Origin of the sequence: Paenibacillus ottowii (assembly GCF_050516475.1) — a bacterium.
In the GTDB taxonomy this organism is placed as follows: Bacteria; Bacillota; Bacilli; order Paenibacillales; family Paenibacillaceae; genus Paenibacillus; species Paenibacillus ottowii.
The window spans coordinates 4,059,721-4,423,599 of the sequence record NZ_CP191577.1 but is presented as its reverse complement, the minus strand read 5'-3'; the positions used below and the strand labels follow the sequence as shown (position 1 = coordinate 4,423,599).

Below are 363,879 nucleotides of genomic sequence, written 5' to 3'. Positions count from 1 at the left end.
GACCGGGATGGACGTACCGCTGGTGTACCAGTTGTTCCGCCAGGAGCACCGCTGGGTAGCTATGTACGGAAGGGATAAGCGCTGAAAGCATCTAAGCGTGAAGCCCCCCTCAAGATGAGATTTCCCAGTATGTAAGACCCCTTGAAGACGACGAGGTAGATAGGTTGGGGGTGGAAGTGCAGTAATGCATGGAGCTGACCAATACTAATCGGTCGAGGGCTTATCCTAAGATAAAGCGCAAGGAAGTTTCGGATCCAGTTTTCAGGGTGGAAGCATGGCATCATATAAGTTCGAGTAGCTTATATGAGGCAAGCGAACACACAGCATTTGGCGATGCTGTTCCTGAGTAAAGTATTTGCAAATCAAATACATGTTTGGTGGCGATAGCGGAGGGGTTCCACACGTACCCATCCCGAACACGACCGTTAAGCCCTCCAGCGCCGATGGTACTTGGACCGCAGGGTCCTGGGAGAGTAGGACGCCGCCAAGCATAACCCCCTTATCTGGGGATTTTTTTTCGCCTATAAGGCTAACCTCTACATATTCAAAATTTCAATTCTTATCTTTAAGATGGGGCTATAGCTCAGCTGGGAGAGCGCCTGCCTTGCACGCAGGAGGTCAGGGGTTCGATCCCCCTTGGCTCCACCAATATTCCCTGATAGCTCAGTTGGTAGAGCACTCGACTGTTAATCGAGTTGTCACAGGTTCGAGTCCTGTTCGGGGAGCCATATGGAGAGGTGTCCGAGTTGGCCGAAGGAGCACGATTGGAAATCGTGTAGGCGCCAAAAGCGTCTCGAGGGTTCGAATCCCTCTCTCTCCGCCAGCTCTTATAAAATAAATATGGCCCGTTGGTCAAGGGGTTAAGACACCTCCCTTTCACGGAGGTAACAGGGGTTCGAATCCCCTACGGGTCATAGTAGTATGGAGGCTTAGCTCAGCTGGGAGAGCATCTGCCTTACAAGCAGAGGGTCGGGGGTTCGATCCCCTCAGCCTCCACCATATATAATAACGCGGGGTGGAGCAGTTCGGTAGCTCGTCGGGCTCATAACCCGAAGGTCGTAGGTTCAAATCCTGCCCCCGCAATTAGTTTCCTATTGGAAATGCCTCTGGAACTGTGGTGTAGAGGCCTAACATGCCTGCCTGTCACGCAGGAGATCGCGGGTTCGAATCCCGTCAGTTCCGCCATTTTAACTTAATATGCCGGTGTAGCTCAACTGGTAGAGCAACTGACTTGTAATCAGTAGGTTGGGGGTTCAAGTCCTCTCGCCGGCACCATTTTGGAGGATTAGCGAAGTGGCCAAACGCATCAGACTGTAAATCTGCTCCCTTACGGGTTCGGTGGTTCGAATCCATCATCCTCCACCAGTTTTATAGGGGCATAGTTTAAAGGTAGAACAACGGTCTCCAAAACCGTTGGTGTGGGTTCAATTCCTGCTGCCCCTGCCAATTACTTCTTTTCCTGTGGCGGTCGTGGCGAAGTGGTTAACGCACCGGACTGTGACTCCGGCATTCGTGGGTTCAAGCCCCATCGGCCGCCCTTTCTTATTGGGGATTAGCCAAGCGGTAAGGCAACGGACTTTGACTCCGTCATGCATAGGTTCAAATCCTATATCCCCAGCCATCTTATGCGGACGTGGCTCAGCGGTAGAGCATCGCCTTGCCAAGGCGAGGGTCGCGGGTTCGATTCCCGTCGTCCGCTTTTTATACTCTGGCGCCATAGCCAAGTGGTAAGGCAAAGCTCTGCAAAAGCTTTATTCCCCAGTTCAAATCTGGGTGGCGCCTCCATAATTAAATATGCCGGCGTGGCGGAATGGCAGACGCGCTCGACTCAAAATCGAGTGGGAAACCGTGGAGGTTCGAGTCCTCTCGCCGGTATTAACTAAAAGAGTTCATTAGAGACATTCTCTAATGAGCTTTTTTTATTTGAACTTTAGTACCCCACTCATTGCTTGAGCTGAAGACACCTTTGAGTTGTATTCCAAATGCGAATAAATATTTGCCGTTGTTGCATAATCGCTGTGGCCTAACCATTCCTGAACTTCTTTCATGCTTACCCCTAATACATCTACATAAATATACTCCAGGTATTCAAGACAATAAGAATTGTCAGAAGATAAGCGATTGAAGCATAAAGTCTGCGAACAGACTTTTGCTATTACCGGATGGAGTAGCCGCTTTTACTCTTACAGCATATCTTCGTTTTCAACCGCGAGTGCTTGTCCTTCCATATGATAAATTTCCTGGCTTCCTGAAGCAAGATTTCGGCTCTTTTCTTGGTTTGCCGATGACAATGGCAACAAATTCATGAACAGCGCCTCCAAAATTGCGTCACATTTAACACAATTGATATTGATTATCAATATCAATTGTGTTAATATGATTTTGTTTACTAGTGAACAAAATATAATCTAATGGTGACACTGAACTTGATCTGCAACTATTACAAGAGAGGGGAGATTGGGAAATTGGAGTTTCAAAATCATTTTAAAGGTCATCTTTACGAGCAATATATTAAAATGCTACATCTGAATGAGCTGTATACTGAACAAGAAATTAACTCGTTTCGGCAACAGGCTAGAAAGTACCAGATTGACATGCTCTCCAACAATATTACTAGTGTACACGTTATTGATTGCATTGGTGATTATGAACCGATAAATCATACCGGGATTGTGGAGAAGATGGGGTTGTCCAAAGCTAGCATTACTAAAATTAGTGCAAAGCTGCTGGAAATGGGCTTCATTATGAGAAGTCAACTGAACAGCAATCGTAAGGAGGTTTACTTTAGTTTAACGGATAAGGGAAGACACGTTTATCATTTGCATAAAGAACTGCACAAAGAAAAAGAAGAAAGGTTTTACCAATTCATTGAATCCTATTCAGAGGCTGAGCTGCAGACTATTGCAAAATTTATGAGTGATTTGGTGGCGCGTGCCGAAGAATACACCGAAGGGAAGTTTACGATAAATGACGACATTAAAGATTGAGGAATTAAGATCCAAGATTGAAGGGAAAGAAATTTTAAAAGGGCTCACACTGGAGATTCATGGCGGAGAGATTCATGCGATTATGGGGCCTAATGGGACGGGAAAAAGTACATTGGCTTCAGCTTTAATGGGCCATCCCAAATATGAGGTTACTGGCGGTAAGGTGACATTGGACAATGAAGACCTTCTGGAGATGGAGGTGGATGAGCGTGCTCAGGCAGGCTTGTTCCTCGCTATGCAATACCCAAGTGAAATTGCTGGCGTGACCAACTCGGATTTTCTCAGAACTGCCATCAATGCACGGCGTGAAGAAGGTGATGAGATATCCTTAATCTGTTTTATCCGTGAAATGGAGAGAAAAATGAAGGGGCTGGAGATGAACCCGGAATTTATGCATCGTTATTTGAATGAGGGATTCTCTGGCGGTGAAAAAAAGCGGAATGAGATTTTGCAAATGATGCTGCTTGAACCCAAGTTTGTGATTCTGGATGAAGTGGACTCAGGGCTTGATATTGATGCACTGCGTATTGTGGCCAATGGCGTAAATGAGATGTGCAGCCCGGATAGAGGCTTTTTAATCATCACCCATTATCAACGACTGTTGAATTATATTACCCCGGATTTTGTGCATGTCATGATGCAAGGCCGGATAGTTAAATCTGGCGGTCCGGAGCTTGCCCACCGTTTGGAGGCTGAAGGGTACGATTGGGTGAAGGAGGAACTTGGGATTACGGATGAGACGGTAAGTGAAGCCTAAAAGCCGGAGAGGAGGAACAGCACATGGATATACAAGCTAGAGTTTCAATGAATGTGGACGATTTACGCGCATGGTCAAGGGCTAAGGATGAACCTCGTTGGCTGATTGAACGCCGCGTTCACGCACTCGAACTGGCAGGGACGCTGGAGTTGCCTAAAGTGGAGAAAATCAATCTTGAAAAATGGGATATCTACGAAAGTGGAGATTACAAAGCTGAGAATGCGTGGTCTAGTTTGGAGGAAGCGCCGGAGGTTGTTCGAGGTTTGGTTGCTTCTCCGGTGAAAGGCGGACTAATCGTTCAGTCCAACTCGGATGTAGTGTATACGAAATTGTCCGAGAGCTTAGCCGCCCAGGGAGTCATTTTAACGGATCTGCATACTGCGGCAAAAGAGCATGAGGAGCTGGTTCAACGTTATCTCTTTCAGGCAGTAAAGCCAGAAGAACATCGTTTATCTGCTGCACACAGTGCCTTATGGAGTGGTGGCGTTTTTCTATATGTCCCAGACGGTGTAGAGGTTGAAGCACCTATTCAAGCGATCTTTCTTAACGATACAAGCGGTGTGTGTTTTGCTCCTCATGTCTTAATTGTGGTAGGGAGCAACAGCAAGATCACTTATGTGGATAATTGTGTATCGAGTGGTGATGATGTCAAGGTATTGCATAACGGTGTGACGGAGGTCTTCGCGGGGGCGGGCTCAAAGGTGCAAGTAGCTTCGGTTCATCAGCTTGCTGCAACTACAACAGATTTCACCCAGCGACGGGCGGTCGTTCTTGCTGATGGGGGTGTGGAATGGATTATCGGTGAGATGAACAATGGTTATACCGCCAGCGATACCAAGACTTTGCTACAAGGCAACGGGGCAGTCTCCGACAATAAGGTGATTGCTATTGGCACGGGCAATCAAAAATCGAGCTATACAACTCAAGCTCAGCATTTTGGCAGAAGCTCGGGAAGCCAGATGATTACGCGTGCAGTCATGCTTGAAGAAGCTACGTCCATTATCAACGGCATTACAAAGATTGAAAAAGGTGCAACCCATTGTGATGGTCAGCAAACAGAACGTGTGCTTATGCTAAGTCCTAAAGCTCGCGGTGATGCCAATCCGATCCTGCTGATAGATGAGGATGATGTAACCGCGGGTCATGCTGCATCCGTGGGGCAAGTAAATGCAGAGCAAATCTATTATCTGATGTCGCGCGGGATATCACGAAGTGAAGCCGAACATCTTGTTATTTTCGGATTTCTCGCTCCTGTCATTTCGGAGATCCCGCTGGAAGGTGTTCGCAGTCGCCTAAAAGATTTAGTGGAAAGCAAGCTCGGTAGATCATAGCAAATCAAAATGAATCTTGAAAGGTTAAAAAGGAGTGATACTAATGGCTAAAAAAGCACCAGATATGGGCGAATATAAATATGGGTTTCGCGACAAGCACCAGTCTATTTTTCAATCTGGAAAAGGTCTGACGGAAGAGATTGTCCGGGAAATATCCCGGATCAAGGAAGAGCCGGAGTGGATGCTCAATTTTCGGTTGAAAGCTTTGAAGCAATTCTACAAAATGCCGATGCCTGAATGGGGAGCGGATTTGACTGGGCTAAATCTTGATGACATCCAGTATTACGTTCGCCCTTCTGAAAAACAGGGAAAGACCTGGGAGGAGGTTCCTTCCGAGATCAAAGCAACCTTTGACAAGCTGGGAATCCCTGAAGCGGAGCAAAAGTTCCTGGCGGGCGTATCCGCTCAATATGAGTCGGAAGTAGTTTATCACAGCATGCGGAAAGAACTGGAGGATCAGGGCGTTATTTTCCTTGATACGGATAGTGCATTAAAGCAATACCCCGAAGTGTTTAAGCAACATTTTGGGACGATCATCCCTCCCGCCGACAATAAATTTGCGGCGCTTAATAGTGCGGTTTGGTCAGGCGGTAGCTTTGTATACATTCCGAAGGGTGTTCAGTGCGAGGTTCCTATACAAGGTTATTTCCGTATTAATTCTGAAAATATGGGTCAATTCGAGCGGACATTAATTATTGCCGAAGAGGGCAGCTTTGTCCATTATGTTGAAGGATGTACAGCACCTATTTATAGTTCCAGTTCTCTGCATAGTGGAGTTATTGAAATTATTTGCCGAAAAGATTCCCGTGTCCGTTACACGACCATTCAGAATTGGGCTCCTAATATCTACAACTTGGTAACCCAAAGGGCTGTGGCAGAAGAAAATGCCACAATGGAATGGGTGGACGGCAACATCGGCTCCAAGGTAACAATGAAGTATCCGGCAGTATTATTGAAAGGACGGGGAGCCAAGGGGTCCATCCTGTCTATTGCCGTAGCCGGTAAAGATCAGCATCAAGATGCTGGCGCGAAGGTAATTCACCTTGCTCCCGAGACAACTTCTACGATTATATCCAAATCCATAAGCAAGCAGGGCGGAAAAGTAAACTACCGAGGGTTGTCCAGCTTCAGCCGCGATTCCGCAGGGTCCAAGTCCAATATTAAGTGCGATACGTTGATATTAGACAACATGTCAACATCAGATACGATTCCGTACAATGAAATTAAAAACGATCAGATTACTTTGGAGCACGAGGCAACAGTATCCAAAGTGTCCGAGGAACAATTGTTTTACTTAATGAGCCGCGGGCTTACAGAACAAGATGCTACACAAATGATTGTAATGGGCTTTATTGAACCGTTTACCAAAGAATTGCCAATGGAATATGCCGTTGAAATGAATCGGTTGATTCAATTTGAGATGGAAGGAAGCATCGGTTGATTCATTAATTTAATAGATCGAACCTTTATCATTCTTTAAAGAGGTGCTAGTAATGAAGAAAAATAATTCGGACGATTCAGAACTAGCTCAAATTACTCGAGAGATACGAAAACTTCAGTTCTGCCTTCATATGCTGTCAGGATTGAGCGCAAGTTGTGGTGTGATGATACCTTTAGACTCTATTCATACGCTTATAAGGGAACTTTCGGATCAAGAGGTTACTCTTAGGCAAAAAGCAAAGGATCACTCAGACGATCTAGGATGAAAAAAGGTCTGAATGACGGTTGGTAAAACAATGGGAGGAGTTGACATAATGGATGAAAATGGAGTTTTATTCGATGAAGTATCGGAAGTTCTTCTCAAACTACGTCCTTTCTTACTGCGTGACGGTGGAGATGCTGAACTGGTCGAAGTTGAGAACGGTATAGCAAAATTAAGATTTTTGGGAGCTTGCAATGGTTGCCCAAGTGCTACGATTACGTTAAAGGTTGCTATTGAGCGCGCAATTCTTGAGGAAATTGATGATATTAAAGAAGTTGTACAAGTATTCTAAATTCCTTGATACTGAGCAACTGAGTTAGTCCTGTCGCAGACCATAGCTACGGAAGTTGATCCCGCTGCTCAATACCAAAGTACATCGACAGATTATCTTGCGGGTCGAATTCGACGAGCAGCGCTTTTTTTACTTCATTAAACAAGGCATTATCGAGATTTATTTCGGTATCGAGTGGGAAACCGTGGAGGTTCGAGTCCTCTCGCCGGTATATACAAAAGGATGATAAAGTGCTTTAAAGCATTTTATCATCCTTTTTACTATTTGCATTCTCGATTTTGACAACAAAGCTAATCTGCTGCCAGATTAATGGAAGATAGGAACTTCGTATAGTTTCTTTTCTAAATAGATATTTGACTGAGACTTTGATGTTATTGTAGGATAGTGGTACTAGAAAAACAATTATAGTTTATTAAGTGTAAAAGAAATGAGGAATGCATATGCAAGAAAGAATTTTGGAAGCTTTTGTAGAGGAAGTTCATGAGAATGGCTTGAAATTTACGATGGATGATCTTGCGAAAAGACTGGCTATCAGTAAGCGGACGTTGTATGAGAATTTTTCGTCTAAGACGCTTATTTTGGAGACGCTTATTGAGCGTACCAATGATGATATGATTCGAAAAACGGAGCAAATTATCCAAGATAATGAATTATCTTTGTTAGAAAAAATAAAACAATCGATTAGAGTTATGCCGTTGTACTATAAGTTTTATGATTTGAGAATATTGGATCAGATGAAAAAGTATTATCCTGAGCAATGGAAAAAGGTAAATGCAGATTTAAATGATTGGTCTCCAATTAGAACATTAATTCAGGAAGGTATCCGAGAAGGAATTATCGTGAACAAAAATGAAGCTTTGATCATGAAGCTGATTATTGATTCAGTGAATCTGACGCTTGATCAGCGGTTCTTTCTGGATAACAGTGTGACGGTAGAGGAAGCTACTTATTCCATTGTAGATATATTGTTATTTGGGTTAGTCGAGAAGCAAAAGTAGTCTAATAATATATGCCTATAAAAGGAGGGCTTTTTTTATAAGAAAACTAAAAAAACAATTTAAGTTTTTTTGTTTTTGAAGTTGGGATACTGAAAATTTACAAAGGATAAATAAAATGTTCTTGAAAAGGAAGGGTGGAAACATGTCTATTCTGACAAGGAATCGGGGAGCAATGCTGTTATTGATGCTTAACATTTTTTTAGCATTTATGGGGATTGGATTGGTTGTTCCCGTGTTACCGAAATTTATAAGCGAGCTAGGGATGAACGGTTCTTCAATGGGACTGATGGTTGCAGCTTTTGCGCTGACGCAGCTTTTATTATCACCCTTATCTGGAAAATTGTCTGACCGTTATGGACGTAAAAAGTTGATTGTTTCTGGAATGATCATCTTCATGCTATCAGAGCTTGTTTTTGGACTAGCGAGTTCTGTTCCTACCTTATTTGTTGCGCGAATCTTGGGCGGGGTAGGAGCAGCGTTGCTCACTCCTTCTATAATGGCCTACGTCGCTGATGTGACCTCATTTGAGGAAAGAGGCAAGGGGATGGGGATGATCAATGCAGCAATTAACACAGGCTTCATCATCGGACCAGGAATTGGCGGTTTGCTAGCCGCCTATGGAATACGTATTCCTTTCTTTGCAGCGACAGGAGCTGCAGGAATAGCGGCTATTTTGTCTCTGCTCGTGCTGCCTGAGTCTTTAAGCAAGGAAAAACAACAGTACAATAGAGAACTTCCGCGTCAAAAAGAAAACCTTTTACAGCAATTTGCAAAGTCCTATCAATCTCCGTATTTCATGGGCTTGCTCATTGTATTTGTTGTTGCTTTTGGGTTGGCGAATTTTGAAACGGTATTTGGACTGTTTGTTGATCATAAATATGGTTTTACACCGATGGATATCGCCATCATTATAACGACAGGCTCTATTTTGGGAGCAGTTGTCCAAGCGACTATATTTGGATGGATCATTAACCGTTTTGGTGAGAAAAAAGTAATTCACCTTTGCTTGGCTATCGGAGGACTGTTTATTTTTCTAACTTTATTTGCCGAACAGTACGTGATGATTATGCTGACGACCTTCATCATTTTTCTGGCTATGGATATTCTTCGCCCGGCAGTAAGTACTTCTCTATCGCGGCAGGCCGGAGATGAGCAAGGCTTTGTGGCAGGCATGAACTCATCCTATACCAGCTTGGGTAATGTGATTGGACCATTAATTGCAGGACTGTTGTTCGATGTTCATATTAATCTGCCTTATATGGTTGCAGCTATAGCGTTACTAGCTTGTCTCGTCCTTTCACTACGTTCCAAGCAAGCGGGTGAACAACACTCGATAGCCCATACAGCAGAGCAACGTAGAAGCGGTTAGCCGCAGGTCTATATTCACCCCCGACTTAGGTCTAGGTTTAAAAACCGTCTGGGGTCCGTTTTGCCAAACGCTAGGTCAGCGTACAATAAGAACATAAGCAAGACACAGTGAAAGGCGGTGAGAAATAATGAGAGTTAACAAAGGAAATGGGTTAGCCATTGTACTGATCGTGTTGGGTTCGATTATGCTGCTCGGTAAGTTTACTCCGTTTTTCGGTCACTTTGTAGGACATCTGATTGGTTACTTAATTCCGATAGCCATGATTATGCTGGGGTACTACGGTGTGAAAAGAGGAAATGCACTCTTCGGCTGGATCGTGCTTGTGCTCGGGGTACTAATTTTACTGGGCAAGCTGTCCTGGCTGATTGGACCACTGCTGGCAATCGGGTTAATCATTTTTGGTGTATCCATGCTGAGTGACCGTAGAAGACGCTACTAATTGGGACAGTTTGAGGAAACAGAAAAATGTACGAAAGCAAAGAGTATGAAATGATGAAAATACGAAATTGTGAAAGGAGTAGACGCCAATGAGTGTTTTTCGAAGAATGCGTGATATTACGGTAGCAACCTTCAATGAGCATTTGGAACAAAGTCAAGATCCGGTCCAACTCATTGACCAGTTCCTATATAATACCCGCCAGGAAATCGCCGAGGCGGAAAAGCTTCATCAGCAGTATGCAGTGCATACAAGACAAATGAAGCAGCAGTTGGATCATGCATTGTCCATGCAGGCCAAACGGGAGGAACAAGCGCTTCTGGCCTTGAAAGCAGATGAAGAACACGTTGCAAAGCTAGCCCTTCAGGAAAAAATGCTGTATGCAGAAAAAGAAGAGCAGTATAGAGAACTGTGGGAGCAGAGCCGTGAATCCTTACGTGAATTGGAGCAGCAGCTGGATACATTAAAGACAGAATACGAGACAGTTCACAGTAAGCGTCAATATTATGCTGCACGTGTACAAACGTTGAGACTCCAGCAGCAAATGAACGAACGGGCAGGTACATACGGCGGACGAAATGTTCCCCGAATGTTCAACCGCTTGGAAGACCGGGTAGCTGATATGGAAGCAGAAACAATGAGTCTGCGAGATTTGCGCCGGGGTGAGGAGTATACGAGGGATGCTCACAGCGGTGGATCGCTGCTCGAACAAGAGTGGGCGAGACTGAAGAGTAAGCTGAACAACAACGGGAAGGAGTAAGTTAATTATGACCCGAATTTACCGATCAAGCCGGGATAGAGTATTAACTGGAGTATGTGGCGGTCTTTCTGACGCAACAGGAATGGACTCAACTTGGATACGTATTCTGGTTGTGATCAGTTTCTTTATTACAGCAGGCACCACATTTATGATTTATGTAATTGCTGCGTTAGTTATTTCCAAGGAGCCAAGATCTCCTTACGATGGGGGATTTGGTCCAGATAGCGGTCCCTACACCCATCAAGATCCACGCTATTATGGCGGTAGTAGTACTAGAACACAGTATGGACAAGGAAATGGTTACAATCAAGGCGGCGCATACGGCAACTCGAACGCGTTTGGTCAGGATGCCCGCTATTCATCCAAATTTAATACAGGGCACAACAGTGATCTGGATTCCATGATGGAAGATATCGAGAAAAAAGCAATGAAAAAGGAACTGGAAGAGTTACGTAAAAAAGTAGAGCAATTCGAGAAGGGAGAACGTAAATAATGGGAATCTTTAAAAGAATGAAGAATATGACAAGAGCATCGGTGAATGAAATGTTGGATAAAGTGGAAGATCCGATTATCATGTTAAATCAGTACTTGCGCGATATGGAGGCAGAAATTCACGAAGCTGAGGTAACAGTCGCCAAGCAAATGGCAAATGAGCGTCGCATGAAGCAGCGCTTGGAAGAGGCTGTACGTGTATCCAATGAGCGCGAAAAACAGGCCGAATCTGCATTGCGAAATGGCCAGGAAGAAGTAGCTCGCAAGCTGCTGGGCGAGAAGATTTATTTTGTGCAAAAGCAGGATGAATACCGCGACTTGCACACTCAAGCCGAGCTCCAAGCCAAAGAACTGGTACAGCAGCTTCACGGAATGAAGGATGAATTCTACAAAATGCGCAATAAGCGTAATGAGCTGGTATCCCGTGCTCAAATGGCAAAAGCCAAAAAGCAAATGTCGCAAATCAATAGCTTGCACACGATTGAAAGCGGGTCTGCTTCGCTGGGCTTCCACCGTATGGAGGAAAAAATCATGCAAATGGAGGCAGAAGCTGACGTACTGCGTGCCCCTTATCGTCAAGCACCAGGAGAGACTTATGTTAATCCCGCAGAGGCCGAAAAACAATTTAAAGTGGATGAGCAGCTTCAACAGTTGAAGTCTAAAATTCAGGCAGGTGCAAAACCTGTAGATATTAAGAAGGACTAACTACTCGGAACTCAAACATTATGATATGCTGTATAGATGGACACTGATCAATCATAGTGCTCAATCTGTATGGTTCAGGAAGCCATATGGCGATATATTACGCCACTATGGCTTTTCCTTCCTGTATAAACAAAAAAGGGGGTGCAGCATGGAGAGAAAAAAATCGGCCTTGGCACTGGCAGGGATTGGCATCGGGATTATCATTTTATTCGGTCAGTGGATTGGGTTCCTCTCTGTGGTTGCACTGATCCTAATGTTGGCAGGAATATATAAGATTCGCAATTCCAAAATCAAAAAGGGCTATACGATGCTTGCAATTGGTGCCGGTCTGCTGGTGCTGGATCATTTGTTCTTGTTTGTGGTGATCACCTTGGCTTCGCTGGCTGTGTTCTATTCACGTTCCAGGAAGCTGCATAAAGGTCAAAGCTCCATATTCAAACACAATTTCATATCCAATCATAAATGGGATGAAGTGCCGTGGAGCTTGCGCAGTACAAGCATATGGCATGTGGTTGGTGATGTGGATGCCGACTTGACGCTGGCTCTTCCAGAGGAACGTGAGCCCGTCGTATTTTTACAGGGGATCTTCGGTGACATTGACATCACGCTGCCGGATAATTACGGTGTAGAGGTAGAGATGTTCGTATTGTTCGGGCAAATTCAGTTTGACCGGGATCATGAGGCGGGGATGCTCAATCGACTGGTGTGGAAGTCTCCTCATTTTGAGCAGAGTGAATATAAAGTGAAGTTTGTCGTTTCGTACTTGGCGGGCGATGTCCGCATTCGATTTTATTGAATCAGGAGGAACCGGGATGAATCACAAGAAAACGTCCAACATGGTAACCCGCAGTATGGGTGAAGGTATCCTCCTGTGTGTTGTTGTGGGCGTAGTTGTTTTTTATATGCTGTATACATATGGATATGTGAAGTCGTTCCCAACCTGGGGGATGATACTGAAAGTAGCAGGCGCCGTTATACTGGTGTTGATTGGCACAGGGGCAATGTACGGATTTTATGAAAGCTATCGCTTTAAAACCAGGCTGGAAATGCTGAGAGAGACGTTGCTGATGTGGGAAAAGGGAACTCCTGCCCGTGAGTTGCCACCCTTGGGACATGATGAGCTGGGTAGACTAGGAGAGCAGTTGGAACGGATCGGGCGTAAATGGCAGGAGCAAGTTACGTCTTTACAACGTTTATCTACGGATAATGCTCAGTTGGCAGAACAGGCGAGGATGACTGCGATCGTGGAGGAACGGCAACGGCTGGCCAGAGAGTTGCATGACGCCGTATCGCAGCAATTGTTTGCTATTTCCATGACAGCAACGGCAGTGGGCAGGACACTGGACAAGGATTTTGATAAAGCGCAGCGTCAAGTTGCATTAATTGAAGAAATGTCTTCCGTGGCACAATCCGAAATGCGGGCGTTACTACTTCATTTACGACCTGTCTATTTGGAAGGGAAACGGCTTGAGCAGGGTTTGCGCGATTTGGTACAGGAATTACAGGCAAAGGTACCAATGGAGATTGATTTTGAGATGGAAAGCGGAGTACAGTTGGTTAAAGGCATTGAGAATCACTTGTTTCGCATTGTTCAGGAAGCGATGTCTAATACATTGCGTCATGCCAAAGCAACTCGTATGGAAATTCGTATTGTACAACGCCCGGATTCTATCAGGCTGACCATTCGCGATAATGGTATCGGTTTTGAGATGGATGAGAAAAAGCAGACATCCTATGGATTATCTACAATGCAGGAGCGGGTCAGTGAAATTGGGGGAGCTATTCAGTATATAACGGCTCCAGGAAAAGGGACACGGATCGAGGTGTCTGTGCCAGTTATTTATGATGAAAGCGGAAGGAACGATGATCATGGAAACGGAATTACCGATTAGCGTACTGTTGGTAGACGACCATGAAATGGTACGGATTGGGCTTGCAGCAGTGCTGGGTACGGAAGAAGGGATTGAAGTGGTCGGCGAGGCCGGAAGCGGAGAAGAAGGCATACGATTAGCTTCAGAATACAAGCCTAATGTGATTTTAATGGATTTGGTCATGGATGGCATGGATGGCATCGAGACAACACGTCAAGTGACACGCCTGCTTCCAGAGACGAAGGTGATTGTGCTTACGAGTTATCTGGATGATGAGAAGATGTATCCGGTCATTGAGGCAGGTGCATTCAGCTATTTGCTCAAAACGTCTCGTGCTTCCGAGATCGCGGATGCGATCCGTGCAGCTGCACGCGGGCAGTCCGTATTAGAGTCGCAGGTGGCCTCTAAGATGATGAATCGGTTTCGCCAGCCACAGGCTGAAGCGCCCGCACATACGGAGCTAACAGACCGTGAGATGGAGGTTCTTCGCTTATTGGCACAAGGGAAGTCCAACCAGGATATCGCCGATGAACTGATTATCGGGATTAAGACCGTAAAATTTCACGTCACGAACCTTCTCGCCAAATTAGGAGTGGAAGATCGCACACAGGCGGCAATCTATGCCTATAAAAACGGCTTAGCAGAGTAGACTGTAGAATGACGAATACAAAGAACCGGAGACGATGTATAGTCCTCCGGTTTTTTGTTATTCCGTAACATCATTAGATTAGGAGGAATAAAAAGGCGATTAAAGCCAGATCTAATGCAAGCCCTGCTCCGTATCCATATCCATATCTGCCGCGATAGCCTGCTCTGCCGTTTCCATACCCCCCGTTTCCATAACCTCCATTTCCATATGAGTCAAATGCACCTACGTTATTGGGAAAGTATGGATTTAGAAGTTCGTCCGGTGGTTTATTAAAGGAACTTAGCTTGGCAGAAGAGCGAGCTTTGTTTTTAGAATTCCTTTGTTTCTTTTTAGAGGAGATTTTTTTAGCTTTTTGTTTAGCTTTGTTACTGTAGTTTCCGGCAGCATAGAGACTACCAGGAAAGGAGGAAGGATATCCGTTCAACATCAGCTTGCCTTTGCTACACCCACTTAAGATGCCGATGTGTCGTGTACCATCACGCATAACGGCACAGACCATCCGTCCGCCATGAGGTGCCACACTGGCTTCATTTATTGGATAAATGGGAAACATGATTTCACCTCTTTTGGTGTAAGATGCGTTGTGATCATAGTTTATTCTTACAGTGTCTTCGATGTATGGTCGAACACCCAGTGAGCAGACGAATATTTTTGAAAGGTTGTGCTGACTACCTCTACGTATAAAACCTCTGACAACGGACATACTATTGATAGATTCATAGATTTGAATCGAGCTAAAAAAGAAAGCATTTCAATACAGTATGTGGGGACCTAGTGGTTATGGAGGGGGAGGAATGGCCATGTTAAAAGTAGGGATGATTAAAAAGGGAATGATTGCGATTTTGGTAGTAGGAACGGTGTTGGTACTGGCTGGATGGCGTTATGGAACTCTTCAGACAAACAGCAATGACTCCCGTGAGGCAGAAACAGCTTTAAGCTCGTTGTTAAACATCTCGGATCAAACCCCGGGTACACTGGAGAAGCTGGTTGTAAAATGGCAAGGAGACTGGATTCCTAATCATGAAGATCCGGCAGAGATGGCGGCACAGTTAGCTGATCAGCTAAATCTACCCACAGCAAGCAAACTTGTAGAAAATGGGCACACTCTTTACCGTTCTGTTCGTGATCATGAGGATTTAAAAATTCGTTTAAATATGATGGAACGTCAAGCTGGACAATGGTATGTGGTCGTTCAACTGGAAAGCAGTGATAAAGGACGTGAGCAGTTGGTTCAGCTTCATAAGCTTTGTGCCGAGCAATTACATTCTATAGGGGTTCAAGCACAGTGGAACATTGCCGTTCAGCGTTCGCTGCAAGCTAAGGAAAGCGTGGATCAACTGATGAAACAGACAGAAGCAAGCTTAGCAGGGAAAGTCTCCATACAGGCTAAAGAAAGATACACAGACGCAACCACAGTAGCTGTATCTTATGAAGCTCCAGATCTACCGTTAATGGTTCAAAGCGGTGAGCATCAAGTTCAGATGCAGATGGCTGTACATGAAGATAGAGAGCATCAAGATAAACGTATAACGCTCGGGTTTCCACTCATTACGATTGAATACTGACTTATAAGGTAAATTTATGATTCATCGGATAGCTTATCCATGTGGAATATGTTAAAATGTCATCAAATCTTTAGTTCCATGTTTTTCGAAAATCAAGTATGATCTTGTATAAATATACACAATACTACATGCGGATTTCGAGGATTGTGGATTGCGGAATCTTGACATGGGAAGAATGAGGTACTTCATGGCTGACATACCTGTTAAAGAATCTCTTGTGACACAAGGTACAGTTCTGTTTATTTTTGGTGCTACGGGCGATTTGGCTCGCCGCAAGCTATTTCCTGCTATTTACAGCTTGTATCGCGAAGGCAAGCTTGCTGAAGATTTTGCTGTTATTGGCGTAGCGAGACGTCCTCGCACAGAAGAAGAATTCCGTAATGACCTGTATGCTTCCATACAGGAGTTTAGCCGCTACAAAGCTGAGAATGATCAAGAATGGCAGGCATTTGCCGAGCATTTTGAATATAAATCACTGGATATCAACAATGTCGATGGTTTTCATGAGCTGAGACAGCAGACGGAGGCTATAGAAGGTAAGTTTAACATACCGGGAAATCGGCTGTTTTATTTGGCCTTGGCTCCTGAATTATTCGGAAGTGTGTCGAAGAGCTTGAAAGAGGGCGGTATGTTGGAAGGCAAGGGCTGGAATCGCCTGGTAATAGAGAAGCCTTTCGGTTACAACCTTGAGTCTGCACAAGAGTTAAACATTGAAATACGTGAAGTATTTGCCGAAGAGGAAATTTATCGGATAGATCACTATCTTGGTAAGGAAATGGTACAAAATATCGAGGTGATTCGCTTCGCTAACGCCTTTTTTGAACCACTATGGAATAACAAGCATATTGCCAACGTGCAAATTACGCTTAGTGAAACGGTAGGGGTGGAGGAACGCGGAGGCTACTATGATCATTCTGGTGCATTGCGCGATATGGGACAGAACCATATGCTGCAAATGCTCACGATGATCGCGATGGAACCGCCTAGTCGTTTGTTGCCAGAGGATATCCGTGATGAAAAGGTGAAGGTGTTACGTTCATTACGACCTTTTGAATCGACTGAAGATGTGAGAACCAACGTGGTACGGGGGCAATATACTGAAGGTAGTTATCGCGGCCAGCAGTTGCCAGGGTATCGCCAAGAAGACAAGGTTGATCCACAATCAAATACAGAGACTTATTTTGCTTCACGCGTGTTTGTAGATAATTTTCGTTGGGCTGGCGTACCGTTCTACATTCGTACAGGTAAACGCCTCCCAGTAAAAACTACGGAGATCGTTGTGGAATTTAAGAGTATGCCGACAAATGTATATCTCGGTCAAAAGCATACGTTGGAACCGAACTTGCTCGTCATTCGAGTTAATCCAATGGAGGGCATCTACATTAAAATCAATGCCAAGAAGCCTGGTTCGGAGTCAGATATTGAGCCGCTGGCAATGGATTTTTGCCAAAGCTGTATGGTGGGGATCAACTCACCGGAAGCTTATGAACGCTTGCTAATGGATGCGATCGAGGGTGATTCGACGTACTTCACGCGTTGGGATGAGGTGGCTACAGCGTGGGGATTCGTTGACCGAATTGCCAAAGCATGGCAGCAGACCCCGGATACGCTGGAAACCTATGCTGCAGGCTCGTGGGGACCTGATGGTGCTCACAAGCTATTGGAGCAGGATGGCTTCAAGTGGTGGCCGGTTAGCGGTCAGGATGAGGATAATGTCATCTGGCGGGTAGGCGGCACTCAATAATCCCGATTTGTCCAGCATCCCCCTATGTCCTGTTCAGGATGTAAGGGGATGCTTTGCGTTCGGAGTATGCTATAATAGCTTAGTCTCAGGTTTTCAGTTTGCAACTGATTATACGTTAAAGGCAGGCTAAAACATGTAAATAGATCGTATTGAGCATGAATATGGTAACGGAGTATGCCGAATACTGGAGCTAACGGCAATGAGCCGATGAACTTATGATAATAGGCGTGCATCATAGCCTTTTTATAAATAGCTTGAGCAGAATTGCAATGGATTTGATCATGAAGGGATATGTGAAATGAGTAAAACAACAGATATACTTCAACAGGAAGTCGACAAACGGCGTACGTTTGCGATTATTTCTCACCCGGATGCGGGTAAAACGACACTGACGGAAAAGTTGCTGCTGTTCGGGGGCGCTATTCGTCTTGCAGGTACAGTTAAGGCTCGTAAAGCAAGCAAGCATGCGACGAGTGACTGGATGGAGATTGAAAAACAACGGGGGATTTCGGTAACATCCTCAGTAATGCAATTTGATTATAACGGGCATCGCGTTAATATTCTGGATACTCCGGGTCACCAGGATTTCAGTGAAGACACGTATCGTACATTAACAGCTGCAGATAGTGCGGTCATGCTGATTGACGTAGCGAAAGGTGTGGAAGCGCAAACGATCAAGCTGTTTCAGGTTTGTGCGAAGCGCGGAATACCGATTTTCACCTTCATTAACAAGCTGGATCGTGAAGGACGCAGTCCCTTTGATCTGATGGAGGAATTGGAACAGGTGCTTGGTATCCGTTCGGTACCTATGAACTGGCCGATTGGTACAGGGCGTGATCTGTGTGGTGTTTATGACCGTGTCAAAAATCAGGTCGAGTTGTTTCAGGGAGATGATCATTCCACGATCAAAGTACAAAAGGTGGAAGATTACAATGATCCGATTATTCGCGAGATGGCGGGCGAATATTTGCACGACCAATTGTGCCAGGATTTAGAGTTGCTTGATGTTGCAGGTGACCCTTTTGATATGGAAAAGGTACAGCGTGGAGAATTAACGCCTATATTCTTTGGCAGTGCGATTAATAATTTTGGTGTGCAAACATTTTTGGAAAACTTCCTTCAGCTTGCTCCTAAGCCAGAACCGCGCCGCAGTACAGTGGGGGAAATTCAGCCAACGAACGAGAAATTTACCGGCTATGTATTTAAAATTCAGGCCAATATGAACCCGGCTCATCGTGACCGTATTGCCTTTTTGCGTATCGTGTCCGGTAAGTTCCAACGCGGGATGAGTGTTAAGCATGTTCGGATGGGTAAGGAAATTAAGCTGTCCCAACCACAGCAGTTCTTGGCACAGGACCGTGATATTGTCGAAGAGGCATTTCCTGGGGATATTATTGGTTTGTTTGACCCGGGTATTTTCCGCATTGGTGATTCACTCAGTCAGGGTGGTGAAGTTGTATTTGATGAACTGCCGACCTTCTCGCCTGAGATTTTTGCCAAGGTTACTGTAAAAAATGCCTTGAAGCATAAGCAGTATCTAAAAGGTATTGACCAGTTGACTGAAGAAGGTATGATTCAGGTGTTCCGTACGGTAAGCTTTGATGATACGCTATTGGGTGTTGTCGGCCAACTGCAATTTGAAGTATTTGAATACCGCATGAAGGGTGAATACGGGGTTGATGTACAGCTTCAACGTATGCCGTTCCAGTTTGCACGCTGGATTGTGGATGAGCAGATTGATCCGAGCAAGTTCCGTATTAACTCTACGCTGGTAAAAGATAAGAAAGGCAATTATGTCGCCTTATTTGAAAATGAGTATGCCATGCGTACGGCTATGGAAAAAAATCCGACCGCTAAGTTTTTAGAAATGGCTCCATAAAATGATATGCAAAACAGTCTGATCTCAGTCATTTGATATATACCACGAATAGTCCACTCGCATTCATGTCGAGTGGACTATTCCATTTTTAAATACAGGTAAAAAATAAAGAGCACAATAAAGCTAAACAAGAAGTTGAAAGCTAGAGCTAGGTTAAGGGCACGGGTTTGATTTTATCAATTTCTTCATGTGCCAAATGGACGAAATCCTGCTGCTGGTTTGGACTCATGTGCTTCCATACGATTTCAAGAATTACACCCAATCCAGGCAAAGCGGCTTCGGGTCCATCCACTGACCCAATAATCATATCCGTAAGATCAGCCTCTGATTTGCCGTGAACTTTGTGAACAATCGCTTGACGTAAATCCATTGTAATGGGCATGTGTACCTCCCGGATGTTGTAATAGTGGTCGAATGTATTATGGCTTGGGCTGTGGCCCAGTATACATGGAGAAGCATTTGGAATAAGGATGTCAAAATTTATGTTTGTAGCATGATATGCTATACTATGACGGACAGTATGGTGAGCGGGAGGTAAAAAAGGAATGGCAAAAAAACAGTATGCGGTCATTGGCATGGGACGCTTTGGTTCCAGTGTTGCCAGCGCGCTGAGTGAGATGGGTTTTGATGTGCTGGCTATTGACTCGGACGAGCAGCGTACACAGGAAATGTCGAATATTGTGACGCATGCGGTGTCTGCCGATTCAACGGATGAGGAAGCACTGCGAGCACTGGGTATCCGCAATTTTGACGTAATTGTAGTCGCGATTGGTGAAGATATACAAGCCAGCATTCTAACTACATTGATTCTCAAGGACATGGGTGTGCCTGCTCTTGTGGTCAAAGCACAAAATGAACTCCATGGGAAAGTGCTGCAAAAAATAGGTGCGGATAAAGTGGTTTATCCTGAACGGGATATGGGACTACGGGTAGCTCATCATTTAACATCTCCCAATATTTTGGATTATATTGAGTTGTCCAAGGACTATAGCATTTTGGAGATGCGTGCGGCTGACTCCATGATCGGCAAAAATCTGAAGGAGCTGGACATACGGGCACGCTTTGGCTGCAATGTGATGGCGATTCGCAGAAATCAGGAGATGAATATTTCACCTTATGCCGAGGATCGTCTGGAAGCGGGAGATGTCCTGGTCATTGTGGGGCACAAGGACGATCTGACCAAGCTGGAGCTGGCTTTTGCAGCTTAGTTAAGCTTGATGCTCAAGTACAGGTGATGCATCATTTATTTTTTAAAGAAACGGACCATAGAAACGGAAGGTTAAACCAATGGAAATCATTTCACCGAATAATGCGCGTGTAAAAGAATGGTCGCAATTACTGGAGAAAAAGCATCGCACACGGCAGCATAAATATATTGTCGAGGGGATTCATCTAGTGCAGGAGGCGCTGCGTTCGAAGGCGGCTGTTGAAAGCATCGCCTACGATTTGGACAAGGGGATTCCTGCCGAGCTAAACGGTCTGGATTCAGCCGACCAGCCGGTGGAATGGATTCCCGTGTCGGCGGCGGTCATTGCCAAATGCACCGATACCAAGACGCCGCAACCTGTCTTTGCTATCGTGCGTAAGCAGGAGCGGAGCGCATTCGCAGCATTGCTGGAGCAGCCAGATGCGCTGGTGATGGTGTTGGACGGGGTGCAAGACCCCGGCAATGTAGGCACCATCATCCGTAGCGCGGACGCTGCTGGAGCCGCAGGCGTTATATTGGGTCATGGCTGCGCCGACCTGTATAACCCCAAAACGATCCGCTCCACGATGGGATCGTTGTTTCATCTGCCGGTGATCGAAGGCAGTCTGGAGGAGCTTTTGCCGCAGGCTAAAAGCAAAGGGGCCCGCTTGCTCAGCACCTCGCTGGATGCGAGCTTGTCATGCTATACCGTGGATTTGCGTGTATCCACTTGGCTCGTGATTGGCAATGAAGGACAAGGTATTTCCGATGCTACCGCGCGTATGGTGGATGAATCGGTATTCATTCCAATGCAGGGACAAGCAGAATCACTGAATGCAGCCATGGCTTCCACGGTGTTATTATTCGAGGCGATGAGACAGCGAAGCTAATACCTGAGTGTTTATTATTCACTGATTCGAGTTTTCATGTTTTTATAGTGAAAATGGACAGGGTATTTTATATATGATGTTGTAAGATAAACCTCTTCATAAGAATAACTTAATAGCTTAGCTAACTTGACAGTCCCGATAAATAAAATTATTTTTGGGGCTGTTTTTTAATTTTTAGACAGAAGGAGGACTAATGGGAACAACATAATCAAACTGAATTCTCACAGATCATTGGGGTATCACAAGGAGCATTAATAGAAGCATAGTTTTTTTCAGCGTACAAGTTGATGAGCTTGAGTCCAGATTAATCTCAGACGTAAAAACACCTACAAGGCTATCTCCATATCTTACGACATGGCTTGATTCTCTTGAAGATGTTTTGATGTGTCTCACGTTTTGGGATCAGCTACGTCGTTAAGCAACAGGGGCCTTCACAATTGTAATCATAGTTGGAAACTTAAGCTGCATAGCAGCCAGTGTTGCGTTTTGTTGGCTTCGTCTCTTGCAAATTGGGGGTATTGGTAGCCATATTCAATTTGACCTAACAAATTATTGTCTCTGATTTTAGTAGAAATATAACCTGCTGCATGAAGGCCATTTTTACATCTCCAGACCTTGTTATAATCGTCCGACAGCAGGCCCAATTCTTTGAGCTCACCGTTCAATCTGACGGAAAGAACAAGATGTCTTCCACGCTTTCATGCCACTGCTCGCCTTCCCGCAATCCATAGACTCCCAACCGAGAACATAAAAACCGAACCTTTTTTCCATCGAGCGACAATATAGGGTGTAAGCTGCTTACTTAGGAGGGCCCTCTGAATGCAAAGTGAATCTATGTACCACGTGCTCACAAAAATGATTGAAGGAGATCAGCAGGCGTTTCACACGTTGTATGATGCCACCTATAAGGATGTCTATCGGACCGTCTCTTTTCTGGTGGATCATCCGCAGGATCGCGAAGATATTATGAATGAGATCTACATGCAAATGTGGACCTCGCTTCCCAACTACGATCCGAATCGTCCTTTCCACTTCTGGCTGCACGGCTTGGTCATCCGACAAGTGCAAAGATTCCGGGTGAAAAGCTGGAGGAGATTCCGAATTTTCGAACGCATCCGTGTCTTTTCTCGGGAAGAGCGTCATTGGGATCAGACCACGGTGAGGACGGATGGGACAGACCCTGAAATATCGAAGGCCATGCACAAGCTGACCGATAAACAGCGAACGGTGATCATACTCCGCTTTTACCACGACTATAGGCTGGAGGAGATTGCGACATTACTCGATATTCCGCTGGGTACAGTTAAGTCCAGATATCATGCCGGCCTGCAGTCACTTCGAAAACACTTGGGAAATCTCTCCTTGGAAAGGATGGAAAAGAACAATGCCTATTGAAAGCCAAATCAGCGAGTACCTGCACCAAGAAGCAGAGACCATGGAATGCCCCCCGGCTGTTTCCAAACGAGTCGAACAATCCTATTCTCAATACGTACAACGGCAAAGGAGCAAAAAAACGATGAAAAAACGATTGATCGGCGGCATCATCGCTGCAGTAATTATGATTCCAACCGCGGCATTCGCGGCCCCTCCCCTGATTGAAATGATTACGAGAACACCGATGACAGCCAAACAAGTCAAGATGGATGCGGTTGGCCAAGCAGCGCTTGAAAAGTTGTATCGCTCTTATCCGGAAACCAAGTCGTTTGAATTTATCGACGCCAGCCAGATTGGAGGAGACCCCGCGAATACAAGTCCGGGGAAAGCCATTCAAACAAGCATCGTGCTGCAGGAAAAGGGAGCTCACGGCAAAAAGGTCCGACTTGATTTGAACGGTATCACGGGTGAAATCGAACAAGTGAACCAAGAGAATTGGGAGCCTCAGGAGAAGCCGGTCATCTCCTTAACCGATCAAGAAATCAAATCGAAAGTAGATGACCTCATTAACAAACTGTACGGCAGCTCCAGTAAGTACGAATGTAACATGGAGCCGATGCAGAACCCGGACCAAAAAACATTTATATTGAACTACACCGAAAAGGGATCAACAACGCCGTTTTATCAGGCATTCGTTCAAGGGAATACGATCAGCGTTTCTCTGATCGGAGGCGGCCCTGCTCCATCCGTGGAAGGCTTTTTCATGACTAACGGCAAGCCTGACTATACTGCAGATGCCTTTTTAAACGATGAAGAGCTCTTTTCTTTACTTCACATGAGTCCAGCAGACTTGAAAGAAGAATTGGCAAAGGGGGCATCTGTCGTCGAGATCGCAGCATCTAAAAAGATTTCCAAACAACAAGTCATGGACGTTATCGCAAGTACGCAGGCTAAAAAACAAATCCAAGCGGATCCGCATGGTGGAGCTACTGTTGACGATCGTACGCTGGAACTATTGAAACGGATTCTTGAACCCAAAGTATTGAAAGTGATTGAACACAAAACGGAAACGCCTTGGTAGGGAGAGCAATACAGAGTGTATGGTGTTTGATATAGTTAAGTAAAACGCGATAAACGAAACAAAGAAAGCTTCAGACTGATTCATCCGGTCTGAAGCTTTCTTTTCATTTGTCAGCTCACTATGATTTGTCCCACGTTATGGGGTCAGTCCCAACAGTACACATATCTGAACTTCGATTGAAAGAGGCGAAACATGTATTCAAGTCAACAGAGTGGTCCATGTCTGATATTAGTGAAGAATTGCGATTAGAGAATTCATCGTCGTTTACAGGGTGGTTTGTGAACTGGGAGGGAATATCTCCGCAAAAATATAGAATTCTTAATAAGAGATAATAAGGACACTAAACTTGGTAAAGAAATTTTTTAAAAAGAGTTTATACTATAAGTCTAGCTATTCTTTGACTACAACTATAGCTTCCTTAAGCATGGCATTGTATCAAATGAATACCTTAAGCTTAACTTTTTGGTTTAAGATTGATTTTGTGAAAGTTAAGAAATGAGTGACATTAATAGGAAGGAAGTTGTATCTTTATAACAAAAATTGAGGGCTTTTAACATTCCTTAGCTCCAATTACAAGAAGATATTCTCCGGAACAACTTTGTGGATGTCAGGTAGTATGGGGGGGAATCTTGCTCCATTACGTATCGCAGAGTTTAAATCTGAACTAATTGAAGGAAGAACTTTTGTTGACACTAAACAAACAACTCGCGAACTGGACTGCATAAATATGTGAAGTTTCACAATTTCCATTGAAAGTACGATCCGTGATTTTGAGAGCATTCTTTCTGAGTTGAAGCTAGGTATATCACTAGCGGAACAACAAGGGGATACGACAAACAGAGGTGCAGTTTCTTTATCTAAATAAGTTTGAAGTGTAGATCACTTCAAGAGAGAGGTGCATCAAGTCAAAATTAAGAGGCATAAGCGCGGGACATTCCTATGGGGATTAGTAGAAATACGGAAAATGAGTCGGGTCATAGAACCCGACTCATTTTTTTATAAAGACACACGCTTCTGATGATCTGAATTCTTTATACCTTACAACAAAGTAATGTTTTTGTAAGCTTTGGCTGTTGTTCCTTAGATAGAAGCTAATTAGTATGGAAAATAGCGAGCCGAGGAGAGAAGTGAGCAAAGTATGAAATATTCAAAGCATAAAATTAAAGAGGTATTTAAGTCGAAATTATGTTGTAATGAAACGTTAAAAAACTATAAAGAGATCATGATTACAGTAATAGTTATCGCCATTATAATTATCATGTTAATCACTCTGGTGTTTGGCACCATGCATATCATTCGGGATTCAATTTACACCATGAGACTCTCCTAAGCTACAAATAAAAGGAATTCGGTTGTTGTTATTGCTTAGACAATCAAATAAAGGCATGATATAGAGAAAATTATGTTATTTAAAATTTTAGCACTAAGAAGGTAGAAAACACGATGCATAAAATATTAATCGTAGAAGATGACCCTCAAATTAGCTCCTTACTCCAATCCTATCTTGAGAAATATGGTTATCAGGGAGTTGTCGTTTCAAATTTTGATCAAGTATTGGGTATTTTCCAGGAGGTAAAGCCAGATTTGGTCATACTGGATGTGAATTTACCTCGTTTTGATGGATTTTATTGGTGCAGGCAAATTCGTACTCAATCTACTTGTCCCATCCTGTTTGTATCCGCGCGTGACGATAAAATGGATCAGGTCATTGCTTTGCAAAACGGAGCCGATGATTACATCACCAAACCGTTTCATCCCGAAGTACTGTTAGCCAAAGTAGAAAGCAATCTGCGACGTGCCTATGGTTTATATGCAGTTGCCCAAAAATCACGCTCCATAACAGTGTCAGGCTTGACTTTATACCCTGATACTATGGAACTGGTGTTTCATGACAAGCAGGTAGAAATGAGCCAAAAAGAAGCTGCACTGCTGGAGCTACTGATGACATATCCCAAGCAGGTTGTAGGGAGAGTTCATCTCTTAGAGGCTTTATGGGACGATTACCAATATGTAGGCGAAAACACACTGAACGTTTATGTTACTCGTGTCCGTAAAAAGCTGGCTGAGTTGGGGCTGGAGGATATTATAGAAACGGTTAGAGGAGCTGGATATCGGCTGCACTTGACTGAGGAGGAAGAACAGTGAAGCTGTTTTGGCGTGATCATTTTTCTATGATCCTTTTTAATATTATCCAACTTTTTCTTGTGCTGAGTATTTACTGGATGGATGGTTATCATAACTTGTCGACCGCCCTGTATTCGGTCTTTTTTGGGTTTATCCTATTGCTGGTCTATTTGCTATTCCGGTACGTCATGTATTCTGGTTTATACCAAATATTATCCACTGCTAACATTAGAGATTTAGATGAGCTTATTCAGATGAAGGTACTTAATCCGTTAGCCTCTGCTTTACAGCATTTGCTTTTACAATTTTACCGATTGTACCAGTCTCGAATTCATCAATTAGAGCATCAGCAGCGTGATCACATTACATTTATAAATCAGTGGGTCCATCAAATGAAAACGCCCTTATCTGTAATTCATTTAATTCTCAGAGGAAAAATAGATCCCGAGTCGGATCAGATTCACGATGAGATTGATCGAATGGGCAAAGGACTAGATATGATTTTGTATATGTCACGATTGGAATCTTTTGAACCAGACTTTTATGTGGAGCCTGTTGTATTACGAAAGCTGGTTGGTGAAGTGATTTATGATAACAAAAGATTATTGATCCGCAATGAAATTTATCCTTCCAATGAAGTGGACGAGCAGTTGAATGTGATTACCGATGCCAAATGGCTGAGATTTATCATTAATCAATTGGTGACCAATGCGGTGAAGTACTCTTCAGGTTATGCCCACAGCCTAAAATTGATATCTGACGTAAGAGATCATGTGATTGTGCTGAAAGTGCAGGACGAGGGGATTGGTATCCCTAAAAAAGATATAGAGCGGGTATTTGAGGCTTATTACACAGGTGAAAACGGACGGAAGTATAGTGAATCTACCGGGATGGGGCTCTATTTGGTGGCAGAAATCTGCAAAAGGCTGAATCATGACATTCAACTCCAATCGACGGTTGGTGAAGGAACGACGGTTGAAATTCAATTTCCAATACACCCATAAGAAACCTTACAACACATTTAAGGTTTTTGTAAGGTTAATCGATCGACGCTCTGATTCGGATGGATTATGATCATAACATAGAAAAAAGAAAGGAATGGACGATGGAGATTGTACGAATGGATCAAGTCACCAAAATATACTATGGTAAGGTTCCCCACCGAGCCCTCAACAATATCCATTTAACGATTCAACAAGGTGAGTTTGTTGGCATTATGGGTCCGTCTGGTAGTGGGAAGACAACATTATTAAATATGATTGCGACCATTGATATGCCGACTTCTGGCGAGGTGAGCATTAAAGGGGAAATTCCACATCTGCTCAAGAAGGATAAGCTGGCTTTATTTCGCCGCAAAGAACTGGGGCTTGTATTTCAAGACTATAATTTGCTGGAAACCCTCACTTTGGGAGAGAACATACTGTTTCCTCTGATGCTGAATAAAAAAGGGTTAAAGGAAATGGAGCACAAACTGGAAGAAGTAGCGAAAAAACTGGATATTACAGACGTTTTGGACAAACGGCCTTATGAGGTGTCGGGGGGACAAAAACAACGTGCAGCCATAGGCAGGGCTATGATTCATTCTCCTTCGCTCCTGCTTGCAGATGAACCAACCGGAAACCTCGATTCCAAGTCTTCGCGTGTTGTAATGGAAATGCTGAGCCTTGTCCACCGTGTAGACTATTCTACAATTGTGCTGGTAACACACGGCGCCTTGGAAGCCAGCTATTGCGACCGGGTCATTTTTATTAAAGATGGTGAGTTATATAATGAAATCCGTCGTAGTCATAGTCAGCAAATATTTTTTCAGGAAATCATAGATATGCTCTCCTTTTTGGGGGGAAGTAGACATGCACATGAGCTTTCGTCTGTTAGCATGGAATAATCTCAAACGCAATGCGCGTGCTTACGTTCCTTATTATTTAAGCAGCTCCTTGATGATTACGATTTTTTTTGTATATGCGGTATTTATTTTTCACCCGGATGTCTCGAATGTAATCACAGCAGCTAACGTAAAAAAGGGATTACAGGTTGCGGATTTGTTGATTTTTGTATTTTCCTTTTTTTTCGTATTATACACAAACAATATCTTTGTTGCTGCACGTAAGAAAGAATTTGGTATACTCACCATTTTAGGCGCAAGTCATAGACAAATATATTTTTTAGTAGCTTTTGAAAATCTAATTATCGGCTTTTTATCATTGGTTACTGGTATGATTGGGGGATTTGTTTCAGCAAAGTTTTTTCTGCTTTTGGGCTCCAAAATCACAGGAATATATTTAAGATTTTATTTTCCTTGGAAAGCACTGGTTTTTACAGGAATCGGTTTCATGTTTTTGTTTATATTGATCTCACTTGTGTCTGTTTTTTTCATCCGACGTTTTAAACTACAGCAGCTTTTTAGCAAGGCTCCTCAGCTCAACAAAGAGCCTAAAGCTTCATGGAGTCTGTCCATTCTTGCCATAGTATTAATCGGAGCGGCTGTATATTTAATGAAGCTTGATTTTTCACCCTACATTTATCTGGCACCGTATCGTTTAGGGGCCCTTTCCTTTTATATATTGCACTATTCGGTCGGAGACACCTTTAAATATACAGTTGTAATGGGATCTCTGGGTATTTACTTATTTTATACTCAATCATGTGTACTATTCATTCAATTGCTTAGAGCTAACAGGAAATGGTCTTGGAGCGGATCGCGTTTGTTATGGTTATCTGAGATCACATATAAAATGAGGAAAAATGCCGGGCTCTTTTCATTGATTACCCTCATTTCTATCATTTCCTGTGTAGGAGCAGCGTCAACTTTTGACTCCATGCAGCAGCAAAAAAGATTTCTTAGGGAGCAGTCTTATTCATTTGCATTTACTTCTGATGTTGTAAGTTCTATCGAGCTTGAAAAAGAGATTGACCAAAATCTTTATACGGCTGGAGTGGATTATTCGAAGGGTGAAGTGTTGATCTTTCCCTTTCGGGAACAGATCGCGCCAGTGATGAAACAATCCAACTATGAAGCACTTGCATCCAAGTTTAAGAAGCTGAAGCAGGTACCTGCGCTTCGGGAGAATCAAGGTTTTTTCATTATCAATCCAAACGGGATGTCTCTCGAAGAAAAGAAAACCTTTTTTGAAAAAAAGCTAACTTACAAGCAAGGGAAATCTCATATGATAAATCTTCAGATTCTGGATACTAAGATGATAGATCATAACCTGAAGTTTGATGGAAATATCGTCTCTGAATTAGGAAGGCTACTTGTTGTTTCTGATCGAACTTACGACTATTTAATTGAACATCGGTATTTCAATGATCCGTTGGCCTATAAATCTACTTATTATTTTGTGCCAAAATGGAAGAATGGCCAGCTTTCCTTAGAAACTCTTGAAACTCAACAGGAGGTATGGTTGTATTCCGTGTTGGCCAACAAGGTGAATAAAGGAGTGCTTAACTCCAGGGCCGTAGACTATTTAACATCAGAAATGGATCTGGTTATTAGTGAATTTATTGGCGGATTTATCGCCATTATTATGTTGGCTAGTACGGTAAGCCTGCTGTATTTCAGATTGTATGTAGATCTTCAGCGAGATGAAGAAAATTACCGAGCTTTATCGAAAATCGGACTAAACTCAAAAGAAATGAGACAATCGGCTTCCAGACAAATTGCATTCCTGTTTCTTCTGCCATTAGTCGTATCGTCTATAGGAATGGTGCTTTGTTTAGTGATGTCAGAACCATCTGTAATATATGGAGTACCCGTTCATCTTACGCTGATTCAAATTATGCTGTGCTTCTGGGCCATCCAATTTCTTTCCTTTCTTATTGTACGTTCTCTGTATCTTCGTCAATTAGATTTAAAGATACTATAAGGAACGGTACGTTGTGTGTAAAAAGTTTCAGAAGGGCAGGACGGTGTTCCTCCTTTCTGGAATTTTGCATCGCATAGAAGGTGAGGTCTCAAGTGGGATATAGAAGAAAACATATAATTCATATAACAACATATTAATAAACCAATCTGAGCTCGTTACCATATTTTTAAAGTGGGGATATCTATGAAAAAACGTATGTTCATCTTATTGCTGCTCGTCTTGTCAGCTAGTTCTTTATCAGCGTCCTTTGTTCAAGCAGAGGAGGCGCAGCAGCAGGTTAGCAAAGCAAGTGTGAAATTAACACTGAATCAAGCCCAGCAATGGGCACGATCTAATAGCTTTAACTTGAAGGAAGCCCAGCAAACGATAGATCGTAACCGAATTATGCTGAAAAATGCAGGCAAGAATCTGGATTTCATTCCGGCAGGTCAAGGCAACAGTGAAGAAGATGCGGCTAGTAGTTCAGCATGGAAGGGGTATGCCTCATCGACGGTTTCTTATTTGGAATCCAAAAAGCAAATCGAACTTGCCCAAGATCAGACAGACTACGCTGCCATGAAAAACTATTATGACGTACTTCTGGCTGATAACAAAGTCAAGAGTAGTGAGGATGCACTTTCGCTCGCGCAATTGGAGGAAAAAGCTGCTGAAGCAAAGGCCAATCGTGGAAAAATTTCTCCAGGTGATCGAAGTACGATTATTCAGACTCGTATAGAGGCTCAAAAGAATGTAGACATTGCAAAAGCTGCGCTGCAAAAAGCGCTAGATTCGCTTAATACACAAATGAGGCAGTCCCAAGGAACATTATATGAACTGGTGGACCGACCCGTTTACCGGAAGATGGATAACACGAATCTGGATACGCTGGTGACGCGTGCTATCTCGGCGAGTCCTTCAGTATGGAGACAGGAAGAGGCAGTCAAGCTGGCCAAAATGGAAATTAAATATTACACGTGGAACTCGGGAACGGATGACTATGAAATTAAGCAGATTGATGTAGATTCAGCAGAAGGTGGACTGGAAAATACCAAGGATCAACTAGCAGAATCACTGAGGAGTATGTACTTTAACTTACAGCAAAATGAAGAACAATACGAGCAAATGCGAAGTAATCTACAGAACCTTAATAAAGTGTTGGACATTTCTCGCAAAAGAAAGGAACGTGGATTTGCTACGGGCACGGAGGTCGCTACAAATCAGTTGAAAGTAAAGCAAATTGAACGGAATATGGATGAACTCGTTGTTCAAATGACGCTGCTGCAACATGCTTTAAACAAGCCGTGGAGTGTATAGGATTTAGAAAAAATATAATTTAAGGGGATATAACATTGTCGGAAACAGAAAAGAAAGATAAAGATTCATTACAAGTATTAAGAAAAAAAAGAAGAGTGAAAAGGAGCATAGGTATTCTGGTCTTGCTCATTATAGCGGGAATTGGCGGCACGCTCTACATGAAAAGGGATCAGGGAAAGCCTGTAGAGGCTCCGGCGAATCAGGTGGTACAGGTACAGAAAGCTAACATAACCGAGTCGCTTGCCGTGACCGGAACCGTTCAGGCTTCCAAGGAAGTAAATATTAATTTTACAAATGTCGAGGGTGCCAAGCTCATCGCTGTCAATGTCAAAGCAGGGGATAGCGTTAAAGCAGGTCAGGTTCTAGCACGATTAGATGATTCGGACGCCAGGCTGCAAATTAAGGATGCCGAATCCAATGTCGCGATTGCAAGAGCCAAGCTGGAAGAAGCCAAGCGCGGACCCAAAACGAATGATATCGAGCTCCAGAAAGCCAATGTCTTAAAGGCGCAGATGGCGATTAAAACAGCCAAAAACGATATGGAGTTAGAGGAAGCCACGGCACAAAAGGAGGCAGCCAAGGTGACTTTGGATAAAGCCCAAAAGGATTATGATGACCAGGCTTATCTGGTCCAGAATGATGCGGCTGCAGAAAGTGACCTGGCGACAGCCAAACAAAATCTGGATAAGGCAAAACTGGATATGAGCAATGCGGAGCTGCAGTACAAGAAGGCACAGACCAAGCAAACTGAGGCGATCGAAGAGGCGGAAATGGGCTATAAAACAGCTTTAATACAATTAAAGGCTGCACAGTCCCCGCCTGAAGCTTCCAACATCCAATCTGCACAAGCTTCTTTATTGCAGGCTGAGACGGCACTAGAGCAGAAGAAAAGTGTTTTGAGTAAATTACAGGTTACGGCGCCGTGGGACGGGATCATTTTGAAGGTCAACGGCGATGTGGGCACTAGTCCTACTGCACCTTTTATTGTCATGAATAACTCCAACACAGGGGTTATGAAGGTTCTTGCCAAGGTTAACGAAAGTGATATTGCTAAATTGAAGACTGGACTTCAGGCGACAATGCACTCGAATTCATTCCCAGACAAACAATTTAAAGGCGAAGTACGCTTTGTTTCACCAGAGCCGGTGACGGAAGCCAATGTGACTACATACAAAATTGAATTGTCTTTGGATAGCCAAAACATAAGGCTGCAACCGGGGATGAATATGGATGTATCCCTACTGTTAGCTGAACACAAAAATGCGCTGTCTGTGCCGTTGTTTGCCTTGAGGTCTGAAGGCGGTGTGGATGGAGTATATGTGGCGAAGAACGCGGCGAATCCGGCGGATTATGAGTTTAGACCGGTGAAACTGGGCGTGTATACAGCGGATCAGGCCGAAATCAAGTCCGGTGTCAAACAAGGTGAAACCATTGTGATTCCCCCTCAGAACAGCAGTGCTGACCCGAATGGCAGTGGAGGGGGGCAGGCACAATGAGCGAAACTCAATCCAATAAAACCGTGATTGAAATTAAAGAATTGAAAAAAAGATATGAGGTAGGCGGTCAGGAGATTCAGGCTCTGCGCAGTGTGAACTTATCTATTAACGAAGGTGAGTTTTTGGCTATCATGGGACCCTCTGGCTCAGGCAAGTCTACCATGATGAATGTCATTGGTTGCCTGGATCATCCAGATACAGGTAAATACTACCTGGATGGATATTCCATATTAGATGCTCGTGAAAATGAACTTTCGGAGATTAGAAATGAGAAGCTAGGTTTTGTATTTCAGAAATTTTATCTGCTGCCTCGTACTACAGCTTTAGCAAATGTGGAGCTGCCTATGATGTATGCAGGTGTACCTGCCAAGGAGCGTCGGGAAAGAGCAATAGAGGCGCTTCGGATGGTGGGTCTTGCAGAACGGATGTATAACAAGCCTAATGAGCTTTCTGGCGGTCAGCAGCAGCGGGTTTCCATCGCCCGAGCCTTGGTGAATCATCCGGTCATTCTGCTGGCGGATGAGCCTACAGGCGCACTGGACACGAAGACAAGCATCGAGATTATGGAGCTGTTTCAAGGCTTGAATGAGCAGGGAAAAACCATTGTCCTGGTTACTCATGAACTTGAAATAGCGGAATATGCCAAACGATTGATCAGCTTTCGGGATGGTAACATTGAGCGAGATGAGCCGATTAAGAATAGACGAATTTCATCAAGGGTGGTAAGTCTATGAATTTGATGGAAACGATCCGTGTATCGATGAATAGCTTAACTACCAACAAGATGCGCTCCTTTTTAACGATACTCGGTATTATTATCGGGGTGGCGGCGGTGATTGCCATTATGGCCATCGGGAATGGCTCAAAGGCCAGTATTAAGGAGGAAATCAATAAGTTAGGGAATAACGTGCTTATGGTTGCTCCCGTCATGCCAATGACTGAGGAAGAAATAAATCAGGACACCTTGCCCTCATTTACGTGGACAGATGTCGAGGCATTGGAACAAAAGAGTTCGATTGCAGCAATGATGCCCCGTATTTCAAGCAGTTCAAAAGCTGCATGGGGGCGATATAACTATAATGCAACCATTGTAGGGACATCTGCTTCATTTTATAAGGCCAAAAAGTTTTCCTTTGCCGAGGGCAGAACATTTACCAACGATGAGATGGATAAGCGTAGGAATGTTGCCATTCTGGAAAGCCAAGCGGTTGTACGTCTTTTTGGTGGAGATACCAAAGGCGTATTGGGACGAACGATTCAAATCAAGCAGATCCCTTTCAAAGTGATCGGAGTATTGAATCCTCAGCCTGTTTCGAATTTTAGCTACAGTACAAATGATCAAATTTATATCCCGGCTACAACCATGATAAACCGTCTAGGGGAGAAAAACATTACTGGTCTAGAGGTATCCGTCAAGTCACCGGGCTTGATGAACCAGGCTCAATCAGACATATTGGAAAGCTTGCGTGTGACGCATCAGCTAAAACCTTCGGAACCGGATCAATTTCAAGTGATGAGTCTGTCCGAAGCAGCAGGTGCAGCATCCGGTGTAGATAATATTATGACCAGCTTGCTCGGAGGTGTAGCGGCGATCTCGCTCGTGGTTGGGGGAATTGGAATTATGAATATTATGATGGTATCGGTTATAGAGCGCACGAAAGAAATCGGCATTCGAAAAGCCATCGGTGCCAAGCCGAAAGATATTATGGTTCAATTCCTGTCCGAAGCTGTCATTTTTGGTCTGCTGGGGGGAATGCTCGGGGTTATTATAGGCATAGGCGCCTCCAAAATTATCGAAGCAACGACACACATGACCATTGAATTTACAATCTCGCCGATCCTATACTCGTTTCTTAGCTCCGCAGGCACAGGCATTCTATTTGGGGTATACCCAGCTTATAAAGCAGCAAGATTAAAGCCAATAGATGCATTGAGATACGAATAATTAAATGGGCAGATGGTCGCAATACAAAACGTGAACTGCTTCAAGATTTTGGAGGAACAACGACAAACAAAATAACAAATCCAAAGGGAACGAATCTTCTCTACAAAATGTTTCGGGTGCTGAAGATGCAGCATTTGTTGAAAAGTACTTAAACCAGCAAATGCAAGGGCAGCGACCTGAGGGGATCGACGGTGAAAAAGTAGTCTATTTATCTTTTGATGATGGTCCTTCGGTTACCGTAACGCCTAAAATATTAGATATTCTTAAAAAAGAAAATGTGAAAGCAACGTTTTTTGTAGTAGGAAAAGCAGTAGAGGAAAATGAAGTGACTAAAAAAATAACAAAAAGATTGATTAGGGAAGGACATGCGATCGGAAATCATACCTACTCCCATGACTACGGTTATTTTAAAGCAAGTATTGGGGCAGGACTTTTCGACAAGGGTGATTCGATTTCCGGGCGGTCATATGACATGGCAGAGAAACGATCCCAATGGTATGGAAGTGCTGGACAAAGCTTTACGTAATAAAGATTATCATCAGATTGACTGGAATGTGTTGCCTAAAGATGCAGAAGGTGCACCTAAAAATGCTGAACAATTAATTAGCGAATTCATGAGGAATATGGGGAATAGAGAAAAAGCAGTGGTGCTCATGCATGACACTTATGGGAAGGAAGAAACAGCCAAAGCCTTGCCTAAAATCATAAGCTATTTAAAAAAACAGGGATATGAATTTAAGACGATCAAGTAACGTACCAATCCCAATTAAAACAGAGGGGATAAGCAATAATATGGATATTAAAGATGTAGAGGATCTATATGTGTCTTGCAAATCAGATCTTTTTGGCTATCTATTGAGGATATTGCATAACAAACAGGATGCCGAAGATTTGCTGCATGAGTGCTTTGTTCGGTTTATAAGAGCTTCGCCTGATTTGCCCGAAGACCGTATTCGATTTTATCTTATGAGAATTGCCAAAAATTTAGCTATAGATTTAATGAGAAAACGGAAGAAAATGGATGGATATCTTATGCGTAAAGAGCAGGTCTACTCTCACTGGGATACCCTCGATTTTGAAATTCAGGAGGAGGTTAACCGAATTCTTTTGCTGGCAAGTAACACGGAACAAAGAACGGTACTTAAATTGCGTGTAGTCCAAGGATACTCCATAAAAGAAACGGCTAAAATTTTAAACAAGAGTGAAAATGCAGTGAAGTCTTCGCTTCACAGAGCTTCCCAACGCATTAAATTGAGATATATTTCCTGAACATTAGTTGTATCCAAAGCTTCCTCTCCTAACGATTGCAAAGGCAGAAACGGCGACCGTTTATCCGTCCGCCGCTTCTGCCTTTTTCTATTATAGGATCACGGGATTTGCTGTGGCTTCACTTGCTTGCTTTTCCAATTGCGCTTGCGCTTCGTGTTCCTTCTTCAGGGCCTGCTTGTCCAGCGTTCTAAAGAACGGGTAGTAGATCAACATACTGATCGGGATAAGTACCAGTTGTGCGGCGGCTAGTTTCCAACTGCCCTCGATGAAGCCCAGAGCAAAGATAGGGGTGCCGAAAGGCGGGTAAATCCCGATGGGTGCCGGCAACAAGCCGATGTTGGTGGCAATATAGCCGAGCACCGCACAAATGATGGGAGCGACGATAAACGGAATGGCCAGCAACGGATTCAATACCATTGGAATTCCGAAGATCAACGGCTCGTGAATTGAGAAAAAGGTACCCGGTAGACCAAGCTTGCCGATCGTGCGAAGCTGTTTGCTTTTGGCCAGGAAAACCAATAGCAGGGCAAATCCAAGCATCGGCGCGTAGTTGCAGAAGATGGACCAGAAGGCCAGCCCGATAATGTTGGGAAGTGGAGAGCCTGCCTGGAAAGCGTCAAGGTTGGCTAGATCCAGACTCATCCAGATAGGTTTGACGATAGCGAGTATAACAATTGCCCCATGAATTCCGAACATCCACAGAGCCTGCATAATGATCAGAGCGATAATCAAAGCCCCGAGTGATCCGCCCAACCCTTCCAGTGGTATTTGGAGATAAGTATAGATAAAATCGTGAACTGTGCCAAATGGAGTCTGCATAAACAACCCGGCAACGACAACAAACACAAGGGCTACCAAGATGGCCGGGATCAAGCCTGAGAAGGTTTTGACAACGGTAGGCGGGACCCCGTCGGGCATTTTAATCGTCCAATTACGGTCAACAATCCAAATATACAACCGTGCGGCAATCAAGCCGACGATCATGGCAACGAACAATCCCTGCGCACCGAGCCATTGAAGTGGCAGGGCACGGACTTTATCAAAGGTCTGGATCGGTGTAACGATCAGAAAAGAGAGAAGGGCGGTTGCCGCCGGAACAAGGGGGTCCTTGTCAAAAGCTTGTGCCAGTCTGTAGGCTATAAAAAATACCGCATACAGAGCAATGATGCCGGTGGTCATCGTTGATGCCAACCCGATTATGGCCTTCACGGGCGCGATCAGATTCTGGTAAGGCTCCCAAGCAAGTGCAGAGAAGAGGGTTGCAAATGCCCCGATAATCAGAAAAGGAAGGGTGGACATCAGCCCGTTGGAAATTGCGCTCATGTAACGGTTTTGCTGAATTGTACCCGCCACTTTTTGAAGCTTATAAGAGAATTTTTGTTGGTTAGCCATATTTGTTCAACTCCTACGATAGACTTTCATCCGCCTATATAATAACTAAGACAACGCTTTCATTTGATAAAGCACCATGCAGAATCATCCTTATATCGTTGCCCGATTTAACCAACCTCCTTGTTCAGGGGGAATGAGCATCTGACTCTGAGTCTTACAGCTTAAGCGCGTCTCCTAGCACTTTTTCGCCGTTCATCATACCGTAGTCTACTATATTGATAACACTTACCTTAATGCCCTTAGGTTCATATTTTGCCTTGAAATCATCCTGCAGGTAGCCGACCTGTGGTCCAATCAGCAGTACATCCGTTTTGTCAGCATATTCTTTAAAGGAACCTTCGGAAGTAGCCCTGATTTCCACCTCAAGGCTTTGTGCTTGTGCGGCCTTTTGCATTTTCTGTACCAACATACTTGTAGACATTCCTGCAGCACATACCAGTGTAATTTGTTTCATCGGTTGTTCCCTCCCATGGAAGTATGATTTGAGATTTCTTCATAGCGACTCAGTCTGTTGTAAAGCTCAATCATATGTCCCGCCAGATCTTTAGTGGTGATGGCTGACATAAGATGATCTTGAGCATGTACCATAAGCAGTGTGACTTCGTGGACGATTCCGCCAGCTTCTTGTTGAATCAGCCTTGTTTGTGATTTATGTGCTTTAACCAACTCGGCTTTACTTTCTTCAAGCCGTTCTGCCGCCAACTGGGTGTTACCTTTTTGTGCAAGAGAGATCGCTTCCATCGCTTTACTCTTGGCAACACCTGAATTGGTGATAATACCCATGATGATTTCTTGATACTCCTCCATCTCGTTCACCTCATGCTTTTTTCTCTTTAACTTATAGATCTAGTGTATAGGTTTGCTGCCGAGATCTAAACGCAAGTCTTTTCCGCCAGTAGTGGAAATTCATTCATTGCTACTATTCTTCCATTTCAAAAAGTTCCGAGGCAGCACCTGTTCTGTGACTATCAGCCGGATGTACTGCGGAGCTTGGTTCAATACAGCTTATATTTGACGATAATCCTGGAAAATTCCTCGTACGTTTCGCATCTTAGCATTTGCTGGACGATATCTGAATTGTCGACAAGTTCCATGAGATGGTTATACATTTTAGCTGGTGGCTCTTTACCGTTTCTTTCAATGCTGAGGAGACAGATGAACTGCACTGGTTTGTCGCCCCACTCGATGGGTTGTTGAAGGGTGCAGATCGCCCATATGGTTTGATTGCTTTGCGGAATGATAGGGTGAGGAATGGCTACCAAATTTCCATAAGCCGTGGGTGCCGCCTGTTCTCGCTCTAGGACAAGTCCAATAAAACCTTCGGCAGAGCGGATCAGCCCTTCAGCATATATTTTTTGACCCAGAAATGAGATGACTTCTTCCCTGGTGGTCAAATTTTGTCTCAGAAATACGAGTTCCTCCCGAATGTAGTGAAAATTAAACTCGGCGTCACCAGCCAGCAAGCTTTCAATTCTGCCCATATCGCTGCCGCCAAGAAGTGTCTGCACAACCACGACCGGAACCGATAATGGGAGCTGAATGGGAATGGTGCTCACTACGAAATCAATGTCATGCAGGGGAACCTGCTGAAGCTTGTAATATTCTGTAGTAGCCGCCACTTCAAGCGAGTTGCCAAAAGTGCTTTGCAGCTTGTATTTGAGCAGCCGGGCGCTTCCGACTCCTGAAGTGCAGACGACCAGACAGCGTTTTGGCCGGGTGTTCATACGCTGTCTTTCGATGGCTGCTCCGATGTGAATGGCCAGATAGCCCATCTCCGCTTCCGGGATCGCAATATTCAGCTTGCTCTCGATCAGCTTGGCACCCATGACTCCCGCTTGAAAAGCCAGAGGATAGTTGCCTTTGACATGATCCAGCATGGGGTTTCGGATATTCATCCCGTACTTTACCCGGTTCAGAGCCGGCTTTAGATGAAGGCAGATGCCTATGAGCAGTTCTGTATCACGGCTGATGTTCAGATTCAAATCCCTGTCGATCTCGGCGAGCATTTCCTTGCCCAGTTCATAGATATTCCAGTCTAGCAGCTTCTCGGGTCCCATGTCCTCTATTGGGTGTCCTTCAATCCCGACAAACCATTTGTTTCCGGCAAGATGCATGGCAATGTAGGCAATTTCATTTTCGGGAAAAGATAACTGCAATTCCTTTTCGATCAGCTCGACAATATGCTCGGCAGCTCGAAATTCATCGGTGCCCCGTAGATCTCCTATTTCCGCCGAGAGCATAGCTACCTGGTTACCATCACGAATGCGCTTGCAAGCGATCGCAATATGAATAGATAAATTGCTGAAGGCGATATCGGAGAGTGTCACTTCATATTTCTGAGTCTGTTCCAGAATGATTCCGCAAATCAGCGTCATTTCGCGCGGGGTGACGATGGGCAGCGCTGCATGAAGTGTTCCGCTTTGTTCTTGGGAACGGCTTACAATAAACTCGGACAAGCAAAACCGAAGCTGAACTTCATCCCCCTTCAGCTTGACCCCGTAATTTGGCCGTTTATCAATGGTGATTCCGTAGCTTTGCAGGGTTTGCTTAACCTCTTTGAAATCATTCTGCACCGTAGACTTGCTTATATATAGCTCATCTGCGAGGTGTTCCAGCTTCACATAATGATCAGCGAGCAGGAGACGCTTGATTAAATACAATTGCCGGTAGCCAGGAGAACCCGGATCATCGGGCTCGCTGGACAGGAACAATTGCTGCAGCAGCGCATGAAAGCTACGGCTATCTGTAATCTTCAGTTCATATCCCCTTGAACGAACAGGTTCAATGGCTGCCCCATGCTTGGATAAAAATTTATCCAGCTCCCGGATATCGCTGCGGATGGTGCGTGAAGTAACCTGAATCAATTTGGCGAGATAATCACTTTTGACAGGAGCATCGGCAGCCAGCATGTGCTGAAGAATTGAAACCATGCGTGCATTCATTCAAGGTTTCCCCCTTTCTGTAAAGCGAAATACATGCAGTGTACATAAAAAAACCTCCGATTATCCAAGTGTAACACCTGTGAAATAACCGGAAGCTCGTAGTAAGCTCAAAAGTAATGAGGAAGATTAAATCAATAATGAGCGGAAGAGGAAGGGGTAGACGGTTGTTCTGAACGTATTACCATCTGCACAGCATTCTGCCAACCTGTATAAAGCCGCTGGCGGCTGACTTCATCCATACTAGGAGTGTAGTGCTCATACAGATTCTGATCAGAGGTATTTCCCGTGACGATGCCTTTAGGGTCTGACCAGTATCCGACACCGAGACCGCCCAGATACACAGAGCCCATTGCAGACAGCTCGGCACAGGTAGAGCGGGTAACATGGGTACCCAGAATATCTGCCTGAAACTGCATGAGCCAGCTGTTAGATGAGGCTCCGCCATCTGTACGTAAACTAGTAAGGGGTACACCGGATTGTTCACGTATAAATTCTACCGCATCTCTCACTTGATACCCGATACTCTCCAGTGCTGCGCGTACAATATGTGCTTTGCCGTTTCCACGGGTCATCCCCACAATTGCAGCACGTACAGAGGGATTCCAGTAGGGAGCACCCAAACCGACAAAAGCAGGGACCAAATATACGCCCTCATTGTCCTGCAATTCAGTGATCATGGATTGCATCTCCTCAAATGACGAGAATAATCCCAAATTGTCCCTTGTCCATTTTATACTGTCTCCGGTCGTACGTATAACAGCTTCCAATGCGTAAGTAACCTTTCCTGAAGCCCCCCAGGCAATCGTTGTAACCAACCCTTCACCACCCTGCACGGGTTGCGAACCAATATTCATAAGCACAGATGTTCCAGTCCCATATGTGGCTTTGGCGTCACCAGTCTCGAAGCAACGATGTCCGTATAGTGCACCCTGTGAATCTCCGATTATCCCTGATATCGCTACTTGCTCGTCCCATAATTCCGCTTCCTGTGTATAGCCATACAAGGCATCGGATGCTTTTACCTCAGGGAGCAGGGAGGAAGGAACACCAAATATATTGCACAAATCCATATCCCAAGCCAGCGTGTGGATGTTAAACAGGGAAGTACGGCTGGCGTTACTGTAATCGGTTGCATGTATTTGACCGCCCGTAAGTTTCCATAGCAGCCAGCTGTCAATGGTCCCCGCAAGCAGTTTACCTTCAGCAAGTAATTGGGGCGCATGGGGCACATGTTCCAAAATCCAATTGAACTTGGCGGCAGAGAAATAAGGATCGAGCATTAGACCTGTCTTGGAGCGTATAACCTCTTCATAGCCAGTATTCTTCAACCGTGCGCAGACCTCTGCCGTTCGCTGGCACTGCCATACAATGGCGTTATAGATAGGCAAGCCAGTAGAACGGTCCCAGATTAGAGCCGTTTCTCGCTGATTCGTAATCGTTACTGCGGCCAGTGAGGAAGGAGAAAGCCCGGCTTTCTCCAGTACGCCTTTGGCAGCAATAAGCACATTGTGATATATCTCAAGCGGGTCATGTTCAACCCAGCCTGGCTGTGGGTAATATGGTTTGTGCTCCAAAGAATAACGGGCAATCACTTCGCCCCGCTGATTGACCAGCAGTGTTTTGGTTCCGGAAGTGCTTTGATCGATCGCCAGAATATAGGTCTCGATATTCATTACAGCTACAGCTCCTTACTTGTTCATCAATTCCAGCACAATCTTGCTAATATTGTCAGGGGTAAGTCCATAATGTTCAAAGACCTCAGCTGTTTTGCCGGCAATCGCTGGTTCATCCGGTATGCCTAGCACTTTCATAGGAACGGGTTGATGTTGAACCACCACTTCTGCTACAGCAGCACCCAAGCCGCCGAATACACTATGCTCCTCCACGGTGACAATACCTCCCGTTTCCCGGGCTGCGGCGATGATCGCTTCCTCATCAAGTGGCTTGATGGTGTGCATATTGAGAACACGAGCTTTCACACCCATCTGCTGGAGCAACGCAGCCGCATCCAGAATGATACGGACAGTCTCACCTGCGCCAATCAAGGTAATGTCTGATCCTTCTTGTAAGGTGACAGCTTTTCCAATCTCAAATGGATAATTATCGGACGGATAGACATCCTCAACAGCATTACGTCCGATCCGTACATATGCGCCTCCTTCATGCTGAACCAGTGCTTCGGTCATTTTTTTGGTTTCATGACGATCGGCGGGGAGTAAGACCATCAAACCAGGAATCGCTCTGGCTACAGCAATATCCTGGACAGAGTGATGGGACATCCCCAGTGCGCCGTAGCTAACACCACCGCTTATCCCAATCAGCTTTACATTGGTTCCGGAATAGGCAACATCCACCTTGATTTGCTCAATACTACGCATGCTGAGAAAGCAGGCAGGAGAGGTGACGAACGGTTTTTTACCGCTGTGTGCCAGTCCGGCAGACATACCGACAATATTTTGCTCGGCAATGCCTACTTCTACAAATTGTTCCGGATAGGCATCGGCAAAGGGGGCCATAGCGGCAGAGCCGCGAGAATCGCTAGCCAACACCATAATATCCCGGTCCTCTTTGGCAAGGCTAAGCAGCGTTTCACAGATGACCTGACGATTTGGGATTTTGTTCATTGTTTATCTCACCTGTCCTTCCCCGGATAACTCGTCTATTTTTTGCGTTAGTTCTGCCAGTGCACGTTCAAGTTCATCATCACTTGGAATACGGTGATGCCAGCCTGGGACGCCCTCGGCAAAGGATACACCTTTTCCCTTGATCGTGTTTGCCAGCACCAACGTTGGTTTGCCTTCAATTTCAGGAACATTGCGGAATGTACGAACCAGTTCCTCCATGCTGTTGCCGTCAATGGAGATAACATTCCAGCCGAAGGCAGCCCACTTCTCCTCTAGCGGCTCAAGTCCCATAACCTCCTCGGTTGTACCGCTAATTTGCAGGCCGTTGCGGTCGATGATCCCGATAAGATTATCCAGTTTGTAATGGGCACCTGCCATAGCGGCTTCCCAATTGGAGCCTTCAGCTTGCTCCCCGTCACCCATTAGACAGAATACACGGTAGGATCGTCCGTCACGCTTGGCAGCCAGTGCCATGCCGACGGAGATGGGCAGGCCATGACCCAATGCGCCTGTATTCATCTCTATACCAGGAACTTTATTGTTTGGATGCCCAATCAGACGGGTACCAAATTGGCTATAGGTTTCCAGTTCCTCTTTAGGGAAGAAACCAAGGTCAGCCAGAATACACCATAAGGATTCGACGGAATGTCCTTTGCTGGCAATAAAGCGGTCGCGTTCCTCCCATTTCGGATTAGCGATATCAATATTCATGATTTCGTAGTATAGGGCGGTGAGTATATCCGTATTGCTCAATGAGCCTCCTGTATGCCCTGTTTTGGCACGATGAATAATAGTGAGCAGGTCTTTACGGATTTGTGCGGCTTTGATTTTCAAGTCTAGGATTTCCATAGTGCCCTCCTAAAAATAAAATAGTTAAACCAGAATACCCGACTTGGTGACAGCGAGATCGGAGCCACGCAACCAGCGCTGGATTTCCTGTTCGGTAGGGTCGACCGGGTCTGCCTTGACGCCTGGAAGGTAATTGCAGGCCTCGTACAGAGCTGGGATGACGTTAGCGTGAATGCCCACAGAGTGATGGACGTAAGGACCTTTGACCAGCTTCTCTTCCCATAACGGCCAGTCGTTGACTTCCACCCAGACATACGAGCCGCGAGTATAAGGTCCCTCAATTCCTTTTGCTTTGCCGAGGAAAATGGAATAATCTCCGTGATCACCATCAAAACGAGCGATGGTCATGCCGCCGCCTTTGATTTGTCCTTCATGTGTGCCTGGTGCGTGATCATCGAACAGGAAGTGCTTGCGCAGTTTAGGTTTGTTCTCAATAGACATGGAAACCGGAAAATTTCCGCAGTGGAAAAGAAGCTCTCCATTTTCGTTTTCAGGGTGACGTACCGTAATATCAGCAAAAAAAGTAGGGAGCTCGTTCATCGCAGCCGCTTGTACCATAACCGAAGTAATTGCTCCGTGAATATCAGTTTCACAGGTGACCGGAATCTGTTCATCTGTCAAAATGGCATTTGCCAGACAAGGCATAATTCCCATGGCTTCCTGGAGGGAGGACCAGCATTGGATGGCGATGGCTGTGCTTCCCGTTTCGATAGCGTAGGATTTCATGGCTACTTTAAGGGCTGCGATGCGTCTGATATCTTCTTCGGTGACTTCACTGTAATCCAGCTTTTCTTTGATATAATCCATCGTTTCTGAAAGCTCAGCACTGCTCCCGGATGCAATTTTCTTTGAACGGAGCTGAATATCTACTAGCGTAATTGGATGAATTTCAATACCGAATCGCTCCAACAGTTCTCCTTCATTGCAGATCATGGTCCAAAAGGAAGCAGGACGAGGACCTATTTGGAGAATCCGTAAACTTTTGAACTGTCGTACTACATTGGCAGCCGAGATAAAGTTGTTAAAACCTCGTTCAAATACCGGATCAGCAACACGACTGTTTGTGATATAGGTAAAAGGGACATTAAAGCGGCGAAGCACTTTTCCGCTAGCGAACAATCCACACTGGGTATCCCGCAATCTCATCCCGTCGGCTAGAGGAGCCTCATCACGTGGACCCCACAATAGAACCGGCTTGCCAATCGCCTTGCCCACACGGGCAACCGTATCCTCGGTACCAAAATTGCAGTGGGGGAAGAAAACAGCGTCCACTTCCTCTTCCTTGAAACGTTTAATAATCAAATCAGCATTAATATGATCGTCATACAGCAAACCTTCTTCATTAAGTCCTTCCAAATCCACGATGTCAATGTTCATCCCGAAGCTCTCGATTTGTTGGCGAATGGCAACTTTGTAGCGGAATGCATCCTCAGCACTGAAGGTGAAACGTCGAGTAGGCGCATAACCCAGTTTCAGCTTTTTCATGAATAACTCTCCTCGTACTAGAAGTAAATAAACTGAAATAACGCTAAACAAAACTAAACTAAGAAAGGATGAATTATATGTTGTTTTATTTCCGGAATCATCGTATCACCTCTGTAAACCGCTGTCAATTAGCTTGTTTATAAAAAATAGTTGTATTAGTTTAGTTAATTAACGAAAATAAACTAAAAATATGTATATTGTTTAAATTTGAATAACGTATATATGATTCTCCTTTGCGATCAGATATTCGTATTTATCATATCCATTGAATTTGACAGGTTTCTAAATCTTTGTTAGAGTTTCAATCAAATACGAATAACCTTTTCATGGGATGTTACCGATAGGGCATAACCTGAATCGGCTTGCTTGCACGTATAAGTGTAATCAGGCTGGTTTGGGTTTTTTTATTATTCACCACCCTTATTGGTTCCCTTTTATTACACATTTGGAAGGAGAACGTTTATGTCCAGTTATGTTTTTCCTAAAGACTTTTTATGGGGTGGTGCTCTTGCTGCCAACCAGGCTGAGGGCGCTTATTTGGAAGACGGTAAAGGATTGAGTCTGGTGGATCTGCTGCCTACTGGAGAGAAGAGAAGAGGCATCATGAAAGGGAATGTTCCTTCGCTGACTCCACTTGAAAGCGAATTCTATCCTTCCCACGAAGCCATTGACTTCTATCACCGCTATCGCGAGGATATTGCGCTATTTGCGGAAATGGGTTTCAAGGCACTGCGTGTTTCCATTGCCTGGGCTCGTATTTTTCCAACTGGAGAAGATGCTGTTCCCAATGAAGCGGGGCTGCAATTTTACGATGATTTATTCGACGAATTGCATAAACACGGCATTCAGCCGGTTGTGACCCTTGCTCATTTTGACGTACCAGTAGCCCTGATCGAGAAATATGGAAGCTGGCGCAGCCGAGAATTGGTAGGTTTGTTTGAAACCTATGCCAAAACTGTATTCACTCGTTACAAGGATAAAGTCAAATACTGGATGACATTTAATGAGATTAACATGCTGCTTCATTTGCCGTTTCTTGGTGCCGGGCTTGTATTTCAAGAAGGTGAAAACGTTAAACAAATTCAGTACCAGGCGGCGCATCATCAGCTTGTGGCAAGTGCGCTGGCGGTGAAAGCATGTCACGAGATCATTCCAAATGCGAAAATTGGCTGTATGCTTGCTGCTGGCAGCTTCTATCCGTATACATGTAATCCGGAAGATGTGTATCAGGGGATGGAAAAAGACCGCGAATCCTACTTCTTCATTGATGTACAGTCACGCGGCGAATATCCTGGTTATGCGAAGCGCTTCTTCAAGGATCACGGGTTAAACATCGAGATGGAATCGGGCGACGCAGCCATTTTGAAAAATCACACCGTTGATTACATCGGGTTTAGCTATTATTCAAGCCGGACAACCAGCACAGATCCAGAAATCGTAAAAAATATGACCAGCGGTAATGTATTCGGCTCCGTGGCTAACCCATATTTGGACAAGTCCGAATGGGGCTGGACGATCGATCCAAAAGGATTCCGCATCACAGCCAACCAATTACATGATCGCTACCAAAAGCCTCTTTTCGTAGTGGAAAATGGCTTTGGTGCCAATGACGTGGTTTCACCTGAAGGGGAAGTGAATGACGATTACCGAATCGACTATCTCAAGCGGCATATTGCCGAAATGGGTGAGGCTCTTCAGGACGGAGTCGAAATTATCGGTTACACCAGCTGGGGACCGATTGACATTGTCAGCGCTTCCTCCGGAGAGATGAAAAAACGATATGGTTATATTTATGTTGACCGTGACAACGAAGGCAACGGTTCGTTGAAGCGTATTAAAAAGAAAAGCTTTCACTGGTACAAAAACGTAATTCATTCCGACGGCGAAAATCTCGGCGAATAATCATAAGACAAGAAAATAGGATCGGATGTCCCGAACCCATAGGGATTTCCGATCTTCGTTCCTTGATTGAAAGCGTTGACAATCGTTCCTTTTCGGGCTATACTTGACGCAATTCCATCATTTTTTAGGATTGTTACTGCATAGCAGGCAAAACCTAAGCTACGAATAAGCGAGTTTTACACTCTAGTTTATTTGGTGTGCTTCGGTTTTTTTTGTTTGCAATAAAGAAGATGGAGCAATGAGTGGCTCTTGCTGGCATAGGGAACGGGGGATCGAGATGAATATAGCAAAGGTCATCAACAACAATGTAATTAGTGTCTACCAGACGGACGGTACAGAACTTGTGGTCATGGGCCGGGGGATTGCTTTTAAGAAAAAGCCTGGAGACAAAGTAGATGAAACCAGAATTCAGAAGGTATTTGCGCTGAAAAACAAGCAGACATCCGATAATTTCAAAATGCTGCTGCGCGAGGTACCGCTGGATTTGATCGTGATCGTGGAGGAAGTCATTAATGACGCCAAGCATAATCTGAACAGAAAGCTGAACGAAAATATTTATGTATCTCTGACCGATCATATCAATTTTGCTATCGAAAGGTACCGGGAAGGCCTGGAAATTAAAAATGCGTTGTTGTGGGAAATCAAGCAGTTGTACAAAGAAGAATTCGCCATTGGTCTGAGAACGCTGGAACAAATCAAGCAAAAGCTCGACATTGAACTGCCTGTGGATGAAGCAGCTTATATTGCCCTTCACATCGTAAATGCTGAAATGAATGAGGAAGTCATTACGACCATGAGTATTACGAAGTTCATCCAGCAAATCATCAATATCGCCAAGTACCATTTTAAGGTGGATTTTGACGAGGATTCTCTAAGTTATTTCCGCTTTATTACGCATCTGAAATTTTTCGCCCAGCGCGTATTTAAGGGAAATCACTATGAAAATAACTATGACCATTTGTATGACATGATTAAGGAAAAGCACAAGGAAGCAGCCGCTTGTACAGAAAAAATCGGAACCTTTGTAAAAAAAGAATACGGTCACGAATTGACGAACGAAGAAAAGCTGTATTTAACCGTGCATATTGAACGAGTGGTGAATAGATAAGTTGAGCTTTTTTAGCAAAAAAATAAAAGAATATATGTTTAAATGTTTTTGTTGACAAATATGGTAGATTAAATGTATTATGTGAGTAACAGGAATTTAATAAGTTTTAACTGGGATTGTTACTGGTTATGCAGGCAAAACCTAAGTCATGAAAAATCGCGGGACTTCAATGCCCACCATTTTTCAAGGCTTAGGTTTTTTGTGTGCCTAAATATGTAAAAAGCCCCTTAGAACATGGAGGTGTCCATCATGAGTTATGAAAAACTGGCTAAAGAAATTGTGCACCTGGTAGGCGGCGAAAAAAATGTAGTATCGCTTGTACACTGCGCCACGCGCCTGCGTTTTGTGCTAAAAGATGAGGCGAAAGCAGATAAAGCAAAGCTGGAGAAAACCGATGGAATTATTACGGTCAAGCAAAACGGTGGCCAGTTCCAGGTTGTGGTCGGCAACAAAGTACCAGAAGTATATAGTGCCATCGGCCAAGTATCCAGCATTTTAAATGAAACTGGAAAAGAAGAGGGTTCAGCTAAGGGCAAGAAAGGGTTTGGCGCTGTAATTGACGTGATTTCCAGCATTTTTGCACCATTGCTCGGAGTGATGGCGGGTTCTGGTATTTTGAAAGGTCTGCTGCTGATTGCAAGTAACCTTGGCTGGTTGGTGCCCAAAGACACGACCTATATAATTTTATATGCTGCGGCTGACAGCTTGTTTTATTTCCTGCCGCTCTTGTTAGCGGTTACAACGGCACGGAAATTCGGAGGTAATATCTTCGTTGCTCTAACCATTGCTGGAGGGCTGCTTTACCCGACGATTGTCACGCTGAAAACAGAAGGCACGCCTACCGATTTCTTCGGGATTCCCGTTGTGATGATGAGTTATTCGTCTACCGTTATTCCAATTATTTTAGCCGTTATCGTCATGAGTAAGCTGGAAAAATGGTGTAATCGAGTGATTCATGAAAGCGTTAAAAACTTTATTACACCTTTGATTCTACTTGTAATTATACTTCCTCTGACCCTGATGGTTTTTGGTCCTGTCGGGGTGTATGTGGGCAACGCGATCGCTACCGCACTCGTTGCTGCGTTCAGCTTTAGTCCGCTCCTGGCTGGAGCAATCCTTGGTGCTTGCTGGCAGTTGCTCGTTATTTTCGGTGTTCACTGGGGTCTTATACCTGTATTTATTAATAACATTGCTGTTAACGGCCGGGATGGCATTAAGCCCGCTGCTTCGGCTTCCGTCTTTGCTCAAACGGGCGCAGCGTTTGGTGTCATGCTGAAAACGAAAAATAAAAAACTGAAAACACTAGCGGGCTCCGCTACACTTACTGCGTTGTTCGGTATCACAGAGCCAGCGGTCTATGGGGTTACGTTGCCACTGAAACGTCCGTTTATTGCCGGTATTATCGGCGGTGCTGTCGGTGGTGCTATTATCGGTCAAGCAGGAACGCAAGCATTTGCCTCTGGCGCACCTGGCTTGCTGACCTTACCGATCTTTTACGGTCCTGGCGGACAAGGCTTCCCGGGATTGATTTTAGGGATTACCGTTTCATTTTTGGTTTCAGCCATTTTGACTTATATTTTAGGGTTTGAAGATCCAGTTGAAGAGGAAGAAACCACTGACAATTCATCGAAAGAATCAACTTCTACAGTTGTCATTTCTAATGAAGAGGTATTAAGCCCGATTGAAGGAACTGTGGTTGCTCTGTCGGAGGTTCCCGATCCTGCGTTTGCTTCGGAAGCTATGGGTAAAGGTATCGCCATCCAACCGACAACAGGCAGAGTGGTAGCCCCGTTTGATGGAACCATTACGGTGGCGTTCAAGAAAAAGCATGCGCTGGCAGTGGTTTCGCATCATGGCGCAGAAGTTCTAATTCACGTCGGAGTAGATACGGTTAAGCTGGACGGCAAACATTTTACTTCCTATATTAAAGAAGGCGATCAAGTAAAAGCGGGAGATCTGCTGCTCGAATTTGATGTTGAGCAAATCAAAGCAGAGGGTTATCCTACGATTACGCCGGTTATCATCACAAATTCTTCTGAATATACGGAAATTCTCCCAATCGCTCAAGGACAGATAGCGGAGCAGACCCCCCTGTTGAAACTGTCTGGCGCTTCAAATGAGCAAGAAGATATCGTCTGAATTTCTTAAAGACCAAGCTCTGATGATCCACTTTCCTGGATCGTCAGAGCTTTTTTGTCGTCCTTTCAGGTAGCAGATAAGTCGATTTGTAATTGACAATATGTCAATTAAATTAGCTTGTACGGTTGTGAAAACTAATCTATAATTTCTTGTAAATATGCAAATTTTCTGAAAACCTAAACTAAATATGAATTGATGGATCAGGGGGAAATGCAAGGAATGTTAGAGAAGTGGGCAGAGGCAGTAAATGGCGTCATTTGGAGCAATCCTGTGGTATATGTCTGTTTGAGCGTGGGTCTATTATTTTCGATTATGACACGATTTCTGCAAATCAGACATTTCAAAGAGATGATTCGCCTCGTCTTTAAAGGGAAAAGTTCTGAGGCAGGTGTATCCTCTTTTCAGGCCTTTACGATGGCGTTATCGGGACGTGTAGGAACGGGGAATATTGCGGGGATTGCACTGGCAATCGGTATGGGTGGACCTGGAGCAATATTTTGGATGTGGGTCATGGCTTTTATCGGGTCGGCCACTGCGTTTGTTGAATCTACACTAGCCCAAGTGTATAAGGTAAAGCGTGATGGTCAGTACCGAGGCGGCCCGGCCTTTTATATTGAAAAAGGGACAGGCTTAAAATGGTTTGCTGTTATTTTCGCGGTCGTAGTGTTGGTCGCTATGTGTTTACTGATGCCGGGAACGCAATCGAATTCGATTGCGGTAGCTTTTCATAGTTCGTTTGGTATGGATATGAAGGTTTCCGGGATAGTAGTGGTCGTGTTGCTGGCGCTTATCATATTTGGTGGTGTAAAAAGAATTGCCAATGTGGCACAGGTGGTCATACCCTTTATGGCACTTGGCTACATCCTTGTCTCTTTCTATATTATGATGACGAACATTACTGCGCTTCCCGATGTATTTGCCCTGATCTTTCGCAGTGCCTTTGGTATCGATTCAGTGTTCGGCGGTATAGCAGGGACGGCCATTGCCTGGGGAGTAAAACGGGGGATTTATTCAAATGAAGCGGGACAAGGCTCTGGTGCGCATCCGGCAGCCGCCGCAGAAGTGTCTCATCCGGCAAAGCAAGGACTGGTTCAAGCATTTTCTGTATATGTAGATACCTTTTTAGTCTGTACGTCTACGGCTTTCATGGTCTTGTTTACAGGGATGTACAATGTGAAGGGACCAGGTGGGGGCTATATTGTGCAGCATCTTCCGGGTGTTGAAGAAGGAACCCAATATACACAAGCTGCCATCGAATCAGTATTTCCGGGTTTTGGGTCGAGTCTTTTGTCCATTACATTGTTCTTTTTCGCATTTACCACCATTATCGCCTATTATTATATCGCTGAAACGAATATGGCCTACCTGATTGCCGATCGTAAAGCCAAGTGGCCTATGTTCCTGTTAAAGCTGGTCATTCTGGGTTCGACGTTCTATGGAACGGTTGTCAAGGAATCTGCGTTGGCGTGGACACTGGGAGATATGGGTGTTGGTATTATGATGTGGGTGAATCTGATTGCTATAATACTCCTGGCCAAGCCTGCGCTCCTGGTGCTTAAGGATTACGAGCGGCAACGGAGGCAAGGGATAGACCCAGTATTTGATCCGAAGAAGGCAGGGATCTCTAATGCCGATTACTGGTCACGTGAATATCAGTCTCCTTCAGATGAAGCGAAGATCACGGTTGAATCCGGTAAGCTGCAAGCCTAAACAAGATAGAGAACTAAAATCAAAGGTGGCTCCGCGCGGAGTCATCTTTTTTTCGTTATCTTGCCTTTACATTCCAAGAGGGGTACATATGTTCACTAATTAGTTTATAATTTGGATATGAGGAAGGGTACATTGCCCAAGAGAGGGGATTAACATGAGCACATCCGATTTATCCATAACAGACGACAGGTGGAGAGCTATTGTAGAAAACGACAAGTCTTATGACGACGTATTTTTGTATGCTGTGAAAACAACGAGAATATTCTGTCGCCCCTCCTGCAAATCCCGACCTCCTAAAAGAGAGAACATCCGTATATTTACCTCAGCAGAGCAGGCCCTGGCTGCGCACTTTCGTCCATGCAAAAGATGTAAACCGACAGGACAACGGTTGCCTGATCACGACTGGATCGCAGGAGTTGTGGAATACGTAAATTCGAACTACATGAAGGACTTAACATTGCACATTTTGGCAGAGAAAAGTCATGGAAGTCCGTATCATTTACATCGCACCTTCAAACGAATCATGCATGTAACTCCGATGGAATATATACAGCGTACTAGACTGGAACAAGCGAAGAAGCTGCTCACCTGCTCACATCAATCTGTGGCGGAAGTGGGGGAGAGCGTAGGTCTGTCCAATACCCCTTACTTTATTACGTTGTTTAAAAAAAATACAGGCTACACCCCGTTGCAGTATCGTCAACTCGAATCAAAAGAAACTCAAAATGGAGGTACACAACATGGTTAATCCAATGAATAAAACGATCTATTGGTCATTATTGACGCATGAGGATTGGAATTTATATATGGCAGCCACATCGGAAGGATTATGTTATGTTGGCTCACTCAATCAATCTGTAGAAGAGTTGATGGCATGGGCACGAAGTCGATTCCCCGGCAGTCCTCTCGTTGAAGAGGATACCGTTTTACAGCCCTATGCCAAAGAGCTGATTGAGTATTTCCAAGGAGAGCGTACACATTTTACATTGCCTGTTGACTTCCATGGGACTACATTCCAAATGGCTGTATGGAACGCCCTGTGTAATATCCCATATGGGGAAACACAATCTTATTCAGACATTGCCAATGCGATTCAGAAGCCGTCCTCTGTTCGTGCGGTAGGTGCTGCCATCGGGGCTAATCCAATTTTGGTCACGATCCCTTGTCACCGGGTCATTGGTAAGAATGGAGCTTTGACCGGGTATCGTGGGGGACTGGACATGAAGGTGAAGCTGTTGCAGCTAGAAAAAATCGTACACCACAGTCAGTCCGTTTGTAGCCTGGGAGGTTAGGTATGAAAAATGAATATTATAAATCCCCCAACACTCTTTTGAATAAAGGGACCGGCTTCTTGTCAGGCTATACGCACTCGTTGAACCCATATACCGGCTGCACCTTTGGTTGCTCGTATTGCTATGTACGCCAATTGCCAGTCTCTACGTTTCGGAAGGAAGCTTGGGGAACATGGGTTGATATTAAAATGCAGGCGGCAGATATTCTTCGCAAGGAGCTTCGCAGGGCCAACTCCAAAGGGAAAGTCACGATTTTTATGTCGTCAAGCACGGATCCTTATCAGCCGGCCGAGTACAAGGAAGAGGTGACCCGTTCCCTGCTGGAAGTGATGGTGGAAGATCCGCCAGATTTTCTGTTTGTTCAGACACGGAGTCCGCTTGTCCGACGAGATATTGATGTGTTACTTCAATTGAAGGAACGTGTACGTGTGAGTATTACGATAGAAACAGACCGCGAGGATATACGAAAACATTTCACCCCGGAAGCTCCCCCCATCCAGGCTCGTCTCCAAACGCTGCAACTTTTAAAAGAGGCAGGTGTACCGACGCAAGCTACCATTGCTCCGATGCTGCCAAGCAGTGAGCATTTTGCAGACAAGCTCGTGCCTCTGGTCAACCGTGTCTGTATTGATGATTATTTTATGGGAGACGGCAGCGGAGGAAGGCGGACGCGCAGCTTGAACATTGGTGCGCTGTACGAATCATTGGGGCTGGAAGAATGGTATCATCCTGCTGTCTATAAGGCGGTTTATGAGCGTTTTCTTCATGTCTTTCCCGAAGAACAGCTCTATGTGAGCAAAGAAGGCTTTGAACCCTGATTGAAAGCAGTCTATGCCATTTAATGAATAATGAACTATAGAAGCGGGAGCGGGAGAACAAATGGAAACGGTAATGACCAAAAACTTTGACTATGGGGAAAAGGAAATCAATTACCTGAAAACGGTAGACAACGTACTAGGTACCGCTATAACGCAAATGGGCAAGGTGGAACGGGTAATCATCCCCGACCTGTTTGCAGCGCTTGTTCATGCCATTGTGGGACAGCTTATTTCGGCCAAGGCGGTTCAGACTATATGGACAAGGATGCAGGAGAAACTAGGCGTGATTACTCCGCAGAATTTAGCTGTGCAGACGGTTCAGGATATTCAAAGCTGCGGCATCACCATGAAAAAAGCAGCATGTATCCTGAATATAGCCCAAACGATCGAGCAGGGATTGTTGAATTTAAAGGAATTGTATGAGCTTTCCGATACACAGGTGATCCAGAAATTATCCTCGTTGCAAGGGATAGGCCCCTGGACAGCTGAAATGATGCTGATTAATTGCATGGAACGTCCGGACGTCGTCAGTTGGGGCGATATGGCTATTCGGCGGGGAATGATGAAGTTGTACCATTTAGATACACTGACCAAGCAGCAATTTGAGGAGTATCGCCGAGTATATTCGCCTTATGGTTCAGTGGCCTCCATTTATTTGTGGAGTATTTCATTTCGTTAGTAAACAGGGAGTGGGAAATATGGAGAAGACCATCAGAGAACAGATACTGTCCCATGTAGATACGGATTTTCAGAAATTCACGGCTGCATTGCTTCCGACGATTAATAATGTGCTGGGCGTACGTCTGCCGGTGCTGCGTAAGCTGGCTCAGAATATTGCCAAAGGAGATTGGCGCCTCTATCTGGAGACCGCTGAAAGTGAACACTTCGAAGAAGTGATGCTGCAGGGTATGGTGATTGGCTCTGTAAAAACGGATATAGAGGAAGTTTTGAGTTATACCGCCGAGTTTGTCCCTAAAATTGATAATTGGTCGGTATGTGACAGTTTCTGTGCCGGATTGAAAATCACCAAACAACATAAAGAAAGAGTATGGGAGTTTATTCAGCCCTATCTGTTCTCCAAGAAAGAATATGAAATCCGGTTTGGTGTGGTGATACTGCTGAATTTTTATATTGAGGAACAGTATATTAACCAGGTGCTTACTTTGCTAGATCAGACCCACCGCGAAGATTATTATGTACAAATGGCGGTAGCATGGGCGATATCTATCTGTTATATCAAGCTGCCTGAGGTGACCATGGCGTATTTAAGTCATAATACATTGGATGTTTTTACTTTCAACAAGGCTCTGCAAAAAATCACAGAATCATATCGGGTGGATCAGACGACAAAAACGATCATTCGTAGTATGAAGCGAAAAAGTAAATAGGATGGGGTTCCATCAGTAGGTACGCACTTTGCTTTTTTTGGAATCTAATAATAAAATGGAAGTAACTTTCGAAAAGGAGATGACGTGAATTGGCAGAGCAAGTGCGTCTTGGCAAAACAGATCTGTATGTAAGACCCATCGGATTGGGTGCGAATAAGGTAGGAGGTCATAATCTTTTTTCCGGTTTGAACAATGAAACGGGTAAAGAAGTCGTTCGCACAGCTTTGGACAACGGCATCAATTTTTTGGATACGGCTTTTATTTATGGACCTGAGCACTCAGAGCGGTTGATCGGTGAGGTGCTGAAGGAGCGCGGCCAACGTGATGAAGCGGTCATTGCGACCAAGGGAGCACATAAATTTGTGAACGGAGAGGTTGTTTTTGATAACTCGCCTGCTTTTTTGCGTGAATCCGTCGAATCCAGTCTGAAAAGATTGCAAACGGATTATATTGATCTGTTCTATATCCATTTCCCGGATGAAGCTACGCCGAAGGCAGAAGCAGTTGGAGAACTGAAGAAGCTCAAGGATGAAGGAAAAATTAGAGCTATTGGCGTGTCTAATTTTTCCATTGAACAACTTAAGGATGCGAATAGTGACGGCTATGTAGATGTGCTTCAATCCCATTATAATTTGTTGCAACGGGAAGCTGAGAAGGACTTGCTGCCTTATACTAAGGAAAATGGCATTTCGTTTGTGCCCTATTTCCCGCTAGCTTCGGGATTACTAGGTGGTAAGTATACGAAAGACATGACCTTCACGGACATCAGAGCGAAAGATCCATTGTTCCAGGGAGAAGCTTTTGCTCGTAATTTGGACAAAGTAGAGCAGGTACGTGAGATTGCCAATGCGTTGAATGCAGAGGTTGCTCATGTGGTGCTCGCCTGGTATTTGACCCGCAATTCGATTGATGCCCTCATTCCAGGTGCAAAGGGACCAGAGCAGGTTCTGGCGAATCTGAAAACGTTGGAGGTTCAACTGAGTCAGGCTGATATCGAAAAGATTGATCGTATTTTCCAATCATGAGCTTGAGTTAAATTGCAATTGAAATAATATATGTTTCCCCCAAGAGGAGCTGCCGGACGGGCGGCTTCTTTTTCGTTTATTTGTGGCATATCCTTCTAAATGTAAGCTCATCGCTGCGGGGGGATCCGAATGAATAGAAAACCGCAATGGTACAGCAGACCGGGCAGAAGACGACGCGGCAGCGGCAGGCGCAGGATGTGGCTCATTGTGGTGTTGGCGCTGCTGGTAGGAATTGTACAGCTGGCTGCCTATGTGGAACAGCATTTGAAGCCGCCCATGATGCACCTGGCCAAAGTGCGGGTCAAACAAATGGCGACAGAGGCTATTAATTCAGCCATTACTGCGCAGGTAGAGCAGGGGAAGACTGCTGATAACCTCATTGAATGGAGAACGGATACACAAGGGAGAACCTCGGGATTTGTTCTAAATTATGCGGAGCATATGAGAATTACGTCAGACACGCTCAAAGCAGTCAAGGCAACGATGGATAGTATGAGCCATTTTGATGAGAGTGTTCCGATTGGGCAGGCATTGGGAAGTCCGCTGCTGGCAGCATATGGACCCAAGGTTCCCCTAAAGGTGGAGCCGCATGGAGCGATCAAGGTGGATTTAAATACACGTCAGCAGGATGCGGGCATCAACATGATCTTGGTGGAAGTGTACATTCGAATTACGACAGAAGTGTCTGTGGTTATACCGTTTGAGATGCAACCTCAGATTGTGGAGACGGAAATTCCGGTTTCTTATTTGCTGGTGGTGGGCAACGTTCCGATGTACTATTATGACAATCAGGGTAAACCCGTCGGCAAAAATGGAGGAACCGCACCACAGTTGGCATTACCTTCTCATTCTATACAGAGCAGCGGCGCTGTAGATTCCAGTATGGAAAGTGGTTCAGAGATACAGGAAGACCCCAACTCCCTTAACCAATCCTCAACGCCATAAAGAAGAGGGGGAACAGGAGAAACCAAAGTGTCCTACGAGGAGGCTCCTTTGGTTTTTCCTGATTTGAGCGCTTTACGTTCGTTCTGCTCCCACTGTCTTAATAACGGATATGGATCAAAGGACCAATCTGTCCAGCCATTGTCTCGGTATATACCATAGTGCAGATGCGGTGGAAACTTACCTTGGGTACCCGGTTTTCCATAGCCCGAGCTTCCCACCCAGCCAACCGTCTGACCCGGCGTGACGATATCTCCGTTATGAACGTTTTTATCAAAGCCGGAAAGGTGTGCATAGTAGTGATAGCGGTTATTGAGATCACGAATCCCGATTCGCCAGCCTCCGAAGGGATTCCAGCCTTTTATTTCAACAACACCATAGCAAGTGCTGCGAACCGGAACTCCATAGCCGGCAAACAAATCAGTGCCCTCATGTATACGGTAACCGCCCCAGCTGCGGCGGCTTCCCCAAGTGCTGCGGTAGCTATAAATGCTGTCTAGAGGGAGCGGAAAAGCTTGTCTGACCAAATCAAGCTTGCCATACGTCTGATACAGCTTGGCAAACTGCTGGATTCTTTGAACCGCGCGGCTGTTATGGTAATATTCCCACACGGCAATACCAAATTCATCCTCGCTATTTCCATATTTAACGAGATAAGAAGCAATGCTGAACAGCAAATCCTTGTCATTATTGCGGTCGGCGATTCCATCGCCTGAGCCGTCTTGACCCAGCCCGGAAAATAGTTCAATGGAATGCGGATTTTGATCCTCTGAATCAGGGTTCAACAGACCGGACCATACCGGCCCCGTTACAAAAATACCTATGATCCGTTCTGCATGCTTGCGATCTTTGGAATGAGCCACTGTAAGTGTGCGTTCATACTGGTCGATGGCAGCCAATCTATACCAAGGGACTCCTGTCAGGGCTTCGATGGAGTGATATAAAGCAAGTCTGGACGTATATATTGAAGACGAAGCATGTGAAGCCTCCCAATTAGTTGCTGTCAGGTTATTTCCGGCTGATGAGGACCTTGTATGCTCGGCAAAGGCATGAGCAGGAAGCGGACAGACCGTTGTCAGTGTAGCTGCACACAATAGCAGCGATAACAGACGAACAGCGCGGACTGCCTGCGTAGGGTAAGGCACGTAAACCAACCTCCTCTAACAGGGCTTAGCCGCCCGGTAAATGTTTGACCCGTGTTCAATAGGGTAAATAGGGCGCTTTTGATTAGATTGAGCCATCTCCGTCGCTTTTATCCATCTCAAGCGTTTACTTTTTTCGGCATCAATGTCATATCAAAAAGGGAACAATGAATGGAGGTTTTTCCATGGCTTTCATGCTATAATGTATGGCAATGACAGCTTAAGCTTATCAGAAAGAAGGTCTATTCATTGTCTAAAAAAGTGAAGGAAGCAAAGCCCGATTGGATTCGTATTAAACTTACGACAGGCGATAACTATCAGGAAATCAAGAGCATGATGCGTTCCAAGACATTACATACCGTATGTGAGGAGGCACGGTGCCCTAATATATATGAATGCTGGGCCAACAGGACAGCTACATTTATGATTTTGGGTGATATTTGTACGCGTGCGTGTCGTTTTTGCGCAGTAAATACGGGAATGCCTACGGAACTGGACTTGCAGGAGCCTGAACGCGTTGCGGAAGCGGCTGAGAACATGAATTTAAAACACTGTGTCGTAACCAGTGTGGCCCGCGATGATTTGAAAGACGGGGGCGCTACAATATTTGCAGAAACGGTTCGTGCGATTCGCCGCCGATTGCCTTTTTGCAGTGTAGAAGTATTGATTCCCGACTTTATGGGCGACCTTGAGTCGCTGCGAATCGTCATGGATGCCAAGCCAGATATTTTGAATCATAATATTGAAACGGTGGAGCGCATGTCCGACAAGGTTCGGGCTAAAGCAAAATACCACCGCTCTCTGGAACTGCTTCAACGTGCAAAGCAATTAAATCCGGCTATTCCAACGAAATCAAGCATCATGTTAGGTGTCGGAGAAGAGTGGGATGAAATCTTACAAACCATGGATGATCTGCGCAAAGTCGATTGTGACATTATGACAATTGGTCAATATTTGCAGCCGTCCGAGAAACATTTATATGTGCAAAAATATTATCCACCGGAAGACTTTGCGAAGTTAAAGGAAGAGGGATTACAACGAGGATTCAGCCACGTCGAATCCGGTCCAATGGTCCGCAGCTCCTACCAAGCGCATGAGCAGGTGAAGTCGGCCGCTCAGCATAAGGAAGAAAGCGCCCTTTCGCAGGCTTGATCCGGGAAAGGCGGTTAGAATAGCTTGTTTCAAATCGGTGGTAAAAACTATGAAGTATTGCAGGATCACAAGAACGGGTGGAATCCCGAAGCCTTTCGTGATCGATATAGTGAAGTGTTGGATCGCTATGATTATATTATTGGCGACTGGGGATACAATCAGCTGCGTTTGAAGGGGTTTTATCGAGAAGGGCATCCTAAAGCCAATAAAGATACATCCATTGTGGTATTGGACGATTACATTAATGAATACTGTAATTTTGGTTGTGCCTATTTTGTGCTGCAAAAAAGCCGTGAAGTGGAAAATAAGAACGGTACCAATGATGACTTCGTTCCTCCTGATATCCAGCAGTTGGTAGATGCTCAAAGGGAACAAGTGTCAGAAGCCGAAGAGCGCCAAGAAGTACTGCAACCGACAGCTGGACAAACTGAATGGCCGCATCCACAGCATGATTCCATAGCTACAGAGGAGTCACGAGTCGAACGGCCTATAGAAGTCCGCGAATCACGCGAGCTGCAAAGCAGGGAACCGAAGGATGCTCAGGAAGTACGTGAACGACAGCCGTATGAAGCTCGTGACAGTCGTCCATCCAGAGAAGGACGTGAAGGCAACCGGCAGCGTGAAGCACGTGATTCGCGCCAGTCAAGGGAACCGCGTGAAGCAAAGGATGGGCGAATTTCGGGGGAAGGGCAGCAAGCCCGGGAACCACGGAGGCAGCGTAATTCGCAAGGGAATTTCGATAAAAAGGAATCGCGTGGGCCACGCTATGATCGCCAACCAAAGGAAAATCGGGAACGGCAAGTTCGTGTCTCGCGTGAACCTGAGGGCCAGCGTCAGACGCAAACAGCAGCCAAAGCCGAAAAAGCTGAAGGTAGCAAAAAAAATAAAACATTCACATCTCCACAGCAAAACGGTTCCTGAATTTTCAGGAGCCGTTTTCTTTGTAAGTTTCTCTCAAGCCGCCGATCATTTATGACCAACTTTTTGAATGTTTTAAAGTGAGGCTAGTGTCCTCTCCCGGTCAATTAAAAAAAAGAGCCAAGGATCGGCTCTTTTACAGGCTCTAATTGAGAAAAGCGTTGCGTACCCGATCCCAAAAGGGGAAAGGACGGTAACGGGCGAAGCTGATTTTCTGACTTGCTACCTGACATCGAACAGAGATTAAGTCATCCACAGGAAAGTTCAGGTGATCTACTGTCAGTAAAAGCCGCTGATCTTTCCGTGAAAAAATATCACAATGATGATGTTTTGGCAGTAGCAGTGGTGATCCCAGTGTCCGATATACACGGTTATTAATGGAAGCGATCTCAGTCAATTGCAATGCTTCGATGGTAGGGTGAACCATAGCACCGCCAAGTGCTTTATTATAGGCGGTCGTTCCTGAAGGTGTAGAAACACATATCCCATCACCACGGAACATTTCAAAGGTGATATCGTTAATATCTACTTGGGCAACGACTGTGCCGTCTACCCCTTTTAACGTAAACTCATTCAAGGCAATAAAAGAAGCATTGCCTGACTTCTTGTGAATTTCCAACTCAATCAGTGGATACTTAACGATTCTCGGGTTAAGCGGTCTCTCAGACCCGCTTTGGCTCATCAGGTCGATTAGCTCTTCCAGCTCGTCCGCACGCCAATCGGCGTAAAAGCCCAGATGACCGGTATGTACACCAACAAAGGCAATATCCGGAATGCGGTCAATGAAGGTATGAAACGCATGAAGCATTGTACCATCGCCTCCAATAGACACGACGATTTCCGGCGATTCGGCATCCAGCTTGAAATTCTTTTCTTGGGCAAGACGGTGAAATTGCTGACTCAAGTCCATGGAGTGCTGATCCCCGCGATCCAGAACATAATATCTCAAGATGAAAAGCTCCTTTGTCATGGGTATATACCGATCATAATCAATTATGAGCAAGAACACAATCGTTCATTGCCGGTGTGTTCCTTTCCATCGTATGAATAAGCGACTTGTACCCACGCTTAACCAGGAGAGAGCCAGCATTCCAGCCAGTATACAGGCAAGAAACAGCAGACTTTGCAGCAGCATGGCGGACGAGAAACCAGGGGACCATGCGATATCATGTACCGGAGAAAAAACCGGGGAGCTTCCCTGTCCCATTAACGGACGCCATAACACGAGAGCCAGCAGTGCGGAGATGACCCCGTGAGCAGCCCTGGCCAGTAAAAATGGCATGTAGCGGAGGTTCGTCATATTTAAAATGCTTGCAACCTGTGCATGAACTGATAGCCCGCCCCACGATAGAACAAAAGCGGCTGCGGCTACTTTGAACGGTAAAGCCGCTGCGGCTTCACCGGCAGCTTGCGCACCTAAAGTGACTTCAAAAATGCCGCCAACGATGGACTCTGTTAATGCAGGAGGAAGGCCACTTGCAGTCAATAGGCTTGCCGTAAGCAGATGAAGCCCGCTCATTAAGCCAGAGTTCGTCAAGGCTTCTAAAATAACGCAGAAGAATACAACCAGCCCTCCTACGACAATAATAAGGCGTAGGGACGAAGTAATCGCCTGACGAAGCAACTCACCCAATGGACGGCCATCTTCCAAACGTGCTGTATGCATGGCAGATAACGCTTGGCGAAGTGGTCCCGGCTGCTTATTACGAACCGCTGTTATTGTGTTATCAGACTTTGGCCAGGTCTTCTGAGAGGTGTGAGAGCGTTCGCTGCGAGTATCGGATTTTTCTGAACGGGAACCGTGGAAGCGCATGAGCAATCCGATAATGAGTACGCCACCGTAATGAGCCGCTCCGAGGACGAGCGCAATTTCGGGTTGATGAAAGAAACCTACAGAAACTGCACCGATCAAAAATATCGGATCAGAGGAAGTCGTAAACGCGACCAAGCGTTCTCCTTCAATGCGTGTAATCCATTTTTGCTCCCACAGCTTAGCGGTTAATTTGGCCCCTATCGGGTAACCGGATGCACAGCTGACCGCAGCGACAAAACCTCCGCAGCCAGGTACACGAAATAGGGGCTGCATCAGCGGGTCCAGTAGCGCACCGATGAAATGAACAATTCCGAAACCGAGAAGAAGTTCAGAGATAACAAAAAACGGAAATAAAGACGGGAACAGCACATCCCACCAGATGGCAAGACCGCGAAGCCCAGCATTCAGAGAAGATTGCGGATACGCGGCCATCAATATGAATAGGAATAACAGCATAAGGATGAGCAAAGGAAGCGAGTAACGGCGGTACAGCGACATAGAGGCCCCTCCTTTGGAGTTGTACTATTATACCTATGTCGAGGATGGACAAAGAGTACAAGAAAAGTAAAGAAAACGATTACATGGAGTGCTGTTTTTTTGTAAAGAGTATGTTAAAATAAAAAAACAACGATTCCATAACCTTAAGGATGGAGTGATCAGGATGAGTATCGTTGCCGGTCTGTTTGTATGTGCTTTTGTGTATGTAATTCGTGCCTCTCTCGTCCATCCCGGTGAAGAGGATTGGCGGAGTTATTAGTGGGTATTCATGGAATAACAAAGCTATGTGTAGTGAGGCAAATCTCTTCATATGTTAAATTGATAAAATGACGCTTATTTTTAGCGTCATTTTTTGTTTTTTGTTATAATACAAGTGTATATTTATTACCATAGCACAGAAAGTTGGAGGAAAAGTGAATCCTAGCCTGAGCATTTATGACAACCTTGGGGGTGCGGAAGGTATTCGTGCTATTATTGAGGCCTTCTACCCGAAAGTTTATAAAGATCCGTTATTAAGTCCCCTGTTTCCTAAAGACATGGAGCCGGTCAAGGAAAAGCAGTTTATGTTCCTGAGCCAGTTTTTTGGAGGGCCGTCCCTCTTTTCTGATGCATATGGTCATCCGATGTTACGTGCCAGACATATGAAGTTTCCTGTGACGGAGGAGCGAGCAGAAGCGTGGTTGTCTTGTATGGCAGATGCGTTAACGGATACGGGAATTGAAGAGCCGCTTCGTTCAATCATACTTAGTCGTTTGTCCGGTCCTGCGCATCATTTTGTAAATACCCCGTAAGCTTTCGGGGATTGCCGAATTTTGGAGAGGGTTGTAAAAACATTGGAACTTGAACCGTTATATCAGATCAAAATCGTCTGCCCGCAGTGCGAACAAGAATTTCAGACATCCCGTGTCAGACCAAGCCTAAAGAAGGCCATTCGTACCGATTCAGATTTTTGTGCTTATTATAAGAACGAAAATCCCGATTTTTATGTCGTGCGGGTCTGTCCTCATTGTGGATTTACCTCGACAGAGCACTCTACCGTTCAGTTAAGCGATCAGCAAACCAAGCTATTTAAGGATAAAATCGGTAACCGCTGGCAGCCTCGCGAATATGGCGGGCATCGTAGCTGGGAAGAGGCGTTAGAAACGTACAAATTGGGTTTACTTTGTGCGCAGGTCATCGGAGAAAAGGAACGCGTAGTAGCTAGTCTATTGCAGCATATTGCATGGATGTACAGATACCAGGGAAATGAGGAGCAGGAGCTTCGCTTTCTCAAATTTAGTTTGGATTCCTACGTTCGAGTCTATGAGCTGGAGGGCGTCGGTGCGAATAATGCCAAACTGCTTTATCTGATTGGTGAACTGCATCGACGTACAGGCGACTTTAATGAAGCAGTGCGATGGTTTTCGCGTGTCATTAATGACAAGAAAATTATGGATGCGGCGATGATAAGAGCTTCCCGTGAACAGTGGACCGTACTGCGTGAACAAATGTTGGCAAAGAATTTCCAGCTGCCTGAGGAAATGCAAAACGCAAGCTCTTCTTGAAGAAATAAAGGTGTGTACTATGACCGATCTAGGCTCATGGTTCACACCTTGTTTGTAAAGCGAGTTATCTTATCTTGCAACTGTCTCATGAATTAATGATGGCGCAAGGTGGTATCTGACAGCAAATAATCGTCATCACAATCCACCAAAGTAACCTTGTTATGGCAGCATGGAAACACAAGCAGCTTTTTCATACCTTCATGAATAAGCTTAAGTTCTTTGGGCTTCAGGGGCAGCAAGACGTTATCATGATTGCAAAACGGACAGGACTGTACATAAACATCCCCCATGACAATGTCATAAGGCCAGGTTTTATCAAAAGGAATCATGATTTGTCCGATTCCCCGCCGTTCGGGTCAGCGGTTTCTTCTTTAGCCAGTTCGGCCAGCTTTTGCATCAAAATGTGCTGGGGTGTATGCATAAGGTGTTCCAGCGGAATGCCGAGTTTTTCGGATAATTTCACAGCCGTTTCCGGCGAAATTTGTAAGGGTCTCATCTTGTTTTCCTCCTAATTGTAGTGATTGTACCATCACGCTGTAGCTTTATTGTATATGAAACCACATGAATTCGCCAAAAAAGAAAGGTGGAACTATTATGAAAACCCCGTTAAAGCAAACATGGGATCTGGAATCTATTTTTAGCGGAGGCTCCTCCTCCGTCTCATTTCATGCATTTTTGGATGAACTGGAGAGCAAGGTCCAGCAGCTGCAATCCCAGCTTAAGGTAGCCAAAGTGCCTCAAACGGTGCTGGATACTGAGCGTCTGGATAGTGTCTTGAATAGCATACAGGAGCTGTTTAACGGCGCATCGCAGGCGGGTTCCTTTGTATCTTGTTTAACTGCTCAAAATCAGCATGACAAGCTGGCTGTTCAACTTGGAGCGCGTGTCAATTCTTTGTATGCCCAAGGGAAAAGTGCTTTAGTCGCTTTCCAGAACTTGCTGGCGCAAACCAGTGAAGACATTTGGCAGAAATGGATGGAGCGCGAAGCGATCAAGCCGATTGCTTTTGTCCTGACCGAATACCGGAACGAAGCACGTGAAAAAATGGCTCCTGAGCTGGAGAGTCTTGCACTTGATTTGGCAGTGGATGGATACCACGGTTGGGGTGACTTTTATGATACCATTGTCAAAAATATGACGATTCCTGTGCCTGAAAATGGGGAGATTGTACACTTGTCTGTAGGTCAAGCAGCTAATAAGCTGGATGAAGCAGATCGCAGCGTACGTAAAGATGTATTTGCACGTTGGGAAGAGGCATGGACTCAGGTCGAGGACTATTGTGCGGATACACTGAATCATCTGGCAGGCTTCCGTCTTAAGCTATATGAAAACCGAGGCTGGACAGACGTGCTCAAGGAACCGCTGGAAATCAGTCGTATGTCAGCCCAAACGTTGGATACGATGTGGCAGGTGATTAATGAAACCAAGCCGATTGTAGTCAAATATCTGGAGCGGAAAGCCAAACTGCTGGGCTTAGAGAAACTGTCCTGGCATGACATTGAAGCTCCGCTGGGAGCATTGACCACTAAAATCCCTTACGACGATGCAGCCGTAACGATTGTTGAGCAGTTCGGTAAATTTAGCTCAAGAATGGCGGACTTTGCCCAAATGGCTTTTGAGAAAAGCTGGATCGAAGCAGAGGATCGTCCAGGCAAACGTCCTGGTGGATTTTGTACATCTCTGCGTCTAAGCAAAGAAACCCGAATTTTTATGACCTATGCCGGATCACCGTCCAACGTTTCGACACTGGCCCATGAGCTCGGACACGGTTATCATCAGCATGTGATGAATGAATTGCATCCATTAAATCAAAATTATGCTATGAACGTGGCTGAGACAGCATCCACGCTGGCAGAACTTATTGTATCCGATGCTTTGCTGGAAGCTGCTGAGGGCCAGGAAAAGGTAGCTTTGTTGGAGGATAAAATTCAGCGTGGTGTAGCCTTCTTTATGAACATTCATGCCCGTTTCCTGTTTGAAACTCGTTTTTATGAACTGCGGAAAAAAGGTGTGGTAGGAGCACAGCAATTAAGCGAGCTGATGGAACAGGCACAGCGTGAAGCGTTTTGTGGGGTTCTGGATGAGGCTCATCCTCATTTTTGGGCATCCAAGCTGCACTTCTATATTACAGACACTCCTTTCTACAACTTCCCATACACATTTGGGTATATGTTTAGTGCAGGGATTTACGCTTTTGCGAAGGAAAATCCAGATGGATTTGCCGATCAATATGATGCTTTACTGCGTGATACAGGTCGCATGACAGTAGAAGAACTGGCCTCCAAGCACTTGGGTACCGATTTAACACAGGCTGGCTTCTGGCGTAATGCTGCGCAAGTTACTGTTCAGGATATTGAGCAATTTTTGCAGATGACCCAATAATGAAGTTGCATTTTAAAAGGTCTCCCGTAAGGGGGGCCTTTTTGTAATTTTTGCGGAGGATGATGAATAAAGTCACAAAATGTCGAAGTGTAAATGACACTACCTGTTAGCGAAATTTAAAATGATGGATATACTTAGAAAATAGTTATAAATACCCAAATATGTTGATTTTGATTGTAAGCTTAAAAAACTTCGCATATAATTGAGTCGTAAGACCTATTAAATATTTTTATATAAGGCATATAGGAGGGTTTTTTTGATGAATGAAGTAGGTCAATTGTCGTTAGCAAGGCAGATGGATATCGTTTTTAAAGAAATGGATCATGAACTGGCGGGTTTATCATCAGGCATTGTATTTGTACAAATACGAAACAATGTAGTTGGGAAATTTGGGATTCGGCATAATCCAATTGCTGGTAAAGGCGGCAAATTTGCAGAAGTAGAACCAGGCTTATCTGCACAGCATCGGGAAGAGTTTCGACGTATGGCTTTGGAAACGCTAAATCACAAGCGTAGCTGGACTCATGGTGAGATTGCTTTCGATTTTGCCATCAGACAAGGGACGATCTTGGTAGACGCAACCTTAGAATCCAACTACAACATGGCGAATCTCATGATCCGCTATAACAAGCCTACATATCGCGCGGCTAAATCTGAATAATCATTAAAAAGAGCAAAGTAAAGAGCGGTCTTCTTATGAAGACCGCCTTTGTTATATACCCGTTATAACGTATTTTGGTAAATTACGATAACGGAATGCTCATGTGGAATAATGACGCTTATTGACCTGAACGACCGGATAATTGCTGTTCGGCCAGCTGTACTAAGCGTTTAGTGATATAGCCTCCCAGAGAACCAGCTTCACGGGACGGCATATCACCATAGTAACCGTCTGCCGGAATGGTGATGCCTAGTTCTTGTGCAGCTTCATATTTCAATTGTTGCAGTGCGTTGTTGGCTTGAGGAACGACCAGAGTATTGCTGCGACGTCCTCTGCCTTGATTGGATTCATTCATGTGTAGTCACCTCCTTCGGCTGTGATGAGGTTAGTATGCGACAGAGATATGAAAATATGCGCCGAAGGAAGAAAAGTGACTATAGGAAGATTAAGGATGTACGATATGAATCTGAGTTTTGAGGTCGATGGATTGTTGCGGCTCCAGACGAATTAATCCGGCTTCCCCGACAGGATCGGAGAAATGGGGAGCATCGGGCAGCCAAGTATAAGGCTCAATGCAGAAATACTGATCACATTCACCTTTAGTATATAATACCCAATATTTAAAATATTGCTCATCTGCGGTGTAGCGGATTTGATAGCCGTCATCACGAGTCAAAATAGCCTCAGCTGGCCCTTCCGTTGCTCGCAGCAGAGTATCTAAATTGGTCCCTTTCAGAGATAGACCTGAGGGAAGCTGCTCTAAACGATCTAAAGAAGTAATGACACCTGTAGGCAACTGCTCAGCATCCTGCTCGTATACTCCATTCACTGGCAGCTTCAAGCGCCAACGCTCAGGCTCTCCATCCACCATAAACCAAGTGTGGTAGCCCAAGCCGAAGGGTGCTGTTTTTTCACCTAGATTTGTCACACGCAGTGTTTGACTTAATACGGTGCCTTGCAAACGATATGTCATTTCCAGCCGCAAAGGAATGGGGTATTGTTCCATCCAGTGTGGATCGCTTTCAGTCAGAAGCTCGGTTGTTACACTGCAACCTTCTTCATCCTCTTCAATATCGCTGCAGCACCAGGATTGATTGCGGTGCAGACCGTGTATATGATTGTCATTGGCTGTATTACGGTCGAATTGATACGGGACACCGTCAAACTCAAATTGTCCTTTGCGAATTCGTCCTGGAGGAATCAAAATAGGTAAGCCAAAATGATATGGCTTTTGTAAATAAAATGCTAATTCTTCCTCGCCAGGCCGACGTACGATATCCCGGTTCAGCTTCAGATCACGCACGGAGATAATATTATTCCCGAGACGAGGGATCATTGTAACTTCCAATTCACCACTATGTAAAACATACGTGTCGTAACCGTTCCAGTGTTCTTTGGTCACTTGTTCCATATCCATGCTCCTTTGTCCACTATAATCGGTTGAAGCTTCGTGTCATTATGATAACAGATTTTTGACCATATGGCACAATCGTCATTTGACAATAATAGTATGCGGAATTATCATTAATGTAGCTTAGAAAGAAATGACATGGATAACACGATGATGAGGACAAGTAAGCTTTTGCATAAGCTCTTCAGAAAGCCGGTGGTGGATGAGAACCGGTGAGCCTGCACTGCTGAATGGACCTTGGAGTGCCGCACAGAACAGGAGTTTATTTCCCCAGTATGACGGCCGATTGCTCCTCGTTAACGGAGCTTTAAGATTGCAGGCAGCCACGGAATAGCTCCGACGACTAATAGGCTGACGCAATGAATAAGGGTGGTACCACGGTCTCGCGTCCCTTGAGGATGCGGGGCCTTTTTGCGTTTTAAAAATATTGAAAAAACGGAGGAGAAGAAGATGAAAACTGTACTTTCAGGTATTCAGCCTAGTGGACAACTTACATTGGGCAATTACATCGGCGCCATGAAAAACTTTGTCAAATTGCAAGAGGATCACCAATGTTACTTTATGGTTCCAGATCTTCATGCGATTACCGTTCCGCAGGAACCAGCTCATTTACGCGAGCAGTCGGAGGCGGTGGCGGCATTATTTATCGCAGCGGGTATTAACCCAGAGAAGTCCAACGTCTTTTTACAATCCCATGTTCCTCAGCACGCTGAGCTGGGATGGTTGATGACGACACTGACGAATATGGGCGAGCTGGAGCGTATGACTCAGTTTAAAGATAAGGCTGCTGGCAAGGATTCTGTAGGAGCAGGGCTGTTCGTATATCCGTCGTTGATGGCAGCTGACATTTTGCTCTACAATGCAGATCTTGTCCCAGTAGGCGACGACCAGAAACAGCATCTGGAGCTGACACGGGATTTGGCGGGCCGTTTTAATCATCGTTATGGAGATTATTTTACAATTCCCGAGCCATATATCCCTGAAGTAGGGGCAAGAATTATGTCCCTGGATGATGCATCCAAAAAAATGAGCAAGAGCAACCCGAATGCAGGCAGTTTTATTGCGCTGCTGGACGATCCGAAAGTTATACGCAAAAAAATCAGCCGCGCCACTACCGATTCGGGCAGTGAAGTTAAATATGATCCGGCCAATAAACCGGAGATTAGTAATCTAATGAGCATTTACAGCCAGTGTTCCGGTTTGTCGCTCCAAGAAGTACAGGATCGTTATGAAGGCCAAATGTACGGGACATTTAAAAAGGAACTGGCAGAGACGGTTGTAGCTATGCTGGAACCGATTCAGCAACGCTATCGCGAAATCCGGGAATCCGGTGAAATTGGACATATTTTGGCCCAATCCGCAGAGCGTGCTCAAGAAGCTGCTGAAACCACGCTGGCTGCGGTCAAAGAGCGCATGGGCTTTTTGCCACGTGTACGCTAGAGCTTATTGAAGTCAAAACTTACGAATTGACTTAAGAGCGACGTTGACGGGCCTTAACTACGAAGCCCCAGCCGATATTGCCGACAGATAAAAGTCCCAGCAATATAGCAAGCCATGCAGAATAGCTGATGGATATAGCAGCTGCTGTCAGCAGGATAATGGATGAAACGGCGAACCATAGGGATAAACCTTTGCTCATGGTAAAAACCTCCAGCTTTCGAATGTTGAATTTCAGGAATAAGTAGATGTAAGTGAGCCATAATAATCTTGCAAGCTTGCAATGAACCTCACTCACAAAGAACTGAAAGGAGATTCAAATATGAGCAGACGTCGTTCAAACAACCTGCAAGTACCGCAGGCCAACGCCGCTTTACAACAATTAAAATATGAGGCAGCTCAAGAACTTGGCATCACTATTCCTCAAGACGGTTACTTCGGTAATGTCGTTTCCCGCGAAACAGGTTCCCTTGGGGGATACATCACGAAAAAGCTGGTCCAACAAGCAGAACAATCCTTGTCGGGCAGCAGCCGCTTGCAGTAATACACATAAACACTCCCATCCTGGAAGCTGTATTATGAGCAACTGTGATGAAGAAAATCCGGAGCGATCATGCTCCGGATTTTTTTGCGCATGCTTACGACCATTGTGAATCACGCAAGTCTGCTTCGTCAAGAGGGCGCTTTCATAAGACGCCGATTTTGACGGGAATGGTCAAAAAACAGCAAGCTCCAGGCAAAAGGAGACTTGCTGTCTGTAATCTACTCGGCTTATCGGTAGCTTTTAATATTTTTAATTCGTATGCAGGGAAAGACGCTTTTGCATTTTCTCGTCACTGAGCCATCCAATGTAACTGTTGATCAGTCCAAATTGCTTATCCAGCGCAACCACCGCCACGAATGGATATTGCCTCCGGTGTCGATACCTTACGTCCCCCCAGCGCACAATATAGCCCCATTCCAGTTCTTCTACCTCGGCTACGGCAAAGGAGGAAAAATAGCGAAATGCTTGCACATCACGATAGGATTTGGAAGCCTCTACAGCTGGATGTGTGGATGGAGTTGCGTGTTTCGTCCAAAATAAATGCTTGCCATGTAATCCGCCGATGTCATAACTTCCATTCTGATGAGCTTTTACCACATGCCACCGGTTCCATGATACCGTGGGAATGATATAATAGGTGTCGCCTTCCTGGCGCTGGGTGTCCATATCACGCACCGCTTTTTTGGTAATAAAATGACTCCAGGTTCGCCAAATGTAATACAGGCCAATAAGGACGTACAATGTAATAAATAAGGGTGCCGGCGAAACCAACCCGGTGATCCACAGCATTATTGCAGCAACATGGGTACCGAAAATAAAGGGATCGAAAATATGGATGATATTCCAAGATATCCACTTGTTCGTAAACGGCCGAAATGCCTGTGTTCCGTACGTATTGAATAAGTCTGTGAATACGTGCAGACACACTGCAATCGTCACCCATAATGCGATATGACCCGGGGGCACATCCCTGAAGATCAAGCAAATCAGTCCCGTGATGGACAAGATCCATATCAACCAGAAGGGAATGGAATGCGACAGTCCACGGTGATTGCGAATGTAGGCTGCATTGTTCTTTAACCGAAGCAAAGTGTCAAAATCCGGAGCTTGTGATCCTACGACCGTAGCGAGCAGTACGACTGCGGCCAGCTTTGGATCTCCGGCGACGACAGGATCAGTGTAGGCCAGCCCGGCCAATCCGATTCCCATGACAAAGTGTGTGGCTGTATCCATATCTGTCGCTCCTTTGTATTGTTTCCTGTACTTATTACTACCCAAATTTACTGTAAACGATCAGCAGGGGCGATTTGCCATCTGATTTGTGAACGTTTTGTGCGTTTTCTGTCAAACTTTTTAGGGTAGGTATATGATAAAATTTATATCGGAGTTCAACTTACTCCCGAATTCATACATCTCTAAGGGGGAGTTACTCACAATGGATAATATTAGTTATAAGACTTCTTCGGATGCGGCTACCTATTCGGTAAAATCTAAACCACCCGGCAAGGCGGGCACTTGGAAAGATTTTATTACAGTGACTAAGCCAGGCATCCTTCGTACTAATTTGGTTGCAGCCTTCGGTGGTTTTTGGTTAGCATCGCAATGGGACGTTGACTATATAAAGTTAATCCTTACACTCTTAGGTACAATGTTGGTTATGGCGTCTTCTTGTGTCTTTAACAACTACTTTGACCGTGAGTTGGATTTGAAGATGGAGCGGACACGTAATCGCTCACTGCCAACAGGACGTCTGACCCCTACAACGGTGTTGTCCTACGCTATTATTTTGGGCATCGTCGGATTGGCTGTCTTATTCTACTTCTCTGGAGTGAAGGCAGGACTACTGGGCATATTAGGTATGATTGTCTACGTCGGTATTTATACTCTCTGGTTGAAACGTTCGTCTACATGGAGTACATCCATTGGCGGTATTTCAGGGGCTATGCCTCCAGTAATTGGTTATGTGGCCGCATCAGGCCGTATTGATATGGGCGCATGGCTTTTATTCGCATTACTGTTCTTGTGGCAACCGCCTCACTTCTGGGCACTGGCCATTCGCAGAGTCGAGGAATATCGCGCAGCAGGATTCCCATTGTTGCCAGTTGTGAAAGGCATTCATCGGACCAAAATTCAGATGATTCCTTATATTGTGCTGTTGATTCCGGTACCCATCCTTATGTACGCTTATGGGTATGCCGGTATGATTTTTATGATCGTGTCTGTATTGTTGTCTGTGCTTTGGGCGTTTTATGCCTTTAAGGGTTTTACGATTAAGAAAGAAGAAACAGATTCCTGGGCTAAAAAAGTATTTTTCTTTTCCATTAACCATCTGACACTCAGCTTCTTATTGATGATCGTTGATACGGTTCATAAATTCTAATCCCAATTAGTTGCATTGGTGATAATACACCATATTTGCTGTCCAACAGGCGCTTGAATTGGCCTGAGGACAGCTTTTTTGTTATTCGCAGGACTAAAGCACAGGAGGGTATATTATGAATTCCTCTAGCCCTGCTTTTTCCAGCTGGACAATCACATATTCATCCGGAGTCCCTTCAACGCCAGCATAGCCTTTGCGTGTATACATATGAAGTGCATCTGGAAAAGCGTCTGCAAGCACACCTCTTATTTTTTTCCCTGAACTGTCGTTGTCCATAAATAAATATATTTCGTCGTGCTTGGTCCGTTTGCGGAGGGATTCCAGCTTTATAGAGTTTAGTGTGCCGAAGGTACATAAAATGTTGACCTCCGGGTCAAGTAATCGACGAAGTTTACTACGATCATTTTTTCCTTCGACGATCACGGTTATCGCCATTTTGCTCACCCCTTGCTTCATACCTGTGCTCGAAATTCCCCGGGAAATGAAGGAATATGTGTATAGTTTAGCTCTAAACAGGGTTCTCATGCAAAAAACAACAAAACAGCCTGCCAGAAGTGGCAGGCATGGGTTGCAAAGCAGGATTTTAGGGCAAATCAGACATTAAATCCAGCAAGTGCGAAGAATGATGACGAGCAGAATATACAGAACAAGAATGGTACCAGTTGAAGTTCCAATAGGACAAGGATGACAGTGGCCCACAGGCTGCACCTCCCTTTTCTAATAATTCAGTCAAATTAGTCTATGTTGGTAGGGGGAGAAGGTCCTGTGCACACGCCTTTGAGAAGAGTAACTTTGGGCTTAAAGGCAGCATATTAGCATGCCTCCCTCAGGTGTAACTAGGAATGGTAAGGCCCTGAGGCAGGCAGCGGAGGTGTCGGAGATAATCGCTGGACAGGAATAAACAATAGACCAGTCATCAGGATCAGAAAAGCGATAAAGAAAGGAGAAATGTGATCCGGAAGCTGACCCGCCAGTACAGGTCCGGCAAAGGAGCCGATAGATGTTGCAATAGATTGCAGAGCAAACGTTTTACCCAATCGCGCACCTCCAATTTGTATGAAAAGGGAGGCCAGTGCTGGAAAAATAATGCCTTTGGCTGTTCCCAAAATAAACAGGACGATGCCTATGATCGCTTCAGGCGTGGTAGCGAGTGCGAAGAAGCTTAAAGACAACAGAATAATGCCGCAAAGTAGCCGTACCATCGGTGAATATTTGTTCAGAAAAAGTAAACTTAGTGTACAGAGTGCTCCCAGACTGATGATAGAAAAGAGTAATCCGGTGGACATTATGGACGCAGAACCATTATTACGTAAAGGGATCTCGTAAAATAAAATGCCTTGTGCGCACGCCAAAACAAAAGGTAGAAGCAGGTAACGCCAATTGAATGGTAAGCGCGTATGTGCTGGCGATAGCGGAGTGGGTGTTGCGTGACCATCAGATAATTGGGCCTGCGGAGCGGGTGCATTTTTGGGTAAGGTGAAGTAAGCCATAAGCCCCGTGATTACGAGAATGATGCCAAGGGAACTAAATGTCTCGCTAAAGCCAAAACTGGCTACGATAAATGCACCTGCGGCCGGAGACAGAACAGAGGCCAACGTGTGGACGACACCATGCCCCGACATATATTTCCCCTGCGTAACCGGATGGTCAGACAGTTGTGCCAGCATGGCTAGACAGGCTGGGGATAAAAAGGCCAACACATAGCCGCTAATTGCACGTAGAAAAAGTAATTCCCACGGTGTATGGATGTACGATTGAATGATCAGGATGATGCCTGCGGCTGTCAGACTGAACATAATATATCGGCGACTGCCGTGTTTGTCGACTTTCGGGCCTGCCATCAAGTTACCCGGCAGGTGAGTCAGAGAGTAAATCCCCATCATCCAACCGATAAAGGTAGGAGCTGCCCCCAGAGAGATTGCAAATGGTGTCAAAATAGGATATTGTGCATGCAGATCAAAAAAGGCAATGAACAAAAAGAGATACAGCCAGAGGGCTGTTTTCATGTGAATGACCCCCTTTCCCTAATGTAAACTTTTATGTTACTTCGTATTGGCCCTTCCTAAGTTGTACGCTGGATTGGACGAACATAGACCACTTTGTATGGACAAGAATTAAATGACAGGGGATGTAAAAGACCCAAGCTGACAGGACATTGCGTAATCATGTATAATTACAGAGACAATTTGCAATTGAATCACGTAGTTGAAAACGGGAGTGTAGCGAATGGATAAGAACGTCTGGACAGAGTTTTTGGAACACAATTGGCAGATCGTTCAGGATAACTGGCTGTATATATTGATTGGGCTTGTTCTATTATTGGTCATATTGAAGATTGTTAGAACTCTCGTAAAATGGCTGATCATCATCGTTGTGATTGCAGGCTTGCTAGTATACAGTGGGATTTCCTTTGAACAGGTCGGCAAGGTCGTGACTCAGGCAAAAGATGATGCAATTAACAAGGTTCAGAGCGAGGCTTTGAACATGATGATAAAAGAGGGGCAAAATGCCAAATACACCTCCAATGGGGATGGTACATTTACAGTGTCCAGTTCGAATCTGGAAGTAAAAGGTCCGTTTGAGGGTGATAAGGTCAAGGTATGGTATCAGGGAATGTCGCTGGGCGAATGGAGTATGAGCGACACCGTCAAGAAATATATTGATAGTGCGAAAGACTTGGCTGCTGTACAGCAGCCACAGTCGCCGTAGAGACAGGAGGAGCACAATGAACCCATCCTGGCTGGAGTCTGTTCTTCATTGGAATGGCGTGACGGTGTTTCTGATCGCCATCGTCATATTGTCGTTGATACAGGGATGGAGGCGAGGGGCCTCCAGATCTGTGGGTGCGCTGTTTAGTCTCATTGTGGATGGGATACTCACTGTGGCGGGTATTTTGTGCTCGCTCGGGGTATCCATGTGGCTTTCACCGAAAGTACAGCAATGGCTGGCAGCTTACATGGAGCATTTGCCGCAACGCAAACTTAGTGGAATTGAGCAATTTTATTATACGCTCGTGGCGGGGGTAGAGGGTTTTCCGCTGCTGCGGTTCGCCGTATTGTTTATGCTTAGTTATGCTATTGCCCAGTTTTTACTACGTGCCATTTATTTGTTGGTGGTAGGTGGCAAGTCGGAACTCCATGAGCATGAAAAGAAATCTGGCTTCTTCAGTAGGGTGGCAGGAGCTGGAATCGGTACACTTATTGGTGGAGCTCGCGCCATGATGATCATAGCCCTGCTGTTCATAGGCGTAAGTCTGTATCCAGACAGCGGGTTTAGCAGCTACGTACAAGCTTCGCCGATTTATAAGCAAGGTGCGCAATCGGTCATTGAGCCATTGTCCGGTACGCTAATCAAGGATAAGCTCCCTGTATTTACGCAAGCAGTTACCAAGGAATTGAATGGTATCATGCAGCGCAAATACGAAATTATCGACCGGGACATTCCAGATGATATCGGTCAGGCAGCAGCCAAGATTACCGAAGGGGCTAGCGGTGATGAGCAAAAAGCCAGAGCGTTGTATGAATGGGTAGGCACCCGCATTAGTTATGATTACAGTAAGGTGGAAGCCTATGAGCAACGTGGGGATTGGCATGAGCAGACTCCCAAAGATACGTTTGATACCCGTAAAGGAGTGTGCATTGATTATGCCCGCCTGTACGCAATGATGGCTCGTTCGCAGGGACTACAGGTCAAGGTCGTTACAGGCCTTGGATACAACGGACAGGGAGGTTACGGCTCCCATGCCTGGAATGAGGTGTATTTGAGCGGACAGGATCGATGGGTCCCGCTCGACCCGACCTGGGCACAAAGTGGAGACTGGTTTAATCCGCCTGGTTTTGCTCAAACACATATCAAGGATAAAGTGATTTAAGAAGGAGTGGAGAAGGGCGCATGAGAAAGATGGACAACGAGCAAGAAAAAAACAATGAGACATCCGACCGAAAAAGATTTAGCTTCCGGATCAATCTGTTCTTTTTCAGCTCGTTCATTATATTTACAGTCATTATTGTACGATTGGCGATACTTCAATTTGTAGAGGGACCTCAGCTCAAACAGCAGGAGGCCAGTAATGTTACCAAAAACGTACCACTTACCCCGATTCGCGGAACAATTTATGATTCAACCGGGCAGAACAGACTGGCGTATTCTACACCTGTACAATCGCTGTATATCACGCTCTCCAAGAATTATAGTGACAGTTTGGAAGAAAAGCGTAGTCCAGATAAAAAGCTGTTGCCTGAGCTGGAAAAGATGGCACAAAAGCTGGCAAATGGATTTGCTCTATATGGCAATAAAGATGAGCCGAAAATGACGGCAGAGCAAATTATGGACGCTATGGACCGGAACTATCAGCGATTTAGCGGTTTTACGCCGCGTCTGATTAAAACCAATCTTACTCCAGACGAAGTTGCTTATTTTATGGAGCATAAGGGTGAGTTTCCAGGCGTAGATGTCGTTGAAGAAACGGTACGTCATTACGATCCTGACACGGTAGCTGTTCAAACGGTTGGTTATATTAAAAGTTATAAAAGTGCACGTGAAACGTTGGATAAATATAAGAATATTCAAAAATCCATGTCAGCTGAAAATGATCCGGGTCTCATTTATATGGATAACGAATCTGTTGGCTTTGATGGACTGGAATTTCAATATCAGGAACAGTTACGAGGGAAAAATGGCTATAAAACGGTTCCCATTGATCCGCGTAATATGCCTGAGGGTGTAGATTCTGTTACTCCGCCACAAAAAGGAAATAATATTTATTCTACAATAAACAAAGAGATTCAGGTGAAGACTGAAAATGCCATTATGGATCAGTTGAGATGGCTCCATTCACACGCTGTATCTGGTAGTACACATCCTTATGCCAAAACAGGCTTTGCTGTTGCTATGGAAGTGGATACTGGCAATGTCGTAGCTATGGCTAGTATGCCGGATTATGATGCGAATTATTGGCAAACTGGAAATATATCCAATGATAATTATAAAAAAATTCAGAATGTATATTTAAATGGTACTATTCGCTCCTTCGGATCAGGACAGTCGGGTCAGCATCCAGAGTCAGTTGTCCTGCTCGGTTCCACGATTAAACCACTCTCGGTGTTAATAGGTTTGGAGGAAAATTTATTTAGCACTTCATCGTATTACCAGGATACAGGAGCGGCTTACTTTGGGCGTAATAATTCTTCACGAGTCCGGAATTCTTCAGGTCATGTGTACGGCGGATTGGATCCTGCTTCTGCCATTCGTCATTCCTCCAATGCATTCATGGTCGATATGGTGGGCAAAAGATTGTACAACAAGTACATTAATAATGCTCAGGAAGATCAAGGTGTGAATGTATGGGACCGCTACATGAAGGAATTTGGATTAGGTGTGCCTACAGGGGTAGATCTGCCTACAGAATATCCTGGTTTAAGAGAGTATGGTCCAAAAAGTAAGGAGTCGGCCTTGTCTAAACTAGCATATGCTTCTTTTGGCCAACAAGGTAAATATACAACACTCCAGCTTGCACAATATACAACAGTATTGGCTACTAAGGGCAAAAGGATGGAGCCACATTTGGTCAGCCAAATTAAAGATACCAATGGTAATGTTGTCCAGACTATTAAGCCTAAAGTGTTGAATGAAGTGAACTTCCCGGATGCTTACTGGAATGAGGTCATACGTGGAATGGCTACAGACGTTAGCGCATTTAATGGCTTCCCTTATGACTTTGCCCGCAAAACAGGTACATCGCAGCAAAGCGTAGGCGGCCAGCTGAAAGACAACGGGGTGTTCATTGCTTTTGCTCCACGCCAGCATCCAAAGCTGGCCGTAGCCGTTGTCATTCCTGAAGGAGGCTTCGGAGCCTGGAGCGCAGGACCTGTGGCACGTAAAATATTCGATGCCTATGATGAAGTTTATGGTCTGGACGGTGTTCCTAAGAAAAAGGATACAGCGACAGCCGATTCTAATGCAGCTAAACAGCCATAATTATTCTATACAGATATTTCCTCATGTAAGCTTTCCTTAGCTTTTGGGCTAAGGAAAGCTTTTTTTCTTTATACGTTTTCTTACAAAATTGTCACCTTGAATTTCATCGTTTCTTGCTTTCAATATGGTAGGATCAGGAATAGGAGACCTTATTGGAAGGAGTAATGACCAGCAAATATGGACAGAGGAAGTTTGGACAAAAAGTTTTCATTCAAAAAGAAAAATGATGAAGAGAATGCTGAATCACGAAAAAAGCGGACGGTTCTACGAACCAACCTACTGTTTTTTAGTGTTTTTGTGCTGTTTGCCCTAATCATTACCCGACTAGCTGTATTGCAGTTTGTACAATCAGAGGAGCTAAAGGGGCAGCAGCAATCGATAAATACCAAAAATGTCCCGCTTACCCCAAGTCGCGGTACGATTTATGACTCCACAGGTAAGGTTAGACTGGCATATTCCACCCCGGTGCAGTCCCTGTACGTAACTTTGTCTAAGGATTATAGCAAGCGTACGGAAAATAATCGCAAGCCGGGGGAAAAGCTGCTCCCTGAGCTTAATGCTTTTGCTGACAAGCTTGCTAGCAAATTAAACGAACTGGGGCGTGCCGAAGGAGAGCAACTTGATGCAGAGGAGATTATCAAGCGACTCGACCCTGATTATATTCAATATAGAGGATTTACCCCGCGTTTGGTCAAATCTGATCTGAGTCAGAAGGAAATCGCTTATTTTCTGGAGCATCGAGCAGAGTTTCCAGGTGTGGAGGTTATTGAAGAAAGTGTACGCCACTATGACTCGGATCGGGTAGCAGTCCAAACGATTGGATATATGTACAAATTCAAAGGAGCGCGAGCAAATCGGACCAAATATAAAGAGTTATATGAGGCCAATTCGGAGGTCCTAAGACCGGAGCAGGTATATTCGGAAAGCGAAATTGTCGGATATGATGGCTTGGAGCTTCAGTATCAAGACGAGCTGAGAGGAAAAAACGGCTATAAAACGGTAGAGGTCAACCCGCGCAGCATGCCGGAGGGCATTGAATCCATTACGCCTCCAGTGAAAGGTCATCATCTGTATTCTACCATCAACAAGGAAGTTCAACAAAAAACCGAACAAGCGATTATAGATCAACTCAGCTGGCTTCGTACTCATGCCGTATCAGGTAAGCTTCATCAGGATGCAACCACTGGCTTTGCTGTAGCGATGGAGGTAGAGACCGGACATGTCGTAGCGATGGCCAGTATGCCTGATTATGACTCGAATGTATGGAAAACGGGAAGTGCATCCCCCTCGGTATATAACGATATTCAGCATAAAATGGGAAACGGAACGATAAAATCCGTACCTAGCGGAAAAGCGGGTCCGCACCCGGAATCCTCGGTCCTGCTGGGTTCAACCATCAAGCCGCTAACCGTGCTGATTGGGTTGAAGGAAAATTTATTTTCGCCTGGACAAACTTATCAGGATACGGGGAGTGCGTACTATGGCAAAAATCGTTCCAGCCGGGTCGGGAATTCAGGCGGGCATGTGTATGGTCCTCTGACACCTAGCAAAGCAATTGAATTCTCGTCGAATACATTCATGGTAGATATGGTGGGCAAGCCGCTATATGCTAAATACGGCAGCAATGCAGGGGTACATCAGGGGATTGATATATGGGACAGGTATATGAAGGGATTTGGACTAGGCGTTCCGACGGAAGTCGATCTGCCTGGCGAGTGGGCAGGCAGACTGGAGTACACCAGTAAGCATGAAAGTGCACTGACACGTTTAGTACAGGCATCCTTTGGCCAGCAGGGAAAATATACAGCGATGCAGCTGGCCCAGTATACGACTGTACTGGCAACCAAGGGCAAGCGAATGCAGCCTCGTCTGGTCAGTAAAATTGTAGATGATCAGGGGAATCTCGTACGTGAGTTTAAACCGAAGGTGCTGAATGAGGTCGCTTTTTCAGATACGTACTGGGACACTGTCATTCGCGGCATGGCTACTGATGTTAAAGCATTTAACGGATTTTCTTATGATTATGCCCGTAAAACGGGGACTTCTCAGCAGGTGGTGGGTCGTACGGTTAAAGATAATGGGGTGTTCATTGCTTTTGCTCCGCGCCAAAATCCGAAGCTAGCTGTGGCGGTGATCATCCCTGAAGGAGGCTTTGGTGCGACGAGCGCGGGACCTGTTGCGCGTAAAATATTTGATGCGTATGACGAAGTATACGGGCTCGATGGTATTCATAAAAAGCCTCAGGCAGCGAAATAAGGGTTTGAATTCTTTTGTGGGCATCTCTTTTTCATGGTAAAATGTCGTTGGACATAAGGGACATACAGGAGGAAGAGAGACGATGGGAGAAAACCAATATAAATACAAGTTGCTTGCGCTCGACATGGATGGAACTTTACTGAACGATAATCATGAAATAAGCCTGGAAACGATTAATTGGATTAACAAGGCGATTCAGGAAGGGATTCATGTATGCTTGTCCACCGGACGTGCAGCGATGCATGCTTTGCCTTACGGTCAGCAACTCGGCCTGGAGACGCCTATGGTAACCGTAAACGGCAGTGAAGTGTGGAAATCACCTCACGAATTGTGGCGCCGCTACTTACTTGATAAGGAGCTTATTCGCAAGATGCACCAGATTGCCGTAGAAACAGACTCATGGTTCTGGGCTTACTCAACTGAGGAATTATACAATAGAGATCGTTGGCCGGACACATTGGACACACAGGAGTGGCTTAAATTCGGTTTTAATACGGAAAATGATGAAATTCGCCATCAAATTTTGCTGAAGCTTCAGGAGATGGGAGGACTTGAAATTTCCAATTCCTCGATGACGAATCTGGAAATTAATCCGGCTGGTATATCCAAAGCCAGTGGTATCGCTGAAGTGTGCGATCTGCTTGGCATTACGATGGAGCAGGTGGTTGCTGTTGGCGACAGTTTGAATGATCTGGCTGTGATTCAGGCGGCTGGACTGGGCGTAGCGATGGGGAATGCCCAGGATACTGTAAAAGAAGCCGCTAATGTAGTCGTGGCTTCGAATAATGACGACGGCATTGTAGAAGTGATTCGTGATTATGTGCTTGTGTAATAAAATAAATAAGGCACAAGCAAGATGAATAGACGAGAAGGAGGAGGCCCATGGACGTTGTAGGCTGGATTGTTGTCATTGTACTGTTCATTGTGGGCATGGCGGGAGCGGTATATCCCGTATTGCCGGGGGCACTCGCCATCTATTTTGCATTTTTTGTATACGGCTGGTTTTTCTCGTTTGCTTCATATAATAAGTTATTTTGGATTATACAAACCCTAATTGTCGTGGCTCTTTTTATAGCGGATTATGCTGTGAATGCATGGGGAGTCAAGCGATTTGGCGGCTCACGTCTGTCAGCGATCCTCAGTACTGTGGGGATCATTATTGGCCCCTTCGTTATTCCGGCATTCGGTCTGATTTTGGGACCATTTATCGGTGCTGTGCTGGGTGAACTGATTGGCAAAGCTCCGCTGGATCGAGCGATCAAAGTAGGCTTTGGCTCGGTCTTAGGCCTCTTTACCAGCACCGTGATGAAAGTAATTTTGCAGCTTGCTATGATTATTGTATTCTTGATTTGGGTGTTATAATCAGAGATTCGTTTATTATGATTGCAGAGACAGAATCGACATGCGGCTCCGCACCGGTGATGGCTCAGGCCATGACTATTTGTTGCGGGGCTTTTGCATGCATGTGAACAGCAAGAAAGAAGGGAACGCATTTTGTCCAATAAAGAAACATTCCTTAAAGGTACGCTTATTTTAGCCGCTGCCGCCTTGGTGGCCAGAGTGCTTGGTCTGGTACAGCGCGTTCCATTAGAGCATTTGCTCGGCTCCGTCGGGAACGCCTCGTTTACCATTGCCAACAACGCTTATTTGATGCTGCTTACGGTTGCTACGGCTGGCATTCCCAGCACACTGAGCAAAATGGTTTCGGAACGCTACGCACTGAATCGGCCTGCGGAAGCGCGACGTGTGTATCGTGCGGCTTTGATATTCGCAGCCGTAGCCGGTATTATCATTACTGCGTTGCTGTATTTTGGAGCGCCATATTTTGCCGAGCGTATAGCAGGGGTTCCGCAATCAGCACTGGCTATTCAGGCTTTGGCACCTGCTTTGCTGTTGTTTCCTGCCATTGCCATGATGCGCGGATACTTCCAAGGACGCGGTAATATGACCGCAGGCGGTATTTCGCAAATTGTCGAGCAGGTCGCACGGGTAGCAACCGCAATTCTGCTTGCCTTTATTATTTTGAAGCTTGGTTATGGAGATCGTGAGGTTGCGGCGGGTGCCTCCTTTGGGGGAGTCATGGGAAGTCTTGGCGCTTTGGCGGTCATGTTGTACTACACGGTGAAATTGCGTCGTCAGGATCGCCAGGACCGTCAAGAGCAATTCCAGGAGGAAAGCTCTGCGCTACCGATGATGCGCATTTACAAAGATATTTTCCAGCTTTCTATTCCCATTGTATTGTCGTCCTTGACGGTTCCGGCGGTTAATTTTATTGATACGTCGATTGTGGTTAGACTGCTGTCTGGACAAGTAGGATTGGATCAAGCTACTACTCAGTTGGGTTATCTAGGCTCTAGGGCACAGAGTGTGGCGGGCATTCCGCCGATTTTGGCCATTGCACTCAGCCAATCGCTCATTCCGATCATTTCGGCGGCTTTTGCCCGTAAGGACGAGCAGCATTTACAAAATCAGATGACGCTCGCCTTGCGTATCTCTATTTTGACTGGAATGCCAATTGTGCTGGCTTTATGTGTAACTGCCTATTCTATTAATGGTCTGCTCTTCAGCTCGCTTGGAGGCAGCGGAATTATTGCTGTTCTGACACTCGGAACGATCTTCCAGATTACGATGATGACCTCTAATTCGATATTGATTGGTATGGGCAAGCCGCGTATTTCAATGATCAATGTGATGGTCGGTATCGTCGTGAAGTTAGCAGCGAGCTGGCTGCTGGCTGACTGGCTTGGGATTTACGGGATTATTGCCGCAACCGGATTGTGTTTTCTCGTCATTACGTTGCTGAATTTGCGTGTGCTGAAAGGGATCGTTTCCTTCTCGATTATGGGCCGTCGCTGGGCAAGCTTCCTAATTGCAGTCGTAGTATCAGGAGCAATCGGGTATGGTGTAAATGAAGCCTGCATTATGCTGGTACATCTGATGCCTGCGCGTGTAGCCTTCTTGATCGCGTGCTGCATTGCCGGAGCGGTTGTACTGGTATGCTACTTGGTATTGCTGGTTGCACTGCGTGTATTGCGCAGGGACGAGCTGGGCAACTATCCGCATATATTGCAGAAGGTGTTGCGTCCGTTAATGCGTCTACAGCGTGAGTCCACAGGACATCGAGGTTAAAAGAGCCTTCTTTCAGTGGAAGGGCCGTAAGCTGTTATGGGCATCATGCGCCATTGCTGTTTTTTGAATGCCATGACGGTGTTCATGGCGCATGGCAAATAACAGAGGTCGTCTTGGTTCACTGAGATGTCCAAGCGTAGAACCGTCCTGAAACCAATCATAACGAGGGATCGGATCATAAGCTGTATCTGACCAGACGGCGTTCAACTCCGGGCTATACAGACGTTGACCCGGCGGAAGCCATTCATGCGCTATAAGCGTTGCACTCTCTTTTGGAGAGCGCAGCGCTTTTTGTTCGTTGGGAGTGAACAGGCCAGGCCAATAGTCGCTGCGAGAACCGGTATGCGGCACGCGGGTAGCAAATGCGGTTACCTGATCCAGTACCTGCTGATGGCCAAACAACATAGCGTAGAGGCTTTTGCCAAAGCCGATTCGCTCGTCCAGATGGCCGAAACGCTCCATGACAAGTCCGGCAAGTCCATCATTTAGCCCAAGCGGAAAAATAACCTGATTGAGCTGAAGCCAGTCATGCAAATAGAACCCCGGCTTGTGGGTTACGAATTTTTGGAAGTAGGGATCTTTTACGACCCGTCCTTCAATATAGTTTTGTTCATTAATAATGAGCGCCACCGTCAAAAGAGAACTATCCCGCCAAGCCCAGAAACGTTCCCAAAAGGGCTTCATGAATGGCGAAACGTGAAAATAAGGCAACAAATGAAAGCAGCTCCGTCCCAAATGACGGCTATGCATGTAAAGCTGCAACTGTGGATAAGCGTCCTGGAAAATAAGGGCGTTACAGCGCTCCAGCAGTCGATACAGCCACTCCTTTTCCTGTTCGTCGAACAGGTCGCCAATAAGCTCACTCTTCAAGTCGGTCATATTATAGCCGCCGTTACGGGAAACTAGATGAGCGAGTAATGCCCAGTGCAATTCAGGGTAGCCATGGTAGCAGTCGAGGTAAGCGGCCGTGCGCGTAATATTGCTGCGATTCTCCTTTGCTGTGTCGTTCTTGATCCGCTCCAGCAGCTCACAGTCTGTTTCACATAAAGGCATATTTAGAGAAGAGGGACGCGTAGCGGGACCGTTAACCAGCATTAACGCTTCAGCCTCATTCATAGCGGCCTGTGCCGACTGATAATCCCACGGCAGATCACGTAAGGGATAGCGTAATTTACGGGATTCGGTCCAGGCCGCACGTTTGCCTTCCCATGCTTCCTCCGCAGCACGCGGAACGGAACCCAGTAACTTTAGCCCTCCCTGAAGCTGTCGAGATGCGGCATGGAGCCATTCGGTGAAAGACATGTTTTAACAACCTCCTTTCAAGTGCAAGCATTCCCGTATTTCACCAGGTATGTTGGGGATGCTGTAGGATGTTTGTTACTGATGTGGATTCTTAAGTATAGCTTTAGTATGCCTCAATGAGAGGGCTTCCAATCGGCGTGTGAGCAGAATAGGGAGTGTGCAAAAGCTTTACTTGGCGTTAAAATAGAAAGTACAGAATCTTGTGCACAAAAGAATTTAGAGGAGGAATTATATATGCAAAAAATTGTCTCTCATGAAGACTTTAATAAGGCAATATCCAATTCAGGCGTAACGGTAGCTGTGTTCAAGGCGGATTGGTGCGGGGATTGTCATTTTATTGATCCGTTCATGCCTGATGTGGAGCAACAGTATGCAGACAAGCTTACATTAATTGAGATTGACGTAGAACAGGCCGAAAGTGTAAGTCAAGAGCAAAATGTTCTGGGTATTCCCAGCTTTATCGCTTACAGTGAAGGCCGAGAGTTGGTACGTCTGGTGAACAGACTGCGTAAATCCCGCGAGGAAATCGAGCAGTTTTTGGACCGGGCTGTAGAAGTCCATGCTAATCTGGCAAAATAATTGGATCAGGGTATGTATGATGGGTCCGCAGGGCACCCTTAATTATCAAGACATTCAGAAAGCCGCTTCCTTCGTAGGAGGCGGCTTTCTTACGGACACGTTCACATTTTGTCAACAAAGCTCGTATGTCAAGGGCCGATATATCAGTTATAATTACTTTAAGTGATCATTTCACAACATCTAAAGTGAATAAATATTATATTTGGAAGGATACGGGTGAATTCATTGAATAACAAAATCAGAATATTAAAATGGCTGGCACTCGTAACATGTATTGTCATGTTTTTGGCTACCTTTGGTGGAGGGGTCGTGACGCGAACGGATTCGGGTCTTGGGTGTGGACGAGAATTCCCGCTTTGTAATGGTAAACTGGTTCCGGCGCATACCATCGCATCCCTTATTGAGTTCTCTCATCGCTCCGTCAGTGCCATGGCCGGGATTCTTTCTATCGCCTCGTTTGTTGGCTTTTTGCTGTTTATGAAGCATCGGAAGGATTTACAGCTATTCTCGTTGCTCACACTATTGTTTGTAATCATACAAGGTGCGATGGGGGCGTTGGCTGTCGTCTTCTCTCAATCGGCTGCAGTCATGGGACTGCATTTTGGCTTTGCGCTGATCGCTTTTGCCAGTGCGACCATGATGACGCTGGGGGCCTGGCAGGAGCATGCGGATTCACGCTACACTCCACGTCTGATCCCTGGGCGTGTCAGTCGGGGTTATCGTAACTTTATATGGCTGTCAACGATCTATACCTATATTGCTGTCTATTCAGGAGCGTTGCTTAGTCATTCGGTCATCCAGAAGGTTGTAAATATTGGGGGCATTATTTCTCCACTACTGCTTCATCAAATTTCTGCTGGTCTGCTGTTCGTCATTATTTTGGCTGTGGGTCACTACTCGTACCGTTATCACCCGAATCACCGGGATATTCGTACACTGGGTGTCGTATCAGTCCTATTGATCATTCTTCAAGTGGTGATTGGCATTATTTTGCTGTACGTCAACAGACCTGAAATTTACATGTTTATCGTGCTGGGACATATGCTGGTGATTGCATCATTGTTCTCCATTCTGGCTTATCTGAGCTATCGTGTATGGCAATTATCACCTGACCGCAAGCTGGTTCCGACCCAGGCACAGCGATCCTAAGCATTTCGTATTTCATAGTGAAACGTATTTTTGCCCAAAAGGCGCTTGAACACGTATAATAACATCATAAGAAACAAACCAGGCCCACGAGTTTCTCGAGGGCTTGATTTGCTTAGGAGGAATTATCCAGTTGATCTATCAGAATTTGCGCCAATTTATCGAAGCGCTGCGTAAAGAAAATGATCTTAAAATTATAGAAGCACCAGTTGATCCTTATTTGGAACTGGCCGAGATCCACCGAAGAGTCATACAGGAAGAAGGTCCGGCGTTGCTGTTTACCAATGTCAAAGGAACTCCTTTTCCTGTTGCCAGTAATTTGTTTGGCACGAATCGCCGTGTGGATATGGCTTTTGGTCCTCGCCCAGAGCAACTGATGAATGCAATTGTAGGTGCGACCAAAACGTTGCTGCCACCTACACCCAAAGCATTGTGGAATGAACGTGGGCTCATTAAGGACATGCTAAAAGTAGGACTAAAAACCGTATCTCATAGCGAAGCTCCTGTCTTGGGCGTTCGCCGTACTGATGCTCCGCTGGCTCCACTGCCTAGGGTGACCAGTTGGCACGAGGATGGAGGGCCGTTCATTACGCTTCCGCTGGTGTATACAGAGAAGCCAGGCCAACCCAAGGATCATAATTTGGGAATGTATCGCATCCAGATTTATGATGATCAGACGACTGGAATCCACTGGCAGATCCATAAAGGCGGCGGCTTCCATTATCATGAAGCCGAGCTGCGCAATGAGCCGTTGCCGACGACGATCATCATCGGTGGCCCGCCTGCCCTGATTGCGTCTGCGATTGCCCCGGCCCCGGAAAACTTGCCTGAGCTAATGTTGGCATCCCTTATTATGGGGGGCAAGCTGCCCATGACGGAAGACCCGCTTGGAGGTCACCGTATCCCGGCAGAAGCCGAATTTGCGATCAGCGGCTATGTGCCGCCTCATGAACGCCGCCCTGAAGGGCCGTTTGGCGATCATTTTGGCTATTACTCATTACAACATGACTTCCCTGTATTTCATGTCAAACATATGCATCATCGCAAAGATGCCATTTATCCGGCAACCATTGTAGGTAAGCCACGGCAGGAAGACTACTATCTTGGCGAGTTTTTGCAGCGTCTGTTGTCGCCTGCCTATCCGCTTGTGATGCCTTCCGTCAAGTCGTTGTGGGCATATGCAGAAACAGGCGTACATGCACTGGCAGCGGCAGTCGTACGTGAAAGCTACTCCCGTGAAGCGCTTGTATCGGGCTTTACGATTCTGGGACAAGGCCAATTGTCATTAACTAAATTCCTGATGTTGACGGATCGGGTGATCGATTTATCTGACTTCAACCTGCTGCTCGAAACCATTCTGGAGCGGTTTAATCCAGCAAGAGATTTGTTTATTTTCAACCATACGTCTCACGATACACTCGATTACACGGGCCGTAAGCTGAATCATGGCAGTAAGGCAATTCTGATGGGAGTAGGCGAGCCTGTTCGTGAATTGCCTCGCACTTATGAGGGGGGCGATCTACCGGGAATTCGTGACATCGAACCCTATTGCGGAGGTTGTCTCGTCGTTTCGGGCGACTCCTTTGAACAGGAGCCTGAGCTCGCTGCACGTGTGTTGGAACGGTTAGCTGCTGGTGAGCAAGAGTGGCCGCTTGTCTTTATCGTGGACGATGCCAAAGAAGTCGTGCGCTCCCAAGCCTCGTTCCTGTGGACGGTATTCACACGCTTCAACCCGGCTACAGATATGTACGCCGATAGCGAAGTACGTCTGCATCACCTGAACTATAAGCTGCCGATTGTAGTGGATGCACGCATGAAGCCGGGCTACCCTGATGAGGTACTGCCGCGTGAGGATATTGTTAAACTTGTAGATCAACGGTGGACGAGTTATTTCGCTTGACGCCTATTAAAGCATCGAACAGCCGGATTTTACAGATATGAAGGAGGCGTGAGCATGATACGCAAGCTGTTGGGCGAGCCCCCACGTGTAAACAGTGGTCTCCTGCTGGATGCCATGAATAGCATGTCAGACATGTTACATTTGCTGGAAAGGCAAATTCAGACCAGTGGTGATCCAACGCATGACTTTCGGAAGGCAGAAATTTTGACACGTGGCCTGATGTCGTCTTTGGATGAACTGGAGCAGAGCCATCATGCTGCCGCCTTCTTCCGTATGAAAGTAAAAGCCGGATACGCCGAAGATATGAGCAAGGATGAAAAATCCGATTATGCTTTATATGTTTTCTTTTATAAGGATGGGTTTGTGCGAGTATTTTCCATTTTGGATAAGCTTGGTAACTGGATGAATGACCTGTATGATTTAAAAACAGGGCAGTATAAGGCGCACTATTCTTATTTTACTGTGTTGCGACAGCTCAAGTATCTCAAAATGCATCCTGCATTGACCGATAATCTAAATGACATCAAGGACACATACAACGATGCTATCAATCGGCTACGTAAGCGGCGAAATACGGAGATACACTATATGAATACGGAAATGCAGGATGATCTCTGGCAACGACACCGTGCTTTATATGGCAAAATCCAACTGGAGGACCTCGATCACCATCTGGAAGATTTGCAGTTGGGTTTGGAAATGGTGTGCCGGTCGCTGTCCAACGTTTTTTCTTATACTACGAAACATTGGGAGAACCGGGCAGTACGCCCATAATTATGACAGAAAATATCCTTTGACAAAGCAATGTAAACTAACTATACTGAAACCTAGTTTCAGAAAAATGCTTGAATTATTTCTAACATAAACTAACGGACAGCTAAAGCTGGAGTTTAACATATTTTTCTTATCCAGAGAGGTGGAGGGACTGGCCCGATGAAGCCCGGCAACCCGTTCTTTCCCGGTGTAATGCACCGGGAGGGAACATATGGTGCTAATTCCTACAAAACCGCTAGAGTTATTGCGGTTTTGGCAGATGAGAAAAGGTTCGCAAGGTGGGGCCCTTTTCATTCTGTGAAAGGGGCTTTTTTGTATAAATAAATAGCGAATTTATACAATCCTGAGAGATGACAACTGGTTAAAAGGGTAAGGAAGAAGTGAAGGAGGTCGCAGCACGTTGATAGAACTTAAGCAATTAACCAAGCATTATGGTAAAGGTAACCGACGCGTTGATGCGCTGTCCGGGTTGAACCTTTCTATAAAGCGGGGAGAAATATTCGGGGTGATTGGTCACTCCGGGGCGGGCAAAAGTACATTGATCCGCTGTATTAATTTATTGGAGCGTCCTACTTCAGGTGAAGTATGGGTAGATGGGGTAAACCTTGTGACTGTAAGTCAATCCCAGTTACAGAAGCAACGTCGAAAAATCGGAATGATTTTTCAACATTTTAATTTGTTGTCATCAGCAACGGTCTATGACAACATTGCATTTCCATTGCGTCTGGTAAACACCCCTAAGCAGGAGGTGGACAAGAAAGTTCACGAGCTGCTGGAGCTGGTGGGGCTAAAAGAACACAGTGGAAAGTATCCGTCACAGCTTTCAGGTGGACAGAAGCAGCGGGTAGGAATTGCACGGGCACTGGCTAGTGATCCTCATGTGTTGCTGTGTGACGAAGCGACGTCTGCGCTTGATCCGCAGACGACAGGCTCTATCCTGAAATTGCTGCTGGATATTAATCAGCGCTTTAATTTGACCATCGTATTGATTACCCATGAGATGCATGTCATCCAAAGTATTTGTGATCGGGTTGGCGTCATTCATCAGGGGGATATCGTGGAGCAGGGCCCGGTGGCAGAAGTATTTTTGAAGCCACAGCACCAGGTGACTAAGGACTTTATCCAGCGGGAGGCAGAACATCCCGAGGAGTTGCAAGCAGCAATTGCAGCCGCAGGTAGCGGGGAATCGGCGCAGGTGGTGCGTATCTCCTTCTTGGGTAGCAAAACTTATGATGCGATTCTGTCGCGTACGGCTCGAAGTACAGGGGTTGATTTTGCAATCTTGCAGGGAACCATCTCTACGATTAAGAACGTACCGTATGGACAGCTGATCGTTCGTTTTGAAGGAAACCCTACAGATATAGAGCACACGCTGCGCGAAGTGTCTGGGCAAGGACTTGATGTGGAGGTGATCGGACAATGAGCGAACTTGATTTTTCACAAGTGAGTTGGGAAGAGCTAGGGAATTCTACGCTGGAAACCCTTCAGATGCTCGGAGCATCTGCATTGTTCACCCTCGTTATTGGATTGCCGCTCGGTATATTGTTGTTTTTGGCAAGCCGTTCCTCGTTGACTCTGATGAAGGTGATATACATTATATTATCCTTCATCGTTAATATTTTGCGTTCTGTACCATTTATCATTTTGATCGTTGCACTTATTCCTTTTACACGATCGTTGGTAGGTACCTCCACCGGGGTACTGGGAACCATCCCGCCATTGGTTATCGGGGCTGCCCCATTCTTTGCACGTCTTGTCGAAACGTCTCTGCGTGAAGTGGACAAGGGTGTCATTGAGGCTGCACAAGCGATGGGGGCCTCGACAGGACAAATTATCCGGCGTGTGCTGTTACGCGAAGCACTTCCAGGCCTGCTGGCCGCATTAACCATTACTGTCGTTACCCTCGTATCGTACACGGCAATGTCCGGTATGATCGGGGGCGGTGGACTGGGTACGCTGGCTATCAACTACGGCTATTATCGTTACGAAACGGCTGTAATGATTGTTGCTGTCGTGCTAATGGTCGTATTGGTACAACTGCTGCAAATGGCAGGAGATCGCCTCGTGCGGCATTATACTCGAAAATAGGGAAAACATATATAGATATCCTTATTGGTCAGGACGTCTGATCCTGAATACTACAAATTATTGGAGGGGTAACAACATGAAGAAATGGGTATTGGCGGTATTGAGCTTGACATTAATTGCGGTACTGGCTGCTTGCGGTACAAAAAGCACAACATCAGCTACAAACAATGCGGCTGAAAATACTGGCGGGTCACCACGTGAAGTCGAACTGAAAGTTGGAGCTTCTCCTGTGCCACATGCGGAAATTTTGGAAGCGATCAAGCCTCAATTGGAAAAAGAAGGAGTACGCCTTCAAGTCGTTCAGTTTAACGACTATGTACAGCCGAACGTGCAATTGTTCGACAAGCAACTGGATGCTAACTTTTATCAACATGTACCTTACCTGAATGTGATGAACAAAGAGCGTAAAATGAACCTGGTATCTGTTGGCGCCGTTCATCTGGAGCCATTCGGTATCTACTCTCAAAAATATAAAAAGCTTGATGAACTTCCAGACGGTGCAACGGTAGCGATTCCGAACGATGCAACTAATGGAGGCCGGGCATTGCTGCTGTTGGAGAAACAAGGTCTGATCAAGCTGAAAGACTCAAGTAACATTGAAGCTACTGTAAAAGATATTACTGAAAATAAGAAAAACCTGATATTCAAGGAGTTGGAAGCAGCAATGCTGCCACGTCAGTTGCCTGAAGTGGATATTGCGTTGATCAATACGAACTACGCTCTGGAAGCTAAACTGAATCCGACCAAGGACGCACTGGCGCTGGAAGACAAAGATTCTCCATATGCTAACGTACTGGTAGCACGTCCTGATAATAAAGATTCCGAAGCGATCCAGAAACTGCTTAAAGCTTTGCAATCTCCAGAAACTAAAAAATTCATTGAAGACAAATATCAAGGCGCTATTATCCCTGCATTTTAAGCAGAAAACAAAAATGCGCTTGATCGTAACCCCCAGATTCTCTTGAACAAGAGGACTGGGGGTTCTTTTTGGCTGAGAGTTGTAGGGAATGCTCAAATATTTTATACTTGGGGGTGACCGTTCTCTGTGAAGAGGAGGAAAACTGTTGAGAGACAAAGTCGCACTCATAACGGGCAGTGCCAAAGGTTTAGGTAAAATGACCGCTCTGCGTCTGGCTGATGAAGGCTGTGACATTGCGCTGAATTATGTGCATAGTCAGGCTGAAGCCGAATCGCTTAAGCAGGACATTGAGTCAAAGGGAGTCCGCTGCCTGTCTTTACAAGCAGATATCTCGGTTCAGGAAGATATTACGAGGCTGATCGGTGAGGTGCAGGATCGGCTGGGCGGGGTCGATATTATGGTGAATAATGCCGGGCCCTTCATCCGGGAACGCCGTTTGTTTGCGGATTACAGTGTAGCTGAGATTCACGCCATGATAAAGGGAAATCTAGTGGGTACCATGTTGCTGGATCATTTGGTATTGCCGCACATGCGTAGCCAACAATGGGGACGTATTATTCATTTTGGCTTTGGTCATGCTGGAGAAGCGAGGGCTTGGCCGCATCGAGCCGTCTACGCAGCTGCCAAGGTGGGACTGGTGTCTTTTACGAAGTCACTGGCTGTTGAGGAAGCTCCTTATGGCATCACGGTCAATATGATCTGTCCAGGGGATATCCGAGGAGCGAACAAGGAAAAGTCGATTGCCGATGTCATTGGCATGCAGGATAAAGAGACACCGCGTGGGCGTCCGGGAAGCGGAGAGGACATTGCCCGAGTGATTGCTTATTTGTGTGAGGAGCACTCAGATTTTATAACAGGCAATATTATGGATGTGTCTGGAGGCTTGGACCCCATTCGGCCAACGATATAAGCTTGGCAAAGCTTCAGAGGCTGTAATACAAAAAAGAGTCTTGAGCTTCGTTACCGAACTCAAGACTCTCTGATCATTATGCATCAAGCATTAGAATACTTGTACCACTTCTTGGACGCCTTCAACTTCTTCGAGAAGAGCGCGTTCAATCCCTGCTTTCAGCGTAATTGTAGAACTTGGGCAACTGCCGCAAGCACCTACCAGCTTCAGCTTAACGATGCCGTCTTCAACGTCAACCAGCTCAACGTCACCGCCATCGCGTTGCAGGAACGGACGGAGCTTATCCAGTACGTCTGCTACTTCATCATACATCTGAACGCTTTGTGCTTCGCTCATTAGAATTCAACTCCTTTCCTATACCCTATTTATTATATTACAAAGCGGGCCAAATTAAAATGCCCGTCATCCAAAGCAGGTGAAAAAATGTTAAGACCTATTATTGAATTTTGCACCAGTAACATGCATTTTGGTACCGATGAGATCATGGCAAAACTGGAACAAAATCCAGATTATGATGTGATTGAATACGGCTGCCTAAGTAATTGCGGTCAGTGCAACGCCGAGCCTTATGCGATGGTTAACGGTGAAATTGTATCTGCAGAGTCAGCAGAGCTTCTGTACGAAGTGATTATGAACAAAATTAGAGAGGCCGAAGCATGGGACAATCTGAATTTGGATTAAAAAGAGTCTCCGCAAGCCCGTTTCCTCTGGTAGAATATATCCATCATCTATAGATGGACAAACAAAAAAAGACCTGCTTCCAGAGCAGGTCTTTTTTGCTGATTAAAGATCCAATTAGCCAAAATGGCGTTTGGACTTCCAGAGGACACCACTTTTCAGCAGACGCGGCACTCGTCCACGCAAAGAGGTGCTGCCCATGAAGCCATAACCGAATCCGGCCTTCTTGCCCAGCGCACCTAATGTACCGCGTAGCTTTAGAGGATGCGGGTGAGGTGTTTGACCTTTCCACAGGTCGCGCACAATGTGGGCAATCTGCTCTCCTTGCACCTCTGCCGCCTGAGCGCTTGGAGAGTAAGGAAGACTCGCACAGTCTCCGACGACGTACACTTCAGGATGGTCCGGTATTTGATAATATTCGTTGAGCACGATACGGCCTTGAGGATCTTTAGGAACCGCTAAATCCTGCACTATTTTTACGGGCTGAATCCCAGCCGTCCATACAACTGCATCGGTCGTGATTTGCTCGTCATGGTTGTAAATAGCCCCTGGTTCAATTCGGGAAACCGCAACATGATTCAGCGCATTCACTTGATGCTCCTTAAACCAGGCATGTACATAGGCAGACAAACGTTGCGGAAATGCTGATAGCACCCGCTCGCCCCGATCCATAATCGTAATATTCAAATCCACGCGGCTTTCACGTAACTCCGCAGCAATCTCAACACCACTTAGACCGCCACCTACAATATGGACGTGTCCATAAGGCTTGATTTCATTCAAGCGAAGATAGGTTTGACGGGTATGATTAAAGGACTGGATCGTACAGCTGTATTCCTCTGCCCCTGGTGTATTATGAAAGCGATCGGTACAGCCTAGCGCAATGACAAGCTGGTCATAGGACAAGGGCTCACCGTCTTGAAAATGAACCATTTTATTCTCAAGATCCATCGAAGTGACTTCGCCGTATCTGCGAATAAGGCGTTGTTCATCTGGAAAATGCACTCGCAAATCAAAATCAGATACCGTACCTGCTGCGAGGGCATAGTATTCTGTTTTCAATCCCTGAAAGGGCATTCGATCCACCAAAATAATTTGAATATTGTCGGGAATATGTTTATCCAGCAATTCTTTGGCAATGGTAAGGCCGCCATAGCCGCCTCCCAGAATAACGAAATTTTTCATCAAAATCCGCCGTCCTTTCGTTACCGTGTCCCCGGCAAGTGGTCTGGTGTCTTGTCGATCTAGCACAAGTTTTAATGTGTTGTAAAACCCGGTAAGCGGGTCTGCCTGAGGTAGACAGACCGGCGTGTTCCGAGGCAGCTTGAGGCTGCATAGTGTGAGTATTGGGGAGAAAATGCACGCGGGAAATCTGAATCCGATGTTACACTTATTCGAAAACTTCGATTTCGTTATAGAAGGTGTCCCGTTCTACAGGAATGCGTCCAGCGCCTTTGACCAGCCAGATTAGCTCTTTACGGGTCAATCCAGCAGGGGTTAACGCACCTGCGGCATGGCTGATCTGCTCGCGCACAATCGTACCATGGACATCGGATGCACCAAAGGTAAGAGCGACCTGCGTCAATTGCGGGCCGATGTTAATGAAGTAAGCTTTGACATGGTCGATATTGTCCAGCATCAAGCGGCTGATCGCAATGGTTTTGAGGTCCTCGTAAGCAGAGTTGCGACGCATGATGTTGGCGTTTTTGCTTTTCGGCTGCATGGACAATGGGATAAATACCATAAATCCGTTCGTTTCGTCCTGCAATTCACGAATTTGCAGCATATGCTCAATCCGATCCTGATAGGTTTCGACTGAACCGTACAGCATAGTCGTATGAGTTTTCATACCGAGATTGTGGGCTGTACGATGTACTTCAAGATAGCGGTCCACATTGGCTTTCGTAACACGCATCTTTTTCCGATATTCATCAGATAAGATTTCTGCGCCACCGCCAGTCAGGGATTGAAGTCCTGCCTTTTGCAGTTCTTGAAGAACTTCTTTAATACTCAAGCCGCTTATGCGTGTGAAAAAGTCAATTTCCGCTGCAGTGTAAGCTTTTAGTGTAACGTTGGGATACTTTTCATTCAGCGCCTTCAGTGAATCTACATAGTACTGGAAAGGCACATGATTATTATGACCGCCGACGATATGAAATTCTCTCACACCCGGATGGATATGTTGCTCTACATAATCAATCATTTCCTGCCCGGACAACGTATAAGAGCCTTCCTCCCCCTGATCCTTACGGAAATTGCAGAACGCACAGCGCGCTTCGCATACATTGGTGAAGTACAGGCTCATGTTTTCGATAAAATAAACCTTTTTTCCATTCTTGCGTAAATTAGCTTCGTTAGCCAACTGACCCAGTGTGAGAATATCGTCAGTTTCATACAAATATATACCATCTTCGAGGTTCAAACGAATCCCGTTTTGTACCTTTTCTACAATTTCCGCCATTCTGCGGTCTGTAAAAGGTGTAACTAATGTGGACATGCCTATTCCTCCTTCAAGTTGCTCTGTGCGAGACTGTCCGCCAAATAGCGGCTCAAGCGCTTGATGCGCACAGGATGTCCCGTTCCGTCGGTAGAATCCGGCAGCGCGGATATACGATATGTGAAAAATGTTACAATGCCAGGCTACAATGATGGATGTCTCATAATTTCGCCTTTGAAATGACAAATTTCCGACAGTTTCTTTAACACACTCTTCACCTATTATAAACCTCACACCACCGGTGTTCAATACAAACGAGTAGAAAAAGAGGTGTTTAAGCCTGTAACGGAAGGACATTCCATGACTTGAGCACCTGCAAATAAGAGAGTATACTGAAGGGGAGCATGAAGTAAAAGAGGAGGATGGAGCTATGATTAACATCACCGATTCCGCTGCTGAACGCCTGAAAGAAATGCTGGAGCAGCAGGAAACGCCGAATATGTTTTTACGTCTGGGTGTTACGCCAGGTGGTTGTACCGGATTTTCGTACGCCATGGGCTTTGACGACAACGAGACGGATCAGGATATATATATGAATGTACAGGATATGAAAGTAGTCGTGGAAAAGGAAAGCATCCGCTACCTGGACGGTCTGGAAATCGACTTTGAAGAGTCCGGTATGTCCGGCGGCTTTACCATTCATAATCCAAACGCTGTAGCTACATGCGGCTGTGGTTCAAGCTTCCGTACAGCTACTGATGCAGGAAAACCAAGCGAAGAACCTTGTTAAACCGCGCTATATAACGTTTTGTCTTCCGATGATCTGTTCGGAGGCCGATGCGTTAGCCTACGAAATAAGTGTTCGGGGATGCGGATCACGGCGGGACTTTGAGTGTTGACAATCCCGTATGATGAACGTTAACAACTCCAAAACATGCGATTTAGGGTTGCGAATTACGACCTCTACAGGGTATAGTCACGTACTATACATATGTGGAGGTCTTCTTTATTATGGCGTTAAAGAAACCTGAAAAATGAGTGCCGCTGGCGGAAGGTTAGTGCGCGAGTATCACAATTATCACATGAGCAAGCGATCGACTTCGTTATAAGTGCGAAGAAGTCGGAGGGCTTACATGAACGCTGGCTCAAGGACTACGCTACAGGTATTTTCTCAATCGATTACGTGAGAAACACCCGGAGATTAATAGGTCGAGGAATCACGACGGAAATAATTCGGGATCATGTCGCGTATACGAAGCTCGATAAGGTGCGTTATTCCAGTCTTAAGAAAATACGGCCGGATTCATATGCACGATACTGCATAGGCGGGTCCGTTTTCCCCTACATAGGAAATTTATACTAGATTACAGGCTGATTCCATAGTAAAATATGTCTAGATTTATTGAGGCTAACTTTATAGATATAGAAATATAGCATAGGATGTACTATGAAAATGGAAACGGAGTGTTATAAATGAAACAAATTATCACTATTGCATTAGGGATTGTTCTAGCTGTAGTAATCCTATCGTTCTGCTAGATGCTAGTATTTTTTGATAGAAGGCTAGTTCGTGAAATGTTTGTGATCCTCCTGTGCCTCATTTTATACGGAGCGAACGAAGCCTTATTTAAAGGACTTGAAGGGCCGCTAAGTTGGTTTTTCGCGGGGTACTATAATGATTTACTAGCACCTGCTTTATTAATCTCTTTTGTAAGCATCGTTTACTTCCTAACAATACGACAAATAGCAAGCAACTTCTGGTGGTGTCTACTGCTAGTGATGTTTTCGGGAGTGTTTTGGGAGTACATAACGCCCTTATATAAAGAGTCAGTCAGTGATCCGTTTGATCTGTTTGCGTATCTGGTTGGCTTTTTGGGGTACTGGGTGCTTGCGAGGTTTCCTTTAAAGGAAAAATGGAAAAATACGATTAACGTGATTATACGCTGTAGCGGCGTGTGATTAACAAGTAGTCGTGCGTATTAACAATCCCGTTTAACGCTCAAAAACGTTGATCTGACGCGGTTTTGGCCGAACGTGAGCCTAACGCCAGATTAACCATTCATAATCAAAATGCTGTAGCTACATGCGGTTGTGGTTCAAGCTTCCGTACAGCTACAGATGCAGGGAAACCAAGCGAAGAACCTTGTTAATTTTTCGAGTGGTGGTCTAAATTATGTCTATAGACACGCGTTTAGGCTATAGATTACGGATAACGACCTTTGTAACGAATTTTACTCGTTGCGAAGGTCATTTTTGTGTTGTTGTTTATCTTTTGTTTAGAAATACCGATATAACATTGAGTCGGAAGAACTATTTTATACATAAATTTACCTAAAGGAAGTGGAAAAAGATGTTGAAAAAGAAATGGCTGATTACCCCTGTGGTTGCGGTGACACTGTTGTTCAGTCAATCTGCATTGGCGGCACATACGTTTTCTGATGTGAATGGTACAAAATATGAATGGGCTGCCGAATCCATTCGTTCGATGGTCGACAAAGGAGTTGTCAGCGGCTATACGGATGGGACCTTCAAGCCAGGCAAAACCATAACAAAGGCGGAATTTGTCCATATGTTTCATAAACTTTTTCCAGAAATCAATTATTCAGCTGGTAAATCTTCAGAGTTTGCGGATGCGCGCAAGCACTGGGCGAATCAAGATTTCGCAGCCATATTCAACGGGGATTATGTGTGGCCGTTTGCTGAAAGTGTGGGGGGCAAATATCCAAACTACCAATTCTATGTCAAGCCCGACAAACCGCTGACCCGCTGGGATATGATGATGATTGCTTCTGTTCGAACAGACTATACCAAGCAGACTCTTCACCCTGAAATTGCAGAGGTAATTTCCTCAGCTGCACAGTACAACGATATGAAAGTTCGTCAGGCAAATTACAAAGACAATTTCTCAGCCTACTATCCGGTACTGTACATCGACACAACGGGAGAAGAGTACTCCTATGATGGAGATTCCCAAGATCAAAAGGCAGAAGCATTCTACACCCTTACCAAGATGGGTGTCCTTACCGCTGATAATGGATACCTTCACCCAAAAGCGCAGGTCACACGGGCCGAAGCTGTTATTGTTTTACAGCGTTTGTACAATGCCACAACCAAGTGATTTATAAAGGCTGTAAACAGGAAGCGCTATCCCTATTGCTTCAAATCCGTAAACAGCTCCTGTGCAGTACGCACAAATAACTGAACAGCAAGTGAAGCATTGGGCAGGGACGGTACAGCGATACCGATTTGGCGCGTGATCAGGGGCGTGGTTTCCTTGACGGTCAGATCGTGCGGGAACGTGGACAAGGCGAGTGAAGAGACAATGCCCATACCTAGTCCCTGTCGGACCATGCTGACCAGCGTGCTGATATTGTGAGTAATGAACTGTGCCTGCAATTGACTTTGTTCGCGTTCAAAACCTTCCATAATGGCGACCTCATGTCCGCCTTTACAAAAGATCATATCCTGTTGATTCAAGTCTCGAATGGCGATTTTGTTGTGTGATTGAAAAGGGTGACCGTCTGGCAGCAGAATGACCATGTCATCCTGACATAAGGGGATTACATCCACCTCTGGGTCTGGCAACAGGATAATGCCCGCTTCAATTTCTCTGGAATGCACCCACTCCTTGACTTCATTCGTAGAGCCTTCATGTAAATCGAAAACAAGGTTCGGATAGTGCTGACGAATATGGTGAATAATGGGGGGCAGAAAATAGGCTGAGGCAGAAGGAAAGGCACCAATCGTGATTGTACCTACGTCCAAGCCTTTTTCAGCGGCCACCTGCTGCTGCACTTTTTCCATGTTTTGCAGCACCATGCGGAATTGCAGCAGCACCTTTTGTCCGATTTCTGTCAGGAGCACGCCTTTTTTTCGATCGCGCAGCAATAGCTGGACATCGAGCTCGTTCTCGATACTGGCGATGGCATGGCTGACCGCAGGTTGCGTCATATGCAGCTCGTGGGCCGTTTGGGTAAAGTTTAGCGTTTCAGCTACGCGAACAAAGATCATAATCTGAGTAATAGTCATAAGTGAAAAGTTATCTCCCTTATTGAAAACATTCATTTTATTTATTAGTGACCACAGTATAAGCTAGTAAAGCAAAGCATTGCAAACGGCTATCCAGATGATAGTCGTAAGCAATGTGTAATGAATTTCTAAGGAGAGAGACATCTATGAAAAAATTAACGCCTAAAGCTACGCTGTGGCTTGTCTTGATATTAGTGATGGTATGGGGGATCAACTGGCCGTTGACCAAGCTGGCTTTGCCAGATACGCCGCCGATATTTTTTTCAGGAATCCGTACGCTGCTGGGTGGTGTAATTCTGCTGTTGTTCGCTATACGTAACCGGGAAGGTTTACGCCTTAGACAAAATGCTTGGACTTATCTGGTGTTAGCTATATTTAATATTGCAGGCTACTATGGTTTGCAGACGGTAGGGCTGCGTTATCTGCCTGCTGGGTTGTTTTCCACTTTAGTATTCCTTCAGCCGATTTTGTTGGGGTTATTCTCGTGGATGTGGTTGGGAGAGCGCATGTTTCCCCTGAAGGTCATTGGATTGGTACTGGGTTTTGGCGGAGTAATCGTGATTAGCTCAGGCGGAATGGCAGGTCATTTGTCTGTGCTGGGCATTGTGTTGGGTCTAGCCTCAGGACTGTGCTGGGCAATCGGCACGATTTATATGAAGAAAAAAAGCAAACAACTGGATTCCATTTGGGCGGTGACGATGCAGCTTATTCTGGGAGGAATCATACTCAATGGAATTGGGTTTACGACCGAAAAATGGAGCGACATCCACTGGACGACCTCATTTATTACGATTCTATTGTTTATTTCGATATTTGTAATTGCGATGGGCTGGCTGATTTATTTTAAACTGATCGACAACGGGGACGCAGGAACCGTCGGCTCTTATACCTTTATGATTCCGGTGCTATCTACGATCTTTAGTATGGTCATGCTCAGGGAATCACTCACTTTGACATTTGTCGTGGGGCTGGTGCTGATTGCAGGTAGTGTATATCTGGTAAATACAGCTTCTCCCGGGAAAAGAGCGAACCAAAGCTCGAAAGCTGATAAAACGAATTCCTGTACAAATGCTTAGAAAATATAGAATTAGGAAAAATATACTAGAATATCAGAGGGGAGAATAGTAAAATGTGACTATATAAATAGAGAGGAAGTTTGGTATGGGAGAGTTAAGTGGTCATACTCAGACTATGGAGCCGCAACCACAGTCAATTCGTAAGCTGGCAGTTGTGGCAACGGTCATTTCAGGAGTAGCTGTACTAGGCTGTATAGCCTTGGCAGTATGGAACTATAATCTGAATACGAAGGTCAATTCTTTAACTATAGCGAATTCATCGCTAAAACAGACAACACAAGCATTAACCAAGCAACAAAATGATACAGAAGCGCTGCTGGGAAAAGTTAGGTTAGCAACCAACCTGTCATCCATAACGCATCTGTTAGAGCAGACATCTGTCGTTACCGATGATTTTGTATTGGAAAAAGTGACCTTTGATGTGGCAGAGGATGGCAAGTTAAAGAGTGTGCTCCTGAATGTGAACAATCAACCTGATCTTGGTTTTGGTGGTGCTTATCAAGGTTATGGCAAATATAATATGTCCTCTGCTGCATTGACGAAGAAGGCCGAGGAAGTCATAAATATAGTTATGAAAAAGTACGGTACATCTGACAAGCTTCCGGTATGGGATAAGAATACGAAGGTTGAAATGACAGTTCAAAATTATCCGCTTGGTAAGCGGGAAGGCGGCACGTTTAAGCTCACTGGACAGCAATAGGAGGAACCAAAGGTTATTTCGATGCTGGGCATTACAGTTTTTTTCTAAAGGATTGCAAATTGAGCGGGGGAGCTAAGAAATGAACAGATATACACCTACAGCGAGGGAACGCTGGCAGATGAAACAGAGTGAGCCGCAGCCGCAGGGCTGGGTGCTCGCTCTATTTGGCTGGATTTTTTCAGGTTTGGGGTTCGTATTTAGTTTTTTTGTCATTGGCGGCTTGCTTGGGATTATCGGACTTGTTTTCGGAATTTTGACTAAAAAGATGGAACAAAGAAACACGCAGGGCATCCTCATTATCGTCATCAGTTCCGTTGCCATTGGCATTGGCTTATTGATTTTTATGATTTTTTTCGCGCATGGTTTTGTAGAAGGTCTGAGAGAAGGTTATAATGAGCATTATTAGGTCAGGGAGGTAACACCATTGAGCGTCATTATTTCACAGCAAATCTCGGCAACAGGTGTAAAGGAATATACGAAGGTGATCAAAACATTTGATTCCCCTTTTACACCTTTGGTTGGACAGAAAATCAGGGATACAGCATTTGGTGATATGCAATATTATGATGTCGAGGACGTATTTATTGACTTAGAGGCAAATGAATATTGGGTAATTCTACCTGCTGTTTTGCTGCATACAGATGATATTGAGGATCTACGAGATGCTGTGCGTGAGTATCGTTCACACGGTTGGGAATGTACGAAACCTCTATAAGTGCATACTGCTTAAGCTCTATACGGAAACGTCTTTCTTTTGCGAGATAGGCGTTTTCTTGTGTATTTGTGTATAAACATTTCCTAATGATTGGCATGAAAAGAAAGAAATTATGCTGAAAATGCGCAAAATGTATCATTTTTTATCATAAAACGACAAGTTGAGAAATGAAAACGAACTTAATGTGTTATACTTAGTATATCAAAGGACAAGAGTCTAAAACGACCGGTAAGGCCCTTTCTTTGAAGAGCCTCTGAAGGGTTCAACGTTTATCCAAAATAAATGGTCAAAAGGAAAAGGGGTAATGCTAACGTGAGAGTGAATTTGAAATTTACGAACAAAGGGCAAGTTGCAGTTGAGAAGTTCAACAATGAGGAGCTTATTGAAATCTTTAGCCGCTACATTAAAACGTTATGCAAGAAGTATGATATCTCGGTTACAGTACCTGAGGAGCTGAATGGGCAGATTTTGGAAGAGGGTACTGTGAAGGTCGTGCTGGGTAAGATTAATTGTGATATGGACGCTTTTTTCAAGGAACTGAGTCGGGATATCAAGGTGCCGCTGGTCAAACGATTGGGCACTAAACTGGATAATGTGTTTAAGACTGAGGTCGTAGAGCAAGAACAGAGCTAAGAATAAGGATCAAGCGAGATCTCATGAAGATTTGTATCATCAACTGAAATCATAAAACCTCCCGAATGGGGCGCATGGCTAGGAAATGTGCTCGTTCGGGAGGTTTTATATGTTTAAGCTGCTCTATTCATGAGATAGCATGCATGGCATGTCTGCGTCTTTAACGTGTTGTTGTGGAGGCAAGGCGCAGTTTGGCTAAATCAAACGAAGGCACCAGTCCTTCCTGCGCGGCACGACCGAGCAAGGCTTCGATGGCGGCATACCCGCTATCGCCCAGATTGGCGGTAAAATCATTCACGTACAGATCAATATGCGATTGGGCGACATCGGGTGATAGCTCCTGCGCATGAGACAATACATATTCACGCGAAGCTTCGGGATGCTTCCAGGCATATTCGACAGAGGCGCGTATCCAGTTGGTGATCGCATCTAGATCCAGCGTACGACGGGCAATAATAGCTCCGAGCGGGATCGGCAGCCCTGTATCTTCTTCCCACCAGTTCCCCAGGTCAACTTGCTTGCTCAGTCCATAGGACGGATAGGTAAAGCGTGCTTCATGAATAACCAATCCTGCATCTATCTTTCCGTCACGGACAGCAGGCATAATTTGGTCGAACGGCATCACGACGATCTCGCCGACACCCCCAGGCACATGCTTGGCCGCCCATAGACGGAACAGCAGATAGGCAGTGGAGCGTTCACTTGGAACAGCTACACGCTTGCCGGACAGAGCTTCCGGGCCTTCGACGGCAGAACCTTCCTTGGTCAGCACGAGCGGCCCGCAACCCCGGCCCAGTGCGCCACCGCATGGCAACAACGCGTATTCATCCAGCACCCATGGGAGTGCAGCGTACGAAATTTTCATGATATCAAGTCCATCTGGTGTGATCGCCAGATTGTTGGTGACGTCGATATCGGCGAATGTAATGTCCAGCGCAGGTGCGCCTGGAATCAATCCATGCGCCAAGGCATGGAAAACAAAAGTGTCGTTAGGACATGGTGAAAAAGCAATTTGCATCTATATAACCTCCGTTAATGTAGAAAATGCGGCTTCCAACGCTTGCAAAGCCTCTTTGATTCGCCAGGCTGCACGGTCACGTGGACCAACAGCATTGGAAATCGTGCGAATCTCCATCATCGGCAGCTCCAGCCTGTTGGCCGCCACGGCTACGCCGTAACCCTCCATCGCTTCAGCAGCAGCTCCGGGAACGCGTTTGGCTAGGCGTTCTGCCGTTGCCGCCGTGCCGGTGGCTGTCGATACGGTCAGGATCGGTCCGGCGACCGCCATCTGACCAGCGTCACGCAGCGCCTGAACAAATCGCTGCGTAGCAGCAGCGTTCACGGCAATACGACTGGAGCCAAAGCCCAGCTCGTCCACGCTGCTGAAACCCTCTGCCGTCTCTGCCCCCAGGTCCGCGGCAATAATCGCGTCAGCAACGACGACGCTCTCTAGTGCAGCGACCTCCGCAAAGCCGCCACCAATACCGGCGCTGATGACCAGGCGGTAGCCGCCAGTCGCCAGTGCCTGCGCAGTTGAAGCCGCTGCGGACGGAGCGCCTACACCAGCCAGCTCGACCACAAAGCGAGTGTCGCCCTTCAGGCCGCGCAGCACGGCCTCACGTTCGCCTTCAACCGCGGTCATGACCAGGATGCGCCCATCTGATGTTGTATGCTCCATCGGTTGATTCCCCTTTAAATTTAGGTAATATGCTTTCTTATCATACTGCTTTTCCAAACGATGTTCAAAAAAAGTCGACAAAAAAAGCGCTCCATGGCGCTTTTTCGGGAAACAGTAAGATTCAGTAGATATGAAAATTGGTAGTTTAAACATATAACCATTCTATCTGGAAGAACAGCGGAGACAAGCATATAATAATTATATCGGCTGATCTTTTGTGATTAGCTGAAACATTGTGATGTTGCGGTCATAATGGCTTGGGGTACCATCCTGATTGCGCACGCGAATCATCTCGCTGCTGAACAATTCGATATATCCACAGCCTATCTCACAGTATACGCCTGCAGGGTCTTCTTGCCAGACCGATACGAGGTGTTGAGACAACGCTGCGGTAAAAAATTCGATGTTTTTTTGCAGTACGCGTGGCGTTTTCTTGGGTTCCATAACGTAAATCCTCCCTATATCATGCCATGTGCAAATCAGCAATTGAACGTGGCTATTCGTTGGTTATTACACATCATAATGAACTTAAACAACTGAAAAAGGCATGTTCATCATTCTATTCTATGAAACAGACGTAAACACTGTACCGCTTAATGCTATTTTTGTAAAGCATCCGTTTGACCTTTTCAACATCCATTTTGTGTTTACACACATTTTACATTGCGTTAACACTTCTGTGATGCTAGTGCGTTTCATCTAATAGTACAATAAAGGGTAACTATACTGCATGAAATTGATGGAGGCCATATGTTGATAGAGAGTCAGAAGAAGGATAAAGCCGGGTCAGAACGTTACTTTAATCGGGATTTAAGCTGGATTGAATTTAATCGCCGTGTGCTCCAGGAGGCACAGGATGTCGATACACCATTGCTGGAGAGAGCCAAATTCTTAGCGATTGTGTCCAGCAATTTGGATGAATTTATGGCTGTTCGTGTTGCAGAGACGCGTGAAAAGATCAAGGCTGGTTTTATGCAAAAGGATTTTACGGGATATACCCCATCCGGTTTGTACAAACGGCTGATCAAGCGTACCGTCTCCATGGTATCCGAGCAATACCGGACCTATCGTGATATTTCTCGCCTATTGACGAAAAAAGGTCTTTTATTGCTTGAATATAATGACTTAAATACGACTCAACGCAAGTCGCTGGATGCATATTTTCATGAAATTATATTTCCGGTGCTCACACCGATGGCGGTCGATCAGAGCCGCCCTTTTCCACTGGTTCACAATAAATACGTATATTTGGCAGTTGTTTTGAGCCGCCCGGGAGATACGGAGGAGGATAAGCAGCTTTTTGCCATTGTGCAGGTGCCTTCCAATATTCCACGTGTTGTTTCGGTGCCGTCACGTTCGAATAGCAAGAAGAAATCATTTATTTTAATTGAGGAACTGATTAAGCATCATATACAAACGTTGTTCACCGGATATATTCCCGAGGCGGTTCATGCCTTTCGGGTTACGCGCAACTCTGATTTGTCTATTAATGAGGAAGAGATCGAAGATTTGCTCGAAGAGATTGAAAAAGAACTGCGTCGAAGACGGCGGGGGGCACCGGTCAGACTGGAAGTGGAGAAAGGGATTAACTCCTTTGCCCTGACAGAGCTTCAACGCGAATTCAAGCTGTTCGATCATGTGTTTGAGATCGACGGGCCGTTAGATCTGACATTTTTGTCGTCTTTTGCCGATCATTTGGAAGGGTATTCGCATTTGAAATTTCCGGCAATCAAACCGTTGTATCCGGAAGAACTGCCTCCGCAAGAGGAAATCTTTAACGTACTTCGCAAACGGGACGTGCTCGTGTACCATCCGTATGAATCATTCGATGCGGTAACTGATTTTATCATTGAGGCATCAGAGGACCCGGATGTGATGGCGATCAAGATGACTCTGTACCGGGTCAATGGGGAATCGAAGCTCATTCCGGCACTCGCACGTGCAGCAGAATCAGGCAAGCAGGTGACAGTAGTGGTGGAGCTGAAGGCGCGTTTTGACGAGGAACGTAATATTGCTTGGGCGCGTACGCTTGAAAAAGCTGGCTGTCATGTAGTATACGGGCTGGTCGGGTTGAAGACGCACGCCAAAATCATTCTGGTGATACGCCGTGAGCGTAATGTGCTCAAACGATACGTGCATGTGGGAACTGGCAACTACAATGAAAGCACAGCACGTGTATATACGGATATCGGGTTGTTCACAGCGGATCCGGTGCTAGGTGAGGATGCCTCTGAGCTGTTCAATGAAATCACGGGTTTCTCGGCGCTCAAAACCCTGCAAGCTTTCACCGTAGCGCCGACGGGCATGAAAAATAAGCTGTTTGAGCTGATCCGCAGGGAAGCGGAGCAAGCACTTGCAGGTAAGCCAGCCCGTATTATTGCCAAAATTAATTCCTTATCCAATCAGGAAATGATTGATGAACTATATGCTGCTTCTCAAGCAGGGGTAAAGATTGATTTAATCATTCGTGGGGTCTGCTGTTTACGCCCTGGCGTGGAGGGCTTTAGCGAGAACATTCGGGTTATCAGTATAGTCGACCGTTTCCTGGAGCATTCCAGACTGTTCTACTTTGAAAATGCAGGTCATTCGGAGCTCTTCTTGTCTAGTGCGGATTGGATGACGCGCAATCTGACTCGGCGGATTGAACTGATGTGCCCGATTTATGATGACCGAATCAAGGAAATGCTGGTGGATATTTTACGCTTATCCTTGAAAGATAATGTGAAGGCGCGTCAGCTTTTGCCTAATGGCAACTATCAATTTGTAGCAAGAAACAACGAAGAGGCTCCCATCAGGAGCCAATTCGAAGCGATGAAGGTTAAAAACTGGAAGAAGGAAGAATGGACCACGACAACATAAGATTCCAGGCTTTTTGAAAATCTTTTGCGACCGCCACCAGCTCCCGTTGCTCCAGGATCGGTTCACTCTTGCTTTCCAGACGAATATGCAGTGCATCGTCCCCAGTCGTGGGATGGATGCTGGTGATGATGCCAGATTCGCTGCGATCCATGCCGATGGCTAGCTGAAGCAGCGAGCCGAGCCGATGCACACGTTCTTCATCGGAAGGCTCCAAAATATCTGCATGGGTACGGAGCAAGCGGGGGGTCCGGTTTTTAGGATGGTAATCAGCGATCAGCGCGGCTAGCACCGTTTCCCGGTGAGATAAACCGCCAATGCCCGCGTGCAAGATCCAGAACACGGAATGCTGGCGGAAGTGATAGTAATTTAAGGCTGCACCTGTTTTGTAAAGAGTGGCTGCGGTTAGTAACAAACGTTTGTCCATAGCTGTTGAGGTTCCTTCAGCTAGGGTGTCATAGAGCTGGACAGCGTACTCGTTAACCCGCTGGACATGCGTTTCGCTAACCGGGACAGCAAATGCCAGGATATTGCGAATGGACGCGATCAGCGGATTAGCCACCACAGGCTGTTCAGCGTTGACCAGCTCATGAAACAGACCGTCTCGCAGACCCGCTCCACTGACCAAATAGGCGGAGCCTTGAGCAGCTTCAAATATCGTTTTTAATATAATGAGACCTGGTACGATAATGTCGGCTCTGTCTTTGGACAGGCCGGCTGTTTTTTTGCGTTTTTCATAAGGAAGATGGGGCAGACTGCTATAGAAATAGTCGACATCTTCTGTTGTCATTTCGTAATGGTGCGTCACAGGAAGCGAGTAATCCCGCCGTTTCTGATTGATTTTAGCCAAAGTACGGAGGGTTCCACCCAGCCCGATAAATGGTAGACCCGAATTGGAGAAAATCCAGTCATGGTTTTGCAGTGAAGAACGGACAAAGCTCTCCATTTCCTCAATTTGTCCAGGAGACCATTCGCCATTCTTGACCTCGCGTCCAAAGCGCCAATTCATATTGACTGCGCCAAAGGGAAATGAAACCGTATGCAGTCGTGTCCGATCACGGAATAGCGTAATTTCGGTACTGCCGCCTCCGATGTCAATAATGATTCCGTCACTCACATTCATTGTATTCACAACGCCCAGAAAACCCGCATAGCCCTCTTGTTCCCCGCTCAGTATTTCCAGCGTTAAACTTGTCTCTTCTGCAATCCATTGGACGATTTCGTCCGAATTCGCCGCATTGCGGATGGCGGCTGTTGCTGCTGCACGCATTCGGACAACCCCGTGCATACGGCACACCTCCATAAATTGGCGCAGTAATGGAGCGATGCTGCGTATGGCTTCTCGTTCCATACGGCCGTTGGTCCCAACCTTTTCGCTCAGCCGGGCAGCTTCTTTGCACTCCTGCACAATTCGATAAGCTCCTGTATCTGTCATTTCATAGATCACGAGACGAATGGAGTTTGAGCCAATGTCCATGATGCCAATTTTGCTATTCATGAGTTGACCTCCTTGTTGAAAGAAACAATCTGTCAGCAAATTTAACTGCTCCGTTCCAAATGGTATTCAGATTATTGTCATTGTACCAGTGTTGTCTGGTGCATGCTACCGTTCGCGATGATCTTGTCGAAATGGACACATGATCCTGACAATCATCCAAGAATAGCACATGCCTGTTGAGTATGTATAAGTATACCTGACGGCGAAAGGAGAGAATTAGATGAGACAACTCGCAAGCAAATGGCTAAAGACAAAGGCGCTGCTCCATGATCCACATACCGCCGTTTATATACCGGAAACCTGTCTATATAGTGAAGACCAATTGCGCATGATGCTGCGGCGGCATGCTTTTGTATTTATCAAACCCGTAAAAGGCGGCGGCGGAATCGGTGTCATGCGCGTGGCAAAAGAGGGTAGGGGCTACACCTGTACACGTATGGAGCAAACACATCGGTTCAGCCATTTTAGAGCGCTTGTGGCGGGAATCAGTAAGCTCCGAATCCAACGTCCATATCTCATTCAGCAAGGTATTCAGCTGGCCAGTATCCAAGGTAGACCTGTTGACTATCGAGTCAAAGTCGTGAAAGAAGGACCAAAGTGGAATTTTCGTGCGGTAGTAGCGCGTCATGCTCGTCCTGGACTGGTCATTACGAATCTGTGCAGGGGGGGAACCTTGCTGAAAGGAACAGAAGCGCTTCGGATGATATATCCCCGGCGGTTAGCTTCACGAAAGCGGCGAGAGATCATTGATCTTACGCAGCGCTGTATTCCTACACTCGAAAGAAGATTTCCCGGGATCGGACAACTGGGATTTGATTACGGGCTTGATCAGAATGGACGGATATGGATTTTGGAGGTAAACACAAGGCCCCAATAATTTATGTTTTTTCAAATTATTCATTAAAAATCAATTAAAATTTAATATATTTGTATAAACATAAAAAAAATTTTTTTTGCGTTTAATCGCCAAAATTCTGTGTATAAATATTGTCCACATTATCCCCTGTCACATATAAGGGGTAACGACACTTACCAACAATTTATACACAGGATTTCCACAATTGTCTGTGGATAACAGAACGCTTGTTCCGTTTTTGGTATTTTGATAGAATAGATTTTGAAATAAAAGGAAAGGTTGTGTCGAGGATGGCTATGCTGACGGATGAAATGCTTTTGGATTCCTATCAGATGGCAATCGAGCTTAAACTTGAATGTGACTTCATTGCACTGTTGCTGGCTGAAATTCACAAAAGAAAGCTAGAGATGAATACAGCCGTAGTCCTTCATTAGACCGGACAAGCTCTCGTACTGCGACCGTAAAGTCATTCAGGGTTCGGATGACTTTACGGACAATCACTGCAACGAATAGGCACACCGTGAAAAAGGGTATTTCACTCCAGAGATTCAAATCTGGAGTAAAATACCCTTTTTTGTCATAGTCTAAATTAACTACATTTTCATGTTACTGCTGTGACCGGGAGACAACTTGGCGTCTGGATCCACATAGACCTTGGCGTTGTTGACTGCTGTAGGAGCTTCACCAAAGCCAACCGCAATCAGCTTGAGCTTGCCTGGATAGGTAGTGATGTCTCCTGCAGCGAAAATGCCGGGAATATTCGTCTCTTGACGAGAATCGACCACGATGGAGTTGCTTTCGATTTCAATTCCCCATTCAGCAATCGGGCCAAGTGTGGATACAAATCCAAAGTTAACGATAACATCGTCCACTTCAATTTCCTGAGTTTCTTTGGTTTTTACATGAGCAAGAGTGACCTTCGTAATCGTGTCTTCTCCATGCAATTCTGCAATTTCCGTTGGTGTAATCACGTTTACTTTGGAAGCGAGGAGGTTTTCGACACTGTGTTCATGCGCGCGGAATTTGTCACGGCGGTGAATCAATGTAACCTGTTCTGCAATCGGTTCCAGCATAAGGGCCCAGTCTACAGCAGAGTCACCGCCACCACTGATTAGTACCTTCCGGCCTGCAAATTTGCTCAGGTCGCTAACAAAATAATGCAAGTTTGTTTTTTCGAAACGTTCCGCACCTGGAAGCTCCAGTCTGCGCGGCTCGAAAGCACCAACGCCAGCGGTAATAATAACCGCCTTACCATGATACTCGCCACCTTTGTCTGTTTTTACGATGAAGTGGCGTTCTTCCTTCTTCTCTAACGATACGACTTTCTCTTCTAGCTGCACTTCTGGATTAAAGTGGTTCATTTGTTGAACCAGATTGTTCACCAGTTCCTGTGCAGTCACTTTAGGAAAGCCCGCAACGTCATAAATATATTTTTCAGGATAAAGGGCTGCAAGCTGGCCGCCCAGTTGGGGCATACTTTCAATTAAGGTGACGGATGCCTGACGCATTCCTCCGTAAAAAGCGGCAAAAATACCGGCTGGACCGCCTCCGATAATGATCAGATCGCGGATCTCCGCACCTGTGGATTGAGCTGTCACTCTAAAAACACCTCCGAAAGGGATAGTATGAATTGTAGATATTGAATCAGCCGCATAGAGGTTCAGATAGCCGCCGAACGTATGATTCACTGCTTATCATTATAAACTGCTGGGTTCTTCTTGCAAAGTTAAAGCGATTAATATTTGATGAAGACTTTCTGGTGAGTATAAGTTAACCGTGTTGAGAAAAAAGCTGTGAATATTGAATGATTATGGATATTGGAAGGGGTAGACGCATGAGCAGTATTCCCAAAATTGTCATTGTGGGCGCCGGATATGGAGGTATCTTGACGGCTCAGCAATTGCAAAAGGAGCTCAAGCACAATGAGGCAACTGTCACGCTAATCAACCGTCATGATTACCACTATATTACGACTCATCTTCACATGCCCGCGGCAGGCACGGACACGATTGAGCATTCGAGGATTCCAATTGCGGAGCTAATCGATGAGTTCAAGGTGGATTTAGTCAAAGGAACAGTTAAGGAAATCATACCAAAGGAGAAAAAGATTGTGCTGGAGGATGGCTCGCTATCCTACGATTATTTGGTCATCGGATTAGGCGGGGAGCCGGAGACATTCGGTATTCCGGGGATGGATCAATTCGCGCTGACGATTCGCAGTATTAACTCTGTGCGCTTGATTCGTGAGCATATTGAATACCAACTGGCCCTGTATAAAAATGACGGTAAGCCAGGTCGCCTAAATTTCGTCGTAGGAGGCGCTGGTTTTAGTGGTATTGAGTTTGTAGCGGAGTTGGCGGATCGGCTGCCACAGTTGGCTAAAGCTTACGACATCGATTTTAACCGAATTCAAATTATTAACGTCGAGGCAGCTCCAACAGCATTACCAGGGTTTGATCCTGAATTGGTGGAGTATGCGATGGATGTCCTTAAGCGTAAAGGAGTTAACTTCCGTATCGGAGTTCCCGTTAAGGAATGCTTGCAGGATGGTGTAATTGTCGGTGAGGGTGAGAAAATTGAAGCCTGTACGGTCGTCTGGACGGGTGGGATACGGGGCAACAGTCTGATCGAGAAAGCCGGATTTGAAGTGATGCGTGGAAGGGTGAAGATCGACGATTTTCTGCGTGCGCCGGGTCACGATGATATCTTCATTATTGGAGACAGTTCCCTGATGTTTAATCCGGAAGGACGCCCTTATCCACCGACTGCCCAAATTGCTATGCAGCAAGGAGTGCTTTGTGCCAAAAATCTGGCCGCTACGCTCCGTAACAAGGAGCTGCACAAGTTCGTATTCTCCAACAAGGGCACAGTTGCATCACTTGGGAAAGGCGAAGCCGTGGCCGTAGTGGGTAAACGCAAAATCAAAGGCTGGGTGGCCGCACAATTGAAAAAAATTGTGGATCTCCGCTACTTGTTCATCATCGGCGGCATTCCACTGGTATTGAAAAAAGGGCGGTTTTTCTAACGTCAAAAGGTTTCCATGACTCCTTGAAAGGAGCTTGGGGACCTTTTTTATCTAGGTGAACGAAAAAAAGATATTGACTCATAACTATTAGACGACGTATAGTATGATTACTAATTACAGAGGGGGAGCTTCACGTTGAATTCTGATTTTAAAATCAATGCCGATCCCAAGAGAATAAATTTATTGACCGAAAAGTTTCCAAATGTGGACTCCCAAGCGTTGAATACGTTCGTACTTTTCGTGCAGGCAGCACATGAAGTGTACAATGGAGTGTCTTCCAGACTCTCGGAATATGGGTTATCTATAGGCAATCTGAAAATTTTAGTGCCATTGTTTTTACATGAACGTGCATTGACTCCATCAGAACTGGCTGAATATTCAGGGGTTACTCGTTCAACAGTAACCAGCGTAATTGATAAGCTGGAACGAGACGGCATCATCCGCAGAAGTACGCTGACGGATCGACGCATGACCGCGATCTTCTTGACTGATGAGGGAAAACAGTTAATGACGGAAAAAATTCCGATGTTCATCCAGCTTTTTTCGGAGCTAATGAATGAATTTACGCAGGAGGATCATATTCTATTTGCTACGTTATTAAATAAGCTTTCCTCAGGACTTGAGCGGATAAAACGGGAATAATCAATTTTCCTGGCTTAAGTAGTTAGACGTCGTACTATCAGGTTCCTTATTTATTTTTGACTATTATTTTTTAACTACCATTGGTTAAATCATCATGAAGGAGAGTTTGGTTGCAATGAATAAAAAGATCATTGTGTACGTGCTACTTGTTGTCGCATTAGGTACTGGAGGTACGCTGATGGCAATGAGCGGCAAGGATGCTGTGAGTATGGCAGCCCAACAAAAAAACACACTGCTTACGGCAGATACCGTAAATGTTGCTTTTCAGGGTGTAGGAGGAAGAGTAAACACGATTGAGGTTAAAGAAGAACAGCAGGTTAAAAAAGGTGACGTGCTCATGACTCTTGATCCTGTGGACCTGGACCTGCAAATTGAAAAATTAAAAACGGATATTGCGCAAGCTGATGTAAAAATAAAGCAGGCTAAAGACGGGTTGCAAAATCAGACGGAGAAAATCTCAAGTTCTGAAAAACAGGGACAGTTGGATATTCAGGCTGCGCAAGCCGGAGAATCCTTATTGAACCAAGGTGCGCGTGCAGAGGATATTCAAAAACAAAAGCTGGCAATTGAAGCAGCACAGCAATCATTGGATGCTGCTCTGACAGGAGTAGAGACAGCCAAAAGAAATACAGAGATTGCCCAGAAAACAGTAGCATCCAGACAAGAGGCTCTTGACCTTGCGAAAGTGAATTTCGACCGTATCAAGGCGTTGTACAATGCAGGTGCAGTAACCAAAGCAGAACTGGATAATGCCAAAAATCAACTGGATAATGCCCAAATTGCATTAGATACGGCCAAGGATCAGGTTGAGATTGCAAACAATCAGATTACTGCTGCCAGCAAACAATCCGAGATTGCCAGAAACGGTATCGCCCAGCAGCAAACCGCTTTGGACAAAATGGAGGCGGGTGCAACCGCTGAGGAACGTCAGCAGGCCCGTATCAAAACAGAAAAGGCCAGGGAAGCCCTGAGTCAAACCTCGCAAACGCGAAAAGATGTTAAAAACAGTGAATACAATGTAGATCTTCTGGCTCAACAAAAGCAGGCATTAAGCGTTCAACTCAAAACCTTGGAATTGCAGCGTGGACGTATGGTGCTAAAGGCAACCACGGACGGCAAGGTGTCGCGTATTGTACCTAAAATGGGAGAAATCGTTGCTACGGGGGCAACAGGTGTCGTTATTGAAACGAACCAACTATACTACGATATTTATGTGGATGAGGATTCCATGGCACAGTTTAAAGCCGGAGGCAATGTAACTTCGCATGTCGTAGCTTTAAACAAAGATATCCAAGGCAAGGTGAGATACATTACCTCTGCTCCGCAGTATACCAATATGAGAATGAGTCGGGATAAAGGTTTGTCGGATGTAAGCTCCTTTCAGGTCCGGGTTGATGTTCGGCGAACACCTGAATTGTTACCCGGAATGACGGTAGAGGTCGTGACAAAATGAAGGCATTTATAGAAGAATGGAAGCTATTGATCAGCGGCAAGATGGTATTTGTCATGCTGTTCGTCCCGATTGTCGTAGCAGTAGCCTTTGGATTTGTTTTTAAAAATAATCAGCTGAATGATGCCTCTGTCGCTGTAGTCGATTTAGACCATAGCAATTATAGCCGTCAGCTTATTAATAAATTGGATGCATCCCAGTATATCGACGTACGTTATGTGCAAGAGAATGAAACCGATCCGAATTTACTCCTTTATAATGAAAAGTTTTTTGCAGTGATTTATCTTCCGGCAGGTCTGGAGGAAAATAGGCTTAAGGGAGTTCAGAGCAACATCGGCTTTTATGTAGATAACACGGTAGGTCAGGCCACAGGGAATCTGCGCTCGGCGGTCACAGAGATCATTGCCACGGAAAATGCAATTCTGGCTGGTGGTGGGCTAAAGGGCATGGGGATGAGTGAGAGCCAGGTAACGGGACTTACTTCCAATATGCTACTCCAGCAGCGTCTGCTGTATAATCCCACCAATGCTACATTGATGACCTCGGTTATGGGATTCATCAACACGATCATGATTTCTTTGATTGCTGCTAATACACTGACAATTGTCCCACGATTGCGGGAGCAAGGAAGATTAAAAGGAGAGTTGCAGCATTCATACGGTTTAATTCTCAGGGTGCTACCGTATGCGTTAGTAGGATGTGTGTCCTTTTACTTGTCCATTGGTTTGCTCAAGCAGATCGGCGGACTTCGGTTTGAAGCGAATGTATGGCAGATCAGTATTCCGTTTCTACTCTACACGATTAATCTAAGCTTATTTGCAATGGCTTTGGGGTGGAATGCGGCAAATCCGGGAAAAGCTTCCCCGCGTCTCATGCTGATTATATTGCCCTCGTTTTTGCTGAGCGGTGCTCAATTGCCAGTAGCTATGTTGCCTGCATCGCTGCAATATGTTAGTAACATTCTCCCATTGACCTGGCATTTCAAGTTTTTGAGAGGTATGGGCTTCAAAGGTGGGAGCTTAAAATATTTTATTCCCGAGTTGGGAGGCTTTTTGGTCTTACTAAGTGGTTTGCTGCTTATTATCTTTATTTTGATTGCTCTGGAGAAAAGAAAGCTGGCGAAAAGTGAGAATACATCCGTAGTGGTGGAGCCTGTGATGCAATAATCAGTTATACGGTATTGTAAAAAAAGGATTCCGTGCCCGGAAAGCGGGAGTTCACGGAATCCTTGATTGTTGTTGCAATTGGGCTGACGTTTGTACTTTACAGCTTCAGCATGTCTTCAAATGTTTCTTCGTTTAACACGCTGCCAACATAGAAGGAGCCGAATTCACCGTAACGGGCACTCACTTCATCAAAACGCATTTCATAAATTAGCTTCTTGAATTGAAGTGCGTCGTCGGAGAATAATGTTACGCCCCATTCCCAATCGTCAAAGCCAATGGAGCCTGAAATGATTTGCTTTACTTTGCCAGCATAGCTGCGTCCAATTAAACCGTGGCTGCGCATCAAGGTACGACGCTCGTCCATCGAAAGCATGTACCAGTTGTCGTCCAGATCACGTTTCTTGTTCATTGGGTAGAAACAAATATAACGAGCCTTGTTTAATACAGGCTTCAGGCGTGCGACAATTTGTGGATTTTGCATTGGATCTTCTTCTTTGCTCAAATAATTACTCAGTTCTACTACACTTACATAAGAGTAAGTTTTGGTCGTATATTTGGCGAAGGTTGTTTTGTTAAATTCATTTTCCAATTTATTAAGGTCTTCCAGCGTTTCACGCAGGTGCATCATGACAAAATCAGCCTTTTGTCCGACTATAGTATAGACAGCCGAGCTGCCCAGAGCTGCTTCCTCGGTCACGCTCCATTCCTTCATAAACTCTTGAAGCTCGTCCAGTGCTCCCGCGCGCTCTTCATCATCAGCGGTTTTCCATGCCGTCCAGTTGATGGACCGGAAATCGTGAAGCGCATACCATCCTTCCAGTGTGGAAGTTACTTCGTTGGGTATTGCTGGGGTTTGTTGAGATTGATGTTGATTCACGATCTACACTCCTTTACGATCTGTAAATGTAATCGGCTTAGCCGAAATATGTGTACTTCTGTATATGTTCCTGTATCCAATACGTGATGTTTAACCATTATATTGTAGCTCAATTTGGAGCTTTTCACCAATGAAAGAAGTGTGAAGAATATTATTTTTCCATGATGCAGGTCACAAAAGTCATAAAATAGTTAGTATTCTCGAAAAAAGAAGAACTCGGACGAATACGGCTGCCAAAAAGGAGGACAATTGCCCTTATTTTGTTGGTCCCACCCGAGGGCAAGTATGATAGAATAGAAAAACATCTTGGAGAACGTTATGTCAGGAAAGGAAGAATGTCGGAATGCGGATGAAAAACCTGCTGCACTATACTGAGAACCACCGCTACTGCGTTTATCGGGAATTTGGCTTGAGCGCGTTGGATGAATTGATGCTGGGAAGTGTCTATCAGCCGATGGTAGGCGCATTTGCGGTCAGTCTATATCGACTGTTGTTCCAGCATGTGCCAGTCGGACAGATTGGTTATTCGCCGTTGGAACAACAGCGTCGACTTTTTCTGACACTGGGACTGGAGCCAAGTGAGAAGGGACGCAAGTATTTGATTGAGCAGACCTCCAAGCTGGAGGCTGTTGGTCTGTTGCAGACGTCCAGGCTGTATGCACCCGAAACGGACGATTATATGTATGAATATGAGATGCAGCCGCCGCTCGCACCTGCTGAATTTTTCAGAACACAGCACCTCACCCTTTTGTTGAGAGACAAAATCGGTAAGTTTGCAGTGCTTTCTCTGAGAGAATCGTTGTGGAGCAGGGAATCTAGCGAATGGTCGCAATCTTCCTATAATAAAGAGAATATTTCGGTTCCGTTTTATGAACTGTTTGAACTGAACACCCATGTTATCGATTATGAGCTGGAACAGGCGCTGTCCGAGGTGTCCACAAGCCGCCAGACTGGAGCATTAGCGTCCGAATCGGAGGAAGCATTGAATTATGCCGATATTATTCTTCGTTTTCCGCGTGAATCTGCCAATCGCAAGCATGTGGAGCGTCTTCGGTTTGAACACGAGCAATTAGGTATGGTCAATTACGTGGTCCGCAAATTTGACCTCTCTGTACAGGATATCAGCCGCTTGCTGGATGAGGACGGCATTTTTACCGAAGCAGGCGACTTGCTGCTCGACGAGCTTCAGCTTCGGGCTAGCCAGCACTCCAGGCAGGAACGGAAGCGTCAGGAGGAGCAGCAGGTGCAGGCCGCCAAGGTGGTTGCCTTGCGCCAGAGGGAAACTTCCATACCTGAAGAGCCACCTGCAGAGCAGGCTGTGGAGATGGAGTTTTATGTAGAGGTCCCACCACAGTTTACGGCCAAGTGTGACATTCACCAATATAATATGATGCTCCGCAACGAGCCTTATCGCCGTTTGCTGCAAACCTTTTTCCCCGGAACGGTTCCCGGTAACTTGCTGGATATATTTGAGAAGATTGATATCAGCTATAAGCTGCCTGGTGAAGTCATCAATGTGCTGATCCATTATTTAATGTCACTGCTCGTATCGGGGAGCGATCAGCGGATTAACCGCAACTTTGTCGAGGCCGTTGCCTCCAACATGCTGCTAAAGCAGGTAAACACTTACGAAAAAGCCGTTCAATATATAAGGGATCAGGCCAAGGTAAAAGGAAAACAGTCTACTGCTTCTTCCGGGGGCCGATCCCGCACGTATGCCAAAAATAATGGCCCTGCCAAGCCATCTATTCCGATCGTACAAGACCAGCCTTCCGAGGAAACCGTATCCGAGGAAGAGCTGGATGAACTACTTCGCCTAGCCGAACGAATGCAATCCGGTAAACAAAAAAAGGTGTAGTGGATAGCTTTATGTTAAATCTACTTAACTTTATAAAATTATTAAGCGAAGCCAATTCAAATATGTGTCGACTTATGGCGGTCGGCAGCGAAGCGGGCAGAATTGTTCTGTAGAAGCGAAGCGGTTGCCTTTATCCCCGGATTTTAACCTTTAAATTTTTATTTCAATAGGAAAAATCCGGGGATAACAGCAATCGGAAGAACAATCTGCACGCGAAGCGTCTCTCCCCCATAACTCTGCACATTTTAGAAAGGAGGAGCGTTCTTGGAATCACTCGGTGATTTGCTTCAGCAGATGCAGAACCCTTCGTTTCGCCAACGTACTCGCAGTGTAGCCGATCAGGTTCTAAATGATCCGCTGGTGAAGGAATTTTGTGCTGCACACCCTGATGTAGACGAAACGCAATTGCGACTTAATATGAGCATGCTCTTTCAGTATACCCGGGATCGTCGAAATTGCGACAATTGTCCGGGACTGGAACGGTGTCCTAACGATTTTCAGGGTCACTTTTGCAAGCTGGGCGTGGAGTACCCCAATGGAACAGCGGAAATTGTGGACATTCGGACTCCGTGTGCCAAGCTGGTTGCTTCCCAGCATGAACAACGGGTGCGTCAGCGAATTAAAAGCTTTTATGTGGATGAGCGTGCGCTGTTGGAAGGTTATAATGCTGTTGAAATTGCGCGCAAGGATTTGCAACGAGTACCCGCAGTTAATCAGGTATTCCGCTATATTGAAGAAACTAAAAGCCAGGGCTTATTAAAAAAAGGGCTATACCTGGAAGGTACGTTTGGTACGGGTAAAACCTTTTTGATGGGCTATCTGCTACACGAGTTGGCTCTATCGGGTTTTAACGGTGTGATTGTGTACATGCCTGATTTTGTGGAGGACTTAAAGTCCATGATTCAGGATGGGCAGAAGCTTAAGGAAACGACCGAAATGCTTAAAAATTGTGATCTGCTCGTATTTGACGATATTGGTGCTGAAAATTTGAGTCCATGGGTACGGGATCATGTAATGGGCTCCATTTTAAATTACCGAATGAACCGCAAACCGACCTTCTATACTTCCAATTACTCGCTGCAAGGGCTAGAGAAGCATCTTAGCTTTACAAGCAAAGACGGAGAGGAAATGTACAAGGGACAACGCTTGATGGACCGGATTCGTCCTTTTGTAGATGTGATTACCGTTAAGGGGAAAAATCAGCGAGGGTAATCGTTCATCGTCTGCTCTTTTGATATCTTACAATTAAAAAACTATTGTGATATAATTAAAAGGTGTCGAATCAGACATTACAGGTTATAATAATCTTGACTTTTCTATAAAGGAGGAACATACAATGGCAATTGTTAACGTGTCCGATCAATCCTTCAACGCAGAAGTCGAAGGCACAGGAACCGTTTTGGTTGATTTTTGGGCGCCATGGTGCGGTCCTTGCAAAATGATCGCTCCAATTCTGGAGGATCTGTCCACAGAAGTTGGCGATAGTGTCAAAATCGCAAAGGTGAACGTGGATGAAAATCCAGAGTCTGCTTCCCGTTTCGGCGTAATGAGTATTCCTACCCTGATCGTCTTCAAAGACGGACAGCCTGTTGATAAAGTGGTAGGTTTGAACTCCAAAGAAGCATTGAAAAGCATGCTTACCAAACACCAATAATCATGGAATGTAACCCATGCTCCTATGGGGGCTTGGTGGAGCGCCATGAACAGTTAATGCCTCCGGTTATATATACCGGGGGCGTTTTTGTGCATTATTTCTATATAATATAAGTAGTGATTGAGCAGCTATTAAGAATTAAGAATGGAAGGAGGAACCGGGCGAATGAAATCCTATGCGGAGGACTTGCAGAACCAGGAGAAGGCGCTGGAGAATATACGGCACAAATTAGCATTGCTGCCGGATGCATCAGGCTGTTACCTGATGAAAAACAGCGAAGGCACCATCATTTATGTCGGCAAGGCCAAAGTGTTGAAAAACCGGGTCCGTTCCTATTTTACAGGTAGCCATAATGGCAAGACGCAGCGACTAGTTGCCGATATTCGTGATTTTGAATATATCGTTACAGGCAGCAATATGGAGGCGCTCATTCTGGAGTGCAACCTTATTAAAAAGCACCAACCACGTTATAACGTGCTGTTGAAGGATGATAAAACCTTTCCGTACTTGAAAATTACGAACGAGGCACACCCCAAGCTCGAGGTAACCCGTCGCGTTCTGAAAGATAAAGCGAAATATTTTGGACCATACCCCAATTCATATGCGGCACATCAGACGAAAAAGCTGCTGGATCGTATGTATCCGTTACGCAAGTGCGGTGTAATGCCAAAAGAGGTGTGTCTGTATTATCACATGCACCAGTGCTTGGGACCTTGTGTGAAAGAGGTCGAGAAGGAAACCTATGACCAGATCAGTCAGGAGATTGGTTCCTTTTTGAGCGGTGGACATGAGGAAATTAAAAAGGATCTTCAGCGCAAAATGCAGGAGGCCGCGGAAGAATTGTACTTTGAGCGTGCCAAGGAGCTGCGGGATCAGATTATTAGCATCGACGCAATGATGGAAAAGCAGAAAATCACCACATCTGATGCGAAGGACCGGGATGTATTTGGTTTTTCAGTTGATAAGGGCTGGATGTGTGTACAGATCCTATATGTCCGCAAGGGGAAAATGATTGAGCGTCATATGTCGACTTTTCCTTTCTATGGTGAAGCGTACAGCGATTTTATGTCCTATGTGACGCAATATTACAGTGACAACCCAGCGGTGCCGCAGGAGATATTGTTGCCAGATTCTCCAAAGCTGATGAAAGAAAAAGCGGCTGATGTCGATCAACCGATTGCAGCCGAAACTGAACTTTACAGTGCAACTACGGCTGAAACCACAGGGATTACAGATGAGAAAGCATTACAAACGGAGTCTGACCTTTCTGCTGACCCACTGCGGGTAGCCGAAGCACGTGCATCTTATGCAGAAACAGAAACAGAAACTCAACTATCCGGTGGATTGGAGGACCCATCTGCGGCAGCTCTCGCTCTGGCTGAATGGTTGGATGTAAAAGTACTTGTGCCACAGCGTGGGCTGAAAAAGCAAATGACGGGTATGGCTACGGAAAATGCACGTGTTGCATTGGATGAGAAGTTTAAGCTGATCGAGCGTGATGAAGAGCGAACCTCCAAAGCTGCAAGCAATCTGGGACGTGCCATTGGGCTGGATAGTCTGCATCGGGTAGAGGCGTTTGATAATTCCAACATTCAGGGTTCCGATCCAGTCTCGGCCATGATCGTCTTCGTTGATGGCAAGCCTGCGAAGAAGGAGTATCGAAAATACAAGATCCGTTCTGTGCAGGGACCCGATGACTATGAAACGATGCGCGAGGTTATTCGGCGTCGATATGAACGTGTGCTGAAGGAAAATCTGGAGCGTCCCGACTTGATCATTGTCGATGGTGGACGTGGACAAATAAAAGCGGCAACCGATGTATTGGAAAATGAATTAGGATTGTTTATTCCTGTATGTGGTTTGGTGAAAGACGCCAAACACAGAACTTCCCAACTACTGAAGGGGGAAACATTAGAAGCCGTGACACTTGCACGCAATAGCGAGGAATTCTATCTGCTGCAACGGATTCAGGATGAGGTTCACCGTTTTGCCATTACGTTCCACCGCGAGCAGCGCGGCAAATCAATGGTAACTTCCCAGTTGGATTCCATTCCGGGCATCGGAGAGAAACGGCGTAAGTTGTTGCTTAAGCATTTTGGATCGCTCAAAAAAATAAGAGAGGCCAGTGTCGAAGACTTCCGGCCTCTCTCTATTGGGGATAAGCTTGCTCGGCAGATTATAGCTGCCCTTCGGGAGGAGGAGTCGTAGGATACGGCTCCTCTTTTTTCACGGTTTCGAACATGATTCGATTAGGCTTTTTAGGGCTAAACCAATAAATGATGTAACCGACAATAGCCGGAAGTAAGATCCAGAATAGACCGGCGCTCACATTTACAGTGTCTCCCAGACTTATTACGCTGAGCCCCATGAGTATGCTGTCAAAAATAACGTGGCTGAACATAGCGGCGATAAAGCCGTAACGCAGGAACACAAAACTAAACAGCAAACCAAGAAAAGTCAGCTCAATAGGTCTGGAAATTACCGGATAGATCGGATAAAGCGTATGTCCCAGTGCCCAAATAAGCGTAGTGATCAGACAAGCAACAAACGTATTTTTGACTATTTTTTTGACCATCGGAATACCAAACAGACGGTAGACAGTCTCTTCTCCAATCCCTGCCATCCAGGCCATAATCGGTAGTAGCCATGGATAAGCCATATTGTAAGGGGATTGCGTGGCGTCTGTTGTGGAGAACGTATTAAATGTGCGCTCTAGTACAAAGAATAAAATGGATTGTACGCCGAGTAAAATGAAGGCCCACAAGTAGCCAACATACATACTGCGAAGTACATACAGCCCGTAGCCAGGCTCTTTGGCACGTGGCCATGCATTGAGTCCAACCTGACGCATAAGCCCGTCACCACCGACCAAGGAGAAATAGATGGCGACAGCCATGAAAAAGGTTACACCAATCTGGAATATCATAAGAAAGATAAGCATACCCTTACTGCCTGCTTCAGATTGCAGCAAAGGCAGCATGTTCATTGTCCCAGCTACACTAGCAATAAAGTATACAATGGACAGAACAATACCGCGTACAAATGAAGTATGTCGTCGAGTGAGTGACGCATACACAATGGCAAGCACGCCCAGAACAAAGCTAAATAGGGCATAACCCGCATAAGTCATCCAATTTGCCCAGTATGTTTGCTTTTTAACATAGTCGGTGTAGGACGAAGGGGCCGAAAAGCTTTGGGTAAACGAGCGAACATCCCCGTCTTCAAAAGTAAAAGCCAGTGTAAGTACCGAGGCGCCGATTTTCTTTTCGTCCACGGTATACTTCAACCCACCATCCCCCTCAGTGGTCGCGAGCTTTAATTCGGATGGCTTAAAGCCAAAGCGTTTGATCCATATCGCCGCAGCCTGTTCCTTGGCTTCGAGCGTCATGTCGCCCTCAGCTATACGTACAAGCCTGTTTTGTGCTTGTTCATCCGTAGAAACATCAGCCTGTGTGTAATTGGTGCTGGAGGTGATCCGTTTAAAGCTAACGACCTTCCCAGTGGATAAATCCACATGAATTTGCAGCTTGCCCTTCCCTGAGGAATCAGGCAAATCAACCCGAAAGGTTTCATAAGGATAATTTTTTTTCCATGTGCGATCGTACTGTTGAAGCAGTTTTTCTCTGGATAAATAACCGTATAAATCCGTTTCAGCCTGATAGGTCACAACCGGCTTCTCTGGCTGTGATTCCGTATAGCCCAGTTCGGAACGGGCAAAGTCGAGGGCGTGTATGACTGCTTCTTGTTTGCTGATGACCTTTGCATTCGTCAATGATTCCGGACTTGGATTGCTAAGCGAGGGAAGAAGCAATTGAAAGATAAAAAAGCAAATCAGGCCAACCCCGCCCAGCAAGCCTAATTTTTTGAAGTTGGCCGTGAGCACGACCGGTTTCCCGATAGGATTCATGAGTTTCCTCCTTAATCTGTAAATAAGAACATCCATTAAAGATATCATACTGCACAGGTTCCCGCCAACAGACCAGCGATATTCATGAAAATAGAGTGAAAGCACTGTAAAGTTTTAATAAAATTAGATAAGCTGTGATTAAACGATGCCCATTCACAAATTAAAGCTAATTTCACGTTTTTTCGACGAAATCGATTTTGTGATCTGGATAGAGAAGGATTATAATCTTGAGGCAATGCCTATGAAATATGTTAGGTAATGATATACATTTAAGCCGAATTTCTATGAGAAAACGGGGGAACCATGTTACTGGGGTGAATTTTACAGCCGATCCAGATGGAACGGGAGTGTAAATAGGGCATACTGTACTGTCCGAATCCGTCAGCTAACCTCGTAGGCTATGGGCAGGAACCAAGTCAGGGGCACTCGGTTTTCCGGTGTCTTTTTTTGTGTGTATAAAAGTGTTTGGATTGGTTAGGCCGCTGCGGGTTCAGATTATTCTTCCGATTGCTGTTATCCCCGGATTTTTTGATTGTATAAACCCTTTTATGGTTAAAATCCGGAGATAAAGGCAAACGCTCCGCTTCTTCAGAACAATTCTGCCCCCTTCGCTGCTGCCCGCCAATAGCATAGGGGGCCGGGTAGTGTTTAACATGCATTCTTCCTGTTTTCAGGGAATGCTAATTATAGTTATTTAAGGTTTGGAAAATTAAAAAATCAGGGGCAGCGACGATCGGAAGACAAATGGAACGCGTAGCGGGTTTACACCGTATTAAATCACTGTTTTTATAGTTTTTTAGGATTTAGGAGAGAAGTGATAAATAAATGAATCCCAATGCAAGCTGGCTTCGGCTTTCTCCACCGCAGATATTCGTTGCAGGCTTCGCTATTATCATTCTTATAGGTAGTTTATTGTTAATGCTGCCCATTTCCAATACAACGGGGAAGCCACTTGCGTTTATAGACGCCTTGTTTACGGCTGCGTCCGCGACCTGTGTAACCGGGCTTGTTGTTAAGGATACAGGACTTTTTTTTACAACCTTTGGTCAAATTGTTATCGTTGCGCTGATTCAGATCGGCGGTCTTGGCTTTATGACCATGGCTACCTTGATCGGGCTGGTGTTCAAACGTCGCATTTCCTTGCGGGAGCGCCTTATTTTGCAAGAAGCGATGAATCAGACCTCTGTCGAGGGAATTGTCGGATTGATCCGCAAGGTCCTATGGTACTCGTTGATTATTGAGGGCGTATGTGCAGCCATTTTTTCGATTCGCTGGTCGTTTGATATGCCGGTAGGCAGAGCGATTTATTTTGGAATCTGGCATGCGATTTCCATGTTTAATAATGCTGGTTTTGATTTGTTCGGTGAATTTCGCAGCCTGACAGGTTATGTATATGATCCAATTGTTAATTTTACAGCCATGTTCCTCATTATTTCCGGTGGTATTGGTTTTGTCGTGATGTCAGACCTGGTAGAATACCGCAAGCGCAAGAGACTGTCCTTGCATACCAAGGTGGTGCTCAGCATGACAGCCGTTCTGATTGTAGTCGGGACGCTCGTCATTTTTGTATTTGAGTTTACGAATCCGAAGACGCTTGGCTCGCTGGATTGGGGGGGGAAAGTGCTGGGATCTTTATTCCAGTCCGTTACCCCCCGTACCGCAGGCGCCAATACGCTGGACATTGCAGGCTTGCGGCAGGCAACGCAGTTTTTTATCATCATACTCATGTTTATTGGGGCTTCGCCTGGCTCCACTGGAGGCGGGATTAAGACCACTACGTTTGCCCTGCTCATTGGAGCGGTGTTTTCGATGCTGCGGGGACGGGAAGATATTGTGCTGTTCCGGTATCGACTTGCGCAAGCACGAATTTATAAGGCTTTGACCATTACATTGCTGGGGCTGCTGTTCGTGATCGGCGTGACGATGATTCTGTCCGCAACCGAGGATCATCATTTTCTGATGATCTTGTTCGAGACGGTGTCTGCATTTGGTACGGTAGGACTGTCTATGGGGCTTACACCTGATTTGACAGTTGTAGGCAAGCTGGTGATTACTCTGACAATGTTTGCAGGCAGGCTGGGCCCGCTCACGCTGGCTTATGCCCTGGGACCGAAAAAGGGTAAGGAATTGTATCGTCATCCAGAAGGTAAAATAATTATAGGGTAAGGGAGTTTTCGAGTAGATATGAAAACGCAGCAGTTTGTAGTCATTGGCTTGGGGCGGTTTGGCTCAAGCCTGGCTTTGCAATTGGTGGATATGGGGTGCGAGGTGCTAGGCATTGATCGGAATGAGGATGTTGTTGACAGTATGAGTGAGATCCTGACACATACTGTCGTAGCAGACGCCACAGATGAAGATGCGTTGCGATCACTGGGCATCCGTAATTTCGATTGCGGCATTGTTGCGATTGGGGATGATATTCAGGTAAGCATCCTGACCGCCATTTTGCTGAAGGAGCTGGGTGTGAGAAAAGTCGTAGCCAAAGCCATATCTGTGCTACATGGACGTGCGTTAGAGAAGCTTGGTGTGGACCGGGTCATTTATCCGGAACGGGATATGGGTATCCGGGTAGCGCATCAACTGGTCACGCCTAATCTGCTCGATTATTTGGAGCTGTCCAAGGAATACAGCATTGTGGAACTCAATGTGCCTGCATGTTTGAATGGCAAAACGTTAGCAGAATTAAATGCTCGCACCCGCTTTGGCTGCAGTATTGTGGCGCTTCATACGGCGAATGGTATCTTAATCGCACCAACAGCTATGGATCGGCTGAAAGCAGACGATATTATGGTCATTATCGGCTCCAACGATAATATCGGCCGCTTTGAGGATGAGGTTGTTAACATCAATGAAGAGGGTTAGACCCTCTACACCATACGGTGGCCTGCAAACGATGCACGCGTCTCGCTAATCCAGCGTCGTGCTGTCGGGCCGAGATCGGCCGTTTCTGAGTAGATGAGGGAGGTCGTTCGACGTGTCTCCTTCAAATCAGGCAAGTACAATGCAGTAAGTCCATTATCTCGCAGCAGTTCGCTGCGCAAATAGGATTTGGGCAGCAAAGCGGATGCCTTGCAGGTGGGAAGCAGGCGTACAATTGCCTCAAAGGAGTCAATCTCCATACGAATATCCGGCATAATGCCGCTGCGTTGGAACAAGTCATCCGTTAGGCTGCGGTACCAGGTTCCTTTGGAGAAAATAATCATCGGCAATCCTTGCAAATCCTTCATCGAGACTGTTCCTGTCTTGGCTGTTAATTCATGTCCGATGGGAACGACTAGCTCCAAATGATCGTCAAATAACGGAATGCAACGCAGTCCGGCTTCATGAATGGCAGACCCGACTATACCGGCGTCTGCCTTTTTGTCGCGTATAAAGGCGACAATTTCATGCGTTTTGCCGGTGAGTAGCTTCAGCTCAGTCTGAGGATGCTTGCTCATGAAAGCTTCGACAAGGGTCGGCAGCGTCGTTTGGAGTGTCGTGAGACTGGCGCCCAGTGTAAGCATGCTTTGAGCTTCATTTTTGTGCTGGGAGAGCTTTTGTAAGAAACGAAGCTGTCGTTGCCGCTGCTCCAGCGCGAAAGTATATACAAATCGGCCAGTCGATGTAATTTCGAGCCGTTTGCCGCGGCGATCGAAGAGATGGACACCCAGCTCTTCCTCCAGCTTGGCAATTTTACGGGACAGGGCAGGTTGGGACAGATTCAGCAGTTTGGAGGCTTTATTCAGGCTGGACTGCTCGACAACGACGGCAAAAGCGTTCAAATCCTCAAACAAATCATCCACTTCCTCTCTATATGCAAAAAAGGCATAATAATTAATACGTATATTGCAATTCCATTATAAGCCGAAAAGGAGTAACATGAAAGCGACACAAGATGTTCACACTTTTGTTTTTCCTTTTAAGGGACACCTTGTTGGACATTTCCTGTCGGGAACTGTCATTTTATATGTTATATTACTATTGAAAACGCTATTATTGGGAGAAGGGAGCATGACCTAGATGAGAGGATTTTATTCCAGAAAGCTGCATTCGCTTCTTGGCGTCATTCCATTGGCTCTATTTTTTGTTGAGCATTTGGTGACGAACTTCACAGCGGTGGAGGGCGGGAAGGAAGGGTTTAATCGCAGCGTGGCCTTCCTGAATGGTTTGCCACTGGTTATTGTGCTAGAAACATTATTTATCTACTTGCCATTACTGTTCCATGGAATCTATGGCTTGTATATCGCTTATCAGGCTGACCCGAATGTCAAAAGGTTTGGCTATTCGCGCAATTGGCGCTTTTTGTTCCAGCGTATTTCCGGTGTCATTACGTTTGTATTTATTATCTGGCATGTATACGACACACGCATTCAGGTGGCCCTGGGTAATGTAACTCATGAGGAGCTAGGCGGCGTAATGCATGGCATAGTGACGAATCCGGTCTATTTTATTTTGTATTTAATCAGCGTCGTTTCGGCATCCTTTCACTTTGCTAATGGTCTATGGGCGTTTATGGTCAGTTGGGGGATTACCGTGGGACCACGTGCCCAAAAGGTATCTTCCTACATCTGTATGACCCTGTTTGTGGTGGTGTCGATCGGCTTCATCGCCTCTCTGTTTGCATTCCGCAGCGCGGAATTCCAGCAAATGGCCACAGCCTTGGTGCAATACGGTCCTTTTAAACAGCTACTGTAAATGAGTCATTTAATTGATACATCGTGTTGAGATTTTATTTTAGATTGGAAAAGGGGATTTCGTACAAATCCTGAAAAGAAGGAGTGAGCAGAAATGGCAGCATCCAACATTATTGTCGTGGGCGGCGGTCTGGCGGGTCTAATGGCTACGATCAAGGCGGCAGAGGCGGGAGTCCACGTGCATTTATTTTCTTTGGTTCCGGTCAAAAGATCCCACTCCGTTTGTGCTCAAGGGGGCATCAACGGTGCGGTAAATACCAAAGGTGAGGGAGACTCACCCTGGATTCACTTTGATGATTCAGTCTATGGCGGTGACTTTCTGGCTAACCAGCCGCCGGTAAAAGCGATGTGCGAAGCGGCTCCGGGCATCATCCATCTCATGGACCGCATGGGCGTCATGTTTAATCGGACACCAGAAGGACTGCTGGATTTCCGCCGCTTTGGCGGTACCCAGCATCATCGGACAGCCTTTGCAGGTGCGACGACAGGACAGCAGCTCCTGTACGCTCTCGATGAGCAGGTCCGGCGCTGGGAATCTGCAGGTTTGGTGACCAAGTACGAAAACTGGGAGTTTTTACAGGCTGTACTGGATGATGAAGGCATTTGCCGAGGGATTTGCGCGCAGGACTTACGTACGATGGAAGTGAAGACTTTTGCAGCGGATGCAGTTATTCTGGCGTCCGGTGGTCCTGGCATTATTTTCGGCAAAACCACGAATTCTGTCATCAATACGGGTACGGCTGCCGGTGCGGTGTATCAGCAAGGCGTACGCTATGCGAACGGTGAGTTTATTCAGATTCACCCGACGGCTATACCTGGTGACGACAAGCTGCGTCTCATGTCCGAGTCAGCACGGGGAGAGGGCGGTCGTATCTGGACATATAAGGACGGCAAGCCTTGGTACTTTCTCGAAGAAAAGTATCCGGCATACGGAAATCTGGTGCCTCGCGATATTGCGACCCGTGAAATATTCAGTGTATGCGTTGATGAGGGGCTGGGGATTAATGGCGAGAACATGGTTTACCTCGACCTGTCCCACAAGGACCCGAAAGAGCTGGATGTAAAGCTGGGCGGCATTATTGAAATTTATGAAAAATTTGTCGGTGACGATCCGCGTAAAATTCCAATGAAAATATTCCCGGCTGTTCATTATTCAATGGGCGGCATGTGGGTCGATTATAATCAGATGACGAATATACCGGGCCTGTTCGCGGCTGGTGAGTGTGAATTCCAGTATCACGGAGCGAACCGCTTGGGTGCAAACTCATTGCTGTCGGCCATTTATGGCGGGATGGTGGCTGGACCGAAGGCTGTGGAATATATTAAGGGCTTGAAAAAGTCTGCACAGGATGTAGCTTCTTCGGTATTCGATGCGGCAGTCAATCAGCAGACAGAGAAGTATGAACGTATTTTGCATATGGACGGTAAGGAAAATGCCTATGTTCTTCATAAAGAGCTGGGCGAGTGGATGACGAACAATATGACCGTGGTTCGGTATAATGACAAGCTGGAAGCTACGATCCACAAGATCAAGGAGCTGAAGGAGCGTTATTCCAACATTAATATTAATGACGCTTCCCGCTGGAATAATGCAGGTGCAGCGTTTACACGTCAACTGTGGAATATGATGGAGCTGGCCGAGGCCATGACCAAAGGGGCGCTGTTGCGCAACGAAAGCCGCGGGGCTCATTATAAGCCGGATTTCCCGGACCGTAATGATGAGGATTTTCTGAAAACAACGATTGCAGACTGGACACCGGAAGGGCCGCAAATCTCGTATGAGGCTGTGGACGTTTCGCTGATCAAGCCGCGTGTTCGGGATTATTCCAAAAGCAAATAACAGAAGGGAGTGTATCTAGATGTCGGAGCAAGCAGTGAAATCGAACAAAACAGTGAAGTTTGTTGTGACTCGTCAGGATGAGCCTAATGCCAGTTCCTATACGGAAGAATTTGAATTGGCCTATCGACCGGGAATGAACGTGATTAGCGCGCTGATGGAAATTCAGCGTAACCCGGTCGACAGCCACGGGAAAGAGACGACTCCCGTGTGCTGGGAGTCGAACTGCCTGGAGGAAGTATGTGGAGCATGCTCCATGGTGATTAACGGCAAGCCGCGTCAGGCTTGTGCGGCACTCGTCGATAAGCTGGAGCAGCCGATTACGATTGCGCCGATGAGCACATTCCCGGTCGTACGGGATTTGGTCATCGACCGCAGCCGGATGTTTAACGCGCTCAAGAAGGTCAAAGCGTGGATTCCGATTGACGGTACCTACGATCTGGGGCCTGGTCCTAGAATGGCAGAGAAAAAGCGTCAGTGGGCGTATGAGCTATCCAAGTGTATGACCTGTGGGGTCTGTCTGGAGGCATGCCCGAATGTCAATGAGAAGACGACGTTTATCGGACCTGCGGCGATCTCTCAGGTTCGCCTGTTTAACAGCCATCCGACAGGAGAAATGAATCAGGAGGAGCGCCTGGAGGCATTGATGACGGACGACGGGCTGGAGGGCTGCGGGAACTCACAAAATTGCGTGCGCTCTTGTCCGAAAGGCATTCCGTTGACAACTTCTATTGCCGAAATGAACAAGCAAACGACCAAGCATATGTTCAAGCGCTGGCTGACAGTGTAGCACAGTCAGTCCAAGAGGTAACAAACAGGCTTTTTTCCAAACCGGAGAAAGGCCTGTTTTTTGCGCTTAGAAACAATGGAGGGTAACATGGAGAAGGAGTGCGGAATAGCACTTATGGTATAATTATGATATTGTGTATCGTTTTTGGAGAAAAGGAGGCTGGACAGGTGACTGTGCAACCGATAACGAAACGGCCTGTTACGAGGTCGGATGTATTAAAAGGATTAAGGGATCTGGGAGTTCGGAGCGGCATGACATTGCTTGTTCACTCTTCGATGCGAAGTTTTGGACGCTTTGTTCCAGGCGGGACCTCCGCCATTCTTGCTGCATTAACCGAGGCGATTGGCCCGGAAGGGACGTTGGTGATGCCGACACAGTCACACGACTTGTCAGACCCGTCCATCTGGATGAACCCACCTCTGGATGAGTCATGGTGGGAACTGGTGCGCGAGGAAATGCCGGCTTATGATCCAGCCTGGACGGTGACTGGAGGGATGGGCGTCATTGTAGAAACGTTCCGTGGCCTGCCGGGAACAGTGCGCAGCGGGCATCCACACGTTTCTCTGGCGGCGCGTGGACCTGCTGCTTCAGGCTTGCTGGAAGCGCATGAGCTTGATTTTGGGCTGGGAGAGCATTCACCCTTGGCCAAGCTGTATGAAGCTGACGCCTATGTACTGCTGCTGGGCTGCGGACATGACAGCAACACGTCCTTGCATTTGGCAGAATATCGAACAGCCTACAATGGACGTGAAGTCATCACGCATCAAGCTCCTATGATGGTGGATGGGGCCAAAGCGTGGGTGTCTTTTCAAGATTATAATATTACCTCGGATGATTTTGAGCAGCTGGGACTTGATTTTGAACGGGACTGTCCCTCGTCTTTCACACGGGTGAACATCGGAGAGGCTTCATGTTTTTTCGCAAGGCAACGGGATTTGGTTGACTATGCAGAGCAGTGGTTGTCCACTCATCGGTGATGCTTCCGAAATATGAATTTTTTTCAAAAAGTGAATAGATCGCAAGGAGGGAAACGAAATGGGGAAGACGCCGCAAATCCGCCGCGAGAGCCAGGATGGCCCACATCAGCAGGCCGCTAGCCCTCCCGGTTCTTCGCGGCGTTCCTTTTCAAATGAGCCAGCCAATCCTTCCCGTCGTCGTTTTTTGAAAAAGGCGGCTCTGGCTACAGCTGGAACTGCACTCTTGGCTGGAGGATATGCTTCCTTATGGGAGCCTAATCATTTGGAGATTACACGCTTCAGTTTGTCTCTTCCTCGTCTTCCGTCTGCATTTGACGGAATTAGGGTGGTGCATTTCAGCGATGTGCACTTGGGCTTTCATATGGATGAGCAGGATCTGCGCGAGCTTGCGGACCGGATCGCAGGCCTGGAGCCGGATTTGCTCTGTTTTACAGGTGATATTGTAGATGACTATTCCGTATCGATGAAGGCTGCTGTTCCAGTTATGGCTTCCATGCACGCTACCCTTGGTAAGTTTGCTATTCTGGGCAATCATGATTATAGAGGCTTACCCGCTGGAGTTCAGGAGTTGTATCCGAAAACCGGGTTTACGCTGCTGAGAAACGAGCATGCGGTTGTAGAGCGTGCAGGACAGCGTGTAGCCATTGTCGGGTTAGAAGATAACATCATGGGCAAGCCTAATCCGAAGCGTGCTATCCACGGACTGCCTGATGAGATGTGTAAGCTGCTCTTGATGCATGAGCCGGACTATGCAGATGTGGCGGCGCAAATGTCCTTTGATCTTCAATTGTCAGGACATACGCATGGGGGACAAGTACGTTTGCCTGTTATTGGAGCACCGATGCCGCCCCCGGGTGGGCGCAAGTACATTCAGGGATTATTCCATGTGGGGACGGAGAGAATGCCACTGTATGTCAGTCGAGGCATTGGGATGACACATTTGCCGATTCGTGTGCTGTGTAGACCGGAGCTTAGTGTCATCACGTTAAAATCTGGCCAATAGGCCATGATCTTTTTTTCTTCTTCATCTTATATGTTGGAACTACATAATGTTGGCTTGAATGTAGTGTAGAGATGTAGTTGTTTCGGACAAAGGAGTGAGATTCAGATGGATCGTGTTGCTGTCATTTCAGATATTCATGGCAATTGGCCTGCTTGTGAGGCAGTGCTGGAGGATATTGCTTCCCGAGGCATTAGCCGTGTGTTTTGTTTGGGGGATCTGATCGGCAAAGGGCCCAGCCCGTGCGAGGTTCTGGATGCTATCCGCCAACATTGTGAAATCGTCGTTCGGGGCAATTGGGATGAGCTGGTTAGCATAACGGATGATCTCAATTTTAGCTGGCAAGCCGAACGTTTGGGTGCAGAGCGAGTACAGTATTTGGCACAGTTACCGTTTCATTATGATTTCAGAATGAGCGGACGACGCATCCGTTTGGTGCATGCCTCGCCGCAAAGTGTGTACCACCGCGTGCAGCCATGGGATGAGCCAGCCAAAAGGCTTGCCATGTTCGATCCGCTCGCAGAAGAAAGTGGAAAAGTACCTTTTGCTCCAGAGGTTGTAGGATATGGTGATGTGCATAATGCTTTTATCCAGCATTTTCAGGGAAAAACACTTTTTAATGTTGGGAGTGTTGGGAACCCGTTGGATATCACCCAGGCTTCCTACTGCATTTTAGAGGGGCAATGGGGAGAAGAGCAGCTCACGCCTTTTTCTATCCATTTTGTACGTGTACCGTATGATATAGAATTGGCAGTAAAACAAGCAGAAGAGGCGGGTGTGCCTTCTTTGCCATATTATATTCGAGAGCTGCGTACCGGAATTTACCGAGGAATTCAGGACCTGGATTAAGTATAGAAATATGCATTGCTAAGAGCAGAATCCATCCGCAGGAGGGAACATTGTGCTGACCAGAGAAATGCTTCGTCTCGGACTGCCGGAGCTTTACACTCGCCGAGTCCGATTGCGCCAGCTAAAAGCGGAGGATTATCCTGCGCTGGAGCGGATCTTATCCGATCCATTGGTAATCCAATATGTGAATCGAATTCGCAAGCCAGTCTATGCAAGGATGAAGCGCCTGGTTGCGCAAATTAAAATATCTGCTGATTCACTGGATTCCGTGCATTTCGCGGTGGAATGGCATCGGAGAGAGACAGGGGAAAGCAATCTGCATGATGAATTCAACGAACGGACCTTCTCACCGTTGCTCGGTATCGTTTCTTTTCAGCAATGGAATGAAAGAACGGGTGAGGCACAACTGGGCTATATTCTGGATCGGCCTTTTTGGGGGCAGGGACTGGCTACAGAAGTCGTGGGAGAGATGCTGAAATTTGGTTTCGGTTCTTTAAAGCTCAAGCGGATCGAAAGCCGTTGCCAAGAGAATAACCACGCTTCCATGCGCGTGCTTATGAAAAATAAGATGCGCCTGCTGCGCACCATAAGTGCCTACGATCCTTCAGGAGAGGTGCCGAGTGTGTTGGTGTTTTCGATGACCCAAGGGGATTATGCGTAGAAATGTCATTGGAATATTTTGTTACAAAGATGAAATATAACTGCAAAACAACTCTAACACAGGACGGGTACAATACAGACATGACCCCCTTTTGAATAATATATGTTGCTGGACCCGATTATTCGGGTCCTCTTTTTTTTATACTTCATAGGTACGGTTCAGGCTGGTTACCAGCTCTGGCAGCCATTCATTTAGGGAAAGAAAAGAGTATCCCTCTGACTGGGCTTTGGTCGTATCCATATACCACGATTGTGTTATACCGAATGGAGACATATGCTCGTTTGCTGTTTTTTCTTGGATCACAGCTTGTTTTCCGGTTACCTGTTCAATGATTGAAATGATATCTCCTATCCTTATTGTACCGTTGGAACAAGCATTGACTGAACCTTTTAAATGAGCAGACCCAAGCCAAAGCAGAAAATCTGCAGCTTCATCGGAACGAATAAATGAGATATGAGCTGTGGAATTAGGTACTCCGATTTCTTGGCCTGTACGAACATGTTCAATATGAAAATGGAGTCTTTTCGTATAATCATCTGTTCCCAATACAATCGGAAAACGAACAGCCACTACAGGAAACGTAGCTTGCTGCATAAAAACCGCTTCTGCCTGCCGTTTGGCCTCCTGATATGTAAAATCGTCCTTCCCGCCCTGACGAACCGGATAAGTCTGAGGATCAAAGATATTCTCTGTCAGCGCTTCCGGACTTGGATCATAGACGGATAGGCTGGAGGTCATAATATACCTTTTGGCTTTAGCATCAAAAATACGACACGCCTCGCTGGCTTCGTCTGGAGAATAGCAAATATTATCATAAACAACATCCCATACTTGCTCACCTACCGCCTCAGCGAGCGCTTGCGGGTCGGTACGGTCTGTACAGATCCGTTGAACCCGGTCACCGAACGAATCGCTTGTATGGCCTCGCGTGAGGATGGTAACGGAGTGCTCAGAACTTTCCAGCAGACGTTCCACCAATCTTTTGCCAAAAAAACGAGTTCCACCCAATACAAGTACCTTTCTCATACTTACATCACTCCCATTGTGGTTTTCATTTATATTAAGATAGACGGACGAAGGAATATAAAGGATACAGGACGCAAGATTTATTCCCCTAAAAGCTTCAAAAAATTGGCAGGTACCGTAATTTGCTGATTATTAATCATTATCTTTCGGAGCTCTTCCATAGAGTCTTCTTCGCCTCTGGCGTCTTTAATCTCCTTGATTTCACGGTGCAGACGTTCCATTTGGAGATCAAGCGCATTAGCGGAATCCGCTGCGTTCTTTAATTCACGTGTTAGACTCTCGGGAACAGACTGGTTGTATTTATAAAAGATTTTATGCTCCAGGCTTGCCCAAAAATCCATCGCAATAGTTCGAATCTGCACCTCTACGCAGACCAGTTCCTCACAGTCCGACATGAATACAGGAACTTGAACCAGCAAATGCAGACTTTGATAACCGTTCGGCTTGGGGTTCTTGATGTAATCCTTGATTTCCAGCACCTTGAGGTCACTCTGTCTCTGAAGCATGTTACTGACATCATAAATGTCAGATATAAAAGAGCATGTAATACGCAAGCCCGCGATATCCTTGATATGATTTTTGATCGCATCCAGCGATAACTCGCTATTTTTACGAAGCATTTTGTTCATGATGCTCTCAGGAGATTTAAGGCGCGATTTGGTATGCTCAATGGGGCTGTAATCGTGCAATGCTTGAAATTCCTGCTTTAATATTTCAATCTTGGTTTCCATTTCGTCGAGCGCAAACTTATAAATGAGCATAAATCGCGTGATGTCGTGCTTTAGCTTTTTGAGCTTGTCCATCGGATCTTCCAATTGCATATGTAATTCTCCTCACACAAAGTTGTTGTTTATTTAAAAGATTAGGGTTGTACGGTTTAAGGCGATTGGTGACAGAGCGAGGATTTGAAATCTGGAGAAGCGTTAGTGTTCGCCTTTGCAATGGGATTTTTACTCTCTATATAATACCTAAGCATCCCATTGCAACAGCGATTCCCACCCTTAATACATATTAAAGCGCCACAGGAATTTTACGTTTTTCTTTAAAATAAACCCATTCCCGGAAGCCGATCTCCTTCAGCATGGCTTTTACTTCTTCCCAATCATCGCCTACCCGCGAAGGTTTATGGGCATCCGAGCCAAAAGTGACCTCCACACCAAAATGGTGCGCTCTTTCTAAAATAGAAGCAGACGGGTACCATCCGCCACTCAGCTTGGTTTTACCTGAAGTGTTAATCTCAATCGCCACATTGGATTCCGCTATCACCCGTAAGGTTTCGTCAATAGCTTCATCGGCAGGAATGTCTGAAAAGGCAGGGAAATTCCCCTTCATGGCGTCAATATGCCCCAAAATCTGAAACATGCCGCTTCGCGCAGATTGCTGAATGAGCGCATAGTAGGCTTGTTTGACCTCGACTTTACGAGCGTCACTTAATTTTTTCCAACGGTTGCGATTAAAAATGCTGTCCCCTTCGACATTGTGGATCGACCCGATGAGGTAATCAAATGGATAAGGAGCCAAAGTGGAACGATACAATTCAGCATAGTCAGGGAAATAATCCGTTTCCAATCCAAGGAGCACGTCGATACGGCCCTCGTATTCCTTCTTAAGCTCCTGTACCTCTTTTACATATTCAGCAAGCTGTGACTTGGCCATATATATTTTAGGGAAAGCCTGATCCTTTTCACTGCATAAGAAAGGGGAATGGTCGGAAATACCAATAGCTTGTAAGCCTGACTGAATACCTGCTTCGATGTAATCCCGAATGTTGCCGTCTGCATGACCGCAGCGGAAATGATGGGTGTGCAGATCAAATTTCATAGACTGTCTTCCTTTCATAAGCAAGGTTTATATGTGTATGTTGTTCATAGCGAATTACGTTATTCAGAACTGGTGAAATTCGTCTCAGGCATCCCCTTCAGATCGCTTAAAAATTGCTGCATTGCTGAGTTTAGATATCGGCCGGATTTATAAATCACCCCTACCGGATGACTAACCTCCAACTCGGGGATATGGATCATTTTTAATGTACCTGTACGCAGTTCAGAAGTGACTGACAGTCTGGAAATGATGGCAGCACCAAGATTGATTTCGACCATCCGTTTGACTTCCTCGCTACTGGACAACTCGATCACGACATGGGGCACGATTTGGTGCTTTTTAAAAACATCGTCCACGAATTTCCGTCCTACCGTATCGGGAGAGAGCAGAATGAGCGGAATTTCCCGAAGGGCTTCAATGGTAGCGTGTGGTTGCGAGGCCAGCGGATGCGTAGGAGACACGACAAGTTCAAAGGAGTCATAATACAGGACCGAAGTGCTTAGATTAGGATTACGTTCGATCAGATAACCAATACCAACATCAATAAGTCCGTTCTCCACCTGCTGATAGATCATTGAGGAAGCCATGGATTGAATGGAGGTTTTGATGAGGGGGAACTGATCCTGAAAGTAGGAGAGCACACGCGGTAAAATTTGAATGGCGATGGATGTTGTGGTACCCAGCGCAATGTGGCCCTGCGGTGTTTCGTTCAGATCGTACAATCTCTGTCTTAATTCCTCAACAACCTCCAATATGCGCTCGGCGTGTTCCAAAAAAACAACTCCCCGGTCGGTCAGGGTGACGGGCTGGTTGCGGTCAATCAGAATGGTTTTGAACTCATCCTCCAGACTTTTGATTTGGGCGGACACCGCCGGCTGCGTCAAATTGAGAAGTTCTCCGGCTTTACGGAAGCTCATCGTTTTGGAAATCATGATAAGCGTTTCAAGTTGACTGATGTTCATGAAGTTCCTCCTCTCTTTTCTTTAGCTTGTCGCAGCTATATAGACTGAGTTTAGCCAATCTACTTGTTTATATGTAAAACCATCGTTATGCTTTATTTCATTAGATTATAGGTTATTCGAGCAGGAAGGGCAATGAATCGGAGCAATGCACCGTAAAGTGTGGTATATTGGGAAATAAAGACTAAAGTCCTGATATGCTTCAAAAATAACCAATCTAAATTCGGTGTGAAGCAAGGATATAGGACATTACTCACAATTTTTTGTGATTTAGCTATAAAAAATTGCCGGACTGCTGTCGATAAGTGATAGAGAGAGTATTTTATTACAGGTCGAGTCGTTAAACAGCGTTATTTAACTAAAAAACTCAAATTTAAATGGGACTTTTGTTGTGTGTCTAAAAGCCCATCGTAAAGGGGCGCAATGATCGTGAAGGCAGAAGTGATAAATCCTTTTTTGGAGTCGGCGAGACGGGTCATTGAACAGTTGATCCAAGTATCTCCTTTACCCGGAAATCTCGGTGTGAAAAATGTTGAGCTGGTGGACGACCACATTTGGATTATGATCGGGATGACCGGACAGCTTAGCGGAAATATTGTGTTCGGCCTGAATGAACAGGTGGCGCTACGTATGGTATCAGCGATGATGGGCGGATTTGTGTTGACTGAAATTGATGAAATGGGGAAAAGCGCGATTTCGGAATTGGGCAACATGATTAGTGGCAATGCCAGTACCATTTTGTCCAGCCAAGGAATTGTCGTGGATATCACCCCTCCGCAGGTCATGAAATCAGAAAACTTGACCACTTTCGTGCCACAGCGTGCCCTTTGTATTCCGCTTACGGTGGAAGGAATCGGTGAGCTGGATATTCAGGTGATGATCTCTTAATATTAAAGAAGTGAGTTTCTTTAATGTGGAGGGATGACCATGAGTACATTGCAGGATAAGGTAATTGTGATTACAGGTGCATCCAGTGGGATTGGCGCCCTTTGTGCTCAGTTGTTGAGCGCAAAGGGCGCAATCCCTATTTTAACAGCGCGCTCGCAGGAGCGACTGAAGCAAGTATCTGCGGGAATCAGCGGCAGGCATGAGCTGATTCCACTGGACGTTACCCGCCAGGAGCAGGTAGAGGCTGTTGCTGCACGAGTATTGGGAGAGTACGGACGGGTTGATATATTGCTCAACAATGCGGGGTACGGAAAGTTTGAGTATTTTAATGAAACCGCCCTGTCAGAGTTTGAGCAAATGATGGACGTGAACTATATGGGGGTTGTTCGCTGCATCAAGGCGTTTCTGCCGCAAATGACAGAGCGGAACGATGGGCAGATTGTGAATGTAGCATCAATGGCCGGAAAAATCGGAACAGCCAAATCGGCTTCTTATACAGCCACGAAGCATGCGTTGCTCGGTTTCAGCAATGCGCTCCGGCAAGAGCTGCGCGGAAGTGGAGTGACTGTAACGACGATTAACCCCGGACCGATTGATACCCCGTTCTTTGAGCTGGCAGATCCTTCAGGCGGTTATGTGCGGAATATTAGCTGGTTTATGCTGAAACCTGATAAGGTAGCACAGCATATCGTAAGAGCGATGGAGCTTCGCAAGGAGGAGGTTAATCTGCCACAGTGGGTATCTCCTTTTCTCAAGCTGTATCAGCTAGCTCCCAGACTGATCGACAGGCTGGGGCATGGCGTGATGAATAAGAAATAAAAGATGTCCCGTAGCCATTAGGCATGGCGAGGGACATCTTTTATTTTTGTGATTTGGTAACAGGGCTGTTTTCGCATATAATGGAGAGTAACGAATTTACGTATAGGGGTTGGACCTTTTCATGACATTGAATTTTGAAGCGCTCGGCGTTGAACAAGATCTGCTGGACAAACTGACCGAGCATGAAATTACACAGCCTTCGCCAGTTCAGGCAGAGGCTATACCGGAAATAATGAAGGGAAAGCATGTATTAGCGCGCTCACAAACCGGCACAGGCAAAACGCTGGCTTATTTGCTACCCCTGCTGCAAGCGATTGACCCACAGAAAAAGGCCACACAAAAGCTGATACTGGCTCCAAGCCAGGAGTTGGCCATGCAAATTGTACGTGAGGGTCAGCGCTACGGAGAGCATCGTGGAATCCGTGTATTGGGTCTGATCGGTGGGGCGGCTATCAAACGGCAAATTGAAAAGCTAAAGGATCACCCGCAGCTTGTGGTGGGCACACCAGGACGTGTACGGGAACTCATCGCTTCGAAAAAGCTGAAGATGCACAATATTACAACGATTGTCATCGATGAGGTGGATCAGATGTTCCAGCTCGGCGGAGCAGGCGATGTGACCAACATACTGGGCTCCGCCCAGCGTGATCGTCAATTGGTATTCCTGTCCGCAACGCTGAACGATGAAATCCAGGCGCTGGCAAAGCGGGAGATGCCGGATTACGTAGAAATCGGAATTGATCCTGACCAGAAGACGGCCAGTGGATTGGAACACTACTACTTTGTATCCGAAGAACGGGATAAGGTGGATATGCTGCGCCGTTTGGTACGTCATTTTAATCCGAGAAAAGCGCTAGTATTTGTGAATACGACCAATGCCATCGGAGAGATTGAAGCCAAGCTCAAGCACATGGGTCTAACTACGGCATCCTTGTATGGAGATGCGGATAAAGTCACGCGCAGCAACGTGTTGGCCCGATTCCGCGAGGACAAGCTCAAAGTGCTGGTCGCTTCCGATGTGGCAGCCCGTGGTCTGGATATTGAAGGACTTGAAATGGTCATTCATTTTGACCCGGCTACAGATAGTCAAGCTTATGTTCACCGCGCAGGGCGGACAGGACGTATGGGACGCAAAGGATTAGTAGTGTCGGTGGTGACCGACCGCGAAACATTTATCATGCGTAAGTTTTCTCGTGAACTGGGGATTGACATTGCAGAGCGTGCGCTTTATGGAGGTCGAGTTGTGGTGCCGCGTCCGGCCGATGCCAAGCGTGCCCCTGTAAGGCCATCTGAAACCAGATCCATGTCTGATGGAGCGTCGACGGAAAACCGCAAAGCACCTGTTCGGAATGATAGCGGCCGTCCAGGCAGGAATTCTGTGAACGGTTCAGCTCCAGGCAAGAGCAAAGGAGCAGCTTTATCCAAGGCAGGAAAGGCACAGCGTGAGCGTGATCGCAAAAACAAGGGTGCGCCAAGATGGCTGAAGGAAAAAGGATCAAAACCGAACAAATAAGGGAGAAGAGGGGGAGCCATGGAACAACAGCCTGTGTTGCAAATTAACGGACTGACCGGTGGGTACAGTGCCAAGCGTCCAGTGCTGCATCAGATTACGCTTGATGTGAGGCCGGGTGAAATGGTGGGACTGATCGGTCTGAACGGGGCCGGGAAAAGTACGACCATGAAGCATATTTTGGGACTAATGACACCGCAGGCAGGAGAAATTCGCGTGCAGGGGCATAAGCAGGATGAGAATCCCGAAGCGTATCAGGGAGCTATTGCTTTTGTACCCGAAGCTCCAGAACTGTATCCTGAAATGACAGTGATGGAGCATATGGAGTTTACGGCCAGAGCGTACGGGGTCAGCGAGGCAGATTTCCGTACGCGCAGTGATCAAATGCTGGACTTGTTCCGCATGCGGGATAAAAGTGGAAGTATGTCGATGCATCTCTCCAAAGGGATGCGCCAAAAAGTGATGATTATGTGCGCATTTTTAGCAGGACCGCCGCTGTATGTCATCGATGAGCCTTTTTTGGGATTGGACCCGCTTGGCATTCGCTCCTTGCTTGATTTTATGTTGGAGATGAAGCGTTCGGGCTCGTCTATTTTGCTCAGTTCTCATATTTTGTCTACGATTGAAAATTATTGCGATCGCTTCATTGTGCTTCATCAGGGTGCCATCATCGCACAGGGTACGCTGGACGAAGTGACAGCACAAGCGGGTAAGCCGGGCATGCCGCTGGAAGATGCATTTTATGAGCTGGTACAAGGCAGGGAATGAGCATGGATTTGCAACGTTTGCATAAAGAAAGACGTGTAGCGTTCTGGGGACAGGTGCTGCCTTATCTGGGCTATGTCATTCAGAGCGGCCTAGCGGTAGTCTTCGGCTTTGCGCTGATTGCCTTTGCCGCATGGTACACGTCCTTACTGATGCATATTCCGCCGGATTTGCCCATCCGCTGGATTATGCTTATTGTAGCTATTCCAATTGCTCATGCGAGCTTTCGAACGTATTTGGATGCAGCCGATATTGTCTTTCTTCGTCCGCAGGAGCACGCGATGCACCAGTATTTTAAGGCCAGCCGGATTCGGGGCGTGGTGTATAAAATATTCGGTCTGCTGCTGCTGACGATTATCTTGTGGCCGCTGTATATCCGCAGTGATGCTGCGCCTAAGCCGCTGCTACTGACTCTGCTGCTGCTCGTGCTGCTGAAGCTGCTATTCAGCTACGGTGGCTGGCAAGAGCTTCGCATGGTATCGGTTGGCGGCAGTGTAGGCTATCGTCTGCTGCGGTGGGTGCTGGCTGTGCTGACGGTAGCCGCTTGGCTATGGCAGCCTCCGCTACACAGCTTGCCATTTATCCTATTGGTCGGCGTGGTATATGTGCTTGTGCTGCGTTTGCCGGTCAAACTGCTAGTGGCTTGGGAAAAACTGATCCGCACAGAGGGGATGCAGGCTGCTCGCGTGATGCGTACGTTGGGCTGGTTTGTTGATGTACCTGCCCTTACGCAGAGAGTGACGCCACGCCGCTGGCTGTCCTGGCTGGGGGGTAACATACCCTGGAACAGAAGGGGAGCATACCGTTATTTGTTATTCAAAACGTTCTTGCGTACAGAGCCAGCAGGCATTGTCATTCGGCTTGGCATTCTGGGTCTATTAATTATATACATCACCCATGCTGGTTGGATCGGGATTGCCGTATATTTATTTTTCATATTCCTCATAGGTGTTCAGATTACTTCATTAAGACAGTACCACAAGGATTCGTTGTGGCTTCAGCTATATCCGATTCCTGTGCATAGTCGCCGTGCGTCTTTTCTTGACTTTGTTGTTCGGTTGACGCTGCCGGCTGCTGTGGTGCTATGGCTTCCTTTTCTAGCCAAAGGAACGGAAGATCTGCTGACTACATTGCTCACATTGGTTGGGGGAGTTCTGGTTGTGTTGCTGATTCGAGGCACTCAAGCCAAAAAATGGCGTTTGGACGGACAAGATGAGGAAGAAGTGTGATCCAGATCTGGGTGAATAAAGGAAAGGCTAATCCGCCAAGCAGCAAAAGCTGAGCTGTCTGCGAATTAGCCTTTTTTTGTGCATTTGCTGCTATGGTAGTCGTGGGTGCAGATATCGTTTGCTTAGATGAAGATTGTTTTGCTGATGATAACTAACAAAATGAACAGTACCAAAATGGTTCCTGTGCTTGTGAATGCTCCGTAACCACCATAACCGCCTCTTGTTTCTTCTGCTCCCATGCTCATTCTCCTCTCGGTCATTGTGATAAAGGATACATCGTATCTTATGAAGTGGGTTTTCGGATTGCGTGGGCCAATGCTCAGGTGCGTTGCCGAATCGCCCTATATTTTTCATCAGTTCCAGGAGATGAGAGAGGAAAAGGTACGTATTATCGAGAATAGAAGAAGTATGTAATCATTATCACTTAGAAAGTGGGAAGGACGAGATGCTGGTAGATAAGCTGCTCGTAAACATATTTCTTGTGTTTGTACCGTTACTCGTATACAGTGCTTTGTCGGATCATCGGCATAAGAAGCATGCCCCGTTGCTTATGGGAGGGGTGCTGGGTGTTTCTTCAGTGCTTTGCCTTATATTTTCGTACATTTGGTACGGATTATATTGGGATCTTCGGTATGTTCCTTTGATTCTTTCAGTTTTATATTTTGGTCCTAAGGCAGGGCTAATGAATGTGACGCTAATGGTAATGGCTCGTATGTATGTAGGCCCTGAGTCTATGGTGGTGGGGCTTCCGAGCATGATGTTGTGTTATTTGGGACCTCTCTTGGTAAGAAAAAAATTTATGCAGCTCAAAAGTATGTTGCTTCGAGTGGGCATGAATATGGTAATGAGTATATGGATCACTGGGGTCATGCTGATTTTTCTTTTGATACATTCTTGGATCAATGGCAGACTGGATGAGGATGAGATTGAGCTGATTCGCTCAATACTCTGGTTCGGTGTGATTCAATTCTTAAGTATTGGAGCCTCTTCTTTCTGGATGGAGTTTAGTTTGGAGCGGGAAGAAATGAGAAGAAAAATTAAATATGCCGAGCGTCTGAATACGTTGGGTGAACTGGCAGCCTCTATGGCTCATGAAGTACGGAATCCTTTAACAGTGGTAAAAGGGTTCCTGCAAATGGTTCAGTCAGGATTAGAAGGGAAAAATCGCAGATATGTTGCTTTGGCACTGGCAGAGGTGGATCGGGCTGAAAGAATTATTAGCGATTATTTGAACTTGTCCAGACCACAGATCGGGAACACAGAACGGATGGACCTTTCGGGCATGGTTGAACAGATCGTTTTACTTCTGAAACCAATGGCAACCAAGCAAGGCGTAAGGCTGTATACAGAGCTAAGGAATGAAATTTACGTACATACAGATCGTAACCAACTGTTACAGGCGTTAATACATGTGACAAAAAATGCGATTGAAGCTGCGGAAGACGGGGGCAGGGTATACATAAAGCTGGCAATTCAGGAAGAACAGGCATGTCTGAGTATCAGGGATACTGGAAAAGGCATGAGCCAGGAGCATCTCGAACGAGTAGGGACTTTGTTTTTTTCGACCAAAGAGGTAGGGACAGGGCTGGGAACCGTCGTTTCTTTTCGAATCATTGAAGCTATGAACGGGAGTATACGCTATGAAAGTGAACCTGGAGTCGGAACGAAGGTCGTCATTCTGCTGCCACTGGCAGAGGAATCTCTGCTCGCTGCGGAAGGATAAACTGTTTGGATGGATGTGACTATGGTTCAAGCCAGCAAAAAGCGGTATGCCCTGATATCCGGCATACCGCTGATTTATGCTATATATTTAACCTGATACAGCTTAGGCGTTCAACAAATCTTGTGCACCACGATACACAATATCATACAGGTCTTCTAGATACTCTTCTTCGATACAGGAGAATGCGATACGAAGATCGTATTCACCCAGTGCAATTGTCCCTACTCCATATTGTTCCAGCAAATGTGTACGTAGTCGTTCAGCAGACAAGCCGTTCAGCTTGAGACACATAAAATAGCCTGAATTAAAAGGATAGTAGCTCCATACATCTCCGTATTTTCCGCTATCGAGCAACGCTTTGACTTTATTAGCCCGCCCCTTCATAATTTGGAACTTTTCATTTTTTTGCTGTTCAAAATCAGGTGATTTAAGTGCATCCAGTACGAAGGTTTGAGACGGGTGAGGACCGCTCGAAATCGTTGCCCGGATAATCCCTAGTGTTTTTTGTTCCAGTGCGCTCAGTACATCTTGATGCTCCGAAGCAAAGGTAATAAATCCGACACGGAAGCCCCAAACGAATTCTTCTTTGGTAGCTCCGTCAATTTTGACTGGTAAAATTCTCGGGTGAAGTCCGGCTAGCTGACCGAATAGTGATTCATGCAGGGAGTCCTCAAAGAACAGGCCAAAATAAGCGTCATCTGTCACAACTACGACATTGATGCCTGCTTCAGCCGCTTCCTGAATGGCAGCAACAATTTCTTTACCCTCCTCAATGCCCGGTGTGTAGCCTGTCGGGTTGTTCGGGAAGTTCAGTACAACGATCGCTTTGCCGTATTCTTTCTGCGCCAATAGTGCGTCGCGTAATCCCTCACTATTAAAACGGTAATCCTCTGTGAATAACGTGAAATTCACTAAGCGTCCATGACGGCGAATACCGAAAGTCAGTTCATAGTTTTCCCAGTTTTTATCCGGATAAATGACAGCATCTCCTTCATCCGTAAACAGGTCGGCAACAATGCTCAAACCGTGGGTCAGCGCGTTCGTAACTACAGGGAGGCCGTAACCTTTTCCAGCCAGCGAAGGGTTTTCCTTTAGCATTTTTTCACGCCATACGCTACGAAGTTCAGGCTTGCCCGCCGGAGGAGCGTAAGGATATAAATCCTTGGGGCTATAAGCGGACAGCTTTTCCTGAATAACCTCCAAATGCATAGGGCCATTGCCTTCAGTAGCAATCCCGATCGTAGCATTATATTTTTTGGCAAGTTTCCCTGCTTCGGCAGATTGACTCAAAATCCCTTCCTTTGGAAAATAAATCTCTTTACCTAAAAGAGAAAGCATTTGATATACATGCTCGTTGCCTGTCTGAATGTTTTGATTTAACTGCGCTGCCAGTGGATTCATTCCCGTTTCATCCTTCCAAGTCATTTTGATTACATATTATAGCATTACACACGGTAAGCGTCACGCACAAGCATCAGGGGCCGCAAAAGCGGATTTTTTGCTTAATCGTGGCGCTGCGCTTATATTATAAAATGACGGGATAACAGGACAACCAGAGATGAACAAAAGGAGGTGCAGATTTTGCTGGATACATCTGCGTCATCGTTTATCCTGCTGCCGGCCTTTGCCAAAATCGTGTGCGAGCCGGGCTGGAAATGGCAGGTACGCGAGAAGCCGATGCCAAACTATGATTTATTTTATGTATGGAGCGGAGAAGGAACGGTTGTATTAAATGGGGAAGCCTATCCGGTGAGCAAGGGCAGCTGCTTTCTGTTCAAGCCAGGAGACGATACCCGTGCCACACATAATCCGCAAAAGCCGCTCATACTTACTTATATTCATTTTGATCTCACCGAGCAACCCAAGCAAATTCCAGCGAGCTACCGTATGCTGGAGGAAACGTTCGAGGTGGAGCACATGCTTGCCAGATATGTCCGTCTGCGTCTGGAACGTGCCTATGGAGCTGACGAGGAAGGCAGGCTGATCCTGAAGCAACTGATGATTCATCTGCTGCGTGCAGACCGTAAGGAACCGCAGGAGCAACAGGCCAGTAACCAGCTGACCGAGGTCATTCGAGAAACGGCCAATTATGTGCGCCAGCATCCTGGACTTCCTCATCGCGTTGAGGATTTGGCAGCACGGGCAGGGCTGTCACCGCGTTATTTTTCGATAAAATTCAAGGAGCTGCTGGGTGTTTCCGTGCAATCTCATATTATCAGCATGCGGATTGAGCGCGCGCAGCATTTATTGCTGCATGCCGGAATGAATGTAACCGAGGTGGCAGAGGCTCTGGGGTACCGTGACATCTTTTTCTTCAGCCGCCAATTTAAGCAGTATACAGGAAAAAGTCCGTCTGAAATTCGATAAGGCTATTAACGCATGACGAATGCAAAAGATAATGAAAAAGAACCCGAGCAGTTACGCTGGGTCCTTTTTCATTTTTTTGTTACAATCCGTCATTTAGGCTTTGGAATCGTGCCGAAAGCTACCAAGACGTTGTCCCATTTTCACCACATCCCCCAGCTTCAATGCGGGGTCGGGCTCAAACGTGTCGTTTTCAGTTAGCAAAACGACGGTTGAGCCAAATTCGAAATAGGCGAGGTCGTCGCCTTTTGTCCATGAGACCGCTTTTTCATCTGTATATTTGATGCTGCTCACATTCATTGCGCCAACCTTGACGACCGCGACTTCACCATATTCGTGGGCAATGTACGTAATCTGTCGTTCATTGCGGCTAAGAACTCCCCTCATATGCTGCAAGCCGAAGTCATTCACTGGATATACTTTGCCGCGCAGATGCTCCTTCTCAACCAGTGTACCGGATACCGGTGCATGAATGCGATGGTAATCTGTCGGGCTCAGATAAAGCACAAAAGCATAGCCGTGTGTGTATTTCTCGAGACGTGGAGAGCGATTAAGAAGTTCTTCCAGCGTATAGTCCTGTCCCTTGACATTCAAAAGAGTGCCGGACGTAATTGGGCCGGTAAAAGTAATCCGTGCATCCACCGGACTGGTCATCACCTCGGCGTTCGTATCAATCGGGCGCATGCCCGCTTTTAATTTGCGTGTAAAATAGGCGTTCAGGGAGCGGTATTCTTTCCAATCCTGTTCCGCCTCATGCGTCTGGATCTGGTACGTACGTATAAAGGTGGGGATAAAAAGTCGGCTTGCACCGCTTTGCGCGAAGGAGCCCACAATCCGGCACACCCACTTGCGCGATGATAGCTCCGTCATAAGCCGCAGCCACTGTTTTGCCATTACAGATCCCCCTTGTTCATATCCGAGCCGTCTTGGCCGGAACCTGTCCGGCCGCTCTGAACTATATTGACACAGAATGTGACGTAAATCAATACAGGGGGCGGTCGGGTGAACGTTCGGTACCTGATGAAGACAGTCGTTCGAGAAGCCAGCGGGCGTGAGCCATCGGCTGAGCGTACGTTTCTTTCCAGATATTAATCATACCTGCCTGGTTGAAGCCATAGCGCTGATCACGACCATTGCATTCGATGAAAACAATCTTGCCTTCATGCGTAATGCCCAGATCCAGTCCGACATCGGCGAGACGGGGCAGGTGTTGTGCCAACCGATGGACGATTTGCAAGGAGAGTCTCTCTAGCTCATTCATCAGCCGGGCTATGTTTGAGTTTTGAACTGTCTCTGTTCGTGATAACACCTCGGGGAGGGAACGTGCCGTACCGCCTTGGGCTACATTGGAGACAAAAGTGTGGGATGGTGCAATTTTGGCAAACATGCCTGTCACCCCCCAAATTCCGCCATATCCGCGCTGAACCGTCACACGGATATCGAATGGACGATTGTCGCACAGAGCAAGCGGAATGGTTCGCTGTACGATATGAGGCACATGCATCAGTCGCTTATGCAGAAATAAAGGGAGTTCTCCGACATTTAACCGCAGGGTGGACCAACGTTCAGGTATCGTTGGATGAGCGCATTGCAATGTCCAGCTTCCGCTGGAATGCTTCAGCCGCATAATCCCTCTACCCACGCTGCCGCTGCTAGGTTTAATTACAACATCCCCCGTCTGCTCCATTAAGGTACGGATGGAGGACAGGTTGCCCTGTAATGTTTTGGGGAGGTGGGGGTGCAGCAGAGGGTCTTCCTGTAGAATTGCATGTATATGATCTTTGCGAAAACGATTTTGTTCATTAAAAATATAAAATCCCTTGTGTACCAACTTGTTGATGTCGCGGGCATTTTCATTTTGCCGATAGAGAGTCCGATTGTGGATGACTGGCGGCAACGGGAGAGTCATCTGCCGATACTCGTTGCCGTTTTTAACAAAAGCCCGGCATGTTCCGGTCGATATATGAATATCTTCCAGACGAAGAAAGCAGGGGATTAACTCGTGGCTTAATCCGGCCTCTTCGTAATTGGCGATGGATTCATATCGCGTCTTCATGACGGGAATGCCCCGATAAGTTACCGGGTTGAGCATGACGCCGACATGCAACATGAGTATGTCCGCCCTCCTTATCGTCATTCCAACTGACCATACTATGGTTCTAGTCCATCATATGTATCAAAGGTCGGCCAGGCATGGACGCTAGCCTTGCGGTATGCCCAAAGTAGAAGCCAGGCACCTTTCAGAGCAGGGAACGATATGATACAAGATGAGTGTTGAAGGGTCAAGGAATAAGGTGAGGAAAGTAGGTAAGGTGATGCAGAGACTGAAGGTAGCAGTCATTACACCGGGCTCTTTTGTTATACCTTCGCCTCGCAGCAGTTCAGTGGAGCGGGTAATTGCTCACATGGTACCGCTAGCTAGCCATAAGCTTCAGGCGCAGATCTATGGCATAAAAGGGGCAGAAACACCGGATCACGGCGATATTGACGGAATTCCTTGTATGCGCTATACGCGGGGAGCAAGTTATATTCGCGAGGTAATTGCTGATTTGAAGAGATGGTTACCTGCGGTAATCGATGTACACAACCGCCCCGCATTTGCGTATGCCATTCGCGAGGCATTGCCCGATCGCAAAGTTGTGCTGACTTTGCATTCCACCACGTTCATCCGGGAGCCTCACCTCAAACGAAAGGACATGGGTAGGATACTGCTCGCGATGAATCGCATTATTGTGAACAGTGCGTATTTGGGGGCAACTGTGGCCGCTGACAGTCCCGATGCGGTCAGGGAACGCATCGTCATCAACAAGCTGGGGATTCATCCCGGCGATTTCCTACCACGGTGGACCCCTGCAGCAGAAGCGCTCAGGTCGGCGCGATTGGACGATTTCGGCTGGTCTGGCCGCCGAATCGTGTTATATGCAGGCAGATTGATGCCAGGGAAGGGAGCTCATCGGCTGCTGAACGCCCTCCGCCGTGTCGTCCATACCTGTCCGGACGTGTTGCTGCTCATAGCCGGTAGCGCCTATTATGGTCACGACCGTCTCACGCCGTACACGGCGGCATTGCATCGGCAGATACGTAAACTAAGGCTGGAGAGGCATGTGCGCTTTCTGGGCTATGTGCCGCATCCGGCATTGGCCTCGTTATATCAGTTAGCCGATGTGACGGCTGTTCCTTCAATTGAAGCTGAAGCCTTCGGGCTGGTCAATCTCGAAGCCATGGCGGCAGGAGTGCCTGTGGTAGCATCACGAATCGGTGGTATTCCGGAGGTTATACAGCACGGGAAGACAGGCTGCCTTGTGTACCCCTCACGCGGTGAGCAAGAAATGGCTGACGCCATCATTAGGTTGCTCAAGCAGCCCGGATTACGGCAGCAGATGGGAGAAGCCGGGCTGGACGAGGTGCGGAGACAATTTTTATGGCAGCACTCTGCACAACGCTGGGCTCAAATCATAACAGACTGCGCAACGGAGTGACATGGTCGTGGTTACGTGCATAGGCTACCTCATAGGCATTAGGCCATGATTCCCACCTGGGTGAACGAAGCGGAGCGCCCGCTGTTCACTCTTGTGTCAAAGGAGCGGTCATCATGAACCATCGCACGAACCCTAGCCCTAAGGATAAAAAAATAGCACGGCGTAACCTTTCCAATACAGTTCCCTCTCCCCGTGTAAGCAAGGAGAAGGCGACATCGCCTGCTGGCCGTCACAGAACCACTCATCGTGGAACGACAAGTGCAGCTGTCCCTGTAGAGAAGGATCCACCGATTCAAGCTATAGAGGAAGCAGCATGGAGAAAGCATAAGCTTCCCAAAACGCTGGAAGAAGCGATGCAGATGAATCGAGCCTCTGTGCTGCTGTTGTCTGTGCCTGAGTCAGATACCGAATACGGAACGGATAACGACATGACGTCTATGAAGGCGGAAGATCAGAACGAGCAAGATTCACTACTGGATTGTTCCATAACCAGTATTCATATCGCGGAAGGAAGACAGCGTCCAAAGCAGCGAATGCAATTGCCTGAGCAAGATCTAGCTTTTCACAAAGCGACTTCACCCCAATGTGGCAGCATTTCTTTTTATCTACCTGCACAGGCGGTTACAGGTGAAGTAAACGTTGGATTTGAGAAGCCCTTTATAGACACACAATATGTCATCACCGCTAATGCGAGCGTACCGGGAGTGACGGTGTCTGTTACACAGCGCCAGAGGAATTCAGCAGTGCTTACGGTGGAACGCAGACAATCGGGTCAGATATGTGAGGGATGGATTCTCTGGATTGCGATGGGGACATCATAGATAATAAATATATACAGCTTTTATTTATGATCATGTTAGAACACCTCAGACACTGAAACAGGGATGAAAAAACGCTGTTCTTTCCTATAACTATAAGGAAAGAACAGCGTTTTTTTACTTATGTCTAATAGGCAGAGCTTAATAGCCAAAGGTTAAATCGAGCGGAAGTAAAGGAGCCATCAGAATTAATCTTGGTATCCGGGTCTAACGATTCCTTGAGAGGCAAGTGCCTGAATGGACTGGACCGCTCAGGCATCCTCAGCGTCGAGCAATTTCACCTGAGCGGCTGTACATCTTGATCAATCTTATGATGCATGACATAAAAAAGAGCTTAGTACGGCTTGTTTTTATAGTCATGACCTACAAATATGACACTTTGACACTACCGTATGTGACAGATAACAAGTTAGATTCGAGGGGCAATTTATAACGTATTAGCAAATAAAATAAAGAGTAGGAGAGAATCAAATGACGAAAGAATCAGCTCGCAAAAGGTTGCAAGATTTCTACTTTTTGTTGTTTACCTTCGGGTCTGGACTGTTTTACTTTTGCTTCTATTTGGCCAGTATTACATTTGCGTTGGGGATGACGGTTATCTTCGTGGGTGTTCCCTTGTTGGCGAGTGTGTTGCGAACATCTCACACGTTTATCCAATATGAACGCATTCAGACGAAGGTTTATACGGATATATCGGTAGAGCCGATCCTGACAAGGACAAACAGTGGAAGGGATAAATGGATGAAAGCGAGAGAAGCCATTCTTAATAGTAGCAATTGGAGGGCCGTTTTTTGGCTTATGCAGAAATTTTTTATTGGGGTGATCAGCCTTATATGTGCCGTTATACTGTACATAGCTCCGATCGTATTTATCGTTACACCGATACTTTTTCAACATCTTGATATATACTTATGGGGATTCGCTGTAGATTCATGGGAAAAGGCTATATGTGTCATGCTCGCTGGGTGTATTCTCGTCTGGATCAATACTCGCATTGGAAACAGCTTAGTTCAAATAGTCGGAATGTACACGCATTCCATGTTTAAAGCTATTAAGAGGTGATAATTTGTTTACAACCTGGAAACAATGGCTCTGGTATGACTGGTTATTGCTTTGTATACGTTTTGTCATCTGGTTTTCATTGATGATAACTACTATTCAACACCAAGACCATTTAACTGTGCCCCTTTGGATCATCGTCCTTTGGGAAATTGCCGCATTTTCAATACCTTGGATTTGTTTAATGTTCAGTTATCGCTACTATCTGCTTACTGAGATGGTTTTGTTTGGCGGAGTGTGCTTCTACTTAACCTTATTATTTCCGGCGGCATATCTTGCATTTTTAATGCCAACTTTCATGATCGCGGCAAATAGTGCCCATAAATCATTCCGTTGGTCGGGTTCTATCACAGTTGTTTTGTTTCCATTGCTCGTTGCAATATTTTCCCCAGGAACAGATCTATGGGCGATTATCCCACAAATCGGTCTGGCTTTTGCGATAGGATTTTCCTTCCACTTACTCGTTTCTAATTACCGCCAAAATGAAATTATACGCAATCAGAAGCTTGTGCTGGAACAGTACCTATCTCAGATTGAGCGGATTACTTTGTTGGAGGAGCGCGACAGACTTTCCAAAGATTTGCATGATACGATGGGGCATTCCTATACCTCGATCATTATGGGGTTGGAAATATTGCGTACGGAATTAGCAACAAAAGATGGAGAGCAGAAAATCGACTCATTATTGCAATTAGCCCGTAACAGTATGGAGGAAGTGAGAGCCTATTTGCATCAAATAGATTCACCACAAGAATCGCTTCCCTTGACTGTTACTTTGCAACAATTAGCAGAGGAGTTCCAGAAACATGCAAAAGTAAATGTACGGACTCGAATAATAGGGGAAGAGTACATAGTCTCCAAACAAGCGAAAATGGCGCTTTATCGGTGCTTGCAGGAATCGCTGACTAATGCTGTGCGCCACGGACAATCCACCGAAATCATTGTGTCACTGCATTTTGAGCCACAACAAACAAGATTGGATGTACAGGATAATGGTCGCGGAGTGGACGAGTGGAAGGATGGCTTCGGATTAACTGCAATGAAAGAACGTGCGACACAGTTACAAGGGAGAGTCACTGTATACTCCGAAAAGGGCGAAGGGACGTTCATCTCATGTGTGTTACCTAGACTTGTACAATTGTCCGATGAAAGAATCCGCTTGTGTATCGTCGATGATCATTCGTTTATCCGGGACAGTCTCCATACCATCTTGGACGGACAGGAGGACTTGCAGGTAGTGGGGGTGGCTGAAGATGGGGAACAAGCTGTGGAATTGTGCAGAAGCCTGAATCCGGATTTGATATTAATGGATTTGGAGATGCCCAATCAGGATGGGATTCGTGCGACCCAAATAATCAAGGAAACATGGCCTGACATTCGCGTTCTCATCCTGTCAACGTTTCAGGATACAGAGAGGGCGAAGGAAATCATGCGAAGCGGTGCTGACGGCTATTTGCTGAAATCCATAGAGTCGCGTGAACTGGCTGAAACGATTCGCCTCGTTTATCGGGGAGGCACGGTAATTGACCAAGATTTGTTCCATAAAATGTGGGACGACAATGATGAAGAAGAGTCAGTCGGATCGAGGTCAGATGGAAATGAGTATGGCTTAACGAAACGCGAACTAGAAGTTTTGAATCTTTTGTCTCAAGGAAACCGTTATAAAACAATTTCTTCGAAACTTTACCTATCCAACGGGACAGTAAGAAATTACGCCTCCACTCTCTATGACAAGCTGGGAGTCAACAATCGGGAAGAAGCCGTGCAAAAAGCAAGAGAGACAGGAATACTTTTGTAAGAGCTGTTGAAGTCCGAATTATGTTTAAATGTACAATTTTCTTTTATTGAGAGATAAATGGATAAGAAAAGGACGCCCCTCAAAGGGGCGCCATCATAAGGGGGGAAGGGGTGCAGACTTGTACACTGCACCCCTATTTTCGTCCATCGTATGGGCAGGACCAAGTAACAGTTGCACAACGGCAAAGGTTCAATGGACGAGAATTGTGAAGAGGAAAGGGGATATGATTTAGTTTACGCCTACAGCGTCAAAAGATTTGGCAGCTGCAGTTGCTTCTGCTGAGTTTGCACCGTACAGATCTTTTGCAGCCTGGATCACAGCAGCACGTGCGTTGGAGAAGTCAGAGGAAGAAGTCAGGTAGTTCGTAAAGGCACTGTAGTAAATTTGCACGGCTGCATCGCGGCCAATTCCATTTACAGTTACGCCATGGAAATTACCGCCTTGTGCTAACAAGTAGTAAGCTTTATTGATAATACCGCTGTTTGTATGAACACCGCCGTTATCGGAGCTGCCTTTGTACAGGTTTGAATAGTGATCTGGTTGATCGTACAGGGTAGGATTGGACATTGAGCGAAGGGCATCGCCTGCAATGTTTGGTGTATAAATATCATCGCCCACAAGCCAGTTTTTGCGCTGAATGTCATTACCGATGACGTCCGAGAAGGCCTCATTCAGTGCGCCAGACTCTCCGTAATATTCCAAATTCGAGGTATACTCTGTGACACCATGTGTAAGTTCATGCCCTACTACATCGGGGTCTCCGCTAAAGGCGATAAATGTGCTACCGTCTCCATCTCCATAAGTCATTTGGGAGCCGTTCCAGAAGGCGTTGTTGTAACGGCTGCCGTAATGGACTGTCGAACGGAGCTGCAGACCGCGTCCGTCAATGCTGTTGCGTCCGAATTTGGATTTATAGTAATCATAGGTTTTGGCAGCGTACGCATGGGCATCGACACCGGCTGGATCATTCCATACATTATCAGCATCTGTCAAAATGGTACCTGGGATGCTTTGACGGTTGGAGGCTGTGTAAGTCACGATACCGTTACCGCGTGTTGTATCTTTTAACTGATAGCTACTGCCGGAAGCTGTAGTGGTGAATGATTTGGTATCACCAAGCACACCTTTACCTGTGCCTGTCGCTTCGTTAATGATGTCATACTGGAATACGATACTGCCGTCATTGGCATCAATAATGTAGCGGGTACGCAGTGGGGCAGGTTCTAAAACATTGACTTCTGTTACATAAACCAGCTGCAGGTCATCCCCCTTAGGGTAGTAGTAGAGTTCTGCTTTAGGATCTACTTCAGGCTGCAGATTAGCGATTTTGGCAATGGAACTTTTTTCTGCCTCCACCGCTTCAATTTTGCTATCTTTCAGGGCAGATGCCTTATCGAGACTCAGCTCGTCCTTATCAATGGATATCGTTTTTCCGTTGTTAGCTGCTTCGGAGTAAGTATCTTTGCTTACACTGGTTTGCTCCTCAGCGTCTTTAGAGAGGGTATCGTCGGAGGTAGGGAGGGCTTCAATTCGTGCAGCTGCTTCTTTATATGCGGTGTAGACCGCTTCAGAAGCGCTGATTTTTGGAGTTGTACCTTGCGTAGCTTCAGCCTGCTGATCCTCAGTCACCACGGCTCCTAAGTAAGAGGTGACTTCACCAGATTTGCCCACATGAATAGTCTGTTCAGCTCCATATACGGGAATCCCGTTTACATACTGCTTCAGCCGATAATGGCTCACACCGGACTTGTCGCTTGTGCGATCAACAATTCGGAATTGTTCACGTACACTGGATTTGTCCTCACCCAGCAACGTTTTCTTTTGCCGATTCAAATAGCTCCATACAATGTCGTCCCCTGATACTGAGGAAGGGGCTTTCCATTGCTCGGCGTGAAAGGTTGGTGTAAGCTGAGCTGGCCCCGAAACGGAACTCTCCGCTGATGCACCAGACGCTACAGACCCCAACAACATAGCTCCTCCAAGAAGCGAAACCCATACTTTTTTCATTAAAATTCACTCTCCTCGATTAATGTCAGGATGAATCATCCTGTTTTGAATAAGGTATTGCGCCACTTATGTAGGTCATGTTGTCGTCTGGGATAAAAGAATGGAACATGAAGAGAAATACCGAAGTGTTTTCATGAAGCGTACGTGAAAAGAGGGTACTGCATGTGAAGCATGTAGCCTAAAAAGGTGACAAACTCCTCCCTTCCTGTCGTATGCAAAGATAGTGGAATCATAGCCGATAATGGAAAAAAGTTGCCTTATGCAAAAAAAACAAAAGTTGATTTTTCGAACTCCCATCATCTGGCTCTGATATTATCACAGAGAATGACGGACGAGAAGATCCATGTAACAAATTTATCCAAAATGATTCTTTAGACCCTAAAATCTCATTTATTTAATGGGAATAATAAGTTTTGTAAAATAAAGTCGAAAATTGCTGTGTCGAAAAGTCTCCACGCTTGCCGTTACACACGGCTTTTGGACCGCATAGGTTATGTTGAACTGTCCTAATCATGCTGTTCATCTATACAGCAGCAAGGGAGGTGAGACGGGAGCATGAGGAAGCGTGGAAAAGCTGGATTCAAGATCAATCGGAGGCGGCATTCCGGAGCTTATTATCACTCTAAGATGTGGCTACCGTACCGAATGCCGAACATGGATAAGAAGCCGATAGCCCCCGACAAGAGCGATGTACCCGAAACGGAAAGAGGGGCGCAAAGCGGCATAGCGCGGCCATCTGAACCATCATCAGCGGGAAAGATTCTCGTATCTGTCATTATTCCGGCCATGAATGAGCAAAAGACCATCGGAGCTGTGATTCGCGAAGCGCGCCATGTCCATCCACATACAGAGGTTATCGTCGTTGAGAACGGATCACACGATAGAACGGCGAAGGTGGCAGCGGCGGCGGGAGCTCGTGTACTTTCCTTCCCAGAACCGCTTGGACATGATGTGGGTCGTCGTATTGGAGCGGAGGCGGCATCCGGACAGATCCTGCTTTTTCTGGATGGTGATATTGTCATTCCCTGTGCCAGACTTCGGCCATTTATACAGGCCATATGCGCAGGAGCGGATGTGGTGCTGAATGATTACCATGGACCTGTGAACCGCACGCCCATACATCCTGTAGTTGAGGCAAAGCATGTATTGAATATCTTGTCGAATCGTGCTGATTTAGGGGGAGCGTCGATGACGGGTATTCCACATGCCATAAGTCAAAAGGCTTTAAAAGAGGTGGGTCTAAAGTCCTTGGAAAAACCTCCGCTATTTCAAGTGATGTCCATCGTCTCCGGGTTACGAGTGGTGACTGTATATGGAATAGCTGTCGGTAGAATGAACGCACCACGTAAAAAACAGAATGGCAAGGACCCGCTGGCAAGTGTAATTGTCCAGGATCACCTGGATGCCATTGCCTGGCTTACATCACGTCTGGGAGCACGGGCGGGATATACGGATTTGGAGCGCAAGCGGATCAGAGACGAGGTGAAAACGTGACTAGAGCGTATCGCAGAAGAAAACGTGAAGACCCTGGCTTGGGGTTAAGACGTGTACAGCGAAAACGAGAATCGACGGCTTCGATGCATAGCCGCAGGGTGAGAAAGCCCACACCTCGGGCGAAAGGAATGCCCGAAATCAATCCGCCTGAGGAACGTGAAGCCCCGAGCCCGAGCGATATTGTATTGCAGGGGACTGCAGCAGCCGTGGTTAGCGCCTGTAATGAGGAGGCTACGATTGACCGGGTTCTAGGCGAGCTGGAGAAACTTCCGCTTGCGGATATCATTGTCGTATTAAACGGCTGTACGGATGGTACGCGCTCTGCCGTAACCAAACGCCATCCTGGGGTGACTCTCGTCAACGCACCGGATCGCCTGGGGCATGATGTTGGCCGTGCGGTAGGCGCACGTTTGACGCAGGCTGATATCGTTCTATTCGTGGACGGAGATTTGCCGATCCCGGCGTCTGATTTGCTGCCTTTTCTTCAAGCGGTGGATCAGGGAACGGATGTGGCGCTTAATGATCTGGGCAGACATTTGCCGCCCTATCCCCAGCAGGACAGCGTAACACGGTGCAAAGGGTTCCTAAATCGCGTACTGCGCAGGTCGGACCTTGGAGCAAGCTCATTGACTGCTGTACCCCATGCATTATCACGGCGTGTGCTGGATCAACTGGGGCCGGCTGTGCTTGCAGTACCGCCGAAGGCCCACGCGATGGCGATTCTGCATGGCATGATCGTGGCAGCAGTACATGCTGTCGATGTGATTAAAACCAATCGCAAGCGGTCCTTCAATGTCGGGAAAGGGAACGCTATGGAACAGTTAATCATCGGCGATCATGCAGAGGCGCTGGCGACAGTGTTTCAAGTAGCCGGATATTCTCCGTTCGGACCTGTACCAACACGGGTAGACGTTGCCAAAGGGAGGAATGCACGATGAGTCTGACGAGCATCATTATTCCGACTTATAACGGCCTGGCTTTATTAAAGCCGTGTATCGAGGCGATTCGAACACATACGACAGATGCCCCGTATGAAATTATTGTTGTGGACAACGCTTCGAATGACGGAACGGATGATTTTTGCGCATCCGAACGGCTAATCAGCATACGTCTTCCTGAAAACAGGGGCTTTCCAGCAGCTTGTAATAAAGGAATCCGTCTGGCTTCGGGTGATCAATTCGTCATTTTAAACAATGATGTGACGGTTACACGGGGATGGCTATCGAATATGTTGGCTGCTTTGCACAGTGAAAGCTCGGTGGGATTGGTGGGACCGGTGACGAATTACGTCAGCGGTATTCAGCAGATTCACGGAATAGAAGGAGATATGGTCAGCTGTCTGAGATATGCGGAGCAGAATAATACGAGCAATCCCTCAAGATGGCAAGAGGTCAGGCGCTTGGTCGGGTTTTGCCTGGTATTTCGTCGTGAGTTGATGGAACGGATTGGATTGCTGGATGAACGGTTCAGCCCCGGACATTATGAGGATGACGACTATTGTCTGCGTGCACGCGTGCATGGCTACAAGCTGCTCATGTGCAATGACTGTTTTGTCTATCACCAGGGGAATGCGAGCTTCTCGCGCTCGGACACTTCCTGGCTCGAAGAGCTGATCGAGCGGAATTATCGATTGTTTATAGAAAAATGGAGCATCGATCCCAGAATGTTTATCGAAACGGGAAACACTGCGATTCCATGCACTGAACATGCTGTCGAAGGAGGAAGGAAGATATGAAAGGGGTTATTCTCGCAGGAGGAACCGGATCGCGCCTTCATCCGTTGACTACATTACTCAACAAGCATCTGCTTCCGGTCGGCAAGTACCCTATGATCGTATACGGTATCGAAAGGTTGCGGCAAGCGGGGATTACCGATTTGCTCATTATTATTGGTAAACAATCGGCTGGACTGTACACTGATTTTTTAGGTAGCGGCAGTAATTATGGTATCCAATTGACTTATCGGATTCAAGAAAAAGCGGGCGGGATTGCGGAAGCACTCGAATTGGCAAGAAGCTATATGCAGTCAGAAGAAAAGTTCACTGTTTTGCTGGGTGATAATTTGTTCAAGGAAGATTTGGGACCTGTCATCGAACGGTTCAAACAACAGCCACCAGGGAGCGCCAGAGTCTTGCTGAAAAAAGTGGCAGATGCCCGTCGTTACGGGGTACCCGTGTTTGATCCCGAGCGTCCGGAGAGCATTATGCGGATTGAAGAAAAGCCGCAGCATCCTCAGTCTAAATATTGTGTTACGGGGATCTATATGTATGATACTGCCGTATTCGATAAGATCCGTGAAATAACACCTTCGGCACGTGGTGAGCTTGAGATCACCGATGTTAACAACTGTTATGCTGCTGAAGGCAAGCTGGAATATGATATTTTACGGCGCTACTGGAGCGATGCAGGGACCTTTGATTCCCTTCAGGAAGCTGGAGTGAAAATGAAGGGACTTCTACCTTGATTTCAATGAAACACCATTCAGCCGGGCCAGGCATATAGTATAGGCATAATGCCACCCGGAGGAGTGAACGGCATGAAACGCCTGAGTATGCACAGCAAACGGCTCGGAAAGAAGGGCTATTGGTCAGGCTATAACAGGGGCCAGGAGCAAGGCAGGAAGTTGGGGCAAGCTTCGTTCGGCAAGGTATTTGAAGGCGTCAGTATTATTATTCCGTCCTGCAATCAGCTTCAACAGCTCCGTGCCTGCATTCACCATCTTGAGGAGAATACGACCTATCCTCACGAAATTATTGTGGTGGACTGCGGCTCGACAGACGGGACACCCACCTATTTGCTCCGTAAAAGCATCGGTGTGCGCTATGCTTTGTTAACAAAGGATGTTCAGAGGATCGGCAGTCTGAATCAGGGACTGATGATGGCAAAAGGCACAACTATTGTCGTACTGGACCCACATTCCATAGTGACTCCTGGCTGGTTGGATCGGTTGATGAGCTGTCTAAACAGCGATCCGCGTGTTGGAGTTGTCGGACCTGTAACGAATGGTCCCTTCGGAGAACAGCAAGTTGAGGTTCCTGATATGAACGGGCATGAAGTAAATCCATTTGCTATGGCCAATGATACCCCCAATCCGGAAGCATGGCGGGAGACTAAAAACCTGGCCGCATTTTGTCTGCTACTGCGTAGAGAAACTTTGGTAAAGACAGGGTACTGGGACGAAGGCTGCCACAGTAGTGAGGAAGCCCATGCAGATTGGCTGCTGCGTGTACGCTTATTGGGAATACGTATGGCAATTGCCAGAGATGCTTTTATCCATTTTGCAGAAAGTGATCGGGATACGGTTGATGGTTTTCCTCAAACGACTGAAAGAAGCGGTTCAGTGGAGGAAAGAAGCCGGAACCGATCCTTTTTTGTACAAAAATGGGGGAACGCGGATAAGCTGTTCCACGACCCGCAATTCGGAACAGCAGACCCGGACGGCCAGGGGTTATCAAGTAAGGAAGCACATTTATCAGCAGCAAGCTTTTATCCTATCGGGGCGCTTGTTCAGGGACCATCCGGTGCAGTATTTCGGATAGAGCCGGGAAGTAGGCGGCGGCTGTATGATGCTAGTGCTGTGGGAGGTGAGCACGTGCGTCCTGTTAGAGTGTCTCAGCTTGATTTGTTGGCGCTTCCCTTGGTAGGGGAGCCGGACGCGACGGTCTCTGTCAGCACTGACGCAACCCCTGTGGCTGTAACGCCCAATGAACCCTTGCCTGTACTGGCGGCTCCTGAACTGGGGAACATGTCTATGCTGCCCACACTTCATATCCCGGCTCAACGCAAGCGCTGGATCGAGTTACTGTATGCTGAAGGCGGGCAACTGTACCAAATCGGCAACGGCTGGAAAAGACCGTTCCTTACCCTCTACGCCGTGATGAGCTGGCGGGCTGAGGACTATCCCATTCAGTTTTTGTCCTCCGAAGATTTATCGGCATTGCCGGAGAAGCAGCCTATTATTGCTCCACCAGTGCTGCGAGGGCATTTGTAATGATTAATAGGCTTTTTTTAGGCGAACCGACTACTCGCTGCGGCATACGCTGTAGTAGCGGAAAGCCCGTAGGTATTTCGTGCGTTCCGCAAGGCGGAACACATAAAGGAGGGGCTTATGCATAACGAATTAGATGATTTGCTGATCCATATTTCGCACTCGCAGCAGCAGATGTCGAGGCTGCTGGATGCGGAACGGCAGGTGGTCGTGCGCATGGCACAGATCATCCATGAACTGCCGGATGAGGAGCCGCGTTTTGATGGGATTCCGGGCATTATGGATAGTTCGGGACAGGTAAACAAAAGTATTGTTGCCTATTTGAACGGTATTGCCGACCTTCAGGAAGCCATGGCTGAAATGCTCGTTCGTGTGGTGAAGGAGACGGCATATCCGGAAGAGGAGTAGTGTAACAACCGAGGGTAGGGAGTGAACACATGAGTAGGGAAAAAGCAATGCTTTACATGCTGGATGCGGCCTCCAAGATGCAGCGGAATGTATCTATGATTTTGGAGGCCAAGGCGGTCGAAGCGGAAAAAATGCGTAATTGGACGCTGAACCATCTGGCGCCTTCCGCATTTGAAACCGATGAAGAGCAGTTGGGACGGCCTTTGGAAATTCATGAGCAGATGGTGGAAATGCTGGAGGGATTGACCCGGCTTCAGACTGGACTGTGCAGCAACCTTAAAGCATTGCTGGATCAGGATGAGCAGCAGGGTGGCGGAATGGAAGGAATGATGGGAGGAATGGGCCCGGGGGATATGAGCTAATGAGCATGAGGCGTGAACGTGAGATTAAGCTGGATATGATGGAGTCTATTGCTGCCAGCCAGCACGCCGTTGCCCGGATGCTGACCAGTCTTGCGGACTTGACGCCCCATGTGGATATGTCGGCTTCCCGTCTGGAAGAGACCATTCGTCTACTCAGCAACTATCAGGGGAAAATCACGCAAATGCTGGCGGGTATTCAACTAAGAAGGCAGGTATATGGGAAACCGACGAAGCCATGGCTCCAGGTGCCTGTGCAAAAAAGTGAAACCAAGACGAGAAAGAAAAGGAGGAATGAACATGAGTACAAGGTGGGGACGCATCAGTCGAGCCAAAGCCCGCAAAAGACGTAGAGATGCCCGACGTTCCAGCATTCGCAGATTAAAACGGAGAAGAAGACATCTGCTTGCTCTAAGACGCCGAAAAAGGGGACTTTATCCTGTACGTAGAAGACGTTCTCTTTCGCGGCGACGGAAAAAACCTCAAGCTAACCCGGTCGCAGCTCCTTCAGTCGAGAATCCACAGCCCTCTGTTGTATTAGAGCATGACCCGCAGGCATTCCAGCAGGGATATGATGCTGCTTACAATGAGGGCTTCAATTCAGGCTTTGCCAAAGGATATGAAGATGGCCACCAAGTCGCTTATAAGGCACAGTAAATTATGCCAATGATCTATTGCGGTTAACCCCCGAAGCTGGCAGCTTCGGGGTTATTTGCGTTTTGGTAGTTGGACGGGCAAACGCCAATTTTGTCCGGGCAGTGGCAGTCGTCCATGATGCGTTTGACCCCTCCGCATATAGTTTAGGAGTGACAGAAGTTTATCCTACAACAGGACAGGGTGAAGGATGTGAATGATCAACGAAGCGGAAATGAACGCGAAGCATACCGATGTGGCTATCGGGAAGGACGCAGAATGGGCGGTTGCACGGCTGCTCTGTCACAGGTCGTGGCAATACAACCTGCTGTTCGCCAGTTGAAAGTATTGTATATTCCGCAAGGTTTCGCAGCTATAGACACAGGTGTGCAAGAAGCATTGAGCCAAATATGCAGCTCGTGCGTCATTGGTACCCCTGCTACGATGCTGGCAGACGCTGCGGCTCACCGTCCAGACCTCGTACTGGTTATGAACGGACTGCATGTTTTTCCGGCGGATCATCTGGAGCAGGTACAACAAATACGAGCCTTGGGCATTCGGACGGCCATATGGTTTGTAGATGATCCCTACTTTACGGAGGATACGGCGTTGATCTGTCAATTCTACGATGTCGTTTTTACGCATGAAATTTCCTGTCTGCCGTTTTATCGCGAACAGGGAGTAACGAAGGTTCACTATTTGCCGCTTGCTGTGTCAGCCCGTATCTTTTATCCCCGGCGAGTAGAACGTGAGCATCAGCATGATATTTGCTTCATTGGAAATGCCTTCTGGAACCGTGTGAAGCTGTTCGACTACCTTGCTCCCTTCTTGGCGGACAAAAGAGTGCTGATCGTAGGTGGGCACTGGGATCGGCTGACCCGGCGTGATGTGCTGGAGCGCTTTATCCGACCAGGTTTTATGGAGCCGGAAGAGACCGCTCAATACTACAACGGCTCCAAAATTGTCATCAATATGCACCGCCCGACAGACCCCGGACTGGATAATCGGAACACACACCAGCTGTCAGCGGAATCCATCAATCCTCGGACATATGAAATTTCCGCTTGCGGGACGCTTCAAATGACGGATGTGCGGAAAGATCTGCACCGCTATTATCAACCAGGCTATGACATTGAAACCTTCTCAGGAGCAGAGGAACTGAAGGTGAAGCTGGACTACTATCTCAAGCATGACTGGGAACGCGAACGCATAGCCTGGCGCGCACTGCACACAACCATGCAAAAGCATAGGTACTCAAATCGCATGGAGGAATTGCTGGACAAGGCGATGGCCTAAAGTAAACACCATAAACAGTGAGGAGTGAAAGTGATGACGATATCTACGACAGGACCGTATGACCCAGCTGTTCACCAGACAGCGGCGGCCTCCTGGCAGAAGGGGAGAGCGGCGGGAATCCATGACGGATACGATGAAGGATACCTGCGCGGACGTGCTAACGCGATTGTGTCGCGAACGAAAGCGACATTTCCTTTTCGACAGATCCATGTACTGTATGTCGTCTCGGGTAAAGGCCTTCCGTATTCTCCACTGGATGAGGCGATCATTACCACGTTGCAGAGCATGACGGCTCAGGTTACCGTGACAGACCCGCGCCAGCCGGTAGGAGATATTGCCGCTCAGCTCCGTCCGAATCTGATGCTGGCACTCGACGGGATGGATTTTCCGCTAGAGCAGGTTGCTGCGGTACGCAAGTTGGGCATCCCTACTGCCATCTGGCTGACAGACGATCCCTATTACACTGACACGACGACCAAATTGGTGACGAATTATGATTATGTGTTCACCTTAGAAATGAACTGTATAGAACTGTATCGTCAGCTGGGTTGCACATCGGTGCACTACTTGCCCTTCGGGGCATTTTTGACTCACTATTTTCCGCTCAGCTCGCCTGCTTCAGTACGACGTGAGATTGGATTTACAGGTTCAGCCTACTGGAATCGCATCTACTTCTTTAATCCAATTATGCCGCAGCTTATGGCCCGCAACATTAAAATCAACGGAATCTGGTGGGATCGTCTCCCCGATTATCAGTTGTATGGTGACAAAATTGAGCTGGGCCGCTGGATGTCTCCGGCCGAAACGAATGATTCGTATAACGGCAGCAAAATCGTAATTAACCTTCATCGTTCCCATCAGGATGATTCGGTGAACAATAATGCATTGAAAATTCCAGGGGTTTCGCCAAATCCCCGCACGTTTGAAATTTGCGCCAGCGGCACGCTGCAACTGACGGATACAAGGGACGATTTGGCTCGTTTTTACAAGCCGGGGGAAGAGATTGAAACTTATAGTTCCCAGCAGGAGCTGCTGGAGAAGATTGAATTTTATTTGACACACGAAAAGGAGCGTCGTGAGATTGCTCTGCGTGCTCTCGAACGAACCCTGCGGGAGCACACGTATGGTCACCGGATTGACCAACTGCTGTCGGTCATATTCCCATAAGGCCATCCATACGTCCGCTGGTTGCTATTTTATAAGGAGGTGAACTCCGATCAAGCCGAAAATGATGCTGTTCAGTCATGTCAGCAATGTTCGCAGTATTACAGGGGCGGAGAAGCTGCTGCTGCAATTTTGTCTAGACGTTCGCACGTATTTCGATTGCATATTGGTAACACCTGATGAAGGACGGCTGACCTCAATGGCCCGCAAGCGTGGCATCACAGTTCAGATTCAGAATCTGTTCATGCTGCATGGCATGTATACCCCTTATGAGGGATTGGCGCAAGATGCAGAGAATTTGCGGAACCATGTGGTGTATGCACCGTTACTTCAGATGCTTGGGCAATCCCGGCCTGATGTGGTGCTGGTCAATACCTGTGTGAACGTCATGCCCGCGATAGCTGCTCAAGAGCTTAATATTCCGGTGATCTGGAAAATAACCGAGGTCATTAACCAGAATGCGTATACGCCAGTTTCTGTCTCCATTATTGAGCGTTATAGCCAATGGGTCATCGGCATTTCGCAAGCGGTTATGCGTCCTTTGCATGGCGGGGGACTGACACGTCCGCATACAGTGTTGTCTCCATGCCGGGATATGGATATGCCATCGCCTAGAGAACATGTGCTGGAACGGAGAAGGAAACGTGAAAAGCTAGGACTGCGGGATTTTCATATCTGTATTGGTTATATTTCTTCCTTTATCTACGAAGCCAAAGGGCTGTTGCCTTTTGTCCATATGGCTCTAAAGCTGTGCGAAACCAATTCACGGTGCCGTTTCTGGATTATCGGCAGCTCAGTGGATTCCGAGTATTACGTAAAATGTGTCTCTTTGATTCGCCAGTCTCGTTACAGCCGCCGTTTCCAGTTCAGTTCATTCGAGGAATCCGTCTCAACAGCCTATAGTGCAATGGATATTGTAGTGATCCCTAGCATGGTGGAGGAAGGGTTTGGCATGACGGCTTTGGAAGGTCTGGTGTACGGCAAGCCTGTGGTAGCCTTCGCGCAGGGCGGACTCGTGGAATTAATGGAATCAACTGGGAATTCGGATTTTTTGGTAGAGCCGGGAAACAGCGATATGCTGGCGCAAAAAGTAGGCTATCTGCTCGACCATCCCGAGGAAGCGGAACGAATTGGTGTGCGTAACAATAGTGCGGCTACGCGCATCTACGGACCTGATTCCTACCGAAGCAGTCTGCACGTTATGGTCAGTCAATGGGTATGTCATCATCCGCATTGGTTCCCGTTGATTCAGCAGCCGGGCGGTCCTGTATGGACGAGGGAAGGCGGAGGGCTGCGTCAGGTCACTGCAATACCGGAGGCATATACCAACACCGTTCGGGAATTTCCCGAATCGGTGATTAACCAAATGCCGGTGCTGGGTCTGCCGCCCATCGAATATGCAGCCATTCAGGGTTTGCCACAACCAGCTCTTCCTTTGCCTGAGTCACCCCCTGAATTACCTCGCCGCAAGCGTAGTATTCAGGCAAGATGGCCAAAGAGCCGCAAGCATCCCCGACTGCGAAATCGCAGGTATAAGAGAAGCGCTGGCAGAAGCCGTCTCAAGAAAATTCTCGGCTCCCCATTGTATCGAAGCTCCAAGTCCAGACAGAAACTCAAGCGGAAATTGAGGCTCCTGCCACGGCGATCCAGAGCGCACAAGCAGAAGCGAGTCACATTCAAGGGAAGACAGAATGCCAAACAACGGTCCGGGTGAACATACGCCGGACCGCTTGAGATGAACATTAAGCCGGAGCACAGCCAGTCTGCTGGATGGCTATTATTCATTGAACTTCACAATTCAATGAAACAATGACAGCAAAGGTGGGTTCCAAAACGATGAAAATATTGACCGTGCTCGGCACAAGACCGGAGATTATACGGCTCAGCTTGATTATTCCGAAGCTGGACCACTATGCGGATAAACATGTGCTTGTGCATACGGGCCAAAATTATACAGAAAGCCTGAGCGGACAATTCTTCCGCGAGCTGGGATTGCGCGCCCCGGATTATGTACTTCAGGAGAAAGCGGGAACACTGGGCAAACAGCTGTCTGCCATGTACTCGCAGATGGAGGATATTTTAAACCAGGAACGCCCGGATCATGTACTATTGCTCGGGGATACGAACAGCGCTTTATGTGCCCTGCTTGCGGAACGTATGGGTTACCCCGTTGTGCATATGGAGGCGGGGAATCGCTGTTATGATCTGGATGTGCCAGAGGAGAAGAACCGACGCGTCATTGATGCGATTTCTACCATTAATATGCCTTATACAGAGCAAAGCAAGCAGCACCTCCTACGCGAAGGCTTCCCAAGCCAACGAATTATACGGACTGGAAATCCGATTTATGAAGTGATGCAGCACTATGAGAAAGAGGTATCCGGCAGCGAAATTTTGAAAAAGTTGGGACTGTCGCCGGGGGAATATTTTCTGGTTACTGCCCACAGAGCTGAAAATGTCGACCATCCGCCGCATTTGCTGGCTATTTTGGATGGTCTTAACCGGGTAGCTCGGCGGTTCGGGCAGCGGGTCATTTGCAGTATTCATCCCCGCACCGCCGCCCGGATCGCAAGCCACCCGCCGATCCAGCTTGATCCGCTGGTAGAGTTCCACGAGCCGTTCGGTTTTTTTGACTTCGTTCTGCTGGAGCGGCATGCCCGCTGTGCTTTGACGGACAGTGGCACCGTACAGGAAGAATGCTGTGTCATGGGGGTGCCGACGGTCACGATGCGGCGCACGACCGAACGGCCGGAAACGGTGGATTGCGGCAGCAATATCGTGTCCGGTCTTGATGGCGAGGTTATAGCAAACGCTGTAGCCTTAATGACCGGGATGAACCACAAGTGGCAATGTCCCGCAGGCTATCTGGCGGAAGATGTGTCGGATAAGGTAGTTAAATTTCTGCTTGGAGGGAAACGGCATGTTTGAAAACCAACGTATCTTGGTTACCGGCGGCACCGGCTCATGGGGGCATGAGCTGGTTGCCCAGCTATTGCCGCGTAACCCCAAAGAGGTCATTATCTTTTCACGCGGAGAATCGAGTCAGGTTGCAATGAACAGGCAGTTTGAGGATGAACGGCTCAGCTTCTGTATTGGGGATATTCGAGATAAAGATGCGCTGACTACCGCTTGTCAAGGAGTAGACTATATATTTCATTTGGCAGCCCTCAAGCACGTGCCTGTCTGTGAGGATCAGCCCTATGAGGCACTCAAAACCAATGTCGTAGGCACCCAAAATGTGATCGAGGCCGCTGTCGCCAACCAGGTAAAAAAAGTCATTTATATCTCGACTGACAAGGCCGCCAACCCGTCCAATTTCTACGGCATGACAAAGGCGATTGGAGAAAAGCTGATTGTTTACGCCAATCTGCTGAATAGCGATACACGGTTTGTGACGGTGCGCGGCGGTAATGTTTTGGGGACAAACGGAAGCGTGGTGCATTTGTTCCAAAGCCAGATTCGCCAAAAGGGTAAGGTTTTTATCACAGATATGAACATGACCCGCTTCTTCCTGACCTTGCGTGATGCCATCAGTCTGCTGTTCAAAGCATCCGTAGAAAGCGTCGGCGGCGAAATTTTTATCATGACCATGCCAACCTGCCGTATTGTGGATTTGGCGGAGGTACTCATTGAGGATTCAGGCGTGGAAAATGTAGAAATCATAGAAAAAGGCGTCCGTCCCGGTGAGAAAATTCACGAGATTTTGATGAGCGACTTTGAAAGCCTGACAACGGTAGTATATGACGAGCAATATTTGATCATTCTCCCAACCCTGAATATTCCTCAATTAAAGGACCGTTATAGTCAGTGCCCTCCAGTATCGTTCAGCAGCTTTAGCTCGGAATTTAATTTGATGTCAAAAGAGGAGATCCGAGCCATTCTCCAAAGCGGGGGGTTCATCAAATGAAGCTGCTTATTTTGGGTGGTAACGGCATGGCGGGTCATGTCCTGGTTAAGTATTTTCAAAATCAGAGCGGGTATAACGTGTTCTACACCACCCGTGATTCAGCAAATAAAGGCGGTCTCCTGCTGGATGTAAAGGACGGCTTTATGGTGGAGCAGCTGGTACGGAGTGTACAGCCAGACGTTATTATCAATGCGGTCGGCGTACTCAATCAGCATGCCGGGAAGGAGCTGATTGCAGCATACCAAATCAATGGATTGCTGCCGCATCTCCTCCGGCAGACGGCGGATAGTATCGGTGCCCGATTGATTCATATCAGCACAGACTGCGTATTCGAAGGAAAGCGGGTTCCTGGCTTATATGAAGAGACCGATCAACCGGATGGGACAAGTGCCTATGCTATAACGAAAATACTCGGAGAAGTGAAGGCGCCACGGCATCTGACCATCCGTACCTCTATTATCGGACCGGAGATTCGACCAGGCGGCATTGGTTTACTGCACTGGTTTTTACAACAGAGCGGGGACGTTGACGGATACCGCCGGGTCTTTTGGAACGGGGTCACAACGCTGGAATTAGCAAAAGCAATACAAGTGTTGATGAATGAGCCGCTGGACGGACTTATTCATCTGGTTCACCCTGAACCGATCAGCAAGCATGATTTGCTGCTTCTGTTCAAAGACATCTGGAAGAGAGAGGACATTCGGATCGTGCCGAAGGATGAGCCGGTGCAGGACCGGACGCTTCGTTCTACCCGGGCCGATCTGCTCTACGATGTTCCTCACTACAGCATCATGCTGAAGGAGCTGCTGGAATGGACAGAAGCACAGCGGAACAACGTCGGCCTGTCATAGTTATTACCGGAGCGGCTGGCTATACCGGGATGCATGCCTGCCGCCATTTTGCAAGCCTCGGCTGGGAGGTGGCAGCGCTGACTCGCACTGCCGCTTCTGCTTCAGAATTGACCTTTCGGTCTGGCAATGACGGGAATTCCACGCCGGAGACAGACACACGCAGTTGTATTACCCCTTATGTGTGTGATTTGCTCGACAAGAAACGTCTGGGCGAAGTGATTCGACAAATTGCTCCGGATTATGTGCTTCACCTGGGTGGCAAAAATTCTGTACCTGAATCTTGGCAGAGTCCATTGTTATACATGGAATCCAATGTACTGTCCACCCTGTATCTGCTTGATGTACTGCGACCTTTCCCCCAAGCCAGAATCGTCGTAGCGGGTTCTCGGCTAAAGACGGCTTTGCAGGCACCGTACCATCCAACGCATCCATACAGTCTTAGCAAAAGCATTCAAGAGGCAGTCGCGCTCTCGTGGGGCGCGCTGTTCGAGCAATCGGTCATGCTGGCAGAGCCTTGCAACCTGATTGGTCCAGGTCCATCCACCGGCTTTTGCGCATTACTCGCGGGCTATATCGTTCGGACAGAACGTATGAAAGAGCACTCGGTAACGGAAGCAGCTCCGTTCCGTGTGTCTTCCCGACATGCGCAGCGTGATTTTCTCGACGTTCGTGATGCTGTTCGGGCCTATGGAGTGCTATTGGAAAAGGGAGTACCAGGCCGAATTTACTCGGTTTGCACAGGCCGCATTGTGGAGCTGGGCGATATCGTGGAACGTATGGTTGCGCTAGCGAAAATATCCATTTCCGTACAATGGGGGGATGTGGCCGAGTCGGTGCCAACAAAGGCATATCAGGCGCAGGAGCTGGAGGAGATGGGCTGGAAGCCGACCATACAGCTGGGGCAATCGCTGGAGGATATGATTCAATACTGCCGAGCTGGAAAGGAAGGAACGTTATGAGACCAAAAGTAACGATCGTTATTCCCTTTTATAACTGTGGATATGTGGATCAGGCTTTGCAGAGTGCATTGGAGCAAACCTACGGGCCGCTTGAGATTATTGTCGTCGATGACGGGTCCACCACACATGTTAATTTGCTTCAGCCCTATCTTCCCTATATACATTATTTGGGCAAATCCAACGGTGGAACAGCCAGCGCTTTGAATCATGGTATCCGGCATGCCAGTGGCGAATATATTGCGTGGCTCAGTTCCGACGACACCTACCATAGGGACAAAATTAATAACCAGGTTTCTTTTATGATCGAACAGGGCGCATACATCTCTCATACGAATTTCAATTTCATTAATCAACACAGCCAAGTCACAGCCTATCAGGCAGCGGCTGTATTTCCGTCCCTGACGGAGTTTTACCGTTTTTTCCAGCAGGGAAATCCGGTCAATGGATGTACGGTGATGTTTAAAAAGGAGCTTTTTACACATATCGGTCTGTTTGATGAACTGCTGCCGTACACCCATGACCTGGATATGTGGTACCGAGTGATGCTGGCCGGATATCCATTCCCTTTTCTGAACGAGTCCTTGGTTAATTACCGTTGGCATGATGAGATGGGAACCAAAAAACATTGGCCCGCTGTGGAACAGGAGTACCGCATCACTCAAGCACGTTATCGAGATCGCTTTAGTCAGATGTTGGGTGGCTTATCCTCATGAAGCGAAGGTTTGTCAGGAGGGATTGATATGGTGGATACGGGGATTGTTATGCCGCTGTACAAACAGGATATCGGTTATCTGCAAGCTGCGATCTCATCCGTACTTACCCAGAGCTACAGGGCATTTCGCTTCATCATTGTGATTGACGGAGCGCCGGAAATGATAGAGCCGGTGCTTCACGCAGCTATGGGAGACTCACGCATTCAGTTGGTTACACTCCCTCAGAACCAAGGAGTAGCCCATGCCCTTAACCGGGGATTCGATGAGTTGTTTAAAGATCCAACGATCAAATATGTGACCTGGGTATCCAGCGACAACGTGTATCATTCATCCTTTATCGAACGATTGCGGTGGGAGCTTGAGCAGGGGCCAGATTCGCTCGGACTTGTGTTCTCCACCTTCCGTCAGGTTGACGGTGCAGGTAATCCGTTGTATGACGAGCAGCATCAACAGGCATTGATTCGGTATCAAAGTCAGCCGCCTCACGAATTGTTGAATGCCAGCATTGTCGGGGTATCATTTATGTACAAAAGCCAATTTGCCCGTCTGATCGACGGCTATCGGCTGCAACCTGTGGAGGATTATGATTACTGGCTGCGGCTGACCGAAACATGCAGCATGAAGTTCATCCCGGAAATCCTGATGGATTACCGGGTGGATTCTGCTTTTAGTGTGTCGGCCAGCTTGCGCAGCCAGAAAGAGCATCGTCGCTGGCGGCATGCATTTCAAATTGCCAAGTATGAGGCCAGGGCCCGCCGGGGGATCCCACTTGAAATGACCATTTTGATGCCTATTACAGATATGGCTCAAGCTGAGCCGTTGCTCGATAATCTGCTGGAACAGCATTACAGTAATTGCATGGTGCGGTTGCTTGATCTTACGCCGGAACAAGGCGCCTCTTCCTTTCTGACAATGATGCTTGATCCTCGGCTAGTCGTAACGCCGAGACCCCATTATTCTGTCAGGGAAGCACTGGTTCAGGCGATCGGTGAAACGACAACACGCTTTGTTGTATGCTTTGGTGTCAAACCTTATATTGCCGTGACGGATTTGTTGTATCTGACGGATTTACTGCGCCCTTTGCAGGATACACATGCCTTTTCCTACTATACAGATGACCACTCAACCATCGGCAGTGGCCGCGGGGTTCAGTCCGTACCGCCAGAATGGAATTACGTGTATTATACTCACAGATTGCATCAGGCATTGGAACAGGGGGGCGCTTTTAGCTAACAGGAGACAGCGCAGCGATGGTGGTCAGCTCAGACTGAAGAACACGATGCTCCTGTACAACATTACCAAACTGATCGAGTCCAAAGTTGGAAAGCACAACATTGGCTGGAGCAGCGGAGACTACGTCGTATTGTACCTCATAGGCAAGAACCCCTTGTATAAAGAAAGTACGGCGTGCAATCGAGTTTGCGGGCAAATTAACCGAGGTCACGTACAGTGGCGTCTTGGTATCCGGTACAAGTGAGAAAAAAATCTGGATGGTTACGGTTGCTGCGTTCACCGTGTCCTCATTGACCAAATTTACAACAACATTGGAGCAGGCAGTACCAAAATCCCTCGTGTTGGTCATATAGCCAGTCGTAAAAGCCAAATGAATCATCCTCTCAAAACAGTATGGTAAAATCCCTCGATCGGGATGCTACTATACTATGAATCTATTAAGAGGGAAGCTTGTATAGTTGTCTGTAGGCGATACTGAAAAAAGTACATTTTGATAAACACCTCAGGCATATCGATTTATAGAGACAGAGGAGGTGGAGCTGTTTTGAAAATTTTGTTGGCTACGTACTGGCCGATTCCTCATTTGGGCGGTGTGTGGCCCTTTATGCTGCAAATTAAACGAAGACTCGAACTGCTGGGTCACACGGTAGACTTGTTGGGGAACGGACCCGATACCCCCAAATACCATATTGTTTTTGAAGATAAGGAGTTGCCGAAGGATCAACTGCTGCCCCTGTTGCATACAAAGCTGAATGAATCGGCTGTTCCTGTATTACATTTGGATTCATGGGTGCGAACGGTAGAAAAGGACCGATACTGTATGGAGCTGGCGGCAGCGTATTTCGGGGTCGATCAGTATGATGTGATTCATACGCAAGATGTTATCGCTACGCGTGCTCTAAGTCGGGTCAAACGCAAAGATAGTGCATTGGTGGCGAATATTCATGGTTCGCTAGCTCGTGAAGTTATGATGGCTCTGGAGCGGGATCATGAGGAGGGTTACCGCGAGACATTAATGTGGAAATATTATTGGGCACTGGAGCATTATGGCGCTATTTCTGCTGATGTTACGATTACGTCTACAGAATGGATGAAACAGACCCTTGTACGTGAGTTCGAAGTGCCTGAGCAGCAGATTACCACTTTCCAATATGGCTTAGACACCGAACACTTCTGGGAAGTCCATGCCAAGGGAACAGACATGACACGGCCTGAAGGGAAAAAAGTTATAATTTGCCCTTCTCGGCTGGTCTATATCAAAGGGCTGCATTATTTAATGAGCGCCCTTGGTCTGCTGAAAGCAAGACGTACGGACTGGGTTTGCTGGATTGTCGGGGAAGGAGATAAAAGGGAAGAGCTTCAAGCACAGGCGAAGGAGCTGGGGCTGGAGGAAGACGTGGTTTTTCTGGGACATCGTGAAGATGTACCCGCCCTTTTACAACTGGCGGACCTTTTTGTTCATCCGAGCATACAGGATAATCAGCCATTTTCGGTCATGGAGGCGCAGATTATGGGGCTTCCGGCAGTGGTATCAGATGCGGGTGGACTGCCGGAAATGGTGAAACATGAACACACCGGACTGGTTTCCCCGGTTGGCGATGTGGAGTCGCTTGCAGCTCATTTGCAGCATTTGCTGGCTCAGGATGAAGTACGAATAGCCATGGGGAATCGCGCCAAAGCATGGGGAACCGCGCACTGGTCTCTGGATGTTATGATTGAACGACTTGTAAACATATATGGGCAAGCGCTTAATCAAGTACGTTGATTGAATAGTTAGGAGGGAGAGGATGACTTTTCCTATCGTTGGAGACTTGTACAACCGTATTTTTGAAATCCAGCAGTCACATCCAGACTTGGAGGTTGATTACGCAATATGGAACCGAATTAACACCTCCTTGCCGGAAGATTATAAGCTCCCGGACGCTGACATTTTGGAACGGCTGAAACAATCCGCGCCATGAGCATACAGACCCTATAAAAAGGCAGGTTGGGCTGAACATCCCCACCTGCCTTTAGTTCATTTCAGCTTATTGCACATCCGGGCTGTCATCCATTCGATCTACATAAACCGAGCCTCGAATCATGATTGGCCCCGTAATAACCGCGCGCCTGTCAGCCGATTGTACGGTCAAGCAGTACACATGAGGCTCTGCCTGTGTTCCCGTTTCCTCATAGCTTAACTCGGCATATCCCTCCTGATAGCAGGAGTCCTGCAACCAATCCAGCACAGGTCCCTGCTGATCGTTGCGGCGCAAGCGAATATCCAGTTCCCCGATATCCCAGTTGAGCAGCGGGTTCTCCCAGACCATAGACACTTCGATGGCAATATGTCCTTCTGCTTCACTTGCAGGAATGATCAATGTAGAGAGCACGCTCTCCTGTTCGGTGACCTGAAAAGGCAGTGCATATGTGCCTGCTTCAGCTTTGTTTTGAACGGTATATTTCAACAACATACATTCTCCTCCTCTGCTGTTTATCAGGGTGTAATGATAAAATGACTGGCTGTCCGCTTAGCGACTACGTTCCCGTTTTCCACAAATTCAGCCAGGATAAACAGCGTCTCCGGATTGTAAATATTCGTGACCACTCGCAGATAAAACGGATTTTGAGCCGTCTCCATATCCTTGATTTCCAGTACTGAGCCAGCCTCGGGTGAAGGGCCGAGTCGAAGAAGCTGCCGCCTGAAAACGCCACTGTCATTCCCCATTTCCAGCAGCACATCAACGGATCTTTTTTCACGATTGAAAAAGGTTACATGGCAGCTTTGTATATGGGCGCTGTGGTAAGCGATATGATGATCGACGGTTAAAAGAAACACAGACATATCATGATGCCTCCTTGAATACCGTAAGGTTACCAGCCTTATATGATATGAAAAATGACCGGGGGTGGACTGGATAGTTGTACGCCTCTTTGACAAAAAGCGCGCCAGTGTCCAACCCTTTTTGCCATGCTGTGCATGTAATGTAGAGTGGAACAATCTGCGGTCTGAAGCCCTTTTTCCTTACAGAAGAAGCATAGAGCAAGACTAGAGGTAAGGATCGCATGAACAAAGGAGGCACGGCTATGAAACTCGCACAACTGGCAGGGGAATATGACGCAGTCTTCAGTCTGGGGCAAAACTGTACACCTGCCATTCAATTGGAAAAGAATCGTTTGCGGCCGTTTGCCGGAGTGCTGGATTGGATGATGTCTGACACGCTTTCTGATGTGAACCGCTTGCTCGAAAATCGATTTGCTGGCTTTATGGATTTGCCCAACTTAAGTGTCGTTGGTACGAGCCAACTCAATTATATGGTCAGAGATATTGCTTATAATGTGATCTCAGTGCACGATTTTCCGCAGGAGCGCAATACATCCGCAGACCTGGTAACCTATCCAGAATTCAGGGAAAAGATAGACCGTCGGATCGAGCGTTTTTTTGCAAAAACACAGATGGCCAAGCGCAGCTTGTTCGTTCGCATGCTGGGAACCTATGAAGAAGTAGAGGAACTGCAGCGAATCTTGAGGGGGATCGTAGCACATGAATTTCGTTTGTTGGTGGTGAATTGTTCAGGCGTAACGGAGCTGACGGAGGTGGATTGGCAGCTTCCTCATGTATGCGCAGTGGAAATGCCTTTTGCCGATGTATGGAATTACAAGAGTGATCCGCACTGGCGTACCCTTTTTGAGGGAATGTCCTTGTCGAAAAGGGGAGGTCGGCGTGCTTGAGCGATTGCAGGGTGAGTATGACGCAGTGTTTAGCCTGGGAGGGCATTGCTTACCTTCGATTCAGCTGGATAAAAACGGACTTCGTCCGTATGCAGGTCCGCTGGATTGGATGATTTCTGGCAATTTGTCACAGATTAATCGTTTACTAAATGAGCGTTTTGCCCATTTTATGGATGTTGAAAGTCTGCGTATCACGGGGCGTGATTACGGAGGTCATAACTTTTTGGTTGAGGATGCGTCCTACGAGATTACAGCAGCACACCATTTTCCAGTTAGTCAGAATACATCAGAGCATCTGGCTTCCTATCCTGAGTTCAAAACGACACTTGACCGCCGCATCGCACGTCTACTGGAGAAATTCGCGTCGGCCACCCGTCTGCTGCTGGTTCGTGTTGGTGGCAATCGGGAGCAAGCGGTCGAACTGCATGATGTGTTGTCACAGAGGATTACACATGATTTTCGTTTGTTATTCGTGGATTATACAGGGTATGAAGGTGTGACAGAGCTGGATTGGGGACTGGAGCGAATGGTTTCAGTAGCGTTGCCACCCGAGGATATATGGAACGGTCAAGATGAGATGTGGCGTTATATGCTGGACAACGTCAGACTTCATGTCTGAGGCTAGACTATAGGAACACGTATAGAGATTGTCTTCCACCTGTGCTTTCGCCTGCGCCAAGCTGTAGAGCGTCGCATAACATGATGCGAAGGGAAGATACATGCTTCGGTTCAAAAGGAGGGTGCGCTAGTGAAGGCTTTGGTCACCGGAGGAGCCGGATTTATTGGTTCCCAGCTGGTACGTGCGCTTGCTGACTCAGGCATCAAAGTGCTTGTGCTGGATAATCTGACGACCGGGAATGCTGCAAATGTCGACTCGCGGGCGGTTATGCATATTGCAGATATTCGCAGCGCTGAAGCCAGGACGCTGCTGATCCGGGAAAGCCCGGATATTGTGTTTCACTTGGCTGCACAGGCTGATGTGCAGCAATCCATCCATCACCCCGATGAGGATGCGGATGTGAATGTACTGGGGACGATCCATTTGTTGCAGGCTTGTCGTGATGCGGGTGTGTCGAAAATCATATTTGCCTCCACATCCGGTGTATACGGAGAGCTGCAAAAGCAATGTATTCAGGAAGACGACCCGGTAGAGCCTATTTCAGGCTACGGACTGTCCAAGCTGACCGCAGAATCGTATATTCGGCTTTTTTATCGTTTGTACGGCCTAAACTACACGATTTTGCGTTACGGAAATGTGTATGGCCCCGGTCAGGCCGCGAAGGGAGAGGGCGGTGTAGTCGCTATTTTTATAGAGCGGCTGAAAAAAGGCAGCCCCTTGCTCATTCACGGCGATGGGACGCAAACCCGCGACTTTGTGTACGTCAAGGATGTAGTCCGCGCCAATATGGCGGCTATACATGCAGCGGACCAACGCACGGTGCATGTAAGTACGGGACGAACGACGTCGATCAATCGGCTGGCCTATGATTTGCTAAAGCTGCACGGTTCGTCTGTGCGGCCGGTGTATTCTCCTGCACGGGCGGGAGACATTCGCCATAGCTGTCTTAGCAACGCAGTCGCCAGACACTGGCTTCGTTGGGAACCGCTATACGGCATCTCTGCCGGTCTAAAGGAAACGTATGTGAGCAGTATGGGCACAGACAAAGAAGGCAGCCAGGGCTAACAAGCGCGCGGATCAAAAAAGAGACTGAGGAAACTCTCAGCCTCTTTTCGGTTTGAATAGAAATTATAATTTAAACAGAAATTATAGATTCTCGCCAGCCAGCCTGAAGGCTTGATCCAGAACGGCTGCACCGTTTCCTCTACCGTAAGCCAATGTGTCAATAACATCTACAGGGATGCCATAGGGAGCGGCAATTTCGGTTACTGGCTTTTTACGCATCCGTACTTGAGGTCCGAGCAATATAGCAATCACAGGATCAGTCATGCTTTCCAGTTCTTCCTTAATGGTGCTTTCGGGGATGGCTTCAATGTTCAGCTCGATGGATCTCGCTGCGGCTTCTTTCTTCATCTTGGAAACCAGAATGGATGTTGACATCCCCGCAGAGCATGCCAGAATGATTTTTTTCATATCAGAGCGCCTCCAGATATTCATTTGGACTACTTATACTCTTCATCCAGATCAGCAACAAATGAGCGTTCCTTGATAACAGCTTGATACCAGTAGCCGGATTTTTTCAAATGCCGACTTCGATCATTCTCCAGGTTAATTTCTACCAGTCCATAGCGATTTTTAAAAGCATTCATAGGGGAAACGTTGTCTGTGAAGGCCCACAGCATATAACCTGTACAGTTGGAGCCTGCTTCTACAGCTTGTAACGTGTAGTATAAATGCTCAGTTATAAAGTCAATCCGATAGTCGTCCTGAATGATGTGTTCCTCATTTTTGAACGCAGCTTCATTTTCAATGCCCATGCCATTTTCTGCAACAAACCATTCGATATTGTTATATTCGTTCTTGATACGCATTCCCATATCGTAAATGATTTTGGGATAAATTTCCCAGCCCCGCGACTTGTTCATTCTTTTGCCCGGAAGATCGAAATGCTCATAATAGTAAGAGGGGTGAAAAGGAATACTTTCATTCCACGCTTTACTCTGAGCTTTGACCCGGTGGGGATAATAGAGATTGATCCCAACGTAGTCAACGGTATTTTCCTTAATTAAGGCCAGTTCTTCCGCTGTAGCTTCAAATGCAATATCATGCTTGCTCATAAGCTCGAACAATTCTTGCGGGTATTCGCCTTTAATAAGCGGGTCCAGAAATACTCGATTATAAATTAAATCGTACACATGTGCAGCATACTGGTCATGTGGAGCACTGGAGCGGGCATACGTCACTTCGGGATTCAGAATAACCCCTATTTTACCTCCGTTCTGACTGTAATTTTTGGCTTTGAAAAGCTGGACGCACTTCGCGGTAGCCAGTGTTTTATGATAGTTCCATTGCATCCACTTTCGCGTATTTTGTTCATAGGGATAACGAAGGGCGTCCAGATAGACACGAGTCTGTACAACAATGGGCTCATTAAATGTAAACCAGTGCTTGACCCGATCTCCGTACCGTTCAAACACCTTTTCCGCATATTTCACAAACAGCTCTACCACATGCTTGGAAGACCAGCCTTCATATTTGTCCAGCAAATAAGCGGGCACCTCATAGTGTTCCAGACAAATCATCGGCTCGACTCCGCTTGCAATCAACTCGTCAATGACCCTGCCCATGTAATCCGCATAGGTTTCATCCACCACAATATTTTCATAATCCGTTAAAAAGCGGGACCAATTAATAGAGGTGCGATAATGAGTGAGCCCAATCTGCTTCATCAGGGCAATATCCTCGGCATAACGATTATAAAAATCGGTTGCCCCTGCGGGTCCATATCCATTGTGCCAGACATAGCGGTCATTTTTGTACCATACGTCCAGATACGAGTCTTGACCTTCCTGTTTACCGCTCCAGCCCTCTGTCTGCCAGGCGGAAGCCGCTGCTCCCATAATGAAATTCGGCGGAATTTGTACGGTGTGTTTAGCCATGATATGCTTCTCCTTTTTATTCTATAGATTCCCAAGGCGATTCTCTGCGGGTGTATCTTTACAGTACCGCATTATTCAGTCGTTCGCTTGTTGGCAATTTTGACGAATGGGAAATAGATGATAATGGCTACTATGATACAAATAATCTGCGTTACAACGGCGCCAATGCTTCCACCTGTAGACAGGTAGGCATTAATAATAGGCGGTGTAGTCCACGGAACCATAACGACAGCTTTACCTGCGAATCCAAGCAATGTCGAGAAGTAGCCAATTGTTCCTGTGATGAGCGGAGTTATAATGAACGGAATCGCCATCAATGGATTAAGCATAATCGGAAGTCCGAAAATGACAGGCTCATTAATATTAAACAGACCTGGCCCCAGTGAAAGCTTGGTAATTTCCTTCATGTCCTCACGTTTGGAAGCGATCATAATACTGATCAATAGGGCTAGCGTAACTCCTGAACCCCCAATGCTCATGTATACGTCCCAGAAAGGCATCGTAATAATGTTCGGAATGGGGAGTCCCTGGTCATATGCAGTCATGTTAACCGTAATTGCTCCAAGCAGCAGAGGCTCACGAATGGGTTTTACCATTTGGTTTCCGTGAATACCGATCACCCAGAAGATTTGCGCCACCAGCATGAGTATCAGTATACCTGGCAGTCCTTGGACTACAGTCTCCAAAGGTTGTTGCACCACATTATAGACAGCATCGTACAGGTAGAGCCCTGTAAACTTATGAAAAAAGAATCCAAGCATCGAGAAAACAGTTACTGTGATAATGGCAGGGATGAGTGCGGAGAAAGAAACAGCTACATTGCTGGGAACACTTTCAGGCATTTTAATCTTTAATTTATCGGACTTGCCCAGTTTGTTGTATAGCTCAACAGATAGGATACTTATGAAAATACCCAAAAACAAGCTTTTAGTATCTGTAAATTGACGGGCGATGACGTCCGTTACTTTTTGCATGTCTCCGTTAACCATCAGCTCGATCGTGGTTGGTGTCACAGAGATGAAACAGATGAGAGCAAGTAAACCGGGGAAAAGATTTTTCTCTCCATTAATTTTTCCTAGCTCCAGGCCAATCATAAAAATAGCTAGAATGGTAAGGATATTCAGGCTGGCATAGTTAATGCTTGAGAAAATCGGTTTGTACTCTGCCAAAAATGAGAATGGCTTAAAATGGGCCAGACCATTGACCGGGTCCATGACCATATTAGAGATCAGTACTGCAAAGGCACCAACAATAATAACAGGCATTAAAGTGATAAAAGCCGATTTGATTGCTATTATATATTTAAAATTGTTGATTGCATTTGCCACCGATGTGAGACCATCGACCAGTTTGTCTTTGAAAGCCATGGATAGCGCCCTCCCTCTATGATTTTAATCCGAGCTGATCAATGCGTTCATACAGGTCTATAAACTCCAAGGCCATATCGTGAATGGTGATGGCATTCATCAAATGATCTTGCGCATGCACCATCATGACGGACATCTCTGTTTTTTCACCAGCTGCTTCCTTACGAATGATTCTGGTTTGAATTTTGTGGGAAGACACCAGTTCTTTTTTAGCTGAGGCCAATTCTTCTCTGGATTCCTGAAATTTGCCCGCCTTTGCAAGCTCAATCGCTTCCATCGCCGAGCTGCGCGCATTCCCAGCGTATAATATAATTTGGAATACGATCTCTGTATCGTCCATGTCCTCCATGTTCACATCGTGTTCTGCAGATTCATCATTATTCATATATCCTTAACTCCTTTCCTTATTTCCTCGTATTGCCATTATAATTTGGAATCGCTTTCAACATAACGCATATTATTTCCTCTTCTTAACGGAAATCAATCGTTCGTTCTATCTGTTTTTTCTATCAGTAAACATAAAAAGAGAGAAACCCCGCCATGTAGGCTGTAGATTTCTCCTTTGTGTGCATCCTGTTGATCTTCAACTATTTTTATGCAGCACTTCTACGAATTCCGTGTACGTTTTGCAGCGGATAAGCTGCTGGACCAGCTTTTCATGATTTAAAATGTTAAGCAAAATATGATACATATTTTGTAAATCTTCTGATTTGGTGCGCTGTATGCAGAGCATGCAAATGAACTGTACGGGCTTGCCATCCCAGTCGATCGCTCTTTGTAAAGTACAGATGGCCCAAAACGTGGATTCAGCAAAAGGCTCCATCGGATGCGGAATCGCGACAAAGTTGCCGAATGAAGTGGGGGAAACGGCTTCACGCTCTATCACAGACGGCAAGAAAGATCCTTTGACAAGACCTGCTTCTTGTATTTTTTCAGCCATGAATTCAAGTACTTGCCGTTTGTTATCAAACTTCTGCTGGAGAAAGACCAATTTTTTTCGTATATATTGTACAGCAGGAAGCTTTGACTCTGAGATGGCCTGTTCAATTTTGCTAATATCCGCATTGCCCAAAAACGTATTCACATGGATCATGGGGATAGAGAGCGTTTCTGATATGGGGGTCGTGCTAATGATAAAATCCAGGGCATCCAGCGGCATGTGCTTCAGCTTATAAAATTCAGTGGTTCCTACGATATCCAGCCTGGAACCAAAAACAGATTGAAGCTTGTAATACAGCAGCTTTGCGCTGCCGAGTCCGGAAGCACATACGATCATACACCTTTTGGGTGTCCCCTCCATTTTCTTTCTTTCCATCGCGACTCCGATATGAATGGCTAAATACCCAATTTCATTGTCCTCGATGTGGATATGAAGTCGCTGTTTGATAACTTCCGCAGCAATGATACCTGCTTCAAAAGCAAGCGGGTAATGGGCCTTGATTTCATCCAGCATGGGATTACGCAAATTCATTCCGTATTGATAACGATTCATGGCTGGTTTGAGATGAAGGCAAAATGCAATCAGCAATTCTTGATCGTTTTGGATGTTCATGTTCAACTGCTGATCGATTCGGTCCAATATTTCAATTGTCAGTTCATAGATATCTTGATCAATGATTTTTTTAATCTCCATTTTATCCATATGGGCCCTAGCGACAGTCCTTACACCCAGCAAGTGCACAGCAATATACGCCACTTCAACAAGTGGAAAAGGGTGTTTTATGCTCTGTTCCAAAGCAGATACGATCTCAGCCGCGACCCTAAACTCTTTTTGCGCTTCGATCTTTTTCATCTCTTGTGGATAATACGATACATACTTCTCCTCGCGAATACGCTTACATGCTATGGCAATATGAATGACCAGATTGTTTAAGGCAATGTCTGACAACTGAATATCATGATACTCAATCCGCTCCAGAATCACTTCTCTTATGAATTCCATCTCTTCGCTAGAGATCAAAGTAGGGTGAGGCACCTGTTGTCCGCCTATTTCATCTGTGCTATTAAATATATAGTCGGAAATGCAATAACGCAGCTTGGTCTCCTTACCTTTGACTCGAATCCCATAATAGGGTCTATTCTCCAGCGATAGTCCATAAGTGGCCAGTAATTTGCGCACTTCTTTAAGATCATTCTGTAAAGTAGAACGACTAACATACAGCATCTCAGCTAAATCATCAAGTTTCACATAGGCAGGAGTAAGCAGCAGCTTTTTCATTAAAAAACGATGTCTGGCTTCAGAGGAACTCGCTAATAGATGGGGCACATTGCTTTCATAGTCCTTTAATTGCTTCAGCAGATGATGAAATGCTTGTTCGTCTTGAACCTCTAGCTTGTAGCCTGTTCCTTTAAGGGGTTTGACTGTCGCCCCATGCTTTGACAACAGGGCACTCAATTCCTTTACATCTGTTCGTATGGTTCGAGAAGATACCTTCAATGCATTCGCCAAATGTTCTCCCTTTACGATCTGTTCATCAACCAATATACGCAGAATATCAAAAATACGCAAAACAAGCCCCCTTTCTTAGCTGTTCTGAAGAACAGTATACAATGCTTAGAGCGTAACCAAAAGAAGGATTAACCACAGCGCGAATCACCTATGATCTTGACACTCCAGTATATTCAAAGATATTATAGATATAATAAGTCTGTGATTGAGGTGTAGTTATGAAATTTACCAAAGCAACCAATTATGCTCTACATACCATGCTCATGCTTGTTACGGATTCGTCGGTGAAGCCTGTGGGTGTTCAGCAATTGGCCGAAGCGCAACATGTCTCACCCACGTATCTTTCAAAAATTTTGACGAGGCTTGTGAAGGCGGGAATGATCGAATCAGTCTCTGGAGCCAATGGAGGCTATCGCTTATCTCGTAATAAAGACGATATTACCTTTTTGGATATTATCCATGCGATTGAAGGGACCAATTCTTTGTTTGAATGTGATTTTGTCCATGGATCAGAATGTCTGATTCAAGCCGTAATGAGGGAAGCGGAGGAGAAAATGGAGAGCCATCTTAAACATACAAAATTGGTCGATTTGGCGCAAAAGCAAGCGCAAATATAAAGGCAATGGCTAGATATAGAAAGAGGGTGGTTGCAGGAATGTGAAGTTTTTTTGTTTTTATTATAGATATAAAGAGTCTTTAATATCTTTAAAAAGGAGCTGAATGTATGTTGTACGATTGCGCTATTATTGGGGGAGGGCCCGCCGGATTGAATGCTGCCCTTGTGCTTGGCAGGGCAAGGAGAAGTGTGGCTTTGATCGATAATAACCGGCCCAGAAATGCGGTTACGCATGCGTCCCACGGTTTCATTACAAGAGACGGCGTAACGCCGGCCGAGTTCCGCCGCGTAGCTTATGAGGAAGTACTGCGTTATCCGTCTGTCCATCATCTACAAACCGAGGTTATTTCGGTTGCGAAAAATGAATCCGGATTCGAAGTATCTGATTCTTCAGGCCTTCGTGTTCAAGCACGCAAATTGATACTGGCGACGGGCGTAAAGGAGATATTCCCTGAGATCGAAGGTTTTTATGCGTTCTACGGGAAAAGTTTGTTTAATTGCCCTTATTGCGATGGCTGGGAGCTCCGAGATCAACCGCTCGTTCTCGTCTCTAATTCGTCAGCTATATATCATACAGCCAAACTGCTCCTGAACTGGAGCACAGATTTGCTTGTCTGCACGAACGGTCAAACATTCTTGTCGGATGAGCAAAAAGAACGACTTCAAGCTAAAGGAGCCGTGGTCATGGAGCAGCCTGTTGCGGCGTTCATCGGTCACGATGGGCAACTAGAGTATGTGTCCTTTACAGATGGCACTCAAGTTCCGAGGGCCGGCGGCTTTGTGACTCCCCAATTTGTACAAAGTGCATCGTTGGGAGAACGTTTGGGTTGCGAAAGAACAGAATCGGGTGGGCTCCAGACGGATGGAGCGGGAAGAACGTCCATACCTGGTGTATATGCTGCCGGGGATTCTTCGTACTTCATGCCTTCTCAATTGATTTTCGCTGCGGCTGACGGTAGTCGAACCGCTGCGAGTGTAAATCTGGATTTGACAGAGGAAGATTTCCACGAGTGTTGAGCATTTGAAATGTCCAATGTGGAATTCCGCCGATAGAAAAGGCCGCCTATATGGCGGCTTTATTCTATGTCACCTCTTGTATCCTCGATGTACTTCCTTTCGTTCACTTGGCCGAAGGTTACTCTAAGGCTAAACAAGACCTTCTTTCAATAACCTCTGTATTCACGAGAACCTGAGTATGATGCTCCTGATTGTGATTAAGCCTTTCCATCAGCAAGTTGACAGCCGTTCGGGCTAAAATATCCTTTTTCACATGAATGGTTGTGAGCTCCGGGCTAATGACCTTGGCTTCATGAATATTATCAAACCCCATGACAGAAATTTGTTCAGGCACTCGAATGTTCATTTCCTGAAATGTTTTAATAGCACTGATCGCCATATAATCATTTTCACAAAATAGGGCCGAAGGCAGTTCATTCAGTTCATGGATAGCTGTTTTAAATGCGTCCTGTGACATCACAAGCATCGGATGCATATTAAAGGTAAGCCCATGATCTATGGCAAGATTGTGCTCCTCTAAAGCAGCCATGAACCCCTCTTTTCGTTTTGCAAAGTTAAGAATTCTGGTACTGGATTGTACGTATCCTATATTTCTGTGTCCAGACTGGATTAAATATTGGCCTGCCTGGTACCCCCCGAGATAGTTATTAATAGATACAAAGCTGGCATCAACGTGTTCAAAGCAGGTATCCAAAACTACGATGTTGGAATGAATAGATTGTAAGGAATGAATAATCTCGGCAGTTAAATTGGTGCCCAGCAGAAGTATACCTGAAGAAGGCTGGTCCTTTTCCAGAGCAGACAACTCTGCCTCCAGGCTATGGCTATCAAATGACGAAAAAATCAAAGTATTGCCATGTTCTCTCACCTGGTTGGTAATATGGTGAATCAGTTCATTGAAAAATGGAAGTGATTCGTATTGCTCAGTCACGATGCCTGTATTTTTGCATGCAACAAATCGAATGACATGGTGGCTCTTTGTAAATTCCTTATTTGACTTCATGGTACGTGGTCTATATCCATGCTCGTGGGCAATTCTTAAAATATGCTCCTTGGTTTCTTCGCTAACACCGGGTTTATTGTTAAATGCTAAAGAAACGGCTGATTTTGAAACACCGGCGAGCTTTGCAATATCATCTATTTTCAACATGGAACCTCCCATTGGACTAAACTATATAAATTATATCACGATTATATAATAAAGTTTAGTTTATAAATTAAACTAAACAAATGATATGTAAAATGAGTTGACCTTTTCGGATACATAGTGTTAATATTCAATTGTGAACGCTTTATTTAGTTTATTTTATTCAATATCATATAAAATTATACAATAATTTAGTTTTGTTTATGAATGAAAGGGTGATTTATTTGAGTTTAAGCCTGGCTATTAATCAAAGAAATTTCGTGAAAAAGGGCAAGCCTTTCTTTTACTTGGCAGATACCGTCTGGAGCGTATTTACCAACGCGACGATTGAAGAGTGGGGTGATTATCTGGATTATCGAAAGATGCAGGGATTCAATGTTTTGCAAATCAACATGCTCCGTCAATGGGATGCCAGTGAAGCGGATTTGAATCTACAGCCGTTTGCATTACTGGAAAATGGAGATTTCGACTATCACACATTAAACGAAGCCTATTTTGACCGGGCAGAAATCATGATCCAGATGGCTGTAGAGCGCGGATTTATTCCAGCCTTGGTACTTCTGTGGTGTAACTATGTACCGGATACATGGGCTGAAATGTTCCAGAAGGGCAATAAAATGCCACTGGATTGCGTTGAAAGCTATGTAACTTATGTTGTAAACCGCTATTCCCGGTTCGAGCCTGTTTATTTGATCAGCGGGGATACTGATTTTCCTACAGAACGTGCTAATGCGTACTATTTGAAGGCGCTGGAAACGGTACAGCAATTAAGCCCGGCAAGTCTCACTGCACTGCATATTCAAGGGAGACTGAGGGAAATTCCTGAAGTCTTTGAGCAACACAAGGGTCTTGGATTTTATATGTATCAATCAGGGCATAATTCTCAGTTTCAGCATTTTGCCTACGAGATTGCTCAGCATTTTTATCACAAGCCGGAGATACGTCCAGTTATCAATGGAGAACCTTGCTATGAACAGATCAGTTACAGCCGCAAAGTGTATGGTAGATATACTGCACTGGATGCCAGAAAAGCAGCATGGCAAAGCCTACTGGCAGGCGGGGGAGCGGGAATCACCTATGGAGCGCACGGCATTTGGAGCTGGCATAAAAAAGGCAAGAAGTTCGGAATCGTAGAAGGGGAGGGCTTTGATAGTCCCTATGATTGGAGAGCGGCACTGCGTTTTGAGGGCGCATGGGATTATTCCTTTATCAAATATTTGTTTGAAATGTACAACCTGATCGGCATCAAGCCGCTGGATATTGTTTTAAACAAGACAGAGGAGATCAGGGCTGCGGGGAACGAGAATACGCTCGTCTTGTATATCCCGGTCAACACGAAGGTGCGGCTAAGCATCAATGTGCAGGACTACAAGTTTACAACCATTGATTTAGCAGAGAGACGATTTGCCCAAACGGAGGTGAATGTCCAGGCTGATCAATCTGTCATTGATATGCATGGTTTTGAAAGTGATGTTGTGATCATCGGAACGAAATAATAAAACAAGAGATAAATATGAGCAAGCTAACAGGTGGAGTAGCAGAGAAATAGAAAACGCATCCAGGAGTGATCATGATGGATTACCAAAAGACAGCCAGAGAAGTGCTTAGATCGGTGGGGGGAAACGAAAATGTGAACAGTGTCATTCACTGTGTCACTCGTCTGAGATTTAAGCTGAAGGATAATCAATTGCCAGATAAAGAAAAAATCAAGCAGATTGACGGTGTCATTACCGTCGTGGAAAGTGGCGGCCAATTCCAGGTGGTCATCGGGAATGAAGTTCCCAAAGTATACGAGGCTCTTTTGGATACGATGGGAGTAAAGCATGGAGACCAGGCAGTTGAGGGCGACCCCAAAAATGAAAAAGGGAGCCTGTTCAGCCGGTTTGTCGATGTAATCTCAGGCGTGTTCATGCCCGTTGTTGGTGTGCTCGCCGCTGTCGGGATTCTAAAAGGGCTGTTGGCCTTATGCACATCTCTGGGCTGGATGACTGATCAGATGGGCACGTACAAAATTTTGTATGCCACAGCAGACGCTATGTTTTACTTTTTTCCAGTTATTCTAGGGTTTTCAGCAGGTAAAAAATTCGGAGGAAACCCCTATCTGTCTGCTGTATTGGGGGCCGCCTTGGTGTATCCGACCATCACTTCCGCCTTTACGGATAAAACGGCACTGTCCTTTTTGACTATACCGGTCGTTCTGATTAATTATACTTCTTCTGTTATACCTATCATTATTGGAGCGTTCTTGGCAGCTAAGGTCGAGAAAATGATAAGTAAGTATGCACCTGCTTCTATTAAAATGTTCATTGTGCCTTTTCTGACCTTGGTCATTATCTCACCGATTGTTTTTCTGGTTGTAGGGCCGATAGCAACTGTAATCAGCGATGGGTTAGCCAAAGGCTCCATGTGGATTTACCAGTTAAGTCCCGCTATAGCTGGGCTCGTTCTAGCCGGATTCTGGCAGGGCATTATTATCTTTGGCTTGCATTGGGCGTTCATACCAATTCTCCTCAATAATGTAGTTACGAACGGGTTTGATCCGATTAACGGTATGCTGTTCTGCACTACGTTTGCACAAACAGGTGCAGCTTTCGCCATTGCTTTAAAATCACGTGACCCTAAATTGAAACCCATTGCCACTTCTGCCACCATCGCGGGTTTGATGGGGGTTACTGAGCCAGCTATTTATGGGGTTACGTTACCCACCAAAAAACCGTTTATTTTAGCCTCGATCGCTGGGGGAATAGGTGGAGCGGCAGCGGGCTTACTTGGCTCAACAGCATATGGATTTGCCTCAGGTGGGATTTTTGGTATCCCTTTATTCATTAATCCAAAGGGGATAGATGCAGGCTTTATCGGTTTTATCGTATCTTTGGTTGTCGCTTTTGTAGTCGGATTTATACTGACCTATCTTTTTGGCTATAAAAATGCGAAACCTACACCTGAGATTAAGGTTGCAGATGAAAGCAAAGAGGAAGAAAAAACCGTATTTAGTCCTTTAAATGGTGAATTGGTCCCTTTGACTACAGTGAAAGACGAGGCTTTCTCCAGTGGTGCGATGGGTCAGGGAGCCGCGATTATCCCACGAGAAGGAGTAGCTTACGCCCCTTTTGATGGAACTGTTGTTACCGTTTTCAAAACTAAACATGCGATTGGACTTATTTCTGAGGATGGAGTTGAACTGCTCATTCACATTGGAATTAATACGGTCAGCTTGAAAGGAAAACATTTCACTTCTTATGTGTCTGAAGGAGATACGATTCAAAAAGGGGACAAGCTGGTTGAATTTGATCCAAAAGCTATAGTGGATGAAGGATATGATCTCACCACCTCAGTTATAGTAACCAATACTGCGGTGTATACGGATATTTTAGCGGAAGACTCGAATGAGATTCAGGTTGGAGATCGCTTATTGAAGATTAGATAGTTCTTAATACAGTTTTGAAAGATAACTCATCAAGCTGACGATGACCCTGTATAAAAATAGGGTGGCCGTCAGCTTGTTTGGATATGGAAACAGATTTTGCAGCATGTACTACAATAGCAGGTCACCATACCCCCAATGAGTTCATCATCTGCCTGAAGGAGCGTACATATTTATCTGGCGCCAACAGGTTCACGATTCGTGTCCGCCCCTTCTCGCGAATAGATTCCCGATGAGGGACGTTGTTCATCAGCTCTAATCCTTGCAATACCGCCTGTAAAATGTCTCCCTGCTGATAAAACTTACCGGTTTCGTTGTGATCAATGAATGCTCGTACTCCATCTGAATCAGAGCTTAACACCGGGCAGCGACAGGCCATCGCCTCAGCTACCGCGTAGCCGAATCCCTCCACCAGCGAAGTCGAGAGCAGGTACCCACCTGAGTCGCCAATCATGGAATAATACAAAGGCATTTTAGCATGAGGCACGCTTTTAAAACGCTCGATAATCGTGGACATGCCAAGCTGAACAAGCATGTTCTCGAATTGTATTCTATCCTCCGGCTGGGACAAGGTGTCATCATAGAACATCCAAATCCGAAGATCGGCACGATTTTGCAGCATCCAGTAAGAAATGTCGACAAAATGCCTCCAATTTTTATTGGGCTCCAATCGCCCAACCCATGCAATGACCGGATGAGCCGGGGGAGTGTTAGGTACATAATTAAATACGGTAGTATCCAGTACATTAGGAAACACAAAACGATTAAGCCATGGACACAGGCTGGAAAATAGCTGTATGAGGTGAGTTGTCTCCGGTAGAAGCACCGCATTGGCATGGCTTTGAAGATACGGAACGGCTTCTGCGACAATCTTTGCAGCTTCTTCGTGAGTGCCAAAGCCCTGTGATTCATAGATTAATATCCCCTGGTAGCCCAACATTCGCAGTCTGGGGAGCATAGGAAAGTCCGAAGAGACGATAATTGCATCGTAGCGATAAGATTCCACCAGTTTTCGAAGTTCTTCTTCAGAGGAAGTCATGAACACCGGAATATCGCCATGCAGGTTTTGCATCCCGGTACCCTGCTGATAATAGAGAAGATGGCATTCAATCCCGTCTTGAATGAGCGCTTTACAGCGTTGACGGTTCAAGGTTTCCACGCCACCGCTCGGTATATAAAAAGTAAATAGAACTTTGATCTCGATAACCTCCTTTGCCAACCACAAGCTCTTATACCAAGTTATTCAACCTGCAGGGCGGGGTGTGGGTTTCTATGGAAGCTTGGATTGAATTAGCGCATAATTATGGCGAAGGCGAGAATCTTCCGGAGAGCGTTCTGTTGCTTCTTTTGCAAATTCACAAGCTTTGTGCATTAGACCCAACTCGTAGCAAGCGAGGGCTCCAAGATCATATAGTGTGGCATCCCAGCAAAACTCCTCTTGCATATACGTATCGGGTCGTGTTGAAATTTGCAGCGCTTCTTCGACCATATGATAGACAGCCGGCCAGTTCTTAGTATGATAGGCAAGCTGCGCCATTTCCGTGTAAGGTTCACGTAAGTATGGCGCTTCCGCAATAGCTCGGTATAACCAACGTGCAGCCTCATGTAATTGTTCAGTTGCCTTATACGCTCTAGCGATAAAGCGCATCGAAGCACTGCGTTCATCGGCCCAGCGCGCCTGCGGCATGGCAAGATGCTGTTGCAGTGTAGCGATGCACTCGTCCCAACGGGCGTGATACATATATTCCCGTCCCAAGTAATGCATATTGCGATCGTCTTCAGGAAATTCACGCACAGACTGCTCTAGCAGCGGAAGGTATTGACTGCGGGACTTGTGCAGATCTGGATCATGATACAAGCGGAGCTGGTCTGATCGGATGCTGCGTTCTTCACCTTCCCCAATGTATTCAAGCACCTCATGAACCGGACGTACCCAGCGGTAGCCGTGACGAGTGTGTATTTTTTCTTTCCAGAACCATGTATAAGCGGTATCCTTCCCGGGCTGTCCATGGGTAAAAGCGTACAGCATCCGGGTAGTTCCTTCCTTCCAGCTATTTTCCAAACGCGACCGCCATCCCTCTTCCCAAACTTCATCCAGATCCGTACAGACACAAATATCTACATCGCCCGGGACTAGCCGCAGGGACTCATTGCGAGCCTTATCAAAGCGCCAAGGGGTTATCTGAATTTGATGCACTTGTGCACCTGCTTCGCGCAGCAGAGCAACGGTGTCGTCTGTAGAGCCAGTGTCGGCTACAATGACAACATCAGCTTCCCGCATGGAGCGCATCCAGCGCTTGGCGAATCGGGCTTCATTTTTACTGATGGCATAGACGGCTATCTTGTAACGATTCTGTTGTTGCATTTGCTTGCTCCCCCTTTCATTGAATTAAAGAATGATGTCTGCTGTGGGAAGTGCTTTATTGGGAAGGATTCAGGATTGAGCTGAAATATTGTCGATTATGCAGGACATGCGGGTCATTGGGAACGTACTTGGCTGCTTGCTCATTGTGCCAGTTCGCGCGTGTATAGTCTTTTAGCCGAAAATGACAAATGCATAGCTGGATATGAGGAAACCACGTTTGGTACGCGTCTTGTACCGGGCCCAACGTATCAGGAGGATTCAGAGTGGTAGCCATGTCATACCAATAAACGGCTTTGGGAATCTCATTTTTATGCAAAAAATAATGACCCATTCGACAGCAGAGGTCAGCCCTTGGGGTATCGAAGGTCAGACTACGAAGAGCCGCAGTAATACTTTCCTCCAGCTTGCCAAGTTGCTGCAGACAGTCAGCCATTTTGCCGCATGCACTAATTGCATCCTCTACCCAGCCTTGTTCGGTGTTTAGAAAATCCCGGTAAGCCTGTACGGCCTGTTCATACATTCCATTGTCTTTAAGCTCATTAGCGTAATAGTAGCGGTCACGGGGAGAGAAGACATGACCTTGAGCGAGCAGCTTCTCATAAATTCGCAGATTTCGGCCAGGGGAGAGTGTATGTGTTCTGGTGTGAGTTATGGCAATATCCGCATGCTGAATGCTTCCGTCTACGGCGAGGTACTCATGCACGGCTCCATGCCAACGGAACCCGGCCGACCGTCTGACCAAGCGATTCCGACGAAAATGGAGGGTGACATTGCCATGATCATCAAAGGCATAATGATATTTCATGGACACTGCATCTACGATTGGTGGAGCTGAGGAATTAAGAGTGTGCTTTAGCTCAAGCAGCTTGACAGCATCCTGTTCCTTCAAAATGTCATCGGCATCCAGCCAGAGGATGTACTCCTGTGTAGCTTGCTCAAAAGAATAGTTACGTGCAAGGGCAAAATGATCCTGCCATTCAAACGAAAAAATCCGATCTGTAAAGTTGCGGCAGATGTCAATGGTCCGGTCCTGTGAACCTGTGTCCACAATATTAATTTCATCTACAATATGATGGACCGATTCAAGGCAAGCACCAATGGTATTTTGGTCATTTTTGACGATCATGCACAGGCTGATACTGATCAATTGAGTATCACTCCTTTGGGAAGCGTTTGAAAATTCAGGTCAAACCTGAGGTTGAATCTAAAAGGGGTCTGAGTTATAGAAGCCCTGCCGCAATGGCGGCAGGGCAAGGATGGCAAAGCCATAACATGTTGTCGATAGGATATGATGCATCGTTTAAGTTCACGATGTGTTAATACTAGAAGGTTAGAGTCCAGTCGGTCCGGTCGGTCCCGTAGGTCCAGTTGGCCCTGTAGGTCCAATCGGTCCTGTAGGTCCAGTCGGTCCAATTGGACCTGTAAAACCAAGACCAAATGGTCCGGTCGGTCCGGTCGGCCCCGTGTCGCCAACAGGCCCGATAGGTCCGATAGGTCCGGCAGGTCCAGTGTCGCCTGTGGCGCCGGTAGGTCCGACCGGTCCAGTAGCGCCAGTGTCACCTGTGGCGCCGGTAGGTCCAGTCGGTCCGGTAGCGCCAGTGTCGCCAGTGGCACCCGTAGGTCCGGCAGGTCCAGTAGCGCCAGTGTCACCTGTGGCACCCGTAGGTCCAGCCGGTCCAGTAGCGCCAGTGTCACCTGTGGCGCCCGTAGGTCCGACCGGTCCAGTAGCGCCGGTGTCACCTGTGGCGCCCGTAGGTCCGACCGGTCCAGTAGCGCCGGTGTCACCTGTGGCGCCCGTAGGTCCGACCGGTCCAGTAGCGCCGGTGTCACCTGTGGCGCCTGTAGGTCCAGCCGGTCCGGCAGGTCCAGTGTCGCCCGTGGCACCCGTAGGTCCAGCCGGTCCGGCAGGTCCAGTGTCGCCCGTGGCGCCTGTAGGTCCAGCCGGTCCAGTAGCGCCAGTGTCGCCAGTGGCACCCGTAGGTCCGGCCGGTCCGGTAGCGCCAGTGTCGCCCGTGGCGCCCGTAGGTCCAGCCGGTCCGGTAGCGCCGGTGTCACCCGTGGCGCCCGTAGGTCCAGCCGGTCCGGTGGCACCGGTGTCGCCAGTGGCACCCGTAGGTCCAGCCGGTCCGGTAGCGCCAGTGTCGCCCGTGGCGCCCGTAGGTCCAGCCGGTCCGGTGGCACCGGTGTCGCCAGTGGCACCCGTAGGTCCAGCCGGTCCGGTAGCGCCGGTGTCACCCGTGGCGCCCGTAGGTCCAGCCGGTCCAGTAGCGCCAGTGGCACCTGCAGGCCCCGTAGCACCTGTATTGCCACTGGCGCCTGTAGCACCAGTTGGTCCAGCCGGTCCGGTTGGGCCCACAGCTCCAGTTGCACTTGCTTTAACAAGGGCAACGGAATCAATGGCTACATCAGCAGTGTTAGCTAAGGCATTTTTGCTAATAACCAAAAAGGCAAAGGCTGCGTTAGCTGGAACAGGGGCTGTTACTTGATACAGGGTTTGCCATGTCCCATTCACAGCATCGGGTAATGTGCCTGCGCTCAAATAGGTAGTTAGCCCAGTACCAAGGAAGCTAAAAGTTGCGTCATAGTAATAGAGAAAAATGTTGAGTTGAGGATTGATCAGGCTTCCTATTTTCGCAGCTGACAGGCTTAACGTATAACTTTCGCCTGGGGTGGCAAAAACGACCTGGGAAAGGGAGGCATCTACCGCGCCTCCTGCCAGGATCGCACTATAAAAGTTTGTCTTTTTTACGGATAAGTTAGTGACGGTCACATTTGCAGCGTTCCAAAAAAGGGTAGATCCAGTCTCGAAGTCGCCGTTATTAACTAGATTGGTAAATAATACGGTCATCGCTTTTTATACACTCCCTTCACACGTTGTAATGATAGTAGATGCGAATCCACGCCTTGGAGAACCGTACAAGTTTACGAGGGCAGATGTGTATTTTTCTGTTCACATTTTAGACACATTGTTTTAAGCTTCTATTTAAGTAACGTTAAGCTGAAGCTATATGTGGGGGATTATCATTAGAATTTAAAAGTGTAGCATGAAGTGCAAGGAGACCGCTTCGCGAAGGCTTTGAGCTTCCGATCGCTGTTGCTGTAGGATTCTTCTTGGATTAGATAAGACAATTAAAGGTAAGAATCCTACAGCAAAGGCGAACGCTATCGCTTCTCCAGCTTCAAATCCTCTGCTTCGCTACTGCCTGCTTCCCATGCACCATTTTGGGGGAGGGGAGCAGGAGGAAGGAGACCGCTTCGCGAAGGGTTTGAGCTTCCGATCGCTGTTGCTGTAGGATTCTTCTTGGATTAGATAAGATAATTAAAGGTAAGAATCCTACAGCAAAGGCGAACGCTATCGCTTCTCCAGCTTCAAATCCTCCGCTTCGCTACTGCCTTGCTTCCCATGCAACATTTTGGAAGGGAGAGCAGCAGGGAAAAAGATCACGAATAAAGAAAGGGTGGAACATGTGCTCAAAGTGCAGCAGGTGAGTAAATGGTACGAGGGCAACCGGGGCGTACATAAGTTGGATTTTGAGATGCAGCGCGGTGAAATTGTGGGTTTTTTGGGGCCCAATGGTGCGGGTAAAACGACGACGATGCGCATGATTACAGGGTATCTTCAGCCAAACGAGGGAGTAATTACGATTGACGGTATCCCGATTCAGGATAAAGGCAGACAAGCCCGCTCCAAAATTGGTTATCTGCCGGAAACGCCCCCATTGTATGGGGATATGTCTGTAAGATCCTACTTAAAGTTTGTAGCCAGCATTCGGGATGTGCCTGCGAGAGAACAGAAGCTGCGTATTTCAGAGATGATTTCCCGACTGGGTCTGAATGGACGTGAAAAACAATTGGTCCGTAGTTTATCCAAAGGGTACAAACAGCGCTTGGGATTGGCAGGTGCAATTGTTCATAACCCGGATTTGCTAGTGCTGGATGAACCGACCTCGGGCTTGGACCCCAATCAGATTTTGGAGATTCGTCAGCTCATTCAGGAGATTGGTGAAAATCACACGGTATTGCTCAGCACGCATATTTTGCCCGAGGTGGATGCTTTGTGCAATCGGGTTCTGATCATCCATGAGGGGAAACTGGTTATGGATGGGCGTCCTGACGCGCTCGGCGGTTCGATGGAAGATGGATTTAAGGTGAAGGTGGAGGTCAAAGGCAAACCGGAGCAGGTAATGGATGTCCTACGAGCTTGGGGAAAAGTAGAGGTTGAATCTTTAACGCCTAATCTGCCTTCAGCCAATACGAAGCTGACTGCCACAGAGCAGGATTTAACCGGATGGTTGCTTACAGGGGCTTCCGGTGAGGATTTTCGCGAAGAGCTGTTTTTTGTGCTATCGGATGCGAAGCTTCCGATTTTGGAAATGAAAAAAGAAAATCTGAGCTTGGAAAATATCTTTCAGCAGTTAACCACTCGGGAAACGGAAGAAGGGCAGAGTGGTGATCCAGCGATTCATGATCGACATAACTCTAACAATGAAGTAATGGTTAACACGATGGATCATGAAGAAGTGTCGGTCAGCGATAACAAGATCGAAGAAGACAAGGATACAGGAGGTAATCGGTCATGAGGCGTTTGTTCGCAGTCTGTCAAAAGGAGCTGCAAGCCTATCTATGGACCCCAACGACGTATTTTGCGCTTGCGGTGTACATGCTGCTGACGGGGTTACTATTTTATACGAACTTTGTAATGTATCAGCCTAGTATTCTGGACTATCGACTGGTACTCGGTGACACATTGTCCATGCTGGTGTTTGTCGTTCCATTACTCACGATGCGGCTGGTTGCAGAGGAATTCAGGCAGGGTACGGATGAATTGCTGCTTACTTCACCTGTGAGTGTAACGGAAATCATGATTGGTAAATTTTTGGCATCGCTGGGTATGTTGCTCATACTGGTACTGTGCAGTCTGGCATATCCGGTCGTGATGTCCTTTTACGGGTCGCTGGATTGGACACTGGTATTTACTTCCGTGATCGGCCTGTTTATGCTTGGCGCAGCCATGATGGCGATTGGCTTATTCGCTTCGACGCTTTCACAGCATCAAATGATGTCGGCGGTCGTCAGTTTTATTCTCTTACTCGTGTTCTGGATGCTGGATTCGTTTGGTGGACAAACCGGCGCATCTGCGGCGCTGCAGCAGTGGCTAGAACCATTTTCACTAACCGCGCGGTTTGACAGTTTCACCAAAGGATTGCTGAATGGAGCCGATGTGATGTACTACGTGACGGTGGCGGCGCTCTTTTTGCTATTTAGCATCCAAGTGGTTGAACGGAAACGGTGGAGGTAATGAAGATGAAAAAATGGCTGGGTCACACCAATAGTGTGGTACTATCAATTGCTGCTGTAGGTATTTTTATTTTATTGACGTTATTTCTGCGTTCGCTGGGAGGTTTTCAGCTGGATCTGACGGCAGGCAAGCAGTATACGCTGTCTGATCAGACGTTGACGACTATTCAGGGTGTAAAGGAAAACGTACGATTGATTGCCTTTACTGTATCCACTTCACAGAATCAGAAGCTGAACCGGGATGTTACGGATATGCTGCATGAATATGCCAAGCGTAACAGCAAGCTCAAAGTCGAGCAATATGATTTGAATCAGGAGCCGATAATGGCCAAGCAGTATGGTGTTACTGAAGCCTCCATCGTGCTGGTGCAGGGAGAGAAGAAGCGGGTTATAGATATTGGAAGTCTTTTTACGCAAGCCCAGGGGAGTAGTGAAGGAGCGTACCAATTTACCGGGGAAGAAAAGCTGACTAGTGGACTACTGGCATTATCGTCTACACGTCAAGGAAAAGTGGTTTTTCTGACAGGACATGAGGAAATTCCTTTGTCCCAAATGACCGGATTAAGCAGCTCGTTGGCGCAAGATAATGTGAAAACAGAGGAAGTTCAGCTCAATCAAGCGGGTAGTGTACCCAAAGATGCGTCTGTACTGGCTATTGTCGGTCCAGAGCGGGATATTAGTGCAACGGAACTGAAGAGTATTCGTACGTATCTAAATGATGGTGGAAAGCTTTTTATGGCGTTAGGATTTCACCCGAACATGGGAACCAGCTGGAAAAACCTTGACGCATTAGCGGCTGATTATGGGGTGAAAGATACTCATGCTATTGTGGTGGATCAGGCACAGACGAATACGCTGGGTCCTCTATGGACGGTTCCTACCTTTGGCAGTCATGCGATCACCGATAAATTGGCGGCCTCTAATCTGTATCCTGTTCTTTCGCTGTCTATTGCTTTGCAGGCAGAAGAGCAGAAGAATTGGAAGACGACGCTATTGCTGAAATCTTCTGCAGCCAGCTATGGTGAAACGAATATTCAGGGACTGTTGAACAACGAAACGCAGAAAGATGCCAACGACCCACAAGGACCGCTTGATCTCGGCTACGCGGTAGAAGGGAAAGACGGCAAGCCCAAAGCAGTTATTCTCGGAACGTCAGCCCTCCTAAGCGATACTGAGATCAGCACAGGAGGGAATCGAGACTTTGTGCTGAATAGTCTGAATTATGTACAGGAACACTCGGATGGACTCACTATTCGTCCTCGTCAGGAGCAGGATTTTAAGGTAGCGTATTTGACCGCAGCTCAAGCGAAAACGGTATTAGCCATATCAGTTATCGGATTGCCGCTGCTGTTTGCGGTGATCGGAATCTTATTATGGTGGAGGCGAAGAAGTGCATGAGAAAATGGATACCCACAGTGCTGCTGCTAGTCGTATTGGGAGCGGGTATAATCTATGCTAAGAGTCAAAACTTCTTTCGTGAACAAACCCCGGCGACTCGTCAGCTCGTTCAGCTTACACAAGGAGATATTACGTCTTTTGCAATCACTGGAAAGGACGGCAAGTCGGTGGAGCTTACTCAGCGTGATGGCAAATGGAGCATGACTAAGCCACGAGCTTACCCGTTAAATCAATATACAATAGACAATTGGTTAAGCGCGATTCAAAATGTAAAGCTGGGTGATGTCGTGGAATCGTCTCCCACAGACGTAGCCAAATATGGAATTAGCGCTACCCATGACCAGATTGAGATTAAGACGAAAAATGGCGGTGTTCGCACCTTTGCCTTCGGTGAGGCGCTGCCTTCCGGAGATGCTGTCTATGTACTATCAGACCAAAAGGAGATAGCTTCCGTACCTATAGATACACTTTCGGGTTTGCTGCTGGGTGTTGATGATTTTACAGATACAACGCCGTTTGATTGGGACGATACCAAGCTGAGCGGAATAGAGTGGGAAGGACAGAATGCCTCATGGATGCTCCGATCCTCCGGTAACAGTGGGACTGGGGATACTACTTCCTCATCTTGGACGCTTAACGGCAAGGCAGTAGCTGGTGACACGGCGACTTCCCTCTCACAGCAAATCAAAAACCTGGCCAGCAATCAGGCCTTGCGCAAAGCCTCCGAGCTAAACAAGCCTGTTCACCGCTTTACGCTGAGCGTATCGCTGGGTAAGGATGACTCCCAGCAGGTCTATCAGGGCTGGACACTTACCGATGATCCAAATACGGTATGGGTTGTGCCGCCACAAAGCAATTGGGCTTATGGTCTGGCAGCATCTGATGTGGACCATGCAGAACAGAGTGGTCATGACCAGGCTAAGGCTAGCAAATAATTATTACATTTATAATAGCGAACAAAGAGGCTCCAACGGCGAATAATCGTCGCGTGGAGCTTCTTTGTGTTCGTTATTCATCAGGCTTGCTGCTTTTGGAAGAAGGGCTGTTATTATCGTTTAAATCCTGGATAACCCGAATCAGCTCATGAAGTGAGAGATCCAGCTTATCCAACTTTTCCTCCATCGTATGCAGGATGTGCCGCAATAAAATAAAACAAAGTCCAGCCGGAAAGCCTACGTTCGTAACCAGAGAAAGAGCGTCATCCATGTGCAATCTATTTCCCTCCTTTTTAGCCATATATAAAGGAAGGTAAATTAAAAGAACCATATACAACTGATTGTAAAAATAGTATAATAAATAAGAACAAGTGTTCTGTTTTGGTTGTTAAATTGGATTACAAATTACCCTATAATATGAGGATTTAGAAAAAGTCAAATCCAAAGAGAAGGGTGATTTATATTGGAAAAATATCAGCTAACATTGGTAGAACAATACCGTAAGAAGTTGTATCGCATTGCCTGGAGAATCCAGTATCGTGCTCGGGTACAAACCAACCATGAATTTGTAATGGAAAAAAACGAAGCTATCAGCGCTCCATCTTTTACAGAATCTGCAAACTCTAATATGTACACACTACAGCTTATCAACTCTCTATCTTCTGAGATCGGAAAAATGATCATCTTTGACCTTTACATACTAGACAAAACCGAAGCACAGATTGCAAAAGAGTTAAAGCTATCCCAACAGGCGGTGAATAAATGGAAAAAGAAAATGCTCAAAGAGTTATTTCGGATGCTGAGTTCGTCCAATGGCTCAAATTAGCGCAAAGTGGGGATCAGGAGGCCATGAGCAGGATACTTTATTTGTTCGAGGAAGACATTCAGAAGACGAGCCGGTATATACGTATGTCCCGTGAAGATGCTGTTCAAAGTATTGTAGTTGATTTTATTGAGGAGCTACGGCAAGAGCTAAAGACAGAAATCTAGAGAAAAAGTGGACATTGGAAATAGCCTTGTCTATCCTTATTCGGTAATTTTAACTGATGTAACGGAGGGCCTATAGGTGTATGAATGATGTGTATGAGTGATAGCAGGGCTTGCGAAGAGTTGATTCTATTAACAATGTTGGGAATAGTAAATAAGCCTGCAAACGTCCATACTATGATGGTGTTTGCAGGCTGTTGAGGTTGTAGGTTTATTTAGTCGACATACTTGTTGCCGTCAGCATCAATATAAATGGATTGAACGGCTGTACGACGGTAAGGATATCCTGCTGCTGTGGTACCGTTAATTTCATAAGTTACAGAATAAATGCCAGGCTTGTCCGCTTTGGAAAGCTCAATTTGCCCGGTAGGGTTAACAGTTTTCTGTTGCAATGTCAGGCCCTTGGACGCTGTAGTGACTCCTTGTTGCGGATCACCATAGTATTGAACTTGGTAAGTAACTTGTGTGACGCTAGCCGAGGAATCCTGGGATTTCATATTTAGTTTCGGGCCCACTGCATTTAAATTGTATTTGAGTTCAGGTACTTGAACGGCATGATAGCGTGCAATCAGAAGATACGCACCACGATCAGCAATTACGGCGTTCAGCTTATAAATACCTGGTTGAGGATTGGAAATTACTGCACTATGATGCCAAGCACCGGCAAAGATTTCTTCATCACGACCTGCTTTCACATTAAGCAATTCGGTAGTTCCGTCAGGTTTGGTCAATTCGAGTTTACTCACACGCTGATCGCTGATCCAGTCCAGATCAATGGATTGGACACCATTTTCAACCGTGAGGGTTTCGGAGGCTTTTCCATCATAATCGCCGCCTCGGATAAAATATGAATTATCAATCTCACTATAAGTGGCTTGTACAGCAGAAGCAGTCAGGGAAGATGCTGCTGAAAAGGCCTCAGTTTCCTGATTCAATGCTGGAGTGTTCGCTTGGAGGTAAGGTAGGATCAGGGAGAAGACGTAAGAGCCGGTACGAACCTTGGCATGATCCCAGGAACCGACTTTAACTACACGTCCGCCGGGAAGTTTAGCATTGTCGACTGTGACCACGCCGTCATTTTTGCCAAAGGAGGAGAGGTAAAGTCCACCCAGTATGTAAGAGGCGGTGCCGCTAGACCAGTTATCACCAGCAAATGTGAAGAACGGAATTGTAGTTGCATTGCTGAGTGCATCGGTCTTGGTTCGGAAATATTTCATATAAGATGTTTGTAATGTAGAGGTGCCGGGATTCTGTGAGCCGACGATATCTGCCAGCCATCCGGCCCAGCTGCTGTAGGCGAGATCTGCGAGTTGAGAGCCATGATGAGGACTGCTGAGGGTAATGACACGTTGTACGTAAGGAGCTGCTCCGTTGTATACGAGAGCGGTTTGAGTATCCACTCCACCTTTGCTGTGGGCGATGATGATGAGTTTTTTTCCAAAATGATTACTAATGACTTTGATTTTGTCGGCTAAAAGCTTGCCATTTTCCCACATATCCTGGGATGTGCCATTCGCGTCGTACAGATTAATGGTGGCCGTCTGGTATCCGGCATCACGTGCGCGCTGAAGCATATCGTTATTATTCTTGGTCCACACTTCAGCGCTACTGTTCAAGCCATGCACAAACAATAAGGCGGGCTTGGCAGGATCAACTTGAGTAGGGGGCGGACCTTCGAACCAGCTTCCAGCGGGATCTTTCGGGGCTTCAGGTGTAGTGGAGCCTGCAAAAGCACCGACGGGAACAAGAGTGACGGACAACAAAAAAATGAGCATCAAAACAGTGAGCTTCTTCAAACTGTAAATCCTCCTTTTTGTAAAATAAAGTATTTCGAACTTATTATACATGCCATCTTGTGGTAAATCATCAATTGAATTTCATATTTACATTAAAATTTTATTTTTCAGTCATTTTTTAGTCAGGATATCCCTAAGATTGATGGCGCATGCTAACCTCGTCACACATTATATATGTATGGAGGATGAGTTCATGCCAGGAACTAAGAAGGTCATCAGTTTGACGATTTCTGCTGCTTTACTTGCCAGCATGGCTACATTGACAGGATGTGGGACTGCCAATCATAACGTCCGCACGAACGCTACTCGCTATAACACGCAAAGCACGCACCATTTGGACGGTGTGAATCGTTATGGTTTAGATGGGGTAAACCGTTTAGATGGTACGAACCGTTTGGATGGTGTAAACCGCATGGATGGTGTGAATCGTTATGGGGTGAAATCCAATGGCATAAACGGAGTGCCATTGAATGAAAATGCCAACAGAACTGGACATCCTGTCCGTAATCTGCAAGTCGATCGCAACTTGTCCAAACGTATATCCGAAATGCCGGATGTAAAGTCTGCGACAGTATTGGTCGGTGAACGTCATGCATATGTAGCTGTCTCCCTTAAAGACCAAGGCAATGGCACAGGTGTCGGTACACCGGGCCATAACGGTACTCCAAGTACTAATATTGGGCGTAACGGGAATGTACCGAGTGTGAATGGCGTCACTGGCACTAGAGGGGACCGTACAACGGGTACTACAACGCCTGGAATGACAGACAATGGACTTACCGGAACGGGAACACCTGCGCGTCGTGATGACGGTTTGTACGGTACAATGGGTACAGGCTCGTACGGTATGATTCGCGGTTTGGCCGATGGCACCCGCACGGACGGTGCTCGTACGGATGGCACCCGTACAGATGGCACCACAGTGGAAGGTGCAAGAACTGCATATGAGCCTAGCGCATTGACCGAAGATGTAAAAAGTAGAATTGCTAACAAGGTTAAGCAATTTGCACCGTCGATTGAACAAGTATATGTTTCAGCAAACCCTGAATTTATAAAGCATACCACCGACTTATCACGCAATGTTCAAAATGGTCACCCGGTCAGAGGATTGAGCAACCAATTGGTGGATGTCCTTGAACGCGTATTCCCTACCCATGCGGCGGGTACGAATCATCCAACGCTAAATACACCAACACGTCCACAAAATCATACGCCTGCACCGATGAATCATCGCTAATTTCAAACTTTATGCAATGCCAAAGAAAGAGCTATCCATCTCAGCGAATATGCTGAAGGATAGCTTTTTGGTTTTGGGGAATGATATCACCATGACAACATTATTTGCGTATTCCTTTTATCCACACACCTTGCAAATTTAAGTCGGCATCCAGCAACAAGATGTCTGCTTGTTTACCTGCTTCAAGTGAACCTGTTCGATCAGTTATGTTCAGGGATCGAGCCGGATTCAGGCTGGCCACTTGTGATGCCTCGGGAATACTCAAGCCTACCTGTTGAACCAGATAGCGGAAGCCTTCAATCATCGTTAGTGTGCTTCCTGCCAAAGTAACGCCATCTTCCAGTCGTGCGACACCGTCCTGTACGATCACTGGCAGATCGCCGAGTGTATAGTGACCATCTTCCAGCCCGGTGGCCGACATGGCATCGGTGATGAGGATAAGATTATGATCCTGCTTTAATTTGGCAAGCAGGGAAATGGCGGCAGGATGCACATGGATGCCGTCTGCGATGATTTCTGCTTCAATACGCGGATCAGTGAGTACGGCTCCTACGGCTCCCGGTTTGCGGTGATGCAGCGGAGTCATGGCGTTAAAGGTATGCACGGCATGGTTTAAACCTGCCGCCGCTGCCTGTTCAACCTCTTCATACGTAGCATCCGTATGACCGAGAGCCGCGGTAATGCCGTGACTACGCAGCCATGGGATGAGTTCAAGGGCACCTTTTTGTTCAGGCGCAAGTGTGACCTGGCGAACAAGGCCCGGATAGCGCTGCTCCCATTCTGCTACCCAAGCGAGGCTTGGAGGCACGATATGTTCCGGGTTTTGTGCTCCTGCCCAGTTTGGACTGATGAATGGCCCTTCCAGATGCACACCCTCCAATTGCGCATGCGGCATGGGAAGTGCCATATAGGCGTGAACTTCTCTTAATACCTGGTCAATTTGTTCCTTCGGCGCAGTCATCGTGGTAGCCAGCATAGCCGTCGTTCCTTGCAAACTGTGAAAGGAGGTGATGGTATCCAGCACCCTCGAATCAGAGTCCATAAAGTCCTCGCCGTTACCGCCGTGAACATGAATATCAATAAAGCCTGGCAACAGGTACCCTCCCTCGTGGCGAACAATATTCGCCGCTTGTGTGACACCTTCTTCCGGATGGCCTAAGACCACTGAGGTCCAATCCACGGGCACATCCTCTTTTGAACCAGCGTATACAATGGATTGTCCCTCAATGATGACAACTCCATTGGGAATGAGGTCATTCCCAACGACGACTTGACCATACAACAGCTGCGGTAAGCTACCACTCATCTCATCTGAATTCATTTAAGCCATCCTCCTGCTTCCTGATCCAATAAAATAAGCACGTTGGGGTGACATTGCAGCAGAGAAGCTGGACACTCTGTTGTGACGGGTCCAGTTAAAGCCTGCTTTAAAATGTCGGCCTTCTCTGCGCCAAAGGCCACCAGTATAATTTGCTTGGCCTTAAGAATGGTGCCAACTCCCATCGTCACTGCTTGTCTGGGCACTGCATCTATATCGCCAAAAAATCGGGCGTTGGCCAAGCGCGTTCTTTCTTTCAAATCTACAACATGTGTAGCTCCAGTCAAGCTGTGACCGGGTTCGTTAAAGCCGATATGGCCGTTATGACCAATGCCAAGCAATTGGAGATCCACAGGTCCATGATCCAGAATGGCCTGCTCGTGCGCTGCACATTCTGCAGTGAGATCTAGGGCATTCCCGTTAGGGACGCGTGTATGAGAGAGGGGAATGTCGATATGCTGAAACAAATGCTCATTCATAAAGCTTCGATAGCTCTGCGGATGTTCTGGGGAGAGACCAACGTATTCATCAAGATTCACAGAATAGGCGCGTGCAAAGCTCACCTGTCCCCTGCGGTACATATCTGCAAGATGTCGGTAAATGCCAATTGGCGTACTACCGGTGGCCAAGCCCAGCATCGCTTGTGGTTTGGATAGTAGCAAGCTGGCGATCACAGTGGCAACAGTAGCGTTCAGGTCTTCACGGCTGTTCAAAATGCGTACATTCATCTTTAGTGCCCCCCTGGTTGTTTTTTGAGCTTACTCACTTGTTGATATGAACCTTCCAGTCTCGGAATATATTTGTCAAAATTTGCGCTCACCATACCTGTAAACAGGATATCGATCATATGAAGCTGGGCAATGCGGGAGGCCATGTCTCCACGGCGCATTCCTTCCTCCAATGAGGAGGAAAATAGCGCAATATCCGCAAGGCTTGCCAGCGTATTGTTTCCAAAGGAGGTCAGGGATAATGTTTTGGCACCCTGTTCTTTTGCACAACGTAGAGCAGCGATTGTCTCCTGGGTTTCCCCTGAATAAGAGACGGCAAAGGCTACATCCCCGGCTCCAAGCGAGGAGGCAGAGGTAATCTGCATGTGAGAATCCGCGAAGGCAGTGCTGTTCTTGCCAATACGGATTAGCTTCTGGTAAAAATCCTGCGCCACAATCGAGGATGTCGCCATCCCATAGAGATCTATGCGGTTTGTAGCTGACAGCCATGCAATGGTCTGTTCCAGTTTGTCGAAATCCAGCAGCCGGGTTGTGTCCGCAATGGAAGCTGTATGGTTTGCCTGAATTGCCTGCACGATACGTGAAAGTGAATTTCCAGCCACAATGTCCTGATAGGATTCTTCACCTGTATGGTTGGAATGGGACAACTCGGTGGCCAGCTTCATTTTGAAATCAGGATACCCTTTAAAATGTAGTGACTTGCAAAACCGTGTAGCAGTTGCGGCACTCACACCACAACGCTCTGACAACTCCCGAATACCCAGATGCAGTACATCCTCCGGGGCTTTCAGGATAGATTCCGCCAGTTTACGCTCTTGTACAGGCAACTGCTCCAGTCTTTGGGATAAGGTGTGAAGGATAGGGGACATGAGCTGTGCTCCTTTAGCTATATAATACTTGTTTGAAAAAAAGTATCATTAAATTCAATGGAATGAAGAAAAATATTTTCGAGTATATTGTAAAATAATTACACTCTTCATACAAGAGGGGGGAAGCAAGATTTAACTTTCAAGTTCAGCTTCAACAGAATAGTGAATAAAAAATGTAGAGAAATTTGTAGAATTTAACACACATTAATTTACAAATTACGATTTTTACTTACAAAACAACCTATTGACTTGTCTCTTCAAGGAAGGAGTATAATTGAATATAGTTCCAATCAAGGAATTTTTCTAGGAGCTTTTCAGAGGGCATCGTTGGACGGAAGAGTAGGATCTCATTCACAAGGAGGAGTTTGCTATGCAAAGCCAAGTGATTGAAATGATCAGCGCGGTCAAGGAAGATCCTGAATTGGTCGCCAAGCTGAATGGACATTCGGACATTATTCATGATGCAGGACTGGATTCGTTGCAATTAGTTCATTTCATGCTGCAAGTGGAGGATGCATTTGATGTAGAGATTGATTTTGATTCCTTTGAGTTGGAACATCTCTGTTCAGTAGATGCGTTTTGCAGTTACATTCAAGGAATTAACAATGCGGAGCAAATGCCGCACCCGGAAGGTATGGAGACAGTCTGAACGCAGGATAGATTTTGCCTGAAAATCCATTAAACGAGGTGTTAGCATGCAGCCCAAAAGCAATGTGCTGATTGATGAGAAGGCTTTCAAGCTCATCAAGCGTAATCTGAAAAACGCTTCCGTGTCTTATCGTAACGCAACACAGGATCCGGCTTTTAAAACGGACATGCCCCAGACGATCGGTATTAAGCTGACTAACCGTTGCAACTTAAGATGTACGCACTGCTTTGAATGGAACGAGGAAGGCTATCATCACCAGATGGATAAAGAAGAACAGAATATGGATCTTGCTCCGGACATGCTCCGGCAGATTTTGAGCGAAACAAAGGAAGTGAAGTCCCGGCTGTACATGTGGGGTGGCGAACCGATGTTTCATCGGCGCTTTGATGAAATTTTGGACGTGCTGGCGGAAGATCGGCGTGAAATGACCTTCTGTACAAATGGGCTACTCATTGATAAATATTTGGACCGGATTTTGGACTTGTCCGAAAATCTGGAATTGTTAATAGCGATTGAAGGTTTTGAAAAAGAACACGATTTAATACGCGGTAAAGGCACCTTTCAAAAAACAATGCGGCAGATGGATAAGCTGATTGAACTTCGCGATCAGGGATTGTACAAGGGACGGGTAACTGTCCATGCGGTCATTAACGATAACATGATCGGACGGATGTACGAATTTCTGCAAATGCTGGAGGACAAGAGGCTGGATCTGGTGCTGCTGACGTTCCCCTGGTACATTTCCAAAGAAACCTCCTTAAAAATGGATGAATATTTTACACGTAACTTCTCCTGGCTCCGACAACTTGAAGAAAATAATATTAGTAGCTGGCATGCTTTCAAATATAAGATCAACCCGGCTAACATTGACCCTCTGATGCAGGAATTACAGCGGATTAATGAGCGGGTATGGAACATTCGCGTGCGTTATCAGCCCGGCTTGGATTATGAGGAAATTGATAAATTTATACATGGCGAGGAAATGGTCAGCCGTTGTTCCAATCATTGCTTGGCGCTCACCTCCAGAACAGATATTTTACCAGACGGAAAGGTCATGCCCTGCAAATTTTTTAGTGAGTTCACGATTGGAAGTTTGCGTGAGCACAGTCTGAAAGAGATATGGAATTCGGATGCGTATGAGAAAACTCGGCAAACGATTAACCATGAAGGATTGACGCCAGTGTGCTCCAAATGCAGTGTACTGTATCTGCACGGAGCAGGCTCTCTGAAATACATTTAGTTTCCTATGAATCTCTTATGGATGTTGTTTGCTATTGGATGGAAGAGAGAGGGATGAGGACAAGACGTGACGACTAAAACGATTAACCTTGTAGAAGCACTTGCTCATGAACGGGATCATGGTGTCCTGATTTGGCTGTTTAATATTGGCGCAGAGCAAGTGTGGCATCCATCCCCCCGGAAGGGGGGCATGGTAGACCGGGATGAACAGCAGGTCGTAAACCGGATGGAGGAAATGAATCTCCTGCTTTGTCGAAGTCAGGATGTCATTATACTCCGTGAACAGCCGGATGAGGCATTTCTGGACATGCTTCAGCGGTTAGGCTTCAGCCTGCCGCGCATTGAGGTGCCAGAGCCCTCGGACCCGCTAACGCCGATTTCAGAGCTGGTGCTGGCGGATGACGCGCTTTTGGCACGACTGCGCACGGTTGCGGATGCAGGTCATAGCAGCCGCGGTGCCAAAGCATGGCTCGTTCCCTATGCGGTCACACCGCAGGAGGAAGCGATTGCGGAGCGTTGCGGACTGGAGCTGATCGGCGCTCCATCCGCGGTCTGTGCCCAGGTGAATGATAAAATATTTAGCCGTTTGACCGCACAAAAGCTTGGTTTTGCTGTCAGCGAAGGCGCTGTATGTGCAGACGAAGCGGCAATTCGCAGAGAATGTGAGAGACTGGCTGGCTTATCGGACGGGCCTGTGAAGCTGATTATCAAGCAGCCACACGGTGCCTCTGGACAAGGCATGTATATGCTGGACGAGCTGTCCAAGCTGGACACGCTGCTGAGTGTGATGAGACGCTTCGGCGGCTCGTCATCGTCTTCTGGCGGCTGGCTGGTGGAGCGCTGGCACAATAAGCAAATGGATCTGAACTACCAGCTCTGTATTGACGAGGGCGGTGGTGTGACGATGTTTTCGCTAAAAAGGCAAAACGTAGACGGAACAGTATATATCGGCTCCCAGGTTCCTGCTGATATTGGCGAGACGCTGGAGGAAGAAGTCAGACGATGTGCCTATCAGTTGGGAACATATCTCTATTCCATCGGGTATACGGGAATGGCCTCCATTGACGGTTTTGTTGATGAAGATGGTTTGCTGGTTCCGGTAATCGAGATTAACGGTAGATTTACCCTGTCTACTTACATCTCATTCTTGTCCTCTGTGCTGGGGGAGCAGCATAAAACCTTGTCCCGCTACTACCGCAACGTGACCGCTACACCTCTCACCTACAGCCGTTTGTGCGGGCTGCTGGCGGAGGAAGGCTTGCTCTATACACCCGAACGGCCTGAAGGAGTGTTTGTTTATACAGCGGGTACCTTGTCAGGCATTCCTGTAAAGCGGGGCTATGTGAACCGGATTTTCACACTTATTTTGGCAGACAGCTGGCAGGAAGCGGATGCTTATGCGCACAAATTGGAAGGTATCATTGCTGGATTAGGATGTTCATAAATGGGAGGGAATCGAGAATGAAGACAGATGTATACCATGTAGTGCCTTTGCTGGAAAAGGTTTTGAAGCTGGCTCCCGGCGAGCTGGAACAGTTGACTCCGGATCAGGACCTGCGAACCTTGGGGCTGAATTCCTTATCTGCCGTTGAATTAATTGTGGAATTGGAAAATGAGCTTGATATTACGATGGAGGACGACGATTTGGTGCTAGAGCATCTGTCTACGTTGCAAGGCATTGAACGTCTGCTGGGCAAATATGCATAAGGGCGCTGAACGGACAAGAACTATGTTGCAATCCGATATGGGGACTCGGCATGAATCCATAGTTGACCATGGTGCAGAAGAAATCGCAAATGCTCTCCCAGGGAAGCATTGTGTATATTCTTCACTGCGTACTTCATTGCAGAGGTATGGGGTGAACATGGCCGAAGCCGAGCTGTTCATGCTGTGTGGGAGTATGTGTGCGGAGTATGGTGGCAATTTGAAGCGCTTCGGACCGGAGAAATATCCGGAGCAGCTTCAAGAAATGGCCGCGAGTGGCGGACCGGTTATTCGGGTAGAACCGTGGGTCGAAGGAATCAGCAATGAGACTGACCTGCTGCGGGTGCTCACATCCGGTTATGGTACGATGCTGCATACGTCGAGCACTGCTTTGACCTATCACGATGTATATGTGAAAAATTACCCAAGGGGCCACGTGATTGAGTTGTGCGGATTGGACTTGCAAGAACGGACGGCACAGGTAAATGATAGCTTTCTGCTTGATTCCTCGGGACATGCGATGACTTATGTGGGCTCAGCACGGCTCGACGACCTCATGCAGGGCATTATTGAGTATGCATGGCTGGTGGAGCAGCCTGTCCCGCTGTCGCCAAGGGAGCTGCATGCTGCGTGTGCATACCATATTCGTCAGTATGTGACAGGTGAAAAGGTTGCAACAGACCAGCATGTCAAGCGGGGAGATGCCGGTTACCGGGCATTTGTCGGTGACTTCCATCTGCTGGAAGACATGGAAGATCAGGAGTTTCGGACGTACTGCCATGAAATCTATTACAATCTGCGATTGGGCAGCGCTCTTCATTTAACGGATTATACAGCTGATTATTGCCGGCTGCATCAAGCTACGCTGGGGCCGCAAGCACAGCATGTCATTGAATTGGCACAGGCGTTATACGCGGATTGGCACAAGCTTAATCTGCATATTTACAAAACAGGACTCCAATTGCGCAAGCATCGGATGCCAGAGATTACAGAACGGGCGCTGCATTTGATTGAAAGACAGCGGGAGATGCTGGAGGAACTGATGATTTTGGCAGAGCAAGCTTCCGAGTAGTCCAAGCATTTGGCTAGGTCAGGCACATTCATCTTAGGTATCATGCACAGAGGAAAGAGGAGGGGAATTCATTGCCGTCCATTACATTAAACCAATTGTCGAAAACGTTTACGTACTACAAAAAAGAGCCGGGCGTGCGCAAATCGTTGCAAAATTTGTTTAAGCGTGAACAGCTGACCAAGAAGGCTGTGCAAAACGTTAGCTTTAGCATTGAGGAAGGAGAAATTGTCGGATTTCTTGGTCCCAACGGGGCGGGCAAAACAACGACGCTCAAAATGCTGTCCGGTATTCTCCATCCGACGGACGGGGAGGCATCGGTACTCGGCTTTACCCCGTGGAAGCGACAAAAGGAGTTTAAACGTCAGTTTTCCATCGTGATGGGACAGAAAAACCAGCTCTGGTGGGATTTGCCCGCAAGCGAGTCGTTCGAGCTGAACAAGCTGATTTACGAAATCGATAATAACCGTTATAAAGAGGCGCTGGATGAGCTGGTCACGCTGCTTGGGGTGGAGGAGCAGCTTCATGTGCAGGTTCGACGGCTATCGCTCGGCGAGCGTATGAAAATGGAACTGATCGCCGCGCTGCTGCATCGCCCACGGGTCATTTTACTGGATGAGCCGACTATCGGACTGGACCTTGTTTCTCAGCGGCGAATTCGGGAGTTTTTCAAAGCCTATAACCGTACACACCGGACGACCATTTTGCTGACAAGCCACTACATGAAGGATATTGAGGATTTATGCACCAGATCCATCATTATCAGTGGGGGCAGTTTGGTGTATGACGGAGACTTGCACAAGGTGAACGAGGTCATTGGTGCTCGTAAATTGCTCAAGGTTCGATTGGAGACACCTGTATCCAGTCTGGCGTTGGCGGGGCTCGGCAAGCTTCGCTCCAACTCGGAGCTGGAGGCGGTATTTGAGCTGGATGCAGACGATACGTTAACTTGGTCCAAAAAGATTTTAGATGCACTGCCTGTCGTTGATTTTACGATTGAGGACGTCCCGCTGGAAGAGGGGATAGCCAATTTGTACGATGGGGGCAGGCTGGCCGATGCGAAATAACAAATATGTGAAGGTACTCCAGCTTGGCATGCAAAACGAAATGGAGTATCGGGCCAATTATTGGCTTCAAATGGCTGGATTTATGTTGCCGATCATGACACAAATATTTCTCTGGCTTGCGGTATTCGGTTCTTCGGGACAAGCAAGTGTGCTGGGTTACTCTCTGTCGGAAATGCTGGTGTATGTAGTTATGGCAGGGGTAACTGGAAAACTGATTGCCACGGGCTTTGAATACGAAATTGCTACAGACATCAAGGAAGGCGGACTGGCAAAATTCATGGTACAGCCTGTGTATTATTTTGCTTACCGTTTTTGCCGGTTTATCGGAGGCAAAGTCATACAGTCTGCAGTCGTGCTGCTGGCGGCTGCTATTTTGTTGTTATGTCTTAGCCTGGAAGGACAAATCAGCTTCGGGCTGTCGCATATCCTGCTTTACATATTGGCGTTGCCGGGAGCGCTTGTGCTTAATTTTGTGGTCTATTACGCGCTCAGCGGCATAGCCTTTTGGGTGACGGAATCGGCAGGACTATTTTACACGCTGTCGCTGGTTATTTATGTAGCTAGCGGTACCGTGTTTCCGCTGACGATTTTTGGAGATGCGTTGGCCCGTCTGTTCAGCTTGCTGCCGTTCAGCTACACCGTATTTTTTCCGGTGAATGCGTTGACAGGCAAGCTGACTGTACTGGAAGCCGCCGAAGGCATTGGCGTGCAATGGATCTGGATTGCAGTGCTGGCGGCCGTATCACGCTGGGTGTGGCAAGCCGGAGTCAAACGCTTTGTCTCGGTGGGAGGTTAACATGAAACATGTTTTTCGAAACGTTGGACGTTACCTCAGATTGTACTGGAAGTTCGTCCAGTTTTCCGTCATGTCGCAGATGGAATATCGCATTAATTTTATAACAGCCTTTCTAGTTGAAACGGCTTATTTGTTGATCAAACTGCTGTACGCCTCGGTTCCATACCGGGCAGGGACGGACATTAACGGCTGGTCTCCTGACGCCATACTTTTATATATTGGCGTGTTTACGATGATGAGCGGATTTTACAGTGGATTATTTTACAGTAATTTTACAAGCCTGCCTGACAAAATCCGGACTGGCTCACTGGACGTGCTCATGACGAAGCCGGTATCGCTGCAATTTATGGTGACACTGCGTCAATTTGAGCTGGGTTATACTGTGCCGAATGTCGTGGGTGGTGGAATCATGACAGGCATTGGCTGGTATCGTCTTGGACTGCCATTTGATGTGGAAACCGTAGGAGGCTTCGCTGTGCTGCTCGCATGCGGAGTGCTTACGGCATACTCTGTGTTTCTGCTGCCCCAATTGCTGGCCTTTTGGATTATCCGCACGAACGGTGTTACAGAGCTATCCAACAGCATTTTCGAGACAAACTATGTGCCGATGGCTGTGTACAGTAACCTGATTCAGCGTATTGGCTTGTTTGTGCTTCCGGTGTTTGTCATCTGCAATTTTCCTCCAATGTTCATTCTCGGCAAAATGCAACCCGGTTTGATGCTATGGGCATTTCTTGCACCTCTCTGGCTGCTGGCGATTATCCGCCTGATATGGCAGTTTGCACTACGTGATTATACGAGTGCGAGCCAGTAGCGCTACCGTGTAGTAGTTTCATAATGAAGCAGGAAAGGAAGCGAGTCATATGAATGCGATACCGAACCAGCGTCATTTATATATGGGAACGTTCGAAGCGGAGGCTTATTGGCGAGATGCCGAGCTGGCTTCTCTGCCCGCCCTGCCTGACCGGGCTTCTTCTGCCATTGTAGCAGCTATGGATGAATTGCTATTTAGCTTTTGCCAGCCTGGAGACGCTCTATTGACACGTTATGCCATTTCGCCCGTACATCGTCAGTATATCGCGCAGTTGGGCTTTCATCCGGCTGTAAACGAACGGGATTTGACTGACGGAATGGAACAGGCGGGCAATGTGTCGGCCGCATCCGTTTTTGAGCTGTTGAGCAGTCGCAAGACAGATGCCGGGGAAGGGTTTCCTCAACTGGAAGGCTGTGTGCTTAGCCCGTTTGCGGGGTTGCCGCATGTGGAGGAGGCCGCACGTGCTTGGGGAATTACATTGCATCAGCCGCCGCTGGAAACCATTCGCAGGGTAAATGCCAAAACCTACTCCTCTGAGCTGAAACGCAGTCTTGGTCTGCGCAATCCCGGTCATATTGTGACTTCGTTTGCAGATGTCGCTGAAGCGGGGCGTAAACTGCTGCGGGATGGAAGCTTTTTAATCAAGGATGATTTTGGCGTATCGGGCAAAGGCAATCTACACATTACCTCGACACAAATGCTGGACCGGGTCGTATCGTATTTGCGTGGACAGGAGCGCAAAGGCAAACGGGTATTGTTTCTGCTGGAGCCTTTTCTGGAGAAAGAGCAGGATTTTTCATGCCAATTTACGATTGGCGATGATGGATGTGTTGACATCCTATCTGTGCAATGGCTGGCTAATACTCAATTCGCTTATCGGGAATCCCTATCGCCAGACAAGGCCTTTATGGAACGTTTGGAGCGCGAGGGTTATTTTAGCTTGATGCAGGACGTGGGACAGCAATTGTATCGGGATGGATATTACGGCGATGTATGCATAGACTCCATGACACTTCGTGGTGGAAAGCTGGAGCCCATTATCGAAATAAATGCCAGAAAGTCGATGAGTTTGATCAAGCATCAGCTCGATACCTATCTGGCCGGGAAAAATATGCGTGGCACGCTGACGAATTATTCTCTGTCCCATGACGGCAGTCTATCCTATGAGGAACTGCTGGAAGGACTGGAAGGCGCGGGATTGCTGTTTACAGGTGAACGTGAGGAAGGTGTCATGCCCCTGGGAGCCAATACATTATATGTAAACACAGGTGGACGAGACGGTGAGAACAGGATTGTAGGTCATACAACTGTACCAAGCAGAAATGCAACCGGGCGCGGAGGCAGATCATCTGCCAAGCAGGTTCGTATAAGTGGGATTGGAGCCGGCGATGGCGGACCAGAGGGGAACGGCATGAGTCAGCCTGACTTGAGTGGTACAAAAGAAGCTGCTGGAAGCGAACGGGCGCGAGGTAAAGGCCGGCTTTATTTGGAATTGGTGACTGCGAGCGATGAAGAAAAAATGCGATTGACTACCAAGCTGGAGCGTTTTTTGGCAGAGCGACATTTTACAGTGCTGAATTAAACGGGAGGCGTATAAGCATGCGTAAGAGTACGGAGAAGCTTAGGAAGGTAACGATTTTGTGTTCCGGTTTCGGATTGGGCTTTTATACCCCTGGCTTGTTGCTGCAGGCGGGTCTTCGCAGGCTGGGCATGGATACGGCGATCCATGTATTTGAAAATGTACTGCCGGAATCAGCACGTCTCAAGGTCGACAAAAGCCGGAAAGCTTACCATGACAACTTTGCCGTGGCCTTAATGTCGCAGAAGGTTCCGCAAGACATGCGTAATTCACTGGACCCTGCAGCGATGGAAGTACTGCTGAACCAATGGACAGAGGAGGATCGTCGGTATTTTATATGCTTATCCGGTCATTGGATGTACGTACTGGAGGAGTATCGCAAGCGCAGAGAGCCGGAGTCCGTGCATGTGGATATCGTGTATATGGATTCGACCCCTTCCCCTTCCTGGAAAAATCTAGCCAAGCATAATCCGCATTTTGCTAATGGTTGTGGAGAAACGATCCTGTTTGAAAATGATAAAAATAGAGTCAGCCACTATATTGACATCCCGGCCGTAGAGCATATCCCTTTTGAAGCACGGCAATCTCGCTTATTCGTACATGGCGGCGGTTGGGGGATGGGTACCTACCGTGAGAAGGTTGGACGGTTGGAAGTAGCGGGCTGGGAGCTGGATTTGCTGCTGTATGATCAGGATCAACCGGATGAACAGCGGGACAGTATACGCTATTTTCGAATGGACCCACAGTGGAGAACATGGCAGCGAAATGAAGCTGGGGAGCATACCTTTCCACCTTTCGGTGAGGTAAAAATGGGTGAGGAAACGGTGTTTCAGGTCGGACCGGATTACCATAGCATGCTGGACCGGGCATGTCATGCCCAGGCCATTGTCAGCAAGCCCGGCGGCGGCAGCCTGACTGATTCGTTTGCTACAGCTACTCCGCTGATTATGCTGGAGCCGTTTGGTGTGCATGAGAAGCATAATGCGGATTTATGGGAACGTCTTGGATTAGGTATGCGCTACGAGACGTGGATTGAGATCTATGGCGGTAGTGCCCAAATTCTGGAGGAAATGCATCAGAGGATCGTAGAGCTGCGCAGTCGGACGCCGCGTTATATCGAGTGTTATGTGAATAGCATCCACGCATCAGCAGGCTCACCGGGAATGGAGCAGGGATCATGAACCCTGCCGCGGCTGCGCAAGAACCTGCGATGCAAGATATTCGCTTTGGGATCATTGGCTGTTCGGCTATAGCCCCGCGTGCGTTGCTGGAACCGATCCGACATGTTGCAGGAGCCCGCGTGACTGCGTTAGCGAATCGTACAGTTGCGAAGGCGGAAGAAATGGCAGAGCGTTTTGGAGTCAAGGTCGTTTATCGTCATGCTGAGGATATGCTTAAAGACCCAGATATCGACGCTGTATATATAGCGCTCAGCAACGATTTACATGCTGAGTGGATTGGCAGAGCTTTACAAGCTCATAAGCACGTGCTGGTGGAAAAACCGTTATGCCTGAATACGGCTGATCTGGCTCCCCTGGCAGCTATCGTTGAACAGGGCAACACCTATCTGCTGGAGGGAGTCATGGTGCAGCATCATCCCTGGCAGCGTGAGCTGCGCAGAATCGTAGAATCAGGTCGTTATGGTCGCTTAGGCTCCATAGAGACGAGTCTATGCATTCCGGCAAAAGAAGGGCATACGGACAATTACCGATCCCGTCCAGAGCAGGGTGGAGGGTGCTTTTGGGATTTGGGTGTGTACTGGATCCAATTTCTTCAGGCTGTCGTTGGACTGGAGCAGGCGGAATTTCACAGTCAATCGGATTTCGCTGGTCCTCATGGCTGTGATTGGACATTTCATGCCCAAGCCCGTTACCCGAGTGGACTAAAGGCATCTGCCCTCTTCTCATTTGAGCGCCCTTATCGCTGTGCTCATGTACTGACCTTTGATTCGGCAGTAGTCACCTTAAAGGATTGCTTTCGGGCGAATTTGGGCTTTTATAAGATGACCCTCAAGACGGAAATGAAGAACGATATCGCCGTGAATATAACGGATGCCACGGCACTGTCCATGTCATCACAGACATCTTCGCATAGCAAAACAGTTTTTGAGCCCATGAACTATTATGTCAATCAGTTGAATGCCTTCTGCAGCATCATCCGTGGTGAAACGGAGCCCATTCCATTTCATGAGGCTGCTGAACGCGTCAGACTGCTGGCAGCTATTCATAAAGCAGCACGCTCGGGTGAGACAATCTATGCTGTATGAGCATGATCGTGATCGTGGTTTTCAAACGGCGAAATTCGAATAATGAAAAAATACGGAGTATCCAAGCAAAGAGAGGAGGCGATTCAGCAGATGTATCAAAAAGACGAAATTTTACTGGAGCGATTCGGCGAGCATCCGACACCCTTTTATTATTATGATGGAGACGCGCTGCATGCACATGTCAGCTCATTGCTGGCCCGATTACATCCAGCCGTGCGTGTACATTACGCGCTCAAGGCTAATGGTAACGTAGCCTTGGCCGGGTTGCTGCGCTCGTTAGGTTGCGGTGTCGAGATTGCTTCGGCTGGAGAACTGTTCGTCGCTATGGAGGCGGGGTATGCTGCGGAGGACGTGCTGTACGCCGGACCGGGGAAAACAGTAGCCGAGCTGCGCGAGGCGATAGCCTGTGGGATCGGCTGCATTCATGTCGAATCGGTGAGAGAACTGCGTCTACTAGAGGACATTGCCGCCCAAGCGGGCGTGTTGGTCAAGGCCGCGGTTCGAATCAATCCTGATAACGACCTGTCGGGGGCAACCATTAAAATGGGCGGAGTTCCGCGCCCTTTTGGGGTCGATGAAGGGCAGCTGGATGACTTTTTTAAGGTGCTGGAAGATTGCCCACACGTATATTTTCAAGGCATTCAAATATATACAGGTACGCAAATGCTGAAGGCAGATCAGATTTTGGCTTCATTTGCGAATACCTTGCAGCTGGCAGAACGGGTGCAGGCTCAGTATGGTGTGGCGATGCATACGATCAATTTGGGCGGCGGGTTTGGTGTACCTTATTTTGCTCATGAACAGCCGCTGGATATGGATCATGTCATTGACGGACTCAACGAACTCGCGGAACAGACCCAATCCCGTATACCGGGAGTTAGGCTGATCATCGAAAGCGGCAGATATCTGGTCGCTCAATCAGGCATGTATGTCTGCCGGGCGTTGTATACCAAAGAATCCAAGGGAGAGAAGTTTGTCGTGGCTGATGGCGGCATGAACCACTATGCCGCTGCTACCTTTCGAGGACGCCGCATAAGGGACAATTACCCAGTGCGAATTATGCGCAGGCAATCAGCAGAGGTTCTTACAGAACTTGAGACAGTTAGCATTGTCGGTCCGTTATGTACACCTGAGGATTGTATTGTGAAAAAAGCGGAGCTGCCGCCGATTCACGAGGGCGATTATATTGCTTTTCCGAATGCAGGAGCCTATGGATTGAGCTATAGCCCATTATATTTTTTGGGACATGCTACTCCGGCAGAACTGCTCGATTATCGCGGGGAGGTGCATGTCATTCGCGAACACGGCGACCGCACAGACCTGCTGCACCATCAGCGCATGATTGCGTTGCCTGAGGATGTAAGGTAAATATGTAAAAACGCCAAAGTCATGGGAGTCGATATCAATCGAACCAGTGACTTGGCGTTTTTTTACATTTTAGTATTGTAGTATCGACTTAACGTGAGTTGGAGCTGCGTATTTCCTGCCGAACCAGCTGCCACACCATAAAGATCAGTACAAGGGCTTGTGGGATAAAGGTTTCCCAAGTTGGATACATCCCCAACCAGCTAATGGATGGAAGCGAGGACGCCGTATGCCCTGGAAGCTTGCCGGCCACCTGAAGCGAATGAATGCTTTCGCCCAAAAATCGGAAGACGAGATAGTAAATCAGTACAGTCGCGGTCAGGAAAAAGGCGCGAATCGGCAACCGTACACTGAATTTGATGATCGCAAAAGCAAGGACGACCAATATCCCCATTGCCGAGCCAATACCAAGCAGCAATTGCGAGGGGTCGATGGCTGGAGCCATACCGATATAAAAAATAGCTGTCTCGGCTCCTTCACGTAGAATCGCAAGTGCAGAAACCGCAAATAACGACCACAGACTGCCCCGTGCCAGCGCATTGCCTACGCTGCTTTCCACAAAGCGGTTCCACGCGGCAGCATTGGACTTGCTATGCAGCCAGTTCCCGACGGTTAGCATTAGCACAACCGCCACCAGCCCGGTGACACCTTCCAGCAGCTCACGCATGCTGCCCGATGCCGCAGCTGCTACCAGCGAGGTGAACAGCACCGCCAGAATTCCGCTTAGCACCAGCCCCGTGCCAGCCCCTGCCCATATCCATCGTCCAGCCACAGCTTCGCCGCTTTTTTTGGCATATGCCAGCAAAGCTGCGAGCACGAGAATGGCCTCCAGGCCCTCACGCAGCAAAATCAGTGCGGCATCCCAGGCAGTATAAGAACGTTGCTCTGTTAACGGACGGAGCCTGTCCAGCATCTGATCCAGCGTCTGCAAGGCTTTATCCGTATTCGGTGGAGAAGACAGCAGATATCCCGAAGTTTCGGTCATTTGATTTTCGATCGCAGTGTAAGACGCCGGATCGGAAATTTGTACATGTCCTTCGACGGAAGGCCATAGAGCGATAAACTGCCCCACCTTGTCTGCGGCCTGCTCTGGCTGATTAGCTACAGTCTCTTGACGGGCGGATTCAAGAAGGGTGACTGCATCGCCCAGAGAGGCTGTTGAACCATTCGCCGCTCCGGCAGCAGCATTGCCTGCATTTGCTCCTTGCCCTGTGTTCACAAGTTTGCCCTGGCTATAATCAGCCAGCAGCGTCGTTAACGCCTGCATTTCCTTGAGAGCCTGTGCTTGACGTATAGGCTCCGCTTGCATGGAAATGCGAATGAGGCTGATTTTCGTTTCAAGCGAGCTATATACCGAAAAATGGTCCGAACGAATCGGTGCCTCTACCTGGTACCAGGCTTTAACGATTCGATCGTAATCCGCCCGCGCAGCAGCCCAATCGCCTTTTTGCATGGCAACCAGACTGCCCTTTGCCATAGGAAGCAGTTTTTCCGCTGCTTTGGCTCCGGCCTGAGCTGGTTTATCTCCCTCGGCAGCAGTCACGTACTCATTGACCGAGCGGGCCAGCACAGATAAGGCAGCTTTCGCTGAATCCCCGCCGCCATGGGCAAGAGCCTCTTCTGCATCAGTCAAAGCTTGATCTATCGCTGCAATATGAGCTGAATCCCCGCCATTGGTTTTGACGATTTCCCATAAACCGCGAAATTCCTTTAAATCCTTGGAGGCTTCCGCCCATTGGGCTTGTCCCGCCTCCACCAGAGCTCCCCCGACCACAGGCATCAGCTGCTCACTAGAGACAGCTTTAGCATTTGGCTGTGCGAAGGCGGCCGACCCGGAGCCAGATATGAAGGGAGTTGCTGTCAGCAGCGCTGCCGCCAGCACAAACACCCACCTCAAGCTTTTATTGCGCCGATTCATATAAATCCCCTTCCTTGCCTACTCCTAAAATAACGTATCCCCGATGTATCCGCCTTGCGATACACCTGGGAAGCAGGCGAACACCGCACTGCCTTTGTGTATAATGTATTCGTTCAGCTTGTCGCTGCGTGCAAGCTTCTCCTGAATGTGGACGAACTGCTTGAACAGATCACGCTGATAGCTGATGAACAGCAGCCCGGCATCGAGCTGTCCTGTTTGCTTGTCTAATCCGCTTGAATACGAATAAGACCTCCGCAAAATATTAATACTCCCGTCCCCATGAGCCAATGCCACATGAGAGGTGGGAGGCGTAAGCGGCTTGCCTTCCGGATTTGTAGCTGCCAGATCCAGCTTGTCGAATTCTTTGGTCTTGCCCAGTGGAGCACCGCTGCTGCGATGGCGTCCAAAGGTATTCTCCTGGTCGCCTAAAGTTGAACGGTCCCATACCTCTACCCGCATACGAATACGGCGTACAGCCATATAGCTGCCGTCGCCCATCCATGCTGGTCCGTCATTGGCCTGTGTCCACACCAGCCGATTCATTTCGTCTGCCTTGGACGTGTCCGGGTTACCCGTGCCGTCTTTGAAGCCAAGCAAATTGCGCGGGGTGCTGCCCGCAGGATCAGCTTGTGCTGTCCGCTGAAAGCCTTCCTGCGTCCAGCGAAGGACCGCCGTGCCTCTGGCGATACGCGCCAAATTACGGAGGGCATGGAAAGCGACCTGCAAGTCATTGGCACATACCTGTACACCGATGTCACCGCCGCACCATTGCTCCTCCAGGGCATCTCCCTGAAAACGAGGCAGTTCGCGGAACCCGGCAGGCTTGAGCCCTGCCAGACCGTATCGTCCATCAAAAAAGGATGGACCCACACCAAAAGTGATCGTCGTCCGGGACGGAGACAATCCCGCTGCCTCGCCTGTATCGGAAGGAGGGAGATTGAGATTTTCATTATCAGTACCAAGCAGCACACCAGAAGTCATTGTCGCGCTTGCTTCCGTCCAGGCCTTGAAGAGATTTCGCACCTGTTCCTTGTCGCGGGTCATTAGATCGAAAGCGGCGAAACAGATAAAATCTTGTGCCGGAGTCACAATGCCAGCCTGATGTTTGCCATAAAAAGGGATCACATCTTTAGTATCTGCCGCTGTCATCATGCTTTCGAGGCGCTGACTGGCTGACAGCACAGCGCCCACGCCACCGCCGCCAAGCAGGAGACCTAATCCGCCTACTCCTGCCAGCTTCAATAAATCACGGCGTGATACGGATTTACCTTTTCCAGATTGTTCATCATCCGCAGGCTGAGCATCCTTTTTTGCCAGATCAGCCTGTTCATTACGGGATTCCGCATACTGCGGCTTTTCTTGTCCTTTTTGCCGCTTAAAGCCCTTCATATCATTACACTCCTAACAATTTCCCCATTTGGGACAACGGTTCTGCCAAGGCATCGAGATTCTGACTCAGTTTTTTTATTTCTTCCGGTTTCAGTTTTGTATACGATACATAGCCCTCGCCGTCTTTGAAAGGAGCTAGCTCCTGCTGTAAGGCTGTGAAGCGTTCACCGATTTGCTTTTCCAACGCCGCATCTTTTTGGTTCAGATCTGGTTTCAAAATGTCATAGATCTTTTGAGCACCCTCTACATTGGCCGCAAAGTCGTACAAGTCTGTATGAGAATAACGTTCCTCTTCACCAGTTACCTTCGAGGTAGATACTTCATTCAGCAGTTCAACTGCACCTGTTACCATCAGGCTGGCATCAATGTTAACTGTTTCTACTTTGGCGCGCAGCAGCTTGGCATCACTCAGCAGGCGGTCGGAATACTCGTTTAACCCTTTGGTAGTGTTTTCTTCCCATAATGTTTTTTCAATACGGTGAAAGCCGCGCCAATCTGCTGCATCCACATCACCGTCACGGGCGTCAATATTCGGGTCCAGATCGCCTAGTGCTTCCGCAATGGGTTCGATCCGTTCATAGTACATACGTGCCGGAGCGTACAAAGCCTTAGCTTTGTCCAGCTCGCCAGCTTTGACTGCGTTCGTGAATTCTTCCGTCTTTTTCACAAACGTATCGCATTGCTCGGTTGCATAGGTACGGTAAGCCGCAACCGCTTGATCAAAATTGGGAGCAGTCGCCGCCGCAGTCGTGGTTTGTGTTGCTGCCCCTGTATCTTTGGATGTCGCAGCGGGCTGCTGATCCGCAGTTCCAGTTTGTCCGCAACCTGCAAACAGAATAGAAGAGACCAGCACTCCGGCCGGCACGGCATAACGTAGTTTCATAATCAATGAACACCCTTTCTGGCCAAACAGGCCCTGAACCATAGTCTATTGCGCGATCTCTATATCGAATTACCTTTTTTTTGATAATGATTATCAGTCGCATTTTTTCTTATCATAAGGCTGGTCTATATGCCTGTCAATACATAATTTAGACACAAAGTTCAATTCATCGTTAAAGCTGTAAGTAAGGTGCCTATGCCCATTTTTATCCGCACATCGAACCATACCTGAGCACATGACATAAAATGTGTTGACTGTATCCCTTAACCTTGTTACACCACATAAAACCCGAGCAAGGAGGGGTGAAATTGACGAAGGGTAACGACCAGAAAAACAAGTTTTTGTTAACTCACCGTGAACGTGAAGTATTTGAACTGCTCGTGCAGGACAAAACAACGCGTGACATCGCCGGACAACTATTTATTAGTGAGAAGACGGTGCGTAACCATATTTCTAATGTGATGCAAAAATTGAACGTAAAAGGTCGTTCACAGGCGGTCGTAGAATTAATCAGGCTTGGCGAATTAAAAATCTGACCTCTCGTTCCTTGCGGGGTACAAAGTCTTCTCAATGATCCTTCAACAATGAAGGATGGTCGGGAAGGCTTTTGTTTTATGATAAGTTAGGGGATCAAACATAATCAGATTTATCATATTTTAAATTAGGAAAGTAGCTGAAAAGTGGGCTGTAAACGTAAAACAAGCGAGTGTCTCTACAATAGACAATCGCTTGTTTTGATCATTTTTTTAGTTTAGAAACGATAATCCTGAAGCTGCTCCTGACAGCTAGCAATTCTTGCTTGCTCTGATTTGGGATAGCCCAGTCGTTTTGTTTTTTGACTGCACATCCAGCAAGAACAATGGATCTTTCCTTTAGAGAAGGTACCATCGAATTTGACGACCCATCCCCAATGAGCTGAAAGCCGTTTTTTACGGTGAATAACCCGCTTTCTGTGGTGTCTAAAATAAGCTTGATTTCGATTTTTTTGATAAGGTTTCATTACCATCACGCTCCCTTGGGCAAAGGCTCAGCCCGCAGAAATTCCAAGGGGTAAAGCTTCTACAGGCCGAGCGTGATGGTAATCCAGTTTATATGATTCGGCATGGGTCACCTGCTTGGAGTTATTTAATAGGTGAAAATAGAAAAGATTATATATCCAATGATACCATAAAGCTTTATCAACAGAAAATATTGAAAAACCACTAGTAATTGTAATCAGCAAAGGTGAATATATGACGAAAAAAACGATTAAACCGCTGAAATATGTGGGAAATTGTGTGCAAGTGGTGTACTATATAGATTAGGAAGAAAATACCATGTGCTTTGCAGCTAGTTCATATAAATAATTGAAAATGAAAGCTGTACCACAAAGTTGTATTTAAATAGAAATGCATCTGGTGATAGTCTAAGGATGAACTAAACATCAGTATGACGACAGGATGGAAGATGAATCGGGGGTTGCACGCAAGGTGTATAAGCTCGTTGCTCAGGTAGTGGGAATTAGTTTTTGCCTAGGACTACCTGTGGTATATTCTTGATCGGAGGTGAACGATAAGACGTATGATACCCAACCAACACTTGATGACTTATACGTTGAACAGTGGCATAAAGGGAACCGTCGACCTATCCAGTAAACAGGTGCAGGAATGGATTAAGGCATATCGAATTGGCAGCAAATTTGTAACAGTTGTGGGCAAACAATATTTTGGTTTAAACCCTGAGTTGGTAGCAGATTTCAAGGTACATAATGAATACTCGGAGCAGAGAGAACACATATCCATGATACAGCCTGTAATGGAACGCAAAGCTGTAGATCTGGACCCACTGGTAGAAGCGTATAGCCAGTATAAAACATTTATTCAGGTAGAATGTAAATGTGGTGCTTCCTATATAGAAGAGTCACCACACAAAAGAACCAAGTGGTCATGCAAGGAATGCAACAATATTGTATTCCTGGATCGCAAAAAGGGCATGGTGGACACGAATGCAGGCAAGGCCTGGTACATGACCAACAAATATTATGTAGAAAGACAAAGCAACTGACAGATTGTTAGTTGCTTTTCTAACAGACTTGCACGTGTCTTTATGTGCTTTTCACAATATATTAAATCTACACCTGGAAATGCTACTATATCTTTTGCCAAATAATAAAATTGATGTTTTGAACGCTTTGTAGTACATTATCAAGTGTATTATAAGGAGGCTTCTCATGTACGGACATAGACAAGATGATACTTTATACATCATGACTTACACATTAAATAGTGGTATCAAGGGCACAGTGCCTTTGTCTAATCAACAGATACAGGAATGGCTTGAGTGTTACAGAATTGGCAAGAAATTTGTAACCGAGATTGGCAAAGAGTACTTTGGACTGCATGCGGAACTGGTGGCTGACTTTAAAGTGCACAATCAGTATTCAAGCTATCAGGAGGTCATTATCCCGATTCAACAGCCGGATACTGGCTTAAGAGAGCTGTCCCAAGCTTACAAATCAACAGAAACCTTAATTAAAGTAGATTGCAAATGTGGTACATCGTATGTAACAGAATCTCCCTTCAAGCGGACCAAATGGTACTGCACCAAATGCCGGGAGATTGTTTTTCTCGACAACAAAAAGGGAATGGTTGATACTTCCAGAGGCAAGGCTCATTATATGACCAATAAGTACTTTGTGGAACGGGAAACAACTGGCGTATAAGCCGGTTGTTTTTTTGTTCATAAGGCTTGTATACGCCCTGACATTTCAAAGCCGATTGCGCTATAGTGAAATAGGGAGGGATGGAAGTGTGGATTGTTTTGCTGAATCATATTTTGTTGATAGGATTTCTGACTGTTTTGATTCAACGGATTTACAAGCATCGCTTTCGTCAGCAAAATGGTAGCAATTTACTGCTATGTTTGTGGGCTATCTTGTTTAATCGATCCAATAGCTTTTTTGAACTGACAGCGTTATATACGGTGTACACCGTTTTTTTTGCTATAGGAGCATTATTGTTTGGAGGTTGCTGGCTTATGCAGCTATTGGAAATGGAGAAAGATCAATCTTAAAATAAATGATAGTCAGGTGGTGAATGTCATCCGGGAAAATCATACGAATGGTGCAAGAAACCGCATAAGCACGAGCAATGTGTACATAAACGAAACACTTCATTTAGAACAAATTATAAGTGACCTGCGTGTGATGGGCTATGTGGCTTTTCATCATCATCCGCAAATTGCAGCTGAGCCTCATGAGCTGGTGGAGTTAAAAAAGCAATTACTGTCGTTTTTTCAAGAGCATCATGTATTGTGGCTTGAGCTTGATCCACTAACGCAATATGTGGTGGTGAATAACATGGGGAAGGCCACGGTGCTCAAACTCATTGGTCGAAAAATAAACCCGCTACGTGATCGGAGAGTGAACGCTGCTTTGGCCGGACAGCCGCTGCATGAGCTGGACCGGGAGATAGAACGGCTGAATCGGCTGGTTCACCTGTTGCGCTACACTCGTTTTTCTTAAAGGATGGTATTTAATAAAAAAAGCATTCACGAAGCATGTGTAATCACACGGCGTGAATGCTTTTTGGTATGTTACTTTTTACCACATAAGATGAGCAAATCTACTGTGACATACGGTAAATCTATTTTCTCTATTCGCTGCCAGTCGGCTTCTGTAGCTCCCCACGATAAGGGAGTCATATGGAGCAAAGGCTCCACAAGGTCTGCATTTAGCATAAAGCGATAGGTTACTCGTTCGGCGGATAGAAGATTAAAGTTATCTTTAAATCGGCTTAATATATTGTCATTTGAATATGCTGGCTTTTTCTGTTCATACAAGCATCTCAATTCCTGAAGGTAATGCTGTTCGGGAATGACCTTTAGGATGCGGCCGTCCTCTGCAAGAATCCTTTTAAATTCAGCATAATTAGAAGGGCACAGAATATTGAGTACAGCGTCAAATTGTTGATTTGCAAATGGACAATGAGCTAGATCGGCGACACACCAGAGGGTATGAGGATATGCTTTGGCTGCGGCCACAATACCTTCTTTAGACAGGTCCATACCTACGTTTGTAAGCTCGGTGATTCCCTTCCCGGTAAGCTTGTCCTGAATGTGGGTCGAATGAGAGCCTTCCCCGCAACCTGCATCCAGCAAGTACAGGTGTGATTTATGATCGAACAGTGGCTTCATAAATTTCATCATCGTGTAGCTTATGGCTTTATTTAAAGGATCGAAAAATCCGCTATTGCACATCATTCTTCTGGAGGCAAATAGCTGTTTATCATATTTGGTCTTATGGGATCGGGCGGATAAATGTAAATACCCGTGTTTTGAAAGATCATAACAATGCTGATTCGTACATAGAAGGCTTTTGCCTTCCACCATACGCATGGGCTGAGAGCATACAGGACAACTAAAAAGATGTTGATGCTTGCCAATCAGGCTGGCCTTCATTTCGTGTTTATTCCATTTGGACATAGGAAAAGCACCTCGTTCATTCGTATTTGGTGAATGAAAAAAGGCACAGTCAAATAAACCCAACCCACTTTTGAAAAAAATGGTTGAGCTTTCATGAACTGTACCTCACATTACCGTAAACGAATGAACTGAATAATCATATTGTGCAGCGCTCCTCTAAAAAAAATAGAAAGGGCTTTCGCCCTCTCTATATTACCTTAGCTATTAGAAGTTGTCATGTGCTCACACAGATTTCAAAAACTCAACAATCGTCAGCAGACCCTTGTCGAAATTCTCCAAATTAAAATGCTCGTTTGGCGCATGCAGGTTCTCATCCGGCAAGCCGAAGCCCATTAATACAACTGGAGCACTCAGTACACGGGAGAAGGTTTCCACAATCGGAATGGAGCCTCCATCCTTGGTAAACAGGGCCCGAACACCGTATACCTTTTCAAAGGCATCCGCTGCTGCTTGCAAAAACGCATGTGACGGATCGATGTTAAAGGCATTTGCTTTCTCACCTTGTTGAATATCCAGGGTAGCTCCTGCCTGAACGTGGGCGCGCAAATGGCGCTCGATTTTGTCCAGAATATCTTGTGGATTCTGGTTAGCTACCAGGCGACAGGTGATCTTAGCATGAGCTTCCTTCGGAATGACGGTTTTCGTACCTTCACCCTGGAAGCCGCCATATACGCCGTTCAGCTCCAATGTAGGACGCGCCCCAACACGCTCAACGAAGCTGAATCCTTCTTCGCCATAGAGGGAATCGAGTCCGAGATCCTGTTGCAGCTTGCTTTCATTGAAGCCTTGCTTCGCAAATTCTGCTTTCATTTCTGCTGATAATGGAGCAACATCGTCATAGAATCCTTCGACGCTAACGCGGCCTTTGTCGTCATGCAGGGTTGCCAGCAGGGACACCAAAGCATGCAGAGCATTCGGCACACCGCCACCGAAGGAGCCGGAATGCAGATCCGTGTTCGCTGTGTGGATGGCGACCTCCAGTGAGCATAATCCGCGCAAACCTGTGCAAATCGCAGGCTTTCCTTTTTCGATCAAAGAGGTGTCAGACACCAGTACAGCATCGGCTGCCAGACGTTCAGCGCCGGTGTGCAAAAACTCAAGCAGGCTTGGGCTGGACACTTCTTCCTCGCCTTCAATGCAAAATTTGATGTTTAGCGGCAATTTGCCTTCTTTCTTCAAAATGGCCTCAACTGCCTTGATGTGCAAGAAAACTTGCCCCTTATCGTCTGTCGCTCCGCGTGCATACAGTTTTCCATCGCGAATGGATGGCTCAAACGGTGGCGTTTCCCACAGATGAAGCGGGTCCACAGGTTGTACATCATAGTGTCCATACACGAGGATGGTTGGCTTGCCAGGTGCATGCAAATGGTCTGCGTACACCAGTGGGTGGCCTTTAGTTGGAATGATTTCAACGTTTTCCAAGCCTGCAGCAGTCAGTTTGGCTGCCAGCCATTCGGCTGCTTGGTTAATGTCTTTTTTGTGCTCGGATAATGCGGAGATACTCGGAATGGACAGCCATTCCTGGAGCTCGCCCAGTTGTTGTTCTCTGGCTTTTTCAAAATATTCAGTATAACTCATAGACTATGTATCCTCCTTTAAATGTAAATCGTGTTTAAAATGCGCTATCCTCCGAACCGAGGTCGTGGACGATATGTCTAGTTTACTACGTTTTATGCTGAACGAAAAATAGGGGGATAAAAAAGCGATTCTACTCAGGTCTGTACAGACCTGAGTAGAATCGCTTTTAAACATGAATAAGATGTACTTATGCGCGGATGTCCAGTTGACCTCCAAGGTGTGGTTGTACGCTTTTTTCCATCATCTGTACCAAAGCTTGTCCTTGTTCATTGGCTTGATCCTTAGCCATACCCATTACCTTCACACTTACGGCTTGGGCCAAGCTGGCCTGACTCATACCTGTGGATAATGCTGCGATATCCATGTTCCATCCTCCTTTATTTTGGCAATTGGCTTTCTCTGTATTTATCGGTAGGAATGGTTATTTTGTTTCATCCAATTGGAATTGTGTCAGTAAATTCTGAAGCTGCTCTGCCAGACGGGTCAAATCTGCGGCAGACGAACCGATCTCTTCCATGGAGGCGAGCTGTTCCTCTGCGGCTGCAGACACAGTCTCGGTATGAGATGCTGCTTCTTCAGCGATGCGAGTAATTTCCTCTATGCTGCTAACGACTGCACTCGTTCCATTAGCGACTCCAGCAGTAGAAGCGGCCACGTTATCGAGCTGTTTCGCCGATTTGGCCACCGCTCTACGGATGCGCGAGAAGGAGCGACCGGATAGATCAATGGAATTGATGCCTTCAGTTACACGTTCCTTGGCAGATTCCATAGCGATCAGGGCTTCAGATACACCGCCCTGTATCCCTTGAATCTGTTCGCGAATTTGCTGTGCGGAATAAGCTGAGTTTTCAGCCAGCTTGCGGACCTCTGTGGCTACGACAGCAAAACCTTTGCCATGCTCCCCTGCACGTGCTGCTTCGATAGAAGCGTTCAGTGCGAGCAGATTCGTCTGGCTAGCGATTTCCGTAATGACGGTGACAATCGTTCCGATTCGTCCGGATCGGTCACTCAAAGCACTGATAATCGTATCGAGCTCCTCTACGGTAGTGCGAATACCATCGATGGAGACGACGCTGTTGCCGATATGCTCACTGCCTGCATCCGACGCTTGGATAGCTTGTGTGGAGTAAGTGGTCATTTCAGCCATAGTTTCGGTCATAGCTGTAATGTCAGCAGACATGCCGCTAACCCGTTCCTGATTATCTTTAGCGCTGTCCAACTGGCGTTCGCTGCCTGCGGCCACATCTTGAATAGCTATAGTTACATGCTCGATGGCACGGGTCGTTTGTTCTGCGCCTGCGGCAAGCTCTTGCGAGGATGCTGACAAATTACCTGTCATTGCTTGAATTTCTCTAATCATGTTACGCAGGTTATCCACCATTTGTTGGAAATATCTTGATAGTTCACCAATTTCATCTTTATTGGTCGTAGCCACATTAATCGTCAGATTACCTTGGCTGATGGCATCCATAGAATTGCGCAATCTATGGATCGGCTTAAGTATACTGTTGATTAGCCACATTGCGAGCACACCAATAACGATGGCTGAAATTATCAACACTACGATCGTCGTGAGAAGAATCGGTTGAGCTGAGGCACGGGTTTCGGATTTGTCCATCGTTCCGGCAATTTTCCAACCTGTCAGCGCATTGGTTTTGAAAATCAGATGTTTAGCTACACCAGCAACATTGTAATCGAAGTTGCCCTCGTTGGAGGCAAACAATTTTGGTACTTTTTCTCCTATTTTGGTACTTCCGCTGACTTCTGTCGGGTGGGTAACAATACGTTTGGTGCTATCAAATATCACAATATAGCCGTTTTGTCCGATTTTCAACTTTGTAATCTCTTTTAAATTATTCAGGTTCAGGGAAAGACCGAGAACACCACTGTTGTCGGGAAGTGTACGTGAAATATACACAACGGGGACCTTAGCCGTATTGAGTCCGACCGGGCTGATCACGGTTTGTCCAGGTTTCTCCATAGCCTGTTTGTACCACGGACGCTCACGAGGATCGTTTGTGGAGCCTACGGCTTTGCCAATAATGAGCTTACCTTCGGGAGTTCCTACAAACATATCAACAGCTTCCGCATGCATTTTCAAATATACTTGTAACCTTTTTAGAATGGCATCATCTGCTTCAGCACTGTTATCACTAGCGGTCAACGTTGTAGAGTAATATTCGAGATCGGCGATTTTGGCTTGAATCGTTTGAGTAACAGCGCGATCAGCTGCAGTCACGCTAGACGTCGCACTGTCCAGTAATTGGCGGTCTGTCTGGTTATACGCTGCCCGATATGAGAAAGAGCCCACGATAATACTAGGAACAAGCATGACCAGCAAGAAAGCTGCTGTCAATTTCTTGCGTAGTGTTAATGTTTTCAGTCGTTTCAGTTGTTTCATCTAACCCCTACTTTCTATCTATATATTCATTTCAAAAGCTTACACCATATGTATTTACTATCGGTTTTTTGGAGCTGGATTAATAGATTTATTGCTAATTTGTCCAATACGTCTAAGAAATTGCTTGCATAACATGCAGTATCTTGCAATTTGGAGGGATAAGGTATGGGTTTTTTTCTGGATATGAGAAGCTCCACCAATTCATCAAAAACAGGTGAGGGCCCCGATATTCAACTGGGTTCTGTACCTGAGCGATTCGGTTTGATTACGCTGCGGACTTTTCTTGTGCCAAGTCCGGTTGTGACTTTTAGTGGTTCGATTGGCCTAATCGGTGAGCTTGGTGATACGTATGCGGTGGAAATCGTGCGTGGAGCCGACTATGATCCGAACGAGGTAGTTTACCGCGCCGAGGGGGTACTGGGCGTGAATGGAGCTAATGAAACACAAGCTTTTAATGCACAGGACTTGTCCGCTCCTTGGGCAATGCAAACGGTATATTCTTCTTATATTTCGGGCGTATCGACCACTGTCCGTAATGGTCCGGAAGTGTTCACGGGCATTGCCTCAACTCCGTTTTTATAAATATATCAGACAAGGATTCCTATCAGAAGTTCGCTGCCTGTTCATAGTCTTCTATGGTCATGTCGACGGACTCCAAGCTTAGCAGCCACGAGTCTGGGGCAGACATTTGCCACAGGCTCGTGGCTAGATGTTTAACCACAACACCCAGAGCACAAATAATCTGGTTATTGTAAATTTAGTTATTGAAATTTCCCTCATAAGCGTATTCAACAAAGTTGCTTGTGCTTCCCGGCTTCTAATTTTTTAAGATTTCTCGCAAATACCTAGTCAACTCATCTGCTGCTTTAGTATGGGCAGAGAGTCCGGGGTGGCTGCGAGATCCTATTGTTTCTTCTGTCGTGTTCGGCAGTTGGAACACCGACACCTTCCGATCCTTTGTTTTTTTCTTATACGCGTCTACCGCCCGGTAGATCGCTGGCATCATGGGAGTACCAAGCATCCCATAGGCCCACACAATATGGGCAGCAGGATTACAGGTCCGAAGCTTGACCAGAAAATGTTCGGCAGCGTTTTCAAAAGCTTGTACATCCTCTTCATTGAACGTGCCGTCCTCATTCAAGCGTTGCTTGTAGACTTTTCCACTGACCGGGTCTGTCCATGCTGGAGAATAAAAGGCCCCACCGTCATTGGTCCCCAAATTCACTACAACCACATCCGGCTGCCAGGAGGTAAAATCATGATCGGCAAAGGCCCCTAATGCTTCATTTCTTTCGCCGGTGAGTACACCACATATCTGCTCATAATATGTCGGTATGTTCCCATGGGGGTTGTTATCCCAGCTTGTTAGCACACCCCATCCGCTTTGTGAGAACACTCGGTAATCCGCATTTAGTGCTTCGGCTGTTATGGCTGTATAATTGCGTAGGGCCGTGAACAGCATAGGAACCCAGTCGGTCTCTTCCTTTGCTCCAATTGATCCCTCTCCCGAAGTAATGCTATCACCGATAAATTCTATCTTAAGGGGCTTATCAGGGACGGGCAGCAATTCTCCGTCAACCTTCAGGGCATGAATTTGCAACAAGCAGCGTGGGTCCGAGCTCATAGGCTGGACATCCTTGACTACACGAACATTTTTGACCGTGTCAGAGTTCAAACCTCTTAGAAGACAGATCCAATGCCGTCCAGTGGTCACCATCAGGCGACTCATCGGGACACCATTGACAACAATGCTAATCCAGGACTCATACATCTGATAATCAGCTTCTATTTCAATCCATAGCTCTGAGCCTTTCATATTTAATTCTATGCCGCTGCCTGTCCAAAACAGAGTAAGAGGGGTGAGGGTTGGCGTAGTTCGGCCATGAACCTTTACATGCTTTGCTTTTGCAAGCGGGTATGTCTTCAATCTCTTGTTATGCGACATATTCAACATCCTCCTCGTAATCTCGAATGAATGCTAGTTTCTGTAATATTGTAAAAGAAGTGACAGAGAATCTCAAATTCTATTTGTAAGTAAGTTTAGGACAGTATTTGATAGCAAAAGCACCCGCAAAATTTAATTTGTGGGTGCTTTTTTGGATACACGGAGCACAGAAAATGAAGTTGTTTTTTTAGACTAGCACTTTTATTCTTTAATTCGCTTTGCCGAACATGACGATGTTTATCGCCTTGCCGAAGTCAATACCTACTTTGCCGGTTAATTCTGCTGTTTGTTGCGCCAATACCACCGCATTGACACCACAAGAGAACAGCGCAATATCAAAGTCATCTTTGTGTGCTGCGATCCACCCGAGTGTTTCAGGCATCTGTTCATATTGATGAAATGCGATCGTGTGCGCGATATGCAGCCTGTACGGCTCGGTTTCAAGAACAGGTTTGACTTCAGCGGCCGTCCGGGTCACCAGCAGAATGCGTCGATTTTTCAGAATATCCCAGAATGCGGTCGTCTGCGCCATATATCGATTCAGGCAGGCATGGCAAGTCAGCGCAGGAGCAAGACCATAGTGAGCAAAAACCTGATCCGTCAGCTCCCGTTTCATATAGGATGGTGCTTTAATAGATTCGTCATCATAGGGCAAAATGCCAGTAATACTGGCTTTGCTCACTGCTACAGCCACCGCATCTCGTAGTTTCGTATTCGGCAGAAACAGTCCCTTTTGACCGAGATTAGCTTTGACCGCCCAACGTTCCTGTAACACCTTTTCCATCGGCCAGACGGTGTCCTGCGCCAACACTAAATTTTCACCATCCCCAATACGGATAAGCGAAAAGGGTTGGTGCTGATCGAGTGCCTGCTTCAAACGTCTCAGTACCTCGTCTATCTCCAGATACTTTGGATTCGTCATATCATGGTTCCTCCCTGTCAGTCCTGCTTGTTTCATTTTTCAGATGGACCAAAAAACTTTGTATTCTATCATATGTCGAAAGCAAAAATATTTTTGTATGAACGGCTATTCTTTTTAGATTTTACCTATTTTTGCGAGAGTTGTTGTATCTGTACGTGCCGTTTCAGGAGCGGTTTCATAACTTGAGAGGAGACGGATGAAAGGGAGGAAGTTCAATGAATCGCAAGATTGTGATTGAAATTAATTTTAATAACTATGGAATGAATCCTAACCGCCTGACACGTGAGTGGATTAGCGAGCGGCTGGATATTTTCAGAACCTTTACGCTGCGCAGTCTACTCAACCAGACGAATGCGGATTTCTTATCTGTCGTCAAGCTGGCGGGCGGATGCAGCGACATTGTGGAAGATGAATTGGCCCAACGTGAGCCCATTCCCGACCACATCCGTTTTGGTACGAGCATTGAAAGTAAACGTCGTATCAATGCATATATCGAAGGTGCGGACGAACTACTCATTGCTAGAATTGATTCCGACGATTTGTACCACCAGTCCTTTGTACAGCAATTGCATGATTACAAGTTTCAACCGGATACGGTTGCGCTGGTAAACCAAATGGGGTACTTGTGGGATGCGGTTGAGGGCCAAATGGCACCTGTGTTTCACCGTTCGCCTTCCTTTTATGTGTTCCGCTATCAAGTAGAGGATTTTCTGAATGGTTACCGTGTCGTTATTCCTGGAAAAGGCACGCACGGATATGTAACGGAGCTGCCGCATGAGGTGATTCCGCTTCGCAACTATGTGAATGTCATTCATGCTGCCAATACTTCGGTGAAAAAGGTGCCAGCCAAGGATCGACTCTCAGAACATGAGATGAACGCGGTGCTGGCTGAATTTTTGGGCACAAGCATGGCCAATTCGTAACGGTCAGGAGGAGATTATATTGTTCAGAGGAAAAAAACTGCTGGTGACCGGAGGAACAGGATCTTGGGGGCAACGCCTAGCAGCTGAATTGCTGAAGGAGGAACCAGCGGAAATTCGCATTTTCTCACGTGGTGAATTTGCACAGATTGCCATGCAGCGGCAATTTCAGTCTGATCCCCGGCTGAATTTCATAATTGGAGATATTCGGGACCTTCAGGCATTGCAGGAGGCTTGTCGCGGGGTAGACTATGTGTTCCATTTGGCGGCCTTAAAGCATGTCCCTGTGTGTGAAAAACAACCGGAAGAGGCTTTCAAGACGAACGTTCATGGTACGGAAAATGTGATTCGGGCCAGCATCGAACAGGGCGTCGCCAAGGTCATTGATGTCTCTACAGACAAGGCGGTAGACCCGGTGAATGTATATGGCATGACCAAGGCCATTGGCGAAAGATTGATGATTCGCGCCAACGCATTAAGTGAACGTACGCGCTTTGTGTGTATTCGTGGCGGCAACGTGCTCGGGACGAGTGGGAGTGTCGTGCCCCTGTTCAAACGCCAGATCGCGGAAGGACAGGATTTAACGCTGACGAGCCCACATATGACACGATTCTTCCTCACGCTTGGGGAAGCAATTGGTCTGCTGCTGAAGGCTTCTGTCACAGCGATTGGTGGAGAGACACTCGTGATGAAAATGAAGGGCTGCAATATCGCAGATTTGGCAGAAGTAATGAAAGAACAGGCGGGAAAGCCTGAGTTAAAAGTGCAGGAAATCGGTATACGTGGTGGGGAAAAGCTGCATGAGGTGCTGATTTCACCCTATGAGGTGCCGTACACGTACCGTTATGATGATCGTTATTTTGTTATTCTTCCCCAGCAAGCAGACAAGCGCTTGCTGAGTCAATATGGTGGATTGGAGCGGGTGAAATTCGAACAATATCGCTCCGATGATGAGTTAATGGATCGCGCTGGAATTGCGGAGTTACTGCAAGGTATGGAGTAACGATGAAAGAGGTGGGTATTTTGCAGCTTATGGAAAAAATCACAAAAGGAACGGTAAAGGTGGCTGTGATCGGCCTCGGTTATGTAGGGCTGCCCATGGCAGTAGAAATGGCAAAGGCTGGTTATGATGTATATGGTGTGGATTCCGATCCTGTCAAAGTAGCCAAGCTGCTTCAAGAAAAGTCGTACATCATAGACATTGGCGATGATGCATTGGAAGGTCTGATTGGGCAGCAATTGCATCCAGTTACGGATATCAAGGTGCTGGAGCATGCGGATATCGTCGTGATTTGTGTGCCTACGCCACTGACGGACGGACATCAGCCGGATACGTCCTATATTGAGACGGCAATTGATCAGGCCATACCTCATTTGCGCAAACAAACGTTGTTGATTCTGGAAAGCACCACCTATCCGGGAACGACCGAGGAATTGATCCGGTCAGTGATAGAGCAGCGCAGGAGCTGGACGGTGGGTAAGGATTTTTATGTGTGCTTTTCGCCGGAACGTGTCGATCCGGGCAGCGTCCGTTTTAACATTCGCAACACTCCCAAGGTGATCGGCGGTTGCACACCGGATTGTCTGGCAGCGGGAGCAGGTTTTTACGGGACCTTTTTGGAGCAGATTGTTCCGGTTAGCTCGACAACCGTGGCGGAAGCCGCCAAGCTGTTTGAGAATACGTTCCGCAGTGTCAACATTGGGATGGTCAATGAGCTGACAGCGGCCTGTGAGAAAATTGGCATCAATATATGGGAGGTACTGGATGCAGCAGCAACCAAGCCGTTCGGCTATATGCCTTTTTATCCGGGACCCGGCATTGGGGGACACTGTATTCCGGTTGATCCGCTTTATCTGTCGTGGAAATCGGAGCAGCACGGTTTTCCGCTGGAATTCGTAGAGCTGGCAGACCGCATGAATCGGCGTATGCCGCTGTATATCGCAGAGCGAATCGAATCCATGCTCGCTCAGGAAGGGAAAGCCATAAACAAGGCCAACATCATTCTGGCAGGTGTGGCTTATAAAAAAGACATTGATGATGTTCGGGAATCTCCGGCTCTTGTCCTGTTTGAGCATCTAAAAAAATTGGGCGCTTCCGTTAGCTTCACTGACCCGTATGTATCGAGTTTTAAACTGAACGGTGAAGAAATCCCATCTCGTACGGCTAATGCCCAGCTGTGGGAAAGTGCGGATATCGTAGTCATTACGACAGACCATTCGGTGGTGAACTACCAACAGCTGGTTGACCATGCTCCGCTGGTCTTCGATACACGTAATGCGACTGCACATTGCACAGGTGGACATGTCGTGATTTTGGGGCATCCTGGTAACGGAGGGGGCGCCGCTATTGGCTAACCGTGATCAGGTAAACGAACGTTATTACGGGCAGATTAATTCGGAGGAATCTCATGAAGCCACCCGTAATCGAATCCACTGGATTTGTCGCCATGTACAGGGGCGTACCGTGCTGGATGTCGGGTGCAGCCAGGGGATTACGTCCATTTTGCTCGCGCGGGAAGGCTTTGAGGTAACGGCTATTGATTTGGAAGAGGACAGCATTTTTTATGCAAAAAAAGAACTTCGTCAGGAATCTGCACCTGTCAGAAAACGTGTCCACTTCCAATTAAAAGACATTTCACAGTTTGAGCGTCCTCCCGGTGGATTTGACACGATTATTTTAGGAGAGATTTTGGAACATTTTGCACACCCCGACACTCTGCTGGCTCATGCTTACCGCCTGTTGAATAAAAAAGGCACGCTCGTCCTGTCTGTTCCTTATGGATACCATCCATTTCACGATCATAAACGAACTTACTATGGCGGAAGTCTCTCCCGAGTGCTGTATCCTTACTTTACAGAACAAGCGCTCGAGGTGCAGCATAAATATTTGTGCTTTGCAGGCCGCAAGAAGCCGAAAGAGCTGCGAGAGGCTAAGCCAGGGGCAGAGCATCTGAATAAGTGGATGCAACTGGACGAGGAGCAGTTCCAACAGGTTGAGCAGCAGCATGTTCGCAAAATGAATCAGCGAAAGGCTGCACTAGACAAGGCGGTACAACGAATCCGGCAACTGGAGCAACAACTATTGCCGTTGGAAAGGTATGCGCGTGTCGAACAGATAGACAAGAGGCAGGCTGAGAGGAGAGATGCATATACTGATGGCAAGTCTACCGGAACAACAACGGAAGAGTCAGCCAACAGTAAAGGGGATGACGTGAAGTCATGACTGAGCATCCAATGACCATCAGCTTGTGCATGATCGTAAAAAATGAGGAGCAGGCACTGGCTCGGTGTCTGGATTCGGTCGCAGACCTGGTGGACGAAATCATCATCGTGGACACAGGATCGACAGATCAGACAAAGACGATAGCAGCCCGCTATACGGATCGGATCTACACGTTTGAATGGAAGGATGATTTTGCCGCCGCTCGTAATGAATCGTTTGACAAGGCAACGTGTTCCTATATCATGTGGCTGGATGCGGATGATGTGCTGCTCGAACCTGATCGTGAACGTCTGCGTTCCTTAAAGCAGCGTTTGCCTAAGCATATCGACGCAGTGGTGATGCCACTTCATTTGGCGGAGGGTGAGCAGGGGGAGCCGTTGTTCAGCTCGCGTCGAACTCGCCTTGTGAAACGAGAACGACAATACCGCTGGGAAGGGCGCCTGCATGAAGATCTGGTGATACCTCAGGGGCAAATCGTGCATGCGGATGTGGCAGTAACACATCGCCGAATGCACGACCATACGCTCCGTAACCAACGTATTCTCGCCCGATGGATCAGCGAAAGCGGCAAGCTGGAAGGGCGTCTGCTGTATTTTCACGCTAATGAATGCTTTGACCGTGGAGCATACGCCGAGGCAGCAGAGGCCTTCGATCAGCTGCTGGAGGAGCCGAGCGGCTACCGGGAGGATCGGATTACTGCTTGTGCGAGAGCGGCTGAATGCTATCTCCATCTCGGGAAGCCTGAGCGACAGCTGGATCGTCTGTTACACTCTTTTCGATACGGTGTCCCGCAAGCAGATTTGTGCTGCATGATCGGGGACTGGTTTTTCACAAGAGACGAATGGAGCACTGCTGCATACTGGTATGACAAAGCATTGGAGCAACAGCATCACCTTCCTGGTCTGCGACCTGTCCCGTTACCATGCTACTCCTGGCTACCTCATGTGCGGCTCAGTCATTGCTACGCCCATATAGGTAAGCTGGAAGCTTCGTATGAGCACAACCAAGCCGCTTTACGTTATTTGCCTGACGATCCTCATCTATTGGATAACGAACGCAAGCTCAGGAAGGTAATTCCCAATCATTTATCCACAGCCCGGTCCTCAAAATAATTCAAGCTGTTCTGGCCCTTGATCCGCATCAGGTGGGTTGCGAGGTGGAAAAGGCTTAGGCTCCATGCCCAGCATGGTCATGAGCTGCTTGGCGTTGGCAGCGGCGTCTCCACCTGAATTGTTGTTGAATATCACGCATACCTCACGGCTTTGCTGTTCCAGCTCCAGCAATCTGTCTTTCCATTCGGCCAATTCTTGTTCATTGTACCGATACAGATAACGAACCTCCCGCCAATTAGGCGCAGAGCTTTGATTCCAACCTGATACGTTTCGTCCATGGAGACGTACGATGGTCAGGTTGCTGTCTGTAGCCTGTGGCACAATGGGAACCGACCCGGGTCCTGCCTGCGGCTCGTCGCATACGCTATGTATCCAGCCTTCCTCATGCATAAATGCCAGCGTTTGCTTCCGAAAATCTGGTGTGAACCAGCTTTGATGTCTGAATTCAAGTACGGATGGGACCTCTCCCATCCTATTTTTCGTGTCTCGCAGGATGGCGACATTTTCACGTGTACAGTCAAACCAGGGCGGATACTGAAACAGCACAGCTTTGAGCTTGCCCGCTTCGCGAAGAGGCAGTATGGACGCATGTAGTGCCTCATACATCGCATCAATGGTTTTGAAGTAAGGCTGTTTGCCGCGGGTATGGCCAGTCATGCCTTGATAGGCCTTGACGAGAAATGAGAAGGAGTCAGGAGTTTCCGCTGCCCAGCGTGCCATACGATCCGTTGGCTGTACCGCATAAAAAGAACTATCCATCTCGACTACTGGAAAATGGCTTCCATAGACCCTTAGTTTTTGGTTAGCTTTAGTCCCTACTGGATACAAGTCATCGTGATCGCCCCAACCCGTCAGTCCAATTTGAATCATACCTTTGCCCTCCTTTCCTGCATGAAACCTCTTTAAAGGCATTCCCATGATTCATTTTAATGGTAAAATGGGGTAAATCACATGAAGTGGGTATGAAGTTCCTATGATTATTTAAGCTCAAATACGATTATTGTAACATGCTCTCATGATGGAAAGCTTTTTTGACTTTGCAAAATACTTATTCGTAATGTTTTTGAGTTTCCAGTTTGAAAAAGCTAATATAGTATGTAATAGAGCGAAATGAGTTCATGGAGGAGAAACGATATGGCAGAATGGTACGAGCAAAGCTTTGGGGAAGATTATTTATTAGTATACAAGCATCGCGACTTTCAGGGAGCCTATCAGGAAGTGCAAAAAATGATCTCCTGGCTCAAATTACCGCAAGGCTCCAGCGTACTGGATTTATGCTGCGGGATGGGACGGCATTCTCTTGCACTCGCTGATGCAGGTTATAACGTGACAGGTGTGGATCTTTCCAATGTACTGCTGAGAGAGGCCCGTGCAGCGGATACCGAAGGGCGGGTAAGCTGGTATCAAGGAGATATGCGAGCAGTGCCGCTGGAAGAAAGCTTTGATGCGGTGGTCAATTTGTTTACCTCCTTCGGTTATTTTGAGAAGGATGAGGAGCAGCTTAAAGTATTAAAGGAAATTCATCGGCTGTTGAAACCGGGAGGCCGCTTTATTATAGATTATTTGAACCCTTCCTACGTAGCTGCTCATTTGGTGCCGCATTCGTCTCGGGAGGATGAAGGGAATTGGATTGAGGAGCACCGGGTCATTGAAGATGGATTTGTGAAAAAGCAAATTGCCATTCGGTCAGCCGCATCTGTGACGACCACAGAATCAGTCTCTGATCTGGGTACCACCCAGGTTGATGCAGAACCCGAGCGTGTGTACTATGAACGAGTAAAGCTATATCCGTATGAAAAGTTCCGTGAATTGCTCGAACAAGCGGGGCTATCCGTAGAGCAAGTGCACGGAAGTTATGATGAAGATCAATATATGGAAGATGCTTCGCCCCGAATGATTTTTGTCGGTATGCGGGCTTGAAACAGAAGGGCGGAGGGGAAACCATGAAATTGCCAGAGCTTACGCCGTGTGAGCGAATAGACGGAGGCTTTCAGGTCAAAATATCCATGTCCTTTCCGCTGCGCTGGGTGAATAGCTATGTGCTCAAGGGACAGTATGGTTTTACAATTGTAGACCCAGGTCCGCGCAATCTGGATACAGAGGCGGAATGGGCATATGTCTTCCAACAGCTGGGAATGTCCTTTGAGGATATTTCGGACATTGTGGTGACTCATCATCACCCCGATCATTACGGATTGGCGGGGTGGATGCAGCAGCAAGGTCAGGCTCGCGTACATATGTCAGCTCGCAGCCATAAGGAAGCGATGATGATGTGGGCTGACCCAGAATCGACGACCGCCATGGAGAAGCGGCTGCCCAGCTTTTTTGTCCAGCATGGTTTTCCTTTGGAGCAGGTATCAGCCCTGGAAGTACATATGCAGCAGGCTTATTTGCAAGTGAATCCGCAGCCTGAGATTACCTTCATTCCTGTCGGAATCAACACTCGTCTGGAATGGGCTGGACGCAGCTGGATGCCCGTAGAGACTGGAGGGCATGCACCTGGACATGTGTCCTTATATGAGCCGAATAGCGGCGTTATTCTGTGCGGTGACGCGGTATTGCCACAGATTTCTCCTAATATCAGTCTGCTGCCAGGCAGTGATGCCCAGCCGCTGAAGTCTTATATAGACGGCTTGCAGTGCCTAGGTGAGCTGGAGGTCGCATGGGCATACCCCGGACACCGCAATCCGTTTGGGTATTTTCGCGAACGCACGCAAGCATTGCTGGCGCATCATGAAGAACGGCTGGAGAAATTCCAGCAGCTCATCCAACCGGGAGGCAGTACAGCCTATGAGCTGTGCATTGCCGTGTTCGGAGAAAAGCTGGGTATTCACCAGCTAAGGTTTGCCATGTCTGAGACGCTGGCCCACCTAGTAGAGCTGGTGCGCCGTGAGCGAGCCTTTATGAGCGAGGAGAGTCCTATCACGCGCTTTTATCCCCATGCCTCGTAAATAATGGAGGAAAAAATATGAGTGACATGACTCAACATCATGGAAACGCAACATGACAGAACAACATGAGCGGCATGTATGCCGGAAAAGAGGCTTTTATGAATTTGCTGCTGCTGGGAGCTACTGGAAGAGTGGGCCGTTTTATATTAGATTATGCGCTAACGGATGGTCATACCGTAACTGCCCTAGTTCGTTCACCGAATAAGTTGAAGGATTTCGCATCTCGATACGGGACACAGCTGCAAATCGTACAAGGTGATGCCACCAACGCCGAGGATATAGCGCAAGCGCTGAAGGGTGGGCCAACAGTTGTGATTAGTGCGCTGAATACAGATGGAACCACCACGCTATCTGTAAGTATAGGCCTGTTGATCCAGCTGATGCAGGAGCAGTCCATTCGTCGCCTCATTACAGTAGGAACGGCAGGGATTTTGCAAAGCCGGACCGAACCGAGCCTGTATCGATACGAATCCGCAGATACCCGGCGACGCAGCACCCGAGCAGCCGAGGAGCATCGGCGGGTGTATGAATTGCTGCGTGATTCGGCACTAGACTGGACAATCGTATGTCCGACCTATCTGCCGGATGGCGGACGTACAGGTGTATATCGCGTGGAGAAAGACTTTTTGCCCGAAGACGGTTCACAAATTACCACTGCGGATACAGCTGATTTTACCTATCGTCAATCGAAGAGTTGTGATTTTATTCGTACCAGGGTGGGCATTGCCTATTGATCGTGGTACGCAAAACATAGCTTTATCTTTAAATATCCGACCAGAGCGCAGTAAGTGTATCTACTTATGTGGCGCTCTTTTTTATTTGACAAACATACAAGGATGAAATACTATGATTCTGTGTAGAAACAGTGTTACCGAAATGAAAAAAGGAAGTGCATTGAACGATGTCCGAGTCCTCACAACCCTATAAAACCTATTCTGAGGTGAAGTTACAGCAGCAGCAATTGCTCCGCAAGAATGTGATTGATGCCGCATGCATTCTTCTTGTAGAAGAAGGGCCTGAGGCTGTGACTGTACGGCGAGTTGCACAGAAGTTAAGCTGTTCCACCAAGATCATTTACAGTATTTTTGGCAGTAAGGATGGTCTTGCCAATGAGATGTATCTGGATGGATGCCGGCTATTGGCTGAAACCTTTCAACAAGTACCTGTTACCCTAAACGTACTCGCTGATCTGGAAGCTTTATGCTGGGCATACTGGGAATTTGGGCGGCTTCACTCAGCCTTTTACAAAATGATGTTTGGCGGGGCATTATCTGATTTTAAGCCGGATGAACAGAGCTTGGAGGGCACCACCACGGCGCTATCGCGAATCCTGCAAACCGTTATACACGCTATGGAGCAAGGAGCACTGAAAGAGCAGGACCCGCTGCTGGTTGTTCGAATGCTGTGGTCAGCTTTACACGGAGTAATACATCTACAATTTGCAGGTCATTTTTTGAATGTGGACATGGCGCAAGAGGTGTATGCATTTACACTGAAGAATACGCTCGATGCATGCAAACCCTCGTCATCTCCAGCGTAAATATGAAGTGTACTGAGGTCGTCATTGGGGTGACTTCAGTTCATTATAAAGTAATGGTAACAGTGTTTCTGGGATAAAACAACGATACTATGGAGGTCATCATCATGTTTATGTATGCAAACAAGACAGCACTTATTACAGGGGCATCATCCGGGATTGGCGAGGCATTTGCCTTTTCGCTCGCGGTCAGGAACTGTAATCTCATTTTGGTAGCGCGCAATGAAACCAAATTAAAAGAACTGGCAAAAGAGCTCTCCGCTAAATATAACGTAAAAGCTACGGTGATTGTGCTCGATCTATCCTCACCCGGAGCTCCCCAAACACTGCATTTGGAGGTTCAAAAGCAACAACTCAAGGTAGATCTTCTGATTAACAACGCGGGTTTTGCCACCTATGGGTACTTTGAGCAGATTTCAGGAGAGCGACAGCATGAGGAAGTGATGCTCAATGTGGCTGCTTTAGTCGACATCACACATGCATTTATGCCTGATTTGTTGCGGAACAGAGATGGGGGACTCATCAATGTTTCATCCACCGCTGCATTTCAGCCCGATCCCTATATGGCTGTATATGGAGCAACCAAAGCATTCGTGCTTTCGTTTAGCGAAGCGCTGTGGGCGGAAAATCGAAAACGGGGACTCAAAGTGCTCGCCCTCTGTCCTGGTGCAACCGAAACCTCGTTTTTTGATGTGGTAGGCTCGAGTGAAGCCTCTGTAGGTTCCAGAGAAACGCCGCAGACTGTCGTCAAGAATGCCTTGAAAGCATTTGAAAAAGGGCGCAGTCATATGATATCGGGTCGACAAAACTATTGGGTAGCTCAAGTATCCCGATTTTTCTCTCGTCAAACCACACTTAATATTGTAGAACGTACACTACGACCTCAAAATTGATTGCAATTCAAGAATCAAGATTACCTATTCTTTAGTCACCCGGACTGCTATTAAAAATACTGTGATTTTTTATGCACCGGGTCTGATCGTTTCTGGCTCAATTAAATCAGACCCGGCATTTCTATTTAGATAGATCAAGTTATATAGATCAAGCGTTCATGTTACTATCGCAGACCTCGCGAATACAATAAAATCCCATCTCGCTTCTCCCAGCCGTTAGCTGACCAGAAACGTTGCCCCCCTGCATTATGCTCCATCACAAACAGATGACATTTATCTATGCCTTCTGTGAGCAAAGCAGATAAGGCTCTATCCACCAGTCTGGGCGCAATCCCATGACCACGATGTTCTGCGGCTACACCCAGATGATACAGAAACCCTCTGCGACTATCATGACCTGCTAAAATCGTGCCTATGATGTTTCCAGCGTATTCACAGATAAAGCTAAGTCCTTCATTCCGCTGCAAAAAGCGTGCAATCCGTTCCGGTGAGTCGGCCTCGCTTAATCCCAATCCGTCTAAGCCATTCCACAGCTCAATAGCCTGATCATAATCATCAGCCCTCATCGTACGGATTGTATATCCATCAGTTACATTTGCCATGTCTAGTTCTCCTCTTACCCTATATATATGTTGCATCCATCGCGTATTTTGAGTTGGTATATCGTATTTAGCGTGTTGTATTCGGTGCGCTTTCTTCCCCAAGCTCCTGCTCGCGCTCGGCCTGCTTGCGATGCGCGATACGACTGCTAGCCGAAGCTGCGATCGCACCCACAATATCGTCTAGAAACGTATGAATCGGTCCAAGGCTTTTATCGTTCAGGCGTTCGAGCACACCTGGTTTGAGCTTATCCACATAACCGTAATTGGTAAATCCAATGCTGCCGTACACATTGACGATGGAGAAAGCTAGAATTTCATCCACCCCATATAATCCCTCATCATTTTCAATCATATCCTGCAATGGGGGGAGAAGCGCGCCCTGTTCCGCAAGAATATCGAGCTGGATGCCTGTAAGCACGGCATTTTGAACCTCACGCTTCATCAGCACCTTGTCCACATTTTCAATACATTCTTCCATCGTTAGGTTCGGGTAATACTTTTTCTGTAAAAGCATAACCAGTTCAGCGATTTCAGTCATACTTACACCACGTTTGTGCAGCCACTCGCGGGTGGCATCGGCTACCTTTTTACTATTCAGGCTGTAAGGTGCTTTTTTCTTGTCCATAAAGTTGAAGTTACCCTCCTCGTGTAGTTCCTAATTTCTACTGTAATTATGACCAGTGTGTCCAGTCTGCTGAAAAAGTAGTTATTTTTTACGCGGGGCTCGTATACATATTAGTACAATCTGTACAAAATTGTTAGGGAGGAACTTCATTTATGAACATAAAACACCCATGGCGTATGACCTCTGTAGCCGGGCTGCTATCCCTGCCCCTGTTGTTGTCTGGATGCAGTCTTTTCAGCAACGAAGCCGCGTCCATTGACCCTCCGCCGTCCACGACAGAGCAGTCCATGATTAAGGCTGTAACCGGAAATGCACCTGCCACGACCGGGCAGTTGAGGGCTGTTTTTTTGCAAGATCATAACGGCTTGCTGGCCCCTATATCTTTACCGATTGCTACAGGTGATGTACAGACAGATGCCAAGTCTGCGCTGGAAACGCTGGTTGAGGGCGGGCCGTATGCTGGCTTATTACCAGAGGGATTTAAGGGTGTACTGCCCCAAGGTACGGAAGTGAAAAGTGTGACGGTGGACAAGAGCAACAAGCTGGCTGTTGTTGAATTCAATAAATCTTTCGCCAACTATAAGCCAGAGGAAGAACGCAAATTAATGGAAAGCTTGACCTGGACACTAACTGACCGTCCTGATATTAAGAGCGTACAGATTTGGGTGGATGGCAAAAAGCTAAACGAAATGCCTGTTGGTGGCACACCGCTGGATCAGCCGTTGACGCGTGCTGTAGGGATTAATTTGGAGGTCGGTCATGGTGTGACCCCTCTGGATTCCAGTCCTGTCACTGTGTATTTCTCTTCATCTTCTCCTGCTGGAGTTCAATATTATGTACCTGTAACACGACTGGTCAGTCCGGAAAAAGATCGTGTCCAGTCAGCGCTGCATCAATTAATTCAAGGGCCACAGACCAAGGATGGATTGCAGGAAGTAATGACAGGGGAGACGGCGCTGAAATCGGTAGAACGCTCCAAGGATAACGTCATCACGGTATCACTCTCGGATGATATGTTTGCCAAGGGGGAAGCCGTGCCTGCTGAATTTTTGGAATCAGTCGTACTGACGGCGACGGACAATTCGGATGATGCACTCAAAACGAAAGTTCGCATTGAACTGAATGGTGAGAAAAGCGTGATGGGTCAAAATAATCAAAATTATGGAGAGCCTGTGTCCAAGCCGCAGCACATTAACGAAATTCCTCTTTAAGGACAGAGAATCGTTCTTGGGGTGCTTTTGCCTGCACACTTTGGTAAAATAAACATATAAGAACAGGTTGCATACGACGTAGGAGGAAAAAGCATGAGTAGATCTAACGGACGAAACGGTGATGAGCTGCGCCCGATGAAATTGACAGCAGGAGTAAATAAATACGCAGAGGGCTCTGTTTTTATAGAGGTTGGCGAGACGAAAGTCATCTGTACGGCTACGGTGGAAGAGCGCGTGCCACCCTTTATGAAAGGTCAAGGAAAAGGCTGGGTGACCGCAGAATATTCCATGCTTCCACGGGCGACACATAGCCGTAATCAGCGTGAAGCTGCACGCGGCAAGTTGACAGGCCGTACTATGGAAATTCAGCGTCTGATCGGAAGAGCGTTGCGTTCGGTTGTCAATTTGCAGGCGCTTGGTGAACGGACGATTACATTGGACTGTGACGTCATTCAGGCGGATGGCGGAACACGTACCACCTCCATTACCGGTTCTTTCGTAGCGTTGGCGATTGCCGTAAATAAAATTGCGACCCAGCACAAATTGCCTGTGTTCCCTATTACGGATTTTCTGGCTTCGGTCAGCGTAGGGGTTGTTGGCGAGAAGGCGTTGCTGGATCTGAATTATGAAGAGGATTCCAAAGCCAAGGTGGACATGAATCTCGTCATGACTGGCAGTGGCAAATACGTTGAACTGCAAGGTACAGGAGAAGAAAGCCCATTCGACCGTCAGGAATTGGATCAGCTGCTCAGCTTGGGCGAACAAGGGATTCTGCAAATGATCGAGCGTCAGAAAGAAGTGCTCGGACCGATTGCTGATAAGATCGGTGCTGGACGTACAGGAGCTGGAGCCTGATGCGTCTGGATGGTCCAGTCGTCATTGTCGCTACGAAGAATAAAGGGAAGGTACGGGAGTTTGCACATGCTTTTGCCCCGTTTGGCAAGGAAGTCAGAAGTATGTATGATTATCCCGACATTCCTGATGTCGTTGAGGATGGCACAACCTTTGCCGAAAATGCACTGAAAAAAGCCAAAGCGGTGGGAGATGCGCTCGGATTGCCAGTGCTGGCTGATGATTCCGGCCTGTGCGTGGACTTGCTGGACGGTGCGCCGGGGGTATATTCAGCCCGTTATGCTGGAGAAGGTGCCAGCGATCACGAAAATAATATTAAGCTGCTTGATGTTCTGGAATCCAAGCAGCTTGGTGATGATACTGGACAGCCTTTGCTGAGCCCAGCACAATTTGTCTGTACCCTCATTCTGTATAATCCACAGACTGGGGAGACGTTGGAATCGACGGGCTCCGTCGAGGGCTGGATTACGACTGAAACCGCGGGTAGCGGTGGGTTTGGATATGATCCGCTGTTCTACTTGCCAGAGTTTGAAAAGACAATGGCCGAGCTAACATTGGAACAAAAGCAGGCTATCAGTCATCGAGGCATAGCCCTGCGTAATTTGGTAACAAAGCTGGGCAGTCCACAGGCATAGTTGGATAACAGGACGAATTATAAGCCTGTCATATACCCAAAAAGGCTATCCGTCAGTCATAAGCTGCGGATAGCCTTTTTGGTTATTTTCCTGTTTTTATCGAATAGCCACCTTGTAAGTGCGCAGCCAGTTATCCACTTGGGTCAAGTAGGCAAATAACTGGGGACCCGACATCAGCTGGCCAAACCACGGCAGATTGGTGGATGCCTCCGGTGAAGCAGCAATATCCCGTACCTTTTGCACATCAATCAGCTTGAGCAGTGGGGAAGAGGAATCATCCAGCAGTTGCAGTGCCTGCTTTTTCACAGCGGCAAGATAGGAGGGGTTATGCGTTTTGGGATACGGGCTTTTTTTACGATACAGCACATCATCCGGTAATACGCCCTCCAGCGCTTTGCGCAAGATACCTTTTTCACGTCCGCCGGTCATCTTAATGCTCCACGGAATGTTCCATACATATTGCACCAGCCGATGATCGCAATACGGCACCCGGACTTCGAGTCCAACCCCCATACTCATCCGATCCTTGCGATCCAGCAGGGTAGGCATAAAGCGGGTGATGTTCAAATAGGACATGACACGCATTTGCGCAGCTTTTCCTGTTTCTCCCGGTAGCTTCGGTACTTCTCCGATTGCTTCTGAATAGCGGTCGTTCAAATACTCCAGCGGCTTGATCCAGTCCCGCACCTCAGGAGATAGCAGACTCGCCCTCATATCGGGAGCAACCGCCCACGGGAATGTGCCCGAATTCAGCATTTCCTCTCGATGGAACCATGGATATCCGCCAAACACTTCATCCGCAGCTTCACCAGAAATGGCAACAGTCGCACCCTTTTTGATCTCCCGGCAAAAGAGATACAGTGATGAATCCACATCGGCCATTCCTGGTAAATCCCGCGTTAGCGTGGAGTTATTCAAAGCTGCTACAACTTCTGGTGTATCGAATTCAATCCAATGATGATTTGTCCCTAATTCATCGACCATCCGCTGTATCCAGGGTGCATCGGCTCCGGGCTGGAACGCATGGGCTTTAAAATGCTTGTCGTTATCCACATAATCGACTGAATACGTATGAACTTGTCCCTGCCCGGTACGTTTGTAATAATCGACAGCTAATGCGGACAAGGCGCTTGAATCCAGTCCGCCAGATAATAGGGTACATACCGGTACATCCGAAATAAGCTGTCGCTCCACAGTATCCATTAACAACTCTCGTACCTTGAGTGCCGTTTCTTCGGTGTTATCTTCATGCGCAATGCTTTCCAGCTTCCAGTAAGCTTGAATGCGTACGCCGTCGCGGCTGTAGGTAAGGGTATGTCCGGGACGCAGCTCCTTCATCGAGGAATAGACGCCATGTCCGGGGGTGCGGGCAGGACCAATGATAAAGATTTCTGCCAAGCCCTCGGCATCTACGGCTGCCTCTACCGCTGGATGCTGGAGCAGCGATTTGGGTTCGGAGCCAAATACGAATACATCTTCAGTTTGGCTATAAAATAACGGCTTTACTCCCAGTCGATCCCGTGCCAGAAATACCTGTTCCCGCTCACTATCCCAGACTGCAAATGCAAAAATCCCGTTCAACCGATCTACACAATCCGGGCCCCATTCGATATAGGATTCGAGCAGTACCTCTGTGTCGCATTGTGTACGGAAAAAATGTCCGCGCTGTTGCAGCTCTTTTTTCAGTTCAGGCGCGTTATATATTTCCCCGTTATATACAATCGTATAAGTGATATCCTCAAGCTGCCGGATCATGGGCTGAGCCCCATTTTCCGGGTCCATTACGCTTAGTCTTCGGTGTCCGAAAGCACACGGGTTGGATATCCAGGTACCGGCAGCATCCGGTCCGCGATCGGAGAGCGTTTGCGTCATTTTCAGCAGTAGCTCAGATTGATGCATCAAGTCTCCGTTCCACTGTATGAAACCTGTAATTCCGCACATGTCTATTCATCCTCTCTTTGTCGTGTTCATCCAGTGTTGGAATGAATCAAAAACTAAATCCCCAGTTCATCAGTATATATGCCGAAAAGAAGCATAAAATGTCTGTCCGTTCCGAAAACTACAGATGGGGCAACCCGTCTACTTGCAAGGAAGGAGGGAGATAATGTACTACATCAAGGATGCCAAAATCCGCCGTTTCACTGAACTTGACGGAGTGCGCTGCGCTGAAGTAGAAGTACGTCCTGGTGCCGCAGATGACCCGGAGCTGCTGGTTTATATCACAGCCACGAATCAGAAGGATGGTCAGCCTGACTATGACATGGTACGGATCATCCGCAATGATGCCGACCTGGAGCTGGATTGGTACGACAATAATCTGCACTCGGCCTTTGAGGAAGTGACAGACAAGGCTTTTACGGACTCTACGCACATTACCGCTGGTGAGGAACGGGATAAGTTCAAACGGGAATTGCTCTCCTATGGAGAGCTTAGTACAGAGTTTGCCAAGGAGTTTGGGGCATGAGAATATGGTGTGCTATACCTCGGCTGTTGTTGATTTGGACACCAGCGCCATCGCTGGATCAGCGTGAAAGGAGGGGGAAATCATAGACGGCAAAGCGAAGTATAAGAAAAACAAAGGCAGCAGTTATATTCATAACAATGAGTTTGCAGAAGAAGTGATGGAGAAAAATGTAAGACACGAGGTGCGGAGAAGTCCTAGACGCTTTGGTAATAAATAAACAGTCATAAAATCGACAATTGCTCATTCACAAATGATCCTGAAGAAGCCCCCTTTTCCGTAACTTTGCGGAATGCGGGAGGCTTCTTTTTTTAGGCTGCTTCACGCAGCGTCATGATCCCTTTGTAAATGTTATAGACAAAAACTCCGAGATAGACCACTACGAACAGCAGTACAAACCCAATAACCGAACCTGCATGATTGGCCGTTATAATAAAATACACTAGTGGAATCGCCGCGATAATGGGGAAAATATGCGATAAGATGGCTTTCTTAGCATGTCCCTGAACATAATCATCCCGGACTGCAATCCACACAATAAGCGGCACCAGAAAAGGTGCAAAAAAAATGCTGAAATAACAAAGTGACGACAAAAGACCTCTCACGATCAATCCCTCCTTTTTAACCAAGCTCTTTGTACATAATACCCCGTTAGCGTCCAAATGATTCCTTTTGCAGCCTGCTTTCCGATATAATGAAAAAATGCTTTTGACAGTTGCTCAAAATGTGATATAATCATTAATGCACTGAATACATAAGGTTTTATTGATTGTCATTTTGTCCCAGTAGCTCAGCTGGATAGAGCAACGGCCTTCTAAGCCGTCGGTCGGGGGTTCGAATCCCTCCTGGGACGTATAGCAAAATCTTCCTAATTCAATATTAGGAAGATTTTTTGTGTTCCAGTGGGATGAGAACCCCTTGGGGGGACGTCGGAGCTAAGCATCGTTAGCATAAACTTCGCAGTCTCGACCGTAGGGAGAGTATCCCTCCTGGGACGTATAGCAAAAGCTTCCTACATGTAGGAAGCTTTTTTGTATCTCTACCAGCCACATTAAGGCTGGTTTTATACTGTCACCTTTTCCTTATGAGCAAAAAATTGCGGCAAATGCTCTTTGTGTGCTTCCAGCATTTCATCCAGCACAGTTTGGGCAATATCCCCGCTTGGAACGAGCGGATTCAGGGTGAAGGCTTGCAGTGCTGTTGCATAGTCACCGGTGACCGCTGCCTCAATGGTTAGCTCTTCCATCGCCTTCATGACTTGCAGCAGACCCCGCTGTGCTGGCGGGAATTTGCCGAAGTTTACAGGCTCCGCACCATGTGCGCGAATGACACTGGTTACTTCGATGGCGCTATCATAAGGGACGTCATCAATTGCACCATTATTGCGCGTACTGACCACCATCAACGTGCCTTTGTTGTTATAAATGGAATTGATGATCTCACAGGCAGCATCGCTGTAATGCGCACCACCACGTTTGGATAATTCCTCTGGCTTGTAATCCAAATTCGGATCTTTGTACAGTTCAAACAGACTTTCTTCCAGACGTTTGACCACTTGTCCCCGAGTTCCTTCGTTTTTGGCCTCCTCTAATTCTTCCTTAAGCATGTTATCGGTCATGTAGTAATACCGATGGTAAGGACAAGGCAGCATTTTCAAGTGACGAACCTGATCATACAGGAAGCGCATGTTTTTAATATTTTCAACGACTTTCTCTGGTTTTGCGCCAGGCGAGTACAGTCCTTCGATGACTTGCTCTGTTAATTCTTCTCCGGTTTTGTCATAAACTTTGTGCCAATGCAGGTGGTTAATCCCTGCAAACTTAAAGAACAGTTCTTCTTCCGGTTTGTCCAGCACCGCTGATGCACTCTTGATCGCGCCGATGGGAACATTACATAATCCGATAACTTTATCCCACTGACCATAACGAAGCACCGCTTCAGTAACCATACCCGCAGGGTTGGTGAAATTAATCAACCATGCATTGGGACACAGTTCTTTCATATCTTCAACGATGCTGAGGATAACGGGGATGGTGCGAAAAGCTTTAAACATGCCCCCGGCCCCATTGGTTTCCTGACCGATCATGCCGTGTTTTAAAGGGATGCTTTCATCTTTAATCCGGGCTTCTAGCAAGCCTACCCGAAATTGAGTCGTGACAAAATCGGCATCCTTCAACGCTTCCCGGCGATCCAGCGTCAAATGTACCTCACAATCAATGCCAGCGGCCTTCACCATCCGTTGAGCCATGGCTCCCACGATCTCCAGCTTTTCACGTCCTGCCTCAATATCTACCAGCCATAATTCTCGAATGGGAAGCTCTGCATAGCGTTTGATGAAGCCTTCTACTAATTCAGGTGTATAGCTGGAGCCTCCACCAATGGTTGCAATTTTTATGCCTTTTTTCATAGTTAGTGCCTCCTAAGTATGTTTTTTAAACCGTTTTCTTAAGCACAATTTCACTGTAATCCCTGTAATGCATTACAGGTCAAGCGCTTTTAAAAAACTTATTTAGGGAAGGTGACAACTATAGGACGAGACCATGAACATACTTAACCCGAACATGCTAAAATAGAAAGAACGAGGTGAGAAATGTGGCGAATATTCATGAAATTGCAAAGCTGGCGGGCGTATCCTCGGCAACGGTGTCCCGTGTCATTAATAACCATCCATACGTAAGTGAACCGACAAGGCAGCGTGTGCAGGAGGTCATAGACCAGCTGGATTATGTCCCTAATTTGAATGCGGTTTCATTAAAAAAGGGCATGACCAAGCTCATAGGAATTATTTCGATTTCTTTTAATGATTCTTTGGGGTTATTTGTGCGTGGATTTACAACCTATGCTCAGGAGCATGGTTTTAATATAACGTTGTTTATTACGAATGGGGAAAAGGAACGGGAGCTTGAAGCATTGGAAATGTTGCGGAGAAAGCAACTGGACGCCTTGGTCTGTATGATTCGCGTCAATGAGTGGAGTGTGATTGAACATTACACCAAATATGGTCCAATTGTGACGTGGCAGCGTGTGAAGATCGAGACGATTCCATCTGTATTTATGGACCAGTATCAGGGGTATATGCTTGCGCTGGAGCATCTGTATGCCAGAGGCTATCGCAGCATTGTGAATGTATATGGGAATATGAGGGGACTGAATACGAAAGAACGCATACGGGCTTATCATGATTTTTGCCAAAAATATGATTTGGACGCCGATGCTTTCACTCATTTTTATGGTTTAAATTCAATCGAAGCGGGTGAACAAATTGCTCACTGGTGGGGTGAACAGCCTAACAAGCCTGATGCTTTCGCTTGTTCTACCGATTATTTGGCTGCAGGACTTTTGACGGAAGCACGTAGGCTCGGTGTTTCTGTACCGAGTGAGGTTGCAGTGGTGGGCTTTGATAACACCGAAATTTCGCATTTGCTTGATTTAACTACCATCCATTACCCGATTGATAAGCAAGCGGAAAATGCATTCATCATGATTCGAAATGCCCTAGAGGGGCTTCATGAAGAATTACATCCTTTGGAATTCAAATTAGTAGAGCGAGCGACTACTTGATCTCCTGACTGTTCCATTTTATTCGGTGCTGTGCTATTCAAGACACATAATTGAGGTGTTATTTTATCTAAAGTTCTTTGCTTTGCCCGTCCACTTCTTTTTTGAAGAGTTCCTTAATCCAGTACTAAAATTAATAAATGAAAATAAGAAAATAAAAAAGGACTCCATAATAACATAAATTACAGAGGAGTCCTTCTTTGCACATACTCTAATTCAAAAGCCCTCTCGTAATTCCATTACGAAAATTAACGTCAAAAAACATGTATAGATCGTAAGTAGAATTAATGATTTAAAATAGGTATTTCTCCAAGCAGATTCTTTAAATTAATAGCATCCCATGGCATATGTTCTGTTATACCTAATCCAACTACATCGGTTTCTTCAGACAGTTCTTTAATCAGATGAAGTAGTTGAGGCATTTGCATTGTTCCCGCAGGAGAAAGGTTATAGGGGGCTTCAGGATTGGCAAATAATAAAGAACGGAAAGCCTTTGGGTCAAGTACGTCCAAATCAAGGTGAATAGCCAGGTACTTAATGCCGCTTTCTTTAATCCATTCTTTTATAGATACAGTACTGTTCGTTAACTCTTTGGTTCCAGCAGTTCGAATCCCTAATCTTTGAATAACTTCAGCATCTGTTTCTATAGTAGTAACACCTAGTTTTCGAAATGTTTCTGAAAATCCTTTTGTCTCTTCTTCTGTAGGAGCTGCTAATCCAGCGATAAAGACATTTTCAGGCTTAATAGGAATTTTTACATGTTTTGCGAACTCCTCATCTCCTTCTCCCAACAGATTTCCGAGCGGTAATGTATGTCCATTATCATAGCCCACGTATCTAACTAAATCACTATGAGCATCAATCCAAATTAACCCTAATTCTCCACCGTATCGTTCGTTTAAATAGGCGAATGGGGCTTGTTCCACCAAGCAGTCACCACCAAACATTACAATGCGATCTGGCTTATGAGCGTCAATGATATGTTGAGCAGCCTCTAATTGTTCAAGTAGCTGTCTTCTCCCATTTATACCGTTCTCGTTGCCAAGTGGAGTTCCATCATACGCTTGAACCGGAACATGAATAAGGGGTTGATTATTTTCCGGAGCTAGCCAAGCCAGCAGTTCGGCTCCAAAAGAGTAGTTAGGATTGTTCCCTCCTTGCCATTGCGGCATTAACAGGCGTATTGTTTTAGTCATGTTTTCTCTCCTTTACTTCAAATTACGGTTAGTATAAACTGAACGCAAATAAAAACGTAGTACGCACTAATTTGATAGGTACTACCCGAAAGGATAGTGTAAATATGAGTATGGCTGAATATAAAGGTAAAGTTAAAAATATTGAGGATACACCTTTTGGTTATACAGTGTCAGTCATTGGGGGGAAATGGAAAATGGTTATTATTTATCTTCTGGCCGAAAACCAAGTGGTACGTTTTAATGATCTGAAAAGACAAATCGGAGCTATTACTTATAAAACATTGAGTTCACAGCTAAAAGAATTGGAAGCGGATGGTCTGGTGAACCGGAAAGAGTATCCCCAAGTTCCGCCTAAAGTCGAGTACAGTCTCACAGAAAAAGCGGAAACACTATTGCCTGTTTTGGAAGGGTTATGTGAATGGGGAACCAAAAATCAATATAATTAAATATCATTTTCTAATTGCTTTCGAATGCTATACGAATATTAGAAAAGACGATTGACATATATTTATAGTTAATCAGATATTCAACGAGCACGAGTGCACTAAGGATAGAAACGCTTAAAAATCAGTATCTTTGGGGGATGTGATATTTTTGACTATGGCGATTATTTTATTTGTGGCGAATATTCTACTTATTCTTGTTTCAATCGTTGGTACTGTTCTGCTTATAGGAATATTGTACAGGGTCTATACTTTTCTAGGACTACTTATTGCTGAGAAAAAGAATACAAGAAATCAAGCTGTAAAAGATTAATTTTACGACAACACTGAGCCTCATTTCTACTTTATTAGTGAAAATGAGGCTCTTGCTTGAGCAATAAAAGTGACATAATAGGGTGAAGGAAGGGCCCTAGCATTTTATAGCTTTTGAGACATCCCTGAATGCTCAATGCTTAGCAACACCTTTTGTTTTAATTCCTCCGCCGCAGCTCGAACCTGTTCTGCCTGCGTCACGGCCGAAATCACCGCTATACCATCGGCACCTGCACCTACCACTTCCTCCACACGCTCTACTGTAATGCCCCCGATCCCAACGATCGGTACAACAATTCCCGCCTTACGGATCTCATGCAAAATGGCCGGACCCTGCACGGCATGAGCATCATCCTTCGAGATGGTGGGATAGATGGGTCCGACGCCGAGATAGTCTGCACCTTGCAGGATGGCTCTACGTGCTTCCTCAATGGTATGGGCGGAGACGCCAAGAATTCGGTTTCCGATTCGCGCGCGCACAGAATCAGCCGATTCATCGTCCTGACCGATGTGAACACCGTCGGCGCCGAGCTCAAGAGCCAGCTCCACATCGTCATTGACGATAAAGGGGATACCAGCGTGGTAACATAGATTTTGTAGCTGGCGCGCAAGTTCAAACATAGGAACCCCTGTTAATGCGCCGCTGCCCTTTTCCCGGAACTGGATCATCGTTGTGCCGCCAGCCAGAGCCTCCTGCACGACCCGACTTGGTTCCGCAAGGCAGTTTACGCTTCCAACAACCAGATACATCTGTAGATGCCGACGCATGATCTCAGGTAATATTCGGCTGCTCATTGAAGTATCTCCTGACGACGACGGTAGGCCCAATGATTAGTTGGACCGTGTCCCTGTCCCAGATACAACGTATCCTCAATCGCCGCCTGAATGAAGGCTCTTCCATTCAAAATAGCTTCGGGTACAGACACCCCTTTCCCTAATTCAGCAGTAATCGCTGCTGAGAACGTACATCCTGTTCCGTGTGTATGAACCGTCCGCACCCGTTTGCCGCCCAGCTCTGTAAAGGCTGTTCCGTCAAAGAGCAGATCGATGACCTGGTCGCTGTTTTCGCTCTCCTCATCGTGGCCGCCCTTGATCACAACGAACTTGGGGCCCAGGCTGCTTATATGTCTCGCAGCTTCGCGGCGATCATCCATCGTACGAATGCTTATCCCGGTTAAGGCCTCTGCTTCCGGGATATTTGGTGTGACGACCAGAGCCAAGGGGAGCAGGTCGTCGTTCAAAGCCTGCACCGCCTCCGGTTGCAGCAGCTTTGCGCCCCCCTTGGCAATCATTACAGGATCGACGACAACCTTTTCCCAGCTGAATTTTCGAATCTGCTCGGCTACAAGGCGGATGATGCCCGCATCAAACAGCATGCCAGTCTTCAAGGCATCGACCCCAAGATCTGATCCTACAGCTTCGATCTGCTGCGCTGTTGCTTCCTGTGGCAACGGATATACACCGTGAACTCCCAAGGTATTTTGTACCGTTATGGCCGTAATAGCTGACATGCCGTATACGCCAAGCTCCTGAAAGGTTTTAAGATCAGCTTGAATTCCGGCCCCGCCGCCGCTATCCGAACCGGCAATTGTCAGCGCTCTCGGTATGTGCACGTTTCTCATCGCGTACCACCTGTTGTGGTTGTGCCGGCTTCACGGATCGTGACATGACTCTGCAATGAACCAGTATGTAGTTTGGCAAGCTCGTCGAGAAAGGCAATCTGGAAGCTGCCTGGCCCCAGTTTTGCAGTATGCGCTGCGGCTCGGGAAGCAGCTGCACTGTAAAATGCCAAGCCCGCTGTACCTGCGAGTAGTAGATTGGGCTCAACAGCTGCAAACGCACCTAATACAGAGGTCAGTAGGCAGCCTGTGCCGGTTACCTTCGTAAGCAGCGCGTCTCCGCCGCTAATCAAGCGTACTTCGACTCCATCGGTGATAACGTCTTCTTTTCCAGTGATGGCAACCATGGTATGAAGTGTCTGCGCAGCCCGAACTGCCAGATCGACATTACCGCTGTCAGCACTGTCGCCTGCATCCACCCCTTTAATCTCTCGGGCTTCCCCGATAAGATGGGCGACTTCGGCAGCATTGCCTCGCACTAGGGAGATGTTAACCTCCTTTAGGATGCGCAGTGCTGACTTGGTTCTAAAACTGGTTGCTCCTGCACCGACTGGATCTAGCAGGACCGGAATACCATGAGCATTTGCCGATTGTCCGGCAATAATCATGGCATCCACCAGCTCGCGGTTCAGCGTACCGATATTTAGTATGAGGGCGCCCGCTATTTTTGCCATATCCGCTACTTCCTCAGGTGCATAAGCCATCACCGGGGAAGCCCCCAGGGCGTATAGACCATTGGCTGTAAAGTTGGTGACCACCACATTGGTTATATTATGAACAAGAGGCTTGCTGTTTTGTACCTTTGTCAGGAGCTCCGAATAACTCTGTTCCCACATACTCATCATGTTTCTCCTCTCTCATCTATGCTGATTATTCCAAGACCATAGCGTGCATCTGGACGGGCCATTGTTCCTGTGTATAAGCCATGTCCCAGAACATATATTCCAGCTGACAGCTTAGCATAAAATGCTCAATCATTCGCTCTCGCTCGGCAGTCGAGGCGACTTCGGCCCAAGCATCCACGCGCTCTCGATACTTGGAAGTTACATCTTCAATCTGGTTTCCATAAAAGGAAATCCATTCATAGAACGGATGAGACTCATCCGGCCTGACCTCATCCATTAGCCTGCGTCCAATCTCAAGGTATGTCCATGGACAAGGCAGCAGCACGGCCATGATTTCCCCAAGGCTACCCTCATGCGCGACGGTCAGCATGTGGCGGATATAATGATGAGCGGACGGAGCGAGTGGATATCCCTGCATCTCTTCGTAGGTGACACCTGCGACAGTACAAAAATTTTGATGCGGATGAACCTCGCTGTTAAGAATAAAAGAGATCTGTTCGTTAAATACAGCCATATCCTCCCGGCTCGTGCTTTTGGAGATCGCGATGCCGTAAATCCGCATATAGGCGTTCAAATATTCAAAATCTTGTTTTACATAGTGAATCAGCTGTTCTCTTGTTAAACTTCCCTCAGCAATACCTCTCACAAAGGGATGCTCATAAATGGCTTGAAAAATGCCATCCGCCTGCCGACGGAGCTCTTGCGAAAAACTCATTTTCCCCACCTCCAACAAAAATGGAGAACAAGAAGTCCCGTAAGATACAATTCCCGGAACAACGCCAAAAAGCCGCCCCGAAAACTGGAGCGGCTTCAACATAGGTTCAATGCGCAAAAACGCCTGAAACCTTATATACGAAGGCTCCACTTTCCTACGCTAGTACGAACTAGATCAGGTTCAAAGGGTCCAAGATTCATTCTTGTCTCAGCCATAATGGCTCCCCTAGTGGACTTTCCTATTCTTTTGACTAATACTGTACAATCGTTCCTATGTTATGTCAAACCGCTCTGGATTCCTGGTGAAATTAGTGAGGGTGATGGATTACATTTTCCACGGCTTTGACCTTTACATATTCCGGTTTCCACATCGCACTCCGAATGGCTTGTTCAATATCTGAAATGTGTGCCTGAGCTACCTGATCCTGAATTGCGGCCTTCGCTACCGCAACCGCAACTGCGTACGAAACATCACGCAATTTTCGGATATGGGGCAGCAGCGCACCACCCATTTCATTCGAATCTACGGCGTTGGCAACGGCATCAGCTGCTGCGGTAAACATGGAAGGGGTGATTCTTTTAGCTCTGACTACAATCGCGCCCAGACCCAGTCCTGGGAAAACAAAGGCATTGTTCGCCTGACCAATTTCAAATTTCGTACCGTTATAGGTGACAGGCTCAAAGGGACTTCCAGTAGCAATCAAGGCTTTGCCATCAGTCCACCGTATCAAATCCTCAGGTACCGCTTCAGCAAGGTTGGTAGGATTAGACATGGGCATAATGATCGGTCGTTCTACATGCTTTGCCATTTCCTTGATAATCTCTTCAGAAAAGGCACCAGCTACACCGGAAGTTCCAATCAAGATGGTGGGGTTAACCTGACGGATGACCTCCAGCAACGGTATTTTGCCGTCTTCCGATCGGGACCACGAGCTGACTTCTTCCTTTTTGCGCACATAGGGTTTCTGATAATCCAGTATATCGTTCATATCGTCCGTTAACAGTCCACGATAATCATAGGCCCAAAACGACTTAAATGAATCTTCCTCAGAAAGCCCTTCCTTGATCATAGCGCTCCGTATTTGGTCGGCGTTACCGATTCCAGCTGCCCCCGGGCCAAAGACAAGTATTTTTTGTTCACGCAGCGGGGTTTTGGTGACACCTACCGCTGAAATAATCGCAGCCAGGGTTACTGCTCCCGTGCCCTGGATGTCATCATTAAAGGTGAGAATATTTTGACCGTATTTCCCTATAATATGGCGTGCATTCACGCTGCCTACATCCTCCCAATGCAAAAGCGCCTTCGGGAATTGTGTTAATGCTTTGCTGATAAAGGTATCAATAAATTGATTATAGGCTTCTCCGCGCACTCGTTTGTGGCGGTTTCCGATATACAGCGGATCATTTAGCAGCTTTTCATTATTCGTGCCGACATCCAGTACAATGGGCAGTACCCGCCCGGGGTGAATGCCTGCCGCAGCTGTATATACAGCGAGTTTGCCAATAGCAATGTTAATTCCTCCGACACCCCAGTCACCAATTCCCAAAATACTTTCCGAATCCGTCACGACGATCAGGTCAACATCCTCACTACTCAAGCCGGAATTAGAGAGCGCCTGTCCGATACCATTCGGATGATCTATCGATAAATATACGCCCCCCGGACGGTTGTACTCATGGCTATATTCTTGAATGGCAGTTCCTACAGTTGGTGTGTAGACTACGGGCAGCATCTCACTCAAATGGTCGGTCAGCAGTCGATAATAGAGTACGACATTCCGATTGTGAAGGTCGTTAAGCGAGGCATTTTTACGCAGCATGGTGGGTTGTGCCAGAAATTGCTGATATGCCCGAACACTCTGTTTCTCCAATGAAAGGACAGTGGGAGGAAGAATTCCTTCCAAGCCCAGTTCTTTGCGTTCTTCTTCTGTAAATGCCACACCTTTGTTCAAAAGAGGGTTTGCCAGCACATCCTTCCCTCGCAAGGGAGTAGATAATGACCCATCACGATTGACATAAAATGCTTCCATAGAAGGACCTTCTTTCTCATATTTTGATAATTATTCATGTGAAAAATGACATGTTATCCATAGTATGGACGTGCCAATTGGTTTTATTCATCTATTATGTCTATGACAAAATGACCATATTTGTATCTTTTTATTGATCCCATAGCACCAATTTTGAATTTAAATTCACCTTGTAATCTGTATGTTTTTAGTCCTAATGAATCAGGTCTTAATGCTCTGTTTTTATCAAATATGAAAATTAGTCTTTCTTCTCTTATATGCTTATATATCAAGGGATGTTAGCTATTTTGTTAAAAAAATATGAAGTATTTGGACATTAATTTAATCTTTCTAAGCAAACATTTTTAAATCTTTTTCAACAAAATAGAACTATTCGGAGGAAAAGGAGAGGTTTGTGTGCAGGGACCTATAGCCATTTTTAGTGATAATAACAGGGCTATTGATTATCCCAATGTGATTTGTTTTTACCAATATATACAGTGCGAGGACACGGAGACCGCTTCAGTCTACGAGGATGCATGTTGCTGCTTGATTGATTATAGGGAGCCGGGGCAAGCTGTGTGGAAAGCCAATCAAATCCGTAGCGAATTTCCGCAAATGCCATTGCTATTGGTCACGGATGTAACCGATCCGTTCAGTGATCAGCATATGGTGCAAATTATCGGAGTGGGCCGATTGCGTCTGCTATTTTGGCAAGCCAATGATACCGAAGAAATCCTTTCTGAAATACAAAGCTTGCTCTATCCCGAGTATTCGACCAGAAGCCAGCATGTTGCATTCATCTTGTCTGTATATAACGAAGAGAAGCGTTTTGTTCATGTCAAAACCTTTGCTGAGCGACTGCAAGCCTTTATCCGCAGCCATATTATAGAGGGTTCAATTTATCTCATTGATGATGGTAGCCACGATGGCACGAATGCCTTGATTAAAGCGCTGGGGGCCGCAACGGATTTGTCTGTAAACCGGATTAACCAGAATTTGAGTCCGCTGCTTCAAACAAGGGAATTGGGACGCAATACACGCAAGGCAGGGACGTATCTGGAAGGGATGCGGACCATCGGCGCGGATTACTACGTATTTGTGGATGCGGACGATTCCTTTTTCATAGAGGATATTGCCAGAATGATTAATGTTGTTCAGCAGGGCTACTATGACGTTGTGATTGGAACCAAAGATATGACCGCCGAGAATCGTTCTTTATTGCGATCTATCGTCAGCTTTGGCAAACGAGTCGTTTCCCGTCCCTTTCTACCAACAGGTGTGGTGGATTCCCAGACGGGGCTTAAAGTGATGAGTTCGGTTGCTGTGAAGCGGATGTTTCCACATTTGAAGGAACAACTCGGACTGGCGTTAGATCTGGAGATGATGTTTATTGCCAAGCGACTCCAACTCCGTGTGCTGCAATTACCCGTCAAATGCATTGACCGAGATGGCTCGCACATTCATGTCTGGAAGGATTCCATTCGTTTTTTACGCTCGATCATTGAAATTTGGCGACTGGATCGGCGGGTGAGATAACCACGTGAACAACCGATTGCGTTCGTTGATGTTTCCCCTCTTTAATGTGCTGCTTAACGGATTTAATTTTTTTTTCCACATTGCAGCGAGCTGGTATCTGACCGGACAGGCCTATGGTCAGGCGAACGCGCTGTTGGCCCTTTTTGCACTGTTGTCCGTTTTGGGCTTATCCATCCAGCTATTAACCGCCAAACTGGTATCCAAGGGTGACAAGAACCTTCCACTACGCAGCTTACCGCTCGGTTCTCTATTACTAAAAGCACCTTTGGTGCTAACTGTGCTTGCCATGATCCTTTTACTCTTCCTTCATCCGTTGCTGCGCTCGCTATTGGGCGTCGAATCCAGCCCGCTGTTCATGCTGTATGGCTTGATCGGACTGCATATTCTCGTGAGTTCATGCCGCGGAGATTTACAGGGTAGGGAACGCATGCTAGCGCTCAATGTGAATTATTACATTGAGGTCATAGGGAAACTGAGCCTGTTTTTTGTTCTGGCCGCACTAGGTTTTAAGCTGGAAGCTCTACTGTTGGCAAGTTGCGGAGGAATGCTGCTGTCGCTGCTTCACGGCTGGATCATTTCGGCTCGTGGCTTATCCATAACTACACACAGTGGAGAACGTATCCCTGCTGGGCTATGGAAGTCACTCGGTCAGGATTTTACCGATAGCCTTATGACGAATTTATTCATTCTATTTTGTATCTCCATCGACATGTTGTATGTACAGCATTATTTTCCCGAGCAAGCCAGCAGCTATGCCATTGCACTGAAGTACAGCCAATTGGTCTATTACGTTTCCTATAGCCTGATCGCGGCCTTTATTCCCAAGATCGGTGCGCAGGGGCATGACCGCCAGGCTTTGGGCAAGTTAATTGCCATCTATGCTGGGTTAATGGCTGTAGCTGCGGTGTGTGTATATGTGGGCACGACCTATATTTTCCCATCGTCTATTCCCATATTATTCGGAGCTTCTTACCAGTCAGCTGAGGTCTATATTCCATGGGGAGGCTGGGTGTACTGGTTATTTTCCATCGTGATGTTTTTTGTGCATGTGCACGTATTGGTGGGCAGACGCAAATTTATATTTAGTCTGGTAGCAGGAGTAGCTGTTTTAGTAGCAGCCTTTCATATGGCTCACACAGACCCAGTTGATTTTTTGCTGTCAGAGTTCATTGTTTACGGGGCAATGTCTCTCTATTTTGTGATAGATGCCTATATATATTTATTCAAAATAAAGATAAGGGGGGAGTCACCCCATGAATACCATACTTGAACCAAACGGTAAAACCGTCGTTCTATTGCTTTCCTGGCGAGACATTTGTTCTCCGAAAAGCGGAGGAGCAGAAGTTTTTACCCATGAAATGCTAAAACGCACACAGCAAGATCGTTTTCAGTTCATTCATTTCTCGCCCCATTTTGAGGGGATGCCCGAGCATGAAGTGATTGACGGTATTACGTATATTCGCAAAGGAAACATATACAGTGTTATTTATTATGCGATGCGCTACTACCGTCGTCATCGAAAGCAGATTGACTACGTGATCAATCAGGCGAATACGCATCAGTTTTTTACCCGATTTTGGGTGGAGGCATCCAAACGGATTTTTTTCATACATCAGCTAACAAGGGAAATATGGTATGAAAATGCTCGTTTTCCGCTAAATATGATTGGATTTCATATGGAGCCCCTGATGCTTAAGCTGGCTCGGAAGGATCGGACGCTCACCGTATCCCCGTCTACCCGGTATGATCTGCTTAAGCTGGGCTTTCATCCAGATCGTGTTCACCTTTTACCAGAAGGCATTGAGTTTGATCATTGGCCACGTGAACAATTTTTAACGAAGGAGTCTAATCCGACCTTTATGTATGCAGGACGGTTCGTTAAATATAAAGGCATTGATCTAGTCGTTGAAGCCTTTGGGCAGCTCAAGGAAAAGTTCCCCCAGGCTATGTTATGGATTGCCGGAAAAACCGATAAAACCTATGTGGCAGAGCAATTATTGCCGATTATAGAGCGGTATGGATTGACATATGGAGAACCGGATGAACAGGGGCATTCGCAAGCTGATATTACCTTTTACGGATTTGTTTCAGCAGAGCATAAGCTGGAACTGATGAGTCGTGCCCATGCGCTCGTATTTCCTTCCCTGCGTGAAGGCTGGGGCTTGACGATTACCGAAGCGGCAGCTGTTGGAACACCCAGCATTGTCAGCAACTCCCCCGGTTTGGTGGATGCGACGGATTTCGGGAAAAGCGGCTATTTATGCTTTCACGGGGATATTCGGGGATTATCTGAACAAATGGAAAGAGCGGCAAAGGGTGGCGAAGATTATATGGCCATCCGTGAGCGAGCATATCAATATGCGTTAAGATTCCATTTTGACCATACGGCTGCTGCGTTTGAGCAGTTGATGAAGGATTGGATAGAGGAGGCGGAACAGAGTGGACAAAGTGGTCATTCTCTTCTCCACGTACAACAATGAATGTACGATAGAGCCATGTTTGCGAAGCTGTATGGGGCAAAATTACAAGGATCTGCATATTGTAATTGCTGATGATGGCTCCAATGACCGGACGGTTGAGACGATTCGTATGCTGTCAGCAGGAAATTCGGTGCCCGTAACGGTATTAGAGCTTCCTCATGGAGAGCGGGGAGTTGCGAGGGTCAAGGCCGTTGAGGAAGCAAAACGCTTGGGGGCTGAATACATATTGGTATTGGATTCCGATATGATTTTAGCCGAGCATCTGATCCAGCAGAGCATCGACTTTTTTGACGATCATCAGGATATCGGCGCCTTGGTTGTACCGGAGGAGGCATATTCGGAAGCAAATAATTTTTTTTCCAAAGTGAAGGTTTTCGAGCGGAATGTCATTAATAACGCGGGAGAGACCTTGGGAAAACGTTCGATTGAAGCAGCACGCTTCTGGCGAATGAGCGCTTACGAATCCACAGGCGGCTTCAATGCGGAGCAGATTGCCTTTGAAGAAATACAGCCAACCTTGCGCTATATCGAATCTGGCGGAGTCATTCGCCGGGCGGTATTTACACGGGTATATCATGATGAAAAACAGGTATATCTGCAGGATGTATTACGTAAAAAAGCCTACTACTTTTCGGTGATGGATCGTACGATGTCATCTGAAGAGGGCGGATTGCGGAAGGCGCTGGAACGTTGGTACTTCTTCCGTCCGGTGTTGTATACATGGGGGAATGTGAAAAATTATATCCGCCATCCGTTACTGACGGCGGGGATGCTGTGGATGTATATCTGCCTGACTGTGATTGGGGTAGCCGCCGTGTTAAAAGGCGGCACCCGTCACTCAGGCGATCTCGCTAAGGCGGATAAGGCGTAAGGATGAATGCCCAAGAGTCAGCGTATCCAGCGAGTACAGGTCGGGATCGGAAGATTCCGACTCTGCATACGGTATATACAATGAATGCGGGGTTAACTGAATACCTCTACCGTCAGGATGACGTAGTGAGCAGCCGACAGGATACAGCTCATCAAGTGCAATGTGTACGGCAGTTACGATATCTTGATCATTCAGCAGTACATACGGTCGGTACGGAGCATTCAAAATGCTGTCTATAAATACCGATAGGTCAGAGGCTACGTTCTGATCTGCATGCAGGCTGTTTCGATTGAGCTTAGCCTGATCAAGCGCCTCATACAGTATCTTTTTTAGCGTGTCATCATCCAGTTCCAGCGGTTTCGTCAAAAAACGGAATACGCCGACTTGATTAATGGCCGATAAAATGGACTGCGTATGCAGGTGACCAGATAAAATGATGCGTACGATATGCGGATAATCCTTCTTAATCATACGAAGGAACGTAATTCCGTCCAAACCAGGCATAAGCAGATCAGAAACGACCACATCAATCGGGTGCTGTTCCAGCACTTGCAGGGCTTCTTTAGGCGTGTGAGCGGTATGTAAGGTGAAGCTTTCTTGCGTCAATGTCCGTTCAAGCAGGGACAGCACCATAGGACTGTCGTCAACAAATAGAATGTTTTGGGGTGTCATAAGAACTGCGCAACTCCAATCAGGAAGTAAGAAATGAGGAACTACATGTATAATATCAGCGTTTTGGCATTTTTAAAAGATGTCAATACAGAACGGGCGTTGCGTCTTTTTTGTGAACGATTTGATTCGGCTGAGCATGCGCTTTGGGAAAAAGGGATGCGTCTTTTTCACCAGTATCATGCTGCGCGGCATACAGGGGTGACTCTGGCTGTCTCCCGCGCACTCCAGCATATGGACGACCGACATGATATTTACGTTGTTGATCTGCGAGCATATGGCGAGGAAGAGTTGGATCGCTTATACATCGCTAAAACATGCGAGTTGATCCTGCTGACGGACGGGGCAACGGAGACCGCTACGAGGTTTGCCGCCCTTCAGCGCCGCACCCCCCGGTTGCTGTGCGCGCGTCTACCGCTGGTCAGCTACGAACTGGAATGCCTGATGCAAGCGATCTTGAGTCGTCTTGAACAAAATGGAGGGGACAGGGCATGAAGCAATGGGCATTGCTGAAACCAAGTTGGCAAAAGCTGATCCTGTACCTGATCGTTTTATGTGTGACCGTGTTCTTGGCCGCAGTGCTACAATGGTTTGTCATGCGGCAATTCAGCGGTCACTTGGCGGAAATTCGGAACGAGCAGCTCCAGTATGAGGTCCAGGAACTGTCTGGCAGCATAACAGAGCGTTATGCCGCATGGCAGGCTGAACTGAAGGAGCTGTCGTCCAATCTGGGCAGAGAGATGCTGAATCAGAGAACACGTCAATATGCTGAGGGATTTAAGCGTGAGAGCGGGTCTTTTTATGTACTGGATGAACAGTATCATGTGCTGGTCGGACGTGACAATCGTGAGATGAGGAGTGCAGTCCAACAGATTAAATGGCTGCAAAATGGTTGTGCAGTAAGCTCTTTTGTGACTAAGGACCATCAGCCAGCCCAGTACATAGCGTGCAGGATTCAAGGAGCGCAAACGGGCGGTTTTATGGTGCGCACGGTTGACGCTGAAATGCTCAGCGGAATTATTAAAAGTAAGCCGGTGAATCCGCACGAGATTTTATTTTATAACGATCAATTCAAAATTGTAGCTTCCCGCAATACTCCCGATATCAACCGGACGGACATCACAGGTGTAACCCGGAGGCTGCTGGAGGGCAATACAGGCATCGTTGAAGATCGTGGAGAGAAATACGGAATAGGATTCAGCCGCATTGGAGATGAGGCCCTTTACATATCGGTTAAGGATGTCAGTCAGGACACTGCCCAGCGAATTAGCTCCTTTCGCAAGCAGTTGTGGATGGTGATGGCTTTAATACTTATGATTCTGTGGGTCATGCTCATCCAGTTCCGCAAACGGATTGTGAAAGATGCCATTGTGAACAATCAAGTGCGTGACCAGCGGCGGGATGAAGATATGCGGCAGCAACAGGACACATATTATTTGCCTTTAATGCAGACGATTGAGCAACAGCTACGAGAGCTGCAAGAACAGACTAGCCGACTCACCGGTGGCGATGATTTAAAGCTGTTGGGATTTTATCAAGATCTGGCCAACCGCTTTGAAGTGGCTTCCAGTCAGGGAAAAGGAGCATCCCATGAGGAATTGGAGTATTTCCGCGAGCTGAATGAAAATTTCATCAAGGGTCGTCTCAGACAGGAATCGTCACTAGGAGAGTTGCTGACTGGCGTACGTAGCTTGCGTGATGATTTGGAAGAGAAAATGCATGATAATAGCGGAATCAGCTTCACGGATATGAATGAGGTATTGTCCGAATCGCTGAAATGGGCGAACCGTTCGCTGAATATGAAGCACATTCAAGTGACCTTGCGGCAAGAGCCAGTTCCATCGATTGCAGCACAAGCGCCCATGCTGTACAAGACGATTCAGGGGCTGCTGGAAAATGCTGTGCAGGCCATGAACCAAGACGGAGAGCAATCGGAGGATCAGGTCCGGGGTCGGACAGGGCTGCGGTCCAAGCGGCAATCGCATATGCTTAAGATTAGCTCACGACTGGAAGAAGCTGAAATTATGGTTATCATTGAAGACACAGGCGGCGGGATTGATGATAAGATGCGTTGGAGCTATTTCCAGCCGGACTATTCTCAAAACTCACAGGAGCATACGTTCAGCCTATATCACATGGACGCATATCTGAAGACTATAGGTGGTCGCTTAAAGCTGCGTAATACCGATCAGGGCTTGCAGGCCATCGTTCATTTGAGAAGATAGACCCACAAGATAACCAACAGATAGACAAGAAGCTCAAGAGAGGGGGACAAGCATGAAAAAATGGATATTTCGCTACCGCTACGATATGGCGGCAATCCTATTGATGCTGGTTGCGATTGTTGCATATCTTGCCCCCATCTATGGACCCGGACAAATCGTGTTCAGCGACATTGCCTTTGGATCCACCTCTCATCGCTATCTGGAGGAAATAACCGGGGTATGGAACGAACGATGGTCTACCTCGACCCTGTTCAATGCCCCACGGATTCTGTACATCTTGCCCTTCTATGGACTTTCACTATTATTTGATGAGAGCGGCCCGGTCTTGCTCAAGTCGTTTATCACAGGCTTGTTATTTGTTTCGGCATTTTCGATGTATGCCTTTGCCAAGCGACTGGTCAGCGTGTATTATTCACCAAGCTTTACGAAAACCCGTATTTTTGCCATTATGGTGGGTTCGTTGTTTTATGCACTGAATCCGTGGGTTATTTTTCGCATCCAGCATATTTATTTGCTTTGTGGCTATAGTTTGTTTCCGTTAATGCTGCGATTTTTTTTCAGTGCGGTGGACCCCAAGTTTCAAATTCAACAAATTAAAAACTATCATCCCCATAAATTGTATCAGCGGAACTGGATTGACCTGTTCCTGCTGGCTGCGGTATTTACCGTTAGTGCTGCGGCCATTCATTATTTTTTCTTCGGGATGATTTATTTGGGATTGTTCACCATGTTGCTCCTGCTCAAACTGACCTGGACCCATCGTAAAGCTGGGCGCGCCTATTTACAGCTCTTATACGGTAATTTTTTGCGTAAAGGCATGATTTTTGGTGTGTTTTTCGGTCTGCTCAGTTTTTATTGGTTGTCCTTGTATGTAGGCAGCATGTTGATGGACGCCCAAGCGTCTCAGCATAATATCAACGTCGTGGATACGTTGTCTCTGTTTAGCCGTAACAGCAGTTTGTATAATGTGGGTTATTTACTGAGCTATTGGTGGCCCATGTTCTCTTTTTCCTCACTGCCTGCAATGTTTTATGTAGGTGGGGGATTCTTATTGCTATTGATCGGGTACGCGATGGTGACACGTTCACATAAAAATCCGATTATTTTGATTTTCTCGCTCCTTACGCTGTTGTTTATGGTTGCGGCTACAGGAACGACGTTTCCGTCCATTGCCAAGTGGTTTGTTATTCTGGTTACGAAAACCCCTGTGATTGGCTCAGTTTTCCGTGATCCTAACAAATTTATTGGGCTGCTTTCCCTTAATTTCGGCGTGCTGCTGACCTTTGGCGTTATTCAATGTATGGAATGGTTTGGATCATCGCCACTTCAGCGTGTGTATAAAAAGCTGGCGGTTGTTATCGTCGTCTTGTGTCTGGGCGTGTATTTGGCTCCCTTGCGCACCCAATTCATTGAGGGCTACTACAAGCCGGTACAAGTGCCGGAGGCTTATAGTCAAATGGCTGAAAAGCTGACTGATCCGGATCGTTTTGACAGCAAGGCACTGTATTTTCCGATTGCTGACAATATGATTCAAAGCTATAACGGAGTAGCGACACCCAAATGGAATAAAGGAAAAACGGCCACTGAGAAGGCGACTGGAGATTTTCAGGTGTACTCTTCTCCGAAAAATACGATCTTTCATCATGAAGGCAACGATCCCGGTATTACATACTATATGAATTTTCTGCAGTATGTCATGGACAACGGATTAAGCTCACGATTAGGCTGGCTATTCTCTACCTTTGGGGTTAACCAGTTGGTCTACCATGATGAATATGAGGGACAGGAGCAGCGGCAGGATTTTCACCTGTCTCAGCTGGAAGGTCAGACCGGGCTGAAACGTACGTACGAGAACGACTTATTTTCCATATTCAATCTTGACCAGGCACCGCCCTATATGAATATTCTTGCAAGTAAAATTGTGACTCCTTACGGATTTAGCCGATTGGAGAGCTACAGTCATTTGCCTGGTTTTGATTTTAGCCGCTTTGGCGTGTTGTTCAGCGCGTTGAAGCCTGAGTTAAACACCATTCAGACGGTCAACAAAGGGGATTATGTGGAAGCAGCCTCCTTTAATGACTTGCTGTTGTCACAGCTTCCAGCAGAGGATTACTTGCGTCCTTTTGATGCCATTGAGGATGGCAATGCTTTTCTGAAATGGTCCAAAACCTTTGCTTCAACCAACGATTGGTTATGGTATTTATCTTCTCAGAATATAAGAAACTTCCCGTTTGATATGGAGATGGATGCAGGGATTGCAGTCACTTTTGCCAGTAGGAAGCTGGATGTGGCGCCCTATCAGATGAGCAGTATTGAAGGGAAAACGGTGCTGGATTTTGACTCGATGCTGAGAACTGAAACCTTTTTCAAGCCGGATAATCCGCAGTTGTTCAGTGTGCAGGCTAACCCTCGTGAGGAATCCAACGATGTGCCTACACTGCACGGCGAGATTATGAAAGGAGATCCGAGTAATATATGGCAGGTTGCCAGATCGGGATTACTGGAAGCCAAGGAAAATAACCCGTATCAGTTCCACATCACCGTTTCTGGTCGCGGGACGAACAAAATGCATGTAAAAATGAGGTTTTATGATAAGCAAATGCGTGAGCTGGGGGTTAGCTATGTCGTGGCACCTTCAGAGGGCTATAACTTTGACAGTGTAAAATTTTACGGGGAATACGTCTCACCTCCTGGAAGCTATTGGATGCGGATGGATTTGTTAACCCTCCAGCGTCCACAGCAAAAAAATTACTGGTGGATTCATGATATCCAGCTGCGTGATTTGGGGCAGTATAGCAAGCCCAACACGTTTACGATGCACAAAAAATTGGATCAGTCTCAAACCTCACATGTATATGCTAGAGTGTTCATGAATAAGGCAGGCGGGAAATTGCAAGTCACACTGCCGGATGGAGCGGTTAACATCAAGACCCATGATGAGGGATTAAATCAATTCCAATGGGTCGATCTGGGAGAGCATGTTTTTCCCAAAGGAGATTCTCCGGTCACAGTGAATAACCTGCAAGGCTTTAATGCGGTTAATCAATTTGCGATTGTCCCTGTGGATCAGCTGGATCAATTATCATTTCCGGTGGAACAGGCACTGAAGCGGGGCAAGCTCTTTTTCACCTTGGAGGCAGAGAGCGATTTTAACGCCCAAGGGAACGTGCAGACAGAACGTGCGCTACCAAGACTTAGTATGGGGCGGGGGATCAGCTACCAAAAAGGGACATTAAGCAGAGAAGTGGAAGTCGCCAAAACAGGAACCTATAGCACAGCAATTTTGGCTAATCTGCCTGCCGGATACAAGGGATCATTAACAATGAAATGGACGAATGAAGAAACTGGAAAACTACTGACCAGAACGATTCGTACGGGTGAGACGTATAAGCAGTTACCCGCTACCTCAATATCCGAAAAGCAAGTTATTGAAACGGTGCCTAATCAGGATGGTTTTGCCAAGAAAATCATACAAATTCCCGGTCTGCTGAATGATTATGGCCGGATCGAATTTAGAAATCTGTTCTTAACCAAGGGAAAATATCGCTTAACCCTTATCCTGGACAGTCAGGTACCGTCATTGAGTGGTTTTGAAGATATTCATCGAATGAACGGGCAGGAAGTGACCGTGATGCCTGGGCAGGACACGAAGGAATCATTGAGTACGGATGTTGGATGTGTAGCAGATATTCGACCTGGCCAGACGAATCTGTCCGTCAAGGATCAAGAACTGTCTATCCGTTACGCACCTAGCTATTCCTGTGACTGGAATATTTATGCGTCCAAAAAAATGAAGGCAGAGCCATTGCAAGAGTATGCCGTGCAGTTGGATGCGCGATCAGAAGAAATTGGAAGTCGGCACATGAAGGTCATTTTTTTAAATAAAATGTCCCAAGTTCTTCAAACCTCTTATATTGATGAGGTAGAGGAGAGAGATAAGGAGCAATGGAATCATTATGATCAAATAGTGAAGGCTCCGGCAGGAACTGCCTTGATGCAGTTTCAGATATTGGCGCATGCGCACAAGAAACAGTCAGGCTTGTTTCAAATGAAGCAATATTCCATCATTCCTTATCAAGCGATGATTACAGTGGATCAATTTACGCTGTTTGAGGGAACGGATATGGATACCTTTTTTATGGCACCACATGCTGCGGAAAACATTCAGGCTACTCGTGAAAATTCCATGGAACGCAGCTTTACGCTGTATAATCCAATGCATCAGCAGGTGCTCATCCGGGAGACAGAATCACCTAATCCACTCTGGGAGTTCAGGCTGGGTAGCGAGAATCAACGAGCGCGTCTATCTGTGAATGGAGTAACGACCGGATTTATAACGAATGGAAGCGGAAACGGTAAGGTTATCATTATTTTAGCTTCTGCTTACCGTTTCGGCTGGGTACTGTTTGTCATAGGAATATTGGGTGGAGCAGCTTGTTTTCTTCCTTATGGGCGATGGAGAAGGCGGAAGCTTCCATAAAGAAGTAAGCTGCCCAGAGAGGCCAGACAGCTACGATACAGCTACATCTCGTATTTGTAGCCTCTACCCCAAACGGTACGGATATGCTGAGGATTTTTAGGATCACGTTCAATCTTTTTGCGGAGGCTGGAGATATGTACGTCGATGGTACGATCCAGATAAGCGCAGTCTCCGCCTTTAACTCGATCCATCAGCTCGCTGCGGGTAAAAACTTTCCCTGGGTTGCTGGACATCTCTTTTATAATGGAAAATTCAATGTGAGTAACTTCGATTTCCTGGTCATCGACCAACAGGCTATGGCGGTAATCATTCACCCAGACTCTTACCTTCTTAAGCCTTTGAGTGCTCGTTTGTGATTCAGTGAGCATATTGCTGCCACTGCGGCGCAGCAAGGCTTTGATGCGGGCGTTTAACTCTCTCAGACTGAAGGGTTTGCATAAAAAGTCATCTGCTCCGTCGTCTAGTGCCTTTATTCTTGTATTTAGCAGGGTGTTATTAGAGATGACGAGCACGGGAACCGTGGTAAATTGACGGATGTGATTGATCAGCTCACATTCGACTTTACCGGAAAACATTAGAGCGGTCACAATAATATCCGGTTTAAAGTGCATTAATGTAGGAATTGCGAGCTTACAATCATAGATTAGTTCGGTCTGATAGCCTTCCTCTTGAAGATGAAGAGCTATCATATCAGCCAAACTTTTTTGGCCTTCAATGATGAGTATTTTTGTAGACATGACTGACATCTCCTGTACGGACAAAGATACAAATAACATGGCATAACGATGTATGTTCTACGATGTTACATACTTATGTATTCGGCAAAAGCACGAAAAGCAAACAGCTTTATAATGTAAGAAAAATATTAACTTAAAGGAAGAAGGTTGCATCTTTGCGAATGATTTTATTATCCGGAGGGTCGGGTAAACGTCTATGGCCCTTATCCAATGTGAACCGCCCTAAGCAGTTTCTTTCCATCCTACGTCATGACGAGCGACCAGAAAGCATGCTGCAACGGATATGGAGACAGTTAGATGAGGCGGATTTGGCAGATCAAGCTTATTTTTCTACGAGTGGAACTCAGGTCGAACTGATTCAGGGGCAAATTGGCGGAGACGCTGTGGTCATTGAAGAGCCGACTCAGCGGGATACCTTCCCGGCCATTTCCCTGGCTACGGCTTACTTGCATGATGTTGTGGGCGCATCACGCGACGAAATCGTAGGGGTCATGCCGGTAGATGGCTATGCGGGGGATGAATTTTTCGAACATCTGCGCAGGCTTCCTTCGATATTAGAGCAATCCGGAAGCCATATTGCATTGATGGGGGCTGTCCCAACGGAGCCCTCGGACAAATATGGATACATTGTGCCTTCAGCACCTTTGCTTGACCAGGAATACTATAGAGTGAGTTCATTTGTAGAAAAGCCCGAGCTGATCCGATCTGAAGCATTAATCCGTGAAGGAGCTTTATGGAATTGCGGAGTGTTTGCTTTTAGACTTGGCTTTTTATTGGATGTGCTGGCGCAAATGGGTTTACCCGCCGATTACGAGTCACTTTCGACAAATTATGCGGATTTGCCTAAGACCAGCTTTGATATTGCGGTAGTGGAGCACACTCGTAAACTCTCCGTGCTCCCCTATCATGGAGAGTGGAGGGATTTGGGGACATGGGATTCGTTAGTGCGGGAAGTGAGTTCAAAGCTGAATGGCCCCGGGTATATTTCAGAAGCATCACATGACTCGCATATCATCAATGAACTGGAGATTCCGGTCAGCATCTGGAATGTCCCCAACATTATTGTCGTTGCTGGGCCAGATGGTGTGTTGGTTACGGATCGACAATCATCCACAGGAATTAAGGATATGGTAGCTGAAATCGAAATTGGACCGCGTTTTGAGGAGCGCTTTTGGGGGAAGCAAACGGTCTTATCCCATCAACAAGCAGCCAGCGGGTTACAAACGGTCACCAAACGTGTTGTCATTTCGAACGGGAGATTTATCAGTTATCATGAACATCAGTTCCGAAAAGAAGTGTGGACCATCGTTTCAGGAACCGGAAGCGTCTGTATCGATGGGATGACACAGACTGTCAGCCCTGGTATGGTCATCGTTGTAGAACCGGGTACCAAGCATTTTATAGGAGCCGTAGAGGGAGATTTGGAATTCATTGAGTCACAGATCGGACATATCGTATCCGAAACAGATATTATCCGATATGAATTTCCCGATTCGGTGGATGCTCGTATTGTATAAGGGGCTCAGAATGTAGGAACGAATGGGTAAAAACGAGGTACATACGAAGCCTACGAGGAGAGCTAGGAACTATTTTTTAACCAAGCTTTGACGACTAGGAATTCTCAATAAAAAGGTATTCATGCGTTGTTCGCTTGAATACCTTTTTTGCATGGACAGCTCGTATTGTTCTTAATGAAATGAATAGGAAAGAGGCTTATAAAATGAGCTTTTTGGAGGTTAGCCACTCTTTGACGGCATCTGTACTGAGATCTCTTTTCGGTGTCCATTCTATTTTATCCACCAGCTTGCCGTTTCTGAATTCTGCAATCGTGGGAGTATATTTTACGTTGTAATCGGCTTTAAATTTATCCCATTGGGATTTGTCCTTATGAATCTTGTGAACGTTCAAAAAAGTAATTTTGGAGCCTAGATTATACTGTTCGATCATCTTGTTAAAGTTAGGCTCAAACCGATTGCAGTCGCCACAACTGGGTCTGCCAATATAGACAAAAACACTTTGATCCTGCTGAATTAATTGTTTAAAACCATTGATTGTAACCGCATTCAAGTGGTCATATATTTCGGGGTAATTGCTTTTGCTCGCTTGGATCTCTTTATTTTTCTGCTGAACTACCTGCTCTAGGTCTTGAAATTTGACTACAGCTGAAATAGCAATACCAATGATAAGCAATACAATGACACTTAACCCGGCGATATATCCTTTTTTCACAGAAATCCTCCTTTTTTTACAATCTCAAACTCACAATATATGATATTTCCATTTTTAGCTGTAACACTTGTCTCATAATGCATAAAAAAGAAGCCTTCCATTTTGGAAAGCTTCTTTTAGTCGCAACGTTACATGTTAGACCACAACAGTCAACAAGTAATCTTCACGTTTCACTTCAGGTTCTATTGTGCTCAGTACATCCAGGTATTGAGCAGAATTGGTTATGATGATTGGCGTAGTCGTTGTATAGCCTGCCGCTTTAATTTGTTCGATATCAAATTCAAGCAACAATTGCCCTTGCTTTACCACATCACCCTCTTTGACGCGTTTGTCAAAGAACTGTCCTTTCAGCTTCACCGTATTAACACCAACGTGAATCAGAATTTCTGCTCCGTCATTGGAAGTAATACCGATGGCATGTCCGGTCGGGAATACGGTCGTAATTGTTCCGTTAACAGGGGATGTCAGCACACCCTCTGTAGGATCGATCAGGATACCTTTTCCCATAGCGCCTGAAGCAAAGGCAACATCAGAGGATTGTTCCAATGGCAGCACTTTACCTTGCAGCGGACTTACGAGAATTTCTTTTTCAATAGCTGCTTCTTTCTTTGCGGGTGCAGCTTCTGTTTTTGCAGTTTCTTCTTTCGGATCATCAAAGCCCAAAATCATAACCAACACAACTGCAAGTACAAAGGCAACGAGTAAGCCGATGACAACCCACAAGAATCCAGCTCCAAAATAAGTTGGCAATGCTAGCAAACTAGGCAGGGAGAAGGACTTTGCAGTTGCTCCGCCGGAAGCGATAATAGCGCCCCCGATACCACCAGAAATACAAGCGTAAATGAAAGGCTTTTTCAATTTCAAAGTTACGCCATAAATCGTAGGCTCAGTAATCCCGAATACAGCTGCCAGTGTGGAGGAACCAGCCAATGCTTTCATTTGAGTATTTCGTGATTTCAGGAATACCCCCAGTGTTGCACCTGCTTGAGAAAGTACGGCTGCTGTAAGCATTGGAAGCATCGTGTCATAACCCAATGTTGAAATATTGGACAGCATGATTGGAACGAAGCCCCAGTGTACACCGAAAATAACAAATACTTGCCAGAATGCCCCGGCAACAGCTCCAGCAATCAATGGGCTTAAATTGTATACCCATGTAAAACCATTCGCCAAGCCTTGACTGATCAGGTTACCGACTGGACCAAAGGCCAAAAACGTCAATGGAACAACGACCAGCAGTGATAGCATAGGTACGATAATGTTTTTTACCGATTGATGAACAAAGGAATTAAACCAACGTTCTACATAGGATTGTACCCATACCGCAAGAATAATGGGGATTACGCTGGAACTGTATTTAATTAAAATGATTGGAATCCCGAGAAAAGCCAGTTTTGCCGGATTGTCCACCGCTGCAATCACATCCGGGTAGACGAGTGCTCCAGCAACTGCAACGGATACAAAGGCATTGGTCTTAAATTTACGGGATGATGTAATAGCCAGGAATATAGGCAAGAAATAAAATACACTGTCTGAAGCGGCGTTCAGAATGAGATACGTACCGCTTGCAGTATCAATCCAATGGAGCGACGAAATTAAGGCCATAATCCCTTTGAGCAAACCTGCTCCGGCAAGAGCGCCCAAGAGAGGAGAGAAAATGCTCGAAATGATATCGACTGCTTTGCCAAGAACATTCGTTTTTTCGGAAGAATCTTCTTTTTTCGCATTTGGATTGTCCGCATCCTGCAGATTTGTTTCTGCCATCATATGCTCAAACACTTGACCTACATTGTTACCGATGACCACTTGGAACTGGCCGCTGCTTTCCACAACTGTAATGACACCAGGCGTTGCTTCCAGTGCAGCTTTGTCTGCTTTTGTACGATCTTTTAATTTAAATCTCAAGCGTGTAGCGCAATGGAATACCGAATTGACATTCTCTTCGCCGCCAACGAGAGTTACTATTTTTTTAGATAGCTCTTTATCACTCATGTTCAGAACTCCTTAAGTGTTATTCTTGCTACTGATAGGATTTATCGTTTACTTTTGTTGCTAAGATGCGCCGGCGTGCATCTTTTTAACCTTGTAAACAAGAAAAACCTAAACTCGTGGTGAAAACGACGCACTCCTCCTACAAGGGTATGTCGATTTCACCATCAGTTTAGGTTTTGCCTGCCTTACCAGTCACAATCCATGAACGATGAGGATATGAAGTTTTTTAGCCTGAAATGTTATTACGTTCAGTTACCCGATGAATGTGAATCGTCAGATATACATATTCATCCTTGCTTAGATATTGATCATATGTTTTTTCCAGGTATTCATTAATTTTTTGGGCACAGGCAAAAGCTTCGGTATAGGTTTGCTTTACCTGGTTATACAAAAATTCTTCACCACTGTGAATGACCTCTTTGCGAATCACTCGCATTGCAAAATATTGCAAATGGGTCAAAAATCTCGAATAGCTGAAAGAAGTTTCATCCAGCACAATCCCGTAATGGTACGTAATAATGTTCAATATATGTTGGACAATTTCGGTCATTTTAAGCGTGGCCTGCATCTCGTTACCGTCGATCCGGGCATTCACCATATGCAATGCAATAAATCCAGCTTCGTCTTCGCCCAATTTTACACCAAGCGTATTTTCAATCTTTTGCAGAGCATCCAGTCCAACTGCAAATTCTTTTTTGTAAAAACGTTTAATTTCATACAGCATCGCATTTTTGAGTGCCAATCCTTTTTCTTCCCGCTGTATGGCAAAATGAATATGGTCGGTCAAAGTTAAATAAATATTATCACTTAACTCCGTATCGAGCACTTCTGCTGCATGGGTGACAATTTCATTCACGACTTCCAGATGAGACACGGGAATATCGTTCAGCAGCTCGGTTAGTTTGGCTGTGAACTCGTTTTCATTTAACATGAAAATCTTATCTATTTTATGATCATCGACTTGGTCGCCAGCCACCTTTTTGAAGGAAATACCTCTTCCCATGACGATGACCTCTTTACCTTTATCGTTTTTAGTCAACAGGACGTTGTTATTGAGCACCTTCTCAATAATCATTGAAGTTCCCCCTCCCATCCTTTACCAATAAAAAATGCCCAAGCACAATTCAACACTATTGTTAGCAATAGCACTCAATTGAACTCAGGCATTGCCCGCATCACCGGTCACAATCCTTCGATATAGTGCTATTGTAGCACAAAAAAAAGCGATTTCAACATTTTTTATTCTCTTTCGACAAAAATATTTCATATCAAGGCCCAATTGCCTAGTTTGACAGCCAACTGCACCCTTAAGTGGTCGTACGCTCAATGAGGCTATATTCCAGCGTATGAAGCTTCATCTGGCGTCCAATCAGCTCAGGGGAAAGCATGAAAAAGGCATTTTGCGCCTGAGCCATTATGGGATTTTGAACCGTTGTAATTCCCATGGTGTGCGCAAGCTCCGTGTTATCAAACCCAACAATCGCCAGATCCTCCGGTACTCTCAGCTTTTGTCTGCGCGCTTCGCAGAGAATGCCCACGGCTACATAATCGTTAGCACACAGAATAGCCTCCGGAAATGCCTCCCGATGCTGTAACAAATTACGCACGACCTGTTCGCCGTCACGAATGTTATAAATAGAAGAATAGTTCCAATGCGGCAGCACTGGCAGATTGTGCTCATTCATGATCTGCTTATAAGCTCGTTGTCTACTGTGGGTATTAATGCTGCTTGGACGACCAAAGGCATTGGCTATACGAGTATAGCCTTTTTGTATCAAATGCTTTAGTGCTAGCATGTATCCTTCATACTGATCCATAGCGACGGAGCGAATATCAGTATGCTCCATTCGTTGCCAGGCCACAATGGGGCCATATTTGCAATAGGTACTCAAAAAATCAGTGTCATTCACGCAGGAAATGATGACCAGCGCATCGACTCTTTTTCTTTTTAAATCCTCGAAAGCTTGAAGCTCCTTCTTTTTGTCTTCTCCCGAAGTATAAATAATGGTTTGGAATTCATATTGTCCGGCGATTTCCACAAAGCTGTCCAGAAAGGCCAGAACAATTTCATTAATAGTTGAAGTAATGATGCCAATCTGGAGCGTCTGACCCTTGGATAAAGAAATCGCATTCCGATTAGGAACGTAATCCAGCTCCTGCATGATTTTTAATATTTTAGCTCTAGTTTCTTGGCTTACATGGGGGGACTGATTTAACACTCTGGATACCGTAGCCTTGGAAAAGCCCGACAGTTTTGCAATTTGATCAAGATTCGACATGATGCTTCTCCTCACATAAGAAAAAAATACTTGACATGAAACGCGTTACAACAATTAGGATGCTCATGAGGGCATTAGGTCTATTTTAAAGCATCTATTAATGCATTTCAAAGGAGAACGGTTGCCGGGAGATATTGATTCGCACTGCAGCACTTGATGGTTATTGACCAAAGTGAAAACATTAAATTAAGAAAAGAGGTTTTCATACCATGACGAAGACGCAAAAAGGATTTCCGAAAAACTTCCTCTGGGGCGGGGCAACTGCAGCCAACCAACTGGAGGGTGCTTTTGACATAGATGGAAAGGGATTGTCGAGTGCAGACATGATTGCCTATGTACCCAGAGCGGAACGTAAGAACGATCATGCTATAGAAATTTCGTCCGAGCGACTTGAGGACATCTTGGCTGGCAAGGTAAACGCTCGTTTTCCAAAGCGTGAAGGTGTGGATTTCTACCACCATTACAAAGAAGATATTGCCTTGTTTGCAGAAATGGGCTTTAAAGTATTCCGCATGTCTATCCACTGGTCGCGGATTTTCCCGAATGGGTATGATGCCGAGCCGAATGAAGCAGGATTGCAATTCTACGACAATGTATTTGATGAGCTGCGTAAGTATGGCATTGAGCCCTTGGTGACATTGTCTCATTATGAAACACCGCTAGGTCTAACCCAGAAGTATAATGGCTGGCTGGGGCGCGAAGTCGTAGATCATTACGTACATTATGCCGAAACGGTATTTACACGCTACAAAGACAAAGTAAAATACTGGCTAACCTTTAACGAAATCAATGTCATGACCATGAGTCCGTTTACAGGTGGCGGTGTGGTTATTGATCGTGTAGAAAACAAACAACAAGCGATATATCAAGCATTGCATCATCAATTTGTAGCAAGTGCACTGGCAACCAAACGGGGACATGAGATCATTCCGGGTGCTCAGATCGGCTGTATGCTGGCCCGTATAGAAAGTTATCCACATACGTGTAATCCAGAGGATATACTGAAGGCCCAGCATGAAAATCAGCTGAACCTGTTCTTTACGGATGTGCAGGCTCGTGGGGAATATCCCAACTATATGAACCGCTATTTTGAAGAACATAATATTGTGATCCAGACAGAACCCGGCGATGCCGAAATTTTGAAACATAATACGGTCGATTTTATCTCATTCAGCTACTATATGACCTTGACCGTATCGGCAGGGCCAGAGGGCGAGAAAGCAGCAGGGAACTTGATTGGCGGTGTGAAAAATCCGTATTTGCAGTCCTCCGACTGGGGATGGCAGATTGATCCGATCGGCCTTCGTGTTACACTGAATACATTTTATGACCGTTACCAAAAGCCGCTATTCATCGTGGAAAATGGCTTGGGTGCGTATGATAAGGTAGAAGAAGACGGCTCTGTGCATGACACATATCGAATTGATTACTTGCGTCAGCATATTACTCAAATGAAGGAAGCGATTGCTGACGGTGTTGATCTGATGGGTTACACCAGCTGGGGTCCGATCGACCTTGTGAGCATGTCTACTTCCGAAATGTCCAAGCGCTATGGATTTATCTACGTTGATCTGGATGATGACGGTAACGGAACGCTCAAACGCTCCAAAAAGGACTCCTTTCACTGGTATAAAAATGTGATAGCAACCAATGGTGAAGAATTGTAATTCCATATCATTTGGCGGGTACAGCAGAGAAAATCCGAAGGATTCAATCTGCTGTACTCGCTTTTTGTATAGATACCCTATCGATTTGTCAAAAGGCTTCACAAATTTTTCACTTGTAATAAGCTGAAAGTTTTCTGTATAATAAATAAAAATTTCATATGTCTGGTTGATGTTTGCGGGAGATGGAACGAAAGTTCCGACCGAAGGGGCAAAACTCTCAGGTGCTAAGGCTGGTTACAGCAATAAGCGGGGACCGTAAACGGACAGAACTCTGGAGAGACCCTTAATTGGGCGCCGAAGGTGCACCGCAGAATAACATCTGCTTAAACTCTCAGGCAAAAGGACAGAGACGCGAATAACCTGTGACAGGGAATACTCTAGGCTTTTATGAGCTTTTTAGAGATAGGATCCTGCACAAATTGGTTTATTTTTTCGTGCCTTTAACCTCTCCAGGAGTCGAATCAACGGATTTGACTCTTTTTTGTTTTTTAATATGCTGGAGGAGCGGGTTGAAATGAACTTGGTACATGTGTTAGAAACGATTAGCAGTTGGATATGGGGGGCGCCCCTCATCATTCTTGTCATGGGAACGGGCTTATGGCTGACCATACGACTAAAAATGTTGCAGGTATTCCGGCTGCCCTTGGCGATCAAGCTCATCGGTAAGGCCCCAAATGAAGGCAGCGGGGATGTAAGCAGCTTTGCGGCTTTGAGTACGGCGCTGGCGGCTACAGTGGGCACAGGAAGTATTGTTGGTGTAGCGACAGCCATTAAGCTGGGCGGGCCGGGTGCCTTGTTCTGGATGGTTGTAGCAGCCTTCTTTGGGATGGCGACGAAATACGCGGAAGGTGTACTTGCGGTTAAATACCGGGTGAAGGATCGGAATGGACAATTCTCCGGCGGCCCGATGTATTATATTGAAAAAGGCCTGGGACGTCGTTTCAAACCGTTGGCGATGCTGTTTGCTTTTTCAGGGATGCTGGTAGCGTTGTTCGGGATCGGAACATTTCCTCAGGTCAAGGCGATTGTATCTTCTACTGAAAACAGTTTTGGCGTTCCGCCGATTGTAACGGCACTGACAATTGCTGTCCTTACAGCTCTGGTCACCATTGGAGGACTCAAAAGTATTGCCAAGGTATCGACGAAGGTCGTTCCTTTTAAAACAGGACTATATGTACTGATTTGTATCATTGTACTGATTCGGTTTGCTGACCAGCTTCCTGCTGCAATCGCGCTTGTGCTCCATTCGGCATTTTCAACAACATCGGCAACGGGTGGATTTGCAGGAGCTACGATTATGCTGGCTATGCGCAGCGGGGTAGCTAGAGGTATATTTGCCAATGAGGCTGGATTGGGGAGCGCACCGATTGCAGCTGCAGCTGCCAAAACCAAATGGCCTGCGGAACAAGGACTGATTTCCATGACGGGCGTGTTTATCGATACGATGGTTATTTGTGTGATGACCGGGTTGACGCTGCTGGTTAGCGGGGTGTGGAGCGGACCTACCGATGCAGGCTTGATGACTCAGCAAGCCTTCTCCAGTGCATTTCCGCTGGGAGCAGAACTGCTCACCATCATCCTGATTATGTTCGCATTCACAACCATGCTCGGCTGGAACTATTACGGAGAGCGCTGTGTTGAGTACTTGCTTGGGGTCAAGTGGATCAAGCCTTATCGTTATTTGTTCATTGTACTGGTTGGTGGGGGCGCGTTCATTAAACTGGATGCGATATGGCTGCTGGCAGATATTTTTAACGCAATGATGGCTTTTCCGAACCTGATTGCATTGCTCGGCTTGTCGGGAATTGTCGTTGCAGAAACCCGAACCTATATGAATACTTTGTATCCTAATAAGAAAAAGGGGATTCTTGCAGGTGCCAATGTAGGGGCTGCTATCCAAGTAGAAGAAAAAGGACAAACAGTTAATTCATAAATACTAAAAGGGAGTGCTCTCAGCCATCACAGGCTTGAGAGCACTCCCTTTTGAATGTTATAACGATGCACGCAAAATAGCTAAAATATCTTCCTGATTGAGCTTCTGATAATTACCAAAACCTCCGTGTTCCATTTCACGGGCGGCAATGTTTGCGATTTTTTCCAATTGTTCATCATTAATGTTGTAGTCGGCCAAGGTGGAAGGGGCGCCGAGACTTGTCCAAAACGCACTTAGACGGTCAATTCCTTCTAGAGCAATCTCTCTGTCTGTTTTACCTACAGTGTCCAAGTCAAACATACTGAGCATCAGCCGCTTCATGCGTGCAGCATCCTGATCTACTGTATGTCTCATCCAGTTGGGAAAAAGAATCGCCAGACCGCCAGCATGAGGAATATCATATACAGCAGATAATGCATGTTCAATGGTATGCGAAGCCCAATCCCCGAAGTAACCCATTTGCAGTGTACCGTTCAGAGCAATCGTCCCAGCATATAATATCGTTTCGCGATGCTCGTAGTTGTGCAAATCCTCCAGCAGCTTGGGTGCTGTTTCGATCACCGTTTGCAACACAGAAAAGCACATACGATCTTGCAAGGGTGTATTTTTGACATTGTGAAAGTATTGTTCAAACACGTGGCTCATCATATCTACCATGCCATAAACCGTCTGATCACGTGGCACAGAAAAGGTGTTTTTCGGGTCCAAAATGGAGAATTTCGGATGCGTCACCTCGCTGCCCCACACGTATTTTTCGTTTGTTTCCCAGTTGGTAATGACAGAGTCTGGATTCATTTCCGAACCAGTCGCGGCGAGTGTAAGGATGGTACCGAAGGGCAAAGCCTGGGTCGGCATATGCTTTTTGTTGATAATATCCCACACATCTCCGTCATACTCGGCTCCTGCTGCAATGGCTTTGGTGCAATCAATAACGCTTCCGCCGCCCACTGCAAGCAGGAAGTCTATCTTTTCATTTCGGCAAATCTCGATGCCCCTCTTAACGGTGGACAAGCGCGGATTGGGCTCAACGCCCGACAATTCATGAATGTTGAGATGAAGAGATTCTAGCGCGTTTAATACCTGGTCATACAAGCCATTTCGCTTGACACTTCCGCCTCCATATACCAGTAAAATATTGTTACCGTAATTCAACAGTTCTTGCTGCAACTCTTTAATTTGATGGTCGCCAAAAATTAATTTGGTGGGATTATAATATGTGAATTTGTTCATCTGGAAGGTTCCCCTCAGTACGTAGTTCATGTTCAAATCGTAATCACTTATCTTGACTAGCTCGTTAATATCTGACTTAGCCATGTAAGCTATTTGAAATGACGATTAACAATTATACATGAAGAGAATAAGGGGAATCAAGTGAAGCTAATCTTTGATCGCTCCGGCGGCAAGATCAGAAATAAACTGGCGGCTGATAAAAAGAAACAAAATAATAAGAGGGAGTACAGCCAGCAGGGTGCCGGCAATGACCATTGCATAATCCGTATTGTAAATTCCGTTCAACTGGGACAAGGCAATCTGAAGCGTGAATTTGCGTTCATCTGTTAAAACGATTAATGGCCATAAGTAATCATTCCAAGCTCCTATAAAGGTAAATGCGCCGAGAAAAGCGAACGCAGGACGTAAAATCGGCAGTGCTACATTCCAGTACAGTCGAAAAAAGCTGCAACCATCCATACGTCCCGCATCCAGCAGTTCCTTGGGAATGGATTCTTCTGCATACTGGCGAATCCAGAAAATGCCGAAGGCATTTACCATACCTGGGATGATGAGCGCTTTGAACGTACCCACCCATCCAAAGGAAGCCATCATGACAAAGGAGGGGACGAGCGAAAGTTGTGAAGGAACCATCATTGTAGCTAGCAGGATGACGAATAGCACCTTTTTACCCGGAAAATTAAACTTGGCGAATGCAAAACCAGCTAGTGAATCAAAAAACAGCACCAATAGGGTAACAGAACTGGCTACAAAAAGGGTATTCACAAAGGCTCCGGCAAAATCAATCTGCTGCAATACTCTCGTTATGTTATCCAGGAAGTGGCTGCCGAACCACAACTGTGGCGGAAAACGATAGATGTCTGAGGTTGTACGGGTCGCCATGACAATCAGCCAATAAAATGGAAACATGGACAGGATGATTCCCACCAGCAGCCCGACATACAGAACAATGGATTTACTACGTGTCTGCATCATGTTGTGACGCTCCTTCCATCGTTATTTATTACCTTGAACGAGTTTCCAATTGATGATGGAAAATACAGCAATGATGAGAAACATGCCCCATCCGACGGCAGCACCGTATCCAAAATAGTTGTTGATGAACGACTCGCGGTACAGGTATAAAACGATGGTCATGCCACTTGCCCCCGAACCGCCGTCATTACCGACCAGAACCTGTGGCTCGGTGAAGAGCTGCATGCCGCCGATGGTAGATGTAATGACCGTAAACAAAATAACTGGGCGCAGCATGGGAATGGTGATGCGGAAAAAAGCCTGTGCTCCCGTTGCTCCATCTATTTTAGCTGCCTCATACAGCACATGTGGGATACTCTGAAGTCCGGCCAGATAGATGATGGCATTGTAGCCCATCCATCTCCATACGACCATGGAAGAAATGGCGATTTGGATACCCCACGGTACATTTAGCCATTGGATCATAGGTAGACCTAAGAGCTGCAGAAGGTAGTTGAGAAAGCCAAAATTGTTGGCAAACAAGGCGCCAAAGATGATGGCCACAGCAACAATAGACGTCACATTGGGCAGGAAGAACCCAACTCGCCATAAGGTGCGCATTTTCACAAAAGGAGCATACAGCATAAAGGCAACAATAAGGGCTAGAAATAGCATTGGAATCGTGGCGTACACCCAGATTACAAATGTATTGCCTACAGCCTGCCAAAATTCGTTGTCTGTCACAAGGTAACGAAAGTTACCCCAGCCGTTGTAGGTCATGTCTCCGATCCCGTCCCATTTGTGAAACGCCAGGTACAATGAAAATCCAATCGGAAACAAGCCAAAGATGCCAAACAGCAGATAAAATGGCGAGATCGCAGCATAAACGGTCCGGTGCTTCCAGATTTCTCTCAGCATATTATCCACACGCCTTTTTTGAATTTTTGTTTTCAACGCTGTAATTCCCGTTCAATTCGTTGCATCGTTTCCGACCATAATGCATCGGGGTTGGCATCTTGTTTGGCCACATTAGCAAGGCGACGGGTCACTATGCCGTGGATGACAGGATAGCGCTCGCCAGAATAGCTGCTTTTTACATGACGTGCGGAGGCGGCAAAAATGAGGCCAGTGGCCTGACCACCAAAGAAAGGCTCGGGTGTCTCCATGACTGGATCGTCATAGACACCGGGAGTGGATGGGAACAGCCCAATTTTATGGTAGGCTTCTAGTTGGTGTTTCGGGTTTTGCAGCCAGGTCAGGATTTCAAAAGCTTCTTTGGGGTGCTTGCTGGATTTGAGGATAGAGATGAAAGACCCTCCCAGATTACCGTCTCCTCCAGGAGCCCGGGCGACTCTCCATTTGCCCACAGTATCTGGCGCGGCTTCAGTGAGCACTTGCTTCATCCAGATTGCCCCTACGAACGAGGCGATTTTGCCGTTATTGACCGAAGCATTCCATTCAGGAGTCCAGCCATCCGCATTGGCGAGCAGCTGCTTGCTGTGGAAATTCACAGCGGTTTTCCAGCCCAGCCGGATGTCAGGAGATTGATTGCCGACATAACTTCCGTCCGGCTTGAAGTACAGGTTTGTATGCTGAGCGAGCACTTGATTGTAAACGTTTACAATATTATCGGTCAAAAACGAACGATTTCCGAATTTCTGGCGAAGTTGTTCTCCGGCTGCCATGTAATCATCCCATGTACGGATAGAGGAACTGACCTGTTCAGGCTCACTAGGCAAGCCTGCCTGTTCAAACAGATCGCTGCGATAGAAGAGGGCGGTAGGCCCAGTATCCATGGGAAATGCAATCATTTTACCATCTGGAGTGATCCCTTGATTCCATTTCCATTCCAAATATTGATCCTTTAGGCGGTCTGCTCCAAGTTCCCTTAAATCATAAAAACGATCCGCACTGGGAAACAGCTCCACCATCCAGTCGTTCAGAGCTACCATGTCCGGTTCACCGGAACGGGCTGCGAGCGTTGTCTTCAGTTTGGCCTTAAAGTCACCGCCTATTTTTTGAGTTTTTAATTCAACGTGGGGAAACTGCTTTTCCGCCTGAGCGAGCAATTCATCATCAATAGAACGGTTCCAGTACCACAATGTAAGCGTTATCTTTTTCCCGTTTGACAAATTAGTATCAGATAATTGACTGTCAGAGGATGAGGGTCCACTACAAGCACAGAACATCGTGAGAAAAGCAAGACATAATGCCAGCCATCGGACTGTCTTCACATCATTTTCCTCCTTGCTGTCTGAGATCATCTGCCTGCTGAACAAGTTATAAATGGTTTAGCTCCATCATATGAAGCTGTTACCCCTTTATGTGCATTGCCCTAACCCAATAAATCGTCAATGCTGAGCAATATCTTGGAAAAATCCAATGATGAATTCGAAGAACGATTTCTCTATATCGGTGTGCAGTTCCCCAGTAGGATAGGACAGATAGATTGTCCGCATACATCGGGGCTCCCTGATTGAAAGCAGCTTGATGTCTTCGGTTACGACGTTCCTCCACAGGATAGAAGGAATAAAGGAGATGCCAAGCCCGGTTTGGATCAACCCTCTTACCGTAGCTGGATCATCACTTTCAAAGACGATGTTCGGTTCAAAAGGGGTATAAGCAAAAAAGCGGTCCGTTGTTTTTCTAAGCGAATGACCAGGTGTAAGGCTGATAAACTTCTCTTGCTCCAGATCTTTCAGGAATACGGTGTCCTGAGCGCTCAGAGGGTGAGATTTTGGTACGCCAAGCAAAATTTCCTCCTCCAGCAGGATGGCATGCTCGTTGTCTGCCAACTGTTCGGATGTAATCGCAAAATCGTACGCCAGTCCTTTCTTCGTCATCGCAGGGTGCTGGGTCAGGTTGAATCTAATTTGCGGGTAGAGATCGCGAAACTTACCGACAAGGCTTGGCAATAGCATAGAGCCGACGGCGACGTATAACGTGATAATCTCTACCTTTTCGTTCTTCATTTCTTTGACTTCGGAGATGCCTTGCTCTAGCGCTGAGAGCGACTGGTTCACTCTTTTTAGGAATTTCTTTCCATATTCATTCAGTACGATATGTTTTCCTTCGCGGTCAAATAACTGCACACCCAATTCTGTCTCTAAGTTTCTAATCATTTTACTTAAGGCAGGCTGAGAGATAAACAACTCGTTCGCGGCACGTGTGACATGCTCATACTTCGAGGTCACTTGAAAATACTTAAGCTGCAAATAATCCATAGTGAAGTAATCCCCTTTATAACCTTTAGGTTATCGATCATATGTGAATATATATATTTTACAGGTATTTGTTTACTTCTTACAATTGACAATGTAGAGAAGATGAATCCGCTAAAGGTGGTGAGCTTCTGAATATCGTTTTTACATTTCCCGGCCAGGGGTCACAGGTTCCTGGAATGCTCCAGGATGTACCCGATTATGTGAAAAAGGCAACAAACATCATCGGAACTGAACTGCGTGACGATGAAGCGGCTATGGGCTCAACCGTCTGGATTCAGACGGCTCTCTTCGTTAAGGAGACTGCAATAGCCTGCCAGTTGATCGAACAGGGTATCCGGCCTCAATTCGTGGCAGGGCATTCCATTGGCGCATTCCCTGCGGCGGTCATCGCCGGAGTTCTCTCATTCGAGGATGCGCTTCGGATCGTATGGCTCCGTGCCCGGTTGATGGAAGCAGCTTTCCCTGAAGGCTATGGAATGGGTGTGATTATCGGGCTTACGAAGGCAGAGGTTCAACAAGCCGTGATTCTCTCCCATAGCGAGGCGGCGCCGGTCTACCTCTCGAATATGAACGCAGAGCAGCAAATCGCCATATCTGGTTCATTGGAAGGGATGAATAAAGCTTTTATGCATGCGAAGGAGTTTGGGGCCGCTAAGACAGTGCTTCTGAAGGTTCCGATTCCTTCACACTCTCCGCTGATGTCAGAGGTAGCCAATAAGCTATTGCTGAAAATACACACTTTTTCTTTGCGGGACGCTCAAATACCATATTTGGTGAATCATACGGGCAGAAAGACGACAGCCAAGGAAAAAATCGCGGAGGACCTTGCCCTAAACGTAGCATATCCCGTCCGGTGGGGGGATATGGCGGCTATCTGCGTCGAATCGGGAGCTGACTGTTTCATCGAGATGCCGCCGGGTCATACTCTTTCCAGGCTTGTCAAGCAATCCCACAAGGATACTCGGCAAATGGCTGTGCACGAGATCGGTCTGGAAGCGACTCAGTATCTGATTAGAAAATGGAAGGAGCAAGAAGAATGAATAAAGTACTGCGATCCTGGTCACAAAAACGTGATAAAAAGCAGGAAAAGTTAGGAAGGGTAGAAAAGTGGCTGGACGGAAAATACATCGACTCCTCCCGAATCGTCGACCTGATGGAGGCGCTAATCGAGCCAGGCGCGAAGGTCGTCCTGGAAGGAGATAACCAAAAGCAAGCGTCCTTCCTTTCCCAAAAGTTGCTGGAAGTCGATCCTGGCAAGGTACATGATCTGCATATGATTATGTCCAGCATTTCAAGACCCGAACATCTGGATATTTTCGAGAAAGGCATCGCCGGGAAGCTGGACTTCTCCTACAGTGGCTCCCAAAGCCTGCGTGTTGCGCAAATGATTGATGACGGGACGCTTCAGCTCGGTGACATCCATACGTATTTGGAATTGTTCGGACGTCTCTTCATTGACCTTATTCCAGATGTGGTGCTGGTAGCGGCAGACAAATCAGATCGCGAGGGCAATCTATACACCGGAAACAATACGGAAGAAACGCCGACGATCGTGGAAGCGGCCGCTTTCAAGGATGGGATCGTGATCGTGCAGGTCAATGAAATCGTGGACGAGCTGCCGAGAACCGATATTCCGGCCTCCTGGGTCGACGTCATTGTACAAGCTGACAAACCATACGCACTGGAAGCACTGTTTACCCGTGATCCGCAAAATATTACTGAGCTGCAAATCCTGATGGGCATGATGGCGATCAAGGGCATTTATGGAAAACATCAGGTGCAGTCGCTTAATCACGGCATCGGCTTTAATACTGCAGCGATTGAGCTGCTGCTGCCGACCTATGGTGAGCAGCTCGGCCTGAAAGGGAAGATTGCCAAGCACTGGGCCCTGAATCCGCATCCGACTTTGATTCCGGCGATTGAATCCGGCTGGGTCGAAAGCATCCACAGCTTTGGAGGCGAGGTCGGTATGGAGAAATACATTGCGGCCCGTTCCGATGTGTTCTTCGTCGGCAAGGACGGATCTATGCGCTCCAACCGCGCGATGTGTCAGGTTGCAGGCCAATTCGCTGTAGATATGTTTATTGGATCAACGTTGCAAATGGACTGCGCGGGCAATTCGTCGACCGTTACTTCCGGCAGACTGTCCGGTTTTGGAGGAGCACCGAATATGGGGCATGATCCTCGGGGGCGGCGACATGCGACTCCTGCCTGGCTTGACATGATCGAGCGCCCGACGGAACTCTCCAAAGGCCGGAAATTGGTCGTCCAGATGGTTGAAACATACGGTGCCAACAAAAAGCCAGTATTTGTGGATTCGCTGGATGCCATCAAGGTGAAGGATGAATCTGGCCTCGCCATTACGCCGGTTATGATTTACGGGGATGATGTCACCCACGTCCTCACCGAGGAAGGCATCGCATACCTCTACAAGACGGACAGCATAGAGGAGAGAAAGAAGGCACTCGCGGCAATCGCGGGCGTAACGCCTTTAGGGATTGAAAGTAATGAGAGCGATGTAAGCCTGCTGCGTGACAGAGGGATCGTGGCCTATCCGGAGGATCTTGGGATCATGCGCAGACAAGCCAAGCGCTCGCTGCTGGCAGCACAAACGATCAATGACCTCGTAGATTGGTCAGACGGATTGTATGACCCGCCGGCTAAATTCCGGAGCTGGTCTTAAAGCCGTGCTCACGATGAAGCATTCAGCTTTCGCGGCTTCTCTGGCTGCCAAAGCTGTAAAGGCACTGATGGAAGAGGCTCTTCTTTCGCCCAAGCCTGGACTTGTCGATGCCAGAGACAATGGCTCTCATACAGATATGTCCATCGAGCTGATGCTTGCATCCGCAAGAGTATTGGAGGATACGTTTCGGGAAATAGCCATTGTGTCATACCTTCACCCGGTGGACCAGGCTTTGCGCGAGCAAATAGCTCTAATCGGGAGGGAAGGCGAGAAGGTAATGCTCAGTGCAACGAATGGTGTCAATACACATAAGGGTGCCATTTGGGCCCTTGGCCTTTTAACCAGTGCACGGGCAGCCTTTCCAAGGGAACGGGACCCACATCAGATTATGAGCATTGCAGGAAGAATTGCATCGTTCCATGACCGGTATCGCCCGGTGCAGCAGACGAATGGACAATCGGTAAAGAAGAAATACGTGGTAGTGGGGGCAGAGGAAGAAGCAAAGCTAGGCTTTCCGCATATCCGGGACGAAGCTTTGCCTGCTTTGCTGCGCGCCAGGGCTTGTGGGAAGACAGAGGTGGAAGCACGCATAGAGGCTTTATTGGCCTTGATGGCAAGTGTGGATGATACCTGCATCCTGCACCGCGGTCAGTTGACGGATCTGATGGCGATTCAGAGAATGTCGGCAGCGTTCCTTGCAGCAGATGGATTCAGAACCCAGTCGGGGAGAAAGCAGCTCTATCGCTTGTCCGAGTATTGCAATGTTAGACAACTCTCACCCGGAGGAAGTGCCGACCTGCTAGCTGCCACATTGTTTCTTATTGATTGATATTTTTAATTGGAGGTGTCTCTGAAGGATGGAAAAATTACAGTTTCAATACCAGACTAAGAAGCCCATTCGTAAGCCGGCACATATCGGTGTTGTCGGTTCGGGGGATTTGGAGATTATTGTAGAGCCTGTGGAAGGCCAGACCACCAGCGTTAGCATTTTAACAGGCAGTGATGGATTTGGACAAGTATGGGAGAATGTGCTGACCCGTTTTTTTAACCGTTATCCGATTACTGCCAATATTACAGTTCATGACTTCGGAGCTACTCCGGGTGTAGTCATGCTTAGATTTACGCAAGTGCTGGAGGTGCTAGACTATGCAGAATAGTTTTGTGGAGCTGAATGGACGCGAGAGAGCCAGAGCGTTGCTGGACGAGGGGACTTTCCGGGAGTTGCTTGGGCCGTTGGACAAAATCCAATCCCCGCACCTTGAGCCGCAAGGCATTGTTCCTCAGAGTGATGATGGAATCATTCTGGCTCTTGGCGAAATACGAAAGCAGAAAGTCTTGATCATTTCGATGGAAGGCGCTTTTCAAGGAGGGGGCATTGGAGAAGTCAGCGGTGCCAAAATCTCCGGAGCGCTCGAACTGGCACTGGAAGCGAATAAGGACGGGAACAAACTATATCCCATCATGATTTTCGATACAGGAGGCGTTCGTCTACAAGAAGCGAACTACGGGTTGTTGTCGATTTCGGAGATTGCCACCCAGATCGTTGCTCTGCGTAAATACGTTCCTGTTATCGGACTGATCCCGGGCCGCGTAGGGGCATTTGGGGGAATGTCCATTACTGCAGAATTGTTTACCACTCTGATTGCTACGAAGAAAGCGCGCCTCGGTCTGAACGGGCCGGAGGTCATTGAGCAGGAAGCAGGGGTTATGGAGTTCGATTCAAGCGATAAAGCCTTGATTTGGAACACCATCGGAGCCAACCAGCGCTTCCAAACCGGATTGATTGACAAAATGGTGGAAGATAAGACGGATGCAGTGATCGAAGCGATTGATACTGCGCTCAAGGCACCGATGAAGCCTGCCAAAACAGAGCGAATCGATTTCTATCTAACCCTGTTAAGCAATCTTGATCCTGCAGAACCTTGGACACCTGAGCGTTATCGCGAATTTTACAAGCAGATACAGCCTGTGCAGCAGCCTGTCCCGCTGGCAGAAGAGGGCGTAGCCAACAGTTCGGACAGTAGAGGTTATCGCTGGTTCTCCCGCTTGACGGGTATTGCTCATCCAGTTAGCGATGTTCCTTCAGTACTTGCGGCCGACGTGGAAAAGAACGGGCAATTGTGCAGATATGTCGCCATTGTTCCGGATGCCTCCAACCGATTCCCGCGTGTCAGAAACGGCGAGGTCGGTATGCTTGAAGGCTGGACGGTGGCTCAAATCATCAGGGACGCAATCCGTCAAGATGAGAAAAAAGAAACCAAACGTCCGATCATTGCCATCATCGATGTACCGAGTCAAGCCTATGGCTATAAGGAAGAAATGGTCGGTATCAGCCTTGCCCTTGCTGCAAGTGCAGATGCTTACGCAACCGCTAGATTAGAAGGCCATCCGGTCATCGGTGTGATCGTCGGTAACGCGATTTCCGGAGGCTTCCTCGCGCATGGGCTGCAATCGAATCGTTTGATCGCGCTGGATGACAGCAAGGTCAATATTCAGGCCATGTCCAAGGCTTCTGCTGCTCGAATTACCAAACGGACGATTGCCGAACTTGATGAAGCTACCAAGAAAGTTCCAGCTATGGCCTACGACGTTCGTAGCTACAGTACTCTGGGGGCATTATATCAGATGCTGAGCGGTATCCATGCAGATGATCCACAGAGCAGTGATGTAGCCATCGTGGAAAGGACCATTTCCGAGGCTATCGAGAGTACGAAAGGAGCGCCTCACGATCTTAGCTTCCGCTTGCAGACCAAAGAAGCTCTGGCAGGTGGACGGACGGCAACTAATAACGTTCGAAAAGCGCTTTTGGAGCAATGGTGATTCGGCCACATGATCTGATTGAAGTGTCCAATTTGAAATATCTCTCCTTAAATGAAGACAAGGAGTGGGTAACCGCCTCGCTGAGGCGGACCCCCTTTGTGGTCGTTCGTAGGGCTGAACTATTAGAAAATGGTTGCATTCCTGTTGGAATACGTGGAATGGAACGAAATCAACGGGAAGCGGCCTTGCTTGACCCGGAGGGCGTGTGCCAACTCGTGTCTCCTTATGCGATAGCGGAGCGTCAGATGTGGAACTTTTTATCTGCAACGAGACGGCAACAGCCTGTCCTGCAGGTGCTGGATTTATTAGCAGAAATCATGCTGGATTGGCGCTGGGGACCAGTGGGAAGTGCGGGGTTCGAAATAGTGACACAATACCCCACTGTGAGGGAAACAAGTGATCTTGACCTTGTTATAGATGGTTCTGAGGCTATTGATTATGCGGCAGCTGAAAGACTTGTGCACAAGTTGGCGCATCTGGATGTTCGAATTGATATTCAATTGGAGGTGAAGGGCGGCGCCTACGTCCTGCGCGAAATCCTTGAGAGACGGACCAGCACTGTGGTGCTGCGAACTTCTTCAGGTCCTAAGCTCGTCCGCAATCCTTGGCAATGATGAATGTACTATACCAACGGCAAAAGGGAGGAATGCACGACCATTTGGGGTATGCAAACATAAGCTCTCAAAGGGGAAGTGCGTATTATGGAAAACACTACAGGCCAAAAAGTTAATATCAATGAAGGCGACATCTTAAAGGTGTTTGCCGTCAGCGGAGCGATCTTGCAAAGCGTTCTCGGAATGTTTCTGAAGTATGCACACACTAATGATGACCTAGCCTTATTAGGCGTTATTTTCAATATAGTAAAGTATACTGCACCAGTCTTTATTTTTGCTATCGTATATGGGATGGTGAAAAATAATCAGCATACTAAGGTATCCCATTTTTACAAGGAAAAATTCGGTGAGCTCGTGATTCCTTATTTTCTGTGGGCAGCGGCTGGCTTAATTTTCTTCCCGGAAATTCAGGTTAATCAGCACGTTGCATCATTATGGACGCTCATCGAGTCATTGGTGCTCGGTAATGCATCATCACAGTTTTGGTACACGGTGATGATGTTGCAATTTCAATTGCTGATGCCTGTCCTTATTTTCATCTGCTACAAATATCTGGCTAAGCCTTCGCGGGTCATTCCGCTGCTTATTGTAAGCTTCGTGATTTTTGGAGCGTGGCTATGGATGTACGATGCCTTCGTATTCCAAGGAGCATATGCGACTAGTCTGCGTTATCTTGACCGCTTTTTCGTCAGTTATTTTATTTATGCTCTAGTAGGTGGAATCGCTTGGGTATATAAGGAACGGTTCGACGGAGTGCTTCGCCGGATTCAGTTCATACTCCTTCCGGTAGTCCTGCTTATTCTCATTTGGACAAATCGTGAATTTTTCAGCTTTGGATTCGAGGATATGTCATTTGGTAATCTGATTTATCTGAAGCCGTCCATGACCTTGTACAGTCTGGTCGTGATTTTCCTGATTTACATGCTGGCCAGACATCTGATCAGCCTGGATTCCCGTTCACTTCCCTATTACAAATGGTTCTCTACTTACGCGTACCGGGCCTTTACAGCGAACGTATTCATTCTGGTCATCGTGCTGCGCTTGTTCGGTGACTTGATAGGCCAGCTTCCTTTCTTTATGGCGCTGCTTTTGGTTTATCTGACGACTGTAGCCTGCTCCTTCGGCGTCGTCTATGCCTTTGCGCAGATAAAGGTGTGGGCTGAGGGGGTATTCCTAAAACAAAAAAGAGCGCACAGCATCAATCACTGAGATAAGTGCTTAAAAGCAAATAATACATGTAACATCATGTATATGACACTATAATTTAGGTTTATTCAAGTTGTTGGCAGATTGACGGCAATCATAAAGGGTATCTCGATGATTGGAGAGATACCCTTTTGTGAACCTGAACTTACTTACATCAACCGCTGTATTTCATCTTTCAGAATTTCGGACCGAGTACCGAAAATAATCTGCAGCGTACCGTTGCCAAGCCTGATGATTCCCGAAGCTCCGAGCTGCTTGAGAGCTTGATCGTTAACCGCTTTGTCGTCTTTGACAACCAGTCGCAGCCGTGTAATACATGCATCGATGCTTTGAATATTGTCCGAACCGCCAAGATAAGCCAGTATTTTCACTGCATCGTTCGCTTGACTGTCAGATCGCGCTTCTGGCTTTTCATTAGATATGGATTGGCTCGTATCGGAAAGGAGGCTGTTTTCTACGTCGTCTTCGCGTCCGGGTGTTTTGAGGTTGAATTTGACGATGATAAACCGAAACAGGAAATAATATACGACGGCAAAAGCCAGACCGACTGCAATCATTCGCAATGGGTGGGTGGAGAGCTTCATATTGACCAGATAGTCAATGAGTCCTGCTGAAAAAGAAAAGCCGAGTTTGACATCCAGCAGGTACATGATCAGGCCGCTCAGACCTGTAAGCAGAGCATGTATGCCATAAAGCAATGGTGCAACGAACATAAAGGAAAATTCGAGGGGCTCGGTAATTCCGGTTAGAAACGACGCGAGTGCAGAACCGATGAAAATAGAAGCGACGGCTTTGCGTTTTTCAGGTTTGGCCGTATGGATGAATGCGAGGGCGGCTGCCGGGAGCGCGAACATCATAATGGGGAAGAAGCCGGACATGAATAGACCCGCCGATTTATCCCCTGCAAAGAAACGGGTCAGATCACCATGGACAACCTCGCCAGCTGCATTCGTATAGTCACCAATCTGAAACCACGCGATAGAGTTCAGTACATGGTGTAGACCGAGCGGGATTAGCAGCCGATTGGCGATCATGAACACCATCGATCCTATTCCGCCGAAGCCGACTATCCAGTTGCCGAAGGTTGCAATCGCATCTTGTACCGGGCTCCAGATCATACCGAGCAAAACGGCCAAAATCATGGTGGTGAAGGCGGTAATCATGGGGACGAAACGTTTGCCGGAGAAGAAGCCGAGCCAATCCGGAAGCTGGATATTGTGATATTTTTTGAACAGATAAGCGGACCAGCCACCGATAAAAATGCCACCCAGCACCCCCATATCCAGCTTAACGTCATCAGGGATATACACGAAAATGCCCGGTACTGCCGCCAAAATACGGGTCAGCACCATATAGGCGATGACCGCAGATAGTGCGGCAACCGCATCTCCTGCCAAGCCGATCGCAACACCGATGGCAAAAATTAATGCCAGGTTGCCGAAGATTGCACCCGCCCCTTCGTTCAGAAAAGGAGTGACATAATGATTCAGAAATCCACCAACTCCAGGACCAAGCGGAATGTCTGTTTCATAATTAATGAGAGCTAGCCCTTGCAAAATCCCTGCGGCGGGTAAGGTAGCCACTGGAAGCATTAACGACTTGCCGATTTTTTGCAGAAATTTCAGCATAACATTCTTCCCTTCTTCATCAAGTTTGGGAGTGTCGTATTCATCCTAAAATCTTTACATCCAGCCATTTTTTCACATCATAAATCGGGCAGTCTAACATGGTCAACGATTATTTTTAGATATAAGAAGACGTAAATCCGTAGTTGACATCGCTTACATGCTTATATAATATCAAATTTAAGTTAATAATCGTGACGGAGACAAGAGAGCCACGCAGACATCCCATGGTACAGCACAGGGTTGGTTTGTGATGGCTTTCCTTTTTTGCGCGATGAAAACGATCAAAATCGGATGATCTATTGAGGAGGTTGGTTGTATGTCGCCATACGCAGCCGAATTCATAGGGACAATGATTCTTATTGCCCTAGGTGGCGGAGTGTGCGCAGGGGTGTCCCTGAAAAAGTCATTTGCTCACGCTTCCGGCTGGATTGTAATTGGAATGGGGTGGGGACTCGCGGTAGCTATTGCAGTGTATGCGGTCGGTCAAATCAGCGGAGCACATTTGAATCCGGCAGTTACACTCGCGTTGGCATTTCAGGGTAGTTTTCCATGGCAGGATGTTCCCGGCTATATTGTGGCCCAGCTTCTTGGAGCCATGGCAGGTGCAGTGATCGTCGTTTTACATTATTGGCCCCACTGGAAAGAGACAGAGGACACGGCAACCAAACTCGGTGTATTTGCGACAGGACCAGCTATTGATCATCCGTTTGCCAACGTGCTTAGTGAAATGATAGCTACTTTTATCTTTGTTCTTGCTTTACTGTCGTTTGGTGCCAATTCATTTACAGACGGTCTGAAACCGCTGATTGTTGGTTTTTTGGTTGTCAGTATCGGGTTATCTCTTGGAGGCACAACGGGCTATGCCATCAATCCAGTGAGAGATTTTGGACCGCGCCTGATGCATTATTTGCTACCGATTCCCGGGAAGGGAGCTTCCAACTGGGGATATGCATGGGTGCCCATTGTAGGACCGTTATTGGGGGGATCTTTCGCAGGGCCATTTTATCAGGCCGTTTTTAAGGGGAGTGTGACTCCGGCTTTCTGGATTTTATTGGGGGTCATCGTAGTGGTACTTTTGATTGCCTCCCGTATCAGTCGTACTTATAAAAATCATAAAATCGATCACAAGCTTACAGCGTAAAAACGATGGATTTACACGGGGAGAGATGAAGATGGAAAAATATATTTTGTCACTAGACCAGGGAACGACAAGTTCAAGAGCGATTTTGTTCAATAGCGAAGGAGATGTGGTGTACTCAGCCCAGCGGGAATTTCCGCAATATTTTCCTCACCCCGGCTGGGTAGAGCAGAATGCGAATGAAATCTGGAGTTCTATTCTGGGCGTTATTGCCTCCTGTCTTTCCGAATCCGGTGTAAAAGCAAATCAAATTGCTGCCATCGGCATTACTAATCAGCGGGAATCGGTGGCCGTGTGGGACAAAAATACAGGATTACCCGTGTATAACGTACTCGTATGGCAATCACGTCAAACCTCGGATATTTGCGATGAATTGAAGCGACAAGGGCATGAAGAGTTGTTTCACAGCAAAACAGGGCTATTGATCGACCCGTATTTTTCAGGCACTAAAGTAAAGTGGATCCTGGATCATGTAGAAGGCGCGCGGGAAAAGGCGGAACGAGGTGACTTGTTATTCGGTACGATTGACTCGTGGCTAATCTGGAAGCTATCCGGCGGAAAGGCTCATGTAACGGACTACTCCAATGCAGCGAGAACACTGATGTACAACATTTATGAGCTCAAGTGGGATGAAGAGCTGCTGGACATTCTGGGGGTTCCGAAAATCATGCTGCCAGAGGTAAGGCCTTCTTCCGAGATATATGCGCACACCGTGGATTATCACTTTTTTGGTCAGAATGTACCGATCGCGGGTGCAGCAGGCGACCAGCAGGCAGCCTTGTTCGGTCAGGCTTGTTACGAAAAAGGAATGATCAAAAACACTTATGGAACAGGCTGCTTTATGCTCATGAATACAGGGGATCAGCCTGTTGAATCCAAACACGGTCTGATCACGACCATCGCTTGGGGACTGGAGGAAGGCAAAGTACAATACGCGCTCGAGGGGAGTGTGTTTGTTGCGGGGTCCGCGATCCAGTGGCTGCGAGACGGGCTGCGCATGTTCCGTGAGGCGAAGGACAGTGAGCCTTATGCCGCCCGTGTTTCCTCTACAGAAGGGGTGTATCTTGTACCCGCTTTTGTCGGCCTGGGCAGCCCCTACTGGGATAGCGAGGTGCGTGGAGCAATGTTCGGTCTGACGCGGGGGACGACAAAGGAACATTTTATTCGTGCCACCTTGGAGTCACTCGCTTATCAGACCAAGGATGTGCTTACCGCCATGGAGATTGATTCAGGCATTACGGTGAAGACGTTGCGGGTAGATGGGGGAGCTGTGTTGAACAATTTCCTGATGCAATTCCAAAGTGATATTCTGGATGCGACGGTGGAACGACCAGTTATCCATGAGACAACAGCATTGGGTGCTGCATGCCTAGCAGGTTTGGCTGTTGGATATTGGAAGAGTATGGATGAACTTCGTAAGCGGGTGAGGGTGGAAACCTCCTTTACCCCTACGATGGATGAAGCAGAACGTGAAAGCCTGTACGAAGGCTGGAAAAAGGCTGTGAAGGCAACGATGGCCTACAAGTAATAGCTTAAACGAAAGGGCTTTATATAGATATTTAAACTGCAGAAAAGGTGACTTCTGAACTCGACAGGAGTCACCTTTTTTTAGGTATGTGCTATCCCTCGACCCTTGTATGGTTCCAATTTTGCCGAGCTCCGCAGGAGGTACGAATGACTAGCTCGGGCTCTACTTTAATACATTTTGTGTCCATTTGTTTATTCATCAGGTCAAACAGCACCATAGCGGCTAGACGGCCTATTTTTTGCTTGTCTTGTTTTACAGTCGTCAGTGGAGGATCGGTATAACGACAGGCTTCAATATCATCACATCCTACTACGGCGATATCCTCGGGTACCCTCAAGCCGCTTTCCTTGAAAGCACGGATGGCGCCAAAGGCAAGCAGGTCAGTAGCCGCAAAAATAGCTCTTGGTAAATCACCTTGCTGTATCCACGCCTTTGCGATCTGGTACCCATCCTCTGCCGCATAGTCCTTACCATATACGATCCATTCTGGTCTTACATCAAGACTAAACCGCTTTAGTGAAGCGATAAACGCTTCCTCTCTCTCTTTGATAACCAAGGAGGGGCGTTCAATGCCTATAAAACCCATCTCGCGGTATCCATTCATGTAAAAGTGCTCAACAACCTTCATGGAGATCTTCTGATTGTCGGACATGATGTAGCAGGAGCTGGTCCCAGTTAGCTCAATATCAACACCGATGCAGGGGATGGGGCTGGCGTCAAGATCAAAAACACTTTTTTCCACTTCGTCTCCTGCAATAATAATGCACCCGTCCACCGAAAAATATTTCGAGCGAGCCAAATAGTCCTCTCCATTATCGAGAAACTTCTCATTTGAAAAAAACAGCAGATCGTAACCGAGCAAGCCAATCTGCTTTTTAAAAACATTAATGATGTCCACAAAAAAAGGATGACTAAAATCGACATTCAGCTTGCCAGCGAATATAACGCCTACCAGATTGGATTTTTTGGTAGCAAGCGTTTTAGCCGAGGAGGAGGGTCTATAGCCTGTTTCCTCCATAATTTTAAGTACGCGCTGCCTAGTTTCCTCACTGATATCTGTGTAATTGTTTATGATTTTCGAAACCGTTGCTACTGAAACGCCTGCCATACTAGCTATAGTTTTTATATTCATGGAATCCTCCGCAACTAAACTGATTTAGTTAAATTGACTTTGTATTTCAAACTTAATGATTACTCGTATTCTATGCTACCTCATAGAAAAGAGTCAACAGAGCTATTCAAGGATCTATTCAAATATTTTAAGGAGTAAGAAAGATAATTTAACGGAGATTTATGTTTTTTATAATAATTTATAAAACGCTATTTACAAATACAGGCTATTCGATACATAATAGTAGCTGTAATTAACTAAACCGCTTTCGTAAAGGTGAATGCATTTATTCTAAGATTACAGGGGGATTTTGCAATGCTGAAAAAGTGTCTTTCTTTACTTGTTGTAACCGCTTTAATAGTGGTATTAGCCGCTTGCGGCAAAGGCAGCGACGCTGGACAGAACGGGAATAAAAAGGTCACGTTGAAGATTATTCATTGGCAACAGGAGAACATTAATAACTATATCAAGGAATTTAATAAAAAGTTTGAAGAGAAGTATCCGGATGTTCAGGTGGAATATACAACGGTTCCTGCGGATTCCACTTATGATCAACTGATGCAAACGCGTATGAATGCGGGTTCAACTGGTGATGCAGACATTATTCCCCTCAAGTTCAGCTTTGTAGGCGCGCCGCAGGAATGGTCTAAGGGAGCTGCTGATCCAATGTGGAAGCAGTGGATTGACGGAGGACTCATTGCAGATCTGTCAGACCAGGCTTTTATCAAAAACTACAACCCTACAGATGTTAAAAATGCCATGACTTACAACGACAAAGTATACGGAGTAAATATGGGTAAGGTGGCACTGACAGGTCTGTTTTACAACAAAGAGATTTTTGAAAAGTATAAGCTTGCTGTGCCTACAACCTGGGACGAACTGGTGAAAGTTATGAAGGTGCTCAAGGATAACGGTGTGGAACCGATTGGTTTTGGCGGTAAAGATGTGTGGCCTATTAATCTTGCTGTCCAAGGGCTTCAAGCCTCTATCCATGATGATCAGTTGGAATACATCAAAGGGCTGTGGACAGGCAAGACCAAACTGACTGATCCCGTCCAGCTTGAGGTGTTGGAAAAAACACAAGTTTTGATGAACAACGCCATTGGTGGATTTATGGGGATCGACTATGGGACCTTGCCAAGTTTGTTTGCTTCCGGGCGTGTAGCGATGATTGCGGATGGTACGTGGGATGCAACTACGATCCAGACAGCCAATCCAGAGCTGAAATTTGGTTATTTCCCGATCCCAGGCAGTAACGATCCAGCTAAAAATAAAAACCTGGCAGGCAAGTATGATATGACCTGGATGGTATTGGAGAAATCACCAAACAAGGAGTATGCGATCAAATGGCTTGAAATGCTTTCCGAGAAGCAGAACTACACGGATTTTGTGAACGCTGCCGGATTTTTACCAACACAGTCTGATGTGAAGATAAGCAGCGATTTTATTAGAGAAATCCAGCCTTCCCTGGAAAACTTCAAGCTCTCTTGGGATCAGCTGTTTATCAATCGTAAAAATGTTGGACAGTACATTAAGGAAGCCAGCGTACATGCGGAGTTTTTGGCGCCTGCCGGTCCGTTAAAGACGCCTTTGGAGCTTGCACAGAAATCTCAAGCAGACTGGGATGCGGCAGCCCCCAAATAAATCCGTAGATTTTAAGGAACACAAATGGTAACTGTGAAGCTTCTATAAAAAATGTAAAAAGGTGTGAGACCCATGTATCCCTTTGGAAAGGGTGCTGCCCGGATAATGCCATATCTTTTACTGAGTATTCCGGTGCTGCTCTATTTGCTGCTTGGTTTTGGACCCTCTATGGTAACCGTACTTTTTTCCTTTACAGACGCTACCGGGGTTCCTGGCCAGACGTGGAATTTTATTGGATTCGAGAATTACACGACCTTTTTTACCTCCTCCGATTCTGGAGATCGCATTGCTTCCATTGGACGTTCCTTATATTTCGCAGTAGCAGTGGTTGTGATTCAAAACGCAGTTGGGCTGTTCATGGCTATTCTTATTAATAAAAAGCTCAAAGGCGATATGTTATATCGCTCTGTATTTTTCCTGCCTGTTGTGCTCGGGGTGACGGTATCCGGTCTGATCTGGCAGCTGCTAGCCAATCCGCTTGGAGGGCCTGCACAAGCATTGTTGAACTTTTTCGGAACCAGCTCCAACTTCTTCGGAGATTACAATATTGCATTTGAATTAATTATTTTTGTGCAAATTTGGATGTATATGGGCTACTCGATGACTATTTTCTTAGCTGGACTCCAATCCATTCCCAGTGATTTATATGAGGCAGGATATATGGACGGCGCTTCCGGATGGAAAGCGTTCAAAAATATTACTTTTCCGATGATAGCACCATCCTTTACCGTCAATATGCTTTTGTCCATTATCGGCGCATTGCAAACCTTCGACATTATTTATGTGCTGACAGGTGGTAAATTCAACACGACGACGCTTGCGTTTGATGTATATGCCACAGCTTTTGGCACCGGAACGTCAGATTACGGTCTTGCTTCCGCAGTTGCTATGGTCCAGTTTGTGTTCGTGTTTACGGTGTCGATGGTTGCTCTCTATTACTTGCGTAGAAGAGAGGTGGAGATGTAATGAGCAGCAGCAAAGGAACTAAAATACTAAGCTATACCATCGTATTGCTCATGCTATCATTATATGTTTTCCCGCTTTTCTACCTTTTTAATGTATCGGTGAAGACTCAAAGCGAGTATTTGATGGATCCTGTAGCGCTAGCCAAGAGTCTGCACTTGGAGAATTTCATGGATGCTTGGGAGAAGGGGAATTTCTCTCAATACATGTGGAACAGCATCTTGTATACAGGCGTATCTACGTTATTAACACTGATTATATCCGTGTTTGCAGCCTTTCCATTGGCGCGAGGATACGTAAAGTTTAGCACCTTCTTTTATGTATTTTTTCTGATATCCATGTATCTCCCCAATCCGCTGATTCCGCAATTTGCCCTTATTAATAGCCTGGGACTATACAATACACAGCTTGGTTTTATTTTGCTGAAAACAACGGGTACCGGCATCGCTTTCCTGATGTTTGTGGGGTATATCAAGTCTGTCTCCCGAGAGCTGGATGAAGCGGCAGCAATGGACGGATGCGGGTATTCACGTTATTTGTTTACGATTCTTGTACCGCTGATGAAGCCGGTGTTGGCGACAGGCATCATTTTGACGGCCATTGGGGCATGGAACGATATTATCGGTCCTACCATTTATTTGTCTGATCCTGCGTATCAGCCAGTGACCAAGGGACTCTTCTCCTTCTACGGACAATACATGAACAACTGGCCGCTGCTTGCTTGCGGTATCCTGATTGTTACTCTACCGCTGGTTATTTTGTATATTTTCCTCCAGCGCTTTATTGTCGGCGGTGCAATGGCCGGAGCTGTGAAGTCTTGATTTCTGAAAGGAAGGTACCGATTATGAGCGAAAATACCTTTGTATTTCCTACCACTTTTATGTGGGGAACTTCAACCTCTTCTTATCAAATTGAAGGTGCCACAAATGAGGGCGGCAGAACGCCCTCCATTTGGGATACTTTCTGTCAAATACCCGGGAAGGTAATCGAAGGGGATTGCGGAGATGTGGCTTGTGACCATTTTCACCGCTTTAAAGAAGACGTGCAATTAATGAAACAGCTTGGCTTTTTACATTATCGCTTTTCTGTGGCTTGGCCGCGCATTATGCCCGCGCCCGGCGTGGTTAACGAACAAGGGCTGCTCTTCTATGAGCATCTGCTGGATGAGCTTGAATCGGCCGGATTAATTCCGATGCTGACACTGTATCACTGGGATTTACCGCAGTGGATTGAGGACGAGGGTGGATGGACGCAGCGAGAGATTATCCAACATTTTAAAACGTATGCCTCTGTAATCATGGACCGATTTGGCGAGCGAATAAAATGGTGGAATACGATAAACGAGCCTTTTTGCGCCTCTATTTTGGGATATGGTACAGGAGAGCATGCCCCTGGTCATGAGAACTGGAGGGAAGCCTTTACTGCCGCCCATCATATTTTGATGTGTCATGGGATTGCCATCAATTTGCATAAGGAAAAAGGATTAACAGGTAAAATTGGCATTACGCTAAACATGGAACATGTGGATGCGGCTTCCGAGCGACCCGAGGATGTAGCCGCTGCCGTCAGAAGAGATGGCTTTATTAATCGTTGGTTTGCTGAGCCATTGTTTAACGGAAAGTACCCTGAAGATATGGTGGAATGGTACGGAACATATCTGAATGGATTGGATTTTGTACAGCCTGGTGATCTAGAGCTGATTCAGCAGCCGGGAGATTTTGTGGGCATTAACTATTATACCCGCAGCATCATTCGAGCAACTAACGACGCCTCATTGCTGCAAGTAGAGCAGGTTCACATGGAGGAGCCAGTAACAGACATGGGATGGGAGATTCACCCTGAATCCTTTTATAAGCTGCTGATGCGGATTGAGAAGGATTTTAGCAAGGGCTTACCCATTCTGATCACGGAAAATGGAGCAGCGATGAAGGATGAACTGGTGAATGGACAGATTGAGGATACCGGGCGTCAGCGCTATATTGAAGAGCATTTAAAGGCATGTCACCGCTTTATCCGGGAGGGAGGTCAGCTCAAGGGCTATTTTGTCTGGTCTTTCTTTGATAACTTTGAATGGGCCTGGGGATACAGCAAGCGTTTTGGTATTGTACATATCAATTACGAGACGCAGGAACGGACCCCCAAACAAAGTGCGCTGTGGTTCAAGCAAATGATGGCGAAGAACGGGTTTTAAACAGAAAACCAGATGCAAGTTAGCAATAGCTTCAAATTATGTAGGCCGTCATGCTGTAAAGCAGAGCATGACGGCTTTTTTTGTTTTATAAATCTTTGCGTCAGGTAGGGGATCTATGCAGAAAAATCTTGTAATTCCAATATGACAGGGCAGTGGTCACTGCCTGTAATATGGCAATCGATACTTGCATCTATTAATTGCGGACGAAGCCGCTCCGAGACGAGGAAGTAATCAATCCGCCAGCCGATATTCCGTTCCCTTACCTTTGGCATATAGGACCACCAGGAATAAACATCCGTCCGATCAGGATAAAAATATCTGAAGGTATCTATGAATCCGGCGGCGAGCAGCTGTGACATACGGTCTCGTTCCTCGGGCGTGAAGCCGGCATTTCCGTAGTTGGCTTTGGCATTCTTGAGATCGATCTCCTGATGAGCCACGTTCAGGTCTCCGCAAATGATGACAGGCTTCAGAGTGTCTAGTTGTTGCAGATAGTTGCGAAAACGGTCTTCCCATTCCAGCCTGTATGGCAATCGGGATAAGTCCCGTTTCGTATTCGGTGTGTATACATTGACAAGATAAAATTTTTCGAATTCCAGTGTAATCGTTCGACCCTCTGGCTCTTCATTTTCTTCAAGTCCATAATGCACAGAGAGCGGCTTGTTTTTGGTGAAAACAGCCGTACCGGAATATCCTTTTTTCTCAGCGTAATTCCAGTACTGCGAATATTCCTCCATGTTCTCCATAAGGATTTGTCCTTCTTGAAGCTTCGTTTCCTGTACGCAGAAAATATCAGCATTCGTTTCTTTTAGATAAGTATAAAATCCTTTGTTTACACAGGCTCTTAAACCATTTACATTCCAAGATATTAATTTCATTTGATTAAACTCCTTACTACTCCACGCGATCAAGCGGTGTAATGGTATATCTTCGATTAAAAGGCTGTCCCAGATAAGTGCTCGAACAGCACGACGGAAACAGCCTTTTCTACATAAAAATAGGTTGTAATACGATGATAGGTTTCAATGTTATAGGGGGCTTATTTTGCTAGAAAATAAAAAAAGCTTCCTAAATAGGAAGCTTCGGCTATACGTCCCAGGAGGGATTCGAACCCCCGACCGACGGCTTAGAAGGCCGTTGCTCTATCCAGCTGAGCTACTGGGACATAAAATTCAAGCGAAGATTAATATAACATATGGATGGAAAAGATTCAAGCCTTATTTTGCATATTTCGCTTACTCAGGCTCTACACTACATAAATTCAGGCTACACATCGTTTTTTTTGCCTTATATAAGGGTATGTTAGAATACAGGTGAATATGTTGAAGACGAGTAGTTGAACTTCGGCTGCTGTTTCCCATATAATCTACAAATACTTTAGCTTGCGGAGGAGAGGGGGTGCCTTGAAATAAAGGACTCCAAGGTGACGACAAAAGAAAATAATATCGTATTGTTTCCGAAGACCCTGGACTACTATCAAATCCAGCTCACGGTGATGCTTGAAAACGAACGTTATGGAGAAGCGATGGCAATGCTGCGTTTTTTGATGCAGTGTCAAGGGCAGGAGCAGAAACAATACGATGAATGGAATGCTCTATTACAATGGTTGGAAGCTGCTTTTCCACAGTACGCTGAGAGCGGGGCGGTAACGGACACTGTGGAAGAAGACGAAGTCAGTGAAGTTGAGCTGGCTCGCCGTCATGCGCGCTTTAAGCAGGAACAGGATGCAGGCTACGGTAACAAGCTCTTGCAGATGGCTATGGATCAACCGTTATCCGAACAGACGATACTAGCTTTGGAACAGCTATCCTATTTGGAACTGCCAGAGATCGACGATGCCTTGCTTCGCTGGATTACGGAACGGGAAATCCATCCTCTTCTCCAATTCCGTGTTCTGCAGACATTGAGACGTCGCGGAATGGAAGGAACGATAGAAATCAGACGTGGGGATGAAAAAGCGGAAATCGATATTGAAACGGTTCCGTTACAGCCGGGTGATTTTCCAGAGGCGATTATGCGTATTTTGGAACGGGTAGCCGATCAGACGGAAGTGCATGAGCCTACACTATTCTATTTTGCACAAGAGCTATGGTCACAGTTTGTGATGGCCGTGTACGGTACGAAAGATTACAGATCGATGTTGATCGAAGAGGACGGAATGCCGGATATTTGGGCAGCAGCTCTCCATCAGACAGTTTCGGAAAGTTTGAACGGGAATAATAGTGAAGAAGAAACTCGTGCTATATATGGCATTACAGATGCACTGCGCTTCCGTTTTGAGCAGGCGTATCGGTCAATGCGATTATTCGTAGCAGCGGGAATGAACACACCTTAATGACCGGAAACGTTTACCTGCTAAAGCATTCAAGGGCCGCTCTTGAAAAAGACAGTAATGTTAGATATACTATAATGGTTATTTTGTGTGCGTTGATTGTATTGAAAACTAAGTGAAGATTTTGTTGGAGGGGAAAGCATAAAATGAAAGCAACTTGGGAGAAAATAGAGAAGAACCTTGGGGTTCTTGAAGTTGAGGTAGACGCGGATCGTGTAGCCGCTGCACTCGACAAAGCTTTTAATAAAGTGGTTAAACAAGTAAGCGTACCAGGATTCCGTAAAGGTAAAGTGCCACGTCCTATCTTTGAAAAACGTTATGGCATTGAAAGTCTGTACCAGGATGCGATTGACTTCCTGTTGCCTGAAGCTTACAGCCAAGCTGTAGAGCAAACAGACATCTTCCCGGTGGATAGCCCTGATGTTGAAATTGATCAATTTGCTAAAGGCGAATCTTTCAAATTCAAAGCAAAAGTTACAGTTAAACCTGAAGTAACTTTGGGCGACTACAAAGGTGTAGAAGTGCCTGTAAGCAAAATCGAAGTAAGCGACGAAGAACTGGCTCAAGAGCTGGAGCGCCTGCAACAACGTCATGCTGAATTGGTTGTCGTTGATGAAGATGCTGCTCAATCCGGTGATACAGCTATCATTGACTTCGACGGTTCCGTAGACGGCGTACAGTTTGAAGGTGGACAAGCTGAGAAGTATTCTCTGGAGCTGGGTTCCAACACTTTCATTCCTGGCTTTGAAGATCAAGTGATTGGTTTGCACACAGGTGATTCCAAGGATGTTGAAGTAACGTTCCCTGAGAACTACCATTCTGCTGACCTTGCTGGTAAACAAGCTGTATTTAAAGTGAAAGTTCATGAACTGAAACGCAAAGTTCTTCCTGAATTGGACGATGAATTTGCTAAAGATGTAAGTGAATTTGACACGCTTGCTGAATTCAAGGAAGACTTGAAAAAGCAATTGCTGGAGCGCAAAGAAAACGAAGCGAAAGCAGCTCGTGAAGGCGCTGTAGTGGAGAAAGTTGCTGAAAATGCAACTATCGACATTCCTGAAGCAATGGTTAAGAGTGAAGTGCAAAACATGGTTCGCGATTTCGACAACCGTCTGCGCAGCCAAGGCATGAACCTTGAAATGTTCCTTGGCTTCTCCGGTCAAAGCAAGGAAGACCTGGAAGAGCAAATGAAAGCTGATGCTGAGAAGCGCGTACGCAACAACCTCGTGTTGGAGCAAGTGGCTAAAGCAGAAAACATCGAAGTTTCCGAAGCTGAAATCAATGAAGAGCTGCAAAACATGGCTGATACTTACAAACGCTCTGTTGAAGAGATCCGCAGCATTCTGGAAAGTAACGGATCGTTCGCTAACTTGAAAGAAGAGATCTCACTGCGCAAAACAATCGCTTTGCTGGTGGAAAACAGCAAAGAAGTTGAAGCGCCAGCTGCAGCTGCTGAGTAGTTCAAACGATAAAATATACGTGCAGGCTGTAACAGGCTGCAACGTAGTAAATTAGATAAAGATAAGGCACGTAGTGAAAGTTACGTGCCTTATTTTTACCTTAGACAACCCAAATTTTAGTCGTTTATGGAAAGCGCTGAGAATGGTGTTTTCATGTTTTACATAAGTCACTACCGTATATTTGCACATACATACGAAACATGGTTAAATATGAGAAGGTCTCGGCAGGGCGTCTGTAAATAGCCTGCACTTCATATATGGGCAGGCAAATATGACACGAGACTCTGAACATGTTAAAATATTTTGTAAGGTGTTCACGTTTCATGATTGCCGCTTTCGTTTTAATGGGACATAAGGAAGCGGATGAATACAGGTGTTCATTTTAATAAAGAAAAGAGGTTGGTCGTGATGAGTCTCGTCCCTATGGTTGTGGAACAAACGAATCGAGGAGAACGATCTTACGATATTTACTCGCGGTTGCTTAAGGATCGCATCATTTTCCTAAGTGGCCCAATTGATGACGATGTCGCCAATCTCGTCATTGCACAGCTATTGTTCCTTTCTGCGGAAGACCCGGAGAAGGATATTAATTTGTACATTAACTCGCCAGGCGGTTCTGTAACTGCGGGCATGGGTATATATGATACAATGCAATTCATTAAGCCGGACGTATCGACGATTTGTGTAGGCATGGCTGCTAGTATGGGTTCTTTATTGCTCACAGCCGGTGCGCCAGGCAAGAGATATGCGCTTACCAATAGTGAAGTCATGATTCACCAGCCGCTCGGTGGCGTTCAGGGGCAAGCCTCTGACATGCTGATTCATGCGGACTGGATTATCAAAACACGTGCTAAGCTGAATCAAATCTATGTGGAGCGTACAGGTCAGCCCCTCGAAAAAATCGAACGTGATACTGACCGGGATTTCTTCATGGAAGCGGAAGAGGCGAAAGCATACGGTATCATTGACCAGGTGCTGTCTAAACCGATTAATCTGTAAAGGGGTGGCTCTATGTTTAAATTTAATGATGAAAAAGGACAATTAAAATGTTCTTTCTGCGGTAAATCTCAGGATCAGGTTCGCAAGCTTGTTGCCGGACCGGGCGTATATATATGTGACGAATGCATCGAGCTGTGCACGGAGATTGTGGAGGAAGAATTGGGTCATGAGGAAGAAGTAGACCTGAAAGACATTCCAAAACCAATGCAAATCCGTGAAATTCTGGACCAATACGTTATTGGTCAGGATCAAGCGAAAAAATCATTGTCTGTAGCGGTATATAATCACTACAAACGTATTAACACACAAAACAAAATTGATGATGTGGAACTGCAAAAAAGTAACATTTTGATGCTTGGACCTACAGGTTCGGGTAAAACGTTGCTTGCGCAAACGATGGCTAAAATTTTGAACGTCCCATTTGCTATCGCAGATGCTACTTCCCTTACGGAAGCAGGCTATGTGGGTGAAGACGTTGAAAACATTTTGCTGAAACTGATTCAGGCTGCCGATTATGATGTAGAAAAAGCAGAACGCGGCATTATTTACATTGACGAAATTGATAAAGTAGCCCGCAAATCCGAAAACCCGTCCATTACCCGTGATGTATCAGGTGAAGGTGTACAGCAGGCGTTGCTTAAAATTTTGGAAGGTACGGTTGCTTCTGTACCACCGCAAGGCGGTCGCAAGCATCCGCATCAAGAATTCATTCAAATTGATACCACGAATATCCTGTTCATTTGCGGCGGTGCCTTTGATGGCCTGGAGCAAATGATCAAACGTCGTATCGGTAAGAAGGTCATCGGCTTTAACGCTACTAGCGAACAAAAAGATCTGAAACCAGGCGAATATACCTCCATGGTATTGCCTGAGGATCTGTTGAAATTCGGTCTGATTCCGGAATTCGTAGGACGTTTGCCAGTTATTTCTACACTGGAGCCGCTTGATGAGAAGACGTTGGTTCGTATTCTGTCTGAACCGAAAAATGCGTTGACCAAGCAATACCAGAAGATGCTGGAACTGGACAATGTGCAGCTGGAGTTCAAGCAAGATGCTCTGGAAGCCATTGCTCGTGAGGCGATCAAGCGTAACACGGGTGCCCGTGGCCTTCGTGCAATCATTGAAGGTATTATGCTCGACGTTATGTACGAAGTTCCTTCCCGTGACGATGTGACGACTTGCGTCATCAACGAGCAGGTAGTAAAAGACAAAATCGCACCGGAACTCGGTGGTACAGATAAGGATAAAAAACAAGAAGAGAGCGCCTAAGGATTGATACTTCGCGATCTCTACAATATGAGAAGCCAGATCTCCACTTCACTAAACCTGTATGAGGTTTTATGGGGTGGAGGTTTGGCGTTAATGGGAGAGAAAAGTACATGTTCTTAAGACAAGACACACGTCCCGTTAAAGTCGGGAATCTGACGATTGGCGGCAGCAATGAAGTCATCATCCAAAGCATGTGTACAACCAAGACAGCAGATGTGGAAGCTACGGTAGCTGAGATTCTTCGTCTGGAAGAAGCAGGATGTCAAATAGTGCGGGTTACCGTCAACAATGAGGAAGCTGCCGCTGCCATTAAGGAAATTAAGAAGCGGATTCATATTCCGCTGGTTGCAGATATTCACTTTAATCATAAGCTGGCTCTACTGGCCATTGAAAATGGGATTGACAAGGTTCGCATAAATCCAGGCAACATTGGACGACGTGAAAAAGTGGAGGCTGTCGTTAAGGCGTGTAAGGAAAAGGGGATTCCGATTCGAATTGGTGTGAATGCCGGATCATTGGAACAGCATTTACTGGATAAGTACGGCTACCCTACGCCAGAAGCAATGGTAGAAAGTGCACTGTACCACATCGGGATACTTGAAGAACTTGATTTCCATGATATTATCGTATCCCTGAAGGCTTCTGACGTTCCGATGGCCATTGCTGCTTACACAAAGGCAGCTGAAATTATTAAGTATCCACTTCATCTGGGCATCACCGAAGCCGGTACACTCTTTACTGGAACGGTTAAAAGCGCAGCGGGCATGGGAGCCTTGCTATCAGCAGGTATCGGGTCTACAATGCGTATTTCGCTAAGTGCCGATCCGGTAGAAGAAGTGAAGGTAGCACGGGAGCTGCTCAAAACATTCGGGCTGATCACGAACGCAGCTACATTGATTTCTTGTCCGACCTGCGGGCGTTTGGATATTGATTTGTTCTCTATTGCGAACGAGGTAGAGGATTACATTGCAAAACTCAAGGTGCCGATTAAAGTATCCGTACTGGGATGCGCAGTTAACGGCCCGGGTGAAGCGAAGGAAGCTGATATCGGAATTGCCGGAGCACGTGGAGAAGGCCTGTTGTTCCGTTACGGAAAGATGATTCGTAAAGTCCCTGAGGCTGAAATGGTTGACGAATTGAAAAAAGAAATTGATATCATCGTTAAGGCTTATGAAGAAACAGGTAAAATACCTGGACGTGAAGAGCGTCACACTGCCGAAAAGGTGTAGGCAAAGGTTATTTAAAACAGGTATAATCATAAGCTATTGTCATGATGTAAACGCCGTGAAGGGCAGCTCTGCTACAGAACTGTTTTTCACGGTGTTTTTGTATTTCTCTCTGATCTTTTGAAGGACTGCCGTTTAGCTCTCGTGGAAAAGGAAATACTGTTTTTCATAGAACAGCTTTTTTTAAATTGCTGAGATGAGAAACGGAGGAAATACGATGGACTTGACTATGATATTGTTATTGGTACAAATGTTTTTCGGGATTGTCATTGGTCTGTATTTTTGGAACCTCCTGCGGAGCCAGAAAACGAACCGTAGTGCGGTGGATCGGGAATCCCGGAAGGAATTGGATAAGTTGCGTAAATTGCGTTCTATTTCACTTACCAAACCGCTGGCTGAACGCACACGACCTGCTACGTTACAGGATATCGTTGGTCAGAAGGACGGGCTGCGTGCACTTAAGGCGGCTTTATGCAGTGCGAATCCGCAGCACGTCATTATTTATGGTCCCCCTGGTGTAGGGAAAACGGCTGCTGCACGTGTGGTGCTGGAAGAGGCTAAGAAAAATCAGTCCTCCCCGTTCAAGGGAGATGCTAAATTTACGGAGATTGATGCTACAACCGCCCGTTTTGACGAGCGTGGTATCGCGGACCCATTAATTGGTTCCGTGCATGATCCAATCTATCAAGGGGCAGGAGCGATGGGTGTAGCCGGTATTCCCCAACCTAAACCAGGAGCTGTAACGAAGGCACATGGAGGAATGTTGTTCATTGATGAGATTGGTGAGCTGCATCCAACACAGATGAATAAGCTGCTGAAAGTGCTGGAGGACCGAAAGGTATTTTTGGAAAGTGCGTATTACAATTCGGAAGATTCACATACTCCTGCTTATATTCACGATATTTTCCAAAATGGTTTGCCGGCAGATTTCCGGTTGGTAGGTGCGACGACTCGTTCGCCGCATGAGCTGCCACCAGCTATTCGTTCCCGGTGTATGGAAATTTATTTCCGCGCCCTGCAACCGCAGGAGATTGCTCGTATTGCTGAAGATGCTGTTCACAAGCTGGGTTTTGGTCCTTGTCCAGAGGCAGTGGAGGTTGTACAGCGATACGCAACTAACGGCCGCGAGGCAGTCAATATGATTCAGCTTGCTGCTGGTTTGGCACTTACCGAGAAAAGAGAACGACTCGATGCTTCGGACGTAGAATGGGTAGCGGGTAGCAGCCAAATTCAGCCCCGTCCTGATCGAAAAATACCAGGCTTGCCGCAAATCGGATTCGTTAATGGATTAGCTGTATACGGTCCGAACATGGGCATGCTTCTGGAAATTGAGGTTACCGCAGTTCCCGTTTCCGAAGGAAAGGGAAGCTATAATATTACGGGTGTTGTGGATGAGGAAGAGATTGGAGGCAACTCTCGAACACTGCGTCGTAAGAGCATGGCTAAAGGCTCTGTGGAAAATGTGCTGACGGTTTTGCGTACGCTCGGTTTATCTCCGTCTAATTACGATCTGCATATCAATTTTCCCGGGGGGACGCCGGTTGACGGTCCGTCGGCAGGGATTGCGATGGCAACAGCTATTGCTTCGGCCATGCGGGGAATTCCGGTGGATCATGAAATCGCCATGACTGGCGAGGTCAGCATCCATGGTCGTGTCAAGCCAATTGGCGGCGTATTAGCCAAGGTGGAAGCTGCTTTTCAAGCCGGGGCCAAAAAAGTGATCATTCCACAGGACAACTGGCAAGCTCTTTTTGATAGCATTGAGGGGCTAAAAGTCATTCCTGTACAGTCGGTGACGGAAGTGTTCCGTCATGTGTTTGGGGAAGAGATGACGACAGATGCGCCTGTACATGCGCCAATTGAGACTTTTCGTCCATCCCAATCCTCCTTGTTACAGGCGGATGGTACGCATAATGGGACTATTTCAGAGACAGGATCTTGCTAATGAACTAGTCTTTCATTGGTTTTTTTATAAAACATTTGATAAAATATGAAAGATAGCAACGTGAGGATTGTAAAATCCGGAACCTGAGAATCACTGGAGGTGCGAAAGCGATGGGACCCACCAAGACAAAAGGTCGTCGTTTTCCTTTGCTGCCTTTAAGAGGACTTCTGGTTTACCCGAGTATGGTTCTGCATCTCGATGTGGGCCGGGAAAAATCGGTCAAGGCTTTGGAAAAAGCGATGGTTGAAGACAATTTGATTCTCCTGTGTTCTCAATCAGAAGTTAATATTGAAGAACCCACACAAGAGGATATTTTTCGAGTCGGCACGGTAGCCAAAGTACGCCAAATGCTCAAGCTTCCCAACGGAACCATTCGAGTATTGGTGGAAGGGCTGGAACGCGCTGAGATTATTCAATATACGGACAATGAAGAGTATTACGAGGTAATGGCGAAAGAGCTGCACGAGGCAGAAATCGTACAGCCTGAAACGGATGCGCTTATGCGCACTGTATTAACTCAGTTCGAGCATTATATCAATTTGTCCAAAAAGGTAACGCCGGAGACTCTCGCTGCGGTATCTGATATCGAGGAGCCAGGACGGCTGGCAGATGTGATCACAAGTCATTTGACGCTCAAAATTAAAGAAAAGCAGGATATATTGGAGACAATCGACGTTACTCAGCGTCTGGAGAAGCTCCTAGATATTTTGAACAATGAGCGTGAAGTGCTGGAGCTGGAACGTAAAATCAACCAGCGTGTGAAGAAGCAGATGGAAAAGACGCAGAAGGAGTATTATCTGCGTGAACAAATGAAGGCCATTCAGAAGGAACTTGGCGAGAAGGAAGGTCGCGCAGGAGAAGTTGAAGAACTACGCAACCAGCTAAGTGAACGGGAGCTGCCTGTTCCGGTGAAGGAGAAGGTCGAAAAGGAAATTGACCGTCTGGAAAAGATGCCAGCAAGCTCTGCCGAGGGTGGTGTCATCCGCAATTACGTCGATTGGCTGTTAAGCTTGCCGTGGAATAAGTTTACCGATGATGATCTCGATATCGCCAAAGCGGAGGAGATACTCAATCATGACCACTATGGGCTGGATAAGCCTAAGGAGCGGGTGTTGGAGTATTTGGCTGTACGCAAACTGGTGAAGACCATCAAGGGACCTATTCTGTGCCTCGTAGGTCCGCCAGGAGTCGGCAAGACCTCGCTGGCTCGCTCGATCGCCAAATCCATGGGCCGGGAATTTGTCCGCATCTCTCTCGGAGGTGTACGGGATGAAGCGGAAATCCGTGGTCACCGCCGGACTTATGTTGGCGCAATGCCGGGCCGGATCATTCAAGGAATGAAGACAGCTGGAACCTCTAATCCAGTCTTTTTGTTGGATGAGATTGATAAAATGGCCTCCGATTTCCGCGGCGATCCATCGGCGGCATTGCTCGAAGTGCTTGATCCTGAACAAAACAACACGTTCAGCGATCATTTTGTTGAGTTGCCGTTTGATCTATCCAACGTGATGTTTGTAACGACAGCCAATGCTGCACACAATATCCCGCGTCCGCTGATGGATCGCATGGAGACGCTATATATTCCCGGCTACACCGAACTGGAGAAGCTGGAAATCGCCAACCGGTACTTATTACCCAAGCAGAAGAGAGAGCATGGCTTGGGAGAGGAACAGTTGGTCATTGGGGAGGATACGCTACTGCGTGTCATTCGTGAATATACTCGTGAATCCGGTGTGCGGAATCTTGAGCAGCAAATGGCTTCTCTATGCCGCAAGGCCGCGAAGTCAGTTGTATCCGGTGGCGAAGGACCGATTGAAATCACACCGGATAATTTGAAAGATTATTTGGGTATTGCCAAATTCCGCTACGGTGTAGCAGAACTGGAAGATCAGATCGGTACGGTTACAGGCTTGGCATGGACAGAGGTCGGTGGTGAAACACTGATGATTGAAGTGACGGTCGTGCCTGGCAGCGGCAAACTGATTCTTACAGGTAAACTTGGAGATGTTATGAAGGAATCCGCACAGGCGGCATTCAGCTACACTCGTTCCAAAGCTGCCGAGCTGGGCATTGAATTGGACTTCTATGAGAAAAATGACATCCACATTCATATTCCTGAGGGAGCGATTCCAAAGGATGGCCCATCTGCCGGAATTACGATTGCTACCGCATTAATTTCGGCTCTGACCAACCGTCATGTATCCAAGGATGTAGCTATGACGGGCGAAATTACACTGCGCGGTCGCGTACTGCCGATCGGTGGTTTGAAAGAGAAGTCGCTGGCTGCCCATCGGGCAGGCTACAAAAAAATTCTGCTTCCCAAAGATAATGAACGGGATTTGAAGGATATTCCCGACAGTATCCGGCAGGATGTTGAATTTGTTCCCGTTGCCCATATGGATCAGGTGTTAAAGCATGCTTTGGTTGAGCAGGCAAGGGTACATTAGAGAGGAATTAAGGACACAATGAAAGTAACAAAAGCAGAATTTATAATAAGTGCGGTTGGCCCGAGTCAGTTTCCTGTGGACGCTTTGCCAGAGATTGCTCTGGCAGGGCGCTCCAATGTTGGGAAATCATCGCTGATTAATCGGATGATTAACCGTAAAAATTTGGCGCGTACCAGTTCTACGCCGGGTAAAACCCAGCAACTTAATTATTACCGGATTAATGATGAACTCTATTTTGTCGATTTTCCCGGTTATGGTTATGCTAAGGTATCCAAAACGTCCCGCAAGGCTTGGGGGCAGATGATTGAGTCTTATTTGCTGGAACGTGAGCCGCTTAAGCTGGTGCTGCAAATGGTAGATTTGCGCCACCCGCCGTCCAAGGATGATATCATGATGTACGACTGGCTGCGCCATAACGGGCTTCCGGTCTGTGTTGTAGGCACAAAAGCAGATAAAATCCCTAAAACTCGGCGAGAAAAGCACTATAAAGTAATCAAGCAGGAACTCGGCATACTTCCCGGGGGTTTGTTTATCCCCTTTTCATCCGAAGAAGGTATGGGCAAGGAAGAGCTGTGGTCGGTCATCTCCAGTTATATAGAGAATGACGACGAAGAGCAGACGGAATTGTAAGGCTAGGGACGTCCTTTAGGGCGTCCTTTTTTCGTAGAATTGGTTCAAAAAACAATTAAACCCACTAAGTTGGTGGGAATAATACATAATTACTAAAGGAAACCGCGGGATTTCAGTGTAAAAGTGAGCCTAGCGAGGATAATACAGCCGTAGCTCCGTTATTTTCCGTTTATTTCCGAGGAATGGCGGATATTTATGATTTGGTGCGCAAGAAAAGCGCTGCAGGTCTGATGTATAATAAAGCACAAAGCTTACACTAAAGGTACAGGATAGAATTGAGGAGATTGGTATGGCACAGCGGTTAGCCACAGAGTATGTAAAAACGACTTTGACCTTGTCAGAAAACCAAATGGACGAATTTTTGCAGGCAGTGGATGATCCCCAGGTGCATTATCATATTAAAGTTCTGGATCACGGGAGACAGGAAATCGTTCTGGAGCATATTGCAGGTGAGGAAGTTCATTTGTTTTTTGAAGCCAAAGAGGGAGCGTTTGTCTGTGAATTGACTTGCCGCTTAGTTCATCCCCAGTTGACCCTGTTTATACGCCAACTATTTGTTCGCTTTAAGGGTGAAGGTATTGTTTATCGAATGTATCAAGGATTCACTATGGTGTATTTTTATAATGAAGGTGCAGTTCGTAAAATTATGGAAAAGAATGCGGAAGGCTCCAGGCTGGTGTTTGAATATAGAAATACAGTGCAAGAACTGCAACATCTTTTTCAACATCAGGATGTCGAAAATGAAATATCAGATGTATACAATCTCATTAATTCGTTACTTGACGAGCGGAATTTGGCGCGTACTTTCTCTGAGCTAGAACAGATTGACCACAAGCTTCGGGAGAGTTGCTCCAAATTATTTGCACTGGAAGCTTAAAAAGGCTTTGAATATATGAAGTGAATTGTTATGCAGTGTAGTTCCTTTCCTTACCGAAAGGGGCTTTTTTATTCGAAAAAATGATTGCATTTGCTGCATATAGATGTTATTTTTAATCTCGTTGAAATTGAATATGAATATAGGAACCAGGATTCACTCAGGACATTGAATGTTGCGAGAGGTTATCCCTCGGGAAGTGAATGACGTAGGTCCTAGCGGATGAAATTTTATCAAACATTTTATTCCTAGGAAGGGGGAACCGAAAGATGGAATTGGAATACTCTACTTTCGGAAGACACGTTGCCGTAGATACTTGGGGTGTAGAGTTTGAATTACTGAATGATGCACAGTTTCTGGAGGCTCAATTAGTAGAAGCTGCTGAAGCTTGCGGAGCAACGGTGATGTCCGTTCAATCCAAGCAATTCGAACCACAGGGAGCTACCGTGCTTGTACTGTTGTCGGAGAGTCACCTCTCTATTCATACGTATCCTGAGAAAGGGTTTGCCGCTATTGATTGCTATACTTGTGGTGAAACTGTTGATCCGCAGCTGGCAATTAATTACCTGGTATCCGTTCTAAAACCGAAAAAAACATATGCGAAGAAGCTGATTCGCGGCTTGGGAGAACTTCAAGTGGAATCTCCGGAGTGCAAGCTGGCTGAGTTAGTGTAAAATTTCTTTTTTATGGAGTCGTATGTGCTTCCTATATCAATAACCATGGAACATTTCCATGGTTATTTGTTTTAAAAGTGGTCTACACTAAACCAAGTCATACAGAATAGGCTAACGTTCATGAAAGTCATTCAATTTTCATAAACAATTCATAAAACAGCCGAAGGGGATTCGGACTTCTGTGATATAATTAACATAGTTTATGAGAACAGTGATTATTCTTATTATAGTTTAGGCAGGTGAATTTACAATGCACATCGTCGTTGTTGGGTTGAATTATCGTACGGCGCCTGTGGAAGTCAGGGAACGTTTTACATTTGCAGAACAGGATTTGCCCAAAGCGCTGGAACAACTCAAACTTACCAAAAGTGTGTTGGAGGGCGTAGTTGTCGCAACCTGCAATCGGACTGAAATATATGTTGTGGTGGACCGCCTTCACATGTGCGGTTATTTTATACGCAGTTTTATGGAGCAATGGTTTGGCATTCCTCGTGATCAGTTTACACAACATTTATATATATATGAGGACGAACAGGCAATTCGGCATTTGTTCCGTGTGACTTGTGGTCTGGATTCTATGGTCATCGGAGAAACACAAATTTTGGGACAAGTAAAGAATGCTTTTCTTCAGGCTCAATCCCAGAAAATTACGGCAACGTGGTTTAATATGTTGTTTAAGCAGGCCGTCACATTGGGCAAGCGTGCCCATTCGGAGACGTCTATTGGAGAAAGCGCCGTGTCCGTTAGCTATGCAGCCGTTGAACTGGGCAAACGGATTTTCGGGATGTTTACGGATAAAAAGGTACTGATCCTCGGTGCTGGTAAAATGAGCGAGCTCACCGTTAAGCATTTGTATAGCGGCGGAGCTGCTGAGGTGATTGTAGCAAATCGAACTTTGTCCCGCGCGGAAGACCTAGCCTCCAAGTTTAACGGAACGCCAGTTACGATGGAGGAAGGCATAAATCGGTTGGCGGATGTGGATATTGTGATTAGCTCGACGGGTGCTCAGGGATATATTCTGGATCGCAGCCGCGTTGAAGCTAGTATGAAACGTCGTCAGTCCCGTCCTTTGTTTATGATTGATATCGCGGTTCCGCGCGATCTGGATCCGGCGATTGGCGATTTGCAGAATGTTTTCCTATATGATATTGACGATCTTGAAGGGATCGTTGAGAGCAATCTGGAAATGCGTCGTACTGAGGCTGCTAAAATCGAGCATATGATTGAAGATGAGCTTAGCGAGTTTTATCAATGGTTGAAAACGATGGGAGTGCGTCCGGTGATTCGTGCACTACAAGAAAAAGCGGAGTCTATACATCAGGATACGCTGGAAAGCTTGTTCAACAAGCTTCCCGAGCTCGATGAACGGCAGCGTAAGGTCATAAGCCGTTTGACGAAAAGTATGCTGAATCAGATGATGCATGATCCGATCAATCGCGTCAAAGAAATGGCTGTCCAAAAGCAGGGAAGTGAGGCGCTGGACATGTTTAGCCACATTTTTGCTCTGGAGGATCGTTTGGAGGACGCCGCTCAGAAAGTAGATAAAAGCGATGCATCTGCATTAATAAAGCCGGAGGCTGGGGTTCATGGAAAAACCGGTCAGGATCAGTCTTTGCCAGCGTCGTTTGCGCCGGCCAGCCTGTAAGGTGGGTGAACAGACGTGTCCTCAGGCATACTTATATATGATTCAATGATTTATGTTTTTGCCCTGAGCCTTCTGTTTGTATTTTCGGATGGAATTCGTCGCAATGCGAATGCAAAACGGACAGGTACAGGGCTTCTTGTTGTCGTTGTAGTGCTCCAGCTTGTTTATATGGGAATGAGAACCTGGAATGAAGGTCATCTTCCTATTTTTGTGCCCTACGATTTTCTGTTTCTATTCTCATTTATTTTGGTACTGATTTCTTTAATTCTGTCACGTTATCAAAGATCCGAATTCGCAGTATTGTTGCTTAATATCATTAGCTTTGCTGTTCTTGTGCTCAACAATATATGGATGGTGCCGATCGACAACCCGCTTGGCAATTGGCACACCGTGCATGGGCTGCTTCTGATTCATATTGCACTAGCTAATCTTGGCTTTGTCGCAATGACGGTAGCCGCTGTGTTTTCGGGGTTATATCTGTTTTTGCATCGTAAATTGAAAGTAAAGAAATGGAATGACACGATTAGGCGCCTGCCAAGCCTGGAAATGATGGATCGGTATACGCATATGGCGCTGTTAATTGGTACTCCTCTGCTGGGAGTTTCTATTGTCGTCGCTGTTATTTCTATTATTGCCGAGGAACGCTGGCGTCTTTTACTAGATACCAAAGTGCTGATGACAGCAATTGCTTTATGTGTGTATATTGTATTTTTAGTGAGCAAAAGATTGAACCAGCGTTCAGGTCTTATTATGGCAAAGTGGTCTTTGGTCGGCTACACGCTATTGATTCTTAATTTTTTGCTGAATTCCTGGTCTGTATTTCATCAGTGGACGGGAGAGTGAAAAGCCAGTTGCAGCATTTTGTCCCGATTTCGTTGAATTGTAAGAATAAGGTCTGTTGTGTTGTAGGCGGCGGCAGGATTGCGGAACGAAAGGTTAAGGGGATGATGGAAAGTGGGGCGTTCATCACCGTCATTAGCCCGAATATAACGCCGGATTTAAAGATCCTGGCCGATCACAAGCAGCTCCACTGGGTAAATCGCGTATATCGCGAGGGTGACCTCCAGGGAGCCTTTCTTGTATTTGCGGCGACGAACCAGAGAGAAGTGAATAATGAGGTTGCGCATGAGGCCCGGCAAAGGGGTATACTGGTAAATGTGACGGATCGCTCGGAAGAGGGAGATTTTATAACGCCGGGTATCATTCGACGAGGGAGACTGACGATTAGTATTTCCACAGAAGGGGCAGGTCCCGCTGTGACCGCTGATATTACATCAGCCTTGGATACGTTGTTCGGCAGCGAATACGAGCCTTATCTGGATTTTATGCACGATATGCGACAGATCATCAAACGCAAGGTAAGTTCCCCACAGCAGAGGACCAAACTACTAAGACGCATGGCGAATAGCGGAATTTTGGATCAAATACGACGTCATGAATTTACGGCTTGGACTGAACAAGAAATAGATCTATGGATTGCGCAAAATCAGGAGGAATAACATGCGAACAATTGTGGTAGGCAGCAGACAGAGCGCTTTGGCGTTAACTCAGACCGGGCATGTCATTAAGGATTTGAATGCACTGTGCGCGGAGCATGGATTGGATTTAGAATTTGTCGTCAAGAAGATCCTGACCAAGGGTGATCGGATATTGGATGTAACCCTATCCAAAGTGGGTGGCAAAGGACTTTTTGTCAAAGAGATTGAACAGGCCATGCTGGCCGGTGAAATTGATATGGCAGTACATAGTATGAAGGATATGCCGTCCGAATTGCCGGAAGGTCTTGTCAACGGCGCTGTACCGCGCCGTGAGGACCCGCGTGATTGCCTGATCACATTGGGAGCCAAGAGTCTGGAGGATTTGCCTTCAGGAGCCAAGGTGGGCACCAGTAGCTTACGCAGAGCAAGTCAAATCAAGTCCATGCGACCTGATCTACAATTGGAACCCGTACGCGGTAATATTGATTCCCGTCTGAAAAAGCTGGAGACGGAAGGTTTTGATGCCATCATTCTGGCGGCAGCAGGCTTGCACCGCATGGGCTGGAAAGACCGAATTACGTCCTATATACCGGTGGAAGCATGTTTGCCGGCAGTGGGGCAGGGAGCGCTTGGCATTGAATGTCGCGCGAGCGATGAAGAGCTATTGGCATTGCTGAACCTCTACAGCGACCGAGATACCTCGGCCACGGTTGCAGCAGAACGAACCTTTTTGGGTGTGTTAAATGGGGGATGCCAAGTGCCGATCGGGGCTCATGCGGTCTGGGCTGGTCAAGAAATCAGTCTTACAGGGATGGTAGGCTCGCCAGATGGCGAGGTTATTTTGAAGGAAACGCTCCAGGGGAAAGATCCGCAGAAGTTGGGAGAAGCGGTGGCGGCCAGTTTGATTGCCAAAGGAGCGGAACAGATTCTGGCGCAGGTGAGGGGATAATGGAATGGTGGGAAAGGTATATTTAGTAGGTGCAGGACCCGGAGATGCGAGATTAATTACGGTCAAAGGTTGGGAATGCATTCAACTGGGCGATGTCATTGTATATGACAGACTGGCAAGCCCTCGTCTCTTGGGACTGATGAAGCCAGGGGCCCAAAAAATATATGTCGGCAAGCTGCCAGATCGTCACACCATGAAGCAAGAGGATATTAATCAGCTGCTGGTGGATTTAGCCTTGGAAGGAAAAACAGTCGTCCGGCTCAAAGGGGGAGACCCTACGATTTTTGGACGAGTCGGCGAGGAAGCTGGGCTGCTGCGTAAACACGGTATTTCCTATGAAATCATACCTGGCATTACATCAGCTATCAGCGTGCCTGCCTATGCAGGCATTCCTGTTACGCATCGGGATATGGCCTCGTCGCTGTCGATCATTACAGGTCATGAAAGTCCAGATAAACTCGATAAAAGTATTCATTGGGATAAAGTTACGAACGCAACGGGTACACTGATTTTTATGATGGGTGTAGCGAAGATCGGCTATATCAGTGATCAGCTGATAAAGCACGGTAAGCCGTCCGATACTCCAGTTGCTTTGATCCGTTGGGGGACCCGCGCCGAGCAAGATACGCTAGTGGGTACGCTGGCGGATATTGAAGCCAAGGTGAAGGCAGCCAATTTTCAACCGCCCGCCGTCATCGTTGTCGGAGAAGTGGTCAATCAGCGTGAACAGTTAAAATGGGCAGAGGATATGCCTTTGTTTGGAAAGCGAATTTTGGTTACCCGCGCACGCGCACAGGCCAGCAGTCTGGTTCACCGGATTGAGGAGCTTGGCGGTGAACCTTATGAATTCCCAGTTATCCAGACGGTTGTCCCTTCGGACGAGCCAACAAAACAGAAAATTAAAGAGGCATTTACGCGACTTCCTGAATATGACTGGGTGTTTTTTACCAGCGTTAACGGAGTGGAATACTTTTTCACTCACTTAAAGGAACAGGGGAAGGATGTGCGTTCTTTATACAAAGCTCGTATTGCCGCTGTTGGACCGGCTACGGCCGATGCGCTTCGGAAGCGTGGAATTGTAGCAGAACAGATCGAAGGACCTTTTCAGGCAGAGGGATTGCTTGAGGCGTTTGAGCAGGATTTGCAGGCAGGGCAAAGCGTATTTCTTCCAAGAGGTGATCTTGCTCGCTCCTGGTTGCCGGATCAGCTGAGGGAGAGGGGACTTCATGTGACCGAGGCTGACTTGTATCAAACGGTGCTGGCGGCCAATACACAGGATGACGAGCTCCTCAAACTGCTTGAGGAACGTGCCATTCATGCGATTACGTTTACCAGTTCCTCAACCGTAACCTTTTTCTTGAAAGCCCTCAAACAAATGGGGATCAGTGATCCAGTGTCGCTGCTGAAGGGAGTTACGATCGCTGTGATCGGCCCCTTGACGGGTGAGACAGCAACCCAAGCCGGCCTGACTGTCAGTTTGATGTCAGAGAAGGCAACCATTGAAAGCCTCATTCAATCGTTATGTGACTGGAAACAATCAAGTACTGTTATGACATTATAAATTTTTAATTTTGACAAATGAATGTATAAAAAATGAATGTATAAAAAAATGGAGGTTTATAGATATGAGCATTCCTTTTACCAGACATCGTCGTTTGCGCCAGTCGACTGCTATCCGTAGCATGGTGCGTGAGACGGTATTGAATCCGGCTGATTTTATTCAACCGATCTACGTAACATTTGGCACTGGAGTGAAACAGGAGATTAGTTCCATGCCAGGTGTATATCGTTTTTCTCTGGATCGGCTGGAGGAAGAGCTGAAAGAAATTAGTGAGCTTGGCATTCCTGCTGTGCTCCTGTTTGGCATACCAGAAACCAAGGACAGTGTAGGGACTTCAGCTTTTGTGGACAATGGTATTGTGCAGGAGGCTACTCGTTTGATTAAGTCCCGTTATCCCGAATTGCTGGTCGTGGCAGACACTTGCTTGTGTGAGTTTACGGACCATGGACACTGCGGTATGGTGCACATGCATGAGCATGATGGTGAGGTATGCGGTGAAGTATTGAATGATGAATCGCTGGAGGTGCTGGTACGTACAGCCGTTTCACAGGCCAGAGCTGGTGCAGATATTATCGCTCCCTCTAATATGATGGACGGTTTTGTACAGGCGATTCGCCAGGGACTCGACCTGGAAGGATTTTCACATATTCCGATTATGTCGTATTCCGTCAAATATGCGTCTGCTTTTTATGGCCCTTTCCGAGAAGCGGCTGATTCTGCACCGCAGTTTGGTGACCGCAAATCCTATCAAATGGACCCTGCCAATGCTCGTGAGGCGTTGCGTGAAGCGGAGTCCGATGTGCTTGAGGGTGCGGACATGCTGATGGTGAAGCCTTCTCTTTCTTATCTGGATGTAATGCGCACCATCAAAGATCAATTTGATCTGCCTTTGGTGGCTTACAACGTCAGCGGTGAGTATGCGATGGTCAAGGCGGCAGCTCTTCAAGGCTGGATTGATGAAAAAGCAATGGTGATGGAGATTCTGACAAGCATGAAGCGTGCGGGTGCGGATATGATTATTACCTATTCTGCCAAGGATGCGGCCAGATGGTTGAAGCAATAAGGTATTTTTCAGAAGACAGGAGTGATTATAATGATCGACGAACAACGAACGGTACGCAAGGATACGCGTTCCAAAGCAGCCTTTGATGAGGCAAAACAATATATTCCGGGTGGCGTAAACAGTCCGGTTCGTGCATTTAAATCCGTGGGTATAACACCGGTATATATTGATCGTGGGGAAGGATCGCGTGTATATGATATCGACGGTCAATCCTATATCGACTATGTATGTTCATGGGGACCGCTTATCATGGGCCATGCGCACCCCGAAGTGGTTAAAGCCTTACAGGCTGCTGTTGTAAAAGGAACCAGCTTCGGAGCCCCAACGCTGGCAGAAACGGAAATGGCCAAGCTCGTATGTGAGCGTGTTCCTTCCATGGACATTGTTCGAATGGTCAACTCGGGAACCGAGGCAACCATGAGTGCGATACGACTTGCACGTGGATTTACAAAACGTAGCAAAATCCTTAAGTTTGAAGGCTCTTATCACGGTCATGCGGACAGCTTGCTAATTAAAGCAGGCTCTGGTGTTGCGACATTAGGTCTGCCCGATAGTCCGGGTGTACCTGAAGTCGTGGCCACCCATACCATCACCGTCCCTTATAATGATTTGGCGTCGGTGAAGCTAGCTTTTGAAAAATTTGGTGAAGAGATTGCTGCAATTATTGTCGAGCCGGTAGCTGGCAATATGGGGGTTGTACCGCCACAGCCTGGATTTTTGGAGGGTTTGCGTGAGGTAACCCAGCAGTACGGAAGTCTGTTGATTTTTGATGAAGTGATGACTGGATTCCGAGTGGGGCTTCATTCCGCTCAGGGACGCTTTGGTGTGACGCCGGATCTTACGTGTCTGGGCAAAGTCATTGGTGGTGGCCTGCCTGTAGGTGCTTATGGCGGACGTCGCGACATTCTAGAGCAAATCGCGCCAGCTGGACCCATCTATCAGGCGGGTACGCTAAGCGGAAATCCGCTGGCGATGGCAGCAGGCTATTCGACGCTTAAATTGCTGACACCGGAAGTATATGATCGTCTGGAAGAGCGGGCAGCACGGCTTCAAGCCGGATTCGAACGTAACGCGCGTGAACTGGGTATTCCTGTCACGATCAACCGTGTCGGTTCCATGGTATGTCCGTTTTTCACAGACGAGAAGGTTGTCAATTTTGATACTGCTAAAACGAGTAATCAAGACCACTTCCGCCGTTACTTTACTGAATTGGTGAATGAGGGCGTTAGTGTGGCTCCATCTCAATTTGAGGGCATGTTCGTATCAGGTGTGCATACGGTTGAGGATATTGATGCGACCATTGAAGCGAACTATCGCGCACTCAAACGTCTATGAGCTGGAAAGGCAGCTGGAAAAGAAGAGGACCGTGGCTGGAAATCACACCAGGGCGAGAAATTGCAGCCGCTGAAAATCGCGTTGAGCTTGTAGATCGCGCTGAAGCTGTGGATCGCTGGTTACTGAACCGTCTGGGATTACCAGACAAGCTGTGGCGCAGGCTACGGCATAAAAAAGGGATTGAACTTACAGGGGACCGGCTGCGGCTGGCCCTTTTTCCTGTAGTGGACCTTGGCGTCATTCCACGGTGGTATGATTTGATGGTATTGTATGAGGATGATTTTTGCCTGGTCGTACACAAACCAGCGGGTATGGCAGTCCATCCAGACGGCGGTGTAAAGGATGGCCCGCTGACGCTGGATCATGCTGTCGCCTCCTATTATGAAATCAACGACATTCATACAGCAGTACGACATGTGCACCGTCTGGATGTGGATACGACAGGCCCGGTGTTATATGCCAAAAATGAATTTGCGTTGCTCAAGCTGGACGAACAAATGAGAGCTAAGGACATCGGCCGTCGCTATGTAGCTTTGGTACGAGGGAAAGTGCCTCGATCGCTGCGCACGTTGGATTGGCCGATTGGCAAGGACAGGCATCATAAACAGCGCCGCCGCGTATCTCCAACTGGACAGAAGGCGGTTACCCATGTAGAAGTTGGCGAAGTATGGGGAAGTGGGCCGAGTGCGGTCAGTCTCGTGTATCTGACGCTGGAGACAGGTCGGACGCACCAGATCCGCGTACATCTTAGTCATGCTGGCTACCCTTTGCTTGGGGACGTATTGTATGGGGGGCGTGCTGCTGATTTTGACAGGCAGGCTCTTCACGGAGAGCGGCTCACCTTCTGTCATCCGCTGAGCGGCGAAACGATAAACGTGGAGGATGCTTGGCCCGATGATTTTCAAAAGCTGTATAAACAGCTATAAAAGATGGCATGCCTTCTATTTTGGCGCATATACTTGAACCTAGAAACGGTTTGCAATATGGAGTTTCCGTGCGCCTGACACGAGTCAGAGGATGTGCGGAGGCTGCCCAAAGGAGGATGCCATCCTTGAATAAACAACAGAATGATCAGCCGCAAGGCTTGCGTTTTGATATTTATGAACGCATTCATTTGACGGAGGAAGCTGCCGGGATTGCCGAATTGGAGGAAATTGAGCTTCTGCCACGCATTCAGGTTGTAACCCACGGCGACCATGCCGCTTTGCGAGGGCATTTGCTGCTGGAGGGCGTGTACCGCACACCTGAACAGATTACGAGTGAGCTTCATCATTTGATCCCTGTGGAAATTACCATTCCACTGAACCGGGTAGGGAGATTGGAAGATATATCCGTAGAGATTGAAAATTTCGATGTGGACCTGCTCTCTTTACGCAGTCTAAACATTACAGGCGTTCTTTCTTTGCATGGGGTGGAAAGCTCGCATGCAGAGGAGACAGCGGTTTGGCTGGATGATGAATTTACTGTAGTGCATTCGCCTGAGCATCCGGCTCCATCTCTTTCCGGCGATGGAGAGTATCGTCATGAAGAGACCTATCCTAGCCAAGACTCGGTAATCAACAACATTACAGACCCGGAAACTTCATACACAGTAGTAGCACAACAGGAGACAGCCTACTGGGGACAATCACCAGAAGAGGTTCAAGGGGAACAAAAGTCATCATTGGAGCAGCAAGCTTATGATCCGATAGTAGACCCGAACCGATTTTATGAGCCGTGGACGGGAAAAGAAGTGGAAGACAGTTCCTCCGAAGTTAAGCATCAGCAGGAGACGCCGGAAGTGTGGGCATTTCAGCAAGAGGAAGCAGGGTCGGAAGAGAACAAGCCCAAAGTATCCTCTGCATCTCCCAATGTAGCAAACGATCCTTTACTGTCTGAGTCGCATTCTGCCACAGAGTCGGAGATTTATCTGGAGCCGCAGTTGGAAGTAAGTCAGGGGAATGACTCCGATTTCAGGCCTGAAGCGTCAGAACAGGTAAACCATGAAGTTCATGATACCTTTACTGAGGAAAAGCCAGAGATGCGTGTGGCGCTTAACAGTAAAAAGGATGAAGGAGCAGACGAGCCAGACCCGGTTGTCTACTCATCATTGCTTCAATCCAGCCGTTCGGTGAAGGAAGCGGAACACCAGCAGCAGCTGGAACATGAAACGCAAGAACAGGATCAGAAAGCCGACGAAGAGCGTGAGGATGCCAAATGGAAAAACCTTTTTTTCCATACAAAGGATGAAACGCCTTTCTGCAAGGTGCGGTTATGCATTGTACAGCGCGAGGATACACTGGAAACGATAGCAGACCGTTATCAGCTTAGCCCCCGGGAGCTACAATTGTATAACAGATTGGCAGAGCATCATGTGGAAGAAGGGCAGGTATTGTACATCCCTTGATCCGGCTACTGAAACATGCAGCGGAGTGTTGACATCGTCAATGAGAAAAGGGTGTTGACTATAGTCAATGGGAAATGTATGATGTGGTATAGTTATTGAAAGACTGAGATCGGGAAGAGTAGGCAGCAAGCCCTTCAGAGAGTGGAATTGCAGCGCTGTGAGGTTCCGCAGGAAGCTACTGGCCGAAGTCACCCGGGAGTCGCCTGTTTGAACGGTTCCTCATTTCATTCCTTCGGAAGGGTAGAGGTTCACGGTAGAATAAGGCCGGTCCGCAACCGTTATCTGCATAAAGTGTCACACCATGTGTAATGGATCCGTGGATACATACACTAGGGGTGAAACAAAGGTGGTACCGCGAGAGAACAGCCTTTCGTCCTTTGAGGATGAAGGGCTTTTTTTATTTGCCAATTGAAAAATCATGGAGGTATCCTGATATGTCAGAACAAGACTACAAGACAACCTTGGAAATGCCAACAACGTATGATCCCAAATCAGCAGAACAAAAATGGTACAAAACCTGGATGGAGAAGGGCTATTTCCGTGCCGGACAACATCCAGAGGCAGAGCCTTTTACAATCGTTATTCCACCACCAAATGTTACAGGTATGTTGCATATTGGGCATGCGCTTGACTTTACTTTGCAGGATATTATTATCCGCGCCAAACGGATGCAGGGTTATGATGCCTTGTGGTTGCCGGGTGCAGACCATGCAGGGATTGCGACGCAAACAAAGGTAGAGCAGAAGCTGCGTGAAGAAGGCCTGACTCGTTATGATTTGGGCCGCGAGAAGTTTTTGGAGAAAGTGTGGGAATGGAAGGATCTTTATCTGGACAACATCCACAATCAATGGGAGAAAATGGGTTTTTCCCTCGATTATTCTCGTGAACGTTTTACATTGGATGAGGGACTGTCCAAAGCGGTACGCGAAGTATTCGTAAAACTATACAAAAAGGGCCTGATTTATCGCGGTAAACGCATCATTAACTGGGACCCTGCTGCACGTACTGCACTGTCGGATATTGAAGTGGAATACAAAGAGGTGAACGGAAATCTGTATCACCTGCAATATCCTTTGAAAGACGGTAGCGGATTTATTACGGTGGCTACTACACGTCCTGAAACGATGTTGGGCGATACAGCTGTTGCTGTACATCCGGAAGATGACCGCTACAAGCACATGATCGGTAAAATGCTTGTGCTTCCAATCATCGGACGGGAAATTCCGATCATTGCAGATGACTACGTGGATAAAGATTTCGGTAGTGGCGCGGTTAAAATCACACCAGCTCACGATCCAAATGACTTTGAAATGGGACAACGTCACCAATTGCCGCAAATTACGGTGATGGACGAGACGGGAACGATGAATGCCGAAGCAGGCAAATATCAGGGACTGGATCGCAGCGATTGCCGTAAGCAAATTGTTGCTGATTTGAAGGAACAGGGCGTACTGATTCACATTGAAGAGCATGTGCACCAGGTAGGTCACAGTGAGCGTACAGGGGTAGTTGTAGAACCTTATCTGTCCACGCAATGGTTCGTAGAAATGAAGCCTCTGGCAGCTAAAGCGATTGAAGCACAGAAGGCGGGCAAGGGTGTAAACTTTGTGCCGGATCGCTTTGAGCGTACTTATCTGCATTGGATTGAAAATGTACGTGATTGGTGTATTTCCCGTCAATTATGGTGGGGACACCGGATTCCGGCTTGGTACGACGAGGAGACCGGAGAAGTGATTGTATCGGCGGAGGACCCTACAACTTTGCCGGAATATGCCGGCAGAAAGCTCATACAGGATGAAGATGTGCTCGATACTTGGTTCAGCTCAGCTTTGTGGCCGTTTTCGACCCTGGGTTGGCCTGAGCAAACAGAGGATCTCAAACGCTATTATCCGACGAATGTTCTAGTTACAGGCTACGACATTATTTATTTCTGGGTATCGCGTATGATCTTTACCGCGCTGGAGTTTACGGAAGAGATTCCATTCAAGGACGTACTTATGCACGGCTTGGTTCGTGATGCAGATGGAAGAAAAATGTCCAAATCTCTGGGCAATGGTGTTGATCCGCTCGACGTCATCGACCAATATGGTACGGATGCAATGCGTTATATGATCTCCACCAGCAGCACGCCTGGACAAGACCTTCGTTTCCGCTGGGAACGTGTGGAGCAGGCGCGTAACTTTGCCAATAAAATCTGGAATGCATCACGTTTTGCACTAATGAATTTGGAAGGTGTCACTGCGGCAGATATAGACATTACTGGTGACTTGAGCACCGTTGATCGTTGGATTCTGCACCGTCTAAACGAAACTTCACGTGACATCACGCGTCTAATAGATGCTTATGAATTTGGCGAGACAGGCCGCCTTCTGTATAACTTTATTTGGGATGATTTGTGCGACTGGTACATTGAGTTTGCGAAGCTTTCCCTGTATGGCGAAAATGCAGAGGCGAAAAAGAAAACACAATCCGTACTTGCATATGTATTGGATCGGACATTGCGCATGATTCATCCGTTCATGCCGTTTATCTCCGAAGAAATATGGCAGCATCTTCCGCATGAGGGAGAAACGATCACACTGGCCGCTTGGCCTGTTTATGATCCTGCTTTCGAGGATAAAGATGCGGTCGCTGAAATGAATTTGCTGATCGACGTTATTCGCGCTGTACGCAATATCCGCGCTGAAGTCAACGTGCCGATGAGTAAAAAAGTTGAATTGCTCATAAAACCCGGCGATCAAGCCGTTCTTGATATCATTAACCGCAATGGGGAGTATGTGCGCCGATTCTGTAATACGTCTGAATTCGACGCGGGATTAGAGTTCACCGCTCCAGATAAAGCCATGACATCTATCGTTAGCGGCGCAGAGCTATACCTGCCGTTAGCCGGACTGCTAGATATTGCCCAGGAAATTAGCAGACTGGAAAAAGAACTTCAGCATTTGAACAGTGAAGTGGAGCGCGTGGAGAAAAAGCTGTCTAACCAAGGCTTCGTGGCGAAGGCACCAGCCAAAGTCATCGAGGAAGAAAAGGCCAAACAAGCCGATTACTCAGATAAGCGCGCTAAAGTTATCGCACGTATTGAAGAACTCAAAGCATAATTTCACTCACAATAAAATGACCTGAAGGTGAAGAGGATGTCAGATACGATCAGGGGCGGCGACATAGCTCCTTTACAAAGTTATGATGAAGCAGTGGAATGGATTAACGGGTTAATCCCGTTTGGCATTAGACCCGGACTGGAACGAATCGAACAGCTGATGAGTAGGCTGGGTGATCCGCAACGGCATCTGAAATTTATTCATATTGCGGGGACTAACGGCAAGGGCTCGACATGTGCCTTTCTAACCTCTGTGCTAATGAAGTGTGGATACGATGTAGGAACCTTTACTTCTCCTTACATCACTCGATTTACAAACCGTTTTCAATTCAACGGGACCGATATTCCAGATGAAACGCTGGTTTCGCTGGCCAATCGCTTATATCCGTTGGTGAAAGAAATCGCAGATAGTGAGTTGGGCTCACCTACGATGTTTGAGGTATCCACAGCGTTAGCTATTTTGTACTATGCTACGGTATCTTTTCCAGATGTTGTGGTATGGGAAACGGGTCTCGGGGGAAGGATGGATGTAACTAATATCGTGAACCCTATCGTCTCGGTCATTACGAATGTCGGCTATGACCATACGGATATTTTGGGAGATACACTGGAACAGATTGCAAGGGAAAAGGCCGGGATCATCAAGCCAGGTGTCCCTGTCGTCAGTTGTGTTTCCCAGCCCGAGGCGATTCAAGTCATACGTGAAACGGCGGCCAAGCAAGGAGCTACCTTGTACCTGGCAGGAGAACAATTTACGTATGAACGGCTAAACGGGGATGAAACAGGTCAGACCTTTTCATTCGCGGGACCCTTCCGACATATGGAAATTGACATCACGTTGTTAGGCGAGCATCAATGTTCTAATGCGGCAGGAGCCATGATGGCACTTGAAGTCTTACGTCAGTATATGGCTTTTGTATTGGATGATGAGGAATTGCTGGAGGGCTTTAGGCAAGCTGCGTGGGCAGGACGTCTCGAACAAGTCAGTACCTCGCCGAGGATTGTGCTTGATGGGGCTCATAATCCAGAAGGGGCACAGACGCTGGCCAAGAGCCTTCCTCAAGTGTACTCGTACAAAAAATTGGTTTTAATGATGGGAATGCTGTCAAACAAGCATCATGAAGCATACTTGCAGCATATACTGCCACTAGTGGATACGCTTATCCTGACCGAGCCCAATTTTCGCCGCAAAATGAATGCCGCTGATTTGGCTCATCTCGTGGAGAAGCTGCGGCCGTCTTATGCCAAAACACACTTAAAAATTATTGTAGAAGGTGACTGGAAAAAGGCTCTGGGTCTGCTCCAGTCACATACGGAAGCGGAAGATCTGGGGGTGGTGTCCGGCACGCTGTACCTTATTGCGGATGTACGGGCTACCCTTATGTATCAAACCGATTCGGAAAAAGGTTGGTGAAATTTGTTGATTACTTCGGAACATGTTCATTTTATCGGTATCGGCGGCTACGGGATGAGCGCGATTGCTCGGGTCATGCTGGAGATGGGGTATACCGTGACTGGCTCAGATGTGGCATCACAAGAGCTGACAGAAAAATTAGCGGCAAAAGGCGCAAAAATATACATTGGACACACGCCTGAACATATTGCGGGCGCGGATATTGTTGTCTATTCAACAGCATTGTCACGTGACAATGTAGAGCGGGTGGCAGCGGAAGAATTGAATATTCCAACACTGCACCGTTCTCAGATGCTGGCTCGCTTGCTTAACGAACGTAAGGGAATTGCGGTTGCGGGTGCGCATGGTAAAACGACGACCTCTTCTATGATCGCTCTGGTTATGGAGAGATGTAACGTTGATCCAACGTATATTATTGGCGGCGAAATCACGAATTTGGGGACGAACGCCAAAGCGGGTAAAAGCGAGTTTGTCGTAGCCGAGGCGGATGAGAGTGATGGCTCTTTTCTGCAATATCATCCTTGGCAGGGCATCGCAACCAATATTGAAGCAGACCATTTGGAAAATTATGATGGGGACTTCAATCGCCTGAAAAGTGCCTACGTGCAATTTTTGAGCCAAATTCGACCGGATGGAGCAGCTATTGTATGCGCCGATGATCAGAACATCCGGGAGATGCTGCCTAAGCTTCAAACTCGGGTCATTACTTATGGGGTAGAGCATGAAGCGGATTATATGGCGACAGATATCCAATTAGGCGATCGCCGATTAAGCTTTACTATGAACCGTAAGGGAACAGCTCTCGGAACGATTGAATTATCTGTACCGGGTAAACATAACATGTATAATGCGATGGCTACTGTGATTTCATGTTTGGAAGCAGGGATTCCATTTGAACAAATTGCTGCAACTATTGTGGAATTTCACGGAGCGAAACGCCGGTTCCAGGTGCTGGGTGAAGGCAATGACATTTTGATTATTGATGACTATGCGCATCATCCAACGGAGATTGAAGCTACGATCAGTGCAGCCAGAGCAACTGGCAAGCGTATAATTGCCGTGTTCCAGCCACAACGCTACAGTCGTACCTTTTTCCTACTGGATGCGTTCAGCCGTGCGTTTAGCGAGGCTAGTGAAGTGATCATTACCGATATTTATTCACCAGCGGGAGAAAAACAGATTGAAGGTGTGCATTCTTCCAAGCTCGTGGATTTAATCGTCCAAAACAGCAATGCGAATGCAATCTATTTACCGACCAAAGAAGCCGTGATCGAAGAGCTGAAAGATCGGTTACAGCCGGGTGATCTCGTGTTGACGATGGGAGCAGGAGACATTTGGAAAGCTGGCGATGCGTTAGCACGCCATCTTCGCGGACAACAAGTGTAATACGTATTAACAGTGGCTATTACACAATGAATTTTAGATATTTTGAGGGTATTCCGAACACGAAAGTGGCGGGATACCTTTTTTTGTAATGTAGAGACATAATTCCTTGCTTTAACTCATACAACAAACTATGAGGAAGTATGGGACAAGGAGGGAGTGCATCCATGAACAAGGCCAAGATGACATTCCGGTTCGATCAACAGTTGCCAGAGACAAGCCAGGAGGATAAGCAACAGGTGCTTCCGTACAAAAGTGAGATGTTTACGAACGGACAGCGTGACACGATTAATGATACGAAGTTATACCACGATGATGAGCTTTTTCAAACGGATAACCAGCGTAAAGAAATGGAGCGGACTAGCAGGATAGAGAACCATAATCGAATTACACAACATTCAGAGACCAGTAAACCTATGGAGACAAATAAAAAGAGTGCAAGTAGGCGCTTTACTCCAGCATTGAGGGTACAGGAGGGGTGGGACGACCCTTTTGGTCGTTCGGCCGCATCCTGGTCAGATGCGGATCTTATACCGGAAAATCTGGAAGAGGATGAGGCTGAGGAGGCTTATTATTCCGGTCAAAAGTATAGAAAGCGTCCACCTCACCCTTCTAGATGGAGATTAATCGGTTCTGTGGCCAGTGCGTTGGTGACTGGAGGGATGTTTGGATATATTATGTTGTTACTGTTTAACGGAGGGGGTATGGTTCCGGGGGCTAATACTTCTGCTGATGAAGCTGTACCCGTTTTTAAAGAATCTGTGGATGTCGATACAATGTCTGTGAAAGAGAATTCTACCCCTGTCACCGTTGTAGCGGCTCAAGTGCCGCCACAGACCTATTACTTGCTGCAATATGGGGTTTTCAGCACCCCAGAGCGGGCTTTACAGGCAAAGGAAGAACTGTCGAAGGCAGGCATTGCAGCAGGAGGGGATAGCGAGGATCAAAACCGGGTATATGCAGGAATATCGCCGGATAGGGAGCAAGCCAAGTTGCTCAGCAATCAATTGAAGACACAAGGGGTGGAGTTATATGTCCGCGAACTCGAATTACCTGGATTCGAAAAAGCGGCTTATGGAGGCAATGCTGATAAACTCACTACCTTTTTTCAGTTAAGCAGCTCATTAGTAGGTAAACTGAGCGGACTTTCCTCAACTTTGCTCAGAGAAGAAGGTTCAAATACGGTGCCAGCCTCCGACATGAACGAGTTGAACGACCTGCATCAGCAGTGGACACAAAATATCGCTGCACTTCCCACCGGTCTGCCCAAGGAAGCGACCGCCTCCGCAAGCTCACTTGAAAAGGCGATGAACAGCGCAGTCTCTGCACTTGGGGAATATAACAAAAATACAGCCAAGGAACACATTTGGGAGATTCAGTCCTCCATGATGGAATATGTTTTGCGTGAGAAGGAATTTATCCAGTTCATAAAACAATAGATTAGCCATCCTTTCCGGCAAGGAACTGGAAATAGTTCCCCATGCCGGATTTCTGTTTGTATTGCAGTACAAATCACCGTATAATAATGAAGGTGTCAAAAAATGGCGAGGGAAGATCAGGATGAAAAAAAATGTAGGAATGCTTATACTGTTTTTGTTGCTCGGTTGGCTTTTGGGTGCCTGGATTGCTAAGGCCCTTCAATCGTTCAAAGTCCTTTCCTTTCTGACCCACCCCACTACGATATCTTGGTCGCCGAGAGCGGATCTGGATATTATCAGCTACAACATAACGATAAATTTTGAATTGAGCCTGCTTAGTCTGATCGGCATCATCGCCGCATTCTGGCTGTACCGCAGGCTCTAACTGATGAAAAGGAGCTTCCCTTATGGACGGGAAAATTACGCCCCGCATTATTCTGGCATCGACTTCACCAAGAAGGAAGGAATTACTCTCATATTTGAGACTCCCCTTTGAGGTGGTGCCGAGTCATGCGGATGAAAGCACGCCTGAGAGCTGGACGCCTCAGCAAATCGTAGAGACCCTTGCGGCTCGTAAAGCCGAAGCAGTCGTGCGCACCGCCGCACCGTCCGAGGAAGCTGGCTTGGTGATTGGCAGTGACACGATTGTTGTGCTGGAGGATTCGGTATTGGGCAAGCCTGTTGATCATGCGGATGCGGTTCGCATGTTGACTGCATTGCAGGGAAGAACACACCGTGTGTACACCGGGGTAGCCTGCATACATACCGGAACCGGCAAGATGCTTGTTAGACATCGCCAAACGGAGGTTACAATGAAGCCTCTGAGCCAAGAGCAAATTGTGGCATACGTAAATACTGGTGAACCGTCTGACAAAGCAGGATCGTATGGCATTCAAGGCATGGGTGCTACGTTGGTGGAATCTATTCAGGGTTGTTATTTTAACGTCGTAGGATTGCCGCTTTCCTTGCTGTCGGACATGCTGTCCGATTTTGGAGTGAATGTGTTGCGTCCATAAAAGGGGATAAACATATGCTGGAGTCGCAAATACTGATGCTTCGCGACCTCCCCCATGAAGAACGACCAAGAGAGCGCATGATGACATATGGGGCGGAAGCCTTGAGCAACGCGGAGTTGCTGGCGATACTACTGCGTACAGGAACACAAAATGAATCATCTGTGCATTTAGCGCAGCGTATTTTGCAGCAGGCAGGGAGTTTGCGTCAGCTGGTGGATATGAGTCTGAGCGAGTTGACCCGGATTAAGGGCATTGGAAATGCTAAAGCGATACAGCTAAAGGCGGGTATCGAACTGGGTCGACGATTAGCATTGTCGCGCCATTTGGAGACCCCGGTAATTAGTTGCCCGCGGGATGTGGCAGATCTATTGTTTGAGCAGCTTCGCTATTTGCAGAAAGAGCATTTTGTATGCCTGTTTCTAAATACCAAAAACCATGTCATTGCTCAGGAAACACTATCTATGGGTAGCCTGAATTCCGCCATCGTGCACCCTCGGGAAGTATTTCGGGCTGCAATTAAATGCAGCAGTGCTTCGATTATTTGCGCTCATAACCATCCGAGCGGTGATCCGAAGCCAAGCCCGGAAGATGTCCAGTTGACTCGCCGCCTGATGGAAGCGGGCAACATCGTAGGCATCGACGTGCTTGATCATATTGTGATCGGGGACGGGACCTTTGTAAGTTTGAAGGAACAAGGTCTGATATAATATAATATTTAAATCAAACATTTAAAACACGACCGGTAAACCGGCCTGAATAAACCGTTTATACAGGGATAACAGATTTCAGGGAAGAGAAAAGGAGATTAACATCATGCTGGGTGGCTTTACAAAAGATTTGGGAATTGACTTGGGGACGGCAAACACGCTTGTATACGTAAGAGGGAAGGGAATTGTGGTTCGTGAACCATCTGTTGTCGCTTTGCGTACAGATACAAAAACCATTGAGGCTGTTGGGGAATCTGCAAAAAAAATGATCGGTCGCACACCGGGAAATATCCGTGCGATTCGTCCAATGAAGGATGGAGTCATTGCTGATTTTGATACGACTGCAACGATGATTAAATATTTTATCCGTCAGGCGCAAACACAACGTTCTTTGTTTCCACGTCATCCGAACGTGATGGTTTGCGTGCCTTCGGGCATTACTGCTGTGGAGCAGCGCGCTGTTGAAGATGCGACCAAGCAAGCAGGCGCAAGAGAGGCGTACACGATTGAAGAGCCGTTTGCAGCGGCAATTGGTGCTGATTTGCCGGTATGGGAGCCTACAGGCAGTATGGTTGTCGATATCGGTGGAGGTACAACCGAAGTTGCGGTTATTTCCCTGGGGGGGATCGTAACTAGTCGTTCTGTACGTGTAGCTGGCGACGAAATGGACGAGTCCATCATCCAATACGTGAAACGTCAATACAACCTGATGATTGGAGAACGGACTTCTGAGCAGTTGAAAATGGAAGTTGGTTCAGCTATGCCGTTAGAGCAAGTGGAAACATCAGAAATTCGCGGACGCGATCTGGTAACAGGCTTGCCGAAGACCATTACGATTACCTCCGATGAAATTAGCGAAGCATTATCAGATACAGTTAATGCGATCGTGGATGCGGTCAAAGTAACATTGGAAAAATGCCCTCCCGAGCTGGCGGCGGACATCATGGATAGAGGAATTGTCCTGACGGGTGGCGGAGCACTACTGCGCAACCTGGATAAGCTGCTGGCAGGTGAGACTGGAATGCCAGTGATCGTGGCAGAAAATCCTCTGGATTGTGTGGCAATCGGTACCGGTAGAGCGCTGGAAAATATTCATTTGTTCAAATCGCGCAGCAGTTCTGCCGTCCGTTCCAAACGTTGAATCGGGGGTGTAGGAACTGTTTAAGTTGTTTGGCAATAAAAGACTATTTATTCTATTAATTGGGATCGTTCTGTTTATTGCCCTTATGGGGATTACACTTGGACAGAGAAATTCCTTAACCTGGCCCGAGAAGTTCGCCAGAGATTCAATTGGCTTTGTGCAAGGTATCTTTTACAGGCCCGCTTCAGCAATAGCGGGCTTCTTTAAAGATATTGGTAATATGCGTAGTGTTTACGAAGAAAATGAACGGTTAAAAATAGCCGTAGCAAAGCTGACTCGGGACCAGATTCAGACTCATAATTATGTTGAAACAAATGCCAGATTACAGAATGAACTGAAGTTCACCCAAACGCAAAAGGCGAAAAATAATTATGATTATCGTGTTGCTCAAGTGAACAGCGTTAGCAATGATTCCAAAACACTCGTGATTGATATTGGCGAGAAGGACGGAGCCAGAGTTGGTCAGGAAGTCAGTTCACTTGAAGGATTCGTTGGAGTCATTAGCCGTACGGGAAATTTTACGTCCACCGTTACGCTGTTGACTACATTGGATCCTAAAAATCCGAATTCTTATGCCATTGCCGCGACAGTCTTGGGTAAGGAAAATCAATCGTTTGGTATGATTGAAAGCTATGATCCGGGTACGAACAGATTTCAAATGACTCGCATTGAAGAGAAAGATCCAATCGCAAAGGGCGATCAAATTATTACGTCTGGTGCGGGCGGGAAGTTCCGCAAAAACCTAATCATTGGAACAGTGGAGAAAATTCAGGTTGGAGAATTCGGCCAAACACGGACAGCGATTATTAAGCCTGCAGCCAGCTTTGTGGATTGGAAGGAACTGCTCGTCCTTTACACTCCTGAGGTACCGGAATAATGAAGATGCGCGGTCAGGTTCTAATACTGCTGCTGTTTGTACTGTTTATAGCCGAAGGAACGATTCTTCCATGGCTTCTCCCGGATAGCTGGCATCCAAGAATGGTCCCAAATTTTGTGTATATCGTAATTCTGTTTGTATCTGTGTACTACAGTCGTCATACAGCATTGGTACTAGGTATTGTTTTCGGACTTATTCATGACGTAGTGTACTACGGGTTTATTATCGGCCCTTATTCTTTTGCGATGGGATTGTCTGCATACTTATTGGGGCTTGTGTTTACAGCTAGACGTGCACCGATGCCGATTATGATGGCGGCCGTGTTGATTGGTAGTTTTCTGCTGGATTCTATGCTTTTTGCTATTGATCAGCTGTTCCAGCTGAATCATCAGACTTTTAATTGGGCACTTGCCCAGTATATGATTCCTGATTTATTTATCCATTTTCTGTTCGCCCTCATCATCTATGTCCCAGTTCGCAAGCAATTACAGCGGTTGGGCACTCGTGTGAAAAAGGAAGAGGCTGTCTAGGCCTTTTTACACACATTTTGTCCGGGTTAGCAGGGATTTGACGTCCCGGGGACGAAATGATTGAAATGGGAGGGACAGGCTAATGGCGGTGAAATCGAATCATGTCACGATTAAAGGCATCAAAGATGGCCTGGTATTCCTGCTTGACGATCAATGCGAGTTTGAGGATTTGCTGGGTGAACTGCGTTTTAAGCTGGAGCACAGTCATCAAAATATTCTAACAGGTCCGATCATTCATGTGGATATTAAGCTGGGAAGTCGGGAAGTAACTGAGGAACAGAAGGAAAGTATTCTGGAGATTTTGAAGCAGAAGGGGAATCTGCTTATCAGGTCTGTAGAATCACCCGGATTGTCTGCGGTAGTGCAGGGCAAGCCCCCCATTCACACGGTGACAGGAATTATCCGTTCAGGACAAGTGCTTCATCACAATGGAAACTTACTCTTTTTGGGAGATGTTAATCCGGGTGGAATTATAACTTGTACCGGTGATATTTATGTCCTCGGCGCTCTGCGGGGTATGGCGCATGCAGGGATGGAGGGAAATAGTGAAGCGATTATCGCGGCCTCCTATTTTGCACCAACACAGCTGCGAATTTTCGAAATGATCAGCCGTCCACCAGATGAATGGGAGACGCGTGAATTCGGCATGGAATTTGCGTATCTCAAGGATGGCGCTATGCAAATAGATAAAATGAGCAATATTGTGCGTCTGGGCCGCGATTTTAACGTGTTCAAAGGGGTGTAGCACATGGGAGAGGCTATCGTCGTCACTTCAGGAAAAGGCGGCGTCGGCAAAACGACGACGTCAGCCAATATAGGAACAGCGCTTGCACTGCTCGGCAAAAAGGTGTGTTTGGTGGATACGGATATCGGTTTACGTAATCTAGACGTTGTGATGGGTCTGGAAAACCGTATTATTTATGACCTAGTTGATGTAGCGGAAGGTCGTTGCCGTCTGAATCAGGCACTGGTTAAGGACAAGCGTTTTGAGGAGCTGTATATGCTGCCGGCTGCTCAAACCAAGGACAAGAGTGCGGTTACGCCGGAGCAGGTTAAGGATATTATTTTGGAGCTTAAGAAGGATTTTGAATATATATTGATCGACTGTCCTGCGGGTATTGAGCAAGGCTTTAAAAATGCCGTTGCCGGTGCGGATCAGGCTATTGTGGTGACCACTCCAGAAAATGCTGCGGTACGCGATGCGGATCGGGTAATTGGTTTACTGGAAAGTTCACATGTGATATCACCTAAATTGGTGGTTAACCGCATACGCAATAGTATGGTTAAATCCGGAGATATGCTAGATATTGATGGGATTTTACAAGTACTTAGCATAGATCTTATTGGGATTGTCCCGGATGATGAAATGGTAATTAAAGCAGCTAATACTGGAGAGCCTACGGTTATGAATCCTGATGCACAGGCTGCGATTGCCTACCGGAACATTGCGAGGCGCATCTTGGGCGATACGGTGCCTCTTATGCAGCTGGACCAGAAGAAGAGCGTGATGACACGCTTTAAGAAGTTTTTTGGTATGGGCGGATAAGAAAGCAGGAAATTGCTGATGGTAGTTGCTTAGCTCTTTCTGGTGCGAATTTTTCACAGACTTTCTAGGTAAGTGTTACAGAAAGCGTTCATTTGTAATACTAGACACTTAAATAAGTAACAACTTATTTAAGTGTTTTTGGTTTACTTTTTTAAATTTCTATGATTCTGGTTTGTAAATTTAGGGTCATTACATAAATATCATATATACAAACCAAAACATATCCGGTGCGCTAGCACCGGTTTTTTTGGTTTTTAGGGTATGTAATCCCTCGCCGGACAACATAAGTTGAAGCCCGTCCTCATAAGATGTAATAAACTTACCTCGCTGAGGGGGCGGAACAGTATGGATAAAAACTCCGGAATCAAGCAGCGCAGAAAAGAACGTATACAGCAGCTAATCGAGGGAAACAAAGCGGAGGCGTATTCCTTAGGCATAGATCAGAATCGGTATGAGTACAGAGAAATGAAATCGATGCCTGTAGTCAGTGCCGACTCACTTAGAGACCCGGAAACCGAGTGGAAAAATGATCGACAACGATGGCAGCAATCTTTTGGGGCAAATCGTGGTCCGTCTTTTTGGAGTTCCTTTTGGCGTAGGACTGTCATAGCATCATTGTTATTCGGAGTGGTATGGGGCTTATTTCGCTGGGATATTCCCTATGCAGTTAATGTGAGAATGTTTATCGCGGATGCCTTGAATAAGGACATGGATTTTGCAGCCGCCGGACAATGGTATAAAACTTATTTTGACGGAGCCCCTTCCTTTTTGCCGATTTTTGGCGAGCAGCATGAAACGAATCAGGTAAACGCAAGTCGAAAGGGTTCCCCACCGATTGAAGGCAATATAACACAGCCATTTGTACTAAGCCTTAAAGGGGTAGAGATTACGCCGAATGTTACCGATAACGGGGCAATCGCTGTTAAAAGTATAGATGCAGGACGTGTATTAGACGTAATAAATCATCCCAAAAGTGGGATTTCAGTTACCATTCGTCACACTGGTGGTATCACAGCAACTTACGGAAGACTTTCTCGCTCTACCTTAAAAGTGAACGATTGGGTTCAGGAGGGAGAAGAGATCGGTGTATTGCCAGCAAGCCACGGCGGTAGTGAGGCGGCAACTTTATTTTTGGCAATTCAAAGAGGGGATCAATACATTGACCCGTCGGAAGTGGTAGCCCTTGATTAATGTCCGGGGGGTAACCTTATCACTGCATCCACTGTTTGTACTAGTTATGCTGACCTCTGTATTAACTGGACATTTTATCGAGATCATGACCTTATTTACACTGGTGTTTATACATGAGCTAGGTCATGCGACAGCCGCATCATTATTAGGGGCGCGGTTGCTTTCCATACAGATGTTACCCTTTGGAGGAGTGGCTGTCATTGAGGATCAGGGTAAGCTTAATGCGTGGAAGGAGATTATCATTGCCCTAGCCGGCCCCTTGCAAAACGGAATCATGATCATTATCCTATTGTGGCTTAGGAATGTGAACGGGGTGGAGCATGCTTATGTAAATTACATTATTCAGGGAAATGCTGTTATTGCATTGTTTAATTTGTTGCCTATTTTACCACTTGATGGTGGTAAAATATTGCAGTCGTTGATTAGCATATTCTTTTCCTATCATCGCACATTAATATGGACTTTTAGAGCCAGTATCGTAACAAGTCTGTTATTTTGCCTGTATGGCATTTCGCCATTATTAAGGCAAGGTGAACCTTTACATTTAAATCTGCTGGCGGTAGGGTTTTTTTTGCTTTATTCTAATATTGTGGATTATCGAAATATCCCTTACCGTTTTATACGTTTTTTGTTGGGGAGGGACGAGCTTTTTTACCGCGAAGCGGCTAAGGGAAGCGTTGCTATACCTATAGTATCCCTGCCCATGAAACATTTAGAGCCTGTTTTGCGTCTTTTCAGAAGAGATCGATATCATATGGTTTACGTTATGAATGAACAGGGACGGATTGTAGCTGTATTGCCGGAGCAACGACTAATACGCTCTTATTTTGCGGCACGCCCGCCAAATGGTGGAGAACCCAAGCCAAAATAATGTTTTATGAATTGAGGAAGAGGCTGTATTTAGAGAGGTTGAAAAACCATGAAGCAAATGATAGTACAATGCCAACCGCAGATGACCCAAATGGCACTGTTGGAAGAGGGACGATTGGTTGAATATGCGGCTGAACTACCGCGAAAACGTGGAATCCTAGGTTCTTTTTTTAAAGCGAGAGTGGTCAATGTGCTACCTGGTATGCAAGCCGCCTTTGTTGACATTGGACAGCGAAAGAATGCTTTTTTGTATGTAGATGATGTACTTCATGCCCATTTGGAAAAGCAGCCAGAGGTAAAGCCGTCCATTTCTGAACTGTTAAAGGTGGGGCAGGAAATTGTAGTACAGGTATTAAAAGAGGCAGTTGGCAGCAAAGGAGCCAGAGTGACCACTCATTTTTCACTTCCGGGCCGCTGGATTGTATACATGCCCCGTGCTGATTATGTGGCTGTATCCAAGAAAATTGAGCGTGAGGGAGAACGTGCCCGTTTGAAAGCAATGGGAGAGCAGCTACGCACGGGTGAGGAAGGGCTCATAATTCGTACGGTTTCAGAGGAAATGAGTATAGAGGCGATTGAAAATGATCTGAATCAACTACGCAAGCAATGGGCGGCTATTCAGCGTAAATCGGGTGAACATTCTGCGCCATGTGAATTGCACCGGGATTTGAGTATCGTTCAACGTTTAATTCGCGATGTGTTTACACCGGAGCAGGATGAACTGGTCATTGACAGTGAGGAGCAGGCAAAAGATGCAGAAGTAATGCTGCACCAGATTGGTTCTGCGAAAGCGCATGTCAAGATATTTCGTAATAATGCAGAAGAAACCATTTTCAAAGCTTATGGCATTCATGAACAGCTGGAACGCGATTTTGCGCGAAAGGTATGGCTACAGGGTGGCGGATACATTGTCATTGATCATACGGAGGCATTGACTGTTATTGATGTGAATACTGGGAAGTTTACTGGAGGAAGTAATCTGGAAGAGACGGTGACCCAGACGAACATTGAAGCGGCAGAAGAGATTGCCCGCCTCGTACGTGTGCGTGATATTGGAGGTATTATCATCATTGATTTTATCGATATGGAACAAGAGGAGAATCGTAGGGAAGTATCATCTGTGCTGGAGGCAAGATTGAAAAAGGACCGGACCAAATCATATGTTGTCGGTTGGACGCGGCTGGGTTTACTGGAAATGACCCGTAAAAAAGTGCGTGAAGAAAAGACGCTCGTATAAAATGATGCTTAATCAAAAATTATTTCTAAACTAAAGGTTGAATGTGTACGAACCTTGTGCTACAATCATTTAGTATGTGTGATGCGTAAGATTGGCTGCACATGCTGTAACCGCTCCAATCAGGTACTGAAGCGCAGTATCCTAAGGAAACTGCCACCTGCTATTAGGCGAGTCTGAGACATAAGGAGGTGCAAGCAAATGTACGCAATTATTGAAACAGGTGGTAAGCAATACAAAGTTCAAGAGGGCGATGTATTGTTCATCGAGAAGTTGGAAGCTAATGATGGTGAAACTGTAACGTTCGATCGTGTTCTGGCAGTGTCCGGCGACAATGGCTTGACAGCAGGTACACCGCTTCTTTCCGGAGCTTCTGTAACGGCTAAAGTTGAGAAGCATGGTCAAGGTCAAAAGGTAGTCGTATACAAATACAAACCTAAAAAGAACTACCATGTGAAGCAAGGTCATCGTCAACCGTACACGAAAGTGACGATTGAAAAAATCCAAGCGTAAGAGGGTGCGATAAGTGATTATCGTGCGTATTACACGACTGGAGGATGGCAGCATACAGGGGTTTTCTGTTAAAGGCCATGCGAATTTTGCTAAATCTGGCGAAGATATCGTATGTGCTGGTGTTTCAGCGGTAACAGTAGGAACTGTCAATTCGATTGGAGCTCTTACAGACGTTGAAATGGAAACAGAAATGGAAAACGGCTTTTTAAGCGCGTATCTTTCTCCTGAAAGTTATCATGATGCGAACGCACAGGTTCAACTGTTGTTGGAGTCCATGGTGATTATGCTGACAAGCATTGCTGAATCATACGGTAAGTATATTCAAATAGAAAATAAACAAAGAAGGAGGTAGACATCATGTTGAAATTGACATTGGATCTTCAGTTATTCGCATCGAAAAAAGGTGTAGGTTCCACGAAAAACGGACGTGACAGCAGATCGAAACGTCTTGGAGTGAAACGTGCTGACGGTCAAGCAGTTACCGGCGGTAGCATCTTGGTTCGTCAACGCGGAACGAAAATTCACCCAGGCACGAACGTGGGCATCGGTAAGGACGACACTCTGTTCGCGAAAGTGGACGGCGTTGTGAAGTTCGAACGTTGGGGCCGTGATCGCAAAAAGGTGAGCATCTACCCGATCGACGTTGCTCCAGTAGCAGCTACTGTAGAAGCTTAATAGCGGCTTAGACACGCTGAAAAGCCTCCGGCACTTTTGTCGGAGGCTTTTTTGCATGATGGTAATGAACTGGAAAGTTAGTCTGTGCTATACTGGGTTAAGGTTGTTGATTAATCCATTTAATTATCGCAGAACGGAGAGAAGCTATGTTCCAGCGGATAAGAGCGCCTTATCTGGCGTTGGGTTCCATTCTGATTCCTTTGGTTTTTTCACTGCTCTATCCCAAAGCATTAACGATTATCATACTAGCTGTGTGGGCTGTAGCTGCTGCTTGTTTTGGTATGTGGTATACACAAAAACAGGTTGAACATGAGCGAAAAGCTGCTTTGCGTTCTTTAGAGCGTACAGCGATAGCGACGCTTAACCATCATCGGCATGATTGGATGAATGATTTGCAGGTGCTTTATGGCTATATTCGTATGAATAAGCATGATAAATCAGCTGCTTATGTGGAAACAATAAAAGGGCGGGTGTCGGAAGACAGTAAAATATCTAAGCTAGGGATTCCCTCGCTGGTGTTTTACTTGCAGTCTTTTCGCGTGAACGCCGGAAATTTACAGTTGTTGGTACAGGTTGAGGAGGAGTTAAAGTTAGACGCTGTCATGTCTCCCGAAGACGGCGAGTCGCTTGCCTCGGCCGTCATACAAACGGTGCGTGCGTATCAATATGGCGGGGGCCGGTCGTCCTGGGGAGAAGTGCGCAGATTGACACTTTATTTTGGTATGGATCAGAATGATGTTATCGTCCGTTTTGAAGGAAGTGATATACCTGCTGATTTAAATATACTAAAGCAGGTCAAATCCGTACTCGGAAGTGAGCGCCTTCGAACAGAGAAGCTTCCTACAGGGAATATGCTTCAAATTCGAATGCAGTGCCAGACATAAGGAAGGTGTAACCATGTTTGTAGATAAAGCGAAGATTTTTGTTAAAGGCGGTGACGGTGGAGACGGATTAATTGCGTTTCGCCGTGAGAAATACGTTCCTAATGGCGGTCCAGCTGGTGGTGACGGAGGGAACGGTGGAGATGTGATTTTCCGTGTAGATGAGGGTTTGCGTACCTTGATGGATTTTCGGTATCAACGGCATTTTAAAGCCCCGCGCGGAGTAAAAGGACGTAACAAAAGCCAACACGGAGCCAACGCAGAGCACATGATCGTTCGTATACCACCGGGAACAGTTATCATTGATGATGATACTGGTGAGGTATTGGCAGATATGACGCGTCATGGTCAACAGGTTGTGGTAGCTAAAGGAGGACGCGGAGGACGTGGCAATATTCGTTTTGCTACGCCAAACAATCCAGCGCCTGAACTGGCTGAAAACGGTGCAGAGGGCCAAGAACGTTACATTACACTTGAGTTAAAAGTGATGGCTGACGTAGGCCTCGTCGGATTCCCTAGTGTAGGAAAGTCTACCTTGTTGTCGGTTGTATCTTCGGCAAAACCCAAAATTGGCGCATACCACTTTACAACGATTACCCCAAATCTGGGAGTTGTGGATGTGGGCGATCAGCGGAACTTTGTAATGGCCGATTTACCTGGTTTGATTGAAGGAGCCCATGAAGGCACTGGACTGGGGCATGAATTTCTGCGTCACATTGAGCGCACGCGTATTATTATCCATGTCGTGGATATGGCTGGCTCCGAAGGGCGTGACCCATTTGAAGACTGGACGAAAATAAACGACGAATTAAAGCAATATAATGCAGGACTAGCTGAGCGTCCACAAATTGTGGCGGCTAATAAAATGGATATGCCTGAAGCTGAAGAAAACCTTGTTCACTTCAAAGAGCAGGTTGCTGCGATACGTCCTGACCTTGAAATTATGCCTATTTCCTCTCTGACACGTCAAGGTGTAAAGGAACTGCTCTATCGGGCTGCTGATCTCTTGGATCAAATACCGGACGAGCCAGTTGTTGAGGAAGTGGCAGAAGTTAGCGAACGTAAGGTATTCAAGTTGGATACAGCTGAAGACGAGGGCTTTACGATTGTACGTGAAAACGACACATTCGTGGTGCACAGCCCCAAAATTGAGCGCATGATGAAGCGCATGCAGATGAATTCGCATGATGCCATATTAAAATTAGCAAGAACGTTGCGTCACATGGGTGTGGATGCTGAGCTGCGTAAGCGTGGGGCCACAGATGGTACATCTGTCCGTATTGCTGATTTCGAGTTCGAATTCGTAGAAGGCAGCAGCTACTACTAAAATTTAAATAAAGCTTTAAAACCTGAACGGTTACTGCACTATAGAGAATTCTATAGAAGACAGTAGCCGTTTTTTGTATTGTTAGCTTGCCGATTTTCATGAGTTTCGATATAATGTCCTCTATACAAAAACATAAGTCTTTGAGGAGAGGACGTTCTTGAAAGAGCGCTATTACTTGGTACGGGAAGATATTTTGCCTGAAGCTATTGTTAAGACCATACAGGTAAAACAGCTGCTGGCTTCGGGAGATGTTAAAACCGTACATGATGCCGTGGAGCAAGTTGGGCTAAGCCGAAGCGCCTTTTACAAATATAAAGATGGCATACATCTGGTTAACCAGTTGGAGCGTGAGCGAATTGTCAATATCTCTATTGATTTGGACCATCAATCCGGCATGCTGTCCAGAGTACTCGGCAGAGTGGCAGATTATGGAGGTAATGTGCTGACGATCCAGCAAAGTATTCCACTGCAGGGCAGAGCCAACGTAGTCATCTCAGTCGAAATGTCAAGACTTAGTGATGAGTTGGGTGTTTTGCTGGAGGGCTTGGAAAGCATTCCTGGGGTCAAGCGGGTCCGCCTGATTGGGCAAGGCTGAAACGATATAATTGATTAGATAAAAAGTTTGCAGGAGGGGAATGGATGAAACCGGTCAAAGTAGGATTGTTAGGCTTGGGGACGGTAGGTACGGGAGTTGTTCGAATCGTAGAGGGCAATCAGGAAGACTTGAGCAGACAAGTAGGTTCACCGATCATCATTGAAAAAATAGCTGTAAAAAACGTAGATAAGTATCGTTCCATAGAAGTGGACAACGCCAAACTTACTGAGGATCCATGGGAAGTCATTCGAGACCCTGAAATTGATGTGATTATCGAAGTCATGGGTGGGATTGATCAGACGAAGGAGTACATTCTCGAAGCGCTGGAGAGAGGCAAACACATTGTAACGGCCAATAAGGACTTAATGGCATTGCACGGTTCTGAAGTGTTGGCAAAAGCACAGGAAAAACAATGTGATATTTTTTATGAGGCTAGTGTGGCAGGTGGTATCCCGATCATTCGTACACTCATTGAAGGGTTCTCCTCTGACCGTATTACCCGCATTATGGGGATTGTGAACGGTACGACAAACTTTATTTTAACTAAAATGAGTCAGGAAGGAGCCTCGTACGAGGAGGTTCTTAAGGAAGCGCAAGAGCTTGGATATGCAGAGTCTGACCCGACCTCAGATGTCGAAGGATTGGATGCGGCTCGCAAGATGGCAATACTGGGAACCCTCGGTTTCCGCTCTAATGTAGAGCTCAAGGATGTAAGCGTGAGCGGCATTTCAAAGGTAACCAGTGAAGATATTGCGTTTGCTAAAAAACTAGGATATGAAATGAAATTGCTCGGTATTGCAGAGCGCCAAGGTGATGAGTTTACGATTAATGTTCAGCCGACGATGGTGCGCAAGCAGCATCCATTGGCTTCGGTGAACGGGGTATTCAACGCCGTTTATGTGCATGGTGAAGCAGTGGGAGAAACCATGTTTTATGGGGCAGGCGCAGGCGAAATGCCAACAGCTACATCAGTTGTGGCTGATCTGGTAGCTGTAGTGAAAAACCTCAAACTCGGCGTAAATGGGCTTAAAGCAATCGTACCCTACAATCCTAAAAAAATTTGCAATGACGAAGATGTATATTTCAAAAATTTCGTGCTTTTACACGTAGATGATAAAGCAGGGGTGTTGGCACGGATTACGCAGGTATTTGCTGAATTCAATGTTAGTTTGGCATCTGTCGTGCAGCAGCCCAATGAGACTAACCCCGATGCTGAGATTATTATCGTGACTCATTTAGCTAGTAAAGCAAGCATGAAAAAGGTTTTGGAACATTTTGAAACTTTGGACGTGATTCGCCGCATCAAGAGTGTATACCGAGTAGAGGGATAGTCAATAAAAGCAGGAGGAATCATCTGTATGACCGTTTTGAAAACAGCAAGAGTGCGCGTGCCTGCAAGTACGGCCAACCTAGGCCCCGGCTTTGATACATTAGGCATGGCATTGTCTCTATACGCATGGATTGAATTGAAAGAGGCCGAGCAGACAGTTTTTCATCTATACGGAGATCAAATGAATGGCGTTCCCCAAGATAAAACCAATTTGATTTACAAGGTAGCACAAACGGTTTTTCGTGAAGCAGGTGTATCTGTTCCTGAGCTGGAAATTTCGATGTATTCGGACATTCCGCTTACCCGTGGTTTGGGCAGCAGCGCTTCCGCCATTATAGGTGCGCTGGTGGCAGCTAATACGCTGATTGGCTCGCCTTTATCGGATTCCGAGCTATTTGACATGGCAAGCGCTATTGAAAAACATCCGGACAATGTAGGGGCCTCTTTGTTTGGCGGTATTATTACTGCTGTATGGGACGGCAAGCATGCCAAGCACTTACGGATTGAACCAGATGCTAATTTGGAAGTTATGGTAGTTATCCCAGATTTTCAACTGTCCACGTCGAAGGCCAGAGAGGTCCTACCCGCCCATGTATCCTTGAAGGATGCTGTATATAATATAAGCCATGCTTCAATGTTGGTAGCGGCACTGGCTTCGGGTCGAACAGATCTAATCGCCGAAGCGATGCGTGATCAGCTTCACCAGCCTTATCGTGCGGCACTTGTGCCGGGTATGGCAGAGATCTTACAGGATGCGCACCAATATGGTGCATTGGGAGTGGCTCTTAGCGGTGCTGGGCCGACGTTGCTGGCATTGACGGATCAACGGGAAAATCGTAAAGCGGAGCTTGAGCAATATTTAACAGAGACAATGAAAAAAGAGGGAATCACTGCGTCTGTTTTAAAATTGCGCCCGGAGAGTGAAGGGGTTAAAGTATATACGGAAGGGAATACACACCCTTTTATGGATATGATTAAAGGGGAACTTACGATATGATACGAATTGCACTTCTTCCTGAGGGAACTGTCTCTCATGAAGCGATTAAATATTTGTTAGGAGATACACCCTGTGAACTACTGTTTTACAAGCATATAGCAGACGTATTTCAGGCAATAGACAAGGGACAGGCGGACTATAGTGTAATTCCTATAGAAAATACGATTGATGGCTCTGTAAGTTTGCATATGGACTGGCTTGTACATGAGGTAGACATTCCAATGCAGGCGGAATGGGTATATCCTTCAATTCAAAATCTTATTGGACATCGTAGTGAATTTCTCGGGGATCAGGACAAGCTTGATTTGAGCAAAGTGGTCAAAATTATGTCCCATCCTGTAGCACTTCCCCAATGTAAAGAATTCATACAAGCTTTCGCACCTCAAGCCGAGCTGGAGAGTGCAGGAAGTACGGCAGAAGCCGTCGAAATTGTTAAGCATAACCCAGGTAAAGGTTGGACTGCTCTTGGGACCAAGCTTGCGGCTGCCAAACACGGATTGGACATTTTGGCCAGTAAAGTGACGGATCACGATAACAACTTTACCCGCTTTGTTTTGATCGGACATCAACCTGTAAAGTTCTCGCGTACGCCAGAAGGCCAGCGAACCAGTATTCTGGTCACGCCGCCACAGGATTTCCCGGGAGCGCTGCATCAGGTTTTATCTGCCTTTGCATGGCGCAGGTTAAATCTGTCTCGTATTGAATCGCGTCCGACCAAAAAGCAATTGGGGAATTATTATTTCTACATTGAAGTTCTGGAATCACTGCAATCCGTTTTGCTTCCGGCAGCCTTTGCAGAGATCGAAGCTTTGGGGTGTCATGTACGCATTCTGGGCTCTTATCCAAGCTACAAGTATATTGAGGCAGCGATCGAACCTATTTTGAAGGAACACTAATCGGAGGTGTGGTTGTAATGGCAGAACAATGGATCTATCTGGATGGACAGCATGTGACTAAGGAGAACGCAAAGGTTTCCGTATATGATCATGGATTCTTGTATGGAGACGGTATATTTGAGGGTATTCGTATTTATAACGGCAATATTTTTAAATGTAAGGAGCACTTAGAGCGTCTGTATGATTCTGCGAAATCTATTCAGTTGAACATTCCATTGTCTCCTGACGAAATGTTGGAAGCAATGGCTGAAACGATTCGTCTTAACGACATGCGTAATGGATATATCCGGCTGGTTGTATCCCGTGGTGCCGGAAATCTAGGTTTAGATCCTCTTCGTTGTGCGAAGGCAAGTGTCATCATTATCGTCGAGCAGCTCGCTATTTATCCAGAAGAAGCTTACTTGACTGGCTTAAAGACAATCTCTGTCTCTCAGCGTCGCAACATCCCGGATGCTTTGAATCCGAAGATTAAATCATTGAACTACCTCAACAATATCCTGGTGAAAATCCAGTCTAACTATGCTGGTGTAGGCGAGGCTATTATGCTCAATTCTCAAGGATATGTGACGGAAGGTTCTGCTGACAACATTTTTATTGTCAAAAATGGAGTGTTGTATACACCACCTTGCTATTTGGGAGCGCTTGAGGGGATTACTCGTAATGCAATCATTGATTTGTGCGCCAAGCTTGGATATTCGCTTAAGGAGCAACCATTTACATTGCATGATGTATATGTTGCGGATGAGGTGTTTTTTACAGGAACCGCGGCAGAAGTGATTGCAGCTTATGAAGTGGATGGTCGTACGATCGGCTCCGGCGTTGCTGGCCCAGTGACTTTGCAGCTGCTGGCTGAGTTCCGAAAGATTGTAGATCAGGATGGCTATAAAGTGTGGCAGGACTAAAATAATACAAGATCCTTTTGACTGAATGCTTGTTAGAGTATTCGGTTGAGAGGATTTTTTTGTTTGTATGGGGTCATTCGCCCGGGAGGTGCATAGGATGTAATAACAGAAGCCGGGCGTTTATCCCGCCCGAACGAAAGTCTAGGAGGTTTGTGGCCTGTGAAAATACACATCGTCAAAAAAGGTGACACTCTGTACTTACTGGCACAGAAGTATAATGTGACACTGGAGAAAGTTATTGCCGCCAATCCCCAATTGGCAGATCCTAATCAGTTGAGCATCGGCGAGAAAATTAAAATTCCGACAGAACCTGTTACGATGGAAACACAGCCGTCAACGGTCTATCAACACAAGGTTAAACAAGGAGATACGTTGTGGAAGTTATCTAAGGCGTGGAATGTACCGCTGAAGATAATCATTGATGCCAATTCCCAGCTTAAAAACCCCAACGCACTTCTGGTTGGTGAAACAGTAAATATTCCACACTACAAAGAAAGCATATCTGATCCTTCTGTGAACAAAAAAAATACTGAAGTCAAGGAAGAAATGACTCAGCCTAATTCGGAGAATATACCTAACCCTAAAGAAGAGATGACACAGCCTAAACCTGAATCCCCAATCAAAGAGGAACTTACCCAGCCCAAGGCGGAATTAACGCAGCCTAAACCGGAGAATATGCCTATCCCTAAAGAAGAGATGACGCAACCGAAAGAAACGGCGAATCCCCCTAAACTTCCTGAATTAAAACTGCCTGAAGTTCCTATGGCACCTGTGAATATGGCACCCGTGAATATGGCGCCTGTGAATATAGCGCCCGCAAATCCTGCTCCACCTCAATTGCAGCCTATAATTACTCAACCTGCCCCACCTCAACAAATGCAACCGATAGTTACCCAACCGATTGTGCCTAAACCGCAGCTTCCAGTTCATATCGAGAAGCAACCCGTAACTGAAAAATTCTGTGGCTGCACAAGCTCGAAGCCGATGGAAAATTCCTCATGGCCATTACAGCAACCAGCATTTGATTACAGTCTGCCAACAAATGCAATGCCAAACACGTGGTATCCGGGTATTGGGTCTCCTCAGAATTGGGGGAATGCTCCTGTAAATACCTCCTTTGCAGAGCATGCTTCTCCCACTGCAGTTGCTGATCAGGGTTATCATCATGACTGTGAGCATCCATGGTGCTGGGGATCAATGCAAACAGCACCCATACATGCTCATCCTACACCTTATCCCGCATATTCAGATTGCTGCTGCACCCCGGGGCTTTATCCAGGTCATGAAGCGTCTGAAAATACATCCTATCCTGTCTATCCTCCATTTATCCATCAAGGGGGCCCGCAGCAGCAACCAGAGAGTGCAGTCCAGGGTACCCAGTGGGGCCACGCGTGGGGAGGATCACAATATAGTTTGCCTGCAAATGGTTATGTGTCGGACTATAGCCAACCAGTAGGCCAACACACCGCAAATCAGCCATACCATCCGTTCGCACATGGAAATGCACCTATGTATCCATTAGAGGGATATACAACACCCTATATGTTTATGCCAGACTGTGGGTGCCGGGAAGGGGATACCGAGTCGGTCCCAGCCTCTACGGGAACGCAAGAGGTAGGTAACAATTTGACTGTTTCATCTCAAAATGAAGTAACTTCTTCTACAAAAAAAGACGATAGCGCTTCTAAAGGTAAATCAAAAGACACCTCTAGTAATACTTCAAAAGAAGAAACATCTAAAGCCAAGGTTGCAAGCGAACATGCTGCGGTTAAGAAGCATAAATCCCGCAAATCGACAGGAGGAAGATCTCGTTCTTCATCCTATAGTGCTCGTGCCCGTCAAAATCCATGGATTAATGACTGACGTAAAATAAATAAAAGGAGATAAGCATTAGGAGTGTCCTGATTTGTTAGTCGTAAGGCGAAGGGATGAGTCTAAAAGAGGCTGTTATTCTGCTAGTTGGGAATGATAGTCTCTTTGTTTAAAGGAAGTAACTGCAAAAAAAATAAAACTGAAAAAATGTTGCTAATTAGCATAGTAATGTGATATGCTATTATAGTTGTCTTTTACAAGATAATTAGTGACGCGAAAATAAAGTAGAATTGATCAAAAAAATCTTCTGAAAAAAAGTGTTGCAAAGATGATAGAATTATGATATATTATTTAAGTCGCCGCTGAGACGCGGTGAAGAAGAGAAATAAAATATTATGTAAGTTTGATCTTTGAAAACTGAACAACGAGTGAGTACGGATTTTGTTTACAAAATCCAACGCTGAAATTTTGGTACATGCCGTCTGGCTGTATAAAATGAAAGCAAACAAGAGATATTTTATCTCGTCAGTTTCAAAATGAGCTAATCGCTCTTTCGATAAACCAGCTTCGGTTGGTCTTTAATGGAGAGTTTGATCCTGGCTCAGGACGAACGCTGGCGGCGTGCCTAATACATGCAAGTCGAGCGGGGTTAATTAGAAGCTTGCTTCTAATTAACCTAGCGGCGGACGGGTGAGTAACACGTAGGCAACCTGCCCACAAGACAGGGATAACTACCGGAAACGGTAGCTAATACCCGATACATCCTTTTCCTGCATGGGTGAAGGAGGAAAGGCGGAGCAATCTGTCACTTGTGGATGGGCCTGCGGCGCATTAGCTAGTTGGTGGGGTAAAGGCCTACCAAGGCGACGATGCGTAGCCGACCTGAGAGGGTGATCGGCCACACTGG

338 protein-coding genes, 17 tRNA genes, 1 rRNA gene, 3 pseudogenes, 5 riboswitches and 4 other annotated features (2 of these 368 cut by a window edge) are annotated in these 363,879 nt (G+C 46.6%); of the genes and pseudogenes, 260 read left to right on the top strand and 99 right to left on the bottom strand.

Annotation, left to right across the window (positions count from 1 at the left end; genetic code table 11):
• Positions 1 to 216: a sequence feature (23S ribosomal RNA rRNA prediction is too short), on the top strand; it begins 52 nt to the left of the window's first position.
• Positions 217 to 373: 157 nt separating this feature from the next.
• From rrf to ACQQ6X_RS20595, 16 genes are all read left to right on the top strand, one after another.
• Positions 374 to 490 (top strand): 5S ribosomal RNA (gene rrf / locus ACQQ6X_RS20670).
• Positions 491 to 572: 82 nt separating this feature from the next.
• A tRNA-Ala gene (locus tag ACQQ6X_RS20665) sits at positions 573 to 648 on the top strand.
• A gap of 4 nt (positions 649 to 652) precedes the next feature.
• Positions 653 to 728, top strand: a tRNA-Asn gene (locus ACQQ6X_RS20660).
• 3 nt (positions 729 to 731) lie between these two features.
• Positions 732 to 823 (top strand) — tRNA-Ser (locus tag ACQQ6X_RS20655).
• Between the two features lie 19 nt (positions 824 to 842).
• A tRNA-Glu gene (locus ACQQ6X_RS20650) sits at positions 843 to 914 on the top strand.
• 9 nt (positions 915 to 923) lie between these two features.
• Positions 924 to 999: transfer RNA gene (locus ACQQ6X_RS20645), tRNA-Val, on the top strand.
• 10 nt (positions 1,000 to 1,009) lie between these two features.
• Positions 1,010 to 1,083: transfer RNA gene (locus ACQQ6X_RS20640), tRNA-Met, on the top strand.
• Between the two features lie 25 nt (positions 1,084 to 1,108).
• Positions 1,109 to 1,185: transfer RNA gene (locus tag ACQQ6X_RS20635), tRNA-Asp, on the top strand.
• A 14-nt stretch (positions 1,186 to 1,199) separates the two neighbouring features.
• Positions 1,200 to 1,275, top strand: a tRNA-Thr gene (locus ACQQ6X_RS20630).
• Between the two features lie 4 nt (positions 1,276 to 1,279).
• Positions 1,280 to 1,365 (top strand) — tRNA-Tyr (locus ACQQ6X_RS20625).
• A gap of 7 nt (positions 1,366 to 1,372) precedes the next feature.
• A tRNA-Trp gene (locus ACQQ6X_RS20620) sits at positions 1,373 to 1,446 on the top strand.
• 18 nt (positions 1,447 to 1,464) lie between these two features.
• Positions 1,465 to 1,537, top strand: a tRNA-His gene (locus tag ACQQ6X_RS20615).
• A gap of 9 nt (positions 1,538 to 1,546) precedes the next feature.
• Positions 1,547 to 1,621, top strand: a tRNA-Gln gene (locus ACQQ6X_RS20610).
• Between the two features lie 6 nt (positions 1,622 to 1,627).
• A tRNA-Gly gene (locus tag ACQQ6X_RS20605) sits at positions 1,628 to 1,699 on the top strand.
• Positions 1,700 to 1,710: 11 nt separating this feature from the next.
• Positions 1,711 to 1,785 (top strand) — tRNA-Cys (locus ACQQ6X_RS20600).
• Between the two features lie 11 nt (positions 1,786 to 1,796).
• A tRNA-Leu gene (locus ACQQ6X_RS20595) sits at positions 1,797 to 1,875 on the top strand.
• Between the two features lie 308 nt (positions 1,876 to 2,183).
• On the opposite strand, the gene ACQQ6X_RS20590 is transcribed toward ACQQ6X_RS20595, so the two are convergent.
• Entirely contained in the window at positions 2,184 to 2,306 is a 123-nt protein-coding gene (locus ACQQ6X_RS20590) for a hypothetical protein (protein WP_305166828.1), read from the bottom strand.
• 159 nt (positions 2,307 to 2,465) lie between these two features.
• On the opposite strand from ACQQ6X_RS20590, the gene ACQQ6X_RS20585 reads away from it, so the two are divergent.
• The 14 genes from ACQQ6X_RS20585 (at position 2,466) to ACQQ6X_RS20520 (ending at position 14,349) form a co-directional block, all read left to right on the top strand.
• A complete protein-coding gene (locus tag ACQQ6X_RS20585; RefSeq protein WP_305166827.1) occupies positions 2,466 to 2,987 on the top strand; it encodes a MarR family transcriptional regulator in 522 nt (173 codons plus the stop codon).
• Complete coding sequence (sufC, locus tag ACQQ6X_RS20580) at positions 2,968 to 3,744, top strand: Fe-S cluster assembly ATPase SufC (RefSeq protein ID WP_305166826.1); 777 nt, start codon at positions 2,968 to 2,970, stop codon at positions 3,742 to 3,744. The genes ACQQ6X_RS20585 and sufC overlap by 20 nt, the downstream gene beginning before the upstream one ends.
• A 23-nt stretch (positions 3,745 to 3,767) precedes the next feature.
• Entirely contained in the window at positions 3,768 to 5,075 is a 1,308-nt protein-coding gene (gene sufD / locus ACQQ6X_RS20575; protein WP_430493484.1) for a Fe-S cluster assembly protein SufD, read from the top strand.
• 43 nt (positions 5,076 to 5,118) lie between these two features.
• Complete coding sequence (sufB, locus tag ACQQ6X_RS20570) at positions 5,119 to 6,516, top strand: Fe-S cluster assembly protein SufB (protein WP_305166825.1); 1,398 nt, start codon at positions 5,119 to 5,121, stop codon at positions 6,514 to 6,516.
• A gap of 313 nt (positions 6,517 to 6,829) precedes the next feature.
• On the top strand, positions 6,830 to 7,069 hold the full coding sequence (locus ACQQ6X_RS20565; protein ID WP_013373004.1) for a NifU family protein: 240 nt from the start codon (positions 6,830 to 6,832) through the stop codon (positions 7,067 to 7,069).
• A 440-nt stretch (positions 7,070 to 7,509) separates the two neighbouring features.
• The gene (locus tag ACQQ6X_RS20560; RefSeq protein WP_430493483.1) at positions 7,510 to 8,067 is read left to right on the top strand and encodes a TetR/AcrR family transcriptional regulator; all 558 of its coding nucleotides are present in this window, start codon (positions 7,510 to 7,512) and stop codon (positions 8,065 to 8,067) included.
• A gap of 142 nt (positions 8,068 to 8,209) precedes the next feature.
• Positions 8,210 to 9,436 (top strand): MFS transporter, encoded by a 1,227-nt coding sequence (locus ACQQ6X_RS20555; protein ID WP_305166823.1) that lies wholly within the window; start codon positions 8,210 to 8,212, stop codon positions 9,434 to 9,436.
• Between the two features lie 127 nt (positions 9,437 to 9,563).
• Positions 9,564 to 9,875, top strand: coding sequence for a LiaF transmembrane domain-containing protein (locus tag ACQQ6X_RS20550; protein ID WP_017428655.1), 312 nt, complete (start codon positions 9,564 to 9,566; stop codon positions 9,873 to 9,875).
• 88 nt (positions 9,876 to 9,963) lie between these two features.
• Positions 9,964 to 10,632, top strand: a complete 669-nt coding sequence (locus tag ACQQ6X_RS20545) for a PspA/IM30 family protein (RefSeq protein ID WP_149034277.1) — start codon at positions 9,964 to 9,966, stop codon at positions 10,630 to 10,632.
• Between the two features lie 7 nt (positions 10,633 to 10,639).
• The gene (locus tag ACQQ6X_RS20540) at positions 10,640 to 11,125 is read left to right on the top strand and encodes a PspC domain-containing protein (RefSeq protein WP_142613503.1); all 486 of its coding nucleotides are present in this window, start codon (positions 10,640 to 10,642) and stop codon (positions 11,123 to 11,125) included.
• Positions 11,125 to 11,829, top strand: coding sequence for a PspA/IM30 family protein (locus ACQQ6X_RS20535; RefSeq protein WP_305166822.1), 705 nt, complete (start codon positions 11,125 to 11,127; stop codon positions 11,827 to 11,829). The genes ACQQ6X_RS20540 and ACQQ6X_RS20535 overlap by 1 nt, the downstream gene beginning before the upstream one ends.
• A gap of 148 nt (positions 11,830 to 11,977) precedes the next feature.
• Positions 11,978 to 12,625 carry a cell wall-active antibiotics response protein LiaF gene (gene liaF, locus ACQQ6X_RS20530; RefSeq protein WP_063209667.1) on the top strand — a complete coding sequence of 216 codons (648 nt, stop codon included), beginning with the start codon at positions 11,978 to 11,980 and terminating at the stop codon, positions 12,623 to 12,625.
• Positions 12,626 to 12,641: 16 nt separating this feature from the next.
• Positions 12,642 to 13,721: a sensor histidine kinase gene (locus ACQQ6X_RS20525; protein WP_063209664.1), complete on the top strand. Its 1,080-nt coding sequence runs from the start codon at positions 12,642 to 12,644 to the stop codon at positions 13,719 to 13,721.
• The gene (locus ACQQ6X_RS20520) at positions 13,699 to 14,349 is read left to right on the top strand and encodes a response regulator (protein WP_013372995.1); all 651 of its coding nucleotides are present in this window, start codon (positions 13,699 to 13,701) and stop codon (positions 14,347 to 14,349) included. Before ACQQ6X_RS20525 ends, ACQQ6X_RS20520 begins: the two co-directional genes overlap by 23 nt.
• Positions 14,350 to 14,422: 73 nt before the next feature.
• Here the strand turns inward: ACQQ6X_RS20520 and ACQQ6X_RS20515 are convergent, their stop codons facing one another.
• Positions 14,423 to 14,902 carry a hypothetical protein gene (locus ACQQ6X_RS20515; RefSeq protein WP_305166821.1) on the bottom strand — a complete coding sequence of 160 codons (480 nt, stop codon included), beginning with the start codon at positions 14,900 to 14,902 and terminating at the stop codon, positions 14,423 to 14,425.
• A gap of 247 nt (positions 14,903 to 15,149) precedes the next feature.
• Here ACQQ6X_RS20515 and ACQQ6X_RS20510 point away from each other — a divergent pair, with 247 nt between their 5' ends.
• The 3 genes from ACQQ6X_RS20510 (at position 15,150) to ACQQ6X_RS20500 (ending at position 19,537) form a co-directional block, all read left to right on the top strand.
• Positions 15,150 to 15,914 (top strand): YwmB family TATA-box binding protein, encoded by a 765-nt coding sequence (locus ACQQ6X_RS20510; RefSeq protein ID WP_369425865.1) that lies wholly within the window; start codon positions 15,150 to 15,152, stop codon positions 15,912 to 15,914.
• A 187-nt stretch (positions 15,915 to 16,101) separates the two neighbouring features.
• Positions 16,102 to 17,658, top strand: a complete 1,557-nt coding sequence (gene zwf, locus ACQQ6X_RS20505) for a glucose-6-phosphate dehydrogenase (protein ID WP_305166819.1) — start codon at positions 16,102 to 16,104, stop codon at positions 17,656 to 17,658.
• 298 nt (positions 17,659 to 17,956) lie between these two features.
• On the top strand, positions 17,957 to 19,537 hold the full coding sequence (locus tag ACQQ6X_RS20500) for a peptide chain release factor 3 (protein ID WP_063209656.1): 1,581 nt from the start codon (positions 17,957 to 17,959) through the stop codon (positions 19,535 to 19,537).
• Between the two features lie 148 nt (positions 19,538 to 19,685).
• Here the strand turns inward: ACQQ6X_RS20500 and ACQQ6X_RS20495 are convergent, their stop codons facing one another.
• On the bottom strand, positions 19,686 to 19,919 hold the full coding sequence (locus tag ACQQ6X_RS20495; RefSeq protein WP_063209654.1) for a small acid-soluble spore protein SspI: 234 nt from the start codon (positions 19,917 to 19,919) through the stop codon (positions 19,686 to 19,688).
• A gap of 157 nt (positions 19,920 to 20,076) precedes the next feature.
• Here ACQQ6X_RS20495 and ACQQ6X_RS20490 point away from each other — a divergent pair.
• The 15 genes and pseudogenes from ACQQ6X_RS20490 to ACQQ6X_RS20420 all read left to right on the top strand — a co-directional run.
• Positions 20,077 to 20,745 (top strand): annotated as a pseudogene (locus ACQQ6X_RS20490) (potassium channel family protein); the annotation flags it as partial.
• A gap of 79 nt (positions 20,746 to 20,824) precedes the next feature.
• Positions 20,825 to 21,613, top strand: coding sequence for a TrmH family RNA methyltransferase (locus ACQQ6X_RS20485; RefSeq protein ID WP_149034267.1), 789 nt, complete (start codon positions 20,825 to 20,827; stop codon positions 21,611 to 21,613).
• An 819-nt stretch (positions 21,614 to 22,432) separates the two neighbouring features.
• A complete protein-coding gene (locus ACQQ6X_RS20480; protein ID WP_013372986.1) occupies positions 22,433 to 23,008 on the top strand; it encodes a sigma-70 family RNA polymerase sigma factor in 576 nt (191 codons plus the stop codon).
• The gene (locus ACQQ6X_RS20475) at positions 22,998 to 24,068 is read left to right on the top strand and encodes a hypothetical protein (protein ID WP_305166817.1); all 1,071 of its coding nucleotides are present in this window, start codon (positions 22,998 to 23,000) and stop codon (positions 24,066 to 24,068) included. The genes ACQQ6X_RS20480 and ACQQ6X_RS20475 overlap by 11 nt, the downstream gene beginning before the upstream one ends.
• 107 nt (positions 24,069 to 24,175) lie before the next feature.
• Positions 24,176 to 24,400: a helix-turn-helix domain-containing protein gene (locus ACQQ6X_RS20470; RefSeq protein WP_308736882.1), complete on the top strand. Its 225-nt coding sequence runs from the start codon at positions 24,176 to 24,178 to the stop codon at positions 24,398 to 24,400.
• Positions 24,401 to 25,511: 1,111 nt separating this feature from the next.
• Positions 25,512 to 26,213: a response regulator transcription factor gene (locus ACQQ6X_RS20465; protein ID WP_305166816.1), complete on the top strand. Its 702-nt coding sequence runs from the start codon at positions 25,512 to 25,514 to the stop codon at positions 26,211 to 26,213.
• Complete coding sequence (locus ACQQ6X_RS20460; RefSeq protein ID WP_305166815.1) at positions 26,210 to 27,196, top strand: sensor histidine kinase; 987 nt, start codon at positions 26,210 to 26,212, stop codon at positions 27,194 to 27,196. Before ACQQ6X_RS20465 ends, ACQQ6X_RS20460 begins: the two co-directional genes overlap by 4 nt.
• Positions 27,197 to 27,297: 101 nt before the next feature.
• Positions 27,298 to 28,077 (top strand): ABC transporter ATP-binding protein, encoded by a 780-nt coding sequence (locus tag ACQQ6X_RS20455; RefSeq protein ID WP_063209642.1) that lies wholly within the window; start codon positions 27,298 to 27,300, stop codon positions 28,075 to 28,077.
• A complete protein-coding gene (locus tag ACQQ6X_RS20450) occupies positions 28,043 to 30,055 on the top strand; it encodes an ABC transporter permease (protein ID WP_369425862.1) in 2,013 nt (670 codons plus the stop codon). Before ACQQ6X_RS20455 ends, ACQQ6X_RS20450 begins: the two co-directional genes overlap by 35 nt.
• A 183-nt stretch (positions 30,056 to 30,238) precedes the next feature.
• Positions 30,239 to 31,348 carry a TolC family protein gene (locus tag ACQQ6X_RS20445; RefSeq protein ID WP_305166813.1) on the top strand — a complete coding sequence of 370 codons (1,110 nt, stop codon included), beginning with the start codon at positions 30,239 to 30,241 and terminating at the stop codon, positions 31,346 to 31,348.
• 35 nt (positions 31,349 to 31,383) lie between these two features.
• Complete coding sequence (locus tag ACQQ6X_RS20440) at positions 31,384 to 32,844, top strand: efflux RND transporter periplasmic adaptor subunit (RefSeq protein WP_305166812.1); 1,461 nt, start codon at positions 31,384 to 31,386, stop codon at positions 32,842 to 32,844.
• Entirely contained in the window at positions 32,841 to 33,578 is a 738-nt protein-coding gene (locus tag ACQQ6X_RS20435; RefSeq protein WP_305166811.1) for an ABC transporter ATP-binding protein, read from the top strand. Before ACQQ6X_RS20440 ends, ACQQ6X_RS20435 begins: the two co-directional genes overlap by 4 nt.
• Positions 33,575 to 34,789, top strand: coding sequence for an ABC transporter permease (locus tag ACQQ6X_RS20430; RefSeq protein WP_305166810.1), 1,215 nt, complete (start codon positions 33,575 to 33,577; stop codon positions 34,787 to 34,789). Before ACQQ6X_RS20435 ends, ACQQ6X_RS20430 begins: the two co-directional genes overlap by 4 nt.
• Positions 34,790 to 34,853: 64 nt before the next feature.
• A pseudogene (locus ACQQ6X_RS20425) lies at positions 34,854 to 35,541 on the top strand (polysaccharide deacetylase family protein); the annotation flags it as partial.
• 40 nt (positions 35,542 to 35,581) lie between these two features.
• Positions 35,582 to 36,058, top strand: a complete 477-nt coding sequence (locus ACQQ6X_RS20420) for an RNA polymerase sigma factor (RefSeq protein WP_305166807.1) — start codon at positions 35,582 to 35,584, stop codon at positions 36,056 to 36,058.
• Between the two features lie 90 nt (positions 36,059 to 36,148).
• On the opposite strand, the gene ACQQ6X_RS20415 is transcribed toward ACQQ6X_RS20420, so the two are convergent.
• The 8 genes from ACQQ6X_RS20415 to ACQQ6X_RS20380 form a co-directional block, all read right to left on the bottom strand.
• Positions 36,149 to 37,450 (bottom strand): PTS sugar transporter subunit IIC, encoded by a 1,302-nt coding sequence (locus tag ACQQ6X_RS20415; protein ID WP_305166806.1) that lies wholly within the window; start codon positions 37,448 to 37,450, stop codon positions 36,149 to 36,151.
• 154 nt (positions 37,451 to 37,604) lie between these two features.
• Positions 37,605 to 37,904, bottom strand: a complete 300-nt coding sequence (locus tag ACQQ6X_RS20410; RefSeq protein WP_305166805.1) for a PTS sugar transporter subunit IIB — start codon at positions 37,902 to 37,904, stop codon at positions 37,605 to 37,607.
• Positions 37,901 to 38,257, bottom strand: coding sequence for a PTS lactose/cellobiose transporter subunit IIA (locus ACQQ6X_RS20405; RefSeq protein WP_149034255.1), 357 nt, complete (start codon positions 38,255 to 38,257; stop codon positions 37,901 to 37,903). Before ACQQ6X_RS20405 ends, ACQQ6X_RS20410 begins: the two co-directional genes overlap by 4 nt.
• 188 nt (positions 38,258 to 38,445) lie before the next feature.
• On the bottom strand, positions 38,446 to 40,392 hold the full coding sequence (locus tag ACQQ6X_RS20400) for a BglG family transcription antiterminator (RefSeq protein ID WP_305166804.1): 1,947 nt from the start codon (positions 40,390 to 40,392) through the stop codon (positions 38,446 to 38,448).
• 131 nt (positions 40,393 to 40,523) lie between these two features.
• A complete protein-coding gene (glpK, locus tag ACQQ6X_RS20395) occupies positions 40,524 to 42,065 on the bottom strand; it encodes a glycerol kinase GlpK (protein WP_305166803.1) in 1,542 nt (513 codons plus the stop codon).
• 15 nt (positions 42,066 to 42,080) lie between these two features.
• The gene (locus ACQQ6X_RS20390; protein ID WP_305166802.1) at positions 42,081 to 43,016 is read right to left on the bottom strand and encodes a transketolase family protein; all 936 of its coding nucleotides are present in this window, start codon (positions 43,014 to 43,016) and stop codon (positions 42,081 to 42,083) included.
• A 3-nt stretch (positions 43,017 to 43,019) separates the two neighbouring features.
• Positions 43,020 to 43,865: a transketolase gene (locus ACQQ6X_RS20385; RefSeq protein ID WP_149034251.1), complete on the bottom strand. Its 846-nt coding sequence runs from the start codon at positions 43,863 to 43,865 to the stop codon at positions 43,020 to 43,022.
• A gap of 24 nt (positions 43,866 to 43,889) precedes the next feature.
• Positions 43,890 to 45,350 carry an L-fucose/L-arabinose isomerase family protein gene (locus ACQQ6X_RS20380; RefSeq protein WP_305166801.1) on the bottom strand — a complete coding sequence of 487 codons (1,461 nt, stop codon included), beginning with the start codon at positions 45,348 to 45,350 and terminating at the stop codon, positions 43,890 to 43,892.
• Positions 45,351 to 45,812: 462 nt separating this feature from the next.
• Here ACQQ6X_RS20380 and ACQQ6X_RS20375 point away from each other — a divergent pair, with 462 nt between their 5' ends.
• The 11 genes from ACQQ6X_RS20375 (at position 45,813) to yunB (ending at position 57,677) form a co-directional block, all read left to right on the top strand.
• Positions 45,813 to 47,252 (top strand): 6-phospho-beta-glucosidase, encoded by a 1,440-nt coding sequence (locus ACQQ6X_RS20375; RefSeq protein ID WP_305166800.1) that lies wholly within the window; start codon positions 45,813 to 45,815, stop codon positions 47,250 to 47,252.
• A 277-nt stretch (positions 47,253 to 47,529) separates the two neighbouring features.
• The gene (gene licT, locus ACQQ6X_RS20370; RefSeq protein ID WP_063209624.1) at positions 47,530 to 48,360 is read left to right on the top strand and encodes a BglG family transcription antiterminator LicT; all 831 of its coding nucleotides are present in this window, start codon (positions 47,530 to 47,532) and stop codon (positions 48,358 to 48,360) included.
• A gap of 249 nt (positions 48,361 to 48,609) precedes the next feature.
• Complete coding sequence (locus ACQQ6X_RS20365; protein WP_305166799.1) at positions 48,610 to 50,499, top strand: beta-glucoside-specific PTS transporter subunit IIABC; 1,890 nt, start codon at positions 48,610 to 48,612, stop codon at positions 50,497 to 50,499.
• Positions 50,500 to 50,718: 219 nt separating this feature from the next.
• The gene (locus ACQQ6X_RS20360; RefSeq protein WP_305166798.1) at positions 50,719 to 52,209 is read left to right on the top strand and encodes an alanine/glycine:cation symporter family protein; all 1,491 of its coding nucleotides are present in this window, start codon (positions 50,719 to 50,721) and stop codon (positions 52,207 to 52,209) included.
• Between the two features lie 154 nt (positions 52,210 to 52,363).
• Positions 52,364 to 52,957: a bifunctional transcriptional activator/DNA repair enzyme AdaA gene (locus ACQQ6X_RS20355; protein ID WP_305166797.1), complete on the top strand. Its 594-nt coding sequence runs from the start codon at positions 52,364 to 52,366 to the stop codon at positions 52,955 to 52,957.
• Positions 52,950 to 53,501, top strand: a complete 552-nt coding sequence (locus ACQQ6X_RS20350) for a methylated-DNA--[protein]-cysteine S-methyltransferase (protein ID WP_305166796.1) — start codon at positions 52,950 to 52,952, stop codon at positions 53,499 to 53,501. The genes ACQQ6X_RS20355 and ACQQ6X_RS20350 overlap by 8 nt, the downstream gene beginning before the upstream one ends.
• A gap of 2 nt (positions 53,502 to 53,503) precedes the next feature.
• Positions 53,504 to 54,319 carry an SPL family radical SAM protein gene (locus tag ACQQ6X_RS20345; RefSeq protein WP_305166795.1) on the top strand — a complete coding sequence of 272 codons (816 nt, stop codon included), beginning with the start codon at positions 53,504 to 53,506 and terminating at the stop codon, positions 54,317 to 54,319.
• 61 nt (positions 54,320 to 54,380) lie between these two features.
• Positions 54,381 to 54,998, top strand: a complete 618-nt coding sequence (locus ACQQ6X_RS20340; RefSeq protein WP_305166794.1) for a DNA-3-methyladenine glycosylase family protein — start codon at positions 54,381 to 54,383, stop codon at positions 54,996 to 54,998.
• 19 nt (positions 54,999 to 55,017) lie between these two features.
• Complete coding sequence (locus tag ACQQ6X_RS20335) at positions 55,018 to 55,707, top strand: DNA alkylation repair protein (RefSeq protein WP_305166793.1); 690 nt, start codon at positions 55,018 to 55,020, stop codon at positions 55,705 to 55,707.
• Positions 55,708 to 55,796: 89 nt separating this feature from the next.
• Positions 55,797 to 56,732 carry an aldo/keto reductase gene (locus ACQQ6X_RS20330; protein WP_305166792.1) on the top strand — a complete coding sequence of 312 codons (936 nt, stop codon included), beginning with the start codon at positions 55,797 to 55,799 and terminating at the stop codon, positions 56,730 to 56,732.
• A 195-nt stretch (positions 56,733 to 56,927) separates the two neighbouring features.
• Positions 56,928 to 57,677 (top strand): sporulation protein YunB, encoded by a 750-nt coding sequence (gene yunB, locus ACQQ6X_RS20325; RefSeq protein WP_305166837.1) that lies wholly within the window; start codon positions 56,928 to 56,930, stop codon positions 57,675 to 57,677.
• A gap of 32 nt (positions 57,678 to 57,709) precedes the next feature.
• Here the strand turns inward: yunB and ACQQ6X_RS20320 are convergent, their stop codons facing one another.
• Complete coding sequence (locus ACQQ6X_RS20320) at positions 57,710 to 58,819, bottom strand: M23 family metallopeptidase (RefSeq protein WP_305166791.1); 1,110 nt, start codon at positions 58,817 to 58,819, stop codon at positions 57,710 to 57,712.
• Positions 58,820 to 59,065: 246 nt separating this feature from the next.
• Between ACQQ6X_RS20320 and lipA the strand changes: the two genes are divergently transcribed.
• Both lipA and ACQQ6X_RS20310 read left to right on the top strand, forming a co-directional pair.
• The gene (gene lipA, locus ACQQ6X_RS20315; protein ID WP_305166790.1) at positions 59,066 to 59,968 is read left to right on the top strand and encodes a lipoyl synthase; all 903 of its coding nucleotides are present in this window, start codon (positions 59,066 to 59,068) and stop codon (positions 59,966 to 59,968) included.
• Positions 59,969 to 59,992: 24 nt separating this feature from the next.
• A complete protein-coding gene (locus ACQQ6X_RS20310; protein ID WP_305166789.1) occupies positions 59,993 to 60,889 on the top strand; it encodes a YutD-like domain-containing protein in 897 nt (298 codons plus the stop codon).
• A 142-nt stretch (positions 60,890 to 61,031) separates the two neighbouring features.
• Here the strand turns inward: ACQQ6X_RS20310 and ACQQ6X_RS20305 are convergent, their stop codons facing one another.
• Together ACQQ6X_RS20305 and ylbJ are read right to left on the bottom strand one after the other, a co-directional pair.
• On the bottom strand, positions 61,032 to 61,835 hold the full coding sequence (locus ACQQ6X_RS20305) for an NAD kinase (protein ID WP_305166788.1): 804 nt from the start codon (positions 61,833 to 61,835) through the stop codon (positions 61,032 to 61,034).
• A gap of 66 nt (positions 61,836 to 61,901) precedes the next feature.
• The gene (gene ylbJ, locus ACQQ6X_RS20300) at positions 61,902 to 63,197 is read right to left on the bottom strand and encodes a sporulation integral membrane protein YlbJ (RefSeq protein WP_305166787.1); all 1,296 of its coding nucleotides are present in this window, start codon (positions 63,195 to 63,197) and stop codon (positions 61,902 to 61,904) included.
• Positions 63,198 to 63,610: 413 nt separating this feature from the next.
• On the opposite strand from ylbJ, the gene ACQQ6X_RS20295 reads away from it, so the two are divergent.
• Both ACQQ6X_RS20295 and ACQQ6X_RS20290 read left to right on the top strand, forming a co-directional pair.
• Entirely contained in the window at positions 63,611 to 63,988 is a 378-nt protein-coding gene (locus ACQQ6X_RS20295; RefSeq protein ID WP_149034235.1) for a globin, read from the top strand.
• 42 nt (positions 63,989 to 64,030) lie between these two features.
• Positions 64,031 to 64,741: a DUF2225 domain-containing protein gene (locus ACQQ6X_RS20290; protein ID WP_305166786.1), complete on the top strand. Its 711-nt coding sequence runs from the start codon at positions 64,031 to 64,033 to the stop codon at positions 64,739 to 64,741.
• Positions 64,742 to 64,833: 92 nt separating this feature from the next.
• On the opposite strand, the gene ACQQ6X_RS20285 is transcribed toward ACQQ6X_RS20290, so the two are convergent.
• Both ACQQ6X_RS20285 and ACQQ6X_RS20280 read right to left on the bottom strand, forming a co-directional pair.
• The gene (locus tag ACQQ6X_RS20285) at positions 64,834 to 65,070 is read right to left on the bottom strand and encodes a hypothetical protein (protein ID WP_013372938.1); all 237 of its coding nucleotides are present in this window, start codon (positions 65,068 to 65,070) and stop codon (positions 64,834 to 64,836) included.
• Positions 65,067 to 65,237 carry a YycC family protein gene (locus ACQQ6X_RS20280; RefSeq protein ID WP_014277894.1) on the bottom strand — a complete coding sequence of 57 codons (171 nt, stop codon included), beginning with the start codon at positions 65,235 to 65,237 and terminating at the stop codon, positions 65,067 to 65,069. The genes ACQQ6X_RS20285 and ACQQ6X_RS20280 overlap by 4 nt, the downstream gene beginning before the upstream one ends.
• Before the next feature lie 98 nt (positions 65,238 to 65,335).
• On the opposite strand from ACQQ6X_RS20280, the gene ACQQ6X_RS20275 reads away from it, so the two are divergent.
• Both ACQQ6X_RS20275 and ACQQ6X_RS20270 read left to right on the top strand, forming a co-directional pair.
• A complete protein-coding gene (locus ACQQ6X_RS20275; RefSeq protein WP_305166785.1) occupies positions 65,336 to 67,123 on the top strand; it encodes a M3 family oligoendopeptidase in 1,788 nt (595 codons plus the stop codon).
• A gap of 259 nt (positions 67,124 to 67,382) precedes the next feature.
• Positions 67,383 to 67,784, top strand: a complete 402-nt coding sequence (locus tag ACQQ6X_RS20270; protein WP_305166784.1) for an O-methyltransferase — start codon at positions 67,383 to 67,385, stop codon at positions 67,782 to 67,784.
• Between the two features lie 118 nt (positions 67,785 to 67,902).
• Here the strand turns inward: ACQQ6X_RS20270 and ACQQ6X_RS20265 are convergent, their stop codons facing one another.
• Positions 67,903 to 68,139 carry an alpha/beta-type small acid-soluble spore protein gene (locus tag ACQQ6X_RS20265; RefSeq protein WP_149034231.1) on the bottom strand — a complete coding sequence of 79 codons (237 nt, stop codon included), beginning with the start codon at positions 68,137 to 68,139 and terminating at the stop codon, positions 67,903 to 67,905.
• A 90-nt stretch (positions 68,140 to 68,229) separates the two neighbouring features.
• Positions 68,230 to 69,195, bottom strand: a complete 966-nt coding sequence (locus ACQQ6X_RS20260; RefSeq protein WP_305166783.1) for an aldose 1-epimerase — start codon at positions 69,193 to 69,195, stop codon at positions 68,230 to 68,232.
• Positions 69,196 to 69,336: 141 nt separating this feature from the next.
• Positions 69,337 to 69,591, top strand: a binding site (T-box leader).
• Positions 69,592 to 69,645: 54 nt separating this feature from the next.
• Between ACQQ6X_RS20260 and trpS the strand changes: the two genes are divergently transcribed.
• On the top strand, positions 69,646 to 70,635 hold the full coding sequence (trpS, locus tag ACQQ6X_RS20255) for a tryptophan--tRNA ligase (RefSeq protein ID WP_305166782.1): 990 nt from the start codon (positions 69,646 to 69,648) through the stop codon (positions 70,633 to 70,635).
• A gap of 31 nt (positions 70,636 to 70,666) precedes the next feature.
• On the opposite strand, the gene ACQQ6X_RS20250 is transcribed toward trpS, so the two are convergent.
• Entirely contained in the window at positions 70,667 to 70,834 is a 168-nt protein-coding gene (locus tag ACQQ6X_RS20250) for a hypothetical protein (RefSeq protein ID WP_187360671.1), read from the bottom strand.
• A 120-nt stretch (positions 70,835 to 70,954) separates the two neighbouring features.
• Between ACQQ6X_RS20250 and ACQQ6X_RS20245 the strand changes: the two genes are divergently transcribed.
• On the top strand, positions 70,955 to 71,176 hold the full coding sequence (locus tag ACQQ6X_RS20245) for an alpha/beta-type small acid-soluble spore protein (protein ID WP_013311857.1): 222 nt from the start codon (positions 70,955 to 70,957) through the stop codon (positions 71,174 to 71,176).
• A gap of 249 nt (positions 71,177 to 71,425) precedes the next feature.
• On the opposite strand, the gene ACQQ6X_RS20240 is transcribed toward ACQQ6X_RS20245, so the two are convergent.
• Positions 71,426 to 72,409 carry a metal-dependent hydrolase gene (locus ACQQ6X_RS20240; protein ID WP_305166781.1) on the bottom strand — a complete coding sequence of 328 codons (984 nt, stop codon included), beginning with the start codon at positions 72,407 to 72,409 and terminating at the stop codon, positions 71,426 to 71,428.
• 202 nt (positions 72,410 to 72,611) lie between these two features.
• Here ACQQ6X_RS20240 and cyoE point away from each other — a divergent pair, with 202 nt between their 5' ends.
• On the top strand, positions 72,612 to 73,556 hold the full coding sequence (gene cyoE / locus ACQQ6X_RS20235; RefSeq protein WP_063209578.1) for a heme o synthase: 945 nt from the start codon (positions 72,612 to 72,614) through the stop codon (positions 73,554 to 73,556).
• A gap of 93 nt (positions 73,557 to 73,649) precedes the next feature.
• On the opposite strand, the gene ACQQ6X_RS20230 is transcribed toward cyoE, so the two are convergent.
• Both ACQQ6X_RS20230 and ACQQ6X_RS20225 read right to left on the bottom strand, forming a co-directional pair.
• On the bottom strand, positions 73,650 to 73,991 hold the full coding sequence (locus ACQQ6X_RS20230; RefSeq protein ID WP_305166780.1) for a toprim domain-containing protein: 342 nt from the start codon (positions 73,989 to 73,991) through the stop codon (positions 73,650 to 73,652).
• Between the two features lie 401 nt (positions 73,992 to 74,392).
• The gene (locus ACQQ6X_RS20225; RefSeq protein ID WP_305166779.1) at positions 74,393 to 75,562 is read right to left on the bottom strand and encodes an MFS transporter; all 1,170 of its coding nucleotides are present in this window, start codon (positions 75,560 to 75,562) and stop codon (positions 74,393 to 74,395) included.
• 220 nt (positions 75,563 to 75,782) lie between these two features.
• Here ACQQ6X_RS20225 and ACQQ6X_RS20220 point away from each other — a divergent pair, with 220 nt between their 5' ends.
• The 7 genes from ACQQ6X_RS20220 to ACQQ6X_RS20190 all read left to right on the top strand — a co-directional run bounded on the left by ACQQ6X_RS20220 (position 75,783) and on the right by ACQQ6X_RS20190 (position 84,917).
• Positions 75,783 to 76,265: a hypothetical protein gene (locus tag ACQQ6X_RS20220; RefSeq protein WP_149034224.1), complete on the top strand. Its 483-nt coding sequence runs from the start codon at positions 75,783 to 75,785 to the stop codon at positions 76,263 to 76,265.
• Between the two features lie 16 nt (positions 76,266 to 76,281).
• On the top strand, positions 76,282 to 77,427 hold the full coding sequence (locus ACQQ6X_RS20215; RefSeq protein WP_305166778.1) for a transglutaminase domain-containing protein: 1,146 nt from the start codon (positions 76,282 to 76,284) through the stop codon (positions 77,425 to 77,427).
• 20 nt (positions 77,428 to 77,447) lie between these two features.
• Complete coding sequence (locus tag ACQQ6X_RS20210; RefSeq protein WP_305166777.1) at positions 77,448 to 79,532, top strand: peptidoglycan D,D-transpeptidase FtsI family protein; 2,085 nt, start codon at positions 77,448 to 77,450, stop codon at positions 79,530 to 79,532.
• A gap of 177 nt (positions 79,533 to 79,709) precedes the next feature.
• Positions 79,710 to 81,788 (top strand): peptidoglycan D,D-transpeptidase FtsI family protein, encoded by a 2,079-nt coding sequence (locus ACQQ6X_RS20205; RefSeq protein WP_305166776.1) that lies wholly within the window; start codon positions 79,710 to 79,712, stop codon positions 81,786 to 81,788.
• Positions 81,789 to 81,870: 82 nt separating this feature from the next.
• On the top strand, positions 81,871 to 82,620 hold the full coding sequence (locus ACQQ6X_RS20200; RefSeq protein ID WP_305166775.1) for a Cof-type HAD-IIB family hydrolase: 750 nt from the start codon (positions 81,871 to 81,873) through the stop codon (positions 82,618 to 82,620).
• Between the two features lie 50 nt (positions 82,621 to 82,670).
• Positions 82,671 to 83,150: a DUF456 domain-containing protein gene (locus ACQQ6X_RS20195; RefSeq protein ID WP_063209561.1), complete on the top strand. Its 480-nt coding sequence runs from the start codon at positions 82,671 to 82,673 to the stop codon at positions 83,148 to 83,150.
• Between the two features lie 132 nt (positions 83,151 to 83,282).
• Entirely contained in the window at positions 83,283 to 84,917 is a 1,635-nt protein-coding gene (locus ACQQ6X_RS20190; RefSeq protein ID WP_305166774.1) for a putative polysaccharide biosynthesis protein, read from the top strand.
• A 12-nt stretch (positions 84,918 to 84,929) separates the two neighbouring features.
• Here ACQQ6X_RS20190 and ACQQ6X_RS20185 read toward each other — a convergent pair whose 3' ends face one another.
• Entirely contained in the window at positions 84,930 to 86,219 is a 1,290-nt protein-coding gene (locus ACQQ6X_RS20185) for a DUF2515 family protein (RefSeq protein ID WP_305166773.1), read from the bottom strand.
• A gap of 234 nt (positions 86,220 to 86,453) precedes the next feature.
• Between ACQQ6X_RS20185 and ACQQ6X_RS20180 the strand changes: the two genes are divergently transcribed.
• From ACQQ6X_RS20180 to ACQQ6X_RS20145, 8 genes are all read left to right on the top strand, one after another.
• Positions 86,454 to 86,798 (top strand): thioredoxin family protein, encoded by a 345-nt coding sequence (locus ACQQ6X_RS20180; RefSeq protein ID WP_063209556.1) that lies wholly within the window; start codon positions 86,454 to 86,456, stop codon positions 86,796 to 86,798.
• 216 nt (positions 86,799 to 87,014) lie between these two features.
• Complete coding sequence (locus tag ACQQ6X_RS20175; RefSeq protein ID WP_149034217.1) at positions 87,015 to 87,947, top strand: COX15/CtaA family protein; 933 nt, start codon at positions 87,015 to 87,017, stop codon at positions 87,945 to 87,947.
• 130 nt (positions 87,948 to 88,077) lie between these two features.
• Positions 88,078 to 89,844 carry a UbiD family decarboxylase gene (locus ACQQ6X_RS20170; protein ID WP_305166772.1) on the top strand — a complete coding sequence of 589 codons (1,767 nt, stop codon included), beginning with the start codon at positions 88,078 to 88,080 and terminating at the stop codon, positions 89,842 to 89,844.
• Between the two features lie 54 nt (positions 89,845 to 89,898).
• A complete protein-coding gene (locus tag ACQQ6X_RS20165) occupies positions 89,899 to 90,618 on the top strand; it encodes a Cthe_2314 family HEPN domain-containing protein (RefSeq protein ID WP_305166771.1) in 720 nt (239 codons plus the stop codon).
• A gap of 127 nt (positions 90,619 to 90,745) precedes the next feature.
• Positions 90,746 to 90,884: riboswitch (SAM riboswitch) on the top strand.
• Between the two features lie 134 nt (positions 90,885 to 91,018).
• Entirely contained in the window at positions 91,019 to 92,041 is a 1,023-nt protein-coding gene (locus tag ACQQ6X_RS20160; RefSeq protein WP_305166770.1) for a methionine ABC transporter ATP-binding protein, read from the top strand.
• Positions 92,038 to 92,706, top strand: a complete 669-nt coding sequence (locus ACQQ6X_RS20155) for a methionine ABC transporter permease (RefSeq protein WP_305166769.1) — start codon at positions 92,038 to 92,040, stop codon at positions 92,704 to 92,706. Before ACQQ6X_RS20160 ends, ACQQ6X_RS20155 begins: the two co-directional genes overlap by 4 nt.
• 76 nt (positions 92,707 to 92,782) lie before the next feature.
• Positions 92,783 to 93,625: a MetQ/NlpA family ABC transporter substrate-binding protein gene (locus ACQQ6X_RS20150; RefSeq protein ID WP_305166768.1), complete on the top strand. Its 843-nt coding sequence runs from the start codon at positions 92,783 to 92,785 to the stop codon at positions 93,623 to 93,625.
• A 145-nt stretch (positions 93,626 to 93,770) separates the two neighbouring features.
• Complete coding sequence (locus tag ACQQ6X_RS20145; RefSeq protein ID WP_305166767.1) at positions 93,771 to 94,535, top strand: SDR family oxidoreductase; 765 nt, start codon at positions 93,771 to 93,773, stop codon at positions 94,533 to 94,535.
• A 90-nt stretch (positions 94,536 to 94,625) separates the two neighbouring features.
• On the opposite strand, the gene ACQQ6X_RS20140 is transcribed toward ACQQ6X_RS20145, so the two are convergent.
• The gene (locus tag ACQQ6X_RS20140) at positions 94,626 to 94,871 is read right to left on the bottom strand and encodes a NifU family protein (protein WP_013372910.1); all 246 of its coding nucleotides are present in this window, start codon (positions 94,869 to 94,871) and stop codon (positions 94,626 to 94,628) included.
• An 87-nt stretch (positions 94,872 to 94,958) separates the two neighbouring features.
• Between ACQQ6X_RS20140 and ACQQ6X_RS20135 the strand changes: the two genes are divergently transcribed.
• Entirely contained in the window at positions 94,959 to 95,216 is a 258-nt protein-coding gene (locus ACQQ6X_RS20135) for a YuzB family protein (RefSeq protein ID WP_305166766.1), read from the top strand.
• Positions 95,217 to 95,330: 114 nt separating this feature from the next.
• On the opposite strand, the gene ACQQ6X_RS20130 is transcribed toward ACQQ6X_RS20135, so the two are convergent.
• Positions 95,331 to 96,398 (bottom strand): NAD(P)/FAD-dependent oxidoreductase, encoded by a 1,068-nt coding sequence (locus ACQQ6X_RS20130; RefSeq protein WP_305166765.1) that lies wholly within the window; start codon positions 96,396 to 96,398, stop codon positions 95,331 to 95,333.
• A 205-nt stretch (positions 96,399 to 96,603) separates the two neighbouring features.
• Positions 96,604 to 97,710, bottom strand: coding sequence for an aminofutalosine synthase MqnE (mqnE, locus tag ACQQ6X_RS20125; protein ID WP_149034210.1), 1,107 nt, complete (start codon positions 97,708 to 97,710; stop codon positions 96,604 to 96,606).
• 370 nt (positions 97,711 to 98,080) lie between these two features.
• Between mqnE and ACQQ6X_RS20120 the strand changes: the two genes are divergently transcribed.
• The 3 genes and pseudogenes from ACQQ6X_RS20120 to ACQQ6X_RS20110 all read left to right on the top strand — a co-directional run bounded on the left by ACQQ6X_RS20120 (position 98,081) and on the right by ACQQ6X_RS20110 (position 100,768).
• Positions 98,081 to 98,440: a HesB/IscA family protein gene (locus ACQQ6X_RS20120; protein WP_017427286.1), complete on the top strand. Its 360-nt coding sequence runs from the start codon at positions 98,081 to 98,083 to the stop codon at positions 98,438 to 98,440.
• A 1,264-nt stretch (positions 98,441 to 99,704) separates the two neighbouring features.
• Positions 99,705 to 99,800 (top strand): annotated as a pseudogene (locus tag ACQQ6X_RS20115) (iron-sulfur cluster assembly accessory protein); the annotation flags it as partial.
• Positions 99,801 to 100,000: 200 nt separating this feature from the next.
• Positions 100,001 to 100,768 (top strand): S-layer homology domain-containing protein, encoded by a 768-nt coding sequence (locus ACQQ6X_RS20110; RefSeq protein ID WP_305166763.1) that lies wholly within the window; start codon positions 100,001 to 100,003, stop codon positions 100,766 to 100,768.
• Between the two features lie 32 nt (positions 100,769 to 100,800).
• Here the strand turns inward: ACQQ6X_RS20110 and ACQQ6X_RS20105 are convergent, their stop codons facing one another.
• Positions 100,801 to 101,679: a LysR family transcriptional regulator gene (locus ACQQ6X_RS20105; RefSeq protein ID WP_149034207.1), complete on the bottom strand. Its 879-nt coding sequence runs from the start codon at positions 101,677 to 101,679 to the stop codon at positions 100,801 to 100,803.
• Positions 101,680 to 101,825: 146 nt separating this feature from the next.
• On the opposite strand from ACQQ6X_RS20105, the gene ACQQ6X_RS20100 reads away from it, so the two are divergent.
• From ACQQ6X_RS20100 to ACQQ6X_RS20080, 5 genes are all read left to right on the top strand, one after another.
• Entirely contained in the window at positions 101,826 to 102,755 is a 930-nt protein-coding gene (locus ACQQ6X_RS20100) for a DMT family transporter (protein WP_305166762.1), read from the top strand.
• Between the two features lie 85 nt (positions 102,756 to 102,840).
• Positions 102,841 to 103,455, top strand: a complete 615-nt coding sequence (locus ACQQ6X_RS20095; protein WP_305166761.1) for a hypothetical protein — start codon at positions 102,841 to 102,843, stop codon at positions 103,453 to 103,455.
• A 79-nt stretch (positions 103,456 to 103,534) separates the two neighbouring features.
• A complete protein-coding gene (locus ACQQ6X_RS20090) occupies positions 103,535 to 103,861 on the top strand; it encodes a hypothetical protein (protein ID WP_305166760.1) in 327 nt (108 codons plus the stop codon).
• Positions 103,862 to 103,879: 18 nt separating this feature from the next.
• The gene (locus tag ACQQ6X_RS20085; protein WP_063209523.1) at positions 103,880 to 104,170 is read left to right on the top strand and encodes a hypothetical protein; all 291 of its coding nucleotides are present in this window, start codon (positions 103,880 to 103,882) and stop codon (positions 104,168 to 104,170) included.
• Positions 104,171 to 104,482: 312 nt separating this feature from the next.
• Positions 104,483 to 104,803, top strand: a complete 321-nt coding sequence (locus ACQQ6X_RS20080) for a hypothetical protein (RefSeq protein WP_305166758.1) — start codon at positions 104,483 to 104,485, stop codon at positions 104,801 to 104,803.
• A 160-nt stretch (positions 104,804 to 104,963) separates the two neighbouring features.
• On the opposite strand, the gene ACQQ6X_RS20075 is transcribed toward ACQQ6X_RS20080, so the two are convergent.
• The 3 genes from ACQQ6X_RS20075 to ACQQ6X_RS20065 form a co-directional block, all read right to left on the bottom strand.
• Positions 104,964 to 105,821: a 1,4-dihydroxy-6-naphthoate synthase gene (locus ACQQ6X_RS20075; protein ID WP_305166757.1), complete on the bottom strand. Its 858-nt coding sequence runs from the start codon at positions 105,819 to 105,821 to the stop codon at positions 104,964 to 104,966.
• Entirely contained in the window at positions 105,822 to 106,481 is a 660-nt protein-coding gene (locus ACQQ6X_RS20070; protein ID WP_305166836.1) for a futalosine hydrolase, read from the bottom strand.
• A gap of 198 nt (positions 106,482 to 106,679) precedes the next feature.
• Complete coding sequence (locus tag ACQQ6X_RS20065; protein ID WP_016820022.1) at positions 106,680 to 106,925, bottom strand: hypothetical protein; 246 nt, start codon at positions 106,923 to 106,925, stop codon at positions 106,680 to 106,682.
• 306 nt (positions 106,926 to 107,231) lie between these two features.
• Between ACQQ6X_RS20065 and ppk1 the strand changes: the two genes are divergently transcribed.
• Entirely contained in the window at positions 107,232 to 109,340 is a 2,109-nt protein-coding gene (gene ppk1, locus ACQQ6X_RS20060; RefSeq protein ID WP_305166756.1) for a polyphosphate kinase 1, read from the top strand.
• Here ppk1 and ACQQ6X_RS20055 read toward each other — a convergent pair.
• Positions 109,300 to 110,835, bottom strand: coding sequence for a Ppx/GppA phosphatase family protein (locus ACQQ6X_RS20055; RefSeq protein ID WP_305166755.1), 1,536 nt, complete (start codon positions 110,833 to 110,835; stop codon positions 109,300 to 109,302). The genes ppk1 and ACQQ6X_RS20055 overlap by 41 nt on opposite strands.
• 220 nt (positions 110,836 to 111,055) lie before the next feature.
• Between ACQQ6X_RS20055 and ACQQ6X_RS20050 the strand changes: the two genes are divergently transcribed.
• Together ACQQ6X_RS20050 and ACQQ6X_RS20045 are read left to right on the top strand one after the other, a co-directional pair.
• Positions 111,056 to 111,712, top strand: coding sequence for a YheC/YheD family protein (locus ACQQ6X_RS20050; RefSeq protein ID WP_305166754.1), 657 nt, complete (start codon positions 111,056 to 111,058; stop codon positions 111,710 to 111,712).
• A gap of 269 nt (positions 111,713 to 111,981) precedes the next feature.
• Positions 111,982 to 112,125: a sporulation histidine kinase inhibitor Sda gene (locus ACQQ6X_RS20045; RefSeq protein WP_023990158.1), complete on the top strand. Its 144-nt coding sequence runs from the start codon at positions 111,982 to 111,984 to the stop codon at positions 112,123 to 112,125.
• 159 nt (positions 112,126 to 112,284) lie between these two features.
• Here ACQQ6X_RS20045 and ACQQ6X_RS20040 read toward each other — a convergent pair whose 3' ends face one another.
• Positions 112,285 to 113,289, bottom strand: a complete 1,005-nt coding sequence (locus tag ACQQ6X_RS20040; protein ID WP_305166753.1) for an NAD(P)/FAD-dependent oxidoreductase — start codon at positions 113,287 to 113,289, stop codon at positions 112,285 to 112,287.
• Positions 113,290 to 113,525: 236 nt separating this feature from the next.
• On the opposite strand from ACQQ6X_RS20040, the gene ACQQ6X_RS20035 reads away from it, so the two are divergent.
• The 4 genes from ACQQ6X_RS20035 to ACQQ6X_RS20020 all read left to right on the top strand — a co-directional run bounded on the left by ACQQ6X_RS20035 (position 113,526) and on the right by ACQQ6X_RS20020 (position 117,974).
• A complete protein-coding gene (locus ACQQ6X_RS20035; protein WP_305166752.1) occupies positions 113,526 to 114,716 on the top strand; it encodes an NAD(P)/FAD-dependent oxidoreductase in 1,191 nt (396 codons plus the stop codon).
• Between the two features lie 135 nt (positions 114,717 to 114,851).
• A complete protein-coding gene (locus ACQQ6X_RS20030; RefSeq protein ID WP_305166751.1) occupies positions 114,852 to 115,358 on the top strand; it encodes a MarR family winged helix-turn-helix transcriptional regulator in 507 nt (168 codons plus the stop codon).
• Between the two features lie 115 nt (positions 115,359 to 115,473).
• Positions 115,474 to 116,811 (top strand): HlyD family secretion protein, encoded by a 1,338-nt coding sequence (locus ACQQ6X_RS20025; protein WP_305166749.1) that lies wholly within the window; start codon positions 115,474 to 115,476, stop codon positions 116,809 to 116,811.
• Positions 116,808 to 117,974, top strand: coding sequence for an ABC transporter permease (locus tag ACQQ6X_RS20020; RefSeq protein ID WP_305166748.1), 1,167 nt, complete (start codon positions 116,808 to 116,810; stop codon positions 117,972 to 117,974). Before ACQQ6X_RS20025 ends, ACQQ6X_RS20020 begins: the two co-directional genes overlap by 4 nt.
• A 97-nt stretch (positions 117,975 to 118,071) precedes the next feature.
• On the opposite strand, the gene hemQ is transcribed toward ACQQ6X_RS20020, so the two are convergent.
• Complete coding sequence (hemQ, locus tag ACQQ6X_RS20015; RefSeq protein WP_305166747.1) at positions 118,072 to 118,851, bottom strand: hydrogen peroxide-dependent heme synthase; 780 nt, start codon at positions 118,849 to 118,851, stop codon at positions 118,072 to 118,074.
• Between the two features lie 343 nt (positions 118,852 to 119,194).
• Between hemQ and ACQQ6X_RS20010 the strand changes: the two genes are divergently transcribed.
• The 4 genes from ACQQ6X_RS20010 to uvrC all read left to right on the top strand — a co-directional run bounded on the left by ACQQ6X_RS20010 (position 119,195) and on the right by uvrC (position 124,571).
• Positions 119,195 to 120,709 (top strand): DnaD domain protein, encoded by a 1,515-nt coding sequence (locus ACQQ6X_RS20010; RefSeq protein WP_149034192.1) that lies wholly within the window; start codon positions 119,195 to 119,197, stop codon positions 120,707 to 120,709.
• Between the two features lie 264 nt (positions 120,710 to 120,973).
• Positions 120,974 to 121,921: a primosomal protein DnaI gene (dnaI, locus tag ACQQ6X_RS20005; RefSeq protein ID WP_305166746.1), complete on the top strand. Its 948-nt coding sequence runs from the start codon at positions 120,974 to 120,976 to the stop codon at positions 121,919 to 121,921.
• Positions 121,922 to 122,045: 124 nt separating this feature from the next.
• Positions 122,046 to 122,363, top strand: a complete 318-nt coding sequence (gene trxA / locus ACQQ6X_RS20000) for a thioredoxin (RefSeq protein ID WP_010347861.1) — start codon at positions 122,046 to 122,048, stop codon at positions 122,361 to 122,363.
• A gap of 165 nt (positions 122,364 to 122,528) precedes the next feature.
• Complete coding sequence (gene uvrC, locus ACQQ6X_RS19995; RefSeq protein WP_305166745.1) at positions 122,529 to 124,571, top strand: excinuclease ABC subunit UvrC; 2,043 nt, start codon at positions 122,529 to 122,531, stop codon at positions 124,569 to 124,571.
• Here the strand turns inward: uvrC and ACQQ6X_RS19990 are convergent.
• Entirely contained in the window at positions 124,540 to 126,270 is a 1,731-nt protein-coding gene (locus ACQQ6X_RS19990) for a CPBP family intramembrane glutamic endopeptidase (protein ID WP_305166744.1), read from the bottom strand. The two genes, uvrC and ACQQ6X_RS19990, sit on opposite strands and share 32 nt — an antisense overlap.
• Positions 126,271 to 126,532: 262 nt before the next feature.
• A riboswitch (cyclic di-AMP (ydaO/yuaA leader) is annotated at positions 126,533 to 126,685 on the top strand.
• 410 nt (positions 126,686 to 127,095) lie between these two features.
• Here ACQQ6X_RS19990 and ACQQ6X_RS19985 point away from each other — a divergent pair.
• Positions 127,096 to 128,436, top strand: a complete 1,341-nt coding sequence (locus ACQQ6X_RS19985) for a TrkH family potassium uptake protein (protein ID WP_305166743.1) — start codon at positions 127,096 to 127,098, stop codon at positions 128,434 to 128,436.
• 18 nt (positions 128,437 to 128,454) lie between these two features.
• Positions 128,455 to 129,132, top strand: coding sequence for a potassium channel family protein (locus ACQQ6X_RS19980; RefSeq protein ID WP_129549932.1), 678 nt, complete (start codon positions 128,455 to 128,457; stop codon positions 129,130 to 129,132).
• Positions 129,133 to 129,137: 5 nt separating this feature from the next.
• Here ACQQ6X_RS19980 and ACQQ6X_RS19975 read toward each other — a convergent pair whose 3' ends face one another.
• Positions 129,138 to 130,043 (bottom strand): LysR family transcriptional regulator, encoded by a 906-nt coding sequence (locus ACQQ6X_RS19975; protein WP_064798048.1) that lies wholly within the window; start codon positions 130,041 to 130,043, stop codon positions 129,138 to 129,140.
• A gap of 226 nt (positions 130,044 to 130,269) precedes the next feature.
• Here ACQQ6X_RS19975 and ACQQ6X_RS19970 point away from each other — a divergent pair, with 226 nt between their 5' ends.
• The 7 genes from ACQQ6X_RS19970 to ACQQ6X_RS19940 all read left to right on the top strand — a co-directional run bounded on the left by ACQQ6X_RS19970 (position 130,270) and on the right by ACQQ6X_RS19940 (position 137,057).
• A complete protein-coding gene (locus ACQQ6X_RS19970; RefSeq protein ID WP_063209491.1) occupies positions 130,270 to 130,944 on the top strand; it encodes a succinate dehydrogenase cytochrome b558 subunit in 675 nt (224 codons plus the stop codon).
• Positions 130,945 to 131,037: 93 nt separating this feature from the next.
• Entirely contained in the window at positions 131,038 to 132,783 is a 1,746-nt protein-coding gene (sdhA, locus tag ACQQ6X_RS19965) for a succinate dehydrogenase flavoprotein subunit (RefSeq protein ID WP_063209489.1), read from the top strand.
• Between the two features lie 19 nt (positions 132,784 to 132,802).
• On the top strand, positions 132,803 to 133,570 hold the full coding sequence (gene sdhB / locus ACQQ6X_RS19960; protein ID WP_063209487.1) for a succinate dehydrogenase iron-sulfur subunit: 768 nt from the start codon (positions 132,803 to 132,805) through the stop codon (positions 133,568 to 133,570).
• A 167-nt stretch (positions 133,571 to 133,737) separates the two neighbouring features.
• Positions 133,738 to 134,547: an aminoglycoside N(3)-acetyltransferase gene (locus tag ACQQ6X_RS19955; RefSeq protein ID WP_305166742.1), complete on the top strand. Its 810-nt coding sequence runs from the start codon at positions 133,738 to 133,740 to the stop codon at positions 134,545 to 134,547.
• A 58-nt stretch (positions 134,548 to 134,605) separates the two neighbouring features.
• The gene (locus ACQQ6X_RS19950; protein ID WP_149034186.1) at positions 134,606 to 135,550 is read left to right on the top strand and encodes a metallophosphoesterase; all 945 of its coding nucleotides are present in this window, start codon (positions 134,606 to 134,608) and stop codon (positions 135,548 to 135,550) included.
• A 105-nt stretch (positions 135,551 to 135,655) separates the two neighbouring features.
• Positions 135,656 to 136,396, top strand: a complete 741-nt coding sequence (locus ACQQ6X_RS19945; protein WP_305166741.1) for a metallophosphoesterase family protein — start codon at positions 135,656 to 135,658, stop codon at positions 136,394 to 136,396.
• 52 nt (positions 136,397 to 136,448) lie between these two features.
• Positions 136,449 to 137,057: a GNAT family N-acetyltransferase gene (locus ACQQ6X_RS19940; protein WP_305166740.1), complete on the top strand. Its 609-nt coding sequence runs from the start codon at positions 136,449 to 136,451 to the stop codon at positions 137,055 to 137,057.
• Between the two features lie 138 nt (positions 137,058 to 137,195).
• Here the strand turns inward: ACQQ6X_RS19940 and ACQQ6X_RS19935 are convergent, their stop codons facing one another.
• The 4 genes from ACQQ6X_RS19935 to ACQQ6X_RS19920 form a co-directional block, all read right to left on the bottom strand.
• Positions 137,196 to 138,083 carry an NAD-dependent epimerase/dehydratase family protein gene (locus ACQQ6X_RS19935; RefSeq protein WP_305166739.1) on the bottom strand — a complete coding sequence of 296 codons (888 nt, stop codon included), beginning with the start codon at positions 138,081 to 138,083 and terminating at the stop codon, positions 137,196 to 137,198.
• An 80-nt stretch (positions 138,084 to 138,163) separates the two neighbouring features.
• A complete protein-coding gene (locus ACQQ6X_RS19930; protein ID WP_063209474.1) occupies positions 138,164 to 138,904 on the bottom strand; it encodes a GTP pyrophosphokinase in 741 nt (246 codons plus the stop codon).
• A gap of 190 nt (positions 138,905 to 139,094) precedes the next feature.
• Positions 139,095 to 139,904, bottom strand: coding sequence for a histidinol-phosphatase (locus ACQQ6X_RS19925; RefSeq protein WP_305166738.1), 810 nt, complete (start codon positions 139,902 to 139,904; stop codon positions 139,095 to 139,097).
• A gap of 59 nt (positions 139,905 to 139,963) precedes the next feature.
• Entirely contained in the window at positions 139,964 to 140,866 is a 903-nt protein-coding gene (locus ACQQ6X_RS19920; protein WP_016820048.1) for a LysR family transcriptional regulator, read from the bottom strand.
• 426 nt (positions 140,867 to 141,292) lie between these two features.
• Here ACQQ6X_RS19920 and ACQQ6X_RS19915 point away from each other — a divergent pair, with 426 nt between their 5' ends.
• The 5 genes from ACQQ6X_RS19915 to ACQQ6X_RS19895 all read left to right on the top strand — a co-directional run bounded on the left by ACQQ6X_RS19915 (position 141,293) and on the right by ACQQ6X_RS19895 (position 146,074).
• Entirely contained in the window at positions 141,293 to 141,751 is a 459-nt protein-coding gene (locus tag ACQQ6X_RS19915; protein WP_305166737.1) for a chemotaxis protein CheX, read from the top strand.
• 39 nt (positions 141,752 to 141,790) lie between these two features.
• A complete protein-coding gene (locus tag ACQQ6X_RS19910; RefSeq protein WP_305166736.1) occupies positions 141,791 to 142,570 on the top strand; it encodes an SDR family NAD(P)-dependent oxidoreductase in 780 nt (259 codons plus the stop codon).
• Between the two features lie 121 nt (positions 142,571 to 142,691).
• Positions 142,692 to 144,083 carry a DEAD/DEAH box helicase gene (locus ACQQ6X_RS19905; protein WP_305166735.1) on the top strand — a complete coding sequence of 464 codons (1,392 nt, stop codon included), beginning with the start codon at positions 142,692 to 142,694 and terminating at the stop codon, positions 144,081 to 144,083.
• An 18-nt stretch (positions 144,084 to 144,101) separates the two neighbouring features.
• Positions 144,102 to 144,848 (top strand): ABC transporter ATP-binding protein, encoded by a 747-nt coding sequence (locus ACQQ6X_RS19900; RefSeq protein WP_305166734.1) that lies wholly within the window; start codon positions 144,102 to 144,104, stop codon positions 144,846 to 144,848.
• Positions 144,849 to 144,850: 2 nt separating this feature from the next.
• Complete coding sequence (locus ACQQ6X_RS19895; RefSeq protein WP_305166733.1) at positions 144,851 to 146,074, top strand: ABC transporter permease; 1,224 nt, start codon at positions 144,851 to 144,853, stop codon at positions 146,072 to 146,074.
• A gap of 122 nt (positions 146,075 to 146,196) precedes the next feature.
• Here ACQQ6X_RS19895 and ACQQ6X_RS19890 read toward each other — a convergent pair whose 3' ends face one another.
• Positions 146,197 to 146,313, bottom strand: a complete 117-nt coding sequence (locus tag ACQQ6X_RS19890; protein ID WP_023990126.1) for a hypothetical protein — start codon at positions 146,311 to 146,313, stop codon at positions 146,197 to 146,199.
• 206 nt (positions 146,314 to 146,519) lie between these two features.
• On the opposite strand from ACQQ6X_RS19890, the gene ACQQ6X_RS19885 reads away from it, so the two are divergent.
• On the top strand, positions 146,520 to 147,797 hold the full coding sequence (locus ACQQ6X_RS19885; protein ID WP_305166732.1) for an ATP-binding protein: 1,278 nt from the start codon (positions 146,520 to 146,522) through the stop codon (positions 147,795 to 147,797).
• A gap of 102 nt (positions 147,798 to 147,899) precedes the next feature.
• Here the strand turns inward: ACQQ6X_RS19885 and ACQQ6X_RS19880 are convergent, their stop codons facing one another.
• Positions 147,900 to 149,198, bottom strand: a complete 1,299-nt coding sequence (locus ACQQ6X_RS19880; RefSeq protein WP_305166731.1) for an aminotransferase class I/II-fold pyridoxal phosphate-dependent enzyme — start codon at positions 149,196 to 149,198, stop codon at positions 147,900 to 147,902.
• Positions 149,199 to 149,378: 180 nt separating this feature from the next.
• Between ACQQ6X_RS19880 and ACQQ6X_RS19875 the strand changes: the two genes are divergently transcribed.
• Positions 149,379 to 150,164 (top strand): helix-turn-helix domain-containing protein, encoded by a 786-nt coding sequence (locus tag ACQQ6X_RS19875; RefSeq protein ID WP_016820055.1) that lies wholly within the window; start codon positions 149,379 to 149,381, stop codon positions 150,162 to 150,164.
• Between the two features lie 93 nt (positions 150,165 to 150,257).
• Here the strand turns inward: ACQQ6X_RS19875 and asd are convergent, their stop codons facing one another.
• Together asd and ACQQ6X_RS19865 are read right to left on the bottom strand one after the other, a co-directional pair.
• Complete coding sequence (gene asd / locus ACQQ6X_RS19870) at positions 150,258 to 151,055, bottom strand: archaetidylserine decarboxylase (protein ID WP_305166730.1); 798 nt, start codon at positions 151,053 to 151,055, stop codon at positions 150,258 to 150,260.
• An 88-nt stretch (positions 151,056 to 151,143) separates the two neighbouring features.
• A complete protein-coding gene (locus ACQQ6X_RS19865; protein ID WP_305166729.1) occupies positions 151,144 to 152,271 on the bottom strand; it encodes a YheC/YheD family protein in 1,128 nt (375 codons plus the stop codon).
• Positions 152,272 to 152,476: 205 nt separating this feature from the next.
• Here ACQQ6X_RS19865 and ACQQ6X_RS19860 point away from each other — a divergent pair, with 205 nt between their 5' ends.
• The 4 genes from ACQQ6X_RS19860 to ACQQ6X_RS19845 all read left to right on the top strand — a co-directional run bounded on the left by ACQQ6X_RS19860 (position 152,477) and on the right by ACQQ6X_RS19845 (position 157,315).
• Positions 152,477 to 153,640 (top strand): glycosyltransferase family 4 protein, encoded by a 1,164-nt coding sequence (locus ACQQ6X_RS19860; protein ID WP_305166728.1) that lies wholly within the window; start codon positions 152,477 to 152,479, stop codon positions 153,638 to 153,640.
• 113 nt (positions 153,641 to 153,753) lie between these two features.
• Positions 153,754 to 154,461 (top strand): WIAG-tail domain, encoded by a 708-nt coding sequence (locus ACQQ6X_RS19855; RefSeq protein WP_305166727.1) that lies wholly within the window; start codon positions 153,754 to 153,756, stop codon positions 154,459 to 154,461.
• A gap of 468 nt (positions 154,462 to 154,929) precedes the next feature.
• Entirely contained in the window at positions 154,930 to 155,520 is a 591-nt protein-coding gene (locus tag ACQQ6X_RS19850; protein WP_305166726.1) for a sensor domain-containing protein, read from the top strand.
• 4 nt (positions 155,521 to 155,524) lie between these two features.
• The gene (locus tag ACQQ6X_RS19845; RefSeq protein ID WP_305166725.1) at positions 155,525 to 157,315 is read left to right on the top strand and encodes a helix-turn-helix transcriptional regulator; all 1,791 of its coding nucleotides are present in this window, start codon (positions 155,525 to 155,527) and stop codon (positions 157,313 to 157,315) included.
• Between the two features lie 228 nt (positions 157,316 to 157,543).
• Here the strand turns inward: ACQQ6X_RS19845 and ACQQ6X_RS19840 are convergent, their stop codons facing one another.
• Positions 157,544 to 159,322 carry a M4 family metallopeptidase gene (locus ACQQ6X_RS19840; RefSeq protein WP_305166724.1) on the bottom strand — a complete coding sequence of 593 codons (1,779 nt, stop codon included), beginning with the start codon at positions 159,320 to 159,322 and terminating at the stop codon, positions 157,544 to 157,546.
• Between the two features lie 555 nt (positions 159,323 to 159,877).
• On the opposite strand from ACQQ6X_RS19840, the gene ACQQ6X_RS19835 reads away from it, so the two are divergent.
• The 18 genes from ACQQ6X_RS19835 to ACQQ6X_RS19750 all read left to right on the top strand — a co-directional run bounded on the left by ACQQ6X_RS19835 (position 159,878) and on the right by ACQQ6X_RS19750 (position 176,326).
• Complete coding sequence (locus ACQQ6X_RS19835) at positions 159,878 to 160,816, top strand: glycosyltransferase family 2 protein (protein WP_305166723.1); 939 nt, start codon at positions 159,878 to 159,880, stop codon at positions 160,814 to 160,816.
• Positions 160,813 to 161,754 (top strand): glycosyltransferase family 2 protein, encoded by a 942-nt coding sequence (locus ACQQ6X_RS19830; RefSeq protein WP_305166722.1) that lies wholly within the window; start codon positions 160,813 to 160,815, stop codon positions 161,752 to 161,754. The genes ACQQ6X_RS19835 and ACQQ6X_RS19830 overlap by 4 nt, the downstream gene beginning before the upstream one ends.
• Positions 161,751 to 162,551 carry a glycosyltransferase family 2 protein gene (locus ACQQ6X_RS19825; protein WP_305166721.1) on the top strand — a complete coding sequence of 267 codons (801 nt, stop codon included), beginning with the start codon at positions 161,751 to 161,753 and terminating at the stop codon, positions 162,549 to 162,551. Before ACQQ6X_RS19830 ends, ACQQ6X_RS19825 begins: the two co-directional genes overlap by 4 nt.
• On the top strand, positions 162,548 to 163,279 hold the full coding sequence (locus ACQQ6X_RS19820; protein WP_142613427.1) for a sugar phosphate nucleotidyltransferase: 732 nt from the start codon (positions 162,548 to 162,550) through the stop codon (positions 163,277 to 163,279). Before ACQQ6X_RS19825 ends, ACQQ6X_RS19820 begins: the two co-directional genes overlap by 4 nt.
• A gap of 72 nt (positions 163,280 to 163,351) precedes the next feature.
• Positions 163,352 to 164,806, top strand: a complete 1,455-nt coding sequence (locus tag ACQQ6X_RS19815; protein ID WP_305166720.1) for a glycosyltransferase family 2 protein — start codon at positions 163,352 to 163,354, stop codon at positions 164,804 to 164,806.
• 117 nt (positions 164,807 to 164,923) lie between these two features.
• Positions 164,924 to 165,211: a hypothetical protein gene (locus tag ACQQ6X_RS19810; protein ID WP_063209434.1), complete on the top strand. Its 288-nt coding sequence runs from the start codon at positions 164,924 to 164,926 to the stop codon at positions 165,209 to 165,211.
• Between the two features lie 29 nt (positions 165,212 to 165,240).
• A complete protein-coding gene (locus ACQQ6X_RS19805; RefSeq protein WP_063209432.1) occupies positions 165,241 to 165,573 on the top strand; it encodes a hypothetical protein in 333 nt (110 codons plus the stop codon).
• The gene (locus tag ACQQ6X_RS19800; RefSeq protein WP_149034166.1) at positions 165,573 to 165,923 is read left to right on the top strand and encodes a hypothetical protein; all 351 of its coding nucleotides are present in this window, start codon (positions 165,573 to 165,575) and stop codon (positions 165,921 to 165,923) included. The genes ACQQ6X_RS19805 and ACQQ6X_RS19800 overlap by 1 nt, the downstream gene beginning before the upstream one ends.
• A complete protein-coding gene (locus ACQQ6X_RS19795) occupies positions 165,871 to 166,227 on the top strand; it encodes a hypothetical protein (protein ID WP_155762566.1) in 357 nt (118 codons plus the stop codon). The genes ACQQ6X_RS19800 and ACQQ6X_RS19795 overlap by 53 nt, the downstream gene beginning before the upstream one ends.
• Positions 166,228 to 166,407: 180 nt before the next feature.
• Positions 166,408 to 167,499, top strand: coding sequence for a CgeB family protein (locus ACQQ6X_RS19790; RefSeq protein WP_063209428.1), 1,092 nt, complete (start codon positions 166,408 to 166,410; stop codon positions 167,497 to 167,499).
• Between the two features lie 33 nt (positions 167,500 to 167,532).
• Positions 167,533 to 168,666, top strand: coding sequence for a CgeB family protein (locus ACQQ6X_RS19785; RefSeq protein WP_149034164.1), 1,134 nt, complete (start codon positions 167,533 to 167,535; stop codon positions 168,664 to 168,666).
• A gap of 61 nt (positions 168,667 to 168,727) precedes the next feature.
• Positions 168,728 to 170,377, top strand: coding sequence for a glycosyltransferase (locus tag ACQQ6X_RS19780; RefSeq protein ID WP_305166719.1), 1,650 nt, complete (start codon positions 168,728 to 168,730; stop codon positions 170,375 to 170,377).
• A 122-nt stretch (positions 170,378 to 170,499) separates the two neighbouring features.
• A complete protein-coding gene (gene wecB, locus ACQQ6X_RS19775) occupies positions 170,500 to 171,591 on the top strand; it encodes a non-hydrolyzing UDP-N-acetylglucosamine 2-epimerase (protein WP_305166718.1) in 1,092 nt (363 codons plus the stop codon).
• Positions 171,584 to 172,570: a polysaccharide biosynthesis protein gene (locus ACQQ6X_RS19770; protein WP_305166717.1), complete on the top strand. Its 987-nt coding sequence runs from the start codon at positions 171,584 to 171,586 to the stop codon at positions 172,568 to 172,570. The genes wecB and ACQQ6X_RS19770 overlap by 8 nt, the downstream gene beginning before the upstream one ends.
• Entirely contained in the window at positions 172,567 to 173,421 is an 855-nt protein-coding gene (locus ACQQ6X_RS19765; RefSeq protein WP_305166716.1) for a dTDP-4-dehydrorhamnose reductase family protein, read from the top strand. Before ACQQ6X_RS19770 ends, ACQQ6X_RS19765 begins: the two co-directional genes overlap by 4 nt.
• Entirely contained in the window at positions 173,382 to 174,380 is a 999-nt protein-coding gene (locus ACQQ6X_RS19760; RefSeq protein WP_305166715.1) for an NAD-dependent epimerase/dehydratase family protein, read from the top strand. The genes ACQQ6X_RS19765 and ACQQ6X_RS19760 overlap by 40 nt, the downstream gene beginning before the upstream one ends.
• Positions 174,377 to 175,093, top strand: a complete 717-nt coding sequence (locus ACQQ6X_RS19755; protein ID WP_305166714.1) for a glycosyltransferase — start codon at positions 174,377 to 174,379, stop codon at positions 175,091 to 175,093. Before ACQQ6X_RS19760 ends, ACQQ6X_RS19755 begins: the two co-directional genes overlap by 4 nt.
• Before the next feature lie 27 nt (positions 175,094 to 175,120).
• Positions 175,121 to 176,326 carry a glycosyltransferase family 2 protein gene (locus tag ACQQ6X_RS19750; RefSeq protein WP_305166713.1) on the top strand — a complete coding sequence of 402 codons (1,206 nt, stop codon included), beginning with the start codon at positions 175,121 to 175,123 and terminating at the stop codon, positions 176,324 to 176,326.
• Here ACQQ6X_RS19750 and ACQQ6X_RS19745 read toward each other — a convergent pair.
• Complete coding sequence (locus ACQQ6X_RS19745; protein WP_262348661.1) at positions 176,319 to 176,705, bottom strand: hypothetical protein; 387 nt, start codon at positions 176,703 to 176,705, stop codon at positions 176,319 to 176,321. The two genes, ACQQ6X_RS19750 and ACQQ6X_RS19745, sit on opposite strands and share 8 nt — an antisense overlap.
• 165 nt (positions 176,706 to 176,870) lie before the next feature.
• Between ACQQ6X_RS19745 and ACQQ6X_RS19740 the strand changes: the two genes are divergently transcribed.
• Complete coding sequence (locus ACQQ6X_RS19740; RefSeq protein ID WP_305166712.1) at positions 176,871 to 178,091, top strand: glycosyltransferase family 4 protein; 1,221 nt, start codon at positions 176,871 to 176,873, stop codon at positions 178,089 to 178,091.
• 22 nt (positions 178,092 to 178,113) lie between these two features.
• On the top strand, positions 178,114 to 178,287 hold the full coding sequence (locus ACQQ6X_RS19735; protein ID WP_305166711.1) for a hypothetical protein: 174 nt from the start codon (positions 178,114 to 178,116) through the stop codon (positions 178,285 to 178,287).
• A 66-nt stretch (positions 178,288 to 178,353) separates the two neighbouring features.
• On the opposite strand, the gene ACQQ6X_RS19730 is transcribed toward ACQQ6X_RS19735, so the two are convergent.
• Complete coding sequence (locus ACQQ6X_RS19730; protein ID WP_305166710.1) at positions 178,354 to 178,779, bottom strand: hypothetical protein; 426 nt, start codon at positions 178,777 to 178,779, stop codon at positions 178,354 to 178,356.
• A 23-nt stretch (positions 178,780 to 178,802) separates the two neighbouring features.
• A complete protein-coding gene (locus ACQQ6X_RS19725; protein ID WP_305166709.1) occupies positions 178,803 to 179,150 on the bottom strand; it encodes a hypothetical protein in 348 nt (115 codons plus the stop codon).
• A gap of 242 nt (positions 179,151 to 179,392) precedes the next feature.
• Between ACQQ6X_RS19725 and ACQQ6X_RS19720 the strand changes: the two genes are divergently transcribed.
• From ACQQ6X_RS19720 to ACQQ6X_RS19710, 3 genes are all read left to right on the top strand, one after another.
• Entirely contained in the window at positions 179,393 to 180,037 is a 645-nt protein-coding gene (locus tag ACQQ6X_RS19720) for a DUF1796 family putative cysteine peptidase (RefSeq protein ID WP_305166708.1), read from the top strand.
• Positions 180,030 to 180,656 (top strand): DUF1796 family putative cysteine peptidase, encoded by a 627-nt coding sequence (locus tag ACQQ6X_RS19715; protein ID WP_305166707.1) that lies wholly within the window; start codon positions 180,030 to 180,032, stop codon positions 180,654 to 180,656. The genes ACQQ6X_RS19720 and ACQQ6X_RS19715 overlap by 8 nt, the downstream gene beginning before the upstream one ends.
• Positions 180,657 to 180,785: 129 nt before the next feature.
• Positions 180,786 to 181,721 carry an NAD-dependent epimerase/dehydratase family protein gene (locus ACQQ6X_RS19710; RefSeq protein ID WP_305166706.1) on the top strand — a complete coding sequence of 312 codons (936 nt, stop codon included), beginning with the start codon at positions 180,786 to 180,788 and terminating at the stop codon, positions 181,719 to 181,721.
• Between the two features lie 81 nt (positions 181,722 to 181,802).
• Here ACQQ6X_RS19710 and ACQQ6X_RS19705 read toward each other — a convergent pair whose 3' ends face one another.
• The 5 genes from ACQQ6X_RS19705 to ACQQ6X_RS19685 all read right to left on the bottom strand — a co-directional run bounded on the left by ACQQ6X_RS19705 (position 181,803) and on the right by ACQQ6X_RS19685 (position 187,471).
• A complete protein-coding gene (locus tag ACQQ6X_RS19705; RefSeq protein ID WP_305166705.1) occupies positions 181,803 to 182,129 on the bottom strand; it encodes a PTS sugar transporter subunit IIB in 327 nt (108 codons plus the stop codon).
• 29 nt (positions 182,130 to 182,158) lie between these two features.
• The gene (locus tag ACQQ6X_RS19700) at positions 182,159 to 183,595 is read right to left on the bottom strand and encodes a glycoside hydrolase family 1 protein (RefSeq protein WP_305166704.1); all 1,437 of its coding nucleotides are present in this window, start codon (positions 183,593 to 183,595) and stop codon (positions 182,159 to 182,161) included.
• A gap of 71 nt (positions 183,596 to 183,666) precedes the next feature.
• A complete protein-coding gene (locus ACQQ6X_RS19695; protein WP_142613411.1) occupies positions 183,667 to 184,962 on the bottom strand; it encodes a PTS sugar transporter subunit IIC in 1,296 nt (431 codons plus the stop codon).
• Between the two features lie 16 nt (positions 184,963 to 184,978).
• The gene (locus ACQQ6X_RS19690) at positions 184,979 to 185,347 is read right to left on the bottom strand and encodes a PTS lactose/cellobiose transporter subunit IIA (protein WP_430493482.1); all 369 of its coding nucleotides are present in this window, start codon (positions 185,345 to 185,347) and stop codon (positions 184,979 to 184,981) included.
• Between the two features lie 198 nt (positions 185,348 to 185,545).
• On the bottom strand, positions 185,546 to 187,471 hold the full coding sequence (locus tag ACQQ6X_RS19685) for a BglG family transcription antiterminator (RefSeq protein ID WP_305166703.1): 1,926 nt from the start codon (positions 187,469 to 187,471) through the stop codon (positions 185,546 to 185,548).
• 158 nt (positions 187,472 to 187,629) lie between these two features.
• On the opposite strand from ACQQ6X_RS19685, the gene ACQQ6X_RS19680 reads away from it, so the two are divergent.
• Both ACQQ6X_RS19680 and ACQQ6X_RS19675 read left to right on the top strand, forming a co-directional pair.
• Complete coding sequence (locus ACQQ6X_RS19680) at positions 187,630 to 188,028, top strand: Rrf2 family transcriptional regulator (protein WP_305166702.1); 399 nt, start codon at positions 187,630 to 187,632, stop codon at positions 188,026 to 188,028.
• A 107-nt stretch (positions 188,029 to 188,135) separates the two neighbouring features.
• Complete coding sequence (locus ACQQ6X_RS19675) at positions 188,136 to 189,044, top strand: NAD(P)/FAD-dependent oxidoreductase (RefSeq protein ID WP_305166701.1); 909 nt, start codon at positions 188,136 to 188,138, stop codon at positions 189,042 to 189,044.
• 118 nt (positions 189,045 to 189,162) lie between these two features.
• On the opposite strand, the gene ACQQ6X_RS19670 is transcribed toward ACQQ6X_RS19675, so the two are convergent.
• The gene (locus ACQQ6X_RS19670; RefSeq protein ID WP_305166834.1) at positions 189,163 to 190,191 is read right to left on the bottom strand and encodes a LacI family DNA-binding transcriptional regulator; all 1,029 of its coding nucleotides are present in this window, start codon (positions 190,189 to 190,191) and stop codon (positions 189,163 to 189,165) included.
• Positions 190,192 to 190,406: 215 nt separating this feature from the next.
• On the opposite strand from ACQQ6X_RS19670, the gene ACQQ6X_RS19665 reads away from it, so the two are divergent.
• Positions 190,407 to 191,687 (top strand): DUF4038 domain-containing protein, encoded by a 1,281-nt coding sequence (locus ACQQ6X_RS19665; protein ID WP_305166700.1) that lies wholly within the window; start codon positions 190,407 to 190,409, stop codon positions 191,685 to 191,687.
• Positions 191,688 to 191,764: 77 nt separating this feature from the next.
• Positions 191,765 to 193,618 (top strand): beta-glucoside-specific PTS transporter subunit IIABC, encoded by a 1,854-nt coding sequence (locus tag ACQQ6X_RS19660; protein WP_305166833.1) that lies wholly within the window; start codon positions 191,765 to 191,767, stop codon positions 193,616 to 193,618.
• A 121-nt stretch (positions 193,619 to 193,739) separates the two neighbouring features.
• Here ACQQ6X_RS19660 and ACQQ6X_RS19655 read toward each other — a convergent pair whose 3' ends face one another.
• The 4 genes from ACQQ6X_RS19655 to ACQQ6X_RS19640 all read right to left on the bottom strand — a co-directional run bounded on the left by ACQQ6X_RS19655 (position 193,740) and on the right by ACQQ6X_RS19640 (position 198,828).
• Positions 193,740 to 194,834, bottom strand: coding sequence for a glycosyltransferase family 4 protein (locus tag ACQQ6X_RS19655; RefSeq protein ID WP_305166699.1), 1,095 nt, complete (start codon positions 194,832 to 194,834; stop codon positions 193,740 to 193,742).
• Positions 194,835 to 194,885: 51 nt separating this feature from the next.
• Positions 194,886 to 195,980: a tetratricopeptide repeat-containing glycosyltransferase gene (locus ACQQ6X_RS19650; RefSeq protein WP_305166698.1), complete on the bottom strand. Its 1,095-nt coding sequence runs from the start codon at positions 195,978 to 195,980 to the stop codon at positions 194,886 to 194,888.
• A gap of 55 nt (positions 195,981 to 196,035) precedes the next feature.
• Positions 196,036 to 197,127, bottom strand: coding sequence for a tetratricopeptide repeat-containing glycosyltransferase family 2 protein (locus ACQQ6X_RS19645; protein WP_305166697.1), 1,092 nt, complete (start codon positions 197,125 to 197,127; stop codon positions 196,036 to 196,038).
• A 183-nt stretch (positions 197,128 to 197,310) separates the two neighbouring features.
• Positions 197,311 to 198,828, bottom strand: coding sequence for an NTTRR-F1 domain (locus ACQQ6X_RS19640; RefSeq protein ID WP_305166696.1), 1,518 nt, complete (start codon positions 198,826 to 198,828; stop codon positions 197,311 to 197,313).
• A 619-nt stretch (positions 198,829 to 199,447) separates the two neighbouring features.
• Here ACQQ6X_RS19640 and ACQQ6X_RS19635 point away from each other — a divergent pair.
• The 4 genes from ACQQ6X_RS19635 to ACQQ6X_RS19620 are packed head-to-tail and all read left to right on the top strand — an operon-like array spanning position 199,448 to position 203,611.
• The gene (locus ACQQ6X_RS19635; protein ID WP_305166695.1) at positions 199,448 to 200,560 is read left to right on the top strand and encodes an ABC transporter ATP-binding protein; all 1,113 of its coding nucleotides are present in this window, start codon (positions 199,448 to 199,450) and stop codon (positions 200,558 to 200,560) included.
• Positions 200,557 to 201,279, top strand: a complete 723-nt coding sequence (locus tag ACQQ6X_RS19630; RefSeq protein ID WP_016818483.1) for an ABC transporter permease — start codon at positions 200,557 to 200,559, stop codon at positions 201,277 to 201,279. Before ACQQ6X_RS19635 ends, ACQQ6X_RS19630 begins: the two co-directional genes overlap by 4 nt.
• Before the next feature lie 5 nt (positions 201,280 to 201,284).
• Complete coding sequence (locus ACQQ6X_RS19625) at positions 201,285 to 202,676, top strand: GldG family protein (RefSeq protein ID WP_305166694.1); 1,392 nt, start codon at positions 201,285 to 201,287, stop codon at positions 202,674 to 202,676.
• Entirely contained in the window at positions 202,673 to 203,611 is a 939-nt protein-coding gene (locus ACQQ6X_RS19620) for a DUF4340 domain-containing protein (RefSeq protein ID WP_305166693.1), read from the top strand. The genes ACQQ6X_RS19625 and ACQQ6X_RS19620 overlap by 4 nt, the downstream gene beginning before the upstream one ends.
• Before the next feature lie 73 nt (positions 203,612 to 203,684).
• Here ACQQ6X_RS19620 and ACQQ6X_RS19615 read toward each other — a convergent pair whose 3' ends face one another.
• A complete protein-coding gene (locus ACQQ6X_RS19615) occupies positions 203,685 to 203,888 on the bottom strand; it encodes a hypothetical protein (protein ID WP_149034136.1) in 204 nt (67 codons plus the stop codon).
• A gap of 186 nt (positions 203,889 to 204,074) precedes the next feature.
• On the opposite strand from ACQQ6X_RS19615, the gene ACQQ6X_RS19610 reads away from it, so the two are divergent.
• Both ACQQ6X_RS19610 and ACQQ6X_RS19605 read left to right on the top strand, forming a co-directional pair.
• Positions 204,075 to 204,437, top strand: coding sequence for a sigma-70 family RNA polymerase sigma factor (locus ACQQ6X_RS19610; protein WP_305166692.1), 363 nt, complete (start codon positions 204,075 to 204,077; stop codon positions 204,435 to 204,437).
• 23 nt (positions 204,438 to 204,460) lie between these two features.
• Positions 204,461 to 204,601: a hypothetical protein gene (locus ACQQ6X_RS19605; RefSeq protein ID WP_231116909.1), complete on the top strand. Its 141-nt coding sequence runs from the start codon at positions 204,461 to 204,463 to the stop codon at positions 204,599 to 204,601.
• 212 nt (positions 204,602 to 204,813) lie between these two features.
• Here ACQQ6X_RS19605 and ACQQ6X_RS19600 read toward each other — a convergent pair whose 3' ends face one another.
• The gene (locus tag ACQQ6X_RS19600; protein ID WP_305166690.1) at positions 204,814 to 206,394 is read right to left on the bottom strand and encodes an esterase/lipase family protein; all 1,581 of its coding nucleotides are present in this window, start codon (positions 206,392 to 206,394) and stop codon (positions 204,814 to 204,816) included.
• 193 nt (positions 206,395 to 206,587) lie between these two features.
• Between ACQQ6X_RS19600 and ACQQ6X_RS19595 the strand changes: the two genes are divergently transcribed.
• Positions 206,588 to 207,631, top strand: a complete 1,044-nt coding sequence (locus tag ACQQ6X_RS19595) for a YhcN/YlaJ family sporulation lipoprotein (protein WP_305166689.1) — start codon at positions 206,588 to 206,590, stop codon at positions 207,629 to 207,631.
• Positions 207,632 to 207,731: 100 nt separating this feature from the next.
• On the opposite strand, the gene nagA is transcribed toward ACQQ6X_RS19595, so the two are convergent.
• Genes nagA through ACQQ6X_RS19580 form a run of 3 tightly spaced genes read right to left on the bottom strand, consistent with a single transcriptional unit; the run spans position 207,732 to position 210,546 of the window.
• Positions 207,732 to 208,952, bottom strand: a complete 1,221-nt coding sequence (gene nagA, locus ACQQ6X_RS19590; protein ID WP_305166688.1) for an N-acetylglucosamine-6-phosphate deacetylase — start codon at positions 208,950 to 208,952, stop codon at positions 207,732 to 207,734.
• Positions 208,949 to 209,677 carry a glucosamine-6-phosphate deaminase gene (gene nagB / locus ACQQ6X_RS19585; protein ID WP_305166687.1) on the bottom strand — a complete coding sequence of 243 codons (729 nt, stop codon included), beginning with the start codon at positions 209,675 to 209,677 and terminating at the stop codon, positions 208,949 to 208,951. The genes nagA and nagB overlap by 4 nt, the downstream gene beginning before the upstream one ends.
• 2 nt (positions 209,678 to 209,679) lie before the next feature.
• A complete protein-coding gene (locus ACQQ6X_RS19580) occupies positions 209,680 to 210,546 on the bottom strand; it encodes a MurR/RpiR family transcriptional regulator (RefSeq protein ID WP_305166686.1) in 867 nt (288 codons plus the stop codon).
• A gap of 370 nt (positions 210,547 to 210,916) precedes the next feature.
• Between ACQQ6X_RS19580 and ACQQ6X_RS19575 the strand changes: the two genes are divergently transcribed.
• The 12 genes from ACQQ6X_RS19575 to ACQQ6X_RS19520 all read left to right on the top strand — a co-directional run bounded on the left by ACQQ6X_RS19575 (position 210,917) and on the right by ACQQ6X_RS19520 (position 223,097).
• A complete protein-coding gene (locus tag ACQQ6X_RS19575; RefSeq protein ID WP_305166685.1) occupies positions 210,917 to 211,195 on the top strand; it encodes an acyl carrier protein in 279 nt (92 codons plus the stop codon).
• Between the two features lie 46 nt (positions 211,196 to 211,241).
• Positions 211,242 to 212,435: a radical SAM/SPASM domain-containing protein gene (locus ACQQ6X_RS19570; protein ID WP_305166684.1), complete on the top strand. Its 1,194-nt coding sequence runs from the start codon at positions 211,242 to 211,244 to the stop codon at positions 212,433 to 212,435.
• Positions 212,436 to 212,501: 66 nt separating this feature from the next.
• Positions 212,502 to 213,878: a peptide ligase PGM1-related protein gene (locus ACQQ6X_RS19565; RefSeq protein WP_064797424.1), complete on the top strand. Its 1,377-nt coding sequence runs from the start codon at positions 212,502 to 212,504 to the stop codon at positions 213,876 to 213,878.
• A 17-nt stretch (positions 213,879 to 213,895) separates the two neighbouring features.
• Positions 213,896 to 214,141: an acyl carrier protein gene (locus ACQQ6X_RS19560; protein WP_016818498.1), complete on the top strand. Its 246-nt coding sequence runs from the start codon at positions 213,896 to 213,898 to the stop codon at positions 214,139 to 214,141.
• Entirely contained in the window at positions 214,134 to 215,210 is a 1,077-nt protein-coding gene (locus tag ACQQ6X_RS19555) for a hypothetical protein (protein WP_305166683.1), read from the top strand. Before ACQQ6X_RS19560 ends, ACQQ6X_RS19555 begins: the two co-directional genes overlap by 8 nt.
• Positions 215,211 to 215,281: 71 nt before the next feature.
• Entirely contained in the window at positions 215,282 to 216,274 is a 993-nt protein-coding gene (locus ACQQ6X_RS19550) for an ABC transporter ATP-binding protein (RefSeq protein WP_305166682.1), read from the top strand.
• Positions 216,264 to 217,070 carry an ABC transporter permease gene (locus tag ACQQ6X_RS19545; protein ID WP_305166681.1) on the top strand — a complete coding sequence of 269 codons (807 nt, stop codon included), beginning with the start codon at positions 216,264 to 216,266 and terminating at the stop codon, positions 217,068 to 217,070. The genes ACQQ6X_RS19550 and ACQQ6X_RS19545 overlap by 11 nt, the downstream gene beginning before the upstream one ends.
• Before the next feature lies 1 nt (position 217,071).
• The gene (locus tag ACQQ6X_RS19540) at positions 217,072 to 217,884 is read left to right on the top strand and encodes an ABC transporter permease (protein ID WP_149034124.1); all 813 of its coding nucleotides are present in this window, start codon (positions 217,072 to 217,074) and stop codon (positions 217,882 to 217,884) included.
• Between the two features lie 49 nt (positions 217,885 to 217,933).
• Positions 217,934 to 219,466, top strand: coding sequence for a hypothetical protein (locus ACQQ6X_RS19535; protein WP_305166680.1), 1,533 nt, complete (start codon positions 217,934 to 217,936; stop codon positions 219,464 to 219,466).
• 17 nt (positions 219,467 to 219,483) lie between these two features.
• Positions 219,484 to 220,644, top strand: a complete 1,161-nt coding sequence (locus ACQQ6X_RS19530; protein ID WP_305166679.1) for a UDP-glucuronosyltransferase — start codon at positions 219,484 to 219,486, stop codon at positions 220,642 to 220,644.
• Positions 220,641 to 221,729 carry a Gfo/Idh/MocA family protein gene (locus ACQQ6X_RS19525; RefSeq protein ID WP_305166677.1) on the top strand — a complete coding sequence of 363 codons (1,089 nt, stop codon included), beginning with the start codon at positions 220,641 to 220,643 and terminating at the stop codon, positions 221,727 to 221,729. The genes ACQQ6X_RS19530 and ACQQ6X_RS19525 overlap by 4 nt, the downstream gene beginning before the upstream one ends.
• A gap of 90 nt (positions 221,730 to 221,819) precedes the next feature.
• Positions 221,820 to 223,097 carry a type III PLP-dependent enzyme gene (locus ACQQ6X_RS19520; protein ID WP_305166674.1) on the top strand — a complete coding sequence of 426 codons (1,278 nt, stop codon included), beginning with the start codon at positions 221,820 to 221,822 and terminating at the stop codon, positions 223,095 to 223,097.
• An 88-nt stretch (positions 223,098 to 223,185) separates the two neighbouring features.
• Here the strand turns inward: ACQQ6X_RS19520 and ACQQ6X_RS19515 are convergent, their stop codons facing one another.
• The 3 genes from ACQQ6X_RS19515 to efeO are packed head-to-tail and all read right to left on the bottom strand — an operon-like array spanning position 223,186 to position 227,284.
• Entirely contained in the window at positions 223,186 to 225,012 is a 1,827-nt protein-coding gene (locus ACQQ6X_RS19515) for an FTR1 family iron permease (RefSeq protein WP_305166673.1), read from the bottom strand.
• A gap of 24 nt (positions 225,013 to 225,036) precedes the next feature.
• Positions 225,037 to 226,401: an iron uptake transporter deferrochelatase/peroxidase subunit gene (gene efeB, locus ACQQ6X_RS19510; protein ID WP_305166671.1), complete on the bottom strand. Its 1,365-nt coding sequence runs from the start codon at positions 226,399 to 226,401 to the stop codon at positions 225,037 to 225,039.
• Between the two features lie 4 nt (positions 226,402 to 226,405).
• A complete protein-coding gene (efeO, locus tag ACQQ6X_RS19505) occupies positions 226,406 to 227,284 on the bottom strand; it encodes an iron uptake system protein EfeO (RefSeq protein WP_305166669.1) in 879 nt (292 codons plus the stop codon).
• A gap of 308 nt (positions 227,285 to 227,592) precedes the next feature.
• Here efeO and ACQQ6X_RS19500 point away from each other — a divergent pair, with 308 nt between their 5' ends.
• A complete protein-coding gene (locus ACQQ6X_RS19500) occupies positions 227,593 to 227,820 on the top strand; it encodes a helix-turn-helix domain-containing protein (protein ID WP_013372773.1) in 228 nt (75 codons plus the stop codon).
• A 215-nt stretch (positions 227,821 to 228,035) separates the two neighbouring features.
• On the opposite strand, the gene ACQQ6X_RS19495 is transcribed toward ACQQ6X_RS19500, so the two are convergent.
• Entirely contained in the window at positions 228,036 to 228,284 is a 249-nt protein-coding gene (locus tag ACQQ6X_RS19495; RefSeq protein WP_305166665.1) for a hypothetical protein, read from the bottom strand.
• A gap of 560 nt (positions 228,285 to 228,844) precedes the next feature.
• Between ACQQ6X_RS19495 and ACQQ6X_RS19490 the strand changes: the two genes are divergently transcribed.
• The 4 genes from ACQQ6X_RS19490 (at position 228,845) to ACQQ6X_RS19475 (ending at position 230,786) form a co-directional block, all read left to right on the top strand.
• The gene (locus ACQQ6X_RS19490; protein WP_063209336.1) at positions 228,845 to 229,327 is read left to right on the top strand and encodes a hypothetical protein; all 483 of its coding nucleotides are present in this window, start codon (positions 228,845 to 228,847) and stop codon (positions 229,325 to 229,327) included.
• 166 nt (positions 229,328 to 229,493) lie between these two features.
• Complete coding sequence (locus ACQQ6X_RS19485) at positions 229,494 to 229,985, top strand: hypothetical protein (protein WP_013372771.1); 492 nt, start codon at positions 229,494 to 229,496, stop codon at positions 229,983 to 229,985.
• 86 nt (positions 229,986 to 230,071) lie between these two features.
• Positions 230,072 to 230,335, top strand: a complete 264-nt coding sequence (locus tag ACQQ6X_RS19480) for a hypothetical protein (RefSeq protein ID WP_305166662.1) — start codon at positions 230,072 to 230,074, stop codon at positions 230,333 to 230,335.
• A gap of 16 nt (positions 230,336 to 230,351) precedes the next feature.
• Positions 230,352 to 230,786 (top strand): hypothetical protein, encoded by a 435-nt coding sequence (locus ACQQ6X_RS19475; protein ID WP_326403403.1) that lies wholly within the window; start codon positions 230,352 to 230,354, stop codon positions 230,784 to 230,786.
• A 71-nt stretch (positions 230,787 to 230,857) separates the two neighbouring features.
• Here the strand turns inward: ACQQ6X_RS19475 and ACQQ6X_RS19470 are convergent, their stop codons facing one another.
• From ACQQ6X_RS19470 to ACQQ6X_RS19455, 4 genes are all read right to left on the bottom strand, one after another.
• Complete coding sequence (locus tag ACQQ6X_RS19470; RefSeq protein ID WP_305166660.1) at positions 230,858 to 231,745, bottom strand: methyltransferase domain-containing protein; 888 nt, start codon at positions 231,743 to 231,745, stop codon at positions 230,858 to 230,860.
• A 222-nt stretch (positions 231,746 to 231,967) separates the two neighbouring features.
• Positions 231,968 to 233,323, bottom strand: a complete 1,356-nt coding sequence (locus ACQQ6X_RS19465) for a dipeptidase (protein ID WP_305166659.1) — start codon at positions 233,321 to 233,323, stop codon at positions 231,968 to 231,970.
• A 187-nt stretch (positions 233,324 to 233,510) separates the two neighbouring features.
• The gene (locus tag ACQQ6X_RS19460; RefSeq protein ID WP_064797435.1) at positions 233,511 to 233,687 is read right to left on the bottom strand and encodes a YjfB family protein; all 177 of its coding nucleotides are present in this window, start codon (positions 233,685 to 233,687) and stop codon (positions 233,511 to 233,513) included.
• A gap of 57 nt (positions 233,688 to 233,744) precedes the next feature.
• Positions 233,745 to 235,724, bottom strand: a complete 1,980-nt coding sequence (locus ACQQ6X_RS19455) for a methyl-accepting chemotaxis protein (RefSeq protein ID WP_305166657.1) — start codon at positions 235,722 to 235,724, stop codon at positions 233,745 to 233,747.
• 165 nt (positions 235,725 to 235,889) lie between these two features.
• Here ACQQ6X_RS19455 and ACQQ6X_RS19450 point away from each other — a divergent pair, with 165 nt between their 5' ends.
• Complete coding sequence (locus ACQQ6X_RS19450) at positions 235,890 to 236,306, top strand: hypothetical protein (protein ID WP_305166656.1); 417 nt, start codon at positions 235,890 to 235,892, stop codon at positions 236,304 to 236,306.
• 235 nt (positions 236,307 to 236,541) lie between these two features.
• Here ACQQ6X_RS19450 and ACQQ6X_RS19445 read toward each other — a convergent pair whose 3' ends face one another.
• Positions 236,542 to 237,669: an SGNH/GDSL hydrolase family protein gene (locus ACQQ6X_RS19445; protein WP_305166655.1), complete on the bottom strand. Its 1,128-nt coding sequence runs from the start codon at positions 237,667 to 237,669 to the stop codon at positions 236,542 to 236,544.
• 208 nt (positions 237,670 to 237,877) lie between these two features.
• The gene (locus tag ACQQ6X_RS19440) at positions 237,878 to 238,591 is read right to left on the bottom strand and encodes a GT-D fold domain-containing glycosyltransferase (protein ID WP_305166654.1); all 714 of its coding nucleotides are present in this window, start codon (positions 238,589 to 238,591) and stop codon (positions 237,878 to 237,880) included.
• A 215-nt stretch (positions 238,592 to 238,806) separates the two neighbouring features.
• Here ACQQ6X_RS19440 and ACQQ6X_RS19435 point away from each other — a divergent pair, with 215 nt between their 5' ends.
• The 5 genes from ACQQ6X_RS19435 to ACQQ6X_RS19415 are packed head-to-tail and all read left to right on the top strand — an operon-like array spanning position 238,807 to position 243,846.
• Positions 238,807 to 239,514 carry a glycosyltransferase family A protein gene (locus tag ACQQ6X_RS19435; protein ID WP_305166653.1) on the top strand — a complete coding sequence of 236 codons (708 nt, stop codon included), beginning with the start codon at positions 238,807 to 238,809 and terminating at the stop codon, positions 239,512 to 239,514.
• 19 nt (positions 239,515 to 239,533) lie between these two features.
• Positions 239,534 to 240,514 carry a polysaccharide biosynthesis protein gene (locus ACQQ6X_RS19430; protein WP_305166652.1) on the top strand — a complete coding sequence of 327 codons (981 nt, stop codon included), beginning with the start codon at positions 239,534 to 239,536 and terminating at the stop codon, positions 240,512 to 240,514.
• Positions 240,515 to 240,516: 2 nt separating this feature from the next.
• Positions 240,517 to 241,866 (top strand): nucleotide sugar dehydrogenase, encoded by a 1,350-nt coding sequence (locus ACQQ6X_RS19425; protein ID WP_305166651.1) that lies wholly within the window; start codon positions 240,517 to 240,519, stop codon positions 241,864 to 241,866.
• A complete protein-coding gene (locus tag ACQQ6X_RS19420; RefSeq protein ID WP_305166650.1) occupies positions 241,859 to 242,734 on the top strand; it encodes a class I SAM-dependent methyltransferase in 876 nt (291 codons plus the stop codon). The genes ACQQ6X_RS19425 and ACQQ6X_RS19420 overlap by 8 nt, the downstream gene beginning before the upstream one ends.
• On the top strand, positions 242,731 to 243,846 hold the full coding sequence (locus ACQQ6X_RS19415; RefSeq protein ID WP_305166649.1) for a tetratricopeptide repeat-containing glycosyltransferase family 2 protein: 1,116 nt from the start codon (positions 242,731 to 242,733) through the stop codon (positions 243,844 to 243,846). Before ACQQ6X_RS19420 ends, ACQQ6X_RS19415 begins: the two co-directional genes overlap by 4 nt.
• On the opposite strand, the gene ACQQ6X_RS19410 is transcribed toward ACQQ6X_RS19415, so the two are convergent.
• Positions 243,838 to 244,716 carry a DUF72 domain-containing protein gene (locus ACQQ6X_RS19410; RefSeq protein WP_305166648.1) on the bottom strand — a complete coding sequence of 293 codons (879 nt, stop codon included), beginning with the start codon at positions 244,714 to 244,716 and terminating at the stop codon, positions 243,838 to 243,840. The genes ACQQ6X_RS19415 and ACQQ6X_RS19410 overlap by 9 nt on opposite strands.
• 264 nt (positions 244,717 to 244,980) lie before the next feature.
• Here ACQQ6X_RS19410 and ACQQ6X_RS19405 point away from each other — a divergent pair, with 264 nt between their 5' ends.
• The 5 genes from ACQQ6X_RS19405 (at position 244,981) to ACQQ6X_RS19385 (ending at position 249,227) form a co-directional block, all read left to right on the top strand.
• Complete coding sequence (locus ACQQ6X_RS19405) at positions 244,981 to 245,766, top strand: class I SAM-dependent methyltransferase (protein WP_305166647.1); 786 nt, start codon at positions 244,981 to 244,983, stop codon at positions 245,764 to 245,766.
• A 23-nt stretch (positions 245,767 to 245,789) separates the two neighbouring features.
• Positions 245,790 to 246,797, top strand: a complete 1,008-nt coding sequence (locus ACQQ6X_RS19400) for an MBL fold metallo-hydrolase (protein ID WP_305166646.1) — start codon at positions 245,790 to 245,792, stop codon at positions 246,795 to 246,797.
• A 98-nt stretch (positions 246,798 to 246,895) separates the two neighbouring features.
• Positions 246,896 to 247,531 (top strand): NAD(P)-dependent oxidoreductase, encoded by a 636-nt coding sequence (locus tag ACQQ6X_RS19395; RefSeq protein WP_305166645.1) that lies wholly within the window; start codon positions 246,896 to 246,898, stop codon positions 247,529 to 247,531.
• A 167-nt stretch (positions 247,532 to 247,698) separates the two neighbouring features.
• A complete protein-coding gene (locus ACQQ6X_RS19390) occupies positions 247,699 to 248,337 on the top strand; it encodes a TetR/AcrR family transcriptional regulator (RefSeq protein ID WP_305166644.1) in 639 nt (212 codons plus the stop codon).
• A gap of 104 nt (positions 248,338 to 248,441) precedes the next feature.
• Positions 248,442 to 249,227 (top strand): SDR family NAD(P)-dependent oxidoreductase, encoded by a 786-nt coding sequence (locus ACQQ6X_RS19385; protein ID WP_305166643.1) that lies wholly within the window; start codon positions 248,442 to 248,444, stop codon positions 249,225 to 249,227.
• Between the two features lie 164 nt (positions 249,228 to 249,391).
• On the opposite strand, the gene ACQQ6X_RS19380 is transcribed toward ACQQ6X_RS19385, so the two are convergent.
• Positions 249,392 to 249,829 carry a GNAT family N-acetyltransferase gene (locus ACQQ6X_RS19380; RefSeq protein WP_305166642.1) on the bottom strand — a complete coding sequence of 146 codons (438 nt, stop codon included), beginning with the start codon at positions 249,827 to 249,829 and terminating at the stop codon, positions 249,392 to 249,394.
• A 67-nt stretch (positions 249,830 to 249,896) separates the two neighbouring features.
• Entirely contained in the window at positions 249,897 to 250,454 is a 558-nt protein-coding gene (locus ACQQ6X_RS19375; RefSeq protein WP_149034099.1) for a phosphatidylglycerophosphatase A family protein, read from the bottom strand.
• A 152-nt stretch (positions 250,455 to 250,606) separates the two neighbouring features.
• Here ACQQ6X_RS19375 and ACQQ6X_RS19370 point away from each other — a divergent pair, with 152 nt between their 5' ends.
• From ACQQ6X_RS19370 to ACQQ6X_RS19360, 3 genes are all read left to right on the top strand, one after another.
• Positions 250,607 to 251,665, top strand: a complete 1,059-nt coding sequence (locus tag ACQQ6X_RS19370) for a GerMN domain-containing protein (protein ID WP_305166641.1) — start codon at positions 250,607 to 250,609, stop codon at positions 251,663 to 251,665.
• Between the two features lie 93 nt (positions 251,666 to 251,758).
• Positions 251,759 to 252,520: a ribonuclease PH gene (rph, locus tag ACQQ6X_RS19365; protein WP_149034097.1), complete on the top strand. Its 762-nt coding sequence runs from the start codon at positions 251,759 to 251,761 to the stop codon at positions 252,518 to 252,520.
• On the top strand, positions 252,520 to 253,152 hold the full coding sequence (locus tag ACQQ6X_RS19360) for an XTP/dITP diphosphatase (RefSeq protein WP_305166640.1): 633 nt from the start codon (positions 252,520 to 252,522) through the stop codon (positions 253,150 to 253,152). Before rph ends, ACQQ6X_RS19360 begins: the two co-directional genes overlap by 1 nt.
• Before the next feature lie 96 nt (positions 253,153 to 253,248).
• On the opposite strand, the gene asnB is transcribed toward ACQQ6X_RS19360, so the two are convergent.
• On the bottom strand, positions 253,249 to 255,093 hold the full coding sequence (gene asnB / locus ACQQ6X_RS19355) for an asparagine synthase (glutamine-hydrolyzing) (protein ID WP_305166639.1): 1,845 nt from the start codon (positions 255,091 to 255,093) through the stop codon (positions 253,249 to 253,251).
• Between the two features lie 163 nt (positions 255,094 to 255,256).
• On the opposite strand from asnB, the gene ACQQ6X_RS19350 reads away from it, so the two are divergent.
• Complete coding sequence (locus tag ACQQ6X_RS19350; RefSeq protein WP_305166638.1) at positions 255,257 to 255,616, top strand: hypothetical protein; 360 nt, start codon at positions 255,257 to 255,259, stop codon at positions 255,614 to 255,616.
• A 308-nt stretch (positions 255,617 to 255,924) separates the two neighbouring features.
• Here ACQQ6X_RS19350 and ACQQ6X_RS19345 read toward each other — a convergent pair whose 3' ends face one another.
• Entirely contained in the window at positions 255,925 to 256,218 is a 294-nt protein-coding gene (locus ACQQ6X_RS19345) for a DUF4870 domain-containing protein (protein WP_149034093.1), read from the bottom strand.
• Between the two features lie 174 nt (positions 256,219 to 256,392).
• Here ACQQ6X_RS19345 and ACQQ6X_RS19340 point away from each other — a divergent pair.
• Positions 256,393 to 256,466: transfer RNA gene (locus ACQQ6X_RS19340), tRNA-Arg, on the top strand.
• 210 nt (positions 256,467 to 256,676) lie between these two features.
• Here ACQQ6X_RS19340 and ACQQ6X_RS19335 read toward each other — a convergent pair.
• Positions 256,677 to 258,020 carry a 6-phospho-beta-glucosidase gene (locus ACQQ6X_RS19335; RefSeq protein WP_305166636.1) on the bottom strand — a complete coding sequence of 448 codons (1,344 nt, stop codon included), beginning with the start codon at positions 258,018 to 258,020 and terminating at the stop codon, positions 256,677 to 256,679.
• 185 nt (positions 258,021 to 258,205) lie between these two features.
• Here ACQQ6X_RS19335 and ACQQ6X_RS19330 point away from each other — a divergent pair, with 185 nt between their 5' ends.
• Entirely contained in the window at positions 258,206 to 259,174 is a 969-nt protein-coding gene (locus ACQQ6X_RS19330; protein WP_149034091.1) for a LacI family DNA-binding transcriptional regulator, read from the top strand.
• 281 nt (positions 259,175 to 259,455) lie between these two features.
• Here the strand turns inward: ACQQ6X_RS19330 and ACQQ6X_RS19325 are convergent, their stop codons facing one another.
• Positions 259,456 to 260,367: an arginase family protein gene (locus ACQQ6X_RS19325; protein ID WP_305166635.1), complete on the bottom strand. Its 912-nt coding sequence runs from the start codon at positions 260,365 to 260,367 to the stop codon at positions 259,456 to 259,458.
• A 104-nt stretch (positions 260,368 to 260,471) separates the two neighbouring features.
• Between ACQQ6X_RS19325 and ACQQ6X_RS19320 the strand changes: the two genes are divergently transcribed.
• Positions 260,472 to 260,813, top strand: coding sequence for a winged helix-turn-helix transcriptional regulator (locus ACQQ6X_RS19320; protein ID WP_063212180.1), 342 nt, complete (start codon positions 260,472 to 260,474; stop codon positions 260,811 to 260,813).
• A 414-nt stretch (positions 260,814 to 261,227) separates the two neighbouring features.
• On the opposite strand, the gene thiE is transcribed toward ACQQ6X_RS19320, so the two are convergent.
• From thiE to ACQQ6X_RS19295, 5 genes are all read right to left on the bottom strand, one after another.
• Positions 261,228 to 261,917, bottom strand: a complete 690-nt coding sequence (gene thiE / locus ACQQ6X_RS19315; RefSeq protein ID WP_305166634.1) for a thiamine phosphate synthase — start codon at positions 261,915 to 261,917, stop codon at positions 261,228 to 261,230.
• Positions 261,914 to 262,744, bottom strand: coding sequence for a bifunctional hydroxymethylpyrimidine kinase/phosphomethylpyrimidine kinase (gene thiD / locus ACQQ6X_RS19310; protein WP_305166633.1), 831 nt, complete (start codon positions 262,742 to 262,744; stop codon positions 261,914 to 261,916). Before thiD ends, thiE begins: the two co-directional genes overlap by 4 nt.
• Positions 262,741 to 263,586: a hydroxyethylthiazole kinase gene (gene thiM / locus ACQQ6X_RS19305; RefSeq protein WP_305166632.1), complete on the bottom strand. Its 846-nt coding sequence runs from the start codon at positions 263,584 to 263,586 to the stop codon at positions 262,741 to 262,743. Before thiM ends, thiD begins: the two co-directional genes overlap by 4 nt.
• Before the next feature lie 25 nt (positions 263,587 to 263,611).
• Positions 263,612 to 264,301 carry a thiaminase II gene (gene tenA / locus ACQQ6X_RS19300; RefSeq protein ID WP_305166631.1) on the bottom strand — a complete coding sequence of 230 codons (690 nt, stop codon included), beginning with the start codon at positions 264,299 to 264,301 and terminating at the stop codon, positions 263,612 to 263,614.
• Positions 264,302 to 264,435: 134 nt separating this feature from the next.
• Positions 264,436 to 264,538: riboswitch (TPP riboswitch) on the bottom strand.
• A gap of 70 nt (positions 264,539 to 264,608) precedes the next feature.
• Complete coding sequence (locus ACQQ6X_RS19295) at positions 264,609 to 266,330, bottom strand: NAD-dependent malic enzyme (protein ID WP_305166630.1); 1,722 nt, start codon at positions 266,328 to 266,330, stop codon at positions 264,609 to 264,611.
• Between the two features lie 396 nt (positions 266,331 to 266,726).
• Here ACQQ6X_RS19295 and ACQQ6X_RS19290 point away from each other — a divergent pair, with 396 nt between their 5' ends.
• The 4 genes from ACQQ6X_RS19290 to ACQQ6X_RS19275 are packed head-to-tail and all read left to right on the top strand — an operon-like array spanning position 266,727 to position 271,199.
• A complete protein-coding gene (locus ACQQ6X_RS19290; protein WP_305166629.1) occupies positions 266,727 to 267,848 on the top strand; it encodes a glycosyltransferase in 1,122 nt (373 codons plus the stop codon).
• Between the two features lie 4 nt (positions 267,849 to 267,852).
• The gene (locus tag ACQQ6X_RS19285; protein WP_305166628.1) at positions 267,853 to 269,118 is read left to right on the top strand and encodes a transporter; all 1,266 of its coding nucleotides are present in this window, start codon (positions 267,853 to 267,855) and stop codon (positions 269,116 to 269,118) included.
• Positions 269,102 to 270,328, top strand: coding sequence for a glycosyltransferase family 4 protein (locus ACQQ6X_RS19280; RefSeq protein ID WP_305166627.1), 1,227 nt, complete (start codon positions 269,102 to 269,104; stop codon positions 270,326 to 270,328). The genes ACQQ6X_RS19285 and ACQQ6X_RS19280 overlap by 17 nt, the downstream gene beginning before the upstream one ends.
• A complete protein-coding gene (locus ACQQ6X_RS19275) occupies positions 270,288 to 271,199 on the top strand; it encodes a glycosyltransferase family A protein (RefSeq protein WP_305166626.1) in 912 nt (303 codons plus the stop codon). The genes ACQQ6X_RS19280 and ACQQ6X_RS19275 overlap by 41 nt, the downstream gene beginning before the upstream one ends.
• Here the strand turns inward: ACQQ6X_RS19275 and ACQQ6X_RS19270 are convergent.
• Entirely contained in the window at positions 271,167 to 271,871 is a 705-nt protein-coding gene (locus tag ACQQ6X_RS19270) for a response regulator (protein WP_305166625.1), read from the bottom strand. The two genes, ACQQ6X_RS19275 and ACQQ6X_RS19270, sit on opposite strands and share 33 nt — an antisense overlap.
• A 45-nt stretch (positions 271,872 to 271,916) precedes the next feature.
• Here ACQQ6X_RS19270 and ACQQ6X_RS19265 point away from each other — a divergent pair, with 45 nt between their 5' ends.
• The 3 genes from ACQQ6X_RS19265 to ACQQ6X_RS19255 are packed head-to-tail and all read left to right on the top strand — an operon-like array spanning position 271,917 to position 278,573.
• Entirely contained in the window at positions 271,917 to 272,363 is a 447-nt protein-coding gene (locus tag ACQQ6X_RS19265; RefSeq protein WP_305166624.1) for a hypothetical protein, read from the top strand.
• Positions 272,360 to 274,093, top strand: a complete 1,734-nt coding sequence (locus tag ACQQ6X_RS19260; RefSeq protein ID WP_305166623.1) for an ATP-binding protein — start codon at positions 272,360 to 272,362, stop codon at positions 274,091 to 274,093. Before ACQQ6X_RS19265 ends, ACQQ6X_RS19260 begins: the two co-directional genes overlap by 4 nt.
• A gap of 52 nt (positions 274,094 to 274,145) precedes the next feature.
• Positions 274,146 to 278,573, top strand: coding sequence for a hypothetical protein (locus ACQQ6X_RS19255; RefSeq protein ID WP_305166622.1), 4,428 nt, complete (start codon positions 274,146 to 274,148; stop codon positions 278,571 to 278,573).
• A 41-nt stretch (positions 278,574 to 278,614) separates the two neighbouring features.
• On the opposite strand, the gene ACQQ6X_RS19250 is transcribed toward ACQQ6X_RS19255, so the two are convergent.
• Positions 278,615 to 279,310, bottom strand: a complete 696-nt coding sequence (locus ACQQ6X_RS19250; protein WP_305166621.1) for a response regulator transcription factor — start codon at positions 279,308 to 279,310, stop codon at positions 278,615 to 278,617.
• Between the two features lie 161 nt (positions 279,311 to 279,471).
• On the opposite strand from ACQQ6X_RS19250, the gene ACQQ6X_RS19245 reads away from it, so the two are divergent.
• On the top strand, positions 279,472 to 280,827 hold the full coding sequence (locus tag ACQQ6X_RS19245) for a sugar phosphate nucleotidyltransferase (RefSeq protein WP_305166832.1): 1,356 nt from the start codon (positions 279,472 to 279,474) through the stop codon (positions 280,825 to 280,827).
• A gap of 196 nt (positions 280,828 to 281,023) precedes the next feature.
• Here ACQQ6X_RS19245 and ACQQ6X_RS19240 read toward each other — a convergent pair whose 3' ends face one another.
• The 4 genes from ACQQ6X_RS19240 to ACQQ6X_RS19225 form a co-directional block, all read right to left on the bottom strand.
• Positions 281,024 to 281,539 carry a thioredoxin family protein gene (locus tag ACQQ6X_RS19240; RefSeq protein ID WP_149034076.1) on the bottom strand — a complete coding sequence of 172 codons (516 nt, stop codon included), beginning with the start codon at positions 281,537 to 281,539 and terminating at the stop codon, positions 281,024 to 281,026.
• Between the two features lie 135 nt (positions 281,540 to 281,674).
• A complete protein-coding gene (locus ACQQ6X_RS19235; RefSeq protein WP_305166620.1) occupies positions 281,675 to 283,531 on the bottom strand; it encodes a beta-glucoside-specific PTS transporter subunit IIABC in 1,857 nt (618 codons plus the stop codon).
• Between the two features lie 226 nt (positions 283,532 to 283,757).
• A complete protein-coding gene (licT, locus tag ACQQ6X_RS19230; protein ID WP_305166619.1) occupies positions 283,758 to 284,606 on the bottom strand; it encodes a BglG family transcription antiterminator LicT in 849 nt (282 codons plus the stop codon).
• A gap of 232 nt (positions 284,607 to 284,838) precedes the next feature.
• The gene (locus ACQQ6X_RS19225) at positions 284,839 to 285,810 is read right to left on the bottom strand and encodes a LacI family DNA-binding transcriptional regulator (protein ID WP_305166618.1); all 972 of its coding nucleotides are present in this window, start codon (positions 285,808 to 285,810) and stop codon (positions 284,839 to 284,841) included.
• A 209-nt stretch (positions 285,811 to 286,019) separates the two neighbouring features.
• Between ACQQ6X_RS19225 and ACQQ6X_RS19220 the strand changes: the two genes are divergently transcribed.
• Both ACQQ6X_RS19220 and ACQQ6X_RS19215 read left to right on the top strand, forming a co-directional pair.
• Positions 286,020 to 287,477: a glycoside hydrolase family 1 protein gene (locus ACQQ6X_RS19220; RefSeq protein ID WP_305166616.1), complete on the top strand. Its 1,458-nt coding sequence runs from the start codon at positions 286,020 to 286,022 to the stop codon at positions 287,475 to 287,477.
• Between the two features lie 166 nt (positions 287,478 to 287,643).
• Positions 287,644 to 287,720, top strand: a riboswitch (glycine riboswitch).
• Between the two features lie 18 nt (positions 287,721 to 287,738).
• Positions 287,739 to 287,834: riboswitch (glycine riboswitch) on the top strand.
• A gap of 157 nt (positions 287,835 to 287,991) precedes the next feature.
• The gene (locus ACQQ6X_RS19215) at positions 287,992 to 289,410 is read left to right on the top strand and encodes an alanine/glycine:cation symporter family protein (protein WP_137079131.1); all 1,419 of its coding nucleotides are present in this window, start codon (positions 287,992 to 287,994) and stop codon (positions 289,408 to 289,410) included.
• A gap of 57 nt (positions 289,411 to 289,467) precedes the next feature.
• Here ACQQ6X_RS19215 and ACQQ6X_RS19210 read toward each other — a convergent pair whose 3' ends face one another.
• The 5 genes from ACQQ6X_RS19210 to ACQQ6X_RS19190 form a co-directional block, all read right to left on the bottom strand.
• Complete coding sequence (locus ACQQ6X_RS19210) at positions 289,468 to 290,640, bottom strand: iron-containing alcohol dehydrogenase (protein ID WP_305166615.1); 1,173 nt, start codon at positions 290,638 to 290,640, stop codon at positions 289,468 to 289,470.
• A gap of 147 nt (positions 290,641 to 290,787) precedes the next feature.
• Positions 290,788 to 291,615, bottom strand: coding sequence for a carbohydrate ABC transporter permease (locus ACQQ6X_RS19205; RefSeq protein WP_305166614.1), 828 nt, complete (start codon positions 291,613 to 291,615; stop codon positions 290,788 to 290,790).
• A 21-nt stretch (positions 291,616 to 291,636) separates the two neighbouring features.
• Positions 291,637 to 292,512, bottom strand: coding sequence for a carbohydrate ABC transporter permease (locus tag ACQQ6X_RS19200; RefSeq protein WP_305166831.1), 876 nt, complete (start codon positions 292,510 to 292,512; stop codon positions 291,637 to 291,639).
• Positions 292,513 to 292,544: 32 nt separating this feature from the next.
• A complete protein-coding gene (locus ACQQ6X_RS19195) occupies positions 292,545 to 293,828 on the bottom strand; it encodes an ABC transporter substrate-binding protein (protein ID WP_305166613.1) in 1,284 nt (427 codons plus the stop codon).
• A 117-nt stretch (positions 293,829 to 293,945) separates the two neighbouring features.
• Positions 293,946 to 294,818, bottom strand: a complete 873-nt coding sequence (locus tag ACQQ6X_RS19190) for a LysR family transcriptional regulator (protein WP_305166612.1) — start codon at positions 294,816 to 294,818, stop codon at positions 293,946 to 293,948.
• A gap of 128 nt (positions 294,819 to 294,946) precedes the next feature.
• Between ACQQ6X_RS19190 and ACQQ6X_RS19185 the strand changes: the two genes are divergently transcribed.
• The 7 genes from ACQQ6X_RS19185 to ACQQ6X_RS19155 all read left to right on the top strand — a co-directional run bounded on the left by ACQQ6X_RS19185 (position 294,947) and on the right by ACQQ6X_RS19155 (position 302,144).
• Positions 294,947 to 295,858: an ACP S-malonyltransferase gene (locus ACQQ6X_RS19185; protein WP_369425864.1), complete on the top strand. Its 912-nt coding sequence runs from the start codon at positions 294,947 to 294,949 to the stop codon at positions 295,856 to 295,858.
• Entirely contained in the window at positions 295,855 to 297,501 is a 1,647-nt protein-coding gene (gene mdcA, locus ACQQ6X_RS19180; protein WP_305166610.1) for a malonate decarboxylase subunit alpha, read from the top strand. The genes ACQQ6X_RS19185 and mdcA overlap by 4 nt, the downstream gene beginning before the upstream one ends.
• Before the next feature lie 4 nt (positions 297,502 to 297,505).
• Positions 297,506 to 298,330 (top strand): triphosphoribosyl-dephospho-CoA synthase, encoded by an 825-nt coding sequence (locus ACQQ6X_RS19175; protein ID WP_305166830.1) that lies wholly within the window; start codon positions 297,506 to 297,508, stop codon positions 298,328 to 298,330.
• A gap of 28 nt (positions 298,331 to 298,358) precedes the next feature.
• On the top strand, positions 298,359 to 298,658 hold the full coding sequence (locus ACQQ6X_RS19170; protein WP_305166609.1) for a malonate decarboxylase subunit delta: 300 nt from the start codon (positions 298,359 to 298,361) through the stop codon (positions 298,656 to 298,658).
• Positions 298,648 to 300,321 (top strand): biotin-independent malonate decarboxylase subunit beta, encoded by a 1,674-nt coding sequence (gene mdcD, locus ACQQ6X_RS19165; protein WP_305166608.1) that lies wholly within the window; start codon positions 298,648 to 298,650, stop codon positions 300,319 to 300,321. The genes ACQQ6X_RS19170 and mdcD overlap by 11 nt, the downstream gene beginning before the upstream one ends.
• Entirely contained in the window at positions 300,315 to 300,935 is a 621-nt protein-coding gene (locus tag ACQQ6X_RS19160; protein WP_305166607.1) for a malonate decarboxylase holo-ACP synthase, read from the top strand. The genes mdcD and ACQQ6X_RS19160 overlap by 7 nt, the downstream gene beginning before the upstream one ends.
• 87 nt (positions 300,936 to 301,022) lie before the next feature.
• Positions 301,023 to 302,144 (top strand): acyltransferase family protein, encoded by a 1,122-nt coding sequence (locus ACQQ6X_RS19155; protein ID WP_305166606.1) that lies wholly within the window; start codon positions 301,023 to 301,025, stop codon positions 302,142 to 302,144.
• A gap of 146 nt (positions 302,145 to 302,290) precedes the next feature.
• Here ACQQ6X_RS19155 and ACQQ6X_RS19150 read toward each other — a convergent pair whose 3' ends face one another.
• On the bottom strand, positions 302,291 to 303,769 hold the full coding sequence (locus ACQQ6X_RS19150; protein WP_305166605.1) for a PTS transporter subunit EIIC: 1,479 nt from the start codon (positions 303,767 to 303,769) through the stop codon (positions 302,291 to 302,293).
• A gap of 316 nt (positions 303,770 to 304,085) precedes the next feature.
• Here ACQQ6X_RS19150 and ACQQ6X_RS19145 point away from each other — a divergent pair, with 316 nt between their 5' ends.
• Positions 304,086 to 304,910, top strand: coding sequence for an MIP/aquaporin family protein (locus ACQQ6X_RS19145; protein ID WP_305166604.1), 825 nt, complete (start codon positions 304,086 to 304,088; stop codon positions 304,908 to 304,910).
• Positions 304,911 to 304,941: 31 nt separating this feature from the next.
• Positions 304,942 to 306,435: a glycerol kinase GlpK gene (glpK, locus tag ACQQ6X_RS19140; protein ID WP_305166602.1), complete on the top strand. Its 1,494-nt coding sequence runs from the start codon at positions 304,942 to 304,944 to the stop codon at positions 306,433 to 306,435.
• A 91-nt stretch (positions 306,436 to 306,526) separates the two neighbouring features.
• Here glpK (ACQQ6X_RS19140) and ACQQ6X_RS19135 read toward each other — a convergent pair whose 3' ends face one another.
• Positions 306,527 to 307,567, bottom strand: coding sequence for a LacI family DNA-binding transcriptional regulator (locus ACQQ6X_RS19135; protein WP_305166601.1), 1,041 nt, complete (start codon positions 307,565 to 307,567; stop codon positions 306,527 to 306,529).
• A gap of 294 nt (positions 307,568 to 307,861) precedes the next feature.
• Here ACQQ6X_RS19135 and ACQQ6X_RS19130 point away from each other — a divergent pair, with 294 nt between their 5' ends.
• From ACQQ6X_RS19130 to ACQQ6X_RS19115, 4 genes are all read left to right on the top strand, one after another.
• Positions 307,862 to 309,190 (top strand): ABC transporter substrate-binding protein, encoded by a 1,329-nt coding sequence (locus ACQQ6X_RS19130; protein WP_305166599.1) that lies wholly within the window; start codon positions 307,862 to 307,864, stop codon positions 309,188 to 309,190.
• Between the two features lie 72 nt (positions 309,191 to 309,262).
• Positions 309,263 to 310,156, top strand: coding sequence for a carbohydrate ABC transporter permease (locus ACQQ6X_RS19125; RefSeq protein WP_305166598.1), 894 nt, complete (start codon positions 309,263 to 309,265; stop codon positions 310,154 to 310,156).
• A complete protein-coding gene (locus ACQQ6X_RS19120; protein WP_305166597.1) occupies positions 310,156 to 310,974 on the top strand; it encodes a carbohydrate ABC transporter permease in 819 nt (272 codons plus the stop codon). The genes ACQQ6X_RS19125 and ACQQ6X_RS19120 overlap by 1 nt, the downstream gene beginning before the upstream one ends.
• Before the next feature lie 23 nt (positions 310,975 to 310,997).
• On the top strand, positions 310,998 to 312,344 hold the full coding sequence (locus tag ACQQ6X_RS19115; protein ID WP_305166596.1) for a GH1 family beta-glucosidase: 1,347 nt from the start codon (positions 310,998 to 311,000) through the stop codon (positions 312,342 to 312,344).
• A 113-nt stretch (positions 312,345 to 312,457) separates the two neighbouring features.
• On the opposite strand, the gene ACQQ6X_RS19110 is transcribed toward ACQQ6X_RS19115, so the two are convergent.
• Entirely contained in the window at positions 312,458 to 313,222 is a 765-nt protein-coding gene (locus ACQQ6X_RS19110) for an exodeoxyribonuclease III (RefSeq protein ID WP_305166595.1), read from the bottom strand.
• A 213-nt stretch (positions 313,223 to 313,435) separates the two neighbouring features.
• Positions 313,436 to 313,509 (bottom strand) — tRNA-Arg (locus ACQQ6X_RS19105).
• A 258-nt stretch (positions 313,510 to 313,767) separates the two neighbouring features.
• On the opposite strand from ACQQ6X_RS19105, the gene ACQQ6X_RS19100 reads away from it, so the two are divergent.
• From ACQQ6X_RS19100 to ACQQ6X_RS18880, 45 genes are all read left to right on the top strand, one after another.
• Positions 313,768 to 314,679: a hypothetical protein gene (locus ACQQ6X_RS19100; protein WP_305166594.1), complete on the top strand. Its 912-nt coding sequence runs from the start codon at positions 313,768 to 313,770 to the stop codon at positions 314,677 to 314,679.
• Between the two features lie 143 nt (positions 314,680 to 314,822).
• On the top strand, positions 314,823 to 316,136 hold the full coding sequence (tig, locus tag ACQQ6X_RS19095) for a trigger factor (protein ID WP_064797469.1): 1,314 nt from the start codon (positions 314,823 to 314,825) through the stop codon (positions 316,134 to 316,136).
• A gap of 408 nt (positions 316,137 to 316,544) precedes the next feature.
• Positions 316,545 to 317,135, top strand: a complete 591-nt coding sequence (gene clpP / locus ACQQ6X_RS19090; protein WP_063212211.1) for an ATP-dependent Clp endopeptidase proteolytic subunit ClpP — start codon at positions 316,545 to 316,547, stop codon at positions 317,133 to 317,135.
• A 12-nt stretch (positions 317,136 to 317,147) separates the two neighbouring features.
• The gene (gene clpX / locus ACQQ6X_RS19085; RefSeq protein ID WP_013372695.1) at positions 317,148 to 318,404 is read left to right on the top strand and encodes an ATP-dependent protease ATP-binding subunit ClpX; all 1,257 of its coding nucleotides are present in this window, start codon (positions 317,148 to 317,150) and stop codon (positions 318,402 to 318,404) included.
• A 110-nt stretch (positions 318,405 to 318,514) separates the two neighbouring features.
• Entirely contained in the window at positions 318,515 to 319,633 is a 1,119-nt protein-coding gene (ispG, locus tag ACQQ6X_RS19080; protein ID WP_063212213.1) for a flavodoxin-dependent (E)-4-hydroxy-3-methylbut-2-enyl-diphosphate synthase, read from the top strand.
• A gap of 214 nt (positions 319,634 to 319,847) precedes the next feature.
• Positions 319,848 to 321,575, top strand: coding sequence for an ATP-dependent protease LonB (gene lonB, locus ACQQ6X_RS19075; protein ID WP_064797470.1), 1,728 nt, complete (start codon positions 319,848 to 319,850; stop codon positions 321,573 to 321,575).
• Positions 321,576 to 321,685: 110 nt separating this feature from the next.
• Positions 321,686 to 324,022 (top strand): endopeptidase La, encoded by a 2,337-nt coding sequence (gene lon / locus ACQQ6X_RS19070; RefSeq protein WP_305166593.1) that lies wholly within the window; start codon positions 321,686 to 321,688, stop codon positions 324,020 to 324,022.
• Between the two features lie 18 nt (positions 324,023 to 324,040).
• Entirely contained in the window at positions 324,041 to 324,652 is a 612-nt protein-coding gene (gene yihA / locus ACQQ6X_RS19065) for a ribosome biogenesis GTP-binding protein YihA/YsxC (RefSeq protein WP_305166592.1), read from the top strand.
• 289 nt (positions 324,653 to 324,941) lie between these two features.
• Positions 324,942 to 325,529, top strand: coding sequence for a non-ribosomal peptide synthetase module (locus ACQQ6X_RS19060; protein WP_149034057.1), 588 nt, complete (start codon positions 324,942 to 324,944; stop codon positions 325,527 to 325,529).
• A gap of 272 nt (positions 325,530 to 325,801) precedes the next feature.
• Entirely contained in the window at positions 325,802 to 326,200 is a 399-nt protein-coding gene (speD, locus tag ACQQ6X_RS19055; protein ID WP_063212800.1) for an adenosylmethionine decarboxylase, read from the top strand.
• A 250-nt stretch (positions 326,201 to 326,450) separates the two neighbouring features.
• Positions 326,451 to 327,845, top strand: coding sequence for a glutamyl-tRNA reductase (gene hemA, locus ACQQ6X_RS19050; protein ID WP_305166591.1), 1,395 nt, complete (start codon positions 326,451 to 326,453; stop codon positions 327,843 to 327,845).
• Between the two features lie 15 nt (positions 327,846 to 327,860).
• On the top strand, positions 327,861 to 328,688 hold the full coding sequence (ccsA, locus tag ACQQ6X_RS19045; protein ID WP_305166590.1) for a cytochrome c biogenesis protein CcsA: 828 nt from the start codon (positions 327,861 to 327,863) through the stop codon (positions 328,686 to 328,688).
• 32 nt (positions 328,689 to 328,720) lie between these two features.
• Entirely contained in the window at positions 328,721 to 329,344 is a 624-nt protein-coding gene (locus ACQQ6X_RS19040) for a precorrin-2 dehydrogenase/sirohydrochlorin ferrochelatase family protein (protein ID WP_430493481.1), read from the top strand.
• A 1-nt stretch (position 329,345) separates the two neighbouring features.
• A complete protein-coding gene (gene hemC / locus ACQQ6X_RS19035) occupies positions 329,346 to 330,272 on the top strand; it encodes a hydroxymethylbilane synthase (protein ID WP_305166588.1) in 927 nt (308 codons plus the stop codon).
• Between the two features lie 4 nt (positions 330,273 to 330,276).
• Entirely contained in the window at positions 330,277 to 331,833 is a 1,557-nt protein-coding gene (gene cobA, locus ACQQ6X_RS19030; protein ID WP_305166587.1) for a uroporphyrinogen-III C-methyltransferase, read from the top strand.
• 64 nt (positions 331,834 to 331,897) lie between these two features.
• Positions 331,898 to 332,896, top strand: a complete 999-nt coding sequence (gene hemB, locus ACQQ6X_RS19025; protein WP_305166586.1) for a porphobilinogen synthase — start codon at positions 331,898 to 331,900, stop codon at positions 332,894 to 332,896.
• A 30-nt stretch (positions 332,897 to 332,926) separates the two neighbouring features.
• Positions 332,927 to 334,231 (top strand): glutamate-1-semialdehyde 2,1-aminomutase, encoded by a 1,305-nt coding sequence (gene hemL, locus ACQQ6X_RS19020; protein WP_305166585.1) that lies wholly within the window; start codon positions 332,927 to 332,929, stop codon positions 334,229 to 334,231.
• Positions 334,228 to 335,157 (top strand): RluA family pseudouridine synthase, encoded by a 930-nt coding sequence (locus tag ACQQ6X_RS19015; protein ID WP_305166584.1) that lies wholly within the window; start codon positions 334,228 to 334,230, stop codon positions 335,155 to 335,157. The genes hemL and ACQQ6X_RS19015 overlap by 4 nt, the downstream gene beginning before the upstream one ends.
• A gap of 125 nt (positions 335,158 to 335,282) precedes the next feature.
• Complete coding sequence (locus tag ACQQ6X_RS19010) at positions 335,283 to 336,617, top strand: LysM peptidoglycan-binding domain-containing protein (protein ID WP_326403385.1); 1,335 nt, start codon at positions 335,283 to 335,285, stop codon at positions 336,615 to 336,617.
• Positions 336,618 to 337,051: 434 nt separating this feature from the next.
• A complete protein-coding gene (locus ACQQ6X_RS19005; protein ID WP_305166581.1) occupies positions 337,052 to 339,718 on the top strand; it encodes a valine--tRNA ligase in 2,667 nt (888 codons plus the stop codon).
• A 36-nt stretch (positions 339,719 to 339,754) separates the two neighbouring features.
• Positions 339,755 to 341,131 (top strand): bifunctional folylpolyglutamate synthase/dihydrofolate synthase, encoded by a 1,377-nt coding sequence (locus ACQQ6X_RS19000; RefSeq protein WP_305166579.1) that lies wholly within the window; start codon positions 339,755 to 339,757, stop codon positions 341,129 to 341,131.
• 6 nt (positions 341,132 to 341,137) lie between these two features.
• Positions 341,138 to 342,517, top strand: a complete 1,380-nt coding sequence (gene murC, locus ACQQ6X_RS18995; RefSeq protein WP_305166829.1) for a UDP-N-acetylmuramate--L-alanine ligase — start codon at positions 341,138 to 341,140, stop codon at positions 342,515 to 342,517.
• A 164-nt stretch (positions 342,518 to 342,681) separates the two neighbouring features.
• Positions 342,682 to 343,953, top strand: coding sequence for an SPOR domain-containing protein (locus tag ACQQ6X_RS18990; RefSeq protein ID WP_305166578.1), 1,272 nt, complete (start codon positions 342,682 to 342,684; stop codon positions 343,951 to 343,953).
• Between the two features lie 121 nt (positions 343,954 to 344,074).
• The gene (locus ACQQ6X_RS18985; protein WP_007431701.1) at positions 344,075 to 344,317 is read left to right on the top strand and encodes a DUF4321 domain-containing protein; all 243 of its coding nucleotides are present in this window, start codon (positions 344,075 to 344,077) and stop codon (positions 344,315 to 344,317) included.
• A 22-nt stretch (positions 344,318 to 344,339) separates the two neighbouring features.
• Positions 344,340 to 344,948 carry a Maf family protein gene (locus ACQQ6X_RS18980; RefSeq protein ID WP_305166577.1) on the top strand — a complete coding sequence of 203 codons (609 nt, stop codon included), beginning with the start codon at positions 344,340 to 344,342 and terminating at the stop codon, positions 344,946 to 344,948.
• A 14-nt stretch (positions 344,949 to 344,962) separates the two neighbouring features.
• Positions 344,963 to 345,655 carry a RadC family protein gene (gene radC, locus ACQQ6X_RS18975; RefSeq protein WP_081276853.1) on the top strand — a complete coding sequence of 231 codons (693 nt, stop codon included), beginning with the start codon at positions 344,963 to 344,965 and terminating at the stop codon, positions 345,653 to 345,655.
• A gap of 106 nt (positions 345,656 to 345,761) precedes the next feature.
• A complete protein-coding gene (locus ACQQ6X_RS18970; RefSeq protein ID WP_063212784.1) occupies positions 345,762 to 346,796 on the top strand; it encodes a rod shape-determining protein in 1,035 nt (344 codons plus the stop codon).
• 25 nt (positions 346,797 to 346,821) lie between these two features.
• Positions 346,822 to 347,673, top strand: a complete 852-nt coding sequence (gene mreC, locus ACQQ6X_RS18965) for a rod shape-determining protein MreC (RefSeq protein ID WP_326403391.1) — start codon at positions 346,822 to 346,824, stop codon at positions 347,671 to 347,673.
• Entirely contained in the window at positions 347,673 to 348,203 is a 531-nt protein-coding gene (gene mreD, locus ACQQ6X_RS18960) for a rod shape-determining protein MreD (protein ID WP_142613328.1), read from the top strand. Before mreC ends, mreD begins: the two co-directional genes overlap by 1 nt.
• Before the next feature lie 82 nt (positions 348,204 to 348,285).
• Positions 348,286 to 348,948, top strand: coding sequence for a septum site-determining protein MinC (gene minC / locus ACQQ6X_RS18955; RefSeq protein WP_305166576.1), 663 nt, complete (start codon positions 348,286 to 348,288; stop codon positions 348,946 to 348,948).
• A gap of 3 nt (positions 348,949 to 348,951) precedes the next feature.
• Positions 348,952 to 349,749 carry a septum site-determining protein MinD gene (gene minD, locus ACQQ6X_RS18950; protein ID WP_063212787.1) on the top strand — a complete coding sequence of 266 codons (798 nt, stop codon included), beginning with the start codon at positions 348,952 to 348,954 and terminating at the stop codon, positions 349,747 to 349,749.
• A 345-nt stretch (positions 349,750 to 350,094) separates the two neighbouring features.
• Positions 350,095 to 350,940, top strand: coding sequence for a peptidoglycan DD-metalloendopeptidase family protein (locus tag ACQQ6X_RS18945; RefSeq protein WP_305166574.1), 846 nt, complete (start codon positions 350,095 to 350,097; stop codon positions 350,938 to 350,940).
• Positions 350,933 to 351,811: a M50 family metallopeptidase gene (locus ACQQ6X_RS18940; protein ID WP_305166573.1), complete on the top strand. Its 879-nt coding sequence runs from the start codon at positions 350,933 to 350,935 to the stop codon at positions 351,809 to 351,811. The genes ACQQ6X_RS18945 and ACQQ6X_RS18940 overlap by 8 nt, the downstream gene beginning before the upstream one ends.
• Before the next feature lie 48 nt (positions 351,812 to 351,859).
• A complete protein-coding gene (locus tag ACQQ6X_RS18935; RefSeq protein ID WP_305166572.1) occupies positions 351,860 to 353,047 on the top strand; it encodes an Rne/Rng family ribonuclease in 1,188 nt (395 codons plus the stop codon).
• Between the two features lie 98 nt (positions 353,048 to 353,145).
• Positions 353,146 to 353,232 (top strand) — a sequence feature (ribosomal protein L21 leader region).
• Positions 353,233 to 353,245: 13 nt separating this feature from the next.
• Positions 353,246 to 353,557, top strand: coding sequence for a 50S ribosomal protein L21 (gene rplU, locus ACQQ6X_RS18930; RefSeq protein ID WP_013372663.1), 312 nt, complete (start codon positions 353,246 to 353,248; stop codon positions 353,555 to 353,557).
• A gap of 13 nt (positions 353,558 to 353,570) precedes the next feature.
• Complete coding sequence (locus ACQQ6X_RS18925; RefSeq protein WP_063212791.1) at positions 353,571 to 353,909, top strand: ribosomal-processing cysteine protease Prp; 339 nt, start codon at positions 353,571 to 353,573, stop codon at positions 353,907 to 353,909.
• Positions 353,910 to 353,914: 5 nt separating this feature from the next.
• Positions 353,915 to 354,232 carry a 50S ribosomal protein L27 gene (gene rpmA, locus ACQQ6X_RS18920; protein ID WP_013311590.1) on the top strand — a complete coding sequence of 106 codons (318 nt, stop codon included), beginning with the start codon at positions 353,915 to 353,917 and terminating at the stop codon, positions 354,230 to 354,232.
• Between the two features lie 146 nt (positions 354,233 to 354,378).
• Complete coding sequence (locus tag ACQQ6X_RS18915) at positions 354,379 to 355,116, top strand: Spo0B domain-containing protein (RefSeq protein WP_305166571.1); 738 nt, start codon at positions 354,379 to 354,381, stop codon at positions 355,114 to 355,116.
• Between the two features lie 13 nt (positions 355,117 to 355,129).
• Positions 355,130 to 356,440, top strand: a complete 1,311-nt coding sequence (obgE, locus tag ACQQ6X_RS18910) for a GTPase ObgE (protein ID WP_305166570.1) — start codon at positions 355,130 to 355,132, stop codon at positions 356,438 to 356,440.
• A gap of 157 nt (positions 356,441 to 356,597) precedes the next feature.
• The gene (locus ACQQ6X_RS18905) at positions 356,598 to 357,035 is read left to right on the top strand and encodes an ACT domain-containing protein (RefSeq protein WP_063212794.1); all 438 of its coding nucleotides are present in this window, start codon (positions 356,598 to 356,600) and stop codon (positions 357,033 to 357,035) included.
• 44 nt (positions 357,036 to 357,079) lie between these two features.
• The gene (locus ACQQ6X_RS18900) at positions 357,080 to 358,366 is read left to right on the top strand and encodes a homoserine dehydrogenase (protein ID WP_305166569.1); all 1,287 of its coding nucleotides are present in this window, start codon (positions 357,080 to 357,082) and stop codon (positions 358,364 to 358,366) included.
• Positions 358,367 to 358,393: 27 nt separating this feature from the next.
• Complete coding sequence (thrB, locus tag ACQQ6X_RS18895) at positions 358,394 to 359,362, top strand: homoserine kinase (protein ID WP_305166568.1); 969 nt, start codon at positions 358,394 to 358,396, stop codon at positions 359,360 to 359,362.
• Positions 359,359 to 360,258 (top strand): prephenate dehydratase, encoded by a 900-nt coding sequence (gene pheA, locus ACQQ6X_RS18890; RefSeq protein ID WP_305166567.1) that lies wholly within the window; start codon positions 359,359 to 359,361, stop codon positions 360,256 to 360,258. The genes thrB and pheA overlap by 4 nt, the downstream gene beginning before the upstream one ends.
• A gap of 17 nt (positions 360,259 to 360,275) precedes the next feature.
• Positions 360,276 to 361,160, top strand: coding sequence for a branched-chain-amino-acid transaminase (gene ilvE, locus ACQQ6X_RS18885; RefSeq protein ID WP_063212798.1), 885 nt, complete (start codon positions 360,276 to 360,278; stop codon positions 361,158 to 361,160).
• A 159-nt stretch (positions 361,161 to 361,319) separates the two neighbouring features.
• The gene (locus ACQQ6X_RS18880; protein ID WP_305166566.1) at positions 361,320 to 363,023 is read left to right on the top strand and encodes a LysM peptidoglycan-binding domain-containing protein; all 1,704 of its coding nucleotides are present in this window, start codon (positions 361,320 to 361,322) and stop codon (positions 363,021 to 363,023) included.
• Positions 363,024 to 363,597: 574 nt separating this feature from the next.
• Positions 363,598 to 363,879: a sequence feature (16S ribosomal RNA rRNA prediction is too short), on the top strand (it continues 74 nt past the right edge of the window).

Excerpts from the sequence above, each read along its gene's own strand:
- ACQQ6X_RS19395 (WP_305166645.1), top strand. The coding sequence starts at position 246,896 with ATGAATTTGCTGCTGCTGGGAGCTACTGGAAGAGTGGGCCGTTTTATA.
- tenA (WP_305166631.1), bottom strand. The coding sequence starts at position 264,301 with ATGAGTTTTTCGCAAGAGCTCCGTCGGCAGGCGGATGGCATTTTTCAA.
- ACQQ6X_RS20165 (WP_305166771.1), top strand. The coding sequence starts at position 89,899 with ATGATACGCAAGCTGTTGGGCGAGCCCCCACGTGTAAACAGTGGTCTC.
- ACQQ6X_RS19135 (WP_305166601.1), bottom strand. The coding sequence starts at position 307,567 with ATGAATATAAAAACTATAGCTAGTATGGCAGGCGTTTCAGTAGCAACG.
- ACQQ6X_RS20075 (WP_305166757.1), bottom strand. The coding sequence starts at position 105,821 with ATGCAAATTGCTTTTTCACCATGTCCTAACGACACTTTTGTTTTCCAT.
- ACQQ6X_RS19530 (WP_305166679.1), top strand. The coding sequence starts at position 219,484 with ATGCGTAAGAGTACGGAGAAGCTTAGGAAGGTAACGATTTTGTGTTCC.
- mdcD (WP_305166608.1), top strand. The coding sequence starts at position 298,648 with ATGCAGAATAGTTTTGTGGAGCTGAATGGACGCGAGAGAGCCAGAGCG.
- ACQQ6X_RS19795 (WP_155762566.1), top strand. The coding sequence starts at position 165,871 with ATGAGTACAAGGTGGGGACGCATCAGTCGAGCCAAAGCCCGCAAAAGA.
- ACQQ6X_RS19625 (WP_305166694.1), top strand. The coding sequence starts at position 201,285 with ATGAAAAAATGGCTGGGTCACACCAATAGTGTGGTACTATCAATTGCT.
- ACQQ6X_RS19770 (WP_305166717.1), top strand. The coding sequence starts at position 171,584 with ATGTTTGAAAACCAACGTATCTTGGTTACCGGCGGCACCGGCTCATGG.
- ACQQ6X_RS19835 (WP_305166723.1), top strand. The coding sequence starts at position 159,878 with ATGAGGAAGCGTGGAAAAGCTGGATTCAAGATCAATCGGAGGCGGCAT.
- ACQQ6X_RS19620 (WP_305166693.1), top strand. The coding sequence starts at position 202,673 with ATGAGAAAATGGATACCCACAGTGCTGCTGCTAGTCGTATTGGGAGCG.
- glpK (WP_305166602.1), top strand. The coding sequence starts at position 304,942 with ATGGAAAAATATATTTTGTCACTAGACCAGGGAACGACAAGTTCAAGA.
- yihA (WP_305166592.1), top strand. The coding sequence starts at position 324,041 with ATGAAAGTAACAAAAGCAGAATTTATAATAAGTGCGGTTGGCCCGAGT.
- ACQQ6X_RS20435 (WP_305166811.1), top strand. The coding sequence starts at position 32,841 with ATGAGCGAAACTCAATCCAATAAAACCGTGATTGAAATTAAAGAATTG.
- ACQQ6X_RS20275 (WP_305166785.1), top strand. The coding sequence starts at position 65,336 with ATGAAAACCCCGTTAAAGCAAACATGGGATCTGGAATCTATTTTTAGC.
- ACQQ6X_RS20355 (WP_305166797.1), top strand. The coding sequence starts at position 52,364 with ATGAGCACATCCGATTTATCCATAACAGACGACAGGTGGAGAGCTATT.
- ACQQ6X_RS20385 (WP_149034251.1), bottom strand. The coding sequence starts at position 43,865 with ATGGAAATCCTAGACTTGAAAATCAAAGCCGCACAAATCCGTAAAGAC.
- ACQQ6X_RS20205 (WP_305166776.1), top strand. The coding sequence starts at position 79,710 with ATGGACAGAGGAAGTTTGGACAAAAAGTTTTCATTCAAAAAGAAAAAT.
- ACQQ6X_RS19260 (WP_305166623.1), top strand. The coding sequence starts at position 272,360 with ATGAAGCAATGGGCATTGCTGAAACCAAGTTGGCAAAAGCTGATCCTG.
- ACQQ6X_RS19800 (WP_149034166.1), top strand. The coding sequence starts at position 165,573 with ATGAGCATGAGGCGTGAACGTGAGATTAAGCTGGATATGATGGAGTCT.
- ACQQ6X_RS19755 (WP_305166714.1), top strand. The coding sequence starts at position 174,377 with ATGAGACCAAAAGTAACGATCGTTATTCCCTTTTATAACTGTGGATAT.
- ACQQ6X_RS19190 (WP_305166612.1), bottom strand. The coding sequence starts at position 294,818 with ATGGATTATTTGCAGCTTAAGTATTTTCAAGTGACCTCGAAGTATGAG.
- mreD (WP_142613328.1), top strand. The coding sequence starts at position 347,673 with ATGAAGATGCGCGGTCAGGTTCTAATACTGCTGCTGTTTGTACTGTTT.
- ACQQ6X_RS19575 (WP_305166685.1), top strand. The coding sequence starts at position 210,917 with ATGCAAAGCCAAGTGATTGAAATGATCAGCGCGGTCAAGGAAGATCCT.
- ACQQ6X_RS19200 (WP_305166831.1), bottom strand. The coding sequence starts at position 292,512 with ATGCTGAGAGAAATCTGGAAGCACCGGACCGTTTATGCTGCGATCTCG.
- ppk1 (WP_305166756.1), top strand. The coding sequence starts at position 107,232 with ATGTTGATAGAGAGTCAGAAGAAGGATAAAGCCGGGTCAGAACGTTAC.
- ACQQ6X_RS19145 (WP_305166604.1), top strand. The coding sequence starts at position 304,086 with ATGTCGCCATACGCAGCCGAATTCATAGGGACAATGATTCTTATTGCC.
- yunB (WP_305166837.1), top strand. The coding sequence starts at position 56,928 with ATGTGGCTCATTGTGGTGTTGGCGCTGCTGGTAGGAATTGTACAGCTG.
- ACQQ6X_RS19325 (WP_305166635.1), bottom strand. The coding sequence starts at position 260,367 with ATGACTAAAACAATACGCCTGTTAATGCCGCAATGGCAAGGAGGGAAC.
- ACQQ6X_RS20010 (WP_149034192.1), top strand. The coding sequence starts at position 119,195 with ATGCGGATGAAAAACCTGCTGCACTATACTGAGAACCACCGCTACTGC.
- ACQQ6X_RS18900 (WP_305166569.1), top strand. The coding sequence starts at position 357,080 with ATGAAACCGGTCAAAGTAGGATTGTTAGGCTTGGGGACGGTAGGTACG.
- ACQQ6X_RS20480 (WP_013372986.1), top strand. The coding sequence starts at position 22,433 with ATGCAAAGTGAATCTATGTACCACGTGCTCACAAAAATGATTGAAGGA.
- ACQQ6X_RS19520 (WP_305166674.1), top strand. The coding sequence starts at position 221,820 with ATGTATCAAAAAGACGAAATTTTACTGGAGCGATTCGGCGAGCATCCG.
- cobA (WP_305166587.1), top strand. The coding sequence starts at position 330,277 with ATGGTGGGAAAGGTATATTTAGTAGGTGCAGGACCCGGAGATGCGAGA.
- cyoE (WP_063209578.1), top strand. The coding sequence starts at position 72,612 with ATGGATAATATTAGTTATAAGACTTCTTCGGATGCGGCTACCTATTCG.
- mqnE (WP_149034210.1), bottom strand. The coding sequence starts at position 97,710 with ATGTCCACATTAGTTACACCTTTTACAGACCGCAGAATGGCGGAAATT.
- hemA (WP_305166591.1), top strand. The coding sequence starts at position 326,451 with ATGCACATCGTCGTTGTTGGGTTGAATTATCGTACGGCGCCTGTGGAA.
- ACQQ6X_RS19245 (WP_305166832.1), top strand. The coding sequence starts at position 279,472 with ATGATTTTATTATCCGGAGGGTCGGGTAAACGTCTATGGCCCTTATCC.
- ACQQ6X_RS20510 (WP_369425865.1), top strand. The coding sequence starts at position 15,150 with ATGTTAAAAGTAGGGATGATTAAAAAGGGAATGATTGCGATTTTGGTA.
- ACQQ6X_RS19130 (WP_305166599.1), top strand. The coding sequence starts at position 307,862 with ATGCTGAAAAAGTGTCTTTCTTTACTTGTTGTAACCGCTTTAATAGTG.
- ACQQ6X_RS19920 (WP_016820048.1), bottom strand. The coding sequence starts at position 140,866 with ATGAACATCAGTCAACTTGAAACGCTTATCATGATTTCCAAAACGATG.
- ACQQ6X_RS20100 (WP_305166762.1), top strand. The coding sequence starts at position 101,826 with ATGAAAAAATTAACGCCTAAAGCTACGCTGTGGCTTGTCTTGATATTA.
- ACQQ6X_RS19415 (WP_305166649.1), top strand. The coding sequence starts at position 242,731 with ATGACTGAGCATCCAATGACCATCAGCTTGTGCATGATCGTAAAAAAT.
- ACQQ6X_RS20525 (WP_063209664.1), top strand. The coding sequence starts at position 12,642 with ATGAATCACAAGAAAACGTCCAACATGGTAACCCGCAGTATGGGTGAA.
- ACQQ6X_RS19120 (WP_305166597.1), top strand. The coding sequence starts at position 310,156 with ATGAGCAGCAGCAAAGGAACTAAAATACTAAGCTATACCATCGTATTG.
- licT (WP_305166619.1), bottom strand. The coding sequence starts at position 284,606 with ATGATTATTGAGAAGGTGCTCAATAACAACGTCCTGTTGACTAAAAAC.
- ACQQ6X_RS20450 (WP_369425862.1), top strand. The coding sequence starts at position 28,043 with ATGCACATGAGCTTTCGTCTGTTAGCATGGAATAATCTCAAACGCAAT.
- ACQQ6X_RS19525 (WP_305166677.1), top strand. The coding sequence starts at position 220,641 with ATGAACCCTGCCGCGGCTGCGCAAGAACCTGCGATGCAAGATATTCGC.
- ACQQ6X_RS20270 (WP_305166784.1), top strand. The coding sequence starts at position 67,383 with ATGAATGAAGTAGGTCAATTGTCGTTAGCAAGGCAGATGGATATCGTT.
- ACQQ6X_RS19890 (WP_023990126.1), bottom strand. The coding sequence starts at position 146,313 with ATGGGAGCAGAAGAAACAAGAGGCGGTTATGGTGGTTACGGAGCATTC.
- ACQQ6X_RS19970 (WP_063209491.1), top strand. The coding sequence starts at position 130,270 with ATGAGAGGATTTTATTCCAGAAAGCTGCATTCGCTTCTTGGCGTCATT.
- minD (WP_063212787.1), top strand. The coding sequence starts at position 348,952 with ATGGGAGAGGCTATCGTCGTCACTTCAGGAAAAGGCGGCGTCGGCAAA.
- ACQQ6X_RS19470 (WP_305166660.1), bottom strand. The coding sequence starts at position 231,745 with ATGTCCAAATGGAATAAACACGAAATGAAGGCCAGCCTGATTGGCAAG.
- wecB (WP_305166718.1), top strand. The coding sequence starts at position 170,500 with ATGAAAATATTGACCGTGCTCGGCACAAGACCGGAGATTATACGGCTC.
- ACQQ6X_RS19570 (WP_305166684.1), top strand. The coding sequence starts at position 211,242 with ATGCAGCCCAAAAGCAATGTGCTGATTGATGAGAAGGCTTTCAAGCTC.
- ACQQ6X_RS19460 (WP_064797435.1), bottom strand. The coding sequence starts at position 233,687 with ATGGATATCGCAGCATTATCCACAGGTATGAGTCAGGCCAGCTTGGCC.
- ACQQ6X_RS20590 (WP_305166828.1), bottom strand. The coding sequence starts at position 2,306 with ATGAATTTGTTGCCATTGTCATCGGCAAACCAAGAAAAGAGCCGAAAT.
- ACQQ6X_RS20545 (WP_149034277.1), top strand. The coding sequence starts at position 9,964 with ATGAGTGTTTTTCGAAGAATGCGTGATATTACGGTAGCAACCTTCAAT.
- ACQQ6X_RS19860 (WP_305166728.1), top strand. The coding sequence starts at position 152,477 with ATGCAGAGACTGAAGGTAGCAGTCATTACACCGGGCTCTTTTGTTATA.
- ACQQ6X_RS19760 (WP_305166715.1), top strand. The coding sequence starts at position 173,382 with ATGGACAGAAGCACAGCGGAACAACGTCGGCCTGTCATAGTTATTACC.
- ACQQ6X_RS19435 (WP_305166653.1), top strand. The coding sequence starts at position 238,807 with ATGAATCGCAAGATTGTGATTGAAATTAATTTTAATAACTATGGAATG.
- ACQQ6X_RS19905 (WP_305166735.1), top strand. The coding sequence starts at position 142,692 with ATGACATTGAATTTTGAAGCGCTCGGCGTTGAACAAGATCTGCTGGAC.
- ACQQ6X_RS19350 (WP_305166638.1), top strand. The coding sequence starts at position 255,257 with ATGTACTACATCAAGGATGCCAAAATCCGCCGTTTCACTGAACTTGAC.
- ACQQ6X_RS20140 (WP_013372910.1), bottom strand. The coding sequence starts at position 94,871 with ATGAGCGAAGCACAAAGCGTTCAGATGTATGATGAAGTAGCAGACGTA.
- ACQQ6X_RS20045 (WP_023990158.1), top strand. The coding sequence starts at position 111,982 with ATGGCTATGCTGACGGATGAAATGCTTTTGGATTCCTATCAGATGGCA.
- ACQQ6X_RS19450 (WP_305166656.1), top strand. The coding sequence starts at position 235,890 with ATGGGTTTTTTTCTGGATATGAGAAGCTCCACCAATTCATCAAAAACA.
- ACQQ6X_RS19595 (WP_305166689.1), top strand. The coding sequence starts at position 206,588 with ATGCCAGGAACTAAGAAGGTCATCAGTTTGACGATTTCTGCTGCTTTA.
- ACQQ6X_RS20515 (WP_305166821.1), bottom strand. The coding sequence starts at position 14,902 with ATGTTTCCCATTTATCCAATAAATGAAGCCAGTGTGGCACCTCATGGC.
- ACQQ6X_RS19650 (WP_305166698.1), bottom strand. The coding sequence starts at position 195,980 with ATGCAACAACAGAATCGTTACAAGATAGCCGTCTATGCCATCAGTAAA.
- ACQQ6X_RS19750 (WP_305166713.1), top strand. The coding sequence starts at position 175,121 with ATGGTGGATACGGGGATTGTTATGCCGCTGTACAAACAGGATATCGGT.
- ACQQ6X_RS20405 (WP_149034255.1), bottom strand. The coding sequence starts at position 38,257 with ATGGAGGAGTATCAAGAAATCATCATGGGTATTATCACCAATTCAGGT.
- ACQQ6X_RS19885 (WP_305166732.1), top strand. The coding sequence starts at position 146,520 with ATGCTGGTAGATAAGCTGCTCGTAAACATATTTCTTGTGTTTGTACCG.
- ACQQ6X_RS20265 (WP_149034231.1), bottom strand. The coding sequence starts at position 68,139 with ATGAATGAATCCAATCAAGGCAGAGGACGTCGCAGCAATACTCTGGTC.
- ACQQ6X_RS20095 (WP_305166761.1), top strand. The coding sequence starts at position 102,841 with ATGGGAGAGTTAAGTGGTCATACTCAGACTATGGAGCCGCAACCACAG.
- ACQQ6X_RS19270 (WP_305166625.1), bottom strand. The coding sequence starts at position 271,871 with ATGACACCCCAAAACATTCTATTTGTTGACGACAGTCCTATGGTGCTG.
- thiM (WP_305166632.1), bottom strand. The coding sequence starts at position 263,586 with ATGATGAGTATGTGGGAACAGAGTTATTCGGAGCTCCTGACAAAGGTA.
- ACQQ6X_RS19910 (WP_305166736.1), top strand. The coding sequence starts at position 141,791 with ATGAGTACATTGCAGGATAAGGTAATTGTGATTACAGGTGCATCCAGT.
- ACQQ6X_RS19980 (WP_129549932.1), top strand. The coding sequence starts at position 128,455 with ATGAAAACGCAGCAGTTTGTAGTCATTGGCTTGGGGCGGTTTGGCTCA.
- ACQQ6X_RS20350 (WP_305166796.1), top strand. The coding sequence starts at position 52,950 with ATGGTTAATCCAATGAATAAAACGATCTATTGGTCATTATTGACGCAT.
- ylbJ (WP_305166787.1), bottom strand. The coding sequence starts at position 63,197 with ATGTCGCTGTACCGCCGTTACTCGCTTCCTTTGCTCATCCTTATGCTG.
- ilvE (WP_063212798.1), top strand. The coding sequence starts at position 360,276 with ATGGCAGAACAATGGATCTATCTGGATGGACAGCATGTGACTAAGGAG.
- ACQQ6X_RS19220 (WP_305166616.1), top strand. The coding sequence starts at position 286,020 with ATGACGAAGACGCAAAAAGGATTTCCGAAAAACTTCCTCTGGGGCGGG.
- ACQQ6X_RS20375 (WP_305166800.1), top strand. The coding sequence starts at position 45,813 with ATGTCCAGTTATGTTTTTCCTAAAGACTTTTTATGGGGTGGTGCTCTT.
- ACQQ6X_RS20200 (WP_305166775.1), top strand. The coding sequence starts at position 81,871 with ATGGGAGAAAACCAATATAAATACAAGTTGCTTGCGCTCGACATGGAT.
- ACQQ6X_RS19155 (WP_305166606.1), top strand. The coding sequence starts at position 301,023 with ATGGAAAACACTACAGGCCAAAAAGTTAATATCAATGAAGGCGACATC.
- ACQQ6X_RS20500 (WP_063209656.1), top strand. The coding sequence starts at position 17,957 with ATGAGTAAAACAACAGATATACTTCAACAGGAAGTCGACAAACGGCGT.
- ACQQ6X_RS20050 (WP_305166754.1), top strand. The coding sequence starts at position 111,056 with ATGAGACAACTCGCAAGCAAATGGCTAAAGACAAAGGCGCTGCTCCAT.
- ACQQ6X_RS20070 (WP_305166836.1), bottom strand. The coding sequence starts at position 106,481 with ATGGAGCATACAACATCAGATGGGCGCATCCTGGTCATGACCGCGGTT.
- ACQQ6X_RS20475 (WP_305166817.1), top strand. The coding sequence starts at position 22,998 with ATGCCTATTGAAAGCCAAATCAGCGAGTACCTGCACCAAGAAGCAGAG.
- ACQQ6X_RS19950 (WP_149034186.1), top strand. The coding sequence starts at position 134,606 with ATGGGGAAGACGCCGCAAATCCGCCGCGAGAGCCAGGATGGCCCACAT.
- ACQQ6X_RS19640 (WP_305166696.1), bottom strand. The coding sequence starts at position 198,828 with ATGACCGTATTATTTACCAATCTAGTTAATAACGGCGACTTCGAGACT.
- ACQQ6X_RS19705 (WP_305166705.1), bottom strand. The coding sequence starts at position 182,129 with ATGAAAAAAATCATTCTGGCATGCTCTGCGGGGATGTCAACATCCATT.
- ACQQ6X_RS20410 (WP_305166805.1), bottom strand. The coding sequence starts at position 37,904 with ATGAAACAAATTACACTGGTATGTGCTGCAGGAATGTCTACAAGTATG.
- thiE (WP_305166634.1), bottom strand. The coding sequence starts at position 261,917 with ATGAGCAGCCGAATATTACCTGAGATCATGCGTCGGCATCTACAGATG.
- ACQQ6X_RS19880 (WP_305166731.1), bottom strand. The coding sequence starts at position 149,198 with ATGAATCCACTGGCAGCGCAGTTAAATCAAAACATTCAGACAGGCAAC.
- ACQQ6X_RS19745 (WP_262348661.1), bottom strand. The coding sequence starts at position 176,705 with ATGATTCATTTGGCTTTTACGACTGGCTATATGACCAACACGAGGGAT.
- ACQQ6X_RS20110 (WP_305166763.1), top strand. The coding sequence starts at position 100,001 with ATGTTGAAAAAGAAATGGCTGATTACCCCTGTGGTTGCGGTGACACTG.
- ACQQ6X_RS20020 (WP_305166748.1), top strand. The coding sequence starts at position 116,808 with ATGAAGGCATTTATAGAAGAATGGAAGCTATTGATCAGCGGCAAGATG.
- trpS (WP_305166782.1), top strand. The coding sequence starts at position 69,646 with ATGAAAACTGTACTTTCAGGTATTCAGCCTAGTGGACAACTTACATTG.
- ACQQ6X_RS18945 (WP_305166574.1), top strand. The coding sequence starts at position 350,095 with ATGGATAAAAACTCCGGAATCAAGCAGCGCAGAAAAGAACGTATACAG.
- ACQQ6X_RS19900 (WP_305166734.1), top strand. The coding sequence starts at position 144,102 with ATGGAACAACAGCCTGTGTTGCAAATTAACGGACTGACCGGTGGGTAC.
- ACQQ6X_RS19060 (WP_149034057.1), top strand. The coding sequence starts at position 324,942 with ATGGCACAGCGGTTAGCCACAGAGTATGTAAAAACGACTTTGACCTTG.
- ACQQ6X_RS19675 (WP_305166701.1), top strand. The coding sequence starts at position 188,136 with ATGTTGTACGATTGCGCTATTATTGGGGGAGGGCCCGCCGGATTGAAT.
- ACQQ6X_RS20215 (WP_305166778.1), top strand. The coding sequence starts at position 76,282 with ATGAACCCATCCTGGCTGGAGTCTGTTCTTCATTGGAATGGCGTGACG.
- asnB (WP_305166639.1), bottom strand. The coding sequence starts at position 255,093 with ATGTGCGGAATTACAGGTTTCATACAGTGGAACGGAGACTTGATGCAT.
- ACQQ6X_RS19780 (WP_305166719.1), top strand. The coding sequence starts at position 168,728 with ATGATGCTGTTCAGTCATGTCAGCAATGTTCGCAGTATTACAGGGGCG.
- ACQQ6X_RS20495 (WP_063209654.1), bottom strand. The coding sequence starts at position 19,919 with ATGCCCATTACAATGGATTTACGTCAAGCGATTGTTCACAAAGTTCAC.
- ACQQ6X_RS20540 (WP_142613503.1), top strand. The coding sequence starts at position 10,640 with ATGACCCGAATTTACCGATCAAGCCGGGATAGAGTATTAACTGGAGTA.
- ACQQ6X_RS20180 (WP_063209556.1), top strand. The coding sequence starts at position 86,454 with ATGCAAAAAATTGTCTCTCATGAAGACTTTAATAAGGCAATATCCAAT.
- ACQQ6X_RS20485 (WP_149034267.1), top strand. The coding sequence starts at position 20,825 with ATGGAAATCATTTCACCGAATAATGCGCGTGTAAAAGAATGGTCGCAA.
- ACQQ6X_RS19375 (WP_149034099.1), bottom strand. The coding sequence starts at position 250,454 with ATGGACAAGAAAAAAGCACCTTACAGCCTGAATAGTAAAAAGGTAGCC.
- ACQQ6X_RS19855 (WP_305166727.1), top strand. The coding sequence starts at position 153,754 with ATGAACCATCGCACGAACCCTAGCCCTAAGGATAAAAAAATAGCACGG.
- ACQQ6X_RS19985 (WP_305166743.1), top strand. The coding sequence starts at position 127,096 with ATGAATCCCAATGCAAGCTGGCTTCGGCTTTCTCCACCGCAGATATTC.
- ACQQ6X_RS19295 (WP_305166630.1), bottom strand. The coding sequence starts at position 266,330 with ATGGAAGCATTTTATGTCAATCGTGATGGGTCATTATCTACTCCCTTG.
- ACQQ6X_RS18990 (WP_305166578.1), top strand. The coding sequence starts at position 342,682 with ATGAACAAGGCCAAGATGACATTCCGGTTCGATCAACAGTTGCCAGAG.
- ACQQ6X_RS20520 (WP_013372995.1), top strand. The coding sequence starts at position 13,699 with ATGGAAACGGAATTACCGATTAGCGTACTGTTGGTAGACGACCATGAA.
- ACQQ6X_RS18970 (WP_063212784.1), top strand. The coding sequence starts at position 345,762 with ATGCTGGGTGGCTTTACAAAAGATTTGGGAATTGACTTGGGGACGGCA.
- ACQQ6X_RS19385 (WP_305166643.1), top strand. The coding sequence starts at position 248,442 with ATGTTTATGTATGCAAACAAGACAGCACTTATTACAGGGGCATCATCC.
- lon (WP_305166593.1), top strand. The coding sequence starts at position 321,686 with ATGGGACCCACCAAGACAAAAGGTCGTCGTTTTCCTTTGCTGCCTTTA.
- ACQQ6X_RS20135 (WP_305166766.1), top strand. The coding sequence starts at position 94,959 with ATGTTAAGACCTATTATTGAATTTTGCACCAGTAACATGCATTTTGGT.
- thiD (WP_305166633.1), bottom strand. The coding sequence starts at position 262,744 with ATGAGAAACGTGCACATACCGAGAGCGCTGACAATTGCCGGTTCGGAT.
- ACQQ6X_RS19810 (WP_063209434.1), top strand. The coding sequence starts at position 164,924 with ATGCATAACGAATTAGATGATTTGCTGATCCATATTTCGCACTCGCAG.
- ACQQ6X_RS20090 (WP_305166760.1), top strand. The coding sequence starts at position 103,535 with ATGAACAGATATACACCTACAGCGAGGGAACGCTGGCAGATGAAACAG.
- zwf (WP_305166819.1), top strand. The coding sequence starts at position 16,102 with ATGGCTGACATACCTGTTAAAGAATCTCTTGTGACACAAGGTACAGTT.
- ACQQ6X_RS19170 (WP_305166609.1), top strand. The coding sequence starts at position 298,359 with ATGGAAAAATTACAGTTTCAATACCAGACTAAGAAGCCCATTCGTAAG.
- ACQQ6X_RS20210 (WP_305166777.1), top strand. The coding sequence starts at position 77,448 with ATGAGAAAGATGGACAACGAGCAAGAAAAAAACAATGAGACATCCGAC.
- ACQQ6X_RS19255 (WP_305166622.1), top strand. The coding sequence starts at position 274,146 with ATGAAAAAATGGATATTTCGCTACCGCTACGATATGGCGGCAATCCTA.
- ACQQ6X_RS19660 (WP_305166833.1), top strand. The coding sequence starts at position 191,765 with ATGGATTACCAAAAGACAGCCAGAGAAGTGCTTAGATCGGTGGGGGGA.
- ACQQ6X_RS19700 (WP_305166704.1), bottom strand. The coding sequence starts at position 183,595 with ATGGCTAAACACACCGTACAAATTCCGCCGAATTTCATTATGGGAGCA.
- ACQQ6X_RS19805 (WP_063209432.1), top strand. The coding sequence starts at position 165,241 with ATGAGTAGGGAAAAAGCAATGCTTTACATGCTGGATGCGGCCTCCAAG.
- ispG (WP_063212213.1), top strand. The coding sequence starts at position 318,515 with ATGTTCTTAAGACAAGACACACGTCCCGTTAAAGTCGGGAATCTGACG.
- ACQQ6X_RS19250 (WP_305166621.1), bottom strand. The coding sequence starts at position 279,310 with ATGTCTACAAAAATACTCATCATTGAAGGCCAAAAAAGTTTGGCTGAT.
- ACQQ6X_RS18915 (WP_305166571.1), top strand. The coding sequence starts at position 354,379 with ATGTTCCAGCGGATAAGAGCGCCTTATCTGGCGTTGGGTTCCATTCTG.
- ACQQ6X_RS19725 (WP_305166709.1), bottom strand. The coding sequence starts at position 179,150 with ATGTCTGTGTTTCTTTTAACCGTCGATCATCATATCGCTTACCACAGC.
- ACQQ6X_RS20195 (WP_063209561.1), top strand. The coding sequence starts at position 82,671 with ATGGACGTTGTAGGCTGGATTGTTGTCATTGTACTGTTCATTGTGGGC.
- ACQQ6X_RS19320 (WP_063212180.1), top strand. The coding sequence starts at position 260,472 with ATGAGTATGGCTGAATATAAAGGTAAAGTTAAAAATATTGAGGATACA.
- nagB (WP_305166687.1), bottom strand. The coding sequence starts at position 209,677 with ATGAATGTACGCATTTTGAACAGCCGTGAAGACCTGAACGCTACTGTT.
- ACQQ6X_RS20150 (WP_305166768.1), top strand. The coding sequence starts at position 92,783 with ATGAAGAAATGGGTATTGGCGGTATTGAGCTTGACATTAATTGCGGTA.
- hemC (WP_305166588.1), top strand. The coding sequence starts at position 329,346 with ATGCGAACAATTGTGGTAGGCAGCAGACAGAGCGCTTTGGCGTTAACT.
- ACQQ6X_RS19490 (WP_063209336.1), top strand. The coding sequence starts at position 228,845 with ATGATACCCAACCAACACTTGATGACTTATACGTTGAACAGTGGCATA.
- ACQQ6X_RS20260 (WP_305166783.1), bottom strand. The coding sequence starts at position 69,195 with ATGGAACAAGTGACCAAAGAACACTGGAACGGTTACGACACGTATGTT.
- ACQQ6X_RS19850 (WP_305166726.1), top strand. The coding sequence starts at position 154,930 with ATGACGAAAGAATCAGCTCGCAAAAGGTTGCAAGATTTCTACTTTTTG.
- nagA (WP_305166688.1), bottom strand. The coding sequence starts at position 208,952 with ATGAATTCAGATGAGATGAGTGGTAGCTTACCGCAGCTGTTGTATGGT.
- efeB (WP_305166671.1), bottom strand. The coding sequence starts at position 226,401 with ATGAAGGGCTTTAAGCGGCAAAAAGGACAAGAAAAGCCGCAGTATGCG.
- asd (WP_305166730.1), bottom strand. The coding sequence starts at position 151,055 with ATGGCAAAACAGTGGCTGCGGCTTATGACGGAGCTATCATCGCGCAAG.
- ACQQ6X_RS19465 (WP_305166659.1), bottom strand. The coding sequence starts at position 233,323 with ATGAGTTATACTGAATATTTTGAAAAAGCCAGAGAACAACAACTGGGC.
- ACQQ6X_RS19390 (WP_305166644.1), top strand. The coding sequence starts at position 247,699 with ATGTCCGAGTCCTCACAACCCTATAAAACCTATTCTGAGGTGAAGTTA.
- ACQQ6X_RS20035 (WP_305166752.1), top strand. The coding sequence starts at position 113,526 with ATGAGCAGTATTCCCAAAATTGTCATTGTGGGCGCCGGATATGGAGGT.
- ACQQ6X_RS20535 (WP_305166822.1), top strand. The coding sequence starts at position 11,125 with ATGGGAATCTTTAAAAGAATGAAGAATATGACAAGAGCATCGGTGAAT.
- rph (WP_149034097.1), top strand. The coding sequence starts at position 251,759 with ATGAGTAGATCTAACGGACGAAACGGTGATGAGCTGCGCCCGATGAAA.
- ACQQ6X_RS19515 (WP_305166673.1), bottom strand. The coding sequence starts at position 225,012 with ATGAATCGGCGCAATAAAAGCTTGAGGTGGGTGTTTGTGCTGGCGGCA.
- ACQQ6X_RS20285 (WP_013372938.1), bottom strand. The coding sequence starts at position 65,070 with ATGATTCCTTTTGATAAAACCTGGCCTTATGACATTGTCATGGGGGAT.
- ACQQ6X_RS20105 (WP_149034207.1), bottom strand. The coding sequence starts at position 101,679 with ATGACTATTACTCAGATTATGATCTTTGTTCGCGTAGCTGAAACGCTA.
- ACQQ6X_RS19485 (WP_013372771.1), top strand. The coding sequence starts at position 229,494 with ATGTACGGACATAGACAAGATGATACTTTATACATCATGACTTACACA.
- ACQQ6X_RS20345 (WP_305166795.1), top strand. The coding sequence starts at position 53,504 with ATGAAAAATGAATATTATAAATCCCCCAACACTCTTTTGAATAAAGGG.
- ACQQ6X_RS20400 (WP_305166804.1), bottom strand. The coding sequence starts at position 40,392 with ATGAATGCACGCATGGTTTCAATTCTTCAGCACATGCTGGCTGCCGAT.
- ACQQ6X_RS19815 (WP_305166720.1), top strand. The coding sequence starts at position 163,352 with ATGAAACGCCTGAGTATGCACAGCAAACGGCTCGGAAAGAAGGGCTAT.
- ACQQ6X_RS19225 (WP_305166618.1), bottom strand. The coding sequence starts at position 285,810 with ATGTCGAATCTTGATCAAATTGCAAAACTGTCGGGCTTTTCCAAGGCT.
- sufC (WP_305166826.1), top strand. The coding sequence starts at position 2,968 with ATGACGACATTAAAGATTGAGGAATTAAGATCCAAGATTGAAGGGAAA.
- ACQQ6X_RS19425 (WP_305166651.1), top strand. The coding sequence starts at position 240,517 with ATGAAAGAGGTGGGTATTTTGCAGCTTATGGAAAAAATCACAAAAGGA.
- ACQQ6X_RS19840 (WP_305166724.1), bottom strand. The coding sequence starts at position 159,322 with ATGAAAAAAGTATGGGTTTCGCTTCTTGGAGGAGCTATGTTGTTGGGG.
- rplU (WP_013372663.1), top strand. The coding sequence starts at position 353,246 with ATGTACGCAATTATTGAAACAGGTGGTAAGCAATACAAAGTTCAAGAG.
- ACQQ6X_RS19630 (WP_016818483.1), top strand. The coding sequence starts at position 200,557 with ATGAGGCGTTTGTTCGCAGTCTGTCAAAAGGAGCTGCAAGCCTATCTA.
- ACQQ6X_RS19930 (WP_063209474.1), bottom strand. The coding sequence starts at position 138,904 with ATGCAATTGGAAGATCCGATGGACAAGCTCAAAAAGCTAAAGCACGAC.
- hemL (WP_305166585.1), top strand. The coding sequence starts at position 332,927 with ATGATCGACGAACAACGAACGGTACGCAAGGATACGCGTTCCAAAGCA.
- pheA (WP_305166567.1), top strand. The coding sequence starts at position 359,359 with ATGATACGAATTGCACTTCTTCCTGAGGGAACTGTCTCTCATGAAGCG.
- ACQQ6X_RS20130 (WP_305166765.1), bottom strand. The coding sequence starts at position 96,398 with ATGAAAAATTTCGTTATTCTGGGAGGCGGCTATGGCGGCCTTACCATT.
- rpmA (WP_013311590.1), top strand. The coding sequence starts at position 353,915 with ATGTTGAAATTGACATTGGATCTTCAGTTATTCGCATCGAAAAAAGGT.
- ACQQ6X_RS19400 (WP_305166646.1), top strand. The coding sequence starts at position 245,790 with ATGAAATTGCCAGAGCTTACGCCGTGTGAGCGAATAGACGGAGGCTTT.
- ACQQ6X_RS19680 (WP_305166702.1), top strand. The coding sequence starts at position 187,630 with ATGAAATTTACCAAAGCAACCAATTATGCTCTACATACCATGCTCATG.
- ACQQ6X_RS18980 (WP_305166577.1), top strand. The coding sequence starts at position 344,340 with ATGGACGGGAAAATTACGCCCCGCATTATTCTGGCATCGACTTCACCA.
- ACQQ6X_RS20230 (WP_305166780.1), bottom strand. The coding sequence starts at position 73,991 with ATGGCGATAACCGTGATCGTCGAAGGAAAAAATGATCGTAGTAAACTT.
- ACQQ6X_RS19540 (WP_149034124.1), top strand. The coding sequence starts at position 217,072 with ATGAAACATGTTTTTCGAAACGTTGGACGTTACCTCAGATTGTACTGG.
- sdhA (WP_063209489.1), top strand. The coding sequence starts at position 131,038 with ATGGCAGCATCCAACATTATTGTCGTGGGCGGCGGTCTGGCGGGTCTA.
- ACQQ6X_RS19535 (WP_305166680.1), top strand. The coding sequence starts at position 217,934 with ATGAATGCGATACCGAACCAGCGTCATTTATATATGGGAACGTTCGAA.
- ACQQ6X_RS19125 (WP_305166598.1), top strand. The coding sequence starts at position 309,263 with ATGTATCCCTTTGGAAAGGGTGCTGCCCGGATAATGCCATATCTTTTA.
- ACQQ6X_RS20250 (WP_187360671.1), bottom strand. The coding sequence starts at position 70,834 with ATGAGCAAAGGTTTATCCCTATGGTTCGCCGTTTCATCCATTATCCTG.
- obgE (WP_305166570.1), top strand. The coding sequence starts at position 355,130 with ATGTTTGTAGATAAAGCGAAGATTTTTGTTAAAGGCGGTGACGGTGGA.
- licT (WP_063209624.1), top strand. The coding sequence starts at position 47,530 with ATGAATATAGCAAAGGTCATCAACAACAATGTAATTAGTGTCTACCAG.
- ACQQ6X_RS19110 (WP_305166595.1), bottom strand. The coding sequence starts at position 313,222 with ATGAAATTAATATCTTGGAATGTAAATGGTTTAAGAGCCTGTGTAAAC.
- ACQQ6X_RS20335 (WP_305166793.1), top strand. The coding sequence starts at position 55,018 with ATGGAGAAGACCATCAGAGAACAGATACTGTCCCATGTAGATACGGAT.
- ACQQ6X_RS19115 (WP_305166596.1), top strand. The coding sequence starts at position 310,998 with ATGAGCGAAAATACCTTTGTATTTCCTACCACTTTTATGTGGGGAACT.
- ACQQ6X_RS20245 (WP_013311857.1), top strand. The coding sequence starts at position 70,955 with ATGAGCAGACGTCGTTCAAACAACCTGCAAGTACCGCAGGCCAACGCC.
- ACQQ6X_RS19730 (WP_305166710.1), bottom strand. The coding sequence starts at position 178,779 with ATGTTGTTGAAATATACCGTTCAAAACAAAGCTGAAGCAGGCACATAT.
- ACQQ6X_RS20360 (WP_305166798.1), top strand. The coding sequence starts at position 50,719 with ATGTTAGAGAAGTGGGCAGAGGCAGTAAATGGCGTCATTTGGAGCAAT.
- ACQQ6X_RS19455 (WP_305166657.1), bottom strand. The coding sequence starts at position 235,724 with ATGAAACAACTGAAACGACTGAAAACATTAACACTACGCAAGAAATTG.
- ACQQ6X_RS19150 (WP_305166605.1), bottom strand. The coding sequence starts at position 303,769 with ATGCTGAAATTTCTGCAAAAAATCGGCAAGTCGTTAATGCTTCCAGTG.
- ACQQ6X_RS19545 (WP_305166681.1), top strand. The coding sequence starts at position 216,264 with ATGCGAAATAACAAATATGTGAAGGTACTCCAGCTTGGCATGCAAAAC.
- hemB (WP_305166586.1), top strand. The coding sequence starts at position 331,898 with ATGAGCATTCCTTTTACCAGACATCGTCGTTTGCGCCAGTCGACTGCT.
- thrB (WP_305166568.1), top strand. The coding sequence starts at position 358,394 with ATGACCGTTTTGAAAACAGCAAGAGTGCGCGTGCCTGCAAGTACGGCC.
- ACQQ6X_RS20025 (WP_305166749.1), top strand. The coding sequence starts at position 115,474 with ATGAATAAAAAGATCATTGTGTACGTGCTACTTGTTGTCGCATTAGGT.
- ACQQ6X_RS19825 (WP_305166721.1), top strand. The coding sequence starts at position 161,751 with ATGAGTCTGACGAGCATCATTATTCCGACTTATAACGGCCTGGCTTTA.
- sufB (WP_305166825.1), top strand. The coding sequence starts at position 5,119 with ATGGCTAAAAAAGCACCAGATATGGGCGAATATAAATATGGGTTTCGC.
- glpK (WP_305166803.1), bottom strand. The coding sequence starts at position 42,065 with ATGAATATCGAGACCTATATTCTGGCGATCGATCAAAGCACTTCCGGA.
- ACQQ6X_RS19000 (WP_305166579.1), top strand. The coding sequence starts at position 339,755 with ATGTCAGATACGATCAGGGGCGGCGACATAGCTCCTTTACAAAGTTAT.
- trxA (WP_010347861.1), top strand. The coding sequence starts at position 122,046 with ATGGCAATTGTTAACGTGTCCGATCAATCCTTCAACGCAGAAGTCGAA.
- ACQQ6X_RS18985 (WP_007431701.1), top strand. The coding sequence starts at position 344,075 with ATGAAAAAAAATGTAGGAATGCTTATACTGTTTTTGTTGCTCGGTTGG.
- ACQQ6X_RS20225 (WP_305166779.1), bottom strand. The coding sequence starts at position 75,562 with ATGAAAACAGCCCTCTGGCTGTATCTCTTTTTGTTCATTGCCTTTTTT.
- lonB (WP_064797470.1), top strand. The coding sequence starts at position 319,848 with ATGGACTTGACTATGATATTGTTATTGGTACAAATGTTTTTCGGGATT.
- ACQQ6X_RS19820 (WP_142613427.1), top strand. The coding sequence starts at position 162,548 with ATGAAAGGGGTTATTCTCGCAGGAGGAACCGGATCGCGCCTTCATCCG.
- ACQQ6X_RS20365 (WP_305166799.1), top strand. The coding sequence starts at position 48,610 with ATGAGTTATGAAAAACTGGCTAAAGAAATTGTGCACCTGGTAGGCGGC.
- ACQQ6X_RS19925 (WP_305166738.1), bottom strand. The coding sequence starts at position 139,904 with ATGAAATTTGATCTGCACACCCATCATTTCCGCTGCGGTCATGCAGAC.
- ACQQ6X_RS19335 (WP_305166636.1), bottom strand. The coding sequence starts at position 258,020 with ATGAAAAAAGGCATAAAAATTGCAACCATTGGTGGAGGCTCCAGCTAT.
- ACQQ6X_RS19560 (WP_016818498.1), top strand. The coding sequence starts at position 213,896 with ATGAAGACAGATGTATACCATGTAGTGCCTTTGCTGGAAAAGGTTTTG.
- ACQQ6X_RS19380 (WP_305166642.1), bottom strand. The coding sequence starts at position 249,829 with ATGGCAAATGTAACTGATGGATATACAATCCGTACGATGAGGGCTGAT.
- ACQQ6X_RS19765 (WP_305166716.1), top strand. The coding sequence starts at position 172,567 with ATGAAGCTGCTTATTTTGGGTGGTAACGGCATGGCGGGTCATGTCCTG.
- ACQQ6X_RS20240 (WP_305166781.1), bottom strand. The coding sequence starts at position 72,409 with ATGGATACAGCCACACACTTTGTCATGGGAATCGGATTGGCCGGGCTG.
- ACQQ6X_RS19215 (WP_137079131.1), top strand. The coding sequence starts at position 287,992 with ATGAACTTGGTACATGTGTTAGAAACGATTAGCAGTTGGATATGGGGG.
- ACQQ6X_RS19605 (WP_231116909.1), top strand. The coding sequence starts at position 204,461 with ATGAGCAGGATACTTTATTTGTTCGAGGAAGACATTCAGAAGACGAGC.
- ACQQ6X_RS19865 (WP_305166729.1), bottom strand. The coding sequence starts at position 152,271 with ATGTTGCATGTCGGCGTCATGCTCAACCCGGTAACTTATCGGGGCATT.
- ACQQ6X_RS19405 (WP_305166647.1), top strand. The coding sequence starts at position 244,981 with ATGGCAGAATGGTACGAGCAAAGCTTTGGGGAAGATTATTTATTAGTA.
- ACQQ6X_RS19160 (WP_305166607.1), top strand. The coding sequence starts at position 300,315 with ATGGTGATTCGGCCACATGATCTGATTGAAGTGTCCAATTTGAAATAT.
- liaF (WP_063209667.1), top strand. The coding sequence starts at position 11,978 with ATGGAGAGAAAAAAATCGGCCTTGGCACTGGCAGGGATTGGCATCGGG.
- ACQQ6X_RS19410 (WP_305166648.1), bottom strand. The coding sequence starts at position 244,716 with ATGATTCAAATTGGACTGACGGGTTGGGGCGATCACGATGACTTGTAT.
- efeO (WP_305166669.1), bottom strand. The coding sequence starts at position 227,284 with ATGAAACTACGTTATGCCGTGCCGGCCGGAGTGCTGGTCTCTTCTATT.
- ACQQ6X_RS19440 (WP_305166654.1), bottom strand. The coding sequence starts at position 238,591 with ATGACGAATCCAAAGTATCTGGAGATAGACGAGGTACTGAGACGTTTG.
- ACQQ6X_RS19280 (WP_305166627.1), top strand. The coding sequence starts at position 269,102 with ATGAATACCATACTTGAACCAAACGGTAAAACCGTCGTTCTATTGCTT.
- sdhB (WP_063209487.1), top strand. The coding sequence starts at position 132,803 with ATGTCGGAGCAAGCAGTGAAATCGAACAAAACAGTGAAGTTTGTTGTG.
- ACQQ6X_RS19210 (WP_305166615.1), bottom strand. The coding sequence starts at position 290,640 with ATGAACAAATTCACATATTATAATCCCACCAAATTAATTTTTGGCGAC.
- ACQQ6X_RS20565 (WP_013373004.1), top strand. The coding sequence starts at position 6,830 with ATGGATGAAAATGGAGTTTTATTCGATGAAGTATCGGAAGTTCTTCTC.
- radC (WP_081276853.1), top strand. The coding sequence starts at position 344,963 with ATGCTGGAGTCGCAAATACTGATGCTTCGCGACCTCCCCCATGAAGAA.
- uvrC (WP_305166745.1), top strand. The coding sequence starts at position 122,529 with ATGAAATCCTATGCGGAGGACTTGCAGAACCAGGAGAAGGCGCTGGAG.
- ACQQ6X_RS20430 (WP_305166810.1), top strand. The coding sequence starts at position 33,575 with ATGAATTTGATGGAAACGATCCGTGTATCGATGAATAGCTTAACTACC.
- ACQQ6X_RS20420 (WP_305166807.1), top strand. The coding sequence starts at position 35,582 with ATGGATATTAAAGATGTAGAGGATCTATATGTGTCTTGCAAATCAGAT.
- ACQQ6X_RS20550 (WP_017428655.1), top strand. The coding sequence starts at position 9,564 with ATGAGAGTTAACAAAGGAAATGGGTTAGCCATTGTACTGATCGTGTTG.
- ACQQ6X_RS19370 (WP_305166641.1), top strand. The coding sequence starts at position 250,607 with ATGAACATAAAACACCCATGGCGTATGACCTCTGTAGCCGGGCTGCTA.
- ACQQ6X_RS19555 (WP_305166683.1), top strand. The coding sequence starts at position 214,134 with ATGCATAAGGGCGCTGAACGGACAAGAACTATGTTGCAATCCGATATG.
- ACQQ6X_RS20340 (WP_305166794.1), top strand. The coding sequence starts at position 54,381 with ATGGAAACGGTAATGACCAAAAACTTTGACTATGGGGAAAAGGAAATC.
- ACQQ6X_RS19205 (WP_305166614.1), bottom strand. The coding sequence starts at position 291,615 with ATGATGCAGACACGTAGTAAATCCATTGTTCTGTATGTCGGGCTGCTG.
- ACQQ6X_RS19005 (WP_305166581.1), top strand. The coding sequence starts at position 337,052 with ATGTCAGAACAAGACTACAAGACAACCTTGGAAATGCCAACAACGTAT.
- ACQQ6X_RS19235 (WP_305166620.1), bottom strand. The coding sequence starts at position 283,531 with ATGAGTGATAAAGAGCTATCTAAAAAAATAGTAACTCTCGTTGGCGGC.
- ACQQ6X_RS19785 (WP_149034164.1), top strand. The coding sequence starts at position 167,533 with ATGACGATATCTACGACAGGACCGTATGACCCAGCTGTTCACCAGACA.
- mdcA (WP_305166610.1), top strand. The coding sequence starts at position 295,855 with ATGAATAAAGTACTGCGATCCTGGTCACAAAAACGTGATAAAAAGCAG.
- ACQQ6X_RS19935 (WP_305166739.1), bottom strand. The coding sequence starts at position 138,083 with ATGAGAAAGGTACTTGTATTGGGTGGAACTCGTTTTTTTGGCAAAAGA.
- ACQQ6X_RS20380 (WP_305166801.1), bottom strand. The coding sequence starts at position 45,350 with ATGAAAAAGCTGAAACTGGGTTATGCGCCTACTCGACGTTTCACCTTC.
- ACQQ6X_RS20390 (WP_305166802.1), bottom strand. The coding sequence starts at position 43,016 with ATGAACAAAATCCCAAATCGTCAGGTCATCTGTGAAACGCTGCTTAGC.
- ACQQ6X_RS19495 (WP_305166665.1), bottom strand. The coding sequence starts at position 228,284 with ATGAAACCTTATCAAAAAAATCGAAATCAAGCTTATTTTAGACACCAC.
- ACQQ6X_RS20465 (WP_305166816.1), top strand. The coding sequence starts at position 25,512 with ATGCATAAAATATTAATCGTAGAAGATGACCCTCAAATTAGCTCCTTA.
- ACQQ6X_RS20155 (WP_305166769.1), top strand. The coding sequence starts at position 92,038 with ATGAGCGAACTTGATTTTTCACAAGTGAGTTGGGAAGAGCTAGGGAAT.
- ACQQ6X_RS19265 (WP_305166624.1), top strand. The coding sequence starts at position 271,917 with ATGTATAATATCAGCGTTTTGGCATTTTTAAAAGATGTCAATACAGAA.
- ACQQ6X_RS20185 (WP_305166773.1), bottom strand. The coding sequence starts at position 86,219 with ATGTCTTTCACCGAATGGCTCCATGCCGCATCTCGACAGCTTCAGGGA.
- clpX (WP_013372695.1), top strand. The coding sequence starts at position 317,148 with ATGTTTAAATTTAATGATGAAAAAGGACAATTAAAATGTTCTTTCTGC.
- ACQQ6X_RS19015 (WP_305166584.1), top strand. The coding sequence starts at position 334,228 with ATGAGCTGGAAAGGCAGCTGGAAAAGAAGAGGACCGTGGCTGGAAATC.
- ACQQ6X_RS19720 (WP_305166708.1), top strand. The coding sequence starts at position 179,393 with ATGAAACTCGCACAACTGGCAGGGGAATATGACGCAGTCTTCAGTCTG.
- ACQQ6X_RS20560 (WP_430493483.1), top strand. The coding sequence starts at position 7,510 with ATGCAAGAAAGAATTTTGGAAGCTTTTGTAGAGGAAGTTCATGAGAAT.
- ACQQ6X_RS19360 (WP_305166640.1), top strand. The coding sequence starts at position 252,520 with ATGCGTCTGGATGGTCCAGTCGTCATTGTCGCTACGAAGAATAAAGGG.
- ACQQ6X_RS20555 (WP_305166823.1), top strand. The coding sequence starts at position 8,210 with ATGTCTATTCTGACAAGGAATCGGGGAGCAATGCTGTTATTGATGCTT.
- ACQQ6X_RS19695 (WP_142613411.1), bottom strand. The coding sequence starts at position 184,962 with ATGGCTTTCAAAGACAAACTGGTCGATGGTCTCACATCGGTGGCAAAT.
- ACQQ6X_RS20055 (WP_305166755.1), bottom strand. The coding sequence starts at position 110,835 with ATGAATAGCAAAATTGGCATCATGGACATTGGCTCAAACTCCATTCGT.
- tig (WP_064797469.1), top strand. The coding sequence starts at position 314,823 with ATGAAAGCAACTTGGGAGAAAATAGAGAAGAACCTTGGGGTTCTTGAA.
- ACQQ6X_RS19895 (WP_305166733.1), top strand. The coding sequence starts at position 144,851 with ATGGATTTGCAACGTTTGCATAAAGAAAGACGTGTAGCGTTCTGGGGA.
- ACQQ6X_RS19945 (WP_305166741.1), top strand. The coding sequence starts at position 135,656 with ATGGATCGTGTTGCTGTCATTTCAGATATTCATGGCAATTGGCCTGCT.
- ACQQ6X_RS20445 (WP_305166813.1), top strand. The coding sequence starts at position 30,239 with ATGAAAAAACGTATGTTCATCTTATTGCTGCTCGTCTTGTCAGCTAGT.
- ACQQ6X_RS19690 (WP_430493482.1), bottom strand. The coding sequence starts at position 185,347 with ATGAATAATGATGAATCTGCAGAACACGATGTGAACATGGAGGACATG.
- ACQQ6X_RS20065 (WP_016820022.1), bottom strand. The coding sequence starts at position 106,925 with ATGGAACCCAAGAAAACGCCACGCGTACTGCAAAAAAACATCGAATTT.
- ACQQ6X_RS19990 (WP_305166744.1), bottom strand. The coding sequence starts at position 126,270 with ATGAATCCTATCGGGAAACCGGTCGTGCTCACGGCCAACTTCAAAAAA.
- ACQQ6X_RS19580 (WP_305166686.1), bottom strand. The coding sequence starts at position 210,546 with ATGTCCCCTATCCTTCACACCTTATCCCAAAGACTGGAGCAGTTGCCT.
- ACQQ6X_RS20280 (WP_014277894.1), bottom strand. The coding sequence starts at position 65,237 with ATGAGACCCTTACAAATTTCGCCGGAAACGGCTGTGAAATTATCCGAA.
- ACQQ6X_RS18935 (WP_305166572.1), top strand. The coding sequence starts at position 351,860 with ATGAAGCAAATGATAGTACAATGCCAACCGCAGATGACCCAAATGGCA.
- ACQQ6X_RS19445 (WP_305166655.1), bottom strand. The coding sequence starts at position 237,669 with ATGTCGCATAACAAGAGATTGAAGACATACCCGCTTGCAAAAGCAAAG.
- sufD (WP_430493484.1), top strand. The coding sequence starts at position 3,768 with ATGGATATACAAGCTAGAGTTTCAATGAATGTGGACGATTTACGCGCA.
- ACQQ6X_RS20415 (WP_305166806.1), bottom strand. The coding sequence starts at position 37,450 with ATGGCTAACCAACAAAAATTCTCTTATAAGCTTCAAAAAGTGGCGGGT.
- ACQQ6X_RS20455 (WP_063209642.1), top strand. The coding sequence starts at position 27,298 with ATGGAGATTGTACGAATGGATCAAGTCACCAAAATATACTATGGTAAG.
- ACQQ6X_RS20120 (WP_017427286.1), top strand. The coding sequence starts at position 98,081 with ATGATTAACATCACCGATTCCGCTGCTGAACGCCTGAAAGAAATGCTG.
- clpP (WP_063212211.1), top strand. The coding sequence starts at position 316,545 with ATGAGTCTCGTCCCTATGGTTGTGGAACAAACGAATCGAGGAGAACGA.
- ACQQ6X_RS19735 (WP_305166711.1), top strand. The coding sequence starts at position 178,114 with ATGACTTTTCCTATCGTTGGAGACTTGTACAACCGTATTTTTGAAATC.
- ACQQ6X_RS20220 (WP_149034224.1), top strand. The coding sequence starts at position 75,783 with ATGGATAAGAACGTCTGGACAGAGTTTTTGGAACACAATTGGCAGATC.
- minC (WP_305166576.1), top strand. The coding sequence starts at position 348,286 with ATGGCGGTGAAATCGAATCATGTCACGATTAAAGGCATCAAAGATGGC.